This is a genomic window from Streptomyces sp. HUAS MS02, from assembly GCF_055702265.1.
Window position 1 is genome coordinate 511033 of the sequence record NZ_CM146747.1, and the last position, 451290, is coordinate 962322.

The 451290-nt window shown below is 71.6% G+C and carries 399 protein-coding genes, 1 tRNA gene, 6 pseudogenes and 2 riboswitches (2 of these 408 cut by a window edge); of the genes and pseudogenes, 203 read left to right on the forward strand and 203 right to left on the reverse strand.

What is annotated here, in order from left to right; all coding sequences use genetic code 11:
* Together ACZ9QC_RS02270 and ACZ9QC_RS02275 are read left to right on the forward strand one after the other, a co-directional pair.
* A protein-coding gene (locus ACZ9QC_RS02270) for an STM4011 family radical SAM protein (RefSeq protein WP_472918542.1) crosses the window boundary here: on the forward strand, nt 1-155 show its end. The gene continues 724 nt to the left of window position 1, outside the view; only the last 155 of its 879 coding nucleotides appear in the window; its start codon lies off the left edge, out of view; the stop codon is at nt 153-155.
* A complete protein-coding gene (locus ACZ9QC_RS02275; RefSeq protein WP_472918543.1) occupies nt 152-901 on the forward strand; it encodes a thioesterase II family protein in 750 nt (249 codons plus the stop codon). Before ACZ9QC_RS02270 ends, ACZ9QC_RS02275 begins: the two co-directional genes overlap by 4 nt.
* A 21-nt stretch (nt 902-922) precedes the next feature.
* Here ACZ9QC_RS02275 and ACZ9QC_RS02280 read toward each other — a convergent pair whose 3' ends face one another.
* Nucleotides 923-1645 (reverse strand): response regulator, encoded by a 723-nt coding sequence (locus ACZ9QC_RS02280; protein ID WP_472921983.1) that lies wholly within the window; start codon nt 1643-1645, stop codon nt 923-925.
* A 35-nt stretch (nt 1646-1680) separates the two neighbouring features.
* Complete coding sequence (locus tag ACZ9QC_RS02285) at nt 1681-3324, reverse strand: sensor histidine kinase (RefSeq protein WP_472918544.1); 1644 nt, start codon at nt 3322-3324, stop codon at nt 1681-1683.
* 399 nt (nt 3325-3723) lie between these two features.
* On the opposite strand from ACZ9QC_RS02285, the gene ACZ9QC_RS02290 reads away from it, so the two are divergent.
* From ACZ9QC_RS02290 to ACZ9QC_RS02300, 3 genes are read left to right on the forward strand one after another with little or no spacing between them, the layout of a single operon-like run.
* Nucleotides 3724-4707, forward strand: coding sequence for a Bug family tripartite tricarboxylate transporter substrate binding protein (locus tag ACZ9QC_RS02290; protein WP_472918545.1), 984 nt, complete (start codon nt 3724-3726; stop codon nt 4705-4707).
* Nucleotides 4704-5252: a tripartite tricarboxylate transporter TctB family protein gene (locus tag ACZ9QC_RS02295; RefSeq protein WP_472918546.1), complete on the forward strand. Its 549-nt coding sequence runs from the start codon at nt 4704-4706 to the stop codon at nt 5250-5252. Before ACZ9QC_RS02290 ends, ACZ9QC_RS02295 begins: the two co-directional genes overlap by 4 nt.
* A gap of 1 nt (nt 5253) precedes the next feature.
* The gene (locus ACZ9QC_RS02300) at nt 5254-6753 is read left to right on the forward strand and encodes a tripartite tricarboxylate transporter permease (RefSeq protein ID WP_472918547.1); all 1500 of its coding nucleotides are present in this window, start codon (nt 5254-5256) and stop codon (nt 6751-6753) included.
* A 15-nt stretch (nt 6754-6768) separates the two neighbouring features.
* Here the strand turns inward: ACZ9QC_RS02300 and ACZ9QC_RS02305 are convergent, their stop codons facing one another.
* On the reverse strand, nt 6769-7293 hold the full coding sequence (locus ACZ9QC_RS02305) for a hypothetical protein (RefSeq protein WP_472918548.1): 525 nt from the start codon (nt 7291-7293) through the stop codon (nt 6769-6771).
* Between the two features lie 314 nt (nt 7294-7607).
* On the opposite strand from ACZ9QC_RS02305, the gene ACZ9QC_RS02310 reads away from it, so the two are divergent.
* The gene (locus ACZ9QC_RS02310) at nt 7608-9530 is read left to right on the forward strand and encodes an AMP-dependent synthetase/ligase (protein WP_472918549.1); all 1923 of its coding nucleotides are present in this window, start codon (nt 7608-7610) and stop codon (nt 9528-9530) included.
* A gap of 157 nt (nt 9531-9687) precedes the next feature.
* Nucleotides 9688-10935 carry a DUF4032 domain-containing protein gene (locus ACZ9QC_RS02315; RefSeq protein ID WP_472918550.1) on the forward strand — a complete coding sequence of 416 codons (1248 nt, stop codon included), beginning with the start codon at nt 9688-9690 and terminating at the stop codon, nt 10933-10935.
* A 51-nt stretch (nt 10936-10986) separates the two neighbouring features.
* Here ACZ9QC_RS02315 and ACZ9QC_RS02320 read toward each other — a convergent pair whose 3' ends face one another.
* Entirely contained in the window at nt 10987-11859 is an 873-nt protein-coding gene (locus ACZ9QC_RS02320) for a universal stress protein (protein ID WP_472918551.1), read from the reverse strand.
* 57 nt (nt 11860-11916) lie between these two features.
* Here ACZ9QC_RS02320 and ACZ9QC_RS02325 point away from each other — a divergent pair, with 57 nt between their 5' ends.
* The 6 genes from ACZ9QC_RS02325 to ACZ9QC_RS02350 all read left to right on the forward strand — a co-directional run bounded on the left by ACZ9QC_RS02325 (nt 11917) and on the right by ACZ9QC_RS02350 (nt 18451).
* Nucleotides 11917-12273: a VOC family protein gene (locus ACZ9QC_RS02325; protein ID WP_472918552.1), complete on the forward strand. Its 357-nt coding sequence runs from the start codon at nt 11917-11919 to the stop codon at nt 12271-12273.
* Nucleotides 12274-12369: 96 nt separating this feature from the next.
* Nucleotides 12370-14046 (forward strand): NAD(P)/FAD-dependent oxidoreductase, encoded by a 1677-nt coding sequence (locus ACZ9QC_RS02330; RefSeq protein WP_472918553.1) that lies wholly within the window; start codon nt 12370-12372, stop codon nt 14044-14046.
* Nucleotides 14047-14065: 19 nt separating this feature from the next.
* Complete coding sequence (locus ACZ9QC_RS02335) at nt 14066-15550, forward strand: ATP-binding protein (RefSeq protein WP_472918554.1); 1485 nt, start codon at nt 14066-14068, stop codon at nt 15548-15550.
* Nucleotides 15547-15897 carry a UBP-type zinc finger domain-containing protein gene (locus ACZ9QC_RS02340; RefSeq protein WP_472918555.1) on the forward strand — a complete coding sequence of 117 codons (351 nt, stop codon included), beginning with the start codon at nt 15547-15549 and terminating at the stop codon, nt 15895-15897. The genes ACZ9QC_RS02335 and ACZ9QC_RS02340 overlap by 4 nt, the downstream gene beginning before the upstream one ends.
* A gap of 241 nt (nt 15898-16138) precedes the next feature.
* On the forward strand, nt 16139-17134 hold the full coding sequence (locus ACZ9QC_RS02345; RefSeq protein ID WP_472921984.1) for a pyridoxal-phosphate dependent enzyme: 996 nt from the start codon (nt 16139-16141) through the stop codon (nt 17132-17134).
* Nucleotides 17135-17218: 84 nt separating this feature from the next.
* Complete coding sequence (locus ACZ9QC_RS02350; protein ID WP_472918556.1) at nt 17219-18451, forward strand: 4-hydroxybenzoate 3-monooxygenase; 1233 nt, start codon at nt 17219-17221, stop codon at nt 18449-18451.
* Between the two features lie 21 nt (nt 18452-18472).
* Here ACZ9QC_RS02350 and ACZ9QC_RS02355 read toward each other — a convergent pair whose 3' ends face one another.
* On the reverse strand, nt 18473-21694 hold the full coding sequence (locus ACZ9QC_RS02355) for an amidohydrolase family protein (RefSeq protein ID WP_472918557.1): 3222 nt from the start codon (nt 21692-21694) through the stop codon (nt 18473-18475).
* A gap of 64 nt (nt 21695-21758) precedes the next feature.
* A complete protein-coding gene (locus ACZ9QC_RS02360) occupies nt 21759-22277 on the reverse strand; it encodes a DUF6328 family protein (protein WP_472918558.1) in 519 nt (172 codons plus the stop codon).
* A gap of 147 nt (nt 22278-22424) precedes the next feature.
* On the opposite strand from ACZ9QC_RS02360, the gene ACZ9QC_RS02365 reads away from it, so the two are divergent.
* On the forward strand, nt 22425-24137 hold the full coding sequence (locus ACZ9QC_RS02365) for a cholesterol oxidase substrate-binding domain-containing protein (protein WP_472918559.1): 1713 nt from the start codon (nt 22425-22427) through the stop codon (nt 24135-24137).
* Nucleotides 24138-24204: 67 nt separating this feature from the next.
* Here ACZ9QC_RS02365 and ACZ9QC_RS02370 read toward each other — a convergent pair whose 3' ends face one another.
* Both ACZ9QC_RS02370 and ACZ9QC_RS02375 read right to left on the reverse strand, forming a co-directional pair.
* A complete protein-coding gene (locus ACZ9QC_RS02370) occupies nt 24205-25032 on the reverse strand; it encodes a DUF1206 domain-containing protein (protein WP_472918560.1) in 828 nt (275 codons plus the stop codon).
* Entirely contained in the window at nt 25032-25421 is a 390-nt protein-coding gene (locus ACZ9QC_RS02375; RefSeq protein WP_472918561.1) for a hypothetical protein, read from the reverse strand. Before ACZ9QC_RS02375 ends, ACZ9QC_RS02370 begins: the two co-directional genes overlap by 1 nt.
* Before the next feature lie 155 nt (nt 25422-25576).
* On the opposite strand from ACZ9QC_RS02375, the gene ACZ9QC_RS02380 reads away from it, so the two are divergent.
* From ACZ9QC_RS02380 to ACZ9QC_RS02400, 5 genes are all read left to right on the forward strand, one after another.
* Nucleotides 25577-26500, forward strand: coding sequence for a MurR/RpiR family transcriptional regulator (locus ACZ9QC_RS02380; RefSeq protein WP_467336751.1), 924 nt, complete (start codon nt 25577-25579; stop codon nt 26498-26500).
* A 276-nt stretch (nt 26501-26776) separates the two neighbouring features.
* Nucleotides 26777-27160, forward strand: coding sequence for a hypothetical protein (locus tag ACZ9QC_RS02385; RefSeq protein WP_220644624.1), 384 nt, complete (start codon nt 26777-26779; stop codon nt 27158-27160).
* Nucleotides 27161-27264: 104 nt separating this feature from the next.
* Nucleotides 27265-27582 (forward strand): YkvA family protein, encoded by a 318-nt coding sequence (locus ACZ9QC_RS02390; protein ID WP_472918562.1) that lies wholly within the window; start codon nt 27265-27267, stop codon nt 27580-27582.
* Between the two features lie 40 nt (nt 27583-27622).
* The gene (locus tag ACZ9QC_RS02395) at nt 27623-28981 is read left to right on the forward strand and encodes a CAP domain-containing protein (RefSeq protein WP_472918563.1); all 1359 of its coding nucleotides are present in this window, start codon (nt 27623-27625) and stop codon (nt 28979-28981) included.
* A gap of 129 nt (nt 28982-29110) precedes the next feature.
* A complete protein-coding gene (locus ACZ9QC_RS02400) occupies nt 29111-30226 on the forward strand; it encodes a serine hydrolase domain-containing protein (protein ID WP_472918564.1) in 1116 nt (371 codons plus the stop codon).
* Nucleotides 30227-30465: 239 nt separating this feature from the next.
* Here the strand turns inward: ACZ9QC_RS02400 and ACZ9QC_RS02405 are convergent, their stop codons facing one another.
* Entirely contained in the window at nt 30466-31344 is an 879-nt protein-coding gene (locus ACZ9QC_RS02405) for an ANTAR domain-containing protein (RefSeq protein ID WP_472918565.1), read from the reverse strand.
* 93 nt (nt 31345-31437) lie between these two features.
* On the opposite strand from ACZ9QC_RS02405, the gene ACZ9QC_RS02410 reads away from it, so the two are divergent.
* Nucleotides 31438-32097: a nucleoside/nucleotide kinase family protein gene (locus ACZ9QC_RS02410; protein WP_472918566.1), complete on the forward strand. Its 660-nt coding sequence runs from the start codon at nt 31438-31440 to the stop codon at nt 32095-32097.
* Between the two features lie 84 nt (nt 32098-32181).
* Here ACZ9QC_RS02410 and ACZ9QC_RS02415 read toward each other — a convergent pair whose 3' ends face one another.
* The 6 genes from ACZ9QC_RS02415 to ACZ9QC_RS02440 form a co-directional block, all read right to left on the reverse strand.
* On the reverse strand, nt 32182-34014 hold the full coding sequence (locus ACZ9QC_RS02415) for a hypothetical protein (RefSeq protein ID WP_472921985.1): 1833 nt from the start codon (nt 34012-34014) through the stop codon (nt 32182-32184).
* 69 nt (nt 34015-34083) lie between these two features.
* Nucleotides 34084-35799, reverse strand: coding sequence for a hypothetical protein (locus tag ACZ9QC_RS02420; RefSeq protein WP_472918567.1), 1716 nt, complete (start codon nt 35797-35799; stop codon nt 34084-34086).
* A gap of 2 nt (nt 35800-35801) precedes the next feature.
* Nucleotides 35802-36710, reverse strand: a complete 909-nt coding sequence (locus tag ACZ9QC_RS02425) for a carbohydrate ABC transporter permease (RefSeq protein WP_472918568.1) — start codon at nt 36708-36710, stop codon at nt 35802-35804.
* Nucleotides 36707-37618: a carbohydrate ABC transporter permease gene (locus tag ACZ9QC_RS02430; protein WP_472918569.1), complete on the reverse strand. Its 912-nt coding sequence runs from the start codon at nt 37616-37618 to the stop codon at nt 36707-36709. The genes ACZ9QC_RS02425 and ACZ9QC_RS02430 overlap by 4 nt, the downstream gene beginning before the upstream one ends.
* 125 nt (nt 37619-37743) lie before the next feature.
* Nucleotides 37744-39069 (reverse strand): ABC transporter substrate-binding protein, encoded by a 1326-nt coding sequence (locus tag ACZ9QC_RS02435; RefSeq protein ID WP_472918570.1) that lies wholly within the window; start codon nt 39067-39069, stop codon nt 37744-37746.
* A 284-nt stretch (nt 39070-39353) separates the two neighbouring features.
* Entirely contained in the window at nt 39354-40466 is a 1113-nt protein-coding gene (locus ACZ9QC_RS02440; protein ID WP_472918571.1) for an ROK family protein, read from the reverse strand.
* 246 nt (nt 40467-40712) lie between these two features.
* Between ACZ9QC_RS02440 and ACZ9QC_RS02445 the strand changes: the two genes are divergently transcribed.
* Both ACZ9QC_RS02445 and ACZ9QC_RS02450 read left to right on the forward strand, forming a co-directional pair.
* The gene (locus ACZ9QC_RS02445; RefSeq protein WP_472918572.1) at nt 40713-41627 is read left to right on the forward strand and encodes a BadF/BadG/BcrA/BcrD ATPase family protein; all 915 of its coding nucleotides are present in this window, start codon (nt 40713-40715) and stop codon (nt 41625-41627) included.
* 96 nt (nt 41628-41723) lie between these two features.
* A complete protein-coding gene (locus tag ACZ9QC_RS02450; RefSeq protein WP_472918573.1) occupies nt 41724-43634 on the forward strand; it encodes a phosphatase PAP2 family protein in 1911 nt (636 codons plus the stop codon).
* A 58-nt stretch (nt 43635-43692) separates the two neighbouring features.
* Here the strand turns inward: ACZ9QC_RS02450 and ACZ9QC_RS02455 are convergent, their stop codons facing one another.
* From ACZ9QC_RS02455 to ACZ9QC_RS02480, 6 genes and pseudogenes are all read right to left on the reverse strand, one after another.
* The gene (locus ACZ9QC_RS02455; RefSeq protein ID WP_472918574.1) at nt 43693-46083 is read right to left on the reverse strand and encodes a SpoIIE family protein phosphatase; all 2391 of its coding nucleotides are present in this window, start codon (nt 46081-46083) and stop codon (nt 43693-43695) included.
* Between the two features lie 88 nt (nt 46084-46171).
* Nucleotides 46172-47002: a peptidoglycan-binding domain-containing protein gene (locus ACZ9QC_RS02460; RefSeq protein ID WP_472918575.1), complete on the reverse strand. Its 831-nt coding sequence runs from the start codon at nt 47000-47002 to the stop codon at nt 46172-46174.
* Nucleotides 46896-47384 (reverse strand): ATP-binding protein, encoded by a 489-nt coding sequence (locus ACZ9QC_RS02465; protein WP_472918576.1) that lies wholly within the window; start codon nt 47382-47384, stop codon nt 46896-46898. The genes ACZ9QC_RS02460 and ACZ9QC_RS02465 overlap by 107 nt, the downstream gene beginning before the upstream one ends.
* 268 nt (nt 47385-47652) lie before the next feature.
* Nucleotides 47653-47763 (reverse strand): annotated as a pseudogene (locus ACZ9QC_RS02470) (sensor histidine kinase); the annotation flags it as partial.
* Nucleotides 47764-47915: 152 nt separating this feature from the next.
* Nucleotides 47916-48305 (reverse strand): PPOX class F420-dependent oxidoreductase, encoded by a 390-nt coding sequence (locus tag ACZ9QC_RS02475; protein ID WP_472918577.1) that lies wholly within the window; start codon nt 48303-48305, stop codon nt 47916-47918.
* Between the two features lie 95 nt (nt 48306-48400).
* Nucleotides 48401-49036: an HAD family acid phosphatase gene (locus ACZ9QC_RS02480; protein ID WP_472918578.1), complete on the reverse strand. Its 636-nt coding sequence runs from the start codon at nt 49034-49036 to the stop codon at nt 48401-48403.
* 266 nt (nt 49037-49302) lie between these two features.
* On the opposite strand from ACZ9QC_RS02480, the gene ACZ9QC_RS02485 reads away from it, so the two are divergent.
* From ACZ9QC_RS02485 to ACZ9QC_RS02495, 3 genes are all read left to right on the forward strand, one after another.
* Entirely contained in the window at nt 49303-50139 is an 837-nt protein-coding gene (locus ACZ9QC_RS02485) for an SAM-dependent methyltransferase (RefSeq protein WP_472918579.1), read from the forward strand.
* Nucleotides 50139-50660, forward strand: coding sequence for a GNAT family N-acetyltransferase (locus ACZ9QC_RS02490; protein ID WP_472918580.1), 522 nt, complete (start codon nt 50139-50141; stop codon nt 50658-50660). Before ACZ9QC_RS02485 ends, ACZ9QC_RS02490 begins: the two co-directional genes overlap by 1 nt.
* A 98-nt stretch (nt 50661-50758) precedes the next feature.
* On the forward strand, nt 50759-52135 hold the full coding sequence (locus tag ACZ9QC_RS02495; protein WP_472918581.1) for a S1 family peptidase: 1377 nt from the start codon (nt 50759-50761) through the stop codon (nt 52133-52135).
* 113 nt (nt 52136-52248) lie between these two features.
* Here ACZ9QC_RS02495 and ACZ9QC_RS02500 read toward each other — a convergent pair whose 3' ends face one another.
* Together ACZ9QC_RS02500 and ACZ9QC_RS02505 are read right to left on the reverse strand one after the other, a co-directional pair.
* Nucleotides 52249-52431 (reverse strand): hypothetical protein, encoded by a 183-nt coding sequence (locus tag ACZ9QC_RS02500; protein WP_020115084.1) that lies wholly within the window; start codon nt 52429-52431, stop codon nt 52249-52251.
* Between the two features lie 169 nt (nt 52432-52600).
* Nucleotides 52601-53296 (reverse strand): L,D-transpeptidase family protein, encoded by a 696-nt coding sequence (locus ACZ9QC_RS02505; RefSeq protein WP_472918582.1) that lies wholly within the window; start codon nt 53294-53296, stop codon nt 52601-52603.
* A gap of 134 nt (nt 53297-53430) precedes the next feature.
* Between ACZ9QC_RS02505 and ACZ9QC_RS02510 the strand changes: the two genes are divergently transcribed.
* A complete protein-coding gene (locus tag ACZ9QC_RS02510; RefSeq protein WP_472918583.1) occupies nt 53431-53916 on the forward strand; it encodes a carboxymuconolactone decarboxylase family protein in 486 nt (161 codons plus the stop codon).
* A 149-nt stretch (nt 53917-54065) separates the two neighbouring features.
* On the opposite strand, the gene ACZ9QC_RS02515 is transcribed toward ACZ9QC_RS02510, so the two are convergent.
* Genes ACZ9QC_RS02515 through ACZ9QC_RS02540 form a run of 6 tightly spaced genes read right to left on the reverse strand, consistent with a single transcriptional unit; the run spans nt 54066 to nt 62100 of the window.
* On the reverse strand, nt 54066-54860 hold the full coding sequence (locus ACZ9QC_RS02515) for an aminotransferase class IV (RefSeq protein WP_472918584.1): 795 nt from the start codon (nt 54858-54860) through the stop codon (nt 54066-54068).
* Nucleotides 54861-54886: 26 nt separating this feature from the next.
* Nucleotides 54887-56068: an FAD-dependent monooxygenase gene (locus ACZ9QC_RS02520; RefSeq protein ID WP_472918585.1), complete on the reverse strand. Its 1182-nt coding sequence runs from the start codon at nt 56066-56068 to the stop codon at nt 54887-54889.
* Nucleotides 56065-57687 carry a class I adenylate-forming enzyme family protein gene (locus tag ACZ9QC_RS02525; RefSeq protein ID WP_472918586.1) on the reverse strand — a complete coding sequence of 541 codons (1623 nt, stop codon included), beginning with the start codon at nt 57685-57687 and terminating at the stop codon, nt 56065-56067. Before ACZ9QC_RS02525 ends, ACZ9QC_RS02520 begins: the two co-directional genes overlap by 4 nt.
* A 3-nt stretch (nt 57688-57690) precedes the next feature.
* Nucleotides 57691-59331: a benzoate-CoA ligase family protein gene (locus ACZ9QC_RS02530; RefSeq protein ID WP_472918587.1), complete on the reverse strand. Its 1641-nt coding sequence runs from the start codon at nt 59329-59331 to the stop codon at nt 57691-57693.
* The gene (gene pabB, locus ACZ9QC_RS02535; RefSeq protein WP_472918588.1) at nt 59328-61481 is read right to left on the reverse strand and encodes an aminodeoxychorismate synthase component I; all 2154 of its coding nucleotides are present in this window, start codon (nt 61479-61481) and stop codon (nt 59328-59330) included. Before pabB ends, ACZ9QC_RS02530 begins: the two co-directional genes overlap by 4 nt.
* A gap of 28 nt (nt 61482-61509) precedes the next feature.
* On the reverse strand, nt 61510-62100 hold the full coding sequence (locus ACZ9QC_RS02540; RefSeq protein ID WP_472918589.1) for an antibiotic biosynthesis monooxygenase: 591 nt from the start codon (nt 62098-62100) through the stop codon (nt 61510-61512).
* 309 nt (nt 62101-62409) lie between these two features.
* On the opposite strand from ACZ9QC_RS02540, the gene ACZ9QC_RS02545 reads away from it, so the two are divergent.
* Entirely contained in the window at nt 62410-63822 is a 1413-nt protein-coding gene (locus tag ACZ9QC_RS02545; RefSeq protein ID WP_472918590.1) for a pyridoxal phosphate-dependent decarboxylase family protein, read from the forward strand.
* A gap of 33 nt (nt 63823-63855) precedes the next feature.
* Here the strand turns inward: ACZ9QC_RS02545 and ACZ9QC_RS02550 are convergent, their stop codons facing one another.
* Nucleotides 63856-64662, reverse strand: a complete 807-nt coding sequence (locus ACZ9QC_RS02550; RefSeq protein ID WP_472918591.1) for an SDR family NAD(P)-dependent oxidoreductase — start codon at nt 64660-64662, stop codon at nt 63856-63858.
* A 168-nt stretch (nt 64663-64830) separates the two neighbouring features.
* Between ACZ9QC_RS02550 and ACZ9QC_RS02555 the strand changes: the two genes are divergently transcribed.
* Nucleotides 64831-65436, forward strand: a complete 606-nt coding sequence (locus tag ACZ9QC_RS02555; RefSeq protein WP_472918592.1) for a hypothetical protein — start codon at nt 64831-64833, stop codon at nt 65434-65436.
* Here the strand turns inward: ACZ9QC_RS02555 and ACZ9QC_RS02560 are convergent.
* The 3 genes from ACZ9QC_RS02560 to ACZ9QC_RS02570 all read right to left on the reverse strand — a co-directional run bounded on the left by ACZ9QC_RS02560 (nt 65427) and on the right by ACZ9QC_RS02570 (nt 68308).
* The gene (locus tag ACZ9QC_RS02560) at nt 65427-66341 is read right to left on the reverse strand and encodes an SDR family oxidoreductase (RefSeq protein WP_472918593.1); all 915 of its coding nucleotides are present in this window, start codon (nt 66339-66341) and stop codon (nt 65427-65429) included. The two genes, ACZ9QC_RS02555 and ACZ9QC_RS02560, sit on opposite strands and share 10 nt — an antisense overlap.
* 249 nt (nt 66342-66590) lie before the next feature.
* Complete coding sequence (locus ACZ9QC_RS02565) at nt 66591-67220, reverse strand: MBL fold metallo-hydrolase (RefSeq protein ID WP_472918594.1); 630 nt, start codon at nt 67218-67220, stop codon at nt 66591-66593.
* Complete coding sequence (locus tag ACZ9QC_RS02570) at nt 67220-68308, reverse strand: S-(hydroxymethyl)mycothiol dehydrogenase (RefSeq protein ID WP_472918595.1); 1089 nt, start codon at nt 68306-68308, stop codon at nt 67220-67222. Before ACZ9QC_RS02570 ends, ACZ9QC_RS02565 begins: the two co-directional genes overlap by 1 nt.
* 373 nt (nt 68309-68681) lie before the next feature.
* Here ACZ9QC_RS02570 and ACZ9QC_RS02575 point away from each other — a divergent pair, with 373 nt between their 5' ends.
* Entirely contained in the window at nt 68682-70442 is a 1761-nt protein-coding gene (locus ACZ9QC_RS02575) for an ABC transporter ATP-binding protein (RefSeq protein ID WP_472918596.1), read from the forward strand.
* Between the two features lie 25 nt (nt 70443-70467).
* Here ACZ9QC_RS02575 and ACZ9QC_RS02580 read toward each other — a convergent pair whose 3' ends face one another.
* Together ACZ9QC_RS02580 and ACZ9QC_RS02585 are read right to left on the reverse strand one after the other, a co-directional pair.
* On the reverse strand, nt 70468-71928 hold the full coding sequence (locus ACZ9QC_RS02580) for an aldehyde dehydrogenase family protein (protein ID WP_472918597.1): 1461 nt from the start codon (nt 71926-71928) through the stop codon (nt 70468-70470).
* A gap of 182 nt (nt 71929-72110) precedes the next feature.
* Complete coding sequence (locus ACZ9QC_RS02585; protein WP_472918598.1) at nt 72111-72407, reverse strand: hypothetical protein; 297 nt, start codon at nt 72405-72407, stop codon at nt 72111-72113.
* Between the two features lie 211 nt (nt 72408-72618).
* On the opposite strand from ACZ9QC_RS02585, the gene ACZ9QC_RS02590 reads away from it, so the two are divergent.
* Both ACZ9QC_RS02590 and ACZ9QC_RS02595 read left to right on the forward strand, forming a co-directional pair.
* The gene (locus ACZ9QC_RS02590) at nt 72619-72984 is read left to right on the forward strand and encodes a nuclear transport factor 2 family protein (RefSeq protein ID WP_472918599.1); all 366 of its coding nucleotides are present in this window, start codon (nt 72619-72621) and stop codon (nt 72982-72984) included.
* Nucleotides 72985-73120: 136 nt separating this feature from the next.
* Entirely contained in the window at nt 73121-74350 is a 1230-nt protein-coding gene (locus ACZ9QC_RS02595; RefSeq protein WP_472921986.1) for a glycosyltransferase, read from the forward strand.
* A 190-nt stretch (nt 74351-74540) separates the two neighbouring features.
* On the opposite strand, the gene ACZ9QC_RS02600 is transcribed toward ACZ9QC_RS02595, so the two are convergent.
* A complete protein-coding gene (locus ACZ9QC_RS02600; protein ID WP_472918600.1) occupies nt 74541-75218 on the reverse strand; it encodes a TetR/AcrR family transcriptional regulator in 678 nt (225 codons plus the stop codon).
* Between the two features lie 163 nt (nt 75219-75381).
* Between ACZ9QC_RS02600 and ACZ9QC_RS02605 the strand changes: the two genes are divergently transcribed.
* Nucleotides 75382-76647, forward strand: coding sequence for a YncE family protein (locus tag ACZ9QC_RS02605; protein ID WP_472918601.1), 1266 nt, complete (start codon nt 75382-75384; stop codon nt 76645-76647).
* On the opposite strand, the gene ACZ9QC_RS02610 is transcribed toward ACZ9QC_RS02605, so the two are convergent.
* Nucleotides 76640-78523, reverse strand: coding sequence for a glycoside hydrolase family 5 protein (locus tag ACZ9QC_RS02610; RefSeq protein WP_472918602.1), 1884 nt, complete (start codon nt 78521-78523; stop codon nt 76640-76642). The genes ACZ9QC_RS02605 and ACZ9QC_RS02610 overlap by 8 nt on opposite strands.
* A 601-nt stretch (nt 78524-79124) precedes the next feature.
* Here ACZ9QC_RS02610 and ACZ9QC_RS02615 point away from each other — a divergent pair.
* On the forward strand, nt 79125-79688 hold the full coding sequence (locus ACZ9QC_RS02615) for a hypothetical protein (RefSeq protein ID WP_472918603.1): 564 nt from the start codon (nt 79125-79127) through the stop codon (nt 79686-79688).
* A 73-nt stretch (nt 79689-79761) separates the two neighbouring features.
* On the opposite strand, the gene ACZ9QC_RS02620 is transcribed toward ACZ9QC_RS02615, so the two are convergent.
* Both ACZ9QC_RS02620 and ACZ9QC_RS02625 read right to left on the reverse strand, forming a co-directional pair.
* Nucleotides 79762-80262, reverse strand: a complete 501-nt coding sequence (locus ACZ9QC_RS02620; protein ID WP_472918604.1) for a hypothetical protein — start codon at nt 80260-80262, stop codon at nt 79762-79764.
* Between the two features lie 72 nt (nt 80263-80334).
* Entirely contained in the window at nt 80335-80817 is a 483-nt protein-coding gene (locus tag ACZ9QC_RS02625; protein ID WP_472918605.1) for an allene oxide cyclase barrel-like domain-containing protein, read from the reverse strand.
* Between the two features lie 271 nt (nt 80818-81088).
* Between ACZ9QC_RS02625 and ACZ9QC_RS02630 the strand changes: the two genes are divergently transcribed.
* Nucleotides 81089-82216: an XdhC family protein gene (locus ACZ9QC_RS02630; protein ID WP_472918606.1), complete on the forward strand. Its 1128-nt coding sequence runs from the start codon at nt 81089-81091 to the stop codon at nt 82214-82216.
* Nucleotides 82217-82237: 21 nt separating this feature from the next.
* On the opposite strand, the gene ACZ9QC_RS02635 is transcribed toward ACZ9QC_RS02630, so the two are convergent.
* Nucleotides 82238-82741 (reverse strand): metallophosphoesterase family protein, encoded by a 504-nt coding sequence (locus ACZ9QC_RS02635; RefSeq protein WP_472918607.1) that lies wholly within the window; start codon nt 82739-82741, stop codon nt 82238-82240.
* A 12-nt stretch (nt 82742-82753) separates the two neighbouring features.
* A complete protein-coding gene (locus ACZ9QC_RS02640; protein WP_472918608.1) occupies nt 82754-85444 on the reverse strand; it encodes a SpoIIE family protein phosphatase in 2691 nt (896 codons plus the stop codon).
* Nucleotides 85445-85706: 262 nt separating this feature from the next.
* On the opposite strand from ACZ9QC_RS02640, the gene lanKC reads away from it, so the two are divergent.
* The 4 genes from lanKC to ACZ9QC_RS02660 all read left to right on the forward strand — a co-directional run bounded on the left by lanKC (nt 85707) and on the right by ACZ9QC_RS02660 (nt 92812).
* The gene (lanKC, locus tag ACZ9QC_RS02645) at nt 85707-88454 is read left to right on the forward strand and encodes a class III lanthionine synthetase LanKC (RefSeq protein WP_472918609.1); all 2748 of its coding nucleotides are present in this window, start codon (nt 85707-85709) and stop codon (nt 88452-88454) included.
* A gap of 87 nt (nt 88455-88541) precedes the next feature.
* The gene (locus ACZ9QC_RS02650) at nt 88542-88658 is read left to right on the forward strand and encodes a SapB/AmfS family lanthipeptide (RefSeq protein WP_005483995.1); all 117 of its coding nucleotides are present in this window, start codon (nt 88542-88544) and stop codon (nt 88656-88658) included.
* A gap of 201 nt (nt 88659-88859) precedes the next feature.
* A complete protein-coding gene (locus ACZ9QC_RS02655) occupies nt 88860-90677 on the forward strand; it encodes an ABC transporter ATP-binding protein (RefSeq protein ID WP_472918610.1) in 1818 nt (605 codons plus the stop codon).
* 284 nt (nt 90678-90961) lie between these two features.
* Nucleotides 90962-92812 carry an ATP-binding cassette domain-containing protein gene (locus ACZ9QC_RS02660; protein WP_472921987.1) on the forward strand — a complete coding sequence of 617 codons (1851 nt, stop codon included), beginning with the start codon at nt 90962-90964 and terminating at the stop codon, nt 92810-92812.
* On the opposite strand, the pseudogene ACZ9QC_RS02665 reads toward ACZ9QC_RS02660, so the two are convergent.
* Nucleotides 92735-93349 (reverse strand): annotated as a pseudogene (locus tag ACZ9QC_RS02665) (LuxR C-terminal-related transcriptional regulator); the annotation flags it as partial. The gene ACZ9QC_RS02660 and the pseudogene ACZ9QC_RS02665 sit on opposite strands and share 78 nt — an antisense overlap.
* Before the next feature lie 185 nt (nt 93350-93534).
* On the opposite strand from ACZ9QC_RS02665, the gene ACZ9QC_RS02670 reads away from it, so the two are divergent.
* Complete coding sequence (locus ACZ9QC_RS02670; RefSeq protein WP_472918611.1) at nt 93535-95679, forward strand: SpoIIE family protein phosphatase; 2145 nt, start codon at nt 93535-93537, stop codon at nt 95677-95679.
* A 164-nt stretch (nt 95680-95843) separates the two neighbouring features.
* On the opposite strand, the gene ACZ9QC_RS02675 is transcribed toward ACZ9QC_RS02670, so the two are convergent.
* Nucleotides 95844-97241, reverse strand: a complete 1398-nt coding sequence (locus ACZ9QC_RS02675) for a S1 family peptidase (protein WP_472918612.1) — start codon at nt 97239-97241, stop codon at nt 95844-95846.
* A gap of 718 nt (nt 97242-97959) precedes the next feature.
* Here ACZ9QC_RS02675 and ACZ9QC_RS02680 point away from each other — a divergent pair.
* From ACZ9QC_RS02680 to ACZ9QC_RS02695, 4 genes are all read left to right on the forward strand, one after another.
* Entirely contained in the window at nt 97960-98175 is a 216-nt protein-coding gene (locus ACZ9QC_RS02680) for a hypothetical protein (protein ID WP_033528587.1), read from the forward strand.
* A gap of 86 nt (nt 98176-98261) precedes the next feature.
* On the forward strand, nt 98262-99068 hold the full coding sequence (locus ACZ9QC_RS02685) for a hypothetical protein (RefSeq protein ID WP_472918613.1): 807 nt from the start codon (nt 98262-98264) through the stop codon (nt 99066-99068).
* Between the two features lie 68 nt (nt 99069-99136).
* Entirely contained in the window at nt 99137-101302 is a 2166-nt protein-coding gene (locus ACZ9QC_RS02690) for an NHLP family bacteriocin export ABC transporter peptidase/permease/ATPase subunit (protein ID WP_472921988.1), read from the forward strand.
* Nucleotides 101303-104149: an NHLP bacteriocin export ABC transporter permease/ATPase subunit gene (locus ACZ9QC_RS02695; protein WP_472918614.1), complete on the forward strand. Its 2847-nt coding sequence runs from the start codon at nt 101303-101305 to the stop codon at nt 104147-104149.
* Nucleotides 104150-104188: 39 nt separating this feature from the next.
* On the opposite strand, the gene ACZ9QC_RS02700 is transcribed toward ACZ9QC_RS02695, so the two are convergent.
* The 5 genes from ACZ9QC_RS02700 to ACZ9QC_RS02720 form a co-directional block, all read right to left on the reverse strand.
* Entirely contained in the window at nt 104189-104683 is a 495-nt protein-coding gene (locus ACZ9QC_RS02700; RefSeq protein WP_472918615.1) for a GNAT family N-acetyltransferase, read from the reverse strand.
* A gap of 9 nt (nt 104684-104692) precedes the next feature.
* A complete protein-coding gene (locus ACZ9QC_RS02705; protein ID WP_472918616.1) occupies nt 104693-106054 on the reverse strand; it encodes an MDR family MFS transporter in 1362 nt (453 codons plus the stop codon).
* Nucleotides 106051-107541 carry an ABC transporter permease subunit gene (locus ACZ9QC_RS02710; RefSeq protein ID WP_472918617.1) on the reverse strand — a complete coding sequence of 497 codons (1491 nt, stop codon included), beginning with the start codon at nt 107539-107541 and terminating at the stop codon, nt 106051-106053. Before ACZ9QC_RS02710 ends, ACZ9QC_RS02705 begins: the two co-directional genes overlap by 4 nt.
* Before the next feature lie 299 nt (nt 107542-107840).
* Nucleotides 107841-109343, reverse strand: a complete 1503-nt coding sequence (locus ACZ9QC_RS02715; RefSeq protein ID WP_472918618.1) for an ABC transporter substrate-binding protein — start codon at nt 109341-109343, stop codon at nt 107841-107843.
* A gap of 90 nt (nt 109344-109433) precedes the next feature.
* A complete protein-coding gene (locus tag ACZ9QC_RS02720) occupies nt 109434-110018 on the reverse strand; it encodes a GNAT family N-acetyltransferase (RefSeq protein ID WP_472918619.1) in 585 nt (194 codons plus the stop codon).
* 169 nt (nt 110019-110187) lie between these two features.
* Here ACZ9QC_RS02720 and ACZ9QC_RS02725 point away from each other — a divergent pair, with 169 nt between their 5' ends.
* From ACZ9QC_RS02725 to ACZ9QC_RS02745, 5 genes are all read left to right on the forward strand, one after another.
* Nucleotides 110188-111210, forward strand: a complete 1023-nt coding sequence (locus ACZ9QC_RS02725) for a Ppx/GppA family phosphatase (RefSeq protein WP_472918620.1) — start codon at nt 110188-110190, stop codon at nt 111208-111210.
* A 99-nt stretch (nt 111211-111309) separates the two neighbouring features.
* Complete coding sequence (locus ACZ9QC_RS02730; protein ID WP_472918621.1) at nt 111310-111567, forward strand: hypothetical protein; 258 nt, start codon at nt 111310-111312, stop codon at nt 111565-111567.
* 167 nt (nt 111568-111734) lie between these two features.
* Entirely contained in the window at nt 111735-112040 is a 306-nt protein-coding gene (locus tag ACZ9QC_RS02735) for a cupin domain-containing protein (protein WP_472918622.1), read from the forward strand.
* Between the two features lie 158 nt (nt 112041-112198).
* The gene (locus tag ACZ9QC_RS02740) at nt 112199-112648 is read left to right on the forward strand and encodes an STAS domain-containing protein (protein ID WP_472918623.1); all 450 of its coding nucleotides are present in this window, start codon (nt 112199-112201) and stop codon (nt 112646-112648) included.
* A gap of 98 nt (nt 112649-112746) precedes the next feature.
* Nucleotides 112747-112938 (forward strand): hypothetical protein, encoded by a 192-nt coding sequence (locus ACZ9QC_RS02745; protein WP_472918624.1) that lies wholly within the window; start codon nt 112747-112749, stop codon nt 112936-112938.
* A 334-nt stretch (nt 112939-113272) separates the two neighbouring features.
* On the opposite strand, the gene ACZ9QC_RS02750 is transcribed toward ACZ9QC_RS02745, so the two are convergent.
* A complete protein-coding gene (locus ACZ9QC_RS02750; protein ID WP_472918625.1) occupies nt 113273-113707 on the reverse strand; it encodes a protease inhibitor in 435 nt (144 codons plus the stop codon).
* Nucleotides 113708-114282: 575 nt separating this feature from the next.
* Here ACZ9QC_RS02750 and ACZ9QC_RS02755 point away from each other — a divergent pair.
* On the forward strand, nt 114283-115449 hold the full coding sequence (locus ACZ9QC_RS02755; RefSeq protein ID WP_472918626.1) for a lactate 2-monooxygenase: 1167 nt from the start codon (nt 114283-114285) through the stop codon (nt 115447-115449).
* Nucleotides 115450-115706: 257 nt separating this feature from the next.
* Here the strand turns inward: ACZ9QC_RS02755 and ACZ9QC_RS02760 are convergent, their stop codons facing one another.
* The 4 genes from ACZ9QC_RS02760 to ACZ9QC_RS02775 form a co-directional block, all read right to left on the reverse strand.
* A complete protein-coding gene (locus tag ACZ9QC_RS02760) occupies nt 115707-117542 on the reverse strand; it encodes a ricin-type beta-trefoil lectin domain protein (RefSeq protein ID WP_472918627.1) in 1836 nt (611 codons plus the stop codon).
* Nucleotides 117543-118121: 579 nt separating this feature from the next.
* Nucleotides 118122-118499, reverse strand: a complete 378-nt coding sequence (locus ACZ9QC_RS02765) for a toxin Doc (RefSeq protein ID WP_467299822.1) — start codon at nt 118497-118499, stop codon at nt 118122-118124.
* 3 nt (nt 118500-118502) lie between these two features.
* The gene (locus ACZ9QC_RS02770; RefSeq protein ID WP_033528575.1) at nt 118503-118748 is read right to left on the reverse strand and encodes a hypothetical protein; all 246 of its coding nucleotides are present in this window, start codon (nt 118746-118748) and stop codon (nt 118503-118505) included.
* 88 nt (nt 118749-118836) lie between these two features.
* A complete protein-coding gene (locus ACZ9QC_RS02775) occupies nt 118837-121080 on the reverse strand; it encodes a glycoside hydrolase family 9 protein (protein WP_472918628.1) in 2244 nt (747 codons plus the stop codon).
* Between the two features lie 415 nt (nt 121081-121495).
* Here ACZ9QC_RS02775 and ACZ9QC_RS02780 point away from each other — a divergent pair, with 415 nt between their 5' ends.
* The gene (locus ACZ9QC_RS02780) at nt 121496-123910 is read left to right on the forward strand and encodes a SpoIIE family protein phosphatase (RefSeq protein WP_472918629.1); all 2415 of its coding nucleotides are present in this window, start codon (nt 121496-121498) and stop codon (nt 123908-123910) included.
* A gap of 171 nt (nt 123911-124081) precedes the next feature.
* Nucleotides 124082-125341 carry an SLC13 family permease gene (locus ACZ9QC_RS02785; RefSeq protein WP_472918630.1) on the forward strand — a complete coding sequence of 420 codons (1260 nt, stop codon included), beginning with the start codon at nt 124082-124084 and terminating at the stop codon, nt 125339-125341.
* A 63-nt stretch (nt 125342-125404) separates the two neighbouring features.
* Here ACZ9QC_RS02785 and ACZ9QC_RS02790 read toward each other — a convergent pair whose 3' ends face one another.
* Nucleotides 125405-126364, reverse strand: a complete 960-nt coding sequence (locus tag ACZ9QC_RS02790; RefSeq protein WP_472918631.1) for a helix-turn-helix domain-containing protein — start codon at nt 126362-126364, stop codon at nt 125405-125407.
* A gap of 64 nt (nt 126365-126428) precedes the next feature.
* Between ACZ9QC_RS02790 and ACZ9QC_RS02795 the strand changes: the two genes are divergently transcribed.
* The gene (locus ACZ9QC_RS02795) at nt 126429-127223 is read left to right on the forward strand and encodes a phytanoyl-CoA dioxygenase family protein (protein ID WP_472918632.1); all 795 of its coding nucleotides are present in this window, start codon (nt 126429-126431) and stop codon (nt 127221-127223) included.
* 32 nt (nt 127224-127255) lie between these two features.
* Here ACZ9QC_RS02795 and ACZ9QC_RS02800 read toward each other — a convergent pair whose 3' ends face one another.
* The 3 genes from ACZ9QC_RS02800 to ACZ9QC_RS02810 form a co-directional block, all read right to left on the reverse strand.
* Nucleotides 127256-127921 (reverse strand): response regulator, encoded by a 666-nt coding sequence (locus ACZ9QC_RS02800; protein WP_472918633.1) that lies wholly within the window; start codon nt 127919-127921, stop codon nt 127256-127258.
* Nucleotides 127918-129123, reverse strand: coding sequence for a sensor histidine kinase (locus ACZ9QC_RS02805; protein ID WP_472918634.1), 1206 nt, complete (start codon nt 129121-129123; stop codon nt 127918-127920). Before ACZ9QC_RS02805 ends, ACZ9QC_RS02800 begins: the two co-directional genes overlap by 4 nt.
* A gap of 199 nt (nt 129124-129322) precedes the next feature.
* Nucleotides 129323-130483 carry an ABC transporter substrate-binding protein gene (locus ACZ9QC_RS02810; RefSeq protein ID WP_472918635.1) on the reverse strand — a complete coding sequence of 387 codons (1161 nt, stop codon included), beginning with the start codon at nt 130481-130483 and terminating at the stop codon, nt 129323-129325.
* Nucleotides 130484-130607: 124 nt separating this feature from the next.
* Between ACZ9QC_RS02810 and ACZ9QC_RS02815 the strand changes: the two genes are divergently transcribed.
* Nucleotides 130608-131120, forward strand: coding sequence for a hypothetical protein (locus ACZ9QC_RS02815; protein WP_472918636.1), 513 nt, complete (start codon nt 130608-130610; stop codon nt 131118-131120).
* Between the two features lie 143 nt (nt 131121-131263).
* Nucleotides 131264-132088 carry an alpha/beta fold hydrolase gene (locus ACZ9QC_RS02820; protein WP_472918637.1) on the forward strand — a complete coding sequence of 275 codons (825 nt, stop codon included), beginning with the start codon at nt 131264-131266 and terminating at the stop codon, nt 132086-132088.
* A gap of 387 nt (nt 132089-132475) precedes the next feature.
* On the opposite strand, the gene ACZ9QC_RS02825 is transcribed toward ACZ9QC_RS02820, so the two are convergent.
* Entirely contained in the window at nt 132476-133084 is a 609-nt protein-coding gene (locus ACZ9QC_RS02825) for a flavoprotein (RefSeq protein ID WP_472918638.1), read from the reverse strand.
* A 464-nt stretch (nt 133085-133548) separates the two neighbouring features.
* On the opposite strand from ACZ9QC_RS02825, the gene ACZ9QC_RS02830 reads away from it, so the two are divergent.
* On the forward strand, nt 133549-134169 hold the full coding sequence (locus ACZ9QC_RS02830) for a LysE family transporter (RefSeq protein ID WP_472918639.1): 621 nt from the start codon (nt 133549-133551) through the stop codon (nt 134167-134169).
* A 126-nt stretch (nt 134170-134295) separates the two neighbouring features.
* The gene (locus ACZ9QC_RS02835; RefSeq protein WP_472918640.1) at nt 134296-134742 is read left to right on the forward strand and encodes a nitroreductase family deazaflavin-dependent oxidoreductase; all 447 of its coding nucleotides are present in this window, start codon (nt 134296-134298) and stop codon (nt 134740-134742) included.
* A 157-nt stretch (nt 134743-134899) separates the two neighbouring features.
* Here ACZ9QC_RS02835 and ACZ9QC_RS02840 read toward each other — a convergent pair whose 3' ends face one another.
* Entirely contained in the window at nt 134900-135958 is a 1059-nt protein-coding gene (locus ACZ9QC_RS02840) for a cation diffusion facilitator family transporter (RefSeq protein WP_472918641.1), read from the reverse strand.
* A 107-nt stretch (nt 135959-136065) separates the two neighbouring features.
* Between ACZ9QC_RS02840 and ACZ9QC_RS02845 the strand changes: the two genes are divergently transcribed.
* Nucleotides 136066-137082, forward strand: a complete 1017-nt coding sequence (locus ACZ9QC_RS02845) for a glutathione S-transferase family protein (RefSeq protein WP_472918642.1) — start codon at nt 136066-136068, stop codon at nt 137080-137082.
* Nucleotides 137083-137131: 49 nt separating this feature from the next.
* The gene (locus ACZ9QC_RS02850; RefSeq protein WP_472918643.1) at nt 137132-137428 is read left to right on the forward strand and encodes a DUF4235 domain-containing protein; all 297 of its coding nucleotides are present in this window, start codon (nt 137132-137134) and stop codon (nt 137426-137428) included.
* A gap of 67 nt (nt 137429-137495) precedes the next feature.
* On the opposite strand, the gene ACZ9QC_RS02855 is transcribed toward ACZ9QC_RS02850, so the two are convergent.
* Nucleotides 137496-137888, reverse strand: a complete 393-nt coding sequence (locus ACZ9QC_RS02855; protein WP_215453743.1) for a VOC family protein — start codon at nt 137886-137888, stop codon at nt 137496-137498.
* A 73-nt stretch (nt 137889-137961) separates the two neighbouring features.
* On the reverse strand, nt 137962-138438 hold the full coding sequence (locus ACZ9QC_RS02860) for a GNAT family N-acetyltransferase (protein ID WP_472918644.1): 477 nt from the start codon (nt 138436-138438) through the stop codon (nt 137962-137964).
* Nucleotides 138439-138591: 153 nt separating this feature from the next.
* Here ACZ9QC_RS02860 and ACZ9QC_RS02865 point away from each other — a divergent pair, with 153 nt between their 5' ends.
* Both ACZ9QC_RS02865 and ACZ9QC_RS02870 read left to right on the forward strand, forming a co-directional pair.
* Entirely contained in the window at nt 138592-138954 is a 363-nt protein-coding gene (locus ACZ9QC_RS02865; RefSeq protein WP_472918645.1) for a DUF1304 domain-containing protein, read from the forward strand.
* Nucleotides 138951-139523: a TetR/AcrR family transcriptional regulator gene (locus ACZ9QC_RS02870; RefSeq protein WP_316724114.1), complete on the forward strand. Its 573-nt coding sequence runs from the start codon at nt 138951-138953 to the stop codon at nt 139521-139523. The genes ACZ9QC_RS02865 and ACZ9QC_RS02870 overlap by 4 nt, the downstream gene beginning before the upstream one ends.
* A gap of 204 nt (nt 139524-139727) precedes the next feature.
* Here the strand turns inward: ACZ9QC_RS02870 and ACZ9QC_RS02875 are convergent, their stop codons facing one another.
* Entirely contained in the window at nt 139728-140837 is a 1110-nt protein-coding gene (locus ACZ9QC_RS02875) for an NAD(P)-dependent alcohol dehydrogenase (protein ID WP_472918646.1), read from the reverse strand.
* A gap of 74 nt (nt 140838-140911) precedes the next feature.
* The gene (locus tag ACZ9QC_RS02880; RefSeq protein ID WP_472918647.1) at nt 140912-142369 is read right to left on the reverse strand and encodes an aldehyde dehydrogenase family protein; all 1458 of its coding nucleotides are present in this window, start codon (nt 142367-142369) and stop codon (nt 140912-140914) included.
* Between the two features lie 116 nt (nt 142370-142485).
* Between ACZ9QC_RS02880 and ACZ9QC_RS02885 the strand changes: the two genes are divergently transcribed.
* The gene (locus ACZ9QC_RS02885; RefSeq protein WP_472918648.1) at nt 142486-142914 is read left to right on the forward strand and encodes a MarR family winged helix-turn-helix transcriptional regulator; all 429 of its coding nucleotides are present in this window, start codon (nt 142486-142488) and stop codon (nt 142912-142914) included.
* A 155-nt stretch (nt 142915-143069) separates the two neighbouring features.
* Nucleotides 143070-143453, forward strand: a complete 384-nt coding sequence (locus ACZ9QC_RS02890) for an anti-sigma factor antagonist (RefSeq protein ID WP_472918649.1) — start codon at nt 143070-143072, stop codon at nt 143451-143453.
* A 14-nt stretch (nt 143454-143467) separates the two neighbouring features.
* On the opposite strand, the gene ACZ9QC_RS02895 is transcribed toward ACZ9QC_RS02890, so the two are convergent.
* The gene (locus ACZ9QC_RS02895; protein WP_472918650.1) at nt 143468-144436 is read right to left on the reverse strand and encodes a ribose-phosphate diphosphokinase; all 969 of its coding nucleotides are present in this window, start codon (nt 144434-144436) and stop codon (nt 143468-143470) included.
* Nucleotides 144437-144563: 127 nt separating this feature from the next.
* Here ACZ9QC_RS02895 and ACZ9QC_RS02900 point away from each other — a divergent pair, with 127 nt between their 5' ends.
* Together ACZ9QC_RS02900 and ACZ9QC_RS02905 are read left to right on the forward strand one after the other, a co-directional pair.
* Nucleotides 144564-145220 carry a DUF4230 domain-containing protein gene (locus ACZ9QC_RS02900; RefSeq protein ID WP_184902648.1) on the forward strand — a complete coding sequence of 219 codons (657 nt, stop codon included), beginning with the start codon at nt 144564-144566 and terminating at the stop codon, nt 145218-145220.
* Nucleotides 145221-145514: 294 nt separating this feature from the next.
* Complete coding sequence (locus ACZ9QC_RS02905; protein ID WP_472918651.1) at nt 145515-146252, forward strand: VanZ family protein; 738 nt, start codon at nt 145515-145517, stop codon at nt 146250-146252.
* Here ACZ9QC_RS02905 and ACZ9QC_RS02910 read toward each other — a convergent pair.
* Complete coding sequence (locus ACZ9QC_RS02910) at nt 146233-146469, reverse strand: hypothetical protein (protein ID WP_472918652.1); 237 nt, start codon at nt 146467-146469, stop codon at nt 146233-146235. The two genes, ACZ9QC_RS02905 and ACZ9QC_RS02910, sit on opposite strands and share 20 nt — an antisense overlap.
* A gap of 221 nt (nt 146470-146690) precedes the next feature.
* Between ACZ9QC_RS02910 and ACZ9QC_RS02915 the strand changes: the two genes are divergently transcribed.
* Together ACZ9QC_RS02915 and ACZ9QC_RS02920 are read left to right on the forward strand one after the other, a co-directional pair.
* Complete coding sequence (locus ACZ9QC_RS02915; protein ID WP_472918653.1) at nt 146691-147734, forward strand: PHP domain-containing protein; 1044 nt, start codon at nt 146691-146693, stop codon at nt 147732-147734.
* 122 nt (nt 147735-147856) lie between these two features.
* On the forward strand, nt 147857-148522 hold the full coding sequence (locus ACZ9QC_RS02920) for an HAD family hydrolase (protein ID WP_472918654.1): 666 nt from the start codon (nt 147857-147859) through the stop codon (nt 148520-148522).
* A 277-nt stretch (nt 148523-148799) separates the two neighbouring features.
* Here ACZ9QC_RS02920 and ACZ9QC_RS02925 read toward each other — a convergent pair whose 3' ends face one another.
* A complete protein-coding gene (locus tag ACZ9QC_RS02925) occupies nt 148800-149456 on the reverse strand; it encodes a M15 family metallopeptidase (RefSeq protein ID WP_472918655.1) in 657 nt (218 codons plus the stop codon).
* Between the two features lie 159 nt (nt 149457-149615).
* Between ACZ9QC_RS02925 and ACZ9QC_RS02930 the strand changes: the two genes are divergently transcribed.
* Nucleotides 149616-150644, forward strand: a complete 1029-nt coding sequence (locus ACZ9QC_RS02930) for an SDR family oxidoreductase (RefSeq protein ID WP_472918656.1) — start codon at nt 149616-149618, stop codon at nt 150642-150644.
* 109 nt (nt 150645-150753) lie between these two features.
* Here the strand turns inward: ACZ9QC_RS02930 and ACZ9QC_RS02935 are convergent, their stop codons facing one another.
* Together ACZ9QC_RS02935 and ACZ9QC_RS02940 are read right to left on the reverse strand one after the other, a co-directional pair.
* Entirely contained in the window at nt 150754-151014 is a 261-nt protein-coding gene (locus tag ACZ9QC_RS02935) for a hypothetical protein (RefSeq protein ID WP_472918657.1), read from the reverse strand.
* A gap of 81 nt (nt 151015-151095) precedes the next feature.
* Nucleotides 151096-152070 (reverse strand): phosphotransferase family protein, encoded by a 975-nt coding sequence (locus ACZ9QC_RS02940; protein ID WP_472918658.1) that lies wholly within the window; start codon nt 152068-152070, stop codon nt 151096-151098.
* A 263-nt stretch (nt 152071-152333) separates the two neighbouring features.
* On the opposite strand from ACZ9QC_RS02940, the gene ACZ9QC_RS02945 reads away from it, so the two are divergent.
* The 4 genes from ACZ9QC_RS02945 (at nt 152334) to ACZ9QC_RS02960 (ending at nt 156835) form a co-directional block, all read left to right on the forward strand.
* Nucleotides 152334-152828, forward strand: coding sequence for an FBP domain-containing protein (locus ACZ9QC_RS02945; RefSeq protein ID WP_472918659.1), 495 nt, complete (start codon nt 152334-152336; stop codon nt 152826-152828).
* 105 nt (nt 152829-152933) lie between these two features.
* A complete protein-coding gene (locus ACZ9QC_RS02950) occupies nt 152934-154190 on the forward strand; it encodes an FUSC family protein (protein WP_472918660.1) in 1257 nt (418 codons plus the stop codon).
* A 44-nt stretch (nt 154191-154234) separates the two neighbouring features.
* Entirely contained in the window at nt 154235-155422 is a 1188-nt protein-coding gene (locus tag ACZ9QC_RS02955; protein ID WP_472918661.1) for a GyrI-like domain-containing protein, read from the forward strand.
* Nucleotides 155423-155578: 156 nt separating this feature from the next.
* Nucleotides 155579-156835, forward strand: a complete 1257-nt coding sequence (locus tag ACZ9QC_RS02960) for a lactonase family protein (protein WP_472918662.1) — start codon at nt 155579-155581, stop codon at nt 156833-156835.
* On the opposite strand, the gene ACZ9QC_RS02965 is transcribed toward ACZ9QC_RS02960, so the two are convergent.
* Nucleotides 156803-157528 carry a DUF2470 domain-containing protein gene (locus ACZ9QC_RS02965; protein WP_472918663.1) on the reverse strand — a complete coding sequence of 242 codons (726 nt, stop codon included), beginning with the start codon at nt 157526-157528 and terminating at the stop codon, nt 156803-156805. The two genes, ACZ9QC_RS02960 and ACZ9QC_RS02965, sit on opposite strands and share 33 nt — an antisense overlap.
* A 152-nt stretch (nt 157529-157680) precedes the next feature.
* On the reverse strand, nt 157681-158289 hold the full coding sequence (locus ACZ9QC_RS02970; protein WP_472918664.1) for a TetR/AcrR family transcriptional regulator: 609 nt from the start codon (nt 158287-158289) through the stop codon (nt 157681-157683).
* 117 nt (nt 158290-158406) lie between these two features.
* Between ACZ9QC_RS02970 and ACZ9QC_RS02975 the strand changes: the two genes are divergently transcribed.
* Nucleotides 158407-160020: a cytochrome P450 gene (locus ACZ9QC_RS02975; protein WP_472918665.1), complete on the forward strand. Its 1614-nt coding sequence runs from the start codon at nt 158407-158409 to the stop codon at nt 160018-160020.
* On the opposite strand, the gene ACZ9QC_RS02980 is transcribed toward ACZ9QC_RS02975, so the two are convergent.
* From ACZ9QC_RS02980 to ACZ9QC_RS03030, 11 genes are all read right to left on the reverse strand, one after another.
* Nucleotides 159988-160827: a pentapeptide repeat-containing protein gene (locus ACZ9QC_RS02980; RefSeq protein ID WP_472918666.1), complete on the reverse strand. Its 840-nt coding sequence runs from the start codon at nt 160825-160827 to the stop codon at nt 159988-159990. The genes ACZ9QC_RS02975 and ACZ9QC_RS02980 overlap by 33 nt on opposite strands.
* Before the next feature lie 59 nt (nt 160828-160886).
* On the reverse strand, nt 160887-161639 hold the full coding sequence (locus ACZ9QC_RS02985) for a PIG-L deacetylase family protein (RefSeq protein ID WP_472918667.1): 753 nt from the start codon (nt 161637-161639) through the stop codon (nt 160887-160889).
* Nucleotides 161640-161648: 9 nt separating this feature from the next.
* The gene (locus ACZ9QC_RS02990; RefSeq protein ID WP_472918668.1) at nt 161649-162134 is read right to left on the reverse strand and encodes a GNAT family N-acetyltransferase; all 486 of its coding nucleotides are present in this window, start codon (nt 162132-162134) and stop codon (nt 161649-161651) included.
* 29 nt (nt 162135-162163) lie between these two features.
* Nucleotides 162164-163465, reverse strand: a complete 1302-nt coding sequence (locus ACZ9QC_RS02995) for an alpha/beta fold hydrolase (RefSeq protein ID WP_472918669.1) — start codon at nt 163463-163465, stop codon at nt 162164-162166.
* A 146-nt stretch (nt 163466-163611) separates the two neighbouring features.
* Complete coding sequence (locus tag ACZ9QC_RS03000; protein WP_472918670.1) at nt 163612-164637, reverse strand: LacI family DNA-binding transcriptional regulator; 1026 nt, start codon at nt 164635-164637, stop codon at nt 163612-163614.
* A gap of 120 nt (nt 164638-164757) precedes the next feature.
* Complete coding sequence (locus ACZ9QC_RS03005; RefSeq protein WP_472918671.1) at nt 164758-166182, reverse strand: BNR repeat-containing protein; 1425 nt, start codon at nt 166180-166182, stop codon at nt 164758-164760.
* Nucleotides 166183-166259: 77 nt separating this feature from the next.
* Nucleotides 166260-166580: an L-rhamnose mutarotase gene (locus tag ACZ9QC_RS03010; RefSeq protein ID WP_472918672.1), complete on the reverse strand. Its 321-nt coding sequence runs from the start codon at nt 166578-166580 to the stop codon at nt 166260-166262.
* A gap of 51 nt (nt 166581-166631) precedes the next feature.
* On the reverse strand, nt 166632-167714 hold the full coding sequence (rhaS, locus tag ACZ9QC_RS03015; RefSeq protein ID WP_472918673.1) for a rhamnose ABC transporter substrate-binding protein: 1083 nt from the start codon (nt 167712-167714) through the stop codon (nt 166632-166634).
* A gap of 68 nt (nt 167715-167782) precedes the next feature.
* A complete protein-coding gene (locus ACZ9QC_RS03020; protein ID WP_472918674.1) occupies nt 167783-168814 on the reverse strand; it encodes an ABC transporter permease in 1032 nt (343 codons plus the stop codon).
* The gene (locus tag ACZ9QC_RS03025; protein ID WP_472918675.1) at nt 168807-169847 is read right to left on the reverse strand and encodes an ABC transporter permease; all 1041 of its coding nucleotides are present in this window, start codon (nt 169845-169847) and stop codon (nt 168807-168809) included. Before ACZ9QC_RS03025 ends, ACZ9QC_RS03020 begins: the two co-directional genes overlap by 8 nt.
* A complete protein-coding gene (locus ACZ9QC_RS03030) occupies nt 169844-171361 on the reverse strand; it encodes a sugar ABC transporter ATP-binding protein (RefSeq protein WP_472918676.1) in 1518 nt (505 codons plus the stop codon). Before ACZ9QC_RS03030 ends, ACZ9QC_RS03025 begins: the two co-directional genes overlap by 4 nt.
* 258 nt (nt 171362-171619) lie before the next feature.
* On the opposite strand from ACZ9QC_RS03030, the gene rhaI reads away from it, so the two are divergent.
* The 6 genes from rhaI to ACZ9QC_RS03060 all read left to right on the forward strand — a co-directional run bounded on the left by rhaI (nt 171620) and on the right by ACZ9QC_RS03060 (nt 179701).
* Nucleotides 171620-172789: an L-rhamnose isomerase gene (gene rhaI, locus ACZ9QC_RS03035; protein WP_472918677.1), complete on the forward strand. Its 1170-nt coding sequence runs from the start codon at nt 171620-171622 to the stop codon at nt 172787-172789.
* A 289-nt stretch (nt 172790-173078) separates the two neighbouring features.
* Nucleotides 173079-175118, forward strand: a complete 2040-nt coding sequence (locus ACZ9QC_RS03040; RefSeq protein ID WP_472918678.1) for a bifunctional aldolase/short-chain dehydrogenase — start codon at nt 173079-173081, stop codon at nt 175116-175118.
* A gap of 11 nt (nt 175119-175129) precedes the next feature.
* Nucleotides 175130-176608: a rhamnulokinase gene (locus tag ACZ9QC_RS03045; protein WP_472918679.1), complete on the forward strand. Its 1479-nt coding sequence runs from the start codon at nt 175130-175132 to the stop codon at nt 176606-176608.
* Nucleotides 176609-176814: 206 nt separating this feature from the next.
* Nucleotides 176815-177570, forward strand: coding sequence for a (Fe-S)-binding protein (locus ACZ9QC_RS03050; RefSeq protein ID WP_472918680.1), 756 nt, complete (start codon nt 176815-176817; stop codon nt 177568-177570).
* Nucleotides 177567-179045 (forward strand): LutB/LldF family L-lactate oxidation iron-sulfur protein, encoded by a 1479-nt coding sequence (locus tag ACZ9QC_RS03055; protein ID WP_472918681.1) that lies wholly within the window; start codon nt 177567-177569, stop codon nt 179043-179045. Before ACZ9QC_RS03050 ends, ACZ9QC_RS03055 begins: the two co-directional genes overlap by 4 nt.
* Nucleotides 179042-179701: a LutC/YkgG family protein gene (locus ACZ9QC_RS03060; protein ID WP_472918682.1), complete on the forward strand. Its 660-nt coding sequence runs from the start codon at nt 179042-179044 to the stop codon at nt 179699-179701. Before ACZ9QC_RS03055 ends, ACZ9QC_RS03060 begins: the two co-directional genes overlap by 4 nt.
* Here ACZ9QC_RS03060 and ACZ9QC_RS03065 read toward each other — a convergent pair.
* Nucleotides 179698-180396, reverse strand: coding sequence for a uracil-DNA glycosylase family protein (locus tag ACZ9QC_RS03065; protein WP_472918683.1), 699 nt, complete (start codon nt 180394-180396; stop codon nt 179698-179700). The genes ACZ9QC_RS03060 and ACZ9QC_RS03065 overlap by 4 nt on opposite strands.
* 771 nt (nt 180397-181167) lie before the next feature.
* Here ACZ9QC_RS03065 and ACZ9QC_RS03070 point away from each other — a divergent pair.
* Nucleotides 181168-181602 carry a Fur family transcriptional regulator gene (locus tag ACZ9QC_RS03070; protein ID WP_472918684.1) on the forward strand — a complete coding sequence of 145 codons (435 nt, stop codon included), beginning with the start codon at nt 181168-181170 and terminating at the stop codon, nt 181600-181602.
* A gap of 32 nt (nt 181603-181634) precedes the next feature.
* Nucleotides 181635-183854, forward strand: coding sequence for a catalase/peroxidase HPI (katG, locus tag ACZ9QC_RS03075; RefSeq protein ID WP_472918685.1), 2220 nt, complete (start codon nt 181635-181637; stop codon nt 183852-183854).
* Between the two features lie 241 nt (nt 183855-184095).
* On the opposite strand, the gene ACZ9QC_RS03080 is transcribed toward katG, so the two are convergent.
* Nucleotides 184096-184872, reverse strand: a complete 777-nt coding sequence (locus tag ACZ9QC_RS03080; protein ID WP_472918686.1) for an SDR family oxidoreductase — start codon at nt 184870-184872, stop codon at nt 184096-184098.
* Between the two features lie 70 nt (nt 184873-184942).
* Nucleotides 184943-185710, reverse strand: coding sequence for an IclR family transcriptional regulator (locus ACZ9QC_RS03085; RefSeq protein WP_472918687.1), 768 nt, complete (start codon nt 185708-185710; stop codon nt 184943-184945).
* Between the two features lie 162 nt (nt 185711-185872).
* Between ACZ9QC_RS03085 and ACZ9QC_RS03090 the strand changes: the two genes are divergently transcribed.
* Both ACZ9QC_RS03090 and ACZ9QC_RS03095 read left to right on the forward strand, forming a co-directional pair.
* Nucleotides 185873-186643, forward strand: a complete 771-nt coding sequence (locus ACZ9QC_RS03090; protein WP_472918688.1) for an SDR family oxidoreductase — start codon at nt 185873-185875, stop codon at nt 186641-186643.
* Nucleotides 186644-186668: 25 nt separating this feature from the next.
* Nucleotides 186669-187709 carry an L-idonate 5-dehydrogenase gene (locus ACZ9QC_RS03095; protein ID WP_472918689.1) on the forward strand — a complete coding sequence of 347 codons (1041 nt, stop codon included), beginning with the start codon at nt 186669-186671 and terminating at the stop codon, nt 187707-187709.
* A gap of 7 nt (nt 187710-187716) precedes the next feature.
* Here the strand turns inward: ACZ9QC_RS03095 and ACZ9QC_RS03100 are convergent, their stop codons facing one another.
* Nucleotides 187717-189933: an alpha-L-fucosidase gene (locus ACZ9QC_RS03100; RefSeq protein ID WP_472918690.1), complete on the reverse strand. Its 2217-nt coding sequence runs from the start codon at nt 189931-189933 to the stop codon at nt 187717-187719.
* Between the two features lie 269 nt (nt 189934-190202).
* A pseudogene (locus ACZ9QC_RS03105) lies at nt 190203-190313 on the reverse strand (Gfo/Idh/MocA family oxidoreductase); the annotation flags it as partial.
* 365 nt (nt 190314-190678) lie between these two features.
* On the opposite strand from ACZ9QC_RS03105, the gene ACZ9QC_RS03110 reads away from it, so the two are divergent.
* The 4 genes from ACZ9QC_RS03110 to ACZ9QC_RS03125 all read left to right on the forward strand — a co-directional run bounded on the left by ACZ9QC_RS03110 (nt 190679) and on the right by ACZ9QC_RS03125 (nt 194605).
* The gene (locus ACZ9QC_RS03110) at nt 190679-191347 is read left to right on the forward strand and encodes a DUF6215 domain-containing protein (protein ID WP_472918691.1); all 669 of its coding nucleotides are present in this window, start codon (nt 190679-190681) and stop codon (nt 191345-191347) included.
* Between the two features lie 20 nt (nt 191348-191367).
* Nucleotides 191368-191578: riboswitch (cobalamin riboswitch) on the forward strand.
* A 68-nt stretch (nt 191579-191646) separates the two neighbouring features.
* On the forward strand, nt 191647-192699 hold the full coding sequence (locus ACZ9QC_RS03115) for an ABC transporter substrate-binding protein (RefSeq protein WP_472918692.1): 1053 nt from the start codon (nt 191647-191649) through the stop codon (nt 192697-192699).
* Nucleotides 192696-193811: a FecCD family ABC transporter permease gene (locus ACZ9QC_RS03120; protein ID WP_472918693.1), complete on the forward strand. Its 1116-nt coding sequence runs from the start codon at nt 192696-192698 to the stop codon at nt 193809-193811. Before ACZ9QC_RS03115 ends, ACZ9QC_RS03120 begins: the two co-directional genes overlap by 4 nt.
* The gene (locus ACZ9QC_RS03125; protein ID WP_472918694.1) at nt 193808-194605 is read left to right on the forward strand and encodes an ABC transporter ATP-binding protein; all 798 of its coding nucleotides are present in this window, start codon (nt 193808-193810) and stop codon (nt 194603-194605) included. Before ACZ9QC_RS03120 ends, ACZ9QC_RS03125 begins: the two co-directional genes overlap by 4 nt.
* Before the next feature lie 271 nt (nt 194606-194876).
* Here the strand turns inward: ACZ9QC_RS03125 and ACZ9QC_RS03130 are convergent, their stop codons facing one another.
* Both ACZ9QC_RS03130 and cobN read right to left on the reverse strand, forming a co-directional pair.
* On the reverse strand, nt 194877-195743 hold the full coding sequence (locus ACZ9QC_RS03130) for an AraC family transcriptional regulator (protein WP_472918695.1): 867 nt from the start codon (nt 195741-195743) through the stop codon (nt 194877-194879).
* Nucleotides 195744-196035: 292 nt separating this feature from the next.
* Nucleotides 196036-199668: a cobaltochelatase subunit CobN gene (cobN, locus tag ACZ9QC_RS03135; RefSeq protein ID WP_472918696.1), complete on the reverse strand. Its 3633-nt coding sequence runs from the start codon at nt 199666-199668 to the stop codon at nt 196036-196038.
* 90 nt (nt 199669-199758) lie between these two features.
* A riboswitch (cobalamin riboswitch) is annotated at nt 199759-199835 on the reverse strand.
* Nucleotides 199836-199959: 124 nt separating this feature from the next.
* Between cobN and cobG the strand changes: the two genes are divergently transcribed.
* From cobG to ACZ9QC_RS03150, 3 genes are all read left to right on the forward strand, one after another.
* Nucleotides 199960-201282: a precorrin-3B synthase gene (gene cobG / locus ACZ9QC_RS03140; RefSeq protein WP_472921582.1), complete on the forward strand. Its 1323-nt coding sequence runs from the start codon at nt 199960-199962 to the stop codon at nt 201280-201282.
* Nucleotides 201283-201393: 111 nt separating this feature from the next.
* Nucleotides 201394-202026, forward strand: a complete 633-nt coding sequence (locus ACZ9QC_RS03145) for a precorrin-8X methylmutase (protein WP_472918697.1) — start codon at nt 201394-201396, stop codon at nt 202024-202026.
* An 11-nt stretch (nt 202027-202037) separates the two neighbouring features.
* Nucleotides 202038-203528, forward strand: coding sequence for a precorrin-2 C(20)-methyltransferase (locus tag ACZ9QC_RS03150; RefSeq protein ID WP_472921583.1), 1491 nt, complete (start codon nt 202038-202040; stop codon nt 203526-203528).
* Between the two features lie 143 nt (nt 203529-203671).
* Here ACZ9QC_RS03150 and ACZ9QC_RS03155 read toward each other — a convergent pair whose 3' ends face one another.
* Nucleotides 203672-204454: a cobalt-precorrin-6A reductase gene (locus ACZ9QC_RS03155; protein WP_472918698.1), complete on the reverse strand. Its 783-nt coding sequence runs from the start codon at nt 204452-204454 to the stop codon at nt 203672-203674.
* Between the two features lie 18 nt (nt 204455-204472).
* Here ACZ9QC_RS03155 and ACZ9QC_RS03160 point away from each other — a divergent pair, with 18 nt between their 5' ends.
* Nucleotides 204473-205630: a cobalt-precorrin-5B (C(1))-methyltransferase gene (locus tag ACZ9QC_RS03160; RefSeq protein ID WP_472918699.1), complete on the forward strand. Its 1158-nt coding sequence runs from the start codon at nt 204473-204475 to the stop codon at nt 205628-205630.
* 192 nt (nt 205631-205822) lie between these two features.
* On the opposite strand, the gene cobM is transcribed toward ACZ9QC_RS03160, so the two are convergent.
* From cobM to ACZ9QC_RS03180, 4 genes are all read right to left on the reverse strand, one after another.
* A complete protein-coding gene (gene cobM, locus ACZ9QC_RS03165) occupies nt 205823-206572 on the reverse strand; it encodes a precorrin-4 C(11)-methyltransferase (protein WP_472918700.1) in 750 nt (249 codons plus the stop codon).
* Nucleotides 206569-207864 (reverse strand): precorrin-6y C5,15-methyltransferase (decarboxylating) subunit CbiE, encoded by a 1296-nt coding sequence (cbiE, locus tag ACZ9QC_RS03170; protein ID WP_472918701.1) that lies wholly within the window; start codon nt 207862-207864, stop codon nt 206569-206571. The genes cobM and cbiE overlap by 4 nt, the downstream gene beginning before the upstream one ends.
* A 122-nt stretch (nt 207865-207986) precedes the next feature.
* On the reverse strand, nt 207987-210068 hold the full coding sequence (locus tag ACZ9QC_RS03175; RefSeq protein ID WP_472918702.1) for a SpoIIE family protein phosphatase: 2082 nt from the start codon (nt 210066-210068) through the stop codon (nt 207987-207989).
* Nucleotides 210069-210396: 328 nt separating this feature from the next.
* The gene (locus tag ACZ9QC_RS03180; protein WP_472918703.1) at nt 210397-212175 is read right to left on the reverse strand and encodes a VanW family protein; all 1779 of its coding nucleotides are present in this window, start codon (nt 212173-212175) and stop codon (nt 210397-210399) included.
* A 395-nt stretch (nt 212176-212570) separates the two neighbouring features.
* On the opposite strand from ACZ9QC_RS03180, the gene ACZ9QC_RS03185 reads away from it, so the two are divergent.
* From ACZ9QC_RS03185 to ACZ9QC_RS03195, 3 genes are all read left to right on the forward strand, one after another.
* On the forward strand, nt 212571-213986 hold the full coding sequence (locus tag ACZ9QC_RS03185; RefSeq protein ID WP_472918704.1) for a family 2B encapsulin nanocompartment shell protein: 1416 nt from the start codon (nt 212571-212573) through the stop codon (nt 213984-213986).
* A 178-nt stretch (nt 213987-214164) separates the two neighbouring features.
* The gene (locus tag ACZ9QC_RS03190) at nt 214165-215568 is read left to right on the forward strand and encodes a family 2 encapsulin nanocompartment cargo protein terpene cyclase (RefSeq protein WP_472918705.1); all 1404 of its coding nucleotides are present in this window, start codon (nt 214165-214167) and stop codon (nt 215566-215568) included.
* A 20-nt stretch (nt 215569-215588) separates the two neighbouring features.
* Nucleotides 215589-216491 carry a geranyl diphosphate 2-C-methyltransferase gene (locus ACZ9QC_RS03195; RefSeq protein WP_472918706.1) on the forward strand — a complete coding sequence of 301 codons (903 nt, stop codon included), beginning with the start codon at nt 215589-215591 and terminating at the stop codon, nt 216489-216491.
* A 155-nt stretch (nt 216492-216646) separates the two neighbouring features.
* On the opposite strand, the gene ACZ9QC_RS03200 is transcribed toward ACZ9QC_RS03195, so the two are convergent.
* Together ACZ9QC_RS03200 and ACZ9QC_RS03205 are read right to left on the reverse strand one after the other, a co-directional pair.
* Nucleotides 216647-217525, reverse strand: coding sequence for an NADP-dependent oxidoreductase (locus tag ACZ9QC_RS03200; protein ID WP_472918707.1), 879 nt, complete (start codon nt 217523-217525; stop codon nt 216647-216649).
* Nucleotides 217526-217560: 35 nt separating this feature from the next.
* The gene (locus ACZ9QC_RS03205) at nt 217561-217866 is read right to left on the reverse strand and encodes a hypothetical protein (protein ID WP_472918708.1); all 306 of its coding nucleotides are present in this window, start codon (nt 217864-217866) and stop codon (nt 217561-217563) included.
* A gap of 78 nt (nt 217867-217944) precedes the next feature.
* Between ACZ9QC_RS03205 and ACZ9QC_RS03210 the strand changes: the two genes are divergently transcribed.
* The 6 genes from ACZ9QC_RS03210 (at nt 217945) to ACZ9QC_RS03235 (ending at nt 224521) form a co-directional block, all read left to right on the forward strand.
* Nucleotides 217945-218349 carry a MerR family transcriptional regulator gene (locus ACZ9QC_RS03210; RefSeq protein WP_472918709.1) on the forward strand — a complete coding sequence of 135 codons (405 nt, stop codon included), beginning with the start codon at nt 217945-217947 and terminating at the stop codon, nt 218347-218349.
* Nucleotides 218350-218578: 229 nt separating this feature from the next.
* Nucleotides 218579-219202, forward strand: coding sequence for a TetR family transcriptional regulator (locus ACZ9QC_RS03215; RefSeq protein ID WP_472918710.1), 624 nt, complete (start codon nt 218579-218581; stop codon nt 219200-219202).
* A 386-nt stretch (nt 219203-219588) separates the two neighbouring features.
* Entirely contained in the window at nt 219589-220050 is a 462-nt protein-coding gene (locus ACZ9QC_RS03220) for an AbfB domain-containing protein (protein ID WP_472918711.1), read from the forward strand.
* 26 nt (nt 220051-220076) lie between these two features.
* Nucleotides 220077-222383, forward strand: a complete 2307-nt coding sequence (locus tag ACZ9QC_RS03225; protein WP_472918712.1) for a beta-L-arabinofuranosidase domain-containing protein — start codon at nt 220077-220079, stop codon at nt 222381-222383.
* 195 nt (nt 222384-222578) lie between these two features.
* Nucleotides 222579-224222, forward strand: a complete 1644-nt coding sequence (locus tag ACZ9QC_RS03230) for a glycoside hydrolase family 27 protein (RefSeq protein WP_472918713.1) — start codon at nt 222579-222581, stop codon at nt 224220-224222.
* A 146-nt stretch (nt 224223-224368) separates the two neighbouring features.
* A complete protein-coding gene (locus ACZ9QC_RS03235) occupies nt 224369-224521 on the forward strand; it encodes a hypothetical protein (RefSeq protein ID WP_472918714.1) in 153 nt (50 codons plus the stop codon).
* A gap of 129 nt (nt 224522-224650) precedes the next feature.
* Here ACZ9QC_RS03235 and ACZ9QC_RS03240 read toward each other — a convergent pair whose 3' ends face one another.
* Entirely contained in the window at nt 224651-225820 is a 1170-nt protein-coding gene (locus ACZ9QC_RS03240; RefSeq protein ID WP_472918715.1) for an ROK family transcriptional regulator, read from the reverse strand.
* 401 nt (nt 225821-226221) lie between these two features.
* On the opposite strand from ACZ9QC_RS03240, the gene ACZ9QC_RS03245 reads away from it, so the two are divergent.
* The gene (locus ACZ9QC_RS03245) at nt 226222-227571 is read left to right on the forward strand and encodes an aspartate aminotransferase family protein (RefSeq protein ID WP_472918716.1); all 1350 of its coding nucleotides are present in this window, start codon (nt 226222-226224) and stop codon (nt 227569-227571) included.
* 22 nt (nt 227572-227593) lie between these two features.
* On the forward strand, nt 227594-228673 hold the full coding sequence (locus ACZ9QC_RS03250) for a phosphotransferase (protein WP_472918717.1): 1080 nt from the start codon (nt 227594-227596) through the stop codon (nt 228671-228673).
* Between the two features lie 279 nt (nt 228674-228952).
* Here the strand turns inward: ACZ9QC_RS03250 and aspA are convergent, their stop codons facing one another.
* The 13 genes from aspA to solA (ACZ9QC_RS03315) form a co-directional block, all read right to left on the reverse strand.
* A complete protein-coding gene (aspA, locus tag ACZ9QC_RS03255) occupies nt 228953-230362 on the reverse strand; it encodes an aspartate ammonia-lyase (protein ID WP_472918718.1) in 1410 nt (469 codons plus the stop codon).
* Nucleotides 230363-230455: 93 nt separating this feature from the next.
* Nucleotides 230456-231739, reverse strand: a complete 1284-nt coding sequence (locus ACZ9QC_RS03260) for an NAD(P)/FAD-dependent oxidoreductase (protein ID WP_472918719.1) — start codon at nt 231737-231739, stop codon at nt 230456-230458.
* Nucleotides 231740-231789: 50 nt separating this feature from the next.
* On the reverse strand, nt 231790-232455 hold the full coding sequence (locus ACZ9QC_RS03265) for a haloacid dehalogenase type II (protein ID WP_472918720.1): 666 nt from the start codon (nt 232453-232455) through the stop codon (nt 231790-231792).
* Nucleotides 232456-232499: 44 nt separating this feature from the next.
* Nucleotides 232500-233438: an aldo/keto reductase gene (locus ACZ9QC_RS03270; protein WP_472918721.1), complete on the reverse strand. Its 939-nt coding sequence runs from the start codon at nt 233436-233438 to the stop codon at nt 232500-232502.
* Nucleotides 233435-234895 carry an aldehyde dehydrogenase family protein gene (locus ACZ9QC_RS03275; protein WP_472918722.1) on the reverse strand — a complete coding sequence of 487 codons (1461 nt, stop codon included), beginning with the start codon at nt 234893-234895 and terminating at the stop codon, nt 233435-233437. Before ACZ9QC_RS03275 ends, ACZ9QC_RS03270 begins: the two co-directional genes overlap by 4 nt.
* On the reverse strand, nt 234892-235845 hold the full coding sequence (locus tag ACZ9QC_RS03280) for a succinylglutamate desuccinylase/aspartoacylase family protein (RefSeq protein WP_472918723.1): 954 nt from the start codon (nt 235843-235845) through the stop codon (nt 234892-234894). Before ACZ9QC_RS03280 ends, ACZ9QC_RS03275 begins: the two co-directional genes overlap by 4 nt.
* Nucleotides 235846-235868: 23 nt before the next feature.
* Nucleotides 235869-237263, reverse strand: a complete 1395-nt coding sequence (locus tag ACZ9QC_RS03285; RefSeq protein ID WP_472918724.1) for an aminotransferase class III-fold pyridoxal phosphate-dependent enzyme — start codon at nt 237261-237263, stop codon at nt 235869-235871.
* Complete coding sequence (locus ACZ9QC_RS03290; RefSeq protein WP_472918725.1) at nt 237260-238126, reverse strand: ABC transporter permease; 867 nt, start codon at nt 238124-238126, stop codon at nt 237260-237262. The genes ACZ9QC_RS03285 and ACZ9QC_RS03290 overlap by 4 nt, the downstream gene beginning before the upstream one ends.
* Nucleotides 238123-239019 carry an ABC transporter permease gene (locus ACZ9QC_RS03295; RefSeq protein WP_472918726.1) on the reverse strand — a complete coding sequence of 299 codons (897 nt, stop codon included), beginning with the start codon at nt 239017-239019 and terminating at the stop codon, nt 238123-238125. Before ACZ9QC_RS03295 ends, ACZ9QC_RS03290 begins: the two co-directional genes overlap by 4 nt.
* Nucleotides 239020-239022: 3 nt before the next feature.
* Nucleotides 239023-240159, reverse strand: a complete 1137-nt coding sequence (locus ACZ9QC_RS03300) for an ABC transporter ATP-binding protein (protein WP_472918727.1) — start codon at nt 240157-240159, stop codon at nt 239023-239025.
* Nucleotides 240152-241255, reverse strand: a complete 1104-nt coding sequence (locus ACZ9QC_RS03305) for an ABC transporter substrate-binding protein (RefSeq protein ID WP_472918728.1) — start codon at nt 241253-241255, stop codon at nt 240152-240154. The genes ACZ9QC_RS03300 and ACZ9QC_RS03305 overlap by 8 nt, the downstream gene beginning before the upstream one ends.
* Before the next feature lie 77 nt (nt 241256-241332).
* The gene (locus ACZ9QC_RS03310) at nt 241333-242394 is read right to left on the reverse strand and encodes a succinylglutamate desuccinylase/aspartoacylase family protein (protein WP_472918729.1); all 1062 of its coding nucleotides are present in this window, start codon (nt 242392-242394) and stop codon (nt 241333-241335) included.
* A 2-nt stretch (nt 242395-242396) separates the two neighbouring features.
* Nucleotides 242397-243536: an N-methyl-L-tryptophan oxidase gene (gene solA, locus ACZ9QC_RS03315; protein WP_472918730.1), complete on the reverse strand. Its 1140-nt coding sequence runs from the start codon at nt 243534-243536 to the stop codon at nt 242397-242399.
* 282 nt (nt 243537-243818) lie between these two features.
* On the opposite strand from solA (ACZ9QC_RS03315), the gene ACZ9QC_RS03320 reads away from it, so the two are divergent.
* Complete coding sequence (locus ACZ9QC_RS03320) at nt 243819-244565, forward strand: IclR family transcriptional regulator (protein WP_472921584.1); 747 nt, start codon at nt 243819-243821, stop codon at nt 244563-244565.
* 253 nt (nt 244566-244818) lie between these two features.
* Nucleotides 244819-245562, forward strand: a complete 744-nt coding sequence (locus tag ACZ9QC_RS03325; protein ID WP_472921585.1) for an IclR family transcriptional regulator — start codon at nt 244819-244821, stop codon at nt 245560-245562.
* 40 nt (nt 245563-245602) lie between these two features.
* On the opposite strand, the gene ACZ9QC_RS03330 is transcribed toward ACZ9QC_RS03325, so the two are convergent.
* From ACZ9QC_RS03330 to ACZ9QC_RS03345, 4 genes are all read right to left on the reverse strand, one after another.
* Nucleotides 245603-245956: a cupin domain-containing protein gene (locus ACZ9QC_RS03330; RefSeq protein WP_472918731.1), complete on the reverse strand. Its 354-nt coding sequence runs from the start codon at nt 245954-245956 to the stop codon at nt 245603-245605.
* Between the two features lie 133 nt (nt 245957-246089).
* The gene (locus ACZ9QC_RS03335) at nt 246090-247529 is read right to left on the reverse strand and encodes an NAD-dependent succinate-semialdehyde dehydrogenase (protein ID WP_472918732.1); all 1440 of its coding nucleotides are present in this window, start codon (nt 247527-247529) and stop codon (nt 246090-246092) included.
* Nucleotides 247526-250429 (reverse strand): FAD-binding and (Fe-S)-binding domain-containing protein, encoded by a 2904-nt coding sequence (locus tag ACZ9QC_RS03340; RefSeq protein ID WP_472918733.1) that lies wholly within the window; start codon nt 250427-250429, stop codon nt 247526-247528. Before ACZ9QC_RS03340 ends, ACZ9QC_RS03335 begins: the two co-directional genes overlap by 4 nt.
* Nucleotides 250426-251694, reverse strand: a complete 1269-nt coding sequence (locus tag ACZ9QC_RS03345; RefSeq protein ID WP_472918734.1) for an aspartate aminotransferase family protein — start codon at nt 251692-251694, stop codon at nt 250426-250428. The genes ACZ9QC_RS03340 and ACZ9QC_RS03345 overlap by 4 nt, the downstream gene beginning before the upstream one ends.
* Before the next feature lie 337 nt (nt 251695-252031).
* On the opposite strand from ACZ9QC_RS03345, the gene ACZ9QC_RS03350 reads away from it, so the two are divergent.
* Nucleotides 252032-253747, forward strand: a complete 1716-nt coding sequence (locus tag ACZ9QC_RS03350; protein WP_472918735.1) for a PucR family transcriptional regulator — start codon at nt 252032-252034, stop codon at nt 253745-253747.
* Here ACZ9QC_RS03350 and ACZ9QC_RS03355 read toward each other — a convergent pair.
* The 6 genes from ACZ9QC_RS03355 to ACZ9QC_RS03380 form a co-directional block, all read right to left on the reverse strand.
* The gene (locus ACZ9QC_RS03355) at nt 253716-255518 is read right to left on the reverse strand and encodes an ABC transporter permease subunit (RefSeq protein WP_472918736.1); all 1803 of its coding nucleotides are present in this window, start codon (nt 255516-255518) and stop codon (nt 253716-253718) included. The genes ACZ9QC_RS03350 and ACZ9QC_RS03355 overlap by 32 nt on opposite strands.
* A gap of 6 nt (nt 255519-255524) precedes the next feature.
* Nucleotides 255525-257048: an ABC transporter substrate-binding protein gene (locus ACZ9QC_RS03360; protein ID WP_472918737.1), complete on the reverse strand. Its 1524-nt coding sequence runs from the start codon at nt 257046-257048 to the stop codon at nt 255525-255527.
* Between the two features lie 434 nt (nt 257049-257482).
* On the reverse strand, nt 257483-258217 hold the full coding sequence (locus tag ACZ9QC_RS03365) for an SDR family NAD(P)-dependent oxidoreductase (protein ID WP_472918738.1): 735 nt from the start codon (nt 258215-258217) through the stop codon (nt 257483-257485).
* Nucleotides 258218-258291: 74 nt separating this feature from the next.
* Nucleotides 258292-259401, reverse strand: coding sequence for an alanine racemase (locus tag ACZ9QC_RS03370; RefSeq protein WP_472918739.1), 1110 nt, complete (start codon nt 259399-259401; stop codon nt 258292-258294).
* A 64-nt stretch (nt 259402-259465) separates the two neighbouring features.
* On the reverse strand, nt 259466-259939 hold the full coding sequence (locus ACZ9QC_RS03375; protein WP_472921586.1) for a RidA family protein: 474 nt from the start codon (nt 259937-259939) through the stop codon (nt 259466-259468).
* A gap of 400 nt (nt 259940-260339) precedes the next feature.
* On the reverse strand, nt 260340-261026 hold the full coding sequence (locus ACZ9QC_RS03380; protein ID WP_472918740.1) for a GntR family transcriptional regulator: 687 nt from the start codon (nt 261024-261026) through the stop codon (nt 260340-260342).
* Nucleotides 261027-261257: 231 nt separating this feature from the next.
* Between ACZ9QC_RS03380 and ACZ9QC_RS03385 the strand changes: the two genes are divergently transcribed.
* The 4 genes from ACZ9QC_RS03385 to solA (ACZ9QC_RS03400) are packed head-to-tail and all read left to right on the forward strand — an operon-like array spanning nt 261258 to nt 265076.
* The gene (locus ACZ9QC_RS03385; RefSeq protein WP_472918741.1) at nt 261258-261938 is read left to right on the forward strand and encodes a haloacid dehalogenase type II; all 681 of its coding nucleotides are present in this window, start codon (nt 261258-261260) and stop codon (nt 261936-261938) included.
* Nucleotides 261939-261993: 55 nt separating this feature from the next.
* Entirely contained in the window at nt 261994-262479 is a 486-nt protein-coding gene (locus ACZ9QC_RS03390) for a RidA family protein (protein ID WP_472918742.1), read from the forward strand.
* A gap of 27 nt (nt 262480-262506) precedes the next feature.
* The gene (locus ACZ9QC_RS03395; protein ID WP_472918743.1) at nt 262507-263910 is read left to right on the forward strand and encodes an NAD(P)/FAD-dependent oxidoreductase; all 1404 of its coding nucleotides are present in this window, start codon (nt 262507-262509) and stop codon (nt 263908-263910) included.
* Nucleotides 263911-263930: 20 nt separating this feature from the next.
* Nucleotides 263931-265076, forward strand: a complete 1146-nt coding sequence (solA, locus tag ACZ9QC_RS03400; RefSeq protein ID WP_472918744.1) for an N-methyl-L-tryptophan oxidase — start codon at nt 263931-263933, stop codon at nt 265074-265076.
* Between the two features lie 63 nt (nt 265077-265139).
* Here solA (ACZ9QC_RS03400) and ACZ9QC_RS03405 read toward each other — a convergent pair whose 3' ends face one another.
* A complete protein-coding gene (locus tag ACZ9QC_RS03405; protein WP_472918745.1) occupies nt 265140-266561 on the reverse strand; it encodes a non-reducing end alpha-L-arabinofuranosidase family hydrolase in 1422 nt (473 codons plus the stop codon).
* A 403-nt stretch (nt 266562-266964) separates the two neighbouring features.
* Here ACZ9QC_RS03405 and ACZ9QC_RS03410 point away from each other — a divergent pair.
* Nucleotides 266965-267360: pseudogene (locus ACZ9QC_RS03410) on the forward strand (carbohydrate-binding protein); the annotation flags it as partial.
* A 268-nt stretch (nt 267361-267628) separates the two neighbouring features.
* On the opposite strand, the gene ACZ9QC_RS03415 reads toward ACZ9QC_RS03410, so the two are convergent.
* Together ACZ9QC_RS03415 and ACZ9QC_RS03420 are read right to left on the reverse strand one after the other, a co-directional pair.
* Nucleotides 267629-268882 carry an SLC13 family permease gene (locus ACZ9QC_RS03415; RefSeq protein ID WP_472918746.1) on the reverse strand — a complete coding sequence of 418 codons (1254 nt, stop codon included), beginning with the start codon at nt 268880-268882 and terminating at the stop codon, nt 267629-267631.
* 107 nt (nt 268883-268989) lie between these two features.
* The gene (locus ACZ9QC_RS03420; RefSeq protein ID WP_472918747.1) at nt 268990-270108 is read right to left on the reverse strand and encodes a PrpF domain-containing protein; all 1119 of its coding nucleotides are present in this window, start codon (nt 270106-270108) and stop codon (nt 268990-268992) included.
* Nucleotides 270109-270279: 171 nt separating this feature from the next.
* Between ACZ9QC_RS03420 and ACZ9QC_RS03425 the strand changes: the two genes are divergently transcribed.
* A complete protein-coding gene (locus ACZ9QC_RS03425) occupies nt 270280-271233 on the forward strand; it encodes a LysR family transcriptional regulator (RefSeq protein ID WP_472918748.1) in 954 nt (317 codons plus the stop codon).
* Between the two features lie 452 nt (nt 271234-271685).
* Nucleotides 271686-272630, forward strand: coding sequence for an SDR family oxidoreductase (locus tag ACZ9QC_RS03430; protein WP_472918749.1), 945 nt, complete (start codon nt 271686-271688; stop codon nt 272628-272630).
* Between the two features lie 528 nt (nt 272631-273158).
* On the opposite strand, the gene ACZ9QC_RS03435 is transcribed toward ACZ9QC_RS03430, so the two are convergent.
* The 6 genes from ACZ9QC_RS03435 to ACZ9QC_RS03460 form a co-directional block, all read right to left on the reverse strand.
* Entirely contained in the window at nt 273159-275420 is a 2262-nt protein-coding gene (locus ACZ9QC_RS03435) for a xanthine dehydrogenase family protein molybdopterin-binding subunit (RefSeq protein WP_472918750.1), read from the reverse strand.
* Between the two features lie 10 nt (nt 275421-275430).
* The gene (locus ACZ9QC_RS03440) at nt 275431-276576 is read right to left on the reverse strand and encodes an XdhC family protein (RefSeq protein ID WP_472918751.1); all 1146 of its coding nucleotides are present in this window, start codon (nt 276574-276576) and stop codon (nt 275431-275433) included.
* Between the two features lie 66 nt (nt 276577-276642).
* Nucleotides 276643-277620, reverse strand: coding sequence for an FAD binding domain-containing protein (locus ACZ9QC_RS03445; RefSeq protein WP_472918752.1), 978 nt, complete (start codon nt 277618-277620; stop codon nt 276643-276645).
* Nucleotides 277620-278204, reverse strand: a complete 585-nt coding sequence (locus tag ACZ9QC_RS03450) for a (2Fe-2S)-binding protein (protein ID WP_472921587.1) — start codon at nt 278202-278204, stop codon at nt 277620-277622. The genes ACZ9QC_RS03445 and ACZ9QC_RS03450 overlap by 1 nt, the downstream gene beginning before the upstream one ends.
* A 439-nt stretch (nt 278205-278643) precedes the next feature.
* The gene (locus ACZ9QC_RS03455; protein WP_472918753.1) at nt 278644-279483 is read right to left on the reverse strand and encodes a helix-turn-helix transcriptional regulator; all 840 of its coding nucleotides are present in this window, start codon (nt 279481-279483) and stop codon (nt 278644-278646) included.
* Nucleotides 279484-279989: 506 nt separating this feature from the next.
* On the reverse strand, nt 279990-280982 hold the full coding sequence (locus tag ACZ9QC_RS03460) for a helix-turn-helix domain-containing protein (RefSeq protein WP_472918754.1): 993 nt from the start codon (nt 280980-280982) through the stop codon (nt 279990-279992).
* A 149-nt stretch (nt 280983-281131) separates the two neighbouring features.
* Between ACZ9QC_RS03460 and ACZ9QC_RS03465 the strand changes: the two genes are divergently transcribed.
* Together ACZ9QC_RS03465 and ACZ9QC_RS03470 are read left to right on the forward strand one after the other, a co-directional pair.
* Nucleotides 281132-282175, forward strand: coding sequence for a methyltransferase (locus ACZ9QC_RS03465; RefSeq protein ID WP_472918755.1), 1044 nt, complete (start codon nt 281132-281134; stop codon nt 282173-282175).
* A gap of 47 nt (nt 282176-282222) precedes the next feature.
* Nucleotides 282223-283002 carry an enoyl-CoA hydratase/isomerase family protein gene (locus ACZ9QC_RS03470; protein ID WP_472918756.1) on the forward strand — a complete coding sequence of 260 codons (780 nt, stop codon included), beginning with the start codon at nt 282223-282225 and terminating at the stop codon, nt 283000-283002.
* 357 nt (nt 283003-283359) lie between these two features.
* Here the strand turns inward: ACZ9QC_RS03470 and ACZ9QC_RS03475 are convergent, their stop codons facing one another.
* Nucleotides 283360-283968 carry a calcium-binding protein gene (locus ACZ9QC_RS03475; RefSeq protein ID WP_472918757.1) on the reverse strand — a complete coding sequence of 203 codons (609 nt, stop codon included), beginning with the start codon at nt 283966-283968 and terminating at the stop codon, nt 283360-283362.
* 267 nt (nt 283969-284235) lie between these two features.
* Between ACZ9QC_RS03475 and ACZ9QC_RS03480 the strand changes: the two are divergent.
* The 3 genes and pseudogenes from ACZ9QC_RS03480 to ACZ9QC_RS03490 form a co-directional block, all read left to right on the forward strand.
* Nucleotides 284236-284492 (forward strand): annotated as a pseudogene (locus ACZ9QC_RS03480) (hypothetical protein); the annotation flags it as partial.
* 75 nt (nt 284493-284567) lie between these two features.
* Nucleotides 284568-285038: a MarR family winged helix-turn-helix transcriptional regulator gene (locus tag ACZ9QC_RS03485; RefSeq protein WP_472921588.1), complete on the forward strand. Its 471-nt coding sequence runs from the start codon at nt 284568-284570 to the stop codon at nt 285036-285038.
* Between the two features lie 136 nt (nt 285039-285174).
* Nucleotides 285175-286797: an MFS transporter gene (locus ACZ9QC_RS03490; protein WP_472918758.1), complete on the forward strand. Its 1623-nt coding sequence runs from the start codon at nt 285175-285177 to the stop codon at nt 286795-286797.
* A gap of 699 nt (nt 286798-287496) precedes the next feature.
* Here ACZ9QC_RS03490 and ACZ9QC_RS03495 read toward each other — a convergent pair.
* The 3 genes from ACZ9QC_RS03495 to ACZ9QC_RS03505 form a co-directional block, all read right to left on the reverse strand.
* On the reverse strand, nt 287497-288219 hold the full coding sequence (locus ACZ9QC_RS03495) for an LmeA family phospholipid-binding protein (RefSeq protein ID WP_472918759.1): 723 nt from the start codon (nt 288217-288219) through the stop codon (nt 287497-287499).
* The gene (locus tag ACZ9QC_RS03500) at nt 288216-290276 is read right to left on the reverse strand and encodes an MMPL family transporter (RefSeq protein WP_472918760.1); all 2061 of its coding nucleotides are present in this window, start codon (nt 290274-290276) and stop codon (nt 288216-288218) included. The genes ACZ9QC_RS03495 and ACZ9QC_RS03500 overlap by 4 nt, the downstream gene beginning before the upstream one ends.
* Before the next feature lie 777 nt (nt 290277-291053).
* Nucleotides 291054-291563, reverse strand: a complete 510-nt coding sequence (locus ACZ9QC_RS03505; RefSeq protein WP_472918761.1) for a hypothetical protein — start codon at nt 291561-291563, stop codon at nt 291054-291056.
* 166 nt (nt 291564-291729) lie between these two features.
* On the opposite strand from ACZ9QC_RS03505, the gene ACZ9QC_RS03510 reads away from it, so the two are divergent.
* From ACZ9QC_RS03510 to ACZ9QC_RS03520, 3 genes are all read left to right on the forward strand, one after another.
* Nucleotides 291730-292422 (forward strand): response regulator transcription factor, encoded by a 693-nt coding sequence (locus ACZ9QC_RS03510; RefSeq protein WP_472918762.1) that lies wholly within the window; start codon nt 291730-291732, stop codon nt 292420-292422.
* The gene (locus ACZ9QC_RS03515; protein ID WP_472918763.1) at nt 292419-293828 is read left to right on the forward strand and encodes a sensor histidine kinase; all 1410 of its coding nucleotides are present in this window, start codon (nt 292419-292421) and stop codon (nt 293826-293828) included. The genes ACZ9QC_RS03510 and ACZ9QC_RS03515 overlap by 4 nt, the downstream gene beginning before the upstream one ends.
* Nucleotides 293829-293892: 64 nt before the next feature.
* Entirely contained in the window at nt 293893-294210 is a 318-nt protein-coding gene (locus ACZ9QC_RS03520; protein WP_472918764.1) for a hypothetical protein, read from the forward strand.
* Nucleotides 294211-294241: 31 nt separating this feature from the next.
* Here ACZ9QC_RS03520 and ACZ9QC_RS03525 read toward each other — a convergent pair whose 3' ends face one another.
* A complete protein-coding gene (locus tag ACZ9QC_RS03525; RefSeq protein ID WP_472918765.1) occupies nt 294242-294919 on the reverse strand; it encodes a DUF2202 domain-containing protein in 678 nt (225 codons plus the stop codon).
* 172 nt (nt 294920-295091) lie between these two features.
* Between ACZ9QC_RS03525 and ACZ9QC_RS03530 the strand changes: the two genes are divergently transcribed.
* The 12 genes from ACZ9QC_RS03530 (at nt 295092) to ACZ9QC_RS03585 (ending at nt 303764) form a co-directional block, all read left to right on the forward strand.
* Nucleotides 295092-295787 carry a response regulator transcription factor gene (locus tag ACZ9QC_RS03530; RefSeq protein ID WP_472918766.1) on the forward strand — a complete coding sequence of 232 codons (696 nt, stop codon included), beginning with the start codon at nt 295092-295094 and terminating at the stop codon, nt 295785-295787.
* Nucleotides 295777-297264, forward strand: coding sequence for a HAMP domain-containing sensor histidine kinase (locus tag ACZ9QC_RS03535; RefSeq protein ID WP_472918767.1), 1488 nt, complete (start codon nt 295777-295779; stop codon nt 297262-297264). The genes ACZ9QC_RS03530 and ACZ9QC_RS03535 overlap by 11 nt, the downstream gene beginning before the upstream one ends.
* Before the next feature lie 67 nt (nt 297265-297331).
* Nucleotides 297332-297658, forward strand: a complete 327-nt coding sequence (locus ACZ9QC_RS03540) for a rhodanese-like domain-containing protein (protein ID WP_472918768.1) — start codon at nt 297332-297334, stop codon at nt 297656-297658.
* Nucleotides 297659-297705: 47 nt separating this feature from the next.
* A complete protein-coding gene (locus tag ACZ9QC_RS03545; protein WP_472918769.1) occupies nt 297706-298935 on the forward strand; it encodes an NAD(P)/FAD-dependent oxidoreductase in 1230 nt (409 codons plus the stop codon).
* Nucleotides 298936-299060: 125 nt separating this feature from the next.
* Nucleotides 299061-300446, forward strand: a complete 1386-nt coding sequence (locus ACZ9QC_RS03550) for an MBL fold metallo-hydrolase (protein WP_472918770.1) — start codon at nt 299061-299063, stop codon at nt 300444-300446.
* Between the two features lie 88 nt (nt 300447-300534).
* Nucleotides 300535-301116 carry a rhodanese-like domain-containing protein gene (locus ACZ9QC_RS03555; protein WP_472918771.1) on the forward strand — a complete coding sequence of 194 codons (582 nt, stop codon included), beginning with the start codon at nt 300535-300537 and terminating at the stop codon, nt 301114-301116.
* The gene (locus ACZ9QC_RS03560) at nt 301113-302033 is read left to right on the forward strand and encodes a sulfite exporter TauE/SafE family protein (RefSeq protein ID WP_472918772.1); all 921 of its coding nucleotides are present in this window, start codon (nt 301113-301115) and stop codon (nt 302031-302033) included. The genes ACZ9QC_RS03555 and ACZ9QC_RS03560 overlap by 4 nt, the downstream gene beginning before the upstream one ends.
* 18 nt (nt 302034-302051) lie before the next feature.
* Complete coding sequence (locus ACZ9QC_RS03565; protein WP_472918773.1) at nt 302052-302321, forward strand: metal-sensitive transcriptional regulator; 270 nt, start codon at nt 302052-302054, stop codon at nt 302319-302321.
* Nucleotides 302322-302354: 33 nt separating this feature from the next.
* Nucleotides 302355-302576, forward strand: a complete 222-nt coding sequence (locus ACZ9QC_RS03570) for a hypothetical protein (protein ID WP_472918774.1) — start codon at nt 302355-302357, stop codon at nt 302574-302576.
* Entirely contained in the window at nt 302573-302740 is a 168-nt protein-coding gene (locus tag ACZ9QC_RS03575) for a hypothetical protein (protein WP_472918775.1), read from the forward strand. The genes ACZ9QC_RS03570 and ACZ9QC_RS03575 overlap by 4 nt, the downstream gene beginning before the upstream one ends.
* Before the next feature lie 10 nt (nt 302741-302750).
* The gene (locus ACZ9QC_RS03580) at nt 302751-303356 is read left to right on the forward strand and encodes a class I SAM-dependent methyltransferase (protein WP_472918776.1); all 606 of its coding nucleotides are present in this window, start codon (nt 302751-302753) and stop codon (nt 303354-303356) included.
* 117 nt (nt 303357-303473) lie between these two features.
* Nucleotides 303474-303764, forward strand: a complete 291-nt coding sequence (locus ACZ9QC_RS03585; protein WP_472918777.1) for a hypothetical protein — start codon at nt 303474-303476, stop codon at nt 303762-303764.
* Nucleotides 303765-303783: 19 nt separating this feature from the next.
* On the opposite strand, the gene ACZ9QC_RS03590 is transcribed toward ACZ9QC_RS03585, so the two are convergent.
* From ACZ9QC_RS03590 to sqr, 4 genes are all read right to left on the reverse strand, one after another.
* Nucleotides 303784-304083: a hypothetical protein gene (locus tag ACZ9QC_RS03590; RefSeq protein ID WP_472918778.1), complete on the reverse strand. Its 300-nt coding sequence runs from the start codon at nt 304081-304083 to the stop codon at nt 303784-303786.
* A 263-nt stretch (nt 304084-304346) separates the two neighbouring features.
* A complete protein-coding gene (locus tag ACZ9QC_RS03595; protein WP_184902472.1) occupies nt 304347-304820 on the reverse strand; it encodes a DsrE/DsrF/DrsH-like family protein in 474 nt (157 codons plus the stop codon).
* Between the two features lie 30 nt (nt 304821-304850).
* Nucleotides 304851-305168, reverse strand: a complete 318-nt coding sequence (locus ACZ9QC_RS03600; RefSeq protein ID WP_184902470.1) for a TusE/DsrC/DsvC family sulfur relay protein — start codon at nt 305166-305168, stop codon at nt 304851-304853.
* A 17-nt stretch (nt 305169-305185) separates the two neighbouring features.
* On the reverse strand, nt 305186-306427 hold the full coding sequence (gene sqr, locus ACZ9QC_RS03605) for a type III sulfide quinone reductase, selenoprotein subtype (protein ID WP_472918779.1): 1242 nt from the start codon (nt 306425-306427) through the stop codon (nt 305186-305188).
* Between the two features lie 276 nt (nt 306428-306703).
* On the opposite strand from sqr, the gene ACZ9QC_RS03610 reads away from it, so the two are divergent.
* Genes ACZ9QC_RS03610 through ACZ9QC_RS03620 form a run of 3 tightly spaced genes read left to right on the forward strand, consistent with a single transcriptional unit; the run spans nt 306704 to nt 307730 of the window.
* Nucleotides 306704-307036 (forward strand): OsmC family protein, encoded by a 333-nt coding sequence (locus ACZ9QC_RS03610; RefSeq protein ID WP_472918780.1) that lies wholly within the window; start codon nt 306704-306706, stop codon nt 307034-307036.
* The gene (locus ACZ9QC_RS03615) at nt 306991-307158 is read left to right on the forward strand and encodes an OsmC family protein (protein ID WP_472918781.1); all 168 of its coding nucleotides are present in this window, start codon (nt 306991-306993) and stop codon (nt 307156-307158) included. Before ACZ9QC_RS03610 ends, ACZ9QC_RS03615 begins: the two co-directional genes overlap by 46 nt.
* Entirely contained in the window at nt 307155-307730 is a 576-nt protein-coding gene (locus ACZ9QC_RS03620) for a thioredoxin family protein (protein ID WP_472918782.1), read from the forward strand. The genes ACZ9QC_RS03615 and ACZ9QC_RS03620 overlap by 4 nt, the downstream gene beginning before the upstream one ends.
* A 5-nt stretch (nt 307731-307735) precedes the next feature.
* Here ACZ9QC_RS03620 and ACZ9QC_RS03625 read toward each other — a convergent pair whose 3' ends face one another.
* On the reverse strand, nt 307736-308323 hold the full coding sequence (locus tag ACZ9QC_RS03625) for a rhodanese-like domain-containing protein (protein ID WP_472918783.1): 588 nt from the start codon (nt 308321-308323) through the stop codon (nt 307736-307738).
* An 81-nt stretch (nt 308324-308404) separates the two neighbouring features.
* On the opposite strand from ACZ9QC_RS03625, the gene ACZ9QC_RS03630 reads away from it, so the two are divergent.
* Nucleotides 308405-308701 (forward strand): metal-sensitive transcriptional regulator, encoded by a 297-nt coding sequence (locus tag ACZ9QC_RS03630; protein ID WP_472918784.1) that lies wholly within the window; start codon nt 308405-308407, stop codon nt 308699-308701.
* Between the two features lie 18 nt (nt 308702-308719).
* Here the strand turns inward: ACZ9QC_RS03630 and ACZ9QC_RS03635 are convergent, their stop codons facing one another.
* From ACZ9QC_RS03635 to ACZ9QC_RS03645, 3 genes are all read right to left on the reverse strand, one after another.
* Nucleotides 308720-309466 (reverse strand): sulfite exporter TauE/SafE family protein, encoded by a 747-nt coding sequence (locus tag ACZ9QC_RS03635; protein ID WP_472918785.1) that lies wholly within the window; start codon nt 309464-309466, stop codon nt 308720-308722.
* On the reverse strand, nt 309463-309849 hold the full coding sequence (locus ACZ9QC_RS03640) for a rhodanese-like domain-containing protein (protein WP_472918786.1): 387 nt from the start codon (nt 309847-309849) through the stop codon (nt 309463-309465). The genes ACZ9QC_RS03635 and ACZ9QC_RS03640 overlap by 4 nt, the downstream gene beginning before the upstream one ends.
* Before the next feature lie 69 nt (nt 309850-309918).
* The gene (locus ACZ9QC_RS03645) at nt 309919-311280 is read right to left on the reverse strand and encodes an MBL fold metallo-hydrolase (protein WP_472918787.1); all 1362 of its coding nucleotides are present in this window, start codon (nt 311278-311280) and stop codon (nt 309919-309921) included.
* Nucleotides 311281-311451: 171 nt separating this feature from the next.
* Here ACZ9QC_RS03645 and ACZ9QC_RS03650 point away from each other — a divergent pair, with 171 nt between their 5' ends.
* A complete protein-coding gene (locus tag ACZ9QC_RS03650; RefSeq protein ID WP_472918788.1) occupies nt 311452-311856 on the forward strand; it encodes a DUF302 domain-containing protein in 405 nt (134 codons plus the stop codon).
* Between the two features lie 215 nt (nt 311857-312071).
* On the opposite strand, the gene ACZ9QC_RS03655 is transcribed toward ACZ9QC_RS03650, so the two are convergent.
* Nucleotides 312072-312281, reverse strand: a complete 210-nt coding sequence (locus ACZ9QC_RS03655) for a hypothetical protein (RefSeq protein ID WP_472918789.1) — start codon at nt 312279-312281, stop codon at nt 312072-312074.
* Nucleotides 312282-312597: 316 nt separating this feature from the next.
* Nucleotides 312598-313563 (reverse strand): pirin family protein, encoded by a 966-nt coding sequence (locus ACZ9QC_RS03660; RefSeq protein ID WP_472918790.1) that lies wholly within the window; start codon nt 313561-313563, stop codon nt 312598-312600.
* Nucleotides 313564-313715: 152 nt separating this feature from the next.
* Here ACZ9QC_RS03660 and ACZ9QC_RS03665 point away from each other — a divergent pair, with 152 nt between their 5' ends.
* The gene (locus ACZ9QC_RS03665; protein ID WP_472918791.1) at nt 313716-314216 is read left to right on the forward strand and encodes a MarR family winged helix-turn-helix transcriptional regulator; all 501 of its coding nucleotides are present in this window, start codon (nt 313716-313718) and stop codon (nt 314214-314216) included.
* On the forward strand, nt 314213-314662 hold the full coding sequence (locus ACZ9QC_RS03670) for a MarR family transcriptional regulator (RefSeq protein WP_472918792.1): 450 nt from the start codon (nt 314213-314215) through the stop codon (nt 314660-314662). Before ACZ9QC_RS03665 ends, ACZ9QC_RS03670 begins: the two co-directional genes overlap by 4 nt.
* Before the next feature lie 46 nt (nt 314663-314708).
* On the opposite strand, the gene ACZ9QC_RS03675 is transcribed toward ACZ9QC_RS03670, so the two are convergent.
* Nucleotides 314709-316118: a PepSY-associated TM helix domain-containing protein gene (locus tag ACZ9QC_RS03675; RefSeq protein ID WP_472918793.1), complete on the reverse strand. Its 1410-nt coding sequence runs from the start codon at nt 316116-316118 to the stop codon at nt 314709-314711.
* 198 nt (nt 316119-316316) lie between these two features.
* Here ACZ9QC_RS03675 and ACZ9QC_RS03680 point away from each other — a divergent pair, with 198 nt between their 5' ends.
* Nucleotides 316317-316973, forward strand: coding sequence for a peptide deformylase (locus tag ACZ9QC_RS03680; RefSeq protein ID WP_472918794.1), 657 nt, complete (start codon nt 316317-316319; stop codon nt 316971-316973).
* Between the two features lie 127 nt (nt 316974-317100).
* Here ACZ9QC_RS03680 and ACZ9QC_RS03685 read toward each other — a convergent pair whose 3' ends face one another.
* Nucleotides 317101-318567 (reverse strand): dihydrolipoyl dehydrogenase family protein, encoded by a 1467-nt coding sequence (locus ACZ9QC_RS03685; protein WP_472918795.1) that lies wholly within the window; start codon nt 318565-318567, stop codon nt 317101-317103.
* A gap of 130 nt (nt 318568-318697) precedes the next feature.
* On the opposite strand from ACZ9QC_RS03685, the gene trxA reads away from it, so the two are divergent.
* Nucleotides 318698-319084: a thioredoxin gene (gene trxA / locus ACZ9QC_RS03690; protein ID WP_184902431.1), complete on the forward strand. Its 387-nt coding sequence runs from the start codon at nt 318698-318700 to the stop codon at nt 319082-319084.
* 36 nt (nt 319085-319120) lie between these two features.
* On the opposite strand, the gene ACZ9QC_RS03695 is transcribed toward trxA, so the two are convergent.
* Entirely contained in the window at nt 319121-320155 is a 1035-nt protein-coding gene (locus tag ACZ9QC_RS03695) for a LacI family DNA-binding transcriptional regulator (protein ID WP_472918796.1), read from the reverse strand.
* A 660-nt stretch (nt 320156-320815) separates the two neighbouring features.
* Here ACZ9QC_RS03695 and ACZ9QC_RS03700 point away from each other — a divergent pair.
* From ACZ9QC_RS03700 to ACZ9QC_RS03725, 6 genes and pseudogenes are all read left to right on the forward strand, one after another.
* A complete protein-coding gene (locus tag ACZ9QC_RS03700) occupies nt 320816-320938 on the forward strand; it encodes a hypothetical protein (RefSeq protein WP_472918797.1) in 123 nt (40 codons plus the stop codon).
* A pseudogene (locus ACZ9QC_RS03705) lies at nt 320902-321648 on the forward strand (CdaR family protein); the annotation flags it as partial. The gene ACZ9QC_RS03700 and the pseudogene ACZ9QC_RS03705, both read left to right, overlap by 37 nt.
* A gap of 151 nt (nt 321649-321799) precedes the next feature.
* A complete protein-coding gene (locus tag ACZ9QC_RS03710) occupies nt 321800-323224 on the forward strand; it encodes an amidase (RefSeq protein ID WP_472918798.1) in 1425 nt (474 codons plus the stop codon).
* A 92-nt stretch (nt 323225-323316) separates the two neighbouring features.
* Nucleotides 323317-323541: a hypothetical protein gene (locus tag ACZ9QC_RS03715; protein WP_184902426.1), complete on the forward strand. Its 225-nt coding sequence runs from the start codon at nt 323317-323319 to the stop codon at nt 323539-323541.
* A gap of 160 nt (nt 323542-323701) precedes the next feature.
* The gene (locus tag ACZ9QC_RS03720; RefSeq protein WP_472918799.1) at nt 323702-325120 is read left to right on the forward strand and encodes a flotillin family protein; all 1419 of its coding nucleotides are present in this window, start codon (nt 323702-323704) and stop codon (nt 325118-325120) included.
* A gap of 121 nt (nt 325121-325241) precedes the next feature.
* Nucleotides 325242-325688, forward strand: a complete 447-nt coding sequence (locus tag ACZ9QC_RS03725; RefSeq protein ID WP_472918800.1) for a type II toxin-antitoxin system PemK/MazF family toxin — start codon at nt 325242-325244, stop codon at nt 325686-325688.
* Here ACZ9QC_RS03725 and ACZ9QC_RS03730 read toward each other — a convergent pair.
* Entirely contained in the window at nt 325685-326575 is an 891-nt protein-coding gene (locus ACZ9QC_RS03730; protein ID WP_472918801.1) for a TIGR02452 family protein, read from the reverse strand. The two genes, ACZ9QC_RS03725 and ACZ9QC_RS03730, sit on opposite strands and share 4 nt — an antisense overlap.
* A 344-nt stretch (nt 326576-326919) precedes the next feature.
* On the opposite strand from ACZ9QC_RS03730, the gene egtA reads away from it, so the two are divergent.
* From egtA to ACZ9QC_RS03755, 5 genes are all read left to right on the forward strand, one after another.
* A complete protein-coding gene (gene egtA, locus ACZ9QC_RS03735; protein WP_472918802.1) occupies nt 326920-328194 on the forward strand; it encodes an ergothioneine biosynthesis glutamate--cysteine ligase EgtA in 1275 nt (424 codons plus the stop codon).
* The gene (gene egtB, locus ACZ9QC_RS03740) at nt 328191-329537 is read left to right on the forward strand and encodes an ergothioneine biosynthesis protein EgtB (protein WP_472918803.1); all 1347 of its coding nucleotides are present in this window, start codon (nt 328191-328193) and stop codon (nt 329535-329537) included. The genes egtA and egtB overlap by 4 nt, the downstream gene beginning before the upstream one ends.
* Entirely contained in the window at nt 329537-330346 is an 810-nt protein-coding gene (egtC, locus tag ACZ9QC_RS03745; protein WP_472918804.1) for an ergothioneine biosynthesis protein EgtC, read from the forward strand. The genes egtB and egtC overlap by 1 nt, the downstream gene beginning before the upstream one ends.
* Nucleotides 330343-331305, forward strand: a complete 963-nt coding sequence (egtD, locus tag ACZ9QC_RS03750; RefSeq protein WP_472918805.1) for an L-histidine N(alpha)-methyltransferase — start codon at nt 330343-330345, stop codon at nt 331303-331305. The genes egtC and egtD overlap by 4 nt, the downstream gene beginning before the upstream one ends.
* A gap of 206 nt (nt 331306-331511) precedes the next feature.
* Nucleotides 331512-331727, forward strand: coding sequence for a dodecin (locus tag ACZ9QC_RS03755; protein WP_184902405.1), 216 nt, complete (start codon nt 331512-331514; stop codon nt 331725-331727).
* Between the two features lie 21 nt (nt 331728-331748).
* Here ACZ9QC_RS03755 and ACZ9QC_RS03760 read toward each other — a convergent pair whose 3' ends face one another.
* Nucleotides 331749-332237 (reverse strand): phosphatase domain-containing protein, encoded by a 489-nt coding sequence (locus ACZ9QC_RS03760; RefSeq protein ID WP_472918806.1) that lies wholly within the window; start codon nt 332235-332237, stop codon nt 331749-331751.
* Between the two features lie 143 nt (nt 332238-332380).
* Here ACZ9QC_RS03760 and ACZ9QC_RS03765 point away from each other — a divergent pair, with 143 nt between their 5' ends.
* Complete coding sequence (locus tag ACZ9QC_RS03765; protein WP_472918807.1) at nt 332381-333478, forward strand: NAD(P)/FAD-dependent oxidoreductase; 1098 nt, start codon at nt 332381-332383, stop codon at nt 333476-333478.
* A 217-nt stretch (nt 333479-333695) separates the two neighbouring features.
* On the opposite strand, the gene ACZ9QC_RS03770 is transcribed toward ACZ9QC_RS03765, so the two are convergent.
* Nucleotides 333696-334205: a MarR family winged helix-turn-helix transcriptional regulator gene (locus ACZ9QC_RS03770; protein ID WP_472918808.1), complete on the reverse strand. Its 510-nt coding sequence runs from the start codon at nt 334203-334205 to the stop codon at nt 333696-333698.
* Nucleotides 334206-334368: 163 nt separating this feature from the next.
* Nucleotides 334369-335172 (reverse strand): EamA family transporter, encoded by an 804-nt coding sequence (locus ACZ9QC_RS03775; RefSeq protein ID WP_472921589.1) that lies wholly within the window; start codon nt 335170-335172, stop codon nt 334369-334371.
* A gap of 222 nt (nt 335173-335394) precedes the next feature.
* Between ACZ9QC_RS03775 and ACZ9QC_RS03780 the strand changes: the two genes are divergently transcribed.
* Entirely contained in the window at nt 335395-336288 is an 894-nt protein-coding gene (locus ACZ9QC_RS03780) for a LysR family transcriptional regulator (protein WP_472918809.1), read from the forward strand.
* Here ACZ9QC_RS03780 and ACZ9QC_RS03785 read toward each other — a convergent pair.
* The 3 genes from ACZ9QC_RS03785 to ACZ9QC_RS03795 all read right to left on the reverse strand — a co-directional run bounded on the left by ACZ9QC_RS03785 (nt 336273) and on the right by ACZ9QC_RS03795 (nt 340814).
* A complete protein-coding gene (locus ACZ9QC_RS03785; protein ID WP_472918810.1) occupies nt 336273-338054 on the reverse strand; it encodes a hypothetical protein in 1782 nt (593 codons plus the stop codon). The genes ACZ9QC_RS03780 and ACZ9QC_RS03785 overlap by 16 nt on opposite strands.
* Before the next feature lie 17 nt (nt 338055-338071).
* Entirely contained in the window at nt 338072-339904 is a 1833-nt protein-coding gene (locus ACZ9QC_RS03790) for a flavin-containing monooxygenase (RefSeq protein ID WP_472918811.1), read from the reverse strand.
* Between the two features lie 121 nt (nt 339905-340025).
* Nucleotides 340026-340814 carry an SDR family oxidoreductase gene (locus ACZ9QC_RS03795; protein WP_472918812.1) on the reverse strand — a complete coding sequence of 263 codons (789 nt, stop codon included), beginning with the start codon at nt 340812-340814 and terminating at the stop codon, nt 340026-340028.
* A gap of 157 nt (nt 340815-340971) precedes the next feature.
* Here ACZ9QC_RS03795 and ACZ9QC_RS03800 point away from each other — a divergent pair, with 157 nt between their 5' ends.
* Together ACZ9QC_RS03800 and ACZ9QC_RS03805 are read left to right on the forward strand one after the other, a co-directional pair.
* Nucleotides 340972-341739 carry an SDR family NAD(P)-dependent oxidoreductase gene (locus ACZ9QC_RS03800; protein WP_472918813.1) on the forward strand — a complete coding sequence of 256 codons (768 nt, stop codon included), beginning with the start codon at nt 340972-340974 and terminating at the stop codon, nt 341737-341739.
* 589 nt (nt 341740-342328) lie between these two features.
* Nucleotides 342329-343798, forward strand: a complete 1470-nt coding sequence (locus tag ACZ9QC_RS03805; RefSeq protein ID WP_472921590.1) for a DUF1996 domain-containing protein — start codon at nt 342329-342331, stop codon at nt 343796-343798.
* Between the two features lie 168 nt (nt 343799-343966).
* Here the strand turns inward: ACZ9QC_RS03805 and ACZ9QC_RS03810 are convergent, their stop codons facing one another.
* Nucleotides 343967-345430 carry a sensor histidine kinase gene (locus tag ACZ9QC_RS03810; protein WP_472918814.1) on the reverse strand — a complete coding sequence of 488 codons (1464 nt, stop codon included), beginning with the start codon at nt 345428-345430 and terminating at the stop codon, nt 343967-343969.
* The gene (locus ACZ9QC_RS03815; protein WP_472918815.1) at nt 345427-346116 is read right to left on the reverse strand and encodes a response regulator transcription factor; all 690 of its coding nucleotides are present in this window, start codon (nt 346114-346116) and stop codon (nt 345427-345429) included. Before ACZ9QC_RS03815 ends, ACZ9QC_RS03810 begins: the two co-directional genes overlap by 4 nt.
* 148 nt (nt 346117-346264) lie before the next feature.
* Here ACZ9QC_RS03815 and ACZ9QC_RS03820 point away from each other — a divergent pair, with 148 nt between their 5' ends.
* The 6 genes from ACZ9QC_RS03820 to ACZ9QC_RS03845 all read left to right on the forward strand — a co-directional run bounded on the left by ACZ9QC_RS03820 (nt 346265) and on the right by ACZ9QC_RS03845 (nt 356927).
* Complete coding sequence (locus ACZ9QC_RS03820; protein ID WP_472918816.1) at nt 346265-347608, forward strand: ferredoxin reductase family protein; 1344 nt, start codon at nt 346265-346267, stop codon at nt 347606-347608.
* 27 nt (nt 347609-347635) lie between these two features.
* Complete coding sequence (locus ACZ9QC_RS03825; protein WP_472918817.1) at nt 347636-348361, forward strand: FMN-binding protein; 726 nt, start codon at nt 347636-347638, stop codon at nt 348359-348361.
* Nucleotides 348362-348365: 4 nt separating this feature from the next.
* Nucleotides 348366-349085 (forward strand): FAD:protein FMN transferase, encoded by a 720-nt coding sequence (locus ACZ9QC_RS03830; RefSeq protein ID WP_472918818.1) that lies wholly within the window; start codon nt 348366-348368, stop codon nt 349083-349085.
* A gap of 169 nt (nt 349086-349254) precedes the next feature.
* The gene (locus ACZ9QC_RS03835; RefSeq protein WP_472918819.1) at nt 349255-350214 is read left to right on the forward strand and encodes a GNAT family N-acetyltransferase; all 960 of its coding nucleotides are present in this window, start codon (nt 349255-349257) and stop codon (nt 350212-350214) included.
* Nucleotides 350215-350461: 247 nt separating this feature from the next.
* Entirely contained in the window at nt 350462-355660 is a 5199-nt protein-coding gene (locus ACZ9QC_RS03840) for a family 43 glycosylhydrolase (RefSeq protein WP_472918820.1), read from the forward strand.
* Nucleotides 355661-355916: 256 nt separating this feature from the next.
* Entirely contained in the window at nt 355917-356927 is a 1011-nt protein-coding gene (locus ACZ9QC_RS03845; protein WP_472918821.1) for an LLM class flavin-dependent oxidoreductase, read from the forward strand.
* Here ACZ9QC_RS03845 and ACZ9QC_RS03850 read toward each other — a convergent pair.
* From ACZ9QC_RS03850 to ACZ9QC_RS03875, 6 genes are all read right to left on the reverse strand, one after another.
* Complete coding sequence (locus ACZ9QC_RS03850; RefSeq protein WP_472918822.1) at nt 356891-357754, reverse strand: lysophospholipid acyltransferase family protein; 864 nt, start codon at nt 357752-357754, stop codon at nt 356891-356893. The two genes, ACZ9QC_RS03845 and ACZ9QC_RS03850, sit on opposite strands and share 37 nt — an antisense overlap.
* 4 nt (nt 357755-357758) lie before the next feature.
* A complete protein-coding gene (locus tag ACZ9QC_RS03855; RefSeq protein ID WP_472918823.1) occupies nt 357759-358529 on the reverse strand; it encodes a GNAT family N-acetyltransferase in 771 nt (256 codons plus the stop codon).
* Nucleotides 358530-358685: 156 nt separating this feature from the next.
* Nucleotides 358686-359711: a hypothetical protein gene (locus tag ACZ9QC_RS03860; RefSeq protein WP_472918824.1), complete on the reverse strand. Its 1026-nt coding sequence runs from the start codon at nt 359709-359711 to the stop codon at nt 358686-358688.
* Between the two features lie 172 nt (nt 359712-359883).
* Complete coding sequence (locus ACZ9QC_RS03865) at nt 359884-360633, reverse strand: succinate dehydrogenase/fumarate reductase iron-sulfur subunit (protein WP_472918825.1); 750 nt, start codon at nt 360631-360633, stop codon at nt 359884-359886.
* Nucleotides 360630-362588: a fumarate reductase/succinate dehydrogenase flavoprotein subunit gene (locus tag ACZ9QC_RS03870; protein ID WP_472918826.1), complete on the reverse strand. Its 1959-nt coding sequence runs from the start codon at nt 362586-362588 to the stop codon at nt 360630-360632. The genes ACZ9QC_RS03865 and ACZ9QC_RS03870 overlap by 4 nt, the downstream gene beginning before the upstream one ends.
* A gap of 2 nt (nt 362589-362590) precedes the next feature.
* Nucleotides 362591-363325: a succinate dehydrogenase gene (locus tag ACZ9QC_RS03875; RefSeq protein WP_472918827.1), complete on the reverse strand. Its 735-nt coding sequence runs from the start codon at nt 363323-363325 to the stop codon at nt 362591-362593.
* A 93-nt stretch (nt 363326-363418) separates the two neighbouring features.
* Between ACZ9QC_RS03875 and ACZ9QC_RS03880 the strand changes: the two genes are divergently transcribed.
* Nucleotides 363419-364303, forward strand: coding sequence for a LysR family transcriptional regulator (locus ACZ9QC_RS03880; RefSeq protein WP_184902347.1), 885 nt, complete (start codon nt 363419-363421; stop codon nt 364301-364303).
* A gap of 143 nt (nt 364304-364446) precedes the next feature.
* On the opposite strand, the gene ACZ9QC_RS03885 is transcribed toward ACZ9QC_RS03880, so the two are convergent.
* The 3 genes from ACZ9QC_RS03885 to ACZ9QC_RS03895 form a co-directional block, all read right to left on the reverse strand.
* Complete coding sequence (locus ACZ9QC_RS03885) at nt 364447-366594, reverse strand: putative bifunctional diguanylate cyclase/phosphodiesterase (protein WP_472918828.1); 2148 nt, start codon at nt 366592-366594, stop codon at nt 364447-364449.
* Nucleotides 366591-367403: an SAM-dependent methyltransferase gene (locus tag ACZ9QC_RS03890; RefSeq protein ID WP_472918829.1), complete on the reverse strand. Its 813-nt coding sequence runs from the start codon at nt 367401-367403 to the stop codon at nt 366591-366593. The genes ACZ9QC_RS03885 and ACZ9QC_RS03890 overlap by 4 nt, the downstream gene beginning before the upstream one ends.
* Nucleotides 367404-367660: 257 nt before the next feature.
* The gene (locus tag ACZ9QC_RS03895) at nt 367661-368659 is read right to left on the reverse strand and encodes an SCO0930 family lipoprotein (protein ID WP_472918830.1); all 999 of its coding nucleotides are present in this window, start codon (nt 368657-368659) and stop codon (nt 367661-367663) included.
* Nucleotides 368660-369413: 754 nt separating this feature from the next.
* Here ACZ9QC_RS03895 and ACZ9QC_RS03900 point away from each other — a divergent pair.
* From ACZ9QC_RS03900 to ACZ9QC_RS03910, 3 genes are all read left to right on the forward strand, one after another.
* Nucleotides 369414-369542 carry a hypothetical protein gene (locus tag ACZ9QC_RS03900; RefSeq protein ID WP_286014553.1) on the forward strand — a complete coding sequence of 43 codons (129 nt, stop codon included), beginning with the start codon at nt 369414-369416 and terminating at the stop codon, nt 369540-369542.
* A 16-nt stretch (nt 369543-369558) separates the two neighbouring features.
* The gene (locus ACZ9QC_RS03905) at nt 369559-370323 is read left to right on the forward strand and encodes a bestrophin-like domain (protein ID WP_472918831.1); all 765 of its coding nucleotides are present in this window, start codon (nt 369559-369561) and stop codon (nt 370321-370323) included.
* Nucleotides 370324-370547: 224 nt separating this feature from the next.
* Nucleotides 370548-371078, forward strand: a complete 531-nt coding sequence (locus ACZ9QC_RS03910) for a hypothetical protein (protein WP_472918832.1) — start codon at nt 370548-370550, stop codon at nt 371076-371078.
* Nucleotides 371079-371193: 115 nt separating this feature from the next.
* Here the strand turns inward: ACZ9QC_RS03910 and ACZ9QC_RS03915 are convergent, their stop codons facing one another.
* Complete coding sequence (locus ACZ9QC_RS03915; protein WP_472918833.1) at nt 371194-371685, reverse strand: hypothetical protein; 492 nt, start codon at nt 371683-371685, stop codon at nt 371194-371196.
* 352 nt (nt 371686-372037) lie between these two features.
* Here ACZ9QC_RS03915 and ACZ9QC_RS03920 point away from each other — a divergent pair, with 352 nt between their 5' ends.
* Nucleotides 372038-372709 carry a class F sortase gene (locus ACZ9QC_RS03920; RefSeq protein WP_467335581.1) on the forward strand — a complete coding sequence of 224 codons (672 nt, stop codon included), beginning with the start codon at nt 372038-372040 and terminating at the stop codon, nt 372707-372709.
* Between the two features lie 57 nt (nt 372710-372766).
* On the opposite strand, the gene ACZ9QC_RS03925 is transcribed toward ACZ9QC_RS03920, so the two are convergent.
* A complete protein-coding gene (locus ACZ9QC_RS03925) occupies nt 372767-373642 on the reverse strand; it encodes a polysaccharide deacetylase family protein (protein WP_472918834.1) in 876 nt (291 codons plus the stop codon).
* A gap of 146 nt (nt 373643-373788) precedes the next feature.
* On the opposite strand from ACZ9QC_RS03925, the gene ACZ9QC_RS03930 reads away from it, so the two are divergent.
* The 4 genes from ACZ9QC_RS03930 to ACZ9QC_RS03945 all read left to right on the forward strand — a co-directional run bounded on the left by ACZ9QC_RS03930 (nt 373789) and on the right by ACZ9QC_RS03945 (nt 376511).
* On the forward strand, nt 373789-374250 hold the full coding sequence (locus tag ACZ9QC_RS03930) for a universal stress protein (protein ID WP_472918835.1): 462 nt from the start codon (nt 373789-373791) through the stop codon (nt 374248-374250).
* Between the two features lie 180 nt (nt 374251-374430).
* A complete protein-coding gene (locus ACZ9QC_RS03935) occupies nt 374431-374976 on the forward strand; it encodes a sigma-70 family RNA polymerase sigma factor (RefSeq protein ID WP_184902325.1) in 546 nt (181 codons plus the stop codon).
* Between the two features lie 155 nt (nt 374977-375131).
* Complete coding sequence (locus tag ACZ9QC_RS03940) at nt 375132-375647, forward strand: hypothetical protein (protein WP_319245168.1); 516 nt, start codon at nt 375132-375134, stop codon at nt 375645-375647.
* Between the two features lie 204 nt (nt 375648-375851).
* A complete protein-coding gene (locus ACZ9QC_RS03945; protein ID WP_472918836.1) occupies nt 375852-376511 on the forward strand; it encodes a hypothetical protein in 660 nt (219 codons plus the stop codon).
* 83 nt (nt 376512-376594) lie between these two features.
* Here ACZ9QC_RS03945 and ACZ9QC_RS03950 read toward each other — a convergent pair whose 3' ends face one another.
* Nucleotides 376595-377464 carry an Fpg/Nei family DNA glycosylase gene (locus tag ACZ9QC_RS03950; RefSeq protein ID WP_472918837.1) on the reverse strand — a complete coding sequence of 290 codons (870 nt, stop codon included), beginning with the start codon at nt 377462-377464 and terminating at the stop codon, nt 376595-376597.
* A gap of 275 nt (nt 377465-377739) precedes the next feature.
* Nucleotides 377740-379833 carry a SpoIIE family protein phosphatase gene (locus tag ACZ9QC_RS03955; RefSeq protein ID WP_472918838.1) on the reverse strand — a complete coding sequence of 698 codons (2094 nt, stop codon included), beginning with the start codon at nt 379831-379833 and terminating at the stop codon, nt 377740-377742.
* A gap of 88 nt (nt 379834-379921) precedes the next feature.
* On the opposite strand from ACZ9QC_RS03955, the gene ACZ9QC_RS03960 reads away from it, so the two are divergent.
* Nucleotides 379922-381346, forward strand: a complete 1425-nt coding sequence (locus ACZ9QC_RS03960) for a lipase maturation factor family protein (protein ID WP_472918839.1) — start codon at nt 379922-379924, stop codon at nt 381344-381346.
* Between the two features lie 147 nt (nt 381347-381493).
* Nucleotides 381494-382834 carry an amidase gene (locus ACZ9QC_RS03965; RefSeq protein ID WP_472918840.1) on the forward strand — a complete coding sequence of 447 codons (1341 nt, stop codon included), beginning with the start codon at nt 381494-381496 and terminating at the stop codon, nt 382832-382834.
* Between the two features lie 91 nt (nt 382835-382925).
* On the opposite strand, the gene ACZ9QC_RS03970 is transcribed toward ACZ9QC_RS03965, so the two are convergent.
* Both ACZ9QC_RS03970 and ACZ9QC_RS03975 read right to left on the reverse strand, forming a co-directional pair.
* Complete coding sequence (locus ACZ9QC_RS03970; RefSeq protein WP_472918841.1) at nt 382926-383408, reverse strand: GNAT family N-acetyltransferase; 483 nt, start codon at nt 383406-383408, stop codon at nt 382926-382928.
* 49 nt (nt 383409-383457) lie between these two features.
* Nucleotides 383458-383631: a hypothetical protein gene (locus ACZ9QC_RS03975; protein WP_316724262.1), complete on the reverse strand. Its 174-nt coding sequence runs from the start codon at nt 383629-383631 to the stop codon at nt 383458-383460.
* A 495-nt stretch (nt 383632-384126) separates the two neighbouring features.
* Between ACZ9QC_RS03975 and ACZ9QC_RS03980 the strand changes: the two genes are divergently transcribed.
* On the forward strand, nt 384127-384624 hold the full coding sequence (locus ACZ9QC_RS03980; RefSeq protein ID WP_472918842.1) for a hypothetical protein: 498 nt from the start codon (nt 384127-384129) through the stop codon (nt 384622-384624).
* Here the strand turns inward: ACZ9QC_RS03980 and ACZ9QC_RS03985 are convergent.
* The 5 genes from ACZ9QC_RS03985 to ACZ9QC_RS04005 form a co-directional block, all read right to left on the reverse strand.
* On the reverse strand, nt 384603-386096 hold the full coding sequence (locus ACZ9QC_RS03985) for an SDR family NAD(P)-dependent oxidoreductase (RefSeq protein ID WP_472918843.1): 1494 nt from the start codon (nt 386094-386096) through the stop codon (nt 384603-384605). The two genes, ACZ9QC_RS03980 and ACZ9QC_RS03985, sit on opposite strands and share 22 nt — an antisense overlap.
* Before the next feature lie 259 nt (nt 386097-386355).
* Nucleotides 386356-387702, reverse strand: coding sequence for a wax ester/triacylglycerol synthase family O-acyltransferase (locus tag ACZ9QC_RS03990; protein WP_472918844.1), 1347 nt, complete (start codon nt 387700-387702; stop codon nt 386356-386358).
* A gap of 178 nt (nt 387703-387880) precedes the next feature.
* Nucleotides 387881-389101: a glucose-1-phosphate adenylyltransferase gene (gene glgC / locus ACZ9QC_RS03995; protein WP_472918845.1), complete on the reverse strand. Its 1221-nt coding sequence runs from the start codon at nt 389099-389101 to the stop codon at nt 387881-387883.
* A 55-nt stretch (nt 389102-389156) separates the two neighbouring features.
* Nucleotides 389157-390308, reverse strand: coding sequence for a glycogen synthase (gene glgA / locus ACZ9QC_RS04000; RefSeq protein ID WP_472918846.1), 1152 nt, complete (start codon nt 390306-390308; stop codon nt 389157-389159).
* 97 nt (nt 390309-390405) lie between these two features.
* The gene (locus tag ACZ9QC_RS04005) at nt 390406-391146 is read right to left on the reverse strand and encodes a (2Fe-2S)-binding protein (RefSeq protein ID WP_472918847.1); all 741 of its coding nucleotides are present in this window, start codon (nt 391144-391146) and stop codon (nt 390406-390408) included.
* A gap of 228 nt (nt 391147-391374) precedes the next feature.
* On the opposite strand from ACZ9QC_RS04005, the gene ACZ9QC_RS04010 reads away from it, so the two are divergent.
* Nucleotides 391375-392550 (forward strand): DMT family transporter, encoded by a 1176-nt coding sequence (locus tag ACZ9QC_RS04010; protein WP_472918848.1) that lies wholly within the window; start codon nt 391375-391377, stop codon nt 392548-392550.
* Nucleotides 392551-392583: 33 nt separating this feature from the next.
* On the opposite strand, the gene ACZ9QC_RS04015 is transcribed toward ACZ9QC_RS04010, so the two are convergent.
* Entirely contained in the window at nt 392584-393726 is a 1143-nt protein-coding gene (locus ACZ9QC_RS04015) for a transglycosylase family protein (protein WP_472918849.1), read from the reverse strand.
* Between the two features lie 335 nt (nt 393727-394061).
* Here ACZ9QC_RS04015 and gndA point away from each other — a divergent pair, with 335 nt between their 5' ends.
* Nucleotides 394062-395501: an NADP-dependent phosphogluconate dehydrogenase gene (gndA, locus tag ACZ9QC_RS04020; protein ID WP_472918850.1), complete on the forward strand. Its 1440-nt coding sequence runs from the start codon at nt 394062-394064 to the stop codon at nt 395499-395501.
* A gap of 493 nt (nt 395502-395994) precedes the next feature.
* On the opposite strand, the gene ACZ9QC_RS04025 is transcribed toward gndA, so the two are convergent.
* From ACZ9QC_RS04025 to ACZ9QC_RS04040, 4 genes are all read right to left on the reverse strand, one after another.
* The gene (locus tag ACZ9QC_RS04025; RefSeq protein ID WP_472918851.1) at nt 395995-396339 is read right to left on the reverse strand and encodes a GNAT family N-acetyltransferase; all 345 of its coding nucleotides are present in this window, start codon (nt 396337-396339) and stop codon (nt 395995-395997) included.
* A 72-nt stretch (nt 396340-396411) separates the two neighbouring features.
* A complete protein-coding gene (gene panD / locus ACZ9QC_RS04030) occupies nt 396412-396831 on the reverse strand; it encodes an aspartate 1-decarboxylase (RefSeq protein WP_472918852.1) in 420 nt (139 codons plus the stop codon).
* Between the two features lie 306 nt (nt 396832-397137).
* Nucleotides 397138-397509 carry a cation-transporting P-type ATPase gene (locus ACZ9QC_RS04035; protein ID WP_472921591.1) on the reverse strand — a complete coding sequence of 124 codons (372 nt, stop codon included), beginning with the start codon at nt 397507-397509 and terminating at the stop codon, nt 397138-397140.
* Between the two features lie 58 nt (nt 397510-397567).
* On the reverse strand, nt 397568-398446 hold the full coding sequence (locus tag ACZ9QC_RS04040) for a universal stress protein (protein ID WP_472918853.1): 879 nt from the start codon (nt 398444-398446) through the stop codon (nt 397568-397570).
* Nucleotides 398447-398900: 454 nt separating this feature from the next.
* On the opposite strand from ACZ9QC_RS04040, the gene ACZ9QC_RS04045 reads away from it, so the two are divergent.
* Nucleotides 398901-399317: a hypothetical protein gene (locus ACZ9QC_RS04045; RefSeq protein WP_472918854.1), complete on the forward strand. Its 417-nt coding sequence runs from the start codon at nt 398901-398903 to the stop codon at nt 399315-399317.
* Here the strand turns inward: ACZ9QC_RS04045 and ACZ9QC_RS04050 are convergent.
* Nucleotides 399251-400138, reverse strand: coding sequence for a universal stress protein (locus tag ACZ9QC_RS04050; RefSeq protein WP_472918855.1), 888 nt, complete (start codon nt 400136-400138; stop codon nt 399251-399253). The genes ACZ9QC_RS04045 and ACZ9QC_RS04050 overlap by 67 nt on opposite strands.
* A 444-nt stretch (nt 400139-400582) precedes the next feature.
* Between ACZ9QC_RS04050 and ACZ9QC_RS04055 the strand changes: the two genes are divergently transcribed.
* Nucleotides 400583-401743, forward strand: coding sequence for a WD40 repeat domain-containing protein (locus ACZ9QC_RS04055; protein ID WP_472918856.1), 1161 nt, complete (start codon nt 400583-400585; stop codon nt 401741-401743).
* Between the two features lie 33 nt (nt 401744-401776).
* Here the strand turns inward: ACZ9QC_RS04055 and ACZ9QC_RS04060 are convergent, their stop codons facing one another.
* Complete coding sequence (locus tag ACZ9QC_RS04060; protein WP_472921592.1) at nt 401777-402040, reverse strand: SHOCT domain-containing protein; 264 nt, start codon at nt 402038-402040, stop codon at nt 401777-401779.
* A 290-nt stretch (nt 402041-402330) separates the two neighbouring features.
* On the opposite strand from ACZ9QC_RS04060, the gene ACZ9QC_RS04065 reads away from it, so the two are divergent.
* Nucleotides 402331-402945, forward strand: a complete 615-nt coding sequence (locus ACZ9QC_RS04065; RefSeq protein WP_472918857.1) for a hypothetical protein — start codon at nt 402331-402333, stop codon at nt 402943-402945.
* A 70-nt stretch (nt 402946-403015) separates the two neighbouring features.
* Here the strand turns inward: ACZ9QC_RS04065 and ACZ9QC_RS04070 are convergent, their stop codons facing one another.
* Both ACZ9QC_RS04070 and ACZ9QC_RS04075 read right to left on the reverse strand, forming a co-directional pair.
* Nucleotides 403016-404002 (reverse strand): SMP-30/gluconolactonase/LRE family protein, encoded by a 987-nt coding sequence (locus tag ACZ9QC_RS04070; RefSeq protein WP_472918858.1) that lies wholly within the window; start codon nt 404000-404002, stop codon nt 403016-403018.
* A 199-nt stretch (nt 404003-404201) separates the two neighbouring features.
* Nucleotides 404202-405134 (reverse strand): helix-turn-helix domain-containing protein, encoded by a 933-nt coding sequence (locus ACZ9QC_RS04075; RefSeq protein WP_472918859.1) that lies wholly within the window; start codon nt 405132-405134, stop codon nt 404202-404204.
* A gap of 175 nt (nt 405135-405309) precedes the next feature.
* Between ACZ9QC_RS04075 and ACZ9QC_RS04080 the strand changes: the two genes are divergently transcribed.
* From ACZ9QC_RS04080 to ACZ9QC_RS04105, 6 genes are all read left to right on the forward strand, one after another.
* Nucleotides 405310-405675: a beta/gamma crystallin domain-containing protein gene (locus tag ACZ9QC_RS04080; protein ID WP_472918860.1), complete on the forward strand. Its 366-nt coding sequence runs from the start codon at nt 405310-405312 to the stop codon at nt 405673-405675.
* A gap of 223 nt (nt 405676-405898) precedes the next feature.
* Nucleotides 405899-406516, forward strand: coding sequence for a nucleotidyltransferase family protein (locus tag ACZ9QC_RS04085; RefSeq protein WP_472918861.1), 618 nt, complete (start codon nt 405899-405901; stop codon nt 406514-406516).
* Nucleotides 406500-406850 (forward strand): BON domain-containing protein, encoded by a 351-nt coding sequence (locus ACZ9QC_RS04090; RefSeq protein ID WP_472918862.1) that lies wholly within the window; start codon nt 406500-406502, stop codon nt 406848-406850. The genes ACZ9QC_RS04085 and ACZ9QC_RS04090 overlap by 17 nt, the downstream gene beginning before the upstream one ends.
* A complete protein-coding gene (locus tag ACZ9QC_RS04095) occupies nt 406847-407602 on the forward strand; it encodes a metallophosphoesterase family protein (RefSeq protein ID WP_472918863.1) in 756 nt (251 codons plus the stop codon). The genes ACZ9QC_RS04090 and ACZ9QC_RS04095 overlap by 4 nt, the downstream gene beginning before the upstream one ends.
* Before the next feature lie 180 nt (nt 407603-407782).
* Entirely contained in the window at nt 407783-408052 is a 270-nt protein-coding gene (locus ACZ9QC_RS04100; RefSeq protein ID WP_472918864.1) for a hypothetical protein, read from the forward strand.
* Nucleotides 408053-408139: 87 nt separating this feature from the next.
* Nucleotides 408140-408463: a DUF6766 family protein gene (locus ACZ9QC_RS04105; RefSeq protein ID WP_472918865.1), complete on the forward strand. Its 324-nt coding sequence runs from the start codon at nt 408140-408142 to the stop codon at nt 408461-408463.
* A 21-nt stretch (nt 408464-408484) separates the two neighbouring features.
* Here ACZ9QC_RS04105 and ACZ9QC_RS04110 read toward each other — a convergent pair whose 3' ends face one another.
* A complete protein-coding gene (locus ACZ9QC_RS04110; protein WP_472921593.1) occupies nt 408485-410383 on the reverse strand; it encodes an ABC transporter ATP-binding protein in 1899 nt (632 codons plus the stop codon).
* 149 nt (nt 410384-410532) lie between these two features.
* Here ACZ9QC_RS04110 and ACZ9QC_RS04115 point away from each other — a divergent pair, with 149 nt between their 5' ends.
* From ACZ9QC_RS04115 to ACZ9QC_RS04125, 3 genes are all read left to right on the forward strand, one after another.
* Nucleotides 410533-411495, forward strand: a complete 963-nt coding sequence (locus ACZ9QC_RS04115; RefSeq protein WP_472918866.1) for a lysylphosphatidylglycerol synthase transmembrane domain-containing protein — start codon at nt 410533-410535, stop codon at nt 411493-411495.
* Between the two features lie 269 nt (nt 411496-411764).
* Nucleotides 411765-412847 carry a mechanosensitive ion channel family protein gene (locus ACZ9QC_RS04120; protein WP_472918867.1) on the forward strand — a complete coding sequence of 361 codons (1083 nt, stop codon included), beginning with the start codon at nt 411765-411767 and terminating at the stop codon, nt 412845-412847.
* Nucleotides 412848-413125: 278 nt separating this feature from the next.
* A complete protein-coding gene (locus ACZ9QC_RS04125) occupies nt 413126-415345 on the forward strand; it encodes an NADP-dependent isocitrate dehydrogenase (RefSeq protein WP_472918868.1) in 2220 nt (739 codons plus the stop codon).
* Between the two features lie 105 nt (nt 415346-415450).
* On the opposite strand, the gene ACZ9QC_RS04130 is transcribed toward ACZ9QC_RS04125, so the two are convergent.
* A complete protein-coding gene (locus ACZ9QC_RS04130) occupies nt 415451-416419 on the reverse strand; it encodes an alpha/beta hydrolase (RefSeq protein ID WP_472918869.1) in 969 nt (322 codons plus the stop codon).
* A gap of 274 nt (nt 416420-416693) precedes the next feature.
* On the opposite strand from ACZ9QC_RS04130, the gene ACZ9QC_RS04135 reads away from it, so the two are divergent.
* Both ACZ9QC_RS04135 and ACZ9QC_RS04140 read left to right on the forward strand, forming a co-directional pair.
* The gene (locus ACZ9QC_RS04135) at nt 416694-417113 is read left to right on the forward strand and encodes a MarR family winged helix-turn-helix transcriptional regulator (RefSeq protein ID WP_472921594.1); all 420 of its coding nucleotides are present in this window, start codon (nt 416694-416696) and stop codon (nt 417111-417113) included.
* Nucleotides 417114-417240: 127 nt separating this feature from the next.
* Complete coding sequence (locus ACZ9QC_RS04140) at nt 417241-418227, forward strand: glycoside hydrolase family 43 protein (RefSeq protein WP_472921595.1); 987 nt, start codon at nt 417241-417243, stop codon at nt 418225-418227.
* Nucleotides 418228-418328: 101 nt separating this feature from the next.
* Here the strand turns inward: ACZ9QC_RS04140 and ACZ9QC_RS04145 are convergent, their stop codons facing one another.
* Entirely contained in the window at nt 418329-418871 is a 543-nt protein-coding gene (locus ACZ9QC_RS04145) for a peptidoglycan-binding domain-containing protein (protein ID WP_472918870.1), read from the reverse strand.
* A gap of 268 nt (nt 418872-419139) precedes the next feature.
* Here ACZ9QC_RS04145 and ACZ9QC_RS04150 point away from each other — a divergent pair, with 268 nt between their 5' ends.
* Complete coding sequence (locus tag ACZ9QC_RS04150; protein ID WP_472918871.1) at nt 419140-420441, forward strand: helix-turn-helix domain-containing protein; 1302 nt, start codon at nt 419140-419142, stop codon at nt 420439-420441.
* Nucleotides 420442-420516: 75 nt separating this feature from the next.
* Here ACZ9QC_RS04150 and ACZ9QC_RS04155 read toward each other — a convergent pair whose 3' ends face one another.
* The 9 genes from ACZ9QC_RS04155 to ACZ9QC_RS04195 form a co-directional block, all read right to left on the reverse strand.
* On the reverse strand, nt 420517-421710 hold the full coding sequence (locus ACZ9QC_RS04155) for an ABC transporter ATP-binding protein (RefSeq protein WP_472918872.1): 1194 nt from the start codon (nt 421708-421710) through the stop codon (nt 420517-420519).
* A 90-nt stretch (nt 421711-421800) separates the two neighbouring features.
* Nucleotides 421801-422634 carry a carbohydrate ABC transporter permease gene (locus ACZ9QC_RS04160; protein ID WP_184902218.1) on the reverse strand — a complete coding sequence of 278 codons (834 nt, stop codon included), beginning with the start codon at nt 422632-422634 and terminating at the stop codon, nt 421801-421803.
* Nucleotides 422634-423593: a carbohydrate ABC transporter permease gene (locus ACZ9QC_RS04165; protein WP_472918873.1), complete on the reverse strand. Its 960-nt coding sequence runs from the start codon at nt 423591-423593 to the stop codon at nt 422634-422636. The genes ACZ9QC_RS04160 and ACZ9QC_RS04165 overlap by 1 nt, the downstream gene beginning before the upstream one ends.
* A 70-nt stretch (nt 423594-423663) precedes the next feature.
* A complete protein-coding gene (locus tag ACZ9QC_RS04170; RefSeq protein ID WP_472918874.1) occupies nt 423664-424992 on the reverse strand; it encodes an ABC transporter substrate-binding protein in 1329 nt (442 codons plus the stop codon).
* A 235-nt stretch (nt 424993-425227) separates the two neighbouring features.
* Nucleotides 425228-425301 (reverse strand) — tRNA-Pro (locus ACZ9QC_RS04175).
* Between the two features lie 325 nt (nt 425302-425626).
* Entirely contained in the window at nt 425627-426538 is a 912-nt protein-coding gene (locus ACZ9QC_RS04180) for a YceI family protein (protein ID WP_472921596.1), read from the reverse strand.
* A 106-nt stretch (nt 426539-426644) separates the two neighbouring features.
* The gene (locus ACZ9QC_RS04185) at nt 426645-427712 is read right to left on the reverse strand and encodes a maleylacetate reductase (RefSeq protein ID WP_472921597.1); all 1068 of its coding nucleotides are present in this window, start codon (nt 427710-427712) and stop codon (nt 426645-426647) included.
* A 5-nt stretch (nt 427713-427717) separates the two neighbouring features.
* A complete protein-coding gene (locus ACZ9QC_RS04190; protein ID WP_472918875.1) occupies nt 427718-428614 on the reverse strand; it encodes an intradiol ring-cleavage dioxygenase in 897 nt (298 codons plus the stop codon).
* Between the two features lie 18 nt (nt 428615-428632).
* Nucleotides 428633-430411 (reverse strand): FAD-dependent oxidoreductase, encoded by a 1779-nt coding sequence (locus ACZ9QC_RS04195; RefSeq protein ID WP_472918876.1) that lies wholly within the window; start codon nt 430409-430411, stop codon nt 428633-428635.
* A 192-nt stretch (nt 430412-430603) separates the two neighbouring features.
* On the opposite strand from ACZ9QC_RS04195, the gene ACZ9QC_RS04200 reads away from it, so the two are divergent.
* The 3 genes from ACZ9QC_RS04200 to ACZ9QC_RS04210 all read left to right on the forward strand — a co-directional run bounded on the left by ACZ9QC_RS04200 (nt 430604) and on the right by ACZ9QC_RS04210 (nt 433856).
* Nucleotides 430604-432445, forward strand: coding sequence for a sigma-54-dependent Fis family transcriptional regulator (locus ACZ9QC_RS04200; RefSeq protein ID WP_472918877.1), 1842 nt, complete (start codon nt 430604-430606; stop codon nt 432443-432445).
* 206 nt (nt 432446-432651) lie between these two features.
* Nucleotides 432652-433503: a class II glutamine amidotransferase gene (locus ACZ9QC_RS04205; protein ID WP_472918878.1), complete on the forward strand. Its 852-nt coding sequence runs from the start codon at nt 432652-432654 to the stop codon at nt 433501-433503.
* A complete protein-coding gene (locus tag ACZ9QC_RS04210; RefSeq protein WP_472918879.1) occupies nt 433500-433856 on the forward strand; it encodes a hypothetical protein in 357 nt (118 codons plus the stop codon). Before ACZ9QC_RS04205 ends, ACZ9QC_RS04210 begins: the two co-directional genes overlap by 4 nt.
* Nucleotides 433857-434053: 197 nt before the next feature.
* Here the strand turns inward: ACZ9QC_RS04210 and ACZ9QC_RS04215 are convergent, their stop codons facing one another.
* On the reverse strand, nt 434054-434761 hold the full coding sequence (locus ACZ9QC_RS04215) for a class I SAM-dependent methyltransferase (RefSeq protein WP_472918880.1): 708 nt from the start codon (nt 434759-434761) through the stop codon (nt 434054-434056).
* A gap of 150 nt (nt 434762-434911) precedes the next feature.
* Here ACZ9QC_RS04215 and ACZ9QC_RS04220 point away from each other — a divergent pair, with 150 nt between their 5' ends.
* Together ACZ9QC_RS04220 and ACZ9QC_RS04225 are read left to right on the forward strand one after the other, a co-directional pair.
* Entirely contained in the window at nt 434912-435778 is an 867-nt protein-coding gene (locus ACZ9QC_RS04220) for an oxygenase MpaB family protein (RefSeq protein WP_472918881.1), read from the forward strand.
* Between the two features lie 7 nt (nt 435779-435785).
* Complete coding sequence (locus ACZ9QC_RS04225; protein WP_472918882.1) at nt 435786-436646, forward strand: YhjD/YihY/BrkB family envelope integrity protein; 861 nt, start codon at nt 435786-435788, stop codon at nt 436644-436646.
* Nucleotides 436647-436787: 141 nt separating this feature from the next.
* On the opposite strand, the gene ACZ9QC_RS04230 is transcribed toward ACZ9QC_RS04225, so the two are convergent.
* Entirely contained in the window at nt 436788-438170 is a 1383-nt protein-coding gene (locus tag ACZ9QC_RS04230) for a DUF5685 family protein (RefSeq protein WP_472918883.1), read from the reverse strand.
* Nucleotides 438171-438744: 574 nt separating this feature from the next.
* Here ACZ9QC_RS04230 and ACZ9QC_RS04235 point away from each other — a divergent pair.
* The 5 genes from ACZ9QC_RS04235 to ACZ9QC_RS04255 are packed head-to-tail and all read left to right on the forward strand — an operon-like array spanning nt 438745 to nt 443313.
* Entirely contained in the window at nt 438745-438855 is a 111-nt protein-coding gene (locus ACZ9QC_RS04235) for a keywimysin-related RiPP (protein WP_346138028.1), read from the forward strand.
* Nucleotides 438856-438881: 26 nt separating this feature from the next.
* A complete protein-coding gene (locus tag ACZ9QC_RS04240; protein ID WP_472918884.1) occupies nt 438882-440732 on the forward strand; it encodes a lasso peptide isopeptide bond-forming cyclase in 1851 nt (616 codons plus the stop codon).
* 36 nt (nt 440733-440768) lie between these two features.
* Entirely contained in the window at nt 440769-441023 is a 255-nt protein-coding gene (locus ACZ9QC_RS04245) for a lasso peptide biosynthesis PqqD family chaperone (RefSeq protein WP_472918885.1), read from the forward strand.
* Nucleotides 441020-441457: a lasso peptide biosynthesis B2 protein gene (locus tag ACZ9QC_RS04250; RefSeq protein ID WP_472918886.1), complete on the forward strand. Its 438-nt coding sequence runs from the start codon at nt 441020-441022 to the stop codon at nt 441455-441457. The genes ACZ9QC_RS04245 and ACZ9QC_RS04250 overlap by 4 nt, the downstream gene beginning before the upstream one ends.
* On the forward strand, nt 441454-443313 hold the full coding sequence (locus ACZ9QC_RS04255) for an ABC transporter ATP-binding protein (protein WP_472918887.1): 1860 nt from the start codon (nt 441454-441456) through the stop codon (nt 443311-443313). The genes ACZ9QC_RS04250 and ACZ9QC_RS04255 overlap by 4 nt, the downstream gene beginning before the upstream one ends.
* A 107-nt stretch (nt 443314-443420) precedes the next feature.
* Here the strand turns inward: ACZ9QC_RS04255 and ACZ9QC_RS04260 are convergent, their stop codons facing one another.
* From ACZ9QC_RS04260 to ACZ9QC_RS04280, 5 genes are all read right to left on the reverse strand, one after another.
* The gene (locus ACZ9QC_RS04260; RefSeq protein ID WP_472918888.1) at nt 443421-444284 is read right to left on the reverse strand and encodes a 3-hydroxybutyryl-CoA dehydrogenase; all 864 of its coding nucleotides are present in this window, start codon (nt 444282-444284) and stop codon (nt 443421-443423) included.
* Nucleotides 444281-445669, reverse strand: a complete 1389-nt coding sequence (ccrA, locus tag ACZ9QC_RS04265) for a crotonyl-CoA carboxylase/reductase (RefSeq protein WP_472918889.1) — start codon at nt 445667-445669, stop codon at nt 444281-444283. Before ccrA ends, ACZ9QC_RS04260 begins: the two co-directional genes overlap by 4 nt.
* 234 nt (nt 445670-445903) lie before the next feature.
* Nucleotides 445904-447952 carry an AfsR/SARP family transcriptional regulator gene (locus tag ACZ9QC_RS04270; RefSeq protein WP_472918890.1) on the reverse strand — a complete coding sequence of 683 codons (2049 nt, stop codon included), beginning with the start codon at nt 447950-447952 and terminating at the stop codon, nt 445904-445906.
* 171 nt (nt 447953-448123) lie between these two features.
* Nucleotides 448124-448804 carry a 4'-phosphopantetheinyl transferase family protein gene (locus ACZ9QC_RS04275; RefSeq protein WP_472918891.1) on the reverse strand — a complete coding sequence of 227 codons (681 nt, stop codon included), beginning with the start codon at nt 448802-448804 and terminating at the stop codon, nt 448124-448126.
* The gene (locus ACZ9QC_RS04280) at nt 448801-449622 is read right to left on the reverse strand and encodes a metallophosphoesterase family protein (protein WP_374117182.1); all 822 of its coding nucleotides are present in this window, start codon (nt 449620-449622) and stop codon (nt 448801-448803) included. Before ACZ9QC_RS04280 ends, ACZ9QC_RS04275 begins: the two co-directional genes overlap by 4 nt.
* Nucleotides 449623-449825: 203 nt before the next feature.
* Between ACZ9QC_RS04280 and ACZ9QC_RS04285 the strand changes: the two genes are divergently transcribed.
* The 3 genes from ACZ9QC_RS04285 to ACZ9QC_RS04295 form a co-directional block, all read left to right on the forward strand.
* Nucleotides 449826-450611: a thioesterase II family protein gene (locus ACZ9QC_RS04285; RefSeq protein WP_472918892.1), complete on the forward strand. Its 786-nt coding sequence runs from the start codon at nt 449826-449828 to the stop codon at nt 450609-450611.
* A 20-nt stretch (nt 450612-450631) separates the two neighbouring features.
* Nucleotides 450632-450994 (forward strand): hypothetical protein, encoded by a 363-nt coding sequence (locus ACZ9QC_RS04290; RefSeq protein ID WP_472918893.1) that lies wholly within the window; start codon nt 450632-450634, stop codon nt 450992-450994.
* A 143-nt stretch (nt 450995-451137) separates the two neighbouring features.
* Nucleotides 451138-451290 carry the 5' end (the start) of an O-methyltransferase gene (locus ACZ9QC_RS04295; RefSeq protein ID WP_472918894.1) on the forward strand. Its footprint extends 516 nt past the window's final position, so the window shows 153 of its 669 coding nt (coding positions 1-153); it begins with the start codon at nt 451138-451140; its stop codon lies beyond the right edge, outside the window.

Consider the following 451290-nt stretch of genomic DNA (forward strand, 5'->3'; position numbering starts at 1 on the left):
CGCCCCGCCCCTGCCCGTTGTCCGTCTGCGACTGCCACATCGGCTACGTCCACCTCGAAACGCTCCCCCTGTACGACGTGTTCGCGGGCGGCGTCCTGGAACGCGTGCCGACGCCGGCGGCGCGAGCAGGAATCCGAAAGCGAGTGGGTCCATGACCTCAGCGCTCAACAGTGGTCCGTGGCTGCGGCGTTACCGGCCCGCGCCCGAGGCGGCCGTACGGCTGCTGTGTCTGCCGCACGCGGGTGGCTCGGCGAGCGCCTACCACCCCATGGCGCTGGCGCTCGCCCCGGACGCCGATGTGCTGGCCGCGCAGTACCCGGGGCGTCAGGACCGCTATGCCGAGCCGCCGTCGGAGAGCGTCCGGGAGCTGGCCGAGCGGATCGTCGAGGCCGTCACCGGCGACGACGACCGGCCGCTCGCCCTCTTCGGGCACAGCATGGGGGCGGTGGTCGCCCACGAGGCGGCACTGGCCCTGGAGGCGGCCGGCCGGGCCCCGGTGCGACTGTTCGTCTCGGGGCGGCGCGCGCCCTCCGCACGCCGGGCGGGCCCCGCGCTGCACCTCGGCAGCGACGCCGAACTGCTCCGGGAGGTGCGCCGGTTGGGCGGCACCGACGGGCAGGTCTTCGAGGACGAGGAGCTGGTGCGGCTGGTGCTGCCCGCGCTGCGCGGCGACCACAAGGCGCTGGAGACGTACGAACCGCGCCCGGGCGACCGGCTGACCTGCCCGGTCACCGTCCTCACCGGCGACGCCGACCCGGTGACTCCGGTGGCGGACGCGCGGGCCTGGAGCGGCCACACCGACGGACCGACCGAGCTGTGCGTGTTCCCCGGCGGTCACTTCTACCTCAACGACCGGCCGCGGGAGGTCGTCGACGTCGTACGACGCCACCTGGGGCTGTAGGCCGGAGGGCGGGGCGAGCGCTCACACCCGCCAGCTGTACCGCCGTTCCGGGCGCCCGGCCACGCCGTAGCGCAGGGAGACGTCCGCGCTGCCGGTGCCGTGGAAGTACTCCAGGTAGCGGCGGGCGCTGACCCGGGAGATGCCGGTGAGGGTGGCGCACTCGGTCGCGGAGAGGGTGCCGTCGGCGGCGCGCAGGGTGGCCTCGATCAGCTCGGCGGTCTCCACGCTCATGCCCTTGGGCAGGGCCCCGGCCGTCGACGCCGGCGCGGTGGCTCCGGCGAGGACCCGGTCGACATCGGCCTGGCCGCGGACGACGGTGGTGAGCAGCCGGCCGCGCTGGGCGGCGTACCGCTGGAGCCGGGAGCGCAGTTCCTCGAACTCGAAGGGCTTGAGGAGGTAGTCGACGACGCCGTGGCGGACCGCGCCGCGCACGCTGTCGGCCTCCCGGGCGGCGCTGATGACCATGACGTCGCAGTCGTGTCCGGCGGTGCGCAGCCGGGGTATGACGTCGAGGCCGAAGCCGTCGGGGAGGTAGAGGTCGAGGAGGACCAGGTCGGGGCGGAGTTCGTCGACGGCGGCGACGGCCTGTTCGCCGGTGCTGGCGACGCCGACCACGTGGAACGGCTCGACGCGTTCGACGAAGGTGCGGTGGACCCGGGCCACCATGAAGTCGTCGTCGACCACGAGCACGTCGATGGTGCCGGGCGGGCCGCTCGAACCGGACGGTCTGCTCGTGCCGGTCATGGTGTCGCTCGTACCGGACGGTCTGCTCGTGCCGGTCATGGTGTCGCTCCTTCCGCCACCGCGTCGGCGAGGTGGCTGACGGTCATACGGGCGGTGAACATGGCCCCGTCGGGGGTGTTGGTCACCGAGATCTCACCGCCGTGTCGTTCGCAGACCAGGCGGGTGAGGGCCAGGCCGATACCGCGTTCGCCTTCCCGCGCGGCCTTGGTGGTGAAACCGTGGGAGAAGACCTCACGGGCGAGTTCGGGAGCCACCCCGGGGCCCGAGTCGCGGACGACGATCTCCACGCTGGAGGCGTCCTGGCGCAGTTCCACCTCGACCCAGGCCTCGCGCGCGTCGGCGCCGGCCCAGCGGTCGGGGTCCTCGGGGGCGGTGGGGGCGGCGGCCGCGTCCACGGCGTTGTCGACGAGGTTGCCGACGACGGTCGCCACGTCGGCGGCGTCCTCGGGGGCGAGCCGGTCGAGGTTGGTGGCGTCCGAGATCCGCAGGGTGACCCGGCGTTCGGCGGCCAGCGAGGTCTTGGCCGTGAGCAGGGCGGCGACGGCGGTGTCACGGACGCGACGGCTGAGGGTGACGTCCAGGGAGTGGCGGTGCCGGCTCAGCGCCCGGATGTAGTGCACGACCTCGTCCTGCTCGCCGATCTGGATGAGCCCGGAGATGGTGTGCAGCTGGTTGGCGAACTCGTGGGCCTGGGCGCGCAGCAGCTCGGAGGAGCTGCGAAAGGAGCCGATCTCGCGTTCGAGGCGGGCCAGCTCGGTGCGGTCCCGGAGGGTGGTGACGGAGCCGAGGTGGCGGCCGTCCTTGGTGACGGTCATCCGGTTCATCACCAGGACCCGGCCGCGCCTGATCACGACCTCGTCGCGCTGGTGGGGTGCCTCTTCCTGGGCCCCGGCGAGGACGTCCCGCAGCCGCCCCTCGACGCCGAGGTCGGCGAGGCTCTTGCCGACGCAGTCCTCCGGCAGGTCCAGCAGGCGTCGGCCCATCTCGTTGACGAGGGTGAGCCGGTGGTGGGGGTCGAGGGCGATCACGCCCTCGGCGATGCCGTAGAGCATGGCCTCGCGGTGTTCGGCGAGGCCGGCGATCTCCTGCGGCTCCAGGCCGAGCGTCTGCCGTTTGACCCGCCGGGCGAGCAGCCAGGAGCCGACCAGGCCGAGGCCGCTGGCGATACCGAGGTAGGCGAGGAGGTAGGAGGAGGCACCGCTGAGGCGCTGCCACACCGTCGGGGAGGCCTCGCCGATCATGACCGTGCCCAGCAGCAGGCCGAGGTTGTCGTTGGTCGTCGCGCCGAGCACGGGCACCTGGGCCACGAGCTCGCGGCTGCCGTCCAGGGTCAGTGAGCCGGACCAGCCGCGGCCCGCGACGGCGCCCTCGCCCACCGGCAGCGGGTCGCCGATCGCCGTGGGGTCGGTGGAGCTGACGATCCGGCCGTCGGCGTCGGCGACGGTGACGGAGGTGACCCCGGACTGGGTCTGGGTGGAGTTCACCAGGGGCGCCAGCGCCTCGTGCGCGACGGGCCGTGCGAGGCGGTCCCGGACCAGCGGGTTGGCGGCGAGCTGCTCGGCGAGCGCGGTGACCCGGCGGCCCTCGACCCGGTTGAAGGTGGCCGCCGACTGAGTGAGCGAGACCGCCGCGACCGCCAGCAGCACCACCACGACGATGGCGAGCTGGAGGACCAGCATCTCGCCTGCGAGGGTATGGCGACGGAACACCACGACGGACTCTTCTCTCTGCCGACGCCGTCCCGGGCGCCGCTCATCTCTGTACCGGACGCCGCGTCGGGCGCCTCGCTCCTGTCTGCGTCGACGCCGCGTCCGGCGTTTCGCTCTTCCCGGTCCGGCACCACGCCGGGCGGTCCGCGGCTCGGGCGCCGCCCTGTGCGGTGGGTCGCCCAATCATGGCGCCCGCGTGCGATCCGGGAAAGGGAGGTGTGGGGGACGTGCCCATAAGGTGACAGGGGCCGTGACCACTACGACCACAACCTCCGTTGCTTTCGCAAGGGTGCCAGGCCCCTCCCACGCGGGCACGATGTGGCCCAGGTCACCCTCCCCCCTCGACCCGACCGACAGGTGGTGGCATTCGTGCGACTGCGCATCCCGCTCGCCCTGCTCGGGGCGGCCGTGCTCGTGCTCGTGGGACCGCCCCTGCTGTCCACCGGCGACGACAGCGAGACCGGCACCCAGATCCCCGGCCTGCGCTTCATGGTGCCGAACACACCGGGCGGCGGCTACGACATCACGGCACGGACGGCCGCGAAGAACGCCGAGGACGCCGGGCTCACCCACAACATCGAGGTGTTCAACCTGCCGGGCGCCGGTGGCACGGTCGGCCTGAGCCGGCTGGTGAGCGAGCACGGCAACGGCCGGCTCGCGATGTCGATGGGGCTCGGTGTCGTCGGCGCCGTCCGCTCCAACGACGCGCCGAAGACCCTCGCCGACACCACCCCGATCGCCCGCCTCACCGAGGAGCAGGACGTCGTGGTGGTCGCCAAGGACTCCCCGTACAAGACGATCGACGACCTCGTCGGGGCCTGGAAGGACGACCCGGGCAAGCTGCCGGTGGGCGGCGGTTCGGCACCGGGCGGGCCCGACCACCTGGCACCGATGCTGATGGCACAGGCCGCCGGGATCGCGCCGAAGGACGTCAACTACATCCCCTTCGACGGCGGCGGTGAGCTGCTCGCCTCGATCCTCGGCGACAAGGTCGCCTTCGGGGTGTCCGGCGTCGGCGAGTACCTGGACCAGATCAAGGCGGGCGAGCTGCGGCTGCTCGCGGTGACCGGCCCGGAACGCGTGCGCGGGCTGGACGCGCCGACCCTCCAGGAGGCCGGCTACGACGTCAACTTCACCAACTGGCGCGGCATCGTCGCCCCGCCCGGCCTCACCGACGCCGAGCGCGACAAGCTCACCCGGCTGATCGAGGAACTGCACGACTCGCCGGAGTGGAGGCAGTCCATGAAGCAGAACGGCTGGGACGACGCGTTCCTCACCGGCGACGCGTTCGGCGACTTCCTGGACGCCCAGGACAGGCGCGTGGTGTCGGTGCTGAAGGAGCTGGGACTGTGACGACGCGGACGGACACCACCACCGGTACTGCCCCGACACCCGCCGACGAGCGCCGCTCCTGGCTGCGCGACCACTCCGAGCTCGGCGTCTGCGTGCTGCTGCTGGCGCTCGGCGTCCTCGTCCTGACCGACGCGCTCACCATGGACGTCGACATCGCCCAGCGCGGTCCCGTCGGGCCGCGGACCGTGCCGATCGTGGTCGGCGGCGGTCTCCTGCTGATCGCCGCGCTGCTCGCGGTGGACGTGCTGCGCGGCGGGCGGGGCCAGGCCGAGGGCGGCGAGGACATCGACCTGTCCGAGCCCGCCGACTGGCGCACGGTGCTGCTGCTGGCCGGGGTGTTCCTCGGCGCGGCGGTCCTGATCGAGCCGCTGGGCTTCCCCATATCCGGCGCCCTGCTGTTCTGGGGCGCCGCGTACGCCCTCGGCAGCCGCCACCTGGACCGTGATCCGCTCATCGCGGCCGTCATCTCCCTGGTCACGTACGCCGTGTTCGACAAGCTGCTCGGGGTGCCGCTGCCCGGTGGTCCACTGATGGGAGTGCTGTGACATGGACGCCTTCAGCTCCCTCCTCGACGGCTTCGGTACGGCCCTGACACCGATCAACCTGCTGTGGGCCGCGATCGGTGTCCTGCTGGGCACCGCGATCGGTGTCCTGCCGGGGATCGGGCCCGCCATGGCGGTGGCGCTGCTGCTGCCGGTGACGTACGGACTGAACCCGGTCGGCGCGTTCATCATGTTCGCGGGCATCTACTACGGGGCGATGTTCGGCGGTTCCACCACCTCGATCCTCCTCAACACGCCCGGGGAGAGCGCGGCCGTGGTCGCCGCCATGGAGGGCAACCCCATGGCCAAGTCGGGGCGCGGTGCGCAGGCGCTGGCGGCGGCGGCCATCGGGCACTTCGCGGGCGGCATGGTCGGCACGGTCCTGCTGGTGGCCCTGGCGCCGAAGGTCGCGGAGCTGGCCGTGGACATCGGCGCCCCGGACTACTTCGCGATCATGGTGCTGGCGTTCATCGCGGTGACGTCCGTGCTGGGCTCGTCCCGTATCCGGGGCCTCGCCTCCCTGCTGATCGGCCTGACGATCGGTCTGGTGGGCCTGGACGGGATGACCGGCCAGCAACGCCTGACCTTCGGCTCGCTCCAGCTCGCCGACGGTGTGGACGTGGTGATCGTCGCGGTGGGGCTGTTCGCCATCGGGGAGGCCCTGTGGGTGGCGGCGCATCTGCGGCGCAGTGCGCCGGAACCCATCCCGGTGGGCCGGCCGTGGCTCGGCCGCTCCGATGTGCGGCGGACCTGGAAGTCCTGGGTGCGGGGCCCGTTCATCGGCTTCCCGTTCGGCGCGATCCCGGCGGGCGGCGCGGAGATCCCCACCTTCCTGTCGTACGTCACCGAGAAACGGCTGTCGAAGCACAAGGACGAGTGGGGCAAGGGCGCCATCGAGGGCGTCGCCGGCCCGGAGTCGGCGGCGTCGGCCTCGGCGGCGGGCACCCTCGTCTCCATGCTGACCCTCGGGCTGCCCACCACGGCGGTCGCGGCGGTCATGCTCGCGGCGTTCCAGCAGTACGGCATCCAGCCGGGCCCGCTGCTGTTCGAACGGGAGCCGGAGCTGGTGTGGGGCCTGATCGCCTCGCTCTTCGTCGGCATGGTCCTGCTGCTCGCCCTCAACCTGCCGCTGGCCCCGCTGTGGGCGAAGCTGCTGCGCATCCCACGGCCGTACCTCTACGCGGGGATCCTGTTCTTCGCGGCCGTCGGCGCGTACGCGGTCGGCGGTGAGGTGATCGACCTGGTGATCCTGCTGGTCATCGGCCTGATCGGCTTCGGCATGCGCCGCTACGGTCTGCCGGTGCTGCCCGCCGTCATCGGCGTGATCCTCGGCCCGGGCGCCGAGCAGCAGCTGCGCCGGGCCCTGCAGATCAGCGACGGCAGCGTCACCGGCCTGGTGAACACGCCGTTCTCGGTGACGGTGTACGTGATCATCGCCGTACTGCTGGCCTGGCCGCTGCTGAAGCGGCTGGTCACGCGGAGGCGCGGTGCCGAGGTCGGGTGACCGGCGGTCGGGCGCTCAGCCCGCGCCCCGCTCCGCCTCCTCGTGCAGGAAGGCGCTGATCTGGCCCGCGAGGTCCGCGCGGCCCGGGCCGCCCGCCGGGTCGAGGAGGTCCTCGTCGACGCCGATGCCGCCGGACCACAGGTACCGCTCGGTCCACTCCTCGTCCGCGCGCAGCTGGACCTGGATGTCGAACTGGGTGAGCTGGGCCTCGGGGGCGGCGGCGTACAGGACGGAGGTGGCGCGGCGCAGCGGGTACAGGTCGAAGCCCTCGATGAACCGGGAGTTGCGCCAGTCGAGGAAGGCGCTCTCCCCGTCGGGGCCGGTGCGGATGTCGAGCTGGCCGTCCTCCAGGTGCAGGCCGACGTGGTCGCTGCCGCGGTTCTCCACGGTCACCCGGAACCGGAAGTACGTGAGGCCCTCGGCGGCGTCGTCGCGTCCCCGTGGGGGTTCCGCGCACTCCACTCCGTGGACGCGCACACGCAGGCCGGCCAGATCGCCGTCGTACTCCTGCCAGTCCCCGATCACGTTGGGCTCGCGCACCGTCCACCTCTCCACATCGGCGGGACACCTCCCGCGTTCGCGCGCACCACAGTGCCACACCCGTCGGACGTCCGGGTCCGGGGCATCACCGCCGGTCAGAGGTGATCAAGGCGTGGGCAGCGACGATTCCCGCGAGGGCCCCACGACGCAGGTCGGCCACGTGCCGCACATCACGTTCACGGCCCACCGTGCGGATGCGTGGAGGCCGACTTGCCGATTCCCCGCGCGGGCTTCGGCGCCGTACGCTACGTTCGATCACCGCCGGTTGGCGCACCGTCGGCGAGGTCGTGTGCAGGGAAGGTTCTGAGCGTCGCATGGGCAACTTCGGCATCCCTCCGTCGACGGGCCCGGTCATGACCGGAGGGCTGGCCGATTCGCTGTTCGAGACGGCGCACCGTGATCCCGCGCTGCCTCAGCTCGCGCGCCGGGACAGCGCCTCCCCCGACACCTGGACACGGGTGAGCGCGGCCGAGGCACGGGACGAAGTGGCCGATCTGGCCAAGGGGTTGATCGCGTCCGGGATCCGGCAGGGCGACCGGGTGGCCATGATGGCGCGGACCCGGTACGAGTGGACGGTGCTCGCCGTCGCGCTGTGGGCCGTGGGCGCCGAGATCGTGCCGGTCTGTCCGACGTCGTCGCGCGACCAGATCGAGTGGATCCTGCGGGACGCGGCCTGTGTCGGCGTGGTCGTCGAGGACGAGTTGGGAGTGATGACCGTCGGCTCGGTGTGCGCCAAGCTGCCGCTGCTGCGGTACGTCTGGCAGCTGGACGCCGAGTCCCTGCCGCAGTTGGTCGCGGCGGGCCGGGACGTACCGGACGCGACGGTGGACTCGCTGCGCCGTATCGTCATGCCGGACTCGACCGCCGTCATCGCGTACACCTCCGGCACGACCGGCCGGCCCCGGGGCTGCGCGCTCTCCCACCGCAGCCTCGCCAGTCCCTGCGACGCGCTGCTCGCCGGCTGGCGGCATACGGCGGCGGCGCCCGGTGAACAGCCCGCGATCCTGGCCTTCCTGCCGTTCTCGCACGTCTACGGGCTGATGATCCAGGGGATGTGTCTGCGCGGCGGGCTGCTCCTCGGGCACGAGCCGGAGTTCAACGAGGAGGCGCTGTCCGCCGCGCTGCGCTCGTTCCGGCCGACGTTCCTCTACGGTGTCCCGTATCTCTTCGAGCGGATCCACAAGAACTTCCTGCGTGAGGCCCAACAGGCGGGCCGGGGAACGCTGTTCGAACGCGCGGTGCGCACGGCGCAGGACTACGCCTTCGCCGTCGAGCGGCAGCGGCTGGGCACGGGTCCCGGGCCCGCGATGGATCTCAGGCTGCAACACGCCTTCTACGAGAAGACGGTGTACCGCAAACTGCGCGCGACGCTGGGCGGCCGGGTGCGCGGCGGCTGTTCGGGCGGCTCTCCCCTCAACCGCGACCTGACGCTGTTCTACGCGGGTATCGGCATCCTCGTGCACGACGGGTACGGCCTGACCGAGACCGCCGGGGGCATCACCGCCCAGCCGGTGGGCCGGGAGAAGTTCGGCACCGTGGGCCGTCCGCTGCCGGGCACGGAGATCCGGGTGGCGCGGGACGGGGAGATCCTGGTCAACGGACCCTCGGTGTTCCAGGGGTACGTCAACGACGCGGCGGGCACCCGGGCCGCGCTCCAGGACGGCTGGCTGGCCACGGGGGACATCGGGCGGCTGGACTCCGAGGGCTATCTGTCGATCACCGGCCGCAAGAAGGAGATCATCATCACCAGCGGGGGCAAGGGGGTGGCCCCCGCGCCGCTGGAGGAGCAGTTGCGGACGCATCCGCTGATCCACCAGGCGGTCGTCGTCGGCGACAACCGGCCCTGTGTGGGCGCCCTGCTCACGCTGGACCCGGAGTTCCTCGCGCACTGGCGGGGGTCGTTGTCCGCGCCGGGTGAGTTGCTGGGCCGGGAGGCGCGGGAGGAGAACGCGCTGCGGCAGGAGGTGCTGCGGGCGATCGCCGCGGCCAACAGCACGGTGTCGCGCTCGGAGTCGATCCGTGTCTACCGCATCCTGCCCGAGCCGTTCGACCTCGCCAACGGGATGCTGACGCCGTCGATGAAGCTGCGCCGGGACACCATCGTGCGGCGGTACGAGGCCGAGATCGAGGCGATGTACGCGACCTCGGCGCGCACCGCCCGTCGCACCCTCTCGGAGGAGTTCGCGGGCTGGGACGACTCGGACCCGGACGACGTGTTCCGCCGCGGCCGGCACTGACCGAAACGACCGGACACCCGAACGTCCGACCACGGGTCGGGCCGCTGTTGACGAAACGGTCCCTGGGATGCGGAGATGCTCCGGGTGGCAGGCGGGAGACCGCCCCGCCCGGCCGCACTCCGCACCACCGTGACACGAAGGCAGAGGACCGAGACCCATGGCACTGCAGATCAGCGCCACCAACCCCGAACACCCCGCGCTGTTGCTCGAACTGCCGTGGCACCTGCCGCTGGAGGAGTGGCCCGAACACCACCTCGTGCCGCTCCCCCGCGGTATCTCCCGGCACGTGGTGCGCTACGCCCGCGCGGGCGACGAGGTCGTCGCCGTCAAGGAACTCGCCGAGCGGCCCGCACTGCGCGAGTACGAACTGCTGCGCGACCTCGACCGGATCGGCATCCCCGCGGTGGATGCGCTCGGGGTCGTCACCGGCCGTCTCGACGAGGCGGGCGAGCCGCTGGAGCCGGTGCTGATCACCCGGCACCTGGGCGGTTCGATGCCGTACCGCTCGATGTTCGAGACGACCATGCGCCCGGCCACCATGCACCGGCTGATGGACGCCCTCGCCGTCCTGCTGGTGCGGCTGCACCTGGCCGGGTTCGCGTGGGGCGACTGCTCGCTGTCCAACACGCTGTTCCGGCGGGACGCGGGCGCGTACGCGGCGTACCTGGTGGACGCCGAGACGGGCGATCTGCACGCGCGGCTGAGCACCGGGCAGCGGGAGTACGACCTCGATCTGGCCCGGGTCAACATCAGCGGCGAGCTGCTGGACCTGGAGGCGTCCGGGGCACTGCACCCGTCGGTGGACCCGATCGACTTCGGCAACGAGATCTGCTCCCGCTACCACCGGCTCTGGGAGGAGCTGACCCGCAGGTCGGTGTACCCGGCCGGGAAGTACCACTACATCGAGCGCCGGATCCGCCGTCTCAACGACCTCGGTTTCGACGTCGCCGAGATGCAGATCGAGCACGCCGACAACGGCGACACGGTGACCTTCGTGCCCAAGGTCGTCGACGCGGGCCACCACCAGCGGCAGCTGCTGCGGCTGACCGGTCTGGACACCGAGGAGAACCAGGCCCGGCGCCTGCTGACCGACCTGGAGAGCTGGATGGCCACCCAGGACGACTACGCCCCGGGCGACCCCCTCGGCGCCCGCCCCGAGGTGCTGGCCCACCGCTGGGTGCGGGAGGTGTTCCGGCCGACCGTGCGGGCCGTCCCGCTCGAACTGCGCGGCTCGATGGACCCGGCGGAGATCTACCACCAGCTCCTCGAACACCGCTGGTACCTGTCCGAGCGGGCCCAGCACGACATCGGTCTGGACACGGCGGTGCAGGACTACATCGACAACGTCCTGCCGCAGACCCTGGCGCAGCTGCCGCCGAAGGTGGACGACGTCACCGCCGACTGAGCCGACGGGCGCCCGGGGCCGGTGGCCCCGGCCGCCGGTCGCCGGCGCGGGTCACCTGTGGGGGACGACCGCCACCGGGCAGTGCGCGTGGTGCAGGACGCCGTGGGCGACCGAGCCGATGCGGGCACCGACGGCCGTACGGCGGGCGCGGCGCCCGACGACCACCAGCTGGGCCCGCTGGGCCACGGACAGCAGCACCTGCCCGGCGCTGCCCATCTCGACGTGCTGGGTGACCCGCACCCCGGGGAACCGCTCCTGCCACGGCTCCAGCGCGGCGGCCAGCGCCTTCTTCTCGTACGGCTCCAGCCCGCCGGCCTCGTCGAGGAGCTTCAGCGAGCCGGGGCTGTACGCGTACAGCGGGGGCAGCGTCCACGCACGCACCGCGCGCAGGGACGCCCCGCGCGCGGCGGCCGTCTCGAACGCGAACCGCAGCGTGTCGGCGCTGTCCTCCGGCGTGCCCTGCTGGCCGACGACGACCTCGCGTCCGGCGGCCTCGGCGCTCGGGCTGTCCTCGGCGCGCACCAGCACGACGGGACGCGGTGACTCGACGATCACCTGCTGTCCCACGGAGCCCAGCAGGAAGCCGACCACCGCGCCGTGCCCGCGCGAGCCCAGCACCAGGGTCTCGGCGTGCTCGGCGGCGGCGACCAGCGTCTCGACCGGCGGGCCCTCCACCAGGTCCGTGGTCACCTCCAGCTCCGGGTGCCGCTCGGCGACCTCCCGCGCGGCCTCGGCGAGGGCCTCCTCGGCCCACCGTGCCTGTCCGTCCCGGTCCACGGTGATCGCCTCGTGCGGCTCCCACCGCCACGCGTGCACCACCCGCAGCGCCAGGCCCCGGCGTACGGCCTCCCGGCCGGCCCACGCCAGTGCGGCGAGGCTCTCGGGGGTACCGTCCACTGCGGCGGTGATCGGGCGCGTCGTCATCGGCCACCTCTCGGTCGTCACATGGCTGACGGACCCAGTCTTCACTACGCTCATCGCATGACCTTGCAGTGGGAGCAGGTGCTGGTGGACGCGGCCGATCCGGCGGCGCTGGGCCGCTGGTGGGCGGAGGCGCTCGGGTGGGTGGCGGTCGACGAGTCCCCCGACGAGTACGAGATCCGTCCGGCCCCGGACCGTCTGCCCGGCCTCCTGTTCGGGCGCGCCCCGGACCCGAAGAACGGCAAGAACCGCCTCCACCTGGATTTCCGCCCCGACGACCAGGAGGCCGAGGTCACCCGCCTCCTCGCCCTCGGGGCCCGGCACGCGGACATCGGGCAGACCGGTGACGAGCCCTGGGTCGTGCTCCAGGACCCGGAGGGCAACGAGTTCTGCGTGCTGGCCCCGCCCCGGACCTGACGGCGCCCTCGCGTCCCGGACCGTGGCTGCCCGGAAACCGCGCGCAGCGGCAGGGTCGAACATACGATGGGCCCGTTGGTCTCGGGGTGGAGGAGTATGACTCAGGCTGTCGGTCCGGCGCGGAACGTGATCCTCACGGTGGATGACGATCCCGGGGTCTCCCGTGCGGTGGCGAGGGATCTGCGCCGCAGGTACGGCGAGTCGTACCGGATCGTGCGGGCCGAGTCCGGGCAGGCCGCGCTGGAGGCCCTCAGGGAGCTGAAGCTGCGCGGCGACCAGGTGGCGGTGATCCTGGCCGACTACCGCATGCCGGAGATGAACGGCATCGAGTTCCTGGAGCAGGCCCTGGACGTCTATCCGGGGGCGCGGCGGGTCCTGCTCACCGCGTACGCCGACACCGGCGCGGCGATCGACGCGATCAACGTCATCGACCTGGACCACTATCTGCTGAAGCCCTGGGACCCGCCGGAGGAGAAGCTCTATCCGGTCCTGGACGACCTGCTCCAGGCCTGGCGGGCCGCCGACCGTACCTGTGCGGGGACGACGAAGGTGGTCGGGCACCGGTGGTCGGCGCGGTCGTCGGGGGTACGGGAGTTCCTCGCGCGCAACCAGGTGCCGTACCGCTGGTTCTCGTCGGACGAGCCGGAGGGACGGCGGCTGCTCGCGGCGGCAGGGGCCGACGGCACGCGGCTGCCGCTGGTCGTCACCCCGGACGGTACGCCGCTGGTGGCGCCTGAGGACCCGGAGCTGGCGGAGAAGGTGGGGCTGGCGACCACACCGGCCCAGGAGTTCTACGACCTGGTCGTCATCGGCGGCGGACCCGCCGGGCTCGGCGCCGCCGTGTACGGCGCCTCGGAGGGACTGCGGACGCTCCTCGTCGAGCGGTCGGCCACGGGCGGTCAGGCGGGCCAGAGCTCACGGATCGAGAACTACCTCGGGTTCCCCGACGGGGTGTCCGGCGGTCAGCTCACCGGCCGGGCGCGCCGTCAGGCCACCAAGTTCGGCGCGGAGATCCTCACGGCCCGTGAGGTGAGCGGTCTGGAGGTGAACGGGGCGGCGCGGACCGTCCGGTTCTCCGACGGCTCGGCGGTCGCCGCGCACAGCGTGATCCTCGCGACCGGCGTGTCGTACCGCCAGCTCGCCGCGCCGGGCTGCGCGGACCTCACCGGCTGCGGGGTGTTCTACGGTTCCGCCCTGACCGAGGCGGCCGGCTGCCAGGGGCACGACGTGTACATCGTGGGCGGCGCCAACTCGGCCGGGCAGGCGGCGATGTACCTGTCCCGGGGCGCCAAGTCGGTCACCCTCCTCGTCCGCGGCGAGTCGCTGACCGCGTCCATGTCGCACTATCTGATCCAGCAGCTCGCCGAGGCCCCTAACGTCTTCGTGCGGCCCGGCACGATCGTGGAGGCGGCGCACGGCACCAACCAGCTGGAGCAGCTGACGCTGAAGGACGTGGCGAGCGGGCGTGAGGAACTCGTCGACGCGCAGTGGCTGTTCGTGTTCATCGGCGCCGAGCCGCACACCGACTGGCTGGAGGGGACCGTGCTGCGTGACGAGCGCGGGTTCATCGTGGCCGGGCCGGACATGACCCCGGACGGGGGCCCGCCGGCGGGCTGGGAGCTGGACCGGCCGCCGTACCACCTGGAGACCAACGTGCCCGGGGTGTTCGTCGCCGGGGACGCGCGGTCGGAGTCCGCGAAGCGGGTCGCGTCCGCCGTGGGAGAGGGAGCGATGGCCGTGATGCTGGTGCACAGGTATCTGGAGCAGTCATGACATCCGTCGGGGTGTCGTCGTGAGCGGGCAGCCGTCGCCGTGCGACCGGGCCGAGCTGGGGCGTCTGTTCCTGTTCGAGAAGCTGGACGACGCGCAGTTGGACCGGCTGTGCCGCGAGGGCCGGGTGGAGCGGTTCGAGCCGGGTCACGTCTACCGGGAGGGCGAGCCGGCCACCTGCTTCTTCGTGCTCCTGGAGGGCACGGTGGTGCTGTCGCGGCAGGTCGGCGACGACGACGTGGAGGTCAGCCGCAGCTCCCAGGTCGGGGTGTACGCGGGCGCCTTCCAGGCGTATCTCGGCGACCAGGCGGACCAGGCCCGTTACAAGGGCTCCATGCGGGTCACCGTCCCCTCGCGCTTCTACATCCTGCCCGCGGCGGCCTTCGCCCAGATCATGCGCGACTGGTTCCCCATGGCGGTCCACCTCCTGGAGGGCCTGTTCTTCGGGAGCCAGAACACCCAGCGGACCATCAACCAGCGGGAACGGCTGCTGGCGCTGGGCTCGTTGTCGGCCGGGCTGACGCACGAGCTGAACAACCCGGCCGCGGCGGCCGTCCGGGCGACCTCGGCCCTGCGGGAGCGGGTGGCCGGGATGCGGCACAAGCTCGGGGTGATCGCCGCGGGCCCGTACAAGCGGGCGATGCTGGAGTCGCTGGTCGATCTGCAGGAGCGGACGGCCGAGCAGGTCGCGAAGGCGACGCCGCTCAGTCCGCTGGAGGCCTCCGACCGGGAGGACGAGCTGACGGACTGGCTCGACGACCACGGGATCGCGGGCGGCTGGCAGCTCGCGCCGAACTTCGTGCAGGCCGGACTCGACACCGCGTGGCTGGACCAGGTCGCGGAGGCCGTGGACGAGCACACCCTCGAAGGGGCGGTGCGCTGGCTCAACTACACCGTCGAGACCGAGCTGTTGATGAACGAGATCGAGGACTCCACGACCCGTGTCACCCAGCTCGTCGACGCGGCGAAGCAGTACTCGCAGCTCGACCGCGCGCCCTACCAGAACGCCGACGTGCACGAACTCCTCGACAGCACCCTGCTGATGCTGTCCGGGAAGATCGGCGACCGCATCGAGGTGGTGAAGGAGTACGACCGCTCGCTGCCGCGCATCCCCGCGTATCCGGGCGAGCTGAACCAGGTGTGGACGAACCTGATCGACAACGCGGTCGCGGCGATCAACGACGCGGGCGGCACGGGCACGTTGACCGTACGGACGGCGCTGGACCACCGCGATCAGGTCCTGGTCGAGTTCCGTGACACGGGCCCCGGCATCCCGGCGGAGATCAAGGGCCGGATCTTCGACCCCTTCTTCACGACCAAGCCGGTGGGTCAGGGCACCGGGCTCGGCCTCGACATCTCCTGGCGCATCGTCGTCAACAAGCACCATGGGCACATCGAGGTCCACTCCCGGCCGGGGGACACCCGTTTCCAGGTCCTCCTGCCGCTGACGGCACCGGCCGCCGACCTGGACGTCACGCTCGCCGACGACCCCGAGGAGACCTCATGACCCTGCCCGCCGGAATCGACCCCGCCGTTCCGCCGAGCGGCGACGGGTGCGTGGAGTGCGAGGAGGCCGGCGGCTGGTGGTTCCACCTGCGGCGCTGCGCCCAGTGCGGTCACGTCGGCTGCTGCGACTCCTCCCCGGCCCAGCACGCCACTGCCCACGCGGGGGCCACCGGGCATCCCTTCGTGCAGAGTTACGAGCCGGGTGAGTCGTGGTTCTGGAACTACGAGACGGACGAGATGTACGAGTCGGGGCCGAACCTCGCGCCGCCCCTCAGCCATCCGGAGGGGCAGCCGTCGCCGGGCCCCGCGGGGCGCGTCCCGCGGGACTGGATGTCGGCGCTACGGTGACTTGAGCGGGGGGAGCTCGGGGATTCGGGTGCGCTGTCGACTGCGGCCCGGTGGGAGCTTCTCGCGCAGTTCCCCGCGCCCCTCAAAGATCAGGCCCTGCGGGCCTGAAAGGCTGGGGCGCAGCCCCGGCTTTTCAGGGGTGCGGGAAACTGCGCGAGAAGCCCCCACCCCACCCGCACCCGACGACGCACCCACACCCGCACCCCAGCACACCCGCCCCACCGAACGGAGTGACATCGTGTTGATCGGGATCGGCGAGATCCAGGACGCCGCCCAGCGAATCGCCGGCCACGTCGTGCGCACGCCCACCGTGCCGAGCCCGGGGCTGTCCACGCTCCTCGGCGCCCCGGTGACCACGAAACTGGAACTGCTGCAGCGCACCGGCTCGTTCAAGGCGCGCGGCGCGACGGCGAAGCTGCTGACGCTCTCGGAGGCGGAGCGGGCCGCCGGGGTCGTGGCGGTCAGCGGTGGCAACCACGGCATCGCGCTGGCGCACATGGCCGCCGCCCTGCACATCAAGGCGACGGTGGTGATGTCCCGGTCCGCGCCCAGGCGGGCCGCCGACCTCGTCGAGGCCGCCGGCGCCTCGCTGCGGCTCACCGACGGGATGGCGGAGGCGTTCGCGCTCACCGAGCGCCTCCGGTCGGAGGGACTCACCCTGGTCCACCCGTTCGACGACCCGCTGGTGATCGCCGGTCAGGGCACCGTGGGCCTGGAGTTCGCCGAGGACCTCGGGAACTCCGGGGCGACGGCGGCCACCGGGGACACCGGCGCGCCCACGGACGTGCTCGTCAGCATCGGCGGCGGCGGTCTCGTCGCCGGTGTCGCCGCCGCCTTCAGGGCGCTGCTGCCGGGCGTCCGCGTCTGGGGCGTGGAAACCGTCGGGGCCACGGCGATGGCCGACGCGATCGTGGCGGGCGGGCCCGTGACCGTGCCTCTCTCCTCCGTCGTCACCACACTCAGCGCCCCGTCCGTCTCCCGGCTCACCTACGACCATGTGACCGCCTTCGTCGAGGACGTCCTCGTGGTCTCCGACGCCGAGGCGGTGCAAGGGGTCCTGGACTTCGCCGAGCACGGCAAGGTGTGGACGGAGCCGGCCGCCGGCTGTCTGCTGCCCGCCGCCCGGCAGGTCCTCGAACGCGTCGGCGACGGCGCCCGGCTGGGCCTCGTGGTCTGCGGCGGGAACGCGACGACGGCCGACGTCGCTGAGTGGGCCCGCCGGTTCGAACTGCGGTGACAGCGCGCCCCGGCCCCAACCCCCTTGTCCTGTACCCCACTTGAGGACAGTCCTCGGTCTCCGGTCACCCGGCATAATGCTCGGGTGACCACCCCCACTCCCCTCCCGGGTCCGCACCCGTCCGAGCGCGCCCGTGTCGTCATCGTCGGCGCCGGACCGGCCGGGCTCACCGTCGGCAACATCCTGCGCGCCGCCTCCGTGGACTGCGTGGTGCTGGAGACCGAGAGCCGCGAGTACATCGAGCGGCGACCCCGGGCCGGGTTCCTGGAGGAGTGGGCGGTGCGCGCGCTGGAGCGGCGCGGACTGGCCGGGCGGCTCCTGGAACGGGCCCCGGTGCACACGGAGTTCGAGTTCCGTTTCGCGGGCGGGCGGCAGCGCTTCCCGTACACGGAGATCACCGGTCATCACCACTACGTCTACCCGCAGCCGCTGCTCGTGACGGATCTGGTCAGGGAGTACGCGGACGTCCGGGGAGGTGACATCCGGTTCGGCGTGCGCGAGGTCGCGCTGCACGACATCGACGGCGAGGAGGGCGAGCACCCGTCCGTGTCGTACGTGGATCCGGCGACCGGTGAACGGCACGTCCTCGCCTGTGAGTTCGTCGCCGGCTGTGACGGTGCCCGCGGTGTCACGCGGACCGCGTTGCCGGCCGAGCACACCACGGTCGCCCGGCACGACCACGGGGTCGGATGGCTGGCACTGCTCGCCGAGGCACCCCCGTCGGCCGACTGCGTCGTCCTCGGTGTGCATCCCCGGGGCTTCGCCGGGCACATGGCGCGCGGGCCCGAGGTCACCCGCTACTACCTGGAGGTCCCGGCCGGCGACGACCCGGCGAACTGGCCGGACGACCGGGTCTGGTCGGAGCTGCACACCCGCCTCGCGGCGCCCGGCGCCCGGCCGCTCACCGAGGGCCCGCTGGTCGAGAAGCGGGTGCTCGACATGCACAACTACGTCACCGAGCCGATGGCGTACGGCCGGCTGTACCTCGCCGGTGACGCCGCGCACCTCGTCGCTCCGATCGCCGCGAAGGGCATGAACCTGGCCCTGTACGACGCCCTGTTGCTGGCGGATGCCCTGATCGCCTGCCTCCGCACGGGCGACGACCGTGGGCTGCGCGGCTATTCGGACGCCTGTCTGCGCCGGGTCTGGCACTACCAGGAGTTCTCGCAGTGGCTGGCGGAGCTGCTGCACGGGCCGTCGTCCGGCGACCCGTTCCGGGCCGGCGCCGCCACCGCGAGGCTCCGCCGGGTGCTCGGCTCCCCCGCCGCCGCGTCGACCTTCGCGGAGCTGTTCATCGGCAAGGGAACCGATCACTGATCCCGGCGGTCGCCGGGACGTTCAGTGGCCGTCGTGGCAGCAGCCGTCGCGGCGCATCAGCCGGCCGACCTCCAGCCAGTCCTCCTCCGTCGCGGCGGCCTTCACCCGTCGGGCGGAGGGCCGGTAGGCGGCCACCAACTCCTCGGTGGTGTACGGCGTTCCGCCCCGCAGGACCGTCACCGTGCGGACGAGGTCGGCGAAGTCCGTGAAGGGGTCGCCGTCGACGATCGTCAGGTCGGCGAGCTTGCCCGTCTCGACCGTGCCGAGGTCGTCGTCGAGTCCGAAGAGCCGGGCCGGAAGGACGGTCGCGGTGCGCAGGGTCTCGCTGGGGCTGAGGCCCCCGGCGTGCAGGGCGCGCAGGGCGAGGTGGAGGAAGAGGCCGACAGGGCCGAGCGGCTGGTCGGTACCGAGGGCGACGACGCCGCCTGCCGCGAGGATCCGCCGGTAGATGTCGGTCTCGGAGCGCAGCGCGGCGAGTTGGGCGGGGGTCGGCGGGACACCCGCGCCCTGCCGGACCACGGCGGCGTCCCACGGCGGCATGACGACCGTGACCCGGGGGTCGTCGGCCAGCGCCGGGTCGGCGCCCATGAGGGGTGAGGCCGTGAAGGGGGTGGCGATCAGGGAGAAGTCCACGCCCTGTCGGCTGTAGATCTCCTCCACGTCCTCGTGGGCCCGGCCGCTCGTGGTGATGGCGTGGCCGAACTCCGCGCGCTGGGTGGCCTGGAGATGGGTCGTCAGGTCCTGGCCGAGCTGGACGCCCGGGGAGAGCAGATGGCCGCCGGTGCGCACACCGAGGCGTTCGTGGGCGAAGCGCGCGGCCTCGCTCATCACCCAACCGGGCGCCCGTACATAGGTCTTGACGAAGTCCCAGTCGAGGGCCTCGGCTCGTTCGAGGGAGCGGCGCAGTCCGGCCCTCGTACGGTGGGCGCGTCCCATGCTGTAGGCCACCCGGGCGCCGTCGAGGAGTTCTCCGGTGGTGAGCAGCCGGGGTCCGGCGAGCCGGCCGGCGTTCACCTCCTCGCGGATGCGTGCCTGTTCGTGGGCGAAGCCGCCCAGGGAGACGGCGGTGGTGACACCGTAGGTGAGCTGTCCGGTGGCCTGTCGGCTGCCGTAGGTGCTCTGCCAGGGGTGGGTGTGGCTGTCCCAGAGGCCGGGGATCACGGTGTGCGCGGAGGCGTCGATCCGGCGGAGCGCGGCGCGGCGGTTGCCCCGGTGCGCTTCGACGGCGGTGATCCGGCCGCCGCGCACGACGATGTCGACGTCGTCACGGACCGTCTCGCCGGTGCCGTCCCACACCTGTCCCGCGTGGACGACGATGTCGGCGGGGGTGGGCCGGGTGCGGTCGAGCGGCACGCGGACGGTGCGGGCGTGGTCGCCGGAGACGTCGATCAGGCGGAGCCGGGTGCCGGACTGGTAGAGCAGGGTCCTGGAGTCGCCGGACCAGGTGGGGTGGTCGGCGGGTTCGGTGGTGAGGGTGCGGAGTCTGCCGCGTGGGGTGCCGTCGGGGGCGACGGGCAGCAGGCAGAGCGCGGACTCGACGATCACGGCCATCCAGCGTCCGTCGGGTGACCAGACGGGTCCGGAGTCGTAGCGGTCGGCGATGGAGGTGTGGGGCGCGACCGTGTGCAGCCGGTCGGCGCCGGTCGTGGCGTCGACGACCCGGATCAGGTTGTAGCCCTCCCGGAAGCGGGCGCCCAGACGGTTGCGATCGCACAGTGCGAGGTGGCGGCCGTCGGGCGACCAGCTCGGTCTGCCGGGGATGCCGCCACCCCCGAGCGGTGCCACGAGGACGCGTTCCGCGCCGCTCGCCAGGTCCCGGACGACGAGCCGGCCGACCATGTCGAGGCACGCGAGCCGCTCGCCGTCGGGCGAGAGCGCGGGCATGACCCGGCCGCCGGTCGCGAGGGCGGTCTCCTCGCCGGTGGCCGGATCGTGGCGGTAGACGCCGAGCAGTCCGTCGCGGTCGTCGGCGTAGACGAGCGAGCGCCCGTCGGGTGCCCAGGAGGGCGCGAGCAGGGTGCGGGTGGGCGGCGACTCGCGCAACCGCTTCGGCCGGCGACCGCCCGAGGTGCCGGTCACCCAGAGTGCGTTGAGAGCGGCGAAGGCGATGCTGCGGCCGTCCGGCGACAGCGCGGGCAGGTGGATGCCGCGCACGGGGCGGACCCGTTCCTGGCCGAGGTCGTACTCCTTGACGTGGTAGCGCGGCCGGTCCACCGGGAGGACGCCCTCGAAGGGGATCTCCTCCGGCTTCGCGGGCTCGTCGGGGCGTACGAGGGTGAAGGCGCCGTCGAGCGTGAGCAGCAGCCGGCCGTCGGCCGTCCAGCGGGGCGGCACGGGCGCGAGGTCGCCGTCGACCGGGACGGGCTCCCCGGCGACGACCAGGACGCAGGAGCCGTTCGGGGAGGCGGTGGTGCGCAGATACGCGAGGCGTCCGTCGGCGGCGAGGGCGGGGGTCATGACCTGGGCCGCGGCGGTCTCGGTGTGCTCGACGGTGACCGCACCGGTGCCGTCGGCGGCCACGGCGGCGACCGTGCGGGACTCGACGGTCGGGGTGGTGCCGGTGGTGACGACCTTGGCCCGCACGAACAGCAGCCGGGTGCCGTCCGGTGACCAGGTGGGGTCGAAGTCCTCCCACGGGCCGTCCTGGAGGGGGCCGTCCTGGCCGGGCAGGCCGGTGACGGGGGTGACGGCGCCGGTGCCGAGGTGCAGGACGTGGATGCGGTAGGGGCTGCCGCCCGCGGGGGCGTCGGGGTCGCCGCCGCGCTCGGAGCCGAAGGCGAGCCGGGTGCCGTCGGGCGACCAGGCCGGTGCCCGGTCGTCCCAGGGGCCGTCGGTGCGCTGCCTCAGGCCGGAGCCGTCGGGGCGCATGGTCCACAGGTGGAAGCCGCCGCCCTGGTAGGCGCAGAAGGCGACGAGAGCGCCGTCCGGGGAGTGGGTGGGCCGGTTGGGTTCGAGGCCGGCCGGGGTGAGGGGGACCGCCTGGCCGCCGCCGCGCGGGAGTGACCACAGGCCGCTCTGGACCTCGGCGATCAGTGTGTCGCCGGCTGGCGCGAGGGACGCCGAGCCGTTGGTGGCCCGGGTGAAGGTGAGGGAGAGGGCCGCGTCGGCGGTACGGGGCAGGGCGGCCGCGGGTGCGGCCGGGCCGACGGTGCCGATGACCGCGGCGGCCCCCGTGGCACCGGTGGCGGCGAGGAGTTGACGGCGGGTCAGGGGTGGGGTGGGGCGACTCTGGTCACGGTCCATGACCCGGCACGCTCGCGCACCACACGGCCCACGGGCAACACCGCCATTCACGCCACCGGCGGCGTCACTCGCGGGTGTGACGGCGCTCGGGTTCGTCGTCGGCGTGGCGGCGGCGGATCCAGGCCGGGAGCGCGAACCAGCACAGCAGGTACCAGAGGACCACGCAGCCGACGAGCCACGGCACGTACTCGTCGTGGGTGGCCACGCGCAGGATCAGCAGCAGGGCCGCCGTCATCGTGGCGAGGAGGAGGATCAGCCCGACGACGGTCAGTCTGCTCGCCCACTCGACGGCGGCGGGCTTGATGCGGCGTCCGGCGACGATCCGGTGGAAGGAGACCGGGCCGATCAGGGCGCCGGTGGCGGCGGCGCCGAGGACGACGGTGACGATGTAGATGGTCTTCTCGGTCTGCGGCAGACCGTCGTAGCGCGGGGTGAAGACGACGGTGAGCAGGAAGCCGAACAGGATCTGCACACCGGTCTGGGCGACCCGCACCTCCTGGATGAGTTCGCTCCAGCGGCGGTCGGCCCGCTCGTCCTCGGTCTCGTCGCGGCCTCGGTCCTGGCTGCCGTGCACCTCGGTCACAGGTCCTCCCGGTCGGTCGATGTTCCCTTCCCTGGATGGTGCCGTGGCCCCTCTGCCCTGGCACACCCCTACGCATCTTCACTCTCACGAGTGAATCCAGTTGGCGGATCGGTCACTTGTGCCCATCTCCGGCCTAGCGTGATCGCCGTGACCGACTCCTCCGCAACGTCCCGCCGGGGTTTCCTCCTCGGTGCCGCCGCGCTCGCCCTCACCCCGCAGCTCGTCCGCCAGGACCCGGCCGCCGCCGCGGCCGAACTGCCCGGCTTCCCCTCGGACGTCGAGCTGTACAGGTCGGTGTACCGCAACTGGGACGGAGAGATCACGGCGTCCGGCCTGTGGGCGTGCGCGCCGGCCGACGCGGAGCAGGTGGTGGCGGTCGTCAACTGGGCACGGCGGCAGGGCTGGACGGTCCGCGCACGCGGCCACTCTCACGGCTGGTCGCCCCTGACGATCACCCCCGGCACCGACTCGGACGCCCCGGTGCTGCTCGTCGACACGACCACGCACCTCACCGCCATGACCCTGGAGTCCACCGAGCCGGCCGCCGTCCGGGTGGGCTCCGGCGCCTCGCTGGAGGCGCTGCTGACCTTCCTGGAGGGCCACGGCCTCGGAGTGACCGCCTGCCCCGCGCCCGGTGACCTCTCCCTCGGCGGCGCCCTCGCGGTCGACGCGCACGGCACGGCCGTACCCGCGGCCGGGGAGACACGGCCGCCCGGTCACACGTACGGCTCGCTCAGCAACCTCGTGCTGTCGCTGACGGCGGTGGTGTGGGACGCCGGCAGCGACGCCTACGTCCTGCGGACCTTCCGGCGGGACGACGCGGACGGGGCCGCGCTGCTCACCCATGTCGGCCGCGCGCTGGTCACCGAGGTCGTGCTGCGGGTGGGGGCGAACAGCAATCTGCGGTGCCTGAGCCGGACCGACATCCCGGCCGGGGAGCTGTTCGCCCCGCCCGGCTCCGGAGGGCGGACGTTCGCGAGCTTCCTGGACGAGGCGGGGCGCCTGGAGGCGATCTGGTTCGCGTTCACCGAGTTCCCCTGGTTCAAGGTCTGGAGCGTCGAGCCGACCCGCCCGCTCACCTCCCGGCGCGTGACCTCGCCCTACAACTACCCCTTCTCGGACAACGTGCCGACCGTCGTCGCCGACCTCGTCGGGCGGATGGTGTCCGACGCCGCCTGGTACCTCGCGCCGGTGCTGGGCAACGCGCAGCTGACCACGGCCACGCTGGGGCTGACGACCACGTTCTCGGCGGACATCTGGGGGCCGTCGAAGAACACGCTCCTCTACCTGAAGCCGACCACGCTGCGGGTGACGGCCAACGGGTACGCGGTGCTCACCTCACGGGACCAGGTGCAGCGCGTGGTCTCCGAGTTCGCGGCGTTCTACCGGGAGCGGCTCGCCGCGTACGCGGCCCGGGGGCGGTACCCCGTCAACGGGTCGGTGGAGATCCGCGTGACCGGCCTCGACGATCCGGCGGACGTCGGGGTGGCCGGCGCCCGCGCCCCGCTGCTGTCGGCGCTGCGACCGCGCGCCGACCGGCCCGAGTGGGACACCGCCGTGTGGCTGGACGTGCTGACGCTGCCGGGAACGCCGGACGCGGAGGCGTTCTTCCGGGAGCTGGAGCGGTTCCTGCTCACCACGTACGACGGCGGCCACGCCCTCACCCGGGTCGAGTGGTCCAAGGGCTGGGGCTACACGGACGAGGCCGCCTGGAGCGACGAGGAAGTGCTCGGCACGGTCGTACCGGCGTCCTTCGACGACGGCGCGGGACCGGGCTGGGCCGGTGCGCGGGAGGTCCTGGACCGGCTCGACCCGCACCGGGTCTACGGGAACGCCTTCCTCGACCGACTGTTCCCGTGAGCAAATCTGGCGCACGGCCGGAGACAGCACGCCCCGCTCTCCGGCCGGCTCGCCGTCCCGATGTGCCTCACACCTTGCGCCAGCGCGCCATGGCGAACGAGAACAGCCCGAACAGGACCAGCCCGACCGCGACACAGGCCAGGAGCGCCGGGCCCGCGGGGGAGTCGGCGAAGGAGCGCAGGGTGTCGTCGAGACCCTTGACCTTGTCGGGCTCGTACTCGATCGCGGCGCGCACGGCGAAGACACCGGCCGTGGCGAACACCAGGCCGCGGGCGACCCCGCCGGCCACACCCGTGACGTCGACGAGGCGGCGCGTGCGCCGTGACATCTCGCCGAGCCGGAGATGCTTGTGATACGAGCGCATCGCTGCCCGTACGCCGATCCATCCGCCTGCGGCGATCACTCCGAGGCCCGCCGCGCCCACGAGCCACTGGCCGCCGGGGAGTTCGAGCGCGCGGGCCGTCACGTCCCGGGACTGCTCGTCGCTGGAACCGCCGCCCCCTCCGCCGCCGCCCCCGCCCGCCGCGAAGGTCAGCACCGAGTAGGCGACGAACGCGTAGAAGACGAAGCGCGCGGCGGACGCGAGCCGCTTGGTCCACTTACGGCCGTCGGGGCCCGCCGCCCCGAACACGGCCTCCGACAGCCGCCACAGCGCCATGCCCACCAGGCCGATGCCCAGGGCCCACAGCATCACGGAACCCAGCGGCTTCTCGGAGATCTCCTCCAGGGCACCCTGCCGGTCCGCCTGTTCCGAACTCCCGCCGAACGCGATCTGCAGGGCCAGCGCCCCGACCAGCAGATAGATGACGCCACGCGCGGTCAGTCCGGCGCGGGCCGCACCCTCGGTCGCCGAACCCCGTGCCGCGCGCCCGCTGCCCACCCCCAGAGTCGTCATCAGCCGCGCCCCTCCCGCCCCGCGACCCGCAGCTGGAGCTGGACCTCCTGGTCACCGGCCTCGACGCCGACCTGACGCACGGCGTACTCCTCCTCCAGCGCGGACCGCAGCAGCCGTACGGCCGGCGGGCTCCCCTGGACCTCCACCGTGACGGGCGCGGACGGCGGCTCGGGGTGCCGGCCGGCGCCCGTGGTGACGGCGGCGGCCGTGTCGTACATGCCGGTCCACATCGTGGGCCGGTCGGTGCCGGTCTCGTGCGGCGGGTCGTCGGGGCCCCGGTCGGACTCGAAGTGGGCGCGCAGACAGGCGAAGACGCGTTCGGCGTCCTGGGCGGAGCAGTCGCAGAGCACGACCTCCACCTGGGACACGGGCAGACTGGGCAGGGTCACGAGACTTCTCCCTCGTGTGAACGACAGGGTGCGGGTACCCCGGGTACCCCCATGGTGTGCTCGAAACGGGGTTCTCGCAGGTCGCGGGATTCGCCCGGCACCGCGCGGGCCGTGGGCTATGTTGAGTGCTCGTGGGAGACGAAGGAGGCGCGCGGGTGCCATCGCCGCAGCAGGCACGTGCGCAGGCATCAGCGATCACGTCGGGGCGGACGGCCGCGGACACCGAGCAGTCGCCCACGTCCCGGCTCAGGGAGCTGTTCGACGGCCCCCGGCTCTCCCCGGGGCAGCGGCGGATCGCCCAGTACCTGATCGAGCACATCACCGAGGCCGCGTTCCTGTCGATCACCGATCTCGCGGAACGGGTCGGCGTCAGCCAGCCCTCGGTGACCCGGTTCGCGGCCGCCGTCGGCTTCAGCGGCTACCCCGCGCTGCGGGAGCGGCTCCAGGCCATCGCGCTCGCCACCCTCGGCAGCGCCCCGGCGATCTCCGCGGCGGACCGCAGCAACGAACTGCAGGCCGCCGTGGACGCCGAGATCGAGAACCTGGAGAACCTGCGGCGCGACTTCGCCGACCCCGACCAGGTGATCGAGATCGGCCGTGCGCTGTCCCGCTCGGCCCCGCTGACCGTCCTCGGCCTCAGGATCTCCGGCGCGCTCGCCGAGTACTTCGCGTACGCCGCCCGCCGTATCCACCCCGACGTCCGGCTGGTGACGAAGGGCGGCACGGTCGCCTACGACGCGCTGCTGCAGTCCCGCGAGGCGGGGGGCACCTGGGTCCTGGCGTTCTCCATGCCCCGGCACGCGCAGGAGACGCTGACCGCGCTGCGGGTCGCCCACGGCGCCGGCCTGAAGGTGGCCCTGGTGACCGATCTGGCGCTCGGGCCGCTCGCGGACGAGGCCGACGCCGTCTTCGCCACGGGCACCGGCTCACGCCTGGTCTTCGACTCCTACGCGGCCCCCGTGATGATGTCCTCCGCCCTGCTCCAGGCCATGACCGACGCCGACCCCGAGCGCACCCAGGCCCGCCTGGAGGCGTACGAGCAGGTCTCGGAGCAGCACCAGTTCTTCCTGCGGGACTGATCCCGTTCGCCCCGGTCCGGCCCGGACAGCAGGGGATTATTCACGGCTTTCCCGACATGAATTTTTTCATGCCCTTGCAAACTCATCGGTATATATAAATACTGCTCGCGGATCGTGACCCGGGGGACTCCGGGGCACACCGTCCACCCGGGTCCGTCCGCTCCTACCCGCACGGCGCCCCGGGTGAGGCGGCCCCGGCCATCCCCTATGCCGGGGCCGCCCAGACTCCACACCCGTTGCACACAATGGCGTCGATGCAAGACCGGAGCGTTGAACATGGCCCTCACCTCCTCGCCCCTCCGCACGGACTGGCCGTGTCAGGTCAAGACACCGGGCAGTTACGACTGGGAGAGGTCCGCGGCCAAGTGGCTGCGCGAGCTGGTACCGGCCCGTTACGGCTCCTACCCGGCGATGATGCGCCACCCCGTGCTGCTGGCCCGCCACGCGCAGATCCAGGTCCAGCACGAGATCCGGGTCGCCCGCACCGCCCTGCAGACCGCCCGTTCCGAGCTGCCCAGCCTCGGCATGTCCGAGTCGGTCATCGAGCACACCATCAAGATGTACGCCGCCGAGGTCATGCAGCTGAACCACATGGCCCGCTCCATCCGGGCCGTCAGCCAGGCCCTCGTCGACCACAACCTGGCCCGCGCCGCGCACTGACCCGCCTCTCCCCCGCGCGTCGCGGTACACCGCGTCCTCGGGGGGAAGACGATGGACAGGCACCGGCCGGGCGGACCGCCCGGCCCGACAGAGGGGCGGGACCGATGGATTCCTGGACGTGGGTGATCGTCGCGGTCGCGGTGGTCGCGGCCGCTCTTCTCGGAGCGGCCGTCTGGCTGCTCCTGCGGCTCGTCCGCACCCGGCGCGAGCTGCGGCGGGCCGGGCTCCCCACCGGCCCCAAGTGGGTCTTCTGGGGTGCCGTGCTCTATCTCGTCCTGCCGACCGACCTGGTCCCCGACCCGGTCTACCTGGACGACATCGGGGTCCTGCTCCTGGCGATCAGGTCCATGCGTTCCGGCCGCCAGGACGCCATGGCAGCCCTGGAGCGGCAGGAGGGCACGGGAACCGCCCTGCGGGGATGAGACGTTGTCGGGCTGACGGTCACTGCGACGGACGGCGCCGATGAACGAGCTGGTACCCGGGGGCAACACCCCTCTGCCGAGCGGCCCCCTGACGATCAGGGTGCCGGGCCCCTTCGACGTCTCCGCCCTCGTGACCGACGACACCGGCAAGGTCCGCGGGGACGCGGACTTCGTCTTCTACAACCAGCCGACGGCCCCCGGCGCCCGGCTGTCCGGAGACACGCTGACGGTGAACCCACCGGGCCTGCGCCCCGGCGCCACCCGTCTCACCCTCGCGATCAGCCCGTCCGTTCCCGACACACCGTTGGGCCACCTGCCCGCACCCACCCTGCTCGTCACCGCCCCCGACGGCCGCCCGCTGGCCCGCTTCACCCCACCGAGACCCACCCGCGAGACCGTACTTCTGTTGGCGGAGCTGTACCGCAGGGGGCCGGTCTGGAAGCTGCGGGCCCTGGGCCAGGGGTACGCGGACGGACTGGCAGGGGTGGCACGGGACTTCGGGGTGGACGTACTGGAAGAGCCGCCGCCCCGTCAGGGGCGCGGAGCTGCGACATGTGCGGCTCCGCCGCATGGGCGCGCCCAGCCCCCACCGGCGGGTGTCGAACGTACTGCCTCACCACCCCCCACCCACGAATTCCTCAGCCTGGTCAACTCCACCCGCGCCACCGCGGGTTCCCCTCCGGTGACCCTGAACCCGCAGCTCACCACCGCGGCCCGGACCCACGCCACCGCGATGGCCACCCAGGGCCGCCTCGCGGCCGAAGGCAAGGACGGCGTCTCCGTCTACCAGCGCGTCACCACCACCGGCTACGCCTACCTCACCATCGGCGAACACCTGGTGTCCGGCCCCCGCACCCCCGCCGAGTTCGTGGACTACTGCCGCTCCGACCCCGAAGCCGGACGCACCCTGCACGAGCCCTCCTGGCGCGAGGCGGGCCTCGGCCAGGCCACGGACCCCCGCTCGGGCACCGTCTTCTGGACGGCGCTCTGGGCCCACCCCTTCTCCCCCGGCGGCCTGCACCGGACCGCGACCGACGTCATCACCCTCACCAACTCCGAACGAGCCGGGGCCGGCCTGCCCCCGCTCTCCCCCGACCCCCTTCTCACCACCGCCGCCCAGGCGCACAGCGCCGACATGGTGGCCAGGGCCTTCTACTCCCACACCTCCCCCGACGGACGCGAACCCTGGCACCGCGCGGCGGCGGCCGGTTCCACCCGCCGGTCCATCGGGGAGAACATCGCCTGCGGTCAGCGCTCCGCCGCGGAGGTGGTGCGCGGCTGGATGAACAGCCCCGGCCACCGGGCCAACATCCTCAAACCCGGCTTCACCCATATAGGTATCGGCTTCGCCGGAGGCGGCCCGGCCGGCACCTACTGGACCCAGCTCTTCGGCGGATGAAACCGAACCTTCGAACTGTCCCTCTTTCGAGTCGGGCAACTCACCTCCGCACTGCGCTACTTGACTCTCCGTTACCACTCGACTCCAATGCACCCTGTCGATGACAGCGGGTGACAGGAGACGGATCAGATGGTTTCGAGAACGGTGGGCACGGGTGTGGTGGCGCTGGGCGCGGTCGCGCTGTCGTTGCTGACGGTCCCCGCCCACGCGGCCCCGGCGGCGGGGCCCGACACGACCGAGCTGCGAAAAACGCTGCGCACAGCGCTGTCGCAGGGAGCGCCGGGCGCGTTCGCGCGGATCGACGACAACGGCAAGGTGCACCACCTGGCGGAGGGGGTCGCGGACCGGTCCACCAAGCGGGCCCTCGGCACCGGGGACCGCATCCGTGTCGGCAGCGTCACCAAGACGTTCACGGCGGTGGTCCTGCTGCAGCTGGTCGACGAGGGCAAGATCAAGCTCGACACCCCCGTCAACACGTATCTGCCGGGGCTGCTGCCCGACAAGAAGATCACCGTGCGCCATGTGCTCAGCCACCGCAGCGGACTGTACGACTACGCCAACACCCTCTTCTCCCCCAGCGTGGCAGGGTTCGAGAAGGTGCGGAACAAGGTGTTCACCTACCGTCAGTTGATGGACCTGTCGCTCGCCAAGCCGGTCACCAACAAGCCGGGCGCGTCCTACGCGTATTCGAACGCCAACTTCGTGGTCGCGGGCATGCTCATCGAGAAGCTCACCAAGAAGCCGGTGGCGACCGCGTACCAGGACCGGATCATCACACCGCTGAAGCTGGCGGACACGTTCTACGTCCACCCGAAGAACACGATCCCCGGCAAGCACTCGCGCGGTTACATGACCGCCGACTCCACCGGGAAGAAGATCGACTCGACGCTGCAGACGACGTCGTGGGCGCAGAGCGCGGGCGGTCTGGTCTCCGGTGCCAAGGACCTGAACAAGTTCATGTCCGCGCTGGTGCAGGGCAAGCTCACCTCGGCGGCCCGGCTGAAGGAGATGCTCAAGTGGACGCCGGTCAACAGCACCCAGGCGTACGGCCTGGGACTGCGCCGGCGCGACCTGTCGTGCGGGGTATCGGTGTACGGGCACACGGGAACCGTGCAGGGCTACTACACCTGGGCGTTCACCTCGAAGAACGGCAAGCGCAGCGTGACCTCGTTCGCCAACACGTCCAACAACGGCACCGTGTACGCGACGGTGAACAGCACGCTGGAGTCCACCTTCTGCGGCTGACTCAGCCCGCTCGGCCCCGGTGGCGGCCCGGGCGCCGGTGCGGGGGCCGGTCCGGCGCCGGGCCGGGTCGTTTCAGGGCCGGGGCGTCCGGGCGCCGGGGTTCGTCCCCGTCGAGGGTCCGCCAGGGGAACGCGGCGCCCGTCAGGCCGAGTTGGGCCGCGCGTTCACGGGCGGCGGGCAGGGTGGGTGGGGGTTCCCACTGGGCGGGAATCAGTGGGCCGCGCGGGTGAGAACCCCTCTCACCGGCGACTGATGCTGCCGCCGCCGTGGGCACGGCCGAGGGCGTGGAGGTGTTCGAGGGCGTCCAGGACGACGGTCCGGTCGTACCAGGCCAGCCACTCGCCCGCCTCGGCGCCGGCGACGGCCAACGCCTTGAGCTGAGCTCGTGTCGGCCCCTTCTGCGGGCGCTCGAAATGGGCGGAGACCATGCCCACGCACAGCCCGGAGGCGGTGATGAGCGGCACGCTGTGGCACGCGCGGCTGCCCGCGTGGAGGATGGCGGAGCGGGCGTCCTCGGTGAACACCGCGTCCGTGGCCACGTCCTCGACGGTCACCTGGGCGACGTCCCGCGCGGCCTTGGCGCAGGAGGTGCCGCCGTCCCCGACGTACGCGAAGAAGTCGACGAAGTCCGGTGTGAGTCCCGTGTGCCGCTCGATGCGCAGTCCGCCCTCGGTGCGGTCGGCGATCTGCACGTTGCCCATGTCGGTGCCGACGATCGCGAGGGTCTGGCTGAGGACGGCGGTCAGGACGCGGCTCCGGTTGCCGCGTCCGGCGCGGCGGTCCTGTTCCTCCTCGAAGCTCAGGGCCGGCTCGGCGTGCCGGGCCCGGCCGGGGAACCACAGCGCGCCGCGGTCATCGGGACGTGGCGCGCCCACGGCGGCCTCGGCGAGGGTGCGCAGCTTGACGTTGTACTGCTGTGAGGCCCGCTGGAGCAGCGCGAACGCGGTCTCGGCGTCCGGCAGGGCGTACCGCTCCCGCAGCATGCCCTGGGCCTGGGCGACCAGCGGCCGGCCCTCCATCCGGGTGCGCAGCTGCCGCACCTCGGCGCGCAGTCGCGCCAGTTCCTCCCGCACCGCCTCGTCGTCGCCGTCCGGCTCCGACCAGGGTCTCGCACGCATGGGCACCTTCCGCTTCGCTCGCTTTCCGATGGCAGCAGGGGTCGTCTGCCCGGTCCGGGCGCCAGTACGCCGGGCGGGTCTACCGTCTTCCCCATGCCTGTCACCTTCGACGACCTGCTGCGTCGCGCCGCCGCCCTGGTCCGCCCCGACCGTCGTGCCCTCCTCGGTGTCGCCGGCGGCCCCGGTGCGGGGAAGACCACTCTGGCCGAGCGGCTGATCCGGGAGCTCAACGGCGGCGGCGAGCCCTGGGTCGCCCATGTCCCCATGGACGGTTTCCATCTGGCCGACGTGGAGCTCGACCGCCTGGGCCGCCGGGACCGCAAGGGCGCGCCGGACACGTTCGACGCGGCGGGGTACGCGGCCCTGCTGGAGCGGTTGCGGGGTGACGAGGACGACGTCGTGTACGCGCCGGGGTTCGAACGGACCCTGGAGCAGCCGATCGCGGGGTCGATCCCGGTCCCGCCGTCCGCGCGTCTGGTGGTCACCGAGGGGAACTACCTGTTGGTGAAGGGGGAGCCCTGGTCGCGGGTCCGCTCCCACCTGGACGAGGTGTGGTTCTGCGACCTCGACGAGGCCGAACGCGTCCGGCGTCTGGTGGCCCGGCACGAGGAGTTCGGCAAGGGGCACGACGAGGCGGTCGCCTGGGTGCTGCGCACGGACGAGCGCAACGCGGAGCTGGTGGCGTCGACCAGGCCGTACGCGGACCTGATCGTGCCGGGGTCGGCGATGCCCGCGGTGGACTCGGGAGCGTAGGAGCGGGCCGGGGGAACGAGACAGCCCGACGTCGTCAGGAACGTCGGGCTGCCGGCTCGTGGGGCCCGTCGTCGGGCCGCGGGGTCAGGCTCGCAGGGTCAGTGTCGGTTCACCTCGGTGGTCGCCCGCCGGGTCGCCGATCACGGCGGTGAAGGCCTCCGTACGGACCCTCAGCCCCTCCGCGACACGGTCGAAGGTGGGGGCGAAGACCTCGCCGGAACCGCCGTAGCGGACGGCGAAGACGGTGAGGTCGTCCGGCGCGCCCGGTGCGGGGGTGGCCTCGACGGCCGTGGAGGCGACCAGGTGGGACCAGCCCTCGTCGGGGTTCCCGTAGCCGCGGGGGTCGGCGGCGAGGGCGAAGGCGGCGCTCTCCTGGGTGGTGTCGGCGCGGGCGTCGAAGAACTCCGGGCCCTCGGCGGCCGGATGGGTCAGCCACAGGTCCCCGGCGGAGGCGACGTCGGCGTCCGCGATCCGGCGCAGGCCCTCGGCGCTGTCCGCGACGTACGGCAGTCCGGCGAGGAGGTACGGCTCCCCGGGCAGGCGCTCGACGACGACCGTGGTCCACAGCCGGGTGCCGTCGGTGGCGTACAGGGACCGGACGTGCCGCAGGACGTGGTCGCGGGTGACGACGGGCTTGGTGACGAGCTTGGCCGCCAGGCCGTGGGCGCGGACGTCCCGGACCCGGGTCTCGCCCATGGGGCGGCAGAGCAGGAAGCCGTCGACGACCGGCCCGAAGCCGTGCTGGCGGTTGACTGCGGCGGGGAGGAAGTACGTCCCGTCGGCCTCGACCAGGGCGGGTGTCATCCTCGAGTCGAAGGCGACCGAGACCCGGCCGGCGCGCAGTTGGTGCCGGACCGGATCGGTGGACGGGGCGCGGTGCCAGGGCGTGGTGTCCTGGATCTGCCAGACCAGCATCCACGCGAAGTGGCCGTCGACCCCGCCGTCCGGATTGACCGCGTGGCGGCCCCATCGGGTGTCGCCCCGGTAGCGGCCCAGGTCGGCGCCGACACGATGGCCGAAGTAGCGCAGGCCGAGCACGGACTCGAAGCCGGAGTGCTGTTCGCTGTAGCGGGGGCCGCCGTTGTCGAAGCCGCCGACCGTGAGGCGTGCGTCGATGTAGCGGGCGAGCGCCTCCCCGTCCTCGGCGAAGATCTGCTCGCCGCTCACCAGGTGGGCCTGGGCGAGGAAGGACAGGGAGATCGGGCCGTAGTTGTTGTCGTAGGCGCCGCCGTGCTCGGGCGGGAGGAGAGCGCCCCGGTCGCGTACCCGGTGGGCGCGGATCTCGTCCACGTACAGGGCGATGGCCTGCTCGCGGATCCGCCTGCCGTCCTCGGGCGGAAGGTGGCGGGCCAGCATCAGGCCGCCGACGACGCAGCCGATGGCCTGGTTGCCGGCCTCCTGCGGGTTGAAGAAGGTCGCCTCGGTGAGCCAGCGCCAGTAACCCCGGCTGGTCTCCCGCAGGGCGTGGGTCTGCTCCTCGGTGAGAAGGCCGTCGGCGAGGTCGAGCAGGTTGACGGCCTGGAGCAGCGCCCAGACGGTGCTCGGCCAGTCGCCGATGGGGTGGGCGCCGGGCGCCAGGGTGTAACGGGCGTACGGGAAGCCGGAGTCGCGGATCCGGAGGTTCGGGTAGCCGGGGTTGTCGTCGGTGAAGACGCGCTCTTGGAGGTGGAAGTCCGTGCTGCGGCCGACCGCTCCGGGCAGGCGCGGGTCCTTGGTGCGCTGCCAGGCGAGGGCCAGCAGTGAGGTGATGCCGAGGGAGGTGTCACCGATGTCGTCGACGCATGCGGGGTGTTCGAGGTTGCCTTCGGGCGTGATCCGCTCCAGGGCCTGCTCGACGACGTCGGCGAGGACCGCGTCGTACGCCTCGGGGCTGTCCGGCAGGTCGTGCAGCGGGCCGAGCTGGCGTGGGAGATGCACGGGAGGGGACGTGAGGTGCACGGGGATCAGTCCTTCAGCCTGTGGTGGCCATGGTGTGGTTCGTGGGAGTCACACGGCGGGTGCGGGCCGGCGGGCACGCAGGGTGAGGGTCAGTGTCTGCGGCCCGTGCCCACCGAGGTAGACACGGTTTCCGGTCGTCGCGTCGGTGCCGCCGACCACGGTGTGGTCCTGCCCGGGGTCGTAGCGCAGTACGTCGCTCCGGTCCGGTCCGGCGAGCGGTTCGCCCGCCTCGACTTCGGCCTCGACCCGGATCTCGTCGTCTCCGACGCGGTAGGTCATCGGTCCGGTCGTCAGGCACCAGCGTCCCTCGCCGATCGGTTCGGCTCCCTCGGCCACGCCGCCCGGCCGGAAGGTCAGTTCGAGGGCCCAGGGCAACCGGGGTCCGCTGATGTCGATCCGCAGGTCGGCGCCGTCGTCCCGCAGGTCGACCTCGACGTGGGTGGTGTGGGAGACCTCGTCCTGAGGGCGGTCGGGGAAGGCCATCGCCGCGGAGAAGCGGCCCTCGTCCACCAGGGGGTAGGCGCCGTCTTCACGCCTGCGGTCCTTCGGGAGCGGCTGGTAGTAGGCGGTGGTGAGGGTCTGGGTGAGCCGGTACCGGTTGTCGGCGAGCCGTTCCATGTCGGCGGCGCGGAACGGGCCCAGGTCGAAGAACACGCGCGACAGACGCACCGCGTCGAGGACGGCGTCACCCGCGAACAGGCGCAGGAAGGTGGGGTTGCAGGCGAGGCCCGAGCGGATGCGCCGGTGCTCGGGCACGTCGGAGCCCCCGTACACCACGGTGTGCGCGGTCGCGGAGGCGTGTGCGGCGAGGCGTGCGGTGGTGAGGTACCGGGCGCGGGGGAGCTTCTCCGCGTCCGGGGCCGGCAGGGCGCGGCACAGATCCGGGGTGAGGAGGGTCTGGGCGAGCAGGTCGGGGTCGACGATGCCGTCGGCGACCGCGAGGCGGGCCGCGCGGGCGAAGTCGCCCCGTCCGGTGCGGATCGCGAGCAGCCGGTAGTGCGGCAGGTAGGGCCACAGCGCGAACGACAGCCTCTGGTCCTGGCGGCGCGAGTGGACGGTCTCCACCGTGCCGTCCGGCCTGATCAGGTCCAGGGTCGCGGTGAGGTTGCGTTCGACGGCGTCCAGCAGGTCGCTGCGCCCGAGCACCTCGGCCAGCAACAGCAGCGCCGGGTTGGTGACGATGGACGCGTAGACGGCGCTGCGTTCCGAGTAGAGGCCGTCCGCGTCGATGTCGACGCCCTCGGCGAGCCACTCCTCGACGCGGGCGAGCAACCTGTCGTCCGGGAACGACCTGTGCAGCCGCGCCAGCGCCGCGGACAGCTCCCAGCGGTGGTTCGGGGTGTGCACGCCGCCGGTCAGAAGACTGCCGGTGGCGGCGCCGGCGATCTCGGCGAGCGCCGCGGTGACGTCGTCCAGTTCCGGCCCCGCGCCCACGGCGAGGACGTGCGCGTCGCACACGTCGTTGACGGTGAACGCGGAGTCCGGCGGCGACTGCACGTTGTCGCCGCCCGCGAAGAGGCCGGAGGCCGTCTGCAGGGACCGCAGGGCACGCAGGTGGATCAGCGCGGCGGCGACGGCCCGCTCGCTGCCGTGCAGGGCCGACTCCGGCGAGCGGTACGCCGCGATCAGGGTCTTCACCCGGCGGGCCAGGGCGCGGTGCGGCCCGATGAATTCCGCCGACGGGTCGGCCGCGAGCTGGGCGGCCGACCCGTCGGCGGCGAGCGCCGCCGCGCGGACGAACTCGTGGTCGAGCGGGGTGGGCAAGGTCAGTCCTTCAGGCCGGCGTTGATGTCGGCGTTCATGACGTAGCGCTGGAAGACCAGGAAGACGGCGATCAGCGGGATCATGGAGATGACCGAGGCGCCCAGCAGGACCGACCAGTTGATGTTCTGCGCGCCGACGATGCTCTGGATGCCGATCTGCACGGTGAACTTGTTGGGGTCGTTCAGCATCAGCAGCGGCCAGATGTAGTCGTTCCACCGCCACTGGAAGGACAGGATGGCGAGGGTGAGCATGATGGGCCGGGAGATCGGCACCATGATCCGCAGGAAGATCGACAGCTCACGCGCGCCGTCGATGCGCGCGGCTTCCACGAGTTCGTCGGGAACCGTCAGGAAGAACTGGCGGAACATGAAGCATCCGGTCGCGGTGAGCACGGCCGGGAGGATGATGCCGGCGAACGAGTTGTAGAGGCCGAGGTCGCGGACCACCAGGAACGACGGGGCGAGCATGACCTCGCCCGGCAGCATGGTGGTGGCCAGGATGCAGAGGAAGAAGGCCTTCAGCCACCTGTTGTCGTACTTGGCCAGCGCGTACCCGGTGCAGCAGCTCACTCCCACCGTGAGGATCGTCGTGATCACGCACACGATGGTGGTGTTGATGAAGTACTGGGAGAAGTTGGCGCTGTCCCACGCCGCCCTGAACCCCGACAGCGTGGGGTTGTGCGGGATCAGCGTCAGCGGAACGGAGAACAGGTCGCCGGCCGGCTTGAGGGAGCTGAGGATGAACCACAGCACCGGCAGCCCGTACAGGCACGCCAGGACCCACAGCAGTGTCGTCGCGGAGACCGCCTGCCGGAGACCGTCGCGGCCCCCGCGGCGGGGCCGCTTCTTGGAGACGGTCCGGCCGGCACCGGCACCGGCGTCGACCGGGCGTGGGATGTCTGTGGTTGTCATCGGTTCTCCACCCGCCGGTTGACGATCAGCTGGATGATCGCGACGGCCATCAGGATGAGCATGAGCACGAACGACGCGGCGCTCGCGTAGCCGATCTGGCCCCGCTTGAAGCCGGTCTCGTAGATGTACTGCACCAGCAGGTTGTTCGACGTGCCGGGCCCGCCGTTGTTGAGGGCGACGAACACCGGGTACTCCTTCATCGCGTTGATCGTGTTGAGCAGGATGACGATGAACGAGGTGGGCGCGATGCTCGGCAGGGTGATGCTGAAGAACTGGCGCCAGGGGCCGGCGCCGTCGAGCGAGGCGGCCTCGTAGTACGACACCGGTACGTTCTTGATCGCCGCGATGAACAGCAGCATGGTGAAGCCCGTCCAGGCCCAGGCCGCCGCCATCACGACCACGAGCAGCGAGAGGTCCGCGTTCGACTGCCACGGAACGGCGTCTCCGCCGAACTTCTCGATGACGTAGTTGACCAGTCCGAAGTTCTCACCGAACATCCACCGCCACAGGACACCCACGACGATGGGCGACAGCAGCCAGGGAATGAAGAAGATGACACGGGCGACCGACCCGCCCTTGGCGTGCTTGCTCACCACCAGGTTGGCGGCGAGCAGGGAGACCACGAAGTTCAGCGGGACGAAGAGGACGGTGTACAGCAGCGTCCGGGTCAGCGCGTCGTAGAAGGTGGAGTCCCCGAGCAGGTTGTCGTAGTTGTCCAGTCCGATGAACTGGAACGCCCCCACGCCTGTGTAGTTGGTGAAGGAGTAGACGAGCCCGATCACCGCCGGCCAGACGAAGAACAGCGAGAAGAGCACGACATTGGCCGCGATGAGCACGAGCGGCGCAAGGGTGTACTTGCTGCGTCTCCTGGGCGGGCTCGCGGACACGGCCGAGGCGCGTTTTGTCATCTTCCTGACTCCGTGCTGGTGGATTGAGTTCCGGTGGGCTCAGGATCTGAGCCCGGCATCACGCGGGCCTGGGGGGCCCGGGCGGCGGCGTCTCGAATCCGCCGCCCGGGACTGTCGGCCTACGCTCAGCCGCCGACCTGCTGGTTGTAGCCCGCCACGATGTTCTCCAGTGCCTTGTCCGACGACTGCTGGCCGTTGATCGCCTTGCCGAGCTCCGTCTTGGTCGGGTCCTCGGCGAGGCTCTTGCCCTTCAGCGCCCAGCTCGTCTGCGCGCTGTTGAAGTAGCCGGAGATCGGGTCGTAGAGCGGGATGGACTCGTTGTAGAGCTTGAACGCCGCCTGCGCCGCCTCGGACTTGAAGGGGTACTTCGGGTTCAGACCGCTCTCGACCGGCAGGAAGCCGGAGGTCTCGCACAGCGTCCTGTAGTGGTCGGGCTCGTACAGCCAGGACAGGAACTTCTTCGCGGCGGCGGCCGCGTCGGCGTTGTTGTTGAAGCCGACCGTCATGCCGCCGCTGTTGACGTCACTGGCCTGCACCGGCTGGGCGGGGGTCGGGACGCTCGCCCACTCGAACTTCGTGATGCTCTCCGAGTAGGCGGCGACCTGCCACACGCCGGACCAGTAGGCGACGACGTCACCGCTCTGGAACATGGCCGACGGGTCGGCGCCGCTGGTCCACACCGACTTCGGCATGGTCTTGTCGTCGTTCCAGCCGACGAAGGTCTTCACGGCCTTCTTGGTCGCGTCGTCCACCGAGAACTTGCCGGAGTCGTCGGCGTGGACGTACTTGCCGCCCATCTCGTAGACCATGGCGCGCAGCCGGGACGGCGACTGGTCGAAGGTCAGGGAGTACTTGGCGTTCGTCTTCTCCCGGACCTCGTTCGCCGCCTTGATGAACTCGGTCCAGGTCCAGGTCTTGTCGGGCGAGGTCGGGTAGTCGACGCCGGCCTTCTCGAAGAGCGACTTGTTGATGAACATGCCGGACGCGGTGACGTCCGAGGGGATGGACAGCACCTTCCCGGACGAGTCCTTGGCCACGAAGTTGGTGTTGATCTTGTTCGCCTTGTTGTCGGCGATGTCCTTGAGGTCGATCAGCTTGTTCGACCAGATCGGGTCGAGCGCCGGCACGGCCGCCACGTCGGGGAGCGAGTTGGCCTGCGCGGAGTTGCGCAGCTTCGTCGTGTAGCCCTCGTAGGGGATGTTGACGAGCTTGACCTTGACGCCCGTCTCCTTCTCGTACTGCGCCACCATCTTCTTCCAGCCCGCGTCCTGCCCGGGAACCGTGGAGATCCAGAACGTCAGCGACTTGGAGGTACCGCCCGAGTCGGACTCCCCTCCTCCACAGGCGGAGAGCAACAGGGCGGCCGCCGAGACACCGGCAGCGAGGGGAACCAGGCGGCGCGTACCGCCGCGGCCGAGTCGGCTGGAGCGCCGCACACCCACAGTGGTCATCTTTGATCCCTTGTTTCGTCGTATGGGGACAGAGCACGGGGCCGACCGAGGCGGCACGGGTGCAGTTTGCAGGAAACGTCGCTCTCCGGGCGCGGCCTCGCCCGGCCGCGTCTCCACGTGGGGCGGGCTCCCCAGCCGTTCTGGCTGTCACCGCACGGGCACGCCCTCGTGCGGTTGCCGTACGTCGCGTACGGGCGGGACGACTCGCCCCAAGTCGGCGTCCCGGCCGACCTAGAAAGCGCTTGTCCGGACATTGGCAGATGCCGGTGGAGTCCGTCAATGCTTCACCCCGACCCTCCGGTCACGGTTTGGATTCCCCGGGCCACGGCCAGGCGGCTGGCCCCCACCACGGTGCCGCTGTCGCCGAGGGCGCTGCTCACGACCTCCGTGGGCCAGCTCAGGCGGGCCAACTCGGCCCGTACGCCGGGCAGCAGGCGGGACTTGGAGCCGACGGCACCGCCCAGCACGATCAGGCCGGGGTCCAGCACGGCGGTCGCCGCGGCGGCCAGTCGGCCCACGTCGGCGGCGTGCCGGCCGACGACGGCGCGGGCCGTGGTGTGTCCCGCGTCGGCCAGCGCGAACAGCCCGTCGACGGTGTCGGGGCACACGCCGTCCACGCCCCGCCAGGCGTCCGCCGCCCGCCGCAGCAGGGAACCCGCGCCTATGTGCGCCTCCAGGCCCTCGTGGCGGGGTTCCCGGTCCGCGTCCCACGGGTAGGGCAGCCGGGCCACCTCGCCCGCGGCGCCGTTCGCGCCGCGCAGCACCTGGCCGCCGATGACGACACCGAGACCGATACCGACGCCGATCCGCAGATAGCCGAAGGTGTCCCGGCCCCGGGCCGCGCCTTCGTGCAGCTCGGCGAGGGCGGCGCAGTTCACGTTGTTCTCGACGTGCACGGGCACGCCCGGCGGGAGGGCCACGGTCAGGGCGTCGAAGATGGGGCCCGCCTTGGCGGTCGCGGGCCGCACGGCCATGCCCTCCCGGCCCTGGGTGGTGACGTCGCCGACGGCGACCACGATGGCCCGCAGCGGCGCCCCGGCCGACAGCCGCCCCAGGGCCTGGGCGACGACGTCGACGGTGTCCGCCCGCGGTCCGGTGCCCTCGGCGAGCAGGGCGCCGTCCAGGGCGCAGACCCGCACCCGGGTGACGCTCGGCCCGAGGTCGACGGCGAGGACCGCGCCGGCGGCGAGCCCCAGGTCGTAAACGGCCGCCGACCTGCCCGTTCCGCCCGTGAGCGTGCCGGAGCGCGCGGCGAGTCCGGCGGCCTCCAGCTCCGCCACGGCGGTGGAGACGGTCGGCTTGGAAAGGCGCGCCCCGGTGGCCAGTTGGGGGCGGGTGGCGGTGCTCGACGCGGCCAGTACGGCGAAGACGGCGCGCGCGCTCTCGCTCAGTTGCATGGTCTCCCCAGTCGTGCCGCGATCATCCGGCCGCACGGTCGTGCGGTATCAGGCGTCCGGTCACCCTTGACGCCCTCTAATTCGTTAGTTAATTTCCTAACGAAGTCAAGCGGTACTCGCCTACCGCACCGTCAGAGGCCCGTCCCGGGGCTTCCCTAGCACCCCCCACAGACCCTGTGTGTCCAGGCACGGTTTCGCCCAGCCGTCGCTGCGCCCATCGCAACGCAACGACGAAAGAGGCCTCACGTGCCGGACTCAAGGCCCGTCGCGGTCGGTATCGACGTGGGCGGCACCAAGACCCATCTCCGTGCTGTCACGGGGACGGACCCGGTCGCCGACCACATCCGCACCAGCCGTGGCTGGCGGCCGCACGACCGGGCGGCCGCGGCCGCATGGCTGGCCACGCTGGTCGGGGAGGTGCTGCCCGCGCACACCCCTGCGTCCGGCGTGGCCGTCGGCGCCCATGCCTGCGAGACGCCCCGGCAGTGCGAAGGGATACGTCTCGCCCTCCAGGAACGGCTTCAGGTGCCGTGTCTGGTGGTGGGCGACGCCGAGCTGCTGGCTCCCGCCGCCGGTTTCGACAAGGGGGTGGGACTGGTCGCGGGCACCGGGTCGGTGGCCGTCGGCCGGTCCGCCGACGGTACGGCGGTGCAGGTCGGCGGCTGGGGCGCGGTTCTCGGTGACGAGGGCGGCGCCGCCGGTCTGGTCCGGGAGGCGTGCCGTGCCGTCTGGGCCGCGCACGACCGGGGCGAGGCACCCGACGCGCTCGCCGACCGGCTCGTCGCCTCCTTCGGGGTGAGCGAGGTGCCGGCGCTCGGCGGGGCCCTGGAGGCCGCCACGGCGATGTCCGCCGACTGGGGCCGGCACGCTCCCGAGGTGTTCGAGGCCGCCGAGGACGGCTCGGAACTCGCCCGCCAGGTGATCTCGGACGGGGGCCGCGCCCTCGCCTCGCTCGTGGCGCGGCTCGACGCCCGCCGGGTCCCCGTCGACAACGTGGTGGTGGCCGGCGGGACGATCCTGTCCCGGCCCGCCCTGTACGCGGCATTCGCCGAAGCCCTCGCCGAGGCGGTACCGTCCGCGCGACCGCATGTGCTCCAAGTGCCCCCGGTAGAAGGGGCGTTGGCACTTGCACGTACTCTCCTCCGACCGGCCACCGGCTGATCACCGGCCGGTCGTCGACCGGACATGGACCGGTCATCCGTCAGTTCCACGCTCAGCCCGCACCTGATCAACCCACCGCGAAAGGAGCGGCGCTCCATGCCGTCATCTGCCGGGCATCACACGCTCAACCGCCGTGTCTTCCTCAGGAACTCCCTCGGCGTCTCGGCCGGCCTGATCGCCGCTCCGACCGTCGCGAACCTCTGGCAGGCGCCCGAGGCCAAGGCCGCCACCGCGTTCGCGCCGTTCGTCGACGACTACACCACCAACGTCACGGCGAACCTGACCCCGGAGACCAACGCCGTGGTCCGGGCGCTCGGCGGCTTCGCCGAGATCTGGAAGACCGGCGACGCCTGGAACACCGGCACCCCGCTGCTGCCGGAGATCCTGCGCGCCAACATGCGCTACTGCGCGCGCCTGACCGGCCGCCGCACGGAGGCACAGGCCCGCGAGGCGTTCATCACCGACCGGCAGCACCAGAGCTACTCGGTGATCAGCGGTCTCGGCCCGCTGGCGGACCTGTACAAGGCCGGGGCCATGGCGGTCACCTCGATCACCTCCGCCCCCGACGGCACCCCGCCCGGCAAGATCAGCGACTCCGTCCCCGCCGACGCGCCCGCCGGATCCGCGAACGGCGCGGGCTCGACCACCTCGCGGCTCGGCAAGGTGGCCGAACTCGTCAACACCGTGCGCGGGCCGTTCGCGTCCAGCAACCCCTCGAAGTTCTCCTACCAGTACCCGCGCCCCTGGCGGATGAACGAGAACAGCGAGGTCGTCGACACCGGCGCGATCGACGAGTTCGGGTACCCGGTGTACGAATCCGCCGTGATCGTCGCCCCGCAGCTGCTGCGGCAGCGCGGCGAGAACCCGGCCGAGGACGGCGGCTTCCCCAGCGGCCACACCAACGCGCTGCACCTGGCGGCCCTGGCCTACGCGTACGCCGTCCCCGAGCGCTTCCAGGAGATGGTGACCCGCGCCTTCGAGGCGAGCCACGACCGGATCATCTCCGGCATGCACTCCGCGGTCGACGTCGTCGGCGGTCGCGTCATGGCCACGGCCCTGGCCGCCGCGGCACTCGCCGACCCGAAGAACGCCGAGCTCAAGGCCGCCGCGCGACGACAGGCCGCCGAGTACTTCCAGGCCGAGACCGGCACGACGGCCGACACGCTGTACGCGTACGCGCACTCCGCGGGCAGCGACACCGACCCGTACGCCGACCGCTGCGCCAACGCACGGCTGGTCGAGCCAAAGCTGACGTACGTGCTGACCCGGCGCGGGCGTTCCGAGGACCTGACCGTGCCCAAGGGCGCCGAGGTCCTGCTGGAGACGCGGCTGCCGTACCTCGACGCGGCGCAGCGGCGCGAGGTGCTGCGCACGACCGCGCTGCCGTCGGGCTATGTGCTGCTGGACGGCTGGGAGCAGTGGGGCCGGCTCAACCTGTTCGCGGCGGCGGACGGCTACGGCGCCTTCGACTCGGAGGTCACCGTCACGCTGGACGCCGCGATCGGCGGCTTCGCCGCGGCCGACACCTGGCGCAACGACATCGACGGTGCGGGCGGGCTCGTCAAGAAGGGCAGCGGCACGCTCACCCTGTCCGGGGCCAACCGGTACACGGGCGGCACGGTCGTGGAGGCCGGTGTCCTCGCGGCGGGCTCGAAGGAGGCGTTCGGGCGCGGTGACGTCCGGGTGAAGGGCGGCACGCTGGCCACCGGCGACCGTACCGTCCGGGTGCGCGGCGGCTACACGCAGGCCGGTGTCCTCGACGTGACGCTGGACCGAGGCACCGACGCCGCCCTCGTGGTCGACGGGCGCGCGGTCCTGGAGCGGGGCAGCAAGCTGGTGGTCCGCTTCGACGCGAAGCAGGCGCCGCGTTCCGGCAGCACGGTCGCGGTCGTCGGGGCGCGGTCGCTGCAGGGCCGGTTCTCGGAGGTCTCGGTGGCCGTCGAGGGCTGGTCGGCGGAGCAGGTCTTCACGGCGCACGGGGTGTCAGTGCGTCTGCGCAAGCACTGACTCCTTCGGGAGTGAGGCAGTCGGGGGTGACGTGAGCCGCCCCCGACTGCTGTCTGTTCTACGGGCTCGGCGGCAGCGCCTGCTCGGCCCAGATGGTCTTGCCCGCCCCGCTCGGGCGGCTGCCCCAGCGGTCGGTGAGCTGGGCGACCAGGAGCAGGCCGCGGCCGCCCTCGTCGAAGCTGCGGGCCCGGCGCAGATGGGGCGAGGTGCTGCTGGCGTCGGAGACCTCGCAGATGAGGGTGCGGTCGCGGATCAGGCGCAGCTGGATGGGGGCGCCGCCGTAGCGGATGGCGTTGGTGACGAGTTCGCTGACCACGAGCTCGGTGACGAAGACGGCCTCCTCCAGGCCCCAGCGGTTGAGCTGGTCGGTGGCGAGCTTGCGCGCCCCCGCGACCAGCGCCGGGTCGTCGGTGAGGTTCCAGACGGCGACCTGTTCCGCGTCGAGGGCGCGGGTGCGCGCGAGGAGCAGCGCCACGTCGTCGGCCGGGATCTCCGGCAGCAGTGCCTTCAGCACGGTGTCGCAGGCGCGCTCCAGGCCGTCGACCGACCCTTGGAGCGCGGCGCACAGGGCGGCGGTGCCCGTGTCGATGTCACGGTCCCGGGCCTCGACCAGACCGTCGGTGTACAGGGCGAGGACCGAGCCCTCGGGCAGCTGGAACTCCGTGGCCTCGAACGGGAGGCCGCCGACGCCGAGCATCGGCCCGGCCGCCACCTCGACGACCTGGACGCTGCCGTCGGGTCGTACCACCACGGGCGGGACGTGCCCGGCCGAGGCGATCGAGCAGCTGCGGTCCACCGGGTCGTAGACCGCGTACAGACAGGTCGCGCCGATCTCCCCCTCCCCCGTGCCGTCGCCGGCCGCGAGGTGTTCGACGAGGTCGTCCAGGTGGGTGAGGAGTTCATCGGGCGGCAGGTCGACGTCGGCGAGCGCCCACACGGCGGTGCGCAACCGGCCCATGGTGACGGAGGCGTGGATGCCGTGGCCGACCACGTCGCCGACGACCAGTGCCACCCGGGTCCCGGACAGCGGGATCACGTCGAACCAGTCGCCGCCCACTCCGGCCTGCGACAGCGCCGGCAGATAGCGGGAGGCGAACTCGACGGCCGCCTGCCCGGCGACCGTCTTCGGCAGCAGACTGCGCTGGAGCGCCAGTGCCGTACTGCGTTCCCGGGTGTAGCGGCGGGCGTTGTCGACGCAGACGGCCGCCCGGCTGCAGAGCTCCTCGGCCAGGGACACGTCGTCCTGGTCGAAGGCGTCGGGGTGCTCGGGGGTCAGGATCCGCACGAGGACGGCGACCCCTAGGGTCGTGCCGCGCGCGACCAGCGGTACGGCCATCAGGGAGAGGTCGGGGGCCTCGGCCTCCTGGAGTTTGGCGGAGCGGGCGCCGTGCTGGGCGAACCAGGAGTCGAGGAGGTGCTCGCCGGTGCGGGTGAGCACGGGTTCGCCGCTGAGCAGGGCCCGGGCCGGTGGGGAGAAGGGCGGGTAGACGTCGGCGGCGCCGAGCGCGATGGCCGCCTCCGGGACACCGGGCGTACCGGAGTGATGGGCGGCCCTGCGCAGCCGCACACCGTCCTCCACGGGGACCGTCTCGGGTTCCTCGCCCTGGAGGACGGACTCCAGGAGGTCGACGCTGGCGAAGTCGGCGAGCCGTGGGACGATCAGCTCGGCGAGTTCACGGGCGGTATGGACGACGTCCAGCTTGGTGCCGATGGAGCCGGCGGCCTCGTTGAGCAGGGCCAGGCGCTGGCGGGCCCAGAACTGCTCGCTGCTGTCGAACCCGGCGAGCGCGGTGCCGATCAGCTCGCCGGCGCGGTCGCGCACGGGCCACATCTCGAAGCTCCAGGAACGCATGCGCCGACCGGAGGGCGAACGGGTCCAGCTCTCGTAGTGCACCGGCTGTCCGGTCTCCACCACGATCTCCAGATGGCGCAGGAAGCCCCGGCTGTGCTCGGCGTCCTCCACGGTGTCGAGGAAGTACTGGTGCCGGAACTCCTCCTCGGGCCGGCCCATGACCTCGCACGCCCAGTCGTTCATCCGCAGATAGCGCTGCCCGGTGTCGAAGACGGACATGGACATCGATGCCTGGTTGAAGGCCAGCTCGCCGAGGCCCCGCTCGGTCGGGTCGGGCGCGACCTGGACGACGAACCGCCGCCGCTCCCCCTCAGCGCCCCGCACCGGGCAGATCCGCACGGCGGCCTTCTGCCGGCGCCCGTCCCGGTGGCGCAGGTCCACCACCGCGTCGCCGTCCGTCAGCAGCGTCCGCCAGACCGCGGCCGGGTCCCCGTCGACCAGGTCGGCCGCCGGCCTGCCGGTCACCTCCTGGGCGCTGTACCCCGTGAGCCGTCGGGCGCCCTCGCTCCACCCCGCGACGAGGCCGCGCGCGTCGACCACCGCCATCGCCTCACCGGCCGTGGCAGCCCGCGACGCGCCGGACGCCTTCGTCACCATATGGCCAGGATGGTCCGATCAGGGCGGGGCAACAACCTGGCCACGCCCATGACGTGCCGGGTCGATGGCCCCGGCGGGCGGCCGCCCCCTAAAGCACCGTGCGGGATTCGAGGTCCTTGCGGGTGTCGTTGCCGTAGACGCCGGTTTCGTCACCCCGGATGCCGTACCAGAGCTGGAAGCGCGCCACCGCTTCCTTCAGGACGACGTCGTACCGGCCGGAGGTGGAGCCGTTGTCGTACACGTTCGGGATGCGCAGCAGCCGTTGCTGGAGTTCGGAGACCTCGGGGCCGCTGTCGCCCTCGCGCAGGGTGCCGGGGCCGTCCGGGTCGGCGCCGTCGTCCGGGGCGGGCGCCGAGGTCGCGGGGGCCGAAGCAGCGGGGGCCGAAGGAGCGGGGGCCGACGGGGTCGGGGTGACGACGCGTGCCTCCTTCTCCGTGCCGGCGCCGGGCAGGAGCAGGGCGGCGGCGAAGCCCAGCAGGGCCGCCGCGCCGACGCCGACCACCACGGCGGCGCGCTTGAGGCCCGAACCGTCGCCGGGCGCCGGCCGACGCCGCTGCCGGCGCCGGTGTCCCTCGTCGCGCGGAACCGTGCCCGAGCCGAAGTCCTCGCCGACCATGACCGGGGGCAGTTCCTCGGTCTCGTACTCCGTCCGGGGCAGGATCCGCTCGGGAGCGGGCTCCGTCCCGGCTGCGGGCGTCGGCGCCGAGGGCGGTGCCGACGGCGGCGGCGACGGCACCGGTGCCGGGGTGGGGGGTACGACGACGGTCTCGTACTCGTCGTCGGCCGCGGGTGTCCCCTTGTACTGCTCGAACTCACGCAGCAGCTCGGCCAGGGCCTCGGTCCTGCGCCGGCGCACGACGTAGGTCGGCTCGATCGTGGGACGCTTCGCCGTCCGGCCCGGTTCGGGCGGTTTCGACACGCTGTTCTCCTTCTGTGCACGCGGTCTCCCGCCATCCCCGAGAGGAGATACGGGCAGCCGGGCCGGGAGGTTCAGCGCAGGGGGCGGCGCCGGGGGGGCGGTCGGGAGCGCGGCGACGACTTCCCAGCCGGGGCTGTGCGCGCGGGCGGGTCCGGAGAGGGCCACCGAGCGCGGTGACCCGTTCGGTGAGACCCCCCAGCCCGAAGCCACCGCCCCGGGCGGCCTCCGGCAGCCGTGCGCCGCCGCGCCCGTCGTCACGGACCACGACCTCCGGGCCACCGGGCCCGCGGCGGACGTGGACGGTGACCTCGGTGGCGTCGGCGGCGTGCCGGCGGACGTTCGTCAGGGCCTCCCGCACCACGCGGAAGGCTGCGGACTGCACCTAGTTCGGCAGGCCGTCGGGGACGGAGTCGTCGTGGCGCAGCAGGGCGGCGGGGCGGTGCCACGCGCACCGTGCGTCCGCCGACACCGCGGACACCGCCGACACCGCCGACACCGCCGAAACGGCGCACCCGTTCGTGGACGCCCGCAAGATCCCCCACCGGCCGCCGGTCGGCGCTCCCGGTCTCCTCCTCGTGGTCGCGCGGCAAGACGACCGTGCGGCGCATCGGGGCCGGCGCCTCGGTCGCGGCTCGCTCGATGTCCGCGAGCACGGCGGCGAGGCGCTCGGGCCGGGTGACGGCCATGATGCGGGCGACCTGCGTCCGCTCCAGGATCCGGGTGACATCGTGGGCGACGACGTCATGCAGGTCCGCGGCCATCGCGAAGCGCTCCGCCCGGCGGGTCTCGGTGACGATCTGGGCCCGCCGGTTGTCCAGCTCAAGCTCGCGGCCCGGAACCGGGTCGAGATCGCGGCGTGTGCGTGGCGGACCGGGCACGCGGGCCACGGCACGTCATAGTCACTGCGTGAGGATCACGTCGTGAGGGTGATCCGGATGCCGATCGTGCCCTCGGCGCCCCGGCGCAGTCGGCTGCCGAGGAGGGTGAGCCGGCCGAAGATCCCGTACTTGCGGGCGATCAGCCCCCGATAGGCGGCGGAGCCGGCCGCGTCCAGGATCTCGGCGCGGGCGGGGACGGAGTCGCCTGTGGGGTTGCCGCGCACGTCGCAGGGGCCGACCAGGACGTCGGCGCGGTTGCGGATGCGCTTGACCTTCCAGGAGTCGGCGACGGTCCAGACTCCGAGGGCGTCGCCGTCCCGTACCACCCACACCGGAGTCGGCACGGTGGTGCCGTTCTTGCGGTAGGTGGTGACCAGCAGGTACTTGCCCGCGCCGAGCGCGTCGAGCGTGGTGTCGTCGGCCATGACGGGAGTCTAGGACCCCTGTGACGGGCCCGGGCGCACGGCCGCCGGCGGAAACCATGGCGGCCGTACTCCCAGGAACGGACGGTGCGGCGGCGTCAGTCCAGCAGGCCGTCGTAGTCGGGCAGCTTGTACGTGCGCTCGGCGTGGCCGCCGACGAGGTCGGTGGTGTTGTTGCCGACGTTGGCGATGATCGTGTAGCCGTCGGACTCGATGTCCGCGCGCGAGGCGGTCTTGTAGGCGGAGACCTCGGAGAAGAGATCGGGCAGGTCGCGCACATAGAGTCCGTCGACCGGGTAGCCGACGTTCTTCAGGTTCCACTCGGTGAGGGACTCGATGATGCCGGGGCGGGCGGTGACGAAGAAGACGTCCACCCCACGGGACTTGGCGTACTTGGCCAGCGCCAGGGAGGGCTTCAGGGCCGGGGTCGGCAGCTGGTACCAGGGCGTGTAGTGCGTCTCCAGCGTCGTGTTGTCGATGTCGAAGACGATGGCGAGCTTCTGCCCCGAGGAGTTCGCGGTGCGCTGCTGGATGTAGGGCGTGGCCGTGTCGATGACGGTCTTCACGTCCTTCTGCCAGGTCGCGTAGTCCACTTCGGCGGCCGCGGCCGCGCCGACCGCGGCCGTGACCGGCGCCGCGGCGGCCGGCCCGGCGGCGGTCATCGAGGCGCCCAGGCCCAGGACGGCCACCGTGGCGACCGTGGTGACGCGGCGTCCCACACCGCTTGCTGTCATGTTCGTCCCCTTCTTGTCATGTCAAAGCGGCGAGGTGGTCGGATCCCTCGCCGCAGTCGTCATGGTCATGTCCATCAGTGGCCGGGAGACTACCCAAGAGTTACTGATTAGTAGAGAGGTCGCGACGAACGTTCTTCGACGGGACAAGGCCCGTGGGTCCGACCGCGGACTGTGAAGATCGCAGAACACTCGGCAAACACCAACCCGCCGGTCTACATTGCCCGTTGAACGAGCGCTCTTTCACAGAAGATCCAGGAGTTGATGCCGTGACGGACAACCCGGCAGCCTCGGACTTCCCGTCCTCGTCGCTGAACCGTCGCATCGTCACCACGCGGCCGAGCGCGGCGCGGATCTGGAACTACTGGCTCGGCGGCAGGGACTACTACGAGGTCGACCGCAAGGCCGGGGACGAGATCCGCCGACTGCATCCGAGCATCCACGACTACGCCCGGGCGGACCGGCGGTTCCTGCGCCGGGCGGTGCGCCATCTGGCCGCCGATCTGGGGATCCGCCAGTTCCTGGACATCGGTGCCGGGCTGCCGACCGCGGAGAACACCCACGAGGTCGCCCAGCGCGTCCTCCCGGACGCGCGGATCGTCTACGTCGACAACGACCCGCTGGTCCTGGTGCACGCGCGGGCCCTGCTGACGAGCGCGCCCGAGGGCCGTACGGACCATGTCGACGAGGACGTGCGCAACGTCGACTCGATCCTCGAACACGCCGCGCGGACCCTGGACCTGAGCCGGCCGGTCGCGCTGATGCTGCTCGACGTGATGGCCTTCGTGGCCGACGAGGAGGACCCGCAGGGCATCGTGCGCCGCCTCATGGCCGCGCTGCCCTCCGGCAGCCATCTGATGCTCTCGCACACCGTCACCGACCCGCGGTGGCCCGACGTGGACATCGCGGCGGCCTGGTGGAACGCGCACGGCACCCCGCGGCTGACCCAGCGCACCCCCGAGACGGTGGCCCGCTTCTTCGACGGCCTCGACCTCCTCGAACCGGGCGTCGTCTCCTGCTCGCGCTGGCGCCCGGAGCCCACCGACGAGGACACCGGCGAACCGGAGGAAGTGGCCATGTACTGCGGCGTGGGAGGCAAGCGCTGATGACGACGCACCTGGTCCGGCTCCAACTGGACGTCACCGGCTTCGACCTGGCACGTTTCCAGCCGTACGTCGACAAGTGCCGGACCTCAGGCATCCGGCTGACGACGCTCTCCGAACTCGGCGACACCCCGGAGAACCGACGGGCGTTGTACGACCTCAACAAGGAGTGCTCGGCCGACATCCCCGAGCGCGGCGCCTTCTTCGCCTACGACGAGTACCACCGGCTCCGCTTCGAGGTGCCCTCCTACGACCCGCGCGGCGTCGTGCTGGCCCTCGACGGCGACCGGTGGATCGGCATGGCGGCCACCTCGGACCGGCGAGACTCCGGATTCGTGTTCAACGAGATGACCGGCGTGCGGGCCGGCCATCGCGGCCGGGGCGTCTCGGTGGCCATGAAGACCTTCGGCATCGGGTTCGCCGGGATGTGCGGGGTGAGCACCGTCCGTACGGTCCATCACCCCGCCAACAGCCGTGCGATCGCCATGAACCGGACGTTGGGATACGTCGACGCGGACTGGTGAACATGTGCCGGTCATCGCACGTATGAAAGGAGGGCGCTCAAGGACCGGACGCCCTGGCGGTGTTGACACCGTGTCGGACGGGGTTCGGGAGCCAGGCGATGAGGCACGCACGACGACGAGTCGTGAAGCGGGTGGCGCGGCTGACAGCCGCGGGTGGAGTGATCTGCGGAGCCCTGATGGTCACGCAGGCGGCGATGGCGACCGAACCCGCCGTCACCCCGCCCGCGACCCCCAGCGCGGTGCTGGCCGCGTCCGGCACCGGGAACGGCCTGCTGAGCGAACTCGGCACCGAACGGACGGCAGGCACCTGGATCGCCGAGGACGGCAGTCCGGTCGTCGCCGTCACCGACGAGAAGGCCGCCGCCGAGGTCAAGCGGGCGGGCGCCCGCCCGAAGATGGTCGAGTACAGCGGCGAGGACCTGAAGTCCGCCACGGAGGCACTGCGCTCGGCGCCCCGGGTGCCGGGCACCTCCTGGGCGATCGACCCCGCCTCCAACGAGGTGGTGGTCCGCGCCGACAGCACCGTCTCCAAGAAGGACTGGTCGAGCCTGACCGACCTCGCCAAGGAGATCGGCGGTTCCGTACGGATGGAACGCACCGAGGGCGCGTACACGATGCGGCTCAACGGCGCGCAGCCGATCTTCGGCACCGGTGGCCGCTGCTCGATCGGCTTCAACGTGACCGACGGCGAGAACGACTTCATGCTGACCGCCGGGCACTGCGGGCCCGCGGGTTCCGTCTGGTTCTCGGACGACCAGGGCCGCCAGGAGATCGGCCGGACGACCGAGACCAACTTCCCCGGCGCCGACTACTCGCTCGTCCAGTACCTCCAGGACGCGCCGAGCAACAAGACCAACGTCGTCTCCGTCGGCGACGGCCGCGGTGTGCGCATCACCTCCGTCGGTGACGCGGCGGTCGGGCAGCGGGTCTTCCGCAGCGGCAGCACCAGCGGCTTCCGCAACGGCGAGGTGACCGGTCTCGACGCCACGGTCAACTACCCCGAGGGCACGGTCACCGGTCTCATCGAGACCACGGTCTGTGCCGAGCCGGGCGACAGCGGGGGCCCGCTCTTCTCGGAGGGCGTGGCGCTCGGGGTGACCTCGGGCGGCAACGGCGACTGCGAGGAGGGCGGTACGACGTTCTTCCAGCCGCTGTCCGACGCCCTCGACGATCTCGGTGTCCAGCTGAACGGTCTGCCGCAGTCCGCCGTCCGGCCGACAGCGGCGGGCGACGGTTCCGAGGAGGACGCCCAGGGTGCCGCCGCGCCGGGCTCCGCCGAACCGGGTGCCGTGGAGTCCGTCGAGTCCATCGAGGCCGCCTCCGACCTCATCGACCGTCTCGTCGACCCCCGCAACGTCGGCCCCGGCCTGCTGGTCATCGCCGGCAGCATGGTCGCCCTGGCGGCCACCCGCTTCATCCGCACGGAACAGGACCGCCAGGCGTACCGGCGCCAGTACTCACAGAGCTGGAGCTAGAAACGCTCGGAGGCGGGGCTGGAAACGAGTCGAGCGCGCCCCTTCGAGGGGCGCGCTCACAAGGGCCGCGGGGAAGCGCGCGATCAGCCCCCACCGGCCCGCCGGCCGACGACCTACGAAGCGGCGGCCCACTCGAGAACCAGACGTTCGTACTCGCTCCGCTGCTCCCTGTTCAACGTCCCACCGCTCCGGAACCAGAGCGCCCGGATCTCCTCGTTGACCTCGGCGGCCGTTCGCGCCGGTACTTCCGCTCTTTCCAGGACGACATCAGGGGTAGTGGACATGGTGTAAACCATATGTCCTCGAACGTGAAGCCGATGTGAGTAAAGGCGCCACTTCCGACATTACGGACCGTGAAGCTGATCACTCTGCGTTTACGGCTCCACCGCCCCGAGCACGAGCACCTGAATGACGTGAACGCCCGGGTCGCGGCCCGCTGCACCCTGCCGGGCTCCCGGCCGTCCGTCAGGTGCCCGGCTTGCGGCCGTACACGTAGACGTCGTCGCCCTTCTTCAGCAGCGACCAGTACTTCTTGGCGTCGGTCTTCGTCATGTTGGTGCACCCGTGGGAGCCGGGCGGGTTCCACATGCTGACGCCCACGGAGTGGAAGGCCTGGCCGCCGTCGAAGAACTGGGCGTAGGGCATGGGCACGTGGTAGATCGACGAGACGTGGTCGATGTTGCGCCAGTAGATCTTCTTCAGGCCGGTGCGGGTCTCGTAGCCGTCACGGCCGGTGCGGACCGGGACGGGGCCGTAGACGAGCTTGCCGCCGTCCTGGATCCAGCTGAGCTGGAGGGTGAGGTTCACACAGGCGATACGGCCCTTGTTGGTGGGGCACTTGCCGGCCTTGTTGGGGTTCTTGCCCACGGCCTTCTGCTTGTTCATGAGGTCCATCACGCCCCAGGTGACGGATCCCGCGTACCCGATGGTCGGGGTGATGCCGTGCTTGGCCTGGAAAGCCTTGATCGCCTTGCAGTCGCCGGCGGACTGCTTGCCGTCGACCGTCCGGCCGAGGAACTTCTCGACCTGCTTCTGGTACGGCCCCGTCGACGTCGTACAACTCGCCGCCTGCGCGGGCCCGGTGCCGAGCGCGAGCGTGAGCGGTGTGAGCAGTCCGGTGATCGTGAGTGCGACGGCGCCTCTTCTGCCTATGTCCCCCATGGCGGGCCTTTCCCTTTCGCGTGGTTTCTAGGTCCTGCCTGCCTAGACAGGCCACCGGCTGCGACGGTTGTGGGAGAGCCCACGCTGAGACGAAACAGTTACACAGCCGGGAATTCGGATATACAGTTACCCCCATGAGCAACAGCGAATCCATAACTCGCGTGGCGTTGAAGAGAATTACCCCCGATGTCTCCGGGGCGATGGGCTCCCTGCACGGTGCCGCCGTTTCCGCGGCCCGCGACGCGAAGGTCGAGCCCGAGATCCTCGAACTGATCCGAATTCGCGCCTCGCAGATCAACGGCTGCGCCTTCTGCCTGGACATGCACACCAAGGACGCCCGCGCGCAGGGCGAGACCGAGCAGCGGATCTACGCGCTCGGCGCCTGGCGCGAGACCCCCTTCTTCTCCGCCCGCGAGCGCGCCGCCCTGGCGTTGACGGAGGCGGTGACGCTGGTCCACGACGGGCACGTGCCCGACGACGTCTACGCCGAGGCCGCCGAGGTGTTCGACGACGAACAGATCGCGGCGCTGATCTGGGCGGCGACCGTGATCAACGCGTACAACCGGATCGCCATCGCGACACGGATGGTCCCGGGGGCCTACCAGCCCGCCCAGAAGTAGCACCGCAGGCCCGGGATTCCGGAATCCCGGGAAATTCCAGACAATTCATCAATCCATCGAATCATCGAAATACCGCGAACGACCTTCAGCGCCGGGCCGAATTCCTCTTCGCCCCGGCGCTTCTGCGCGCACGTACATCGCTGTTGAATTCAGTGGTCGGGCAGCGGCTGCATGAGCCCGTCCAGCCAGCGGCGCCATTCGGGGGCGCGGACCGCCCGGCCGGGGGTCATCGGTCGTCCGGTCCAGGCGACGACCGGGCGGATGCCGTGGAGGGCGTTGACGAGCCACACCTCACGGCCGTCCAGCTCGGCCAGCGAACGCTCGCGGTGGGCGACCCGTACTCCGGTACGGGCGGCGTGTTCCAGGACGAGGGCCGTGGTGACACCGGCGAGGAGCGGCAGCCGGGGCGGCGGGAGGCAGAGGGTGTCCTCCTCCCACCACAGCAGGCTGGAGTTGGCGGCCTCCAGCACCAGACCGGAGGGCGCGATCAGTACCGCCTCGTCGGCCTCGGCACCGGCCGCCCGTCTGCGCACCCGGGCCAGGGCGTCCAGGTCGGGCCCCTTGCGGCGGGGCACGGTGCGCGGGTCGGGCTGACCGGCCGCCCACACCCGGATCTCGGCCGTGAGCGGCGGGGCGTGCCGCAGCAGCACCCTCAACTCCAGGGATCCCGCCGCGAGTTCCACACGGGGGAACCACTCCCCCGTACGCGGCAGGGCACGGGTCATGTCCTGCCAGAAGTCGACGACCTGCGTCAGGGGCGGCGCGCCGCACTCGCCGCAGGACCGCGTGAAGCGTTCGCGGTGCCGGTCGAAGCCGCGCACCCGTCCGTCGCGCAGCAGCCACGAGTCCGCCACGAGGAGGCGTCCGCCCTGTGCCTGGCCGGGGACAAGGCCGTGTTCGGGTGACCAGGTCAGCAGACCTTCCACGACGGCGGGTTGTGTCACTCAGTGCTCCTGTGGGTCTCTCCGGTTCAGTACTTGCGGCCCGCGACGGCCGGGGCGCCGTGCCGGGGGCCGTACGGCGCGTGCTCCAGCCAGGCTCCGCAGCGCGGCACCATCGGGGCGAGGGCGGCCGCCGCCCGCTGCTTGACACGGACGATACGGCGCCGGGGCCGCAGATGGTCCAGGGCCGTGCCGGCGGCGGCGCTGTTGAACAGGCCCGCCGCACGGCGGATCCCGGCGAAGGAGTCGACCGCCTCGGGGGTGCCCTCCGCGATCGCACGGGCCGCGGCGACCGCGTCCGCGATACCGCTGTTCATGCCGCGCGCCCCGAACGGCGGGAAGAGGTGCGCGGCCTCGCCGGTCAGCAGCACCCGGCGGTGCGGGTCGGTGAAGTCGACGGCGACCTTGCGCAGGAAGCGGTAGGTGGACACCCACAGGATCCGCTCGCCGTAGCCGTCGCCGACGACGTCGGGCAACCAGCGGCATACGGCCTGCCGGGTGCCGAAGTCCTCTGTCGCGTCGTCGTCGCGGCACTGGAGGTCGAGCTGGAAGCCGCCGGTGAACGGCACCCGCATGACACTGCGGCCGCCGAGCGCCGGGTGCTCGTAGTGGAAGACCCGCTCCAGGGGCAGTGCGGCGCCGGGGATGTCCGCGAGGTCCACCACGACGTGGAAGCCCTCGCCGTGGGTGCCCTCCAGCGGGATGCCCAGTTCGCGGCGTACCGCCGAGCGGGCGCCGTCGGCGGCGACCGCGTAGGTGCCCCTCCAGGTCCGGCCGTCCTCGCCGGTGAGGGTCACCCCGTCCGGGTCGGTCCGTACGGCGGTGATCCGGGCGTCCCACACGAACTCCACGCCGGCCTCCCGGCAGGCGGTGAGCAGGAAGCGCTCGGTGTCGACCTGGCGGAGGCTGGTGAAGGGCGGGGTGCCGGTGGTCGGCGGGAAGGTGCGGGCGTAGACCTCGCGGCCCCGGTACAGGGTGCGCCTGGTGTGCCAGGTCCGCCCGTACCCGGCGATCGCGGCGGCGAGCCCCGGACGGATCTCCTCCAGCAGGTGCAGGGTCTCGCGGTGCACGAACAGGGCGCGGCTGCCGGGGCGTTCACGGCCCTCGGGGTCGGCTTCCAGCAGGGTGACGGGGAGGTCGTGGGCGCGCAGGGCGAGGGCGGCGGCCAGCCCCACGGGCCCGGCGCCCACGACGAGGGCGGGGGTCGTCATGCGCGGGCGCTCTCGGCGAGCATGCGGGTGATCTCGACGCGCTTGACCTTCCAGGTGGAGGTCATCGGCAGTTCGTCGAAGCGCCACTGCCTCGGCTCCGCCATGGCGGGCAGATCGGCCGTGGCCTCGTGCCAGCGTCGCAGGTCCAGGGGCCGTTCGCCGCGTACGCAGACCACGGGTACGGGTTCGCGGTCGGCGCCGGGGACGATGACGACCTCGCGCAGCTCCTCCAGGCGGGACATCAGGGTGTCCTCGACCTCCAGGTTGCTGTGCACGGAGTCGATCTGGTCGATCTCGCGGTCGATGAGGTAGAGGGCGCCCCAGCGGCTCTGGTAGCCCATGTCGCCCATCTGCCACCAGCCGCTGTCGAGTTGGCGCAGATAGCGGTCCCGGGCGCCCAGGTAGGTGAGGATACGGCCGCGGGTGCGGGCCTCGATCCGGCCGGCGGTGCCGGGGGCGACCCGCCGCCCGGCGTCGTCGGCCACGCGGACGCGGGTGAAGCCGGGGATGCCGATGCCGACCCGGCGGCCGTCGGCGCGGGCGGCGCTGCGGCGGGTGAACCACTGGAAGGCGACCGGGCCCGTCTCGCTCTGTCCGTACAGCTGGATGAGCCAGGGCGAGCGGCGCCGCGAGGCGTCCAGGAGCCGCTGCACGGTCCGCGGGTGGATCGCGTCGAAGGTGGAGCCGTAGGAGCGGACGCGGGACAGCGGGGCACCGGGTGCGTCGGCCAGCTCCTCCCACAGCACGAAGGTGTTGGGGTGGGTCTCGACGATGCCGGGGCGGTGGCGGGCCAGCAGCGGGCCGACGTTCGACGGTTCCGGGTCGACGATCAGGAGCAGCGGGCTGCCGAAGTGCAGCAGGACGCCGAGCAGGTGGTAGAAGCGCGAGTGCACGAACGACATGTGCAGGGCGGCGGTCTCGCCCCGGGTGGGCCAGCCCATCGCCTTCTGCGGAACGAGCCGGTTCCACATGGTGTTCGGGCAGTGCACGGCCAGCTTGGGCAGTCCGGTGGTGCCGGAGCTGTGGGTGATGAGGGAGGCGTCCCGGTGGTGCAGGCGGACCGCGGCCGGGGTCGGCGCGCCCTGGTACTTCTGCAGCGGTTCGGCGCCCGGGGCGTCGTCGACGCCGAGGGTGCGGCGGACCAGGCCGGTGAGGCCGACGTCCTTCAGGGGGCCTTCGAGCTTGGCCCGGTCGGTGATCAGCCAGGGCTTGTGCAGGCGTTCGAGGAGCTGTCCGACCACCGGGCCGGCGAGGCCGGGCGAGAGCAGGACGGGGACGGCGCCGATCCGGGAGACCGCGCAGGTCAGCAGCACGATGTCGACGTTGTCGGTCTTGTGGACCACCACCTCCTCGGAGGGGCGTACGCCCGCTTCCCACAGGCGCCCGGAGAGTTCGTCGACGAGGTCGGCGAGGACGGTGTAGGTGAGGTCGGTCCCGATGTCGGGGTTGACGCCGAGGGGCCGGTCCAGCGTGACGAAGACCGGACCGTGGCGGTCGGCGGCCTCTCTGAACATCGAGCCCAGGTAGAACCCGCGGCCGGCGAGGACGGGTTGCCGGTCGATGGGGAGCCGGTCTCGCATGGCGGCGGACCTTTCTACGGGGACGAGGGTGTCGGCCATGGCTCACCACGCTCCTTGGCGGACGAGGTGGCGGCGGAGCTTGCCGGTCGCGGTGCGGGGCAGCGTGGGCACGAAGCTGACGCTGCGGGGGACCTTGAAGGCGGCGAATGTGTCGCGGGCCATGCAGATCAGTTCGGCCTCCAGGCCCACCCCGATGGGCGGGACGGGGATGACGAAGGCCCGTAGTCTGCTGGCGCCGCGCTCGTCGGTGACGGCGGCGACGGCGACGTCGCGGACGCCGGGGTGGGTGCGCAGCAGCGCCTCCACCTCCAGCGGGGAGACGGTGATGCCGCCGACCATCTCCATGTCGTCGGCGCGGCCGAGGTGGCGGTAGGTGCCGTCGGGTTCGCGGACGGCCCGGTCCCGGGTGGCCAGCCAGCCGCCGACGAGGGTGCGGGCGGTCTCCTCGGGCCGGTTCAGGTAGCCGGGTGTCACCGTCGGTCCGCGCACCCAGAGTTCGCCCGTCTCGCCGTCCGGCACCGGCTTGCCGGCGCGGTCGCGGAGTTCGACCTCGAAGCCGGGGACGGGCCGGCCGACCGTACCGGGGTGGTTGTGGTCGAAGCTGTTGGCGCAGAAGGCGTGGCCGGCCTCGGTGGAGCCGATCTGTTCGAGGACGGGGGCGCCGAGCAGTTCGGTGACCCGCGTGCCGAGTCCGGCGGGCATGCCCTCGCCGGCCGACACCGCGACGCGCACCGAGGCGAAGCAGTCCTGGTGGCCGTCCGCCCGGTCGGTGACGAGGGCGGCGTACGCCGAGGGCACCGAGTACAGCAGCGTCACACGGTGCCGGGCGACGAGTTCGTCGACCGCCGCGGGGGTGGGACGGCGGTCGACGAGGACTGCGGAGGAGCCCGAGAAGAGCGGGAAGACCAGGGCGTTGCCGAAGCCGTAGGCGAAGTACAGCCGGGAGACGGAGAGGGTGACGTCGTCGGGGGTGATGCGCAGGAGCCGTCGGCCGATGAGGTCGTGGTACGTCTTGGGGTCGCCGTGGACGTGGACGACGCCCTTGGGGTGACCGGTGGTTCCGGAGGTGTACTGGATGTACAGGGGGGTGTGGGCGTCGACGGGGTGGGCCGTTTCCCTGGGCGTGGCCGTGGTGCTCAGAGCCGACAGTTGGTCGGAACCGAGGCGTGGGGCCGCTGCCGCCGTCTCCACCGGGCGGATCGTGCGTGGCTGGTCGCGCCCACGCGGCGGAGCGGCATGTGTCACAGCCCCGCGCCCCTGGCGGGGCACGGTGACACGGGCCGGAAGGTGACGCTCCAGCCCCGGGCCCGTCACCCACAGGACCGCCTTCGTGTCCTCTGCCATGAACTGGAGTTCGGGCGGGGTGAGTTCGGGGTTGACCAGGACCGCGACCGCGCCCAGGCGGGCCAGGCCGAGGAAGGTGGTGACCCAGGTGACGGAGTCCGGGAGGGCGAGCAGGACGCGGTCGCCGGGGCGGACGCCGTGGTCGGCGAGGACGGTGGCGGTGCGGGCCGCGAGATCGTGGATCTCGCCGTGGGACCAGGCCCGGTGGCCCTGGTGGAAGGCCGGCCGGTCGGTCCAGCCCCGTCGCTCGACGAGGGCGGCGAGATGGGCCGCCAGGTTGCCGGGGGCACCTGCGTCGGCGGCCCGCCGGGTGGGCCGGGAGGTCGTGGTGATCGTCATCGCGTCGGCTCCTCGGTGACGGCCGGGGCGGAGGCGTGCTCCCGGTGGGCCCGCATCAGTGCCGCTGTCTTCAGCAGCATCTCGTCGTACTCGGCGGCGGGATCGGAGTCGAGGACGATCGCTCCGCCCGCGCCCAGGTGCATACGGCCGCCCTGGAACACGGCGGTACGGATGACGATGCTCAGGTCCGCGCCGCCGCTGCACCCGAGGTAGCCGAGGGCTCCCGAGTACACGCCGCGCGCCTCGGTCTCCAGCGCGTCGATGATCTCCAGGGTGCGCAGCTTGGGCGCCCCGGTCATCGAGCCACCGGGGAAGCAGGCCCGGACGCAGTCCACGGCGTCGGTGCCCTCGCGCAGTCTGCCCTCCACCGTGGAGACGAGTTGATGCACGGTGGCGTAGGTCTCGGTGGCCATGAGACGGGTGACCTTCACGGAGCCGGTCCGCGAGACGCGGCCGAGGTCGTTGCGGAGCAGGTCGACGATCATCAGGTTCTCGGCGCGGGTCTTGGCGTCGGCGGCCAGTTCGTCGCGGAGTTGGTCGTCCTCCTCCGGACTGGTGCCCCGGGGCGCGGTGCCCTTGATGGGCTTGGCCTCGGCGACGCCGTCGCGGGTGATCCGCAGGAAGCGCTCGGGGGACGAGCCCGCGATGTCGAGGTGGCCGAACCTCAGGTAGGAGGCGTACGGGGCGGGGTTGATCCGGCGCAGCACCCGGTAGAAGTCGTACGGGTCGTAGGGAGCGGGTAACCGGGCCGCGTTGGTCAGACAGACCTCGTAGCTGGTGCCCGCGTGCAGCTCCGCCTTGCAGGCGTCGATGTCGGCGAGGTAGGTGGCGCGGTCGCGGACCAGCCAGGGTTCGGCGGCGCGCGGGTAGGGCGCGGTGGCCGCCTTCAGGGGGACCGTGGCGTCCGAGCCGACGAAGGTCAGCTGGGCCAGCGCGGTGTCGAGCCAGTCGCCGGCCTCGCGGCAGGCCGCCGGCGTGTCCTCGGAGAGGCAGACCGCGTAGGTGTGGCCCTCCAGGTGGTCCACGGCGATCAGCCGGTCCGCGAACAGCCAGGCCGCGTCGGGCGTCTGGGCCTTGTGCCGGTTCACGGAGCCGGTGTCGGCCTTGAGTTCGTAGCCGAAGTAGCCGACGTAGCCGCCGGTGAAGTCGAAGGGCAGGCCCGTCGCGTCGACCTTGCGGCCGGCCAACTGCCGCTTGAGGTAGTCGAAGACGCTCGCCCGGACCCGGCGGGTGGGCCGGCCCTCGCGTTCGATCTCGCACAGGCCGCTGTCGACGTCGTAGCGGACGACCTCGGCGAGGGGGCCGCTTCCGTCACCGAAGAACGAGAACCGCGACAGGTCCGGCTCGACGCGGGAGCTGTCCAGCCAGAAGGCGTGCCGCGCGTCGGCGTACATCCGGGTGAAGGCGGCCTCGGCGTCGACGGCGCCGGCGATGCGACGGGTGTGCAGCCGGTAGGCGGGACCGGGGGCCCGCCGGGGGCGGGGGATGGCGCCGGCGAGAGGACCGGGCACGGTGGGGTGGGTGCCGGGGACGGGGGCGACCGCCGTGTTCTTGGTACGGGGGCTGCCCGCCCGTTCCGCCGTGAGGTTGCGGAAGTTCACCATGAGCCGGTGGCCGTGGTCGGTGAGGATCGACTCGGGGTGGAACTGGACGCCCCACAGCGGCCGTTCGCGGTGCCGCAGCCCCATGAGGACGCCGTCCTCGGACCAGGCGGTCGCCTCCAGGGCCGGCGGCAGCGGCTCGCGCACGGACAACGAGTGGTAGCGGACGACCGTGAAGTTCTGCGGCAGGCCCCGGAACAGGTCGCGGCCGTTGTGCCGGACGGTGGACAGGTGCCCGTGGCGGGGCCACGGCGCGGGCTCGACATCGGCGCTCTCCCCCACCGCGATGCCCTGGTGTCCCAGGCAGACGCCGAGGACGGGAATCTCGGCCTCGGCGATCACCCTGGCGGCGATACCGAAGTCACGCGGTCGTGCGGGGTGCCCGGGTCCCGGCGACACCACCACGTTGTCGAATTCCCCCAACGCCGGAATGTCGTCGGCCGAGGCGTCGTTGAGCACGACCACCGGCTCCTCGCCGTTGACCTCGGCGATCAGCTGGAACAGGTTGTACGTGTACGAGTCGTAATTGTCGATGAGCAGGGTCTTCACCCGCCCACCCCCCTCTTCGTTCTCGGACCTAGGCGGTCCGTCGTTTGTGCCTACCGCGCAACGCCTGTAACGGCGGATACAGCCATTTCTTCAGGAATCTCTGGAGTCTCGGCATGAGAATCCAGGTGACGATGGCTGCCACGGTCAGACACAGCAGAAGTGTACGGAAAAGCGGATTCAGGTCGTTGAGATAGGGAAGTATTGCCTGGTTGAACAAGAACACGGGCGGGAAGACCGCACCGGAATTCACCAACCAGAGTTTCCATTTCGGGGGTGGCCCCGGCGGGCCGGCCGGCGTCGGGGCCCGCGCGGTCTGGGAGTCGAACCAGGCCCTGGAACCCACGATGCTCCGCCGACCCGTCTCCTGCGCCAGTGGGTCGGCGCGGGCCGACAGCTGTGCCCAGACCACGGAATTCTCCCAGGTCCGGGCCGAGTCCTCGCTGTCGAAGCGGTAGACCACATGCCAATCAGCCTCTCCGTCGACAAGTACGCCACCCCCCAGAAAACCCGGCTGCTGTGCACTCGTACGCAGCGCGGCCCACCCCCAGGAGTGGAAGTCGGCCTCGCGCCCCGGCACCACCTGGTACGCGACGGTGACGGTGACGGGATTCCTGCTCACTCCGTCGAATACGCGAAGAACACGGGCGCCGTTCAAGCCTCAACGAAGTTTTTCGACAGTGCCTGGATCGTACGCCTATGACGGTCTTTCACATGCCTTGACGGCTTCTGTCGCGGGGTACGCCGGAGTAACTTCAGCAAATTCCCGGAAGCGCTTGCCCGATTAGCGGGAATAGGCGCATCATTCGCCGACAGCCCCCGGGGAATTACCGGAAGGGGAAGGACCGGTCACGTCTCCGCTCGCCGACAGGGCCAGTTCCTCGCAAGTGGACCGGGACCGCGCGCAGCTCCCCGCCCTACGCTGCCGATCATGGACCCCGTACTCGCCGACGATCTCTCCCGGCTTCACGAACTGCTGCAGGACGCCCGTGACTTCGCCGCCGGGGAGGTGGCCGGCCTCGCGGACCGGCCCGTCGCCCGGCTCGACGGACCGCCCGGGACCGTACCGCTGCCCGTCGAGGGCGTCGGCGCGTCGGGGGCCCTGACGGAGTTCGCCGAGCGCTGGGCCGGTGGATTCTCCGGATCGGCCGGGCCCCGGTACCTCGGCTTCGTCACCGGCGGGGCCACTCCTGCCGCCCTCGCCGGGGACTGGCTGACCGGTGCCTACGACCAGAACGTCTCGGGCGGCCAAGACTCCTCCGCGAGCGCCCTGGAACGGCAGACCCTGGGGTGGCTGCGGGAGTTGTTCGGGCTGGGCGCGGAGTACGGCGGTGCCTTCGTGACCGGCGCGACCGTCTCCAACACCGTGGGGCTCGCCGTCGCCCGCGAGTGGCTCGGCGAGCGGCTGGGCGTGGACGTGTCCCGGCAGGGCGTCGCCGCCCTCGGCCCCATCGACGTGCTCTCCGGCAGCCCGCACTCCAGCGTCGCCAAGGCGCTCTCCGTGCTCGGCCTCGGCCGCGACCGGCTGCGTACCGTCCCCCTGCTGCCCGGGGGCCGCGAGGCCGTGGACGTGGAGGCCCTCGCCGCCGCCCTGGAGGCACTGGAGGGGCGGCCGGCGATCGTGGTGGCCAACGCCGGGACCGTCAACTCGGTCGACTTCGACGACCTGCGGGCCGTCGCCGCGCTCAGGGAACGCCATGACTTCTGGCTCCACGTGGACGCCGCGTTCGGCGGCTTCGCCGCGCTGTCGCCGTCGTACGCGCATCTCGTCGACGGCCTCGACGGCGCCGACTCGATCTGCGTGGACCTGCACAAGTGGCTGAACGTGCCCTACGACGCCGCCGTTCAGTTCACCCGCCGCCAGGACCTCCAGGTGCGCGTCTTCCGCAACGACTCCCCGTACCTCGGCCTGCCCACCGGCGACCCCGACTTCCTGCACCTCACACCGGAGAACTCCCGCCGGCTGCGCGCCCTCCCCGCCTGGTTCTCGCTCGTGGCGTACGGCCGGGCGGGGCACCGCGAGATCGTCGAGCGCAACGTGGGGCTCGCGCGTGCCCTCGGTGAACGGCTGGCCCAGGTACCGGGGTTGACCCTGGTGGCCCCCGTCCGGCTGAACGTCGTCTGCTTCACCCTCGCCGAACGGCCCACCCGGGAACGGGTCCAGGCCCTGGCCCACGCGATCGCCGTCTCCGGCGAGGCCTTCGTGACCCCGACCGTCCTCGGCGGGACGCACGCGCTGCGGGCCGCGTTCAGCAACTGGCGTACGACGGCGGCGGACACCGAACGCGTTCTCGCAGCGGTGATGGCGGCGACGGAGACGGTGGACGCGACCACCGGGTTGTGACCGCTGCCGCCGGGTCCGTGACCCCGGAGGGCCCTACGCCCGCTCCTCGTCCCGCCAGGCTCGCGCCGCCCGGGCGAACGCGGTGTTGACGGCCAGCAGACCACCGTCGACGCGCAAGGTGGTGCCGGTGATCCAGGCCGCGTCCCGGGAGGCGAGGAAGGCCACGGCCGCCGCGATGTCGGCCGGCTCGCCGACACGGCCCAGGGGATAGATCTCGGCCAGGTCGTCCAAGTGAGCCTCGCGGCCCGCCCAGCCGGGGGTGCGGACCGTGCCGGGGGCCACCAGGTTGACGCGGACGCCACGGGGCGCGGCGTCGCCCGCGAGGGTACGGGTCAGGGAGCCGAGGCCGGCCTTCGCGGCGCTGTAGGCGTGGTTGCCGAAGTCCTGGAGGCCGTTCACGGAGCCGATGTTGACGATGGCACCGCGCCCCGAGGCCACCAGGTGCGGCAGGGCGGCACGGGAGCACCGGAACGCCCCGGTCAGGGTGAGGTCGAGGTCGCGGGCCCAGGTCTCGTCCGGGGTGTCCTCGAACAGCGGCACGTCCGGCGTGCAGCCGAAGGCGTTGTTCACCAGGACGTCGAGCGAACCGAGGACGGCCACCGCGTGCGCGACCGCCGCCTCGACGGACTCCCGGTCCCCGACGTCGCACCGGTGCGCCTCCGCGGCCAGCCCCCGCTGCCGCAGATCGGTCACGGTGCGCTCGGCCGCGGCCGGGTCGACGTCCGTGACGAGTACCCGTGCCCCCTCCTCGGCCAGCCGCCGGGCCGTCGCCGCGCCGATCCCGCGCGCCGCGCCCGTGATGAGAACCCCGTATCCCTCGAAGCGTCCCGTCGCATGCATACGGCAGAACGTACTCCGCGCCGACCGCCGGCAGCCGCCCGTCACGCCGCCCTCCGCCCGTCCCGGTGACGCAGCACGCAGCACGCGTCACGCATCACGCATCACGCGTCACGCGTCACGTCACCGGGACGGATGCCCCGCGATCTTCGTCCCGGATACGGTCTGATCATGTCGACTTTCATCCAGCAACTCCCCGCCCTGCTCGGCGTGGTGATCGGCGCGCTCGGCTCGTACCTCGTGGTGGTGCGGGGCGAGCAGGTGCGGTTCCGGCGCGAGCGGGAGACCCGTTGGGAGGAGCGACGGCTCTCGGTGTACGCCGACTGGGCACGGGCCCTGAAGCAGTCCATCACCCTGACCTACCGGGTCGCCTCCCATCTCGGCAACGACCCCCATCCCCATCCCCTGTCACCGGAGGAGGCCGCGCCCCTCATGGCGGAGGCGACGGTCGCCCGGGACCCCTCCGGCGAGGCCCTGCTGCTCCTCGGCAGCCCCGAGGTGGTGGAGAAGGCCCGTGCCTGGGTCGTCACGGTGATGAGGATGGAGGAGTTCCTGCGTGCCGGGACCCGTGACCCGGCGGCCTGGCAGGTACTGCTGGAGCGGCAGCGCGCCGGGCGGGAGGCCTACTACGTCGCCGTGCGCGAGGACCTGGCGCTCCCGCCCGGCCACGCGGCGCACTGGCAGCTGCCGTCCCCGCCACCCCACTACGGCGAAGGTGTCCGACTGAACCAGGGTGACGGCGGCCGGCCGGGCGCCGGTGACGGCGGTCAGCGGTAGCCGGTGGTGTCCGCCGGCTTGCCCGCGTCCTGCACCTCGACGACGTAGCGCCAGGCGTCCGGCCGGCTGCCGTCGAGGTCGGTGAAGCCGTAGGTCCGGGCGAGGGAACCGCTGGAGAGGGACTGCCCGTTGAAGCGGGCGACCTCCGGGTCGGCGGCGAGGGCGGCGACGGCCCGGCCGACGAAGCGGGGGGTCTCGGAGATGGCGAAGTGGGGGACGCGTTCGAGGGCGTCCCGCCAGTTCTCCTCGGTGACCCCGTACGTGTCGAGCATCATCTCCGAGCGGAGCCAGCCGGGGGTGAGGGCCACGGCGGTGGCGCCGCGGGGCCCCAGCTCATGGCCGAGGGCGAACGCCATGCGCAGGACGGAGGACTTGGCGAGGTCGTAGAAGAAGGTGGCGCGGTAGTTGGCCCCGTTGTACTCGGCCGTGCCGTCGGTCATCTCCACGACCAGGCCGCCGGGGTTGCGCAGCAGCAGCGGCAGGGCGAAGTGGCTGGTGATGGCATGGGTCTCGACGCCGAGACGCAGCAGCCGCAGCCCGTTGTCGAGATCGTGCTCCCAGACCGGACTCTCCCATTCGAAGAGCTTCTCGCCGCCCCAGACGTCGTTGACGAGGACGTCCAGCCGGCCCTGTTCCTCGGTGATCCGGTCGACGAGGGAGCGGACCTGCGCCGGTTCGAGATGGTCGGTGGGTACGGCGATGCCGTGGCCGCCCGCCTCGGTGACCAGGTCGGCGGTGTCCTCCAGGGTCTCCGGGCGGTCGTACTCGGAGCGCCGCTCCCGTGTGGAGCGCCCTGTCACATAGACCGTCGCTCCGGCCACCCCCAGTTCCACGGCGATCCCCCGGCCCGCTCCGCGGGTGGCTCCCGCGACCAGTGCGACCCTGCCGTCCAGCGGCTTCGACATCTGCGACCTCCATTGCGTACGGATGACAGCTTGGCCGACGCCGGGGGTGGTCCGGCGTCGTCGACACGAGGGTGTCGTGGAAGCCGGACATCTTCTGTCGGGTTTTCTGTGGGGCGCCCAGTAGCTCGGTCGATGGGGGTGTTCGGGCGGCCGCGGGTTCGTCGTGGCTTGTCGCGCCCACGCGGCGGAACCGCATGTTCGATACAGCCCCGCGCCCCTTTCGGGGCGCGGGTGCGGGACTCCTCCGAATCAGTGGCCCCGGTTGATCCACTCCTGCAGATGCGGGGCCTCCGCGCCGATCGTCGTCGTGTCGCCGTGGCCCGTGCGCACGACCGTGTCGGGCGGGAGGGCGAGGAGGCGGTCGCGGATCGAGTCGATGATCGTCGGGAAGTGGGAGTAGGAACGGCCGGTGGCGCCCGGGCCGCCGGAGAAGAGGGTGTCGCCGGTGAAGACCGTCCCGAGGCCGGGGTCGTAGAGGCAGACGGCGCCCGGGGCGTGGCCGGGGGTGTGCAGGACGGTCAGGTCGGCGCCGGCGGCCTCGATGACCTGTCCGTCGGCCAGCCAGTGGTCGGGCAGCCGGTCCGGGTGGGTCTGCTTCCACAGCGGCAGGTCGTCGGGGTGGAGCCAGATCGGCGCGCCGGTGCGCTCGGCGAGGGCGGGGGCGGCGTCGATGTGGTCGTTGTGCGCGTGGGTGCAGACGATGGCCTTCAGCCGACGGTCGCCCACGGCCTCGGCGATCGCGTCGGCGTCGTGGGCGGCGTCGATGACGATCACCTCGTGGTCGTCGCCGACGAGCCAGACGTTGTTGTCGACGTCCCAGGTGCCGCCGTCGAGGCTGAACTGGCCCGAGGTGACGAGGTGTTCGATACGGGCGGCCATCAGAGCGTCACCACCGATCGCAGGACGTCGCCGCCGTGCATCCGCTCGAAGGCCTTCTCCACGTCGTCGAGCCCGATGGTCTCCGTGACGAACGCCTCCAGATCCAGGCGGCCCTGGAGGTAGAGGTTGATCAGCATGGGGAAGTCGCGGTCGGGCAGGCAGTCGCCGTACCAGGAGGACTTCAGGGCGCCGCCGCGGCCGAAGACGTCCAGGAGGGGCAGTTCGAGCTTCATCTCCGGAGTCGGCACGCCGACGAGGACGACCGTGCCGGCCAGGTCACGGGCGTAGAAGGCCTGCTTGTAGGTCTCCGGGCGGCCGACCGCCTCGATGACGACGTCGGCGCCGAAACCACCGGTCAGCTCGCGGATCGCCTCGACGGGGTCGGTGTCCTTGGAGTTGACCGTGTGGGTGGCACCGATGCTCTTGGCGGTGGTCAGCTTCCGGTCGTCGATGTCGACGGCGATGATCTTCTCGGCGCCGGCCAGCCGGGACCCGGCGATGGCCGCGTCCCCGACGCCGCCGCAGCCGATGACGGCGACGCTGTCCCCGCGCGCCACGTTCCCGGTGTTGATCGCGGCACCGATGCCCGCCATCACCCCGCAGCCCAGCAGTCCGGCGACCGCCGGAGCGGCGGCCGGGTCGACCTTGGTGCACTGGCCCGCGGCCACGAGCGTCTTCTCCGCGAAGGCTCCGATACCGAGGGCGGGCGACAGCTCCTGTCCGGTCGAGGCGAGGGTCATCTTCTGCGTCGCGTTGTGGGTGGCGAAGCAGTACCAGGGGCGACCGCGCCGACAGGCCCGGCAACTACCGCACACCGCACGCCAGTTGAGGATGACGAAATCACCGGGCGCGACATCCGTGACCCCCTCCCCCACCGACTCCACCACACCGGCCGCCTCATGGCCGAGCAGGAAGGGGAAGTCGTCGTTGATGCCCCCCTGCTTGTAGTGCAGATCGGTGTGGCACACCCCGCACGCCTGCACCTTCACCACGGCCTCCCCCGGTCCCGGGTCGGGCACCACGATCGTCTCGATCCGCACCGGTTCGTTCCTGCCCGGTGCGATCACGCCGCGTACTTCCTGCGCCATGGTGAACCTTTCCGTCGATCCCTGAGAGGGCGGTCGCCCGCCCATGGTCACCCTACGGACTGACCAGCCAGTAGGGCCTCCCGTGCGGCCGGAGCCGTGGCCGGAAACGGCTGCCCGCGACGCCTGTGGGCGCCCGGCCATCCCCACCCGGTCGTACGAGACGGAAGCCGCCGGTGGCCCCGTACGCGGAGGTGTGAGCGGGCTCTGGACCCGTACCTCGACGCACCGGTGCCTGAGGCGATGTTCGCCGAGGCCGGTACATGGAGGGCGCTGCCGGGCCGTCGAAAGCCGTTCCCGGTGCTCCTCACCCCCGACGTAGGCTGAAGCTCCGCGCCCCGGTCCCCACTCCCCGACCGACCTGCCGAGGAGCCTCGTGAGCACCCCTGAGACCACCGCCGAGCGGCAGCCACCCACCTGGCGGCTGCTGCTCGGCTATGTACGACCCCATCGTTGGACCCTGCTGCTGGGCGCGGTGCTGTCCCTCGTCACCGGAGCCACCGGCCTCGCCCTGCCGTTGGTGGCCCGGGAGCTGATCGACGACCTGTCGCACGACCGGACGATCACCTGGGCGCTGGTCCTCATGTCCGTGCTGGTCGTCACCAACGCGGCCGTGGGCGCGGTGGGTTCGTACGTGCTGCGGCGCACCGCCGAGTCGGTGGTGCTCGGCGCACGGCGCGCCCTGTCGTCGTATCTGCTGCGGCTGCGGATCACCGCGGTGGACCGCAGCGAGCCGGGCGATCTGATGGCGCGGATCACCTCCGACACCACTCTGCTGCGCGAGGTCACCACCGACACCCTGGTGGGCCTCGGCACCGGCGGACTCACCCTGGTGGCGACGGTGGTGCTGATGGGTCTCGTGGACCCGGTGCTGCTGGTCGTGACGCTGGGCGTGATCGTGGGCGCGGGCGTGGTGTTCGGGGTGATCGTGCCGCGCATCAACCGGGCGAGCCGGGCCGCGCAGGACGCGGTCGGCGCGATGGGCGCCTCGCTGGAGCGGATCCTCGGCGCGCTGCGCACGGTGAAGGCGTCCGGTGCCGAGCACCGCGAGGAGGAGACGATCCACGCGGCGGCCGAGGAGTCGTGGCGGCAGAGCGTGCGGGCCGCCAAGTGGTCGGCGGCCGCCGGGAACACGGCCGGGCTCGCCATGCAGATCGCCTTCATCACCGTGCTGGCGGTGGGCGGCGCGCGGGTCGCGACCGGCGCGATCGACGTGGGCACGCTGGTGGCGTTCCTGCTGTACGTCTTCTATCTGATGTCGCCGATCCAGCAGGTCGTGGGCGCGATCACGCAGTACCAGACCGGTGCCGCCGCGCTCGCCCGCATCCAGGAGGCGCTGCGGCTGCCCGCCGAACCGGCCGGCGAGGCGGCTCCGCTGCCGTCCCCCGACGCGGAGCCCGCCGCGCTCGCCTTCGACGAGGTCCGTTTCCGGTACGCCGACGACCTGCCGTACGTCCACCACGGGGTGACCTTCGAGGTCCCCGCGCGGGGTATGACGGCGTTCGTCGGCCCGTCGGGCGCGGGCAAGACGACGGTGTTCTCGCTGATCGAGCGGTTCTACGACCCCGAGGCGGGTCTCATCACGGTCGACGGCCGCGATGTCGCCGCGTGGGAACTGTCCCGGCTGCGGTCCGCGATCGGGTACGTCGAGCAGGACGCGCCCGTGCTGTCGGGGACGATGCGGGACAACCTGCTCCTGGGCAACCCGCTGGCCGACGAGGGCGATGTCGGCCGGGTGCTGAAGACGACCCGGCTGGACGGGCTGGTCGCCAGGCTCCCGCAGGGCCTGGAGACCCTGGTCGGGCACCGGGGCACCAAGCTCTCCGGCGGTGAGCGTCAGCGGGTCGCCATCGCGCGGGCCCTGCTGCGCCGCCCCCGGCTGCTGCTGCTCGACGAGGCGACGAGCCAGCTGGACGCGGTGAACGAGGCGGCGCTGCGGGACACGGTCGCCGACGTGGCCCGTACGACGACGGTGCTGGTGGTGGCCCACCGGCTGTCCACGGTGACGATGGCCGACCGGATCGTGGTCATGGACGCGGGCCGGGTCCGCGCGGTCGGCACCCACCGTGAACTCGTGGCCGCCGACCCGCTGTACGCGGAGCTGGCGGCCACGCAGTTCCTCGCGACGGCCGGTTAGCCGGGGCCTCGCCGGCCCCGGGGCCTCAGAAGGGGAAGTGCGACTGCTGGCCGGCGATGGTCACCCAGCGGGTGTTGGAGAACGCCTCGATGCCCCACCGGCCGCCGAACCGGCCGTAGCCGGAGGCCTTGATCCCGCCGAAGGGGGCCATCGGCTCGTCCGCCACCGACTGGTCGTTCACGTGCACGATGCCGGTACGGATGCGGCGCGCGACGGCCAGTCCGTGGGTGGCGTTCTCGGTGATGATGCCGCAGCTCAGACCGTTGTCGGTGTCGTTGGCGACGGCCACGGCGTCCGCGTCGTCGCCGAACGACTGCACGACGCAGAGCGGGCCGAAGGACTCCTGGTAGTAGAGGTCGGCGTCCTTGGGGACGTCCGTGAGCACGGTCGCCGGGTGCACCGCGCCCTCGGGCTGGCCGCCCCCGGTGAGCACGGTGGCGCCCTTGGCGACGGCGTCCTTGACCAGGGCGGCGATCCGCTGGGCGGCGTCGGCGCTGACCAGCGGGCCGACCACCGTGTGCGGGTGGTTCGGGTCCCCGGCCTGGAGCCCGGTGACCTTGGCGGTGAACTTCTGCGCGAACTCCTCGGCCAGCGACTCGTGGACGAGGATGCGGTCGCCGGACATGCAGATCTGCCCGGCGTTCATGAAGACGCTGAAGGTGACGGCGTCGACCGCGTAGTCCACATCGGCGTCGTCGAGCACGATCACGGAGTTCTTTCCGCCCAACTCCAGCACGGCGGGCTTGAGATGACGGGCCGCGTGCTCGCCGATGATCCGGCCGACGCCGGTGGAGCCGGTGAAGTTCACCGCGCGCACCCGCTCGTCGGAGATCAGCGCCTCCGCGATCTCCGCGGCGTCCTCGGGGGCGTTGGTGACGACGTTGAGCACGCCGTCGGGGAGGCCCGCCTCGCGGAACACGTCCGCGACCAGCAGACCACAGGCGATCGGCGCGTCCTCGCTGGGCTTGACGACGACCGTGTTCCCGGCGGCCAGCGGCGCCGCCACGGCCCGCACCCCGAGGATGACGGGCGCGTTCCACGGCGCGAACGCCGCCACCACGCCCAGCGGTTCACGCACCGCGAGACCGAGCGCGCCCTCCTTCTGGCTGCTGAGGACCTCGCCACGCGGCGCGGTGATCGCGGCCGCCGCCTCACGCAGAATGCTCGCCGCGAGCGCCACATTGAAGAACGCCCACGGCCGGGTGCCGCCCACCTCCCGGGCCATGATGTCGGCGACCTGGTCGCCCCGGCCCTCCAGCAGGTCGGCCGCCTTGAAGAAGATCGCCCGTCGCGCGAAGGGGGTGAGCGCGGCCCACTCCTCGAAGGCGGCGTCGGCGGCGTCCACGGCCCGCCGGACGTCCTCCGGACCAGCCGCCGCGACCGTCGCGTACACCTCCCCCGTGTACGGGTCGAGGTCCTCGGCGGTGCGGCCGGACGTGGCGGGCACGTCCTTGCCGCCGATCAGAAGGTCACGGGTGATGGCCATTGCGGCTTCCTCGGGGGTACGTATCGACGACGGTACGTGATCGAGCATGATCGGTCGGGAGCGTTCGTAGTGCGAAATTCAATTACGTTACTGTTCCGTGATCCTCTGCCCGCCCCCCGGGCATGTCAAGAGCCCCACCACGAGATACGCGGCGGGGCTCCCGCTCCGGTACACCGGCTTCGCTACTCGATGGCGCCCAGCAGGCCGAGGGCGGGCGCGGCCAGGTCGGTGACCTGGTGCAGTTCGTTCAGCCGGTTCAGCTCGTGCACCTGGTCGAGGCTCTTGAGCTGCTGCGAGGGGCGCGGCAGGGCCGCCCGGTGCTCCTCGGGCAGGTCGCTGACGGCGAGCGAGTCCAGCGTGGTCATCGGGTTGAGCTGGGTCGCTTCCGCGACGGCGTCCGCGTTCGCCATCGGGGCGGTCAGGCCGGTGACACCGACGGCGAGACCCACGGCGGCGACGATACGTCGAGTTGAGATCATGCCCTCAGCAACGGCTCCCGGCCCCCGCCGGTCACGGCCGCTCACCCGTGAGGCGCATCCCGGGACGTGTGGCGTGGGCCCCACCGCGCGGCGCGCGCCCGCGCTCACGCCTGCGCTTGCCGTGTCGCGCCCGGCGGAGGAGCCTCATGGGGAGAGGCCGTTCGCGGCCCGCTGACCCGTGCCGGGCCACGGCCTTCGAAGGAGGTCATCCATGGGCACCTCGACCAGCCCCGCCTTCGACGTCGAAGCGCTGCGCAGGGGCACGGAGGAAGCGAACGCGGCGACCCTGACGTCGCTCTACGCGGAAGACGCCGAGCTGCGCGTCGTGGACCGCAACACCCAGCCCAGCCACCCCAAGGTCCTGCACGGCCGGTCCGAGATCGGCGCGATGCTCGACGACGTGTGCAGCCGGGAGATGACGCACAAGGTCGAGCAGTGCCTGGTCCAGGGCGACCAGGTCGCGTTCACCGAGTCCTGCGTGTACCCCGACGGGGTGCGGGTCCTGGCGAGTTCGATGATCTCCCTGAAGGACGGGAAGATCGTCGACCACACGATGGTCCAGGCCTGGGACGAGTAGCCGGGACACCGGGGACGAGCAGGTCGGTCCGCCGTCGAACGGGCCGGGCGCAGGGGCGCTTTCGGGTCATCCCGGTGCGCTCCCCCTGACTCGGCGTGGTCACGCCGCCATACTGGCCGGCGTGCGTGTAGCGATCATGACAGCGGGTTCCCGGGGTGACGTGGCGCCGTACACCGGGCTCGGACACGGGCTGGTGCGGGCGGGGCACGAGGTCACGCTGGTGACCCACACCCGGTTCGAACCGCTGGTGGCGGGTTCGGGGGTCGCCTTCCACGGTCTGCCCGTGGATCCGCGGGCAGAGCTGGAGTCGGAGCGCGGGCAGGGCCTGCACCGCAGTTCCACGGGCGCCGGGAAGCTCTACCGGGCGGTGGAGATGGCCCGGAGTCTGGTCGGGCGGATGGCCGGCGATCTGGTGGCCGCCGCCCGCGCCAGTGACGCCCTGCTGCTGGCGGGGACCCTTGCGCCCCTCGGCCACACCATCGCCCAGGGCCTGACGATCCCGAGCCTGGGCGTCAACCTCCAACCCCTGGCGCCGACAAGGGAGTTCGCGCCCCCGATGACCGGGGTGCGTTCCTGGGGTCCGTTCGGCAACCGGGCGGCGGGGCACGCGGTGAACACGGCCGTCGAGTGGATCTTCAAGGAGGAGGTGCGCAGGCTGCGCGCCGAGTACGGGCTCGCGCCCGCCGGCCGGACGGGGGCGCGGCGCGCCCGGGAGCGGCCGGACCGGCCGGTGTTCCACGGCTTCAGCCCCCGGGTGGTGCCACGCCCCGGGGACTGGCGGGCCGGGCTGGACGTCACCGGCTACTGGTGGCCGTACGACCGCGAGGACCGGCTGCCCGCCCCGCTGCTGGACTTCCTGGACGCCGGGCCGCCGCCGGTCTTCGTGGGCCTGGGCAGCGCCACCGTGCCCGATCCCGAGCGGATGAGCGGCGAGGTCGTACGGGCCCTGCGGGCGGCCGGGCTGCGCGGGGTGATCCAGCGCGGCTGGGGCGAACTGCGGGGCGAGGGCGACGACATGTTCACCGTGGGCGAGGTACCGCACTCGCTGCTCTTCCCGAGGACGGCGGCCGTCGTGCACCACGCGGGCGCGGGCACCACGGGGGCCGGTCTGCGCGCCGGGGTCCCGGCCGTGCCGGTGCCGGTGCAGTTCGACGAGGGTTTCTGGGCGGCCCGCCTGGTCGCCCTCGGAGTGTCACCGGGGGCGGTCCCCCTGCGCGGCTTCACGGCAGACGCCCTGACGGCCGCCCTGCGCCGGGCGACCGGCGACCCGTCGTACGCCCACCGCGCCCGGGCCCTGGCCGCCGAACTGCGCACGGAGGACGGAGTGGCCCCGGTCCTGACCGCGGTGGACCGTCTGGCGGGTTGAGCGTGCGAGGACGCCTGCGGGCCTGGAGGCGACGGCTCTGCAGGCCAGAAAGGCGACGGCTCTGCGGGGCTGAAAAGCACGGGGCCGCAGCCCCTGCTTTTCAGGGGCGCGGGGAACTGCGCGAGAAGCCCCACGCACCCGCACCCGCAGAACCACCCTGCCGCCCCCTAGCGCCGCGCCCCTCCGCCCCCTACCGCTCCGCCCCTGCGCCCTCCCCCGGTCGCCAACCCGGCGGGCGGAGTATTCCCAGCAGCAGGCGGACCAGTTCGTCGACGACCTCGTCGAGGGGGGCGTCGACCCAGCCGGCCTGCCAGTCGTGGAGGAGGCCGTTGACGCTGCCGATGAAGGCGGTGGCGGCGATGCGGTAGTCACGGTGGACGGCCTCGCCGCGCTCCGCCGCGGCGTCGGCCTCGGCGCAGATGAAGTCGATCCAGCGGGCGCGGCGTTCGAGGCGCTGGCGCTCCATCCGGGGACTGACGCCGACGATCTCGGTGAAGGTGATGCGCAGCCGGCGCGGATCGCCGGTGACATTGGCGGCGTACGCGAGGAACGCCGCGGTGGCCCGCTCGGCGATCGGCCGCCCCTGAGCCGTGGCGAGCCCGGTGAACGCGGCTTCCTCGGCCCAGTCGTTGACCCGCAGGTGGAGGGCGGCGAGCACGTCCTCCAGGGAGTGGAACTCCTCGTAGAACTGGCGGGTCGACAACCCGGCGGCCTCGCTCAGCGCCGCGATCGTGGTCCCCCGGAAGCCGGGGCTGTCGCCGAAGAGCTGCAACCCGGCGTCGAGGAAGCGGTCCCGGCGCTCGGCCCGGCGCTCCGCCGCGGATCTGCCCCCGTAACGGCCGGTGGGCTGTTTGAGCCTGCCCGACACGTTTCTCCCTTCCGACGGACCCACCGTACGACGGCCGATGCCGCCGCCGCTCGATTTTGTCGTGTCCCTGGTCTTGTGGTGAAGCGGGACCGTTCCTTACTTTCCAGTAAGTCTGCTCTGAACACTGGTGTGTTCAGACTCCGCCCGCGCAGGAGGATCCGACATGCCCCTCTCCCCCACCCCCCGCAGTCGCAGAAGCCGGCACCTCGGTGCCGTCGCCGTCGCGCTCGCGCTGACCGCCTCCGCCGCGGCGACCGCGACCCCGGCGAGCGCCGCCGCCGACCTGCGGGAGGTGATGTTCGTGGGCAACAACTGGGAGGGCACCGCGGACGTCATCAAGTCCTCCGGCGACTTCGCGAAGATCGGCCGGGTCAACGTCATCCCCGACAAGGACGCGCGGATGGCCGAGATCAACGCCAACCCGATCCGCTGGATCGCGTTCATGACGATCCGCAACAGCGTGGGCGAGGGCCACGACCAGTTCGTGGACGACATGTACTCCACACCGGACGGCTCCTCCATGGTGGTCTCCCGGCCGAGCTTCGCCGACGTGGTCTCCATCGACATCAGGACCGGCGCCATCAACTGGCGCTTCGCGGTGTCGGGTTACCGCGCCGACCACATGGCGGTCTCCCCCGACGGCAAGCGCGTCGCGGTGTCCGCGTCGACGGGGAACACCGTGCACGTCCTGGACATCGTCACCGGCAAGCAGGTCGGTTCGTTCAAGACCGGCGACAAGCCGCACGAGAACATCTTCACCAAGGACGGCAAGTACATCTGGAACATGGCGATCGGCGATGTGAACACCCAGACCGACGCGCCCTGGCTGGACTGGACGAAGGGTGACCGGAAGATCACGGTCGCCGACGCGAACACCTTCCAGCAGGTGAAGGTGATCGACATGCGCGAGCGGCTCAACGCCATCGGGCTGAACGACTACTCGGACGCCGTCCGGCCCGCCGCGTTCTCGCCCGACGAGACGAAGCTGTACTTCCAGGTGTCGTTCTTCAACGGCTTCTTCGAGTACGACATCGCCACGGACAAGATCACCCGCACCAAGACCCTGCCGAAGTCCCCCGGGGTCAGCGACGACCGGACCACCTTCGTCAACGACTCCCGCCACCACGGTCTGACGATGAAGCCGGACGGCACCAAGCTGTGCATCGCGGGCACGATGGACGACTACGCGACCGTCGTGGACCGCGCGACCCTCCAGGAGGGCCCGCTGGTCCCCGTCTCCAAGCCGTACTGGTCGACCGTCAGCGGTGACGGCAAGTCCTGTGTGGTCTCCGAGAGCGGGGCCGACCAGGTCACGGCGATCGACTTCGCCACCGGGAGGAAGACGGTGTCCGTCGCAGTCGGCGACCACCCCCAGCGGGTGCGGGTGGCGAAGGTGCCCGCCGACTGGACCGGACCTTCCGCTAACTGAACCTGGCGGTCAGCCAGTTCGACAGCTCCGTCCGCGCCGCGTTCAGCTGCGTCGCGGTCGGGGCTGTCGCGCCGTTGGTGACCAGGGCGTAGTGCAGCTTGCCCGAGTCGGCGGCGGTGAGGAGCAGGCGGCGGCTGCCGGTGCCACCGGGTTCCTTCGCGGCGGCGATCGGCGTGGAGGTGGTGTACGCCGGCGGCGCGGCCGTCACCCCGAGGTCGGACACCACCGTGGTGGACGCGGTGGGGAAGGACGCCGGCAGGTGCAGCTCGGTCGGTTCGGTGCTGCCGTCCGAGCGCCAGACCAGCAGGGAGTACTGGCCGGAGCCGACGAGCGAGGAGACGTTCGGCAGGGAGCCGGGCACCGGGTTCCACGTCAGCGTCGTGGAGCCGTCGCGCGAGCGGTCCTCGTAGGTGAAGGCGACGGCCTTGCCCGCGGTGGCGCTCGGGTAGATCCGGTCCAGCATCCGGGCGTCCTGGCGGAGCACGGCCGTGCCGGAGTCGTCGAGCCGTACGGCGGAGAGGTCCTCGCCGTTCCAGGCGTCGCCCTCGACCTGCACCTTGTCGGGGTTGTCGTTCATCAGCTCGTGATGGCGGCCCCAGTAGATGTCCCACTGCCACTGGGAGCCGGAGAGGACCGGGCCGGAGTCGGCCGGTTTCGACCACCAGTCGACGCCCTTCACCCGGGAGTCGAGCGCCTGGTACATGGCCTTGTAGACCGTGGGCGCCTTGTCGGAGACCGAGCCGCTGAGCGGGTGCCCGAACTCGCTGACGATCGCCGTGGTGCCGCCGGCGGCGGCGCGGTCACGGACGGTCCCGAAGTCGTTGACGTACTGGCCGTTCCCCGCCTTGCCCCACATGAAGATGCCGGAGATCGCCTTCTGGTCGTAGAAGTGGGTGTTGAAGACGAAGCGCGGTCCGATCGTGCCCGCGTCGAGGAGTCCGCCCTCCTGCCGCTGGAAGTCGATGTTGGCGTTCCAGAAGAGGTTCGGCTCGACGAACGCCGGCTTGGACTGCCAGCCCGCCGAGTCCATCCGGGCACGGAACTTGACGTAGAACGGCCACAGGACGTTCTTCTCCCACGTCCGGCTGGTCTGCCCGGAGTCGAGCTTCCCGGGATGCGGCTCGTTCCACGGGTCGAAGCCGACGACGCCCTGGAACTGGGCGGCCGAGAGGTTCGCCTTCATGTAGGTCATGGTCTTCTGCGCGGTGTCCAGGAAGGAGTCCTGGAGCCCGTGGGTGTTGTGCCAGAAGTCGTACGTCGCCTCCGTGACGGCCGCGTTGGAGGTGATGTTCTGGCCCCAGAACGGGCAGATCCCGCAGTACTCGTCGGGGTAGTCGCCGAGGTCGACGGCCCACTTGGGGGCGCCGTCGCCGGTGTACCAGCTGTCGGAGTCGAACAGCCAGCGGGAGTAGAGGTCCTGGTGGAAGTCGGGGTAGACCTTGATCCCGGCGTCCAGGAACGCGCCCATCTGGGCGGTTGCCGCCGACAGGTAGGAGGAGCTCACCTGCCCGCGCACCGGTTCCGCGTAGGCCCAGGAGAGCAGGAAGCGGACGGAGTTGCCGCCGCCGAGCGCCCTGAGGGCGGTCGCCGACTTCTTCGCGTCGGCGACCGAGGCGAAGGGCAGACCGTTGTTCTCCTTGAGTTTCGTCTCCCCCGAGACGTTGTAGCCGCGCAGGACGACCTCGCGGCCGAGCCCGTCCTTGAAGGTGCCGCCGTCGACCGTGAGAGTGGCCGCGGCCTGGGCGTCGAACCAGAGTTCGTCAGTGAGAGCGGAGGCGGTCCGGGTGGGGCCCGCCGTGGTCAGGAAGCCGGTGACGAGGATCAGGACACCGAGCAGACGAGTGCGCAATCTTGACATGTCCGCCACATTCGACATGTGCACTACCGTCCCAATCGGCAGGCGGGCCGTCAATAGCAACTGACGCACGAGTAAGTACCCGTTTTCGCAAAAGAGTTCACCCTTCACGACCGACTCTTTGCCCGCGCGCGACCGACCCGGGCGCGCGGGGGTGCGCGCGCCGACCGAAGCACCCCCTGAGCCGAACGGGTGACGTCACCGACCGTGCCCCCTCGGAGTTCAGCCGAGGTTCACCCGATCGTCACCACGAAGGGCCCTGCCGACGGAACCGGCCTATGGTTGAGCGCAGTTTGAGCCTTTGTTCCGTACTCCGTCCGGCTTACCCGAAAGGCGGTACGAGCGGTGGACAGCTCATTTCGCGGGCTCCGCGAACACAAGCCAGGCACGCGCGACTTCGACCCGAGGAGCGCTCTGAAGCGCCCTCAAGCGCGCGACGAGCGCTGCGCGTCGTTGTACGACGCGATACGGGACATGGGCAGGTACGAGGCCGCGGTGGAGGCGGAGAGACTCCGGCGGGGTGGTGAGGACCTCCTGCCCGGCCCGTGACGAAGTGACGCGACAGAGACCGAGCCGTGTGTGAGGGGTTCGGCGAGACCGACCACCATCGGGCTGGGCTTTCATGGGCACAGAACCGCGGACCGACAGCGGCTCCTCCCCCGAGGAGCCCCCGGGACTCACCACGGGGAACAAGTACTTCAAGGAGTTCATGAGGCTCGTGCACGTGAGCCTGCGGAGCTGGTGGTGGGGGGAACCGCTGGCGGCGACGTGCGGCGGCCTCGGGGGCGCCTGGATCGGGCACGACGACGACCTGCCGATGGACGAGGTGCTGGGCGTCGCCGTCTCCATGGTGGGCGTCATCATCGGGTCCGTGTTCGCCGTCCTGGCGATGATCACCCGCGCCTGCGACAACACCTTTCTGCGCAAGGCGCGAAAGGCCCGTCTCCTCCCCGTCGTCAACTATCTGTGGCCGTTCTTCACCATCATCGGCATGGGGATCCTGTCCATCGTGTTCCTGCTGCTGATGGCCGGGATCTCCGAGGACGCGCCCACGCTGCTGCTCATGACGGTCTGCGCGTCGGCGGGCTTCTGCGTCCTGTGGACGCTGGCCGGTCTGCTGCCCGCGCTGGGCGCGCTCATCGTGTTCACCCGCCTCATCGAGAAGACCTCCGGGGTGAACGACTGAGGACACAGCCCGAACGGCACCGGTGCGGGATACAACGTGCGCGTGCCCGCACCGGTGCCGCTCGGGCTCGCCGTCACTCGTCGACGTCGAGCACGATGTGGGTCCGGTGGCCGTCCAGGGTGATGTAGCCGTCCCCGTAGGCGGAGCGGTAGTGGCCGGTGCCGCCGACGATGGCGGTCTTGGCCGTGACGGGCCGCAGGGGCCGGTAGTCGACCATGTCGCTGAGGGTCAGCGTGCCCTTCTTCAGGCGCAGCACGCGGGTGCACTGGGCGGTCACCGCCTGGGCCCGGGTCTGCACCACGTCGCACTCCGACTCGCCGTCACCGGCGTACCGCAGCTTCGGCTTGCCGGACTTCTTGACCTGCTTGGTGTACAGGTCCAGCGGGGTGGTCCAGGTACTGCCGACCACACCGTCCAGGGACGGCCAGGTGGCGACCCGGTTGATGCCGACGAGCTCGACCTTCTCGATGTCGTTGTCCTCGTCCTTCTGCTCGGCCTGCGCCGATGTCGTGAGCAGGACGAGCGTGGTGGTGAGGGCGGTGACGACCACCCCGCGGACAGCCGATGTGATCACAGAACCTCCAGGTCGGACAAGGTGCACTCGGACGGTGGAAGGGCCGACGTGCCGTCGGTTCGTGAGGGCCGGTCAGTCATCGACGTAGAGGTCGAAGACGATCCGCCCGGGCTCCAAGGTGATGTAGCCCTCGCCCTCGGCGTCGTTGTAGATGCCCGTGCCGCCCGCGATGGAGGTCTTGGCCGTGACGGGCTCCTGGCCCTTGCGGCTGATCATGTCGTGGAGGGTGATCTCCCCGCCCTTGAGGCGCAGCACCCGGGTGCACTGGGCGGTGGACCGCTGCTGGTCCGCCTCGACGAGGGTGCAGCGCGAGCCGGCGTCGCCGACGTACTTGCCCTTGGGGTCGTGCAGTTGGAGGTAGGTGGTCCAGCTGTCGCCGGGCTCGCTGTGCGCGGCGGTCGTGTCGTGGGCGGCGTGGCCGACGAGCTTGACCCGTACGACGTCCTCGTCCCCGACGTCCGCTGCGGCCGGTGCGGCCGGTGCGGAGAGCGACGTGGTGAGAGCTGCGGCCAGGACGCCGAGGGTCATGGCGCCACGGGCAGTGGCAGAGGGCATGCATCCTCCCAGGTGTGTGTGCGGTGGGTGCTCGGACTCAGGAGCATGGTCATTTCATGTACCTGGGCCTCGCATGGCAACGCGCCTGGCGTGGCGGGCGGCACAGGCCACCCGAACAGGGGCGCGGACCCTCGTCCCTATGGGCGTCCGCGCGTCGGGCCGACCGCCCTCGGGCCGGCGTACATCGGCGGGGCGGCCTCTCGGTGTGCCGTACGGCGGGCCGCGTACTTGGATGGAGGGGGAACCGCCGGGAAGGCGAGAGGAGCGGGCGATGCGTGAGATCCTGCCGGCGCTCGGCGAGTGGTACGCGGCGGACTCCCCCTTCGCGCTCGCCACCGTCGTCGCGGTCAGCCGGAGCGCGCCGCGCGATCCGGGGGCGGCCATGGCGGTCGGTCCCGGTGACGAGGTCGTCGGCAGTGTGTCCGGCGGCTGTGTGGAGGGCGCCGTCTTCGAGCTGGCCCAGGAGGTCCTGGCGTCCGGCGAGCCACGGTCGGCGACCTTCGGGTACAGCGACGACGACGCGTTCGCGGTCGGGCTGACCTGCGGCGGGGAGATCACGCTCCTGGTGCGCCGGGTGACGGCGGCCGAGGACCCCTCGTTCGGACGGGTCGTCGAGACGGTGGGCGCCGGGCAGCCGGTGACGGTGGCGACCGTGATCGACGGACCGGCACGGCGCGGCGCCACGCTGGCCGTGTGGCCGGACGGGGCCCACGGGTCCCACGGCACCCTCGGCACCCTCGGCACGGCGGGCCTGGACGCCGCGGTGGCCGCCGACGCGCGCGGGGAGCTGGCTCAGGGTGTCACCGGGACCCGGCACTACGGTCCGCACGGCGAGCGGCGTGAGGACACGGTCGCCGTCTTCCTGCACTCGTTCGCGCCGCCGCCCCGCATGCTGGTCTTCGGCGCGATCGACTACGCGGCGGCGGTGGCCCGTATCGGCGACTTCCTCGGGTACCGGGTCACCGTGTGCGACGCCCGCCCGGTGTTCGCCACCCCGAAACGCTTCCCCGCCGGCGTCGAGGTGGTCGTCGACTGGCCGCACCGCTATCTGCGCGGCACCGCCACCGACGACCGCACGGTCGTCTGTGTGCTCACCCACGACCCCAAGTTCGACGTGCCGCTGCTCAAGGAGGCGTTGCGCCGGCCGGCCGCGTACATCGGGGCGATGGGGAGCCGCCGGACGCACGAGGACCGTGCCCGGCGGCTGCGGGAGGCCGGGCTCGGCACCGCGGAGCTGTCCCGGCTGCGCTCCCCCGTCGGCCTGGACCTCGGCGCCCGTACGCCGGAGGAGGTGGCCGTGTCGGTCGCGGCGGAGATGGTCGCGCTGAGGTGGGGCGGCAGCGGGGTGCCGCTGACGGCGACGACCGGGATGATCCATCCGCCGGCCCCGCCCGGGTGAGGCGCGCGGCGTGACCCCGGCTCAGGTCCTGGGCGGCAGTCGGTGCAGGCGCACCTGTGTGAGCGCGCCGTCCGCGACCGTCGCCGTCATGTAGGTGCAGTGGGGCTGTCGACGGCGGTCGGTCGGGGAGCCGGGGTTGAGCAGACGCAGGCCGGTTGACGCGGTCGTGTCCCAGGGGATGTGACTGTGGCCGAAGACGAGGACGTCGGTGTCGGGGAATCGGGCCGCGCAGCGGGATTCGCGGCCCTGGGCGGGGCCGGTCTCGTGGACCACGGCGAGGCGGAGACCGGCGAGGTCGGCGCGGGCCACCTCGGGGAGACGGGCACGCAGGCCGGGGCCGTCGTTGTTGCCGTACACGGCGATCAGCCGCCGTGAGCGGGCCTGGAGGAGGTCGAGGGTGTCCTCGTCGACCCAGTCACCGGCGTGCACGACCACGTCGGCGCGCGGGAGTTCGGCGAGGAGCGGTGCGGGCAGCGCTTTCGCGCGCTTGGGCAGATGGGTGTCGGAGAGGAGCAGCAGGCGCACCCGGCCAGCGTGTCACTCGATGGGGATCTCCGCCCACACCTGCTTCCCGCCGCTGACGGGGACCGTGCCCCACGCGGAGGACATGGCCTCGACGAGGAGGATGCCGCGGCCGCCGGTCGCCTCCCAGCCGATGACGGTGGGTTTTATCGGGGAGCGGGGGGAGGAGTCGGCGACGGAGACCCTCAGGCGGTCGGCGAGCAGCGTGAGGTCGAGGCGGACGCGGCCGTCGGTGTGCACGAGGGCGTTGGTGACCAGCTCGGAGACCACGAGGAGCACGCTGTCGGCCATGGAGTCGACGCCCCAGCGGCGCAGGACGCGCCGGGTGTAGCGGCGGGCCTGCCCGACCGCCTGGGGGACGCGCCACACGCTCCAGTTCTCGCGCTGGGGGCGCAGGGCCATGCCGTCGTAGCGGACCAGGAGCAGGGCCACGTCGTCGTCACGGTTGGCGCCGCCGAGCAGGGTGTCGGCGACCACGCCGAGGTGCGCGGGGTCGGCGGCGGACAGTTCGGCGGCGAGCTGGTCGAGGCCGTCCTCGACGTCGACGTCGGCGGACTCCACGAGGCCGTCCGTGGTGAGGGCCAGCACGGTACCGGGGGTCAGCCGCAGGGGGCTCATCGGGAAGTCGGCCCGCATCACGACGCCGAGCGGCGGGCCGCCCTCGGCCTCACTGATCTCGGTGCTGCCGTTCGGGTGACGCACCACGGGCGGGATGTGTCCGGCACGGACGTACCAGGCGGAGCCCTCCTCCATGTCGATGTCGACGTAGCAGCACGTGGCGAAGAGGTCGGTCTCCATGTCCATGAGGAGCCGGTTGGCGTGCGAGACGACGACGTCCGGGGGGTGTCCCTCGACGGCGTACGCGCGCAGCGCGGTGCGCATCTGGCCCATCAGGGTGGCGGCGCCCGCGTTGTGGCCCTGGACGTCGCCGATGACGAGGGCCACGTGGTTGTCGGGCAGCGGGATCACGTCGTACCAGTCGCCGCCGACCTCCAGTCCGGCGGTGGTGGGCAGATAGCGGGCGACGGCGACCGCGCCGGGCAGCTGGGGCAGCCGGCGCGGGAGCAGGGTGCGCTGGAGCATGCCGACGAGTTCGTGCTCGGCGTCGAAGGCGTGGGCCCGCATCAGGGCCTGCCCGGCCAGGCCCGAGGCGGCGGTGAGCAGGGCGCGTTCCTCGGGGCCGAAGTCGTGGGGGTTGTCCCAGCCGATCAGGCAGGCCCCCGCCATCCGGCCGCCGGCGGGCAGCGGGAGAACGGCGAGACCGCCGGGGCCCACGTCGGCGAGGGCGGGCTCCAGATCCGCTCCGGCGGGCCAGATCCCGGCACGTCCCTCGCGCAGCGCGGTGGCGAGGGTCGGCATGGTGCGCACGGGCGCGTCCGGCCACTCGGAGCGCCACTCGGAGCGCCACACCTCGGGCCAGACCTCCGGCTGCGGCGGATCGAGGACGGTGACGACCAGGCGGTCGCCCTCCAACTCGGCGAGGGCGATCCGGTCGGCCAGGAGCGGTTTGCGCAGGGCGGTCACCACGGCCTGGCTGACGTCCCGGACCGTGCCGGCGGTGGCGAGGGCGGCGGCGAGGCGCTGGATGCGGGCCACGTCGCCGCGCCCGGTGCGCAGGGTGGAGGCGTCGGCGACGGTGCCGACGAGACGGGCGGGCCGGTTCTCGCCGCCGGGCAGGATGCGGCCGCGCAGCCGGAGCCACATCTGCTCGCCGGAGGGCTGGAGGATGCGGAACTCCAGCTCCCGGTCGCCGATGGACATGTGGTCCGCCTCCACGACGGACATCAGCGCCGGCAGGTCCTCGGGCACCGTCAGCGCGATCAGGGTCTCGACCCGGCCGTCGAAGTCGTCCCGGCCGATGCCGAACAGGTCCAGCAGCCCGTCGTCGACCTCGACCCGCCCCGTGTCCATGGCGAGGTCGAACGAGGCCCCGTGTCCGGCGGGCGGGGCGGGGGTGGCTTCGGCGGCCGCCTCGGCGAGCAGGCCGAGGCAGTGCCGGCCCTCGGCGTCGAAGGCGTCCGTGCCGTCGCCGACGGCCACCAGACAGCCGCGCTCGCGCAGCGGCAGCACGCCCAGCGAGAAGCCCTCGGGGTGGGCACGGCGGAGGTCGGCGCCCAGGGAGACGTCGGTGCCCCTGGAGACATCGGCGCCCTCGGGAACGCCAGGGCCCTCGGTGCCTTGCGAGGCCTGCTCGCCGTCCGCGACACCGGCGCCCTCGGAGACGTCGGTGACCTCGGGAAGGCCAGGGCCCTCGGTGTCCTGGGGGGCGTCGGCGCCCTCGGAGACGTCGGTGCCCCCCGAGACACCGGCGCCCCCGGGGACGTCGGCGTCTCGGAGCAGGTCGGCGTCCCGGAGCAGGTCGGCGTTCTGATGCGGGTCGGCGTGCTGGTGCGGGGCGGTGGAGACGAGCCAGAGCGGGCGGCCCGAACGGCACGTCTCGGCGACGGGAGCGGTGCCCGAGGCCGGATAGCTGTCGGAGAGCCCGTACAGGTTCCTCGGCACGCCGGCGGAGGCGGTGAGGGAGAGCGCCTCGCCCTCACCGTCCGGGAGATACACGGCGGCGACGGTCGCGCTGGTGAAAACGAGCACCAGTTCGAGGATGGCGTGCAGGCGCTCGTGCGGATCGAGATCGCCGCCGAGCGTCTTGAGCGCGAGTTCGGCACGCAGCGTCCTCGTTCCCTGTTCCGCAGCGCCCTCACTGACCACGTCCGCAATTACAGCGCTTCCGGCACGCTCGCGCAGCCCCTGGGACCGTTCCGCGAGGCCAGGACCCGCCGCGGGAGGCCGCCAGGGTTCGAAAGAAGCCGAACAGATCTTTACGCGTGCGTTCCGCACAGTGGTCGTGTGACAGGCATGACGGGTCACTGGTGACAGCCGTGACTGTCGGGCACCGGGGCGGGCTGGAAGGCTCGTCCTCACCCGGCCCAGGGGGCGACGGCAGTGACGGCACACGACCCGGGGGACGCGCATGGACAAGCGGTACGAGGCGTACGCGCTCGCCGACCGACACTTCTACGAGACACCGGACCGGCTGTCCGCCGGTGACCGCGCCGGCACGGCGGCGCCCGGCTACGAGACGGCCGGGCGCGCGGTCCCCGAAGGCTGGCGGGCCGCCCGGATCGGGGACTGGCTGACGCTGACCCCGGTCGACGACGGCGGGCGGCCCCGTCCCGGGCCCACCCAGGGATGGAAAGTGCACGCCTCCGCCACCCGGGGGAACGCGGACCGTGTCGCGGCGATCGTGTGGGACTACTGCGTGCCCCGGCGGATCCCGTTCAAGTTCGTGCCGGGCCCTCATCTGCTGCACTTGCGCAACGCGAAGTACGCGGCCCGCGACACCAGCGGCAAGTTCGTGACCGTCTACCCGGCCGACGAGGAGCAGCTGCACCTCGTCCTGCGCGAGCTCGGGGCGCTCCTGGAGGGCTTCGAGGGGCCGTACATCCTCACCGACCTGCGCTGGAACGACGGACCGCTGTACGTCCGCTACGGCGCCTTCGCCCGCTCCTTCGTCGTCGACGAGCGCGGCACGCTCGTCCCGGCCGTCCGTGACGGCGCGGGCACGCTGGTGCCGGACCAGCGCAGGCCGACCTTCCACGTCCCCGACTGGGTGACCCTGCCCGCGTTCCTGGAGCCGCAGCTGGCGGCACGCAACACGACCACGGTCGGCGAGCTGCCGTACCGCATCGAGAAGGCGCTGCACTTCTCCAACGGCGGCGGCGTGTACGTCGGCACCGACACCCGCGACGGGCGCCGGGTCGTCCTCAAGGAGGGCCGCCCGCACGCCGGGCTGGCCGCCGACGGGGCCGACGCGGTCACCCGGCTGGAGCGGGAGAAGGCCGCGCTGGAGCGGCTGGCCGGCCTGGGGGTCGTGCCCGAGGTCCGCGACTGGTTCACCCTGGGCGACCACCGCTTCCTGGTCATGGACTTCGTCGAGGGCCGCCCGCTCAACTCCTACGTCGCCGAACGGCACCCGCTACTCGCCGCCGACCCCGCACCGGGCGCGGTCGCCGCGTACACGGCGTGGGCGTTACGGGTGCACCGGGCCGTCGAGGAGGCGGTCGAGGCCGTGCACGCGCGCGGGGTCGTCTTCAACGACCTGCACGTCTTCAACATCATGGTCGCGCCCGACGAGCACTCGGTGTCGCTGCTGGACTTCGAGGCGGCGGCGCCCGCGGAGGAGAACGGCCGCCAGGTCGTCGCCCACCCCGGATTCCTGGCGCCCCCGGACCGCACGGGCCCGGACGTCGACCGCTACGCCCTCGCGTGCCTGCGCCTCGCGCTGTTCCTGCCGGTCACCTCGCTGCTGGTGGTGGAGCGGGAGAAGGCCGCGCATCTGGCAGCGGTGATCGCGGAGCAGTTCCCGCAGGTGCCGCGCGCCTTCCTGGACGAGGCGGTGGCGGAGATCACCCGCGACACCGACCTCGGCATCAGCATGGGTACCGGCACCGGCACCGGCACCGGCACCGGCACCGGGGAGCGGACGCCCGCACCGGTGGCACGGACCCGGGCCCCCGCGACCGGGGCGGCCATGGAGGCCGGCTGGTCCCTCGCCGAGCCCGGCGACTGGCCCTACAGCCGTGACTCCATGGTCAAGGCGATCCTGGCCTCCGCCACACCGGAGCGCGACGACCGGCTCTTCCCCGGCGACGTCGCCCAGTTCTCCGACGGCGGCGGTCTCGGCCTCGCGCACGGCGCGGCGGGGGTGCTGTACGCGCTCGCGGAGGTCGGCGCCGAGCGCTACGAGGAGGGCGAGCGCTGGCTGCTCGACCACACCGACCCGGTGCCGATCGGCACCCCGCTCGGGCTGTACGACGGCCTCGCGGGCGTCGCCCACACCCTGGAGCGGCTGGGGCACCGGCAGCGCGCCCTGGACCTGGTCGAGCAGGTCCTCGGGGAGAAGTGGCACAAGCTCTCGTCCGACCTGCGCGGCGGGCTCGCCGGGCTCGGCCTGGTCCTCGACGAACTGGCGCGGACGACCGGTGAGTCCGCGCTGCGCGACCACGCGGCGCGGGCGGCCGACCTCCTCGTGCACCGTCTCGCCGAGCCCCGGCCCGCACCGCCCCGCCGCCGAGCCGGCCTGCTGCGCGGCGCGAGCGGACCCGCGCTGTTCCTGCTGCGCCGGTACGAGGCGACGGGCGAGCGCGCATGGCTCGACGCGGCGGGCGAGGCGCTGCGGCAGGACCTGGAGTGCCTCGTCGTGCAGAAGAACGGCGGGCTGGCCGTCGACGAGGGCTGGCGGACCATGCCGTACCTCGGCGACGGGAGCGTGGGCGTCGCGATGGTGCTCGACGACCATCTGACGGCGAGCGGTCCCACCGGCACCGGCGCAGATACCGGCACGGCCACGGGCGCAGACACGAGCCTCCTGGCGGACGAGTACACCAGGGTCCGGGCGGGTGTCCTGACCGCCGCGACCTATCGCTTCTACGCGCAGCCGGGGCTGTTCGAGGGGCGCGCCGGGATGATCCTGCACCTCGCCCGGTCGGGGGCCCCGCGCGAGCGGCTGGCGGAACAGATCGCCGCCCTCGGCTGGCACTCGATGCCCTACCAGGGACAACTGGCCTTCCCCGGCAGCCACTTGATGCGGCTCTCCATGGACCTCGCCACCGGAACGGCGGGGTGCCTGCTGGCACTCGGCGCGGCCCAGGCCGCCGCCGACACCGACGCCACCGCGCACCTTCCGTTCCTGCCGCCGCCGCGACGGCGGCCCCATTGACGCGGCTTCGCCGTCCGGCGCGGTCGTGACGCACCACCCCGTCCCCACAAGGGCCCGTTCGCGGGCCATCGATCGAAAGGAATCGACATGGCACTTCTCGACCTGCAGACGATGGAAGCCGACGAGACGACCGGCACCGGCGGCCCCAGCTCCCTGAGCGTGCTGTCCTGTGTGAGCGCGGCCAGCATCACGCTCTGCCTCTGATCCGAGCGGGGCGTCCCGGCCACCCGGGACGCCCGTCGGACCGGCACGGCGGCTGAGTCGCGCCGACAGCTCCGGACGGCTCCTCTCCCCTGTCCGGGGAGAGGAGCCGTCCGGAGCTCATCCGTCTGTCATCCATCCGGTGTCATCCATCCGATGTCATCCATCCGGCCGTTCATCCGGTCGTCCCACGTCAGGACGGGTATGACGACCCTCACCGAAGGCGGTGCCCGCGGCCCGGCGGCCGTGTCCGTCCCCCTGCTGCGTTCGACCGTCCGGCACTCCGCCCCCCGTTGTACGGCCCTGACGCTCGTGTCCATGGCCTCGACGGGGGCGAACCTGTTGTTGCCGATCGCGCTGGGCCGGGCCCTGGACCTGCTGCTGGCGGGCGACCCGGACGGCTCGGCCTGGGTCCTGCGGTGCGCGGCGCTCGTCCTCGCGGCGGCCGCGCTCGACGCGGTCGAGACCGTGCTCGGCGGCACCACGAACGCCCGGGCGACCGCGTGGCTGCGCCACCGACTCGTCCGGCACGTCCTGGCCGTGGGGCCCCGGGCCGGCTCCCGGTTCGGCCCGGGGGACCTGGTGGCCCGGCTCGTCGGGAACGCGGCCCAGGCGGGCACGGCCCCCGCGACCGGCGCCGCGCTCGTCGCCGCGCTCGCCGGGCCCCTGGGCGCGGTGGTGGCCCTCGCTCTGATCGACCCGCGGCTCGCGGCGGTCTTCCTGATCGGCGCCCCGCTGCTCGCCCTGGTGCTGCGTACCCTCGCGCGGGACTCCTCCGACTGCGCGGCGCGCTACCAGCGGGCCCAGGGCCGTATCGCGGGGGGCCTGGCCGAGGCCGTCGCCGGACACCGCACGATCGCGGCCGCCGGCACGGCCGACCGCACCGTCGCCCGCGTCCTGCGCCCCCTGCCCGAACTCTCCCGCCAAGGGCACCGCATGTGGCACGTCCAGGGGCACGCCGCCGCCCGCGCGGCCACCGTGGCCCCGCTCCTGCAGCTCGCCGTCGTGGCCGGTGCCGGGGTCCTGCTCACCCGACAGCACCTGTCCGTGGGCGAGTTGCTGGCCGCGTCCCGCTACGCCGTGCTGGCCGCGGGCGTCGGCGTCCTGGTCGGGCAGCTCTCGGGCCTGGTCCGCGCGCGGACGGCGGCCCGGCGCCTGGACGCGATACGGAGCGAGCCCGCGACCGAGTACGGGGAGCGCGCGCTGCCGCCCGGCGGAACGGGGCGGCTGGAGCTGCGCTCCGTGACCGTCCGCCGGGGTGGGCGCGCCGTGCTGGACCACGTCGATCTGGTGGTGCCGGGCGGCACCACCGTCGCCGTCGTGGGCCGGTCCGGTGCGGGCAAATCGCTGCTCGCGGCGGTGGCCGGGCGGCTGACGGATCCGGACGACGGGGAGGTGCGGCTCGACGGGGTGCCCCTGCCGGAGCTGGACCGCCGCGAGCTGCGCCGGGCGGTCGTCCAGGCCTTCGAACGGCCGGCCCTGCTGGGTGGGTCGGTGGAGGACACCATCGCCTTCGGCACCGGTCGCCCCTCCCCCGCCCGGATCCGGGAGGCGGCCCGCGCCGCGCACGCCGACGGCTTCGTCCGCCGTCTGCCCGACGGCTACGCCACGCCCTGTGCCGACGCGCCCCTGTCCGGTGGTGAGGCCCAACGCCTGGGCCTGGCCCGCGCGTTCGCCCGCGACTGTCGTCTCCTCGTGCTCGACGACGCCCTCTCCAGCCTGGACACCCTCACCGAGCACGACATCACCGACGCGCTTCTTCGCCCCACCACCGGAGGCAGCCGGCTGCTCATCGCCCACCGCGTCACCACGGCCGCCCGCGCGGACACCGTGGTGTGGCTGGAGAAGGGGAGGGTGCGGGCGGTGGGACCGCACACGGAGCTGTGGCACGACACGGAGTACCGGGAACTGTTCGGAACGCGGGCCCCGACCGGCAAGGACGGGGGCGACGCCGCTCGCGACGGCACCGCGGCTCACGACGACACCGCGGCACAGGACGCGTCGCGCGGAGGGGGCCGATGAAGGAGGCCGGGGGACGACGAGGCCCCACCGGGGACCCCGGAACCGGAGCGACGCGCTCCGCGCACACGACCGGCACGAACCGACCGGGACACGCCGACGTGACGCCGGGGACCGAGCACACCACCCGCGCGACGCGGACCCGGCGGGGAGACGCGGCGTCGCGGCGGCCGGGTGAGCCCGCGTTCGGGCTGTTGCGCCGGGGACTCCGGTTTCTTCGGCGGCGGGGGTGGGTCGTCGTGCGGCTGGTTCTGTGGTCCGTGCTGGAGACGGGGCAGACCTTTCTGATGGGGTACGCCCTCGCGCGGGCCCTCGACGACGGTTTCCTCGCGGGGCGGGCAGGCGTCGGCCTGGGCTGGCTCGGGGCCGCCGCCGGGGCGGTGGTGCTCGGGGCGCTGGGCACCTGGCGGGTGTACGCGTGCGTGGCGGGGCTCGTGGAACCGTTGCGGGACCGGCTGGTGCGCGGGGTGGTCGACCGGGGGGTCCGGGAGGCGGACGGCGGGGCCCTGTCGGGGCTGACCCAGCAGGTGGAGATCGCCCGGGACACCTTCGCCGGACTCGTCATGGTGTCCCGCTCGTTCCTGTTCACCTCCGCCGGGGCCTTCGTCGGGCTCTTCTCGCTGGCCCCGCCGCTGCTGCTGGTCGTCGGCCCCCCGCTGGTCACCGGCGTGGCCCTCTTCCTGGTGACGCTCAGGCCCCTGGCCCGCCGCCAGGAGCGCTTCCTGGTCGCCGACGAGGCCCTCGCCGACCGGCTCGGGGCCGTCTGCCCGGGGCTGCGGGACATCACGGCGGCCGGCGCGGAGATCGCGGTCGCCGCCGACACCGGCCGGTGCGTCGACGCCGAGTTCCGGGCCGCGCGATCCCTGGCCCGCTGGGGCGTCGCGCGGGTCGCCTCCCTCGCGATCGGCGGCCAACTGCCCGTCGTACTGCTCCTGGTGGCCACCCCGTGGCTCCTGGACCAAGGGGTGACCGCGGGCGCCCTGATCGGCGCCCTCGCCTACGTCACCCAGTCCCTCCTCCCCGCCCTGCAGAACCTGGTCCACGGCCTGGGCACCAGCGGCTCCCGACTCGCGGTGGTGCTCCGCAGACTGGCCCCGGCACCCGCCCCACGGCCCCCGGACGACACCCCGCGGCCCTCGACGCGCGCCCCGTCGCCGACGCACTCCACCGTCTCCGTCGACGCCACCACCGTCTCCGTCGACGCCGCCGCCCGCGCGGCCGACCCGCCCGACGCGGTCTCCGGGGACGCCCTCTCCCTCGCCTCCGTCACCTTCGCCTACGGCTCCTCGGGCATCCCCGTCCTCGACGGCTTCGACCTCCGCCTCCCCCACGGCACGCACCTGGCCGTCGTCGGACCCAGCGGTGTCGGCAAGTCCACGCTCACCGGGATCGTCGCGGGTCTCCTGCACCCCCGGCACGGCACCGTCCGCTTGTGTGGGCGGCCGGTACCCGGCGCCACATCCCGCGCACACCGGGTGCTCATCCCGCAGGAGGCGTACGTCTTCGGGGGATCCCTCGCAGAAAACCTCGGCGAGCTACGGCCGAAACCCGTGCCCGAGGACGAGTTGTGGGCCGCCGCGGAGGCCGTGGGACTCACCGAGGTGATGGTCCGGCTGGGCGGCCCGGCCGGAGAGGTCGACCCGGGCGCGCTGTCCGCCGGGGAGCGGCAACTCGTCGCGCTGGCGCGGGCGTACCTGTCGTACGCGGAGGTGGTGATCCTCGACGAGGCGACCTGTCACCTGGACGCGGAGGCGGAGGAACGCGCGGAGCGGGCGTTCGCGCGCCGGCCGGGGACGACCCTCGTGGTCGTCGCGCACCGCCTCAGCTCGGCCCGCCGCGCGGACCGGGTGCTGGTCATGGACGGACGGTCCGTCGCGTACGGGGACCACGACGGACTCCTGGCCCGCTCACCGCTGTACCGGGACCTGGTCGGCGCCTGGTCCCCGGTTCCTACGCCGGTGAACTCCCCCGGCGCCTCAGAGCCACCCCTCCCCCTGCGAGATCCTGATCGCGTCGATCCTGTTGCGCGCCCCCGTCTTGCGGGTGATCGCGGCCATGTAGTTGCGCACGGTCCCGTGGGAGAGGTGCAGGCTGCCGGCGATCTCCGCGACGGAGGCTCCCTCGGCAGCCAGGGATAACACGCTCAACTCCCGCCGTGTCAGCGGCATCTCGGCGGCCTTGAGGAAGCCGAAGCCGAGCGAGTCGTCGATGAAGCGTCTCCCCCGGGCGACCTCGTGGATCGCGGACACCAGCCGCTGCGGGGAGCCCTCCTTGTCCACGTAGCCGAGGGCACCCGCCTCCGCCGCGCGCTTGAGCAGGCCCGGTCTGCCCGCGTGCGCGAGGACCAGCAGGCCGGGGGGCGGGCCGCCCGCGCCGCGCAGATCGGCGAGCGGCGGGATGCCGACCGCGTCCGCGCAGTCCAGGTCCACTGCGCAGACCTCGGGCCGCAGGGTCCGCACCCGCCCCGGCGCGGTGCGCCAGGACGTGTGGAACACCGTCAGGTCGGGTTCCCGGCGGAGCCACTCCGCCAGCACCGATCTGACCAGACACTCGTCGTGCACGAGAAGTACCCGGATCACGTTCGCCCCTCCGCCTGCCGGCCACCGATGTCCTCCGCTCAGCGCGTGCCCATTGTTGGCGCCCCCCACCACGCCCGGGCGCGAAGAACCAGCCATCGGGGTGCGTGGGGGCGCACTCGCGGCGCCCGTGCGCGATGCCGCGCATCAGCGCGGGGGCATGGCGTGGGCGAGAGGGGGTACGGCGGAGTGTCCGAGGCCGCCCCTCGCCGTGCGCGGGCGGCCTCCAGGGAGGAGCCTTGACCCTGGGGTCTGCCGCACGGTCGTGCGAGGAGGTGGTCGGCATGTCCGACGTCCACGCGTCAGGAGCGCGGACGACCGTCGAGACGGGACGCGTCGGCCATCCGCTGCTGTCGCTGGCGCTGGCCGCGATGATGGACGACGTGCAGGCCCACTCCGGCGCGGTGTATCTGCTGACGCCGGACGAGCCGGTCCTGGAGATGGCCGTCATGGCGGGGCTGCCGAGGTCGTTCGCCGCGCCCTGGGAACGGGTGGGACTGAACTCGCCGATCCCGGTCTCCGACGCCGTACGGGGGCGGCGGCTGGTGTGGGTCAGCGGCGAGGAACAGATGGCCCGCCGCTATCCCCGGATCGCCGTGGTCCTGCCTTATCCGTTCGCCCTGGCCGCGCTGCCGGTGGCGACCCGCGACACCGTCTACGGCGCCGTCTTCCTGACCTGGCCCGGCTCCCACCCGCCGGAGCTCAGCGAGCGCGAGCGGGACCAGCTGACCTCGGCCTGCGACCGGCTCGCGATGCGGCTGCGGCGCGCCGAGGAGGAGGGCCGCCCGGTGCGGCCGGAGCCGGACCTGTCGGCGCCGTCGACGACCACGGTCGCGGGGACGCTCGGCACGGTGGAGGCGGCGCGGATGGTGGCGCGGCTGCCGTACGGGATGTGCGCGCTCGATCTGCACGGGCGGATCACCTTCGCCAACGCGGCCACGGCCGAACTGCTCGGCATCCCGGTGAGCGGCCTGCTGGGCACCCAGCTGTGGGCGTCCGTGCCGTGGCTCAACGACCCCGCCTACGAGGACCGGTACCGGGCGGCCCTGATGAGCCAGCACGTGACCTCGTTCGTGGCGCTGAGGCCGCCGAGCGACTGGCTGTCCTTCCGGCTGTACCCGGGGGCCAACGGTCTGAGCGTTCGGATCTCCCGGGCCCGGGCGGTCGCCGAGGCCGAGCACGCGGCGCGGGAGGAGGGCCACGGACCGGGCCGGCTGGTGACCATCCACCACGTGCTGGCGCTGGCGAGCGCGCTCACCGAGGCGGTCGGGGTGCAGGACGTGGTGGAGCTGGTGGCCGACGAGATCGCCCCGGCCCTCGGCAGCCAGGCCCTGGTGATGCTCGGCTCACGCGCCGGGCGCCTGCATGTGCTCGGGCACCGCGGCTACTCCGACCCGCACCTCGTCGAGCGTTTCGACGGGATGCCGCTCACCGCGGCGATGCCCGGGGCGCACGCCCTGACCACCGGGGTGCCGGCGTTCTTCGAGTCCCGCCAGCAGCTGGAGCATCTCTACCCGCTGCGACAGGAGACTCCGGACGGGCTGGGCGCCTGGGCGTACATCCCGCTGATCGCCTCGGGGCGGCCGGTGGGCACCTGGGTCCTCGGGTACGCGGAGCCGCATTTGTTCCCGCCCGAGGAGCGCGCGGTGCTGACCAGTCTCAGTGGCCTCATCGCCCAGGCACTGGAGCGGGCTCTGCTGTACGACGCCAAGCACCAGGTGGCGCACGGCCTCCAGAAGGCGCTGCTGCCGCACTCGCTGCCCTCCATCCCGGGCATCGAGTCCGCCTCCCGCTATCTGCCCGCCACCCGTGGCATGGACATCGGCGGCGACTTCTTCGACCTGGTCCTCTCCCACGGGAGGGCGTCGGCGGTCATCGGCGACGTCCAGGGGCACAACGTGACGGCGGCGGGGCTGATGGGGCAGATCCGTACGGCCGTGCGCGCGTACACGACCGTCGGACAGACGCCGGAGGAGGTGATGAGCAGCACCAACCGGCTGCTGATCGACCTGGGTTCGGAACTGTTCGCCAGCTGTCTGTATCTGCGGCTGGACCCGGAGCACGGGACGGCCGTCATGGCGCGGGCCGGGCATCCGCCGCCGTTGCTGCGCCGGCCGGACGGGAAGGTGCGGGTGCTCGACCTCGCGGGCGGTCCGCTGCTGGGGATCGACGCGGAGGCCACGTACCCGACGACGGAGGTGGCGCTGACGGAGGGTTCGGTGCTGGCCCTGTACACGGACGGACTGATCGAGTCGCCGGGCGTCGACATCGAGGACGCGCTGGCGGACCTCGGGGAGCGGCTGTCGACGACCGGGGAGCGGCCGTTGGACGCACTGGCCGACGGTCTCGTACGGGAGACCGAGGCGGCGCAGGAGCGGGCGGACGACGTGGCGCTGCTGCTGCTCCGGGCCACCGGCTCCGCCGGGTGACGCCGCCGCACGTGTTCGGTCCGGCCCTCCCGCCGGAGGGCCGGACCGTGCCATCTGCCGGCCGGAACCGCTGTGGGTGAGCCGGCGGATGGGTCGTGGGGCGACGGGCGGGGTCAGTGGCCGCTGATCCCCGGGCCGTCGCCCACGTACTGGGTGTCGTTCACCTACTGGTGGACGCCCTGCTCCTCGACACCCTGGTCGCCGACGCCCTGCTCGTGCTCCTGGCCCGCGCCTGCGGCGGCTTCCTCACCCGCACCGGCCGCGTCACCCGCACCCGCGGCGGCGGCCTCGTCACCGGCGCCCTCTTCCTCGCCGACGCCCGCGGCGCCCTCTTCCTGACCGGCACCGGCGGCACCGCCGTCGGCCTCCTCGCCGGCGCCCGCGGCGTCACCGGCACCGCCGGCGGCCTCCTCGCCGGCGCCCGCGCCGCCGTCGCCGAGGGTGGCACCCGTGGCCGCGAGGGCGGTGGTGACCGGCTGGAAGAAGGTCTCGCCGCCCACGGTGCAGTCGCCGCTGCCACCCGAGGTCAGGCCGATGGCCTGGCCGTCCTCGGTGAAGAGCGAGCCGCCGCTGTCGCCGGGCTCGGCGCAGACGTTGGTCTGGATGAGACCGGTGACGGTGCCCTCGGGGTAGTTCACCGTGGCTTCGAGGCCGGTGACCTCGCCGTCGGCGAGGCCGGTGGTGCTGCCCATGCGGAAGACCTGGAGACCGACCTCCGCCTCGCCGACCGCGTTGATGTCGACCGTCCGGCCGTCGCCGAGGTCGACCGTGCTGGCCGCCTGCGTCGCCGGGTCGTTGTAGTCGACCAGAGCGAAGTCTCCGGCACCCGGGAACGTGGCGGTCGCCGCGTCGACGGTGCCGATCGGCGCGCCGTTCTCCTCCTCGGACCACTCGGCCTCCACGACACCGCAGTGACCGGCGGTCAGGAAGGCCGGGGCGCCCTCGGCGTTGACGACGTTGAAGCCGGCCGAACAACGGGCGCCGCCACCGAAGATGGCGTCGCCGCCCTCCAGGAAGGGCTTGAAGGTGCCGGCGGACTTCTTGATGGTCGCCATGCCGGCGCCCAGCGACCTGACCGTCGACTCGATGGTGTCCCAGTTCTCGCCCGTGACCGTGGAGTCGGCAGTGACCTGGAGCTTGTTCGTGCGGGGGTCGATCGCCCAGGCGGTGCCCGGGACGGTGGCCTCCTCCTTCAGCGTGGCCGCGCCCTTCTGCAGCTCGGACCAGCTGTTCTCGACCTCACGGACCTCCGCGCCGGCCTCCTGGGCCTGGATGATCACGTTGTTGTCGTCGCCCTCGATCTGAAGGCCGTCGATGACGTTGATGATGAGGCGCTGCTCGCCCGAGTCGTAGTACGCGCCTGCGAACGCTTCACCGAGCAGGTCCCGGAGCTGGGAGGCGAGATCCGAGGCGTCACTCGCGGCGAGCGTCTTCGGGGCGGCGCCCTTGGCGTCCGTCTGCGACGCCATCGCGTTCGGCAGGACGAGGGCTGCCGCGCCGAGCGCCGCCACACCGCCTGCGGCTATGAACGCCTTGCGCTTGGTGGCTCGTTTGTGACTCAACTCTTGACCTCCTGGGGACGGGGTCCGTACCGCCGTCCGGCGGGTGAACTGGGGGCGCCTGGTTGCCAGTTGGTACGGATGGTTCCGAGGCGGTGTTCAACGCTCCGCGGAAAGATTCCGATCTTCCATTTCGCAAAGCGCGCTACGCCCCTCGTTGGCCTGCCATTTCACGACTTCCCGCCCACGCGACCCGTCGGGCCCTTGTCCCGCAGGCGGCCCACCCCCTCCTCGACCCCGCTTCGACACCCTCGGCTACCGCTCCGTGGCGGTCCGTCGACGCCGGTGATCGGGAAACCGGCTGCGGGGAATCTCCACACCGAATACTCAGCGGGGTCACGGGCGACGGGAGTTCTGCACAGGCGCGATTCGCGTGCCGCGCCTTTGAGGCGGGACTGTCCAATTCGTTTTCCTGAAGGCAATGAAGGGCGTATGACGATGCCGCGATCCGTGTGAAGAAGTCGCCCCCAAGCCGTGCGCAAGCCTGCACCAATGAACCGTCATGGTCACCAAGTGCGCTGGTGGGGGGCCATGTTGATTGGATGTGCGCGACGGCGATCTGCTTATATCCATCGCACCGCGGGGGCCGCCGAGCTCTCGGAGACGGAAGCAGCCAGCTCTCCGGATCGAGAAGTGGGCACCCACGTGCGCGGCCGTCGTTCTGTCCCCAGAAGGGGGCCGCTCCCCCCTTATGAATAGCTATACGAAGGGAAGTTCCATCATGAACTCCACCCCCCAGGTTGAGACCGCCGAGATCTCGGACGCCGCCCTCGACGCCGTCTCCGGTGGCCTCTCGGTCAACGCCGTCGGCACCGTCACCGGCCTGGTGGACGGCATCGCCCCGGTCTCCGGCCTGGTCAACACCGCCGTCGGCACGGTCGAGGGTGTCACCGGCCTGAACACCGCCCCGGTCACCAGCCTGGTCGCCGGTCTCTGATCGACCCCCAGTGCCGCTGAGTCCCGGAACCGCCTGACAGGTTCCGGGACTCTCGGGGTGCCCTGAAGCCCTACAAGGGAAGTCCCGTGCAGTTCCGCCAACAGGCCCTCGCCAAGCTCCAGTCGCCCGAGGAACTCGACCTCCCGGTGCGCTTCGCCCGCCCCCAGGGCTGGCTGGTGCTGTCCGTGACGGTGGTCGCGATGGCCGCCGCCTCCGTGTGGGCCGTCACGGGTTCCGTCGCCTCCGCGGTCGACGCGCCCGCCGTCCTCACCCATGGGCAGGGCAGTTACGTGCTCCAGAGCCCGGTCGCCGGCCAGGTCACCGCCGTCCTCGCGAAGCAGGGCGAGCGGCTGCCCGCGAAGGCCCCCCTCCTGAAGGTCGCCACCGCCGACGGCGAGCAGGTCGTGCGTTCCGTCGCGGCCGGCCGGGTCTCCGCACTCGCCGCCACCATCGGCCAGATCATCCGGACCGGCGCGAACGTCGCGGCCGTCGAGAAGGTCGCCGACGCCGACGATCCGCTCTACGCGACGGTGTACGTCCCCGCCGAGAACGCGGCCTCGATCCCGAAGGACGCCGAGGTCGACCTGACCGTGCAGTCGGCGCCCACCCAGCGCTACGGCGTGCTGCGCGGCCATGTGAAGCAGGTGGACCGCACCGCGCAGACCCCGCAGTCCATCGGCGCGTTCCTCGGCGACACCCAGCTGGGCGAGCAGTTCACCAAGAAGGGCCGGCCGGTGGCCGTCACCGTACGACTGGACCGCTCGGCGTCGACCGAGTCGGGCTACCGGTGGTCCTCGCAGGACGGGCCGCCGTTCGAGCTGACCTCCATGACCATGGCCACGGCGTCGATCCGGTTGGCCGACGAGCGTCCGATCGATTGGCTGCTCCCGTGACCGCGTCCCAGGACACCGCCCGGCCCTCCACGCGCGGCAGACGCAAGGCGGCGCCGCCGAAGCGCCCGGTGCCCAAGGGCGGGCGGAGGACCGTCCGCACGCCGACCGTCCTGCAGATGGAGGCCGTGGAGTGCGGCGCCGCGTCCCTCGCCATGGTGCTCGGCCACTACGGACGGCACATCCCGCTGGAGGAACTCCGCATCGCCTGCGGTGTGTCCCGGGACGGCTCACGCGCCAGCAACCTGCTGAAGGCGGCCCGCAGTTACGGCCTGACCGCCAAGGGCATGCAGATGGACGTGGCCGCCCTCGCCGAGGTGAGGGCACCGGCGGTCCTGTTCTGGGAGTTCAACCACTACGTCGTCTACGACGGCATGGGCCGCCGCTTCGGCAGACGGGGCGTCCACATCAACGACCCCGGCAAGGGCCGCCGGTTCGTGCCCATGGAGGACTTCGACGCGAGCTTCACCGGTGTCGTCCTCGTCATGGAGCCGGGCGACGAGTTCGAGAAGGGCGGCCGCAGGCCCGGTGTGCTGGGCGCCATGCCCGCCCGGATGCGCGGCACCTCCGGCACCCTGCCCGCAGCCCTCCTGGCCAGCCTGCTGCTGGTGGCGGTCGGCGCGGCCGTCCCCGCGCTGAGCCGCACCTACATCGACATGTTCCTCATCGGCGGCCAGACCTCCCTGCTGGGTGTGCTGTTCGCGTCGATGGGCGCGTGCGTACTGCTGACCGTCCTGCTGACCTGGCTGCAACAGGCCAACCTGCTGCGCGGCCGGCTGATCTCCTCCACGCTCTCCAGCGCCCGCTTCCTGCGACACCTCCTGCGTCTGCCGGTCACCTTCTTCTCGCAGCGCAGCCCCGCGGACCTCGTCCAGCGCCTCCAGTCCAACGACGCGGTCGCCGAGACCCTCGCCCGGGACCTCGCGGCGGCCGGCGTCGACGCGGTCGTGGTCGTCCTCTACGCCGTGCTCCTCTATACGTACGACCCGCAACTCACCTTCGTCGGCATCGCGGTGGCGCTGCTGAACGTGGTGGCGATGCGGGTGGTGATCCGGCTGCGCGCGACCCGTACGGCGAAGCTGCGCGCGGACAACGCGCGGCTGACCAACACGGCGTACACCGGGCTCCAGCTGATCGAGACGATGAAGGCGACCGGCGGCGAGGAGGGCTACTTCCGCAAGTGGGCCGGGCAGCACGCCACCACGCTGGAGGAACAGCAGCGGCTCGGGGTGCCGAGCGCCTGGCTGGGGGTCGTCGCCCCGACCCTGGCCACGCTCAACAGCGCGCTCATCCTGTGGATCGGCGGTATGCGGGCGGTCGAGGGCCATATGTCCGTGGGTCTGCTGGTCGCCTTCCAGGCGCTGGTCACCCGGTTCACGGCGCCGCTCACCCGCCTGAACGGGGTGGCGGGCCGTATCCAGGACTTCGCGGCCGACGTGGCCCGGCTGAAGGACGTGGAGAACTTCAAGGCCGACCCGTTGTACGCGCGCCCGGACGCCGCCGAGTCCACGCGCCGGCTCAACGGCCACGTCGAGCTGGAGAACATCACCTTCGGCTACAGCCCCCTCGACAAGCCCCTGCTCACCGGCTTCGACCTCACCGTGGGCCCGGGTCAGCAGGTGGCGCTGGTCGGCGGCTCGGGCAGCGGCAAGTCGACGGTGTCGAGACTGATCTCGGGCCTGTACACCCCGTGGGAGGGCGTGATCCACATCGACGGCCGCCGCTTGGAGGACATCCCGCGGGGTGCCCTCGCCGCCTCCGTCTCCTTCGTCGACCAGGAGGTGTTCCTCTTCGAGGGCACCGTCCGCGACAACGTGGCCCTGTGGGACCCCTCGATCCCCGACGAGGCCGTGGTGGAGGCCCTGCGCGACGCGGCCCTGTACGACGTGGTGACGCGTCGCCCGGGCGGCATCCACAGCAGGGTCGAGCAGGACGGCCGCAACTTCTCCGGTGGGCAGCGCCAACGCCTGGAGATCGCCCGGGCGTTGGTCCGCAGGCCCAGCATCCTGGTCCTCGACGAGGTGACCAGCGCGCTGGACGCGGAGACCGAGCTGACCGTCATGGACAACCTGCGCAAGCGCGGCTGTGCCTGCGTGGTGATCGCCCACCGGCTCAGCACGGTCCGCGACAGCGACGAGATCGTCGTCCTGCAGCACGGCACGATCGTGGAGCGCGGCCGGCACGAGGAGCTGGTGGCACGCGGCGGCGCGTACGCCCAGCTGGTCAGGGAGCGATAGATGACCACCGTCCACGAGGGCCAGGGCGGTCAGGGCGGCCACGACGGCGACGTCGTCCTCGGCGCGCTCGGCGGGATGGGCACCCCCCTCGACTGCGCCGGCCACACCCGCCTGGACCTCGAAGGACCGCAGACGCTGTGGCTGGTGGCCTCCGGTGCGCTGGACCTGTTCGCGGTGGACGCCGTCCAGCAGGGCCACTGGCACCATCTGGGCCGTCTGGAAGCGGGTTCGCTGCTGCTCGGTCCGGTCACCGGGCCTCAGCACACGCTGGTCGCCCGCCCGTTGCGCGACTGCGTGGTCCGGCGCATCGGCCTGCGTGAGCTGTACCAGCAGGCGGGCGCCGAGACCTGGTCGTACGACGAGTGGGGCAACCCGCAGCTCGTGCCCCCGCAGACGAGCCCCCTCGAATACGCCCTCGCCCTGGGCGTCGGCCGGGGCCTGTCGATCCTCTTCCAGGCGCCGATGGCCACCGAGCAGGCCGCCGCGCCCACCGACGACGACGTGTTCTGGATGCGGGTGCCGCCCGGCAGCGTCCAGTACGGCGCGCTGTACGGCGCGGAGGCGGCGGCCGATCTGCTGATGGACCCGGGGGTCTGGCAGAGCATGGTCGACCAGCAGTACCGGCTGCTGGCCACGCTGGACCGCTGGATCGAGCAGCTGGAGCGCACCCACGAGGACCGTACGGCCGCCGGGATCAAGGCCGGTGAGGCCGTACGCGCCCAGGCCGACCGCACCCTGCTCGCCTCCATCGGCAAGTCCTCCGCGCACCGGCGTACGACGGCGGCCGACGCGGACGCCACCTACGCGGCCTGCGGGCTGGTCGCCCGCGCGGCGGGGATCTCGCTCTCCGAGCCGGCGCAGAGCGGCACCGAGAGCGACCGGCTCGACCCGGTGGAACGCATCGCGCTCGCCTCCCGGGTCCGGGTCCGTGCCGTCCGCCTCACCGGGAGCTGGTGGCGGGAGAACGTCGGCCCGCTGGTGGGGCACCGGGCGCTGTCCGGTGCGCCGGTGGCACTGCTGTGGCGGCGCGGCGGCTATGTCGCCGTCCAGCCGTCGTCGGGCCGGGAGACCCCGATCGAGAAGGCGAACGCGGCGGAGTTCGAGCCGCGTGCCGTGATGTTCTACCGTCCGCTGCCCGAGCGGGTGCCGAGCCCGCTGCGCCTGATGCGGTTCAGCCTCCACGGGACGAGCGGTGACATGACGGGCCTGCTGCTCAGCGGGCTGGTGACGGTCGTGCTCGGCTCGCTCGTGCCGATCGCGACGGGCAGGATCCTCGGCGAGTACGTGCCCAAGGCGCAGGAGGACCTGATCGTTCGGGTCTGTCTGGCGATCATGCTCGCGAGCGTGGTGTCGGCGGCGTTCCTGCTGCTGCAGAACCTGACGATCCTGCGTCTGGAGGGCCGTATCGAGGCCACCCTCCAACCGGCGGTCTGGGACCGTCTGCTGCGGCTCCCGACGAAGTTCTTCACCTCGCGTTCCACGGGCGAACTGGCCAGTGCCGCCATGGGCATCAGCGCGATCCGCCGCACGCTGGCCGGCGTCGGTCCGGTGGTCGCCCAGTCGGTGACCGTCGGCGCGGTGAACCTCGCCCTGCTGCTCTGGTACAGCGTCCCGATGGCGCTGGCGGCGATCGGCATGCTGGTCGTGGTGGCGGCGGTCTTCCTGGGCCTCGGTCTGTGGCAGGTCCGCTGGCAGCGCCGTCTGGTGGTGCTGGGCAACAAGCTGAACAACCAGGCGTTCCAGACCCTGCGGGGGCTGCCGAAGCTCCGGGTGGCGGCCGCCGAGAACTACGCGTACGCGGCCTGGGCCGGCGAGTTCGCGCGCAGCCGTGAGCTCCAGCAGAGGGTCGGTGGCATCAAGAACCTCAACACGGTGCTGGGCGCGGTGTACCTGCCCCTGTGCACCCTGCTGATGTTCATGCTGCTGGCGGGCCCGGCACGCGGTTCGATGTCGGCGGCCGAGTTCCTGACCTTCAACACCTCGGTGACGATGCTGCTGACGTCGGTCACCCAGCTGACCGGCGCCTTCGTGTCGGCGGTCGCCGTGCTGCCGCTGTTCGAGGAGATCAAGCCGGTGCTGGAGGCGACGCCGGAGGTCCGGACGGCGAGCACCCGGCCGGGTGTGCTGTCCGGCGCGCTGGAGGCCCGCCGGGTCTCCTTCCGCTACGCGGACGACGGCCCGCTGGTGCTGGACGACGTGTCCTTCGCCGTCCGGCCCGGGGAGTTCGTGGCGATCGTCGGCCCCAGCGGCTGCGGGAAGTCGACCCTGCTGCGCCTGCTGATCGGTTTCGACAGACCGGTCTCCGGGAGCGTCCTGTACGACGGCCAGGACCTCGGCGCTCTGGACCAGTCCGCCGTACGCCGGCAGTGCGGTGTCGTGCTCCAGCACGCGCAGCCGTTCACCGGGTCGATCCTGGACGTCATCTGCGGCACCGAGCCGTACACGCCCGAGGAGGCGATGGCGGCGGCCGCGATGGCGGGCCTGGCGGAGGACATCCAGCGCATGCCGATGGGGCTGCACACCATCGTCCAGGGCAACGGAGCGATCTCCGGCGGACAGCGGCAACGCCTGATGATCGCGCAGGCGTTGATCCGTCGGCCCCGCATCCTCTTCTTCGACGAGGCCACGAGTGCCCTCGACAACGAGACCCAGCGCACGGTCATCGAGAGCACGAGGGCCCTGAACGCGACCCGGATCGTCATCGCCCACCGGCTGTCCACGGTGATGGACGCGGACCGGGTGGTGGTGATGGAGGACGGCAGGGTGGCCGAGGTGGGAGCTCCGGCCGAACTGCTGGCGAACCCGTCCGGGCGCCTGCACGAGCTGGTCCGCCGTCAGATGGCCTAGCCGGCCCACGCGCGAGAGACCCCGCCCGACCCGCGCCGGTCAGAGCGACAGGTCGCGCTCGTACCAGGTGCCCGGTTCACCGCTGAGGTCGTCCGGGTCGGCCGGACCTACGGGTACGAACCCGGCTTTGATCAGCACCTTGCGGGAGGCTGCGTTGCGATGTGCCACGGCCGCCCGCAGGGTGCGCAGGCCGTGCTCGGTCGCCGCCGACCGGCACAGCTGCCGTACGGTCGTGGTCGCCACGCCATGGCCGGCGACGTGCTGGGCGACCCGATAGCCGAGTTGCGCGGAGCCGTCCTCGATGTCCACCAGGTTGAACCTGCCGACGACCGAGCCGTCCTCGGCGACGAGCACGTGGAAGGCGCAGACGCCCGCCTCCTGTTCGGCGAGCAGGGCGTCGTACCGGTCGGTGAACCCCTCGAAGAAGGCATCGCCGCGGTCGGGGACCGAGGCGGCGAACCAGGCACGGTTGGCCAGTTCGAAGTCCAGCACCGCCGTGGCGTGTTCGGCACGCAGCCGCTGCAGCTCGGGCATCGCGCGACCCTAGCCGGAGGGTGTGCCGAGGGCACCTGATTTCTTGCGCGCGGTGGGCGCCGGCCCCGGGACGAGGAGGACCGAGGCGACCGGCACAGCGGCGAGTGCGAGCCAGGGGACGGGGGCGGGCAGGTTCGCGTCCATCAGGGCACCCGCCGCCGCGCTTCCCACCAGCACGATCAGGCCGGACACGGAGGACATCGCCCCGGTGTAGAGCCCCAGGCGGCCCTCCACGGCGAGGTCGGGCACCCATGCGCGCGCCGCCGGAGCCACCAGCATCTGGCCCACCGTCAGCAGCACCACGAACCCGGCGGCGGGCAGCAGTCCCGCCGTGCCGGTCCACTCGGCGGGCCGCGCCAGGCCCACCACCGCGAACCCCGAGGCGATCAGGAGCAGCCCTACGGCCATGGACCGCCGCGGGTCGAGCCGCCCGGACGCCCACCGCGTCACCGGCAGCTGCGCCGCCACGACCAGCAGCGAGGACAGCCCGAAGAGCCAGGCCAACGCGGACTGGGAGCCCGTCGCCCGCTCCACCTCGTCGGGAAGGAGGAGATACAGCTGGTTGTAGGCCAGCAGGTACGCGCCGTACGCGCAACACAGCGCCAGGAACCGCCGGTTGCGCAGCAGTCCGCCGAGGCCGCCCCGAGCCTCGATCCGTTCCCGCCCCGGAATGTGCTGCGGCAGCAGCAGGTAGTGCCCGGCGAGGACGAGGACGAAGACGCCGGCGCCCGCGAGGCAGACCACCCGGTAGTCGACGGCCAGCAGCAACGCCCCGATGAGCGGCCCGACGAAGGCCCCGGCCTGCCCCGCCACCGTGAACAGCGCGAGCACGCTGGTCCGGGGCCCGCCGCCCGACTCCTCCCAGACCACCGCCTGCCGGGCGACCTCGGACTCGACGGCCGGGGAGAAGAGGGCGGCGGCGAAGCCGATCAGGAGGACGGCGGCGATGACCGACCAGTCCTCGTCCGCGTACCCGAGCCACGCGAACCCGGCGATCCGCAGCACGCACCCGGCCAGCACCACGGGCCGTACGCCGTAGCGGTCGGCGAGCGCACCGCCGACCACGAACAGCCCCTGCTGGCTGAAGGTGCGCAGTCCGAGCACGAAGCCGACCATCCAGCCGGCCATGCCTATCGCCGTGCCGAGGTGCTCGGCGAGGAACGGCAGCACCGCGAAGAAGCCGACGTTGAACGCGAGTTGGGTGAGGATCAGCAGTCGCAGGAGCGGGTTGAGCTTCGCCCAGGTACCGCGCCGCGACACCTTGACGGCCGCGCCGCCGGCCGCCTCTCGCGTTTCTTCCTCTCTCCTCGTCCTCTCTCCGGTCGTTCGCCCCGCGGGCGTCGCGGGCGAGTGCTGTTCGGGCTCGGTCATCCGGTCTCTCCGACGGTGGGGGTCTCTCCGACGGTGGGGGCGGCGGTGGGCTTCGGTCGGCGGTGTACGGCTCCGGCGCGCGGACGGCGCGGCCACCGCATCCCGCCCGCCGCCGTGACCGCGAGCGCGCCGAGGAGGGCGAGCGCGCCGGCGGGGGCGAGGACGGCCCAGGGGGCGCGTTCGGCGTAGGGCTGGTTCTCGGCGAGGAGGAGGCCCCATTCGGGGTCCGGCGGCTGCGCGCCCAGGCCGAGGAAGCCCAGCGAGGTCAGGGCGAGGGCCACACCGGGCAGCCGGAGCAGGGCGTGCCGGGCGACGGGCGGCAGTACGGCGGGAAGCAGTTCGCGGCGGAGCAGGTACGTGTCGTCCGCGCCGAGCCCCTTCGTGGCCGTGATGTGGGTCGTGGCCCGTTCCTGTTCGAGCAGGGCCGTGGTGTGCGCGGCCAGGGGCACCCAGGCGACGGCGGCCACGGCCAGCGCGGGTGTCGTCGCTGCGCCGCCCGCCACTCCGGCGACGAGGAGACCCGCGAGGACCGCGGGGACGGCGTTGACGGTGTCGACGAGGGGCCCGGACAGGCGCGGCAGCAGCCCGAGCAGGACGCCTGTCAGCAGCGCGGCGGCGCTGATGGCGACGGCCAGGGCGAGGGTGGTGAAGGCGCCGTGGCCGATGCGGGCGAGGAGATCGCGGCCGAGTGCGTCGGTGCCCAACGGGTGTGCCCAGGAAGGCGGTTGGAGCCGGGCGCCGGTGTCGAGGGCCAGTGGGTCGCGGGCCAGGCCGAGCGCGACGACCGTCAGCAGGAGGGCGCCGTGCAGCAGGGGGGCGTGGCTCGGGGCCGGTGGCACGGGACGGTGCAGGGAGTGGAGCGCGCCGTCGCGCAGAGCGGAGCCGATGAGGAGGCGGGCGGCGAGACGGGCGAGGGCGCCGGCCGCGGCGGCGAGCAGGACGAGGGCGAGGGTGCCTGCCTGGAGGACGGGGAGGTCCTGGGCGAGGGCGGCCTGGAGGGTGGTGCGGCCTAGGCCGGGTATGTCGAAGACCTGCTCGACGGTGACGGCACCGCCGGTGAGGCCGACCACGAACAGGCCGAGGTTGGGCAGCAGTCCGGGCAGGCAGCGGCGTACGGCGTGGCGGGCGGTGGCCCGCCCGGGTATGCCTCGTGCGGCGGCGGCCAGCGCCCAGGGTTCGGCGAAGGCGGCGGGCAGCAGGTCGGCGAGCATCCGGCCGAGCAGTGCGCCGGCGGGCAGGCCGAGGGCGAGGGCGGGCAGCACCGTCCACCGCGGCCCGTACCAGCCGAGCGCGGGCAGCCAGCCGAGGTGCACCCCGACGACGACGGCGAGCACGGAGGCGGTGAGGAACTCGGGCAGCGCGGCGAGCAGCGCGGCGCCGCTGCCGCCGCCCCGGCGGTCGTCGAGGCGGCGGTGCGCGCCGAGCCACAGGGTGCGGGCGCAGACCGCCGAGGCGGTGGCAGCCGCGACGACGAGTGCGGCGGCCATCAGCAGCAGGGAGACGCCGAGGGCCTGGAGGACGGACGGGGTGACCTCGGCGCCGGAGATCCACGACCGGCCCGCGTCACCCCGGGCCAGTCCGCCGAACCACTCCCCCAGGAGTCGCCAGGGGCCCGCGTCGAGGCCGAGTTCGTCGCGTACGGCCGCCAGGACCTCCGGTGTCGGGTCGCGTTCGGCGGAGCGTGCCTTGAGGACGGTGAGCGCCGGGTCGGTGCGCGACAGCCAGGGCAGCAGGCCGATGCCGCACAGCAGTCCCGCGGCGAGCAGGGTCCGCCAGAGTGCCCGTGTCAGCGCCGGGTCCCCGTTCCGACCAGTGTGCGCTCGTACGGGTCGAGGATCACGCCCCGCACCGATGCGCCGACGCCGGTGATGATCCGCTGGTGGACGAGCGGGACGGTGGCGTCGGTGCCGAGGATCGCGGCCTCGGCGTTCATCGCCGCTCGCTGCCGCTGCGCGGTGTCCGACTCCTTCTCGGCGGCGGCGACGGCCCGGTCGACCTTCTTGTCGCAGAGGAGGGCGAGGTTGTAGCTGCCGTCGCAGGTGAAGTCGCTGGCGAGGATGGAGACGGGGTCCCCGGTGTCGAGCAGGGAGTTGCGGGCGCCGACGAAGGCGTCGAACCGGCCGGCGAGGGCGTCGCTCTCCAGCCGCGAGTACTCGCGGACCTCCAGTTTCACCTCGAACCCCGCCTCCCGCAGCTGCTGTTGCAGCACCTGGGCGACCTCGGGCAGTTCGGGCCGGTTGTCGTAGGTGGCGAGGGTCACGGAGGTGCCGTCGGGGTCGCCGGCCTTCGCGCGGCCTGCCGGTTCGACGCGCTGGGCGGCGGCCCAGGTCACGGCGGGGCCGAAGATGCCGACTCCGGCGTCGGCGTGGCCCTCGTACACGTCGTCGGCGAGGACGGAGCCGTCGACGGCCTCGCGGGCGGCGGCCCGCAGCTTCGGGTCCTTGAAGGCGCCGGACTCGGTGTTGAGCAGGAGACTGATGGTGCGGGTGGTGGCCGTCTCGCGGCGGGTGCCCTTGTCGAGGGTGGGGGCCTGCGACACGGGGACGGCCTCGGCGATGTCGACCTGGCCCGTGCGCAGCGCGTTGGTGCGGGCGGAGCCGTCGGCGATGAACCTGGCGTCGATGCCGGTGGCCTGGGCGCGGCCGCCCCAGTACGCGTCGAAGCGGTCCAGGGTGGCGGCGGTGGTGCCGGTGACCTTGGTGATCTCGAAGGGGCCGGTGGCCGTACCGACCGGGTTCACGCGTGTGTCGCGGTAGGCCTTGGCGGACAGGATCGCGAGGCCGGGGCTGGTGAGCCTCAACGGCAGTGCGGGGTCCGGGTCCTCGGTGGTGACGCGCACGCGGCGGTCGCCGTCGGCCTTCGCGGTGAGCGTGGTGCCGGAGAGCGCGGCGGTGACGGGCTCGGCCTCGGTGGCCCGGGTGAGGGCGGCGGCGACGGTGGCCGGGGTGACCTCGGTGCCGTCCTGGAAGGTGGCCTCACGCAAGGTGAAAAGCCAGTTCCGGTCGTTCTCGCGGGTCCAGGACTCGGCGAGCGCGGGGGCCGCGACGCCGTTGGCGTCCAGCTCGGTGAGGCCTTCGGTGACGCCGAGGCGGCTGAGGAGGGTGGCGTCGGCGCCGTAGGGCGAGAAGTTCTCGGCGGGCGGGAAGGCGAGGGCCACGCGCAGTCGCGCACCGTCACCGGACGCGCCGTCGGCGCTCCCACCTTCCGAGGCGAAGCAGCCGGTCAGCAGAGGGGCGAGGAGCAGGCCGGCGGCGGCGCGACGGCGGCGGCGGCGGCGGGGAGAGCGCATGGTCCTTGGTTCTCTGTGTGTGGGGGGGGACGGGCGACGGGGCGCGGAGCGACGGGATGGAGCACGACGCAGATTACATGACAATGATTTTCATCTGACGGACGAGGGGCTGCCCGCAACGGGCGCGGGCACTCGCACCGGCACCGGCACCGGCACCGGCACCTCGAAGTGCACCACCCGTTCCCCGGTCGTCTCGCGCTCGTCGCACACGGCCACACCCTGCGAGCGCCAGAAGTCCTCGGCGCCGGGCACACCGGGGTCGGTGTGCAGGTAGACGGAGCGGTAACCGCCGTCGGCGGCCGCGAAGTCCAGCAGTGCGGCGACCAGCCGCCGGGCCAGCCCACGGCGCCGGTGCTCGGCGCGGACGTACACCCGGCGCAGCTGGGCGGTCTCCCCGGACGGATAACGCTCGGCCAGCCAACGGGGGTTGGGCGGATGGGCGGGCCCCCGGGAGTCCAGCGCGCCCGTGGCGACGACCGCGCCGTCCCGCCCGTCGACCGCCACCAGGAGCACATGCCGGTCAGGGGCGACGTACGCCGCCCGCAGATCGATGATGTCGCCGTGCCAGCGCGGCACATAGCCCGTACCGAAGTCCCGGTAGACGATGTCGAGCATCACCGCCCGCGCGCCGTCGAGTTCCTCGGGCCGCGCCACCCTGATGTCATATTCCTGCACCTGCGCATCATATGCAATAAGCCTGATCATTCCGCTCAGGGGTTCGGGTCGCCACCCCTTCGGGCGGGGTGGTACCCCGCGGCGCGCGGGCGACCTGGATGCGACGGTGTGCCACCGGCCGCCGTACGGAACAGGCGTGTTGAGGCGACGACCGGGTACTCCGGAGGTCATGCGGATGAGCGTGGTGGATGTGGGATCGAACACCGTACGGCTCGTGGTGGCGGACGCCGAGGGGGGTGTGCCGCTGCCGGTGCACACCGCCAAGTGGCGTCTGCGGCTGTCCGAGCAGGTTCCGCCCGGGGGTGATGTGCCCGACGAGGCCGTGCAGCGGCTCTGCCGGGCGGTCGCGGCCGCGGCGCGGACCGCGGAGAGATGGGGGGCGGCGACGCCGCTGGCGTTCGCGACCGCCGTGGTCCGGTCCGCGCCGAACTGCCGGGAGGTGCTGCGCACCGTGCGCGCGGAGACCGGCGTGCCGATCTGCACCCTGCCCGGCGAGGTGGAGGCCGAGCTCACCTTCCTCGGGGCGCGGCGGTGGATGGGCTGGCGGTCGGGGCCGCTGGCCCTGCTCGACATCGGGGGCGGCTCACTGGAGGTGGCCTTCGGGCGGGGGCGGCTGCCGGACTTCGTGGCCTCGCTGCCGCTGGGGGCGAACCGGCTGACGCACGAGTTCTTCCACGGGCAGGACCCGCCGTCGATGGAGAGCATCAAGGCCCTGCGCCGCAAGGTCCGTCATCAACTCCGGGACGTCTCGGCCCGCATCCGCTGGGAGGGACCGCGCACCGCCGTGGCCACCTCGCGCACCTTCCAGCAGCTCTCCCGGCTGTGCGGATCCGCGCCGGGCCGCCACGGCCCCTTCGTGGAACGGGAGTTGCGGTGCGCGGACCTCGGTGAAGCCATCACCCGACTCGCCGCCCTGCCCGCGGCCCAGCGGTCCGCCCTGCCGGGCATCTCCGCGCCCCGGGCGACACAGAGCCTCGCCGGGGCACTGGTGGGGCACACCACGATGAAGCTCGCCGGCCTGAGGAGCGTGACGATCTGCCCCTGGGCGATCCGCGAGGGCGTCCTGCTGCGGCACATCGAGGACGGCCCGGCGTGGTGGTCGGAGGTGACTCGGGACGTCGAGGCCACCGGGTCGGCCGGTGCGAGCACGCCGGGCACGGTGCCTCTGCGCATCGCGGCCCCGGCCCGCTGACCGCACCCGGCAGGCCCGGCCCACCCGGCCCACCCGACCGCACCTCGACTCACCCGCCCCGACCCACCTCACCCCCCGCCGCGCCGAAAGGAGCCCACCATGAACCACCACGACGAGCAGAACCCGGACCACACGCGTGACCAGCACGGCAGGCACGGAACGCACGGCAGGCACAGCGAGCACGACCGGCGCGGCGTGAGGGACGAGCCCGACACCGCACTCGACGAGGTCCTGCGCGAGGCGGAGCGGGCCGAGACGGACGTCACCGGCTCCGAGCGGCGCCGCCACGACGGAGAGGCGGGCGACGCGATCACACCCAACGAGCGGGCCCAGGAGGAGTCCTCCCAGCACGACTAGTGGCTCGTCTCGCGACTCTGGCCAGGTGATCGAGGTGTGGTCGGCGGGAGGTTTTGCCAAACGGTCGACCAACGACCGCCCCTGCCCGGATAGCTTCCCGGCATCCGCTGAATGTGAGGTGCGGGCTGCTTGGGCCGTGGTGCGAGCAGCCCGCTGGGAGGCATGCAATGAATTCGATCAACGTCGTGGAGACAGCGGCCGCGCTGTCGGCTGCCTGGAGCTCCTGCCCCTTGGGGCAGGTGGGGACGGCCTGTGTCAAAGTCCTGCGTATGGACGGCAGGCCGGTCCAGGAAGAGGCTCACGGGGCTGATGAGGTACTGCTGGTGCTTGACGGGCGGCTGGAACTGCTGGTGGACGGCACCGAAGTCGCCATAGAGGCAGGCGAGATGTACCGGGTGCCGACAGGCGCGCGGCACGCTGTCCGCCCTGGCAGTCGCGGCACGTTGGTGATCGTTGAGGTACCCGGGGCGTGAAGGCGCGCAGCCCCCATCTGAATGTCAATACATCTGACGGCAATTCACCTTTTCGAGTGTCGTAGATCTTGCGCGGGGCGCGAAAAGGGATGGCGCGCTCCACGCCGGGGTAGCTAACCGGATCCGATGCGCCCTACCCCTGACAAGGTGGAGCCGCCATGACACCGGATGCCCATGACCGCGCCGCCCCTCACCCCGAGGACACGGCCCCCGAGTCCGGCGCCGGGGCCGCGTCCGGGGCCGTGGCGGACAATCCCTACGCCCGCACCCGACGGACCGGCCCCTTCGTCGTCATCGAGGTCTCGGGCGAGATCGACCTGGCGTCGGCGGGGTCCCTCGCCGAGCATCTGACGGCCGCCGTGACCGGGGCAGCCCCGCCGGACGTGCTCGTCGACCTGCGCCACGTCTCCTTCTTCGACTGCTCGGGGCTGCGCGTGCTGTGCAGGGCGGAGTCCACAGCCAGGTCGCGCGGCGGGCGGCTCCGCCTCGTCTCCGACCAGCCCCGGATACGCCAACTGCTGCGCGGTGCCGGCCTGTTGGGCCGCTTCCCGCCACTACCGGACATCCCGCCCGCTCCCCCGCCTCCGCGACGGCCAAGTCTCAACTAGCAGTTCAATGAAACGATTGAAGGACCTGCGGCAGGCACACACCGTTCCGGCGAACACCGGTGCGGAATCCGAGCGACACAGAAGTGGAGACGCGCGAAGTGAAGTTCCTTCTCGAAGTCGACCTGGACAGCACGGACTGGGGCGAGGGCACCACCGTGCAGGAGTTGGAGCGCATCCTGCGCTACTGGGGTGGCAACCTCCGGCACTGCGAGATCGGCCCCGGGGACGGGCAGCCCCTGTACGACTCCGGCCACCAGGAGGTCGGCCGCTGGACCGTCATCTCCGAGTGACGGTCGACCCCCGGGCATGATGCCGGGGGCCGGCCCGCGGCCCCACTCCGCTTCGGCCGGCCCCCGAACGGGGATCGCGTGACACACCGTGACAGGGCTCGCGCTCCCCAGCCACGGGCCCTCGCTCATCACTCACGGGGCCACGCAACCCCGGTCTAGCGGCCGCCGTCGGCGACCGTGTCCTACGGGACGTTCACGTCGTACGGGAGGTACGGGTCGTACGACGTACAGGTCGTACGAGAACTACAGGTCGTACGAGAGCTACAGGTCGTACGAGAGCTACAGGTCGTACGAGAGCTACAGGTCGTACGAGAGCTACAGGTCGTACGGGAGTTCAGAAGGAGTAGAGAACGCTCGCGGCGGAGTCCTTCAGACACTCGTTGGCGAAGGTGCGCTCGTACGCGACGCGCTTGCCCTGCCAGACGCCGTGCACCGTGACGATCACCGGGTCGTACTGCTTGGTGCACATCGCCCCGGCGTTGGCGCTCAGGGCCTCGAAGTCACCGCCGCTGTCGCGGAGTTCGGCGCAGGCGTCGACGGGCGCCGGATGGGTGCCGCCGGGCTTCGGCGCGCAGCTCAGGGTGACGGCGCGCTCGGGGGTGACGGTGGCCGAGGTCTCGCCGTGGCCCACGGTCAGCACCAGGGCCGACGGGGCGTAGAGACTCTTCGCCACGGGCGCGGGGTCCGCGAGCGCGGGCCCCGCGAAGGGACCGCAGACAGCGGCGGCCGTCAGGGTGAGAGTCGCTGCCAGGCGCGCGGTCTTCGGCATGGTGTGCATCCTTCCGCTCTGCAGGAATGCCCGGACGGCTCCGCCACATCGGTCGCGTGTACGAAGCCGGCCCGGACGGTGCCGGTTCGGCGAGCGCGAGTCTGCCGGGTCCCCGGCCGGAACACACATCGACCCCACAGGTTTCGGTAACTTTGAGTATTGAATTAGTGGCTCGAAGTCACGGAATTCGAACATGCAAACCCCGATTCTGAGCGGTTCTCGATCGCCCCATGATCATGAATGGCCGGATCTCCACGGCTCGGCAATCGGCCTGAAACATTCCGCTTCGGCTCACGACAACCGCCCGAACGGCCCCGGCCCGAGCCGAAGGCGGTGGACTATTCATCCACCGGGCCGCCGGAGAATGGATGAACCGCCCTCTGGCCACCGCTCGACACGCGCCATTACCGTCGCCCCTGGCCCCTGGCCCCTGGCCCCTGCCCCCGCTGAGCTGCGGCCACCGGGTGCCGGCCCAGCGGCCATCAAGCGTGCGGAACGGTGGACGGCGCGTGTTCGGGTCGTCAGGATCGTCGGCGACATCGGGCGTACTCGACGGTGAGGGGCAGGACCGACGGATGGCGAAGCATTGGGCGGACTTCCAGTACGAGATCTACCTGGGCGGGATGGGCGGGACCGTGCCCCGGCTGCCGACCGATCTGACCCGGCTGGAGGAGCTGGCCGCGCACCGGCTCGGTGCCGGTCCCGTCGGCTATGTGGCGGGCAGCGCGGGCAACGGCAGCACGGCCCGCGCCAACCGGGAGGCGCTGGAGCGGCACCGCATCGTCCCCCGACTGCTGCGGGACGTGGCCGAACGCGATCTGTCCGTTGAGGTGTTGGGCCGTGCGCTGCCGGCGCCGGTGGCACTCGCCCCGGTGGGCGTGCTGTCGATCGTGCACCCGGACGCGGAGCCGGCGGCTGCGCGGGCCGCCGCCGCGCAGGGGGTGCCGTACATCCTGTCCTCGGCGTCCAGCACGCCCCTGGAGCAGGTCGCGGAAGCCATGGGGGACGCGGAGCGCTGGTTCCAGCTGTACTGGGCGAAGGACCGTGAGGTCACCCGGAGCTTCCTGGAGCGGGCGAAGGCCGCCGGGTACTCCGTGCTCGTCGTCACCCTCGACACGCCGTTGCTCGGCTGGCGGCCCCGCGACCTGGACCGGGCGTATCTGCCGTTCCTGCACGGCGTCGGCACCGCCAACTACTTCACCGACCCGGCGTTCCGGGCGGGGCTCGCCAAGCCGGTCCACGAGGATCCGAACGCGGCCGTGCTGCACTTCGCGGGCATGTTCGGTGACCCCGGCAAGACGTGGCCCGACCTGGCGTTCCTGCGTGAACACTGGGACGGGCCGATCGTGTTGAAGGGCGTGCTCCATCCGGACGACGCGCGGCTGGCCGCGGACGCGGGGATGGACGGGGTGGTCGTGTCCAACCACGGGGGGCGGCAGGTGGCCGGGGGTGTCGGGGCCGCGGACGCGCTGCCGGGGGTGGTCCGGGCCGTGGGCGAGCGGATGACCGTGCTCTTCGACAGTGGGGTGCGTACGGGTGATGACGTCTTCAAGGCGTTGGCGCTGGGGGCTGCCGCCGTGCTGGTGGGGCGGCCGTATGTGTACGGGCTGGCGCTCGACGGGCAGGTGGGGGTGGAGCACGTGATTCGGTGCCTGCTCGCCGAGTTCGATCTCACGTTGGCGTTGGCGGGGCATCGGGGGCCGGGGTCTGTGGGGGGCGACAGCGTCGTCGGGGGTGCCTGACGGCTTTCTCCGCCCCCGCCGCCCCCACCCGTCCCATCCTGGAGGGGCTGCGCCCCTTTGACCCCCATGCGTCCGTCCGGTGGGGCTTCTCGCGCAGTTCCCCGCGCCCCTGGAAAAAGCGGGGCTGCGCCCCGGCTTTTTCAGGGGCGCAGAGCTTGGGCTTTCAGGCCCGCGGGGGCTGAGGCTTTCAGGGGTGCGGGGAACCGCGCGAGAAGCCCCACCGGACCCGCACCCGACAACGCGCCCCCCGGCCCCTCCTACAGGCCGAGGCCGGTCAGAAGCGCCGGGACGTCCACGGACGTCAACGGCGCCAGAGGCGCCCCCGACTCCGAACCGTCCGCGTTCCCGTCGTCGCCCACCGACATGATCGAACCGCCCTGCGCCGCCTCGGCCTCCGGCGTGGCGTACGGCGACGGTGCGTCGGACTTCTTCGATTCCGGGACCGGGGAGGCGTCCGTGTCCGGCTCCTCGGAGACCGGCTCGGTCTTGGGCGTGGGTGCCTCGGAGCCGGAGACGGAGAGCGACTCGGGGCTGGCGGTCACCCCGTCGGTGAGCCAGCGCTGCGTGGCGGAACCGTCCCGGACCTTGACGACGATGTCCGCCCGGGGCTCGGTGGCGACGGGGGCCATGGCGAGCCCCTCGCCCCAGCGGGGCAGCAACTCGCCCTGGACGCCGAAGTCGTAGCGCACGTTGTCGGCCCGCCCGGAGTCGTCGTCCGCGCAGCTGCCGAGCACGACGACACCGGCGTCCACCTGGGAGTCCAGGCAGAGTTCGGGGTTGGCGACACTGCGCAGCAGCCCGTCCTCCTCGTAGGACCACTTCTGGGTCCAGCCCGAGTCGCACACCGCGAGTTCGGTCGAGGCGCCCTTGACCGCCTTGCCGCCCTGGATGTCGAGGCACAGGTCGGCGGCCTGGTTGCGCAGCCGGGTCTGCTGGGGGGCCGTGGGCTGCCCGGCCGAGGCCGGCGGGGTCGGCGAAGCGCTGCCGCTGGTGGCCTGGTTGCCGGTGTCCGGCGCTGTGGCGACGCCCCCGGTGGCGCTGGTCGAGGCGGTGGGGTCCGCGCCGCTGCCGTCGTCCGAGAGGAACGCGGCACCGAGGACGGCCGCAAGCAGGGCGCCGGAGGAGACGCCGACGGTGATCAGGGCCCGGGGGTTGCGCGCTCCGGAGGTGAGGCGGCGGCGCTGCGCGGGGATCTGGGAGAGCAGTCGGTGGCGTCCGCCGCCGCTCCCCGGACGTCTCGACGCGCCCTTCTGCGGCATCCTGCCGGGCCGGGAGTCGAGGTAGCGCCGGGCGCCCCAGCCGAGTACGGCTTCGGCGATGACCCCACCGAGTCCGCCCTCGAAATGGCTGAGTTGTTCGGCCGCGTAACGGCAGTAGCGGCACTCCAGCAGATGCTGCTGGACGTCCGGCAGCAGAGCGCCGCCGCGGCGAATGGGCACGTCCAGCAGCCGGTTGTAGAAGCGGCAATCCTTGGACGGCGCGAGTTCCCGGTGGGCGCGGACACAGCCCTCACGGAATTTGTCGCGAGCCTGCTCCAGGGTGGCCATCGCACTGTCGGCGTCCAGCCCCAGCAGACCGGTGGGTATGGTTATCGTTTCGGCCTCTACCTCGGTGTGCCACAGCAGGCACTGGGCGACCGCCGGGAGGGCCTGGAACGAGCGCTCGATGAGCTTGCGGTTTTCCGGCGTCATGGACTTCGCCGCCCGCATACCGCGCCCGCCGGCGGGCTTGCGCAGATCCGCCAGGGCGCCGGAGACGCCCCCTTCCGCGGACCACTCCTTGACGGTGTCGCGCGCCGCCACCAGCAGCCGCGGTCGCAGGGCCACGCCCGACTCGCCCCGCATCAGCCCGTCGAGCACCCGGTGGAAGGCGGTCGCGGTGACCATCGCGGCGACCTGCGACTGGGCGGCGAGACAGATCACCGCGTAGTCGTGGGTCGACTGCCAGTGCCGTGCCATCAGCAGGGCGACGGGATCGCCGGTGCCGCCCTCCGGCCACCCCCTCAGCCGGGCGGCGAGAGTCTCGTCGGACTCTCCGGGCACCGGGCCGGGCGCGGGCGAAAAAGTGGGGCGGGGAGGGTGGGGGGTGTGCACAGAGCGGGTTCCTTCCAAGGCAGAAGATGGCACACGGAGTTGTGACCGCCGAAAAGGGCCCTGGATTGGTGCGTACCTTTTTGGCGGGCGCCGGGAGAGCGACCGGGAACCGAGCCACACGACGACCGTCTCCCTTGAGCCTTTTGGGCCCTTGGGCTACCGGGAAAGTCAAGTGGCCTTTCCGGCCGGGCCATTGCCCTGCGCAGGAAGGTCACCCTTGCACAAGTTACTCATGGCTAACAAGGCACTCGTGCAACATCCGCATCACTAAAAGCAGGTCAGATGACCGGTACCGATGCTTCCGCTTCACAGAATGAACCCTTCCGGTTCCTATTCGCTCAAGGATTCAAGCACCCCGTGTGAACCATACGCACACCCCGGTGGTCCGCGCACGCTCCCGGCGCACCGACGGTTCGTTGTTCACTGAAGCCGGCCACCTCGGAAGGCCCCGCGCGGAACGGCGGCTCTCCCGCGCGAAACGGGCCGCCGACCTTGATCCTCCCGCCCTCGGTCGGCGGCCCCGGGGGGGGGAAGCGGCGCGCAATCCTGCCGCACCGGCTCGACGAGTCCTTCGCCCGCTCAGATCTGCCAGGACCGCAGCCGGTCCGCCGCCCCGTAGACATCGGTCTTTCCGGAGATCAGGTCACGCGCGAGATCCACGAGGGCACCGTAGGGCGGGTCGATCCCGACGCCACTGACGAACATGTAGGCCACGGCCGTCGCACAGGCGAAACGGGCGTTGGCGGCGGGCAGGGGCTTGAGCACGGCGAGGGTGTGCAGCAGCGCGGCGGCCCGCCAGGCGGGGTCGGAGTCCACACCGAGGCGCGGCGGGTCGACGCGGTGCCGGGCCACGGCGGCGACGAGCGCCGAGAAGTCGCTGACGGTGGGCTGCTCGGGCATGACCTCTTCGTGTCGCTGGAGCAGCCAGGGCACGTCGATGTGGATGACGGGGGCCATCGGTCAGACGGCCCGTCCCTCGGCCTTGGCGGCGGGTTCGTCGTCCGGGAAGGCGGCGGCGAACTCGTCGGCGTGCGCGGTGAAGAACTCCCGGAAGGCCTCCGCGCCCTCCTTCAGCGCCCGGTGCCGCACGATGTCGGCCGCGGCCGCCTCGCGCACGAGCGCCTTCATCGACGTACCGCGTTCCTTGGCCATCTGCCGCAGGTCCTCTAGCTCGCGGTCGCTGAACTCCACATTCAGAGCTGGCATGCGCCTACGGTACCGCGCGGGTACTTACCCGTAAATAACCGCAGTTCACGGGCGCTTCCGCGCGGTACCGAAGGGTGGTGCGAGGGGATCAGACCTGGTCCGCGACGAACGACGCCATGCGGGCCAGCGCCGCGTTCCAGTTGATCGTGTGTTCGTTGGTCGACCAGGACTGGATGTCGTCGATGTAGCAGAACTGGCCGACGCAACCCTGGAGTTTGCTCTGCGCGAAGGGGTCCTGGATGCCCGAGTTCGGGCCGCCCGCGAGGGTGCCGGCCGGCGGGTTGGGCTGGTCCGGGTCGAGCTGGTGGGCGTACCAGCGGCTGTGCTGGTTGCGGGCGTCGACCTCGCCGTAGCCGGTGACGTAGGAGATGTTGAGGGCGTTGCGGCCGAAGAGGTAGTCCATGCTCTGGAGCGCGCCCTCACGGTACTTGGAGGCACCGCTGATGTCGTAGGCCGTGGCGACGACGACCGCGTTGTTGAGGATCTGGTGGTTGGAGCCCCAGTCGTAGAGGTTGTTCTCGGGCGCGTACGGCATGCCGTACGGGTGGGCCTTCAGCGTGGCCAGGTAGCGGTCGGCGGCCTTGAGAACGGACTGGCGGACCTTGTCCCGGCCCGGCAGCCTGTTCGGCACGGTCGCGAGGTCGAGGCGGCCCGCGGCGGCCGTGCGGGCCCAGTCGAAGCCGATGGGTCCGAAGATGTCGGCGGTGTGCACGGGCGAGGCGAGGACGTGGTCCTGGAACGCCTTCTGACCGGTGGTGAGGTACAACTGGGCGGCCGCCCAGTAGAACTCGTCGGTGACGTTGTTGTCGGCGTAGGTGCCCCCGCCGATGCCGTCGCTCTCGGATGCGTACACGGCCGGATGCTCCAGGGCCGCCGCCCACGCCGTGCGGGCCGCCGTCAGCGCCCTGGCCGCGAAAGCGGGGTCGTAGGGGCGGTACAGGCGGGCCGCCTGTGCGGCGGTGGCCGCCAGGTTCAGGGTCGCGGCGGTGCTCGGCGGATGCAGTTCACGCTTCTGCGGGTCGTCGGCGGGCATCAGCGGCAGACCGGTCCACTGCTCGTCGTGGATCTTGTGGTGGGCCATGCCCGCGAGGGGCTTGCCCTTCGGCACCTGCATCTTGAGCAGGAAGTCCAGCTCCCAGCGGACCTCGTCCAGCAGGTCGGGCACCTTGTTGCCGCTCTCCGGGATGTCCAGCGAGCCGTCGCCGAGCTTGCCGGCCTTACCCGTACGGGCGTGCAGCGCGCGTTCGTAGGTGCTCAGCACCTCCCAGGTGGAGATACCGCCGTTGACGACGTACTTGCCGTGGTCGCCGGCGTCGTACCAACCGCCGGTGACGTCGAGCCGGTAGTCGCAGACACCCGGCTGGCAGGGCACGTCGCCGTCGCCCTGGTTGGGCGCCACGTCGACGTGGCCGGCGGCGCGGCCGTAGCCGGGGCGCAGGTCGTCGCTGATCGGGGTGCCGCTGCGCTGGGTGTAGTAGTACTTCAGCGAGTCCAGGCGCAGGCGTTCGTAGGCGGCCGGGTCGATGTCGAACGGGCGGCTGGTCTCGCCGTCGACGACCAGGGTGAAGCCGGTGCCGCGCTTGCGGTACGCGCCGAAGTCGATCGAGTGGACGCGCTGCCCGGAGGAGGCGTCGAGGCCGCGCGGGGTGCTCAGCCCGCGGGCGACCACGGCGCCCGAGGCGTTCTTCAACTGCCAGGGCAGCTTCGCGGCGGCGTCGGTCACCAGGGTGGCGTTCTTCGGTCCGGCGGGCAGATAGGCGACCTGGTTGACCCGCACCCGGGGCCCGGTGTCGGGCTCGTACACCTCCGGCGGCACCCCGCCGAGCAGCGACACGTCGTCCATGCAGAAGGTGAACGGGTCCGCGTTGCCGCCGACCTGGAAGCCCACCTGCCCCTGGGCGGTGTCGACGGGCGAGGTGAAGGTGTACGAGTAGCGGTCGCCCGAGACGTTCAGCTGCGGGCTGACCTCGAAGTAGGTGTCGTAGGGGGCCGCCGACAGGCCGACGATGGCCCGCAGGACGTTGCCCTGGGGCGTGCCGGAGGCGGAGAAGCTGAGGCGGTACGACTCGCCCTTGACCAGGGTGATGTCGTTCTGGCCGACGGCGGCGTCCCAGCGGTTGGTGGTGCCGCCGGGGATCTCGGCGCAGAGGCGGCCGTCGGTGAGGCCGGCGGTGACGTTGCCGGTCGTCCACCAGGGCGCGGTGGTGGTGTCGAAGGTGCCGTTCTTGACCTGTTCGACCTCGTCGGCCTGGGCGGGCCCGCCGGGCAGCGCGGTGAGCGCGGCCGCGAGGAGGGTCGTCAGGGCGAGCAGGGCGGTTCTGCGTCGTTTCACGTCTGGGCTCCTCGGGGGAGGTGGGGGCGCAGTCGGTGACGGGTGGCACGGGTACGGGCAAGGGCGTGGGAGCGCTCCCAGATGCGGACATCGGCCATGCTGTTAGAGACATGACAGCCCGTCAACGGTCCTGACAGGACTGGTTTTCCGTCCGGTCCGACGGACCAGTCGCGCGGGACGACACCCCGTCACCAGCCGGAGTCGTGCACCCGGGGCACGCGGCGTCGGTCCGGCGCGGACCCGGGTCGTGACGCGGAGGTGCCAATCCGGCATCAGGAGCCCCTCGCACCACTGGGCGAACACGGTTTCGGCAAATCGGGCGGAGGTGCGGTTTCCCGTCCGCTTTCCCGGCGGAGCGCATAGGCTGGAATTCGCCCGTAAGCCCGTTCGGTCCGGCGGAATGGAACACGCGACGATGAGGAGCCGCAAGGTTACGCACGGTGACACCCCTGCGTATGCCCTGGACGGTGCCGCCACCGCGCGGGCGGCCATGGACGGCGACGGCACGATCGTCGAGTGGAACGAGGGCGCCAGGCGTCTGCTGGGCTGGCACGCGACGGAGATCGTGGGCCGTCCCGCCGAGGAGCTGCTGGCCCCCGGGGGCTCCTTCCTGCCACCCCCGCCGGGCAGCCGCAGCTGGAGCGGCACGCTCGCGCTGCGTCACCGCGACGGGCGCACCGTGACGGCGTGGCTGCTCGCCCACCACCGGGGCCTGCGGAGCGCGGAGGGCGACGGCAGCTGGCTGGTTCTCTGTCCGCTGGACGATCCCGGTCCGCTGGTGCGGGACGACCCGCTCGCGGCGGCCGTGATGTTCCAGTCGCCGTGCGCCATGGCCGTCTTCGACGACCGCCTCCGGCTGCGCGGCATCAACGACGTGATGGCGGACGCCGTGGGGCTGCCCGAGGACAACCTCCGGGGTCTGCACATGTCCGAGATCCTCGGCGGCCGCCAGGGCGAGAAGCTGGAGCAGCACCTGCGCGAGGTACTGGCCCTGGGCCGCCGCAAGGACGTGCAGACCTTCCTCCGGGCGGCCGACGAGGACCGGGCCCACGCCTGGTCGGCGGCGATCGCCCCGCTCATGGACGAGTCGGGGGTACCGATCGGGGTCTGTGTCACCGGGCACGACATCACCGAGCAGTATCTGGCGCGGCAGCGGCTGCAGCTGGTCAACGAGGCCAGCATCCGCATCGGCAGCACCCTCGACGTGCGGCGGACCGCCCAGGAGCTGGCCGACGTGTGCGTCCCCGTCCTCGCCGACTTCGTCAGCGTCGACCTCATGCAGTCCCTCGACCACGGCGACGAACCGCACGAGGGCCCGCTGTCCGCGCCCTTCACGCTGCGCCGCGCCGCCCACCAGTCGGTGACCCCCGGTTGCCCCGAGGCGGTGGTCGAGGTGGGCCACACCGATGTGTACCCGGCCACCTCCCCGCAGGCGGCGTCCCTGTCCGTCGGGCACACCATCGTGGCGACGGACCCCGCCAACACCCTCTCCGATTGGCTCGCCTGGGACCCGGTGCGCAACCAGCGGGTCAAGGAGCTGGGCGTCCACACCACGATGTCGGTACCGATCCGGGCCCGCGGCACCACCCTCGGCGTGGCCGTCCTGACCCGCTTCAAGCGGCTCGACCAGTTCACCCCCGACGACGAGCTGCTGGCCGAGGAGGTGACGGCCCGCGCCGCCGTCTGCATCGACAACGCCCGCCGGTACTCCCGCGAACGCGAGACCGCCCTCGCCCTCCAGCGCAGCCTCCTCCCCCAGACCCTCCCGCGCATGCCCGCCCTGGAGGCCGCCTCCCGCTACCTGCCGGCGGCGCAGGCCGGGGTCGGCGGAGACTGGTTCGACGTCATCCCGCTGTCCGGGATGCGGGTGGCCATGGTCGTCGGCGACGTCGTCGGCCACGGCGTCCAGGCGTCCGCCACCATGGGCCGCCTGCGGACCGCCGTACGCACCCTCGCCGATGTCGACCTGGCCCCCGACGAGCTGCTCACCCACCTCGACGACCTCGTCGTACGGCTGTCCGCCGAGGCCGGCAGCGAGGGAGTCACCGGTGAGGTGGGTGCCACCTGTCTGTACGCCGTCTACGACCCGGTGACCCGGCGCTGCACCTTCGCCCGTGCCGGGCACCCGCCGCCGGTGGTGCTGGACCCGGACGGACGGCCCATGGAGGTCGAGGTGCCGTCGGGGCAGCCCCTGGGCCTCGGCGGACTGCCCTTCGAGTCCGCCGAACTCGAACTGCCCGAGGGCACGGTCATCGCCCTCTACACCGACGGCCTGATCGAGACCCGGGACCGGGACATCGACGCCGGTCAGGAGCTGCTGGCGGAGGCGCTGTCCGGCCGCAAGGGCTCGCTGGACGACATCTGCCAGGACGTCGTGCAGTCCCTGCTCCCGGCGAACGGCGCCCCCGACGACGTGGCGCTGCTGCTGGCCCGCACCCGTGTGCTCCGGGCGGAGCGGGTGGCGACCTGGTCGATACCCGCCGACCCCGCGTTCGTCGCCCGGACCCGGCAGTACGTGCTGACGCAGATGGCGCTGTGGGGCATCAGCGAGTCGGCGTTCACGGCGGAGCTGGTGGTGAGCGAGCTGGTGACCAACGCCATCCGGCACGGCGCCCCGCCCATCCAGCTGCGCCTGATCCACGACGACACCACCCTCATCTGCGAGGTGTCGGACGGCAGTGGCACCGCCCCGCATCTGCGCCGGGCCAAGACCTTCGACGAGGGGGGACGCGGTCTGCTGCTGGTGGCCCAGCTGACGCAGCGCTGGGGCAGCAGGCACACCGAGGACGGCAAGACGATCTGGGCGGACCTGGCCCTGTCGGAGGAGTGAGCACGGCCTCGGCGAGGTGAGCACGGCCTCGGCGAGTGAGGTGAGCCGCATCTCACCTCGCGGTCACATGTGTGTTCGTCGAGTGTCGCCGGGCAGCTGTAAGGTGCACCAGTCTCCGCGCCGTCGAGCGCCCTGACTCCCCCCGCCTGAGAACGCCCCGAAAGCCCTGCCGTGAACACCGCCCTCGCCGAGGTCCTGTCCGTAGTCCTGCTCGTCGTCGTCCTCGGCTGCGCGGTCGCCCGCCCCTTCGGACTGCCGGAGGCGGTCGTCGCCGTACCGGCCGCCGGGATCGCCGTGGCCGCCGGTGCCGTCTCCCTGGATCACGCCCGCGCCGAGGCCGAGCTGCTCGGCCCGGTGCTCGGGTTCCTGGCCGCCGTGCTCGTGCTGGCCAAGCTCTGCGACGACGAGGGGCTCTTCCAGGCCTGCGGGGCGTGGATGGCGCGCGCGTCGGCGGGCCGGCCCCGTCGGTTGCTGGGGTCGACGTTCGTGCTGGCCTCCGGTATCACGGCGGTGCTCAGCCTGGACGCGACGGTCGTGCTGCTGACCCCGGTGGTGTTCGCGACCGTGGCCCGGCTGGGCGCCCGCCCCAAACCGCATCTGTACGCCACCGCGCACCTGTCGAACACGGCCTCGCTGCTGCTGCCCGTGTCCAACCTCACCAACCTGCTGGCGTTCACCGCGAGCGGGCTGACCTTCACCCGGTTCGCGCTGCTGATGGCAGCGCCGTGGGCGGTGGCCGTGGCCGCCGAGTACCTGGTGTTCCGGCGGTTCTTCGCGGCCGATCTGGACGCGGCGGCACCCGCGCCCGAGGAGGCCGGCGAGGCGCCCGAGCTGCCGATGTTCGCGCTGGTCACGGTCGTGTGCACGCTCGCCGGGTTCGTGCTGACGTCCGTGCTCGGGATCGAGCCGGTGTGGGCGGCGCTGGCCGGGGCCCTGGTGCTCTCGGTCCGTGCGCTGGTCCGCCGGACCACGTCCCCGGTCGCGCTCTTCCACTCCCTGTCCCTGCCCTTCCTCGCCTTCGTGCTGGCGCTCGGGGTCGTGGTGCGCGCGGTGGTCGACAACGGGCTCGCCGACGCGCTGGGCCGGGTGATGCCGTCCGGGACCGGTCTGCTCGCCCTGCTCGGCGTCGCCGCCCTGGCCGCGGTCCTCTCCAACGTCATCAACAACCTGCCCGCGGTCCTGGTGCTGGTCCCGCTGGCCGCCCCGCTGGGCACGGGCGCCGTCCTCGCCGTGCTCCTGGGGGTCAACATCGGCCCGAACCTGACGTACGCCGGTTCCCTGGCCACCCTGCTGTGGCGGCGCATCGTCCACCAGCACGACCACGGGGTGGACCTCGGCGAGTTCACCCGCCTCGGCCTCCTCACCGTCCCGGCGGCCCTGGTGTCGTCGGTGGTGGCGCTGTGGCTGTCGCTGCTGGTCTTCGGCGGCTGAGGCGGCCCACCGCCCGCCTCGCCGGCGGCGCGTCCGGCATGAAAGCGGGGGTGACGGGGCCGTTCAGTCGCGGTCCCGGAGCCCCTGCCGGTACTCCCCCGGCGGCACCCCGTAGCGCTGCCGGAACACCCGGCTGAAGTGGAACGGGCTGCCGAACCCGGAGGCGGCCGCGACCCGTTCCACGGGGAGCTCGGTGGCCTCCAGGAGGCGGGCGGCGTGCAGCAGTCGGGCCTGGCCGAGGGCCCGCATCGGGGAGTGGCCGAGCTGCTCGGTGAACAGGTGCGCGAAGCGGGACGGGGAGAGGGAGACCCGCTCGGCGAGCGAGCGGACGGTGTGCGGGGCGCCGGGGTCGGCGGCGATCAGGTCCTGCGCCCGCCTGATCCGCGGATCCACCCCCGACCGGCGCGGCTCCGCCCTGGCGGCGGTGAGCAGCACCACCTCCTCCAGTGAGCACAGGGCGAGTTCACGGGCCGCCGTGCCGTGCGCGACGGCGACCTCGTCACGGGGTGCGAGGGCCCCGAGCGTCGTCGAGGTGCCGCTTCCCTGCAACGAATCGGCGTCGGTGCGCGGGGCGGGCGGGGCACCCTCACCGGTCCAGCGGGCGTCGGCGAGCATGCGGCGGAAGGCCGCGCCGACCCGTTCGCGGATGCCGTCGGGGGCCGAGGGCACGGCGTACACCCGGTCGGCGGTCTCGTACGGGCGCAGCCAGGCGGTCCAGGACGGGCGCGCCTGGCAGTGCACCCACCAGAACGCCCAGTGCCCGGCGCCGGGCCGGACCGTGTAGTGCTGCGGCACCCCCGGGCCGAGGACCACGAGATCCCCCGGGCAGGCCGGGACCCGTGTGCCGCCCTGCCGCAGCAGTCCTCCGCCGCCCGTGGTCCAGGTGAACAGCCAGCTGTCCGCGCCGCGCGGCCGGTGCATGGCGTAGGGCGGCCGCTGGTCGAAGCGTCCGATGATCACCTGGCCCGGCGACGGATTGACGGGCGCAGCAGTCTCGGGCAGGTCGTCAGCACGCACAGGCATCCTCCGGAAGAGCACTCGTGCCTAGCTTGGAGTACACGGACGACGCCGAGAAGGGGTGCCACGGATGACAGTCACGGACAACACGGAGTTCGAGGAGAACGGCTATGTGGTGGTGCGGGGGCTGTTCTCGCCCACCGAGATCGAGCAGTTGTGCGACAGGTTCGCGGCGCTGCGGGCCGGCGGTCCGATCCCGGGTCACTTCCAGCCGTGCCCGGTCCCGACGGACGGGCCGGCGGACCCCCTGCATGTCTACCCCCGGGTGATGCACCCGCACCGCATCGACGACATGTCGCTGCGGGTTCTCCTCGACACCCGGCTGCGGGAGATCCTGGAGGGGCTGCTCGGCGAGGAGGTGCTGGCCGCGCAGAGCATGTTCTACTTCAAGCCGCCGGGGGCCCGGGGGCAGGCGCTGCACCAGGACAACTTCTATCTGCGGGTCGAACCGGGGACCTGTGTGGCGGCGTGGATCGCCTGCGACGTGATCGACCGGGACAACGGTGGTCTGGAGGTCGTGCCGGGGACGCACCGCATGGATCTGTTCTGTCCGGAGGTGGCGGACGCGGAGGTGTCCTTCGCCCGCGAGTACGTCGCCCCGCCGCCCGGTCTGACCCCCGTGCCCGTCGACATGTCCCCGGGTGACGTCCTCTTCTTCAACGGCAGCCTGGTCCACGGCTCCCAGCCCAACCGCACCACCGACCGCTTCCGCCGTTCCTTCATCGGCCACTACGTGGGCCGCTCCGCCGAACGCATCGGCCGGTACTACGAGACGCTGACGATGAGCGGCGCCCCCGTGGCCCTCGCGGAGAGCGAGGGAGCGGGCCCGTGCGGCACGGAGTTCGAACCGGTGGGAGCCCACTGACCGGGGCCCGGGGTCCAGGGCCTGTTGCGGCCCTAGCGCAGTTCGAGCAGTCCGCGCCGGACCGCCTCGGAGACCGTGCTCGCCCGGTTCTCGGTGCCGAGCTTGCGGTAGACGCGGACCAGATGGGTCTTGACGGTGGCCTCGGTGAGGAAGAGGCGGGCGGCGATGGAGCGGTTGCTGTGACCGAGCGCGAGCAGCCGGACGACCTCGATCTCCCGGTCGCTCAAGGCCGGCCCCGGGTCGGCCAGGTGCCCGGCCAGGTGCGCGGCGGCCTCCGGGGCCAGCCCCGTGCCGCCGGACGCGGCGGCGCGCACGGCACGGAACAGTTCCTCGGGCGGTCCGGCCTTGAGGACGTAGCCGCGGGCGCCCGCCTCCATCGCCCGCACGACATCGCCCCGTGTCCCGGAGCTGGTCAGGACGACGACGCGGCTGCCGGGGGTCCCTGCGGCGATCCGCCGGGTGGCGTCGAGGCCGTCGACCCGGGTGCCGGGGGCCGTATCGTCGGTCAGCCGGAGGTCCATCAGCACCACGTCCGGGCGCAGTCGCTCGGTGAGGCGGACACCCTCCTCGCCGTCGCCGGTCTCACCGACCACGTCGAAGCCGGGTTCGCCGCTGAGCAGGGCGCGCAGTCCGGCACGTACGACCACGTGGTCGTCGACGATCAGGACGCGCAGCGGGCTGTCGCTCGGGCCGGTCACCGGCTGCCCGCCGGGCCCGCCAGGGCGAGGGTGTCCACAGGGAGGCTGGCGCGGGCCAGGGTGCCGCGGCCCGGTGCGCTGCGGACGGTGAGCGAGCCGCCGAGGGCGCCCAGCCGCTCGCGGCCGGCCGTCAGGCCGAGACCGCGGTCGCCCGGCCCGGCCGAGGCCACGGCCGCGTCGAAGCCCACGCCGTCGTCCCGTACCTCGACGGTGACGGCCCTGTCGTCGCGGTGGTCGAGGGTGACCCAGACGTGCTGGGCGCGGGCGTGTTCGCAGGCGTTGGCCAGCAGACCCTGGGCGACGCGGAGCAGGGCCGCGGCCCGGTCACGGGGCAGGTCCCCCGGTTCGCCCTCGGTGCGGAACAGCACCCGTGAGGGCGCGGCGGTGTCACGGGCGCAGAGGGTGCGCAGGGCGGTGGCGAGGTCGCCGTGCTCCAGGGCGGGCGGGGTGAGGTCGCTGATGATGGTGCGGGTCTCGGCGAGGTTGGCGCCGAGCGCGTCCACGACCGTACGGACCTGGGTCCTGGCGAGGTCGGGGCGGCGGTCCCAGTCGCGGTCGGCGGCCTGGAGGAGCATCCGGCTGCCGGCGAGTTCCTGGGCGAGCGTGTCGTGCAGGTCGCGGGCGATCCGGGCGCGCTCGGCGAGACAGCCGGCCTCGCGTTGCTGGCGCGCCAACTCGGCCCGGGTGCGCCGCAGTTCGCCGAGAAGCCGCTGCTGGGCGCGGTAGAGGGCGGCCGTGACCCAGAGCGCCACGGCCGGCGGGACGACCAATTCGGGGTGCAGGGTCCCGGAGGCGTGGACGATCAGCAGGACGAGCAGCACGGTGATCCCGACGCAGGTCGCGACCGCCGTACGGCCCGTGAACACGCGCAGGGCGAGGATCGCCAGCGGCAGTGCCAGCCAGGTGTAGGCGGTCGCGACCTGCGGGGGCATCGCCCAGGAGATCCAGCACCACAGCGTCAGCAGCGCGCCGAGCCAGATCGGCCGGCCCCGGCGCCCCAGCCGGTCCCAGAGGGCGAGCCCGGCCACGTACCCGGCCGCCAACACCATGATGAGGGGGACCAGTTCCCAGCAGAGCGCGGAGTTCAGCTCGACGAGGCTGACCACACCGCCGATGACGACGGTGAGGAACAGCAGGTCCGGCAGCCGCCTCGGCGACAGCGGACCTCGGCGTACGAAGGCGGGGGCGGCGATGGCGGGCACGGCGGGCGATTCCCTCTGCGACGGTCCGGACGGGCACGGGGCTGGCGGGGCCAGCCGAGTGTAGAGGGGTGACACGTGTGTCCGAGGTAAAGAGGAGTGAACCCGGCTGCCCGCCATGCCGGTTGGGTGGCGGGCAGGCGGACGCCGCGCCGGTTGCGCGGCGCTCCGTCGTCCGCCGTGCCCGGCGGTCCGGGTGCCGTCAGCGGCCGGGGTGCAGGCCGAGGAAGCCCGGGGTGGGGGCGCCCTGGACCTCGCCGAAGTAGAGGGCGAAGGTCTGCTTCCAGCGCTCGACCTGGGCGCGGTCCTCCATGAACCGGGGGAAGCCGTCGAGGTGCGCGTCGCGGTACTGCCAGACCGGCTTCAGTCCGCCGGCGGGCGTGATGTCCGTGCGGACGGACCAGCCGTTGAAGGAACCCTGCTGACGTTCGGTGGACAGCGCCCAGTTGAGGTACAGCTTCGCGGCGGTGGGGTTCGCCGCCTTCCGGAGGATCGCGGCGCGCTGGCCCCAGGCCATGAAGGGGTGCCCGTCGGCCACCGCGAACCGGGTCGGGGCCGTGGAGGGCGCGGTCAGCGAGCCCGACCCGCCCACGCCGATGGCCTTGCGCCCGCTGTTCACGGCCACGCCCGGGGTGTGCGAACCACGGTTGAACTGCGGCTGCTGCGCGGCGAACCGCGCGATCCAGTCCCAGCCGTAGGCCTCCTGGTAGAGGGAGAAGAGGTAGAGCACGGCGTCGTCGTCGTGCGGGTAGGACGAGGCGATGGCGTTCTTCCAGCGCGGGTCGACCAGTTCCTCGGGGGATGTGGGCGCGTTCCCGGCGACCGCGTCGACGCCGTACATGTAGCTGAAGGCGATGACCTGGACGGCCGTCCAGGCACCCTGCGGGTCGCGGAAGTCCTTGTACAGCTTGGAGAAACCGGCGGGCTTGTAGGGCAGCAGCTTGCCCTGGCTCTTCCAGCGGGTGAAGTCCTGCAGCGTCTGCAGCTGGACGACGTCGGGGACCAGGGTGCCGGTGGCGAGCTGGTTGTCCACGCGGACGTCGTGGTACTTGCTGTAGTCCACGACCATCGTCAGGTCGATGTCGGGGAAGCGGGCGCGGAACGCCTGGACCGTGAAGTCCTGCTGGGTGGCGGTGTCGCCGCCCGCGTAGATGACGAGCCTGCCGCCCTCGGCGAGCGCGTCGCGGTACAGCTCGTCGAGGGAGCGGGTCTCCTCGGAGCCCGCGACCGTACGGGAGCCGGACGCCGACGCGGTGGCGGCCTGCGCGCCGGCGGCCTGGGCGGTGCCGGTCACGACGAGGCCGCCGAGCGCGGCGCCCGCGCCGGTGGTGAGGATGCGTCGCCTGCTGAAGCTGCTGGCCATGTGGGGGAAGGTCCTTTCCGGACTGGGTCGGTGGGACGGTGCCGCCGCCGCGGCACCGTAAGTCTGTGATCGGTGGGGTCCGCCGCGCGTCGGCCGTAAGCCGCCGACCCGTTCAACCGTTCGGTTGAACGGAGCCCCACGCGTCACGCCCCGCTCGCCCCGTACCGCTCTCGCCGCGATGATCTTCCTCGGTGACATGGGCGCGTTCGCGGCGGCGCCCGCGCTGTGCCTGCGTGCCGCGCGGGCCCTCGCCGACATCGCGCGGGCCGTCGACGACCTGCTGCCGCGCTCGACGCCCGCGGCCGGCGTCGAGCTGGTACTGCGCGCCTTCGCCGTCCTCGTCACCGACGGCTACGAGCGGGCCGTGCCCCATATGCGGCGGGCCCACGAGATGCTGCGGGCCCACGAGATGCCGCGCGACCCTCGGACCTCGCACGACGACGTGCTCCGCGCGTACCTGCCCACCGTCACCCTGACGATGATGCTCTGGGACGAGGAGACCCAGCGCGCGGTCCTGCGCCGGGCCACGGACGTCGCCCGTGACACCGGCTCCCTGCTGGAGCTGGACACCGCTGGCGCGCGTCCCGGACCTCTGAGGCGGCGGTCAGCTGTGGCGAGGTGGAGGGGCTCGGCTTAGCGTCGGTCACGGGTGGCGGTCCACCCGGTCCACCCGGTCCACCCGGTCCACCGGGTGACGACTACGCGTTCCACAGGATTCGGCGCCGCGCCGCCCCGCCGGAGGATGCACGGGTCGGACACGCCCGCAGACGGGAGCACCCCATGCCGTACGTCACCGCAGCCGACGGAGCCCAGATCTTCTACAAGGACTGGGGCCAGGGCCGCCCGGTCGTGCTCAGCCACGGCTGGCCCCTGAACTCCGACAGCTGGGAGGCCCAGCAGCTCTTCCTGGCCAGGCACGGTTTCCGCGTCGTCGCGCACGACCGGCGCGGGCACGGCCGGTCCACCCAGACCTGGCACGGCAACGAGATGAACACCTACGCCGACGACCTCGCCACCCTGATCGACACTCTCGACCTGCGGGACGTCACCCTCGTCGGGTTCTCCACCGGCGGCGGCGAGGTGACCCGCTACGTGGGGCGGCACGGCACGGGCCGCGTCGCGCAGCTGGTGCTGGTCTCCGCCGTACCGCCGTTCATGCTCAGGACCGACGACAACCCCGGCGGAGTGCCCGTCGAGGTGTTCGACGCGATCCGCGCCGGGTCGCTCGCCGACCGGTCACAGCTCTACCGGGACCTCGCCGACGGTCCGTTCTTCGGGAACAACCGGCCCGGGGCCGACGTGTCGCAGGGTGTGCGGGACGGGTTCTGGCTCCAGGGCCTGCAGTCCGGACACCGCAACGCCTACGAATGTGTCGCGGCCTTCTCCGCCACCGACTTCCGCGCCGATCTGGACGCCGTCGACGTGCCCGCGCTCGTCATCCACGGCGACGACGACCAGGTCGTGCCCTTCGAGGTGGGCGGCAAGGCGTCGGCGGCCCGGATCAAGAACGCGACGCTGAAGGTCTATGCCGGGGCGCCGCACGGCATCACGGACACGCACAAGGACCAACTCGGCGCGGATCTGCTGGAGTTCCTCAACTCCTGAAGGCCCGAACTCCCGAGCACCCTGTTCACCTCGCCTCACCTTGCCTCAGTTCGCCTCAGTTCCTGGAAGAGAACGATGAGCAGTCCCGACACGATCGTCCTGATCCACGGTTCTGGGTGACGCCCCGGAGCTGGGAGCACTGGATCGCCCACTACACCCGTCGAGGTGACCGCCACCCCCGCCCGGCACGGTCCGCCGCTGTCCCGTCCGGTCGTGGGCGAGGTGACCGGCTTCGCCCTCTGCCGGCCGGGGCAGCGCCACGGCGTGCTGTGGATCTCCGGCGACACGGTCCTCTTCGACGGCGTACGGGAGGTGGGCCGCCGTCTGACCGTGGGCACCGCCCTGCTGCACCTCGGCGGCGTCGGCTGCCCCGTCCGGCCCGCTCCGCTACACGATGACCGCCGCCTCTCCCTCGTCGTCCGCCTCCAGCAGGTCCAGCGCCCGTTCCCACCGGAACTCGGCACGCCCGCCGTCCTCCCCCTCGGACTCACCGGCGTACGGGTCGCCGAACCTGACACCCATGCCGCGCAGCCGTTCCAGGCTCGCGCGGTACGCGGGGTGGGCGGCGAGGGCGTCGGCGACGCAGGGCAGCACGGCGATCGGGACGCCCAGGCCGCATGCCTCGCACAGGGTGCCGACCGCGAGGGTGTCGGCCAGTCCGGCGGCCCACTTGTTGACGGTGTTGAAGGTGGCGGGCGCGACCACCACGGCGTCCGGCGGCGGGAAGGGGCGGGCGTCGCCCGGTCGTCGCCAGGCGGAACGGATCGGGCGCCCGGTCTGCGCCTCGACGGCGGCCGTGTCGAAGAAACCGCCCATGGCGACGGGCGTCGCGATGACCCCGACCTCCCAGTCGCGCTCCTGGGCGGCGGTGACGAGTTTGCTGACCCCGGCGGCGACACCGGCCGCGCAGACGACGACGTAGAGGAAGGGCCTTTCGCCGCGGCCGGGCCCGCCTCGTCCCGACCGGTCTCCGGCAGTGTTCGCAGTCGCAGTCACCTGTCGACTCTACTGAACCCGCCTCACCCGCCGGGCGCTCTCTCGACGAACGTTCGACGTCCCGGCGATCGGCCGGAGCGGTCCGTCCCGTAGGGCGTAGGGCGAGGACGGTGGCCCCGGCGGCTCCGAGAGCCGGTTCGGCGGGCTGAGTACCGACACTGGACGGCGTACGCGGACCTGGCGGGGACCGCTCGCCGCACGCCCGGGTCGGCGTCCTCCTGCTGCCCGCGCCCATGGGCGGCTCCGCCGACGACGTCCGCAAGGGTCCGGCCGAACCGCACGGCCTGGATGAGCGAGCCCGGGCCCGTCATGGTCCTAATTCGCTTGCGGGGGCGGAGCGCCGGGCCCCAGGATCTGCGCATGTTCACCCATCACGCCTCCCTGACGCCGTTCCTCGCCACCGCCTCGCCGGTGCGGGGGCAGCAGCAGCCGGGCCGACCGTGGGAGCCGACACCGCCCCGGTCGTGACGGCCGCGCTCGTCGCGGGGCTCCTCGCCGGCTATGGCATCGCCATCCCGGTCGGAGCGGTCGCGACCTATCTCGTCTCCCTCACCGCCCGTACGTCCCTGCGGACCGGAGCGTGCGCCGCGCTCGGCGTCGCGACGGCCGACGGACTGTACGCCCTGCTCGCCGCCCTCGGCGGCACGGCCCTCGCGAACGCCCTGCAACCCGTGCTGACACCGCTGCGCTGGGCCTCCGCCCTGGTGCTCCTCGCGCTGGCGGCACGCGGCGCGATCGGGGCGGTCCGCCAGTACCGCGCCCGGCGCCTGCCCACCCGCGCCCAGCGGGACCCGGTCGGGCCCGCGCGCGCCTACGTCGCCCTCCTGGGGATCACCCTGCTGAACCCCACGACCGTGGTGTACTTCGCCGCGCTGGTGCTCGGCAGCCGCGCCACCGAGGCCGTGAACGCCCTGGAACAGGCGGTGTTCGTGCTCGCCGCGTTCCTCGCCTCGGCGAGCTGGCAGCTGCTGCTCGCCGGCGGCGGCGCCCTGCTGGGCCGGGCGCTGACCGGACACCGGGGGCGGCTGGTCACCGGCCTCGTGTCGAGTGCTGTGATCGCGGGACTGGCGGTGCTGATGCCGTAGCCGTCGCCCGTGGCCGGCCGCGCTCGCGCAAGTCCCTTGCGGGCGTGGCCCGATGAGGATGATTCCGCGAGGGGCCGGTGTTGAATGCGGGGAAGAGTCTGTACGCGACAGCAAGGGACGGTTGCCATGCCTCTTGAGGGCGAGTACGTGCCCAGCCCCACCCAGTGGGTGCGCGAGCAGGTCGAGTTGTACGAGAGCTCGGGCGGCACGCAGGGGACGACGCTGCTGGACACCGGGCTGCCGGTCATCGTGCTCACGACGCGCGGCGCGAAGAGCGGGAAGATCCGCAAGACCCCGCTGATGCGGGTGGAGCACGAGGGGCGGTACGCGGTCGTGGCCTCGCAGGGCGGAGCGCCCAAGCACCCCGTCTGGTACCACAACATCAAGTCCGACCCGCTCGTGGAACTCCAGGACGGGCCCGACCGGCGGGACCTGACCGCGCGTGAGGTCACCGGGGACGAGAAGGCCGAGTGGTGGGACCGGGCGGTCGCGGCGTATCCACCGTACGAGGACTACCAGAAGAAGACGGACCGGGAGATTCCCGTGTTCGTGCTGGAGCCGGTGGAGGGGTGACCGTTCCCGGTCGGCGGTGAGGGGCACGTAGTCGGGTGCAGCCCCGCTTTTTCAGGGGCGCGGGGAACTGCGCGACCAGCCCCCACCGACCCGCACCCGACGAACAAGAAACTTCGCCCCGTCGCGCATGTTCCCCGAAGGGCCGGGCACCCGAGTCTCAGGCCCCGCCGCGTTCCCCCGTCGCGGCGGGGTTTTCTCCTGCCCGCTCCCCCGGCCCCGTCTTCTCCGTCACGTCGAGGAAGATCTGGTCGGCCTCGGGGACGACATGGGCGATGGAGCGTTTGATGCGGACGGCGACCAGCTCGACCTCCTCGCTGTCCAGGCCGGGGACGAGGTCGACACGAGCGGCTACCAAGGTCGATTCCAGGCCGAGTTGCATGGTGAGCAGGGCCTCGACGGTGTCGATCTCGGGCTGTGCCTCCAGCAGGGAGCGGATCTTCCGGCTGGGCTCGGGATCGGCGGCGACCCCGATGAGCTGTTCGCGGGCGTCCCGGCCGAGCCAGTAGGCGACGTACACGAGCAGGGCCCCGATCGCGAAGGAGGCGGACGCCTCCCAGATCACCTCGCCGGTCACCATGTGCAGGGCCATGCCGGCGATCGCGAGGGTCACCCCGAGGACCGCCGTGCCGTCCTCGGCGACCACCGTGCGCAGTGCCGGGTCCCGCACTCCGTCGACGCCGCCCTCCCGCCGTACCTGGTGCAGGGCCCGCAGCAGTGAGGCGCCCTCGGAGAGGAGGGCCACGAAGAGCACGGCGATTCCGGCGACGTAGCCGCCGTAGGAGTCCGTGCTCTCGGCCGTCAGGGCGTGGATCGCCTGGTAGAAGGAGAAGCAGCCGCCCATCACGAAGATGCCGACGGCGGCCAGCAGGGACCAGAAGAAGCGCTCCTTGCCGTAGCCGAAGGGGTGCCGGGCGTCGGCGGGGCGGCGGCTGCGGCGCAGCGCGGCGAGGAGGAAGACCTCGTTCAGGCTGTCGGCGACCGAGTGCGCGGCCTCCGACAGCAGGGCGGGCGAGCCGGCGAGGAGTCCGCCGACGGTCTTGGCCACGGCGATCAGGAGGTTGGCGCCGAGGGCGACGAGGACCGTGATCCTGGTCCTGCGGTCCGCCCGTGTCCCGCTCTGTTCTCGGGTCCCGCTCTGTTCCCGGGTCCCCGGTCCTTCGAGAACCGCCCCGCCCCGCTCGTCCTTCGTCTCGGTGTCTTGTGGTGTCCGGGTCACTTTCGCCGCTTGCCCCGACCGGTCGCGCTCACACCGTGGGGGTCGTGGAAATCGGGGAACTCCTCTCAGGGCAGACGTATCCGGACATGGCCGGGAGGACGGACGGCATGAGTGTCGGTGAGGGCAACGAGGCGTACGGGCGGAAGGCGTTCAAGAGGTCCAGGAGCCACTTCGCGGACCGGATCACCGCCGACGGCCGCGACGGCTGGCCGGTGGAGGCGGGCCGCTACCGGCTGGTGGTCAGCCGTGCCTGCCCGTGGGCGAGCAGGGCGGTGATCTCCCGGCGGCTGCTGGGTCTGGAGGACGCCCTGTCGATGGCCGTCGTGGACCCGATCCAGGACGACCGGAGCTGGCGGTTCACGCTGGACCCCGGCGGCCGCGATCCGGTGCTGGGCATCCGCTTCCTGAAGGAGGCGTACGACGCCCGGGAGAGCGACTACCCGGGCGGGGTCAGCGTCCCCGCGGTCGTGGACGTACCGAGCGGCGAACTGGTCACCAACGACTACCAGCGGATCACCCTCGACCTCGCCACCGAGTGGACGGATCTGCACCGCGAGGGCGCGCCCGACCTGTACCCCGAGGCCCTGCGCGAGGAGATCGACACGGTGATGGCCGAGGTCTACGAGGACGTCAACAACGGCGTGTACCGGGCGGGCTTCGCCACCGGGCAGGAGGAGTACGAGGAGGCCTGCGCCGGGGTGTTCCGGCGGCTGGAGGCACTGTCGGAGCGGCTGGCGGGGCAGCGTTATCTCGTCGGCGGGACGATCACGGAGGCGGACATCCGGCTCTTCACCACGCTGGTGCGTTTCGACCCCGTCTACCACGGTCACTTCAAGTGCAACCGCTGGAAGCTGGCGGAGGACCCGGTGCTGTGGGCCTACGCCCGTGACCTCTTCCAGACCCCCGGGTTCGGGGACACCGTCGACTTCGACCACATCAAGCGGCACTACTACCAGGTGCACACGGGCATCAACCCGACCGCCGTGGTGCCGCTGGGGCCCGATCTCGCGGGCTGGCTCGCCCCCCACGGGCGGGAGGACCTGGGCGGCAGCCCGTTCGGCGACGGCACGCCGCCGGGGCCGGTGCCCGCCGCCGAGGTCGTGGCCCCGCGGGGTCGTCCCTGACCGGACGGCGTCGCCGCATGACCATCCGCACGCGAAGGAGGAGGACCAGATGTCCAAGAAGAAGAAGCTGCCTGTCGTCTACAAGCCGCTCGGCTTCGCGCTGGGCTGGGTGAGCGGTGCGGTGGCCTCGGCCGCGTTCCGCAAGACCTGGAAGCTGATCCGGCACGAGGACGACGCGCCCGACGCCCTCGACCGGGACCGGGGCTGGGGCGAGATCCTGCTGGCGGCGGCCGTCCAGGGTGCGATCTTCGCGGTCGTGCGCAGCGCGGTGGACCGCACGGGCGCCAAGGCCATCGAGCGGTCCACCGGGGTGTGGCCGGCCGACCAGAAGGGGGGCCGGGACTGACGTTCCCAAGGAGCTCGGGTGGCCCGCGCGCGGGCCACCCGAGCTCCTTCCGGGCCCTTGACCCTGCCTAGCCCTGCTTGGGCGCCGTGGGGTGTTCGCGGCGCAGTGTGAAGGAGTGGCCTGCGGGGTCGGAGTAGCCGCGCTCCTCGAAGGGGCCGCTCGCCTCCTTGGTGTCGACCGGGCGCCCGCCCAGGGAGACGATCAGCCGCTCGGCCTCGTCCAGGTCCTCGACGTAGAAGTCGAGATGGGCCTGGAGGGAGTTCTCGGGGCGGGGCCAGCTGGGCGGGGTGGCGTTGACGTCGCGGCGGAACGCCATCCGGGCACCGCAGGCGCCCTCGATCTCGACGCGGTTGGCGGTCGCGTCCGTCTCCCGCGCGTCCAGCAGTGCCTTGTAGAACACCGCGAGCTTCTCCGGCTCGGCGCAGTCCAGCACCACGAGGCCCGCCTGTACCAGTGCCATGTCTCCTCCGTACGGGATCCCGGGCGCGGGGGACGGTCCGCCGCCGCCCATACGCTCCCCGGGTACCCGCCGGCTACAGGTTCAGCCGCAGGGTGAGCGCCTGGGGACGGAACTCCTCGCGCTCGTAGAACCGGATGGCGTCGGCGTTGGCAGCGGAGGCGGTCACCTCCGCGTGCACCGCTCCCCGCTCCCGCGCCCACGCCAGGAAGGTGTCGACCATGCGGGCCCCGACCCGGGAACGCCGGTGCTCGGGCCGGACGTACAGCGCCATGAGGGTCGCCGATGCGACCGGCCGCATGGTGGTGGGGCCGGACATCGATCCCGACAGATGACCGACGACCTCGCCGTCGCGCACGGCGGCCAGCAGCAGCCTGGTGGGGTCCTTCAGGGCGGCCGTGAAGGCCTCGGCGCCGTGCAGGCGCGGCCAGTCCACGTTCAGGCCGGGGTCCCGCTCCCCGCCGTCCTCGGCGAACAGCAGGGAGCTGGAGACGACGATCCCCGGTACGTCCTCGGCGCGGGCAGGCCGCACGATCACCTCTTGCGCACTCATGGACCGGAACCTAACGGTCGGCTCTGACAATCCGTCGGCACCGGTCGACGCCGACGCCTCGCCGACTGGACTTCCTGGACAGTCGTCCAGCTATAGTGGACACCTGTCCATGAAATTTGGGAAACATCGAGTGAACGACGGAGTCTGTTGACCATGGAGATCCTGGCGAACGTGCTGGTCGCGCTGGTGGCCCTGCTGCACGCGTACATCCTGGTGATGGAGATGTTCCTGTGGCAGAAGAAGCCGGGGATGTCCTTCCACGGGATGGACGCCGAGATGGCCCGGCGGACGGCCTCCCTCGCCGCCAACCAGGGCCTCTACAACGGCTTCCTCGCCGCCGGTCTGGTCTGGGGCCTGATCGCCGACGACCCGACCGGCTTCCGGGCGCAGATCTTCTTCCTGTCCTGTGTGATCGTCGCGGGCGTGTACGGCGCCGCCACCGCCAACCGCCGCATCCTCGTCGCCCAGGCACTGCCCGGCGCCCTGGCCCTGGGCGCCGTCCTCGCCGCCGGATGACCCCCGAGGAGCCCCGGGGCACGGAGGACCCCCGGGCCTCCCGCACCCGGGCCAGGCTGCGGGAGGCCCTCCTCGACGAGTGCGCCCGGCACCCCCTGCACGAGGTCAGCGTGGCGGCGCTGGTCCGCCGGGCGGGGGTCGGCCGGGCCACGTTCTACGTGCACTACCCGGACCTGGAGGCGCTGGCGGTCGACGCCTGCGCCGATGTCGTACGGGAGGCCGTGGAGGCGCTGCACGCCTGGCGCGGGCGCCCCGACCCGGTGCGGGCACCGGACGCCCTGCCCGAGTTCTTCGCCGGTCTCGCCCCGCACGCCGCGCTGTACCGCGCGCTGCTCGCGCCCGGCGGCGGCGGACCGCTCGGCCGGGTGCTGCACCGGGACCTGCGCGCCTACAGCCTGCGCGAACGCGAGCTCGCGGGGGCCGCTGACGCGCCGCTGGTGGCCTCCGCCGTGGCGGCCACCTTCGCGGGGGTCCTCGCGGACTGGCTGCACGGCCTGCTGGACGGCACCCCGCGGGAGATCGCCGACCAGGCGTGGCAGCTGCTGGTCGCGCTGCACCGCAGCCGCTGACCGCCGCCAGGCGTACGCCGCCCTCGGTCCCGCTCGGCGCCGGACGCCTCGTGCCCCTGGACAGCCCTGTGGGTGACCTGGTGTGCAGGTCACCCACAGGGCCGAGGGCACGCGGGGAGAACGTGCCCCGGCGGGAGATGGCTTCTGGGCCGTCGGAGGCGGGGGCGAGCTCGCGGGCGTCGGGACGCCCGGCGGGCCCGCGGGTCAGAAGGTCAGTACGGGCTTGATGCTCCGGCCGCCGCTCATGTCGGCGACCGCCCGGCCGATGTCCTCGAACTCGTACCGGGTGATCAGCCGGTCGAGCGGCAGCTTGCCCTCCTTGACGAGCTGGACGAGGACCGGGATGGCGGTCTGGATCTCGTTGTCGCCGAGGGTGAGGCCGACGACCCGCTTGCCGCCGAGCATGCCGTTGACGTCGAGGGAGACCTCCGTGCCGAACGGCGGGGCGCCCACGATGACCAGGGTGCCGCGCGCGGCGAGGGCGTCGACGCCCTTGCGGAGCACGGCGACGCTGCCGGTGGTCTCCACGACGCCGTCGGCGCCCCGGCCGCCGGTGATCTCCATGATCGCTTCGGTGATGTCGGCGACCTCTCCGGCGTTCACCGTGTGGGTGGCGCCCAGCTCCTTCGCCAGTTCCAGACGCTCGCTCACCTTGTCCACGGCGACGACCGTGGTCGCCGGGGTCAGGTTCGCCGCCATCACGGCGGACAGGCCCACGGCTCCGGCGCCGAGGACGACGACGGTGCTGCCCGGGCGGGGCTCCAGCACGTTCCAGACGGCGCCGACGCCGGTCTGGACGCCGCAGCCGAGCGGGGCGATGGAGTCCAGCGGGACGTCCGGGTCGACCTTGACGAGGCCGCGCTCGTCGACCAGGGCGCGCTCGGCGAAGGAGGACTGGCCGAAGAAGTGGCCGCCGAGGTCCTGGCCGTCACGGCTGATGGTGCTGGTGCCGTCGGCTCGCCGACCGCCGAGCAGGTTCAGCGGGAGCCAGGTGGCGCAGTACGCCGGGTGACCGTCGCGGCAGTTCTGGCAGCCGCCGCACGAGGTGAAGGACAGGACGACGTGGTCGCCCGGGGCGACGGCGGTGACGCCCGGGCCGACGGCCTCGACGACACCGGCGCCCTCGTGGCCCAGCACGCCGGGCAGCGGGAAGGGCAGCCCGCCGCTGGCGACCCCCAGGTCGGTGTGGCACAGCCCGGCCGCGACCATCCGGACCAGGACCTCGCCCGGTGCCGGCTGGTCGAGGACGACCTCGGAGAGGGTGAAGGGCGCGCCCCCGGACTCGACCACGGCCGCACGTGTGGTGGTGGACATGCTCATGAACTCCTTGTTCGTCGGTGAGCCACCGGACCGTTCCCGCGGCTCACCGGGGATCCCGGGGAAGGTGCTCAGTCGAGCGAGACGACGACGGACTTGACCTTGGTGTAGGACTCCAGGGCCTCGGGGCCGTACTCACGGCCGAAACCGGAGGCCTTCACGCCGCCGAAGGGCACGGCGGGGTCGAGCATCGGCCAGTCGTTGACCCAGACGATGCCCGCCTGGAGGCGGTCGGCCACCCGGTGGGCGCGGGTGAGGTTCGTGGTCTGGATGCCGGAGGCCAGGCCGTACGGCGTGGAGTTGGCCAGTTCGACGGCCTCGTCCTCGGAGTCGAAGGGCTGGACGGTGAGGACCGGCCCGAAGATCTCCTCCTGGACGACCCGGGAGTCGTTGGCGAGGTCGGCGATGACGGTCGGCTTGTAGTAGTAGCCGCCGTCGAGGTCCAGGCGCTCGCCGCCGCACACGATGCGGCCGCCCTCCTTGCGGGCCAGCTCGACGTACTCCTCGACCTTCTTCAGGTGCCGCTCGCCCGCCATCGGGCCGATGACGGTCTCCGGCTGCCGGGGGTCGCCGAGGGGCACGCCGGGCACCGCCTCGGCGAGGATGCCGAGGACGGTCTCGTAGACGGGACGGGCGACCAGCAGCCGGGGGCCGCCCATGCAGAACTGGCCGGTGTTGAAGACGAAGCCCTTGATGATGGCGCCGATGGCCTTCTCGATGTCGGCGTCCTCGAAGACGACGTGCGCCGCGTTGCCGCCCAGCTCCATGGTGACCTGCTTCAGCCCCTCGCCGGCGACGCTCGCCGCGTACCGGCCGGTGGCGGTGGAGCCGGTGAAGGCGATCTTGTCGACGCCGGGGTTGCGCAGCAGCGCCTCGCCCGCGACCGGGCCCGTACCCGTGACGACGTTGTAGACGCCGTCGGGGACGCCGGCCTGCTTGAGGAGGCCCGCCATGTAGAGGGCGCTGAGCGGGGTCTCCTCGGCTGGCTTGTGGACGACCGTGTTGCCGGCCGCGAGCGCGGGGGCGATCTTCGAACCGGCCAGGATCAGCGGGAAGTTGAAGGGGGTGATGGCGCCGACCACACCGATCGGGCCGCGCCTCGTGTAGGCGAGGCGGTTGTTCGGGACGTCACGGGCGGAGCCGTCCAGGGTCCAGGCGAGGGAGGCGTAGTACTCGTAGTCGTTGGCCGCGTTCGTCACGTCGACGGCGTGGGCCAGCGTGATGGGCTTGCCGACGTCGCGGCTCTCGATCGCCGCGATCTCGTCGGCGTTCTCCCTGATGAGCTGGGCGACGCGGTTCAGGATCCGGCCGCGCTCGCGGCCGCTCAGCCCGGACCAGCCGCCGCCGTCGAAGGTCTCGCGGGCGGCGCGCACCGCGGCGTCCACGTCGGCGGCGCCCGCCTCCGCGACGGTCGTGACCACCTGGCCCGTGGACGGGTCGATCACGTCGGTCCGTGCCCCGTCACTCGCCTCGACCCACTGCCCACCGATGAACAGCCGCCCGGGCTCGCTCTCGAAGGTGGTCGTCATTGCCCACTCCTCAGCTTTGGTCCAGCCTTGATCGCTAAATCTTCAACCAACAGGAATCCTGTTGGTTCGCAGTTTCATCACGCCCAGGATTCCTGTCAATGCTTTACGCTGACCGCATGGTCGGCACCAAGGGACCCCCTTCACTCCTCTACATGGTCAAGCAGGTCGAGCTCGTTGTCCGCTCCCACCTGGACGAGCTGGTGAAGCCGGCCGGGATCACGGCACTGCAGTACACCTCGCTCACGGTCCTCCAGCGCCACGACGGGCTCTCGGCCGCCCAGCTCGCCCGCGACTCGTTCGTGACGGCCCAGTCCGTCGCGGATCTCGTCCGCAGCCTGGAGAACCGGGGGCTCGTGCGCCGGGAGCGCAATCCGCGCAACCGGCGCGAGCTGCTCATCCTGCTGACCGACGAGGGGCGCGAGCTGCTCGCCCGCTTCGCCGGGCCCGTGCGCGCCCTGGAGGAACGCATGATCAGCGACCTCACCGCGCACCAGGCCGACCAGCTCCGGCAGGCGCTGTCCAAGGCGTGGCACGCGCTGTCGTAGGGGGCACTGCGCAAAACTCCGGACGGCTTGCCGAAGAAATCGCAGACATATGTCAATCGAACATGCTGAAATTCACTCTGACGAGGGTAACTTGCAGGGCGGGGAAGGGTTTTGCCCTCGCACCCTCACAGAGTCCGGTAGGAGGCGATGCCGTCGTGTCGAGCGACCCCCCACCGCCCGCGACCGGGTACCTGCGCGTCCGCACGGACCGCGGCCACAGCGTGCTCGAACTGCACGGTGAGATCGACATCGCGGCGGCCGTGGAGATCATTCCGCATCTCGACGCGGAGACCGGCCGCCCCGGCGCCCGGATCGTGATCGACCTCCGGCACGTCGAGTTCTTCGACTGCTCCGGGCTACGGCTGCTCTACCGGGCGCGGCAGCGGGTGCTCGACCGCGACGGCGAACTGCGCCTGGTCTGCACCCATCCGCTCACCCTGCGCGTCCTCAAGGTCACCGGCCTGGCCCGGCTGCTGCCGCCCGCCTCGTCCCTGGACGCGGCCCTGGGGCAGCCCGAGGCCACGTCCGGCACGTTATGACCCCGCTCCGGGCGTCAGCCCTCGCCTCCCGCGTCGCCCGCGGGCGCGTCGAACAGGGCGCTGACGGACTCGCCGTTGTGGATGCGGCGGACGGCCTCCGCGAGCGCGGGGGCGATGGAGAGCACCTTCAGCTTGTCGGTGCGCTCCTCCACGGGGACCGGCACGGTGTTGGTGCAGACGATCTCCAGCACGTCGGGCTGCTCGCTCAGCCGCTTCAGAGCGCCCGCCGCGAACAGCCCGTGGGTGCAGGCCACCCGGATCGAGCGCGGCCCCAACTCCCGTAGCCGCTCCAGGAGTTCCAGGACGGTACTGCCCTTGGCGATCTCGTCGTCCAGGACGATCACATCCCGTCCGGCGACCTCGCCGATCACCGAGCTGATGCTCACCCGGTCGTCGGCGAACCGCTGTTTGGCACCCGCCGCGACCCGCGCGCCGATCATCCGCGCGAACGCCGCCGCCTCCTTGGCGTTGCCCAGGTCCGGGGAGACCACCGTCGTACGCGTCAGGTCGTAGCGCCGGAAGTGCGCGGCCAGTTCGCGCAGCGCGTGCAGATGATCGACCGGCACCGAGAAGAAGCCGTGCACCTGCGGCGAGTGCAGCGTCATGGCGAGCACCCGGCCGGCGCCCGCCGACACCATCAGATCGGCGACCAGCCGGCCGCCGATGGAGATCCGCGGCGCGTCCTTCTTGTCCGAGCGGGCGTACGAGTAGTGCGGCATGACCACGGTGATCCGGCCGGCCGAGGCCCCGCGCGCCGCGTCGCACATCAGCAGCAGCTCGACGAGGTGCTCCTGCACCGGCGTGACCAGCGGCTGGACCAGGAAGACGTCCTTCTCCCGGCAGTTGGCCTGGAGCTGCACCTCCAGACAGTCGTTGGCGAACCGGCTCACCCGGGACGGACTCAGCGGCACCCCGAGATGCGCGCAGACCTCCCCCGCGAGTTCGGGGTGGGCGCTGCCGGTGAAGACGGCGATGTCACGCACGGTCGGCTCCTCGCATGAACATGATCATTACGGGCTGCGCGGCTCATGCTAAGGGAACAAACACCAACCGGGCGTTCCCCCACGGTCTTTGAGGGCATTCGTTGAAAGAGGAAGGAGGGCCGTCGACATGACGACGTCCATCAAACGCACGCGTGTGCCCGGCTGGGCCAAGCTGCTCGCCGCCGTGGTCATCCTCATCGTGGTGCTGCTGGCCGCGCTGCGGATGCTGGTCTTCGGAGGGCTGGACGACGTGTTCGGCACCGAGGAGCACGACCGCTCGGGGCCGACGCTCCTGAAGTCCATCCAGGACATGAGCCGTTACGACGCCGCCTCAGGCAACTTCCAGGTGGTCGTCGACCTGGAGAAGGACGCCAAGTACCTGCCGGACGCGATCCGCGGCACCCGCACGCTGTACGTGGGCGCGGGCACCGTGGACGCCTATGTCGACCTCGGCAAGGTCGGCGAGAACGACGTGAAGATGAACGAGGACCGCACCTCGGCCACCATCGACCTCCCGCACGCACAGCTCGGCAAACCCGCCCTCGACACCGAGCACTCCTACGCCGTCTCCAAGGAGCGCGGCCTGCTCGACCGCCTCGGCGACCTGTTCTCGGACAACCCCAACGGCGAACAGGCGGTACAGCGCCTCGCCGTCAAGCACATCGGGGACGCCGCGAAGGAGAGCAAGCTCACGGAGCGGGCCGAGGCCAACACCACCGACATGCTCGAAGGACTGCTGAAGTCGCTCGGCTTCGAGGAGGTGAAGGTGACGTACGGGTCGTGACGCCGGGCTCCGGTGCCCTCCCCGGCTGCGGGGAGGGCGCGCGGTACGCCGGCCCGTCCGCGGCCTGCGTGTCCGTGCGCCTTCCCACGCCCCTCCGCTCCCGGGCGCCTGGCGGCGTCCCTCGAACGGGAGCGGGTCCCTGCCACTCGCGGTCCGGGTGCCCGCGAGGGGCGGGCCGAAACCCTGGCGGGGCCCGGTCGGCGGCTTCCCGCATATGGCGCACGGGTGGGCATCCGCGTCCACATCGGGGGTAACCGCCTTGGTACAGAAGGAAGTTGAAATCGGGAGGGTCGCATGGCCGGCACCACGTCACGTTCCCGTTCCACCGTCTCCGGCCGCCGTTCCCCGGCGGCCGAAGGCGGTCCACGACCGCTCCCGCTGCCCCTGCGGCTGCTGGTGATGACCCTGGCGTTCCTGGCGATGGTGGCGTTCGGCGCGGTTCTGGCCGGGCTCACCCTCCAGCCGTCCCCGGCGTCGGAGGCGCTCACCCACAGCAACCTCCGCCCCGGCGCCTCGCTGGAGCTGTACTGGCACCACCCCGACCCGCGCGACGCGCTCAAGCAGGTCGGCGGGAACATCCTGCTGGGCCTGCCGTTCGGGATCCTGCTGCCGGTGCTGGCGCCCGGCGCGCGCGGTCTGCTGCGGGTGCCCGCCCTGACCGCGCTGATGATGCTGCTGGTCGAGCTGGTGCAGGGCGCGCTGGTCACCGGGCGGGCGTTCGACATCGACGACGTCATCCTCAACACGACGGGCGCGCTGCTCGGCTATCTGCTGCTGGGGCGGCGTCTCGGGCGGGCCGTCCACGCCCGGGCGCCGCGGGAGCCGAAGCAGGCACCGGCCCGGGGCGGGACACCGGCTCGGGGGACGGGGGCGGCTCGCGGCAAGGGAACGGCCCAGGGCAAGGGAGCCGCTCGGGGAAAGGCGTCGACCCAGCCGAAGGCGCCGCGCGGCGCCTGGGGCCGGCGTCTGCGGGTGGGCCGGCGCAAGGAGGCCGGTCCGGCGTCCGGGCGGGCTAGCGCAGGGTCCAGGTGAGCTTGTCGCCGCCCACCCAGCGGACCTGGTCGGGATCGTCGAGGTCGTGCACGACGACCCCGTACGCGGCGGCCGTCCGGAGGACGTCCGTCAACCGCCTCGCCTCGCCGACCACCTGACCGTCGATCTCCACGATCCGGAACGGCGGCGTACCGGGCTGCACCCCGAGCACCAGGACCCGGGGATGGGAAATGTAGGGGCTCGCGCTTTCGGTCATGTTTCGAGGGTAGAGCGGTCCGGCGGCGGTTGACCGGGTGAGGACGGGACGGGCAGGCCCGACGGGGTGAGCGGACGAGGCCGGGACGGGTCGGTCCGGCCGGTGACCGGATGAGGCCGGGAGGGGTCAGCCCCGCCGGTCCGACGGCGCCCGTGATCGTACGGCCGTCGTGCGGGTACCCGGGGCCTGGGTGACGCTGGAAGCGGGAGGCTGGAGGTGCCATGGATCCCGTCGAGGCCCTGGACCGGATCGCTTTCCTGCTGGAGCGGGACCGGGCCCCCACCTACCGCGTACGGGCGTTCCGTACGGCCGCCGCCGTGCTCGGCGCGTTGCCGGCCGACGAGGTCGCCGAGCGGGCGGCCGCGGGTTCGCTGGAGTCGCTGAAGGGGGTCGGGCCGAAGACCGCGCAGGTGGCGTGTGAGGCGCTGGCCGGGGAGGTACCGGGCTACCTGCGGAAACTGGAGCAGGGGGCCGAGGCTCCGCTCACGGAGGGTGACACGGGCGCGGAGCTCAGGAAGCTGATCAGGGGCGACTGCCACGTGCACTCCGACTGGTCGGACGGCGGCAGCCCGATCGAGGAGATGGGCCGGACCGCCGCGCGCCTCGGCCACGAGTGGACGGTGCTCACCGACCACTCCCCCAGGCTGACCGTGGCCCGCGGCCTGTCCCCGGAGCGGTTGCGGGAGCAGCTCGACGTGGTGGCCGCGCTGAACGAGACCTGGGCGCCGTTCCGGCTGCTCACCGGTATCGAGTGCGACATCCTCGACGACGGCTCGCTGGACCAGGAGCCGGAGCTGCTGGACCGGCTGGACGTGGTGGTGGTGTCCGTCCACTCCAAGCTGCGGATGGACGCGCGGGCGATGACCCGGCGCATGGTCGCCGCGGTGCGTGATCCGCACTCCGACGTGCTCGGGCACTGCACGGGGCGGCTGGTCACCGGGCGGGGCCGACCGGAGTCGGAGTTCGACGCGGACGCGGTGTTCGCGGCGTGCGCGGAGACCGGGACGGCGGTGGAGATCAACTCCCGGCCGGAGCGGCTGGATCCGCCGCGGCGGCTGCTGCGGCGGGCCGTGGAGGCGGGGGTGCTGTTCTCCATAGACACGGACGCACACGCACCGGGGCAGTTGACGTGGCAGGTGCACGGGTGTGCCCGGGCCGAGGAGTGCGCGGTGCCGGCCGAGCGGGTGGTGACGACGTGGGGGGTGGAGGAGGTGCTCGGGTGGGCTCGGGACCGGAAGGTGCCGGAGGGGGTGCCGAGTGCCTAGGAGCTCAGGGGGTTCGGCGCGTCGGCGGGTACGGGTGGGTACGGGTGGATCGTGGCTGGTCGCGCAGTTCTCCGCGCCCCTTCCCGGGGCGCGGATGTGATCGTCTCCCAGAAAGGTGAGCCATGGGAAAGGCTGCTGTGTTCGACGTCGACGGGACCCTCGTCGACACCAATCATCTGCATGTCGTCTCCTGGTGGGAGGCGTTTCGGCAGGGTGGGCACGAGGTGGCCATGCATGACATCCATCGGGCGGTGGGGCTGCCGTCCGGGGACCTCGTCACGCATCTGCTGGGTGAGGAGCGGGATCCGGCGGAGAAGGACGCGCTGAGCGCGGCGCACAAGGCGTTGTACGGGACGTACTTCGAGCGGCTGCCCGCCCTGCCGGACGCGGGGCGGCTGCTGCGGCGGCTCGACGGGCAGGGCTGGAGCGTGGTGCTGGCGACCTCGGCGGGCGGGGCCGAGCTGACCGCGCTGCGGCGGGCCATCGGGGCCGACGACGCCATCGCGGCGACGGCGAGCGCCGACGACGTGGACCGGGGGAAACCGGCGCCGGACCCGGTCGAGCTGGCCCTGGAGCTGGCGGGGGCGGAGGCCGAGCGGTCGGTGTTCGTCGGGGACACCGTCTGGGACATGCGGGCCGGTGCCCGGGCCGGGGTGCACTGTGTGGCCGTGCTCTGCGGCGGCATCCCACGGCCCGAACTGGAGGCGGCCGGCGCGGAGGCGGTGTTCCGGAATCCGGCCCATCTGCTGGCCACCCTGGAGGAGAGTCCGCTGGGCCGGGAGGAATGACCTGGTGACAGCCGCTGTGGGCGGCCCGGCGCGACGTGACACAGATCACCGCCATTGTCCGGATACCGACGGAACACCCCCTGGTAGTTTCCCGTTGAACCAGCCGTGGGTGTGGATGGGACAGTGTCCCCGGGCCTCACCTTTTGCCCACAGGGACGATCGTTCGGCTGAAGCCCTGTGGAGCCTTTCGCCGAGAGGCGACCGCCATCCGCACCCACACACAGACCGCCCCGACCGTGATTCCCCCGTCCCGGTCGGGGCTTCTCCTTGTCCGGGGTCAGGCGTCGAGTTCCCGCGGCCCGTACAGCGCCGTCGGCGCGCCCGTCGCGAGGGCCCAGTACCGGTCGCCGTACGACCAGTGCCACCACTCCGTGGGGTAGTTGACGAAGCCCGCCGCGCCGAGGGCGGCGCCGAGCGTCTCCCGGTGGGCGCGGGCCTCGGCGGAGATGCCGTCCGTCCCCGTGTAGCAGGCGCCGTCGCTCTCCTCCGGGCTCGCGTTGACCCGCGTACCGAGGTCGAGTTCGTGGCCGTCGGCGTCCATGAGGGTCAGGTCCACGGCGGCGCCCGCGGAGTGCGGGGCTATCTCGGGCGGGGAGACATAGCGGCTGGCCGCCTCGCGGATGCGGTCGGCGGGCCAGTCGGGGTGGAGGGCGCGCTGCTCGGCCGCGTACCGCTCGAAGTAGGCGCGCTGCAGGGACGGCGGCCGGTAGCCCTCCACGAAGAGCAGACGCAGCCCGTGCGGCAGCAGGTCCTGGGCCTTGAGCAGCCGGTCGTGCACCTCCGCCCGCAGATGGGCATAGGCGCCCGTGCGGTCGGCCTTGCGCTCGTCGACCGACAGTGGACCGGCTCGGCGTACGTCGACGAGCGGCTCGTCCCGGTCATGGACGGGTACCGCCGCCACTCTCGGGTCGGACATCAGGATGATCTCGGTCATGTACTGATCATCTCCCGTCTCCGGCGGGCCCCGGGCGGGATCGGCGGACCGACGGTCGGCGCTTCGCCCCGTGTGGCCGGTAGTGGCCGCGTGCATCCTCCGGGGCCGGGTACTCGTGGGCGGCTCCGGAGGAATCGAAGTGCGCGAGAGGAGTCTGCGGTGAACGGAGAATCCGGCGGCAGGATCGTGGTCACTGGCGCCACCGGCAATGTCGGGACGAGTCTGATGCGGCTGCTCGCGGAGGACGCGCGGGTCGACCGGGTACGGGGCCTGGCCCGGCGGATCCCCGACTGGTCCCCCGCGAAGACGGACTGGTCGGCCGTGGACGTCGGGTCCGAGGAGGCCGATCTGGTCAAGGAGTTCGAGGGGGCGGACGCGGTCGTCCATCTCGCCTGGGCGTTCCAGCCGACGCACGACCCGGCCGCCACCTGGCGGACCAATGTGCTGGGCAGCATCCGGGTCTTCGAGGCGGTGGCGCAGGCCGAGGTCCCGACGCTGGTGCACGCCTCGTCCGTCGGCGCATACTCCCCCGGGCCGAAGGGCCGCGCGGTGGACGAGTCGTGGCCGACGCACGGCTGGCCGGACGCCGCGTACTGCCGGGAGAAGGCGTATCTGGAGCGGGCCCTGGACTCGTTCGAGCACAAGCACCCCGGGGTGCGGGTGGTGCGGATGCGCCCCGCGTTCCTGTTCAAGCGGGAGTCGGCTAGCGAGCAGCGCCGTATCTTCGGCGGGCGTTTCCTGCCGGGACAGCTGGCGCGGCCCGATCTCCTGCCGTTCCTGCCCGACGTCCCCGGGCTGAAGGTGCAGGCCCTGCACACCGACGACGCCGCCCGGGCGTACCGGCTGGCCCTGCACTCCGATGCCCGTGGCGCCTTCAACCTCGCGGCGGAGTCCCCCGTGGACGCCGCGCTGCTCAGCGAGGTGCTGGGGTCCCGTCCGGTGCGGTTGCCCCGTGTCGCGGCCCGCTCGGCGATCGCCGCCGCGTGGAACCTGCGGCTGCTGCCCGCCTCGCCGCACCTCTTCGACGCCGTGCTGCGGCTGCCGCTGATGGACTGCTCGAAGGCCCGCGACGAGCTGCGCTGGCGGCCCGAGCGCACGTCGGTGGAGGTGCTGGAGGAGTTCCTGGAGGGGCTGCGGCACGGGGCCGGGGCGGAGACGGAACCGCTGCGGGGCCGGAAGGTCGGCTGAGCGCGCCGGACACGTCCCGGACATGACGGCGCCTCCCCGGGTCCCACCGGGGAGGCGCCGAGTCTCTGCACGAGCCAGGGAGCGGGAACCGACGGCCGGCCGACGTGGGTCAGCCGGAGGGCTCGTCGGGTACGGGCTGTTCGGGGTTGGCGGAGCCCGACTGCGGGGCGCCCTGCCGTCCGGTACCGGCCTCGTCCGTGTCGGGCACGTCGGTGGCCTCGTCGGCGGCACCTTCGTCCCGCTCGTCGGCGGCGGCACGCGTCGGGGCTGCCTCCCACGGGTCCTCGCCCTCGGTCGCCTGCTGGTCGGGCATGTCCCTCGGTATGGGGTCCGGGTGCTCGCCGGGGCCCTCCATGCGGTGATCGTCCACGGCGTGCTCCTTCCTGCTGTCGTGCACCGCGCGCGGGTACCTCGGCCCGATCGACTCAAACCACGCGGTGTCCACGAGGTGTCAGGCGCTCCCGGCCAGCTCCTCCAGAGCGGCCGTCAGATGCGGGGCCACCCGCTCCCGCCGCCAGGCGAGGTCGTCGCCTCCCATGGCGCGCGGCACCGTCTCCACCAGCATGATCAGGTCGAGGTAGCTGCGGTAGAGGGCGTACCGCCGAGCGGCCGACGGCGTGAACTCGGCGACGCCGCCCGCCTCTTGATACCCGGTCATGAAGTCGGTGTCCTCCCGGACGTCTCCCAGCAGCGCCAGCGAGACGAAGTCCGCGACGGGGTCGCCCCAGAACATGCGCTCGCCGTCGATCAGCCCGCCCACGCGCGCGGTACCGCCGTGCTCCACGAGGATGTTGCCCGGCCACAGGTCGAAGTGGACCAGGCGCGGCACGGTCACCTCGTCGAGGGTGTCGTACGCGAGCTTCGCCGTGCGGGCCACCTCGTCCAGGGGGCGGGGCAGCCAGGCGCCGAAGCGGTCGGCGTCGTCGAGGACGGCCTCGTACATGGCGGTGAACGCGGTGCGCCAGTCGGGGGCGAGAGGGCCGAGGGCACCGCTGGGGTAGCCGTAGCCGGGGCCGGTGACCCGGTGCAGTCGGGCGACCAGGCCGCCCAGTTCCCGTCGCAGCGCCGCTTGCCGGTCGGTGGGCGGCCCGTCCCAGCCGGTGCCGGGGCAGTGGGTGAGCAGGAGGTGGCGGCCCGCCGGCGCGCTCTCGTCGAAGGCGGCCCCGACCACGCGGGGAGCGGGGACGTCGACGGTCGCGGCGGCCCGGCAGAACTCGGCCTCGGCGGCGAGGAGTTCCCGCTCGTGGGCCAGGCCGGGCGTGCTGGGCGGCGGGGGGACCTTGAGGACGAGCCGGGTACCGTCGGCGAGGCGCAGTTCCTCGACCGTGTTGTACGTGCCGCCGGTGAGCGGCCGACGCTCGGCGAGACTCTCCGGCGGCAGCCCCGCCGCCGCGAGTGCCAGCCGCGCGCGTTCCTGCTCGTCCACTGCGATCCCCCTCGTCGGCCTGCGCGTGGGGGCCACTCTGCCAGGTGGGCCCCCACGGCACACCCCGCTCGTCCGGCCGCGCAGACGTCCTCCACGTAGCAGCCCATGGCGATGGGTTCGCCCGGTCGGCGACCGGAGTCCGTGCGTCGACGGCCCCGAAAACCATTGGACCCTTCCCATAGGTCCACGTACCTTAGGTTAAAACCTAGTAGTCCTAGGTTCCGAGACAGACAGATCACCCCATCACCGGAGAACAGGCCGTCATGAGGACACTCACCGAGCAGGACATCCGCACCTCCTTCGTCAACTGCTCGAAGGGGGAGGCGAAGAGGATCTCCGTACCGCGCGATCTGGAGGAGCGGCCCTGGGCGGATCTCGATTTCCTCGGCTGGCGGGATCCCGGTGCGCCCGACCGCGGCTATCTGGTCGCGGAGCGCGAGGGAGGATTCGCCGGCGTCGCGTTGCGGCTCCCCTCCGCGCGGCGCGGGTTCCTGCACCGCAGCATGTGCTCGCTGTGCCTGACGACGCATCCGGGCGGCGGGGTCTCCCTGATGACGGCACGGAAGGCGGGTGCGGCCGGCCGGGAGGGGAACTCGGTCGGCGTGTACATGTGTGCGGACCTGGCGTGCTCGCTCTATGTGCGCGGCAAGAAGGCCCTGGAGAGCGGCAGCCGCTTCGAGGAGAGCCTCACCGTGGAGGAACAGATCGCCCGGACGGTGGGCAACCTGTCCGCGTTCCTGGCGAAGCTGTACGACTGAACCCGCCCTGGCCTTGTGGTCTTCAGTCCTCCCGGGCGATCACCCAGGTGACTACTGTCCTCGGTCAGGAGTTCGGTGTGCCAGCGGAACGGGAACAGCGCAAGGATGCGAGACGTACGTGATGTGTGGGGCCTGATCGACACACGGGTCGCGAAGTGGCGACAGGACCCGGTGATCGTCCAGTCGGTGCGGTCGGCGGCGGCCGCCACGGTGGCCTATGTGGTGGCGCTGCAACTCAGTACGGAGGCGGCGCCCCTGACGGCTCCGCTGACCGCCCTGCTGGTCGTGCAGGTGACCCTCTATTCCACCCTCACCACCGGTATCCGCCGGGTGAACTCGGTGGTCGCCGGCGTCGTCATCGCCATCGGCTTCAGCGTTCTGGTGGGCCTCACCTGGTGGAGCCTCGCCCTGATCATCCTGGCCTCGCTCGCGGTGGGTCATCTGGTGCGGGTGAGCGAGTTCGTGCCCGAGGTGGCCATCAGCGCGATGCTGGTGCTCGGCGTCACCAGGGTCGGCGACACGGCCTGGGCACGGATCGTGGAGACCCTGATCGGCGCGGTCGTCGGACTCGCCTTCAACCTGCTGCTCGCTCCCCCGGTCTGGGTGGAGGCGGCCGGTGAGTCCATCGAGGACCTGGCCCGGCGGATGCGGCAGCTGATGATACGGGTCGGCGAGGAGGCCGCGGGCCGCACCCCGGCGGAGGCCGCGGCGGCCCGGCTGCACGAGGCGCGGGAGCTGGACTTCGACATCGTCGAGGTGGACGCGGCCCTCAAGCAGGCCGAGGACAGCCTGAAGCTCAATCCGCGCGTACGGGAGGGCCTGCTGCACCGGGTGGTGCTGCGCACCGGCCTGGACACGCTGGAGATCTGCACGGTGGTGCTGCGGGTGCTGGCCCGTACCCTCACCGACCTCGCCAAGGAGCGGGAGCCGAGTCCGCTGTTCTCGGCGCAGGTGGGAGCCGCCATCGAGCAGCTGCTGGCCGAGATCGGCGACGCGGTGGTCAGCTTCGCGGTGCTGGTCACCACCGACGTCAGCCGCAGCGCCGAGTCCGCGGAGGACCGGCTCGCCGCCGAGCTGTCGACCGCCGCCGCGACCCGCGACAAGCTCGCCCAGCTGCTCCTGGAGGACGTCCAGCGCGACCCGAGGCACTGGCAGTTGCACGGCGCCGTGCTGACGGAGGTCAACCGCATGCTGGACGAGCTGGACACCGAGCACCGCTCCCAGCGGCTGATGGAGGAGCTCGACCGCTGCACCCGTGAACAGCGCGAGCGCTCCCCCCGGCTCACGCGCCTGCGCGACCGCGTACGCATCGTGCGCCCCCGTCGGCGGAACCGGTCCGGCCTCGCCGGACGTACTAAGTGACGCCGGGTACGAGGCGCGACACGACGACGAGGGGAGCGTACGGAATGGCCGAAGGCACCGTGCGGATCGACGGGACCACACTCCATCTGCCGGGCGGGGTGCGGGTGCGCTTCATCCGCACCCTGCGTCTGCCGGAGACAGGTACGCACCAACTTCCGCCCGGACTGGGAGACTTCCCGATCCGCCGGGTCGAGGACCATCCGCACACCGCCCCGGCCGAGATGCGGGCGCGCGGCGGGGTGATGCTCCCCGTGTATCTGCGCGAGGCGATGTGGCTGCACTTCGGCGGTTCCACGGAGCCGGCGGCGCTCCAGGTCGGCGTCGGCAAGGTGTGCGCGGTGTCGGGCAAGCCGTGGACCGGCGCGCTCGCCCGCGATCCGCAGAACTACGTCGTGCTCCCCCGGCAGCCTTGGCTGGACGGCATCAACTCCGGCAAGGGCACGGTCAGGCAGTTCGTGGCCGTCCCCCTCGGCCTCGGTGCCACGGTCGAGGGCCAGGTCACCGGCGAGGAGGTGTTCGGCGGGGTGCAGCTGCAGTCGTTCCCGCTGAACGACAAGCAGCTGGCGGTGTGGCGGGAGGAGGAGCGGCTGAGGGCCGAACGGGAGCGCGACCTCGCCCAGCTCGGTACCACCACCCTCTTCGCCGGCACGGGCCCGGTCCCGATGCCGCCGCCGGGTGCCGTGCCGATGCCGCCCCCGGCCACCGGAGCCCCGCCGCCCCCCGCGCCGGGCGGCGCTCCCCTGCCGCCCGCACCGGGCGGCGGACCGATGCCGCCGGGTGCGGCGTACCCGATGGCGGCGCCCGCCGCGGCCCCGCAGCGCAGCGGTCCCGCGGCTCCGCCCCGGGCTCCGGCGGCGATGGGTCTCGGTGTCGGCGGGTCGATGCGGCAGGAGGTCTACCGGGACACCTGGCCGCGCGGCAGCTGGGCGGAGCATCCGGCCGGCCGGATCTTCGTGCATCTGGTGACCCCGCCCGAGTGGCGCCGGATCACCGGGGAGGCCCCGCCGCCGTCGCCCGTGGACCGCGCGGCGTACACCCGGGCCGGGCTCCCGTGGTTCGAGTACTACGACAACGACGCCCACGATCTCGACCCGGCCGACGCCCTCGGCACGGTCAAGCCCGTCGGTGACTGGCTCGGCGACGACCTCGATCCGTGGCAGGCACCCGCTCCCGGCCAGGTCAAGCCGCTGGGCGACGCCCCGGGCAAGCCGATCCAGGACGGCGACTGGTAGCCGGCCGCGAGGACCCGAGGTCGGCCCCGGCCGACCTCCCGCGGACGAACGGCGGGCGTCGCATGGCGCGCGACGCCCGCCTTCGCCTTTGCGCCGGGGTGCTCGGACCCGTCAAGGTGGTGGCGGCCGAGAGAAGCGACACCCGAGGTGCGACGAATGACGAGCGAGGCGGTTGGGGACCGGGGCGGCTGGAGCAGGCGCCGCGCCCTGGGGCTGTTGGCGGGAGCCGTGCCGGCCGTCCTGGCGGGCTGCGCGGGGTCCGACGGGACGACCGGTTCCGCGTCGCCCTCCCCCGCGACGAACGCCCCCACGGCTCCGTCGGCGGAGGCCGGGGCCGGGTCGGGCACCGAGTCCGCGACCGCCGGGCCCTCCCCCGCCCGCACCGGCCCCCAGCCGCTCTACATCGGGACGTACACCTCCGTCGAGGGCGGTGGCGACGGCATCGGAGTGGCGACGTACGACCCACGCAGCGGTCGGGTCACGGGTGAGGGGACGATCGGCGGGGTCGGCGACCCGTCGTACCTCGCCGTGCACCCGGACGGCCGGACGCTGTACGCGGTGAACGAGCGACCCGAGGGCGGGGTGACCGCCGTACGGCTGTCCGACCGCAAGGTTCTGGGCACCCGGAGCAGTGGCGGCGAGGCGCCCAGCCACCTGTCGGTGCACCCGAGCGGGCGGTGGCTGCTGAGCGCGAACTACGGTTCGGGCAGTGTCGCCGTGCACCCCGTCGAGGAGTCGGGCGCGCTGGGCCAGCGCACGGACCTGGTGGTGCACAGCAGTCCGCCGCCCGGGCCGGGCCAGGACGGGCCGCACGCGCACCAGATCGTCACGAGCCCCGACGGCGGCCATGTCCTCGCCGTCGACCTGGGCACCGACACCGTCTACACCTACCGGCTGGACGAGTCCCGAGGCACGCTCACCGAGGTCTCCCGGGCGCGCCTGCGGGCGGGTGCGGGGCCCCGGCACCTGACCTTCCATCCCGAGGGGCGGTACGCCTATCTCGCCAACGAGGTGGACAACACGGTCGTGGTCTGCGCCTACGAGCCCGACCGGGGGCGGCTCACGCCGGGCCCGCCGCAGCCCACGGGCACGGGGGCGGGCACCAACTACCCGGCGCAGCTGGTCGTGACGCCGGACGGCTCGTACGCGTACCTCGCCAACCGGGGGCACGACAGCCTGACGCGCTACGCGGTGGAGGCGGACGGCGCGCGGCTGAGGCTGCTCGACACCGTGCCGGTCGGCGGGGACTTCCCGCGCCAGATCGCCCTCTCGCCCGACGGGGGCCTGCTGTTCGCGGCGCTGCAGCGGTCGAGCACGGTCAGCGTGTTCCGGGTCGACCCGGGCAACGGTGAACTGCGGCGCGCGGGCGCGCCGTTCGCGTCACCCGTCGCCGTCTGTGCGCTGCCGCTGTAGGGCGCGCGGGCAGGACGCGGCGCTCGCCTGGGAGAGCAGGGTGTGCATACGCTCGGTGAGCTGCGCCATGTCGTCGGCGGGCTTGTGGAACGTCAGGCGTACGTCGCCGTTGCCGCGGGCCCGTTCGATGCGCAGGGTCAGGCCGTGCCGGTCGACGGCGAGCGGCTGGACGCGCACGGCGCCGTGCAGGCTGTCGGGCGGCACGAGGCGGGTGAGGCGTTCGACGGCGTCCGGGTGGGCGTCGGCGAGGTGTGTCAGCAGCCGGGACTCGGCCGTGACCAGCGGATCCGGTGCGGCGGCGGCGAACTCGTCGAGGTCGACCACGACCGCGCCGGACGGCTCGCGCAGCACGATGCGGGTGGCCTCGAACTCCAGGTCGCCGTCCTTGGGCGCGAACCAGCCGGCGACCCACAGCCGGGCCCGGATGCGGTTGCGCACGGGGACGGGCGCGACATCGGCGAACTCCAGCACGGCGGACGGCTCGCCGCGCGGGGCGCAGATCGCGGCGGCGACGAGCGTGCTGTCCTCGGGGACGCGCAGGATCACCCGGCCGTCCTCGGTGACGCTGTGCGCGCCGACGAACTCCTCGCGGCCGCCCTCGGCGGTCACCGCGCAGGACCACGCCGCCGCGAGCACCGAGCGGGCACGCTCGGCCGCGGCGGGCGCGGCCGTCCAGGTGTGACGGTCACCCATCCCCAACCTCCCTTAGGTAAGCCTTGCCTAACCTATAGGAGATCGGGACGTACGCCAACCACCGCCGGACAGCCTGTGGACTTTCTCCGTGGACTTCCCGTTCGCCTCGACGAACCGGCCGAGGTGCCGACCCAGAGGACGGGAACCCGAACTCAGGGAACGAGAACCCCGAAAAGGGCCCGCGTACACAGATCACGCACCTGTTCCCGGGACAACTCCGAGCCCCGCAGCCACTCCAGACAGACCGCCGTCGTGAACGACAGCCAGCCGCGCACGGCGAGCCGCATCTCCGGCCGCCCGTCGAGGGCCGCAGCGAACTCCGCGTCCGACGCCAGGGCCGCCAGGATCTGGGCCTCCTGGGCGGCCAGCGCCCGCTGGTAGACCTTGCGCACGGCCTGGTCCCCGGTGGCGTCGGCGCGGTGGAACGCCCGGAAGCCGTGGGCGCGCTCCTCGACGTACGCGAGGAACGCGTCGAGCCCGTTGGTCAGCCGCTCGCGCGCCGAGCCGCCGGGAGCGGGGGTCATGATCCGCAGCATCCGCTCGCTCTCGCGCTCCACCACGGCCGCGAAGAAGACCCGCTTGTTCGGGAAGTAGTGGTACAGCAGCCCGCGGGAGACACCGGCGATCTCGGCGACCTGCTCGATCCACACGTCGTCGTACGGGCTCTCCGAGAAGAGTCGGGCCCCGACCGCGAGCAACTGCTCCCGCCGCTCCTCGGTGCTGAGCCGACGACGGGGGCGCTCTCCCTGCCTGGCTGCCATGCCGTCACTTTACTTGACGCGGGTTCAACAGCGGGACGAGACTGGGACCACTATTGAACCCGAGTACAACAAGTCGCGGCGGCCCCGGCACGGCGTGCGCGCGAGGGAGAGGTGGTCATGACGGCGACGACGGGGACCACGACCATCAAGGGTTTCCGCAGCGCGGAGCTGGGCTGGCCCGAGCTGCACCGCATACCGCACCCGCCGTACCGGCTCCCCGTCATCGGCGACGCCCTCGGGACGAATCTGCGGACGCCCGTCCAGGAGTCCGTGCGGCTCGGGCGGCGGCTCGGGCCGATCTTCCGGCGAAAGGCGTTCACCAAGGAGATCGTGTTCGTCGGGGGCGCGGATCTCGCGGCGGAACTGGCGGACGAGTCACGGTTCGCCAAGCACGTGGGGGTGGGCGTCGCCAATCTGCGCCCGGTGGCCGGGGACGGGCTCTTCACGGCGTACAACCACGAACCCAACTGGCAGCTCGCCCACGACGTCCTCGCCCCGGGTTTCAGCCGGGAGGCCATGGCCGGGTACCACCCGCTGATGCTCGACGTCGCCGAGCGGCTGACGGACCACTGGGACCGGGCGGGCGAGGCCGGCGAGACCGTGGACGTGCCCGGTGACATGACCAAGCTGACGCTGGAGACGATCGCCCGCACCGGCTTCGGCCACGACTTCGGCTCCTTCGAGCGCTCACGGCCGCACCCCTTCGTGGCGGCGATGGTCGGAACCCTGACCTACGCCCAGCGCCGCAACGTCGTCCCCGACCCCCTGGTGCCCCTGCTGCTGCGGGACGCCGCCCGGCACAACCGGGCGGACATGGCCCACCTCAACGAGACGGTCGACGCGGTGGTGCGGGCGCGGCGGTCCTCCGCCGGCACCGGGGGCCGACTCGGCGTCCGTGGCGCCGGGGCCGGGAGCGGTGATCTGCTCGACCGGATGCTGGAGACGGCGCATCCGGAGACCGGTGAGCGGCTGTCCGCCGAGAACGTCCGACGGCAGGTCATCACCTTCCTGGTCGCCGGGCACGAGACCACCTCGGGCGCCCTGTCCTTCGCCCTGCACTACCTCGCCCGGCACCCGGACCTGGCGGCCCGCGCCCGCGCCGAGGTGGACCGGGTGTGGGGCGACACCGCACGGCCCGGGTACGAACAGGTGGCCAGGCTGCGGTACGTGCGCCGGGTGCTGGACGAGGCGCTGCGGCTGTGGCCGACGGCGCCCGCCTTCTCCCGGGAGGCCCGCGAGGACACCGTGCTGGGCGGGGTCCATCCGATGCGGCGCGGCGCCTGGGCGCTGCTGCTGACGGCGATGCTGCACCGGGACCCGGCGGTGTGGGGCGCGAATGCCGACCGTTTCGACCCGGACCGTTTCGAGGCGGCGGCGGTGCGCTCGCGGGCACCGCACACCTTCAAGCCGTTCGGCACGGGGGCCCGGGCCTGCATCGGCCGCCAGTTCGCGCTGCACGAGGCCACGCTGGTGCTGGGCCTGCTGCTGCGCCGGTACGAGCTGAGTCCGGAGCCGGGGTACCGGCTGCGGGTGGCGGAACGGCTGACCCTGATGCCGGAGGGGCTGCGGCTGAACGTGGAGCGGCGGAGAGGGGCGGCGGGACGGGACACCGCACAGCACCCGTCACCGCCGGGCGAGCCCTCATCGCCGCCCTCCCCGTCGCCCTCCCCGTCGCCTTCGTCTTCGCCTACGGGGCCGTCACGCTGTCCAGTGACCGGGGCGGGTGACTGAGGTCGGCAGCCGGGTGCCGGCGGTGCCGCGGGCCGCGTTCAGCTGGGGCTGGGTCAGGAAGAACGCGCCGGTCAGGTCCGCGTCGGTGAGGTCGGCGTCGCGGAGGTCGGCGCCGATCAGGTCCGCGCCCCGCAGATCGGCGCCGGTCAGGTCGGCGGCTATGAGGTAGGCACCCCGCAGGTCGGCCTTCCTGAGGTCGGCCCCTTTGAGCCGGGCGCCGATGAGGTCGGCTCCTCGCCGGTTCCGCCTGCGTCCGGCGCCGGCGCGCATGAGGTCGCTGACCTTCAGCAACAGCACGTTGACGCGCTGCCGGTGCGCGGCCACGTCCAGCTCAGCCAATTCCTCCGCCGTCCCCCTGGTCAGCCGCTCGGTCTCGTCGAGCGCGCGGCGCAGGTCGGCGTGCACGGGGCGGGCGGCGGGGAGGGTGAGCGACTCGGTCAAGTACCAGAGCAGTTCGTGGAGTTGACGGACGACCGGGAAGACGTCGAACATCCGGCGGGCGTGCTCGCGACCGCCGGTGCGCCAGCTCTCACCCCCGAACGTGCCCTGTGAGACCTTCTGCCCGGCGCCGAAGCAGTCGTAGACCGTGCAGCCGTTGAATCCCTCGCCCCTGAGCCGGACGTGGATGCCGCAGCGGAAGTCCTCCCCGAGGTTCCCGCACGGTGTGCCCGCGGCCTTGTCGACGGCGAAGTCGGCCGAGCGGGCGAAGGGCAGTGCCACACAGCACAGGCCGAAGCAACTGCCGCAGTCCGCGCGCAGGTCACGCAGGTCAGGCGCGTGGCGGGCCGCGCCGGATGTCTGTTCCATACGGTTCACCCTAACCAGAAGTCACCGACGGGTTCTCCGCAGGCCACGGGTCCCGCACGTCACCGGGGGAATACCTCGAAGGCCACCGCGGGCCTCCCGCCGAACCGCTCGCCCACGGTGCGGGCGTACCCGGTGAGGAATGCGCGGGCATAGGTCTCCGGGTCCTCCTGCGTCAGTGCCTCGATATAGGTGCGGTGCTCCAGGAGGGAGGCGACGGCGCGATCGAGGCCGGGGCCGGCGTCGACCGCGTGGGTGGGGCTGGAGGAACCGGCGACGGCGACCCAGCGGACGCCGTCCCAGGGCTCCAGCCCCTGTTCGACGAGTTCGGGGAAGATCCAGCGGTTCCCCGCGTCCCCGGCGGCGTCCAGGGTCGCCCGGCCCACGGCCACATGGTCGGGGGTGTTCCAGGCCACGCCGCCCCAGGTGTCGCGGTGGTTGAGGGTGATGAGCAGTTCGGGGCGGTGGCGGCGGACGGCGGCCGCGATGTCCCGGCGCAGCGCGGGCCCGTACTCGACGACGCCGTCCGCGTGGTCGAGGAACTCGACCTCCGACACGCCCACGACGGCCGCGCTCGCCCGCTGCTCCCGCTCCCGCAGCGGGCCGCACCGCGCGGGTTCCAGCGTGTCGATGCCCGCCTCGCCACGGGTCACCAGGACGTACGCGACCTCACGGCCCGCGTCGGTCCACGCGGCGACCGCCGCCGAGCACCCGTACTCGAGGTCGTCCGGGTGGGCCACGACGGCGAGAGCCCGCCGCCAGTCCTCGGGCATGGGCGCGAGCTGCTCCGGCTGAACCGGCTGAAGGTCGGTCATGTCAGCACATTAGCCCCTGGGCACCGGCTCCGCGCGAAGCAGGCCCGCGCCCCCACCGTCCCCCGAACTCCCCTTCATCACCCGGTACATGCCGATCGAGTCGTGCGTGGCGGTGTCGGCGAAGCCGAACTTCTCGTAGAGGAAGCGGGCGGGGCCGTCGGCGATCAGGGAGACGTAGGCCGTGGCGGGGGCCCGGCGTTCCAGTTCGCCGGTGAGCGCGGCCATGATGCGCTTGCCGAGACCACGGCCCTGGTGGGCGGGGTGCACGCAGATGTCGACGATCTGGAACGCGGTGCCGCCGTCGCCGATGACCCGGCCCATCCCGATGGGCTCCCCCGCGTGCCGGAGTATCACCCCGTGCCAGGTGTGGGGGAGCGCGACGGCCACGGCCTCGGGGTCCTTGTCGGAGAGACCGGCATCGGTGCGCAGCCGGCGGAAGACCTCGACGGAGGGCACACCGACACTCAGCTCGTAAGGGTCATCATGGCTAGTCATGCATTACATGTTAGGCGGTGGCGCCGACGTCACATCTCGTCCCGCGTGAGCGCCAGCAGGCGGTCCAGCACCCTCGGGCCGCCCGCGCGTACGCCGTCGTGTTCGAACTCGTCCGTGACCCAGGTGCGCAGGCCCCGGATCGAGCGGGCCGTCCGCAGGGAGTAGGCGGTGTCGACGTACATGTCGTCGTGGTAGATCGCGGCGGCAACCGGGACCTCGTTGGCGGCGAGTCGCTCCGGGTCGTACAGGGGGAGCCAGCCCCGTTCCTCGGCCAAGTCCTCGGCGGTTTCGCGGAGGGGGCGCAGGGCGGGGTCGTTGTCGAACATCCAGGGGTGCACTGACTCCCCGGTGAACAGCAGCGGTTCGTCGCCGGTCAGTGTCTTGGCGGCGTCGAACTGCGGGAGCCGCCCGCGCACCCGCTCCGCCGCCCAGCGCGTGGGGCCCGGGTCCTGGCCGTAGATGGCCTCGTGCAGGAGGGCGTAGAGGGGGTGGCCGGCGTACGACAGCAGGCCCTGGACCTCCTCCTGGAAGGAGTCGGAGAGGGCGGGGCCCCGCGGGGTGCGGACGAAGGCGTCCTCCAGCAGGAAGTGCAGCCGGTGGCTGCCGTCGCCGCGGCCGAGGAGGATGCCGAGGGACTGGAACGCCTCGACGGTGAAGCGGTAGCCGTTCGGCAGGACGACGTCGTGCTGGAGCAGGTGCTCGGCGATCTGCCGGGCCCGCTCGACGTCCTGGGGGTAGCGGGCGTAGTGCGCGGCGACCTTGCGTTCGATGCGCGGGAACGCGGCCTGGTAGACCTCCTCGGCGGTCGCGTCGAGGGAGGGCAGTCCGCCGGTGATGACGACCCGGTCCAGGCCCTCGGGCGCCTCGGAGAGATAGGTGACCGCGCAGAAGCCGCCGAAGCTCTGGCCGAGGACGGCCCAGGGGGCGCCGCCGGTGATCTGTGGGCGGATGGCCTCGCAGTCGCGGACGATGGAGTCCGCGCGGAAGTGGGCCAGATAGTCGGCCTGTTCGACGGGGCCGCCGCGCAGCGGCAGGGTCTGGCGGTTGGCGGGGGTGGAGGCGCCGGTGCCGCGCTGGTCCAGGAGCAGCACGCGGTAGTCGTCGAGGGCCCGTCCCAGCCAGGCCTCGCGGCCGACGAAACGGTTCGCCCCGAAGCCGGGGCCGCCTTGCAGATAGACCAGCCAGGGCAGTTCGGCGTCCGCCTTGTCGCTCGCGACGACCTCGCGCGCGAAGAGTTCGATCCGCTCCCCCGCCGGGTCGTCGTGGTCGAGGGGGACGGTGAAGCGGCGGTCGGTGAGGACGACACCGGGCTGCCGGTAGCTGACGGACAACAGGGCTCCTTGAGCGGACGGATTCCAGGCCGTGATCCAGTCCAGCACAGATTCTCCGCCCGGCCGACCCCGTGGATCAAGAAATTCCCGCTGAACCGGGGATCAGTACCGCGGCCGCCCTCGGTGCGCGGCTACTGGGCGGGCGCTCAGCGCGCCGAGAGGCTGGAGCGCCGCACCACCAGTTCCGGCTGGAGGACGACCCGCCGGTGCTCGTGCGGGACGGGCGCGGTCTCGGCCTCGGTCTCCTCCAGCAGGAGCTCGGCGGCGAGGGCGCCCATGGTGACGGCGGGCTGCCGTACGGAGGTGAGGGGGACGGCCGCGGCGGCGGCGAACTCGATGTCGTCGTAGCCGACGATGGCGAGGTCGTCGGGGACGCTCACCCCGGCCGCGTACATGGCCTGGAGCACGCCGAGGGCGAGCAGGTCGTTGGCGCAGAACACGGCGGTCGGGCGGTCGGCGAGGCCGAGGAGGCGGGCGCCCGCGTCGCGGCCGGCGGCCACGTCGAGGCGCTCGGTGGGCAGTTCCCGCAGGGCCTCGGGGCCGAGGCCCGCCTCCTGCAGGGCGCCCAGGGCGCCGGTACGGCGGTCGCGGACCTGGTTGAGACCCGCCGGTCCGCTGACGTACGCGATGGAGCGGTGACCCGCGTCCACCAGATGGCGTACGGCGAGGGCACCGCCCGCGACGTCGTCGACGGAGACCGAGCACTCGGTGGTGCCCTCGGCCACCCGGTCGACGAGGACGAAGGGGATGCCGTGGCGGCGGAACGCCTCGATGTTGCGTCCCGTGGCGTCGGCGGGGGTCAGCAGCACCCCGCGCACCCGCTGCTCGGCGAAGAGCGAGAGGTACTCGGACTCCTCGCCGGCGCTCTGCGCGCTGTTGCAGACCATCACGCCGAGTCCGGCGTCGCGCGCGGCCCGCTCGGCACCGCGCGCGACGTCGACGAAGAAAGGGTTGCCCATGTCGAGCACGAGCAACCCCATGATGCGGCTCCGCCCGGCCCGCAGCTGACGCGCCGACTCGCTGCGGACATAGCCGAGTCGGTCGATGGCGGCCAGCACACGGGCCCGGGTGCCGGAGGCCACCGAGTCGGGCCGGTTGATGACGTTCGAGACCGTGCCGACGGAGACTCCGGCGGCGGCGGCGACGTCCTTGATACCCACCGACTGCGACATCGGACGGGGACCTCCAGGAAGGTACGGAGCGGCGGGCATACGTTCACATTACCGCCGGGCCTGAGGGGAAATGGCCCGGTCAGCGACGGAAACGTGGCCGTCGTACGGTCGTACGACGGGTCAGGCGGGCAGGGCGAAGTCGATCACTCGGAGCGCCGACGGTGTGGTGCCGCTCGACTTCACCTGGTACATCACGGACAGGGCATTGTCCTGGGCGATCCGGCTCTCGTCGAACACGACCTCACCGAAGGCGTTGAGCCCGGAACCGTCGAACAGGATCTGCCAGTCGGTGTGCCCGGAGGCCACCGAGGCGCCGGCGATCCGGCCGAACGGGAAGATCGCGTAGGCGTTGTCGTACTTGTCCATGACCAGCTTGGTGCGCTGGCTGGAGTTCAGCGGCACCGGTATCTCGGTCTTCGCCCAGGCGCCGGAGGCGCTCTTGCGGACGAGGAAGGCGCGGCCGTTGGCCGTGCGGTTGGCGACGTAGTTCGTCGTGCACTGGCCGAAGCGGCCCGGGACGTAGCTGATGATGGCGTGCGGGCGGCTGGCCGAGTCGGTCCACTGGCTCTCCTGGTTCATCAGGGAGTGGTCCGGGTTGAGCGCGTCCACGACGAGGCCCGCGTCGGTGACGGAGACCCGGTCGGAGCCGCCGGTGGCGCCGACGACGGTGCCCGCGTTGTTGCGCCAGGTGCGGCCGCGGTCGTCGGAGTAGACGTAGCCGGTGTCGTGGTTGGTGATGCCGCCGCTGTTGCACATCACGCTGTTGCTCTGCTCGCGCCAGGTGAACATGGCGTGCAGGCGCCCGTTGCGGTCGTAGTCGATGCCGTGCAGGTACATGTTGCGGGCCGTCGAGGAGCCGTGCTCGCTGGTGTAGGTGCCGGTGGAGGACGTCCACTCGCCGAGGTCGGTCCAGGAGGTGCCGTTGTACTCGGCGAGGGCATTGCGGCCGTTGCCGGAGATGCCGGCGCGGTAGCTCAGCTGGAGCTTGCCGTCGGGCATCGAGACGAACTGCGGGTAGGTGAACTGCGAGGTGAGCGCCAGCCCGTCGAGGGTGGACTGCGGGGCGCCGAAGCGGCTCGTGGTCCAGCTCAGGCCGGCCGGGTTGTCCATGAGGCCGGCGACGGACTTGACGTAGGTGAAGCCGTCGCTGTGCGAGTCCATGTTGAGGTGGAGACGGCCGTCGACCTTGGAGACGCCCATGGAGATGACGTTGTGGGAGTCGTTGTAGCGCAGCGTGTGGCCGACCCTGACGGTGGACCAGGTGCCGGAGCCGAGGACGCGGCGGCCGACGACGGCGTTGCGGTCGGCGGTGTACCAGACGGCGTACTGGTAGCCCTTGTAGGTGAGCAGGGCGTTCTTCTGGAACGCGTTGTTGTTGACCAGTCCGTCGTAGGAGACGAAGTAGATGGCCTGGCTGTCGAGCAGGGTGTTGCCGGTCTGGGTGACCGAAGGGCCGGGATCGGCGGCACGGGCGGTGGCGGCGCCGAGGGCGGGGGCCACCACGGCGCCCGCGAGTGCGGTACCGAGCAGCGTACGTCTCTTCATCTCTAGGACTCCGTTGTCGAACGACGAGGGTACGGGAGGGGGTCGGGCGCCGGGGACGCGTGACACGGGCCGGGGATTCAGGCGAGGTGGAAGACCTCGGTGAGCGGCTTCATGGCCTCGTCGGGCCGGGCGCCGTCGAGGGACTCGAAGAACGGCGCCATCTCCTTCTGCCAGCGGGCGTTGACCTCGGCGCCCTCCATGCCGGCCAGCGCGGCCTTGAAGTCCTCGGTCTCCAGGTAGCCGACCAGCAGGCCGTCGTCGCGCAGGAAGAGGGAGTAGTTGTGCCAGCCGGTGGCCGAGAGTGCTTCGAGCATCTCCGGCCACACGGCGGCGTGCCGCTCGCGGTACTCGTCGATCCGGTCCTGGCGGACCTTGAGGAGGAAGCAGACGCGCTGCATGAGATACCGCTCCTGGGGGGTGAGGGGGGTGGCGTGACTCGCGTGCGGAGATCAGAAGTCGAACTTGTCGATGTTCTCCTTGTCGAACACGGTGGGCTTGCCGAGGCTGATGACGCCGTCCTTGCCGATGGTGTACTCGCCCATGTCGCCGGCGGTGAAGGTCTCACCCTCCTTGCCGGTGATCTGCCCGGAGACCAGCGCCACGGCGGTACGGGCAGCCAGCTCGCCGAGCTTCGCCGGGTCCCACAGCTCGAAGCCCTCGACCGTGCCGTCCTTGACGTACTTGCGCATGTCGTTCGGGGTGCCGAGGCCGGTCAGCTTGACCTTGCCCTTGTACTTGGAGCCCGACAGGTACTGGGCGGCGGCCTTGATGCCGACCGTGGTCGGGGAGATGATCCCCTTCAGGTTCGGGTACTCCTGGAGCAGGCCCTGGGTCTGCTGGAAGGACTTCTGGGCGTCGTCGTCACCGTAGGCGACCTTGACGAGCTTGATGTCCTTGTACTTGGGGTCCTTGAGTTCGTCCTTCATGAACTCGATCCAGGTGTTCTGGTTGGTCGCGGTCTGCGCGGCCGACAGGATCGCGATCTCGCCCTTGTACTCGATCTGCTCGGCGAGCAGTTGGACCTCGGTGCGGCCCAGGTCCTCGGCACTCGCCTGCGAGACGAAGGCGTTGCGGCACTCCGGCTTGGTGTCGGAGTCGTAGGTGACGACCTTGATGTCGTTGCTCATGGCCTGCTTGAGCGCGGTGCACAGGGCGCCCGGGTCCTGTGCGGAGACGGCCATGGCGTCGACCTGCTGTTGGGTGAGCGTGTTGACGTAGTTGACCTGGCCGGAGGTGTCCGTGGCGCTGGACGGGCCGACCTCCTTGTAGCTGGAGCCCAGTTCCTTCAGGGCCGCCTCGCCGCCCTTGTCGGCGGAGGTGAAGTAGGGGTTGTTGACCTGCTTCGGCAGGAAGCCGACGGTCAGGCCCTTCTTCAGTTCGGCGTTCGGGTCTGCCTTGCCGGTGGCCGTGGCCGAGGCGGAGTCGTCCTTGACGTCGCTCTTCGTGGTGCCGCCGCAGGCGGTGACGGCGAGGGCGAGGGAGGTGACGGCGGCGAGCGCCGCACACGAACGCCGGAGGGTTGCCTTGCGCATGAGAGGTCCTTCGATACGGAGGGGCGGACGGGTGAGCGGTACGGAGTCGGCGGTGGGGGCCCAGCCGTTCACGGGGCTGGAGTGGGCGCCTTGGTGGCCGGCACCGAGGCGGCTCTGCGGCCGGCCCTGGCGACGGAGATCTGGCGTGCGACCCGGGGGCCGAGCACGGAGAGGACGAGCAGGACGCCGGTGACGACGATCTGCGACTGGGCGGAGACGTCCTTCAGGCTCATCACGTTCTGCAGGGTGCCGAGCAGGAACACGCCGGCGATCGCGCCGCCGAGCGTTCCCTTGCCGCCGTCGAAGTCGATACCGCCGAGCAGCACGGCGGCGACGACCGAGAGTTCGAGCCCGGTGGCGTTGTCGTAGCGGGCGCTGGCGTAGTGCAGGGCCCAGAAGACGCCGGTGAGGGAGGCCATCAGACCGGTCACCGTGAAGAGGATCAGCTTCTGCCGCTTGACCCGGATGCCGGCGAACCGGGCGGCCTCCTCGCTCGCCCCGGTCGCGAAGACCGAGCGGCCGAAGGGGGTGGCGTGCAGGGCGATCACGGCGATCACGAGCAGGACCAGGAAGGGGATGAAGGCCTGCGGGACGAAGCTGTCGCCGATCCGGCCGGCCGCAAATTCCAGGTACTGGGTGGGGAAGTCGGTGACCGCGTCGGAGCCGAGGACGATCTGCGCGATGCCCCGGTAGGCGGCGAGGGTGCCGATGGTGACGGCGAGGGAGGACAGGCCGAGCTTGGTGACCAGCAGGCCGTTGATCAGTCCGCAGACCACACCGAGGGCCAGACAGATCGGGATGATCGTCTCGATGGTCATGCCCTGGTTCCACAGGGCGCCCATCACCGCGCCGGAGAGACCGGCGGTGGAGGCGACCGAGAGGTCGATCTCGCCGGAGACCACGAGGAGGGTCATCGGGAGGGCGACCAGCGCGATCGGCAGGGTGTTGCCGATCAGGAAGGACAGGTTGAGTGCGTTGCCGAAGCCGTCGACGGTGGTGAAGGACAGCAGGAGCACGACGATGAGGAGGGCGCCGACGGCGGAATCCCACCTCTTCACGGCGGACCAGCGGGCGGCGCGCGACAGCGTGGAGTCAGCCATGGCGGGCGTTCCTCTTCTTCAGAGCGGTCGCCACCCGGACCGCGACCACCCGGTCCACGGCGATGGCGAGGATGAGCAGGATGCCGTTGATCGCGAGCACCCAGACCGAGCTGACGCCGAGGGCGGGCAGCACGCTGTTGATGGAGGTCAGCAGCAGGGCGCCGAGCGCCGCGCCGTAGACGCTGCCGGAGCCGCCGGTGAAGACGACGCCACCGACCACGACCGCGCTGACGACGGTGAGTTCGTATCCGTTGCCGGTGCTGGAGTCGACGTTGCCGAAGCGGGCCAGGTAGAGCGCGCCGGCGAGGCCGGCGAGGGCGCCGCAGAAGGTGTAGGCGATGAGGATGCGCTTGCGGACCGGGATGCCGGCGAGGCGGGCGGCCTCCGGGTTGGAGCCGAGCGCGTAGAGCTCGCGGCCGCTGCCGAAGTGCTTCAGGTAGTACGCCGTGGCCACCAGCACCGCCACCGCGATCAGGGCGAGATAGGGCACGGCGTGGATGCCGCCGGAGCCGAAGTCGATGAACCCGTCCGGGAGTCCGGAGGCGACGATCTGCCGGGAGCCGACCCAGATGGAGTCGATGCCGCGGATGATGTAGAGCGTGCCGAGGGTGACGACGAGGGCGGGCACCTGGCCGAGGCTGACGAGCAGTCCGTTCAGCAGGCCGAAGCCGACGCCCGTCAGGACCGCCAGGAGCACGGCCACGACCGCGTTGCCGCCGCCCTGGAGGTACGTACCGGCGGCGAAGGCGCTGATGCCGAGGGTGGAGCCGACCGACAGGTCGACGTTGCGGGTGATGACGACCAGTGACTGTCCGACGGCGACCAGCACCAGGATGGTCGCGTTGAGCAGCAGGTCCTTGATGCCCTGCTCGGTGAGGAACTCGCTGTTGCCCAGCTGGGTGACGACGATCATCACCAGGAAGACGACCAGGATGGCGAGTTCACGCATCTTGAAGACACGGTCCACGAGCCGGGTGCCGCTGGACCTGGGCACCTCGGCGACGGGAGTGTTCTGAGGGGCGGTCACCGTCATGCGGCGGCCCTCCCGGTGGCTGCGGCCATCACGGATTCCTCGGTGGCTTCGGAGCGAGGGATCTCGGCGGTGAGCCGGCCCTCGTGCATCACGAGCACGCGGTCGGCCATGCCGAGGATCTCGGGCAGGTCGGAGGAGATCATCAGCACGGCCACGCCGTCGGCGGCCAACTGGCTGAGCAGGCGGTGCACTTCGGCCTTGGTGCCGACGTCGATGCCGCGGGTGGGCTCGTCGACGATCAGTACCTTGGGGCCGGTGGCGAGCCACTTGGCGAGGACGACCTTCTGCTGGTTGCCGCCGGACAGGGTGTTGACGGTGTCGGCGATCCGGGCGTACTTGACCTGGAGCTTGACGGCCCAGTCGAGGGAGCGGCTGCGCTCGGCGCCCCGGTCCATCAGGCCCGCCCTGACGGTCGTACGGAGTCCGGTGAGGCCGATGTTGCGCTCGATGGACATGTCCATCACCAGGCCCTGGGCGCGGCGGTCCTCGGGGACCAGGGCGAGCCCGGCGGCCATGGCGGTGGAGGGGGCGCCGTTGGTGAGCGCCTTGCCGTCGATGTCGACCTCGCCGGCGTCCCAGCGGTCGATGCCGAAGACGGCCCGTGCGACCTCCGTGCGGCCGGCGCCGACGAGACCTGCCAGGCCGACGATCTCGCCCCGGCGGACGTCGAAGGAGACATCGGTGAAGACGCCCTCGCGGGTCAGCCGGCGCACGCTCAGCGCGACCTCGCCCGGCTCGACCTCCTGCTTGGGGTACAGCTCGTCCAGGTCGCGGCCGACCATGCGGCGGACCAGGTCGTCCTCGGTCATGCCGTCGAGCGGTTCGCTGGAGATCCAGGCACCGTCGCGCAGGGTGGTGACGCGCCGGCAGATCTGGAAGATCTCCTCCAGGCGGTGGGAGATGAAGAGGACGGCGGAGCCCTGCTCCCGCAGGGTGCGGACGACACCGAAGAGCCGGGCCACCTCGCTGCCGGTGAGGGCCGCCGTCGGCTCGTCCATGATCAGGACGCGGGCGTCGAAGGAGAGCGCCTTGGCGATCTCGACGATCTGCTGGTCGGCGATGGACAGGCCGCGCGCGGGGCGGTCGGGGTCGAGCTCGACACCGAGCCGCCGCATCAGCGCGAGGGTGGCCGCGTGGGTGGCCTTGTGGTCGATGCGGCCGAGGGTGCGCCGCGGCCGGCGGCCCATGAAGATGTTCTCGGCGATCGAGAGGTCGGGGAAGAGCGTGGGCTCCTGGTAGATGACGGCGATGCCCGCGTCCCGTGCGTCGGCAGGGCCGTGGAAGACGGTGGGCTCGCCGTCGAGAAGCACCTGACCGGAGTCCGGTCGGTGCACCCCGGCGAGGCTCTTGATCAGGGTCGACTTGCCCGCGCCGTTCTCCCCGGCGAGTGCGTGCACCTCGCCCGCAAACAGTTCGAGGGACACGTCCCGCAGGGCGCGTACGGCGCCGAAGGACTTGGAAACGCCCTTCAGCGCGAGAACGGGGGCCGGACCCGTGTCGGACGGGTGGGTCATAGGGGCTCCTCGACGACGGCCTGTGGCGGGCGGAGAGGCTGCCCCACTGCGTCGTGAAAGGTTTCAACTAGGTTGCCGGGACGTTAGGCACCCCACGCAGGTCACGTCAATGGGTCGCGGTCGAAATTCTTTCGACAGAAGAGGTCGCGACCCGGTCACGGAGAACGGTGTTGACCTGAGGGGTTGACAGTCCGGCGAGCCGCTCATAGTTTCCGGTGCTGAATCGTTTCAGACATCGAAGCCGGTAGGAGCCCTGACGTGACCGAGCTCGCCGCGGTGAAGGCCGCCCTCAAGACACAGGCCGTCGAGACGCCGTCGTGGGCGTACGGAAACTCCGGAACCCGCTTCAAGGTGTTCGCCCAGGCGGGCGTCCCGCGCGATCCCTGGGAGAAGCTGGACGACGCCGGCAAGGTCCACGAGTTCACCGGCGTGGCACCGACCGTGGCCCTGCACATCCCGTGGGACAAGGTGGAGGGCTCCGGTGGATACGCGGAGCTGGCGAAGCACGCGCAGGAGCGCGGCGTGAAGCTGGGCGCCGTCAACTCCAACACCTTCCAGGACGACGACTACAAGCTGGGCAGCATCTGTCATCCGGACGCGGCGATCCGCCGCAAGGCCGTCGACCACCTGTTGGAGTGCGTCGACATCATGGACGCGACCGGGTCGCGCGATCTGAAGCTGTGGTTCGCGGACGGGACGAACTATCCCGGCCAGGACGACATCCGCGGGCGCCAGGACCGGCTGGCCGAGGGGCTCGCCGAGGTCTACGAGCGGCTCGGCGACGACCAGCGGATGCTGCTGGAGTACAAGTTCTTCGAGCCCGCCTTCTACACGACCGATGTGCCGGACTGGGGCACCGCCTACGCCCACTGCCTCAAGCTCGGACCGAAGGCGCAGGTCGTGGTCGACACGGGCCACCACGCGCCGGGGACCAACATCGAGTTCATCGTGGCCACGCTGCTGCGCGAGGGGAAGCTCGGCGCGTTCGACTTCAACTCGCGGTTCTACGCCGACGACGACCTGATGGTCGGGGCCGCCGACCCGTTCCAATTGTTCCGGATCATGTACGAGGTCGTGCGCGGGGGCGGGTTCACTCCCGAGGTCGCGTTCATGCTCGACCAGTGTCACAACATCGAGGCGAAGATCCCCGCGATCATCCGGTCGGTGATGAACGTGCAGGAGGCCACGGCGAAGGCGCTGCTCGTCGACGGGGACGCGCTGCGCTCCGCCCAGCGGGCCGGGGACGTGCTGGAGGCCAACGCCGTCGTGATGGACGCGTACAACACGGATGTGCGGCCGTTGCTGCGGGAGGTGCGGGAGGAGATGGGGCTGGACCCCGATCCTCTGGGCGCGTACCGGCGGTCCGGGTGGGCGGCGAAGATCGTGGAGGAGCGGGTGGGGGGAGAGCAGGCGGGGTGGGGAGCGTGACCGCTGCGCTGGGCTGAAGCCGATGCCGCGTTTCGTCTGCCGGGTCACTGCCGGTTGCGGGCCGCGGGCCGGTTCGTGGCTGGTCGCGCAGTTCCCCGCGCCCCTGAAAAGCAGGGGCTGCGCCCCGTGCTTTTCATCCAGCAGCCCCGCCGCCTTCCAGGCCCGCAGGGCCTGGGTTTTCAGGGGCGCGGGGAACTGCGCGAGAAGTCCCACTCACCCGCGCTCGGCGACGTGCCCCCGCCCCCCGACCCGACCCCCGTACTCATCTCACCGTAAGGACTGATCGCACATGGCAACCCATCCCGAAGCCGCAGCTCTGCTCGCCCGGTCCCGGCGGCTTGGTGCCGATCCGCGGAACACCAACTACGCCGGTGGCAACGCGTCCGCCAAGGGAACCGACACCGACCCCGTCACCGGCGGCGACGTGGAGCTGATGTGGGTGAAGGGGTCCGGGGGCGACCTGGGCACGCTGACCGAGGCCGGGCTCGCCGTGCTGCGGCTGGACCGGATGCGGGCGCTCGTCGACGTCTACCCGGGGGTCGACCGCGAGGACGAGATGGTGGCCGCGTTCGACTACTGCCTGCACGGCAAGGGCGGAGCGGCGCCGTCGATCGACACCGCGATGCACGGGCTGGTGGACGCGGCCCACGTGGATCACCTGCACCCGGACTCCGGGATCGCGCTCGCCTGCGCGGCCGACGGCGAGAAGCTGACCGCCGAGTGCTTCGGGGACAGTGTGGTGTGGGTGCCGTGGCGGCGGCCCGGGTTCCAGCTGGGCCTGGACATCGCCGCCGTGAAGCGGGAGAACCCGCAGGCCATCGGCTGTGTGCTCGGCGGACACGGGATCACCGCCTGGGGCGACACCGCCGAGGAGTGCGAGAAGAACTCGCTGCACATCATTCGCACGGCCGAGCGTTTCCTGGAAGAGAAGGGGAAGGCCGAGCCGCTCGGGCCCGTCGTCGAGGGGTACGCCGCGCTGGACGGCGCGGAGCGCCGGGAGCGGGCCGCGGCCCTCGCCCCGCACATCCGGGCCATCGCCTCGCAGGACAAGCCTCAGGTCGGGCACTTCGACGACTCCGAGGTCGTCCTCGACTTCCTGGCCGCCGCCGAGCACCCCCGCCTCGCCGCCCTGGGTACCTCCTGCCCCGACCACTTCCTGCGGACCAAGGTCCGCCCGCTCGTGCTGGACCTTCCGCCGAGCGCCGACCTCGACGCGGCGATCGCCCGGCTGAAGGAACTGCACGCCGAGTACCGCGAGGAGTACGCCGCCTACTACCAGCGGCACGCCGAGCCCGGCTCCCCCGCGATGCGCGGCGCCGACCCGGCGATCGTGCTGATCCCGGGTGTGGGCATGTTCAGCTTCGGCAAGGACAAGCAGACGGCCCGGGTGGCCGGCGAGTTCTACGTCAACGCGATCAACGTGATGCGGGGCGCCGAGGCGGTGTCGACGTACGCGCCGATCGAGGAGTCGGAGAAGTTCCGCATCGAGTACTGGGCGCTGGAGGAGGCCAAGCTCCAGCGCATGCCGAAGCCGAAGCCGCTGGCGACCCGGGTGGCGCTGGTGACCGGTGCGGGCAGCGGGATCGGCAAGGCGATCGCCCACCGGCTCGTGGCCGAGGGCGCCTGTGTGGTCGTCGCCGATCTCAACGCCGAGAACGCCGCCGCCGTCGCCGAGGAGCTGGGCGGGGCGGACAAGGCCGTCGCCGTGACCGTCGACGTGACCGACGAGGGGCAGATCGGGGAGGCCTTCAAGGCCGCCGCGCTGGCCTTCGGCGGTGTCGATCTCGTCGTCAACAACGCGGGCATCTCGATCTCCAAGCCGCTGCTGGAGACGTCGGCCAAGGACTGGGACCTGCAGCACGACATCATGGCCCGCGGGTCGTTCCTGGTGGCGCGCGAGGCGGCGCGGGTGATGATCGCGCAGGGTCTGGGCGGCGACATCGTCTACATCGCCTCCAAGAACGCCGTCTTCGCCGGCCCCAACAACATCGCCTACTCCGCCACCAAGGCCGACCAGGCGCACCAGGTGCGGCTGCTCGCCGCCGAACTGGGTGAGCACCGCATCCGCGTCAACGGGGTCAACCCCGACGGTGTGGTGCGGGGTTCGGGGATCTTCGCGGCCGGCTGGGGTGCCCAGCGCGCGGCGACCTACGGCATCGAGGAGGAGAAGCTCGGCGAGTTCTACGCCCAGCGGACCATCCTCAAGCGCGAGGTGCTGCCGGAGCACGTGGCGAACGCGGTGTTCGCGCTGACCGGCGGGGAGCTGACGCACACCACCGGGCTGCACGTCCCGGTCGACGCCGGCGTGGCCGCCGCGTTCCTGCGATGAGCACGCACGTCATGAGCGGGACTCCGGCGAGCGGGGCCGTGAACTCGTACGTGGCGGTCGACCTGGGTGCCTCCAGCGGGCGTGTCATGGTCGGCCGCGCGGGGCGGGACTCGCTGGAGCTGGTCGAGGCGCACCGGTTCCCGAACCGGCCGGTGCGGACGCCTGAGGGGCTGCGCTGGGACGTGCTGTCGCTGTATGCGGGCGTACTCGACGGGCTGCGGGCGGCCGGTGCCCTCAGCAGTGGACGGATCGACTCCGTGGGCATCGACAGCTGGGCCGTCGACTACGGGCTGCTGGACGCCGACGGTGCCCTGCTGGGCAATCCGGTGCACTACCGGGACGCCCGGACCGACGGTGTCGCGGAGAAGGTGTGGACGACCGTGCCCGCCGCATGGTTGTACGCGGCGACCGGGTTGCAGTACGCGCCGTTCAACACGCTGTACCAGTTGGTCGCCGCCCGGTCGTCCGCACAGTTCGCCCATGCCGAGCGGTTGTTGCTCATCCCCGACCTGCTGACGTACTGGCTGACCGGGGAGCCGGGCACCGAGCTGACCAACGCCTCCACCACCCAGCTGATCGACCCCCGGACCCGTGACTGGTCGCGGGACGTCGCGGACCGGCTCGGCATCGACCTCGGCCTGTTCGCACCGCTGCGGCGGCCCGGTGATCCGGCCGGCCTGCTGCGGCCCGAGGCGCTCCAGGCCACGGGGCTCCCCGGCCCGGTCCCGGTGACGACGGTCGGCTCGCACGACACCGCCTCGGCGGTGGCGGCCGTGCCGGCGACCGGGGAACGGTTCGCGTACATCTGCACCGGCACCTGGTCGCTGGCGGGCCTGGAGCTTCAGGCCCCGGTGCTGACCGAGGCGAGCCGGGCGGCCAACTTCACCAATGAGCTGGGGCTCGACGACACGGTCCGTTACCTCCGGAACATCATGGGACTGTGGCTGCTCCAGGAGTGCGTGCGGGAGTGGGGGGACCCGGATCTCGGTGAACTGCTGCGGGAGGCCGCGACGGTGCCCGCGCTGCGGTCGGTGGTGGACGCCGGGGACGCGGCGTTCCTCGCTCCGGGCCGGATGCCCGAGCGGATCGCGGAGGCGTGCCGGGAGTCGGGGCAGCCCGTCCCGGCGACACCGGCCGAGATCACCCGCTGCATCCTGGACTCGCTGGCCCTCGCCCACCGGCGGGCCGTCGCCGAGGCCCAGGCGCTGGCCGACCACCCCGTCGACGTCGTCCACATCGTGGGCGGCGGCACCCGCAACGCCCTGCTCTGCCAACTCACGGCCGACGCCTGCGGGCTGCCGGTGGTGGCCGGACCGGCGGAGGCGGCCGCCCTGGGCAACGTCCTCGTCCAGGCCCGCACCCACGGCCTGGTCGGCGACCGGGCCTCGATGCGGCGACTCCTCGCCCGCACCCAGCCGCTGGCGCAGTACGAGCCGCAGGGCGACCCGGCGGCCTGGCGCGCGGCGGAGGACCGGCTCACCTGCAGGTGAGCCGGTCCTCCGCCGGCGGGAGCTCCCCCGGCAGGGCTCCCCCAGCGAGGCTCCCCCGACGGGAACTCCTCCGGCGACGATCGGTGCGCGGCTCAGCCGCCTCGCGGCGGCCCCGTGTCCGCCGATCGTCACGCGGGGCCTCTCGCCCTTCGCGTTCGCACGTCGTACTCTGCACTCATCCGATGATCGACTCTCAAGGAGCCGCGATGCGTGTCGCTCTGTTCCTGACCTGTGTCAACGACACGCTCTATCCGGACACCGGCCGCGCCGTGGTGAAACTGCTGACCAGGATGGGTGTCGACGTCGACTTCCCGATGGGTCAGACCTGCTGCGGGCAGGCGCACTACAACACCGGGTACCGACGGGATGCCGAGCCGCTGGCCCGGCAGTTCTCCGATGTATTCCGGGAGTACGAGGCGATCGTGACACCGTCCGGCTCGTGCGGGGCGATGGTGCGGGAGCTGTATCCGCGCATGGGTGAGCGGGCCCGGGCCGAGGGGCGCGGGGACGGTCTGGCGCGGACGCTGGCGCCGGTCGTGCCGAAGACGTACGAGCTGACCGAGTTCCTGGTGGACGTGCTGGGCGTGACGGACGTCGGCGCGTACTACCCGCACAAGGTGACCTACCACCCGACCTGCCACGGGCTGCGGAGCCTCGGTCTCGGCGAGCGGCCCCGGCGGCTGCTGCAGGCCGTCAAGGGGCTGGAACTGGTGGAGTTGCCCGGCGCGGACGAGTGCTGCGGCTTCGGCGGCACGTTCGCCGTGAAGAACTCCGATGTCTCGGCGGCGATGGGCGCGGACAAGGTGCGCAACGCCGAGTCGACGGGCGCGGAGGTGCTGTGCGCGGCCGACAACTCGTGCCTGATGCACCTCGGCGGCACGATGACCCGGCTGCGGACGGACCTGCGGCCCGTCCACATCGCGGAGATCCTGGCGAGCACGGAAGAGGAGCCGCTGGTATGAGCGGGACGTATCTCGGGATGCCGGCGTTCCCGAAGGCGGCGCACGAGGCCGTGCGCGACGAGACCCTGCGCGGGAATCTGCGCCACGCCACCCACACCATCCGCGCCAAACGCGCCAACGCGGTCGCGGAGGTGTCCGACTGGGCCGCGCTCCGCGAGGCGGGCAAACAGATCAAGGACCATACGCTCCGTCATCTCGACCGCTATCTGGTCCAGTTGGAGGAGTCGGTCACGGCGGCGGGCGGCACGGTCCACTGGGCCGCCGACGCGGACGAGGCCAACCGGATCGTCACGTATCTCGTCAAGGCGACCGGCGAGAGCGAGGTCGTCAAGGTCAAGTCGATGGCCACGCAGGAGATCGGGCTGAACGAGGCGCTTCAGGCCGAGGGCATCCACGCCTACGAGACCGATCTCGCCGAACTCATCGTGCAGTTGGGCAAGGACCGGCCCTCGCACATCCTGGTCCCGGCGATCCACCGCAACCGGGGCGAGATCCGGGACATCTTCACGCGCGAGATGAGCAAGTGGGGCCGCCCGGCCCCCGAGGGTCTGACCGACACGCCCGCCGAGCTGGCGGAGGCGGCGCGGCTGCATCTGCGGGAGAAGTTCCTGCGGGCCAAGGTCGGTGTCTCCGGCGCCAACTTCATGGTCGCGGAGACGGGCACGCTGGTGGTCGTGGAGTCCGAGGGCAACGGCCGGATGTGCCTCACCCTCCCCGAGACGCTGATCTCGGTCGTCGGCATCGAGAAGATCGTGCCGACCTGGCGGGACCTGGAGGTGTTCCTGCAGACCCTGCCCCGCTCCTCCACCGCCGAGCGCATGAACCCGTACACCTCCACCTGGACGGGCACCACCGACGAGGACGGCCCGGGGACCTTCCACCTGGTCCTCATCGACAACGGCCGCACCGACACGCTCGCCGACGAGGTCGGCCGGCAGGCCCTGCGCTGCATCCGCTGCTCGGCCTGTCTCAACGTCTGCCCGGTGTACGAGCGGGCGGGCGGCCATGCCTACGGTTCGGTGTACCCGGGCCCGATCGGCGCCATCCTCAGCCCTCAACTGAGGGGCATCGGAAGCGAGATCGACTCCTCCCTGCCGTACGCCTCGTCGTTGTGCGGCGCCTGCTACGAGGTGTGTCCGGTCGCCATCGACATCCCCGAGGTGCTGGTGCACCTGCGGGAACGGGTGACGCAGGGCGGCCCGGTGACGGAAGGGGGCAACAAGGTCGTGCTCAAGCCCGCGAAGGGGCACGCGGCCGAGCGGGCGGCGATGCGCGCGGCCCGGTGGGCGTTCAGCCACCCCGGCGCGCTGCGCACCGGGCAGCGGCTCGCGTCCCGCACGCGCCGCTTCCACCCCCGTACGCTGCCGGGCCCCGGCAGGGCCTGGAGTGGCAGCCGGGACCTTCCCGCGCTGCCCGCCGAGCCGTTCCGGGACTGGTGGCAGCGCACGAACGGTGGAAAGGACACGGGCAAGTGAGCAGCAGGGAACTGATCCTGGGCCGGGTGCGACGCGCCCTCGCCGACGTGCGCGGGGACGACACTCCGTACGAGCGGGCCGTGCGGCGGGACTATCTCCGGGAGCACGGCGGGCTGAGCGCCGACGAGACGGTGGAGTTGCTGGCGGAGAACCTGGCGGACTACCGGGCGCTCGTGCACCGCACCGACGCGGACGGACTCGCGGAGGTGATCGCAGGGCTGTTGCGCGCGCACGGCTCCACGTCGGTGCTGGTGCCGTCGGGCCTGCGCGAGGACTGGCTGTCGGCGACCGATCTTGCGAGGGTGCCGGACCGGGGCGAGAGCACCGCGCACGAGTTGGACCGGGTCGACAGTGTCGTCACGGCCTGCGCCCTCGCGATCGCCGAGACCGGCACGATCGTGCTGGACGGCTCCCCCGACCAGGGCCGCCGCCGGATCACGCTCGTGCCCGACCATCACATCTGCGTCGTCCGTGTACCGGACCAGGTCGTGTCGTCGGTGCCGCAGGCGCTCGAACTCCTGGACCCGGCCCGCCCGTTGACGTGGATCTCGGGCCCGTCCGCCACCAGCGACATCGAACTGGACCGGGTGGAGGGCGTGCACGGCCCGCGCACCCTGGAGGTGGTTCTGGTGACCGGGGGTGGAGGCCGGGACTAGGGCCTCCCGGCCAGCGCCTCGGCGGCCACCCTGAGGTCGGACACCAGTCCCGCGTAGGCGGCGTCGCGGTCGTCGGCGCGGAGTACGGCGGAAGGGTGCAGGGTGGCGACCGCGTACGGCCCCGGCGATCCGTCCGTGGGCAGGGGCAGCAGTGTGCCGCGGTCCTTGGTGACCCGGAAGGAGCCGCCGAGCAGTGCCCCTGCCGGCGGTGGCGCCGAGGGCCACCACGATCTCGGGCCGGACGAGGCGGAGTTCGGCGAGCAGCCAGGGGCGGCAGGCGGCGACCTCGCGCAGGTCGGGGCCTTGTGGATCCGGCGTCTGCCGCCGCCCGGGGGCCGGGTGAACTTGAAGTGCTTGACCGCGTTGGTCACATAGGCCGTGTCCCAGTCGATCCCGGCCTCGTCGAGGGCGCGCCGCAGCAGCCGCCCGGCGGGGCCGACGAAGGGCTCGCCCTGCCGGTCCTCCTGGTCCCCCGGCTGCTCACCGACGAGCAGGAGCCGGGCGGACCCGTCCCCCTTGCCGAAGACGGTCTGCGTGGCGTCCTCGTACAGGGGACAGGGACAGCCCCGGCACTCGGCTGCGGCCCGGCGGTGGGCGGGGAGCCCGCCGCGACTCGGGAGGAACGGTTCGGCGTCGTAGGCCCGCGGGTCCGGTGAGCGGGCCTTCGTGGGGCTCGCGTGCTCGATGGGGCTCATCCGGGGCACCTCCTCGGGTGGAACCGGGAACCCCGAGTACCCCTCCCGCCGTCGCGATGCACGGGCACCGGCTCCCGTGGGGCACCCAGGGACGAATGGCCGCCTTTCTCGCGCTGACGTCCGCCGCGCTGAACGGCGGAGGACCCGACGGCCGGGCGGAACCGGCGGGGAACCGGCCCGGTGGCGCCCCCGCGACGGGGCCGGGGGGCGATCGCGGGGTGCCCGGGATCCGGGTCGGGGCGGCCCTGGAGGGGCTGGTCGCCTGCCTGGGGGTGGCGGTGCCGTACCTCGGGTCGGCCCAGGCCGGTGCGGGCGGCGGGGTGTGGCCGGTGGTCGCGGGGTGGGCGGCGGTGGTGGTCCGGTCGGCACCGGGCTGTGGCGGCGGGCCGGGCGGTTCCGGCGGCCGACGGCGGTGTGGGCGGCGGCGGCCGCGATCGGGGCGGGGGCCGCTCTCGCGTTGTTCCCCCACCTCTGGGCGGCCCAGCGGCAGGGTGCCCGTGGTGGTCGTCCTGGCCTCCCTGTATCCGGCCGTCCCACGGTCCTCGGCTGACCCTGCTCCACGAACGGGTGAACTTCCGGCAGACGGCCGGGTCCCTCGGAGCCGCGCTCGCGATCCTGCTGCTCACCTTGGGCTGATTCGATCACCCCAGCCGCAGGTAGGGGCCACGCAGGCCCTGCCGGAGCGGCTACGGACCGTGGCCGGCGCACCACTGAAACTTGGATCGTTCGTTTTCTTGAACTGTTCGTGTTTATGAGGGTAGGTTGGTCGCCATGACCGCATCCCAGCCCCCGAACACCGCCGAGGAGCTGCGCGGTGCCGGCCTGCGGGTGACGGCCGCGCGCGTGGCGCTGCTGGAGACCGTCCGGGACGGCGACCACCTCGGCGTCGAAGCGATCGCCGCGGGCGTGCGCGATCGCGTGGGCCACATCTCGCTCCAGGCCGTGTACGAGGCCCTGACCGCGCTCGCCGGCGCGGGGCTCGTACGCCGCCTCGAACCACCCGGCAGCCCGGCCCTGTACGAGGGGCGTGTCGGGGACAACCACCACCACCTCGTGTGCCGCAGTTGCGGTGTCGTGGTCGACGTCGACTGCGCGGTCGGGCACGCCCCGTGTCTGACCGCCTCCGACGACCGCGGCTTCGCGATCGACGAGGCCGAGGTCATCTACTGGGGCCTGTGCCCCCCATGTTCCGAAGCCAGCAGTTAGCACCGTGATCCACCAGTTCCGGAAGGACTCCCATGACTGAGAACCACGACGCGATCGTCACGGACGCGAAGCCCGAGGAGACGGGAGGCTGCCCGGTCGCCCACGGACGCGCCGCGCACCCGACCCAGGGCGGCGGGAACCGTCAGTGGTGGCCGGAGCGGCTCAACCTGAAGATCCTCGCCAAGGACCCGGTCGTCGCCAACCCGCTGGGTGAGTCGTTCGACTACGCCGAGGCGTTCAACAACCTCGACCTCGCGGCCGTGAAACAGGACATCGCGGAGGTGCTCACCACCTCGCAGGACTGGTGGCCCGCCGACTTCGGCAACTACGGCCCGCTGATGGTCCGTATGGCCTGGCACAGCGCCGGCACCTACCGCATCCACGACGGCCGCGGCGGTGGCGGTCGCGGCCAGCAGCGCTTCGCGCCGCTGAACAGCTGGCCGGACAACGGCAACCTGGACAAGGCCCGCCGTCTGCTGTGGCCGGTGAAGAAGAAGTACGGCCAGGCCATCTCCTGGGCCGACCTCATGATCCTCACCGGTAACGTCGCCCTGGAGCAGATGGGCTTCGAGACCTTCGGCTTCGCCGGCGGCCGCGCCGACGTGTGGGAGGCCGACGAGGACGTCTACTGGGGTCCCGAGACCACCTGGCTGGACGACCAGCGCTACACCGGCGACCGCGAGCTGGAGAACCCGCTCGGCGCCGTCCAGATGGGTCTGATCTACGTCAACCCGGAGGGCCCGAACGGCAACCCGGACCCGCTCGCCGCGGCCCGCGACATCCGTGAGACCTTCCGCCGCATGGCGATGAACGACGAGGAGACCGTCGCCCTCATCGCCGGTGGCCACACCTTCGGCAAGACCCACGGCGCCGGCCCCGCGGACAACGTGGGCGACGACCCCGAGGCCGCCTCCATGGAGCAGCAGGGCCTCGGCTGGAAGTCCACCTACGGCACGGGCAAGGGCGGCGACGCCATCACCTCCGGCCTGGAGGTCACCTGGACCACCAAGCCGACCCAGTGGAGCAACGACTTCTTCGACATCCTCTTCGGCTACGAGTGGGAGCTCACCCAGAGCCCCGCCGGCGCCAACCAGTGGGTGGCCAAGGACGCGCAGGCGATCATCCCCGACGCCCACAGCGACGCCAAGAAGCTGCCCACGATGCTCACCACCGACCTCTCGCTGCGCTTCGACCCGGTCTACGGCGAGATCTCCAAGCGCTTCCACGAGAACCCCGACCAGTTCGCGGACGCCTTCGCCCGCGCCTGGTTCAAGCTGACCCACCGTGACATGGGCCCGAAGTCGCTGTACCTCGGCCCGGAGGTCCCGGCGGAGACCCTGATCTGGCAGGACCCGCTGCCGGCGGCCGAGGGCGAGGTCATCGACGCCGCCGACATCGCGGCGCTCAAGAGCAAGCTGCTCGCCTCGGGTCTGTCGGTCTCGCAGCTGGTGTCCACCGCGTGGGCGTCGGCCTCCACCTTCCGCTCCAGCGACAAGCGCGGCGGCGCCAACGGTGCCCGGATCCGTCTGGAGCCCCAGCGCGGCTGGGAGGTCAACAACCCGGACGACCTGCGTCACGTCCTGAGCGTCCTGGAGGGCGTCCAGGCGGAGTTCAACTCCGGCTCCGGCGCCAAGAAGGTCTCCCTGGCCGACCTGATCGTCCTCGGCGGTGCCGCCGCGGTCGAGAAGGCCGCCAAGGACGCCGGCTACGCGGTCGAGGTGCCCTTCACCCCGGGCCGGGTGGACGCGACCGAGGAGCACACGGACGCCGAGTCGTTCGCGGCGCTGGAGCCTGCGGCCGACGGTTTCCGCAACTACCAGGGCAAGGGCAACCGCCTGCCCGCCGAGTACCTGCTGATCGACCGGGCGAACCTGCTCTCGCTGAGCGCCCCCGAACTGACGGTCCTCGTCGGCGGTCTGCGCGTCCTGGGCGCCAACCACGCCCAGTCCACGCACGGCGTCTTCACCGACACCCCGGGCGTGCTCACCAACGACTTCTTCGTCAACCTGCTCGACCTGGGCACGACCTGGAAGTCCACCTCCGCCGACCAGACCCTCTTCGAGGGCCGTGACGCGGACACCGGTGCGGTCAAGTGGACCGGCACCCGTGCCGACCTGGTCTTCGGCTCCAACTCCGAGCTCCGTGCCCTCGCCGAGGTCTACGCGAGCGACGACGCCAAGGAGAAGTTCGTGAAGGACTTCGTCGCGGCCTGGGCCAAGGTCTCCGACCTGGACCGGTTCGACCTGGTCTGATCCTCCCGGGCCGATCGGCCCAGGTCCTCCGATCGACCTGGTCCGATCGGCCCGAGCACGCGGCCGGGCCGGCTCCTCACGGGGCCGGCCCGGTCGTTTCGTGTGCACGCCGGGGTGCCCTGCGGGGGCGGCTCCGGCTGACGGGCGGGCGTGCCGGTGTGCCGCTCGTGCTGTTCGCGCCGTTCCACTGCGGCTGCTGGGACACGCCCTCCGGGGTCGGCCCGGACGGCCGCGGCGACCCTCACCCCGGTCGGCCAGGCAGCCGCCCCGACCGCGTGGGGGCGATGACGAGTTCCTCGACGACCGTGCGCGCGGGGAGCGTGGCGCACAGCAGGACGGCGCGGGCCACGTCCTCCGGTCGCACCATGGCGGCCCGTCGCTCCGCGCTCGGTGGTTCCGGGCGGCTGTCCAGGACCGGGGTGTCGACCTCGCCCGGCAGGACACAGGTGGCCCGGACCAGGTCGTCGCGGTAGGTGTTGCGCAGATAGGCCATGAAGTTGCGCACGCCCGCCTTCGCCGCGCCGTACGGGGCTCCGCCGAGGGACGTGGGCCGTACGGCGGCGAGCGAGGAGATGGTGATGATCGAGCCGCCCCCGCGCTCCAGCATGTCCGGGAGGACGGCCCGGGTGAGCAGATAGACCGCGGTGAGGTTGACGTCGACCACGGCGTGCCACTCGTCCTCGCCGAGCCGGCGAACGTCACCGACCCGGCCGGCCGCGCCGGCGTTGTTGACCAGGACGTCCACGGGGCCGGCCGTGTCCCGGGTCCAGCGGATCAACTCCCGCACCTCGTCGGCGTCCTCGACGTGGGCCGGGCGGGCGAACGCCGTGCCCCCGGCGTCCGCGACGGCGGCGGCCACCTCGGCGAGGACATGGGGCCGGCGTCCGACGAGGACCACGGTCGCGCCCTCCTCGGCGAGCATCAGGGCGGTCGCCCTGCCGATGCCGGTGCCCGCCCCGGTGACCAGCGCGGTCCTCCCGTCGAGCGGTCCTGTGCGCCTCCGGTCCGGGTCTCCCATGTCCGTCCGCCCTCTCCGCCGTGAACTCACCGCCGCCGCAAGGCAGTTCACCGTGGACGGGTAGCGCCGGTCAACGGGTCGGCAGCCGGACGCCCAGCTCGGCCGCCGCCGACCGCAGCAGCGGCACCATGGCGACCAGGTCGTCCATGCTGCGGCGGAAGGCGGGTGCGGCGGTGGACAGGGCGGCGAACACGGTGCCGTCGGGGCGCAGGATCGGCACCGCCACGGCGCGCAGACCGGCGTGGTGCTCCTCGTCGGCCGTGGCGTAGCCGAGCTCGGCGGCACGGGCGACGTGGGCGCGCAGGACGTCGCGGTCGGTGACGCTGTTCGGTCCGTGCGGGGTGAGGTCGACGCGGGCCAGGAGGTCGGCGCGTACGTCGTCGGGGGCGAAGGCCATCAGGACCTTGCCCATCGAGGTGCAGTGCAGCGGACCGTGGCGTCCGGGGTCGCTGCGGACGCCGATCGGGAGGGGGCCGTCCACGTAGTGCACGTACAGGTGCCGGGTGCCGTCCAGGACGGACATCAGGGTGGCTTCCTCGGTCTGCCGGGTCACGCGCTGCATCACGGGCAGGGCGGTGCCGGCGAAGCCGTACACCTGACCGGCCTGCTGGCCGAGCTGGAAGAGTCTGAGTCCGGGCTTGTAGCGCTTGCCGTCGGCCTGGAACTCCACCAGGCCCTCACGGCAGAGGGAGTTGACCAGCCGGTGGGCCGTGCTGACGGGGACGCCGCTGGCGCGGGCCAGTGCGGACAGGGTGATGCCGTGCGGGTGCTCGCCCACCAGGACGAGCAGCCGGATCGCCCGTCCGACCACGTCCGCCGGTACCTCGCTGCCGCTCACAGCGGCAAATTACCACTGACCGGAAAGACCTTCCGCTCAGCGGGGCGCTCCGCCCTCCCGCTCGTGGCCGGCACCCCCTCGGTTGACAGCGGCCGTCCGTCGCGCCGACGATGCTTTCCATTGAGCAGACAGCGTTTCCACTCAGTGGGAAAAGAGGTCTTCGTGAGTCACCCCCTCTTCGACGTCACCGGCAAGGTCGCCCTGGTCACCGGGTCGAGCCGGGGCATCGGCCTCGCGCTGGCCGTGGGCCTGCTGGAGGCCGGCTGCACGGTCGTCCTCAACGGCCGGGACGCCGTCGCCCTGGAGACCACCCGCGCGGAGCTGGGCGACACGTTCGGGGAGGCGGTTCTCGCGGAGGCCTTCGACGTCACCGACCCCGCGGCGGTCGCCGCCGCCGTCACCCGCGTGGAGGAGCGGACCGGTCCCATCGACATCCTGGTCAACAACACCGGCGCCCAACGCCGAGCGCCCTTCCTCGACTTCACCGACGAGGACTGGCACGCCCTGCTCGCCACCAACCTCACCGGCGCCTTCCTCGTGGGCCGCGAGGTTGCCCGCCGGATGGTCCCCCGGGGCCACGGCAAGATCGTCAACATCTGCTCGCTGCAGAGCGAGGCGGTACGCCCCGGCATCGCGCCCTACGCGGCGACCAAGGGCGGCCTGAAGATGCTGACCAAGGGCATGTGCGCCGACCTCGGGCCGCACGGCATCCAGGTCAACGGCATCGGCCCCGGCTACTTCGACACCGAGCTGACCTCCGCGCTGGTCACCGACGAGGAGTTCAGCTCCTGGGTGCGCGGGCGGACGCCGGCCGGACGCTGGGGCAAGGTGGAGGATCTGGTCGGTGCCCTGCTGTTCCTCTCCTCCCCCGCTTCCGACTTCGTGAGCGGCCAGCTGCTGTACGTCGACGGCGGCATGCTGTCCGTCCTGTGACCCCGCCGACCCCCAAGGAGCCCCCATGCGCGCGTGTGTTGTCCACGGAGCCGGTGACCTCCGGGTCGAGGAGTGGCCGTACGAAGGTCCCGCGCCCGGCGAGATCGCGGTCGCCGTGGCGCTCGGCGGGATCTGCGGGTCCGATCTGCACTATTACCACCGGGGCCGGGTGGGCGACTTCGCGGTGAGCGAGCCCATGGTGCTCGGGCACGAGGTGGTCGGCCATGTCGCCGCGCTCGGGCCGGGGGTCGGGGGGCCGGACGCACCGGCGGTCGGCGCGCCGGTCGCGATCCATCCGGCCACCCCTTGCGGGGTCTGCCGCGAGTGCGCGCGGAGCGCCCGCAACGTCTGCGCCCACACCCGCTATCTGGGCAGCGCGGCCCACACCCCGCATGTGCAGGGCGGTTTCGCGCAGCGTCTCACCGTGCCGGCCGGCCAGGTCCGGCAGCTGCCTCCCGGGCTGGACCTGCGCCGTGCCGTGCTCGCCGAGCCGCTGGCGGTGGCACTGCACGCCGTGCGCCGGGCGGGCGACGTGCGGGGCAGGCGGGTCCTGGTGACGGGGGCCGGTCCGATCGGCTGTCTGGTCGTGGCGGCGCTGCGGCACGCGGGCGCCGCCGAGGTGGTCGCCTGCGATCTGCACGAGGAGCCGCTGCGGATCGCGACCGAGGTGGGCGCGAGCGCCACCGCACGGGCGGACCGGCCCGACGACCCGGGCTGGGCCGGGGTCTTCGACGTCGCCGTGGAGGCGTCCGGGGCGCCCACCGGGCTGCGCCGCTGTGTGGAGCGGGTGCGGCGCGGCGGCATCGTGGTCATGCTCGGGCTGCTGCCGCCCGGGGAGATCGGGCTGCTCGGCAATGTGGCGGTCACCCGTGAGCTGGAGCTTCGGGGTTCGTTCCGCTTCGACACCGAGTTCGACGAGGCCCTGTCCCTGTTGGCCCAGGGCCTCCCTGTCGATCCGGTCGTCACGCACACCTTCCCGTTGGAGCGGTCCGTCGCCGCCTTCGAGACCGCGCGGGACCGTACGGTCTCCTCCAAGGTGCTGCTGGATCTGTCCGACCGGGCGTGAGCGGGCGTCAGACCTCGGTGAAGGTCCACAGCAGGTTGGTGCTGTTGCCCCAGGTCCACTGTTTGGCGAGCGAGCCGGAGGGGACGTTCCCGCCGCCGTCGAGGACGAGTTTCGTGGTGCGGTTGGTGAGGGAGTGACGGCCGTCGCCCCGGTGGGTGATCAACCATTGCTGGTCGGTGCCGCCGTGCCAGGCCGCCTGCTTCACCGGAGCGCCGTCGCCGGTGGCGCCGCGGCCGTCGGCGACCAGGCCGTTGGCCCGGTTCACCAGCTTGTAGTAGCCGTCGCCGACGTACACGGCGTGCCACTGCAGGCCGGTGGAGCCGTCCCACGTCCCCTGCTTCAGGTCGGCGCCGGCGGGGACGTCTCCCCCGCCGTCCAGGACGAGTCCGTTGGTGACGTTGGCGATCCGGAACCAGGCGGACGGGGCGAGCATCACCATCAGCGAGGTGATCCGGTTCCGGACCCGTGCGGTGTCCTCGGTGAACGTCCACGACCTGCCGGTGAAGTCGTCGCCGGCGTAACCGACCAGCTCGTGGCCCGGGGCGAGCTTCAGAGAGGAGAGGGTGCCCGGCGCGAGGCCGGCCAGGCCGAGCTGTTCGGCCGTGTGCTCGCCGAGGGCCAGGACGGCGCTGTCACCGCGGTAGCGGCTGTCCTCGAAGACCAGGGCGCCGGTGGCGGGCCGGAGGACCGGGATCCGGCCGGAGAAGCGGAACTTGAGGACGTAGGCGGGGGCCTCGAAGGGGGCCGTCGGGGGAAGGGTCACCTTCAGCCCGGTCGGTCCCTGGACCGGCGGGTCGAGGTCGATGTACGTACCGGCCGTGGCGTCGAGGAGGCGGACCGAGGCCAGCGAGTCCAGGTCGATCCGGTCCGAGCCGAGCGTCCTGAGCGTCAGCGAACCGCCGGGCCAGCCGAGGACCGTCGCGTACAGGACGGTGCCCGCCTTGTTCCGGGTGAAGCGGATGTCCTGCGGGGTGCCGGCGGTGGGCCGGGTGAAGGAGCCGCCGCCCATCTTGGTGGGCCCCTCGCCGTACGCGGTCCAGGCGCGGGTGCCGTAGATCGACTCGCCGAAGCGCTTCAGGTAGTCGCCGATGCCGAGCAGGAGGTCGCGCTGGCCCTGCGGAATGGTGCCGTCGGCCTGCGGAGCGATGTTGAGCAGCACGGTGCCGTTCTTGCTGACGCGGTCGACGAACGAGTGCAGCATCTGCGCGAGCGAGTAGTAGCCGATGCCCTCGGTGTAGCACCAGCTGGAGTCGGAGATGCTGTCGTCGGTCAGCCAGTAGGGCGCGGTGAGGTCGGCGGGGCCGCCGCGCTCGTAGTCGAAGACCGAACCGTGGCTGTTGAAGCCGTCCTTGTAGGTGGCGACGACCTCCTTGCCCCACTTGTCGGCCTGGTTGAAGTAGTACGACAGGAAGTTCAGCCGCTGGGTCTCGTCGATGTGGTCGAGCCGCCAGTCCTGCCACAGGATGTCGGGCCGGGACCGGTCGACGACCTCCTTGAGCTTGTCGTACCAGAGCTGGTTCTCCGCCTCCGGACTCAACTGCCCGTACAGCTTCTTGAGGCTCGGGTCGGACTGCGGGGGCGCGAACTCGAAGAAGCCGGTGTGGTTGTACGCGTGGTGCATGGCGACCAGGAGCTTCAGCTTCCTGGCGCGGATGGCGTCGGTGAAGAGCTTCAGCAGGTCCAGGCGCGGCCCCTTGGCCACGGAGTTCCACTCGTTGACCCGGCTGTCCCACATCGAGTAGCCGTCGTGGTGCTCGGCCACGGGCCCGGCGAACCGCGCGCCCGCGTCGACGAAGAGCCGGGCCCATTCGTCGGGGTCGAAGTTCCCGCCCGCCGACTTGAGCTTCGGCGCGAACTCCACATGACGGCCCGCGAGATCGTCGGCCCCGTCGATGAACTGGTGGTACGGCCAGTCGGCCGGGTCCCCGTACGTGGCGACGTGGTGCCGATGGGCCCGCTCGTCAGGGTTGTACATGTTGCGGGGATACCACTCGCTGTCGTACGCCGGGACGCTGAACACCCCCCAGTGGAAGTAGATGCCGAACTTGGCATCCCGGAACCACTCGGGGGCGGCGGGGTGCCGGTTCACGGACTCCCAGGTCGGGGTGTAGGCCCTCGGGGCGGTCGGTGCACCCCCGGCCGCGAACGCGTCGTCGGCCCCGGTGGCCGCGACGACGGCCGTGGCACCGGCCATCAACGTGCGCCTGCTGATCGATTGCGACATGACCACGAACCTCAGGCATGCGGACCATCACTGTCAACGGCCACGCAGTGATGAATAGCCATGCAGAACAATGTCATTTTTCGGTTTCGTGCCACTGAATACCGGTTGATCCGAGGTGAGACATCACATGTCTGTGACGGTGACGGCGTCGGCCGTTCTCGCCTGGGAACGAAGGTCGCCGCTCCGGCGGTCAGCGGTGGAGGGCGGGGCGTTCGACGAGTTCCACCTCCGTGCGGACGCCCTCGCTCTGGGCGCGCCCACCTGGACCCGCGGTGGCCCAGCCGCTGCTCCGCCTCCAGCAGCCGGAGCGCGGCGGCGGGATCCGGGGTGAGGGGCTTCTCACACAGCACGGGCAGGTCGTGGGCGAGGGCGGCGAGCACGTAGGGAGTCCTGCACGAACATGGCGTTCCTTCCTTTCGTGGACCGCCACGACGCCCGGGGCAGCGGCGCACCGGGTCTCGGCCTCCCCTCGGGAGCCCTGCTTCACGCCTGCGCGGAATATCGTTTCCCCCTCGCGACGATCACCGGTTAGGCTCCCCCGGCGCACGTCAGGCGTGTGCACATCAAGGTGGGGGCACGGGGGGACATGGTCGACGATTTCGCCGATTCCGGAGCGGGTTCAAGAGCGGATACGGAAACGGACTCCGCAGCGGATCCGGGGACGGGTGCGGGAGTCGATCCGGACACGGGACACGGGACGGAACCGGGTCCCGGGGCCGGTGCGCGACGCGGCCCGGCGAAGGAGATGAGTACGGGCGGCCAGGTGGTCTCGGCGGTGGCGACCGTCGGTGTGCTGCTGGGCGGGTTGTGGTTGCTGGGCGACCTCCTCGACACGACCCCCGAGACCGTGGGGCCGGCCGTCTGCTCGTCGTCGTCGGACGACCCCTCTCCGGCGGCACGGGGCAAGGTCTCCGGTGCACAGCTGTGCACCGCGCTGAACCGCGCCGACCTGCCGGAGCTCCTCGGGACGCCCACCGAGCAGGCGGTCATCGCCTCGGGCAGCGAGAACGAGTCCACCTGGTTCGACGGCACCAGGACCGTCACCCCCGAGGCGACCGTCGAACTCGACACGTACACCGTGGAGCTCTCGGCGTCGTACGAGGATCTTCCGGTCGCCGAGGCGGTCGGCTATCTGGGCTCCGGCGCCGAGACCAGGAAGGTGCTCGGGCACACGGCGGCCCTGTACTCGGGCCGGACCATCGGCATCTCGTTCCGTCTCGACGGCAGCGACCCGGAGTCCGCTCCCGGCGGCGTCGCCCGGCAGCTGCTGGTCGCGACCGACCCGAAGGACAGCGGCAGCACCTTCGAACTCGTCATCTACCGCCAGGACTCCCAGATTCCGGACGACGCGGCGCTGTTCCGTGTGGCCGAGAAGGTCCTGCCGACGCTCCCCGGCTGGAAGCCCGCGAACTGACGGGCCCTCGGAAGCGCGTGTGATAGCTTGCCGACGCCAGTCGAACCCGTGTGCGCGCACATAAGTACGCGTACGGGTCAGGGAATCCGGTGTGAATCCGGAGCTGACGCGCAGCGGTGAGGGTGACGGGCGGGACAACGGCCACTGGACGGCGGTCACGATCGCGGTCCGGGAAGGCGTCTCGTCCGGGTGACCCCGAGTCCGAAGACCTGCTGGCGGTCCCCGGCACCGAGGGGTGCCCGGGGAAGCACCGTACGACCGGGCTTCGCGCATGAGCCCTCGACGCCGAAGGAAGTCCCGTGCCGCTCGCACGCCCCGTCCGCCATGCCGTCCTGTTCCTGACCGCCGGTGCCCTGTTGCTGACCGGCTGCGGGGGCTCCGGTTCCACAGCGTCGTCGGACCGGGGTCCGGCCCCGGGCGGATCCGCCGGTCATCCGGTGACGCTCGACAACTGCGGGCGCGAGGTGCGGGTCGACAGCCCGCCCGAGCGTGCCGTCTCCCTCAACCAGGGCACGACCGAGATCCTGCTCTCCCTCGGGCTCGCCGACCGTGTGGTGGGCACCGCCACCTGGACCGATCCGCTGCCGAAGGGGCTGGAGAAGGCCAACGCGAAGGTGCCCCGGCTCGCCGATGACGCACCCTCCTTCGAGAAGGTCCTCGACGCCGAACCCGACCTCGTCGTCTCCTCGTTCGCCTCCACGCTCGGCAAGGGCGGGGTGGCGACCCGGGAGGAGTTCGAGAAGCTCGGCGTGCCCACGTATCTGTCGCCGTCGGACTGTGTGGGCAAGGACAACAGCGGGGACGGCGACGGCGTCCGCACCGAGCCGCTGACCATGGAGACGGTCTACGGCGAAGTCCGTGATCTGGCCCGGATCTTCGGGGTCGAGGAGCGCGGCGAGAAGCTGGTGGCCGAGCTGAGGTCCCGGGTCAGGAAGGCGACCGCCGGACTCGACGCGCGTGGGGTCACCGTCCTGTACTGGTTCGCCAACGACCAGTCGCCGTACCTCGCCGGGTGCTGCGGCGCCCCCGGGATCATCACCCGTGAACTGGACGCGAAGAACGTCTTCGACGACACCGACGAGGAGTGGCCCCAGGTCAACTGGGAGACCGTCGCCGACCGCGACCCGGACGTCCTGGTCATCGGGGACCTGGTCCGCAAGCAGCAGACGGCCGAGACGGCCGCGAAGAAGATCGAGTTCCTGGAGTCCGACCCGGTCACCCGGAACATGACGGCGGTGCGCGAGAAGCGGTACGTACGGCTGCCGGGCCAGGCCATGAACCCGACGATCCGCACCGTCGAGGGCGTGGAGAAGCTCGCGGCGGCACTGCGCGAGTACGGCCTCACGGGATGACGGCCCCGGAACCCGACACGAAACCGGTGGCCGACGAGGTGACCGGAGCGCCGACCCCCGCCAAGGCGCGTCGGACGGCTGCGGCGGGGGCCGTCGGTCGGGGGCTGTGGTGGGGGTCGGCGTGGTCGGCCGGGGGCGTGGTGCTGTGTCTGTCCGTCGCCCTCGCGATCACCATCGGGCCGGCCGACATCGGCGTGGTCGACGTCTGGTCCACGGTGGTGGCCCATCTCGGCTGGGGGCACACGGAGTTGACGCCCATCCGGGACGGCATCGTGTGGAACCTACGGCTGCCGCGCACCCTGCTGGCCGCCGTGTGCGGCGCCGGACTGGCCGTGTGCGGCGCGGTGATGCAGTCCCTGCTGCGCAACCCGCTCGCCGACCCCTTCGTGCTCGGTGTCTCCTCCGGCGCGTCGACCGGCGCGGTCGTGGTCGTGGTGCTCGGCGCGGGAGGCGGCGCGCTGTCGGTCTCCGGCGGCGCGTTCCTGGGCGCGGTGGCCTCGTTCGGCCTCGTGCTGCTGCTCAGCCACACCCTCGGCGGCACCACGGACCGGGTGGTGCTGGTCGGGGTCGCGGCCATGCAACTGTTCTCCGCGCTCACCTCCTTCATCGTGATGACCGCGGCCGACGCCGAGACCACCCGCGCGGTGCTGTTCTGGCTGCTCGGCTCGCTCAGCGGTGCCGACTGGACGGATGTGACGGTGTGCCTGGCGGTGCTGGTGGCGGTGCTCCTGGTCTGCCTGGGGCACACCCACGCGCTGGACGCGTTCGCGTTCGGGCAGGACGCGGCGGCCTCGCTCGGCGTCTCCGTGACCCGCGTCCGGCTCGTCCTGCTGTGCGCCACCGCCCTGCTCACGGCCGCCCTGGTCGCCTCGGCCGGGGCGATCGGCTTCGTCGGCCTGGTGCTGCCCCACGCCGCACGCGCGCTGACCGGCTCCGGCCACGGTCGGCTCCTGCCGGCCTCCGCCCTGGCCGGGGCCGTGTTCCTGGTGTGGGTCGACACCCTCGCCCGCACCGTCCTGGACCCGCAGGAGGTGCCGGTCGGGGTGGTGACGTCCCTCATCGGCGTCCCGGCGTTCGTCGCCATCATGTACCGGACCAGGAGCGCCCGATGACCGACACCGCCCCCAGCGCCTCCCCCGGGCTGCGCGCCGAGCGGGTGTCCCGGACCGCCGACGGCACACTGATCATGGACGGGGTCAGCGTGGCGCCCCGGCCCGGCACCGTCACCGGTCTGCTGGGCCCCAACGGCTCGGGCAAGTCCACCCTGCTGCGTCTGCTCGCCGGGGTCCTCGCGCCCGCCTCGGGGGTCGTCACCCTCGACGACCGTCCACTGGACCGGGTGGGCCGCCGCGCGGTCGCCCGCCGGATCGCCGTCGTGGCCCAACAGGCTGACACCCAGGTCGAGTTGACGGTCGAGGACGTCGTACGGCTGGGCCGTGTCCCGCACCGCCGAGCGTGGTCGCCCGCCTCACGGGCCGACGAGGAGACCGTCCGCACGGCCCTGGCCCGCACGGGTCTGGCCGACAAGGCCCGCCGGTCCTGGCACACCCTGTCGGGCGGTGAGCGCCAGCGGGTCCAGATCGCCCGCGCCCTCGCCCAGGAGCCGAGCGAACTCCTCCTGGACGAGCCCACCAACCACCTCGACATCCAGCACCAGCTCGCCCTGCTGACCCTGATCCGCGAACTCCGTCTGACCAGCGTCGTCGCCCTGCACGACCTGAACCTCGCCGCCATGTACTGCGACCGGCTCGTCGTGCTGCGGCAGGGCCGTGTGGTGGCCGCCGGGACCCCGCACGACGTCCTCACCGAGTCCCTGATCGCCGCCGTCTACGGCGTACGGGCCACCGTCACCGCCGCCGGCCCCGGCGAAGGACCCCACATCCGCTTCCTGGGCCCACTGCCCTAGGCAGTCGCTCTCCGACGAGCGGGGAGGACCGGCCGGGGCCCGCAGCCCGGATCGCTCAAGTCGCCCGCACGGGACGGTCCTTGCCCGGCTCGGCCGGCGCCTCGACGGGTCAGCGGGGTCCGACCACGGCCTCGCGCGCAGCCACGTCCGACGCCCGCCCCCACGACGATCGCCCTCATCGCCCCGCCTCATGGTCGACGGCGTTCCACGCCACCGGCGGACAAGAGGCTGGGCAGGCGCGCGACGGCGTGAAGTCGCCGCGCGCCGGCGCTCAGAGCGAGGCCCGCTCCACCGGGATCCACAGCTCCGCGTCGGCCCGCGCCGCGTCGGGCGAGAGCCTGGTCCGCAGGATCTCGGGACCCGGACGACTCCGGTACGGGTTGGACGGGAACCACTGGGTGAACACGTCCCGCCACAGATGCTGCAACGCCTGCGGGAAGGGCCCGGAGTTCTCGAAGACCGCCCACGTCCCGGCCGGGACGACGAGCTCGTCCATGTCCTCGGGGGCGGCGGCTCGCGTCACCGCTCCGTGGAAGTAGTCGAGTTCGGTGCCCTCGGCACGACTGGCGTCGAGGTTGTCACTGATCGCGACGATCCCCCTCGGCTCCTGGTCGGACAGGCTCTCGATCCGGTCGAGCGTCTCCTTGCCGAGGCCCCGGATGAAGTCGGCGATCGCCGGGTTCACCCCCTCGTGCACGAGCGGGACCCGGGCCTTCCTCCCGACCACCCGGAACTCCTCCTTCTCCATGACTCGGTATCGCATGCTGCTGCTCCCTTCGACGACGAGGCGGAAGGACATCCGGGGCTGCGACCGCAGGCTCGCACCGGTCCGCCGGGCCTCCCCGGGGCCGACGCCGTGCAGGGCGCGGAACGCCCGTGCGAACGCCTCCCCGGAGCCGTAGCCATAGCGCACCGCGATCTCCAGCAGCGTCCGCTCGTCGGCCAGCACCTCGGCACCGGCCACGGTCAGCCGCCGCCGTCGGATGTACTCCGACAGCGGCATGCCCGCGAGCGCCGAGAAGAGCCGCCGCAGGTGGTACTCCGACGTCACCGCGATCCGCGCCAGGTCCGCCACCTCGATCGACTGGTCGAGATGGCGTTCGATGTGCTCCATGGCCTGGTTGAGCCGCTCCAGCACCCCGGCCTCCTTCCTTTGACCACCACGCTAGGAAGAGGCCACCCCGCCCCACCCGACATCCTGTGCCCGCTCCGGTCGGGTGGGTCACCACGCACCGCACCGCGCGCCGACGCCTCCGAGGCTCCCCCGGCTGGTTCACCGGCGTGCAGTGCCACCCCGAGGGCACCGCCCACGAGGACACCGCGCGGCAGAGCCTGTTCGACGCCCCTCGTACGGGCAGCCGGGGACCGGGCGCTGACACCGTCGCGCGGGGGTGCGGGGCGGTGGACCGCACCGCACCCCCGCGCCGTCGTCAGCTGTCGCCGCCCTCCAGGTCGCCCTCCGTCTCCAGGTACACCTGGCGCAGCCGCTCCAGCACCGCCGGGTCGGGCTTCTCCCACATCCCGCGCGACTCCGCCTCCAGCAGCCGCTCGGCAATGCCGTGCAGGGCCCAGGGGTTGGCCTGCTGGAGGAACTCGCGGTTGGTCTCGTCCAGGACGTAGGTCTCGGTGAGCTTGTCGTACATCCAGTCGGCGATCACACCGGTGGTGGCGTCGTAGCCGAACAGGTAGTCGACGGTGGCGGCGAGTTCAAAGGCGCCCTTGTAGCCGTGGCGGCGCATCGCCTCGATCCACTTGGGGTTGACGACGCGGGCCCGGAAGACCCGGGAGGTCTCCTCCACCAGGGTGCGGGTGCGGACCGTCTCCGGGCGGGTGGAGTCGCCGATGTACGCCTCGGGGGCCGTGCCGCGCAGCGCGCGGACGGTGGCCACCATGCCGCCGTGGTACTGGAAGTAGTCGTCGGAGTCGGCGATGTCGTGCTCGCGGGTGTCCGTGTTCTTCGCGGCCACCTCGATCCGCTTGTACGCCGTCTCCATCTCCTCACGGGCCGGGCGGCCGTCGAGTTCCCGGCCGTAGGCGTAGCCGCCCCAGACCGTGTAGACCTCGGCGAGGTCGGCGTCGGTGCGCCAGTCCCGGGAGTCGATGAGCTGGAGCAGTCCGGCGCCGTACGTGCCGGGGCGGGAGCCGAAGATCCGGGTGGTGGCCCGGCGTTCGTCCCCGTGGGCAGCCAGGTCGGCCTGGACGTGGGCGCGGACGTGGTTGACCTCGGCCGGCTCGTCGAGCGACGCGGCCAGCCGTACGGCGTCGTCCAGCAGCCCGATGGTGTGCGGGAACGCGTCGCGGAAGAAACCCGAGATGCGCAGGGTGACATCGACCCGGGGACGGCCCAACTCCTCGGCCGGGACGGCCTCCAGTCCGGTCACCCGGCGCGAGGCGTCGTCCCAGACCGGGCGGACGCCGAGCAGGGCCAGCGCCTCCGCCACGTCGTCGCCGGCGGTACGCATCGCGCTCGTACCCCACAACGACAGCCCGACAGATGTGGGCCATTCGCCGTTGTCGGCGCGGTAGCGCTCCAGCAGGGAGTCGGCGAGGGCCTGGCCGGTCTCCCAGGCGAGGCGGGAGGGCACGGCCTTGGGGTCGACGGAGTAGAAGTTCCGGCCGGTCGGCAGGACGTTGACCAGGCCGCGGAGCGGGGAGCCCGAGGGGCCGGCCGGGACGAAGCCGCCGTTCAGGGCGTGCACGGTGTGGTGGAGTTCGGCGGTGGTGGCCGCCAGGCGCGGGACGACCTCGCGGGCGGCGAACTCCAGGATGGCCGTGACCTGTTCACCATGCTCGTCCGGTACGGAGTCGGCGTCCCAGCCCAGCTCCTCCATCCGCTCGACCAGGGCGCGGGCCTTCGCCTCCGCCTCGTCGGCGGTGGTGCGGGTCGCGGCGGACTCATCGAGGCCGAGTGCCTCGCGCAGACCGGGCAGCGCCTGGGTGCCGCCCCAGATCTGGCGGGCGCGCAGGATGGCGAGGACCAGGTTGACGCGGTCGGCACCGCCCGGCGGGGTGCCGAGGACGTGCAGGCCGTCGCGGATCTGGGCGTCCTTGACCTCGCACAGCCAGCCGTCGACGTGCAGCAGGAAGTCGTCGAAGCCGTCGTCCTCGGGGCGGTCGTTCAGGCCCAGGTCGTGGTCCAGTTTGGCGGCCTGGATGAGGGTCCAGATCTGGGCGCGGATCGCCGGGAGCTTCGCCGGGTCCATGGAGGAGATCTGGGCGTACTCGTCGAGGAGCTGCTCCAGGCGCGCGATGTCGCCGTAGGAGTCCGCGCGGGCCATCGGCGGCACGAGGTGGTCGACGAGCGTGGCGTGGACGCGGCGCTTGGCCTGGGTGCCCTCGCCCGGGTCGTTGACCAGGAAGGGGTAGACCAGAGGCAGGTCGCCGAGGGCGGCGTCCGGGCCGCAGGCCGCCGAGAGGCCCGCGTTCTTGCCGGGCAGCCACTCCAGGTTGCCGTGCTTGCCGAGGTGGATCATCGCGTCGGCGCCGAAACCGCCGTCGTCGGCGCGGGCGGCGATCCAGCGGTAGGCGGCGAGGTAGTGGTGGGACGGTGGGAGGTCCGGGTCGTGGTAGATCGCGATCGGGTTCTCGCCGAAGCCGCGCGGCGGCTGGATGAGAATCAGCAGATTGCCGAAGCGCAGGGCCGCGAGGACGATGTCGCCCTCGGGGTTGGCGCTGCGGTCGACGAACATCTCACCGGGCGCCGGCCCCCAGTGCTCCTCGACGGCCGTGCGCAGTTCCTCGGGGAGTTCGGCGTACCAGCGGCGGTAGTCGGCGGCCGGGATACGGACCGGGTTGCGGGCCAACTGCTCCTCGGTCAGCCAGTCCTGGTCGTGGCCGCCCGCCTCGATCAGCGCGCGGATCAGCTCGTCGCCGTCGCCGGAGGCCAGGCCCGGCACCTCGGCGTCGGTCCCGAAGTCGTAGCCCTCGTCACGCAGTCGGCGCAGCAGGGCGACGGCGCTGGCGGGGGTGTCCAGGCCGACCGCGTTGCCGATGCGGGAGTGCTTGGTCGGGTAGGCGGAGAGGACGAGCGCGAGGCGCTTGTCGGCGTTGGCGATGTGACGGAGTCGCGCGTGGCGTACGGCGATCCCGGCGACGCGGGCGGCGCGCTCAGGGTCGGCGACGTAGGCCGGGAGCCCGTCCTCGTCGATCTCCTTGAAGGAGAACGGCACGGTGATCAGCCGGCCGTCGAACTCGGGGACGGCGATCTGGCTGGCCGCGTCGAGCGGGGAGACGCCCTCGTCGTTCTCCTCCCAGGTGGCGCGCGATCCGGTCAGGCACAGGGCCTGGAGGATGGGCACGTCGAGGCCGGTCAGGGCGCCCGCGTCCCAGGACTCGTCGTCACCGCCGGCCGAGGCCTCGGCGGGCTTGGTGCCGCCCGCGGCGAGGACGGTGGTCACGATGGCGTCGGCGGCGCGGAGTTCCTCGATCAGCTCGGACTCGGGGGCGCGCAGGGAGGCCACGTAGAGCGGGAGCGCGCGGGCGCCCTTGTCCTCGATCGCCCCGCACAGGGCGTCCACGAAGGCGGTGTTGCCGCTCATGTGGTGGGCGCGGTAGTAGAGCACGGCGACGGTCGGGCCGTCGGCGGTGTCGCGGGCGGTGCGCTCCAGCGGGCCCCAGGAGGGGGCGGGCGCGGGCGCGTCGAAGCCGTGGCCGGTGAGCAGAACCGTGTCGGAGAGGAAGCGAGCCAGCTGCTCCAGGTTGGCGGGGCCGCCGTGGGCGAGGTAGGCGTGGGCCTCGGCGGCGATGCCGACGGGGACCGTGGAGGCGGCCATCAGCTGGGCGTCGGGCGCCTGTTCGCCGGTGAGGACGACGACCGGGCGGCCGTCGGCGAGGAGCAGGTCGAGGCCGTCCTGCCAGGCACGGATGCCTCCGAGCAGGCGGACGACGACGAGGCCGGTGCCGTCGAGGAGCGCCGGGAGGTCCTCCAGCGCGAGGCGGGAGGGGTTGGCGAAGCGGTAGGGGACCGGGCCGGCGGCCGCGCGGGCGCTGAGCAGGTCGGTGTCGGAGGTCGACAGGAGCAGGATGCGGGGCTGCGCGGAGCGCTCCCCGGACGATGGCTGCATGCGGCTGCTGGCCTTCCTCGGGGTCCGCGCCCCGGGCGGTGTCGGATCGAAGTCTCCCCGGCCCGGGCGGACCGAGCGGTACGGGGAAGGGAGTTCCTGACTCGCCCGCCCCTCCTGGGACGGACTCACAGTGGCGGGACCGCGCCGGACTCACACCGGGCTTCCTCCCCTAGGGAATGTGACGACAGACCCTAGCGCCGTGGGTGGCGTCGATGGATCGGATGATCCACCGATCAGCATAGTAAGGGTCGCCTCAAAAGGGCGGAGGATACGTCCGTTGTGCCGGTGGGTATGCTCGCCGCCATGTCCACGCCTCCCCTGCGTTCATCGTCCCAGGCCACAGCGGTCACACGGGACCGTGGCGACGCCTGCCCGGGGACGCTGCGGCTGCATACGGCGGACGACGGGGCGCTGGCACGGGTCCGGGTGCCCGGCGGTGTCCTGGACGTCCGCCAGGCCGAGGCGCTCGCGGACGCGTCGCGACGGCTCGGCGACGGTGATCTTCACCTCACTTCCCGCGGCAACGTCCAGTTGCGTGGGCTGGCCGACGGCTGCGGAGGCGAGCTGGCCGAGTCGCTGGACGCGGCCGGGCTGTTGCCGTCCGCCGGGCACGAACGCGTGCGCAACATCGTCGCCTCGCCCCTGTCCGGTCTCGACGAACGCGGTCTGCGCGACGTACGGCCCTGGCTGTCCGCCCTCGACACCGCGTTGTGCGCGAGCGAGGCGGCACGGGGGCTGTCGGGCCGGTTCCTGTTCGCGCTCGACGACGGGCGGGGCGATGTGACCGCGCTCGACGCCGACGTGACCGTCCGGGCGGCCGAGGACGGTGGCGCGCTGCTGAGCCTGGGGACGGCCGGCGAGAGCCTGGCGCTCCCCGGGGAGGACGCGGCCCGTGCCGCGCTGACCGCCGCCGAGGCTTTCCTGGAGGCGGCGCGGGAGAGCGGAGCCCGGGTCTGGCGTGTGACCGAACTCCCCTTCCAGGACGGGCTGCTCGGCCGGGTCCGGGACCGGCTGGCCGCCGTCGGCGTCGACTCCGTGAGCCGGGTGCGAGACGAGAGCGGGACGACCACGGCCGCGGCCGAGGGCGGCCCGGTCCCGGGAGCCGTCGGCGACGCCCTCAGCGTGCACGTCCCCCTCGGACGCCTCACCCCTCTCCAGTGGCGGGAGTTGACCGCTCTCGCGGCCGCGACACCGTCCCGCGAACTGCGGCTGACGCCGTGGCGCGGGGTCGTCGTACCCGTACCGGGGCTGCGCGAGGAGCAGGCGGCCGACGCGCTCGCCCGGCTCTCGGTCACCGGCCTCGTCACCGATCCGGCCTCCCCCTGGCTGCGTGTCGGCGCCTGCATCGGACGGCCCGGCTGCGCGAAGTCCCTGGCGGACGTACGGGCGGACGCCACCGAGAGCCTGGCAGCGGCAGGACGCGCGGGGCTCCCCCTGTACTGGTCCGGCTGCGAGCGCCGCTGCGGCCACCCGCGGGGCGAGCGGATCGACGTGGTGGCGGTGGAGGGCGGCGGCTACGCGCTCTCCCGCACCGCCCCCGGCCGAAGCCCGCGCACCGCCGCCATGGCGGACCCGTCCCGACTCGCCGCCGCCCTGGGGGAGCTCACCCCCTAGAACACCGAAAGGCCGCGCGACACAGACCCGACGACGCGCACGACACGCACAACCCGCACAACCCGCACGAACGACCCCCGTACGACGACCGAGAGCAGCGAGAAGACCACCGTGACCACCTACGACTACGAGAAGGACGGCCCGGCGATCTACCGGCAGTCCTTCGCCACCATCCGCGCGGAGGCGGACCTCGCGGCCCTGCCCGCCGATGTCAGCCAGGTCGCGGTCCGGATGATCCACGCCTGCGGAATGGTCGACCTCGTACGGGACTTGGTGTACACGCCCGACGTGGTGGCCCGCGCCCGTGAGGCCCTGCGAGCCGGGGCGCCCATCTTCACCGACGTGCAGATGGTGGCCAGCGGGGTGACCCGCAAGCGGCTGCCCGCCGACAACGACGTGCTGTGCACGCTCTCCGACCCGGCGGTCCCCGAGCTGGCGGCGAAGCTGGGCACCACGCGCAGCGCCGCCGCGCTGGAGCTGTGGCGGGACCGGCTGGAGGGCTCGGTCGTGGCCGTCGGCAACGCGCCCACCGCGCTGTTCCGGCTGCTGGAGATGATCGACGAGGGCGCGCCCCGGCCCGCCGCCGTCATCGGGGTGCCCGTCGGGTTCGTCGGCGCGGCCGAGTCCAAGGACGCGCTGGCCGAGCACCCCTCGGGCCTGGAACACCTCGTCGTACGCGGCCGTCGTGGCGGGAGCGCCATCGCCGCCGCCGCGCTCAACGCGATCGCGAGTGAGGAAGAGTGAGCGGCGAGACAGTGCGCGGCAAGCTGTACGGGGTGGGGCTCGGCCCCGGTGACCCGTCCCTGATGACCGTCCGGGCCGTCGAGGTCATCTCCGAGGCGGACGTGATCGCGTATCACTGCGCCCGGCACGGCCGTTCCATCGCCCGCTCGATCGCGGCGCGGCACATCCGCGCCGACCACATCGAGGAACGGCTGATGTATCCGCTGACGACGGAGACCACCGATCACCCGGGCGGCTACAAGGGCGCGATGGAGGACTTCTACGCGGAGGCCTCGGCCCTGCTGGCCGCGCATCTCGACGCCGGGCGCACGGTCGCGGTCCTCGCCGAGGGCGATCCGATGTTCTACGGCTCCTACATGCACATGCACAAGCGGCTGGTGGACCGCTACGACACCGAGGTGATCCCCGGTGTGACGTCCGTGTCGGCCGCCGCGGCCCGGCTCGGCACTCCGCTCGCCGAGGGCGAGGAGGTGCTGACGATCCTGCCGGGCACCCTGCCGGAGGAGGAGCTGACCGCGCGGCTCGCCGCGACGGACGTGGCCGTGGTGATGAAGCTGGGCCGGACCTTCACCAAGGTGCGCAGCGCGCTGGAGACTTCGGGGCGGCTCGGCGAGGCCCGTTATGTCGAGCGGGCGACCATGGCCGGGGAGCGGCTCGCCGAACTGGCGGACGTGGACCCGGAGTCGGTGCCGTACTTCTCGGTGGCCGTGCTGCCAAGCCAGGTCGACGTCGAGCGGCCCGAGGCCCGGGAGCGGGGCGAGGTCGTGGTGGTCGGGACCGGCCCTGCCGGTCCGCTGTGGCTGACGCCCGAGACGCGGGGCGCGCTCGCCGCCGCCGACGACCTCGTCGGTTACACCACCTATCTGGACCGGGTGCCGCGCCGGGCGGGTCAGGTGCGGCACGGCTCGGACAACCGGGTCGAGTCGGAGCGCGCCGAGTTCGCCCTCGACCTGGCCCGGCGCGGGCGGCGGGTCGCGGTCGTCTCCGGCGGTGACCCGGGGGTCTTCGCCATGGCGACCGCCGTGCTGGAGGTCGCCTCGCAGGAGGAGTACGCGGACGTGCCGGTGCGGGTGCTGCCGGGGGTGACCGCCGCGAACGCGGCCGCCGCCCGCGCGGGCGCCCCGCTCGGCCACGACTACGCCACGATCTCCCTGTCCGACCGGCTCAAGCCGTGGGAGGTCATCGCCGAGCGGTTGCGCGCGGCGGCCTCGGCGGACCTGGTGCTCGCCCTCTACAACCCCGGTTCGCACAGCCGTACCTGGCAGGTGGGCAAGGCGCGCGAGCTGCTGCTGGAGCACCGGGCGCCGGACACGCCGGTCGTCGTCGCCCGCGACGTGGGCGGCCCCGGCGAGCGGGTGCGGATCGTACGGCTGGCGGAGCTGGACCCGGCCGAGGTCGACATGCGCACGATCCTGCTGGTCGGCTCCTCGCAGACCCGGGCGGTCCGGCGCGGGGACGGCGAGGAGATCGTCTGGACGCCCCGCCGCTATCCGGAGGGATGAGCGGGGCGGGGCGCTGCCGCACGCGGCGGCGGGGTGGGCCGGCGCGCAGACACACGCGTGTCCGCGGGTCCCGGGGCCGAAAGGCCCCAGGCCCGCCGGTCGTGGAGCCGCCGCACGGTGACGCGTGTGCCGACCCGGCGGGGTCAGCGGCCGTCGGGGCGCTCTTCGGCCGGCCCTGCTCGGCGGGCGTCACGAAGCCCGTGGACCCAACGCGCCGCCGTCCCCGGGTCCGGCACCACGGGCACGTCCTCCGGCACGGGCGGTCGGCGCACCACGACCACGGGCAGCCCCGCCTCCCTCGCGGCCGTGAGCTTCGGCGCGGTCGCCGCTCCCCCGCTGTCCTTCGTGACCACGACATCGACGTGGTGGCGGCCGAGCAGGTCCCGCTCCCCCGCGAGGGTGAACGGGCCCCGGTCGAGCAGCACCTCCATCCGGGCCGGGTGCGGGGCCTCGGGCGCGTCGACGGAGCGTACGAGGAACCACAGGTCGTCCAGGGCGGCGAACGCGGCCAGGCCCATGCGCCCGGTGGTGAGGAAGACGCGCCGGCCGAGCGTGGGCAGCAGCCGCGCGGCCTCCGCCAGCGAGCCGACGTCGTGCCAGTCGTCGCCCGCGGTCGGCACCCAGCCGGGCCGGCGCAGCGCGAGCAGGGGAACATGGGTCATGGCGGCCGCCCGTGCCGCGTGGAAACTCATGGTCCCGGCGAAAGGATGGGTGGCGTCGATGAACGCGTCCACCCCGTGCTCGCGCAGCCAGGCGGCCAGCCCCTCGGCCCCGCCGAAGCCGCCGACGCGGACCTCGCCCGGGGGCAGCCGGGGGCTGGCGACGCGTCCCGCGAGGGAACTGGTCAGCCGGAGGCCAGGGGTGGCGTGCAGCAGTTCGGCCAGGCGGCGGGCCTCCGTGGTCCCGCCGAGTATCAGTACGTGCATGGGAGTCCGGGTCCGTTCATGAGCGGTGACGAAGTACGGGATGCCGGCGGGACCGGCGACGGGGCGCTGGGCGGTCGCGCGGCCCAACTCAAGCACACCGGTCTGCGGCACGGCTGGACGACCGGTGCCTGTGCGACGGCGGCCACGACGGCCGCGTACACCGCGCTGCTGACCGGCGACTTCCCGGACCCGGTGACCATCACCCTGCCGAAGGGCCAGACCCCGGCGTTCGCGCTCGCGGCCGAGGAGCTGACCGGCGACAGCGCGATGGCGGGGATCGTGAAGGACGCGGGCGACGACCCGGACGTCACACACGGCGCGCTGGTCCGGGCCACCGTGCGTCCGCTGCCCGCCGGGTCCGGGGTGGTCTTCCGGGCGGGCCCGGGGGTCGGCACGATCACTCGTCCGGGCCTGCCCCTGCCCGTCGGGGAACCGGCCGTGAACCCGGTGCCCCGGCAGATGATGCGGGACCACGTCGCCGAGGTCGCGGCCCGGCACGGGGGCACCGGCGACGTCGAGATCACCGTCTCCGTGGACAACGGCGCGGAGATCGCCCGGTCCACCTGGAACCCCCGTCTCGGCATCCTCGGCGGCCTGTCCATCCTCGGCACCACCGGGATCGTCGTCCCGTACTCCTGCTCGGCGTGGATCGACTCCATCCGGCGGGGCGTGGACGTGGCGCGGGCCGCCGGGCGCACGCATGTCGCCGGGTGCACGGGGTCCACGTCGGAGCGGACGGTCCTCGCCGAGTACGCGCTGCCGGAGGACGCGCTGCTGGACATGGGCGACTTCGCGGGGGCGGTCCTGAAGTACGTGCGCCGGCACCCGGTGGACCGGCTGACCATCTGCGGCGGGTTCGCGAAGCTCTCCAAGCTCGCCGCCGGGCATCTCGATCTGCACTCCGCCCGCTCCCAGGTCGACAAGGGGTTCCTCGCGGACCTCGCGCGGCGCGGCGGCGCGGACGAGGCGCTGGCCGCGGAGGTGGCCGGGGCCAACACCGGGCTGGCCGCGCTGCAGTTGTGCGCGGCGGCCGGGGTACCGCTGGGCGACCTGGTCGCGACGGCCGCGCGTGACGAGGCGCTGTCCGTCCTGCGGGGCGCGCCGGTCGCGGTCGACGTCATCTGCATCGACCGCGGGGGGACGGTGGTGGGGCGCAGCGGGGTGCGAGCTGGGTAGGGGTGGGTGGGGTGCGTTGTCGGCCGCGGGCCCGGTGGGGCTCCTCGCGCAGTTCCCCGCGCCCCTGAAAAGCCGGGGCTGCGCCCCAGCCTTTTCAGGCCCGCAGGGCCTGATCTCTTAGGGGCGCGGGGAACTGCGTGAGAAGCCCCACCGGAGCCGCAGCCGACAACGCGCCCCTCCCCGCCCCGCCCCTCAGCACTCGTGCCGATCCCGCCCCGGCGAGTACAGATGGCTGTCCCGGAACTGCCGCGCACCCAACGTTCGCCCGACCATGATCACAGCCGTGCGCAGCACACCCGCCTCCTTCACCCGCCCGGCGATCTCGTCCAACGTGCCCCGGATGATCACCTCTTCGGGCCGCGAGGCGTATGCGACGACCGCCGCGGGACAGTCCGCGCCGTAGTGCGGCAGCAGCTCCTCGACGACACGGTCCACGTACCGCGCGGCCAGGTGCAGCACGATCAGCGCCCCGCTGCGCCCGAGCGTGGCGAGGTCCTCGCCGTCCGGCATGGCCGTGGCACGCTGCGCGATCCGCGTGAGGATGACGGTCTGACCGACCGTCGGCACGGTCAGTTCCCGCTTCAGGGAGGCCGCCGCCGCGGCGAACGCGGGCACGCCCGGCACCACCTCGTAGGGCACACCGGCCGCGTCCAGCCGCCGCATCTGCTCGGCGACCGCGCTGAACACGGAGGGGTCCCCGGAGTGCAGCCGGGCCACGTCGTGGCCCTCCTCGTGCGCACGGACCAGTTCGGCGGTGATCTGGTCGAGGTCGAGCTGGGCCGTGTCCACGAGCCGCGCGTCCGGCGGGCATTCGGCCAGCAGTTCACGGGGGACGAGGCTGCCGGCGTACAGACAGATCTGGCAGGCGGCCAGCCGGCGCGCGCCGCGGACCGTGATCAGGTCGGCGGCACCAGGGCCGGCGCCGATGAAGTACACGGTCATCTGTCTGCCTCCGAAGCGGTGTGGACGGTGTCGCGGGGATCGAGGGGGGCGAAGGGTTTGCGTGCCGCCCACTGGGTCACCGGCATGGCCTGCCGCCACCCGGTGAAGCCGCCGACGGGCACGGCCTGCGCCACCGCGAGCCGTACCAGCTCCCCGCCGTGGCGGCGGTGGGCGTCGGCGAGCAGCGCCTCGGACTCCAGGGTCACGGTGTTGGCGACCAGCCGTCCCCCGGCGGGCAGCGCGGCCCAGCAGGCGTCGAGGAGGCCCGGCGCGGTGAGTCCGCCGCCGATGAACACGGCGTCCGGCGGCGGCAGTTCGGCCAGCGCGGCGGGCGCGGCACCGGTGACGACCCGCAGTGCGGGCACGCCGAGCCGGTCGGCGTTGCGGGTGATGCGTGCGGCTCGTACGGGGTCGCGTTCGACGGTGACGGCCCGGCAGGAGGGGTGGGTGCGCATCCACTCGATCGCGATCGAGCCGGATCCGCCGCCGACGTCCCAGAGCAGTTCGCCGGGGGCCGGGGCGAGCGCGGCCAGGGTGGCGGCGCGTACATACCGTTTGGTGAGCTGTCCGTCGTGCTCGTACGCCTCGTCCGGCAGGCCGGGGACGGCGCCGAGCCGGAGGCCGTCGGGGCTCCGACGGCATTCGACGGCGACGAGGTTGAGGGGGTCGCCGGGCGGGTGCGCGCGTACCGCCCAGTCGTCGGCGGTGCTCACCTCGCCCGTCCGTTCCTTCTCTCCGCCGAGCTGTTCCAGGACGCGCATCCGGCTCGGGCCGAAGCCGCGGTCCCGCAGCAGGGCGGCGACGTCGGCGGGCGTCGTGGCGTCCGCGCTCAGCACCAGCAGCCGGCGTCCGTCGTGCAGGGCGGCGGCGAGCCGGGCCGTGGGCCGTCCGACGAGCGTGACGACCTCGACGTCCTCCAGGGGCCAGCCGAGGCGGGCCGCCGCGTACGAGACGGAGGAGGGGTGGGGAAGGACGCGCAGCCGGTCACCGGCCTCCTCGGCGAGGGCGCGGCCGATCCCGTAGAACATGGGGTCCCCGCTGGCCAGGACGGCGATGCGGCGGCCGGTGTGTGCGGCGAGCAGGGCGGGGACGGCGGGGCGCAGGGGCGAGGGCCAGGCGATCCGCTCGCCCGCGCATTCCGGGGGCAGCAGGTCGAGCTGGCGTGGGCCCCCGAGCAGGACCTCGGCGTCGCGCAGGGCGGCCCGGGAGGCGTCCGGGAGGCCTCGCCAGCCGTCGGCGCCGAGCCCGACGACGGTGACGGCGTACGGCGGTCCTGGTCGTGCGGGGGTCACTGCGGGGTACCTCGGCGGTTCGTGGGCGGCTCTCGGGGACGACAGAGGCGCACTCTACTGGGCGGTGACCTGCGCGCCTCTGTCCGGGGGTTCGTCGGACACACCCCGTCGCGCCCGGTTCCTCAAGTGACCGGCGGGCACGGGCCCCCGCGGCGGGCGAGGAGCAGTGCCACGTCGTCGTTGCGCTCGCGGTCCAGGGCGCCGAGGAGCATGTCGCAGGTCTCCTCCAGAGGGAGTCCGGCGTCGTCCAGCAGCCCGAGCAGACGCTGCAGCCCTGCCCCGACGGGCGTCACGCGGCTCTCCACCAGACCGTCCGTGAACAGGACGAGCAGTGCCCCCTCGGCGAGCTCCCGCTCCTCGACGGTGAACGGCACGCCCCCCACTCCGAGCGGCACCCCGCCGGCGACGTCGAGGAGCTCGGCTCTCCCCTCCGGGGCGACCAGAACCGGCGGCAGGTGGCCGGCGCGGGAGAGTTCACACCGCCCGTGCCGGGGGTCGCAGACGACGTAGAGGCAGGTGGCCAGGGTGTCGGGGTCACCGAGGGAGGTGGCGAGGTCGTCGAGGTGGTGCAGCAGCTCGGCCGGCGGCAGGTCGAGCCGGGCGAGGGCTCGGGTGGCCGTACGGAGCTGGCCCATGATCGCCGCCGCGTGCACGCCCTTGCCCATCACGTCGCCGACGACGAGGCCGACCTTGCCGTCCTTGAGCGGCAGCACGTCGAACCAGTCCCCGCCCACCTCGCTGACGGCGGGCACATAGCGGGAGGCGACCTCGATGCCGCCGTGCTGCGGTGGCTGCTGGGACAGCAGGCTGCGCTGGAGGGTGAGCGCGATGTCGCGTTCGCGTCCGTACAGGCGCGCGTTGTCGATGCAGATGGCGGCGCGCGTGGCCAGCTCGGTGGCAAGGGTGAGGTCCTGGTCGTCGAAGGGCCGGGGCTCGGCTGTGCGGTACAGGCTGAGCGTGCCCAGGACCTCGCCACGCGCCATCAGCGGGGCCAGCAGACAGGAGTGGACACCGGCCCGCCGCAACGCCTGCGCCGCGTCCTCGTCCCGGGCGATGCGCCGGATCGCCGCGTCGTCCACGCGCTCCAGCAGGATCGGCCGCGCCTCGCGTACGCACTGGGTGACCAGCCGGGAGGGTCCGTAATGCGCGGGCTCCCCGACCGGGTCCGGGGCCTCGGTCGCGTCGGTGGGACGGTTCGCCTTGAGGGCGAGCGCCCAGAAGTCGAGGGAGCCGTCCGTGCGCGGTGCGGCCGTGCCGCCGGGGTTGACCACGGAGTCCAGTACGTCGACGGTCGCGAGGTCGGCGAGCTGGGGAACGGCCACCTCGGTGAGTTCCTGTGCCGTCCGACGCAGGTCGAGGGTGGTGCCGATGCGGACGCCGGCGTCGGCGATCACCGCCAGGCGTTCGCGGGCCTTCGCCACCTCGGCCGTCGCCCGCTGCCGCTCGGAGATGTCGATGATCGCCATCGCCAGGCCCAGGACCCGCCCGTTGGCGTCCTGGATGCGGTGGTACGACTCCGAGTACGCGTGTTCCTCGCCGTCCGCGGCTGTCCGGCCCACCGTCTGCTGGTCCAGCAGTGGTTCGCCGGTGCGCAGGACCCGCCGCATCCGTGACTCGATGGCCTCCACGTCGAGGGCGGGCAGCACCTCGCCGACGCGGCGGCCCAGCACGGCCTTCTCGGGGACGCCGTTGATGCGTTCCAGTGACGGGTTGACCCGCACCCACCGCAGATCGGTGTCGAAGACCGCGATGCCGACGGGCGACTGGCTGACCAGGATGTGGGAGAGGGCCAGGTCCCGCTCCACCTCGCGCACGGTGTCGGCATCGGTGCCCAGACCGAGGGCGTGGATGTCGCCCCGGGTATCGCGCAGCTGCATGGTGCGGAACTCCACCCGCCGGGTGGAGCCGTCCTTGTGCCGCACCGGGAAGACGCCGGCCCAGCGCGCGCCGGTGCGCACGCGGTCGAACAGGTCGTGCGCCAGGGACCGGTGCTCGGGGTCCACCAGCAGGGCGCCCGCGTCCTCTCCCAGCGCTTCCGCGGCGCTGAAGCCGAGCAGGGACTCGGCCTCCGGGCTCCACAGCACGATCCGGCCGTCACTGCCCAGGACGAGGGCCGCCACCCGCAGCACATCCAGCAGCCCACCCGGCGCGGCGGTGACGAGATCCTGCCCACCGCTCCCGCTCCGGGTCTCTTCCTCAGGCATACCGGGGCTCCTTCCGGCGGCAGCACAGGGTGCGCTCACCCCGTCCGCCGGGCTCCCTGTCAGTCATACCTCCCGGAACGGGAGACCGCACGCCCGCACGGACACGCCGGAACCGCCCCCACGGCAGACATCGCCCGTGAACCACCGTCCGCCGCGACCACGGCCGCGAGCCGGCCTTGTCCATGGCCACGGACCCTCCGCCGGGCGGGGCGCCGGGCGGCGCCTGTTCCGTCACGAGGCGGCCCTCGGCCCCCGTTCTCAGGCCGCCCGCCGCCGCCCCGCTCTCAGGCCGCCGCGGACGCCCCTCCGTCGTCAGGCCGGCCCTCGCCTATCCGTTGTCGGGCCGGTCGTCCTCCGGTTTCTTCTCCGGGGCTTCCTTCTTCTCCGGGACTTCGCAGGTGATCTCGTCGCGCGGGGTGTAGTGGGTGCGGAAGGGTTCCCGCTTCACCTCCTTGCCGGCGTCGTAGAAGACCCGCTCGACGGTGACGTCGAATCCTTCGAGCGGCGTCTGCGGGACACACTTCTCGTCGGTGCTGACCTTCTTCGCCGGCGGCTTCACGTCGGTCCGGGGGCCCTTCACCGACTTGATCTCGTCGTACTTCCGGGTGCCGAGGAACGTGACGGTCACCGAGGTGTCGGTGGACTCGGCCTGGATGTAGAGGGCCTTGCCGGAGTCGTTGGTGAACCTGAGGTCGAGGCTGCCCCAGGCGACCGTCGCCTCGCGACCCTCCGGGTAGCGCTCGATGTAGAAGGAGTGGGCGCCGTACTCCACCGGCTTGACCCCCGCGAAGAACATCGCGTTGAACATGGTCGTGGCCACGGCGGAGACACCGCCGCCGGCCGCCTTCCTGAACTGGTCGTCGAGGATCATGACGCCCTCGACGAAGCCGTTGGCCTCGGTGCGCTGCCCCACGGTGCGGTTGAAGCTCCAGGTCTCGTCGGGCCTGACGAGGGAGCCGTTGATGAGTTCGGCGGCCCGGCCGATGTTCTTCGTGCGGTACGGGGCCTTCTCGAAGTTCACAGTGAAGGACGACATCTTCTCCGTCAGGCCCAGCCGCGCCGCGTTCTCCCGGGTCACCTCCGGCTGGATCCGCCGTACGGCCACTTCCCCGGTACGGGCCGCGCCCGTCTCGGTGAGCAGCGGCAGCACGGCGCCGCTCAGCGCCTGGTCGGTGACCTCTGCGCCGGGCCGGGCGTCCTTCGCCGCCACGACCCGGTCACCGTCCAGCCCCAGTACGGCGTTCTCGGCCGTGGCGGTGACGCCGGCCAGGGGGCCCGCCACCGACGGGGCGGAGCGCAGGCCCTTGCCGTCGAGCTTCGGGACCAGCCTGCCGGAGTCGTCCGGCCGCATCGTCAGGTGGTCGCCCAGGACGGCGGGGGCGACCGTGAACCTGCTGTCGCCCGCGGTGAGGGTGACGGGCGCCGACATGGCGGGCCGTGCGAACTCGCGCACCGCCCGCCGCACCTCCGCCGCCTCCACCTTCGGCTCGGTCACACGTGCGGGCAGTGCCGTGGGCGGGTCCGCCGCGCCGACCGGGGCCGCCGCGCCGCGTACGAACGAGGCCCGCAGGGTGCCGACCGCGTCGTCCACGTCCAGTGCGTAGCCGCGGTGCGGAGCGACCTGCTCGATTCGGCCGTCCTCGAAGGTCACGGCCCCGTCGCGGGCCCGCTGGTCGAGGGTCTTCGCCAGCTTCCCGAGAGCGGCGTGGGCCTTGCCCTCGTCCAGGCGTACGACCGGTTCGATGTCGTCGCCCGAGCGGAAGAGGCCGCCGATCAGGCCGACCGGATCGTCGGCGGTGCGCGCCGCCCGGTCGACGGTCCGCTCGACGTCGAAGGCGAGTCCGGCCTGCCGTGGGTCGAGGGTCGCGTCGCGGTCGCCGACCTTCACGGGCAGCTGCCGGGAGCCGGCCGCCGTGAGACGGTCGTCCAGCTTGCGGATGGCTTCCGTGCGGGTGAGGCCTCCGATGTTCACCCCGCTCACGGTCGTACCCGCCTCGATCTCACCCCCCATGACGAGCAGGCCGGCCAGATACAGGCCGCCGACACCGACGGTCAGCGCACCGCCCGCCAGGGCGAGGGGCGGTACGGAGGCTATTCGAGGGCGCATGGGGCGCATGGGTCTCCCGGACCGGGGATCTGAGGGCGGCGGGCGGTGGCCTCGGCGGCACACCGCCACGGACGGGGCAAGCACCTCAAGCTACCCATAACGTGCGATCGGATCATATGTCGCAGATCACTCGCACTTTCCCTGGGCGCGGCCCAGGTCGCCCGCACTCCGCCGCGAAGACACATCACGGAGCGATAAACACCATTGCACTGATTGTCACTGCTTCGAGGTAAGCATCTCGTCTGCCTGGTGGCTACGGCCGATCCGGGAGCTAGGTTTTTCGCAGATGAACGGATTCGCCGTGATCCGTCCCGTTCGTTGCCCACCCCTCCCTGACTCCCGGTCGGCGCACCCGTGTGCGCCGGACGACCCGTCGCGCAAGGAGAAAGCCCCCGATGTCCGTCGACAGCGTCCCGGAAGCTCGGACCCCGCCCGACGCGCCGCGGCAGTCCCTGAGCACCGCCGCGGCCCGCAATCTCGCCACCACCACCAAGTCCGCTCCGCAGATGCAGGAGATCACCTCCCGCTGGTTGCTGCGGATGCTGCCCTGGGTGGAGGCCGGAGGCGGCACCTACCGGGTCAACCGACGGCTGCGCCACACCCTCGGCGACGGGCGCGTCGAGTTCGTCCAGGACGGCGCCACGGTTCGGGTGATCCCCCGGGAACTCGGTGAGCTGGCCCTTCTGCGCGGATTCGACGACACGGACGTCCTCACCGCACTCGCCGACCGCTGCGCACAGCGCGACTTCGCGGCGGGCGAAGTCCTCGCCGAGCGCGGCAGCCCCGCGGACCGGATCCAGCTGATCGCCCACGGCCGGATCAGCCGGACCTCCGAGGGCGAGTACGGCGAAGAGATCGCCGTCGAGATGCTCGCGGACGGCGACCACTTCGGGGAGAAGGCGCTGACGGACTCCGACGTCCGCCACGACAGCACGTTCACCGCCGAGACCTCGGGCACCCTCCTCACCCTCTCCCGCGCCGACTTCGCCGCCGTCCAGGACTCCGCGCCCCACCTCCGGGCCCACGTCGACACGTTCGCCTCCCGCGCGCGGCGGCGGCAGAACAAGCACGGTGAGGCCGAGATCGCGATGTCGGCCGGCCATGTCGGCGAGGCGGACCTGCCGGGCACCTTCGTCGACTACGAACTGGAGCCGCGCGAGTACGAACTCTCCGTCGCGCAGACGATTTTGCGCGTCCACACCCGGGTCGGCGACCTCTACAACGGTCCGATGGACCAGAGCGAGGAGCAACTACGGCTCACGGTCGAGGCCCTGAGGGAACGTCAGGAACACGAGCTGATCAACAACCGTGAGTTCGGGCTGCTCCACAACGCCGATTTCAAGCAGCGCATCCAGCCCCGCTCCGGTCCGCCGACCCCGGACGACATGGACAACCTGCTCTGCCGACGGCGCGGCACGAAGCTGTTCCTCGCCCACCCCAGGACGATCGCCGCCATCGGACGCGGCCTGAACGCCTGCGGTCTGCACCCCGACCACGTCGACCTCGGTGGGCAGTCCGTGCCCGCCTGGCGCGGAGTGCCCATCCTGCCCTGCGGCAAGATCCCGATCAGCAAGGAGCAGACCAGCTCCATCATCGCGATGCGTACGGGTGAGAAGAACCAGGGCGTCATCGGCCTGCGGCAGACCGGCCTCCCGGACGAGTACGAAGAGGGCCTCTCCGTGCGGTTCATGGGCATCAACGAGCAGGCGATCATCTCCTACCTCGTCAGCACCTACTTCTCCGCGGCGGTGCTGCTGCCCGACGCCCTCGGCGTGCTGGAGAACGTGCAGATCGCGGCCAGGCCGCGCTGAGTCCGGGTCCACGCCGGTCCACGCCCGTCCACGGTTCTGCGCCCGCCCCGCCCGCGTCATGCCGCTGTACACCCACACGCCCGTACGCCCATGGGCCCGTACGCCCGTCGCCCGCATGCCCTTACGCCAATACGCCCGCACGTCGGAGCACCCACCCCACCGCAGCAAGGAGCCGCCGATGCCCGACTCCGGGCCCCTCGGATCATCACCCCCTGAGCAGCGGCCGTCACCGCCCACAGCTGTGCCGGACGCCCCCGCCCCGGTGGTCACGGACCCTCCGGTCGCGCCGATCCCCTCCGGCTTTCTGGCATCACTGCACCCGCCGGTCACGCTTCCCTCCCCGCCACCGCCGACGCCGGTGTCTCCGCCCTCCCCGGCACCGTCGCCCGTGTCCCCGCCCTCCCCTGCTCCGGCGCCCACCGGCTCCGTACCGGAGGTGCCTGACACGACGGTGCCTGCCACGACGGCGGCCGACCCCGGTTCCGCCCTCCGGGCGGTCCTGCGGGGACCGACCGGGCCGGGCACGGCCTCGCTCGCCGTGGCCGGACGGTACGGCCCGCCCCTACCGCGTCCGCAGTCCCCGGCACCCACTCCGTCCGCCGATGGGCGCGCGGTCCCCGGCCTCTACCACCACCCCGTCCCGGAACCCGATCCCGCACGCGTCGAGGAGGTGAGCCGCCGGATCAAGCGCTGGGCCGAGGACGAGGTCAAGCTCTATCCCGAGGAGTGGGAGGGTCAGTTCGACGGCTTCTCCGTCGGCCGTTACATGGTCGGCTGCCATCCCGACGCCCCGACGGTCGATCACCTGATGCTCGCCACGCGGCTGATGGTCGCGGAGAACGCGGTGGACGACTGCTACTGCGAGGACCACGGCGGGTCGCCCGTCGGTCTCGGAGGGCGCCTCCTCCTCGCGCACACCGCGCTCGACCACTTCCACACCACCGCGGAGTACGCGCCGGCGTGGCATGAATCCCTCGCCTCGGACGCCCCGCGCCGGGCGTACGACAGCGCGATGGACTACTTCGTCCGCGCTGCCACGCCCTCCCAGGCCGACCGCTACCGGCACGACATGGCGCGGCTGCACATGGGCTACCTCGCCGAGGCCGCCTGGGCGCAGACCGGTCACGTTCCGGAGGTGTGGGAGTACCTGGCGATGCGCCAGTTCAACAACTTCCGCCCCTGCCCGACGATCACCGACGCCGTCGGCGGCTACGAACTGCCCGCGGACCTGCACGCCCGGCCGGACATGCAACGGGTCATCGCCCTGGCCGGCAACGCGACCACCATCGTCAACGACCTCTACTCGTACACCAAGGAACTCGACAGCCCGGGCCACCACCTGAACCTGCCGGTGGTGCTGGCGGAACGCGAGCGGCTCTCCGAGCGAGACGCCTATCTGAAGGCCGTCGAGGTCCACAACGAACTCCAGCACGCCTTCGAGGCCGCCGCGGCGGACCTCGCGCAGGCCTGCCCCGTGCCGACCGTGCTGCGTTTCCTCAAAGGCGTGGCCGCCTGGGTCGACGGCAACCACGACTGGCACCGCACCAATACCTACCGCTACAGCCTGCCCGATTTCTGGTAATGAGAAGAACGGATATGTCTATGACCACTGAAACGACCTCCACCCCTTCCTCCACCACCGCCACCGCCACGGCCACCGCGAAGATCCCGGCCCCGGCGACCCCGTACCAGCAGGACATCGCCCGCTACTGGAACAACGAGGCACGCCCCGTCAACCTCCGTCTCGGTGACGTGGACGGCCTCTACCACCACCACTACGGCATCGGCGCCGTCGACCACGCCGCGCTCGGCGACCCGGCGCACAGCGAGTACGAGAAGAAGCTCATCGCGGAGCTGCACCGGCTGGAGTCGGCCCAGGCGGAGTTCCTCATGGACCACCTCGGCACCGTCGGCCCCGACGACACCCTCGTGGACGCCGGCTGCGGGCGCGGCGGGTCCATGGTCATGGCCCACCGTCGCTTCGGCAGCAAGGTCGAGGGCGTCACGCTGTCGGCCACCCAGGCCGAATTCGGCAACAGGCGCGCGCGGGAACTGCGTATCGAGGACCACGTCCGTTCCCGTGTGTGCAACATGCTGGACACGCCCTTCGAGAAGGGCAGCATCGCGGCCTCGTGGAACAACGAGTCGACCATGTACGTCGACCTCCACGACCTGTTCGCCGAGCACTCCCGCATCCTGAGGCCCGGCGGGCGGTACGTGACCATCACCGGCTGCTGGAACCCCCGTTACGGCCAGCCGTCGAAGTGGGTCTCGCAGATCAACGCCCACTTCGAGTGCAACATCCACTCCCGCCGTGAGTACCTGCGCGCCATGGCCGACAACCGGCTGGTACCGCACACGATCATCGACCTCACCCCGGAGACGCTGCCCTACTGGGAGCTGCGGGCCACGTCCTCGCTGGTCACGGGGATCGAGGAGGCGTTCATCGAGTCCTACCGGGACGGCTCCTTCCAATACGTCCTGATCGCCGCCGACCGCGTATGACCCACCCTCGCGGGGCCGAACCCGTTTTCCCTACGGGCGGCCCCGCGAGGCGCAACGTCGTCGATGCGGCAACGTCGTCGATGCGGGGACGGACGGTGTCGATGCGGCGACGGCGTCCTTCGTTCCGGGTTCGTCGGTGAAGCACGCGGTGTGCCTCAGAAGGTGATGAGGACCTTGCCGAGGAGGCCGCCGGCCTCGAAGCGCTCGTGGGCGGTGCGGATGTCGTCGAGCGGGAAGCGGTCGGCGATCCGCAGCCGCAGCTCGTCGGTGTCGACGAGCCGGGCGAGCCTGGCGAGGTCGGTGGCGTTCTCCTGGACGTAACTCTTGCGGGCGCCCGGGACGTCGGGCAGGGGGTGATCGGCGATGGAGACGAAACGCCCTCCGGGGGCGAGGGCCGCGGCCACGTCCGCACCGGCGGTGTCGAGGACGGCCGCATACCGTCCGCGGGGCAGGTCCCGCGGACGGTGCCAGGCGCGCTCCGCGCCGAGCTCCACCGCGGCCGGCTCATGGCCGGGCCGGGAGACCAGGGCATCGACGTGAGCGCCGGCCGAGCGGGCGAGTTGGAGCGCCAGGCCGCCGACCGCCCCGGCGGCACCGACGACCAGAATGCGCTCGCCGGCGCTCAACTCCGTGGCCCGCAGGGCCTGCAAGGCGGTCGTGCCGGCCAGCGGGAGGGCCGCCGCGTCCGCCAACGGCACGCTGTCCGGTGCGGGTGCGAGCAGATGGCCGGGCAGGGCGACCAGCTCTGCCCAGGTGCCGCGGCCGGTGGCGATGTGCGCGGACATGGCGATCACGTGGGCGCCCACCTCGTGGGCAGGGTCGTTGCTCGCGACGACCCTGCCGGAGATGTCCCAGCCGAGCGTGGTCGGCAGCGGCGGGCCGACCTCCCAGGCGCGGGTCTTGCAGTCCACCGGGTTGAGGCTGCTGGCCGCGGTGCGGACAAGGACTTCACCGGCGGCCGGTTCGGGTGCGGCAACCTCGCGGAGGGCCAGGACGTCGGGACCGCCGTGGCGGTCGATCTGGACAGCGCGCATGGTCAGAGGGGACCTTCCAGGGGTGGGTTCGGGGATCAGACAGCGGTGCCCACCGGGGCATCGCCGGTGGGCTGCGCGGTCCTCGTCCGGGACAGGATCAGGTAGCTCAGGGCCAGGCCGGTCAGGCTGAGTACGGCCCCGGCCAGGCCGGTCCAGCGCAGCGCGCCGGCGGCGACGGCCCCGCCGAGCGCGTAGGCGGTCACCGCCTGCCCCGCAGTGCTCTGCGGCACCTGAAGATCCGCGCCGACCTCGGGCAACATGCCCGCGACCAGGTATTCCGACGTACCGACGACGATGACGCTCGCGCACAAGGCCGCGAGCGAGGCAGCGTTCCTACTCATGCCGGGAAAGCTAGAGTCTCACATCGGTGTGAGAGTCAAGCGGCGTCGCCCGCCCGAGACATCCATGAGGAGGATGACGTGCGGATCGGTGAACTGTCCCGCAGGACCGGCGTACACGAACGGCTGCTGCGCTACTACGAAGAACAGAACCTGCTCCGGCCCCAGCGGCGGCCCAGCGGCTACCGCGAATACAGCGAGGCGGACGTGGACACCGTGCGCCGCATCCGCAGCCTGCTCGCCGCCGGCCTGAACACCGCCACCATCGCGACCATCCTGCCCTGCCTGCGTGACGACGGCGAACGCCTGGTGCCGACCTGCTCCGACCTCCTCGCCGACCTGACCAAGGAACGCGAGCGGATCACCAAGGCCATCACCGATCTGCAGACCTCCCGCGCCGCACTCGACAGAGTCATCGCCGCGGCCCCCGCCGATGTCGCGGAACGCGCGACAAGCAGCGCGACAGCCCGCAGCACACGGGCATGACCGCCACCGGCCCCGAGTAGCGCTGCCACCGTCGGCGACGTCCCTACCCGCAAGTGCCGAGGAAGGCACAGCCGCGCGCGTTGCAGGAGCTTCCCGTCTGTTCCCGTGTTCCCGTGTTCCCGTATGACCAGGACCTGACCGATCCCGGATGCGGCCGCGAATCGGTCGGGGCCCGCGTGCCAGAATGGAGAAGTCCGTCCTCCGCCCCGGCTTCTTCGAGGTTCCTTTCGTGTCCCAGCCCGTCGGCCGTGTGCCCCAGCGCCGCAACGCGCGGTCCAACCGGGCCCGCATCCTGGCCACCGCGCGCCAGGAGCTGGGGCGGAATCCCGACATCACCCTGGAGGAGCTGGCGCGCGCCTCCGGTGTCGTGAGGCGCACGCTGTTCGGGCACTTCCCCGGACGGGCGGCGCTGCTCGACGCGCTGGCCGAGGAGGCCGCGGAGGCGCTTCAGGCCGCCGTCGCGGTCGAGGCGGGGGCGACGGAACCGGCGGATCGGGCGCTCGCGCACTTCTCGTTGTCGCTGTGGCCCGTGGGCGATCGCTATCGGATGCTCCTGGCGCTGGCTCGACGGGACCTCGGCATGGACCGGGTCGCCGGGATCCTGGAGCCCGCCCGGGTCAGGGTCACGGCCATCGTGGAGCGGGGGCAGCGGGACGGCGTCTTCCACTCCCACCTGCCGGCCCCGGTGCTGAGCGCCGGCCTGGAGGCGATGACGGTCGCCCTGCTGGAAGAGGTCAACACCGGGGCGCTGGAGGACGACGGCACCCGGGTGGCCGTCACCACGCTCATCGCGGCCGGCGTGCCGGAGAAGCAGGCGCGGGCCGTCGTCGACGAGGTGGCCGCCGAGGGCTGAAGCCGCCCGCACACATTTCGACGCGACCCCGACGCAAAGGCGCCGGGGTCTTTCCGCGTCCACCCTCGCTCGGCGCTCGCACCGGTCGGCTCCGGCTGACCGGCGGCCTGCTCGCTGTGGACGGGCCCTGATCAACCGAGTACGTCCCTGCCGTCGACAGCGGATTCAGCACTCTGGGCGGCTATATCACCCTTGTTCCCCGAACAGACATGCCATGTCTGACGAAACTGAAGGCGTACCTGTCAGAAACATTGACGTCATCACGCCCCAAATCTATCTTCTGCTCGAACTACCGCACATTGTTCGCAATTTCGAACGACGAAAGGGCTCGCTACAGCGATCGGCCAAGCGGACCGGCCAAGCCGGAGGAAGAGTTGAGGAGACCCGTGAGAACGCTGCTCGCCCTCCAGGACACCGCCGCCGCGGCCGCCCCGTCGGCCGGGCAGGCCACGCGGTACACGACGACCGCGTTCACCGATTCCGGTGAGTCGAACATGTACCTGTACGACTCACCGGAGGGCCCGGGCCCGGTTCCGATCGACAACGGCGGCTGGACCACTCCGACCGAACTGCCCGGCCTCACCGGCTTCGCGCGCTGTCCGACGGCTCTCCACATCGCCCCGGTGCGCGCCTCCAGCACCACCGCCGTCAAGCAGAGCGCCGCTCTCACCGTCGTGCCCGGCCTCGCCGACGCCGACCGCTGCTCCTTCCGCGACTCCTGCGCCCGCTCTCTCCGCCACCTGCACCACCTGCACCACTACGTCTACACGCCGCGTGTGAGCCCCTTCCAGAACACCGACACCTTCCGCGCCGACAGTTCCTTCACCGTAGTCACCTCCTGGGCCTGACCACCTCCGCTCACAGAAAGGTTCAGATGTCTTCCTCCCTCAGTAGACGGCGCCTCCTGCAAGCAGCCGGGGCCACCGTCGCCGCCTCTGCCACGGGGTCCCTCCTCGGCGCATCCTCCGCCCATGCGGTCGTCCCTCCCGCCAGGGCCGACATCGGGGTCTCGGCCCACCCCTTCGAGATCGGCCAGGTCCGGCTGACCGCGAGCCGCTGGCTGGACAACCAGGACCGTACGCGGAACTACCTACGGTTCGTCGACGTGGACCGGCTGCTGTACAACTTCCGCGCCAACCACAGGCTGTCCACCAACGGCGCGGCCGCCACCGGCGGCTGGGAGGCGCCCAACTTCCCCTTCCGCACCCACGTCCAGGGCCACTTCCTCACGGCATGGGCGCAGTTGTACGCCGTGACCGGGGACACCGTCTGCCGGGACAAGGCCACGTACATGGTGGCGGAGCTGGCCAAGTGCCAGGCCAACAACGGTGCCGCCGGTTTCAACGCCGGTTACCTGTCCGGATATCCCGAGTCCGACTTCACCGCTCTCGAGCAGCGGACCCTGTCCAACGGCAACGTGCCGTACTACACCATCCACAAGACCCTCGCCGGCCTGCTGGACGTGTGGCGCCTCATCGGCAGCACCCAGGCCCGTGATGTACTGCTCGCCCTGGCGGGATGGGTCGACCTGCGCACCGGTCGGCTGACGGCTCAGCAGATGCAGGCCATGCTGCAGACCGAGTTCGGCGGCATGAACACCGTGCTGACCGACCTCTACCAGCAGACCGATGACGCGCGATGGCTCACGGTCGCCCGGCGGTTCGACCACGCCGCGGTGTTCGACCCGCTGGCGGCCAACCAGGACAAGCTGAGCGGACTGCACGCCAACACCCAGGTGCCCAAGTGGATCGGGGCCGCGAGGGAGTTCAAGGCGACCGGTACGACCCGTTACCGGGACATCGCCACCAACGCCTGGAATTTCACCGTCGACGCGCACACCTATGCCATCGGCGGCAACAGCCAGGCGGAGCACTTCCGTGCCCCGAACGCCATCGCCGGCTACCTGAACAACGACACGTGCGAGAGCTGCAACACCTTCAACATGCTCACCCTCACCCGTGAGTTGTTCACGCTGGACCCCAACCGGGCCGAGCTGTTCGACTACTACGAGCGGGCGTGGCTGAACCAGATGATCGGCCAGCAGAACCCGGCCGACGACCACGGTCACGTCACCTACTTCACCCCGCTCAAGCCGGGCGGCCGGCGCGGTGTGGGCCCGGCGTGGGGCGGCGGCACCTGGAGCACCGACTACGGCACCTTCTGGTGCTGCCAGGGCACGGGCCTGGAGATGCACACCAGGCTGATGGACTCCATCTACTTCCGCACCGACACCACGCTCATCGTGAACATGTTCGTGCCCTCGGTACTGAACTGGACGGAGCGCGGCATCACGGTCACCCAGACCACCTCGTACCCGACCAGCGACACCACGAACCTGCAGGTCACTGGCAGTGTCAGCGGAACCTGGGCGATGCGCATCCGTATCCCCGGCTGGACCACCGGGGCCACCGTCAGCGTCAACGGTGTCAGGCAGAACATCGCCACCGAGCCCGGCAGCTACGCCACCCTGAGCCGTTCCTGGACGTCCGGCGACACGGTCACCGTCCGCCTGCCCATGCGGGTCGTGATGCGAGCGGCGAACGACGACGCGAACGTCGCCGCGATCACCTACGGACCGGTCGTCCTGTCCGGCAACTACGGCAACACCGCGCTCAGTTCGCTCCCGACGCTGAACACGTCCTCGATCACGCGGACCAGCAGCAGTTCGCTCGCCTTCACCGCCACCGCCAACGGCTCCACCGTCGACCTGGGCCCGTTCCACGACGCGCACGGCCACAACTACACCGTCTACTGGAACACCACCGGCAGCGTCCGTCTGGTCAACGCGGCCAGCGGTCTGCTGCTGGGCATCCAGAACATGTCCACGGCCGACGGCGGTCGCGCACTGCAGTGGTCGGACAACGGCACCGCCGACCACGACTGGTACATGATCACCGACGGGGACGGGTTCCGCTTCCGCAACGCCCACAGCGGCAAGGTGCTCGGCGTCCTGAACATGTCCACCGCGGACGGCGCGACGGTCCTGCAGTGGTCGGACAACGGCACCGCCGACCACCGGTGGACGCTGCTCGACCAAGGGGACGGCACCTACAAGATTCGCAACGCCAACAGCGGCAAGCTGCTCGCCATCGCGGGCAACTCCACCGCCGTCGGCGCGTTCGCGGTCCAGGACGCGGACGACGGCACGACCGACAACAGGTGGCGCATCGTGCGGAACTGAGTCCGCCGCGGAACCGGGGCTCCATCGCTCCCCGCCTTCCATCGCCTGCTTGATTTCCCGACCATCGTTCGGAATTCAGAACGTAGGGCCTGCTCGCCCTGCAGCGCTGACCGGGCGCGTCATCCCGAGCTCGTGACCATGCCCCCAACGCCCGCACAGCGGCTTCCCCTGTGCGGGCCAGGAAGGACCCCCCTCATGGCCCCCCTCACACGACTGCTACGCCTCCTCACAGCCACCGCGCTGACGCTCACCGCCTGCGTCACCGCCTCCGCCGGTTCGGTCGCCGAGGCCGCACCGGGCAGCCCCGCGCTCACCCCGCCCCTGGGCTGGAACAGTTGGAACAGCTTCGGATGCGGGATCACCGAGGCGCAGGTCCGCCAGGCCGCCGACGCGATGGTGTCCTCCGGTATGAAGGACGCCGGCTACCAGTACGTCGTCGTCGACGACTGCTGGTTCGACCCGCAGCGTGACAGCGCGGGGAACCTCCGCGCCAACCCGACCAAGTTCCCCAGCGGCATGAAGGCGCTGGGCGACTACATCCACAGCAAGGGCCTGAAGTTCGGCATCTACCAGGCGCCCAACGAGAAGACGTGCGCCCAGGGCGTGGGCACCTACCCCGGCTCCACCGGCAGCAAGGGGCACGAGGCACAGGACGCCGCGTCGTTCGCCTCGTGGGGCGTGGACTACCTCAAGTACGACTGGTGCTCCGGCAACGGCACCCTCAGCGAGCAGATAGCGCAGTTCACCACCATGCGTGACGCCCTGCGCGCCACCGGGCGTCCGATCGTCTACAGCATCAACCCCAACAGCTTCCACGCCCCCACCGGCGCCTCCTACAACTGGGGCGAGGTCGCCGACCTGTGGCGGACGACCGAGGACCTGCTCGACATCTGGCAGAACGGCAACACCAACAGCTACCCGATGGGTGTCGGGAACGTCCTGGACATCACCGCCCCGCTGGCCGCGCAGTCGGGCCCGGGCCACTGGAACGACCCCGACATGCTGGTCGTCGGGCGTCCCGGGCTGTCGCTGACCGAGGCCCGCTCCCACTTCGCCCTGTGGTCGCTGCTCTCGGCTCCCCTCATGGCCGGCAATGACATCCGCACCATGTCCGCCGACGTGAGCGCGATCCTGCGCAACCCCCGCCTGCTGGCGGTGAACCAGGACTCGCTGGGCGCGGGCGGGCGCCGGGTGCGCGACGACGGCGCCACCGAGGTCTTCGCCAAGGGCCTGTCCGACGGCTCGGTCGCCGTGGGCCTGTTCAACCGGGGCGACAGCACCGCCACGATCACCACCAACGCCGCACAGGTCGGCCTCACCGGAGGGTCGTTCACCCTCACCGACCTGTGGACCGGCGGCACTTCCAGCACGTCCGGTCAGGTCTCGGCGAGCGTCCCGGCGCACGGTGTCGCCGTGTTCAAGATGAGCGGCGGCAGCCCCCTGTCCTCCACCACGGCGCGCCTGCGCGGTACCGGATCCGGCCGTTGTCTGGATGTGGAAGGCGGCAGCACCGCGGCCGGGACGGCGACGTTGATCTGGGACTGCCAGACCGCGGCCAACCAGCTCTGGACCACCTGGGCCGGGGGCGAGATCCGCGTCTTCGGCGACAAGTGCCTGGACGCCAACAACCAGGGCACCACCAACGGCACACAGGTCATCATCTGGCCCTGCAACGGCCAGAACAACCAGAAGTGGACCACGCAGGCCGACGGCTCGATCCGCAACGTCAACGCCGGGCTGTGCCTCGACGTCAACGGGGCCGCCACCGCGAACGGGACGCGACTGATCCTGTGGACCTGCAACGGCCAGAACAACCAGAAGTGGACGTCTCTGGCGTAACCAGCCCCCGGCGGGCAAGGGGGCGGCCCCACTGCAGCGTGCCTCGTGCCGCGCTGCAGTGGGGCCGCCCTCCTCCACCGGAAGGTGGTGTGTGCGGGCCCGGCCGACTTGGGTGAGGCCCACGACGCTGGAGGAGGCTGTCGCCGGTGAAGGAGGAGAAGGAGCCCTGGTCGCGGTACCGGTCGGCGACAGCCCTGGACGTGATGACGGCGCCGAGAGGGTGCCTGTTGCCCACGGCCCTGGCGACGCAGACGATGCGGAACACCGCCGAACGCTGCATCAACCGCCGCACGCAGTAGGCCACCCCCGGGTGTGCACGGATCAAGCCTCCCGGGTCGACGCAGGCAGAGTCGTCACCACGAACAGCCACCTCCGCGTAGCAGGGAACCTCGCTTCAGCATGAAAGGTCGGTTGGTTCGGTGGTCACGTCAGAAGGCTGGTGCGGACGGCTCTGCAGGTTGGCTCGGGCGACGTGCCCCGAGCACAGCGTCTCGTAGCCGGTCCTGAGCCATCGTCAGGCACGCGTACACCGCGCCTTCCGCCGTCGACAGGCCGATCACCTGCGTCACTGCCTTCATCTCTGGGACCGCCGGAAGGCTCTGGCCCAGTCGTCTGCGTACCTCAGGAAGCACTTCTTCGACGACCGGGCGCAATCGACCCACGAAATAGACCGTTTCCGGGTCCAGCGTCACGGCGACGACGCTGACAGCAGTCGCGATCGCCGTGGTGAATGCTTCCAGCACCTCGGCATGCGGCATCTCCTCGTGCGGTCGTAGCCAAAGGTCTTCGATGCGTTCCAGGTCGAGGCCGCGCCCTCGAGCAAAGCGAAGGAGACCTCTCGTGCTCAGCAGCTCATCGAGGAGCTCATCGTCGACCCCGGAGGAGAGCACCCCGATGTCCCCGAAGGTAGGCGTCCGCCCGCGGGCGAGATCGTGTTCTGCGCAGCTGGCGAAGTTCAGGTTGGTGCTGAGGCTGAAGAGCGCGGCATTCCGGACGGTGGCGTCGTTGGTGAGGATCCCGAGCAAGGACGCATTGGCGTCACTGTCGAGGAGCACGGGAGCATTGATCAGGTCTTCAAGGGCTCGCTGGAGATCGGAGCCGGCGAAGATTCTCATCGACTCCGCCGGGCCGAAGATCTCGTTGCCGTTCCGGATCCGGCCAGGCACCGCGGCGACGACCTGGCGCAGCGGCCCCTGTGCGGATTCGCCGGCCTTCGCAATCAAGCCGACCAGCCATTCGGCGGCGGTCCCGACCTCGTCGTGGTCCGCGGTGGGAACCGTCACGTGGTCGACCTCGCGGCCCCTCAGATCGGTCACGAGGACACAGGTGGTCTGCGCGCCGAAGCTGATACCGACGACGTGCCCGGTCGTGCCGGGCACGTCCAGATAGGTGGACCGGCGGCCGCGGCCGACAACCTCATCGACTCCGCCGTCGATGACGAAGCCATCCGCCCGGAGCTCCTCCACGGCTCGGGACACCGTGGCCTTGCTCAAGCCCGTGAGTTCGATGAGCTCGTTCCGCGTCAAGGGCGCCCGAGTCAGGACTACATCAAGGACCGAGGCCTTGTTGTAGTCGCGCGGGGTGGGATTGCTGGTCACCTCATGACCATAGCGAGCCCGATACGCCGAACGAGCCGGGCCCGGTGCCCTTCGCGGTCAGCCGCTTGTGAATGCCCCCAACGACCTTGGCGGCGTTGGACCCACCGCGCCCACAGAGCGACTTGACCGCATGACGCCGAGCTTACGATCACGGTCAACGTCGGCAACGCCTCAACGTCGCACGTCGGACCGGCTGAGTGCCCAGGAACTCGGGGTGCTTCGCCTCGGGCAGGCTCGATGATGTTGCGCCCGTCGCGGAAGCTTCCAGGGGCGATGGATCAACGCCGAGCACCGGACAGGCCCCCTCCAGATTATTGTTTCAGGCTGGAACTGGAACTGGTAGGGTCTTGGCCATAGCAGCGAGCAACTCCGACGGAACCAGGCCGAAAGGTGTGCCGACGATGACTTCGACGCTGAGTCGAGCCCTTGCCCACTACCCCAACCGGTTCGACCCGGGCGGACTGAGCGAACTCCCCGAACACCTCCAGGCGACCGTCCGACGCCGGAACAAGGTGCTCGGTCCTGGCTATACGCTCATCTACAAGGAGCCGGTCGAGTTCGTCTCCGGTCACGGTGCCCACCTGATCGACCGCGACGGCCACGACTACCTCGACGCGTACAACAACGTTCCGTGCGTCGGGCACGCCCACCCGCACGTGGCCGAGGCCGTCTCCCGCCAGATGGCGGCAGTCAACACCAACACCCGCTACGTCCAGGAGTCGCTGGTCGACTATGCGGAGCGGCTTCTCGCGACCTTCCCCGAGGAACTGTCGAAGCTGAGTCTCGCGTGCAGCGGATCAGAGGCCAACGACCTCGCGGTGCGGGTGGCGAGGTTCCACACCGGCGGTGAGGGAATCATCGTGACCCGCTGGGCCTACCACGGCCTCACTCGTGAGGTGGCGAGCTTCTCGCCGACTCTGGGCACAGGATCACCGCTGGGACCCAACGTCCGGCTCATCGATCCTCCCGACCCGCGCATCGTCACGCCCGGATCCACGCTCGCCGAGCACATGCGCAACCAGGTGCGCGGCGCGATCGACGACCTCGAGCGCCACGGTTACCGGCTCGCGGCGCTGATCACCGACTGCGCCTACTCCAGCGATGGAATCTTCACGGACCCGGTCGGTTACATGAAGACCGTGGTGGAGGAGGTGCACGCGGCCGGCGGTGTCTACATCGCGGACGAGGTGCAGTCGGGATTCGCCCGGCTCGGGGATTCGATGTGGGGCTTCACCCGCCACGCCGTGCTGCCGGACATCGTCACCATGGGTAAGCCGATGGGCAACGGATTGCCGATCTCCGGAGTGGTTTTCCGCCCCGAGGTCTGCGAAGAATTCGGACAGAACGTTCGCTACTTCAACACCTTTGCCGGCAGTTCGATCCCGGTGGCCGCCGGCGCCGCGGTCCTGGATGTCTTCGAGAACGAGAACGTGCAGCAGCGCGCTCTCGAGAACGGTACGGCTCTGCGCGCAGGGCTCCAGGAGATCACGAAGAATTCCCCTTACATGGCCGAGGTGCGCGGCAGCGGTCTCTACGTCGGTGTGGAGCTCGTCAAGGACCGGGAGAAACTGGAACCCGACCGCTCACGTACCGAGGACATCATCAACGACATGCGCGACCGTCGGATCCTCATCAGCGGCACGGGCAGAGCCGCGAACGTTCTGAAGATCCGCCCTCCGCTGGCCTTCACCTCCGCCGATGTGACCCGATTCCTGGAGACCTTCTCCGAGGTCGCGAAGGACCGTCTGTAGCACGCTGGCCAAGGATCTGACCATGAACAACTCACCGGCAATGAGAATCGCTCAACGGCTCTTCGAGGAGAGCGGCCTGGCATCGTCTCACCGGCCCATCGACGTCATGCTGGTGAGCGCCCTCCTTGAGAGACATTACGACGTCGGCGGACGCCTCGAGCGAGTGGCGACGGAGAAGGACGACACGTTCAGGCTCAGAACCGACTCGAACGACTACCTCGTGAAGGTTTCACCCCCTGACGAGGCAGAGACGGTTGTCGCTCTGCAGACCGCCGTGATGCGTTTTCTCCAAGACGCCGCTCCCGAATTGCCGGTCCAGCGGGTGAAGCCGACCGTCGGCGGAGACGACCGCGTGGCCATCACAACGAACGACGGCAGGACTCGATTCCTACGGGTGTTCGGCTTCGTCGACGGTCCGGTCCTGGCACGAACGAATCCAACCGCTGAGCAGCTCGCCAAGGTGGGCGCGATGCTGGGGCGAGTCGACGTGGCGCTGAAAGCATTTGAGCACCCCGCGGACCGACGGGGGCTGGTATGGGACATACGGCATTTCCACCAGCTGACCGGACTTGTCGAGCACACGCCGAATACCGAGCACCGTCAGTTGGCTCAGGAGGTCTTCCGACTTTTCGACGGAGCCATCGTCCCGAGGCTGAACGATCTCGAAACGCAAGTGATCCACGGCGACTACAGCCCTTACAACGTGGTGGTGGATCCGCACAGCGACGACTTTGTCACCGGCGTCATCGACTTCGGTGACACCATGCGCAGTGCCGTGATCTTCGACCCTGCTGTCTCCCTGGCGAACCTGCTCGGCCGGGCGCCGGATCACCCCTGGCTGGATGCCTGCGCCTTCGTCGCCGGCTATGAACGGGCACGCCCCATCGAGGACCGGGAACTTCCGCTGCTGCCGATTGCCGCGCTGGCACGACTCACGCTGCGCGCGCTGATCACGAACTGGCGCGCGGAGCGCGTACCAGAACGGCGCGACTACCTCCTCGGCCACGCCAAGGACGACTGGATCAACGTCGGGCGGGCCATGGCCGTACCCCTGGGCGACGTCATCGCGCAACTCCGGGAAAGCCGTCATGACCTCGCCTGAAACAGGAGCGACCCCCGCATCGAACGACCATCGTCGAGGCCGTGGCGCGCCACTGCCCGGGGCTGTCGCAGGCCGTCGTCCCCAGGTGCGGAGCGACCTCACCGAGGGCAGAGGATCAGTGGTCGGTGACGACCCCGGACAGGGTCGGGGCTGCCACCGGTCCAGCAGCTCCTGCCAGTCGTCCACGAAGCCGTCGGATCCGCGGCGGGTCGGCCGCTCCCGTTGGGCCTCCGGGGCGGTCTTGCAGTCGCCCAGGTGCAGGCGCGTGTTCGTTCCCTGTCAGGCCAGCACCTGACCGCTGCCCGCCACGGCCTCGGGCCGTAGCAGTTCCCGGAGTCGTTCGGCGGGCAACAGGCCCTTCTCCTGGACGAGTTCGGCCACACCCCGGCCGGTGGCGAGGGCCTCCTTGGCGATGTCGGTGGCCGCCGTGTATCCGATGTACGGGTTCAACGCGGTCACCAGACCGATGGAGTTCTCCACCGCCGCGCGGAGTTCGTCCTCGTTGGCGGTAATGCCGTCCACACACCGTTTGGCCAGGGTGAGGCAGGCCGCGCGGAGGTGGGTGAGGGATTCCGAGAGGGAGTGCAGGATGATCGGCTCGAAGGCGTTGAGCTGGAGCTGTCCGGCCTCGGCGGCCATGGTGATGGTGACGTCGTTGCCGATGACCTCGAAGGCGACCTGGTTGACGACCTCGGGGATCACCGGGTTGACCTTGCCGGGCATGATCGACGAACCGGCCTGCACCGGCGGCAGGTTGATCTCGTTGAGGCCGGCGCGGGGACCGGAGGAGAGCAGCCGAAGGTCGTTGCAGCTCTTCGAGAGCTTGACCGCGATGCGCTTGAGCACGCCCGACATCTGCACGAAGGCGCCGCAGTCCTGGGTGGCCTCGACGAGGTTGGCGGCGGTGACCAGCGGCAGCCCGGTGATCTCGGCGAGGTGGCGGCGGGCCGCCTCGGCGTAGCCGGCGGGGGCGTTGAGGCCGGTGCCGATGGCGGTGGCGCCCAGGTTGATCTCATGGACAAGCTCCACGGCCTCGGCGAGGCGGCAGCGGTCCTCGTCCAGCATCACCGCGAACGTGGAGAACTCCTGTCCCAGAGTCATCGGCACGGCATCCTGGAGCTGGGTGCGCCCCATCTTCAGCACATCGCGGAACTCCACCGCCTTACGGGCGAAAGAGTCCTGCAGGACCGCCATCGCCTTGAGCAGCTCACGTACCGCGAACACGGTCGCGATCTTCACGGCGGTCGGATACACGTCGTTGGTGGACTGACCGAGGTTGACGTCCTCGTTGGGGTGCAGGTGCCGGTACTCGCCCTTGGCACGGCCCAGCAGCTCCAACGCCCGGTTCGCGATCACCTCGTTGGCATTCATGTTCGTCGAGGTGCCGGCACCGCCCTGGATCACGTCGACGACGAACTGGTCGTGCAGCTTGCCGTCGCGGATCTCCCGGCAGGCGGCGACGATGGCTGCGGCCTTCTCCGGCGCCAGCAGCCCCAGCTCCTCGTTCGCCAGGGCGGCGGCCTCCTTGACGGCGGCCAGGGCGTCGATCAGATGCGGATAGGCGGAGATCGGGGTGCCCGTGATGGGGAAGTTCTCGGTGGCGCGCAGGGTGTGAACACCCCAGTAGGCGCCGACGGGGACGTCCCGGTCGCCGAGCAGGTCGTGCTCCGTGCGGGTAGCGGCGTTCATGAGGCTTGGGGCCTTCTCTCGGGAGGCATGGTGGGGGGCCTGCCGCTCGGCCGTGCGGCAGGCCCCCGTGGTGTCACCGGTGTCGGTACCTGCTCAGAGCAGGCGGTCCTTCGCCTTGTAGTAGGCGCCGCCGAACGGCAGGAACCAGGCGGTGCCGTTGTAGAAGGGGACGGGCACCTTCGGGAAACCGAAACCGCGCAGCGGGTTGGCCTCCGGCTTGCCGTCCATCATCTCGGCGACCGCGCGGCCCATGTACGTGGCCATCTGGACGCCGTGCCCGCAGTAACCCATGGAGTAGTACAGGCCGTTGACCTCGCCCGCGTGCGGGATGCGGTCCCAGGAGAAGCCGACCATGCCGCCCCACACATAGTCGATGCGCACCCCCGCCAGCTGCGGGAAGATCTCGGTCATCTCCCGCTTGAGAATGTCACCGCTCTTGATGTCGGAGGCCGGGTTGGAGGGGGCGAAGCGGGCCCGGCCGCCGAAGGCGAGACGGTTGTCCGGGGTGAGGCGGACGTAGTGGCCGACGTTCTTGTGGGCGACCAGCAGGCGGCCGTTCGGGATGAGTTCCTTGGCTCGTGCCTCTCCCAGCGGCTCGGTGACGATGATGAAGCTGCCGACGTTGATCAGCCGCTTGCGGAACCACGGCATCGACTTGTCGGTGTAGGCGTCCGTCGCCGCCATGACCTGCTTGGCACGAATGGTGCCGTGCATGGTCTCCACCAGGAAGCCGCCGCCGGGGAGGCGGGTGAGGCCGGTGGCGGCGTTGCGCTCGTGGATCTCGGCGCCGGCGCGCTCGGCTGCGCCGGCCAGGCCGCCGACGAACTTGCCCACGTGCAGGGCCGCGCTGTCCGGGTCGAGCAGGGCGCCGTGGTAGTAGTCCGTGCCGAGCTCGGCCCGCAGTTCGCTCTTGCTCAGGACCACCGTCTCGTGGCCGAAGTTGTCGGCCAGGTCACGCTGCTTGGCCCGCAGGCCGTCGAAGTGGCCGGGCTTGCAGACCGCGCCGAGGCGTCCGGAGCGGTTGAAGTCGCAGTCGATGTTCTCGGTTCGGGTGAGCTCCTCGACGAGGTCGACCGCGTCGCGGAAGGAGTCGTAGAGCTCACGGGCCCGCTCCTGCCCGAAGCGCTTGCGCGCCTCGGCGGGGCTGATGGTGATGCCCTGGGTGCACATGCTGCCGTTGCGCCCGGAGGCGCCCGAACCGACCTTGTCCTTCTCGACGAGGACGGTCCGGGCACCCTTGCGGGCGGTGTGGTAGGCGGTGGACAGGCCGGTGAGGCCGCCGCCGATCACCACCACGTCCGCCTCTTCGGGCAGGTCCTTTCCGGAACGGTCGGGCAGGGCCGGAGCGGTGTCCAGCCAGTAGGGGATCTGCTTCATGGCGTGCGTCCTCTGTGTTACTCGGTCCTGTGTCGCCGGTGCGCCGTGGGTCAGCAGCCGAGGAGCTTCGGCAGGCCCGACAGGTCGGGCAGCTCGTCGTACGGCTGGTAGTCGGCGCTGCCCTTGCGGCCGTAGCGGTTGATCCACACCCGGCGCTTCAGGCCCAGGTCGCGGGTCGGGATGTGGTCGTACTCCCAGCCCTGGGCGACATGGATGACCTGCGACGACTCGACACCCATGGTCCGGAAGGCGTGCTTGAAGGTCTGGCGGTCCGGCTTGTAGGCGCCGGCCTGCTGGGCGGTGACGACATAGTCGAACTCGACGCCGATGTTCTCGACGTTCCGCGCGATCAGGTTGTCGTCGGAGTTGGAGATGATGGCGATCTCGTACTTGGTCTTCAGCTTCCGCAGGGCCTCCGGGACCTCCGGCCAGGGGCCGAAGGTGGGGACGGCGTCCACGAGGGCCTCGCCGTCGGTCTCGCGGTACTCCAGGCCGTGCAGGCGCATGGCGTTGCGCAGACTGGAGTGCAGGACCTCGTGGTAAGGGCGGTAGGCCTCCAGGACGGCCTGGAAGCGCATGACGCGGAAGTCGTCGAGGAACTCGTCGACATCCAGGTTGTCCAGATCGAGCCGGTCCTCGAGGACCTTCAGGGTCGTGGGGCCCAGCTCGAAGTTGATCAAGGTGGCGTAGGCGTCGAAGGTGACGATCTCTCTCATGGTGTTCAGCCTCAGTCTCGCGGGTTTCCAGAGGGGCGGGGGCTTCAGACGACGCGTTCGCCGGGGGCGACGATCGCGTCCAGTGCGGCCAGGTCGGCCGGGCTCGGTATCCAGTCGGCCGCCGCCGCGTTGGCGGTGACCTGTTCGGGGGTCATGGCTCCGCAGATGACGGAGCCGACGGCGGGGAAGGCCGCCAGTGCGCCGACCGCGACCTGGAGGAGGGTCAGTCCCCGGTCGGCGCCGTATGTGGTGAGCGCCTCGACCCTGTCGAGGGCCGCGTCGGTGAGCCAGCCCTGGCGCCGGGACAGGCGGCTGCCGGGCGGGGGCTCCTCGCCGCGACGGTACTTTCCGCTGAGCAGGCCGTTGGCCAGCGGGTAGTACGGCAGCAGGCCGAGGCCGTGGTGCAGACAGGCCGGGACAAGGTCCCGTTCCGCACCGCGGTCGAGCAGGTGGTAGCGGTCCTGGGTGGACACGAAGTCGTCCGTGACCTGCTCGGCCGGGAGGTTGGAGCAGCCGAAGTAGCGGATCTTGCCCTCGTCGACCAGCTCCTGGAGCGCGGCGACCGTCGCCTCCAACGGCGTGACGCCGTCCGGTTCGTGGTACTGGTACAGGTCGATCCGGTCCGTGCCGAGCCGGCGCAGTGACGCCTCCACCGCGTACCGGATGTAGGCGCGGGCTCCGCGCGGACCGTACAGGTCGGCGTCCCGGTTCATCGCCATGCCGAACTTGGTGGCGAGCACGATGTCGTCGCGGTGGCCCTTGAGGGCGGCGCCCAGCAGGCGTTCGCCGTCGCCGCGCGAGCCGCCCCGCTCACCCCACCCGCCGTACATGTCGGCGGTGTCGAACAGGGTGATCCCGGCGTCGAGGGCGGCGTGGACGACGGCCTTCGTGCCGTCCTCGTCGAGACGGCTGCCGAAGTTGTTGCCGCCCACGCCGACCACCGACACGGCCGGACCGCGCTCACCGAGCGTGCGGTATCTCATGACCGATTGCCGAACCCGATGCAGACGTTCTTGGTCTGCAGGTAGCTGGCCAGGCCTTCGAGGCCCTTCTCCCGGCCCCAGCCACTGTGCTTGTAGCCGCCGAAGGGGAGTTCGACGCCCGTGCCGACGCCGGTGGCGTTGACATAGACCTGGCCGGCCCGGATGCCCTCGGCCATACGCATCGCCTTGTCGATGTCGCGGGTCCACACGTACGAGGCGAGGCCGTACGGACTGTCGTTGGCGATCTCCAGCGCCTCGTCCGCGTCGTCGAACTCGATGACCGTGACGACGGGACCGAAGATCTCCTCGCGGGCGCAACGGGCCTGGTTGTCCAGCCCGGTGAGGACGGTCGGCCGTACGTAGTAGCCGTCGGCCAGCTCGGGGTCCGAGGGGGCGCCTCCCCCGGCCCGTGCCACGGCGCCCTCCTCCCGTGCCAGCTCCAGGTAGCCGAGGACCCGGTCCCGCTGCCGTGCGGCGACCAGCGGGCCGACGTCCGGATCGGTGAGTCCCGGGCCGACACGCAAGGAGGCGGCGTGTGCGACGAGCTTGTCCAGGAACTCCTCGGCGCCGCGCTGGAGCAGCAGCCGGGTGCCGGCCGAGCAGGTCTGCCCGGCGTTGCCGAACGCGGAGGCGGCGACGGCGCCGAGCGCCAGGTCGAAGTCGGCGTCGGCGAAGACGACGACCGGCGACTTGCCGCCCAGTTCCGTGACGGAGGGCACCACGTTGGCGGCGGCGGCCTGGGCGACCTTGATGCCGGTCGGCACCGAACCGGTGAAGGTGACCTGGTCGATGTCCGGGTGGCCGGCGAGGGCCGCGCCGGTCTCGCCGTCACCGGGGACCACGTTGAGGACGCCCGCCGGAAGACCGCACTCCAGGGCGATCCTGCCGATCTCCAGCGGGGTGAGCGGCGCCTCGGGCGACGGCTTGAGCACCACCGTGCAGCCGGCGGCCAGCGCCGGGGCGGATCCCCTCGCGGTGTTCTGCAGGGGGTAGTTGAACGGGATGATCTGGCCGGAGACGCCGATCGGCTCACGGACGGTGTAGTCGATCAGGCCGGGGCCGAGCGGGATCGTCGAACCGCCGAGCTTGTCGGCGACGCCCGCGTAGAACTCGAAGTAGCGGGCGGCCGCCTCGACATCGGCCTTCGCCTGGCGCAGCGGCTTGCCGACGTCCTGGCTCTCCAGGCGGGCCAGTCGTTCGCCCTGGTAACGGATGGCCTCGGCGATCCGGTACAGGATGCGGCCGCGGTCGGCAGCGCGCATCCGGGCCCACTCGGGTGCCGTGAAGGCCGCGCGGGCCGCCGCCACTGCCTGGTCCACATCGGCCTTGCCGCCCAGCGCCACCTGGGCGATGGCTGTGCCGTTCGACGGGTCGAGGACGGTGAAGGTGCGGCCGTCGGCGGCGGGGACGTGCTTGCCGTCGATCAGCAGCTCGGTCGGCTGAAGTTCGTCGATCATGGCTTGATCTCCCCCAGCACCTCGCCGAAGATGACGACCTCGTCGCCGGGGCGGACCGTGCGGATCCGGCGGACCCAGAGCACGATGCCGTCCTGCGGCGCGGTGACCTCCTCCAGCTTGTTGCCGTAGTGGTCGGTGATGGTGGCGATCAGGTCGCCTTCCTTGCAGGTCTCCCCCGGCTCGGCGCGGGCGACGAAGAAGCCGCCGGCGGCGGAGCGGGCGAAGGTGCCGGACACGGTCGTGTAGGTGTCCCGCAGCTCCGCCGCGCCGTCCGTCATGCCGAGGCTGCGCAGGATGTTGCGGATCGAGTTCATGTGGTGCTCGACGTTGGTCTCGCGGTACGTGGCGCCACCGCACTCGATGGTGATCGCGGGCTTGCCGGCTTCGAGGACGGGGTGGCGGACCGTGCCGCCCCACTTGCCGCCCTTCCAGACCAGCTCGTGCCCGGCGGCGAGGGCGAGGTCCGTCGCCAGGTCCTCGTAGCCGCCCTGGAGGATGACCAGCGGGGCGATCTCGCCGTAGGCGCCGCCGGTGTGCAGGTCGACCACGGCGTCGACGGCGGGGACGACCTGCTCGACGAAGGTGGCAGCCAGACGCTGCGAGTACGAGCCCTCCGCGTCGCCCGGGAAGATGCGGTTGAGGTTGAGGTGGTCGATGCCGCTGGCGCGGGCCGCCGCCTCGAACGCCGGGGTGTTCAGGCAGGGAATGCCGACGACGGTGCCGCGCAGGGTGGCCGGGGCGATCTCGGCGAGTACGCGGCGGATGGCCTCCTGACCGTCGTACTCGTCGCCGTGCACGCCCGCGTCCACACACAGGACCGGGCCGTCCTGGACGCCGTTGACGACGATCAGCGGGATGCCGAGCTCCACGCCGTAGCTGCTGGTGCCGACCGGGATCAGGCCCTGGGCGCGCTCGCCGGGGGCGACGGTCAGCGGACCGATGGAGTACATGTGGATCCTTTCCAAGAGGTGGATCAGATACGGGCCGAGGCCTCGGCGAGGACACCCGCGATGATCGCGGCGATACGGTCGAGGACGGCACGGTCGCTGATCAGCGGGGGCGCGATCTGGACCAGCGGCGCGGAACGGTTGTAGACGCGGGCCAGCAGACCGGCCTCGCGCAGCCGCCGCGGGATCAGGTCGCCGATCAGCTCGGTCCGGGCCTTGGCGCTGAAAGCGCCGTCGTCGAGATCGCCGACGAGTTCGCAGGAGTAGAAGAACCCGGTACCGCGGACGTCGCCGACGATCGGCAGGTCCTTGAGCGCCGCCATGCGCCTCGCCAGGTCGCCCTGGAGGCCGCGGACGTTCTCCAGGACGCGGTCCCGCTCCATGATCTCCAGGTTGCGCAGGGCGATGGCGGTGCTCAGCGGGTGCCCGGCGAAGGTGTAGCCATGGTTGAGGACCGAGCCGGGCCGGTTGATGACCTCGGTGACCTTGCTGCCGACCAGCGTCGCGCCCAGCGGGGCGTATCCCGAGGTGATGCCCTTGGCGACGGTGACCATGTCCGGGCGGGCGCCGTAGCGGTCGCCGCCGAACCACTCGCCGATCCGGCCGAAGGCGGTGATGACCTCGTCGGCGACGAGCAGGAAGCCGTACCGGTCGGCCAGCGCCCGCAACCCCTGCCAGTAGCCCTGGGGCGGGGTGATGCAGCCGCCCCGGTTCTGCACCGGCTCGGCGATCAGCATCGCGACGGTCTCGGGGCCCTCGGTCAGTATCGCGGCCTCCAACTCCGCGAGCAGCCAGGCCGTGTACGCCTCGTCGTCCACGAACTCCGGTGCCAGGCCGAAGCGGTTGGTGTTGGACACGAACCGGGTGTCGATCGCCGGCGGGCCGTACGGCTCCGTCAGCCCGGGGTCGTCGTTGAACGACAGCGTGCCGATGGTCAGCCCGTGGTAGGCGCCGCGCCGGGCGATCGCCTTCACCCGGCCCGGCTCCCCGCGCAGGGCGTGGTAGCTGCGGGCGAGCTTCCAGGCGGTCTCGACGGCTTCGGCGCCACCGCTCGAGAAGAAGGTGTGCTCGATGTCGACGGGGGCGATCCGGGACAGCCGCTCGGCGAGTTCGATGGCCGAGGGGTGCGCGGAGCCCGTCCACAGCGGGCTGTAGCACAGCTCGCGCAGTTGCCGTTCGGCCGCCTCGGCGAACTCGGGGCCGTAGGAGTAGCCGAGCTGGCAGCAGTACAGCCCTGACAGACCGTCGATGTAGCGGTTGCCGTCCGCGTCGTCGACGTACGGGCCCTCCCCTCGCTGGACGACGAGGAGGTCTTCGCCCTGGTCGCCGAGCGATCCGTTGGCGGTCATGTGGAGCAGCAGGTGCCGCTGAGCGGTGGCCGCGGTCAACTGAGCGGTGACGGTGGCGGTGGCGGTGGTCATACGGCCTCGCCCCCGGGGTTGGCGACGCCGACGGTGTTCTCGACCGAGAGCAGGGAGTCCTGTCGTCCGGAGCCGAGCCAGCGCACCAGGGCCACCAGGCCGAGGGCGAGGATGGCGAAGGCGATGAGGATGGCGCTGACGGCGGTGACGCTGGGGTCGATCTCGAAGGTGAGGGAGTTGTAGACCTGCACGGGCAGGGTGACGGTGTCGACGGAGGAGAGGAACTGGGAGATGTAGAACTCGTCGAAGCTGGTGATGAAGGAGAAGATCGCCGCCGCGACCATCCCGGGGGCGGCGAGGGGGAAGGTGATGCGCCGGGCGATCGTCAGGCGGCCGGCGCCCATGCTGGCGGCCGCGTCCTCCAGGCGTTCGTCGATGCCGCGCAGGGTCGCGATCAGGATGAGCACCGCGATGGGTGAGGCGAGCACGGTGTGGCCGAGGGCGATGGCGATCGGGCTGCCGAGCATCGCGGCCGGCTCGAAGAGCAGGAACAGCCCGAGTGCGGTGACGATCTGCGGGATGACCAGGGGTCCCAGGACCAGGGCGAAGACCGCCGAGCGCAGCGGGAGTTCGCTGCGGACCAGGGCGGTGGCCGCGGTCACGCCGATGATCAGGGAGAAGACGGTGCTCAGGGCGGCGACCAGGGCGCTCAGCGAGAGCGCGGCGGGCCATTTGCTGCCGTCGGCGAACAGGGCCTTGTACCAGTTCAGCGTCCACGTCTCGGGCGGGAAGGCGGCGAAGGCGTTGTTGCTGAAGGAGGTGACGAGGATGACGACGATCGGCAGCGCCAGGAAGAGAAGGATGACGGTGGCGACGGCGGTGAGCGCGATGCGTCCGGTGAGGGTCTTGCGCAGCTCCATCATGATCCGTTCCTCCTCCTACGGCTGGCCCCCAGGGAGCTGACAACCTTGACCAGGAGCAGTCCGGCCAGGGTGAGGACCAGCAGGATGACGCCCTGGGCAGCGGCGCCGTTCCACTGGTTCTCCTTGGTGACCTGCTGGTTGATGAGGGTGGCGATCATCGTCTGGTTGGGGCCGCCCATCAGGGCCGGGGTGATGTAGTAGCCCAGCGAGAGGATGAAGCTGAGCAGTCCGGCACTGGCCAGACCCGGCGCGACCAGCGGCAGATACACCCGCCGGAAGATCGTCACCCTGCCTGCGCCCATGCTCGCGGCAGCGGCCAGCAGGCGGCGGTCCACTCCGCGCATCACTCCGTACAGCAGCAGCACGGTGTAAGGGAGCATCATCGAGGTCGTTCCGATGACGACGCCGAGTTCGTTGTAGAGGAGCTGGAAGGGGGCGCCGGGGACCGACATGGCGGTCAGGGACTCGTTCACCAGGCCCTTGTCACCGAGCATGATGATCCAGCCGTAGGTGCGCACCAGCGCGGAGACGAAGTGCGGCACGACCACGACCAGCATCGCCAGGCCCGCCAGGATGGGCTTGAGCCGGGTGATCGCCTGCGCCAGGACGAACCCGAACACCAGGCTCAGCACAGCCGTCTCGGCGGAGATCCGCAGCGTGGTGAACAGCACCGACAGGTTCACGCCGGTGAGCGCGTCGGCGTACCAGTGCAGCGTGAACGATCCGTCCGCGTCCTTCAGGCTCAGCAGCAGCGTGGAGAAGATCGGGTAGACGAACAGCACCAGCAGATACACGACGACCGGCAGCGCGTACAGGATCCCGACCCGGGTCCGGCGTGAGGCGAGGAGTTTGCGCGGGCGGGCGGGGGCCCCTGCGGTGAGGGTGGCGGCCATGACTCACCCCGCCTTTTCGTCGGCGAAGAGGTTGACGTCCTCGGGGTCGGCGGTGAGGCCGACCCGCTCGCCGGCGACGGGGCCCCGGCCGGCCGGTACCTCCAGGCGCAGCAGCGGCCCCTGACCGCCGTCGATGCGCACGCCCGCGCGGACGAGGGTGCCGACGTAGGTGGCGGTTTCGACCGTGCCGGTACAGAAGCCGTCGTCGGCGGCGCTGGCCCGCAGCCGGCCCGGCTGCACCGCGACCTTCACCTGCGTGCCGGGAGCCAGCTGGTGACGGCGGGCCTTGATGAGACCACCGCTGTCGAGGCGGACCAGGGTGTGCTCGCCGTCGTGCTTGTCGATGCGGCCGGGCAGGAAGTTGGCCGCACCGAGGAAGTCCGCGACGAACGGCGTCCTCGGCCGCTCGAACAGCTCCCGGGGCGTGTCGAACTGCTCGATCAGACCGTTGCGCATCACGGCGATACGGTCGGACATGACCAGGGCTTCTTCCTGATCGTGCGTCACATAGATGACGGTCAGGCCGAGTTCCTGCTGGATGGTCTTGATCTCGACCTGGAGCTGGTCGCGCAGCTTCTTGTCCAGGGCGCCGAGGGGTTCGTCCATGAGGATGACCGGGGGGCGGTAGACCAGCGCCCGGCACAACGCCACACGCTGCTGCTGACCACCGGACAACTCACGGGGCTTACGCCCGCCGAACCCGGACAGGCCCGCGATCTCCAGCGTCTCCCCGACGCGCCTGCGGATCTCGTCCTTCGGCACACCGCGCAGGGTGAGCGGGAAGGCGACGTTCTCACTGACCGTCATGTGGGGGAAGAGCAGGTACTGCTGGAAGACGAACCCCAGGCCCCGCTTCTGCGGGGCGAGGCGGGTGACGTCACGGTCCCCGACGGTGATGGCGCCGGAGTCGGGTTCACAGAACCCGGCGATCATCATCAGCGTCGTGGTCTTGCCCGACCCGGAGGAGCCGAGGAACGTGACGAACTCCCCGGCCGCGATCTCCATCGACGCCTCGTCGACGGCGACGACGTCGCCGTAGGTCTTACGCAATGCCACTACCGACAGCGACTTGCCGGTCGAGGTGGCCGGCTTGTCGCCGGCCACCTTCAGCGACGGTGCGGCGACACCGAAATCAGCCACGAGCCCACTCCAACCAGCGCTTGGTGACGGCCGACTCGTTCTTCAGCCACCAGTCGACGTCCGCGTCGAAGCCCTTGTCGTAGTACTTCGGCGCACCTGCCAGCGCGTTGCGCTCGTCCTCGGTGAGCTTCGCGTAGGCCAGCGGGGACGACGGGTTCGACGGGAACGCCTTGGCCAGGGCGGCCTGGCTCTCCGCACGCAGTGAGAAGTCCATCAGCTGGTAGGCGGCGTCCACGTTGGCCGCGCCCTTGGCGATGGCATAGCCCTGGAACTGCCGGCGCATACCGTTGAGCTGCCGGGTGACCGGGACTCCTTGCTTCTCCAGGTCCGCGATACGACCGTCCCACACGGTGGACATGGTCACTTCCTGGCGGCTGAGCAGCACACCGGGGAGCGGGCCGCTGTCCCAGAACTTCTTGATGTCACCCCGCAGTCGCGTGAGCACCTTGAAGGCGCGGTCCACATCCAGCGGATACAGCTTGTCCATCGGGACGCCGTCGGCCAGCAGCGCGAACTCCAGCTCCGGCAGGTCACCGTCCGGATTGCACATCGAACGGCCGCCCTGGAACGCCTTGGTGTCCCAGAAGTCCGCCCACGACTCCGGCTTCTTACCGCCGAACGCATCCGTGCGGTACGCCATACAGGCGCCGTAGAAGCTGCTGCCGATGGCATGGTCGGCGATCTGGGCCTCGGGGATCTTCGCGCTCTTCACGCTCTTGACCCGGTCGAGGTCCAGCGCCTCCAGCGCGTCCTGCTTGACGTACTTGGTGTGCGACATCATCGAGTTGTTGATGAGATCGCACTGCGGCCGACCCTGCTTGATCTGCGCCAGCAGCGGGGCGTCGTCCAGGTTCAGCACCTTCACCTGGATGCCGGTCTCCTGCGTGAACGGCGTGTAGATCGCCTTCTGCAGAGCCGCACCGTAGGAACCACCACTGTCACGGACGACCACCGTCTTGCCACCCTTGTCCCCACCGGACGACACACGGCTGGTACCGGTGCCGCAGGCGGAGAGGGTGGTCGCGGCGGCGACACCCGCCGTGACCCCTCCTATTCCTCGCAGGAACAGTCTGCGGTCTATTCGGGCATCTTTCATTTGGTGCCTCCTGGTGGTACGGGCCGTAAGAAGGGGCGGCCGGGGACGTGGGAAGGGGGGCGGCTGTAAAGGGGGGTCTAGGGGCGGGGATCCGCCTCGTCTGATCCGGCACCGAGGCCGGGGGCCCGGAAGGTGTCGGCTCGCGCGGCCGTGTCGGGGTCCCAAGGGACGGCGAGGGCGGCGAGTTCGGTGCCGGGGGCGACGGTGAGGCCGTGCATGCCGTAGAAGATCCGCCCGTCGGCGGGGGCGTGGACGGTGTGCTCCGTACCGTCGGTCGGGTCGAGGATGCGGCCGAGGAGGTCGCCCTCGGCGACTTCGCCGATGACGTCGGCGTCGAAGGAGAACTCCGGGTACCACAGGCCGGTCGCCTCGGCGGTGACGCCGGCGGACCAGACCCACTCGCGGATCGGTGCCGGAGCGGAACCGTCGTGGTCGAGGACGCCCAGCTGGCGAAGTGCCTTCAGCAGGCCGTCGACACGGCGGAGGGCGGTGGCCTCGTCCCGCCGGCCGAGCTGACCCACCTCGACCAGGACCGCCGAGATGCCCCGGCGGGCGGCGGCCGCGTGGCTGTTGCCGCCCTCGGGTGTCAGCCCGAGGATGACGTCCTCGATACCGAAGGAGCCCGCGAGTTCGGCCGTCGCCTTGTCCAGGTCGGGGTCACCGGTGAGGCGGTAGCCGACGAAGTCCCGCAGGACCTGGTCGATACCACCGCAGTGCAGGTCGATGTAGACGTCGGCGCCGTCGACGAGGTGGGTGAAGAGCCAGGCGGCCAGCCGTTCGGTGGGGCCGCCGGCCGGGTCGCCGGGGAAGACACGGTTGAGGTTCACGCCGTCGACCGGGGAGACGTTGAGCCGGCCCTGGTACACGGCGGGTGGGTTGGCGACCGGACAGACGATCACCTGGCCGCTCACCTCGCCGGGCTCCAGCAGGCCTGCCAGGCGCACGGCGGCTTCGACGGGCGTGAACTCGCCGCCGTGCACTCCGGCAGTGATGACGACCCGGGGCCCCGGGCGGACTCCGTTGACCAGGGTCACCGGGATGTCCGCGGTGAGGGTGCCGAGATCGGCCCGGACGGTGCCGCGGACCTTGGTGCCGGGCGGGGTCTGAAGGGAGCCGACCGAGAGGGGGACGTCGTTCATGGTCATGCCTCCGTACGGCCGACGGTGGAGAGGAAGTCGATGGGCTGGAGCGAGGTGCCGTCCAGCGCGAGGTCCGCGGCGATGTCACCGAAGGCGGGCGAGAGCTTGAAGCCGTGACCGGAGAAGCCGGCGAGCAGGATGACGTTGTCGGCGCCGGGCAGCGGACCGATCAGGGGGCGGCTGCTCTCGGTGTAGCCCTCCATGTAGACGGAGAGGCGGGTCGGGTCCGGGTGCAGGTCGGGCATGTAACGGCCGATCAGCTCGGAGAAGATCTCCAGTTCGTCCGGCTGTACGGTGCGGTCCAGCTGGTTGGGGTCGCCGGCGAGCCGGTGCAGCGCGCGGGACAGTCCGAGCTTGACCGAGATGCCGTCCGGGGAGGGCAGGCCGTAGCAGTGGGTGGGGGCCGTCCGGATGAACGCCGGGCGCTCCTCGCCGAACCAGGCGTCGGGGTCGGTGGGCACGTACCAGGCGCTGACGAGGCGGCGGACTTCCACCTCCCACGGCAGGTCGGGCAGCAGGTCGTTGACCCAGGGGCCGGGCGTGACGACGGCGGTGTCGAAGCGCTCGCTGCCGGAGTCGGTGCGGATCTCCACGCCGCCCGCGACGGGGACGATCTCGCGGACCGTGCTGTAGCGGTGGATCACGGCGCCCAGCTGCTCGGCGCGGCGGGCGGCGGTCTGGATGGTCAGCTCCGGGCGGATGAAACCGGCGCGGCGGTCGAGCACGGCCGCGTCGCCGTCCTCGATGCGGTACTGCGGGAAGCGCTTGGCGAGGGACTCGGCGTCGAGCACCTCGTGGTCGAGGTCGTGGTCGGCGATGGACTGGAGGACGGTGGCCATCTGCTGGTGGTCGGTCGGCCCCATGAGCAGGCATCCGGTCAGGCGGCGCAGTTCGCGGCCGGTCTCCTGCTGGAGCCGCTCCCACAGGGTGTCGGCGTGCTTGAGGAGCGGAACGTACCGGGAGTCCTCGAAGTGCGCGCTGCGGAAGATCCGGGTCTCGCCACCGGCGGCGCTGCGGTCGTGGCCGGGGGCGAACCGGTCGTATCCGACGACCTCGGCGCCGCGGGCCGCCAGCCGCCAGGCGGCCTGGCTGCCCATCGTTCCCACGCCGACGACCGCGACGCGCTTCCTGGCAGCTGACACAGGACTTTCCTTTCGTATCGCCGAGGCGCATGCTGAGCCTTCGACGTGAGGCTGTTCGATTCGAGAGGGTTTGGGCGGGAGCCAGGTCCCCTCGTGGACCTGTGGCTCGCAACCGCCGCGTTCTCGCAGTCCGGCTCACTTCCGGGGATCTCCCCCGAGGCCGTGCCACTATGTGGAATGCCGTGCTAGAATCTGGCACAGAGAATGACAGTGGCTTCCGGGAGGAGTCAAGAGGGTGTTCTGCAGAAATTTTTCGGATTAACAGGGGGAAACCGGATGGAAATGAAGAGCGTCACCAGGTCGCTTCGGATCCTGGAGGCGGTCGCCCAGCATCAGCCCGTGACCGTGGGGGAGTTGACGAAGCTCTTCGGACTGCCGAAGTCCACCGTGCAGCGCACCCTGGTCACACTGGCGGAGGCCGGCTGGCTGCGCGCCAGCCGCAAGGACACCACCCGCTGGGAGATCGGCGCCCGCGTCCTGGCCGTACGCCCCGCCGCACTCCAGGGCTCCAGCCTGTTCGCCGCCGCCCGTGAACCCATGGTTCGCCTTCGCGACGCGATGAACGAGACCATCCACCTGTCGGTGCCGGATGCCCTGCAGTGCATGGTCGTGGTGGACCGCGTCGACTGCGACCACCCCGTGCGCACCTTCCACACGATCGGCGACACCTCACCCCTGCACGCCACCGCCGTCGGGCGCGCCGTCCTCGCCCACCTTCCGAGGCGGGACGTCGACGACCTCGTCGCGGCGGGGCTGGAGCGGTTCAGCGACACGACCCCCGTCGAGCCTGACGAGCTGCGCGCCGAGCTGGACCGGATCCGCACCGACGGCTACGCGGTCAACCGCAACCAGTTCCGGCCGGGCGTCTGCGCCGTCGCCGCACCGGTGCTCGACGAGGACGGCACCCCGCTGGCAGCCGTGGCCGTCTCCATGCCCGAGGCGCGGTACGCCGATGAACAGACACCCAAGTGGGGCCGCCTCGTCGCCGACACGGCCACGGAGATCTCACAGCGCCGCCTGGGCGCCTGAACGGCAGACGACAGCCCGCAGGCCGTCGGTCGAGGGCCGGCCTCGCACGCGTCAGCGCGTGAGGCCGGCCCTCAGCCTTGTCACGGCCGCCTCCGCCCCGCACTCACCCGGCCCATTGACCGACCGACCCCCCATCATGCCGCATTGTGGAACGCTATGCTAGAATCCGGCACAGATCATGACCGTCATCTCCGTGCTGGAGTCAAGAAGTGAGAACCAGGAACCCACGGGTCCGAGGGGGCATCGCATGGAGATGAAGAGCGTCACCAGGTCGCTACGGGTCCTGGAGGCCGTCGCCCGACATCAACCCGTGACCGTAGGCGAGCTGACGAAGCTCTTCGGGCTGCCGAAGTCCACCGTGCAGCGCACCCTCGTCACCCTCAACGAGGCCGGCTGGCTGCGGGCGAACCGCAAGGACACCACCCGCTGGGAGGTCGGCGCCCGCGTCCTCGCCGTACGACCGGCAGCCCTCCAGGGCTCCAGCCTGTTCGCCGCCGCCCGTGAACCCATGATCCGGCTCCGCGACGCGCTCAACGAGACCATCCACCTGTCGGTACCGGACGCCCTGCACGGCATGGTCGTCGTCGACCGCGTCGACTGCGACCACGCCGTACGCACCTTCCACGCCATCGGCGACACCTCGCCGCTGCACGCCACCGCCGCCGGAAACGCCGTCCTGGCCCATCTGGGGAACTCCGACATAGCAGAGGTCACCGCCGGGACGCTGGAGGGTTACGGCGAGCAGACCATCACCGACCCGGGCCGACTGCGCGCCGAGCTCCGTCGCGTGAGAGAGCGTGGCTACGCCGTCAACCACAACCAGTACCTGCAGGGTGTCTGCGCCATCGCGGCACCCGTGCTCGACGGTGAGGGAACACCGCTGGCCGCCCTGGCAGTCTCCCTGCCCGACTCCCGCTTCGAGCCCGGACGGCTGCCCGAGCTGGGCCGGCTGGTCGCCGACACGGCGGCGGAGATCACCGCCCGGCACCTGACCTGACGACGGTCCCGGCTTCCGGCGCCTCACCCCGGCTGATGCGTCACTTCACGATCACGTAGATCTTGCGCACGGTCTCGACGGTCTTCCAGACACCGACGAATCCCGGCTTCATGACAAAGCTGTCGCCGGCCTGGTAGACCACCGGCTCGCCGCCTTCCGGCGTGAGTTCGACGACGCCGGCGAGAATGTGGCAGAACTCGAAGGTCTCGCCCTTGATCGAGCGCGTCTCGCCGGGCGTCGCTTCCCAGACTCCCGTATGGATCATCTCCCCGCGGGCGATGTCCTGGGGCCAGGTCATGAACGCGGGGTCGCCGGAGATCAGACGTTCCGGGAGCGGGCCGGACCGCTGCGGCGCACAGGAGGGGGCGGTGTCGATGGTCTTCAGGAACGACATTCTTTCTTTCCTTGGAGTCGAGAGATCGCGAGAAATCGATGGCCGTCCACCCGTGCCCGGCGGTGGAGGGGGACCGGGCACGGGTGCGGCCCGTCACGGTGCGTGCTGCGGCGCGGTCAGGGCATGACCGCCGTCAGCTCACGGGCACCGCGAGGTACTGGTACTCCAGGAACTCGTCGATCCCCACCCGGCCGCCCTCGCGGCCGAGCCCCGACTGCTTGACGCCGCCGAAGGGTGCGGCCGGGTTGGACACGAGGCCCGTGTTCAGCCCCACCATGCCCACCTCCAGCCGTTCGCTCACCCGCAGGGCTCGGTCGAGGCCCTCGGTGAAGACGTAGCCGACCAGGCCCCAGGGGGTGTCGTTGGCTCGGCGGATCACCTCGTCCTCGTCGTCGAAGGTGAGGATCGCGGCGACGGGGCCGAAGATCTCCGTGTCCATCAGGCGGCTGCCGGGATCGACGTCGGCCAGCACGGTCGGCGGGTAGAAGCAGCCGGGGCCTTCGGGAGTACGGCCGCCCACGAGCACCCGCGCCCCGCGCTCGACCGCGTCGGCGACCAGCTCCTCCACCTTCGCGCGCCCCGTCCTGTCGATCAGCGGGCCGACGTCGACGCCGTCCCGGGTGCCCGGACCGACGACCAGCGCGCCCATCCGCTCGGCCAGGCGCCGCCCGAACTCCTCCGCCACCGACCGGTGCACGAAGAAGCGGTTGGCGGCCGTGCACGCCTCGCCCATGTTGCGCATCTTGGCGACCATCGCCCCGTCCACGGCCTTGTCCAGGTCGGCGTCCTCGAAGACCACGAACGGCGCGTTGCCGCCCAGCTCCATCGACGTCCGGACCACCGCCTGAGCGCTCTGGGCGAGCAGCAGCTGCCCGACGCCCGTGGAACCGGTGAAGGACAGCTTGCGAATCCGCCCGCCGCGCAGAAGCGGTTCGCACACCTCCCCCGCACGGGAGGTGGTGACGACGTTCAGCACGCCGTCCGGCAGCCCGGCCTCCTTGAGGATCGCGGCGAGGGCAAGGCTGGAGAGAGGGGTCTGCGGGGCCGGCTTGAGCACCATCGTGCAGCCCGCGGCGACCGCCGGGCCGATCTTGCGGGTGCCCATGGCCAGCGGGAAGTTCCACGGCGTGATCAGCAGACAGGGCCCCACCGGGCGGCGGGAGAGCAGCATCCGGTTGCGGCCGTCGGGCAGGGTGCCGTGGCCGCCGTCGATCCGGACGGCCTCCTCGGAGAACCAGCGGAAGAACTCGGCGGCGTACGCCACCTCTCCCCTGGCCTCGGCGAGCGGCTTGCCCATCTCGGCGGTCATCAGATGGGCCAGCTCGTCGGTGCGCTCGACGATGATCTCGTAGGCCCTGCGCAGGATCTCACTGCGGGCCCGGGGCGCCGTACGGGCCCACTCCTCCTGCGCGGCGACGGCCGCGTCCTCGGCGAGCTGCGTGTCCTTGGGGCCCGCGTCGGCGACATGGCAGAGGATCTCGCCGGTGGCGGGGTCGTCGACGGGCATGGTGGCGCCGTCCGAGGCGTCCACCCAGGCACCGCCGATGAACAACTGCGTGGGCGTGTCGGTCATGAGTTCTCTCCTGGTTGTCCGGGTCGGTCGGCGGCGGGGTCGAGCAGTTCCGCGAGGTGCAGGGCGCGGATGCCCCGGTCTCCGGCGAGGTGGTCGATCTGGGTGGCGCAGCTGAAGCCGTCGGCCACGACGACCGCCGGCGTGCCGGCGTCGATGTCGTCGAGGCGCGGCTTCAGGGCCAGGTCGGCGACGGCCATCGAGGTGTCGTAGTGCTGTGCCTCGAAGCCGAAGTTCCCGGCGAGTCCGCAGCAGCCCTCGGCCTCGTCGACGTTGCGTACGCCGAGGCGGCCGAGCAGGTCGCGGGGGTGGCGGCCCTTGAAGGTGGCGTACTCGTGGCAGTGGGTCTGCAGGACGACGTCGTCCGGCAGTTCTGGTGGCGTCCAGCCGGGGGCGGCCAGGTCGGTCAGGGCCCCGGTGAGGGTGTGGACGCGGGCCGCGACGCGCCGGGCGGCGTCGGTGCCGAGGAGTTCGGGCACGTCACGCTTGAGCGCTGCGGCGCAGCTGGGTTCGGCCACCACGATGGGCCGGTCGTCGCCGTTGTCCAGGCGGGCGACCGTACGGGCCATGATGCGGCGCGCACGGGAGAGCTGTCCGGTGCTCACCCAGGTCAGGCCGCAGCACAGATCGTCCTCCGCCGTGCAGGGGAGGCCGGCGTCGGCGAGCACGCGGCTCACCGCTCCGGCCACCTCGGGGCGGAAGGCTCTGGTGAAACTGTCCACGAACAGCAGCGACTTCGCCGGTTCGCCGGCCCTTGCCGAGCGCAGGGCCCGGCTCAGTGCCTGCCGGGAGGCGAAGGCGGGGATCCGGCGCTTCGTGGTCACGCCGCCGAGGCGCGCGAGCAGCTTTCCGAGGGGGCCGCGCAGCAGCGCGTTCACCGGGCGGGCCGCGTATCCGGCGAGCTTGGACGTCAGGGGCAGCCAGCCCAGCGAGTAGTGGGAGCGGGGCCGGATCCTGCCCTTGTAGTGCTGGTGCAGGAACTCCGCCTTGTACGTGGCCATGTCGACGCCGACCGGACAGTCGCTGGAGCAGGCCTTGCAGGACAGGCACAGGTCGAGGGCGTCACGCACCTCGGTGGAGCGCCAGCCGTCCTGGACGGTCCCGCCCCGCACCATCTCCTGGAGCAGACGAGCCCTGCCCCGCGTCGAGTCGTTCTCCTCCCCCGTGGCCCGGTAGCTGGGACACATCACGCCGCCGGCGTCGCTGCGGCACCGGCCGACGCCGACACAGCGGCGTACGGCGCCCGCGAAGCCGTCCTCGTCGTGCGGGAAGGAGAAGAGGGTCTCGACGGGCAGCAGGTCGGAGGGTGTGTGCAGGGCGAGGTCGGCGTCGAGGCGGGCCGGGGCCACGATGACGCCGGGGTTGAGCAGGCCCTCGGGGTCGAAGATCTTCTTGAAGGCGGTGAACGCCCGGATCATGCGGTGGCTGTACATGACCTCCAGCAGCTCGCCGCGGGCCCGCCCGTCGCCGTGTTCGCCCGACAGGGTTCCGCCGTGTTCGACGACCAGGGCGGCGGCTTCGGAGAGGAACCGGCGGGTGGCGGTCCGCCCCGCGTCCGTGGCGAGGTCGAAGTCGATGCGTACGTGGACGCAGCCCGCGCCGAAGTGCCCGTACAGCACGCCGGTCAGTCCGTGGGCGGCCAGCAGCTTGCGGAAGTCGCGCAGGTAGGCGGCCAGGTCCTCGGGCGCGACGGCCGCGTCCTCCCAGCCCGGCCAGGACTCCCCGCCGTCGACCAGGCGGGCGGCGAGCCCTGCCCCGTCCTCCCGGACCCGCCACAGTGAGCGCTGTTCGGCCGGGCTGTGCACGACCCGCCCACCGGTCATGCGGCCCTGTGCCGCGAGCGCGTCCAGCAGTTCGTCGGCGCGGGCGTCGACGGCCGCCTGGTCGTCGCCGTCGAGCTCGACATACAGCCAGGCGCGCCCTTCCGGCAGCCCGGTGACGGAGTCCGGGCCGCGCCGGGCACGCATGGTGGCGACGATCGCCTCGTCCATGCCCTCCACAGCGGTGGGATTCCAGCGCAGGATCTCGGGCACGTCCTCGGCGGCGTCGACCACGTCGTCGTATCCGAGGGTGAGGAGGGTGGAAGCCTGTGCGGTCGCCACCAGGCGGACCGTCGCGGCGGTGACGACCGCACAGGAGCCTTCGGTGCCCACCAGCGCGCGAGCCATGTCGAAGCCGTGCTCGGGCAGCAGGTGGTGCAGCTGGTAGCCGGAGACCTGACGCGGGATACGTCCCAGCTCGGTGCGGATCGGCGCCAGATCGGCCTCGATCAGGCGGCGCACGTCCGCTTCCAGGCGGGCGACCCGCTCGACCGCGTCCGTGTCGTCCGGGTCGGCCGCGCGCAGGCCGGTGCGGTCGGCGACGGCGCGCACGCCGTCTGCCGTCACGATCTCCAGCGCCTCGACATGACCGCTCGTGCGCCCGTGCCGCACCGACCGGTTGCCGCAGGCGTCGTTGCCGATCATGCCGCCGAGGGTGCACCGGCTGTGCGAGGACGGGTCGGGGCCGAAGGTGAGTCCGTGCAGTGCGGTCGCGCTGCGCAGCGCGTCCAGGATCACTCCCGCCTCGACGCGTGCGGTGCGCGTCATCGGGTCGATGTCCAGGATCCGGTTCATGTACCGGGAGAAGTCCAGTACGACGCCGGGGCCGACGGCGTTGCCCGCCATGCTGGTGCCGCCGCCGCGCGCGGTGACCGGGACGTGCGCCTCGCGGCAGGCCCGCAGCACCGCGACGACGTCGTCGGCGCTGCGGGGAAGGACCACGGCCCTCGGCGGGACCCGGTAGTTGGAGGCGTCGTAGGCGTAGAGGCCGGTGGATCCGGGGCCGGTCTCCACCCGCAGGCCGGGCGCGGTCTCGGCGAGACGCGCGACCAGCGGCTCCAGGGCCGTGGTGGTGTCCGTCATCGCCCTGCCGCTCCCGATGTGCCGGCCTCGACCGCGGTCGCCCATGCCTGGAGGCCCTCGTCCACGGCCGTCTCGTCGATGACGAGCGCCGGGATCATCCGGACGACCTGGTTCCAGGCGCCGCACAGAAGCAGGAGCAGGCCCTCGTCGACGGCGGCACGCTGGACGCGGGCGGCGGTTTCGGGGTCGGGGCTGCCGTCCTCGGTGACGAACTCGGTGGCCAGCATGAGGCCGAGGCCGCGCACGTCACCGATGCCCGGCGTCCGGTCGGCCACCGCCTCCAGGCCCTGGCGCAGCCGCTTGCCCATCGCCTCGGCGTTCTCGACGAGCTTCTCGTCGCGTACGACGTCCAGGGTCGCGCAGGCCGCGGCGCAGGCGACGGCGTTGGCTCCGTACGTGCCGCCCTGCGAGCCGGGCCACGCCTTGGTCATCAGCTCCTCGGAGGCGGCGATGCCGGACAGCGGGAAGCCGCTGGCCAGGCCCTTGGCGGTGACGAGGATGTCGGGTGTGACGCCGAAGTGGTCGTGGCCCCAGAAGCGGCCGGTGCGGCCGACGCCCGTCTGCACCTCGTCGAGGATCAGCAGGAAGCCGTGGCGGTCCGCCCGCTCCCGCAGGCCCTCCATGAAGGCGCGGGTGGCGGGGACGTACCCGCCCTCGCCGAGGACCGGCTCGACGATGATCGCGGCCGTGTCGGCGGGCGAGGAGATCGTCTGGAGCGTGTAGTCCAGTTCCCTCAGGGCGAAGCGGGTCGCGGCCTCCTCGTCCCAGCCGTAGCGGTAGGCCGACGGGAAGGGGGTGACGACGACACCGCTCATCAGCGGCGAGAAGCCGGAGCGGAAGCGGGTGCCGGAGGTCGTCATGGAGGCGGCGGCGACCGTACGGCCGTGGAAGCCGCCGTGGCAGACGATGACGTTGGGGCGGCCGGTGGCCTGGCGGGCCAGCCGCAGCGCGGCCTCGACGGCCTCGCTGCCGGAGTTGGTGAAGAACAGGCTGTCCAGGCCGGCCGGCAGCACCTCGCCGAGCTTGTCGACCAGACGCCGCAGCGGCTGGTGCATGACCGTCGTGTACTGGCCGTGGATCAGGGTGCCCACCTGCTCCTGCGCCGCCGCGACGACCTTGGGGTGGCAGTGCCCGGTGCTGGTGACGCCGATGCCGGCGGTGAAGTCGAGGTAGCGGCGGCCGTCCTGGTCGAAGAGGTGGACGCCCTCGCCCCGGGCCGCCACCACGGGTGTGGCCTGGCGAAGGTGCGGCGACAGTGCGGTCATGTTCGTCTCCCGGCCTCGGTGTTCGGTCTGCTGCGGTTCCGCGTCGGTTCTGCTGGGGTTCCGCGTCGGTTCCGCTGAGGTTCTGCTGGTGTTCTGCTGCGGTCTGCTGCGGTCTGACGAGCATCTCGGCGGACCGGGGTCGCGCCAACGCGCGATCTGTCCGGCCGGGACGCGGTATCCGGACGTTGTGTCAGGCACGCCGTGCTCGCGCGCCGCCCCCGCCGCCTCCCGGCCACCGCCTCCGGGCTCTTGCGCAGGTCGGCGACGCTTGTCAGAGTGACGTGGCATTCCCCGAGCTCCGTGGCCTCACCGGAGCCGGGACCCCCATGGAGGCACCGTGAGCGAGAACCACCCCACGGCTCCAGGGCCGGGCGCCGACGGTCCGGGCGCCTGCGTGCCGGGCCCCGACGCCGGCCTGCCGGGCCGCGACATGAACACCGGCGGCCGCTCGCTCACCGTGGCCGACGCGCTGGCCCTTCCCGTCCTGGCCGCCGGACAGCCGCAGGTGGTCACCGGCTCGTCCCGGCTCGACAGGCCCGTCCGCTGGGTCCACATCACGGAACTGACCGACCCCGCCTCCTTCCTGAAGGGCGGCGAACTCGTCCTGACCACCGGCATGCCTCTGCCCGAGGAGCCGGCCGGCGTACGCCGTTACGTCGACGAACTCGCCGACGTCGGCGCGGCGGCCCTGGTCATCGAACTGGTCCGCCGCTACCACCGCCCGCCCGACGCCCTGGTCCACGCCTGCGAGGTCCGCGGGCTGCCCCTCGTCACCCTGGCCAAGGACGTCAACTTCCTGGAGGTCACCCAGGTCGTCCACGCGTTCATCCTCGGCAACCAGGCCGAGGTGATGCGGCGGACCCAGCGCGTCCACGAGGCGTTCACCGCCCTCACCCTGCGCGGCGCCGGGCCCGAGGACGTCGTACGCGCCGCCGCCGAGATGAGCGGCCACACCGTCGTGCTGGAGAACCTGGTCCACCAGGCACTCGTCTGCGAGCCTTCCGTCGACCCGGCCGGGGCGGCGCTCACCTCCTGGGAACAGCGCTCCCGAGCGACACCGCCCACCGACCAGACCACCGTCGCCGGCCCCGAGGGCTGGCTGGTGGCGCCCGTCGAGTACCAGGGCGAACGCTGGGGCAGGGTGGCCATGCTCCCGACCCCGCCCGGCCCGGCCCCGCACGCGGCCCTCGGCCCCTTCGGTCCGGAAGCCGTCACGATCCTGGAGAGAACCGCGATGGCCCTCACCATCGCCCGTCTCACCCACCCCACGCCGTGGGAACGTGCCGCTCACCGCAGTGTGCTGCGTGACCTCGTCGAGCAGCGCCACCGCTCGCCCGCCGACGCCGAGACCCGGATCACCGCGCTGGGCCTGCCCACGGAGGGCTGCCGCTTCATCGCCGTACTCGCGAACGTCCCCTGCGAGGCCGACACGGCCAAGGCCGAGGAACTCCTCCACGAGGAGCTGAAGAAGAGGGGAACACAGGCCCTCATCGGCCTCCTCCGACCGACCCGCCTCGGCATCCTCCTGTCACTGCGACCCGAGCAACCGTGGCGACCCGCCGTCGAACACCTGAGCCGCACCGCACTGGACCTGGTCCCCGGGACAACGGTGAGCACGGGCAGCGAGGCGGCCGACCTCCCCGCCGTCGCCCGCTCGTTCCGTGAGGCGACCCGGGTCGCCGAAGCCACCGAGCCCGGCCAGCCGCTCCCCCTGGACCGCTCGTACCACGAACGATCCGACATCGGCCTGCGCCGCCTGCTCTTCGCCCTGCGCGACGACACCCGGATCCAGGACTACGCCGAACGCCGACTCGGCCGACTCGCCGACCACGATGCCCGCCATGGCACCGACCTGCTCACCACCCTGCGCCACTACCTCGAGGCCGCGGGCAACAAGACCGTGGCCGCCCGCTCCGGGGGCCTGTCCCGCGAGACCGTCTACCAACGTCTGCGCACCATCGAGCGGATCCTCGACTGCGACCTCGAATCCGGCGAACAGCGCACCGAACTCCACGTGGCGCTCACGGCCCTCGACGTCTCGCGGGTCCGCTGAGGGGCGTGCGCATCAGGGCACTGCGCACAGCCGCGGTGTCCGTGCCGGACAGGGCGAGGACGGAGAGCAGGACGAGCGCGCACGCCGGGCCCAGTACGGTCCAGGGCGCCAGTTCCGCGTACGGCTGGTTCTCCGACAGCAGGCGGCCCCATTCCGCGGTGGGCGGCTGCTCGCCCAGGCCGAGGAAGCCGAGGGAGGCCAGGACGAGAACGGTGGTGGGCAGGCGCACGAGGGCGTTGCGCAGCAGAGGCGGCAGTGCCGCGGGGAGCAGGTGGTGGCGGAGCAGGTAGCCCGGGCCGGCGCCGTAGGAGACGGCCGCGAGCATGTGGCCGCTGGCCCGTTCCTGTTCGAGCAGGGCCGCGGCCTGGGCTGCGTACGGGGTCCAGCCGACCAGGCAGACCGCGAGGGCGGCGCCCGAGGCCGACGGGCCGGTCACCGCGGTGGTCAGCAGTCCGGCGAGGACTGCCGGCATCGTCGACACCACTTCCGTGAGCCCCGCGCCCACCTGTGCCGCCATGCCGAGCAGCAGGCCGGTGAGGGCGCACACCGCGGTCACCGCGAGGGCCACGCCCACCGTGCGCAGCGCGCCGTGGCCCAAGCGGGCCAGCAGATCGCGGCCGAGCGCGTCCGTGCCCAGCGGGTGTGCGACTGAGGGCGGGAGAAGTCGGGCCGCCGTGTCCACGTGCAGGGGGTCGCGCAGCAGTCCGGCGACGACCAGCGTGAGCAGGGCGAGGGCACAGGCTCCGGCGGCCCAGCGGGTGGAGCGCCCTCGCGGGAGGGCAGGTGTGTGCAGGGCGGGCAGGGCCCCGTCCCGCAGGGCCGGGCCGAGCAGTGCGCGACGCAGGGCCTGGATGAGGAGGCCGGCGGCGATGCCGAGCAGGACGAGGGCCAGGGTCGCGGTCTGCAGGGGCGGGAGGTCCTGGGCGATGGCGGCGTCCAGGGCGAGGCGGCCGAGCCCGGGGATGTTGAAGATCTTCTCCACCGCGACGGCACCGCCGACCAGGCCCACGACGGTCGGCAGGAGTTGTGGGAGAACTCCTGCCAGGGTGCGGCGCAGTGCGTGCCGGGCGACATGGCCGGGTGCGAAGCCGTAGGCGTGCCAGGTGCGGGCCCACGGTTCGTCGAAGGCCGCGGGCAGCGCCTGGTCGAGCAGACCGCCGATCATCGCTCCCGACGGCACCCCGAGGGCGAGTGCGGGCAGCACCATCGACGCCGGGCCCTCCCACCCGCTGGAGGGGAACCAGCCCAGCCACACCCCGCACACGGTGGCGAGCAGTGCGGCGAGCAGGAACTTGGGCAGCGCGGCGAGGACGGCGACGCCGATGGCCCCGGTCCCCCGGTGCAGCCGTCGTCGGGAGCCGAGGTACAGGGTGCGGGCGCTGACCAGTGCGGCGACGGCGATGGTGACGATCAGCGCGCCGAACATCAGCGTGACGGAGACCGCGAAGGCGCTCGTCACCTGGGGCAGCACCGCCTCACCGGACACCCAGGAAGTGCCCGCGTCGCCCCGCGGCAGTCCGCGCAGCCAGTGCGCGAGATGGACGAACGGTCCCTCGTCCAGGCCCAGTTGTTCTCGTACGGCGGCCAGCTGGGCGGGCGTGGGGTCCTGGTCGCCGGAGCGGGCCCGCAGGACCGTCAGCGCGGGGTCCTTCCCGGACAGCCAGGGCAGCATGGCCACGGCCGTGAGCAGCGCGGCCCCGGCGGTGAGGCGGCCGAGGCCCGCGCGCCACCGGGACGGGCGGGCCTCGGCACCGGCCGACGTGACGCTCATCGGCCGCTACTTGAGGTGGGTGTCGAGGTCGATCAGGGAGCGCTCACGGGGGTCGAGGAGCACGCCCTCGACATCGGTGGCGATGCCCTGGACGACCTTCTCGTGGACCAGCGGCACGACGGCGTCGGTGCGCAGGATCTGCGCCTCGGCGGCCATGATCTTCTGCTGCCGCCTGGTCGTGTCGCCTTCCTCGGCGGCGGACTTGACGGCCCGGTCCACCTTGGCGTCCTTCAGAGCGGCGATGTTGTACACGCCGTCGCCGGTGAAGTCGCTCGCCAGGTACGCGACCGCGTCGCCGGTGTCGAGGAGGGTCACCCGGGAGAAGACGAGCGCGTCGTACTCGCCCGCGAGGAGGTCGGCCTCCATCTGCGTGTACTCGCGTACGTCCTGCTTCACGGTGAACCCGGCCTTCTCCAACTGCTGCTGCAGCACGGTGGCGGCCTCGGGCAGTTCGGCGCGGTTGGTGAAGGCGGCCAGGCGCAGGGCCTTGCCCTTCGTCCTGGACCTGACCTGTGCGGGTGTCGCGGCCTTGGCACGGCCGGTGACCGCGACGCGCTTGTCGGCCGCCCAGGACACGGCGGGTCCGAACAGGCCCTGCGCGGGGGCGGCGTACCCACCGAAGATCGAGTCGACCAGGGCGGAGCCGTCCACGGCCTCGCGGGCCGCCGCGCGCAGCGCGGGGTCGGCGAAAATGCCGTTGCCCGTGTTGAGGATGAGGCTGTCGGTCCGTACGGAGGGCACTTCGTGACGGGTGTTGGCGTCCAGCAGCTTCGCCTGGGCGGTGGGGATCCACTCGGCGATGTCGACGTCGCCGCCGCGCAGGGCGTTGGCGCGGGCGGTGCCGTCGGCTATCCAGGTGACATCGATGCCGGGCGCCTTGGCCTTGCCGCCCCAGTAGCCGTCGAAGCGGTCGAGCGTGGCCTTGGACTTGCCGGTGAGCTTCGTGACCTCGAAGGGGCCGGTTCCGGTGCCGATCGCGCTCGCGGTGCCGTCCTTCGCGTACGCCTTGGCGGAGAGGATGGCCAGCGCCGGGCTGGCCAGACGCAGCGGGAGCACCGGGTCGGCGGTCTTGGTGCTGATGGTGACGGTGTCGGCGTCGTCGGCTTTCGCGGTGAGGGTGACGTCGCTGAGGACGCGGGGCTTGGGCGTTGCGGCGTCCGCGTGGTCGAGGGCGCGCACGACCGCGTCGGCGGTGACCGGCGTGCCGTCCTGGAAGGTGGCCTTGCGCAGCTCGAAGGTCCAGGTGGTGGGGCTGTTCTGCTTCCAGGACCTCGCCAGCGCGGGTGCGGCGGCGCCGTTCTTGTCCAGGGCGGTGAGTCCTTCGACCGCGGAGAGCTTGCCCAGCAGGGTGGCGTCGTCGCTGTAGGTGGACAGTGCCTGCACCGGCGGCCGGGCGAGCGCGACCCTCAGCCGACCGGCAGACCCGTCTCGCGTGTCCGAACCGGATCCTGCTGCACCGGACACGAAGCAGCCGGCCAGCAGCGGAGTGAGGGCAAGCGTCGAGACGAGACCGCGGGTGGTCGTACGCATGGGAGTCCTGTCATGCGGGAGAGAGTGGCGTGAGCCCGTGCGCGCTCAGCTGGGCAGGGCTCGATCAGAATATAAGGCAAGCCTAACTTGATCTACCTCGATAGGTGAATTCTCAACCAATGAGATCGCTGTGTACGAGGTAACGCCCTCCGCCGACAAGAGAGCAGCCCGGTGGGGGAGAACCGGGGTGGTCATACGTCCTCGCCTCCGGGGTCGGCGACGCCGACGGTGTTCTCGACCGAGCCGCGATGGGTGCGGCCTTGCCGTCGGAGCGACGCCGGCTGGAGGGCCGGGTGAGTGGCAGCGGGGAAGCTGGAGCCGTGACCGGCGGTGACCAGCGGAGTGGGGGCGGGCCGAGCGGTCCATCGGCCCCGGCGTAGCCGTCGTTCAGCCCATTGCTGGTGGTGATGCCCAGCAGGGATGGGCAGGGACGTTCAGGAAGCGGTGTACCCGCCGTCGACGGTCAGGACCGATCCGGTCACGTACGACGACTCCGACGATGCGAAGAAGAGCACCGCGTCAGCGACCTCTTCAGGGGTGGCGAGGCGTTGGAGCGGGATCGTGCTCTCACGCTGGCGTCGGTAGCCCTCGGGGTCGGGCCTGCGCTGGAACGCCGCTTCGATGATCGGGGTGGCGGTCAGGCCCGGAGCGACGACGTTGACGCGGATGTTGCGCGGGGCCCATTCGATCGCCGCACCCTTGGCAAGCATGATGAGGCCCCCCTTGGCGGCGGAATACATGACCTGCCCGGCCATGCCGACCATGCCCAGCCGTGAGCTGACGCAGACGAACGAGCCGCCGGTCTCGGGTATCAGCGGCGCGAAGTGCTTCATCACCAGGAACGCGCTGAGCAGGTTGCTCTCCAGCACGTTCTTCGCATCGTCGCAGGCCATCTCGGTGAGCGGACCGTCGGCCTGCAGACCGTGATTGAGGACGACGACGTCGACGGTGCCGAAGGACTCGGCGGCCTGCTCGGCCAAGTGCTCGACGAATGCCTCGTCGTTGAGGTCTCCGGGAACGTACAGGTCGTCGGGCTGAGCGCTGTCGAGTCTCTCCCTGCGGCCGGTGAGCAGCAGCCGCGCTCCTTCGCGGCGGAAGTGGGAACTCACCGCCTGCCCGATGCCACTGCTGGCGCCGGTCACCAGGGCCGTGACGTTGTCGAGTCTCATGTCAGGTACTCCATTACGGGGGAGGTCGGTCGTCGGGGTGCGGGCTCGCCACGGTGTCTTGTCCATGGGGCCGGTCAGTTGAGGAATCCGCGGGCGTCGACCGGCCAGCGCTGCAGCGATGTACCCGTGCTGTCGGTGACGATCAGCTCCTCGAAACCGAGGACCACGGGGCATGCGTGGTTGGGCACCACCGGTACGACGGTGCCGACGCTGGGGCGGAACTCGCCGTCCGGCAGCGGAAGGAATCCGTGGTACTCGTTGAGCTTGGCCAGTACCGCCCCCGTGCCGGCGATGCCGCCGTAGCCGATCTCGGGGCTGCCTTCGCGGCTGAGGGCCTTGGTGCCCACATCGAGGATGACCTGGTCGGGGACCCAGTCGCTGATCACGGTGCCGGCGACGAACAGGGCGATCTGGTCGTCCGTGCAGGAGCCCAGCCGGGCGTTGTTCAGATCGCCGAAGACGTACTCGCCGGGACGGATCTCGGTGATCACGCTGCTTCTGGTGGAGAACTCGAGGGTGGGAGTGGAGCCGGCGCTGACCACCTCAGCGGTGACCCCGACGTCGGCGAGGCTGCGTACCGCGGTGGTGAGCGCGGCCTCCTGGTCCTGCGCGGCGCGCCGGCGAGCGTCCCGGCCGGCGCTGCCATGACCTGGATAGGTGAAGACGCCCACCGGCACCAGGCCGCGCTTGCGGGCGGCGAGCGCGAGATCGCCCGCAGCGTCGGGCGGCGCCCCGGAACGACGGGCGCCGCAGTCGACCTCGATCACGACCTGCAGCAGGTCCGGCTCGTCTCCCATCGCGTCGGCGAGGGCCTCGATCGCCGCGACGTTGTCGACGCCGACCCGCAGCCGGGTGGACTCGGAGAGCCGGCGTATCCGGGGCCCCTTCGATCCCGCGGGCCAGATGGGGTAGGCGAGGAAGATGTCGTCGAAGCCGGCCGCGGCGAAGACCTCGGCCTCACCGACGTTTCCCGCGGTGATCCCGACCGCGCCGGCCTCGATCTGGCGTCGGCCGATCTCCACGCACTTGTGCGTCTTGACGTGCGGCCTGACCTTGAGGTTGTGCTGGTCGGCGAAGCCCTGTACGCGGTCGATGTTGCCTTGCATGACGTCGACCAGCACGATCGGCGCGGGGGTGTCGATCCGCTCGACAAGAGCGTCGAGTGCTCGTTGCAGCCGGTTCACGCTGCCCTCCTTGTGGTTCTGCCTGGAATGATCGAGGGGCGCCCGCCTCCACAGCGGTCGCCTGCTACACAGCGGTGCAGACCATCTGGATCTCGACAGGGGTGTTGAGGGGCAGCCCGGCGACACCGATCGCGGTGCGGGCATGGCGTCCGTTCTCCCCCAGGACCTCGATGAGCAGTTCACTGGCCGCGTTGGCGACCTGCGACTGCTCACCGAAGTCCGGCGTGCTGGCCACGAAGACCAGCATCTGCACGATCCTGACCCGCTCCAGATCACCCACCGCCTGCACAGCGGCGGCGAGCGCGTTGAGCGCGGCATGGCGCGCCAACTCCCGCGCCGCCTCCAGCCCCACGTCCCGGCCGACCACACCCCGACCCAGCAACTCGCGGTCCTTGTAAGGGAGTTGGCCCGATATGTAGGTGGTGGAGCCCACGGTCCGGTGGTGCACGTAGTACGGGTTGTCACGGAGCTCCGGCAGGGTCAGCCCCAGGGCCTGGAGCCGATCGGAAGCCGCCCGCTTCACATGGATGTTGATCATCTGCACTCGGTTCTCTCCTCGAGTAACAGTGGCGACATAACGCCGCATGGTGACTCAAACCTGCCACCATATTGTCGTTTGTCGACCATATGAGGGTGCGTCGAGCACTGTCAATACAAACTTTGCGCGCCGGGATACGACCATCATGCAGACCGGTTGATCGAGCACACCGGAGTCGACGCCGACTGCGCCGCAGGAGAAGCAGCGCGTACGACAGAAGGCCGCCACGACGCGCCCCCTCCTGGAGGAACGGGCCCGCGCGCGCAGCCATGATCGGCCCGTCGCCGCCTACCGGCCCCACCGTGCCGGCTGCCGGCGACCCTCACTCAGGATCCGCTACAAGAACACATCGATCACAGCGGCGAGCGGGCTTGGCCGCTTCGCGCCCGCCGACATGGCCTCATGCATGCCGGGGCGCGCGTTCCCCTGGGTCTTTCGTCTGGGCCCCCAGCCCCATGGGGAAGTGGGCGGCCAGTTCCCGGCGGAACGCGTCGGTGTCGCCCTCCAGGGCAACCGCGGCCAACCTCTCGTGCTCGACGACCAGTTGATGCGGGTCGTCGCTGTACGTGCGGTGATCGACGCTGAGGTGGAGGCGCAGCTTGGTCTCCCAGCCGTTCCAGAGACTCTGCAGGACGCCGTGCCCCGAGAGATCGTAGAAGAGCCTGTGGAAGCGGAGGTGCGCGTCGATGCTGGCCGGGATGTCGCCCTTCTCCATGGCCCGGCGGAGATCCTCGACGGTTTGCAGCAACTGGGGCCGCTCGGGACCGCGCAACGCTTCGGCCGAGAGCTCGGCGGCGTACGGCTCGACACGTAGCCGGACCGAGTCGATCTCGGCGACCTCGCGAGCGCTCACCTCTACGACGAACGCCCCGCGGTAAGGGATCTTGACGACGAGCCCTTCCTCCTCCAGCTTGGTCAGCGCCTCGCGCAGCGGGGACCGGCTGATCCCGAGATCAGCGGCGATGTGCGCCTCGCGCAGCTGGCCACCAGGAGGCACGGCCCCATCGAGGATGGCGGCACGCAGTGTGCGGTAGACGCCGTCCGGCGTCGTCATCCGCTGCTCCTGCCACTCGAACTTGTGGTCCACCGCGTTGCCCTCCTCGGCACTTGACGACCACTTGGTCGTTTGTCGACTATACCGCCGCCGGTTTTGCATCCACGGCTCAAGTCGGCCGCCCGGCAGGGAGTTCCCGAGTTCACAGCCAGGCACTCCCCTGTCGCTGTTGACAGTTGAAAACGATTGGTCGACAATCGACAACCTCATGGTCGACAATCGACTAGAGCACAGGCTGCCCCACTGAAACACCCAGGAGGACCAGTGGCATTCGACGCCAAGCCCAAGTTCGCGACCTTCGACATGAACGGAACGCTGATCAAATTCAGCATCAACGACACGATGCGCGAGGTCCTGGGCGACCGACTGCCGGCCGAGGTCGCCGACGAGTACCTGCGGATCTGCAAGGCGTACCGGATCGACGAGTGCACGGGCGCCTACCAGCCGTTCCATCAGGTCGTCGCGCGTTCCATGGAACGCGCCTCGCGCAGCGTCGGCCTCGAGTACCGCGAGGACGAGGCGCGGGCGGTGTACGAGCGCATTCCCACCTGGGGCCCGTACCCCGGTGTCACCGAGGCACTGAACCGCCTGGCCGAAGAGGTCCCGCTGGTCATCATCACGAACAGCGACACCGCCCACGCCCAGCGCCTCGCGGAGAACCTCAAGGCCCCGTTCGAGGTCGTCATCAGCGCCGAGGAGATGGGCGTCTACAAGCCGCGGCTCCGCGCGTTCGAATACATGCTCGACAAGCTCGACGTGACACCCGACGAGATCGTGCACGTCTCCGCGAGCCCCATGTACGACCACCGCCCCGCGGCGATCATGGGCATCAAGAACAAGGTGTACATGGATCGCGGCTGGGAGCACGACGAGCACTGGCTCGGCTACGAGCGGATCACCGACATCGCCGACCTCCCGGTCCTCTTCGGCCTGCCGCGTCCCTGACGCCTGAGCCTGATCGGAGAACCGAGGAAATGACCCACGGCAAGGCGGTGGCGGGATGAGTCTGCCCCTGCCTCACACCGTCGAGGGTGACTCGGCTTCAGAAAGACTCCAGGCCCTGGGGCTGAAGCTACCCGTCCTCGCCGACACCACGTACCTCGTGCCCCACCGGACGGTCGGCTCCACCATCCGTCTCTCCGGTCAACTCCCTTTCAAAGACGGCGAGTTGCTGGGTCAGGGTGTGGTCGGCCGGGACGTGGGGCTGGAGGCGGCGCGGGAGTTGGCGCGCCATGCCGCGCTCAACGCGCTCGCCGCCGCTGTGCAGGCGGTGGGCGATCTGGACCGGGTCAGGATCGTGCAGATGCTGGTCTTCGTGGCCAGCACGCCGGACTTCGGTGAGCAGTCGCAGGTCGCCAACGCGGCCAGTGAACTGCTCATCGAGGTCCTGGGGGAGAACGGGCGGCACGCGCGCACCGCGATCGGTGTCGCCGGGCTGCCCCTCAACACCCCTGTCGAGATCCAGGTCGTCTGCACCGCCGTGTAGCGGCGAGCCAGAGATGAAGGACACACCATGAACGCCCTTGCAGCACCACCCCGAAACGGAGAGCTCGGCTTCTGGGTGGCCCAACTCGCCGACAGGAAGCCCTCGTTCCCCTGCTTCACCGGACAGGACTCCGTCGACGTGGCCATTGTCGGCGGCGGCTACACCGGCCTCTGGGCGGCGTACTTCGCCAAGAAGCTCGAACCGTCGCTCTCGATCGCCGTCTTCGAGGCCGAACAGGTGGGCTACGGAGCATCGGGGCGCAACGGCGGCTGGCTCTCGGCGATGCCTCCGGGAAACCGTGCCACCTTCGCCCGTGCCGGGGGCGGGATGGAGGCGAGCCGGGCGCTGCAGCAGGAGTTCGTCGCCGGCGTCGACGCGGTCCTGGACATACTTGAGACCGAGGGCATCGACGCCGATCAGCACAGGGGTGGCGCGCTCGTCGCCGCTCACACGCGGGCGGGGCTGGGCCGACTGGTGGCCAGACGTGATGCCGAACTGAAGTATGGGCTGACCGACGACGAGGTCCACCTGCTCGACCGGGAGGAGTTCCAGTCCCGGATCAACATCGCCACCGTCCACGGCGGGCTCTTCTACACTCACTGCGCGCGAATTCACCCCGCGAAGCTCGTCTACGGCCTCGCCGACACCCTGGCCTCCATGGGGGTAGGGATCTACGAGGGCAGCCGCGTGGACAGTGTCGCGGACAAGACCCTCACCCTGGCCAACGGACGCGTCACCGCGGCGAAGACGTTCATCTGCACCGAAGGGTATTCGGGTCAGCTGCTCGGCAGCCGGACCCTGATCCCGGTCAATTCCTCGATGATCGTGACCAAGCCCCTGCCGGAGGAGGCGTGGCAGCAGATCGGCTGGGACGGGCCCCAGTGCCTCAACGACTCCGCGCACACGTTCATCTACGCCCAACGGACATCGGACGGCCGTATCGCCATAGGGGGCCGCGGTGTCCCCTACCGCTTCGGGTCCGGCACAGGGGGAGCCGGTGCGACCGCCCGGTCCACCATCGACCTGATCGCGCACAAGCTCAGTTCCTTCTTCCCGGACATCCCCTTCGAGGTGGAACACGCCTGGTCGGGAGTCCTGGGTGTCACGCGGGACTGGAACGGCGGCGTGCACTGGGACCCGGCATCGGGGATCGGGTCGTCCACCGGCTACGCCGGACACGGTGTCACGTCTGCCTACGTCGGCGGCAGGACTCTCGTGGAGCTCGCCTTCGAGAAGGAGACCGAACGGACCACCCTTCCCTGGGTCGGCTACCGGGCACGGAAGTGGGAACCGGAGCCCATCCGCTGGCTGGGTGTGCACGCCATGTACCGGCTCTTCGGCATTGCCGACCAGTGGGAAGAGCGCAGGGGCTCCAGCAAGACCTCACTCCTCGCCCGATTCGGCAGCAGACTCGCCGGACTTCACGAGTAGACGAAAAGGAACCTGCTCTCATGGACGCACAGCTCGCCGTCATCGGACTGGGCAGCATCGGAAGCATGGCCCTGTGGCAGGCCTCCCGGCTGTCGGACTCGGTGGTGGGTTTCGAGGCAGCCACTCCCGCGCACGGCCGCAGTGCCGTGGGCGGAGACACCCGCCTGTTCCGCATGATCTACCTCGGCAGGCCCGATTACCACCCCATCATCGAGCGCTCCCGCGGCCTGTGGGCCGAGCTCGAAGGGGAGACCGGGCAGGACATCCTCACCACCACCGGGGGTCTGTCCATCGGGACGGCGAACGGAAGCTACATCAACAGCCTCATCGAGGCGACACGTATCACCGGAGCCGAACACCACGTCCTCGGTCGGGAGGACATGGCCGAACGCTACCCCCAGCACAACCTCCGCCCCGACGACTGCGCCGTCTACGACCCCCACGCCGGCGTGCTGCGCACCGACCGCGCCGTCAGCGCCGCCGTCGCGGCGGCCCGGGCCAACGGCGCCACCGTCCTTCAGAACACACCCGTGGACAGCATCACCGAAACCGACCACGGCGTGGTCGTCACCTCGGGCCACAGCACCTGGACGTTCGAGAAGGTCATCGTCGCCTCGGGCGGCTGGTCCCGAAGGCTCATGCCCGACCGCCTCAAGGCCGTCACGGAAACCCATCGGCTCGTCCTGACCTGGTTCATCGCCCAAGACGGCACCGCGTTCTCGCCGGAGAACTTCCCCGTCTTCAGCCGGCTGTACGGCGATCGCTCCCTGTACGGCGCACCCGCCGTCGACGGCGTGACGGTCAAGGCATCGGTGGACGGACCGCTGGACGGGCGCGGAAGGGAAACCGCCGACCCGGACTCCGTGCCCAGGGAACTCACCCGGGAAGAAGTCGAGAAGGTCACCGACATCGTCACCGAATTCCTTCCCGGTCTGACCCCCACCATCGTGCGCTCCGACGCCTTCCCCGACCTCTTCACCGAGGACAGGCACCCTCTCCTCGGTTGGCTGGACGAGAACAGCAGGGTCTACTGCGCCACCGGATTCTCCGGAAAGGGCTTCAAGATGGCCACCGGCTATGGCCACATAGCCGCACACGAGGCGCTCGGCAAACAGACCGTCGAAGGCCTGGACTTCGTGCGTCCGGAGCGGTTCAGAACCAGGTAGCCGCCGAGCGCGATCGCGCCCCCGTCTCTTCGACGGGGGCGCGATCACCGGGGATCGGGCGGTTCAGCGCTGCAGGGTGAGCAGGCCCGGCCGGTACGGCAGTTCCACGTAGGGGGTGCCCTGCGGTGTGTTGGGGGACAGCCCCTGGTAGAGGAACTGCAGGTTGCAGGGGTCGATGGTCATGGTCTGGTCGGGGTTGTTGCGGACCAGGTCACCGTGGCTGATGTCGTTGGTCCAGGTGGCTCCGCTGTTGGCCTTGCCGGCGAAGGGGTTGGCCTCGGTGGCGGCCTGCGGGGTCCACGGACCGTTCAGGCTGGTGGCCGTGAACGAGCGGAAGAAGCGCTGCTCGCTCGCACCGCGGGCCTCGACGATCATGAGGTACTGGTTCTGGCCCTGGACCTTGTAGACCTCGGGTGCCTCGAACAGGTTCTTGACCGTGTCGGTCATGACGGTCGTGTACGACGAGCCGAAGCTGGCCGGGAAGTTCCCGATCGGCATCGTCGACTGGTAGATCTTGCCGTTGTCACCAGCGAAGAACATGTGCATGTTCTGGCCGTCGGCGATCATGGTCGGGTCGATCGCGCTGCCGTCGGAGAGGCTGCCGGTGAACAGCGGTTGCGCGGCGGACCAGCCGTTGGGGTTGGTGGGGTCGCTCGACGTGCGGTAGACGAAGGGCCATTGGGTGCCCCACCCGTTCGAGGTCAGCACCCAGATGTTCTTGGGCGCGAAGTAGAACAGCTTGGGAGCCACCGCGCCCTGGCTCATGCTGGTCTGTCCGGCCGACGCCATGTCCGACCAGTTCGTGAAGGGGCTGAAGCCCATCGAGCGCCAGTTGCCGTCGGAGTACGTCGCGTAGACCAGGTGCTTGCCGTTGTACGTCGTGGTGGTGAAGTCCTTCAGCGCGAGCCACCCGTTGGCCGGCTGCGCCAGTGGGCCGGTCGAGCTCCACCGGTACGTCGAGGGAAGAGCACACGAGTTGGACGCGCCGGACAGGCCGTTCCACTTCTGGTTGTTGCCGCCGTTGCAGTTCCAGAGCTGCACCGCCGTGCCGTTGGCCGTGGCATTGCCCGACACGTCCAGGCACAGCCCGGATTCCACGGCGACGATCGTGCCGTCGGGGTTCGCCCGCCACTGCTGGTTGGTGCCGCCGTTGCAGGACCAGATCACCGGCCGGGTACCGGCCGTGGTGGCGTGGCCCGGGACGTCCAGGCACTTGTTGCCGTACACGGTCAGCTGGTTGCTGTCCGTCAGTGTCCACTGCTGGTTGGTCCCGCCGTGGCAGTCCCAGATCTGTACGTTCGTGCCGTCGGTCTGGGCGGCGCCCGACACATCGAGGCATCGGTCGGAGGCAACGCCTCGCACGGCGCTGGTGGTGGCTGCCTGAGCCGGGCCGGCGACGAGCACCGCGCCCAGGAAGGCCAGGGCCGCGGCCGTGGCGGTGAGTACTACGGACAGAGGTTTGCGGCGGGAGGCGCGTCTGCGCATGGGGACCTCGTCATCCTCGAGTAAGCGGTTCTGGTGGCCTTCGACGGAGGCCGTGGGACTGCCGATGCGATGCGACTCTTACATGCGTTCGACATATCGAACCCAGGTCGGAATGTCGATCAAGCTGAGATAATGAGAGAACGGACGAACGGCGTCAACACTTCTCACACGATTCGCGTCCCGGGCCGCGAACCGCCACAACTCCCCCACACAGGGGTGCGCGCCATCGGTCCGTCCAGGCGCTGATCAGTGCCTGCCGCACCACGAAGTGCCCTGAAAAAACTTCCGGTTCGAGGCAACCCTGTGCGGGGCCTGTGGCAACAAGGGAGCGGACCCGGTCAGTTCCGGTGGCCGGGACCCGGACCTTCCTCCGACGAACAGCGTGCAAGGAGATCTCCCCCTCATGGACAACCCCGCGAACGGCGGGCACCGCGGGCGTCATCGCCGTCGCTGGACCGCGACCGGTCTGCTGCTCGGCGCGCCCGCTCTCGTCGAGCCGTATCTCCTGTTCGCGCCGACGGCACCCGTATCCAGCAGTGGACCGACCAGGCGGCCGTCGCCGAGCAGCAGACCGACAGCTCCGCCACCTCCCAGGAGTGGAAGGTCGACGAGGTGAGCGGTTCCGAGGCCGTCACCCTCACCTCCCGCAGGAGTGGCCAGGTGGAAGAACGCCCAGGTGGTGGGCGGGGGTTATGTCACGGGGTTGGTGTTCAACCCGAAGGAGAAGGGTCTGCTGTACGCGCGTACCGACATAAGCGGCGCCTACCGCTGGGACACCGGGGCCGAGCGGTGGATCCCGAGCAGCAGTGCCAGAGCATCGCCCTCTGACACCGCCGAGAACGGGCGCTTGCAGGCCCTGCGGCAGTTCGTGAGCCGGTCGCCGTGGGACCCGCTGCCGGTCAGGCAGCGGGTCGCCCAGCGGTTTTCCGGAGTTGTCAGGCCCGAGGTCTGGTGATCGACGAGGTGTCGTTCCCCAAGTGCGGCGGCTCGGTCCTGAGGAGCGAGGGCTGTCCTATGTCCTTAACGGGAAGGAAGTCGCTCGCCCTGAGCCCTCGTCGGTCTTTGCGCTATGACCAGGGCAGGACCAGGGCGCCCCAGGCGACGACAGGGCCGAGGGCGACGATTCCGCCGGTGTAGCCGATGACCTGGCGGTAGAAGCGGCGCGCGTCCACACCACGGGCATTGCTGAGGACGAGTGCTCCGTTGGTCGAGAAGGGAGAGGTGTCGACGATCGTCGTGGAGACGGCGAGCGCGGCGATCAGTCCGACGGCGCTGAGATGGCTGGAGAGGAGCAGCGGGACGGCGATGGGGATGATCGCGGTGAGGATCGCGGTGGAGGAGGCGAAGGCGGAGGTGATGGCCACGGTGAAGCACAGCAGCAGGGCGACGGCGAGCGGCGCGCCCAGGCCGGCGGCGTGTTCGGAGATCTCCTCGATGATGCCGGCCTTCTCCAGCATCGCGATGTACGTCATCATGCCCGCGACCAGGAGCAGGGTGGCCCAGCTGACGCCGTCCACGGCCTTCTCCTGTCGCTTCATGTCCACCAGGGCCAGCAGGGCGCCGGCCGTCAGTGCGAGGAAGCCGATCTCCAGTTGGAAGCCGAGCGCGCCGACCACGAGGGCCACCAGGCAGGCGAGGGTGAGCCATTGCCGCCAGTCGGGCCTGCCGGAGACGGCGAGGTCCTCGTCGTCCGCTGCCTCCGCGGCGCCCTCGGCCAGCGGGGCGGGACGCTTGGCGAGAAGGGCGTAGGTGAGGAGCGAGAGCAGCAGGTTGATCACGAAGCTGGCGCTGAACAGCGCCACGGCGGAGACCTGCAGATCGGTCTTGTCGACCAGGCCGAGCACCAGCGCGCCGGAAACGGCCAGCGGGGAGAACGCGCCCGCGTGCCCGCCGCTGATCACCATCATGCCGACGACCAGCGGATTGAGCTTGTAGCGGTAGGCGAAGTTCATGCCGATCGGCGCGAGGATGGCGACCGCGGCCGGAGTGAACGTACCGAACGCCGTCAGCAGGGCGGCCACCAGGAACAGTACCCAGGGGATGAGCCCTACCTTCCCGCGTACCAGTCTCACCCCGGCCGCGACGAGCCAGTCGATGGTGCCGTTGCGGCGGGCGACGGAGAACAGGTAGGTGACGCCGACGATGGTGACGAAGAGCTTCACCGGGAACCCCTCGAAGATCTCGTCCTCGGTGAGGCCGAGCGAGGCGGTGCCGACCGCGAAGGTGGCGACGAAGGCGAGGATGCCCAGGTTGATCGGCAGCACGGTGCCGACCACGAACATCACCAACAGGGCGCCTATGGAGATCACTTCAGCAGACATCTTTGTCCTTGGTGCGGTGGGGACGGGGTGGCGCGCCCCGAGGGCGCGAGGTTGTCCCGGTGGGGACGGCTGGGAGCCGGCCCGACCGAGGTGCTGTTCGTCGCGACTCAGGCGGCTTGCGGGCTGCCTGCTTGCGGTACGTAGATCCGGGCGTCGGCGAGCAGTCGGGCCGCGCGCTGCACGGTGACCCGGTGCGGCACGCCGTCCCTCACATCGGTGCAGCGGACCGCGACGACGCCGGCGGGCGTGCCGAGGCGCAACCACTCGTCGGTCGGGCCGCCCGTGGTCCGGGAGACCACGGACCCCTCCAACAGCCCGGCGGCAGCGACGGCGACGGCTGAGGTCAGGCCGATCGCGGGATGCGGGGCGTTCATCGTGAGCATGCGCACCGACACGTCGTAGTCCTCGGCACCGATCGGTTCACCGAGGGTGGTGGTGTACGGCACCGGCGGGCCGACCAGGCCCACCTTGGGCACCGCGTCCCCCGGTTCCGCACCGGGCTGGAGCAGCCCCATCAGGGGTGCGGCGGTGTGACGGACGGTGCGCAGCCAGGGGACGTCCGCGCTCATCCGCTCCAGCGACTCGGCACCGGTACGCCCGGCACTCGCGGCGTCGACAAGGACGACCGGAGCGCCTGCGGTCACCATGCTCACGCGTACCGGCTCGGCGTCGCCGACCCGCAGGTCCTGGGCGGTGCGGCCGGTGGGAAGCAGTAAGGCCGTGGTGCTGGCGGGGTCGCGGAAGGTGAGGCCGACCGCGACCCCGCCGGCACGGGTGCCGGGTACCGTCTGGCGTCCGAAGTGGTGCACCACGCCTCCGGGGGTGTCGACGATCCCTTCGAGGACCGCGCCGGTATTGGTGTTGCGCATCACCACGCGCGTCCGGTCGCCGGTGACCGGAACCATTCCCTTGCTCACCGCGTAGAGGGCGACGCCGGTGGCGCAGTTGCCGCAGTTGCTCGTCCACTCCACCGAGCCCGTCCCGATGCCGACTTGAGCGAACAGGTAGTCGATGTCGACGCCGGGCTGTGGTGAGACGCTGACCACGGCCGCCTTCGAGGTGGTGGGGGTCGCCCCGCCCACTCCGTCCAGTTCCACGGGGTCGGTGGCGCCGTAAGCGGCGACCAGCAGCCTTTCGAGTTCGCCACGGTCGGCAGGGACTTCGACCTGGTTGAACAGCCAGCACTTGCTTGTGCCGCCACGCACCAGGGTCGCGGGAATGTGCACGTCTGAGGCTCTTCCTGGATCAACGGAGATAGGGAGAAGCGCCGAGGCGGCGGTTACGGGCGCATTGCGGGCCGGTGACCGCTCGGCGATTGCGGAGACCTTCGCAGAGGCATGACTTCGGAACAATCGCAGTTCGCTTCACCTGGGTTTAGCTGAGCTAAAGTCGGCGGCATGCTCAACGTGCGCCGTCTGTTGCTGCTCACCGAGGCCACCGAACGCGGTTCACTCACTGCCGCGGCGGAAGCCCTCGGCATGACCACCTCCGCCGCCTCCCAACAGATGTCCCTGCTGGAGCAGGAGGCGGGGCAGCCCCTCATCGAGCGGCTGCCACGCGGTATCCGGCCCACCCCGGCGGGTGCCGCGCTGGCCGAACGCGGTCAGGCCATCCGCCGTGAACTGCGCGCGGCGCAAGCCGACTTGGACTCGTTCACGGCCCTCGACCAGGGCACGTTGCGACTCGGCTCCTTCCCCACGGCGAGCGCGTCCCTGCTGCCGCTCGCACTCACCCGCTTCCGCCGCCGCCACACAGGAATCCGCATCGAGGTACGCGCCGGAGTCCTTGCGGGGCTCAGGGAGATGCTGCACACCGGCGAGGTGGAGCAGGGCCTGCTCTGGGACTACGAATGGAACCGCCTCGACGACCCGGCGCTCACCCTCACCCACCTCCTGGACGACCCCACGGTGCTGGTCGTCCCCGCCGACTCACCCCTGCGCACACATCCCTCCGTGCGCCTCGGCGACCTCGCCGACCAGGAGTGGATCATCCGCGCCGACAACCACCCCGTCGCCGACGTCCTGCGCCGAAGCTGCCGCCAGGCGGGATTCGAGCCACGCATCGCCTACTCGTCGCACGACTACCAGGAGGCACAGGCCATGGTCGCCGCCGGTCTCGGTATCGCTCTCGCACCCCGCCTGGCCCTCACCAGCCGACGCAGCGACGTACGTCTCCTGCCGCTCGCCTCCGACGTCCCGGCCCCCACCCGCCGCATCCTCCTCGCACGCGCCGCGGCACGCCCCGCCACCCCACCCGCCCAGGCAATGGCCCGCGTCCTGCGCACGGTGGCGCAGCGATTCACCGCCCCAGACCTGCACCGGACCCAGCTCGGAGCGGTCCGGCGCGGCTGACAGTTCGACCACGAACCGGGCCCCAGGCTCGCGCAGGCCGCCTGCCGTGCATGTCCATGCCGAGGTGCGCTGGAAGGTCGACGACAGCGAGGCGCCCCTCCCCGAGCCTGAGACACCACACCCCACCGCTCTGCGCAACTCCCCCACACCTCCACCTTCGCGATCGAGGCGCGCCCGACAGCCCGCGCGCAACTGTCTCGGGGAGGCCGGAAACACGGGCCGGAGCACGGTGTTGAACGCACCTCCGAACTCGTACCTGGTGCCGAACGCGAACTCGCAGATCGTCTGGGGGTTCCGCCGTAGAGCATCGTGTGCCTGGCTCATCCGCTGGCATCCGGTCCGCCTTCGGGCCTCCGCATGCGGCGTGCTCAAGGGGGGATCGTCAGGCCCTGAATAACGCGGTCCACTTCCACGACAGTTGAACCGACGACCTGACCTCTAGGAGTGGCCCCATGTCAAACAAACCCATCGACATCACCATCCCCGACCTGTCGGGAAAGCTCGCCGTCGTAACCGGCGCCAGCGACGGCATGGGTCTGGGGATGGCCGCACGCCTCGCGCAGGCAGGTGCAGAAGTGATCATGCCCGTGCGCAACCTGCGCAAGGGGGAGACCGCGATCAATGCGATCCGGCATTCCGTGCCCGCCGCGAAGGTCTCCCTGCGAAACCTCGACCTGGCGTCGCTCACCTCCGTCGCCGCACTCGGCGCCACGTTGCACGAAGAGGGCCGACCGATTCATCTCCTGATCAACAACGCGGGCGTCATGACCCCACCGGACCGACAGACCACAGCCGACGGGTTCGAGCTGCAGTTCGGCACGAACCACCTGGGTCACTTCGCGCTCGTTGCACACTTGATGCCGCTGCTGCGGGCCGGCCGTGCGCGGGTGACCTCGCAAGTGAGCATCGCCGCCAATCAGGGCTCCATCAACTGGGACGACCTGAACTGGGAACGCGGCTACGTCGGAACGCGCGCCTACAGTCAGTCAAAGATCGCATTCGGTCTGTTCGGTCTGGAACTCGACCGACGCAGCCACGCGGGCGGATGGGGTATCACCAGCAACCTCTCGCATCCGGGACTCGCTCCGACGAACCTGCTCGCGGCGCGCCCCGAACTGGGCCGCGACAAGGAGGTGGCAGGCCGAAGGATGATCCGACTCCTGTCCGGGAAGGGCATCCTGATCGGGACGGTCGACACGGCAAAGCTGCCCGCGCTCATGGCCGCCACGGACCCCAACGCCAAGCCCGGAGGCTTCTACGGTCCGCGGTGGCCTGGCCGCGTCGGGGGGCCTCCCGCCGAGCAGAAGCTCTACTCGCGGCTGCGCAGCACGGACGAAGCCGCACGCGTCTGGGAAGTCTCCGAGCAGTTGACGAAGACGACTATCGGTGCCGTCTGAGCGGGACCGGACCGAGACCCCGTCACCTCTGCCGGCCAGTCGATCCGAGCGTTCGCCATCACGCACCCCGGAGTCACCGGTGCGGCGGACCTGCACTGGAAGATTCAGCCGCTTTCCATAGATGGCGACCACCTGGCTGCACGCCTGCCGAATACCGGCACGCCCGCCAACGAGTGGCTACTGGTGGTACGCGGGCCAGCCGACAGCCGACACCCTCCAGGAACGTGAACGGCACCACGGTGAAGTCGAGCCAGGTGCACGCGACTTCGGCCTGGTTGATCGGAATTCCCCACTGCTCGGCGTCCCGGCCGTGCGACATGGCCGAGGCCCGCACACGTGCGCGCGGTAGCCGGACCTGAACGGTCTGCACGGAACCGCGCGCACCGTGCCGTAGGCCGCCGGGAAGGATCGCGGAGGCGTTCCCCAGCCGGTCTCGGCGAGCCTGCGCGAAGCCGTCGAGGTCGAACGGCCCGTGCTCACGAGCAGGCGTGCGATGGCCGGGACCTGTAGGCGACCCGGTTCACCGATTCACAGGTGCTCGATCAGCTTGTCGAGGGTGATGGGCACGTTGCGCACCCGGATCCCGGTGGCGTTGTAGACGGCGTTGCCGATCGCGGCGGCCGAACCCACCGTGCCGATCTCTCCGAGACCGCGGGCGCCGAGGCTCCTGGTCCCGACGTCCTCGCTGCCGTCGCCCAGGGGGCCGGTGAGGACAGGGTCGGGCCGGCCGAGCAGGTGCACGTCGATGTCGGGGACGTCGGCGTTCACGGGCACGAGATAGTCGGCGAGCGTGCTGGACGCCAGGCGCCCGGTGTCGAGCTCCAGCGGGTTCTCCTCCAGCAGGGCGTGCCCGATGCCGAAGATGACGCCGCCGACGAGCTGGCTCCGGGCGGCGCGGGAGTTGATGACGCGGCCCACGTCCGCGACGGTGGTGAACCGGGTGACGCGGGTCTCGCCGGTGAACCGGTTGACCCGCACCTCGCAGAAGTGGGCGCCGAAGCTGTGGTGCACGTACCGCGGGTCGGCGTCGCCGGATGATTCGGCGAGGGCGGTGACGCCTGGTGAGTCGACGGCGGCCAGCAGGCGGCCGAAGGTCATCGACCGGCCCTGGCCGTGCAGGATGCCGCGCTCGTAGCGCAGGTCGTCGGCGCTCGCGCCGTGCCACGGCGACCTGTCGTCGGTGACGGCGAGCCGCTTGAGTTCGTTGATCGCGTCGCGGGCGGCGTTCACGATCAACGGCACGGTGGCGTGCGTGGCGCTGGACCCGGCGGCGGGCGCGCCCTGCGGCAGCAGGGTGTCGCCGATCTCGGCCGTCACCCGCGTCAGCGGGATTCCCAGGGCGTCGGCGCCGGAGATCTCCACCATGGTCGCCCCGCCGGTGCCGAAGTCCGAGATCCCGGTCGAGACCACGGCGGTGTCGTCGTCGAGCAACCGGACCCGCACGCTCGCGGCCCGGCGGTGCGCCGGGTAGATGGCGGTGGCCATGCCGGTGCCGTACAGCCACTGCCCGTCGACGCGTGAGCGGGGCGTGGCGCTGCGGGCCGACCATCCGAATCGCCGCGCGCCGACGCGGTAGCACTCCTCGAGGTGTTTGCTCGACCACGGACGGCCCGTGGACGGGCTGGTGGTGGCGTAGTTGCGCAGCCTCAGCTCCACCGGGTCGACGCCGGTGGCGACGGCCAGCTCGTCCATCGCCGTCTCCAGGGCGAAGGCCCCGGGTGCCTCGTTGGGGCCGCGCATCGCCCGGCTCCCGGGGAGGTCGAGGACGGCCAGCTGTGCATCGACATGCAGGTTCGGCGTGCGGTAGAGCGCGTCGGTGGTGGCGTGCGCCGGAGTCATGGGGAAGGTGACGGTGGTCGGGCGCTCGGAGACGCTCCGGTGGCTGACGGCGTTGAGGACGCCGTCGCGGGAGGCGCCCAGCCGGACGGTCTGCGTGAGCTGGGGCCGGTGCCCGGTGAGGGTGAACATCTGCTCGCGGGTGAGGACGAGCCGCACCGGGCGGCCGATCTCCCGGGCCGCGGCGGCGGCGAGCGGGGTGTCGCTCCACAGGATGACGCGGGCGCCGAAGCCGCCGCCCACGTACTTCGTGATCAGCCGGACGTTCTGGGGCAGGACGCCGAGACGCTGGGCCGTCCCGAGCGCGTACGCCGAGGGGACCTGCGCACCGGCGTAGAGGGTGACCCGGTCACCTTTCCAGACGGCGAGGACGGCGTGGGGCTCCATCGCCACGTGGTGTTGCATGTGCTGGTGGAACTCGGCCTCCACGACGACGTCGCTGGCGGCGAGCGCGGCGTCGATCGAGGCGACGCCGGGCGCCAGGATATTGAGGCTGCTCGGTGACCCGCTGATGGTGGGGCCGGCCGGAACGTGGGGCTCGTCCGCGATCGAGGTGCGCGGTGGCCGGGTGTCGTAGGTCGCGGTGACCCTCGCGGCGGCGTCGCGTGCCTGCTCGGGGGTCTCGGCGACGACCATCGCGATGGCCTGGCCGTGGAAGCGGACCTCCGTGTCGCGCAGCGGGACGTAGTTCTCGACGAAGCCGGCGAGCGGGCCGGTGATGGGATGCAGGCCCAGGCGGGGGTCTGGCGCGGCGTACACGCGCAGGACACCGGGTGAGGCCAGCGCGGCCGCGGTGTCGATCCCGGTGAGAGTGCCTCGCGCGACGGTGCTGGTGACGAGATGCGCGTGTGCGAGGTCGGCGGCGCGATAGTCACCGGAGTACTCGGCCGCGCCGGTGACTTTCAGCCTGCCGTCGACGCGCTCGGTCTCGCGTCCGACTGGGGAACGAAGCATCGTGAATCCTTCAGCTGCTGGATGCGAGTGCGCCGGTCGACGGGGCACTGCGGTGGATGGGGACGCCGGTGCTCAGGGGTGCCCCCGAGCCGCCGTGCCGGTGGGCGACGATCTCCGCGGCGATCGACAGCGCGGTCTCCTGCGGGGTACGTGCCCCGAGATCGAGGCCGATGGGCGAGTGCAGGCGATCGAGCTCGCCGCTGGTGAGACCGGCGTGGCGGAGCCGGGCCAGGCGTTCCTCGTGGGTGCGGCGGGACCCCATGGCCCCCACATACGCAACCGGCATGCGCAGCGCGGCGGTCAGGAGCGGCAGGTCGAACTTGGGGTCGTGGGTGAGCACGCACACGACGGTGCGCTGGTCGAGCAGCCCGGCCTCGGCCTGGGACCCGAGATGACGGTGCGGCCAATCGACGACGACCTCCGCGTCCGGGAATCGTTCCGGGGTGGCGAACGTGGCCCTGGCGTCGCAGACAGTCACCCGGTACCCGAGGAAGGAGCCGAGCCGGGCCAGCGCGGCGGCGTGGTCGATGGCGCCGAAGACCAGCATCCGGGGCGGTGGGGAACTGGTCTCCACCAGCAGGGTCATGGGCTCCCGGCAGTGGCTGTCGGCCACCCCGAGTTCGAGCGTGCCGGTCCGCCCGGCGTGCAGGGCGCAGGTGGTCCGTGCCTCGGCGACCTGGTCGAGCAGTTCGTCCCCGAGCGTTCCCGCGATGGGTCGCCCGGGCCGCACGGCGATCGTTCGGCCGAGGTGGGCCTGCGGGCCGCGCACGATCGTGGCCACGGCCACCGCCCGGCCGCTCACGGCATCGGCCAGAGCCGTTTCGAGCCATGGTTCGGTGGTCGGGTCGTGGTGACGCAGGAGGAGCTCGATGGTGCCGCCGCAGGTCAGACCTACGTCGAGCGCGTCGGCGTCGCTGTATCCGAACCGCAGGGCCCGGGGTCGGTGGTCCCCGGCCAGCATCTCCCGACACGCGTCGTGGACCGCGGCGTCGACGCACCCGCCCGACACGTTGCCCAGCACCGTGCCGTCCGCGTTCACGACCAGGGACGAGCCGGGCTGCCGCGGGGCGCTGCCGGCCACGCTCGTGACGGTGGCGGCCACGAACGGCGTCTCACGGCGGACACGTTCGACCAGGGCAGCAGCGATTTCAAGCATGCTCGCCGCCAGATCGGGGACCGTCTTCCTCGACGGTGTCAGGCCGGAGAGGGCCGCGCCGGCCGCTCACCGGTTCTCCCGCAGTTCGGTCAGCGCCCGTACCAGGGTGCGACGCAGCAGCGCGGGCTTGAACCGGTTGTGCTCCCGTGGTCGGGCGCCCTCGGCGGCACCGGCGACGGCTGCCTCGAACGTCGCGGAGGTGGCGGGCCGGCCCGTCAGGGCCCGTTCGACGGCCGTCAGTCTCCATGGCCTGGTCCCCACGCCGCCGGCGGCGATCCGGGCGTTCACGATGGTGCGCCCGCGCAGTTGGAGGGCGACGGCGGCGGAGGTGAGCGCGAACTCGTACGACTGCCGGTCGCGGATCTTCACGTACAGCGAGTGCGCCGCCCAGGGCGAGCGGGGCACGGTGATCCCGGTGATGAGTTCGTTCGGCCGCAGCACGTTCTCGATGTCGGGGGTGGCGCCGGGCAGGGTGTAGAACGTGTCCAGGGGTACGGAGCGCGTGCCGCGTGCCGAGGCCAGGTGCACGGTCGTGCTCAACGCCACCAGCGGGACAGCGAGGTCGCTGGGATGGGTGGCGATGCACGCATCGCTGGTGCCCAGGACGGCGTGGCCGCGGTTGATCCCTTCCAGGGCTGAGCAGCCGCTGCCCGGCTCGCGCTTGTTGCAGGGGGTCGTGACGTCGCGGAAGTAGCCGCACCGCGTGCGCTGCAGCAGGTTGCCGCCGATGCTCGCCATGTTGCGCAGCTGGGCCGAGGCACTCAGCTCCAGCGCCTGCGCGACCATCGGGTAGTGCCGGCGCACAGCGGGTGCGGCAGCCACGGTGCTCATTCGTTCGAGCGCGCCGATGTGCAGACCCTTGTGGTCCAGAGTGAGGCCGTCCAGTGGCAGCCGGTTGATGTCCACGACACGGTCGGGCGACATCACCTCGAGTTTCATGAGGTCCACCAGGGTGGTGCCACCGGCCAGGAACGCGGTGTCCGGCCCGGCGCCCCGCACGGCCTCCCGGACCGTCCGCGCCTGGGCGTAGGTGTAGGGCCGCATCAGCGCATCACCTGCTGCGCTTCCCGGATGGCGTCGACGATGCGGGGGTAGGCGCTGCACCGGCAGATGTTGCCCGACATGCGCTCACGTATCTCGTCGTCGGAGCGGGCGGGGCCTTCGTCGTCGACCATGGCGACCGCGGACATGATCTGCCCCGGGGTGCAGAAGCCGCATTGCAGACCGTCGTGGTCGACGAAGGCCTGCTGCATGGGGTGCAGCCGGTCGCCGTCGGCCAGCCCCTCGATCGTGGTGACCTGGTGGCCGCTCGCCGTGGCGGCCAGCGTGAGGCACGACAGCACGCGCCGACCGTCGATGTGCACGGTGCAGGCACCGCACTGTCCCCGGTCGCAGCCCTTCTTGGTGCCCTTGAGGTCGAGCCGCTCGCGGAGTGTGTCCAGCAGGGTGGCCCGCGGGTCCACCCGGAGGGTGACCGGATCGCCGTTGACGGCTGCCCGTAACGTCACCGGCGTCACACCGTCGACGGTGGCTGCCGAGGCGGCTTCCGCCGTCTCGGCCTGTCCGGTCAGCAGCGGCGCCACGGTGGCGGCGACCAGGCTCCCCCCTACGAAGTTGCGCCGGGACACACCCGAACGGGCGCCTCCCCCGTCGTTGTCTTCGTTCATCAAGTGCCTCCTGGCTGGTCGCAAGTTGGGGTAGGGGGAAGGCTGGCGCCGCGCGGCCATCCGTGTGGCCGCCGGGTCAAGCGCTGCTCCAAGGCTGGCCGTCGGGAGCAGGATCATCCAGGCTCTGCCGATCCCAGGCTGGGATCGCGCCGTAGGGGCTGGAGCGGGCGCCGATCCGGGTCCGCGGCATGACGCGGGATCGGCCTCATGTGACGTGGCCTCATGTGACGCGGCCTCATGTGACACGACCTCATGTGACACACCGCGCGTCGGGACGGCAGAAACGGTCCGGTACAGGCCGGTAACGACAGAGGACAGCGCATGACGACCGCCCGCGCCGGGCCGGCCGGAGACCTGCGGCAGGTCCGCCGTCTTCTCGGTCCGTGGTCGGGCCGTCGGTTCAGTGCAGCGTCTGTGCGCCGATCACGGACAGGACCTGCAGCTTCTCGTAGCTCTCCGTGCCGGGGACGGCGGTGTAGACCATCAGGGAGTGGGCCTGGTCCGGGTCGATCAGGCGCTGGCAGTTCAGCTCCAGGGCACCGACCTCGGGGTGAATGAAGTGCTTGACCTCGTGCGGGCGGATCCCGATCTCGTGGTCGTCCCACACCCGGCGGAACTCCTCGTTGGAGTCCAGGAGCAGATCCGCCAGATACGCGGCTCGGGAGTCGGGCCCCCGGAGGCCGACGATCCCGCGCAGGCCTGCGGCGTACATCCGGGTCATGAACGCGTGCTGCTCCGGGGCGTACAGGTCGCGGGCGCTCGGGTCGGTGAACCACCGGTAGCCCATGCTGCGAGCAGGACCGGTGTACTGCGTCGTGTCGCCGGTGAGGGCGACGCCCATCGGTGTCTGCCGCAGGGTCTCGCCGAGCTCGGTGACGATCTCCGCGGGCGTGTCCTGCAGTCGGTCGAGAATGCGCAGCAGCCCGGGACTGATGTGCTCGCTGGAGCTGCCACGGGGCGGTGGGTTGTGCCCGGCCAGCCGGAACAGATGGTCACGCTCGTCCATGGACAGGTGGAGCCCCTGGGCGATCGAGGCGAGCATCTGCGGCGACGGCTGCGGACCACGCTCGCGCTCCAGACGGGAGTAGTAGTCGGCTGACATGTTGCACAGCGTCGCGACCTCCTCGCGCCGTAGCCCGCTGGTTCTGCGGCGCCGTCCCCGAGGCATGCCGACGTCCTCCGGCTGCAGTGCCTCGCGACGGTTGCGGAGAAAGCCGGCCAGCCCTGTGCGATCGATCACGACGCTCCCCCTTCTGAGAGTTGCTCGCTGCTCCGTGCTGCTTCACTTTCTATCGCCCGCGCATTCGCGTAGCCACGGCCTGTCGATCCCCCCTTACGACGCGCGCCAGCCCCAACTGCCTTGCTGGACAAGCGCTTTGGCGCCGTCCGCTCCTTTCTCACCCGGCCATCACCCTGCGCCGTTGATGGCAAGCATGGATCGACGAGGACCAACCGCCCGAACTCCAACCCCTCATCGCTGGTGCTTCGCAGGCGCCGCGGCAGGTCTTCGCACGGCTGGTGAACCCCGCCGCGCCGGGGGCATCGGGGGAAGCCCTCGATGAGCCTCGGTGGGGTGTCGGCGGGGCAGGGCGGGCACGTCCGGGCCACCCGGGCCGGAGGCGCCTGCCACCAGCCGTGCGGCGGCACCGGCCGGTAGCCCGTGATCGGCACCGAGGTACTCGATGATCTCGGCGAGGCCAACGAGCTACCTGGGCACCGAGCCACGGACAACTGCGCACGAGATCGTCAGCCTGATCGCCTTCCGGCCGACCCGGTTGAGCGGGCGTATTCGGTGGGTGTCTGGCCGTATTCCTTCTTGAAGGTGCGGATGAAGTGACTGCTGTCGGCGAATCGCCAGCGGGCGGCGATTTCCGTGACACTCGGCCGGTCGACCGGCACTGCCAGTTCGAGCCGGGCCTGTTCGAGTCGTCGGCGGCGGATGTACGCGGTCACCGACTCCTCCGTCTTGGCGAACGCCCGGTGCAACGACCGTACCGAGATGTTGAGTTCACGGGCCAGTACCGCCGGCGAGAGATCGGGATCGGTGAGGCGCCCGTCCGCGACGTCCCTGGCCGCCCGGACCACCGCGGGGGCCAGCCGGGGCTCGCAGTCGTCGAAGGCTTGCACAAGCACGCCCTTGACCAGCTCGATCAGGGAGTTGCGAGCGGCTCGCACACCGGCGGCCGAGAGGTCGTTCACCGTCTCGTCGACGACTTTGGTGTACGCCGTGAGCAGCCGCAATTCCGGCGAGTCGGCCGAACCGACGATCGCCTGGTCCCGGATCAGCGGCCTGAGTTGCGAGGCCGGCAGGATCAGTACCTTCGCCGTCGTGCGCGGTTCCATCTCGAACCGCACCGGAGGGCCGTTGTGCCGCACGATGAACTGTCCGGCCCGTACGGCGGTTCCGGCCCGGCCACGCGGATCGACGAAGCGCCACTCGCCCTGCCCCATCACATGCACCAGGACCTGGTCGTCGAGGTGGTGGGCGGCGCTGCGCGGACCGCCGGCCAGCGACTCGCCGTAGAGGCCCGCGATCACCGTGTCGTGCACCTTGGACGCGCGGACCCTGACCCGGAAGTCACCCGGTCCGAGCGGCTCCAGGGGTGGCAGGGGGAGCTTCTCCCCGATCTGCGACTCCCATGCGCGCCGGAATACGTCGAAGCCGTCCCGTGCGGTGCGCGGAGCGGTGACGTCCACGAAGAAGTTCCGCCCCGGACCGGGGTTCCCGGTATCGCTCATCGTCGACGCAGGCATCTTCCTGGCACTGGCGTTCCAGCAGAGAGGCACAACGATACATCCGCCGGCGGGGCGATCTTCCTAGGGTGAGTGGAGCCGTGAATCCCTACAAAAACGGTAATCCCGAAGGGTTTTATCCTGCTATGCATGATATGAAGCATGACCATGCCGACGCCGCGCCGAGCGATCTCGCCCCCGATGCCGCCGCTGTCTTCGACCTGTTGATCGGTCTCGTCCGCGCCCAGGTCCTGAGGGGCCTGGCGGAGCTGCGGATAGCCGACCACCTCGCGGAACGGGCCTTGACGGCCGAGGAGTTGGCCGATCGCGAGGGCAGCCAACCACGGGCCACCTACCGACTGATGCGCGCGGCCGCGTCGTTGGGCCTGCTGAGCCCCGAGGGAGAGCGCCGTTTCGCCCTCACCGGTCGAGGCCGACTGCTGCGTTCGGATGTGCCCGGCTCCCTGCGCTCCCTGGTGCTGGCCCAGACCGGCCAGGGGCTGTGGCAGTCCTGGGCACACTTCCCCGAGGCCGTGCGGCAGAGGGGAACCCAGGCGGGGACGGCGTTGGGGGCGGACGTATTCGCGTATTTCGCCGAACCGGAGAACGCCGAGGAGGCGGCTCTCTTCGCCAAGGCGATGGGCGACGTCTCCGGCCTGGTGACACAGGGTGCCATGGCCGCCGTGTCCACGACCGGTGTGTCCACCGTCGTCGACGTCGGTGGTTCGAACGGAGATTTCGTCCTGGCGCTGATGGAGGCCGACTCCCGGCTGAACGGACAGGTCCTCGATCTCCCGCACGTCGTCGAGGGCGCCCGCGCCGAGGCCGAGAAGCGCGGTCTGTCCGGCCGGTTCTCCGCCGTGGCGGGCGATTTCTTCGAAGACGTCCCCCCGGCGGATCTCTACCTGCTGAAGACGATCCTGCACGACTGGGATGACGACCAGTGCACGGCCATCCTGCGCCGCTGCCGGTCCGCCGTGAACGAGGGGGGACGCGCGCTGGTCGTCGAGATGGTCATCGGCGAGCCCGGCCGGCCCGACCTGGCCACCCTGTCGGACATGGCCATGCTCACCCTGACCAACGGCATGGAACGCGACCTGGACGAGTTCGACACCCTCTTCGCGGCGTCGGGCTGGCGCCGCACGAAGACGTACCCCGTGGGCGCCGGCTACTTCGGTCTGGAGCTCGTCGCGGCCTGAGGAGCCGAGCGACCTGACGACCTCGTGCACGGTTGGGAACCCCGGTCATGACCACGGTGACCACCACGCGCAAGGGATCCGTCGAGTGGATCGCCCTCTGCCGACCGGACCGGCGGAACGCCCTCGACGAACCCACCCGCCGCGGCCTCCTCACCGCCCTCCGCCGGGCCGGCCAGGACCCAGCCGTGCACTGCGTCGTCCTCACCGGCGCCGGGCACGTTCTTTGCGTCGGCCAGGACCTGTCCGCCCGGCACGAGCTCACCGACGCCGCCGCGACCGTGCGGGAGACCTACAATCCCCTCGTGGCCGCGATCACCGGGATGGACACTCCCGTGATCGCTGCGGTCAACGGCCTCGCGGTGGGCGCGGGCATGGGCCTGGCGTTGGTATGCGACCTGGTACTCGCCGCCGACACCGCGAGCTTCGCCTGCGCCTTCGGCAAGGTCGGACTCGTCCCCGACACCGGCCTCTCCAGCATCCTGGTCCGCGCCCTCGGTCACGCCCGCGCCTTCGAACTGGCCACCACCGGACAGACCTTGGGCGCCTGGGCGGCCCTCGCCCTCGGCCCGGTCAACGCCGTCGTGGACGCCGACGACCTCGAGGCCGAGGCACAGTCACGCGCGGAAGTGCTCGCAGCCGGTCCCGCCCAGGCATTCGCGCCGACCAAGCGGGTCTTCCGCCTGGCAGCCCACGCCCCGATCGCCGAGGTGCTGGCCGCCGAAGCCGACAGCCAGGGCATCGCCGCCCGCGGCCCGGAACACGCCGAGGGCGTGGCCGCCTTCAGCGAGAAACGCACACCACGCTTCGCCGACGCGCGCCTCCTCTGAGTCGGGCAGGGGAGGCACAACTCCCTGAGCGTTTCCCCGCCCGAGCCGACGCGCTTGGAAAGCATGTCCCGGGGGGGGTAGTGGCATCTCGGGCTGGATGCAGCCGCCGATAACGCCGTCATTCTCAATGGCGGAGGTTGCGCTGCTGGCCACGAGGCCTTGCCGGAGGGGCCGTACCGGGGCTACGGCCTCGACGGCCTGCGTAATCACGCGGGCGGGCAGCGCTTCCGATGATGTGTTTGCGGACGCGGCGGCCATCCTGTGGCCGACCCGGTGCAAGAGACGGCGCTCGGTGCAGAACCGAACCGGCAGAGGGCCGGCACCCGATACCAGGTCCCGGCCCTGCGGATGAGCGGCTCAGCTCTCGCAGTCGAACTCCTGGTCGCCCACGTCCCCCGGGCAGATGTCCGTGCCGGTGTCGCCGTTGGAGGAGTCGTTGCCTCCCACGCCGTCGATGGCGCCCAGCCGGTCGTTTCCGGCGTTGCCGTCCATGATGTCCCGGCCGGCCCCACCGACGATCTCGTCGTCGCCCGCACCGCCGATCAGGATGTCGTTGCCGTCGCCCCCGACCAGGACAGCGCGTTGCGTGCTGTCGATCGTCTGGAGAGTGTCGCCGCCCGCGTCGCCGTTGAGCGTGGCCCGCAGGCTCGCCCGCAGGATGACCGTGTCATTGCGGTCGCCCGCGCTGAGGAGGATCGTCCGTGTGCCCGCCGGGCAGGACACCGAGTTGGCGGTGAGCTGGGTACAACCCGCCCCCGCGGCGACGGTGTCACCGTTGTCGATGACGGTGATGTTGCTGCCGGACGGGTTGATGATGATCTGGTTCGCCTTGTCGGCCGCGGCGTTGATATTGATGAAGGCCGAGTTCGCGGTCACACCGGTGGCGGCGTGGGCCTGCCCGGCCGACAAAGCCAGCGCCGCGCCCATCGCGCCTGCCATCACCACGGCCTGTAAACCCTTGCGCATCGAGGTTCCCACTGTTCCTCCAGTCAGTACGGTGCCTGCGATCAAGCATCGACGGGGAAAGAGGGCCGCACATGGGGGGAGAACCCCCAGATAGTGTCCGAGACGGATGGGCCGAGCCCGTCGGGCCCGGCGCCCCGGGGTCCGGAGAAACGAGGCTCGGGGTTGCTGATCGTAGCGACTTGGCCCTCACCGGACGTGGTGGGACCTCACCCGGGCGCAGACGATCCGGGTCGGCTTCGTGTCTGCGGAAGAACGCGCCGCCCGCGCGCCGTCCTCACCGTCAGCGACTTCACGATCTCCTGGCGCCCGAGGGCCACCTGGTCCTGCAGACGCTGCGCTCCCACGACCAGTGGAACACGATCCCGTACGCCATGGACGACCGCTACCGGGGCATCAAGGGCGGCCGGCGCGTCGTCCTGGTCGACCACGCCGCCCTCACCGAACTCGGCCTCGACGACGGCGCCCTCGTCGATCTCGTCAGCGTCTGGACCGACGGCTCGGAGCGCCGCGCCGACGGCTTCCGTCCGACCGGCCCTCGCAGTAGATGCCTATGTTGACATAGGTGTCTCTTCATATGTAACGTCGCCCGAGTGTCCGGTATGAGCGCGGCTCACCAGAGCCAGAGCATCGACCGCGTGGCCGCAGGCCTCGTGGAATGCCTGCCTGCGCTGAACCGGTCCATGCAGCTGGGTATCGCGGGCCGACTGCCCTACCCCAAGCTCCCCGAGCGGCAGCTGGAGCTTTTGAAATACGTCGCCGAGCACGACGGCATCACTGTGCAGAAGGCGGCCGACGCGCTGCGCATGATGCCCAACAACGTCAGCGCCCTGGTCACGCGGCTCACGGAAGAGGGCCTGCTCGAACGGCACCAGGACGGCGCGGACAGGCGCATCGCGCACTTGCGCACCACCGCAACAGCTCGTCAGCGCCTCGCCGAGGTCAAGGGCATCGCGGCGGAGCAGTTCGCGTCCGCGCTCCACACGCTCTCCGATGGCGACCTCGCAGCCCTCGGCTCGGCGCTCGGCGCCCTGGAGGCCCTCGCCCGGCAGCTGCGCGACAGCGCTGCCTGACCGATCCCGAACCCCCGTACGCCTACCGCCTCTGCCCGCGGCAGTACCGTCTCCGCCGCGGCAGGGCCGCGTGTGCTCCCCCCTATGTCCGCGCACCCCCAGCCGGGTGCCGTATGTCCTGAGGACACCTCAACTCATGCATGTAACGGCTGTTTCCGACCGCCCTTCCCGCGGTCCCCGAACCAACCCCTGGCTGACGCTGATCGCCGTCGCCCTCGGCCTGTTCATGGTCGGCCTCGACGGTTCCGTCGTCTCGATCGCCAACGCCGAGATCGCCCGCGACCTCAACGCCTCCACCGCCGAACTGCAGTGGGTCACCAACTCGTACCTGCTCGCCCTCGCCGCCACCCTCATCCTCGGCGGCAAGCTCGGTGACCGGTTCGGCCGTCGCACCCTCTACCTCATCGGGGTCGTCGGCTTCACCCTCGCGTCCGTCGCGATCGGCCTGGTCGGCTCGGCCGAGGGCGTCATCGCCTTCCGTGCCGTACAGGGCCTGTTCGGGGCGATGCTCATGCCCAACACCCTCGCCCTGCTGCGGGCCGTGTTCCCGCCGAAGCAGTTCGGCATGGCGGTCGGCATCTGGGCCATGGTCTCGTCCGTCTCCACCGCGCTCGGCCCGATCGTCGGCGGACTGCTCGTCGAGAACGTCAACTGGGAGTCGGTCTTCTACATCAACGCACCGATCGGCGTGATCGCCCTTGTCTTCGGCCTCATGGTGCTGCCGCAGTCGAAGAACGAGGCCGCCGCGAGCGAGAAGTTCGACGTGCCCGGCGTCATCCTGCTCGCGGCCGGGCTGCTGACTGTCGTCTTCGGTGTCGTCAAGGGCGAGACCTGGGGCTGGACTTCGGGCGGCACACTGGGCGCCATCGCCGGAGGTCTCGTCGTCCTCGGCCTGTTCGGCTTCTACGAGACCCGCGTCGCGCACCCGCTGCTCCCCATGCGCCTGTTCCGCAACCCGGCCCTGACCATCGGGACCATCGTCACCGCGCTGAACTTCTTCATCCTGCTCGGCGTGATCTTCTTCTTGATGCTGTACCTGCAGAACGTGCGCGGCTTCTCGCCCGTCGAGTCCGGTGTGCGGACCCTGCCGTTCAGTCTCGCCGCCATGGTCGCCTCGCCACTCGGCGCGAAGCTCACCGAAAAGTTCGGCCCGCGCCTGACCATGCCGCTCGGCATGGTGCTCCAGGCCGGCGCCGCGTTCACGATGCTCGCGTGGAGCGCCGACTCCTCCTACCTCGCGATGTGGCCGCCGTTCGTCGCGCTCGGCCTCGGCGTCGGCATGGTGATGGCCGCCTCCTCGGACGCCATCGTCGGCAACGCCCCCGTCCAGGACGGCGGCATCGCCGGTGGGCTGCAGGCCACCTCGCTGCAGGTCGGCGGCGCACTGGGGACGTCGGTGCTCGTCTCGCTCATCAGCAGCCGCGTGGGCTCCACACTCACGGACTCCCTCACCGACGCGGGCGTGCCCCACTCGGCCGCCACTCGCCTCGAAGAGGCGAAGGACGCGGTCGCGATGGGCATCGCCCCGGTCTCCGACGCGATGCCCGCACCACTGAAGGCGGCAGTGACGGAGGGCAGTCACACCGCCTTCATGAACGGCGTCCACACCTCCGTCCTCGTCACCGGAGTCCTCGCCCTGGTCGGCGCCGCACTCGCGGTGATCGGCCTGCGCAACCGGAAGGCCGCCGACGCACCGGCCGGGATGCCGTCCTCGGACGGCATCCCGGTCAGCGGCACGGTTTCCGCACCCGTGCCGTAGACAGTCGTCACCCGGTTGGGCAGCGACATGCTCAGTGTTCACTGCTCCCAGGACAGGACGCCCAGTCGGCTGCGTTCGAGTTGCAGGTGATCCCGTCGGTGAATGCCTGGGGCAGGTCGAAGGGCCGGCCGGTGTGTCGGCGTAGGCGCGGTGCAGGCTGAGGACGATGCGTTCCGCGTCGGCAGGTCGGCGAATGGGCCGAGGCGGCAGGTGCGCGCCGCTCGCAGGGGGGTGAGGCCGTCTCAACACCGCCGCGGCTGGCCGACCATGCCAGCCTGGTACCGGCCGCGAACACCGTCTGCCGGCTCACCGGGTCGGCAAGTCAACTCCTCGTCCACGCCAGCGCGTCCTCACTGTATCTGCCATGCACTGGCTCAACGTGCATCTCGACTGACGCCCAGTCCCGCCCCTCAGATGCCGACAGCCGCCGAAGGGCCGCCACCCGGGCACGACCGGCCGACCGCCAGGTTGACGGCGCATCTTGACGAGCCTCTGGGCGATCCCGCGACCAACGGGGACGCAGGACTCCCCCACGAAGCACCGGGCGGCGTGCCGGCGCATCCGGAGGGAGTCCCGCCCGGCGTTCGCCCTTCGCCGCCGCGGGAACCGCTCCGCGGCGGTGTGAACCAAACGGATCCGCAGCGCTGAGAGCGGCGTGCCGGTCATGTGACCGGCCCGCTGCTCTTGTGTGCGCCCCGCTCAGACGCCGTTCCGGGACGGGAACCGGCTCGGCCCTCCCGCGAGGGTGACGTCGAGGCCGGTCTCGGTGACGTCGACCGAGGTGGCCTTGAGGCCCAGGGGATAGGCGGTGTCCATCCGGTCAGTCAGGTTCTTCCGGATCCGGTCGACGAGCGCAGTGGGTGCCGGGGTGCCGAGGATCTCGGCGTCTTCGAGGCGCAGGCTCAGTCGTCCGTTCCGCAGTTCGGGCTTGAGGGTTGCCTCTCCGAGGCCTCCCTGGCCGAGGACGAGGGTGAGTGTGTCGGCCTGGGCGTCGAGGCGGACACCGGAGACCGGAAGCCGTCCGTTGGGCGCGGTGGCCAGGCTCTGCAGGGAGGCGGCGGGCACCTCGACATCGGCATGGGTGCGGGCGACGGTGCCCGAGTGGTCGCCGGTCAGGCGTATGTCGTCCAGGCGGGCGTGGACGGACACGTCGGGGACACGGCCGACGGTGGCATGGTCGCTGCTGACGGTGACGGCGTCCAGATGGCGTTCGAACAGGTCGAGGAGGGTCGGCCCGCCGTCGATGTCGACCTCGCTGCCCTGACCGAGTTTCCGGTCGACCGTGGCGGCGAGGCGGCCCTCCAGCAGGCCGCGTGCGGTGAGTTCGGCGGCGGTGACGATCAGGAGCAGGGCGGCGAGGACGACGGCGGTGATCGACGCGATGCGATGTCGCCGGAACATGTGCAGCACGTACCGTTTCACCGCTGCTCTCCTGTTGTGGCCGAGGCCTCGGCGGACTCCGGTCGCTCATGGCCGCAAATGTCCTCCGCATCGGGCGCGGTCGGCGCCGGTCCTTCGGGGTCCAGGTGGGGCAGCAGGCGGTCCAACCAGTGGGGCAACCACCAGTTGGCACGGCCCAGCAGGTACATGGTGGCGGGCACCAGGACCAGCCGGACGACGGTGGCGTCGATGACGACGCTGACGCCCAGTCCGAGGGCCAGCATCTTGATCACCACGTTGGTGGAGAGCAGGAAGGCGAGGAAGACGCTGGTCATGATCAGGGCGGCGCAGGTGATGACGCGGGCGGTGCCGGCCAGGCCGGTGGCGACGCTGAGGTGGTTGTCCTTCGTGTGCAGCCAGGACTCGCGGATGCGGGAGAGGAGGAAGACCTCGTAGTCCATGGACAAGCCGAAGACGATGGCGAACATCATCATCGGGACGTACGACTCGACGGGTACGGGTTCGTCGACGCCGAGCAGAGAGCCGCCCCAGCCCCATTGGAAGACCGCGACGACGACTCCGTAGGCGGCGCCGATGGACAGCAGGTTGAGCAGGGCGGCCTTGAGGGCGACGAGGAGGCTGCGGAAGACGGTCATCAGCAGGAGGAAGGCCGCTGCGACCACGACCGCGATGATGACCGGAAGCCGGTCCACCACGACGTCGCGGAAGGTGAGCTGGGCGGCCGTGACACCGGTGACATAGCCGTGGGCACCCGTGCCGGCCAGGGCGTCGGGCAGCGTGTCGTCCTCCAGTCGGTGCAGGAGATCGGAGGTGCCCTGGTCCTCGGGGCCGGTGTCGGGAGTGACGGTGGCGACGAGCAGGGCCTGGTCGTCCGTCGCGGTGGGGGTGGACGTGCGGGCGACGCCGGGGGTCGCCGCCAGCGCGTCGTGCAGGGAGGCGGTGAGTTCCTTGAGGTCGGTCTGCTGTCCGCCGAGGTCTGCGACGACGGTGAACTGGCCGTTCGTACCGGGGCCGAAGCCGTCGGAGATCAAGTCGTAGGCACGGCGGTCGGTGTATTCGGTGGGGTCGGCTCCATGGTCGATGTGGCCGAGCCGCATCGAGGCGGTGGGGATGCTCAGGACCCCCAGCATGACAATGCCGACGGCCAGGAAGAGCCAGGGGCGGCGGCCGACGGTGCCGGCCCAGCGGTGCCAGGTATCAGTGGTTCCGGTCGGCTCGTCCACCGAGGTGCGCACCCGCCAGCGGTCGATGCGGCGCCCCGCGATGCCCAGCAGGGCGGGGGCCAGGGTGAGGGCGGCGACGGCGGCGACCACCACGGTGAGGCCGGCGGCCGCACCGAGGCTGCCGATGAAGCCGACGCCCGACGCGTACAGGCCGCCGAGCGCGAGGGCCACGGTCGCCGCGGCGACGATCACCGCACGTCCGCTGGTGGCCACCGCCCGGCCCGCTGCCTCGGCCGGGTCGGCGCCGTCGCCGATGTCCCGCAGCAGCCTTCGGTGGCGGGTGATGAGGAAGAGGGTGTAGTCGATGCCGACGCCCAGCCCCATCATCGTGGCCAGGGTGGGTGCCGCGTTGCCGAAGGAGACGGCGGCGGCCAGCAGGCCCAGCACGGAGATGCCGGTGAGCAGGGCGACGACCGCGGTCAGCAGCGGCAGTACGGCTGCCGCGATGCTGCCGAATCCGACCAGCAGCACGACCACGGCGGTGATCAGGCCGATGGCCTCGGACAGTCGGTCGGCGGCCGTGGGGCGCGCCAACTGCCCCAGCGGGCCGCCGTATTCGACCTGGACGTCGTCCGTGCGCAGCGGCCGGACGGCGTCGTCGACACGGTCGAGGTAGGACTTGTCGAACTTGGCCGGGCTCTCCGTGAAGCGGACCGTGACGATGCCGGTGGCACCGTCGGCGGAGACCGCGCCCGGGTTGGTCAGCGGGTCGGTCACCGAAAGGACGTCGGGCAGCATCGCCAGTTCCGCGACCGTGTCGCCGACCGCGTCCCGGTGCGCGTCGAGCGTCCCGCTGTCCGTGTGCAGCACGATCTTGGGAAGCCGTGCCGCGCACCGCCTTCGAACCGTGCGCATCCAGCAGGTCGGAGCCGGTCTGCACGGAGGTGCCGGGCAGGGAGAAGTCGTCGTCGTACGTGCCGCCCCAGGCTCGGTCGGCGCCGATGGTGGCCACCGCCACCAGCAGCCAGGTGCCGAGCACCCACCAGGCCCGGCGGGCGCACCAGCGGCCGAGCCGGTGCAATCTGCCGACAGGAGTGGGCAGTTGGGAGGTGGTGTCAGTCGGGTGCGTCGTCATTGGTGTCGCTTCTGGTCAGGCCCGGGTGGGCGTGGGACAGGCTCAAGGGGGTCGGCGGGAACGGGGTGCCGGCGGGTGCGGCGCAGGAAGACGGCGAGCGTGGTGAGCAGGCCGGAGGCGATGACGAGGCTCAGCCCGAGGAGGGCCGCTCCTCCCGGGCGGACCGAATCCGCTCCTCCCGAGCCGGCCGCATCAGGTCCGGTGGCCCGAGCCCCGGGTCGTCCGTCGGACGCGTGGTCTCGGCGATCACTCGCGGACGGTGGCCGGATCGGCACCCCGGCCGATCAGCAGCGCCGCCTCAGCCCCGACATGGGGCGCCGACATGGGGCGCCGACATGGACGTACCCCACTTGCGGGCGTAGCCGCCGGAACGGTGCAGAGGATGTCGACGCAGGGTGCGGCGACCGAGCGCTGGTCGCCGCAGTTGGAGAACCCGGCCGTACTGCCGCGGGCGCAGCGGATCGGTACCGGCGGGAGCGGCGCCCGTCAGCGACAGGACGGCGACGAGCACGGCCGAGGGCACTTCGGCTCTCATTCGGCTCTCAGGGGTGTCATGTTCAGTGCTGCTGCCAGAACCCGCTGCGCCGTTCCGCCCACTGCCGCACCTGGTCGCCGTAGTCACCGTCGAGTGCCTTGTCGCGGATGTCCACGAGTCCGTCGCGCAGTTCGTCTCCGCTCAGTCCGCGCAACTTCCCCAGGTCGCCCCGCAGTTGCTCCGGAAGGAGCCGGTAGCGCTGCTGTGCTCGCTCGGCCCGGAGCTTGACGACGGCGCCGTAGTCACCGTCCAGTGCGTCCTGCCAGATCCGTGCCGCCGTCTTCTGACGCTGCTCCGGGTCCATGCCGCGCAGCTGTCGCAGGTCGGTGCGGAGGTCGGTCGGGATCCAGGCGGGCAGGGTGTGCGGGTCGGTGTCCGCGACGGCCACGGCGAGTGCCGTGGTGGCCGTGGTGGCCGTAGTCGCCCCGGTCGACCCTGACGATGCCGCCCAGAGCAGTCCGGTCACGGCAGTGGCAGCGACGGTGGTGGCCAGCAGCGTCCCTCGCGCGCGGCGGGCTGCCACGCTGGTCAAGCGATTCACGAGATCCTCCCCTTGCTCGATCTGCGACCCAGCGTGTCGAAGGGGTGCGAGGAGGACGTTCGGCGAATGTTCGGGGCGTGTAAGGACCCCTCGCACGAGCGCTCGCGGGGCCCGCGGCTGGTTAGCATCGAGAGCCGGATCGGGAAGTGAGAGGCAGATGCCAGAGAGCAAAGGGCTGGTCCTGGTCGTCGAGGACGAGCGGAACATCGCGGACCTGCAGCGGCGCTACCTGAGCCGGGAGGGATTCGGCGTCCATGTCGAGACCGACGGCCACGCCGCCCTGGCCGCCGCCCGAAGGATGCGCCCGGCGGCGATCGTGCTGGACATCGCCCTGCCCGGCATGGACGGCATGGAGCTCTGCCGACGGCTGCGCGAGCAGGGCGACTGGACCCCCGTGCTGTTCGTGACCGCGCGGGACGAGGTCACCGACCGGATCCTCGGGCTGGAACTGGGCGGCGACGACTACCTCACCAAGCCCTTCTCGCCGCAGGAGCTCGTCGCCCGCGTCAAGAGCCTGCTGCGCCGCGCGGCGGGTCCGGGGCGGGATCCGGTGCGTCGGCTGGGCCGGCTCACACTGGACGCCGGACGGCGCACCCTCCGGGTGGACGAGCGCCCCGTCGAGCTGACCACGACCGAGTTCAATCTGCTCGCCTTCCTCATGCACCACCCCGAACAGGTCTTCACCCGCGAGCAGTTGCTCGCGCAGGTGTGGGGCTACGCGGACTACCGGGACACCCGTGTGATGGATGTCTACGTCTCCCAGTTGCGTACCAAACTCGGTGACGCCAGCCCGATCCGCACCGTCCGGGGCGTCGGCTACAGCGTCACCGACGCCGATACCACCCGATGAAGATCGCTGCCCGCCGCGGCTCCCTGAGGGGAAGCCTCGTCCTGCTCACCACCACGGTGGCCGCGGTCGCCGTCGTCCTGACCGGGTTGTTCGCCTGGCGGGCCATCCGCACCAACGCCGAGGCGCAGGAACGTGACCAGCTCTCCCGGCAGGCGGAGGTCATGGCCCGCACTCCGCCCCTGGCCTCGTGGATGCTGGACCGGCAGCAGCGCATCGCCGGTCCCGACGAGATCCGGCTCGCCCTGGTCCGTCCCTCCGGCGAGGTCGCGGGACCGGCGGCGGTAGTCGTCGACGACGCGCAGCGCCAGGCTCTGCTCGCCGGGCAGGACGTGTCCGCCACCGCACGGCTCGACGGCCGGACGGTGCTGGTGGAGGGCACCCCCACCAGCACCGGGGGCGGGCTGGTGCTCACGCAGCCGATGAACGCCGTCGATCAGGCCACCGACCGCATGCGCGGCAGCCTGGTCCTGCCCCTGGTCCTGGGTCTTGTCGGTGCCGCCCTCGCCGGCGCGCTGCTCGCCCGGCGCCTGACCCGGCCGCTCGTCTCCGCCGCCCGTACCGCGCACCGGCTGTCCGAGGGCGAGCGCGGGCTGACGGTGCCCGCCGAGGGGCCCACCGAAGTGGCCGAGCTGGCCGGCGCGTTGAACACCCTGGACGCGGCACTCACCCACAGCGAGGGCCGGCAGCGGGACTTCCTGCTCTCCGTCTCCCACGAGATCCGCACCCCGCTGACCACGGCACGGGGCTACGCCGAGGCCCTCACCGACGAGGTGATCACCGGCGACGAGGTGCCCGAGGCCGGGCGCATCCTGCGCAGCGAGATCGGGCGGCTGGAGCGCTTCGTCGGCGACCTGATCGCCCTGGCCCGCCTCGAAGCCGACGACTTCCGCCTCGACACCGGTGAAACCGACCTCGACGCCCTGCTGGCGGAGGCCGCCGAGTCCTGGGCGGCCCGGTGCGCCCGTCACGAGGTCGACTTCCGCCTCGAACGCCCGGGAGTCCCCCTGACGATCACCACCGACGGATTCCGGGTACGGCAGCTCATCGACGGCCTCGCCGAGAACGCGCTGCGCGTCACACCGGCCGGAGAGCCCCTCGTCCTGGCCCTGCGCGCGGCAGGCGCCGGCGCCGTGCTGGAGGTCCGCGACGGCGGCCCCGGCCTCACCGACGACGACATCGCCGTCGCCTTCGAACGCGGCGCCCTCACCGACCGCTACCGCGGCGTCCGCGCCGTCGGCAGCGGACTGGGCCTGGCCATCGCCCACCGCCTCACAGCCCGGCTCGGCGGCACCATCACCGCCGAGGGCCGCGCACCCGAGGGCGGTGCCTGCTTCACCGTATGCCTGCCACCGCACCCCGATGCCGGCCCGCCGGATGCTCCTTACACACCCCGAACGTCACGCTGACACCGTCGTCGCTCCGATCCGCCACGCTCGCTCCCGGGCCGGTGAACGAAAGGACGACAGGATCATGCCAGTGCCGCAAAGGTTCCTTCCAGGACGACCGATCGCCCTGCTGCGGCGTACCGTGGCGGCCCTCGTCCGGGGTGGCGCCGGCACGGCACCGGAGCGTGCGCGACGGCACGGCGCGGCCGCCGACCGGGAGCGCGGCATGCCCCGCAGGCTGCGCCAGGACCTGGACCAGGCCCTGGCGCTCTCCGACGACGCGGCCCGCAGGGCTGCCGTCGACCACGTCGTCCGGGGCATCGCCGACGGCACCTACGGAACGGGTTTCCGGCGACGCGCGATGGATGCGATCGACCACGACCTGCCGGACGCCCCGCTCTGAACACCACACATGCGGACCCGACATCGCCTCCCTATTGCGCGGCGATCCAGTGCTCGAACGCCGTCAGGTGCCGCTCGGAGGCGGCGAGCAGGTTGGTGTACACCTGGCGGGTGTCCGGGGCGGTGAGTCCGGACAGCGCCTTGGTCAGTGCGGTGATGTCCTCGGTCTCGACCGTCCGCCCGGCCTTCAGGGCCCCGGACAGGCTGTCCTCGCCCTGCTTCAACAGCCGGTCGTAGGTGGCCTGGACGGTCGGGTCGGTGAACTCACCGGCCGGCTTGCCCACGGTCGGGTCGGTGACGTCGTAGCGGTCCAGCAGGGTGCGCACGGCGCTCAGGTGCTGGGTCTCTGCCGCAGCGATCCGTTCGAAGACACGTACGTCGTAGCGTGCCGCGAACGCCGTGTAGAGGTCGTGCGCGAGCTTCTCCTCCTCGGCCATGCCCGTCAGTGTGGTCCTCTGGGCCGCGGTCAGGGTGCCCTGCGCGGCGAGGGCGGTGTAGCCGGTGCAGCTCCCGTCGCGGCGGGCGTCCTGCATGCCGTCACCGTGCCGTTCGGTGTAGTGCTGACGGCCCGTCATCATCTGCTGCTGCGTGGTGGTGCCCGGCATCGGGGTGCCGTCGGTGCCCGCCGCCACCGCGCCGCCGGCCAGTACTCCGCCGATGGCGAGCACGCCCGCGGTGACAGCCGTCGCGATCCTGACGTTGCGTTTCATGGCGAACCTCCTCGACTCTGCGGGCGCCTCTTGCGTTCCCGCACCGTCACCGTCCCGCCCGGTCCTGCAGTCGTCGTGCGTTGCGTGTGGAGACGGGATGGAGACGACCGCCGGGTGGGTTGGGGCTGTTCGGCCCCTCGCGGGGCGGGCGCGTGACGCGTAGGTGTGGAACATGGCCGCCACCGTGCTCGTCGTCGAGGACGAGAGGGAGATCCGAGACCTGCTGCGCCGCTATCTGGAGCGAGCGGGGTACGGGGTGCTGACGACCGGCTCGGGTGCGGAGGCGGTGCGGCTGCTCGGTGAGCCGGGGATCGATCTGACGCTGCTGGATCTCGGACTGCCGGACGTGGACGGTGACGAGGTGCTGCGCGAGGCCCGCGAGCGCGGCCGGGTGCCGGTGGTCGTGCTGACCGCGCGTACGACCGTCGACGATCGTATCCACGGGCTGCGGCTGGGCGCCGACGACTATGTGACCAAGCCGTTCAGTCCCACCGAGGTGGTGCTGCGCGTGGGTGCGGTGCTGCAGCGGGTCGGGGGTACGGCGACGGAGGCAGCGCACGTCGTGTCGTACGGCGACGGACGGCTGCGGATCGACGAGGTCCGGCACGAGGCAGTACTGGAGGGCTGTTCCCTGGAGTTGACGCCCACCGAGTGGGGTCTGCTGACCGCGCTGGCTTCGGTGCCCGGTCGGGTGTTCTCGCGCTATGAGCTGGTCAACCGGGTGCGCGGCTACGAGTTCGCCGGGTACGAGCGGACGATCGACTCGCATGTGAAGAATCTGCGGCACAAGCTCGGGGAGGCCGGCGCCGACCTGGTGGTGACCGTGCTGGGCGTGGGCTATCGGCTGGGGTGGTCCCGTGACCCGTGAGCCCGGTGCGCCGCGCTCCGGCGTTCGGCCGTCCGGCGGGCTCGGCCCGCTCGGGCGACGCCTGTTCGCCGCGTTCGCCGTGGTGGCGCTGGCCTCCGTGGCACTGCTGACGGCCGCGGCGCTCGTCGGAACCGACCGCGGGCTGAGCAGCGCTCACCAAGCCGACCGGCAGCGCACCGCCGACCGGGTGGCCGCGGCGGCAGCCGACGCCTACCGGGCCGCGGGCGACTGGTCGACGGCCGACCTGTCGGCGGCGCGTTCCCTCGCCGCGGGCGCCGGGGCGGTGCTCACGGTGCGCAACGCGGACGACGAGACGATCTCCGGCGGCTCCGGATCCGAATCCCGGGACGAGCACGGCATGCCCGGTTCGGGGCAGGGGCAGCACGGGCAGGGCATGGGCTCGGGCCCCGGCGCGAACGCGCTCGTGGTGGTCGACGGCCGCACCGTCGGCTCCGTGCACCTGGCCTTCTCGGCCGGCTCCGGGTCGGCGGGTCTGTCCGTCGCCTGGGGCTGGGTGGCCGCGGCCGCCGTCGGTGCGCTGGCTCTGGCGCTGGGCGTGAGCTGGTTCGTCACCCGGCGCCTGACGGCTCCGGTCGTCCGGGTCGCCGCGACCGCGCGTGCGCTGGCCGCCGGGGACCGCAGCGCCCGCGCCCGGATCGACGCCCCCGGCGAACTGGGCGATCTCGCCCACGCCTTCGACGCCATGGCCGACGACGTGGGCCACGCGGAGCAGGCCCGCCACCGCCTCGCCGCAGATGTCGCCCACGAACTGCGCACGCCCCTGGCCTCGTTGCAGGCGGGGCTGGAGGAATTGCGCGACGGCTACACCGAGCCGGCCCCGGACCGTCTGGCCTCGCTGCACGACCAGGCCCTGCGGCTGGGCCGCATCGTCGACGACCTCGGAAAACTCGCCGACGCCGAATCCGCCCGGCTGTCCCTGCACCTGGCCGAGGTGGATCTGACCGCCCTGGCCGAGGCCGCCGTGGCCGCACGGGAGGCCGAACTGCGCACCGCCGGGCTGACCGTGCACACGGTCCCCGGCCCCGCTCCCCTGCCGGTGCGCGCCGACGCCGACCGGCTGCACCAGGCGCTCGGCAACCTGCTCAGCAACACCGCCCGCCACTGCCGTCCCGGCGACACCGTCACCGTCACGACGTCCGCCACACCCACCGAAGCTCTCGTCGAGGTGGCCGACACCGGCCCCGGCATCCCCGCCGACGAGCTGCCGCACGTCTTCGACCGGCTGTGGCGCGGGGCCCGCGCTCGTGCCGGAGGCGGCAGCGGCATCGGCCTGGCCGTGGTCAAGGAGCTGGTCACCGCCCATGGCGGCACGGTCACCGCGGTCTGCGGCCCGGGCGGCGGGACACGGATGACCCTCCGGCTGCCCAGGCCCGCGCCGCGGGGATCCCGACTCGGTCCGGGCTCCGTCGCCGAGCCGCGAGTTGCCTCTCGGGCAAATACCCCCAGGGGTATTTGACGCCCGTCTCCGGGTCGCCTTACTCTCGGGGCAAGATACCCCCGGGGGTAATTGAGGAGGCAACGAAATGGCTCGTGAAGTGACACAGGAAGCGTTCGCGGCGGCCTGGGCCGACGGCGCACTCGTCATCGACGTCCGGGAGGCGGACGAGTGCGCGGCGAGGCACGTACCCGGCGCCCGCCTGATGCCGCTGCGCACCGTGCCCGCCCGCTGCGGCGAACTGCCAACCGACCGGCCGGTGTTCGTGATCTGCGCCAGCGGCAACCGCAGCCAGACGGCCGCCGACCAGATGACCTCCCGCGGCATCGACGCCTACTCCGTCGTCGGCGGCACCGGCGCCTGGGCCCGCGCCGGACGTCCGGTCGCGGCCGGTTCACACGAGCACGCCGCCTGACCCCCGTCCGACACCCGCACACCGGCCAGTCGGAAAGGAGCCCCGCCTTGGCCGCCACCCCCTCCCCCACCGACTCCCCGATCTCCGGTCGCCACCGTGTCGCCGTCATCGGCGGCGGCAGCGCCGGCATCAGCGTCGCCGCCCGCCTGCGCCGCGCCGGCGTCAGCGACATCACCCTGATCGAACCGTCCGACACCCACTGGTACCAGCCGCTGTGGACCCTGGTCGGCGGCGGCCAGGCACCCCTGCGCAGCACCCGCCGCCCCGAAGGGTCGGTCATCCCGGACGGCGTCCGGTGGATCCGCCGCCGCGCCCTGGCCGTCGCCCCGGAGGCCCGCACGGTGAGCCTCTCCGGCGGCGCCGAACTCACCTACGAACACCTGGTGATGGCACCGGGTCTCCAGCTCGACTGGGACGGTGTGCCGGGCCTGGGCCAGGCCGTGGGCCACGACCGGGTGAGCAGCAACTACGCGCCCGAGTGCGCCCCGCGCACTTGGGAGCTGATCCGGCAGATGCGCTCGGGTACGGCCGTCTTCACGCACCCGGCGACCCCGCTGAAATGCGGCGGAGCCCCGCAGAAGATCGCCTACCTGGCCGCCGACCACTGGCGCAGGCGGAAGGTCCTGGACCAGATCCGGATCATTCTCGTCATCCCCGATCCGGCGATGTTCAAGGTGCCCGCCTGGTCACAGGTCCTGGAGAAGGTGGCCGCCCGGTACGGCATCGAGGTGCGGCTGCGCTCCGAGATGACCGCCGTCGACGGCGACGCCCGCGAGCTCACCGTCACCGACCATGCGAACGGCACCAAGGAGACCATCGGCTACGAGCTGCTGCACGCCGTGCCGCCGCAGAGCGCACCCGACTGGGTCAAGACGAGCCCGCTCGCCGACCCGGCCAGCCCGCAGGGCTTCGTCGCGGCCGACAAGCACACCCTCCAACACCCCTCGTACGACAACGTCTTCGCGCTCGGCGACGTGGCGAACCTGCCCACCTCGAAGACCGGCGCCGCGGTACGCAAGCAGGCCCCGGTGGTCGCGGCGAATCTCCTCGACGTCATGAACGGCCGTTCCCCGTCACACCGGTACGACGGCTACACGTCCTGCCCGCTGGTGACCGCCCGCGACCGGATGCTGCTCGCCGAGTTCGACTACGACCTCAACCCCACGCCCACCTTCCCGCTGCTCGACCCGTTCAAGGAGCGACGCACCATGTGGGCGTTCAAGCGGTACGGCCTGCCGCCGATCTACTGGCACGGCATGCTCACCGGCCGCCTCTGACCGGTCGGCCCGGGTATCCCCCGACCCGGGCCGGCCACCACCCCACCCTCCCGCAAGGGCGGACCAGACCCTTTCACATACCCCCCTGGGTATTAAATCCCGGCCGACACGGAGGTCACCCGACCATGTTCTTCGCCCAGTACTACCTCGACTGCCTCTCCCAGGCGTCCTACATGATCGCCGACGAGAGCACCGGAAAGGCCGTCGTCGTCGACCCGCGCCGCGACGTCTCCGAGTACCTCACCGACGCCGCCGAGCACGGCTTCACCATCGAGGCCGTCATCAACACCCACTTCCACGCCGACTTCCTCGCCGGCCACCTGGAACTCGCCGACCGCACCGGCGCCTGGATCGGCTACGGACAGCGCGCCGAGGCCGAGTACCCCATCCACAAACTGGTCGACGGCGAGCGCATCAGCCTCGGCGACGTGCAGCTGCAGATCCTCGAAACCCCCGGGCACACCCCGGAGTCGATCAGCGTCCTGGTGTACGAGCACACAGGCGACGCCGTCCCCTACGGCGTCCTCACCGGCGACGCACTGTTCATCGGCGACGTCGGCCGGCCCGACCTGCTCGCCTCGATCGGCGTCACCGCCGACGAACTCGGCCGCATGCTCTACGACACCATCCAGCACAAGCTGATGGACCTCCCGGACGCGGTCCGCGTCTTCCCCGCCCACGGCGCCGGCTCCGCCTGCGGCAAGAACCTCTCCACCCAGCGCCAGTCCACCATCGGCGAACAGCGCGCCACCAACTACGCCTGCCGTCCCATGAGTGAGGAGAAGTTCGTGGCGCTGGTGACCGAGGGCCAGCCCTCCGCCCCCGCCTACTTCGTCTACGACGCCATCCTCAACCGCAAGGAACACGGCCTGTTCGACGCGGCCGCCGCACCCCGGCCCCTGTCGGTGGAGGAGTTCATGGAGCGGCGCGCGGCCGGAGCCGTCGTGGTCGACGCCCGTTCCCCGCAGGACTTCGCGCCCGGGTACCTGCGCGGCTCGGTCAACGTGCCCGCGGACGGCCGCTTCGCCGAGCAGGCGGGCATGGTCGTCGCCCCCGAACAGGACGTCGTCGTCATCGCGCCGCAGGACCGCGAGGAGGAGGTCGTCACCCGGCTCGCCCGGATCGGCTTCGACAAGGTCGGCGGATACCTGCGCGAACCCGAGGGCGCTTTTCCCGCCCTCGCCGACGAGATGGAGCAGGCCAGCCGGCTGACCGCCGACGAGTTGCACCGTCTGCTCGACGGCGAGGAACCGCCACTCGTGCTGGACGTGCGCAACACCGCCGAACGCGAAGAGGGCTTCATCGAGGGCTCACTGCACATCCCGCTGGCCGAACTCGCCCGCCGCGCCGCGGAGATCCCGGCCGACCGGCCCCTGGTCGTGCACTGCGCGGGCGGCCACCGCTCCTCCATCGCCGCCAGCCTGCTGCGCCACCAGGGCCGCACCGACGTCTCCGACCTGCTCGGCGGCTACGGCGCCTGGCTCGCCCTGCCCGCGTCCGCCGACGTCTGATCCACCGCTCCCCTCACTCCGGGCGGCGGCCGCGGGAATCGGCCGCCGCCCGCCCCCAACCGCATCGACGACATCAAGGAACCCAGCGATGACCACCCACGCCGACAAGCCACGACTCGACCCCGCCGCCCTGCGCGACCTCACCCGGGACGGGGAGGGCCCGCGTCTGCTGGACGTGCGCACGCCCGGTGAGTTCCGCACCGCCCACATCCCCGGCTCCTACAACGTCCCCCTCGACACCCTGCGCGAGCACCGCGCCGAACTGCGCCACCACCTCGACGAGGACGTCATACTCATCTGCCGCTCCGGCGCCCGCGCCACCCAGGCCGAACAGGCCCTCGCCGAAGCCGGACTGCCCAACCTGCGCGTCCTCGACGGCGGCGTCATGGCCTGGGAGACCGCAGGCGGCCCACTCACCCGCGGACCCGAACGCTGGGATCTGGAGCGCCAGGTCCGGCTCGTCGCCGGAGTTCTCGTCCTGGTGACCGGCGTCGCGGGCCTGTTCGTGCCCGGACTGCACCTGATCGGCACCGCCGTCGGTGCCGGGCTGACCGTCGCCGCGCTCACCAACACCTGCGCCATGGGCATGCTGCTGTCGAAGCTGCCCTTCAACCGCGGCCCGCGCACCGACCTCGACACCGTCGTCGCCGTCCTACGGGGCACGACGTGATCACCGTCGTCGTCGCCGCGTCCCTGCTCATCGGCGTCAGCCTCGGCATCCTTGGGGGCGGCGGGTCCATCCTGACCGTCCCCATCCTGGTCTACCTGGCCGGCATGGAGACCAAGGAGGCCATCGCCACCTCCCTGTTCGTCGTCGGCGTCACCAGCGCCGCAGGCGTCGTCTCCCACGCCCGTGCCGGACGCGTCCGCTGGCGTACCGGGCTGCTGTTCGGCCTGGCCGGCATGACCGGCGCCTACGCAGGCGGACGGCTCGCCGAATTCATCCCCGGCAGCATCCTCCTGCTCGCGTTCGCCCTCATGATGATCGCCACGGCCATCGCCATGATCCGGGGACGGAAGCGGGCGCCGAAGACGGTCCACCACGAACTCCCCGTCCTGCACGTGCTGTTGGACGGCATCGTCGTGGGCCTGGTGACCGGACTGGTCGGCGCCGGCGGAGGCTTCCTCGTCGTTCCCGCGCTCGCCCTGCTCGGCGGGCTGCCGATGACCGTCGCGGTCGGCACCTCGCTGCTGGTCATCTCGATGAAGTCCTTCGCGGGCCTGGCCGGTTACCTGGCCGGCGTGCACATCGACTGGGGCCTGGCGGCCCTCGTCACGGCGACGGCCGTCGTCGGCAGCCTGCTCGGCGGCCTGCTCGCCGGGCGCATCCCGCAGGACGCGCTGCGCAAGTCCTTCGGCTGGTTCGTCGCCGTCATGGGCGTCTTCGTCCTCAGCCGGCAGACCGGCTCCGACCTGCGCCACACCCTGCTCACCAGCCCCTGGACCTGGGCCTCCGCAGCCGCGGCGGCGGGCATCGCCTTCAGCTGGTACATGCTCAGGCGCTCCGGCCGAACACCGGAGCAGCCGGGCGACGCCCCGGCCGTGCCGGGCGAGGAAAGCCCGGACCGCCTCGCCACCCGTCCGTGAGGACAGGAGGTGAAAGCCATGGACAAGAAAACGGACTCGTGGGCCGAGGCGCTCGTTCGGCTGCGGCGGGCCCAGGGACAGCTGGCCGCGGTCATCGGCATGATCGAGGCGGAGCGCGACCGCAAGGACGTCGTCACCCAGCTGGCCGCGGTCTCCCACGCCCTGGACCGGGCCGGCTTCAAGATAGTCGCGGACGGCATTCGCCAGTGCCTCACCGAACGGCAGCGGGGGCACGTCCCGCCGCTGAGCGAGGCCGAACTGGAGAAACTGTTCCTGACACTCGCCTGAACAGAACCCGTAACCCATTCCCGGGGGTGCAAGGTGACCTCCCGCGCCAACATCACCGACTGGCCCGGCCGCCGGGCAGCCACTGCCCCGACACCCGACCGGGCGGCCCACGAGACGCCGGCGACGGCGGAGGCGTACGCGTGCTTCGCGGACGCCCGCGTACGGCACGACGTTCCGGTTCTGGCCTTCAAACGCGCCGCGGAGCAGTTGTCCCGCCGCCTCCCCACCCGGGGCGAGGCAGACGGTGAGCCATGAGACCGACCCCGAAGTGCGTTCTCGACCGGTCCCGCCCCTGCAACGCCTGTATCGCCCCGGACCCCACCACCTGCCCCTACCCGTATCTGCTCGCCGGGGACGATCCAGAGAACCAGGACGACGGCGACAGCACCAGCGAGTATTCAACCCGTACGCAAGAGTGAGGTGCACACGATGGACGCAGCAGGCTGGGACGAGCGGTACCGCGGCAGCGAACTGGTCTGGAAGGCCGAGCCCAACCGCTTCGTCGAGCAGGAGCTGGCCGGTCTGGAGCCGTCCGGGCGAGCGGTGGACCTCGCCGCCGGAGAAGGACGCAACGCCGTCTGGCTCGCGGAGCGCGGCTGGGAGGTGGACGCCGTCGACTTCTCCGCCGTGGCGCTGGAGAAGGCCGAGCGGCTGGCCGCCGAACGGGGTGTACGGCTGCGTACCGTCCACGCCGATCTCACGCTCTGGACGGCCCCGGAGGCGACGTACGACCTGGCCCTGATCGCATATCTGCATCTGCCCTGGCCGGAGATGACCGAGGTACTGCCCCGGGCCGCCACGGCCGTGCGTGAGGGCGGGACCCTGCTGCTCGTCGGCCATCACGCGGCCAACCCCGAGCGCGGATACGGCGGCCCGCAGGATCCGCACGTGCTGTACACCGCCGAGCAGGTCGCCGACCTGTGGCGGCCTCACGCCGACATCCTGCGAGCCGAGACGGTCACCCGGCCGGTGACCGACGCCGAGGGCAACAGCCACACGGCCCTCGACACGCTCGTCCACGCCGTACGGCGATGACCCCGGGGGAACAATGCGGCGCCGCGAAACGCTGCCACTTATACCCCTCGGGGTATTCAAATCGCAGTCGACACCCGCTGGGGACTACCACCAACCCAGCCGAGGAGCGTGAGGACGATGGCGACGGCAGAACGTGACCGGCCCCCGACGAACGAGGACAGCCGCCTCGTGACCGGCTGTGGGCGCAGGATCGCCGTGCGGTGCCTGCGGCTCGCGCCCACGGAGCGGCCCATCAGCCGGGTCGCCCTCGACGTGGGCCGCGACCAGGGCGGCGAACCGGGTGTGTGGGCGGCACTCACCGTAGACGAGGCGCGTGACCTGGCCCGCCTGCTCCTCCTGCACGCCGACCTGGCCGAGCGCGGCGCCGAGCCCGTGCGGCCGATGCGCGAGGACTCCCCCTCCACCTGACCCAGGCGCGTACTCGTCATCACTCCAGGGCGTGCGCACACTCCCGGTCTCCCAGGAGTTCCAGCCGACGCCGGAGCACCGGGTTGTCGGACGACAGACTGGCATGACAGGCGATCGCACGGCCCTGCCGCTCGCGCGGCAACCGTTCGACGACGCGGCACTCGGACGGGTCACGTCCGCGGAAGGACGTACCGAACTGGGCGTACAGCCGTTCCGCCATGTGCCGCGGCAGGGTCCACGCCACGACGGCGGCCCCCGCCCCGCGGGCGGCGAACAGCGCGGCTCTCGTGGCTCGTTGATGATCCCGGTGCCCGGTCACGCCTCATCGGCGAGCGGCGCCCCACCCACCTTCTGGCGTTCGACACTGGGGGCACGGGGACGTTGTCGAGAGCGCCGTCCGGGTGACCGGCCAGGTCCACGCGCTCGACGCCCAGTTCCCTTGCGGCACAGGCGAGTTCGCCCGCCCGCACGGTGCGCAGGACGCCCAGGCCGAACGACTCGTCGTCGGGATGGGCGACCACCGCCGGCACGCGCCGCATCCCGTCCGGCAGGCCGCGTCCGGCATCTGTGCTGCCGGCCATCTCAGGTGTAGATGATCTGGCCGCCGGCCGCGTGCTCGTAGAACTCACCGACCGTGATGATGCCCTGGACCTGCTCGACCAGGTCGTCCTTGCCGAGTTCGAAGAGGTCGACGGACGCCTTGCAGGCGTAGATGCCGGCGCCGGTGTCGGCGATCATCTCGATGAACTCGGGGATCGGCGGGATGTCGAGCTTGTCCATCTTGCGTTCCATGTAGCGGGTGACCAGGTCGGGGACGCCGGGCATGCCGCCCAGCAGGGTCGGCAGGTGGAGGCCGGGGTTGCCCACGGTCGCGAGCTTGATGTGCTCCCAGCGCTTCTTCGTGATGGCGTCCAGGCCGAAGAAGGTGAAGAACAGGTCGGCCTCGATGCCCTCGGCGCGGGCGCCGTTGGCCATGATCAGGGCCGGGTAGATCCCTTCCAGGGATCCCTTGGAGACGATGATCGAGACCTTCTCGATCGTTGCGGTGTCGGCCATGACGGCACGCACTCCTTCGTGTCCGGCGTATCAGATGCAGCCGCGGGGCTTGGGAATGCCGGCGATCTTCGCGGCGGTCTTCGCCGGGCCCTTGGGGAAGAGCTGGTAGAGCTCCTTGACGCCGACGCCGGAGGTCTTGCCCAGGACCCGCACGGTGGGGCCGGTGCCCTTGGCCGCGTACTGGGCGCGCATGAAGCGGATGACGATCCAGTGCCGGTCGGTCAGGGTGTCGATACCGAGTTCCTTGGCGATCTGTTCGGCCATGGGCTCGGTCCACCGGTCGGGCTCGGTGAAGAAGCCTTCCTCGTCGACCGGGACGGGGGTGCCGTCGTAGGTGGCGGTGGGCATGGCGGTGCTCCTTCGGTTCAGGCGTGGGTGTGGCGCTTGCCGTGCTCGGGCATGGCCGAGCCGATGCCGGGCAGTTCCCGGCCGGGCAGCAGGCTGTGCCAGTACAGCCACTCGAAGGCGAGCTTGCCGAGGTGGTTGGCGTGCGACTCCTTGAGCAGCGGCAGGCCCACGGCGGCCGGGAAGTGGCCGGGCAGCGGTTCGGTGTCGTAGTTGAAGTCGATGAGCAGGGCCTTGTGGAAGCCCGTCTCGACGAAGCAGTTGGCGTGCCCGTCGAAGGAGGCGTCCAGCGGCTGTCCGGCCAGGAACCGGCCGATGTTGTGCACCAGTACCTCGCCCTCGAAGTGGGCCACCGACCCGGCCTTGGAGGCCGGCAGGCCCGCCGCGTCACCGATCGCGAACACCTCGGGATGGTCCGGGTGTTGGAGGGTGTGCGGGTCGACCGGCACGAAGTCCAGCTCGTCGCCCAGTCCCTCGGAGCGTCCGACGTACTCGGCACCGCCGTGCAGTGGGACGACGACCGCCAGGTCGAAGGGCACCTCCCGTTCGTCGTACGACACGAGCCGGCCGCCCGGGCCGTCGACCTCGCCGAGCGTGAACTCGGTGACCAGCTCGATTCCCTTCTCCTTCAACAGCCCGCCCAGCGTCTTCGCGGCGACCGGCTTGGTGAACGCGCCGTCGAGCGGCGTGGCGTACGTCAGCTCGACCCGGTCACGGATGCCGAGTCGCTGGAAGTACCAGTCGGCGAGGAACGCGAACTCCAGTGGTGCGACCGGGCACTTGAGGGGCAGGTCGGCCACGTCGATCACGATCCGGCCGCCGTCGAAGCGCTCCAGCGCATGGTGCAGACCGACGGCGCCGGGCAGGTCGTAGAAGGTGAAGACCCTCTCGCCCCAGCCGGGCCCGGTCAGTCCCTCGGTCTCCTCCGGCAACAGCCGGGCTCCGGTGGCGACCACGAGGAGGTCGTAGGACAGCCGGATGCCATCGGCCAGGTGCACCGTCCGCGCCTCCAGGTCGACCCGCTCGATGCGGGCCTGCTTGTAGTCGACGGCGGTGTTCAGCTGCCGCGGACGGGAGCGGACGAGGTGATGCGGCTGAGCCAGCCCGAAGGGGACGAACAGCAGTCCGGGCTGGTAGACGTGGTCGTCGTCCCGGTCGACGACCGTGATCCGCAAATCCCGCTCGTCGTACGTGCGTTGCAGGCGGTTGGCCGTCATGGTGCCGGCGGTGCCGCTTCCGAGGATCACGATGTGTTTGCCCATGCCCCCACTGTCGTGCGGGAAGTGGGGGCGAGGCATGGGCCGCTGGTCCCCGGCCGAGTACCCACCCGGGTATGTCTTCGGCCGGGCTCACTGGCCTCAGGACTCATTTGCCCGCCGTGAACGCCCTGATAAAATACCCGGCAGGGTATATGGCCGCGAAGCCAGGCACGAGGGCCGAGCGGCCCCCGCCGCACCCCGTCGGCCCCTCACCCCGCCCCCGCACTCAGCGGTCGACTGGAATCCGGAGCAGCCGACACCAGCGAGAAGGGCTCGGCCATGACCGGCAGCACACCGCAGACCCTCGGCACGAACCGCCCGTACCCCGTGGACATGCACCGCCTCGAGGTCATCCACGTCGACCGGGACGCCTACACGGTGGATGTCCGCGAACACCGCCTCCGGGTCGACCAGCCCGCCGAGGCGGGCGGCACGGACACCGCACCCACCCCCACCGAGCTCTTCGCGGCGTCGCTGGCCACCTGTGTGGCGTTCTACGCGGGCCGTTACCTGCACACCGGCACGGTCTGCCCCGCGCCGGCCTGCGCGTCCGTACGGAGTTCGTCATGGCCACCGACCGCCCGGCGCGTGTCGCCTCCCTGCGCCTTGTGATCGTTCCGCCGCCGGAGCTGCCCGAGCAGCGCCGCGCGGGCCTGCTGGCCGTGGCCTCGCACTGCACGGTCCACAACACCCTCCACCAGCCGCCCGAGATCGACATCGAGCTGGAGCCATGAGTACGGCCTCCCTGCCGGCCGGGTCGGCGCTGCTGGAACGCATTCGCAGCGGTCTGATCGGCGACGATGAAGTGCTGGACGGTCCCTATGGCCCGATGCGGATCGTCTACGCCGACTACACCGCTTCCGGCCGCTCACCGGACTTCGTCCGCGAGCAGGTGCTGCCGCGCTACGGCAACACGCACACGGAGAGCTCCAGCACCGGGCCGCAGACGACCCGGCTGCGCGAGGACGCCCACCGGATCATCCGCGACGCGGTCGGCGGCATCGAGGACGACCTCGTCGTCTTCTGCGGTTCCCCCTACGAGCACCACTCCGACGAACTGCCGCGGCGCGAGTCCGTCGCCGACGTCGTGCTGATCGACTTCTCGGCCGCATGGTGCGGACCGTGCCGGATGTTCGGCCCCGTACACAGCCGGGCGCACTGCCGCCACAGGCGCTGGAGGAGCTCATCGGGAAGATCCGGGCCGTCGACATGGAGGACGTGCGGCAGAAGACCGCCGCGGGCTCGGCGGAAGCGAACTGAGGGCTCGGGGCACCCGCGGGGCCTGTGCGGGTGCCCCGGACCGTGAGAGGTTCAGCGGCTGCGGAGAGCCGTGAGTGCGGCGTCGAGATCGGCCGCGCGCGGGCGGTTGTGCGGCAGCCTGCCGAGCACGGCCGCCATGCCGCAGGTGTCGGTGAGGGCGGAGAAGACCAGACCCCCCGCGACACCGGCGGAGACGAACAGGAGGGCCGGATGCACCAGTAGGCCGAGGACCAGACCGAGGAGCACCAGGGCGCCGGCCGTGAACCGGACCTGGCGCTCCATGCTCCAGCCGGCCCGCGTGTCGCAGGCCGCCGGTGTGTGCAGGTCGTGCCCCTCGGCGGCCCAGGCACCGGTGCCGCCGGCGAGGGTCGTCGTCGTGATGCCCTGCTCGGCCAGGAGCTTGCAGGCGTTCTCGGAGCGGGCGCCGGAAGCGCACACGACGAGGACGTCGCCGCGCTCGGCGGCGTGCCGTATCTCCGGCAGCGCCCGCCGGACGTGGTCCAGGGGGATGTTGAGGGCGCCGGGCAGGTGGCCGGAGGCGTACTCGGCGGGTGTGCGCACGTCGATGACGGTCAGCTCGTGCAGCCGCGTGCGAGCCTGCTCGGTGCCGAAAGCCACAGGGGCGGGGGTGTCGGTCATGAGAGATGTGATCCTTAATGGTCGCCGCCGTCCCGAACCGGGACGTACAGTACCCCTAGGGGTATTTTTCGAGGAGTGATCGTGGAACTGGAACTTGAGGGTGCGGACCTGAAGGCCGTGCTGAACCGGCTGCGGCGGGCGCAGGGGCAGATCGCCGGCGTGATCCGGATGATCGAGGAAGGCCGTGACTGCGAGGACGTCGTCACACAGCTCGCCGCCGCCTCGCGCGCCCTGGACCGGGCCGGTTTCGCGATCATCGCGACGGGACTGCAGCAGTGCGTGACCGACATGGAGTCCGGGCGCAAGAACGGCGAAGACGGCGAGGACACCGCGGCGATGCGCGCCCGCCTGGAGAAGCTGTTCCTGTCCCTGGCCTGACGTTGCTCGCCGCGGCCTTCACAGCACCGCGTCGATCAGCATGAAGGCCGCGACCGCCAGCAGCACCAGCGCGAAGATCCGCTGAAGCGTGCGCCCGGAGACCTTCACGGCAAGCCGCTTGCCGTCCCAGGCACCGAGAATCGCGGCCCCGATGAACGGGCCGACGACGGCCCAGTCGAGCCCCTCGACCGTGCCGGCCCGGGTCGCCAGCGCGGCCAGCGAGTTGACGGTGATGACCAGCAGGCTGGTGCCCACCGCAGTGCGCATCCGCATACCCAGCACGCCCACCAGCGCCGGCACGGCCAGAAAGCCGCCGCCGACGCCGAGGACACCGGTGACCGCGCCCAGCCCGGCCCCGGCCCCCGCGGCTCGCCCCGGCCGCACCGTCACCGCATCCTCCGCGGCCGACCGGGCGCGCAGCATCCGCAGGGCGGCCACTCCCGCGACCACAGCGAAACCCGCCGTCAGCACGGCCTCCGGGACATGTCCGGCGAGCGCGCCGCCGAGCATCGCCGGGCCGATCCCGGCCGCCGCGAACAGCAGCCCCATAAGCCAGCGCACATTGCCGTCGCGGGCGTGCGCGACCAGGGCGGTCACCGAGGTCAGCGTGACGATGACCAGACTCGCGGTCGTCGCACCGACCGGGCTGAAGCCGAGCAGGTAGATCAGTGCCGGGACGGCCAGGACACTGCCGCCGCCCCCGAGCACGCCGAGCGCCAGGCCGATCACAGCCCCGGCGGCCAGGGCGAGGACGACAGCGCTCACGCGACCGTGCCGTTCTGCCCTCGCCCGTCCACCACCGGCAACCCGGCTCGGACCCAGTCCCGCATCCCGCCGATCACGTCCACGGCCTGCGAGCCGCGGGCGACGAGCAGTTCGGCGGCCTGCCGGGAGCGGTTGCCGGAACGGCAGATCACGACCAAGGGCCGCGCCTGCGCACGGGCGGGCAGTCCCGCCCCGGCGGCCAGCGCCGACAGGGACAGGTGCACGGCCCGCGGGGCATGGCCCGCCTGCCACTCGTAGGACTCGCGCACGTCCAGCAGTACGGCGTCACCGCCGCCGTCGGCGCTGTCGTGTCCGGTGCGTAGGGCCGCCTCCTGCACGCTCACGCGCCCCGGGCCGCTCCGGGCCCGTCGGAAGATGCTCATCTCGGTTTCTGGCTCCAGTTCGTCACGTCGTCGGGGAAGATCGGCGGGCCTCTGCGGCGTCCGGCGCCTTCAGGGAGTCCGGAGGGCGAGGCCCGCCTTTTCGGCCCCGTCGAAAGAGTCGTCGACGGCGACGACGTCCCGGCCGGCGGCGTCCAGCAGGGAGGCGGCGATCGCGGCGCGCATACCGCCCGCGCAGTGCACCCACACCTGGCCGTCGGGGACCTCGCCGAGACGGCCGTGCAGGGTGTGGATCGGGATGTGGACCGAGCCCTCGACATATCCGCCGGCCCGCTCCGACGCCCGGCGCACGTCCAGGACGACCACGTCCGCGGACCGCCCGGCGAGATCGGCGAACGTGGCCCGCCGGAGGGAGGTCGGCGCCTCGCCCTCGCGGACCCAGTCGGCCGGCCCGCCCGTGGCCGCAGCGGCCGGGCGGTCGATGCCCACCCGCACCAACTCGCGTTGAGCGGAGGCGAGTTGCTCGGGCGAGTCGGCAAGCAGGGTGACCGGCTTGCCCCACGGGATCAACCAGGCGAGGTAGGTGGCGAGCTGCCCCTCCGCCTCGAAGTTGAAGGAGCCCGCGACATGCCCCCGAGCGAACGCGATGCGGCTGCGCAGATCCACCACCCACTCCCCCGCCGCGAGCCGCGCTGCGATCTCCTCGGCATCGGCCATCGCGGGCGGGGTCAGGTCGACGGGCGCGGGTCCGGCGGCGTTGGCCGGGCCCATGTGCGTGTAGTAGGCGGGGACGTCGTCCAGGCCCGCCAGCAGCTCCGCGACGAAGGCGTCCACGTCCCGGGTGAGCGCCTCGTTGGCGACCTTCTCCTTGCCGATGGTCGTGTCGCTGCCCTCGGCCTGGGACGAGGAGCAGAAGCTGCCGAAGCCATGGGTGGGCAGCACGGCCGTCTCGTCGGGCAGTTCGGCGGCCAGCCGGTGCGCGGAGGCGTGCTGGGCGCGGGCCAGGTGCTCGGTCATCCGGGGCTCGACCAGATCGGGCCGTCCGACGGTGCCGATCAGGAGCGAGCCGCCGGTGAACACCGCGATCGCCGCCCCGTTCTCCTCCAGCACATAGGAGGTGTGGTGCGGGGTGTGCCCGGGGGTGGCCAGCGCGCGCAGAGTCAGCCCGGCGCCGGCATCGATCTCCGTGCGGTCGCCGTCGCGCACCGGCACGCGCTCGAAGGAGACGCGGGCTCCTGCGGGCACGAGATAGGCGGCGCCGGTGATGCGAGCGAGCTCCAGGCCGCCGGTCACGTAGTCGTTGTGCACGTGCGTCTCCACCACGTGCGAGATCCGCACCCCGCGCCGGGAGGCCGCCGCGATCACCCGGTCGAGGTCTCGCGGCGGGTCGACCGCGACCGCCGTCCGCTCACCGCCCGCCAGGTAGCTCCGGTTGCCGAGCCCCGACACCTCGATCGTGTCGACGAAGAACACGAGGTACTCCCTTCCAGCGAAGTTTTACCCCTGGGGGTATACATTCGACCGTAGCACGAGTACCCCAGGGGGTATTTTCAAGGGCGAGGGAAGCCCGGAGAAACACCGCACGAGTACCTCGCACACGGCCGGACACCCGTCCCGCGCGAGTCGACGAGAAAGGCCACCGCCATGCGCTACGACCGCACCGTCCGCGTCGACACCGACTTCGCCACCACCGTGGGGCGTGTCCGCGACGCCCTCGCGGAACAGGGCTTCGGCATCCTCACCGAGATCGACGTCACCGCCACCCTCAAGGTCAAGCTCGACCGCGACATGGAGGACTACGTCATCCTCGGCGCCTGCAACCCGCCCCTCGCTCACCGCGCCCTGGAGACCGACCGCTCCATCGGCCTGCTGCTGCCCTGCAACGTCGTCGTCCGCCGCGACGGCGACCGCACCGCCGTACAGGCCCTCGACCCGAACACGATGGTCGCCCTCACCGAACTCGACGCCCTGCGCCCGGTCGCAGAGGAGGCCACTCGCCGCCTCGACGCCGCCCTCGACTCACTCACGGCGGCGGAACCGACCGGCTGACGGCGCTCCGAGTCACCGCAGGTCCGACAGCGACACCTCGTCGACGCCTACCACAACCCGGCCGGGGGGGAGCCCAGCCCTCACCACGAGAAGGACCCCGACACCACCCAGAGTCAGACACGTCCGAGCCGGCCGTCAGCCGAGAGCGTGCATGCGATTCGCTCGGCGCGCTCTCCCCGCGCGAAAGCACCGGGCGATCGGCTCTGGAGGATGCGTCACTGACGCTGCCGGAAGGCGACCGCGTCCGGGTTATTGGTCAGCCACCAGTGGCACACGTTCCAGCGATTGCCCTTGCCTCCGGCGTCATCGAAGGTCACCACGGCCACAACCGGTCCACTGCAGTTCGGGCTCGGCACGGTGTGCATGCTGCACTTGCGGCCGCCATCCGGCGACACCTCGTCGATGGCTGTGATGACGGACTTCATGGCGAGGAGCCTACGGCGCTGCAGCACACTCCGTAGGCAACGCCGACACGGCAGCGGCCCTCATCTGAAGTGCTGCCTGGCGGAGGGCCATTCGGCGACGGCTTCGCCGATCAGCAGCACGCCGCTGCGTTCCTGTGGTGGGCCAAGGACCAGCCCTGAGGGCTCAGACAGGGAAGGCCACACCGTGGAATCGCCAACCCCACTGACCTGAGCCCGCCGGCTGTTTGGACGCCCTCCGGCAAGCAGGTGGAAGACAGTGAGAATTACCCGACCGACTTCCGCCTTGCGACCACCAAGGCTGACGCGTTCCCGCAGGTCAACGCACCCTTCCCCGCGGCTTCAACGGCACCGGCGGCAGTTCCGGTGCGGGCAGTGGAGCACCGTCGTACCCCTTGACCTCCCCGAACCGGGAGCCTTCCATCCAGTCCTGACGGGCCTGCTCGATCTCCTCCTGCGACCGTCCGATCCAGTTCCAGAACATGATCAGCTCCTCCTCGAACGGCTCGCCGCCGAGGAGCATCAACGAGGCGTGCGTGTCGGTGCGCAGCGGGAGTTCCGTGCGGCCGCAGCCGAGGTAGAGCATGGAGCCGGGGAGGACGGGGACGCCGTCCACGTGGGCCTCGCCTGACATCGACAGGACCGCGTACTCGAAGTCGGGTTCGACAGGCAGGCGCAGGTCGGCGCCCGGCGTGAGCGTGAGGTCGGCACCGACGATCGGCGTGAACGTCGTACCGGGCGAGGTCGCGCCGTCCAGGCTGCCCAGGATGAGGGTCGCGCTCAGGCCGGCCGCCGTGACGACGGGCAGTTCGGCGTGGTGCTCGAAGCGCGGGTCGGTGTGCCGGTGGGCGTCCGGCAGCGCCACCCAGAGCTGGGCACCGTGCAGGAAGCGGGCGTGCGACTTCGGGCTCTCCTCCGAGTGGCTGATCGCCCGGCCGGAGGTCATGAGGCCCAGCTCGCGGGGGCGGATGGTCTGGAGGCTGCCCGTGGAGTCGCGGTGCAGCACCTCGCCCTGATGCAGCCAGCTGACCGTCTGCAGACCCATGTGCGGATGCGGCGGCACCTGCATGCCGGGCTCGTCGGCGATGTCGTCGGGTCCGTAATGATCGACGAACGCCCACGCGCCCACCATGCGGCGGCCCAGGTTGGGCAGCAGGCGCCGCACCTCGGTGGACTCGCCGAGTTTCACCCGGCGAGGGCTGAGGAGTTCACGAACCGGCTCGGCCACCACGAAGCCCCGGCCGCCGCACACCGTGGGCACCGCCTCGCGATCAAGATTGCTCATGCCCCCAACCTAGCCCCGTCCGGCTCACGCCGTCAGACGCCCCCCGGTACTCCATGGGCGCGGTCAGGGCCGACCGGGGCGACCGTACGGCCGCCCCGGCGAGGCGGCAGCATTTACTAGCCATGGCTATAGTAGCCATGTACTGTATCTGTATGAGTTCGGTCATCGAGGGTGCGACGCCCGGGTTTCTCGTCTGGCGGCTGTCCATGAAGTGGCGGGTCGCGGTCGACCGCGCGCTCACTCCGCTGGGGCTGACGCACGCGCAGTACGCGCTGGTGGCGTCGTTGTACGGCATGCACCGGGAGGGACTGCGGCCCAGTCAGCGGCAGCTCGCGGACCACACCGGCCTGGAGGCCCTGTACGTCTCCAAGCTGGCCCGCGCCCTGGAGACCGCCGGACGTCTCGAACGCACCCGGGACCCTCGCGACCCCCGCGCCGTACGGCTCGCGCTCACCGAGCAGGGGCGCGAGGTCACCCGGCGCGCGATCGAGGTCGTCCAGGGACTGATGGACCAGCTGCTGGAACCGCTCGGCGGCCTCGACGGCGCCCGCACCCGGGAGTTCGCCCGCGAGCTGACCACCCTGCTCGACGTACCGCTCGACGTACCGCTCGTCCCGTCCACCGCACAGGAACACGAGAAGGAGCAACCATGACCACCACCGCCCCCGTCCTCAACTCCCGGGTCGTCGGCCTCGCCCACTACGCCGCCCGCGGGGTGCTGGAGAAGGTCCTGGCCCGACACGGTCTGACGTTCCAGCAGTCGCTGGCCCTGCGGGGCGTCGCGGGCGCCGACGAACCCCTCGACCGCGAGGCCCTCGTGGACCAGGTCGTCGACTCGCTGAAGGCCGAGAAGGCCGAGATACGGGCCGTGGTCGAGGAGTTGGTCGCCGCGCAGCTCCTGGAGGCGGACCCCGCGCGACCGTCCCGGCTCAGGATCACCGACGCCGGGCAGGAGGCCCACAGCAGGTCCGTCGCCGAGACGGCCCCCGTCTCCGCCCGTATCTACGCCGACATCCCGGCCGAGGAACTGGCCGCCGCCGGTCGCACACTGACCCTCATCACCGAACGCGCCAACGCCGAGCTGGCCGCGATGGAATAGAGAGGGAGAGACGGCGTAGGAGGGCAGAGGGCAGGCGACCCGCCCGCTACTTCGTCTCCGCCCGGTCGCCGTACGACCGCTTGCCGCGCCGGTGGGCCATCTCGCCCAGGACGACGTCCACCGCGATGAACGCCGCCAGCGGGATGCCGAGCAGGGGCACGAAGTAGCCGAGGACCGCGATGACGGCGAGGGCGGGGACGAGGATCTGGGGCGGTACGTGCTGCCAGGCGCCGCGCGGGAGCGGACGCCCGAAGGACGAGGCACGGCCGCGCTGCCACCACATGCGGTAGCCCCAGACGATCAGCACGACCAGGGAGGCCGCGAGCGCCATCAGCAGGAGCTGGTTGGCCAGGCCGAACAGGACGCCGGTGTGCGCGTCGATGCCCCAGCGGGACAGCTTGGCGAGGATCGGGAAGTCGGCGAACCGGAGGGTGTCGGTGACCTCGGCGCTCGCCGGGTCCACGGCCACCGCGTCCTGCTTGGTGGGCCAGCTGCGCTGGACCTGCTTGACCACGTACGCCGAGGACGCGTCGGCGGGCGGCACGATCTCCACCGGGTCGCCGAGGCCCTCGGCACGCGCGGCGGCCAGGATCTTGTCCAGGTCACCCTCCGCGGCCGCCCCTTCGTCCGCCGAACCACCCCCGTGGTCGCCGTGGTCGCCCGCCGCGGCGGAGACGGCCGGGGTCGCCTGGTGGAGTTCGGTACGCAGGACCTCGATGTTGGCGCCCGCGTACGTGGACCAGGTCAGGCCGGTCGCCGAGAGGAAGAAGAACCCGAGGGCCGCCCAGACGCCGACCGTGCCGTGCAGGCCCAGGGTGCGGCGGCGGCCGGAGGTGCCGCGCACCTTGCGCTGGGCGCGGCCGCGAGCGAACCAGAGCACCAGGCCGCCGCCCGAGATGACCCACAGCCAACTGGCGGCGAGTTCGCTGTACAGGCGGCCGGGCTCGCCGAGGTGGAGATTGGCGTGGAACTTGTCGATCCAGGTCCGCACCGGCAGCGCGCCCGTGGAGCCGTACTGCTCCAACGCCCCGCGCACCTGGGCCGTGTAGGGGTCGACGAACACCGCGAGGGTGTTGCCCTCGTCGATGCCCTCGACGCCCGTCAGCATCACCCTGGTCGTCGCGTCGTCCTCCGGGGAGGGCCGTACGGCGGAGATCGTGCCCTCCGGGTGCGCCTCGCGGGCGGCGGCCACCTGCTCGGAGATCGGCCGCTTCTCCTCGCCCACCTTCGCGACGGTCGTCCGGTCCGCGTAGACGATGTCCTCCACGGAGAACGAGGCGGCGTACAACCCGCCGGTCAGGGCGGCGACCAGCAGGAACGGGGCGACGAGGACGCCCGCGTAGAAGTGCAGCCGCAGGACGAGCGGCCGGAGCGCGGCCCAGCCCCTCGGCGAGCCGTCCGGCTTGGCGAGGGGTTTCTGGGGCTCGTCCGTCTCGGTCGAGGGGGCGATGGTCATCGGCGGATGCTCCGGGATGCGGGGACGTCGTGGCGGTTCAGTAGTCGGGGCGTTCGGGCTCCGAGTTCCCGACTGTTTCTGTGACGTGGGTCACAGGAGCGTGTGCCGGGGGCGCGCCGCCGCCGAGAAGGGCGGTCGCGCGGGCGGTCCTGCGAGAGCCGCCTCGCGTCGCGCGCACCCGGTTGGCATCCTGGCCCGATGGCTTCCGAACGTGACCGCACCGAGTCCCGCCCCCTGAGCGACCGGGTCGAGGAACTCCTCGCCCACGAGGGGCCGCTGCCGATCGTCGCCGCGGGCCACCCGGTGCTGCGCCGCACCGCCGAGCCCTTCGACGGCCAGCTGGACCCAGGTCTCCTCGCCCGCTTCGTCGCCGCCCTGCGCGCCACCATGCACGCCGCACCGGGCGTCGGCCTCGCCGCACCCCAGGTGGGTGTGTCCCTGCGCATCGCGGTGATCGAGGACCCCGCACCGGTCCCGGAGGAGGTACGGCTGGCCCGGGGCCGGGTGCCGCAGCCGTTCCGCGTCCTGGTCAATCCGGCGTACGAGGCCGTGGGGTCGTTCCGTGACGCGTTCTACGAGGGCTGCCTGAGCGTGCCGGGCTGGCAGGCCGTGGTGGCCCGGCACGCCAAGGTGCGGCTACGGGCGCTCGACGAGCACGGGCGGGCGGTCGACGAGGAGTTCGCGGGGTGGCCCGCCCGGATCGTCCAGCACGAGACGGACCACCTCAACGGCACGCTCTACCTCGACCACGCCGAACCGCGGTCCCTCTCCTCGAACCAGGCGATGGCCGACCGCTGGAACGACCCGACCCCGGCCAGGGCCGCAAGGGAGTTGGGCTTCCTCCTGCCCGACTAGCCGACGCCGACTAGCCGACACCGACCGGCCGACACCGGCGATCGGCCCACCGACCGCGCGCCCCACCGAACCCGCCCGCCCGGCCGGCCGCGCGGCCCCGATCGTCCCGATCGCCCCGCTCCGCGTTTCAGCCCCGGTACGCCTCCAGGAGCCGCAGCCACACCTCGCTGATCGTCGGGTACGAGGGCACCGCGTGCCAGAGGCGGTTGATCGGGACCTCTCCCGCGACCGCGATGGTGGCGGAGTGGATGAGCTCGCCGACGGCGGGGCCGACGAAGGTGACGCCGCGCAGGATCTCGCGGTCCAGGTCGACAATCATGCGGGCGCGGCCCTGGTAACCATCGGCGTACAGGCCCGCGCCCGCGACGGAGGAGAACTCGACGTCGACCGCGCGGACGCGGTGGCCGGCCTGTTCGGCCTCGGCGAGCGAGAGGCCGACGGCGGCGGCCTCGGGGTCGGTGAAGACGACCTGGGGGACGGCCGCGTGGTCGGCGGTGGCCACGTGGGCACCCCACGGATCGCTCTCCAGGAGCGGGACACCGGCCGCGCGGGCGGCGATGGCGGCCCCGGCAATCCGGGCCTGGTACTTGCCCTGGTGGGTGAGGAGCGCGCGGTGGTTGACGTCGCCGACCGCGTACAGCCAGTCGCTGCCCGTCACCCGCAGGCTGTCGTCGACGGGCAGCCAGGAGCCCGGTTCCAGGCCGACCGTGTCGAGGCCGATGTCGTCGGTGCGCGGGGCGCGACCGGTGGCGAAGAGGATCTCGTCGGCCTCCAGACGGTCGCCGGTGTCGGTCAGGGCCACCACGGTCCCGTTCTCGCGGGACACCGCCTTCACCGACGTACCCGTGCGGACGTCGGCGCCCGCCTCGGTGAGCGCCTCGGCGACCAGTTCGCCGGCGAAGGGTTCCATCCGGGGCAGGAGCCCCTTGCCGCGGACGAGGACGGTGACCTCGGAGCCGAGGGAGCGCCAGGCGGTGGCCATCTCGACGGCCACGACGCCGCCACCGACGACGATCAGCCGGCCGGGCACCTCCTGCGCGCTGGTGGCCTCCCGGCTGGTCCAGGGCCGGACCTGCGCGAGTCCCGGCAGGTCGGGCAGGAGGGCGCGGCTGCCGGTGGAGACGACCACCGCGCGCCGTGCGGTGAGGACGTGGCGGCCGCCGTCGGGGGCGTCCACCACGACGCGGCGGGGTCCGGCCAGGCGCCCGTGTCCCCGGTAGAGGGCCGCTCCGACGCTCTCCAGCCAGCCGACCTGGCCGTCGTCCTTCCAGTGGGCGGTCTCGTAGTCGCGGTGGGCGAGCACCTCGGCGGCGTCCAGCGGGCCGTCGACCAGGTGGCGCAGGCCGGGGACGCGGCGGGCGTCGGCGCGGGCGATCGCGGGGCGCAGCAGGGCCTTGCTGGGCATGCACGCCCAGTACGAGCATTCGCCGCCGACCAGTTCGCTCTCCACGATCGCGGTGGACAGTCCGGCGGCGCGGGTGCGGTCGGCGACGTTCTCCCCCACGGGTCCGGCACCGAGCACCACGACGTCGTACTCGATCGCCGTCGCTTCAGCCGCGCTCTCGGTGGTTCCGATGTTTTCCGTATCCGTCATGGGGCCAGTCTGGTTGGTGGTGTGCGCCGTGGCCACACGGGTACGCGCGCGGAATACGCCACCGTGGGGCGGCGTTGTCGAGAGCGGCTCGCCCGAGCACCTAGAGAGACCAGGAAGAGGGATGCACGCCATGAGCAGCACCGTGGAGCTCACCAAGGAGAACTTCGACCAGACGGTCACCGACAACGAGTTCGTCCTGATCGACTTCTGGGCGTCCTGGTGCGGGCCGTGCCGGCAGTTCGCCCCGGTCTACGAGAAGGCGGCCGACGAGAACCCCGACCTGGTGTTCGGCAAGGTCGACACCGAGGCCCAGCCGGAGCTGGCGCAGGCCTTCGGTATCCAGTCGATCCCGACGCTGATGATCGTCCGTGACCAGGTCGCGGTGTTCGCGCAGCCGGGCGCGCTGCCGGAGGCGGCGCTGACCGATGTCATCGGGCAGGCCCGCAGGCTGGACATGGACGAGGTCCGCAAGGCCGTCGCCGAGCAGCAGGCGCAGGTCGAGCAGAACGGTCAGTAGCCGGACCCGTCGCCCGGACCCGTCACCCGGGCGCGTTCAGCTCGACTCGCGGTGGACGATCCTCGCGGCCAGTACGTCGTGCGTCGTGGGGATCGTGGCGGGGTCGCGCACCACGCGGTCGACCAGTTCGGCGAGGTCGCGTCCGGACGGCAGTTCCAGATGGACGGTGCTGAGACGCGGCCGAAGCAGCCGCCCGATCATCAGGTCGTCGGCGCCGACCACGGCCGTCTCGTCGGGGATGCCGATGCCCTCGTCCTGCAGGGCCCGCATCAGCAGCGTCGCGTACTCGTCGTTGTAGGCGAACACCGCGTCCAGCCCGCGGGACCGCCAGTCACGGGCGAGCCGGGCGGCGGCCGCCTCGTCGTACGCGAGCGGCAGTTCGGTGACCGTCGCCTCCGTGCCCTGCACGGCGCGTCGTACGCCGGCGAGGCGGGGCAGGGAGAAGACCCCGAAGCCGGGCTCCTCGGGCACGACGACCCCGATCCGGCGGCGGCCGCGCTCGACCAGGTGCCGTCCCGCGCTGTGGCCGACGCCCGCGTGGTCCAGGATCAACGCGTGGGCGCCCTCGACGGGTTCGGGGGTGAGGGTGACGACGGCCTTGGCTCCGGAGCGCTTGAGGACGGCCACGCCCTGCGGGCCGATCCCGACCCCGGGCACGATCACGGCGACCGGGCGCAGTTCGGCCCAGGCGCGGGCGGCGTCGTCGCCGCGCAGGCCGATGCCGCCGTGCTGCACGACGGTGTAGTCGAGGCGGCTCAGGGCCCACTGGATCTCGTTGATGAACTGGCTGTAGAGCGGGCCGATGGGCACGTTCGGGGTGGGCATGAGGACCAGGCGGCTGTGGCCGGCGCGCAGGCTGCGGGCCGCCGCGTGGGGTACGTAACCGAGTTCCTTGGCCGCCTCGTGGACCCGGCGGCGGGTGGGTTCGCTGATACGGACCGCACTGGTGTTGTTCAGGACGTAGCTGACCGTCGCGCGTGAGACACCCGCGAGTCGAGCCACGTCGGAGCTCGTCGGCACGGATCGCTGCAGGGGCGAGGGCGGGGCGGGCTCTTTCGGTATCTGCACCATGAGGACGGCATCCTTGCAGAAGCGGTGAAGGTCGTTCCGGCCGGGGGCGTGCCGGCCATGCGGGAGCTCGGGGTTCGGGCCACCGATCTTTGTGGCAGGGCAGTTTGGCGAATGTGTTCGAAATCTGTGCAACCCGGCAGCCATTTCGCGCCATCTCCACCTGGGTGGGCCGAGGGTCACCCCGCACACCCGTACGACCTGTCGGCCCGCGCGCCCGAGGGGTGACGCCGTGCCTGGCCAAAGACGTATGACCGGTTCGCGGCAGTGCAGTCGGGCGCCTCTCCCTCGTCCGCTCTCCGGTCACCCGTGTGGGTGTCCTGTGACGATGATGCCCGAAAGCTATGGCGTGAACTATGTGTTGGCTGTGGGCGCGACGCCGCTCCGGACCTCCCACGGCCACCCGCCGATCGGCGGGCAACCTCCGCCGTGCGACGGCGCCCGGGTGCCCGCCGCGACGCCCGTCATCACGGTACGAACCGTTGGCGCGCGTCGCGGTGCGCGCCGTGGACGCGGTACCCGCACAAGGAGATGCCCATGACCATGATCCCGCCCTCCCTTCGACCCGGAACTCGCCGCGGCTCCGGGGGCGTTGAAGGACATGGTTCCGCGCGAGCTGAGCATGGAGGACATCCCGCAGATGCGCCAGGGCCGGGCATCGAGATGCCGGCCCGGCTGGACCTCACCATGGACGGGTTCTTCGAGGTCGAGGACCGGCTGGTGCCGGGCCCCGAGAGGGCGCCGGAGATGCCGGGGGCGCCGAGCCGAGCGTGGTGGACGCGGTGATCCTGGAGCGGGCGGCCGGCGCCCTGCGGCTGGTGCTGGACCGGACCCGGGGGCGCGTCCCCGTCTCCCCCGCCGACGACCCGGCGCTCGTCGAGACCGTCCTCGATCCCACCGTCACCGAGCGGGACCGTCTCCACGCCGCCCGAGGCCTCGGCCTCGATCCCGACGACCCCACGGCCCTGGCCCGCGCCGTCGCTCCCCTCGGCGGCCGCCCCCGCATCCCGCGCGTACGCCGGGACGAGCGGGACGCGGGGGCGGCCGGTACGGCCGGGCTGCCCGAGGGGCGGGTGGGGGTCGGGCCCGCGGTGGCGGTGCTCGGGCTGCCCGGGTCCTGGGACGGTGCGCGGACCGCGTTGCGGTTCACGGCCGAGGGCACCGCGCGGGATCCCGGTGAGCGGGTGGTGCGCGCCGACGACCTCGGCGGCATCGCCCTGCTCGCCGAACTGATCGCCCCCTGAGCCGAACCCCCGCCCGACGTGAGGGACTTGGCGCGTGCGGCGGCGGACTCGCCGTGGATGCCGGCGACGCTCCACGCGGTCGCCTCGACGGCCGGCCTGCGGTCCGCGGCCACCGCCGTCAACGTGCACCACTCCCCCCTCCAGGACCGCCCGATCCACGCCGAGGCCCTGCTCGGCTGGCCGGTCCTCACCCCCCAAGGCCGTCGGCGCCTCCATCTGGCCCTCACCATGCGCCACTTGGCTCGCGGCTGAGCGACCCCCCGGGCGGCGGCAGCGGCGGCACGGCGGCTCGTCGCCTCCCCAGGAATCGCCGCCCCCGCCGATCGACGCGTGTTCCCCGTACCGCCGTGGCCGCATGGACGTTACCGTTCGGTAGAAAGTCCTGCTTCCGGAGGTGTTCCGTATGGGTGTGGACCGTGCGCCGGGTCTCGTGGAGTGTGCTCGGGCGCTGGCCGCCGGGGAGGTGACGTCGCGGGCGCTGGTGGAGGCGGCGCTGGCGCGGATCGAGGCGAGTCAGGGGACCGTGAACGCGTTCCGGCGGGTGCGTGCCGAGGCGGCGCTCGTGGAGGCGGAGGCGGCGGACAGGGAGCTGGCGGAAGGCGGGCGGCGGCCGTTGCTCGGTGTCCCGGTGGCCGTGAAGGACGACATGGACGTGGCCGGGGAGCCGACCGCGTTCGGCTGCCCGGGCGAGTTCCCCTCGCTGCCGGAGGACGGCGAGGCCGTACGGCGGCTGCGTGCGGCCGGGGCGATCGTCGTCGGCAAGACCAACACCTGCGAGCTGGGACAGTGGCCGTTCACCGAGGGGCCGGCCTTCGGCGCCACCCGGAACCCCTGGCACCCGGACCACACCCCCGGCGGCTCCTCCGGCGGCTCGGCGGCGGCCGTGGCCGCCGGGCTGGTACCGGCCGCGCTGGGGTCGGACGGCGCCGGTTCGGTCCGTATCCCGGCCTCCTGGACCCATCTCGTCGGCATCAAGCCGCAGCGCGGCCGCATCTCGACCTGGCCGCACGCGGAGTCCTTCCAGGGCATCACCGTCAACGGCACCCTGGCCCGCACGGTCGCCGACGCCGCCCTGCTCCTCGACGCGGCGAGCGGCAACCACGAGGGCGACCTGCACCGGCCGGCCGCGATCGACGCCTCGGAGGCCGTCGGGAGGGACCCGGGCCGGCTCAGGATCGCCCTGTCGCTGAAGCCGCCGTTCACCGCGCTGCCCGCACGGCTCGACGCTCGCGTGGAGAAGCGGGTGCGGGCGGTGGCGGAGCGCCTCGCCGCACTCGGGCACGTGGTGGAGGAGGCCGAGCCCCGGTACGGGCGGATCGGGCTGACGTTCATCCCGCGCGCCACCGCCGGTATCGCCGAACGGGTCGGCGCCATCACCGAGCGGGACCTCCTCGACCGGCGCACCCTCGACGCCGCCCGCCTCGGCCGGCTGCTCGGCGGAGCGCCCCTGCGGCTGGCACGCCGCGCGGAGGTCGCGCTGCACCGCCGGATCGGCGCGCTCTTCTCGTCGTACGACGTGCTGCTGGCCCCGACGACCGCCGCTCCCCCGCCCCGCGTCGGCGCCATGCTGAACCTCGGCGGACTCGGCACCGACCGCGCGATGATCGCGGCCTGCCCGTACGCCTGGCCGTGGAACGTGCTGGGCTGGCCCGGGGTGAACGTACCGGCGGGGTTCGTGGACGGTGGGCTGCCGGTGGGCGCGCAGTTGCTGGGGCCGGCGGACAGCGAGCCCCTCCTGCTGTCCCTGGCCGCGCAGTTGGAGGCGGACCAGCGCTGGCACGAGCTGTGGCCCCCGGAGCACACCACCGCGAACGCGCCCGCCGTCTGAGCGGGTTCGGAGCCCGGGACATGCCCCTGGGGCCTGTTGCGAGAGCGGCGCCTGCCGTGCGACGACGCCACTTTCGCAACAGGCCCTAGGCTGTGACCATGGACGAAGCGTCGATGGTCGGGCTGATGGGACGGGTGACCGGTGCGGTCGGTCCCGGGCTCGTCGGCGAGGTGATCGTCCGGGTGCGGGGCGGTGCCGAGCATTTCCTCGCCTACCCCGCCTCCGCGAAGGACCGGATCGAGCCGGGGACCCTGGTGATGGTGATGGAGTATCTGCCGCCGCGCACCGTGTATGTGTCTGCGGCGTACGACAGTTGACGGTCCGTGAGGTGCCCGGGCCGCGCTCTGTCGGCTTTCGGGAACCGGTTGGCATCAGGACTGCAACAACGGTCTCCCGGTACCTGTACCCCCGCAGAACCACGCGGGACACTCCCGACGTTCGGTGCCGAAAGGGCACCAGGCCGAGGGGGGTGTGCCGATGTTCGTCGGCATCATCGCGGGGGCGACCGCAGCGGTGGCTCTGGTACTGATCGCTCTGTTCAAGCTCATGTGGCGTGTCGCCGAACCGAACGAGGCCCTGATCATCTCCGGCTCCAAGCACAAGATGGAGGGCCTGACGGAGGGCATGAACTTCCGTATCGTCACCGGGCGCGGCACGCTCGTGCTGCCCGGGATGCAGGCGGTGCGCAAGCTGTCGCTGGACCTCAACCAGACCGAGCTGGCCGTGGAGTGCGTGACCTTCCAGGGCATTCCGCTGAAGATCCGGGGCGTGGTCATCTTCAAGGTGGGCGACGACTTCGTGTCCATCGCCAACGCCGCACGCCGTTTCCTCGGCCAGCAGAAACGGGTCTCGGAGCGGGTGCACAACGTGTTCGCCGGTCATCTCCGGTCCATCGTCGGCGGGTTGACGGTCGAGGACATGATCCGTGACCGCGAGAAGCTGACCGGTCAGACACGGGCCGCGTGCGGTACGGAGATGGAGAAACTGGGTCTGATCGTCGACTCGTTGCAGATCCACGAGATCGAGGACCCGACCGGCTACATCAAGAACCTGGCCATGCCGCACGCGGCGGCCGTCCAGCGGGACGCCCGTATCGCGCAGGCCGAGGCCAACCGGCTCGCCACCGAGGCCGAGCAGCAGGCCGCCGCGCGCATGGCGGAGGCCACCCGGGACAGCGAGATCCTCCAGGCCGGCTACCAGGCCGAGCGGGACAACGCCTCGGCGCGGGCCAAGCAGGCCGGCCCTCTGGCCGAGGCCGCCGCCCGGCAGGAGGTCGTCGTCCAGGAGACCCGGGTCGCGGAGCTGGAGGCGTCCCGGCGCGAGCAGCAGCTCCAGGCGGACGTCCGCAAGCCGGCCGACGCCAAGGCCTACGAGAAGCGGACCCTCGCCGAGGCGGAGCGCGACGCTCGTATCTCCGCCGCGCAGGCGAAGGCCAAGGAGACCGAACTGGCGGCCGCCGCCGAGGCGACCGCGACGCAGATCTCCGGTGAGGCCGAGGCCGCTGCCCGGCAGGCCAAGGGGCTGGCGGTCGCCGAGGCCACGCGGGCGAAGGGGCTCGCCGAGGCCGAGGGCATCAAGGCGCGGAGCGCCGCGCTGGCGGAGAACCAGGAAGCGGTGATCGCGCAGCAACTGGCCGAGCGGTGGCCGGAGATCGTGCAGGCGGGGGCGTCAGCGTTCGGGAACGTCGACAACATGGTGCTGCTCAACGGGGCCGACGGGATGGCGGACATGTTCGCCAAGGCGCTCACGATGGGCGGGACGGGGTTGGGGCTGGCGCGGCAGTTGCTGGCCTCGATGAACCAGAACGGGGTGCCTGCCGGCGGCTCGGCCGGGGTCAATGGGGTGCCTGTCGAGAAGGGCGCTGTGGAGAAAGTCCAGGTGGACAAGGAGGCGTAGCGCCGTAACTCCGACTGTGTGGTCGACCGCGGGTTGTTTGTGGCTGGTCGCGCCCACGCGGTGGAGCCGCGGATCGACACAGACCCGCGCCCCCGAAGGGGCGCGGGTTAGCCTCTGGGCTGTGACTTCCTTTGCCGAGCAGGACGTACCGGGGCGCTACGGCCCCTCCGCCACCGTCGAGGCCGATCCCCGTGAGGTCGGGCGGGTGCGGACCGAGTACTCGCCCGCGTACGACGGGGACCCGGATCCCGGGGAGATCGTCTGGACGTGGGTGCCCTTCGAGGAGAACGACGGGCGGGGGAAGGACCGGCCCGTGCTCGTCGTGGCCCGGGAGCCCGGCGGGACCCTGCTCGCCGTGCAGTTGTCGAGCAAGCGGCACGACGGGGACCGGGAGTGGGTGCCGATCGGGAGTGGGCCCTGGGACCGGTCGGGGCGTGACTCGTGGGTGGACGTGGACCGGGTGCTGCGCCTGCACGAGACGGGCATGCGGCGGGAGGCGTGCGCGCTGGACCGGATGCGGTTCAACTCCGTGGTGCGGCGGTTGCGGGAGCGGTACGGGTGGCGTTAGGTCGTAGGCCGGGTGCGGGTCGTGCGTGGCTGGTGGCGCAGTTCCCCGTGCCCCTGGCGGGGCGCGACCATTGCGAACTCTCGTTCGAAGGCGCCCCGGGTTGACGAGCCCCTCGTGCGATCCAGGACGGCGAACACGACATGCGCGAAAGCACCGTCGAAACGACCGCCGTCCATGAGCAGCGCGCGGAAGGCGGTGGCCACCTGCGTGGGGTCGTTGCCGAAGACGCCGCAGCCCCAGGCGCCCAGGACCAGACGGCGGTGGCCGTGCGCCGCCGCCGTCTCCAGGACGCGCTCGGCGCGTACCGCGAGCGCGCGCGGGAGTTCGGGGACGCGCTCCGGCGTCGTACGGCGGACGACCGACGCGTTCGGGGCGGCCGAGGTCAGGAAGCCGGTCGTGTAGGGGGTGTCGAGGAGAGTTCCCCGGTCGTCCCGGAAGACGGGGACGGCGGGTGAGTGGATGACACGGTCCGTGTAGAACGGATCGCGGTGGGTGCGGTGGTGGTCGTAGAAGGCACGGGCCTCGCGGACGCAGGTGTAGAGGGCGGAGGCCCGGCAGAGAGCTTCCTCCTGGGCCTGGGCGCCGTTGAGATAGCCGCCGCCGGGGTTGCGCGCGGAGGAGAAGTTGAGGACGGCCACGGGAGTGGTGCCGGTGGTCGCCAGGCGGTGGGCGGCCTCCAGGCTGCTCTCACCCGTGACCTCGACGGTCGACGGGACGGGATCGACCGCCGGGATCGGCACCGGGGCAGGGCCGTGCAGGCGGGTGGCGGACCGCGCGGCCTCGATCTCCGCCGCGAGGGAGACCTCGTGGCCGGCAGGGGCGCGGTATCCGCCCGCCGCGACGATCCGCTCGGTCTCCTGTGCGATTCCACGCAGGCGGGCGCTCATCGCGTCACCCCCGCGTGTTCCGCGAACGCCGCCCGCGCGTACTCCCCCGTGTGTTCCGCGAACGCCGCCCGCGTGTACTCCCCCGTCGTGCTCATGGGCGCATCCTGGGCGATGCTGGTGAGTGTCCGCAACGGAGTTTCCTCGGGTGAATGACCCGGTACGGGTACGGGAAGAGGTGCCAGGAGTCCCCGGAAACGGAGATCGCCTATCCGCATTGCCACGAAGTGCCCCCTTGTGCGAAACCGGCACGAGGGTTTTGGGTGGGACGAGCGCTGCCGGTCCGGCCCCACCGGGCGGCGATCGGCGGCTTGGCTGACGAGATGGCATCTCAGGAGGATCCCGACATGTCAGATTCGACGAGTGGCTGTACGGAGCACCGCTCCCCGGTCACCGAGGCCGAGGTCGAGGCCCTGGTCCGGGGCATCTGCTTCAAGACCGGTCCACCCCGCACCCTCGGTGTCGAGCTGGAATGGCACGTCCACGAGCTGAGTGACCCACGGCTCCCGGCAACACCCGCACGACTCGAAGCGGCCTACGCCGCACTGCGGACCCTGACCCTGAGCTCGCCCCTGACCGTCGAACCCGGCGGGCAGCTGGAGCTCAGCTCGGCACCGGCCGCCTCCCTCATGGAGTGCGTCGGGTCCGTCTCGGCCGACCTCACCGCCGTCCGCGCGACGCTGCGGGAGATGGATCTCGGCATCAGCGGTTTCGGCCACGAACCCTGGAACCCCCCGACCCGCTACCTGCACGAACCCCGCTACGACGCGATGGAGATCTATCTCGACCGCTTCGGACCCGAGGGCCGGTCCATGATGTGCTCCTCCGCGTCGGTGCAGGTGTGTCTCGACGCCGGGTACGAGGAGCCGGGCCCGCTCGGTCACCAGCGGCGCTGGTGGCTGTCGCACCAGCTCGGCGCCGTCCTGGTCGCGGCGTTCGCGCACTCCCCGCTGGCACGCGGCCGGGTCACCGGCTGGCGCTCGACCCGGCAGGCGCTGTGGGCCGCCATGGACCCCGGCCGCACGGACGCCCCGTCGCTGGCCGGCGACCCGCGCGAGGCGTGGGCCCGGCTGGTGCTGGACGCGCCCGTGATGTGCGTGCGCGCCGACGAAGGCCCCTGGGAGGTGCCCGGAGCGATGACGTTCCGGGAGTGGACGCGGTCGGACACCCCGCCGAGCCGGGCCGACCTCGACTACCACCTGACGACGCTGTTCCCGCCGGTGCGCCCGCGCGGCCACCTGGAGTTCCGGATGATCGACGCGCAGCCGGGCGAGGACGGGTGGATCGTGCCGCTCGCCGTGACGGCGGCGCTGTTCGAGGACCCGGCGGCCGCCGAGACCGCCTACCGGACCCTCAAGCCCCTCGCGGAGCGAGCCGGTTCGCAACCGCCACCGCGCAATCCGCTGTGGGAGGCGGCCGCCCGGGACGGGCTGACCGATCCCGAACTGCGGGAGGCGGCGGCCGTCTGCTTCGCCGCGGCGGCCGAGGCGCTGCCCGGACTCGGGGCGAGTTCCGAGGTGCTGGACGCGGTCGCGGCGTACACCGACCGCTATGTGGCCCGGGGCCGCTGCCCCGCCGACGATCTGCTCGACCTGTTCCACGGGAAGGACATCCCCGCATGACCGCACCCGAGACGCCGGCTCCGACGGCCGACGCCGACCCCGGCATACTCCGGGAGCGCGCGCTGGCGGCGCTGACCACGGCCCGGGCCCGCACCGCGCTCCTGACCACCGCCGTCGACGAACCCGATCTCACCGCCCAGCACTCGCCGCTGATGTCGCCCCTGGTGTGGGACCTCGCCCACATCGGCAACCAGGAGGAGCTGTGGCTCCTGCGGAACGTCGCCGGACGGGAGGCGATGCGGCCCGAGATCGACGGGCTGTACGACGCCTTCGAGCACCCGCGCGCCGAGCGGCCCTCGCTGCCGCTGCTGCCGCCCGAGGAGGCCCGGCAGTATCTGCACGAGGTACGCGGCCGGGCGCTGGACGTGCTGGAGAGCATCGACTTCCACGGCACCCGGCTCACCGACGCGGGCTTCGCCTTCGGCATGATCGCCCAGCACGAACAGCAGCACGACGAGACGATGCTGATCACCCATCAGCTCCGCAAGGGGCCCGCCGTACTGTCGGCGCCGGATCCCGAACCGGTCCCGCTGCACACCGGTCCGTCCGAAGTCCTGGTGCCCGGCGGGGAGTTCGTGATGGGCACCTCGACCGAACCGTGGGCGCTGGACAACGAGCGGCCGGCGCACCGGCGGATCGTCCCGGCGTTCCACATCGACATCACGCCGGTGACGAACGGCGCCTACCAGGCGTTCATCGAGGACGGCGGCTACGACGACGAGCGCTGGTGGACGGCCGAGGGCTGGGACCACATCCGCGCGCACGGCATCCACGCGCCGCTGTTCTGGCGGCGCGACGGCCGGCAGTGGCTGCGGCGGCGCTTCGGGGTCACCGAGGTCGTACCGGCCGACGAACCGGTGCTGCACGTGTGCTGGTACGAGGCCGACGCGTACGCCCGCTGGGCGGGGCGGCGGCTGCCGACGGAGGCCGAGTGGGAGAAGGCCGCCCGGCACGACCCGGTCACCGGCCGCTCCCGCCGTTACCCGTGGGGCGACACCGATCCGGGGCCCGAGCACGCCAACCTGGGGCAGCGGCATCTGCGCCCGGCGCCGGCCGGCAGCTATCCGGCGGGCGAATCACCGCTGGGTGTACGGCAGTTGATCGGTGACGTGTGGGAGTGGACGTCGAGCGACTTCCTGCCCTACCCGGGGTTCACGGCGTTCCCGTACAAGGAGTACTCGGAGGTGTTCTTCGGCCCGGAGTACAAGGTGCTGCGCGGTGGCGCGTTCGCCGTGGACCCGGTGGCGTGCAGGGGGACGTTCCGCAACTGGGACTACCCGATCCGGCGGCAGATCTTCAGCGGCTTCCGCACGGCGCGTGACGCCTCTCCGGAGGTCGTCTGATGTGTCGTCATCTCGCTTATCTCGGACCGGAGTCGGCGCTGGGCACGGTGCTGGTGGATCCGCCGCACAGCCTGTTCCGGCAGTCGTGGGCACCCCGGCGGCAGCGGTACGGGACGGTCAACGCCGATGGTTTCGGGGTCGGTTGGTACGCCGAGGGCGACCCGGTGCCGGGGCGGTACCGCCGGTCGGGTCCCATCTGGGGGGACCTGTCCTTCACCGACCTCGCCCGGGTGGTCCGCTCCGGTGCCGTGCTGGCCGCCGTACGGGACGCCACCGTGCCCGGGGCGGACAACGAGGCCGCCGCGGCGCCGTACGCCGCCGGGCCCTGGCTGTTCAGCCACAACGGGGCGGTCGCCGGGTGGCCCCGGTCGCTCGGGCATCTCGCGGACGGTCTGCCCGCCGCGGAGCTGCTGTCGATGGAGGCCCGCAACGACTCCGCGCTCGTGTGGGCACTGGTCCTGAACCGGTTGCGCGCGGGCGACGAGGAGGGCCAGGCGCTGGCCGACACGGTCCTCGACGTCGCCCGGGCGGCGCCCGGCTCGCGGCTCAACCTGCTGCTGACCAACGGGGAGGCGATCGCCGCGACGGCCTGGGGCGACACGCTCTGGTACCTCGCCGAGCCCGGCCGCAGCACGGTCGTGGCGTCCGAGCCCTACGACGACGACCCGCACTGGGTGGAGGTCCCGGACCGCACGCTGCTGGCGGCGAGCCGTACGGACGTCCTGCTCACGCCGCTCAAGGAGCTGGACGAACCCAGCAGCCCGCACGACGAGTCCGCCTCCGCCGCACCGAAGGAGCCTTCCGCGTGAGCCCGTTCCTTCTCACCCGCACCCTGCCCGAGGACGCCACCGACGCGGCCCTGCGCGCCGATGTCCTCCACGGCCTGACCCGCACCCCGAAGACGCTGCCGCCGAAGTGGTTCTACGACGCGCGCGGCAGCGAACTGTTCGAGCGGATCACCGAGTTGCCCGAGTACTACCCGACCCGCGCCGAGCGGGAGATCCTCGTCGGCCGGGCGGGCGAGATCGCCGCGGCGAGCGGGGCGCGCACCCTGGTGGAGCTGGGGTCCGGCTCCTCCGACAAGACCCGGCACCTGCTCGACGCGATGCCGGGCCTGCACACGTACGTGCCGGTCGACGTGAGCGAGAGCGCGCTGCGGCAGGCCGGCGAGGCGCTGGTCGCCGAGCGGCCGGGGCTCAACGTGCACGCCCTGATCGCCGACTTCACCGCCGGGCTCGAACTGCCCTCGACGCCGGGACCGCGCCTGGTGGCCTTCCTGGGCGGCACGATCGGCAATCTGGTGCCCGTGGAGCGCGTGGCGTTCCTGGCCGCCGTACGGGCCCTGCTGGAGCCGGGGGACACACTGCTGCTGGGCACGGACCTGGTCAAGGAAGAGGCGGTGCTGGTCGCCGCGTACGACGACGCGGCCGGGGTGACGGCCGAGTTCAACAAGAACGTGCTCAACGTGGTGGACCGGGAGCTGGGGGCGGACTTCGACCCCGACGCGTTCGACCATGTCGCCCTCTGGAACGCGGAGTGCGAGTGGATCGAGATGCGGCTGCGGTCCCGTACGGCGCAGACGGTGAAGATCCCGTCGCTGGATCTCGCGGTCGATTTCGAGGCCGGGGAGGAGTTGCGGACGGAGGTCTCGGCGAAGTTCCGGAAGGAGGGGGTGCGGGCCGAACTGGATTCTGTCGGGCTGGAGTTGACACGGTGGTGGACGGATGAGGAGGGCCGGTTCGCGCTGTCGTTGAGCCGAGCGGGGTAGCGGGCGGCCGGGGGCTGCGTTGTCGGGTGCGGGTGAGTGGGGACTGGTCTTTCAGGGGCGCGGGGAGCTGCGCGAGGAGCCCCGCCGGAGCCGCACCCGACAACGCACCGTCGCCCCGGATCACTCGCGCCGCGGCGCGACCTGGGGCACCGTGGAGTGATGTGGCGCATCGGCCACCGGTGGAGCACGCGACAAGGAGAACCCGCATGACCGACCACGTGTACCGGGTCACCGAGATCGTCGGCAGTTCGGGCGAGAGCGTCGACCACGCCATCCGCAACGGTGTCGCCCGCGCCGCCCAGACCCTGCGCAACCTCGACTGGTTCGAGGTGACGCAGGTCCGGGGGCACATCGAGGACGGGCAGATCGCGCACTACCAGGTCGGCCTCAAGGTCGGCTTCCGGCTGGACGACACCGACTGACGGACCGGGACGGCCGGGCCCTCAGGTCCGGCCCTCCCGCTCCTGCGCCACCTTCAGCGCGGCGGAGGCCGCGGCCCAGCGCGCCCGTACGACCGTGAAACCCGCCCGCTCCGCGTCCGCGCAGACCAGTTCGTCGTCGTCGACGAGGACGCGGATCTCGCGGGTCCGGGCGAGATCGCGGAGAATTTCCAGCTTGGTGCGGCGGGCGGGCCTGCGGTCGTTGTTGCGGCGCATCCAGATCCGCCCGTCCGGCAGCCCCTGCGCGGCCAGCCAGTCGACGGTGTCGCGGCGGCAGCGTTCGGGCCGCCCGGTCAGATACACCACCTCGCACTCCTCCGCGCTCTCCCGCGCGAGCGCGACGCCCTCGGCCAGGGGCGGGTCCTGCGGGGCGGCGGCGAAGAACGCGTCCCAGTCGCGCGGGTTGCGCTCCAGGAACCGTTGCCGGTGCGCGGTGTCGGCGAGGGTGTTGTCCAGGTCGAAGACGGCGAGGGGCCGGTCGTTGTCGGTCACGGCATCAGCCTAGGCAGCCGTCGGCAGCCGCTGACTCGTGTCGTCCGTCGTCGCTTCACACAACAACCACGAACCCCGCCAGTAGCTTGAGGTTTCAAACGCTAGGGTCGTCACCTCTCCCCCCACAGCACAGGAGAATCGGCGTGCCTGACGGCGAAGTGATCGTGATCGGCGGCGGATACGGCGGCATCCGCCTCGCCAAACAGCTGGACGAGATAGCCCGGGTCACCCTCGTGGACCGCAAGGAGGTCTTCTTCCACCGCATCGCCGCGCTGCGCGCGGGCGTGCACGAGGCATGGACGACCACCCCCTTCATCCCCTACGACCGACTGCTGCGCCACGGCCGTGTGGTCGTGGGCAAAGCGGTCGACATCGACACCGGCGAGCGACAGGTGCGACTCACCACGGGTGAGCGGCTGCCGTACGACGTGGTGGTGATCGCGACCGGCGCGGACTATCCCGAACCGGCGCGTTTCCTGGGCACCACCACCGAGGAGGCCGGCAAGACGTTCGCCGCGCACCAGGAGAAGGTGGCCGCCGCCGAGCACGTCCTGATCGTCGGCGGCGGGCCCGGCGGCGTGGAACTCGCCGCCGAGATCCGGCTGGCCCGGCCGGACGCGCGGGTCACCCTCGCGCACGCGGGACCGGAACTGCTCAGCTCCACCGGCAGCAAGTGGGCGGGGCGGCGGGCCCTGTCCTGGCTGGAGTCGCACGACGTCGAGGTGCGCCTCGACTCGTTCGTCTCCCAGGGACCCGACTTCGGCACCTACCGGGACGGCCGGGGCGGGCTCTTCGAGGCGGACCTGTCGTTCTGGGCCAACGGCACCACCCCGAACACGCTCTGGCTGCGGCTTGCCGGGCACGGGGCGTGGCTGAACGCGGACGGGCAGGTCAAGGTCGACCGGATGCTGCGGGTCGACGGGCGGCTCGACGTGTTCGCGGTCGGTGACGTGAACGACGTGAGCGAGCTGAAGGTCTCACCCGTCGCGTTCGCCCAGGCGGACCTCGCCGCGCACAACATCCGTGCCTACCTGGAGAGTTCAGGCAGGCACCGCAAGGAACCGCGACTTTACCGGCCGATCCGGCGGACCCCGCTGATCATTCCGTTCGGTCCGGCCGACGGGATCACGCTGCTGCCGGTGCCGGGGGGTGAGACGGCCGTGCTGGGGGCTCGCACGTCGACGCTGGCGAAGGCGAAGACGCTGATGACGCCGTACGTGCGGAAGCAGTTGGGCTACTGAGGGGGGCGGATCGGGGCGCGGTTTGGGATGCGAATCGGGGTGCGTTGTCGGGTGCGGGTCCGGTGGGGCTTCTCGCGCAGTTCCCCGCGCCCCTGAAGGCAACGGCCCCTGCGGGCCTTGAGAAGCACGGGGCGCACCCCCTGCTCTTCAGGGGCGCGGGGAACTGCGCGAGAAGCCCCCACGCACCCGCACGCGACCACGCCACGCACCCCGCGCCTCACTCGATCCGCGCCGCCTCCACGTCCACCAGGTCGTTCGCGTGGGCGAGGAAATCGTCGACCATCCGGTGGAAGAGGCCCGCGAGCTGCCGCAGTTCCTCCGGGGACCACTCGGACAGCGCCATCTGCATGCCGCGGACGCCGGCCTCGCGGATGCGGCCTATGGCGTCCTGGCCGGCCGCCGTCAGCTCGATGCGCTGGGCCCGGCGGTCGTCCGGGTCCGGGACGCGGGTGACGTAGCCGGACCTCTGGAGCTGCTGGACCTGGCGGGTGACGTGGGAGGCCTCGACGCCGAGGCGGTTGGCCAACTCCCCCGGGCGCAGCGGCTCGGAGTCGGCGATCTGCCGCAGCAGGGCCACGGCGGCACGGTCCAGCGGCACCCCGGCCAGGCTCATCAGGCGTTCGTGGGCCCGCGCCCGGGTGCTGAGGTAGGTGATGCGGGTGAGTGCTCGCTCGATCTCGATCACTTCCGCCGAGGCGGGGTCGGAGGGCGGCGGTGATGGGGACATGGGCACCACTTTACCATCTTGTTGCCTGACTCAAGTAAGTTCATCGCCCGGGTCCCCACCGCGTACGGCCCGGCCGGTTGCCGTGCTGCACCTCGGCGGCACGGCAACCGGCCCACCGGCGAGGAGCTCACCGGCACGTTCAGCGGCTCGCCCAGCGGCTCGCTCAGCGGCGCGGTACGAGCATGCTGAGGGCGTTCGCCGCGACGACCGCGCCGATCGCCGCCCACTCGACCCCGCCCAGGTGCTGACCGAGCATGATCCAGCCCGCGAGCGCGGCCAGGACGGGGTTGACGCTCATGAAGAGCCCGAACACCTGGGCGGGTACGCGGCGCAGGGTGAAGACGTCCGCGAGGTACGGCACGGCCGAGGCGAGCACCCCGGCGGCGATCGCGTAGCCGACGGCCCCCGCGGTGGGCGGGTTCCGGACGACCACGACGACGCCGACCGGGAGGAAGGCCAGGGCGGAGAGGGCCGCGGCGGCCGCGGAGCCCTGCGCGCCGGGGATACGGCGGCCGACGGTGCGGTTGAGGAGGATGTACGACGCCCAGCAGACGGCGGCCAGGAGACCGAGGCCCATGCCGAGGTAGTCGGCGGAGGGCTGCGGTCGCATCAGGGTGACCACGCCGAGGCCGGCGATCAGCGCACAGCACGCGTCCACCCGGCGGCGCGAGCCGGCCAGGGCGATGGCGAGCGGGCCGAGGAACTCCAGGGTCACCGCGAGGCCCAGGCCGATGCGGTCGATGGCCGTGTACAGCGACAGGTTCATCGTCCCGAAGACCAGGGCCAGCAGCACCACCGGCCACCACTGCCGTGCGGTGAAGGACCGCAGTCGGGGCCGGCCGACGGCCACCAGGACGATCGCGGCGACGTACTGCCGGATGGCGACGACCCCGGCGGGCCCGAGCACCGGGAAGGCCAGCGACCCGAGCGCGGCCCCGACCTGGTTGGAGACGCCGCAGCCGGCCATGGTGAGGACACCGGCCAGCCGCGAGCCACCCGAGGCGGGGAGAGGAGCGGGCGCGGGATCCAGGGCGGGGGCGCCGGACACGGGGAGCGGGCCGGAGGGGGCGGGCGCGGAGCCGGCGGCGGAGGGTGCGGCGGTGTCCATGACCCGATCGTGCGCCGGGACCCCCCTTGCGCAAAATGCATCCGCGCCGCGATCTATACGCTGGAGTCATGGATGACATGGATGACCATGGATGACCTCGGTGATGCGGCGTCCGCCGTCGGGAAGGTGGAGTTGCGGCAGCTGCGCTGCCTCGTGGCGATCGTCGACGAGGGCACCTTCACCGACGCCGCCATCGCGCTCGACGTCAGCCAGGCGGCGGTCTCCCGCACCCTGGCCTCGCTCGAACGGTCCCTGGGCGTACGGCTGTTGCGGCGAACCTCACGCGAGGTGACGCCCACGCCGACCGGACTGCGGGTGGTGTCGCACGCGCGGCGGGTCCTCGGCGAGGTGGCCGACCTGGTGCGGGAGGCGACGTCGGGGCAGGTACGGCTGCGGATCGGGTACGCCTGGTCGGCGCTGGGCCGGCACACGCTGACGTTCCAGCGCCGCTGGGGCGCCGCCCACCCGGCGACGGACCTGCAGTTCGTGCGGGCCAACTCCCCCACGGCCGGGCTGGCGGAGGGCTCCTGCGACCTCGCGGTGGTCCGGCGGGCGGTGGACGACCGCCGCTTCGACTCGGCGATCGTGGGACTGGAGCGGCGGCTGTGCGCGATGGCGAGCGACGATCCGCTGGCCCGCCGCCGCTCGGTACGGCTCGCCGATCTGAGCGGACACACCCTGCTGGTCGACCGACGCACCGGCACGACCACCACCGACCTGTGGCCGCCCGGTTCCCGGCCCGCGACCGAACAGACGCACGACGTCGACGAATGGCTGACCACGATCGCTACGGGCCGCGCCGTCGGGGTGACCGCCGAGTCCACCGCCAACCAGTACCGGCGGCCGGGCGTCGTCTACCGGCCGGTGCGTGACGCCGAGCCGATCGCCGTCCGGCTGCTCTGGTGGCGGGACGACCCGCATCCCGCCACCCCGGCCGCCATCGAACTGCTCACCGCGCTCTACCGCACCGGGTGAGCCCCGGCCTCCGCCGCCCTCGGCGTCAGCCGCAGCACGGTGCCCTCACCGTTGGCGGACAGCAGGAGAGTCCCGTCCGGGGCGGCCGCGAGGCCCGCGAAACGCCGGGCCATCCCGGGCATGACGTCCGCGAACAGCGCCGGTTCGGTGGGTGGGAAGACCCCCGGGGGCGGCCCCACCGGCAGGTCCTCCGCGTCCGTCCGCCGCTCCCCGGTGGTGAGGGAGACCGCGCTCAGTCTGCGGGACCCCGTCTCCACCACGAAGAGGTCGTCGCCGAGGATCGCGAGGCCCTGGGGCGCGTCCAGCCCGTCCGCGACGACACTCGTCCTGCCGCTCGCCTCGACGCGGAGGACGAGCCCGAGCCGCTCCTCGCTGACGTGGAGGCGGCCTTCCGCGTCGAAGGCCACGTCCGTGGGCCGGTCCAGCCCCTCGGCGAGCACGGTCACGGTGTCCTCGCCGTCGCCCTGGCCGTCGCTGTCGCCATCCCCCTGACCGTCGTTGTCGCCGTCGCGCCGGCCGTCGCCGTCGCCGTGGCCATCGCCGTGGCCGATGGCCACGACCCGGCCCGCTCCCGTCTCGGCGACCACGAGCGCGCCGTCCGGTCCGACGGCGATGCCGATCGGCCGCTTCAACCCCCGTGCCCGCAGCCGGACTTCACCGCTCACGGGGTCGCAGGTCTGCACGTCGCCGAACTGCGAGGTGTGGTGCAGCAGGCCGCCGTCGGCGGTGATGCCGTGGACGAAGTGCAGCAGCCGGTGCGTCGTCACTCCGCCTGGCCCGGCCGTCGGTCGGGCGCCGACCGGCTCGCCCTCGTCGGTCGCCGCCGGGCTCGCCAGCCGGTAGTGGTCGGCGGCGTAGACCGTGCCGCCGAGGTCGACGGTCACGCCGTAGGGGCCGTCGAGACCGCGGCGCACGATCTCGCGGGTGCGGCCGTCGGGGTGCATCTCCGTGACGCCGCCGCTGGCGTAGCTGGAGACGAACATACGGTTCTCGGCGTCGAACGCCGCGTTGTCCAGGCCCTTCAGCCCGCTGGTGACGAGCGTGCGGGCGCCGGAACCGTGCAGGTCGACGCGGGTGACGATGCCCTCGACACCCCGGGAGAGGACGTGCAGGACACCGCCCCGGTCGAAGCGGACCGCGACCGGCTCGTGCACGTCCTCGGCAACCACCTCGGGCGTCCCCCCGTCCGGCGGGATCCGCCAGACCTGACCGGTGATCATGTGGGGGTAGTAGAGGTACCCGTCCGGGCCGAGCTGCATCGCGTTGCCGAGGGCCAGGCCCTCCGTGAGCACGACAGGGTCTCCGCCGTCCGGGAACAGCTCCAGCAGCCGGCCGTTGGGCTTCATCTCGTTGACGAAGAGCCGGTCGCCGACACACGTGATGCCGTTGGGGTTCGTGATGTCGTCGGAGACGAGGTGGTACTCCCCCGCCGGGTTCCGCCGCCACACCAGGCCCGGTACCAGGTCGGCGATGTACATCGAGCCGTCGGCGCCGAAGGCGAGATCGTCGGGCGACTGCACGGGACCGTCCATCGGGACGACGACGTCCACGTCCCCCGTCGCCAGGTCGACGGCGCTGATCTGTCCCGCGAGGAACTGCGCGACGTACAGGCGCCCGTCGGGGCCGAAGGCGACGCCGTTGGAACCCCACAGCGGATTGGCCGGGTTGAGCCGCCGTGTCTCCCAACGGGCGCTGGTGGTACGGAGTTCGCCGCTCGCGTCGTACCGGTTGGGCAGCCCGCCCCGGTCCTCTCCCAGGCTGGTCATGTCTCCTCCCGCCCGTGTCACTCGGCGCCCACCAGCACGTCGTCGAAGCCGCCGTCCGCGCGCCACCGCCGGAGCAGTTCGTGGAAGGCGACCGGGCCGTCGCCGTAGGACTCGCTGCGCTCCCTGGGCCGGCCCTCGTTGTTGTAGTAGCCGGGGGTGCACTCCGCCTGGAACCTGTACAGGTCGGCGGCCTTCTCGCGGATGGTGGCGACCCAGGCGTCCTGGGCCTCGGCGCTCGGCTCCACGTACCGGGCGCGGCGCCTGCGGGCCTCGGCGACGACCTCGCCCACGTGGATCGACTGCTGGTCGAGGATGTGGACGTAGTTGACGGCACTGGCGTTCTGCATCGGGCCGAGCTGGAAGAGGTTGGGGAAGCCATGGCTGTAGAAGCCGTGGAGGGTCTTCGGGCCGGCCGTCATCCAGGTCTCCAGCAGGCCGACGCCGTCCCGGCCGTACGCGGGGAGGCGGCCGGAGAGCAGACCCGAGACACCGACCTCGAAGCCGGTGGCGAAGATGACGCAGTCCACCTCGTACTCGACCCCGCCGACCACCACGGCCTTCTCGGTGATGCGCTCGACGCCGTGCGTGTCGGCCGTGTCGACGAGGGTGACGTTGGGCCGGTTGAAGGTCTGTAGGTAGTGGTCGCTGAAGGTGGGCCGCTTGCACATGTAGCGGTACCAGGGTTTCAGCTTCTCGGCGGTCTCCGGGTCCTCGATGATCGCCGCCACGCGGTCGCGCAGCTCGTTCATCTTCTGGAAGTCGGCGATCTCGTAGGCCCGTTCTCGCTCCTCCGGCGGGACGTCGTCGTACGCGTCGGTCGGGATCAGCTTCTCCTGGAGGCGGGCACTGCTGGTCCACGCGTCGTTCACCAGGTCCGTCTCGGCCCGGACGCCGGTGACGGTCTTCAGGAAGTTGTCCATCTGCGCGGCCTGCCAGCCGGGGGTCAGCGTCCTCGCCCACTCCGGGTCGGTGGGCCCGTTGCCGCGTACGTCGACCGTGGAGGGGGTGCGCTGGAAGACGTAGAGGTGGGCCGCGTCGGCCCCCAGGTGGGGGACGACCTGGATGGCGGTGGCGCCGGTGCCGATGACTGCCACGCGCTTGTCGGCGAGGCCGGTGAGACCGCCGTTCGCGTCGCCGCCGGTGTAGTCGTAGTCCCAGCGGCTGGTGTGGAAGGTGTGGCCCTCGAAGGTCTCGATGCCGGGGATGCCGGGGAGCTTGGGCTGGCTGAGCGTGCCGCTGGAGACGACCACGTACCGGGCGCGCATGCGGTCGCCCCGGTCGGTGGAGACGATCCACTCCAACTCGGTCTCGTCCCAACGCAGTTCGGTGGCGACCGTCTGGAAGGCGGCGTCCCGGTAGAGGTCGAAGTGACGGCCGATCGCCCGGGAGTGCTGCCGGATCTCCTCGCCCGGGGCGTACTTCCACCGCGGGACGTAGCCCAACTCCTCCAGCAGCGGCAGATAGATGTACGACTCGATGTCGCAGTGGATGCCGGGGTAGCGGTTCCAGTACCAGGTGCCCCCGAAGTCGCTCCCCTTCTCGATCACCCGGATCGACTCGACGCCCGCCTGGCGCAGCCGGGCCCCGGCGAGCAGCCCGCCGAAGCCGCCGCCGACGACGACCGCCTCGACCCGGTCGGTCAGCGGCTCGCGGGTGAACTCCCCGTCGGCGTAAGGGTCGTCGTCGTAGTGCCTGAACTCGCCGGCGATCCGCTGGTACTGCCGGCCGCCGTCCGGACGGATCCGGCGTTCGCGTTCGGCGCGGTAGCGGGCGCGGAGGGCGTCCGGGTCGAAGCCGAGCTCCTCGGGGTCGAGGGACGGGGGGCCGGACGGAGTGTGGGGGGTGGACATCGGTGTCCTCTCTGCGGTCCGTGGACGTGTGTGATGGTGCGGTCGTGCCGCACGCTGTCGTCGTGAAGCCTGTGGCGCGGGCGCTGTCGTGACGTGGGTGGTGGCATGCCCAGCCGTGGTGTCAGGCCGGCCGGTGGTGCCGTAGCCAGGCGGCCTGGCCGCCGTCGACGAGCAGGTCCGTGCCGGTGATGTAACGCGCTTCGGGGCCGATGAGGAAGGCCACGGCGCCGGCTGTCTCCGCCGGGTTGCCGGTGCGGCCCGCGCCGCTCGCCTCCACCATGGACAGCATGTGCGCGCCGCTCGGGCACTCGGCCTCCGCCTTCGCCCTCGCCATGGCGGTGGCGACGACCCCCGGGCTGACGCTGTTGATCCGGGCGCCGCGTCGGCTCCAGGCGAGCGCGGCGGCGACGCGTACCTGGTTGGCACGCTTGGACACGACGTACGCCCGCGTCGCGCTGTCCCCGACGGCCTTCACCGCTGCCAGGCCGAGGAGTTGTTCCGCCGGGGCCGTGGCGAGGGCGGCCTCGTCCTCGCGGCCGAGGGCGGCGACATGGCCGGCCATGCTGGAGACGCAGACCATGGCCGCCCTAGGCCCGGCCACGCCCTCGAAGGCATCGATGACGTGCGCGGTGCCCAGCAGGTTGACCTTCAGGATCGTCTCGGCGCAGGCCTGGGCGGCGGAGACCCCGGCGGTGTGCACGACGGCGGCCACCCGGCCCGCGGCGGCCTCGAGCCGGGCGACGGCCGTCGCGCCCGAATCCGCTGCGTGGATTCTGTATCCCGCCAACTCCATTGTGGTGACGAGGAGTTCGGCGACGTCCGGGTCGTGAGCGACGATCAGGACGTGCCGGCCCGCGCCCCTGGGGAGCGACGGTTTCTCACTGGCACTGCCGTACATGGTCAAGGCCATTCCGGTCGGGCTCTTTCCTCACGGGCGGGCGGGGTGTCGTGGACAGCAGCCTACCGCTCTCGTTGCTTGACTCAAGTAAGTCCCATGTGCTTGCCTCACTCAAGCAAAGTGACCGAAGCAGCCGGGCGATCGGCTCACCCCACGAAAGAGGGATTCCATGAGCAGTAACGGTCTCGACGGCCGCGGTGTCGTCGTCACGGGCGCCGGTTCCGGCATCGGGCGCGCTGCGGCCCTGAAGTTCGCCGCGGCGGGTGCGAAAGTGCTGGTCGCCGACATCGCCGAGAAGGCCGCCGAGGAGACCGTCGAGGCGATCACTGCGGCCGGCGGCACCGCCGTCGCGGTCGTCGGCGATCTCAGCGACCAGGCGGTCGTGGACCGGGTCGTCGCACGTGCCGTGGAGACCTTCGGCGAGCTGGACGTCCTGGTGAACAACGCCGGGATCATGGACCGGATGTCCGCCCTCGCCGATGTCGACGACAGCGAGTGGGAACGGGTCATCCGGGTCAACCTGACCGCGCCCTTCCTGCTCACCCGAGCCGCCCTGCCGCACATGCTGAAGGCGGGGCGCGGCGCGATCGTCTTCACCGCGTCCGAGGCGGGCCTGCGCGGCAGCGCGGCCGGTGCCGCCTACACGGCGTCGAAGCACGGTGTCGTCGGCCTGGTGAAGAACCTGGCGGTGATGTACCGCAAGCAGGGCATCCGGGCCAACGCGATAGCCCCCGGCCCGACAATGACCAACATCCAGGTCGACGCCGACCAGCAGGCGCACGGTCCTGCGGTCATCGGCGGGCTCATCGGCGCCACCATCGGCCGGCTCGGCACGGCCGAGGAACAGGCCGACGCCATCGTCTTCCTCGCCTCCGACGCGGCCGCCTTCGTCAACGGCGTGGTGCTGCCCGTCGACGACGCCTGGGCCGCCGTCTGATCGACCCGGCCCGCCCCGAGGGCCCGCTCTAGGGCGTGTTTCGGAAGTCCCTTCGTCGCCCGAAGGGCGGCTCTGCGGCGTCCGGTGCGTGCTCTCGGTGTGCCGGACGAAAGGTCTCGTACTGGGCGTACTCGGCCTTTCATCCGGTGCGGCGGTGGGGGTACCTCCCGGTCGAGCGAAGCCGAGACTGGGGGAGCGTGCCGGGCGTCGCAGGGCAGAAGGGACTTCCGAAACCGCCCGCCTCATCAGCCACCGGGTGCCGCCGCCGACGTCGACCGGGCCTTCGAGCCGGCGCTGACGCCGGGGGCGGCGGAGAAGGTGGTCGTGACGTTCGACGCGTCGAGGTCGACGGTTCCAAGTGACGGCGGTCTGCCGCCGGTTGTCGCCGGACGGCAGGCCCCGGTCGTCGCTCCGCGTCCCACGAGCCGCCAACCAGGGCCGGATTGGGCACACATGAGGGGTTCACACCTGGAGGATCCTCTGAATCTGAGGATTCGCTGAGTGTTCCGTGTACCCCTTACGTAGACAAGGACGCGCATGACCCGTGCCGGATGTCCCGCCGGCTCCGGAGTTGTCCTTGAGAGGCATGATGAGACGCAACACGCGAAAGAGATCGAACACCGCCCGCCGAGCGGTGGGTGCGGCAGCCGCTGTGGCCATCGGCGCCGGCGGACTGGTGGCGGTCAACATCTACGCCTCGGCAGGCGAGACCGGCGCTTCGAAGGGCTCCGCCCAGAACCAGGTGCTCGCGGCCGGAACGTCCACCATCGACTGCCCCGACGTGGGCCAGAAGCTGACGTCGGTGCCGGCCCAGGCAAAGGCTCAGGTCGACAGGGAACTGGCCCTGCTCGACAAGCAGATCTCGGAGGCGTACCAGCGCCTTTCCACCTCGCAGCGGGCCATTCAGCAGGATCCCAACTTCGCGCAGAACGCGATCGTGAATCCGCTGAAGGACAAGCGGAAGGCGACGATCGACCGGATCGCCATCGCCATCGGCCGGGTGGCGGCCAAGCCGCAGGGCCTCGACGCCCTGGCGGCGTGCACGCTGCGCCCCACCGGCAACCAGCCCGCTCCCGCCCCGAGCGGCGGCGCCAACCAAGGCGGCAACCAGGGGGGCAACAACCCCAATGCCGGTGTGGTCGGCAACGGTCCCGTCGCCGCCGACTTCGTGGACATCACCAAGGTGAGGCCCAACGTCCGCACGCCCGCCAGATCTGCGGGGGCGTCGAAGGGCGTCTTCGTCAGCCAGTGCGGCGTGAACGCCAACAAGCTCTACAACAGCGACAACGTCATCGTCGCACCCGGTGTCACCAACGGCGCGCACCACATGCACGACTACATCGGCAACCAGGACAACGACGCCTTCTCCAGCGACCAGGACTTCGCCAAGGCGGGGACCAGCTGCCGGAACAAGGGCGACAAGTCGTCGTACTACTGGCCGGTGCTGCGGCTCCAGGACGGCACCAAGGAGTTCGACGCCGCCCTGCAGGGCGGCGGTGCCGAGGGCAACACGGGCCGGATCCTGACGGCCAAGAAGGCCACCTTGAACTTCGTGGGCAGCCCCCGCGGCAAGGTGGTGGCGATGCCCAAGTTCCTGCGCATCATCACCGGTGACGCCAAGGCGTTCGTCAACGGAAACGCCAACGCCAACGCCTCCTGGAGCTGCACCGGCTTCGAGAACAAGGTGCAGCTGAAGGACAAGTACCCGCTCTGCCCCTCGGGCAGCGACGTGGTGCGCACCTTCAAGTTCCAGAGCTGCTGGGACGGCAAGAACATCGACAGCGCCAACCACCGCACGCACGTGGCCTTCGCCGACGCGAACGGCAACTGCCAGGCCGGGTTCAAGGCCATCCCGCAGCTCGTGCAGCGACTGGTGTACGACGTGGACGCGCCCAGCGTGAAGGACAACGGCAAGACCCGTCCGTTCTACTCGCTGGACGGTTTCCCCGAGCAGCAGCACAAGCCGGTCACCGACCACGGCGACTTCATCAACGTCTTCGACCAGAAGCTGATGAACAAGGCGGTGCAGTGCATCAACACCGGACGTAAGTGCAGCTGAGTCCGGGCACTCGGGCAGGGGGGCGTCGCGCTGGCGGCGCCCCCCTTCTTGTTGCCACTTGCGTCTTGCGTCTTGCGACTTGTCGCTTGCTCTTGTCGCTTGCCTCTTGTCCCTCGCCGGGATCGGGCGACCGCACGCCGAGGCCGCTCGCCTCCTGCCCTGGCGTCGCTAGGACTCGGCCCCGGCCTCCGCCCCCGCTCCCGCCAGTGGCAGCCGGACCGTGAACGTGGTCCTGCCCGGCTTGCTGGTCAGGGTGATGGTGCCGCCGTGGGCGTGGACGAGGGAGTGTGCCACGGCGAGGCCCAGGCCGCTGCCGCCCCGGTCGCGGCTGCGGGCCTTGTCGACGCGGTAGAAGCGGTCGAACACGCGCTCCTGGTCGTCGGCCGGGATACCGGGCCCCGAATCGGTGATCCGTACCTCGGCCGTGCCGGGCTCCACGGCGACCTCCAGGGAGACCTTCGTACCGGACGGGGTGTGCGCGGCGGCGTTGGTGAGGAGGTTGTCGAGGACCTGCCGCAGGCGAAGGGGGTCCAGGCGCAGCCGGACCGGTGCGGAGCCCGTCGCCACGGTCAGCGGATGGTCGGGGTGCCCCGCCCGGAAGCCGTCCGCCGCCTGACGCGCCAGTTCCACCAGGTCGGCCTCCTCCAGCCGCAGCGGTGCCTCCACATCGGCCGCGTCGAGACGGGCCAGCATCAGCAGGTCGTCCAGGAGGACACCCATCCGGGCCGCCTCGGCGCGCAGCCGGGCCAGGTGCTTGTCGCGTTCCTCGGGGCTGTGCGCGGCGGCGTACTGGAAGAGGTCGGCGTAGCCGCGGACCGACATCAGCGGGGTGCGCAGTTCGTGGGAGGCGTCGGCGACGAAGCGGCGCAGGCGCTGTTCGGCCTCGGTGCGCACGGCGAGCGCGTCGTCGATGTGCTCCAGCATGGTGTTGAAGGCGGTGCGCAGTTCCTCGACCTCGAAGCCGCCGTCGCGGGTGTCGTGGCGCACCGGCAGCCGCGCCGAGTCCGTCAGGTCGTGCGAGGTGATGCCGCGGGCGGTGTGCGCCATGTCGCTCAGGGGTTTCAGCCCGCGCCGCAGCATGGCCCGGCCGACGACGACGAGCGCCATCAGGGCGAGGGCGAAAGTGACGACCTGGACGGTGATCAGCCGGGCGACCGTGTCCTCGATGTCGTCCATGGGCGCGGCGCTGACCAGGACCACCCCGGGCTCCACCTCGCAGGCCCGCAGCCGGTACTGGCCGTGACCTTCGAGGTGCTCGGTGCGGGTGACCTCCTTGTCCTCGGCGGTCAGCGCCTTGGCCACGAGGGTGAAGTCGTCGATGTCCTCGGGCAGGTCGCCGGGGTCCTCGGGCTTCTGGAGCACCGGGGTGCCGCCCGAGGTGTCGTACACGGCGTAGTACCAGCGGTAGTACTTCTTCCCGGCGAGGGTGCCGTAGTCCGCGATGCTCTTGGACTGGGCTATCTGAGCGATCTTGAGCTGCTCGTTGAGCTGCGCGGACAGATAGTCGCGCATGTACATGGTCAGCGCGCTGCCGACGACGGCGAACACGACGAGCGCCAGGGCGCCGAGACCGAGGGCCAGTCTGGTGCCCAGGCGCATGTCGCGATAGTTCTGCTGGAGGCGGGCGATCACTCGCCGGCCTGCCGCAGGACGTAGCCGAATCCCCGGACGGTGTGGATGAGCGGCTCGCCGGTGTCGTCGAGCTTGCGGCGCAGCCGGCTGACGACCAGCTCGACGACGTTGGAGCGGCCGCCGAAGCCGTACTCCCAGACGTGGTCGAGGATCTGCGCCTTGGTGAGGACGGTCGGGGACTTGCGCATGAGGTAGCGCAGGACCTCGTACTCGGTGGGCGTGAGGGTGAGCAGCTTGTCGCCGCGGCGGACCTCGCGGGTGTCCTCGTCCATCGTCAGGTCGGCGACCTGGAGCACCGACCGCTGGAAGGCCGGCCCGGCGCTGCGGCGCAGCACGGTGCGCAGCCGGGCCATCAGCTCCTCCACGGCGAACGGTTTGACCAGGTAGTCGTCGCCGCCCCGGGTGAGGCCGGCGACCCGGTCGGCGACACCGTCGCGGGCGGTCAGGAAGACCACGGGCACCATCGTGCCGGACCGGCGGAGCCGGTCCAGCACGCCGAAACCGTCCACACCGGGCAGCATCAGGTCCAGCACCACGATGTCGGGACGGAACTCTGCCGCCTGCCGCAGCGCCTCCTCCCCGGAGTGCGCCGTGACGGCGTCCCAGCCCTCGTAGCGGGCGACAGTGGCCACCAGGTCCGCGATCGGCGGGTCGTCGTCCACCACGAGCAGTCGTACTTTCTCCACGTGCTCATACTGCGCTACCGATCGCGTCCCGCCATAGCCGCTCACAGTCAGGGGGCAGATCGATAAATACTTGAAAGTTGTCCGACAGCAAAACGACAGCAGTCACCGGAGAAGCTCGTATCCCCCACTCGATCAAGGAGCTCTCCCCGTGACCACTGTCGAACACCCCCCAGCGGCGGTCAGCCGCTCGGGAGCGCGCCCCAAAGTGGTCGCCCGCACCGGTCTGTACGCGGTGCTGGCGGCGAACGTCGTCGTGGTGACCTACTTCTTCGTGCAGGCGGGCTTCGCCTCGAACGCCCTGATCGTGCTGGGCCGCCTGGCCGGTCTGTACGGCGCGCTGCTGATGGCCTTCCAACTGGTGCTGGTGGCCCGGCTGCCCTGGTTCGACCGGCGCATCGGCATGGACCGGCTGACCTCCTGGCACCGCTGGACCGGCTTCTCGGTGCTGTGGCTGCTGGTCGCGCACGGGGTGTTCATCACCTTCGGCTACGCCCAGTCCTCGGACCTGGACCCGCTCAGCCAGCTGGTGGACCTCGCCGAGACCGTCGAGGGCGTGCTGCGCTCGATCGTCGCGCTCGGCATCATCATCGTGATCGGCGTGGTCTCGGCCCGCTTCGCCCGCCGCAAACTGGCCTACGAGACCTGGCACTTCATCCACCTGTACACGTACGTCGCGGTGGTGCTGGCCTTCACGCACCAGGTCGCGGCGGGAACGTCGTTCGCGTCGTCGGAGGTCGCGACGGCGTACTGGTACGGGCTCTGGGGCGTGGCCCTGACCTCGGTGTTCGTGGGCCGTCTCGTGCTCCCGCTGTGGCGCAACTGGCGTCACCAGCTCCGCGTCACGGCGGTCGTCCCCGAGGCCGACAACGTCGTCTCGATCTATATGACCGGCCGCGACCTGCACCGCATGCCCGCCCGGGCCGGCCAGTTCTTCCTGTGGCGGTTCCTGACCCGTGACCGCTGGTGGCAGGCCAACCCGTTCTCGCTGTCGGCCGCGCCGGACGGCACCCAGCTGCGGCTCACGGCGAAGGCGGCCGGCGCGGGCTCCGCCGCCCTGCGCCACGTCAAGGTCGGCACCCGCGTCTTCGCCGAGGGCCCCTATGGCGCCTTCACCGCGATGCACCGCACCCGGCCCGAGTCCGTGCTCATCGCCGGGGGTGTCGGTGTCACCCCGATCCGGGCCCTGCTGGAGGAGATCGAGGGGCACGCGGTGGTCATCTACCGGGTCGCCACACGGCAGGACGCGGTCCTCTACGACGAGCTGCAGCAGCTTGCCTTCGACAAGGGCGCCGAGCTGCACCTGGTCTCCGGTCCCGTCAGCCCCGATCTGATGGCCCCGCGCGAGCTGCTGCGGATGGTGCCCGACATCGCCGACCGGGACGTGTTCCTGTGCGGGCCGCCGCCGATGATGAACGCGGTCCTGGGCAGCCTGCGCGAGCTGGACGTGCCCAAGCCCCAGATCCACTTCGAGCGCTTCAGCCTGGCCGGCTGACGGACACCGGGACACGAGGACAGCACTGTGAAACGAGCCATACCCGCCCTGGTCCTGAGCGCCGCCGCGCTGGTGCCCGTCTGGCGTTACGCCCCCTCGACCGAGACGACCACCACGGTGACCGCCGAGCCGGCCCCGTCGGCCTCCGCGTCCGCCGGGGAGGGCTCCGGCGTGGTCACCGGCCCGACCGTCGACACGGAGAAGGGTCCCGTCCAGGTCCAGGCGACCTTCCGGGGCGAGAAGATCACCGCCGTCAAGATGCTCCAGCAGCCGGACCACCCGCAGACCGAGGCCGCCGTACCGGTACTGATCGAGGAGACGCTCCAGGCGCAGAGCGCCGACATCGACACGGTGTCGGGCGCCACGATCACCAGTGACGCCTACCGGGAGTCCCTCCAGGCCGTGATCGACGAGAACGCGAAGTCGGCCTCGTCGTCCGACTCGGCGTCGGGCGACTCGGCTTCGGGCGACTCCGAGGCCACGAAGGAGAGCGCGAGCCGGACCGTCGCGGGCTCGACGATCGGCACCTCCAAGGGCGACGTCCAGGTCCAGGTGACCTTCGAGGGCGAGAAGATCACCGCCGTGGAGATGCTGAAGCAGCCGAACCACCCGCAGACCGAGGCCGCCGTACCGGTACTGATCAAGGAGACCCTGGCGGCGCAGAGCGCCGACATCGACACCGTCTCCGGCGCGACCATCACCAGCGACGGCTACCGGGAGTCCCTCCAGGCAGCCATCGACGCGAGGGCCTGAGCCGGTGCGCCGCGTCGAACACATCATGGGGTTCCCGATCTCGCTGCTGATCGAGGACGAGGGGGCCACCGCCGAGGCGGCTGAGCCGGCGTTCGCCTGGCTCCGCGAGGTCGACGCGCGGTTCAGCCCGTTTCGCGCCGACAGCGAGGTGTCGCGGCTGGACCGGGGCGAGCTGGCACCGTACGAGCTGAGCCCGGACCTGGCCGAGGTCCTCGCCCTCTGCGAGGAGTACCGGGTGGCGACGGGCGGCGCGTTCGACGTACGGCTGCCGGGGCGCGGGCTCGACCCCTGCGCCATGGTGAAGGGCTGGGCCGTGCAGCGGGCGGCGGAGCTGCTGACCGGGCTGGGCGCGAAGCGGCTGTGCCTGAACGCGGGTGGCGACGTGGCGGCGACCGGCGGGCCGTGGCGGGTGGGGGTGCGCCACCCGGAGCGGGCGGACCGCCTCTGTACGGTCCTGTCGGTCACGGACGGCGCGGTCGCCACGTCCGCCCGGTACGAACGCGGCGACCACATCCTCGACGGCCGCACCGGGCGCCCGGCGACGGGCCTGCTCAGCCTCACGGTGGTGGCGCCGACCCTCACCGAGGCCGACGCGACGGCGACGGCGGCGTTCGCGATGGGCGCGGAGGGGATCGAGTGGGCCGCGTCGAGGGGGTGCCAGGTGTTCGCGGTCGATGCCCGCCAACGGGTGTTCCGGACACCGGGGTTGCCCGTGGCCGCGTGAGGGTGCGGGGGTGAGGGGCGCCTGACAGCTGGGGGGTGCGGATAGTTCGGTGGCTGCGGCCGGTACGTGGCTGATCGCGCAGTTCCCCGCGCCCCCAGAAGGGGCGCCCTTCATCCCGCCCGCGGAAATCCCGTTGCGGCCGCGGCCCCGCCCCCCGGACAGTGGCCCCATGACCACGACCCACCCCACCCCCCTCCCACCCGGCCTGACCGTACGCCCGGCCACGCTCGACGACGCCGAGGCCGTGTGCGCGCTACTCAACGAGATCGACCTGCTGGAGATCGGCCGTGCCGAGACCGAACTCGTCGAGGTGCAGGCGGATCTGAAGCATCCGGAGGCGGACCTGGAGCGGGACTCCTGGCTGCTGTTCGAAGGGGACCGCCTGCTGGCGTACGGCCTGCAGTGGGACGAGTCCGGCGGCGAGCGCATCGACATGGACCACTACACGCTGCCGGACCAACCCCTCGGCGCGCTGCACCTGTTCGACCTGATGGAGGCCCGGGCGGCGGAGCGCGCGGCGGCCAACGGCGCGGACCGGGCCGTCGTGCACATGCACCTCAACATCACGCCCACGATGGACCTGGACGCGCTGCGCGGACGCGGCTGGCGCACGGTCCGCCGCTACAACGTCATGGCCCGGCCCCTCTCCCCCGCCGAGCCCCTGCCGACGCCCCCTCCCGGCGTCACCCTGCGCGGCTGTGCCACCGAGGACGACCGCAGGAAGGCGCACCTGCTGCTGCAGACGGCCTTCGCCGACCACTTCGACTTCCAGCCGCGCACGTACGAGCAGTGGCTGGACGACATCGACGCCGAGAACGTCGACTGGTCGCTGCTCTGGATCGCGCACGTCGACGGTCTCGGGGACGTGGCGGCCCTGCGGTCCCGCAACGACCGTTCCGCCGCGGCCTGGATCTCCAGCATCGGCGTCCTGCGCGAGGCCCGCGGCCGCGGTCTCGGCAGTCTGCTGCTCCGGCACGCCTTCGGCAGCTACGCGGCGCTGGGCCGCGACCGCATCGGTCTCGGCGTCGACACCGACAACAGCACTGGAGCCCTCGCCCTGTACGAACGGCACGGTATGCAGCTGGACTTCGCGGTCGACACGTGGGAATTGATACGTCCCGTCCGGTAAGCACGGCCCGCAGAGCCCCCGTTCTCCATCGAGGACGGGGGCTCTCTGTTCGACCTGTCGGACATTGTTCGAAACCTCTTGACGCCTCGCCACACGCCGATTGACACTCTCGCAACACGACGTCACACGGCCGAAACAGCGGGACACCCGGGGCGAGGGTTCCCGCCCTTTCCCGACCCCTTCCACGTGCCATCCCGTTGTCTTCGCCACCCCTTCATCAGCCGTGCTCTCAGCAGGGATACTCCACATGACGTACATCGCACGTCTGCGCGGCCGCGCGAGACGCTGGGCGGGTCCGCTCGCCGGACTGACCGCCGCGTCACTGCTTCTGGGCCTCGCCGGGCCCGCCGCCCCGGCCACCGCGGACGACGCCGACCTCACCGACGGTCTGGCCCTCTGGTACAAGCTCGACGCCACCTCGGGCACCACGGTCACCGACGCCTCCGGCAACGGCCGTGACGGCACGGTGAACGGCACCGCCGGCTGGACGGGCAACGGTCAGGGTCTCGCCTTCAACGGTTCGGACACCTACATCAAGGTGCCGAACGACGTCATGAAGGGCATGAACTCGATCAGCGTCTCCATGGACGTGCTGATGGACGAGTCGCAGTCCGGGCCGTACTTCATCTACGGCTTCGGCAACAGCAGCAACGGCACGGGCAACGGCTACCTCTTCGCCACCGGCAACTCCCTGCGCACCGCCATCGCGTCCGGCAACTGGTCCACCGAGCAGAACACCCGGCCCTCCGACTCGCACAACCTGACCCGTTCGGTGTGGAAGCAGCTCACCTACACCCAGACCGGCACCACGGGTGTGCTGTACGAGGACGGAGTGGAGGTCGGCCGCAACACCTCGGTCACCACCACCCCGGGTTCCATCGGCTCGGGCACGACGACCGCCAACCACATAGGCAAGTCGGTCTACACCGGCGACAAGCTCTTCAAGGGCAGGATCCGTGACTTCCGGGTCTACGACCGGGCCCTCGCCGGCTCCGAGGTCGAGCAACTCTCGCTCCCGATCGCCGCGGAGGGCGTCGCCGCCGACAAGGCCGCCCTCACCCTGGGCGACACCAGCGCGGTGACCGCCGACCTGGACCTGCCGAAGACCGGCACGGCCGGCGGCTCGACCATCACCTGGGCGAGCGACAACACGGACGTGGTCTCGAACTCCGGCGCGGTGACCCGCCCCGCCGCCGGTCAGCCGAACGGCCACGCCACGCTGACGGCGACCCTGAAGAAGGGCCCCGCGAGCGCCACCAAGACCTTCGAGGTCACGGTCCTGCCCGCCTTCGACGACACGACCGCCGTCGAGCAGGCCACCGAGGCGCTGACCGTGCACAACATCGACGACGTCCGCGGGAACCTGACGCTCCCGGCGTCCGGCGACTTCGCCACGACGGTGTCCTGGTCCTCCGCGAACACGGACGTCGTCACCGACGAGGGCGTGGTGAAGCGTCCCGCGCACGGCGACGGCGCCACCACCGTCGAGCTGACCGCGACCGTCACCAAGGGCGACGCGAAGAAGACCCGGTCCTTCACCGCGAAGGTGCCGGAGCTGCCGAAGAAGGAAGCCCTCAAGGGCTATATGTTCAGCTACTTCACCGGCGAGGGCACCTCGGACGGCGAGCAGCTCTACGCGGCCCTCAGCAAGGGCAACGACCCGCTGAAGTGGCGGGAGTTGAACGACGGCAAGCCGGTCCTGACGTCCACGCTGGGCGAGAAGGGTCTGCGCGACCCGTTCATCATCCGCTCCCCCGAGGGCGACAAGTTCTACCAGATCGCCACCGACCTCAAGATCTACGGCAACGGCGACTGGGACGCCTCTCAGCGCACCGGCAGCAAGTCCATCATGGTCTGGGAGTCGACCGACCTGGTGAACTGGACGAACCAGCGCCTGGTGAAGGTCTCCCCCGACTCGGCCGGCAACACCTGGGCCCCGGAGGCCTATTACGACGAGGAGCGCGGCGAGTACGTCGTGTTCTGGGCGTCCAAGCTGTACGACAACGAGGCCCACTCCGGCGACACGTACAACCGCATGATGTACGCGACGACCCGTGACTTCTACACCTTCAGCGAGCCCAAGGTCTGGATCGACCGCGGCTACTCGGTCATCGACTCCACGGTCATCCGGCACGACGGCGAGTACTTCCGCCTCTCCAAGGACGAGCGCAACAACAGCTCCTCCACGCCCAACAGCAAGTTCATCTTCGAGGAGAAGAGCGACACGCTGCGCAACCTCTCCTGGACCGCCGTCGCCGAGGGCATCGGCAAGGGCGAGATGAGCGCCGCCGAGGGCCCGCTGGTGTTCAAGTCGAACACCGAGGAGAAGTGGTACGCGTTCCTGGACGAGTTCGGCGGGCGCGGCTACATCCCCTTCGAGACGACGGACCTGGCCTCCGGCGTCTGGACCCCGTCCACCGGCTACGACCTGCCGTCCAAGCCCCGGCACGGCACCGTCCTCCCGGTCACCCAGGCCGAGTACGACCGGCTGCTGCGGACCTACCAGCCGGACCAGATCATCACCGACGTCGAGGACGTGAAGGTCGAGACGCGCGTCGGTGACGCCCCGGTCCTGCCGGCCACCGTCATCGCCGAGACCGGCGACGGTGTGAAGCGTCCCGTCGCGGTCACCTGGGAGGCCGTGGACGCGTCGCAGTACGCGCAGGCCGGCACCTTCACGGTGAAGGGCGACATCGCCGGCGACTCTGCGATCGAGGTCACCGCCGAGGTCACGGTCTCCGCCGAGGGCCCGGACGTCCCGGCGGATCTGCTCCTGCGCTACGACTTCGACGAGACCGGCGGCAGCATCGCGCGTGACTCCAGCGGCCACGGCTACCACGGCACCTACGTCCGCACGCCCGACTTCGGGACCGGCGTGGACGGCGGCTCGTTCAAGATGTCCGGCGGCAACAGCGGCTCCAGCTCGCCGTACGTCAGGATCCCGAACGGCGTCCTGAAGGACACCACCAGCGTCACCGTCTCCACGTACGTGAAGTGGAAGGGCGGCGACAACTTCCAGTGGCTGTTCGGACTCGGCCCCGACAACAACAAGTACCTGTTCGCCACGCCCTCCAACGGCGGCGGCAAGCTGTTCTCCGCGATCACCAAGGCCACCTGGTCCGGTGAGAAGCAGATGATCGGCGGCTCCCGGCTCACCCCGGGCGAGTGGAAGCACCTCACCGTCACCCTGAACGGCGCCACCGAGACGGCCGTCCTGTACGTGGACGGCGCCGAGGTCGCCCGGGTCGGCGGGGTCACCGTCAAGCCGTCCGACCTGTACGACTCCGCGAAGGACCACTCCGGCTACATCGGCAGGTCCCTGTACTCCCCCGACCCGTACTTCGGCGGCGAGGTCGACGACTTCCGGATCTACAACCGGGCCCTGACACCCGCCGAGGTCCTGGAGCTGGGCGGCAACACCACCGGCATCGCCGCGGTGACCCACCCGGCGCTCAAGACCGACGCGATCATCACCGACCAGGACAGCAAGGTCGTCCTGCCCCTGGCCCCGGGCAGTGATGTCACCGCCCTGGCACCGGAGTTCACCCTGGCCCACGGCGCGAGCGTCAGCCCCGCCTCCGGCACCCTGCGCGACTTCAGCGAGCCGGTGACGTACGAGGTCACGGGCTCGGACGGGAAGAAGCGCACCTGGACCGTGTCGGCGGCGGTCATGAAGAGCCCGGTCCTGCCGGGTCTCAACGCCGACCCGAACATCGTCCGCTTCGGCGACACCTTCTACATCTACCCGACCACCGACGGCTTCGAGGGGTGGAGCGGTACGCAGTTCAAGGCGTACTCCTCCAAGGACCTGGTCAACTGGACCGACCACGGCGTCATCCTGGACCTCGGTCCGGACGTCTCCTGGGCGGACAGCAGGGCCTGGGCGCCGGCCATGGAGGAGAAGAACGGCAAGTACTACTTCTACTTCTGCGCCGACGCGAACATCGGTGTCGCGGTCTCCGACTCGCCCACCGGCCCGTTCAAGGACGCGCTCGGCAAGCCGCTGCTGAAGGCCGGTACCCTTCCCGGCCAGATGATCGACCCGGCGGTCTTCACGGACGACGACGGAACGTCGTACCTCTACTGGGGCAACGGCCGCGCCTATGTGGTCCCGCTGGGCGACGACATGGTCTCCTTCGACGCCTCGAAGGTCACCGACATCACGCCGAGCGGCTACAACGAGGGCACCTTCGTCATCAAGCGCAAGGGCACCTACTACTTCATGTGGTCGGAGAACGACACACGTGACGAGAACTACCGGGTCGCCTACGCCACCGGCTCCTCGCCCACCGGTCCCTGGACCAAGCAGGGCGTGATCCTGGAGAAGGACCTCTCGCTCGGCATCAAGGGCCCCGGCCACCACTCGGTGGTCCACGTCCCGAACACCGACGACTGGTACATCGCCTACCACCGCTTCGCCATCCCCGGCGGTGACGGCACCCACCGCGAAACCACCGTCGACAAGCTGGAGTTCGACGCCGACGGCCTGCTGAAGAAGGTCGTCCCGACCCTGGAGAGCATCGACCCGGTCACCATCGCCCGGGCCGGTGCGGACGCCTCCGGCAAGGAGGGCGCGGGAATCCGGCTGAACGGCACGGTCTCCGGCGCGGGCACCGCCCAGTGGACGATCGGCAACGACGTGCCCTGCGTCTTCGCCGACGCCAGGTCCGCGAAGACGACGATCACCTGCGCGGACAACGGCACGTACGAGGTCACCCTGACCGGCGGCCGCAGCAGCGACACCGCGAAGGTGACCGTCACCAACGCGGCCCCGAGGATCACCTCCGCGGCCGGCCCCAAGTCCCCGGTGGCGGCGGGCAAGGGCACCTCGGTCACGGCGAAGTTCACCGACCCGGGCACCCGCGACACCCACACCTGCAAGGTCGACTGGAAGGACGGCAGCAAGCCCACCGCCGGCAAGATCGCCCTCGGTGTCTGCAAGGCGGAGCACACCTACCGCAAGGCCGGCATCTTCCGCCCGGTGATCACCGTCACCGACGACGACGGAGCCTCGGCGAGCAGCACGCTCCCCGAGCTGATCGTCTACGACCGGGCCGCGGGTTCCGCGACCGGAAAGGGCAGCTTCACCTCGCCGGCCGGCGCCTTCCCGGCGGGCCCGAAGCTGACCGGCACGGCCGGCTTCTCCTTCACCGCCAAGTACGGCAAGAACGCCACCAAGCCGTCCGGGAAGGCCGCGCTCGACTTCGCCAAGGCCAAGCTGAAGTTCCGCTCCACGGGCTCCGACTGGCTGGTCGTCACCGGCTCGAAGGCGGTCCACCAGGGCTCCGGCACGGTCAACGGGAAGACCGGGTACGCCTTCCGGATCACGGCCACGGACGGTCCGGACACCTTCAAGATCAAGATCTGGAAGAAGTCCACGGGGGCGGTCGTCTACGAGAACAAGTCGGCCGCGAAGACGAAGGGGATCACGATCGGCCGCAAGTGACCCCGAGCCCTGACGGCACCTAGACAGAGCCGCGTCCGGTTTCTTCCGGGCGCGGCTCGTTCTTGTGTGGGGGTGTCGGAGGTGCATGGTCGGCTGCGGACCCGGTGGGGCTTCTCGCGCAGTTCCCCGCGCCCCTGTGCAACCCGGGCTCACCCCATGCTCGTGAGGGGCGCGGGGAACTGCGCGACCAGCCACGACGCACCCGCAGCCCGCAACGCCCCGGGAATCCCCCCACCCCCAGAACGTTGAACCCCATATGACCCCGGCCCTCCCCTCCACCTCCTCCACCCGCTTCTCCGTCCTCGACCGCTCCCGCACCCGCGAGAACCACCCCGCCCCCGAGGCCCTGCGGGACACCGTCCGGCTGGCAAAGGACGCGGAACGGCTCGGATTCCACCGCTTCTGGGTGTCGGAACACCACGGCGTCCCCGGCGTGGCCGGCTCCGCCCCCACCGTCCTGGCCGCGGCCGTGGCCGCCGCCACCCGCACCATCCGCGTGGGCACCGGAGGCGTCATGCTCCCCAACCACCGCCCCCTGATCGTCGCGGAGCAGTTCGGTGTCCTCGCGTCCCTGTTCCCGGGCCGGATCGACATGGGCCTCGGCCGCTCCGTCGGCTTCACGGACGGCGTACGCCGCGCCCTCGGCCGGGACAAGGACGACGCGGACGATTTCGCGGGCCAGCTGGAGGAGCTGCTCTCCTGGTTCCGGGGCACCTCCCCGACCGGCGTGCACGCCCGCCCGCCGGAGGGCCTGACCGTCCCCCCGTTCGTGCTCGCGATGGGCGAGGGCGCCGATATCGCCGCGCGGGCGGGTCTGCCGATGGTGATCGGCGACCTCCGCGACCGCGAGCGGATGCGGCGCGGCATCGACCGCTACCGCGCGGGCTTCCGTCCGTCCGCGTGGGCCGAGGAGCCGTACGTCGTCGTCTCGGGCACGATCGCCGTAGCCGCCACGCCGGAGGAGGCGCACCGGATCCTGCTCCCCGAGGCCTGGGCCATGGCCCACTCCCGTACTCATGGCACGTTCCCGCCGCTCGCCCCGGCGGAGGAGGTCGAGCGGCGGACGATGACGGCCAGGGAGCGGGGCTTCTACGAGGCCGGGCTGACCGGTCAGGTGTACGGCACCGAGGAGCAGGTGGCGCACGAACTGGAGTCGTTGATCAAGGAGACGGGCGCCCAGGAGGTCCTGGTCACGACCAGCACGTACGACCGCGCGGCACTGCTGGACTCCTACACCAGGCTGGCCCGGATCGCGGGGCTCGGCTGAGCCGGCCGGCACCCGTCGCGCGCCGCGGGCACGTGCTCGACCATGGCCGCCACGTCGATCACCGCCGTCTGCGCGGCCCCCGCCAGCGCCCGCCGGTCGAGGTGGTCGGCCGGGCGGACGACGGGCCGTACGTCCACCTCGGCGACGACGTCGCGTGCCGTCACCACCCGCCACACGGAGGCGAGCAGCGAGTCGTCCCCGACGTAGGCGGGCGCGGTGCTCGGTCCGCCCCGGGCGAGCCGGTAGCGGACGCGGACCGGTTGCACGGGCACGTCGGCGTCGAGCGCGGCCTGGAACACGGCCCGCCGGAAGCGTCCCTGGGCGCGGCCGCACCAGGTGCTGCCCTCGGGGAAGGCGACGACGGCCGCGCCACCGCGCAGGGCGTCGGCGATACGGGTGACCGTGTCCGGCAGCGCGCGGATGCGGTCCCGTTCGATGAACAGCACCCCGCTGCGTGCCACGAGAGCGCCCGCGACCGGCCACGCCCGTATGTCCGCCTTGGCGAGCATCCGCGCCGGGCGTACCGCGCCGAGCAGTGGTACGTCCAGCCAGGAGACGTGGTTGGCGACGAGGAGCAGTCCGCCGGTGGGCGGGGCGGTGCCGGAGATCCGTACCCGCACCCCCGAGGCCCGCACGACCCACCGGGACCATCGCCGTACGGCCCCGGCCGGGGGCCGCAGGCCGACCAGGCTCACCAGCACCCCGACGAGGACCAGGGCCACGACCGCCGCGAACCGGACGGAGGCCCGGGGCACGGCGGCGCGGGACGTCCTCGTCTCCACGCAGGCCCTGGGGGTGCAGGGCGCGCTCGGCAGCCAGACGCTCATCGGGTCACGCCGCCGGGACGAGGGAGAGGAAGTGGCGCAGGTAGCGGGCGTCGACCCGGCGCATCGACAGCAGCACATAGAGGTCGGCGACGCCGAAGTCCGGGTCGTGCGCGGGCTCACCGCAGACCCAGGCGCCCAGCCGCAGATAGCCGCGCAGCAGCGGCGGCAGCTCGGTGCGGCCTTGCGGGGCCTCGCCCTCGGGGACCCAGGGCAGCAGCGGCCGTACCCGGTACTCCTCCGGCGCGAGGTTCCTGGTCCGCACCCGGTCCCAGGTGCCCGCCGCGAGCGCCCCGCCGTCGCCGAGGGGGACGGAGCAGCAGCCGGCCAGCCACTCGTGGTCGCCCTGGACCATGTAGCGGGCGATCCCGGCCCAGATCAGGCTGATCACGGCGCCGTCGCGGTGGTCGGGGTGGACGCAGGAGCGGCCGACCTCCACCAGCGAGGGGCGGATCGCGTCGAGCCCGCCGAGGTCGAACTCGCCCTCCGAGTACAGCCGTCCGGCGACGGCGGCCCGCTCGGGCGGCAGCAGCCGGTAGGTGCCGACAACCTGTCCGGTGAGGGTGTCCCGGACGAGCAGGTGGTCGCAGTAGGCGTCGAAGGGGTCGACGTCCAGTCCCGGCTGCGGCGACGCCAGCAAGGCGCCCATCTCCCCGGCGAACACCTCGTGCCGCAGCCGCTGCGCGGCGCGGACGTCCTCCTCGCTGCGGGCCAGGGTGACGATGTAGCGGGTGGGGGTGGCCGACTGGGGCGGGCTGTCGAGTGTGGAGGCGGTCATGGCATCTCCCGGTCACGGGCCGACTCGGCGGCGTCAGAGGCGAACCTGGGGACGTGCGGTCCGCCGCCCCAGTTCTTCCGACACCGGCTGACACGCGCGTGTCCGGTCGCGGGAGCCCGGATGTGCGCTTGCTGAACGGAACGGTCCCGGTGGACGTCACCTGGCCGGGGCGCAACCCGCGAGCCACGCGCGGGTTTCATCGGCGTCGAGGACCCGCTCCAGGACGAGTTCGCCCGTCATCCGGGGGAAGAACCGCCCGGCGGGCCAGGTCCGCTCGTACGGCGGTGGATCGAGCACCAGCAGCCGTACTCCGTCGACGACGGGGATGTCGCTGGGGGTGCCCTCGTTCCACACCCACTCTCCGCCGGGTGTGACGAGGTTGAAGGCCCCGGTCGTCGGTACCTGGCCGGGCGCGTCCCGGCAGACGGCGACCTCCCGCTCGGACGGCGCCCGCCCGTCGACGTGCCCACCGCCGACGAGCACCCCGGCGAGCAGGGTGTGGAGCTGGAAGTTGTCCCCGATGCCGCTCATCCGCATCGCGTACCCGGTGCCGGTGGGCCGGTGCAGCACCACCAGCGGCTCGTCGTCGAGCACGAGCAGGGCGTACGCGAGGCACTTGAAGTCGTGCCCGGACGCCTCCTCCACGGTCCGCAGCGCCCGGAACACCCGAGCGCGGGTCTCGGCGCCGAGGCCGGTCCGTACGGCGCGACGGTTGAGCAGGGCGACGGACGCCATCTCCCAGCGCGGGAGCAGCCACCAGCCGAGGGCCGCCTCCATGCCGACCCGTTCGACGATCGAGGGGTCGGGGTCCCCGTGGTCGGGTTCGGGGAAGTCACCGCCGCCGGTGGCCGCCCAGCGCTCGCAGAACTCCCCCGCTGCGCCGAGCGCCCAGTCGAGCCCGTGGAAGATCGCCGGCGCGCAGTCGGCCGGGTCGGCGCCCCGTTCGACGCAGGCGCCGATCACGATGGCCACCATGGTGTCGGGCCCGGCGGGCAGCTCCGGCAGCAACGCGACCAGCCGGGGCGCCGCCTGGGCGATCTCGTGCTCCGCCGCGCCCTCGAACCGCCGGTGCATCTCCTGGTACGCGCGCTGGATCCGGGCGCCGTCGCGCTCCCGCACAGCGGCGTCGAAGCCGGCGACGGCCTCCAGGAACCGCTGCCTCCCCCTCCGCCCGAACATCATGAGCGCAGCCTACCTACACAGAAAATCCAGACGGGGCCGGGACTGAGCACCACTCCCGACCCCGCCCGTCCGCACGATTCGGCGAACGTTCAGCGCCCCGCAAGGGGCGCGGGGAACCGCGCGCCCAGCCACAGGGCACGCGCACCCCGAAACCGACAGGTCCCCGACGGCGCTACCGCTTCCCGGATCTCCTCGCGGCCCGCAGCCACTCCTTGTTCATGCTCGTGATGGACACCAGCGGAATCCCCTTGGGGCAGGCCGTGGCGCACTCCCCCGCGAGCGTGCACCCGCCGAACCCTTCCTCGTCCATCCGTTCCACCATGTCCAGCACCCGCGTCTCCCGCTCCGGCGCCCCCTGCGGCAGCACGTTCAGATGGTTGATCTTGGCCGAGGTGAACAGCATCGCCGCCCCGTTGGGACACGCGGCCACACACGCCCCGCACCCGATGCACTCCGCGTGCTCGAACGCGAAGTCCGCGTCCGGCTTGGGCACGGCCGTGGCGTGCGCCTCCGGCGCGGCCCCGGTCGGCGCCGTGATGTATCCGCCGGCCTGGATGATCCGGTCGAACGCGGACCGGTCGACGACCAGGTCCTTGACCACCGGGAACGCCGACGCCCGCCACGGCTCCACATCGATCGTGTCGCCGTCCGAGAAGGACCGCATGTGCAGCTGACAGGTCGTCGTCCGCTCCGGCCCGTGCGCGTCCCCGTTGATGACCAGCGAGCACGCCCCGCAGATCCCCTCCCGGCAGTCGTGGTCGAAGGCCACCGGGTCCTCACCGCGCAGGATGAGTTCCTCGTTGAGCGTGTCGAGCATCTCCAGGAAGGACATGTCGGGCGAGATGTCGTCCACCTCGTACGTGGACATGGCGCCGTCCGCGTCGGCGTTCTGCTGCCGCCATACGCGCAGGGTGAGCCTCATGCGTAGCTCCGCTGGGTGGGATGGACGTACTCGAAGACGAGGTCTTCCTTGTGCAGGACGGGAGCCGAGCCCGTCCCCGTGAACTCCCAGGCGGCCGCGTACGAGAACTCCTCGTCCCGGCGCTCCGCCTCGCCGTCGGCCGTCTGGGACTCCTCGCGGAAGTGACCGCCGCACGACTCGCTGCGGTGCAGCGCGTCGAGGCACATCAGCTCGGCGAGTTCGAGGTAGTCGACGATCCGGTTGGCCTTCTCCAGCGACTGGTTGAACTCCTCGCCGGTCCCCGGCACCTTGATCCGCCGCCAGAACTCCTCACGGATCTGCGGGATCCGCTCCAGGGCCTTGCGCAGTCCGCCGTCGGTGCGGGCCATGCCGCAGAACTCCCACATCAGCTCGCCGAGTTCACGGTGGAAGGAGTCGGGCGTGCGGTCGCCGTCGACGGCGAGCAGCAGGTTCAGCCGGTCCTCCGTCTCGGCCAGCACCTCCTGCACGACGGGGTGTTCACGGTCGATGCCGCCCTGGCCCGGGTGCCGGGCGAGATAGTCGTTGATGGTGGCCGGGAGCACGAAGTACCCGTCGGCGAGGCCCTGCATCAGCGCGGACGCGCCGAGCCGGTTGGCCCCGTGGTCGGAGAAGTTGGCCTCCCCGATCGCGAACAGGCCGGGGACGGTGGTCTGGAGGTCGTAGTCGACCCACAGTCCGCCCATCGTGTAGTGCACGGCCGGGTAGATCCGCATCGGCACCTCGTAGGGATCCTCGTCGGTGATCCGCTGGTACATGTCAAAGAGGTTGCCGTACTTGGCCTCCACGGCCTTGCGCCCCATCCGCGCGATGGCGTCGGCGAAGTCCAGGTAGACGCCCTGCCCGCCGGGGCCGACGCCGCGGCCCTCGTCGCAGACGTTCTTCGCGGCCCGGGAGGCGATGTCACGGGGGACGAGGTTGCCGAAGGAGGGGTAGATCCGCTCCAGGTAGTAGTCGCGCTCGTCCTCGGGGATCTTGTTGGCCGGACGGGTGTCGCCCTGGGCCTTCGGCACCCAGATCCGGCCGTCGTTGCGCAGCGACTCGCTCATCAGCGTCAGCTTCGACTGGTGGTCGCCGGTGCGCGGGATGCACGTCGGATGGATCTGGGTGAAGCACGGGTTGGCGAACAGCGCGCCCCGCCGGTGCGCCCGCCACACGGCGGTCGCGTTGGAGTTCATGGCGTTGGTCGACAGGTAGAAGACGTTGCCGTATCCGCCGCTCGCGAGCACCACGGCGTCGGCGAAGTACGTGTCGATCTTCCCCGTGATCAGATCCCGCGCGACGATCCCGCGTGCCCGCCCGTCGACGACGATCAGGTCGAGCATCTCGGTGCGCGGGTGCATCTCCACGTTCCCGGCGGCGATCTGCCTGCTGAGCGCCTGGTAGGCGCCGAGCAGCAGTTGCTGTCCCGTCTGCCCCCGGGCGTAGAAGGTCCTGGACACCTGGACGCCGCCGAAGGAGCGGGTGTCGAGCAGACCGCCGTACTCCCGGGCGAACGGCACCCCCTGTGCCACGCACTGGTCGATGATCTCGACGGAGATCTGGGCGAGGCGGTGGACGTTCGACTCCCTCGCCCGGAAGTCGCCGCCCTTGACGGTGTCGTAGAACAGCCGGTGGACGGAGTCGCCGTCGTTGCGGTAGTTCTTCGCGGCGTTGATGCCGCCCTGGGCGGCGATCGAGTGGGCGCGGCGCGGGGAGTCCTGGTAGCAGAACTGGACGACGTGGTAGCCCTGTTCGGCGAGTGTGGCGCCGGCCGAGCCGCCGGCCAGCCCGGTACCCACGACGATCACGGTGTGCTTGCGGCGGTTGGCGGGGTTGACCAGCTTGGCCTCGAAGCGGCGCCTGTCCCAGCGCTCGGCGATCGGGCCCTCGGGCGCCTTGCCGTCGACGACGGGGTCACCTGTCACGTAGTCCGCGTACTCGGAGGACGTGGGCATGGTCAGTTCACCACTCCGGTCATGACGGCGACGGGTACGGAGACGAAGCCCACGGTCAGCACGAGGGCCAGGACGTTCGCGGTGGTCTTCAGGGCGCGGTCGCGGGTGCGGCTGCCGGCACCGAGGGTCTGCGCGGCGCTCCAGAAGCCGTGGCGGATGTGCAGGCCGAGCGCGAGCATCGCGACGAGGTAGATGACGTTGCCGTACCAGGTGGAGAAGGTGTCGATCACGTTCTGGTACGGGTGTCCGGCCTCGAAGCCGCCCGGGTGGACGGTGCCGGTCGTCAGGTCGAGGATGTGCCAGACGATGAAGAGGCCGAGGATGACGCCGCCCCACCGCATGGTGCGGGTCGCATAGCTCGTCCGGCGCTTCTTGTGGACGTAACCGGTCGGCCGGGCGCGCAGGTCTCGGCGGCTGAGCTGGTAGGCGGCGGTGGCGTGGGCGACGACCGCGGCGACGAGGACCACGCGGACGATCCACAGGGCCCACTCGTAGTGCAGGAAGGGTTCACCGAGGGTGCGCAGCCAGTGCGCGTAGCCGTTGAACTCGTCGGAGCCGAAGAAGATCTTGAGGTTGCCGAGCATGTGGACGACCAGGTACGCCAGCATGATCAGTCCGCTGACGGCCATGACCGTCTTCTTGCCGAGGGAGCTGTTCCACACCGAGCGCGGGAGGGACGGTTTTCGTCCCCGCTGTTCCGCCCGTTCCGCGCGTTCCGTCCGCGTTGCCAGAGCCATGCCCCTGACGCTAGATCCGCGCCACCCCATCGGTCCAAGACATGAAACAGCTCGTTTCGATAGCCAGAAACTATCGTCCCGTATCGTGGAGGGATGCAGTTCCAGCAGCTCCAGTACTTCGTGGCGGTGGCGGAGACCCGGCATTTCACCCGGGCCGCCGAGCTGGTCCATGTGGCGCAGCCCTCGCTGTCGCAGCAGATCAAGGCGCTGGAGCGGGAGTTGGGGGCGGACCTCTTCCAGCGGGCGCGCGGCAACATCACGCTGACCGACGCCGGCGAGGCGCTGCTGCCGCTGGCCCGGCGCATCCTCGCCGACACGGACACCGCCCGGCACGAGGTGCAGGAGCTGGCACAGCTGCGACGGGGCCGGGTCCGGCTGGGCGCGACCCCGAGCCTGTGCACCGGCCTGCTCCCCGACGTGCTGCGCGCCTTCCACGACCGCTACCCCGGCATCCGCCTGCTGATCGAGGAGGGCGGATCCCACGACCTCGTACGCCAGCTCGCGCGCGGCGCGCTGGACCTGGCGCTGGTGGTCCTCCCACTGCCCACACCGTCCCCCGCGCTCACCACGGTGGAACTGCTGCGCGAGGACCTGGTGGTGGTCTCCTCCCCCGACGCGCCCAGACCCGGCAACGGCCGCCGTACCGTGCGCGTCCCCGATCTGGAGGGCGAGCGTCTGGTCATGTTCCGCCACGGCTACGACCTGCGGGAACTCACCGTCGCCGCGTGCCGCTCCGCGGGGTTCGAGCCTGACTTCGCGGTCGAGGGCGGGGAGATGGACGCGGTCCTCGGCTTCGTCCGGGCGGGCCTCGGGGTGGCCGTCGTCCCGCGCATGGTCGCCACGCGCTCCGGGCGGGGCCTGCGAGTCACCCCGCTGGCCCGGCCCGGCCTCCACCGCACGATCGCCCTGGCCCACCGCAGCGATGTGGCTCCGCCTCGGGCCGCACGGGAGTTGCAGCGGATGCTGGTGGAGCGGTGAGCGGTGCCTGTCGGGCCCGGTCTCGCCGTGGGTGGTGGGCACCGTTCGGGTCCGCGGGTTCGCTGTGGCTGGTCGCGCAGTCCCCCGCGCCCCTGAAGGCGCTGCGCGCCCCCTGAGAAGAACCCGGCGGCTGAAAGAACCCCCTATCCCGTCGCGTCCACCAACGCCAGTTCGTGGAGGCGGTCCGGTGGGCCCGGGCGGGCGTAGTACCAGCCCTGGGCGGTGTCGCAGCCGAGTATCCGCAACTGCTCGGCCTGGGCGCCGGTTTCGACGCCCTCGACGGTGACCGCGAGGTCGAGGCTGTGGGCGAGGGAGACGATCCCCTCGACGATCTTCAGATCGACCGGGTCGGCCGGGAACTGCTGCATGCTCTGGGTGAAGGACCGGTCCAACTTCAGGACGCGGACCGGCAGTCGGCGCAGATTGGCGAGGTTGGAGTAGCCCGTGCCGAAGTCGTCGAGGGCGATGTCGACGCCCATCTCCGAGAGCCTGCGCAGGGGTTTGAGCAGGTCGTCGTCGGCACCGATCAGGGCGGACTCGGTGACCTCCAGGCAGAGGGCGTCGGGTTCGAGGCCCGCGCGCTCCAGGATGTCGACGGTGTCCTGGACCAGCCCCGGGTGGGTCAACTGGCACGGCGACAGATTGACGTTGACCCGCAGCGGCCCCGCGGCGGCCGCGGTGCCGCCCTGTCGCTCCTGCCACTCCCGGGCCTGGCGCACCGACTGCTCCAGGACCCAGCGGCCGAGCGGCACGATCAGTCCGGTGCGCTCGGCGAGCGGGATGAACCGGTCGGGGCCGAGCACACCGTGCTGCGGGTGCAGCCAGCGGACCAGGGCCTCGGCGCCGCGCACCGAACCGTCGCCGAGGTGCACCAGCGGCTGGTACTCGATGAAGAACTCGCCCCGGTCGAGAGCGGCGGGCAGTGCGGTGGTGAGGCCGTGCCGGGTGATGGCGCGGGCGTCGGCCTCGGCGTCGGCCATCTCGTAGCGGTTGCCGCCCGCCGACTTGGCGCGGTACATCGTGATGTCGGCGCTGCGCAGCACCTCCGCCGGGCCGCGCTCCCCCGCCGGACCCTCGACGATGCCGATGCTGCCGCGGACGAGCAGTTCCCGGCCGTCGATGCGGACGGGGGTGACCAGCGCGTTCATGATGCGGTCGGCGAGTTCGTCGACCTCGCGTTCGGTGTCGGTGCCGGTGGTCAGCGCCACGAACTCGTCGCCGCCGAGCCGGGCGACCATCTCGCCGGGCGCGGTCGCGCAGGACTGCAGCCGGTCGGCGACCTCGACGAGCAGCCGGTCGCCGGCCGCGTGCCCGAGGCTGTCGTTGATGGTCTTGAAGCCGTCCAGATCGAGGTAGCACAGGCCGAAGCGCTGGCCGTCGCCCGCCGCGAGGGCCTTCTCCAGGCGCTCGAAGAACAGGGTGCGGTTGGGCAGTCCGGTGAGCGCGTCGTGGGTGGCCTCGTAGCGCAGGCGCAGATTGAGCAGCCGGCGCTCGGTGGTGTCCTCCATGAGGGCCAGCTGGTACTGGGGCCGGCCGTCCGCGTCCCGCAGCAGGGAGACCGTGAGGTTGGTCCACAGGACCGTTCCGTCGGGGCGGGAGAACGCCTTCTCGGTGTGGTAGTGCTCGCGCTCGCCACGGACCAGCTCGTCGTAGAGCCGCCACACCTGGGGCGCGTCGTCGGGGTGTCTCCAGTCGGGGACCGGCCGCCCGCGCATGGTCTGCTCGGTGATGCCGAACATCCGCAGCAGCGCGCCGTTGACCTGGAGGACGTTGCCGTCGAGATCGGCGATGCCGATGCCTATGGCGGCGCCCTCGAAGACCGCGCGGAAGCGGGCCTCGGTGGCGTGCAGCGCGCGGGCGACCGCGCCCTGGGCCTCCAGCGCGGCGCGGGCGATCGCCTCCTGCTCGGCGAGGGTGCGCTGGCGCAGCGCCTCGGCGTATCCGGCGGCCATCGCGGACTGCAGCCGCGCGGCGCGCGCCCGCAGGTCCTCCTGGGGGCCGTCGCCGCCGCAGTAGAGCACCAGATAGGCCTCGACGCAGTCCAGGGTCTGGCTCAGCGCCTCGGGTTCGGTGCAGTGCGCCGCCACGAGAGCGGCGCCGACGGCCCTGCCCTCCTCGGCGTCGTGCGTCCTGGCGCGCAGCGCCTCGCTGAGTCTGCGGGCCAGCGGCAGGAGCTGTTCCTCGAACTCGGGCCGGGTCAGTGAGGTGGAGGTGGCGGGGAAGACCGCCCGGCTCCAGATCGTCGCGAACCTGCGGAGTCTGTCCTCCGGCCCGTCCGGCTCCGCCCTCACGCCTTGGTCCCCACGCCGGCGAACTGGGCATAGGCGTACGGATCGTCGTCCTCGGAAGCCGTGTCGGGCCGCCACTTCGCCATCGGCACCACCCCGGGTTCCACCATGTCGTACCCCTCGAAGAACCGCGCGACCTCGTCGGACGAGCGCATGGTCAGCGGATTGCGAATGTTCCTGTACACGTCCACCACGCCCGCCGCCCGCTCCTCGGGCAGCGGGATTCCCTCGCGGCAGGCGTGCGAGACGACGAGCAGACTGCCCGGCGCGAGCGCGTCACGCAGCTCCGCCACCGCTGCGTACGGGTCGTCCGTGTCCTCCACGAAGTGCAGTATGGCAACCAGAAGCAGCGCGACCGGCCGGTTCAGGTCGATCAGCCGCCGTACCCGGGGGCTCTCGAGGATTTCACGGGGCTTGCGGAGGTCGGCCGCGACCACATCCGTGTCGTCGTTCCCCTCGAGAACGACCTGGCTGTGTGCTACGGCGACGGGGTCGTGGTCGACGTACACGACCCGTGCGCCGGGGCTGGCCTCCTGGGCGACCTCGTGCACATTTCCGAAGGTGGGGATCCCGGATCCGATGTCCAGGAACTGGGTGACGCCCGCGTCGACCGCGTACCGCACGGCACGGCGCATGAAGGCGCGGTTCGCCTGCATGATCTTGGGCAGGCCGGGCACGAACTCCATGGCCCGGCGGGCCGCCTCGCGGTCGACCTCGAAGTTGTGCGAACCGCCCAGGTAGTAGTCGTACATGCGGGCCACGGACGGCATCGAGATGTCGATGCTCCGCGGGGCCCAGGCGGGACGCTCCATCAGTGCTCTCCAACGCGTCGGGGGTGGCGTAGGCGATCCGGTGTTCGAGCTGAGGCTACTGATCGTCAGCCGAAGGAGCGAGCGAAAACGGAAATTGACCGTCCGTTCAAACCGTTGCCGATGCCACATGCCCAACCACCGCCCCGACCATGCCTGTTCGAACCCGGGCATGCCAAGCGGTCCGCCCCCTCCGATGCGGTACGGAGGGGGCGGACCTGGATCGGCCGCGCTGGTGCGGTGCGTGGGGAAGGCGCGGCCTACTTGTCGGCGCCGATCGGCTCACCGTCGCCGTTGATCGCGAACCAGGTGCCGCCGACGCCCTGGCCGTTGGTGTCGCCGGGGGCCTTGTCGTTGGCGAAGGTGTAGAGCGGGATGCAGTTGATGGTCTGCTGCTTGATGCCGTCGGGACGGTCGAAGACCGTGTAGCCCTTCAGCAGGATGCCCTTGGTGTCGTTCTTGTCGACCGGGGCGACGACGGGCCACTTGTCGAGGCAGTCGCCGACGCACTTGGTCGACATCGGCCACTGGTTGTCCTTGAGGAACCGGTAGACCGTCATGCCGTTCTTGTCGACGACGATCTCGCCGAGCTTGGCGTCCTTGCGGGTGGTCAGACCGGCCTGCTCGACCGCCCCGGCGCCGTTGCCGCCCGCGTCGGCTCCGCCGCCGCCCTTGGCGGAGGCCTTCTTGCCGTTGGGCGCGGACGCGAACCAAGTGCCCTTCAGGCCCTGGCCCTTGATGTCACCGGCCTTGGTGTCCTTGGCGAAGTAGTACATGGGCCAGCCGCCGATCGTCAGCTGCTTGGTGCCGTCGGGACGGCTGACCTCGCCGAGGAGGGCCTTGTCGACACCCTGCGCGGCGGTGGCGCCCGCGGCGGGCACCGGCGGCCAGGTGACGGCGCACTCGCCCTCACAGGTCGTCTTCGGCGGCTCGAAGGAGTCCTTGTCGAACCGGTACAGGGTGCGACCGGCGCTGTCCGTGAGGACCTTGCCGTACTCGTCGCTGTTCCACACGGTCAACTGGCCCGCGGAGGCCGCCGTGGTGGACTGGGCCTGGTTGGACGTACCGGAACCGGCCGCGCCGGCGCCGGCCGTACCGGTACCGGTGCCCGCGATGGTGCCGGCACCGAGCGTCGGGGTCGAGGCGGCGCCCACGTTCTGCGAGGACGTCGACCCCTGTTCCTGACCGCACGCCGTCGTCAGCACCAGCACAGCCGCAGCTGTCGCTACGAGTGAGGCGCTCCGCCAGGAGGTCTTCATTCCAACTCCCCGTGTATCCGGTGGGTGTCGCAGCGCCCTACTGCGCCGCTTGCTGGTCCTAGGTACGGGTGGGGGTGGCTCCTGTGTTCAACGTGGCAAGAATTTCTTTCCGAAATCTGTGGGGCGGTTCTGCGGCGCGGCCTGCGGCGGTATCGAAAGGGGCGTCAGCACCGGGCGTCCGCACTCAAACATTCGGGGTTCGTTTTTCGCTCCTTTGGAGCAATCACTCCGCGCTCCCGCGTACGCGGGAGCGCGGGCACGGATGATCTCCGACGTGCAAGGACCCCAGCGGACCCGATCCGCTCTCGCCCTACGGCTGTCGGCCCTGCTCGCACTGACCTGGCTCCTCACCGGAACTCCGAGCGGCACCGCGGTCGCCGACGCCTGCGCGTACGGCACCGTCGGCCCGGACGGCGGAGGCCGGGTCGCCGTGGCGATCGGGAGCACCGACTCCTGCGAGCCGACCCCGTCGCCCACCCCCACGCCCCCGCCACCCACGCCGACTCCGTCGTGTCCGCCGGAGCCGACGCCCACTCCGACGCCTCCGCCGCGGCCGAAGCCGCCCACCCCGACCCCGGAGCCCGCTCCGGACCCCCCGCCCGCCCCGAAACCGACGCCGCCCCCGCCTCCGAGGCCCGCACCGCCACCGCCACCGCCGCCCGTCAGGGAGGCGCCCCGGCCGATCCCCGCCCCCACTCCCCCGCCGAAGCCGAAACCCACGCCGAGCCCCCGCCCGAAGGTGTCGCCGACCCCGGTGAGCTACCCGCCGTACCGGGCCCCGTCCCACGCGCGCGCCAAGCCCTCCGGCCCGTCGCTCGTCTCGCTCGCCCTGCTCGTCACCGTGCCCGCGGTGTTCGCCGCCGCCGCCCTGCGTCCGCGCTGATTCCTGGAGGAACCTCTTGTCGGAATGGCTTGTTCTCACCCTCGCGATGGGGGCGGCCTGTCTGGTCGTCCTCATCGTGGCCGTAGTACGGCATCACGCCGCACCCGCGGACGAGGACCCGTCCGAGACCCCGGACGTCATCGAGTACATCACCATGATGATCGGCGTGGTGTACGCCATCGTGCTGGGTCTGGCGATCGCCGGTGTCTGGGAGGCCCGCAGCGCCGCCCAGGACCAGGTGCAGACGGAGGCGCAGGCCCTGCACGAGATCAGTGAGCGGGTGCGGGTGTACCCGGCGGACGTGCGCGACCGGATCCGCGCGGACATCGACGCCTACGTCGACCACGTGGTGACCACGGAGTGGAAGGTCATGGCCGAGAAGGGCGAGGTGACCGAGCGCGGTGCCGAGTTGCTCGACACCGTGCGCCACGAGGTCACCGACTACGAGCCCCGCAGCGACTTCGAGGCGCAGGCCTACCAGCCCCTGCTGGACCAGGTCGCCACGGCCGACGCCGCGCGCGGCAGCCGCGCGGACTCCACCGGCGAGACGATGCCGGGCGTGGTGTGGTTCGGCCTGATCATCGGCGCCGTCGTGACGGTCGGCATGGTGTTCGCCCTGCAGATCCGGCGCACGCCGCGCGAGCTGATCCTCGCCGGGCTGTTCTCCGCCCTCATCGCGTTCCTGCTGTTCCTGGTCTGGGACTTCGACGCGCCCTACAGCCGGGGGCTGTCGGCCACGGCGGACCCGTTCCTCGCCCTGTTCCCCAACGCGGGCGGGTGACGGTCCCTCAGTCCGGTCCACGGCCGGGGGACGGGCGCCACGCCGCGCCCGTCCCCCGGCCGTACGCGTGCGGGTCCCCTGTGCGGAGCACACGCTTGCCCCATTCGCGCTACTGCGATCGCGCCACCGGGCGCGCCTTCTTAGCGTTTCGGTCATCGAGGTGCATTTCAGACGCAGGCGGAAACGGTCCGCAGCAGGCTCCTCGGGGACCCGGAGGCTCCACCATGCGCGCGATACGCGTCGCTTCGGCCGCTCTGCTGGGCGTGACCGCCCTTTCCCTCTCCGCTCCCGCCGCGCACGCGGCACGGGTCAGTGACCTCACGTCGTTCGGCTTCGGTGTGACGCCCTCGGCCGTCGCCCCCGGCGGGCAGGTGATCCTGCGCGTGGACGGCTGCCGCCACCGGACGACCGTCTCCTCGGGCGTCTTCGACGCCGTCATGATCCCCAGGGGCCATTCCTCGGCGACGGCGACCGTCGACCGGGACGCCCGGCCCGGGACCGTGTACGAGGTGACGTTCCAGTGCGGCGACGAGAGCGGCCGGACGGATCTGACCATCGTCGGCGACCGGCCGACCCATCACCCCACCCACCACCCCACGCACCACCCCACCCGGGGTTCCCACGCCGGGGCCGGCGGCACCGTCGCGGGCTTCGACCTCTCGGAGATCGGTCTCGGCGCCGCGCTCGTGGCGGGGTCGATGGGCGCGGCCTGGCACTGGTCGCGCCGCCGCCCCGAGGGCGGCGGCCACTCCTGACCGCCGCTCGGTGCGGCACCCCCGACAGCCCTTCACCCCGGACCGTTACGGGTTCCGGGGCGTAGGGCTGTGCGGCGGGAGTTGTCGTTCGGCTCAGACCTTTGTTCTCTTCGGCTCAGACCTTGTTCTCGGAGCGGCGCCGCATCCAGAAGACGCCCCCGCCGACGACCGCCGCCGTCACCAGTCCGCCGCCGATCGCGATGTCGGTGGTCGTGGCACCGGTGGAGCTGCCGCCGCCGAGCCCGCCGCGGACACCGCCGATGACGGTGAACACACCGGTGAACGTCTTGCGCTCGCCCTCGCAGTGGGTGGTGACGCTGTACGAGCCGGGACTGGCGTCGGAGTTGACCCGCACCGTGGCCGTGGCGGTCGTACCACCCATGGAGGCGAGGTTGGTGGTCGGGAAGGCGTTCGAGCTGACCGTGCTGCCGGCGGTCGCGCACGCGTCACCGCCCTTGACGGTGAGGACGAGCTGCCCGCCGCGGGCGATGACGTTGGGGGCGGCCGTGACCGAGCTCGGTTGGTCCCAGGCGGCGGCCGTCGGCGCGGCGACACCGACCAGGGCGGCCGCGGCGGCCGAGGCCGCCAGGACACGAGTAGTACGCATGTGATCCTCCGCGGAAGACGCCCCCGGGTCCCGTCCCCGGTCGATCGGCGAGAAAGCGCCTCCCGGATAGACCCTCAGTTGCCGTGCGCGGAGCCGCATTTCGGGGCTGGTCCGTCCTGGTGAGTCCCGGCGAGGGGACACGCCGGGCATATCTCCGGACGATCGGATATCGCCGCAGGTCACGGACCGTCAGAAAGTTCCTCCCGACGGCGCACTCGGATGGCGCAGGGCTCCGCCGTGCCGCCACCCGTTCGTACCCGCCCCCGTCGCCGTCGCGTTGCGGCGCGCTTAGCGTTTTCGTACGCGCGACGCACACGGACACGGCGACGGCCGTGTCGAGAGGGGATGGCGAATGTCTTCGTCGGCACCGGCCGAGGCCGAGTGGGAGGAGCGGCGGAAGAAGCGTGCTCCGTGGGGCGTGATAGCGCTTGTCCTGCTGACCGGTCTCGCCCTCATTCGCAATGGCTCGGGCGAGTTCGACGTGGGTCCGCCGCAGCCGGCGTCGGCGGCGGCCGCCGACAGCGGCGGCACTCCGCACGGCACCTTCGCGCACGCCCCGGACCCGCTGCCGTACGCCATGGTCGACCGGGTGCGGATCCCGTCGATCCGGGTCGACGCGCCGGCGGTGGCCGTCGGACTGGACGCGCAGGGCTGGGTGGACGCGCCCCCGGCCCGGGACCCGAACCTCGCGGGCTGGTTCACCGGCGCGGTCTCCCCCGGGGAGAAGGGCACGGCCGTCGTCGTCGGCCATGTCGACAACGATCAGGGTCCCGCCGTGTTCTACGGGCTCGGGGCGCTGAAGAAGGGCGCCAAGGTGGAGATCCGGCGCGCGGACAGCAGGATCGCCGTGTTCGAGACCTACGGCGTCGAGGTCTTCGCCAAGAACAACTTCCCGGGCGACCGGGTCTACGGCAACAGCGGGATTCCCGAACTGCGGGTCATCACCTGCGGGGGCGGCTTCTCCAAGCAGAACGGTTACGACGGGAACGTCGTCGTGTTCGCCCGCCTGGTCGAGGTGCGCTGAGCGCTCCCGGCCGGCGGGCGAACGCCCACGACCGTCATCGGGGCCCCGATCGGAGCCTCATGCGTACTGCCGCTGCGGCACGGTGATGCGGTATCCGGAGTCCAGCAGCTCGGGCAGGTAGTCGCGCAGGGCCGCCACGCTCTGCGAGCGGTCGCCGCCCGCGTCGTGGGAGAGCACCACGACCCCGGGGCCCGCGCCGTCCGCCACGCGCTCGGCGATGGTGTGCGCGCCCGGCCTGCGCCAGTCCAGGGTGTCCACGGTCCAGCCGAGCGGCTCCATGCCGAGCTCCGCGCCGAACCGGAACGCGGCCCGGTTCCAGGCACCGTAGGGGGCACGGAACCACAGCGGCGGTTCGCCGTACGCCTTCTCGATGATCTCGCTGGTGCGGGCCATCTCCGTGTGGACCCTGGAGCGGGAGAGGGTGGTGAGCAGCGGGTGGGACCAGGTGTGGTTGCCGACCACATGGCCGTCGTCGGCCATCTCGCGCAGCAGGTCCTGGTGCTGGACCGCCATCTCCCCGCACACGAAGAACATCGCCCGGACGTCGTGCCGGCGCAGGATGCGCAGGATGTCCGGGGTGAAGCGGGGGTCGGGGCCGTCGTCGAAGGTCAGCACCATGCTCCGACCGCGTCCGTCCACCCGCAGATACGGTTCGCGCCGTACGCCGGCCCGGACGAGGGTACGGCGGCGGGTGCGCGGGCCGTACCCGGCGATGGGCTCCAGACGGTACGCGGAGGGTTTGAGCGCGGGCCGGCCCGGCGGACCGGCGGCGGGGGCGGGGGCTCCGGCCGGTGCCGGGGCGGGGCCCCCGTCGCCGACGAGCAGGGCGGCGGTGCCCGCCGTGCCGGCGGCGCCCAGCAGGGCGGCCGCGCCGGTCAGCAGGTGGCGGCGCGTGAAGAGGCGGCGACCGGTGAGCATCTGATCCTTCGTCATGACTCATCAGTCGACCAAGGCGAGGACGGCGCACCACCACGACACCGGGGCGGCGGCATGGAATCACACGATGAGAGCAGTTTTCCGCGCCCCTGACGACCGACCGGCGCACGCCGGGGGCCGGGTGCTCGGATAGCCTCGCGAGCGTGACCGATCAGCAAGCACACCGGTTCGAACGCGGCACCGACGGGCCCAAGGTCGTCCTCGTCGGACTGGACGGTTCCGACACGTCCCTGCGCGCGGTGGCCTACGCCGCCGGTCTCGCCCGCCGCCAGCACGCGCTGCTCGCCATCGTGTACGTGCAGCCGCCGCTGGCGACGAGCGCGGCGCTGGGGATGCCGGTGGCGGGGACGACCGAGGAGATCGCCGAGCAGCTGGTGGCGGAGGTCCGGAAGGCCGCCGAGCAGGTGAAGGGCGTCTTCGAGGTGCGCTGGGAGTTCCACACCTTCCGCGGCGACCCGTACAGCGGTCTGGTGACGGCGGCGGACCGCCTGAAGGCGGACGCGGTCGTGGTGGGCGCCTCCCAGCAGGCCGGTCACCGCATCGTCGGCTCGGTCGCCCTGCGCCTGGTGAAGGCGGGCCGCTGGCCGGTGACCGTGGTGCCGTAGGGCCGGGTGGCGGTGGCGCCGTGGACCGGTGGCGGTGGCGGTGGTGTCGTAGGTTCGTCGGCGATGGTGGTTCGGGTCCGCCGACCGTTCGTCGCACCGTTCGTCGACAGGTTCGACCGCCCGCCGCACATCCGTGACCGGCCTCTGTCCCCGCGCAGCGCCCCGCGTTCCCATACGGCCATGACGGCCGGAACCACGATCACCAACGGGACGACCGCCGAACACGAGCTGGCCGAGCTCCAGCGCGAACACGGCCGCCCCCTCTTCGCCCTGCTCCTGCGGCTCTCCGACGGGGACCGCCATCGCGCCGAGGACCTGGTGCAGGAGACCTTCGTGCGCGCCTGGCAACATCCCGAGGCGCTGCGCGCCGACGACTTCGACTCCGTACGCCCCTGGCTGCTCACCGTCGGGCGGCGGCTCGCCATAGACGCGCGGCGGGCCCGGCAGGCGCGTCCCGCGGAGGTGGGGGACGCGGTGCTGGAGAACGCCCGAGTGATGACCGATCACGCCGATCGGTCGGTGGCGACCCTCGATGTACGGGAAGCTGTGAAGACACTCACTCCCGAGCACCGCGAAGTACTGGTGCAGGTGTACTTCCAGGGGGCGAGTGTGGCGGAAGCCGCCGAAGCCCTCGGTATCCCGCCCGGTACGGTGAAGTCTCGCGCGTACTACGCACTGCGCGCCCTACGCCGGGTGCTTCCGGGATACGCGGCCGACCTGCGGTGAAACCCATGGCCGAGTCAAACCTCTGTAAAGCGCCTTGCTGAGGACCCCTGTTGAGCAATCAGCTGTCTTCTATCCGTGTTCCGGATGGGGGCCGGGGCCTGGTCTCCAGGCCCGGGGTCGGGCGACGCGCACGCACCGGAGGAAGGCAGGAAGGGATGCTGCACAGAGGGCAGGAGAGCACGGACGGCGCCGGCGGCGGCGAGCTGGCCGTCCCGATGGCGTGGTTCTACGCCGAGTACATCGCGGAGGAACTGCTGCGGACGGGCGACCTGATGCCGCCGACGTCCTTCGAGTTCCGTGCGGGGCGGGACGCCCTGGCGCTGACCATCTTTCTCTCGGACGCGGGCGGCGAGCTCTCCGGCATCCGGGTCGTCACCCAGCTGGAGACCTGGCTGTCGCTGACGGCGTACGACCAGCCGTGGCAGGACTGGGTGTGCGAGCGCATGGCGGACTTCACCGCCGAGGCGCTGGAGTCGGGCGGCCCGTCCCCGGATCTGGAGCTGGCGGCCGCCGCGTGGCGCTGGCTGGAGGAGACCGAGCTGCTCGCACCCGACCTGGACGCGGTGCCGGGCGGCGGCGCGGTGCTGGGAGAGGACGACGGCCCAAAGGTCTGGACGCCGGCCTGGCGGCTCGGTCTGCCGCTGGGGCACCTGGCGATCCACCTCTTCTAGTCGCCGGACCCGGGTCCGGGTGCCGGCCGCCCACCTGTCCCGGCCTTGCCGAACCAACTTTTTCCGTCCGGGACCAATCCGCGCTGCGGAGGGCTCCGAATCTTTTGGTTGGCATTGTCGTGAGGCTTGAGTGATTCGCCGGTCTGGTCCGTACCGGTGGGGGCAGGAAGCAACCCCCACCGCACACCGGCCCGAGGAATCGCCATGTGGTCCCAGGATCGTCATCACGACGTCGGCGCGTACGCGCTGGGCGTGCTGGACGAGGTGGATTCGTTCCACTTCGAGGACCATGTCCGCGGCTGCCCGCAGTGCGCGCTACAGGTCACCGAGTTCCGTCCGGCTGCCCGGCAGCTGATGCTGTACCGCAACGCGACCCCACGCTCCGTACACCCGTTCGCGGCGCCCGGCCCCCGGATGCTGGGGCGGCTGCTCGACGAGGTGGCCGCCCGACACCGGGCGAAGCGCCGGCGCTGGCTGTTCGCCCTCGCGGCCTCCGTGGTCATTGCCGTCGGCGGCCCCGCCGTGGCCGTTCTCGCAGGTCCGGGCGAGGCTCCGGACACCGTCGCCGCCACCGACGCCAAGACGGGCGTCTGGGCCGAGGTCAAGGCCGAGGAGCGGCTCTGGGGCAGCGACATCGAGCTGAAGGTCAAGGAGGCCGAGGGCGTCCACGCCTGCCGCCTCGTGGTGATCGGCAAGGACGGCTCCGAGGAGACGGCCGCGAACTGGAAGTCCCCCGAGGACGCCGACAAGGCCTCCGAGATGGTGGGGGGAACCGCCATGCAGCGCGAGGACATCAGCCGCTTCGAGGTGCGCAGCCAGGACGGCGAACTCCTGGTGACCATCGAGGCTCCGGCCTGGCGCTGAACCGGGCCGCACTGGTCCGTACCTTCAATGGTTGCGGATCATGACCGACGCCGGTTCCGGGCTGTTCGAGCGGCCGATCAGGACTACTTGAGCAACCGGGACAGACGTCGGTCGGCGAGCGGTTTGCCTCCCGTCTGACAGGTCGGGCAGTACTGCAGCGAGGAGTCGCTGAAGGAGACCTCCCGGACCGTGTCACCGCACACCGGGCAGGGTTCCCCCGTACGGCCGTGGACCCGGAGCCCGCTCTTCTTCTCCGCCTTCAGCCTCCCGGCCGCCAGCCCCCTGGAACGCTCGACGGCCTCGGTGAGCGTGACGCGCAGCGCCTCGTGGAGGTGCCGGACCTCCTCCGGCTTGAGCGACGAGGCCAGTTTGAAGGGCGACATCTTCGCGGCGTGCAGGATCTCGTCGCTGTACGCGTTCCCGATGCCCGCGATCAGGCTCTGGTCCCGCAGGGCGCCCTTGATCTGCCGCCGCTCCCCCGCGAGCAGCCCGGCGAAGCGGGTGACGTCGAAGTCGTCGGCGAGCGGGTCCGGGCCGAGCCGGGCGATGCCCGGCACCTCCGCCGGGTCCCGTACCAGGTAGACCGCGAGCCGCTTCTGCGTCCCGGCCTCGGTGAGGTCGAAGCCCTCGCCGGTCTCCAGGGCGACCCGCATCGCGAGCGGGTTCCTGCCGCCGGGTCTCGGCGGTCCGTCCGGCAGCCGGTCCTTCCACTGGAGCCAGCCGGCCCGCGCCAGATGCATGACGAGGTGCAGCTCGCCGTCATCCGCCGCGAGGTCGAGGAACTTCCCGTGCCGCCGTACGCCCGTGACCTCCCGGCCCTCGATGGCGCTCAGGGGCGGGTCGTACGTCTTCAGCACGCTGATGGCCACGGGCAGCACGCGGACGACCTCATGACCGACGGCCTTGCCGACCAGGAAGTCCCGGAGAGCCTCCACCTCAGGCAATTCGGGCATACGTCCAGAGTGCCATGCGGCTCCGCCGGGTGCGGGTGGGGTGGGTGCGGGTGGGGGTGCGTTGTCGGCTGCCGGCCCGGTGGGGCTTCTCGCACAGTTCCCCGCGCCCTGAAAAGCGGGGGCTGCGCCCCGTGCTTTTCAGGCCCGCCGCCGGTCGCCTTTCAAAGCCCCGGTCGTCTTTCAAAGCCCCGGGGGCCTGGTCTTCCGGGGGCGCGGGGAACTGCGCGAGAAGCCCCACCGGAGCCGCACCCGCCAACGAAACAGGCACCCCCGAGCTATGAGGCGCCCGCGCCCGGCAGCACGAACTCGCACCACACGCACTTGCCCCCACCCCGCGCCTCCACCCCCCACACATCCGTCAACCGGTCCACCAACAGCAAGCCCCTCCCCGACACCCCCGCCTCCCCCGCCTCCCGCCGCCGAGGCAACGCGCTGGAGGAGTCCTCGACCTCCACCCGCAGCCGCCGGTCGGATCCCGCGAGGGCCCGCAGCGTCACGATCGCGGAGCCCTCCGTGTGCATGAGCGCGTTGGTGATCAGCTCGTCGGCGACGAGTTCGATCTCGTCGGCCCGATCCCGCGCGCCCCACGTGCGGACCGCCGCGCCGATCATGTGCCGCGCCTCGCTGAGCGCCTCCGGATCACCCGGCGCGACATGCTGCTGGAGCCGCCCGCCGGGCTCCGCGGTGCGGCTGCGGCGGCGCAGCAGCAGGAGGGCCACGTCGTCGTCGCCGCCCCGCTCCTCCGCCACGTCGATCAGCCGGTCCGCGAGATCGTCGACGTCGTCGGGGCCGGTGGCGATCAGCGTCCTCAGCGTCCGCATGCCGTCGTCGAGGTCGGCGCCGGGCTGCTCGATGAGGCCGTCGGTGCAGAGCAGCAGCGTCTGCCCGGGGAACATCTCGACCGTGCTGACGGGGTACTCCAGGCCGCCGAACTCCGCGGACAGTCCGAGTGGCAGCCCCCCTTCCACGGCGACCCGGTGGCAGGTGCCGTCGGTGTGCCGCACCAGCGGGTCGATGTGGCCGGCCCGGACGACCTGGACCACCCCGGTGGACAGGTCGGCCTCCGCGTACAGACAGGTCGCGAAGCGGTCGGTGTCGAGTTCGTGGAGGAAGGCGGAGGCGCGGGCCATCACAGTGGCCGGGGTGTGGCCCTCGGTGGCGTAGGCCTTCAGGACGATGCGCAGCTGCCCCATGACGGCCGCCGCGTGCGTGTCGTGGCCCTGGACGTCACCGATGACCGCGCCGACGCGCCCGCCCGGCAGGGGGATCAGGTCGTACCAGTCGCCGCCGATGTCCCGGCCGAGCGTGCCCCCGAAGGACGCGGCGCGGTAGCGGACGGCGATGTCGGCGCCCGGGACGCTGGGGATGGACCGGGGCAGCATGGCCTGCTGGAGCCCCTCGGCCAGGTCCTTCTCCTGCTCGTAGAACATGGCCCGCTGGAGGCTCTGGGCGATGCTGCTGCCGAGTGCGATGAGGATGTCGCGTTCCTCGGAGGTGAAGCCGCGCCGGTCGCTGTAGAGCAGTCCCATGGCCCCGATGGGGCGGGCCTGCACGATCAGGGGCAGATAGGCGGCCGAGGTGATCTTGAGGTCGGTGATGTGCGGCCACAGCAGCGGGTAGGACTCGGCGAACTCCTCCGGTGACTCGATGAAGTGCGGGGAGAGGTGCCGTACGACCTCGTTCATCGGGTACTTCACGTCGAGGCGGGTGATCCGGGTGCCCGGTACATAGCTGTCCTCCGGGCCGGCGGCGACCATCCGGACGCGCCCGGCCTCCACCAGGCCCATGACGAGGCTGGTCGCGCCGAGGTGGGTGAGCCCGTCGGTGTCCTCCAGGACGTCGATCACGTCCTGCACGGTCCGGGCGTGGGCCAGGGCGGCCGTGACGACCTGGACGACGTTGGCCTGTCTGCGGCGGTCCTCGTCGGGGGTGGCCTGCGGCTCGGTGCGGGAGCTGATCTCGTTCAGTTCACGGGTGGCGTCACGCACGATGCCGATGACCCGGTACGGGCGCCCCGTGGCGTCGCGGCGGATGTAGCCCTGGGTGTGCGTCCAGCGCAGGGTTCCGTCGCGCAGCCGGATGCGGAAGTAGGCGCCGTAGTTCTCGCTGCCGTCCTTGAGGGCCTGCGAGACCAGGGCGTCGAGTCTGTAACCCTCCATCGGGGGCACCCGCACGGACAGGCTCTCGGGTCTGCCGTCGTACTCCTCCGGGCTCACGTCGAAGATCTCGTGGGCCTTGGCGTCCATGTGGAACGCACCGGCGTCGAGGTCCCAGTCGAAGGTGCCCATGAGGTTGAGGGCCAGGACGGGGTCCGGGTGGGAGAGCCAGTCGTCCGGGACGTCCGAGTCGCTCGCTCCCCGATCAACCATGGAGCTACTTTGACAGCATTTGCCCGATTATTCGAGTGGAGGGATCGATATCTGACCGGACCTCGACGCGCTCACTATCGTCGGTAGCGTGGACTGGTTCACCGCACCCGACCTCTGGCTGAGCCGACTGCTCTTCCAGCGCTCCCTGGCCGTGATCTATGTGGTCGCCTTCCTGGGAGCGGCCCTGCAGTTCCGCGCGCTGATCGGCGAGCGGGGCATGCTGCCGGTACCCCGTTTCGTCGAGCGGGTGCCGTTCCGGCACGCGCCGAGCGTGTTCCACCGCCACTACTCGGACCGTTTCTTCGCGGCGTGGGCCTGGACGGGCTGCGCGGTGTCGGTTGCGCTGGTCGCCGGGCTGGACTCGCTGCTGCCGCTCTGGGCGGGCATGGTGCTGTGGTTCGTGCCGTGGGCGATGTACCTGTCGATCGTGAACGTCGGCCAGACCTGGTACTCCTTCGGCTGGGAGTCGCTGCTGCTGGAGGTCGGTTTCCTGGCCGTCTTCCTCGGCAACGACGAGGTGGCGCCGCCGGTCGTCGTGCTGTTCCTGCTGCGCTGGGTGCTCTTCCGGGTCGAGTTCGGGGCCGGGCTGATCAAGATGCGCGGCGACGAGTGCTGGCGGAGGCTCACCTGCCTCGACCACCACCACGAGACCCAGCCGATGCCCGGCCCGCTCAGTTGGTTCTTCCACCACCTCCCGAAGCCGTTGCACCGCGTGGAGGTGGCCGCCAACCACGTCACCCAGCTCGTGGTCCCGTTCCTGCTCTTCGCCCCGCAGCCGATCGCGACGGCAGCCGCCGCGCTGATGATCGCGACACAGCTGTGGCTGGTGCTCTCCGGCAACTTCTCCTGGCTGAACTGGATCACCATCGTGCTGGCCCTGTCCGCCGTCGACTTCGGCACGGGCGCGCCGGACACCGCCGACCCGCCCCTGTGGTACGCGGTCACCGTGCTCGCCGTCGCCGCGCTGGTCCTCGGGCTCAGCTACCACCCGGTCCGCAACATGATCTCCCGCCGCCAGGTCATGAACCGCTCCTTCGACCCGCTGCACCTGGTCAACACCTACGGGGCGTTCGGCAGCGTCAGCCGGGTGCGGTACGAGGTGGTGATCGAGGGCACGGCGGACGACGTACCGCGCGAGGACTCCGAGTGGCGGGAGTACGAGTTCCGGGGCAAGCCGGGTGATCCGCGGCACTGGCCCCGCCAGTTCGCCCCGTACCATCTGCGGCTCGACTGGCTGATGTGGTTCGTCGCGCTCTCCCCCGCGTACGCCGGCTCCTGGTTCGGCGCCCTGGTGGAACGCCTTCTGGAGAACGACCGCGACACCCTCCGTCTGCTGCGCCGCTCCCCCTTCCCCGCCGACGCCCCGCCCCGCTTCGTCCGCGCCCGCCTCTTCCGCTACCGCTACACGACCTGGCGCGAGCTGCGGGAGACCGGAGCGTGCTGGGAGCGGACGTACGTACGGGAGTTCCTGCCCCCGACGCGACTGGCCGCATCACCCGCGCGCAACCGCTGACCGGGCCGGGCGCGGACTTCTGCACGACGGACTCTCGACGCGGGGCCGCCCCACAGGGCACAGTGCTGCCGTACTCGATCACTACTCACGAGTACGCCCCTCCGTCGCGTACGACACCGACGCGCACGACACCGCCAGGGAGCGCCCGTGACCAGCTGGGTCGGCCGGACCGCCGTCGAGATAGCCGCCGCCGTACGGGCGAAGCGGGCCACGCCGCGTGAGGTGGTGGCGGAGCATCTGGCGCGGATCGAGGCCCTGGACGGGCGGGTCGGGGCGTTCCGCACGGTCCGGGCCAAGGCGGCCCTGGCAGAGGCCGACGAGGTGGCCGACCGGGCCGATCTGGCCGAACTGCCCCTGGCGGGCGTGCCGGTGGCGATCAAGGACAACCTCGCCGTGCGGGGCGAGTCCACCCGGAACGGGTCCGCCGCGACCTCCGAGGCGCCGGCCGGGGAGGACCATGTGACCGTGGCCCGGCTGCGGGCGGCGGGCGCGGTGGTCGTGGGGCTCACGAACGTGCCCGAGCTGTGTGTCTTCGGCACCACCGACGGCGTGCACGGCACCGCCCGCAACCCCTGGGACACCGCGCGCACCACCGGTGGCTCCTCGGGCGGCAGTGCGGCCGCCGTCGCCGCCGGTCTGGTGCCGCTGGCCCTGGGCAACGACGGCATGGGCTCGCTGCGGATACCGGCCGCGAACTGCGGGGTGCTCGGCCTCAAGCCGGGCTTCGGTGTCGTCCCGGCGGACATCGGGCACGGCGACTGGTTCGGCATGTCCGAGAACGGGCCGCTGGCGACGACGGTCGAGGACGCCCGGCTGATGTTCGGGATACTGGCGGACAAGGCCGCCGCGGACCCGCCCGGATCCGCGCCGTCCGGATCCGCGCCGTCCGCGCCGAGCATCGCCGTGTCCGTGCGCAGCCCCCTGGTCGGCGTGACCGTCACGCGCGCGTACGCCGATGCCGCGCGCCGGGCCGCCGAGCTGCTCGCCGGGGCCGGGCTGACGGTGCGGCGGGCCGATCCGCCGTACCCCCTCTGGCTGGGCACGACCTCGCTGGCGCACTGGACCGCGGGGACGGCGATGGACGCGGAGGGCCTCGATCCGCGGTTGCTCACCCGGCGCACGCGGGTGCACGCGGCCGTGGGACGGCGCTTCCTGAAAGGGGTGCGCGCGGGCGACCGCCGGGAGCAGTTGCGCCGGCGCATGGAGCCGTTCTTCGCCGAGCACGATGTGCTCCTCACCCCGGCGCTCGCCCGGCGGGGGCCCGCTGCCGCGAACTGGCACGAGCGGGGGTGGGTGCGCAATCTGCTGGTGAACACCAACTACGCACCGCTGACCCCGCCGTGGAACCTCACGGGTCGGCCCGCGATGTCCGTGCCGTTCGGCACGCTTCCCTCGGGGGCGCCGTGCGCGGTGCAGTTGGTGGGCCGCCCGGGCCGCGAACTCGAACTCCTGTCGGTGGCGGGCCGGTTGGAGGAACTCAATCCCTGATCACGGACGGCACCGCTCGACCGGCCGCATCGGTAGAGGCACCCGGAAGCGGCCGTGTCACAGCGCCTTCCGGGGGACGTGATCGGTCTCGTCACAGCGCCTTGTACATGATGTGCAGTCCCACCAGGCCGTCCTTCGGGTGCTCGAAGGCGTCCGGGACGGTGGCGAGGACGGTGAAGCCGAGGGAGGTCCAGAGCCGTACGGCGGGGTTGGTCTCGACGACGGCGTTGAACACCATGCCCCGGAAGCCCTGGGCCACGGCCTCGGCGAGCACGTGTGCGGCGAGGGTGCGGCCGATGCCCCGGCCGCCGTGGTCGGGGTCGACGATGAAGCCCGCGTTGGCGATACGGGCCGCGGGGCCACCGTAGTTGGGGGTGAGGTAGGCGGAGCCGACCGGCGTTCCGGTCTCGTCCTCGGCGACGTACACGCGCTTGGCGGGGGCCATCCACAGGGCGCGGGCGGCTTCCTCGGAGGTGTCCGGGTCCCAGGTGTAGGTCTCGCCCGCGGCGACGACGCGGTGCCAGAAGGGCCAGATGCCGGGCCAGTCGTCGGCGGTGGCTTCTCTGATCTGCATGGGCGTGAGTCTGGCACGCCCATGCAGACGGCGATCGCGATGCTCCCGCTCAGTCCACGCTGGGCAGGATGTGGGGCTCGGCGAGGTCGTCCTCGTAGCCCGCCAGCCGGATCGGGGCGGACCTGGCCCACACGTCCAGGCTGCCCAGTTCCTTCTTCGACCGGCCGCTGCCCTCGGTGTGTTCCTCGGGACGTGGCTCGCGATTCGTCTTCTCTGGTGTCACCGCGCACTCCTTATGTGTCGGGTCACCCTCGGGACGTCGGCCCAGCCTGCCGCTGTGCGCCTGACGTCCGCCCGGGTCTGAGTCGTTGTCAGTTCGGACGCGGTGGCGCCGGATTGCCTGGAGATGAGAGCAGGCCGTGGTGACCGGCTTGTCCCGGGACGGACCGTGGGTGTGGGTGGGACCCATATAAGGCTGTCCGTCCGGTACAGAGTAACCAAATGAGCGGGTGGCCGCTCGATGGGGCTGAAAACACGAGGTAACTGTCTTGAGTCTTTCAGTGCCCAGCAAGCCCTACCCTAGGGCAAGTTGCCCCATTTGTTCGGTTTCTCATCACTCGTTCGGCTCAGTACTCGACCCCCGCACCCTTCCGACAACCCATCGGATCGCCGTGCCCGGTACGCAGTTCAGGTCCTGTTGGCCGAATCGCAAGCCGACCATGATCTGCTCATGTGTCGCAACGGCATTTCTCGCGGGCGGACTCGGGAGGACCGGCGGATGGAACTGCGCGGCGTCGAGGAGCTGATGGACCTGCTGCACGCCTGCCGGGGCGGCGGCCCGACGGCGGACCGCCGCGGGGGCGCCGCGGTCGACCCGTACGAACACGCGCTGCAGACCGCCGCGCTGTTGCGCCGAGGCCGGCCCGCCGACAAGGAACTACAGGTGGCGGGGCTGGTGCACGCCATCGGACGGCTGCTCCGTCCGGGTGACGACACCGGCCACGCCGACCTGGCCGCCGACACGGTGCGCCCCCTGCTCGGCGAGCGGGTGGCCCGGCTCGTACGCCTGCACGCCCTCGGCGCGGACGATCTGGTGCGACTGCACGCGGGCGGGTGGGCGGACGCCACGCTCGTCGAGGACGTGCTGGCCCTGCGGCACGCGGACGAGGCGGGGTGGAGCCCCGGCATGGACGCCGGGGTCCTGGAGGACTGGCGGACGGTGCTGGAGTTGGTGGCGGACCGGGCGAGGGCAGCTCACCACTTGCCGGGCTCGTAGTCCTTCAGGAAGATGCCGTACAGGTCCTCGCCCTGCTCGCCGCGGACGACCGGGTCGTAGACGCGGGCCGCGCCGTCCACGAGGTCGAGCGGGGCGTGGAAGCCCTCGTCGGCGAGGCGCAGCTTGTCGAAGTGGGGGCGCTCGTCGGTGATCCAACCGGTGTCGACGGAGGTCATGAGGATGCCGTCGGTCTGGAACATCTCCTGCGCGCTGGTCCGCGTGACCATGTTCATCGCGGCCTTGGCGGCGTTGGTGTTCGGGTGCCCCGCGCCCTTGTAGCCACGGCCGAAGACGCCTTCCATCGCCGAGACGTTCACGACGTACGCGCGTCCGCTTCTCGCCTTGCGGGCGGCGTCGGCCATGGCCGGGCGGAGCTTGCTGATCAGGATGAACGGCGCCGTGTAGTTGCACAGCTGGGTCTCCAGCAGTTCCACCGGCGAGATCTGCTCGATGGTCTGCACCCAGGTGTTGGTGTCCACGACGTCGGGGACGAGACCGCCCGCGTCGATGGCGGTGCCGTCGAGGTGCCGGGCGACGCTGGCGTTGCCCGCGACCAGGGCGAGGTCGGCGACCTGCTGCGCGTCGAGGCCGCTGGTGCCGAGGGGCAGCGCGGCGAGACCGTCCACGGCGCCGGAGTTGAAGGCGCCGATGACGTGGTGCGCGGGGAGCTCACCGGCGGGCAGCGGGGCGCTCTCCCCGTCCACCAGGGCGGCGTACGCGGAGGGCAGCCGGCGTACGGTCTGGGTCGCGTTGTTGATGAGGACGTCGAGGGGGCCGGCCTCGGCGACCTGGTCGGCGAGTGCGACGGCCTGCGCCGGGTCGCGCAGGTCGATGCCGACGACCTCCAGCCGGTGCATCCAGTCCCCCGAGTCGTCCATCGCCTTGAAGCGGCGGATGGCGTCCTTGGGGAAGCGGGTGGTGATCGTGGTGTGCGCGCCGTCGCGCAGCAGTCGCAGGGCGATGTACATGCCGATCTTGGCGCGGCCGCCGGTGAGCAGGGCGCGCTTGCCGGTGAGGTCGGCGCGGGCGTCGCGCTTGGCGCGGTTCAGGGCGGCGCAGTCCTGGCAGAGCTGGTGGTAGAAGTAGTCGACTTCCACGTACCGGGTCTTGCAGGTGTAGCAGGAGCGCGGGCGCTGGAGTATCCCCGCGATCTTCCCCGCCTCCGTGACGGACGACGGCAGGATGCCCTCGGTCTCGTCGTCGATGCGCTGGGCGGAGCCGGTCGCCGTGGCCTCGGTGACCGCCTTGTCGTGGGCGGTCTTGGCGGCGCGGCGTTCCTGGCGGCGGCGCTGCTTGACCGTGCGGTAGACGCCGGCGGTCGCCCGGCGCACGGCGATCGCGTCCGGGTGGTCGACCTCCAGCTTGTCGAGCTCCTCCAGCACGCTGAGACACACGGCGAGCCGGTCCGGGTCGATGCCGGGGCCGTACCCGACCTCGTCCGTGGTCGCGGGGCCGTCCTCTGTCACCGTCATCGCGCTGCCGTTTCCCTGATCACGTGCGGCGCGCCTGCCGCATCCGCTGTCGAACGGGGAATTGTACGGAGCGGGGGGCGTGGTGACCAAACTTCGGGCGCGGGGCCGGTGGGGGCTGGTCGCGCAGTTCCCCGCGCCCCTCAAGGGCCTACGGCCCCTTCGGGCCGAAAAGCACGGGGCGCAGCCCCTGCTTTTCAGGGGCGCGGGGAACTGCGCGAGAAGCCCCGCGCACCCGCACCCGACGACGCACCCCCACGCGTCACACCTCACACGCCGCCAACAACTCCCGCACCTCCCGCGTGACCGCCGCGGACAGTCGCTCCAGGTCCGGGACGGCCTCCCCGTCGGCGACCAGCCCGTAGTGGACGCTCCCCCGGTACGTGGAGACGGCCACCGCGAGGGACTGCCCGTGGGCCAGCGGAGCGAGGGGGTAGATCTCGGCCAGCGGGCAGCCGCCGAGCCGGAGGCCGAGGCTGGGCAGGGGGACGCTGGTGACGAGGATGTCGAACCAGAGGCGCGCGGCCTGACTGACCAGCGGCCCTCCGAGCCGGTGACCGAGCGGCAGCACGTGGTCGGCGAGCAGGGCCACCGCGCCCGCGCCCCGGTTGGGCCCCGCCTCCTTGTTGCGGTCCATCGCCGCACGCACCGTACGCAGCCGGCGCAGCGGGTCCGGATCGTCCACCGGCAGTTTCATCAGGTACCCGGAGAGCCGGTTGCCCTGCGGGTGCGCCGTGCGCGGCCGGCGCTTGGAGACCGGGATCAACGCCCGGGGCGCGACCCCTTCGCTGCCGTCCCCGCGCTCGTCCAGCCACCGGCGCAGCGCGCCCGCCACCACGGCGATGAGGACGTCGTTGACGGTGCCGCCGACGGTCTTGCGGATCCGGTGCACGTCGTCGAGGTCCACGAGCACCCCGGCGGTACGGCGGGTGCCGCTCGCCCCGGAGGTCAGCGCGGCCGGGGACCGGGCGCCGAGGCTCGCGTCGAGCGTGGTGCGGGCGACGGAGGCGCCGATGTCGAGGGCGCGCCCGAGGTCGGAGAGGGTGCCCCTGACCAGGTCGGGGAGTCTGCGCACGTCGCCGAGGAGGCCGCGGGGAGGTTCGGCGGGGCGCGGCCGGGGCGCGGGCATGTCGATGGGGTCCATGACGGCGGCGGCGAGCGTCAGCGCGCGCAGTCCGTCGGCGAGGGCGTGGTGGAACTTGAAGAGCACGGCGAAGGAGGTGCCGTCCTCCCCCGGCAGCACATGCGCCTCCCAGGGCGGCCGGCCGCGCTCCAGCGGGCGCTCCATCAGCCGTCCGGCCACGGTGTGGAAGTCTGCGGTCGGCGCGTGCAGCCGTACGTGGTCGAAGGGCTCGAAGTCGGCGACGGGCTCCCGGGTCGCGCCGCCGAACGCCAGGGGCAGCCGGACGTCCGGGAACCACACGTCCCGGATCCGCATCCGCAGCGCGGGCACCGCGACGGCCCGCGTGGCGAGCAGTTCGGCGGCATGGGCGCCCGCGGTGGGCGAGTTCGCCGTGAAGACGCCGAGGGCGGCCAGGTGCATGGGGTGTTCGGCGGACTCGATGTTCCAGAACGCAAGGTCGAGGGGGGCGAGCAGGTCAGAAGTCAATGGCTTGCCTCGCGTCGACGACGGGTGAACCGGTAGTCAATCGCTGTTGCGCGATTACGGTCAAGTACGATCAAGCTACGCACAGTTAACAACAGGTTAAGTCCCGCCTCCGAGAAAAGGCGGGACCCATGGGACATCTGTGTGCACTGCGGTCACCCTGAAGGGCTAGGTGCCCCGTCTACGACACCTGCTGACCCTTGCCCAACGCGATCACTCCGCCCCGGGAGACGGTGTACAGCTCGGCGTCCCGTTCGGGGTTGACTCCGATGGTGGCGCCCGGAGGCACCTGGACGTTCTTGTCGAGCACGGCGCCCCGGACGACCGCGCCCCGCCCGATGTGGACGTTGTCGTGCAGGACCGAGCCCTGGACGACAGCGCCCGGGTCCACGACGACTCCCGGGGAGAGCACCGACCGCGTGACCTGGCCGCGGATCAGGCAGCCCGCGCTGATGATCGATTCACTCGCCATCCCGCCCGCGTTGAAGCGGGCCGGCGAGAGCTGGCCGGAGCTGGTGTAGATGGGCCAGCTGCGGTTGAAGAGATTGAAGGCGGGGCGCTCGGCGATGAGGTCCATATGGGCGTCGTAGTAGGCGTCGAGGGTGCCGACGTCCCGCCAGTAGCCCTGGTCACGGGTGGTCTCCCCCGGCACGTGGTTGGCGCTGAAGTCGTACAGCTGGGCCTCTCCCCGCTCGGTGAGCTGGGGCAGGATCGAGCCGCCCATGTCGTGTACGGAGTCCTCGTCCTCCGCGTCCCGCTGGAGCGCCTCCACCAGGGCCTTGGTGGTGAAGATGTAGTTGCCCATCGAGGCGAACACGCATTCGGGATCGTCGACCAGGCCCGGCGGGTCGGACGGCTTCTCCAGGAAGCGTTCGACGGCCCGGCCGTCGGAGCCGGGCGTGATCACACCGAAGGAGGACGACTCCCCGCGCGGCACCCTGATACCGGCCACCGTCACGCCCGCGCCGCCCTCGATGTGCTGCGTCAGCATCTGGCGGGGGTCCATGCGGTACACGTGGTCGGCGCCGAACACGGCCACGTACTCGGGCTGTTCGTCGTGGACCAGGTTCAGGGACTGCAGAAGGGCGTCGGCGCTGCCCAGGTACCAGCGCGGGCCGAGCCGCTGCTGGGCCGGGACCGGGGTGACGTAGTTGCCCAGCAGGCTCGACATCCGCCAGGTCGTGGTGATGTGCCGGTCCAGCGAGTGCGACTTGTACTGCGTGAGCACGCAGATGCGCAGAATGTCCGCGTTGACGAGATTGGACAGGACGAAGTCCACCAGGCGGTACGTACCGCCGAAGGTCACCGCTGGTTTCGCGCGGTCGGCCGTGAGGGGCATCAGCCTCTTGCCCTCACCGCCCGCCAGTACGATTCCCAGCACCGAAGGTCCACCGCGCCGCATGCCGCCGCCCCTCTACGCCCGGTCGTGCCGAACGCTGATCCTGACTGCTCTGTGACTACCCCTGTTCGAGGACTTCCTGGTAAAGCCGGACGGTCCGCCGGGCCACCGCGTCCCAGCCGAACTCCCGCACCGCGCGCTCCCGGCCGGCCTCGCCCATCCGGGCGGCCGTCGCGGGGTCGGCGAGCACCGAGTCCAGGGCCCGGGCCAGTCCGTTCTCGAAGTCGTCCTCGGTCGGTACGAGGAGGCCCGTGACACCGTGCTCCACCACTTCCGGTATACCTCCGACCCGCGAGGCCACCACGGCCGTGCCGCAGGCCATGGCCTCAAGGTTGACAATACCGAGCGGCTCGTACACCGACGGGCAGACGAACACCGCCGCATGGGTGAGAAGCTGGATCACGTCCGGGCGGGGCAGCATCTGCGGTATCCAGAACAGGCCCTTGCGCACGCGGCTCAGTTCCGCGAAGAGGTCGCGGAACTCCTGGTCGATCTCCGGGGTGTCGGGGGCGCCCGCGCAGAGCACGACCTGCGCGGCCGGATCGATGTCCCGGACGGCGCGCAGCAGGTGGGGGACGCCCTTCTGCCGGGTGATGCGGCCGACGAAGAGGACGTACGGGCGGCCGGGGTCGACGCCGAGGCGGTCGAGGACGTCCGTGCCATGGGCCGGCCGGTAGAGCGAGGTGTCGATGCCGTTGTGCACGACATGGAGCCGCGCCGGGTCCAGGGCGGGGTAGCAGCCGAGGATGTCGTCGCGCATGGCGCCGGAGACGGCGATCACCGCGTCGGCGGACTCGATCGCGGTGCGCTCGGCCCAGCTGGACAGAGCGTAGCCGCCGCCGAGTTGCTCGGCCTTCCAGGGGCGCAGCGGTTCCAGCGAGTGGGCGGTCATCACGTGCGGGACACCGTGCAGCAGTTTGCCGAGGTGGCCGGCCAGGTTGGCGTACCAGGTGTGCGAGTGGACCAGTTCGCGGCCCTGGAGGCCGGCGGCGACGGAGAGGTCCACAGAGAAGGTACGCAGCGCGTCGTTGGCGCCGTCGAGCGCGGACCAGGGCCGGTGGCGCACGACACCACCGGCGGCGCCCTCGCCCCAGCAGTGCACGTCGAGATCGACCAGGGATCTCAACTCGTGGGCGAGGAACTCGACATGGACGCCCGCGCCGCCGTAGACGTCGGGCGGATACTCCCGGGTCAGCAGGCCGACTCGCACCCGGAACCCCCTGTCTCAGCGGCTGGTTCCCACATGGTCACCCAGAAGGGTCAGTTGGGGAAGACCACGATGTTCTTCGCGGGCGCACGCCCCGGGGTCAGGAGCGAGGGCCGCGGCGGGCGTCGGTACCGGGCGGCCGGTCGAAGCAGCAGTCGCCGCACAGTCCTCCGCCGGGCAGCCGGTAGTAGAGGCAGCAGCTGCGGCGGCGAAGGGTGGCCGGGTCGAGCGTCCCGGCCAGGGCGGGGTGCGCGAACAGCTCGGCGGCGAGTGCCCGGGACCGACTCGCCACCTCGGTACGGCCGTTGGCAGCCGCCCACCGGTCGATCTGACGCACGGCGCCCATCAGCGCGGAGGCCGCGTTCCCCCACAGCAGCCGCTCGGAAAGCGGTAGTTGAGCACGGAGGGCCGCCGCCAGCGGCACCAGGTGTCCCTCCCGTACGACCTCGCCGATCCGCTCGGCGGGCAGGCCGCGCACCTCGGCCAGCCACAGATCCTCGGGGGCGCTCGCGTCGGCGTCCCAGCGCAGGAGGCGGGGGTCGAGGTCGGGGACGCGGCCGTACAGGGCGGCCGAACCCAGGGCCACCGACCACAGCCGGGCGGCGAAGCCGAGGTGGGCGATGGACGCGGCCACCCGGAGCTCGGGCGCCCGGAGACTGCGCGCGACCTTCCGGACACGGAAAATTACGGGATTCGCGTAAACCTCTCGTTCCACATCGGCATCCCGTGCCGCGTAGGCCTCCGCGAGCGTCGGCGGACCGTCGTGCGGTGGTCGCCCCGTGCGTAGTACGAAGAAACCGCCGAGAGAGGAGAGGGCGCTGAGGCCGGGGTCGTGATCCACGAGGACGAGTAGTACCAGGGGCCGGGTCCCCGTCCAGCCGGTGGAGTGCACCCCGTGTCGCCCCCCTGAGGGATGACGACGGGCTCTTCGTACTCCAACGGCAGTAGGACCTATTGAGTGCTCAGGTACGACGACGCCGACGCCCGACCGAGGCATCGTGGTCAGTATGAAAGCCGAGCGTTCACCGCGCCGGGCCGGGAGCCCTCGCGCCTCGCTGAGGAGCCGCACATGAGCGCCCTCGTGTTGTCCGTGCTGCTGTCGTTCGCCTCCGCCGTGGCCTACGCGGGCGGGGCGATCGTCCAGGAGCGCGTCGCGGTGTCCTTGCCCGGTCAGTTCTACGCCCCGCTGCACCGGCCGGGGTGGTGGGCCGCCGCCGGCCTCAACAGCCTCGGCGGGCTGCTGCACGTGGTGGCCCTGGCCTACGGCCCGCTGAGCCTGGTGCAGCCGCTCGGCGCGCTGACCATCGTCTTCGCCCTGCCCATGGCGGCGCTCTTCGTGGGCCGCAGGGCGGGTGCGACGGCCTGGCGGGGCGTGATCATGGCGACGGTGGGGCTCGCGGGCCTGCTCTCCCTGGTCGGCTCGGCCGGCACCCAGTCGCTGGGCGACGCCGAGCGGGTGCTGGTTGCCGTGGTCAGCGGGGGCGCGGTGGCCGCGCTGATGGTGGCGGCACGCGCGGTCCACCGGCACCCCGCGGTCCGCAGCATCCTGCTCGCGATCGCCTCCGGTGTCGCGTTCGGCATGTCCTCGGTCTTCACCAAGACGGTCGCCGTCGACTGGACGGACGGCGTCACGCTCGCCGACCTGCCGACCGTCACGGTCATCGGCGTCTTCGCGACGGCCGGTCTACTGCTCTCCCAGGCCGCCTACCGAGGCGGCGGCCTGGCGGCCCCGCTCGCCACCCTGACCGTGGTGAACCCGGTGGTGGCGGCCGCGGTCGGCATCACGATGTTCGGCGAGACGTTCCGCTACGGCACGACCGGCACCCTGCTCGCACTGGGCTGCGGTGTCGTCGCGGCGGGCGGCCTGGTCCTGCTGACCACCGAGCGGCTCGGCGACGACGTGCGGACGGAGCGGGACGACGAGCGCCTCCCGATCCCGGCCGTCCGGCAGCCGATGGCGACGATCTCCGGGCGTACGCCGGCCGGCGTCGACCCGGAGTCGCTCACCTTGGAGCAGCTGCTCGCGGGTCTGCCGCACCGGACCTTCGAGAAGCCGGAGAGGGACGCGACCGACCTGGACGAGCCCGTGGTCGTACCGGCCCCGTTCCTCGGGCGGACGCCGGAGTGCGAGCCGGAGTACGAGGGCGACGCCCTGCCCGGCAACCTGCTGCCGCTGCCCTTCCGAGGCGGGCCGTACGTGCCGAGGGCACTCCTGGAGCGGCATCGCGACCGCGTGAAATCCTGAGCGGGAGGCCCGGACCGGGCCTCCCGCATCACCCTAGATCCGAACCCCTCCCGCCCGTAGATAGGCGATCGGATCGATGTCGCTGCCGAAGCCGGGCCCCGTCCGCACCTCGAAGTGCAGATGCGGGCCCGAGCTGTTGCCCGTGGAACCGGACCGGCCTATGCGCTGTCCGGTGCTCACGTTCTGCCCGGCCTTCACGGAGATCGCCGACAGATGGGCGTACTGCGTGTACCGGCCGTCGGCGTGCCGGATCACCACCTGGTAGCCGAAGGAGCCGCCCCAGCCCGAGGTGACCACCTCCCCCGCGGCCACGGACTTCACCGTGCTGCCGGTCGACACGGGGAAGTCGACGCCCGTGTGGTAGCCCTTCGACCAGGAGGAGCCCGAAGCGCGGTAGGGGGTGCCGAGAGAGGCGCTCACGGGAGCGACGAGGGACGCCGACTCCTGCCGCTTGTCGGACGCCTGCTGCTTCTGTTGCTTCTGCTCCTTCTTCTTTTCCTGTTTCTTCTCCTGCTTCTCCTGCTTCTGTTCGTGCTTCTGTTCTTGTTTCCGTTCCTTCTTCTGGCCGGCCGTGTGCAGGCTCAGGCGCTGGCCAGGGATTATCACGTCCGGGTCGGACCCTATGGTCCTGCGGTTGGCCTCGTAGAGCTTGCGCCAACCGCCCCGGACGTCCTGGGAGTCGGCGATCTCGGAGAGGGTGTCGCCACGGACCACCGTGTACATCTCGACCTTGCCGGCCTGCGACTGGGGCGTGGTCTGGGGCTTCACGTCCTCGATCTGGCGGGTGGGCCCGTCACCGCCGCGGGTGAGGCCCGCGCGCTGCGAGCAGACGGGCCAGGCGTCGGGGCCCTGGCCGTCGAGGACCTTCTCGGCGATCGCGATCTGCTGTTCCTTGGTGGCCAGATCCGCGCGGGCGGCGTACGCCGTGCCACCGAAGGCCTCCCACGTGGACTGGCTGAACTGCAGGCCGCCGTAGTAGCCGTTGCCGGTGTTGATGTTCCAGTCGTTGGTGGACTCACATGCCGCGACCTTGTCCCAGGTCTCGGCATCGGCCGCTTCCGCGACGCCGGTGCCCATCAGCGGGAGCGCCATCCCCGCGCCGCCCGCCGTGACGGTGAGTGAGGCGCGGTTGATCCTGTTCGGTTGGTACCGCCGGTGCCGACCGCGTACGGCCATGGAGTGTCCCCCTCGCCTATGCAGTGAGCCGCAAAAGTAAGCGCCGCGAACCGGCCAGGACAAGACGAAAATTCAGCCGCTCCCGTCCCGTGTGTGGCGGGTAAGCGACCTGATCCGGCGCGTAAGTGCTCCCGTCCGGCGCGCGAGTGACCAGGGACGGCGCGCAATGCATCTGGTTGCGCGCCCCATTGAGGCAGGTAGGGCTCTTCCTGCGTACTCAAGCCCGGCACGCCGCGCAGTGCGGACGGGGCCGGTGCACGTCAGGATGGCCGGAAGGACAATACTGGCGGGCAGGAACGGCACCACCGATATCAGGATCCATAGGAGCCAACCGTATGAGCACTTCAGCCCAGATCGGCGTCACCGGCCTCGCGGTCATGGGGAGCAACCTCGCCCGCAACTTCGCCCGCAACGGCTACACGGTCGCGGTCCACAACCGCTCCGCGGCGAAGACCCAGGCGCTGATCAAGGAGCACGGGCACGAGGGCGACTTCATCGCGGCCGAGACCGCCAAGGACTTCGTCCAGGCGCTGGAGCGCCCCCGGCGCCTGGTCGTCATGGTGAAGGCGGGCGGCCCGACGGACGCGGTGATCGAGGAGTTCGCGCCGCTCCTGGAGCCCGGAGACATGATCATCGACGGTGGCAACGCGCACTTCGCCGACACCCGCCGCCGCGAGGCCGCGCTGCGCGAGCAGGGCATCCACTTCGTCGGCGCCGGCATCTCCGGCGGCGAGGAGGGCGCGCTCAACGGACCGAGCATCATGCCCGGCGGCCCGGTCGAGTCGTACGACTCCCTCGGCCCGATGCTGGAGAAGATCTCCGCGAAGGCTGCCGACGGCGCGCCCTGTGTCACGCACGTGGGTCCCGACGGCGCCGGGCACTTCGTGAAGATGGTCCACAACGGCATCGAGTACGCCGACATGCAGCTGATCGGTGAGGCGTACCAGCTGCTGCGCGACGTGGCGGGCTACACCCCCGCGCAGATCGCGGAGATCTTCCGCACCTGGAACACCGGGCGCCTCGACTCGTACCTGATCGAGATCACGGCCGAGGTGCTGGCGCACGTGGACGCGGCCACCGGCAAGCCGTTCGTGGACGTGGTCGTCGACCAGGCGGAGCAGAAGGGCACCGGCCGCTGGACCGTCCAGATCGCGCTGGACCTGGGTGTTCCGGTGTCCGGTATCGCCGAGGCCGTCTTCGCGCGCTCCCTGTCGGGCCACGCCGCCCTGCGCGACGCCTCGCGTTCGCTGGCCGGCCCGAAGGCCACCCCGCTCAGCGCGGCCGAGGCGGGCGCCTTCGCCGACCGGGTCGAGCAGGCGCTGTACGCCTCCAAGATCGTGTCGTACACCCAGGGCTTCCACGAGATCGACGCCGCGCGCGACGAGTACGACTGGAACATCGACCTGGGCAAGGTCGCCTCGATCTGGCGTGGCGGCTGCATCATCCGGGCGGCGTTCCTGGACCGGATCCGCGCCGCCTACGACGCCCGGCCCGACCTGCCGAGCCTGCTCTCCGACGAGACGTTCGCCCAGGAGATCGCGGCGGCGCAGGACGACTGGCGCGAGGTGCTGGTCGCCGCGACGCGGCAGGGCGTGCCGACGCCCGGGTTCGCGGCGGCGCTGGCGTACTACGACGCGCTGCGCGCCGAGCGGTTGCCCGCGGCGCTCACGCAGGGGCAGCGGGACTTCTTCGGGGCGCACACGTACCGCCGGGTGGACCGGGAGGGGTCGTTCCACACGCTGTGGGGGCAGGGTCGCGGTGAGGTCGAGGCCTAAGGCGCCTAAGGGGAGGGGGCTACGGGTCGGTCGGCGGCTGCCGGTCGAGAGTGGCTGGTCGCGCCGGCGCCGCGGAGCCACACATGTCACAGCCCCGCGCCCCTGAAGCCTGCTGATGTGGCCCGGTGTGGATCAGTCCACGCCGGGCCACAGTCATTCGTTCCGCCGCTCCCCTACGACAGCGGGCCCGGCCTGGGTTCGCCCGGGACCGGGTCCGGGCCCGGGGGGTTGGGAATGGGGTCCGGCTCCGGGGTGGGGACGGGGTCGGGGGTGGGGACGGGGTCGGGGAAGGGGGGCTCCGGGAAGGGTTCCGGGCGGTCGGGGCCCGGGCCCGGGGTGGGGCCGGGCTTCACGGGGTCGGGGTCGGGATGCGTCATCGCGTCCTCCAGCCAGGGATACGTCGGCCATGGACTGATGCCACGGGTACCCGTGGCCCGCACGGGCAGTCACCCGGTTGGCGGGCGAGGTGCGACCGCGCCCGCCGCCGGGTCCCTCAGAAGCCCTCGGGGTGGGCGATCAGCCAGTCCTTCGCGGCCCGCAGCAGCGCCGGATCGGCGGCCGGGGCCTCCTCGGGGTGGCGTTCGGCCCACTTCACGACGTACGGGCAGAGGGGGGCGACCACGACGCCCTCGCGGGCCGCCATGCCGTACAGCTCCCGGGCCAGCGAGCCCGCGATGCCCTGCCCCTCGTACGCGGACTCGACGATCGTGTGGACCGGGACGAGCGCCTCCTGCGGGGAGGCGAGGACGAAGTACTGGATGTGACCGGCCAGTTCGTCGCCGGCGAAGGCCTCCAGTCGGCCGGCCGCCCGGTCGTCACGGATCTGTACGTCGCTCATGGCACTCCTCGCGTGCGGATCGGGGACGCCGGGCGCTCGCCCGAGGTCTCGGACGGCGGTCGCCCCGGGGCCTCAGACGGTGACGGCCTGCGGGCTGCGCCGCTGGTCCGAACCCGGCACCGGCTCGGAGGCGTCCGAGCCCAGCGCCACGATCCGGTTGTCCTGGTCCACGTGCACGACCCTGGGCTCCAGGGCGCGGGCCTCGGCGTCGGAGACCTGAGCGTAACTGATGATGATCACCAGATCACCGGGATGGACGAGATGGGCCGCGGCCCCGTTGATCCCGATCACGCCGGAGCCCCGCTCGCCCTCGATGACGTACGTCTCCAGCCGGGCGCCGTTGGTGACGTCGACGATGTGCACGAGCTCGCCCGGCAGCAGGTCGGCGGCGTCGAGCAGCTCGGCGTCGATGGTCACGGACCCGACGTAGTGCAGGTCGGCCTGGGTGACGGTGGCGCGGTGGATCTTGGACTTGAACAGAGTACGCAGCACTTTGGACTCCTGGAAGACGGCTCCCTGCCTGCTTTCTGCAGGTCAAGGGCGATATCACTCTACAACTGGCACCCGCCTGACTCGAAGAGTGTGAGGAACATCGCTTGCCATCGGGGACAGGGCTCCCTGCCTGGGCTTCCGCGCCAACCAGTCTGTTGTGACGCCCCGAACAGGTGCCTGTTCAAACAGCCTTCTCAGGAGCTTCGGGGAATGATGCTGACTGACCACATGCCGACTACCTGACGTTGCGTCAGGCGCACGGCGTTCGCGTCGCTCTCTCAACCAGTTGGCCGCTTCGTTCCGTTGCTACGACGGAGCCGACCGAATGCCCTCCTCAAGTACACCCGGCGCCGTATGGAGGACCGGCTCCACGCGCAGGCGCGTCCCGTCCCGGTCGAACATCTGGAGGGCCTCCAGGCAGGCGACGGGCCCACGGGCGTCCTTGATCTCGCCGATGATTCCGGCGACGACGGCCACGGCGAGCAGGACGCCGATCAGCCGGCTGCGCAACTGATCCAGCAGGCGCAGCCACTGCGGCCGGCGCACCGGTTCGGCCAGCTCGATGGCGCCACAGGCGGCGGCCCGCTGCTCGGCGCCCGCCGTGCTCAGGCCCGTGGCCGGGACCACGGCCAGCAAGCCCGTCACCTCGGCGACGTCGCGCCGGTAGGCGTCCGGCAGGAGGGCGTCCGTACCGACAGGGCACCATGTGCGGCCGTGGACTGCTGCTCAGGCGCGGTCACTTCTTGCCGCGGACGACGGTGACCGGGCAGTGGGCGTGGTGCAGCAGGGCCTGGCTGACGGAGCCGAGCAGCAGGCCGGTGAAGCCGCCCCGGCCCCGGGCGCCGGTCACCACCAGTTGGGCGCCGCGACTGGCGTCGATCAGGGCCGGGCGGATGAGCGAACGCACCAGGCGCCGCTCGACCACGACCTCCGGATGGACCTTCTGCCAGGAGGCCACCGTCTCGTCCAGCAGGTGCTGCTCGGCCTCGCGAATACGGTCGGCGTCTGCCACCACTGCGGTGAGGGGGTCACCAGGGCCTTCGTAGGCGCGCTCGCTGAAGGTGTTCCACACATGGAGGGCGACCAGTGGCGCCTTGCGCAGTGCCGCCTCGGCGAACGCGAACTCCACCGCCGCCTCGCCTGCTTCGGAGCCGTCCACGGCCAGGATCACCGCACCTGCCGGATCGGGGCAGCCTCGCACCACCATCAGCGGGCAACGGCCGTGGGCGGCCAGATGTACCGCCGTCGAGCCCAGCAGCAGTCCGGAGAAGCTGCCCAGGCCCCGGCTGCCGACCACCGCCAGCGACGCCGAACGTGACTCGATCTCCAGCACCTCAAGCGCTTCCCCGGCCACCACCGACCGGGTGATCCGGATGTCCGGCGCGATCGCGTGCGCCCGTTCCTCGGCGTGGACCAGTGCACCCCGCACCATCGGCTGCAGACCATGGTCGGCGGGGCCCCACGGCGCCCCGGTCGACAGGTGTCCGGGCGCCTGGCCGAAGGCGTGCACGATCCGCAGCCCCACCCCGCGCAGACGCGCCTCACGGGCCGCGACCTCGACCGCGCCGATGCTGGAGGCGGAACCGTCCACGCCCACGATCACCGGTTCACTCACCGAGTCACGATCGTTCACTGGCTCACTCACCGAGTACTCCCATCCGGCCATCGCCGACGCGTGGACCTTCGCCCTCAGTCTCGCCGCGGCGACCCGGTACTCCCAGGGGCCGCCGGTCCGCCCCCAGGGGCCACCCGGCCCTACCGGATACCCCAGGGTGCTCACGACACTGATCACCTGCCGCGCTGCCCCGGCCCCCTGATTCACAACCTGACGACGGCTTGGGCACCCCGCGGCACCTGCCGAAAACCTGCGCACGGCAGGCCGCCGCGACGCCCGTCGAAGACTTCGCGCGCCGGGGCCAGGGCCACCGCCCGCCGGGAAGAGTCCGGACGCGTGACGACGGGCAGATCCACGTGGACGTCAACAAGGTGCTGCTGCCCGGCGCTGTCCGTGCTGGTGGTGGAGGACTTCGTGATGGCGGGGCCAACTGCCGCTGCTCGCCGTGGTCGCCGTGGCCGCCGCCGGAGGCACCTGGTGGCAGGCGCTGCTCGCCGTCGCGGCGCCGGCAGTGGTCACGGCCGCCACCACACTGACCGCCGGCTGGTATGCCGCCCGCCGCGACGGTGCCGGCCGCCGCGGCTGGCTCCGCGCCGGAACCGCGCTCACCGCCCGCGGAGAGTTCTCCGTCGTCATCATCGGCCTGGCCGCCCCCCGGACAGGGCCGCCCGGCGGCTCCGGTCACCACCTACGTGATGATCCTCGCCGTCTGCGCCCCGTCCTCACCCGCTTCGCGCCCACCCGGCAGACGGCCCCCGCCCGCCCGCACCGCGGGACAGGGCAGGGGCCGCCCACCGCACGAGGTCAGTGCCGCGCGTCCGTTCCCCGCACCACCGCGACCGGGCAGTGGGCGTGGTGCAGCAGGGCCTGACTGACGGAGCCGAGCAGCAGCCCGGTGAAGCCGCCCCGGCCGCGGGCACCGGTCACCAGCAGCTGGGCGGACCGGCTCGCCTCGATCAACGCCTCCCGCGTCCCGCCGTGCACGACCCGGTGCTCCACCACCACACCCGGGTGCCGCTCCTGGCGTCCGGCCAGCGCCTCCGACAGCAGGCGCTCCTCCTCACCGACGAGAGCGTCCGGCGGGCTCGCGTACGGCGTCGACGGCTCCCGCGGTGCGGGCATCGGCGCGTTCCACGTGGTCCATGCGTGCAGCGCCACCAGTGGCACCTTCCGCAGCTCGGCCTCGGCGAACGCGAAGTCCACCGCCGGCCCGCCCGCCGCCGAGCCGTCGACGCCGAGCACGATCGGGCCCTCCGCACTCGGCTGCTCACGCACGACCAGCACCGGACACCGGCCGTGTGCCGCCAGATGGACGGCCGTCGACCCGACCAGCAGCCCGACGAACCCGCCCATGCCACGGGACCCGACCACCACCAGCTCGGCGGCGCGCGACTGCGCCTCCAGGACCGTCAGCGGTTCACCGGTCACCACGGCATGACTGACCTCGACCTCCGGCGCCGCGGCGCGCGCCCGCTCGACGGCCTCGGCCACCAGACGGTCGGCCAGGTTCCGCAGGCCGCCCTCGGCCGGACCCAAGGGTGACGGGCCCAGGGGCACGTGCAGCGCGGGCCAGATGAACGCGTGCACGACCCGCAGCTCCGCCCCACGCGACCGCGCCTCCCGGGCCGCCTCCTCGACCGCCGCGAGACTCGACGCCGACCCGTCCACACCGGCTACCACCACACCGCTCATCGTGCCTCCCACATCCCGGACGCCAGTACGCCGTTGCTCTCGCCCGTCACACTCCCCCGGCCGCGCCCTGGGTGCATGGGCCTGACGGCACCGCGGCCAGGGCCGACCGGCACTCCTGCGCGGGGCGACGTACCCGTCGCGGTGGAGTCGGCTGCGACCTGGGCGCCGGTGCCGCACGACAACTACGCATCACAGCTGAGTAGTTCTACTCATGCCGACATCGGGATGCCTGGTTAGCCTCGTCATACGCGGCGCTAGCGGTCCGGGTACAGGTCTGGTCAGTGCCATCACGACACACCTGACTCCAAGGATTCGACCGTGAGCGATCCGAGACCCACGCCGCCTCCGGCCTTTCCGCAAGCGGGCCCCGGCGGATTCGGTGATCCGCGTGGACCCGTCTACGCCCCCGCTGCCGGACCGCAGCGCACACGCAGGGACGCCATCGTGACAGTTCTGCTGGTGGTCGGGCTGCTCGCCGCCATCGCGCCCCTCGTCTACACACAGGCGCGCCATATTCTGGGCTTGTACGATCCCACCGCGCCGTCCGACGGTGTGACGCTGCGGACGTTGGCGTTGAGCGGCTCGGTGACGTACTCGCCCGACGGACACACCTTGGCCGCCTGGGGCGACAAGGGCACTGTGGAGCTGTGGGATGTCGACAGCGGCCTGCGTCGACACGTCCTGCGGTTCGCCGTCGACACCGATGCGCGGTTCTCCGACCGCAAGGTGGTTTTCGCACCGGACGGCGCCACAGTGGCGACGGAGCTGAACGACGGGCGGACGATCCAGATCTGGGATACACAGAGCGGTGCCACGCGCACCGTGATCAAGGTCCCGGTCACCCATCCCGACGGGTTGATGCCGTTGCGCGTCAGCAAGCTGGTGTATTCATCCGACAGTCGCACCATCGCGGCCACCGGTGATCGTCTGCAGCTCTGGGACGTGGCCACTGGCACGCTCCGCCACCAGATCAACGTCTCGGCCAGGGATGCGGCATTCGCGCCGGACGGCAGGACCATCGCCGCCGTGGCCGAACGGCAGGGCGGTATCTGGGACGTCGCCACCGGTGCCCAGATACACCCGCTCGACCCGTCCGGAGGGCATTTCAACTGGACGGTCGGGTTCGCGCCGGACGGACGAACCGTGGTAGCCGATGGTGACAGGGTCCGGGCCTGGGACGCGGCGACAGGTGCTGTGCGGTGGTCGTCAGGTACGTACGAGGGAGACAAGCCGGCCTACGCCCCGGACGGGAGCTTGCTGGCGGAACGCAGCGGTGACGACGTCTTGCTGGTCGATCCGGAGAGCGGTGACAAGCTCCGTACGCTACGTGGCCTGCACGGTCTCCTGATAGCGGTCGGCAACAACGAGCAGGTGGATCAGGTTGTTTGGGCCCCGGACAGCCGCACCCTGGTGGTCAGGCACAGCTCTGCGAACGAGTCCTGGGCCAACACGGCGCAGGTCTGGGATGTCAGAACCGGTACCGCACTGCAGGTCCTCAGAGGACACCAAGGGCCGATTCACGATGTCGCGTACTCTCCGGACGGCCGCACCATCACCACCGTCAGCGGCGACGGGACCGCGCGGATCTGGCGCGCAACCGCTTAGCGGTGTCCTGCGTGGTGAGCCGGACGAGCCTCTTCAGGGTTTGGTGAGAGGGCCGGCGTGCAGGACGTTCAGGCGGCGCCGGTACTCCTCCTCGTCGATCTCCCCTCGGGCGAACCGCTGTCCGAGGACCTCCTCGGGTGTCTGCGGCGCGGCGGGACCGTGGGTGTGTTCCAGGGGCCGGTTCAGAGCGCGGAAGAGCAGCACGCCCACCGTGATGACCAGTGCCCAGAAAAGGATCATGCTGGCGGACATCGCGAACCAGCCCCATCCGCTGACGTCGTGGCCGTACCAGAACATCGCCATGCACCTGCTTCGGATCGTTCGGCGATCGGGTGCGGGCCCGGAGCCCGGCGCCCTGGGGAGCCTGTGTCCTCAGGGGCATCGTCCCTCGGCCGGGAGGTGGCGCGCTGGGGCCGGACGGTCCCGACCGGATGGGCCGTTCAGCCACTGCCGGGCAGGGGCGGCCGGGCGGCGGCTGTCAGGAGGCGGAGTACAACGGGTGGTGGTGCCGTGCGGGGCGGCCGCAGCCCCGGCGTCGTCGAGGTCCGTCAGGGCGCACCGGTCGCATGAAAGGGAAGACGATGGAAGTGGAGCCGCTTCTGTGGCGCTTGGCCGACAAGTACGCGCCCGCTCCACCGGCGTACTCCGTCGCGGCCCGGCCCACGTGGTTCGACCACGCCGGTGAACTCGTCGTGGTGGACGGCCCCATCACCTGGGAGACCCCGTGGCGCACCGAGGGCGGGTTCAGCCATCGTGTCCCCGCGGGGCGCCATCCGGTGTACGTGGGCTGCCTCGCGTATCCCCCGGACGGCGAGGACCCCGATGCGCTCTGGCTCACCGTCACCATGCTCGTCATACCGCTGGCCGAGCCCTCCCGGATCGAGACGGCGGACTGGGACGTCCCGGGCTACCACGACGCCCACCTGATCGAGGACTACGCCGTCCTGTGGGGCGAGGAGGCCATGCGCGCCTCACTCCCGCACGTGGACGGCGTGCCCTCCTTCGTCCGCGACGCGCGAAGTGCCGTCCGGGCCAGGGGGCCACGCCACCGGCCGGACAACTGGACGGAGACGGTGCTGGACCGAGCGACCGGGGCGAACGCCTTCGTCTTCCCCGTGCACGACGCGGAGTACGTCACCGGCTACGAGATCATCGACGACCGCGGCGACCTGCTGTGCCTGGTGCTGGCCGCGTGCGAATGAGGAGAATGGGGAGTACGACGGTCGAGACGGGCGCCGCCCGTCCGCTCGGCACCCCCCGCCGTTCAGCTCCTCAACTCCTCAGTCGCACGCGGAGCAGATTGGGGTCCTGTGCGGTCAGGTACGCGGCGCTCGTGACGTAGGCGGTGTTCCCGCGCACGGCGACGGCCGTGGGGTTCTGCAGTCCGTCGGCCGAGGTCAGCACGATGCGGTGTCCGCCGCCGGGCTCGACCAGCGCGACCTGACTCGTTCCGTTCAGCGTGGCCAGCAGTTGCTCGCCGCGGCCGGTGAAGGCGAAGTCGTCGATCCCCTGCAGCCCGGTGGCCTCGGTTGCCACCCGGCCGGCACGACCGTCCGGGAGGATCGGGATGCGCAGGACGGTGCCCCTGTCGAGGTTGCCGGCCCAGACCGCGCCCTTGTGGATCTTCAGGCCGTTGGCGCCCAGGAAGCCGGTGGAGGCCAGTTCGGGGGCCGCCGACCAGGTGGTGGGGGTGCCGCCGGTGGTGGGCACACGCGAGATGGTGCCGAGCACGGAGTCGGTGATGTAGAGCATGCGCGTGCGTGCGTCGAGGGCCAGGCCGTTGGGCAGGCCGTTCGCGGGGAGCGCGGCGATCCGCCGCGGCTCGCCGCCGGGGCGCAGGCGCCAGACGCCGGTCAGGTCGGGCGTGCCGGTGGCGTAGAGGAAGTACAGCGTGCCGTCGTGCGCGCGGACGATGCCGACCGTCAGGGGGAAGCCCAGCACCGGGGTGTGGACGCCACCGTCGGTGGGCGCGGGCAGGGTGGCCAGGATCCGGGTGGTGCCGTCGCGGGAGACCACGGCGACCTGTCGGCCCGCGGCGAAGGTGACAAAGGCGTCGCCGTTCGGCGCCAGGGTGATGTTCTCCGGTGTCTGGCCCTTGGCCAGGTCGAAGTGCACGGATACGCGGGGGACGGCGGCCGACGCGGCCACGGTCGAGGCTGCGGCCGAGGTCGAGGCCGAGGCCGTCGGGGTCTGTGCGGCGCCGGTGGCCGCGAGGAGGACGGCTGACGTCACGGTGAGAATGCGAAGCCTGCTGAGCATGGTTCCTTCTGTGGATGTGGCCGCCGTACATGGGCGGCTGGGCGGACGAGGGCATGCCGGGACTGCACCACCACGCGGCTGCCGTGAGCAGCGGCGTGTGTGCGATGCGATGCGATGCCAGACGGTCCGGAGACGCGCGAGTGCGCGGTCGCGTGCGGGCCGGTGCCGGTGTTGCTGTCGGTGGTGGTGTTGCTGTCGGTCAGTCGGTGAGCACCGGAAATCCCTGAGAGCCCGGAGATCCCGGGTCGACGGGGACGCGCTCCTGTGTGCCGGGCCGGACGGCGGTCGGTGCGGTGGCCTGGGCGAGCAGGGTCAGTGCGGCACGCGAGGGTGAGTCCGTCTCCGTGGTGGCAACGACGACGACGGGGCCGGGCCCGTGGCTCAGCGTCTGCTGGATGACGGTGAGCGTGCCGACCAGGGGGTGCCGCATCTCGTAGGCCGCGACGGTACACGGCCGGACCCGGTGGTCGGCCCACATCGACGCGAACTCATGGCTTCTGGCGCTCAGTTCGCCCACCAGCGCATGCAGCGCGCCGTCCTGCGGGTGCTGCCCGGCAACGAGCCGCAGATTCCCCACCACGGCCCTGGCCTTGCCGGGCCAGTCCGCGTACAGGCCGCGACTGTGGGGGTCGAGGAACACCAGCCGGGCCATGTTGGGACGCCCACCCGCGCTCTGCGGGGCATCGGGGTCCAGGTGCCCGGCGAACAGCGCGTGCCCCAGCCGGTTCCACGCCAGGACGTCACTGCGCCGGCCGAGCACGAGCGCGGGGACGTCCCCCAGGGCCTCCAGCAGTTGACGCGTCGCCTCGCTCACCCGCTCCGGTGCCGGCCGCCGACCGCGGGGGCGATGCCGGTCCGCCCGGGCCAGGTCGTGCAGGTGCAGTCGCTCGGGCTCGTCCAGCCGCAGGGCCCGGGCGATGGCGTCCAGTACCTCGGGTGAGGCGCTCTGCGAGTGCCCCTGCTCCAGCCGCGTGTAGTACGAGGCACTCACACCCGCCAGAAGCGCCAACTCCTCACGTCGGAGCCCCGGAACACGCCGACGCTCGCCGTACGTGGGCACTCCGACATCCGCGGGACGCAGCTGGCCGCGCCGCGTCCTGAGGAAGTCTCCGAGCTGTGCTTGTCCCTTCATGGCTCCGAGTATCGACCGCTCCCCGACGGCGTGCCTGCCCCGGCCGTGGATAGGCACGGGCGGGTCTGGCTGCCAGATCGCGCCTTCGCTGAACTGGGGCCTTCAACGGCGCGGCGCGAGGCGAGTTCGCGCTCGCGGTCGCTCCGACTCCTTTCCTGGAAGGTGGATCATCTCCATGCGACGAATCGCCAGACGGGCGGCCCTGGCCGCGCTGACGTCCATCGCGATCACGGCTTCGCTCACCGTCGGCGCGACGAACGCGTTCGCCATCGACGAAGGAACCTGCAGCCGAAGCGACTTCTTGCAGATCACCATTCACCGTCCCGGCGAGACCTCGCGGATGCGGTGTTACGCGAACGCCGGGGAGGCCGACCTGCTCTCCACGAACTGGTGGGTCACGCGGATCTCGACCGGCAACAACCGCGTCCAGTGGTACGGGGACGGCAGATGGCAGCCCGCCCAGGCCATCGACAGGTGGACCGTCCACACCTGGCCGAACCATCCCGGTGGGGTGCGCATCAACAAGGTCAGGATCCTCTGAGGCATCGGCTGCCGGACGACGGGACCCCGACCGAAGCATGCTGCCGTGCTTGGAGAGGGGGGCGTTCCACGCGAGAGCCCACTCGCACACATGTACGGATAGGTTTCTTGCAGAGAAAGCGAGATCCAGGCCGGTAGCCCCTCGCGGTACGTGGTCACCGGCGGCTTCAGGTCGCGCACCCGCACATCTGGCCGTCGGGCCCGGTCGCACTATCGTGGAGGGCATGGGCGATCTCGCCGGCCCGGACGACGACGGGCTCCCTCCCGATCGGACCCAGGCCATCCTCGAAGCGGCCAAGGAGGTCGCTTCGCTGCTCAAGGCCGGTGGGCATCCCTTCGCGCTGGCGGGCGGCGTCGCGGTGTACGCCCATGGCGGCCCCGGGACGCTCCAGCACGACGTCGACTTCTGTGTGCTGCCGGAGGACGTCGAGGCGGTCACCGGCACGCTGGAGGCGGCCGGGCTGACCGTGGTCGAGCCGCCCGAGGACTGGCTGGTGAAGACCCGGAGCCAGGGTCAGGAGGTCGATCTGATCTTCCGGCCGTCGCGGGCTCCGGTCAGCCGTGAGCTGCTGGACCGGGCGGAGGTGTTGTCGGTCCAGTCCGTGTGGATGCCCGTGCTGGCGGTGACGGATCTGCTCATCGGGCGTCTCCTGGCGTTCTCCGAGCACTACTGCGACTTCGGTGCCGTCCTACCGCTCGCCCGGACCCTGCGCGAGAAGATCGACTGGGGCCGGGTACGGCAGGAGTGCGGTGACGAGCCGATGCCGGCGGCCTTCCTCTTCCTGCTGGAGCGCCTCAACGTGATCGAGCCGGAGGAGACCGGCGATGGCGACAGGACATGACCACCCGCGGACGAACGGCCCGAGCGGCCCGGAACACAACGCCGCACAACCACCACCGGACGGCCCGGCACACCGCGCCGCGCACCCGCCGGCGCACACCGAGTACCGCATCGCCCACCTGGAGGAGCGGCTCGCCCGGAGTGATCTGGCGGAGCTCGGGATGCGGATCGAGGCGCGCGGTGACGCCGTGCACATCACCGGCACGGCGTCCACGCCGGCCGATCGTGAGGCGATCCTGCGGCTGGCGGCGGAGGAGCTGCCCGGCGTGCCCGTGCGGGCGGACATCACGCTGGCCGACGTCACCGCGCCGGACCGCCCCGAGGAGCTGTCGTGATCCGGGTCGCGGCCGTCGGGGACATCCATCTGGGGCCGGACAGCCGAGGTCTGCTCCGCCCGGCGTTCGACACCCTGCCCGACCACGCCGACCTGCTGCTGCTCGCCGGGGACCTGACCCGGCACGGTACACCGGAGGAGGCGCGGGTCGTCGCCGACGAGGTGGCGGGGCTGCCGGTGCCGGTGATCGCCGTACTCGGCAACCACGACCATCACGCCGAACGCCCCGAGGACGTGACGGCCGTACTGCGGGACGCGGGGGTGACCGTGCTGGAGGGCGAGGGCACCGTCGTCCCGGTCGACGGCGTACGGGTGGGGGTCGCCGGGACCAAGGGGTTCGGCGGCGGTTTCGCCGGGCGCAGCGGCAGCGAGTTCGGCGAACCCGAGATGAAGGCCTTCGTCCGTCACACCCGGGGGCTCGCGGACGGACTGCGCCGCGCGCTGGACGAGTTGGCGGAGGACGGCTGCGCGGTCCGTATCGCGCTCACCCACTTCTCCCCGGTACCGGACACCCTCGTCGGTGAACCGCTGGAGATCTATCCCTTCCTCGGCAGCTACCTGCTGGCCGAGGCGATGGACGAGTCCGGTGCCGACCTCGCCGTCCACGGCCACGCCCACCTGGGCACCGAGCACGGCATCACCAGCGGTGGGGTGCGGGTGCGCAATGTGGCCCAGCCGGTGATCCGGCGCGCCTTCGCCGTGTACCGGCTGCCGGTGGACGAGGAGCGCGGTGCGGGCGGAGAGGGTGCGTAGCGCCGGTCGCCCCGGCCGGGGGACGGCGGGCGGGCCCGTCGCGCGGTACCCGGGTGCGGGTCCGGCGGCGGGGTTGCCGCCGTCGCCATGCGTGCGGACGGTCGAGCAGCGGCGTACGGCGGCCCGGGACGCGGCCGTCGGCTTCGAGCGGGCGCTGGGCGCGCGGGACGGGGTCGCCGTGTGCGCGGTGCCGGCGCCGGGTGTCCGGACGAGCTCGAACAGTCCTCGGGGACGCCGTGCGAGGACGCCGTCCTGGAGGAGGACGTTCCGTTCGTCGCGGCGGCCGAGGACGAGGTCGAGGGCGTCGATGTCGCCGGATGCCAGGCCCGGGTGGAGTTCCCGGCGGACACCTTGTTCCTGTCGCGGTTCTCCGACGGGTGGAAGGTCCTCGCCGCCGGGTGCGCCGCGCGTCCCGAGCGGCCCTACCAGTGCCTGCTGAAGGGTGGGTGAGGACGTCGTGCGCGTCATGTTCGCCCTGTGCCTGCTGGTGATCGCGGGCGGTCGGGCCCCCTGCATCACGCTGGGGGTGCTGCACCGATGACCGGAGCCGTACGGCGGTTCGTCCGGGACAACGGCCTGGGGCTCATCTTCCTGACGCTGTTCGCCCTCGCCCTGGTCGGCCAGGCGTTCGCCGGTCACGCCGACTTCGACAACCAGCTCGCCGTGGAGGACCTCCAGCGGATCTCGCTCGGCGAGTACGTGACGTCGTCGGACTTCGCGGTCGACGTGATGGAGAACTGGCAGTCCGAGCTCCTCGCCGTCGCTTCCATGGCGATCCTCTCGATCTGTCTGAGCCGGCGCGGTTCCCCGGAGTACAAGCCGGTCGGGGCCGCCCACGCGACGACCGGCGTCGAGGGCTGAACCCCGGGGAGCCGCGGGTTTCTAGGCCGCCGCCACCGGTGCTGGTGTCCCGGGCTCGTGGTCCGTCGACCTCGCGAACTGGGTGCGGTAAAGCTCCGCGTACCGTCCGTCCGCCGCGAGCAGTTCCTCGTGCCGGCCGCGCTCCACGATCCGGCCCGCCTCGACGACGAGGATCTGGTCGGCGGTCCGCACGGTCGACAGACGGTGGGCGATGACCACGGCGGTCCTGCCCTCCAGCGCCTCGGCGAGAGCCTCCTGCACGGCGGCCTCCGAGGTGTTGTCGAGGTGGGCGGTGGCCTCGTCGAGGATGACGACACGCTGACGGGCCAGGAGCAGCCGGGCGATCGTCATGCGCTGCCGTTCGCCGCCCGAGAGACGGTAGCCGCGCTCGCCGACGACGGTGTCGAGGGCGTCGGGCAGGGAGCGCACCAGGTCGTCGAGCCGGGCGCGGCGCAGGACGTCCCACAGGTCGTCGTCGCCGGCGTCGGGGCGGGCGAGGAGCAGGTTGGCGCGGACGGTGTCGTGGAAGAGGTGGCCGTCCTGGGTGACCATGCCGAGGGTGCCGCGCAGCGACGCCGCGCTGAGGTCGCGTACGTCGACGCCGCCGATCCGGACCGTGCCGGCGTCCGCGTCGTAGAGCCGGGGCAGCAGTTGGGCGACGGTGGACTTGCCGGCGCCTGAGGAGCCCACGAGGGCGACGGTCTGGCCGGGTTCGGCGCGGAAGGAGACGCCGTGCAGGACCTCGGTGCCGCCCCGGGTGTCGAGCGAGGCGACCTCCTCCAGCGAGGCGAGGGAGACCTTTTCGGCGGAGGGGTAGCCGAAGCGGACGTCGTCGAACTCGACGGCCACCGGGCCCTCGGGCACCTCGCGGGCGTCCGGTTTCTCCTCGATGAGCGGCTTGAGGTCCAGTACCTCGAAGACGCGCTCGAAGCTCACCAGGGCGCTCATGACCTCGACGCGCGCCCCGGCCAACGCGGTCAGCGGCGCGTACAGCCGGGTCAGCAGCAGGGCCAGGGACACGATCGCGCCCGCGTCCAGGGTGCCGCGCAGCGCGAACCAGCCGCCGAGGCCGTACACCAGGGCGAGCGCGAGGGCCGAGACGAGGGTGAGGGCGGTGATGAACGCCGACTGCGCCATCGCCGTGCGGATGCCGATGTCCCGTACCCGGCGGGCCCGTTCGGCGAACTCGGCGGACTCGTCGTCGGGCCGCCCGAAGAGCTTGACCAGGGTGGCGCCGGGTGCGGAGAAGCGCTCGGTCATCCGGGTGCCCATGGCCGCGTTGAGGTCGGCCGCCTCCCGCTGGAGCCGGGCCATGCGTCGGCCCATGCGCCGGGCGGGGACCACGAAGACGGGCAGCAGGACGAGGGAGAGCAGCGTGATCTGCCAGGAGAGCGTGAGCATCACGGCGAGGGTGAGCACCAGCGTGACCAGGTTGCCGACCACTCCGGACAGGGTGTTGCTGAACGCGCGTTGGGCGCCGATGACGTCGTTGTTGAGACGACTGACGAGCGCTCCCGTACGAGTACGTGTGAAGAACGCGACCGGCATGCGCTGCACATGATCGAAGACGGCGGTCCGCAGATCGAGGATGAGACCCTCGCCGAGCGTCGCCGACAGGCGTCGGCCCACGAGTCCGAGCGCCGCCTCGGCCACGGCGATGACGGCGATGAGCACGGCAAGGCGGACGACGTGGTTCTCGTCCCCGCCCGAGACGATCACGTCCACGACGTTCCCCGCGAGCACCGGCGTCGCCACGGCGAGCAGCGCGGTCACGACGCCGATGCCGACGAACCACGCGATACGGCGACGATGTGGACGGGCGAAGGCGCCGACGCGCCGTAGCGTGGTCCGGGCGAGGGGGCGGGTGTGCCGCTGGGCCGTCATCATGCCCTGCAGCTGGGTCCAGGCGGTGGTCTCCATACTCATGGGGAAGAAGCTAGAACCTCGACCAAAGTTGAGGTCAACCGTATTTCGGCGTACGCCGGGGTGTGGTGAAGTCCGCCGCCGGTCGACCGCCGTCCGCGCGCCCGCAACCCGCTGTTGGCCGGGCGCGGAGAGCCTTTCCCGATGTGACAGCGATACCACTTCCCCGCCCCCTCTCCAGGCGTGTTCCGGTGCGGAGGATCCTCTGCCTGCTCCCCCTCGCGCTGGTCCTGGTGGTCGCCGTGCGGCACCGTTCCGTACTCGTCGAGGGCTTCGGGCATCTCGCGACCGCACGGTGGCCGTGGCTGATCGCGGCGGCCGGTGTGACCTGTCTGACCTGGGTCGCGGCGGCCGTGACGCGGCAGGGGGCGCTCGTCGAGCGGTTGCCCGCCGGGCGGTTGCTGGCCACCCAGTTCGCGGCGGGCGCGGCGAACCACCTGCTGCCGACAGGTCTGGGCGCGAGCGCGGTGAACCTGCGGTTCATGACGGTGTGCGGGGTGCCCCTGTCCCGTTCGTCGGCGGCGCTCGCGCTGTATCTCCTGGCGGAGTCCGTCGCCCGGGTCGGCCTGCTGCTGGCCCTGCTGGTGGCGTTCCCCCGGGCCCTGCGCCTCGGCCCGCTCCTGCCCGTCGGCATGTCGACTCCCCTGCTGGTGACGGTGGTTGTCGTCGGGTGCGGCGCCGTGGCCGCGGTGTTCCTGGTACGGCGGCTGCGTGCGGCCGTGTCGGGGTTCGTGCGCACGGCGCTGCGCGAGGCCCGCGCGGTGCACGCGCGACCGGCGCGGGTGCTGGCGCTGTGGGGCGGCTCGTTGGCGTTCCCCGCGCTCCAGGCGGGCGTACTGGTCACCGTGGGGCTGGCGTTGGGGCTCCGCATCCCGGTGACGCACATGGCGCTCGCCTATCTCGCCGCCACCGTCGCGGTCGCCGTCGTCCCGACGCCGGGCGGCCTCGGTTCGGTGGAGGCCGCGCTCGTGGTCGCGCTGGTGGCGGCCGGTGGCCCTGTGGCCGTGGCGACCGCGGTGGTGCTGGCGTTCCGGATCGTCACGGTCTGGCTGCCGTTGCTGCCGGGGGCGTTGACGCTCGGTGCGCTGGTCCGGCTGAAGGTGATCTGAAGAGGAGGCCGTCGTACCGCCGAGCACATCCGGACATTCCCTCAAGACGCGGGGCCACTCGTCGGCCGATCCGCGCAGGTCCGGTGCCGATCAGCCGTGCGGATACGGCAGGATGAGCGATCGCGCCCGACGCCGTACACGCGTCAGGGCGGGCGAGAACACGCACTCTTGATTCGAGCAGGTGGCAAGGTGACGACACATCACATACGGCCCTCGGGACACGACATACGGTTCCCCGGCCGCTCCCCGCGTCCCACGGGAGGCGAGCGATGACCCGGACCCTCACCCTCGACGACTGTCTCGTGGCCGGAATCATCCTGGTCGCGGGCCTGTTGGCCGCGTTCCTGCTGCGGCTGCTGCTGCGCTGGCTCGGCGGTCACGCGACGAAGACCCGCTGGAGCGGTGACGACGTCATCGTCGACACGCTGCGCTCGCTGGTGCCCTGGAGCGCGTTCGTCGGCGGGGCGGCGGCGGCCGGAGCGGTGCTGCCGCTGACGAAGACCGTGCAGCACAACGTGAACCAGTCGCTGACGGTGCTCTTCATCCTCGTCGCCACGGTCACGGCGGCCCGGGTGATCGCCGGTCTGGTGCGCACGCTCGCCCAGTCCCGGGCCGGGGTCGCGGGCTCGGTCACGATCTTCGTGAACATCACCCGGGTCACGGTCCTCGCGATCGGTGTCCTGGTGATCCTCCAGACCCTGGGCATCCCGGTCGCCCCGCTGGTCACCGCCCTCGGTGTCGGCGGTCTCGCGGTGGCGCTGGCCCTCCAGGACACCCTCGCCAACCTCTTCGCGGGCATCCACATCCTCGCCTCGAAGACGGTCCAGCCCGGCGACTACATCAAGCTGAGCAGCGGCGAGGAGGGCTATGTCGTCGACATCAACTGGCGGCAGACGACGATCAAGTCGCTCTCCAACAACCTGGTGATCATCCCCAACGGTCAGCTCGCCGGCACCAACATGACCAACTTCAACCAGCCCGAGCAGGACATGACCCTGCTGGTGCAGGTGGGTGTCGGCTACGACAGCGACCTGGAGCACGTCGAGCGGGTCACCAACGAGGTGATCGCGGAGACGATGAAGGAGGTCGAGGGCGCGGTTCCCGACCACGAGCCGGCCGTGCGGTTCCACACCTTCGGCGACTCGCGCATCGGGATGACCGTGATCCTGGGGGTCGGGGAGTTCAGCGACCAGTACCGGATCAAGCACGAGTTCATCAAGCGCCTGCACCGGCGGTACCGGGCCGAGGGGATCAGCGTGCCGGTGCCGCGGCGGGCGATCACGTTGCAGACGGGTGGGGGCAGTGTGGAGATCCCTCATCAGCGAGGGACTGCCGTCGACGTAACGCCGTAGGGGGCATGGGGGAGGAAGCCGGTCGGGTGCGGCTGAGTGGGGGCTGGTCGCGCAGTTCCCCGCGCCATTGAGGACCTACGGCCGCTCAGGGGCGAAAAGCACGGGGCGCAGCCCCGGCTTTTCAGGGGCGCGGGGAACTGCGCGAGAAGCCCCACCGGAGCCGCACCCGACAACGCACCCGTCGTGGCGGTCCCCACTCCCCGCCCCCTGTCGAGCAGCTCCACCGTTCGAGATATCTTGATGTCGAGCAATGTTGCAGACGTGGAGCGGAGCACCCGGTGACTGACTCGACCATCATCTATACGCACACTGACGAGGCGCCCGCCCTGGCGACCCACTCGTTCCTGCCCGTGATCAAGGCGTACGCCTCGCAGGCCGGTGTCTCCGTCGAGACCCGTGACATCTCGCTGGCCGGGCGCATCATCGCCGTCTTCCCGGAGTACCTGGAGGAGGGCCAGCGCATCCCCGACGCCCTCTCGGAGCTGGGCGAGCTGGCCAAGACGCCCGCGGCGAACATCATCAAGCTGCCGAACATCTCGGCGTCCATCCCCCAGCTGAAGGCCGCGATCGCCGAGCTGCAGGGCCAGGGCTACGCGCTGCCGGACTACCCGGACGACCCGAAGTCCGACGAGGAGCGCGAGATCCGCGCCCGCTACGACAAGATCAAGGGTTCCGCCGTGAACCCGGTCCTGCGTGAGGGCAACTCGGACCGCCGCGCCCCCGCCTCGGTCAAGAACTACGCCAAGACCCACCCGCACCGCATGGGTGCCTGGTCCGCCGACTCCAAGACGAACGTCGCGACCATGGGCGAGAACGACTTCCGCTCCACCGAGAAGTCCGCGGTGATCTCCGAGGCCGGCTCGCTGAAGATCGAGCTGGTCGGCGACGACGGCTCCACCACCGTGCTGCGCGAGTCCGTACCCGTCCTCGCGGGCGAGGTCGTCGACGCCTCCGTGATGCGCGTCGCCGCGCTGCGCGAGTTCCTCACCGCGCAGGTCGCCCGCGCCAAGGCCGAGGGCGTCCTGTTCTCCGTGCACCTCAAGGCCACGATGATGAAGGTCTCCGACCCGATCGTCTTCGGTCACGTGGTGCGCGCCTTCTTCCCGAAGACCTTCGCGAAGTACGGCGAGACGCTGGCCGCGGCCGGTCTCTCCCCGAACGACGGTCTGGGCGGCATCTACAAGGGCCTGGAGGCCCTGCCGGAGGGCGCCGAGATCAAGGCCTCCTTCGACGCCGAGCTCGCCGAGGGCCCGGCCCTGGCGATGGTCGACTCCGACAAGGGCATCACCAACCTGCACGTGCCGTCCGACGTCATCGTCGACGCCTCGATGCCGGCCATGATCCGCACCTCCGGTCACATGTGGGGCCCGGACGGCCAGGAGGCCGACACCCTCGCGGTGCTCCCGGACTCCTCGTACTCCGGTGTGTACCAGGTCGTCGTCGACGACTGCCGCGCCAACGGCGCCTACGACCCGTCGACCATGGGTTCCGTCCCGAACGTCGGCCTCATGGCTCAGAAGGCCGAGGAGTACGGCTCCCACGACAAGACCTTCGAGATCCCGACCACGGGTACGGTCCGCCTCGTCGACCAGGCCGGCAACGTCGTGATCGAGCAGACGGTCTCCGCCGGTGACATCTTCCGCGCCTGCCAGACCAAGGACGACCCGATCCGCGACTGGGTCAAGCTGGCCGTCACCCGCGCCCGCGCCACCGGCGACCCGGCCGTGTTCTGGCTGGACGAGACCCGCGCGCACGACGCCAACCTGATCGCCAAGGTCAACGCCTACCTGTCGGAGCACGACACCGAGGGCCTGGACATCCGCGTCCTCGCCCCGGTCGAGGCCACCAAGCTGTCGGTGGAGCGCATCCGCCGCGGCGAGAACACCATCTCGGTGACCGGCAACGTGCTGCGCGACTACCTCACCGACCTGTTCCCGATCCTGGAGCTGGGCACCAGCGCCAAGATGCTGTCGGTCGTCCCGCTGATGGCGGGCGGCGGCCTGTTCGAGACGGGCGCCGGCGGCTCCGCCCCGAAGCACGTCCAGCAGCTGGTCAAGGAGAACTACCTGCGCTGGGACTCCCTCGGCGAGTTCTTCGCCCTGGTCCCCTCCCTGGAGCAGTATGCGACGGCCACCGGCAACACCAAGGCCAAGGTCCTCGCCGACACCCTGGACCGCGCCACGGCGACCTTCCTCAACGAGGACAAGTCCCCCTCGCGTCGCGTCGGCGGCATCGACAACCGCGGCAGCCACTTCTACCTGTCCCTGTACTGGGCCCAGGAGCTGGCCGCCCAGACCGACGACGCGGACCTGGCCAAGGCGTTCGCCCCGCTCGCCGAGACCCTCACGACGAACGAGCAGCGAATCGTCGACGAGCTGATCGCCGTCCAGGGCAAGCCGGCCGACATCGGCGGCTACTACCAGCCCGACCCGGCCAAGGCCGCCGCGGTCATGCGCCCGTCGACCACCTGGAACGAGGCACTGGCGAACTTCGCCTGAGCCTCGCCGTAGAACCCCCGTGCGGACCCTCCGGTCCGCACACCGCCGCCCCGGCCGGGATCACTCCCGGCCGGGGCGGCGTGCTTTCGCGGGGGCGTACGCCGGTCAGACCGTGCCGAGCGCCGCACGCAGGGTGGCGATCGCCTGGCCGATGGCGGCCTCGGCCGCGTGCGTCCCGCGCAGGGCGTTCAGCATGACGAAGTCGTGGATGATCCCCTGGTACCGCACGGCGGTCACCGGCACCCCGGCCTCACGGAGCTTGTTCGCGTACGCCTCGCCCTCGTCGCGCAGGACGTCGGCCTCGGCGGTGATCACGAGGGCCGGCGGCAGCCCTCGGAGCTGCTCGGCCGTGGCGCGCAGCGGTGAGGCGGTGATCTCGGCGCGCTCCTGCTCGCTGATCGTGTACTGGTCCCAGAACCACCGCATGGCGTCGCGCCGCAGGAAGTAGCCCTCGGCGAACCGGCGGTAGGAACCGGTGTCGAAGGCCGCGTCGGTGACCGGGTAGAAGAGCACCTGCTGGACCAGGGGCACATCGCCCCGCTCCTTGGCCATCAGGGTCAGCGCGGCGGTCATGTTGCCGCCGACGGAGTCACCGGCCACGGCGATCCGGGTGGCGTCGAGGCCCCGGCCTGCGCCCTCGGCGACGATCCAGCGGGCCACCGCGTAGTTCTGCTCGATGGCGACCGGGTAGCGGGCCTCGGGGGAGAGATCGTACTCGGGGAAGACGACCGCGGCCCCCGCGCCCACGGCCAGCTCGCGCACCAGCCGGTCGTGGGTGTGGGCGTTGCCGAACACCCAGCCCGCGCCGTGGATGTAGAGGATCACCGGCAGCACGCCCTCGACGCCCGCCGGGCGGACGACACGGGCCCTGACCTCGCCGGTGGGCCCGCCCGGCACGGTCACCCACTCCTCGTCCACGGCCGGCTTCGCGATGTCGCCCGACTGCACCTCGTCGACGACCTTGCGGCCCTCGACCGGCCCGAGGTCGAAGAGGTACGGCGGGTTCGCGGTCGCCTCGGCGAAGGCCGCGGCGGCGGGTTCGAGGACGGGGCGGGGGGTGGTGGTCTCGGTCATGACGATCTCCTCGCGACGGGTGCGGCGGACAGGTTGGGGCGATGCCGTTCGCCGGATCGGCGGCACACCAAGACAGTAGCGCTCGATTAAGTCGTGCACAACTAATATGCGCACCATTTACTGCCGCCCGATTTCTTCGTACCCGATAGAGTGGAATGGCCCGCGGGTAGGGTGGGAGATCGTCATGCAGAGCACGGGACCGAGGAGCGACACCGTGAGCACAGCCGGCGACATCGTGACCGCTGCCGGGGCGGAATCGACACAGGGGCACACACTGCTCCTGGACGACCAGCTCTGTTTCGCCCTGTACGCCGCCTCTCGCGCGGTGACCGCCCGCTACCGGCCCCTGCTGGACGAGCTGGGGCTGACCTATCCGCAGTACCTGGTCATGCTGGTGCTCTGGGAGCAGGACTCGATCTCCGTGCGGGACCTGGGCACGGCGCTCCAGCTGGAGTCCAGCACCCTCTCCCCGCTCCTGAAGCGCCTGGAGGCCGGTGGCCTGCTGCGCCGCGAGCGCCGTACGGACGACGAGCGCTCCGTCTCCATCCGCCTCACCGACGCCGGCGCCCGGCTGGAGGAGCGGGCCCGGACCGTCCCCGTGGACATCGGCGAGGCCATGGGGCTCTCCCCCGAACAGCACACGATGGCCAAGCAGTTGCTGCGGCTGCTCACGGCCAACGTCAACCGCACGTGACCTGCCGCGGCCCCCGACGGACGAGACGGGCCAGGGCCCTCGACGGACATGACGGGCCGGGGCCCCCGGCGCATACTGTTCGACCGTGATCGAATCGACGCACCGGCCCGAGCTGCGGCTTCCCGACATGCCCCTGCACGATCCGTTCGTGGTCGCCGACGACACGACCCGCACGTACCACCTCTACACGTCCAACGACCCGGCCGTCTCGGGTGTCGACGGGACCGGCACGATGGTCTACCGCAGCACCGACCTGCGGCACTGGACCCGCCCCGTCGTGGTCTTCCGGACGGCCGACCAGCCGGGTATCTGGGCGAGCGACGGCGCCTGGGCACCCGAGGTGCACGCGTGGGACGACCGGTACTACCTGTTCACCACGCTGCACGACGAGAACAGGCCACTGGAGGTGCCGCCGCCCAACCGGTGGGGCACGCCGTTCCGGCTGCCGAACCACATGCGCGGCACGATCACGGCCGTATCCGACTCCCTGTCGGGCCCCTTCACCGTCGTGGACCCCACGCGCCCCACCCCGCCCGAGAACCTCATGACCCTCGACGGCACGCTCTACGTCGACCCGTCCGGGCAGCCCTGGATGGTGTACGCGCACGAGTGGCTGCAGACCGTCGACGGCACCATGGAGGCGATCCGGCTGGCGCCCGACCTGACCCGGACCATCGGGGACCCGGTCTTCCTCTTCAAGGCCTCCGACGCGTCCTGGCTCACCGAGCAGATCCCCGGCGGAGTGCCGCACCAGCTCGCGCCGTACATCACCGACGGCCCCCAGCTGTACCGGACGCCCGACGGCTCCCTGCTGATGCTGTGGTCGACGTACGAGAAGAACATCGCCGGTGCCGACGGCACCATCAGCGGCGGCTACGTACAGACCTACGCCGTCTCCCGGTCGGGCGACCTCACCGGGCCGTGGGACCAACAGCGGCCGCTGGTACGGGAGGACAGCGGCCACGGCATGCTGTTCCGCACGTTCGACGGGCAGTTGATGCTGATCGTCCACCGCCCCTTCGAGAACGCCCGGGGCAAGCTCTACGAAATGGCGTTCGTCGGCAGCGAGTTGCGGGTGCTGCGCAGGCGTGCCGATCTCGACGGCGGCGGCTGACCCGGGACGCGCGACCGCCGCGCATGCCCTCCCCCGAGAGGGGCATGCGCGGCGCGTCGTCACCGTTCGGGGCCCACCCGGCGCGGGTCGGCTCGGGTCGGTCAGGTGCAGGACAGGTAGTTGTAGCCGGCGAGCCGCGTGTTGCCGTCGCCGTCGGGGAAGCTGTAGTTGCCGTCCGCGTTGCGGCTGAGGTTGAAGTCGCGCACGATCCCGTCGTAGCGCAGGTTCGCGGTGTAGCCGTCGGCGGTGCTGCCGGACACGAAGTAGAGCCACTTGTCCATGTGTCCGAAGGTCTCCTGGCCGACCGATCCGTCGACGCCGAGGGCGAAGTACCGCTGGAGGTCCTCGGTCGCGGCCTTGGTCTTCGAGCCGAACTTGCCGTCGACGTCCGCGGCGGAGTCGAGGAAGCCGTCCGCCCAGAGGATCTTCTGCCACAGGCAGGTGGCGTTGGAGTTGGTGTGGGTGTTGGTCGACAGGATGCCCTCGTTGCCCCAGTCGTCGGTGTAGCTGTCGGCACCGTAGACGTAGGCGAGCCCGCTGTACGTCCCGCTCGCGGCGGCCGGCGTGGTCCCGAGCGCGAGGGCGGCGGTGGCCACGACGCCGACGGTGCAGGCGGCCAGCTTGAATCGCGTGCGCAAGCTCATGGGAGTCCTCTCTACGAGCCACCGGACCGGTGCCCGGCGAGCACCGCAGACTCTGGCGACGAGGGAGCCGGCGCGGCAAGGAAAACCACAGGTCACGGGAGAGTGGGATGCCGCCGCCCGCGCCGCCTGGGCGTTTTCCGTGGCTCTGGGACGCCGGTGGGACATCGGTGAGCCACGCACCGAACACACACACGACGAACACAAGATGCGCACGAGGTGAAAATGCTCTAGGGTCCGATCTCCAACTGACCGACTACAGGGGTAACTTGTGACAGCCACCGTCGATCCGGAACGATTCGCGGCGTTCCTGCGGTCGTTGAAGGAGCGGTCGGGCCTGAGTTACGAGGCGCTCGCCCAACGCACCGGCAGCAGCAGATCCTCCCTCCACCGCTACTGCTCGGGTTCGTACGTGCCGCCGGACTACGGCCCTGTGCACCGCTTCGCGTTGATCTGCGGAGCCTCCCCGACCGAATTACGAGAACTCCACCGGCTCTGGGCAGTGGCCGACATGAGCCGGATGCGCGCCGAGGACGAAGGCGAGAGGGACACCGAGGGGGAAGGGAAAGCGGAAGGGGAGGAGAAGGCTCCGGAAGCGGGCCGGCCCGCCGCGGGACCTGACAGGACGGAACCGGCTCCGACGGCCGTCGCGGAACCCGGATCGACGACGGCGGATCCCGAGTCGAAGGCGGCGGCCGATGCCGAGCCTGCGGCGGCCGAGACCGTACTGTCGACGGCCGGGACCGCGGAGACCGCGGCCGAGACCGTTCCTCCGGCGGCCGGGAGCGCGGCGACCGTGGCCGGGACGGTGCCGGCCTCGGCCGGGAGCGCGGGGGCGCGGGCCGAGGCGGCGGCGGTCAGCCCGTGGCGCCGACGTGCGCTGCCGATCCTCGGTCTGTGCTTTCTCCTGCTGGTGGCCGGCGGGACCTGGATCACGCTGGCCACCCGTCAGAAGGCCGCCGCCGAGGACTCGGACGACGGACGGCTGCTGTTCTCCGCCGCGTGCGCGGAACCGGTCGGCATGGGGCAGCACGACGCCTGCGTCAAGGAGGTGCAACGACTGCTCGCCGCGGCCGGCGCGGACATCTCCGTGGACAGTTCCTTCGGGCCGCAGACCCTGCGCCGCGTCACCGCGTTCCAGGTGCTGCACGGCCTCGACCCGGACGGCGTGGTCGGCACCGAGACGAAGCGGGCGCTCTACGACCCGACGGTACGCATACGGAGCTGGTCGCCGAAGAAAGTACGCCAACGCGTCCGGCAGGTCTTCGCGGAGGACCCCGACCACGCGGTCGCCATCGCCGACTGCCAGTCCTTCCTCGACCCTCTCCACATCCTGCCGAACACCAACGGCACCCGGAACTGGGGCGTGTTCCAGATCTCCGACACCCGGCTGCGTGAACTCGGCGGCACCCCGCGCAAGGCCCTGGAACCGGAGTGGAACATCCAGGCGGCCCACCGCCTCTGGAAACGCGCGGGCGACTTCGGTGACTGGCCCTACTGCGAGCGCGCGTACACCGAGTCCTCCTCCGCAAAGCCCTCCTCGGAGCCCTCCGCCTCGGAGTCCTCCTCCTGAACGGAGAAAGCCGTACCGGTCGCACCGGTACGGCTTCGGCCTGCCGTCGCGCGCCGCCTTCCGCCTGCCGCGTCGTCAGTCCGCTCTCTCCCTCGTCGGATGCGTGAGGTTCGCTCCGGTCACCGGGTCGAACACATGAGCCTTGGCCATGTCGACCCGCAGCTCTACCGGTTCGCCCTCGCGGGCACGCGTGGCGGCGTCCAGTCGGGCCACGATGTTGTGGGTGTCGGCGCCGGTGTCGCGCAGCCCCGAGTCCTTGGCGAGTTCCTCGAGTTCGGTGGTCGTCGCGGGCCCGCCCTCCGCCGTGAAGTAGACGTACGCGTCGGAGCCCAGTGACTCCAACACCTCCACGGTGGCGGTGAAGACCGGGCCCGTCCGGTCCTGGTCGTGCGACAGGGCCACGTCCTCGAATGCCTCCGGCCGCAGCCCGACGATGACCTCCCGGGGCGCGTCCTGACGTTCCAGCGACTGCCTCGTACGGTCGTCGAGGGGCAGGTCGCCCAGGGGCGAGCGCAGGGCACCGCCCTCCAGGGTGGCGTTGAGGAAGTTCATCGCCGGGGAGCCGATGAAGCCCGCGACGAAGATGTTGCGCGGCAGGTCGTACAGGTCGGCGGGCGTGCCGATCTGCTGGACCAGTCCCTGTCGCATGACCACGACGCGGTCGCCGAGCGTCATCGCCTCGGTCTGGTCGTGGGTGACGTACACGGTGGTCGTGCCGAGGCGTCGCTGCAGCCGGGAGATCTGAGTGCGCATCTGTACCCGGAGTTTGGCGTCCAGGTTGGACAGTGGCTCGTCCATCAGGAATGCCTTGGGATCACGGACGATGGCCCGCCCCATGGCCACCCGCTGGCGCTGTCCGCCCGAGAGGTTGGCGGGTTTGCGTTCCAGGTGATCGGTGAGGTCGAGGATGCGGGCGGCCTCCGTCACCTTGGCGTCGATGGTGTCCTTGTCCACCTTGGCCAGACGCAGCGGGAAGCCCATGTTCTCCCGGACGTTCATGTGCGGGTAGAGGGCATAGCTCTGGAACACCATGGCGACGTCGCGTTCCTTGGGGGCCAGGTCGTTGACGACTCGGTCGCCGATGCGCAGGGTGCCCTCGGTGATGTCCTCGAGTCCGGCGATCATGTTCAGGGTGGTGGACTTGCCGCATCCCGACGGACCGACCAGGATCACGAACTCGCCGTCGGCGATCTCGATGTCCACGTCCCGCACGGCGACGGCCCCGTCGGGAAAACGTTTGGTGACTCCCTCGAGGATGATCTCGGCCATGGATGGTGCCTCCTTGCCTTCATGCCTTCCGGGTCCGAGTACCGCTGTCCGTGTCCCGGACCGGGGGCCCGTCCGCCGCGGTCTGCCCGTTCACCCCTTGACTGCCCCGGAGGTCAGTCCGGCGACGATCCGCCGCTGGAAGAACAGGACGAAAACGATGATCGGAATGGTGATGACCACAGCGGCGGCGGCGATCGAGCCTGTGGGCTGCTGGAACTGGGAGCTTCCGGTGAAGAACGCGATCGCGGCCGGTACGGTGCGCGCGGACTCGGTGGACGTCAGGGAGATCGCGAACAGGAAGTCGTTCCAGCAGAAGATGAACACGAGAATGGCCGTGGTGAACACGCCCGGCGCGGCCAGCGGCACGATGACCATCCGGAACGCCTGCGCGGGCGTCGCCCCGTCGACCTTGGCGGCCTTCTCCAGATCCCAGGGGATCTCCCGGAAGAACGCCGACAGGGTGTAGATCGCCAGCGGCAGGGAGAAGGTCATGTACGGGATGATCAGCCCGATCCAGGTGTCGAAGATCCCGATGATCCGCTCGATGTTGAACAGCGGTGACACCAGGGAGATCGGCGGGAACATGGCGATCAGCAGGGACATACCGATGAGTACCCGCTTGCCGGGGAAGCGCAGCCGGGCCACCGCGTAGGCCGCCATGGTGCCGAGCGCCACCGCGATCACCGTGGCGATCAGGGCGATTCCGATCGAGTTGATCAGCGCACGGGTGAACTCGGAGGTCTCGAAGATGCCCCGGTAGTTCTCCAGGGTCCAGTCCCTGGGGATGTAGTCGCCGTCCGTGAGGGTGGCGGGGTCCTTGAACGACAGCGCGGCGATCCACCACACCGGGAACAGGGCGTACAGGACCACCACCAGGTTGATGACACCCCATCGGGCGGCATGCGTCTTTCCCGCCTCGGCCATCAGTTCCGCACCTCCGAGCCCGGCGCCGCCGTGCCGAACATCTTGACGAAGGCGAAGGCGATGATCCCGACGCAGATGAAGATCAGAACCGAGATCGCCGACCCGATGCCCAGGTTCAGCGCGGTGAACAGGTTGTCGTACCCGAGGATCGACAGGGACCCGGTCCCCTGGGCGCCCGCGGTCAGGATGTAGATGTTGTCGAAGATCCGGAACGCGTCCAGTGTGCGGAAGAGCAGCGCCACCAGGATCGCCGGTTTCATCAGCGGCAGCATGACCTTGGTGAACCGCTGCCAGGCGGTGGCACCGTCCACCATGGCCGCCTTCAAGGTCTCCTCGGGGACCAGGGCGAGGCCCGCGAGCAGCAGCAGGGCCATGAACGGCGTCGTCTTCCACACCTCGGCGAGGATGATCAGCCAGAGGGCGGGCCACTGTTCGGTCAGCGGAGCCTCTCCGCTGGGCAACAGCTCGGCGAGATACCCGAGTTCCGGGGTCCAGGCGTACTGCCAGGAAAAGGCGGCGACCACGGTGACGATCCCGTACGGGACGAGGACCGCCGTGCGGACGGCGCCGCGCCAGAAGATCGTGCGGTGCATCACCAGGGCGAGTCCCATTCCGAGGACGAGTTCGATCGTCACCGACACGGCGGTGATGAAAAGCGTGACCCAGAAGGCGTCCCACCAGAACGGCGAGGAGAGCACCGCCCCGTAGTTGTCCAGGCCCACGAACTCCGCCCGTCCGGGAAAGCGCAGGTCGTACCGCTGGAGGGAGAGATAGACGGCGTACCCGATGGGGTAGGCGGTCACCGCCGTCATGACGACGACCGCGGGCGCGCAGAGCAGCCAGCCGAGCCGCCGCTCCTGTCTGGCACCCGCCGAGAGCGCCGCCCGGTCCGCCTTCACCCGCCCCTTCTCCGACGCGGGGGGCGTCGGTGCTCCGGCGGGTCGCGCCCGCGTGCTCATGTCCGGCCGCCCGAGGACGACGCCCGCGCGGTGCGGCGCGGGCCGGCGGAGTGGTGCGGTGGGCAGTGGTTCACGGGATCACACCCTCGGATCGCAGGGCATCGTCGATCTGCTCCCCGATGGTGTCGACGGAGCTCTCCGGTTCGATCCCGGACGGCGGCGACAGGGTGTGGGAGACCGCGATCGACACGTTCTGGTAGACGGGAGTGATCGGGCGCACGCTCGCCGACTCCAGGGCGGCCAGCACGTCCTTGGAGAAGGGGTACTCCTTCATGAACGCGGGCTCGTCGTACAGGCCTCGCAAGGTGGGCGGCAGACCGCCCTCGAGCGCGGCGGCGAGCTGGTTCTCCCGGTTGCGCAGGCACAGCGCCGCCTCGAAGGCCAGGTCGGGGTGGCGCGAGTAGGCGCTCACGGCCAGGTCGATGCCGCCGATGGTGGGCCGTGCCGGCCGGCCGGCGTCGACCCGGGGGTACGGCGCCCAGCGGAAGTTCTTGAACAGCTCGGGGTTGTTCGCCTTCATCGACGGATAGACGAACGGGTAGTTGAGCTCGAACGCGGCCGTCCCCGACTCCATGGCGAGGCGGTTCTGGTCCTCCATCTGGTTGGGCAGGGACGGGTCCGCGGCCGGGGACTTCGCCAGATCGCGCATGATTTCGGCGGCGCGCACCGCGGGAGGACCGAGCGAGGGCTCGGTCGCGCTCGCGTTGAGGATGGAGCCGCCCGCACTGTTGATCAGTGTGTTGAACCAGACGGTCAGCCCCTCGTACTGGGCGCCCTGGATCTCCACGAAGTGCGGTTTGCCCTGCCTGGCGAGGGCCTCGGCCATGTCCAGCATCTCGGCCCAGGTCCCGGGTGGGGTGGGCACCAGATCCTTGCGGTACCACAGGAGTTGGGTGTTGGTGTTGTACGGGACGGCGTACAGCTTGCCCTTCCACGTCGAGGTCTGCAGCGGTACGCGCAGGGTGCCCTCCTCGGCCTGCCGCTTCGCCGCCCCCGTCCACTCCCGGATCCAGCGTGCCTCGGCGAACTCCGCCGCCCAGGTGACGTCCAGGCCCAGGATGTCGAGCGAGTCGTCCTCGGCGGCGAGTCTGCGGACGAGCTGCTGGCGCTGACCGTCCGCGGCACGTGGAAGCTTGTGGTAATTGATCCTGTATCGGCCACCCGATGCCTGACTGCACTGGTCGGCCGCCTTCTGGAGCGCACCGGAGTCGTCCGGGAAGTTGTACCAGTCGAGGGTGGGCCTGCCGGAGCCCTCGTCACCGCCACAAGCGGCGAGCGCCGACGCCAGCAACGGCAGTACGGCGAACGCCCGCAGCCATCGCGTCCGTCCGCGGCATCCCTTGCGACCCTTGCGCCCCTTGCGCCCCGAAACGGGCCGACAGCCGTACCTCGCGTGCACGCGCTCCACACCTCGCTTCCGGACGGTGGACGGGACTGGGACCTCGCAGCGTCTCTCTCCCGGGCGAACACTAAAGAGCACATAAGGGAAGATCAAGCACATATGTCCGCGAGTAATCAGCTTGGATCCATCAACTCCGGTCCACAGCTTTGGTCCATCAGCTTTGGCCCCCGGAAACGGCGAAGAGGCCACCTCCGATCCCTCGGAAATGACCTCTGACCTGCTGCTTCACAAGTCGGGACGACAGGATTTGAACCTGCGACCCCTTGACCCCCAGTCAAGTGCGCTACCAAGCTGCGCCACGTCCCGTCGCGCTCGGCACGGTGTTCCGTGTGAACGCGCAGGTAAACCCTACCCTACGGACCCCTGACGCCGAGTTCGGGGCAGGCCCCGCGTCGTCCCGGCGGAGTTCGACAGCGAGGTTCGACGCTCCGGCGACGGCGAGGTAGTGGTCGGGGCCGAGCACCTCGGTCAGTCCTTCGTGCGCTGCGCGGCCCACCGCCAGGGCCCCGCGTGGTCCCCGCTCTCGGACGGGTCCGTCGCATGGTTCAGCATGCATACATCGGCTGGGAACGGCATTGAACGGTCGGCCGGTTTCGTGCGGGGGGGAGTGTCAGCGCGTCGACCTCTGGCCCTACTCCGGCGGCGTAGGTGTGTCGTGGGTGCGGTACATCGCCTGGACGTCCAGTTCGAGTTGGATGGTGGGACCCACGACGGCTATGCCTCGGGCGAGCATGGAGCGCCAGTTCAGGGTGTAGTCCTCGCGGTGGAGTTCGGACTTGGCGAGGGCGGCGCAGCGGAGTTCCTCGCCGTAGCCGCCGTTGACGGTGCCGAGGTAGGTGGTGTCGAGGGCGACGGAGCGGCTGACGCCGTGCATGGTGAGGCTGCCCTGGAGGGTCCACTTGCTGCCGCCGCGGTAGGCGAAGCGCGTGCTGGCGAAGTCGATGTACGGGAAGCGTTCGACGTCGAGGAAGTCCGCTGAACGCAGGTGCGTGTCACGGGTGTTGTTGCCGGTGTTGATGCTGGACGCGTCGATGCGGACGTGGACGCGCGAGCGCGTCATGTCCTGGTCGACCGCGAGACCGCCCTCGAAGCGTTCGAAGCGGCCGTGCACATGGGCCATGCCGACGTGTTTGGCGATGAAGCGGATCGCGGTGTGCGGCGGGTCGAAGAGCCAGGTTCCGGGCGGCGGGAGTTCGAGCGCGCGGGCCGACTGGAGCCACACCCGTTCCCGGGAGACACCGGTGTCCGCGGTGACATCGACCGTCTCCCGGTGCGGTTCCAGCCCCTCGGCCATGATCAGCACGCTGTAGGTGCCCGGCGGCAGAACGGCCGTGAAGAAGCCGTACGGGTCGGTCGCGCCGCGTGCCGCCACGCGGTGGCTGCCCAGTTCCGTCACCGTCACGTCCGCCGCCGCCATGGGCTGGTTCACGGGATCCAGCACCTCACGGAGGACGACACCCGCGCCGTCCGGCACCGGGAACAGGGCGCCCGCAGCGCCTCCGGAGGCATTTCCGCGTCGCCGCCGGAGCAGTCCGAGGGGCATGGTGTTCACCTTTCGAGTCTCTTCGTCGGCCGTCAGTCGTTCGTGCGTCGGGCGTCGGTTGTTCGCGCGTCGGGCGTCGGTTGTTCGTGCGTTGGGCGGGGCGTGGTCAGGACGACGTCTGAGGGCGGTCGCCGGCGTACGCCGCTCTCAGGATCTGCAGGGCTTCCGCCGTGGAGGTCCGGCGTGGGTTGGGGTACGCCTGGCCCGTCACCTGGGCCGCGGCCGTCGCCAAGTCGGCCTCCTTGAGGCCGAGTTCGGCGAGCGACCGGGGGGCTCCGAGGCTGCCGGCGAGGTCCCGGAGGGCTTCGGCGGCGTTGTCGGTGGACAGCGCCCGGGCGAGGGCCGTCATGGCTTCGGGGGCTGCCGGGGCGTTGTGGGCGAGGACGTACGGGAGGACGACTGTGTGGGTCTCGGCGTGCGGGAGGCCGAAGGTACCGCCCAGGACGTGGCAGAGCTTGTGGTGCAGGCCCATCGTGGTCGCGCCGAGCGCGGTGCCGCAGAGCCAGGCGCCGTACAGGGCGCGGCCGCGCGCCTCCAGGTCCCCGGGGTCGGCCGCCACACCGGGCAGCGCGCCCGCCATGGCCCGGGCTCCCTCCTCCGCCGTCAGCGACACCAGCGGCGAGGCGTCCGGCGCGTACAGGGCTTCGGCGGCGTGGGCGAGGGCGTTGATGCCGCTCGTTACGGAGAGGGGCACCGGGAGGGTGAGGGTGAGTTCGGGGTCGTAGACGACACTGCGCGGCAGGACCGACGGGGAGCGGCCGGTGCGTTTGGCGCCGTGCTCGGTCAGGCCCCAGACGGGGGTCATCTCCGAGCCGGAGTAGGTCGACGGGACGGCGATCAGCGGGAGTTCGGTGCGCAGCGCGATCGCCTTGCCCAGTCCGATCGCCGAGCCGCCGCCGACCGCCACACAGCCGTCCGCGCCCGCGGCCCGCGCCGCGCGGACCGCCTCGTCTGCCACCTCCACTGGTACGTGCTGGCGAGCCCGCGGGAACACTCCGGCGCACGCGTCGCCGAGCGCCCGCGCGACCGCCCCCGCAGTCTCGGCGCCCCTCGGTCCGCAGACCACCAACAGGGCGCGCAGACCGAGCCGTTCGGCCTCCCCCGGCACCACCGTCACCGACGCGCCGGGGCGCATCACGACCCGGACCGGCTGGGCCTCGTACACGAATTCCATCGCCGTCACGACCGCTCCGGGTGGCGTTCGGCCGGTGCGTCCGACGTGTTGAGCACGAGGTCGAAGCGAGCGTGGCGGAACGGGTTCGGGATGTCGAACCGCCGTGCCAGCGACGGGTCGTCGGTCTCCGCGAAGTCCTGGACGAGGCTCTCCTTGACCGCGAAGACCGCGTCGGAGTCGAGGTGGTCGCTGCCGGCCACGAAGATGTGCGTGGTGACCGGGGTGTGTCCCTCGGCCGAGACGATGAAGTGGATGTGCGCCGGGCGATAGGAGGGACGGGCCGTCGCCCGGAGGAGGTCGCCGACCGGGCCGTCCGTGGGGATGGGATACGGGCTCGGCACACAGGTGCGGAACCAGAAGCGGCCCTCGCCGTCCGACGTGAACAGTCCGCGGCCGTTGCCCGCCGGCTGGACGTCGGGCTGCTGGACGTCGTAGTAGCCCTCGGCGTTCGCCTGCCAGACGTCGAGGGTCGCGCCGGGCAGCGGGGTGCCGTCCGCGGACAGCACGCGGCCGCTGATCACGCATGGTTCGCCGCCGCCGACCAGGTCGATGTCGGCGCCGAGTTCCCGGACCGGGGACTCGGTCATGTGGAAGGGGCCGAGGACCGTGGACTCCGTCGCGCCGCCGCGCTCGTCGCTGTTGATCGTCTCGACGAGCATCGAGACGCCGAGGACGTCCGACAGGAGGACGAACTCCTGCCGGGTGTCCGTGCAGGCCTGCCCGGTCGCCGTGAGGAAGGCGATCGCCCGCTCCCACTCCGCCGTCGTGGGCTCGGTCTCGCGGACGAAGGCGTGGAGGTGCCGGGTCAGGGCGGTCAGCAGCTCGCGCAGGCGCGGATCGGCCGTGCCGTCGAGGCTGGCGACGACGGCCTCCGTGACGCGGGTGGTGAATTCGGTGGTCATGTCTGAAGGATCCCCCGGTCAGCCGTGCCCGAGAATGCGCCGCACCGCCCCGGTCAACAGCCGTTCGGCGTCCTCCGGGGTCGCGGCCGGCGTCGCGTGACGGAAGGCGACGTAACCGTCCGGCCGTACGAGGAGCGCTCCCCCGTCGGCGACCTCCCTGAGCCGTGCCCAGTCACCGTACGGGTCCTCGTACTCCTGGCCGGGGCCGATGACGACGGTGGCGATCTCCAGGTCCTGGGCCTTTGCGGCCCGGAGCCAGTGGGTGCCGCCGATGCCGGTGAGCAGGGTGAAGCGGCCGCGGCCGACGGTGTCGAGGGTGGAGAGGGTGCGGGTGCCGGAGGTGATCCAGGCGTGCGGGAGCTTGGCTCCGGGGCGGGAGGTCGGCTGGTGGTACAGCTCGGGGTCGCGGGCGAAGCCGGGGTCCGGCGTGCCGTCGGGGACGACCGCCGTGGAACTCTCGGCGGAGTAGCGCTGGTTGAGGTCGACGCCGTGCGCGTTGAACTCGTACACCTTGAACGCGATCGCCTCCCGGAGCCGCGCCCGCTGCTTCTCGGCCGCCTCGGTGTCGTCCTTGCGGGCGGCGATGTTGGCCCACAGCTGGTCGGGGGTCTGCGGGGAGAGCCCGTCGAGCGCCTCGAAGACGGGGGCGGTCTCGCCGATGGACTTGTTGGCGCGGGTGACGATCTGACGGCCGATCGGGGCGCGTTCGGCGGTGTAGGTGTCGAGCAGCGTGGGGGACGCGGTGCCGTCGAGGACGAGCTTGAGCTTCCAGGCCAGGTTGTAGGAGTCCTGGATGGAGGTGTTGGAGCCGAGGCCGTTGGACGGCGGGTGGCGGTGGGTGGCGTCGCCGGCGCAGAAGACCCTTCCATGGGAGTAGGTCTCGGCGTACATCTCGTTGACGGTCCAGGCGGACGACGACTTGACGGTCACCGGGATCTCGTCGTCGCCGACCAGTCTGCGGACGATCGACTCGGCGTACTCGGTGGTCAGGTCGGGGGCGCCCGCGGTGACGTCGTAGCCCCAGACGATCAGCCACTCGTTCCAGGGGCGCACGCACCGCACCAGGCCCGCGCCGATGCCGCCGACGGTGGCGCCGGGGGCCAGTACCCAGTAGAGGGTGGACGGGCGGTGCGCGGTGTACTTCGACAGGTCCATGTCGAAGACGATGTTGATGCTGCCGGCCACACCCATCTGACCGCCCATCGGCAGCCCGGCGTCCTCGGCGACCTGGGAGCGGCCGCCGTCGGCGCCGATGAGGTACTTGGCTCGGATGGTGTACTCGTCGCCGCGCAGCCGGTCCTCGACGGTGACCGTGACACCGTCGTCGTCCTGGACGAAGGACTTGTAGACCGTGCTGAAGCGCAGGTTCGTGCCGCGCGCGACGGCCGCGTCGACGAGGACGGGCTCCATGAGGTGCTGCGGCATGTCGCACATCCGGGTGGGGCTCGCCAGCTCGTGCGCGGCCTGGACGAGCGGGTCGTTGCCCCAGGAGCGGATCCGGCCCAGCTCCTCCCCCGCGAGGCTGGTGCAGAAGGTCGTGTCGCCCATCAGCCGCTGCGGGGTGGCCTTCGCGACGACCTCGTCCTCGACGCCGAGGTCCCGCAGCACCTCCATGGTGCGCTGATTGGTGATGTGGGCCCGGGGGGTGTCGGCGAGACTCGCGTAGCGGGTGACCACGATGTTCGGGACGCCGTACGTGCTCAGGGCGAGCGCGGCCGAGGCGCCCGCCGGGCCACTGCCCACGATCAGGACGTCGGTCACGACATCCGGCTCTGCGACCGGCTCGACGGTGTGCACGGGAGACGCTCCAGGGAATGAGGACAGGCACCGACCGTTCAAGATCATGGACGGTGGCGCGGGAGCGTGGGTGTCTCAATACGAGACAGTGCGTGCGGTGTGCTCGGGGTTGGTTGGTCGGGTTGGTTCGTCGGGTTGGTTGGTCGGGGTGCTTGTTGCTCCTTCAACCATGGCGGGTACGGTGAGTGGGTCGTGACCACCGCAGAGCATCTCCCCGTCGACCCTGCCATGGCGTCGCTGCGCAGGGCCCGTGAGTCGTTCCTCGAAGGCCGCCGGCTGCCGGACGGGGTGCCGGAGGAGATCGTCGCCGCCTGGAAGCGAGCCCGCTTCTTCGGCGTACGGCACGACGCCGTACGGTCGGACGACGAGTGCGGCGGCGTAGTGCCCGACGGCGATGGCCCCGGCGGCGTACTGCCGGACGAGTCGGACCTGTTGGCGGCGGCCCGGCCCGTGCTCGAACGGCTGGCCCCGGCCGTGGGCACCGGGAGAACGGCGCTCCTGCTGACCGACGAGCGGTTGCGCGTGCTGTGGGCGACCGGGCGCGCGCCCGGCGATCCGTACCACGAGGACCTCTCCGAGCAGGTGGTCGGCCACAACAGCGCGGCAGTGGCGCTGCGCACCCGTCGGCGCGCCGAGGTACACGGCCCGGAACACTTCCTCGATCTGTGGCAGGACATGTCCTCGGTCAGCGTGCCCGTGCTCGGGCCGGAGACCGGACGCACCGTGGGCACCGTGACGGTCACCTCCGAGTTGTGCGCCGCGTGCGCCCCGCATCCATGGGCCCCCCTCGCCGAGGCGGCCGCCGGTGCCGTGGAGGCGGAGCTCCTGGCGCGGTCGCGGCCGGCCGAGCGGGTGCTGCTGGACGCGTATCTGCGGGCCGCGCGGGAGCGGGGGCGTGCGGTGGTCGCCCTCGACGGCCGCAACCGGCTGGTGAGCGAGGCCGCGGGCAAGCTGTTGTCGCCGGAGGGGCTGGAGGAGCTGGAGCGGGGAGTGGTCGCGCTGCTGCGGGAGGGGGAGGACAGGGCGGCACCGGCCTGTGGGGGTGAACCGGCGCGGGGCGAAGCCCTGTTCGGGACCGGCGCGGCCTCGGACGCGTGGCGGGTCCGGCTGCCGGAGGACGTCCGGTGTTCCGCGACGGTCACCCCGGTCTCGCACCGTGGGGCGGTCATCGGCGCGGTGGCCTTCCTGGAGCCGCTCCGCGCCGACACCGTCACGCCGGTCGGGCGAGGCGGGCGGGCCGGGCAGGACGACCGGGGTGTCGTGGCGCTGGCCGGGCGCTCGGTGCCGTGGCGGCACGCGGTCGGCCGGGCCACGGAACTGGCCCGGTCACCGGAGCCGTTGCTGCTGGTGGGCGAAAGGGGGACCGGCAAAACGGCGCTCGCCCACGAACTCGCCCCCGAGTCACTGGTCGTCGACGCGGCGGAAGGCGAACTCGGCTCCGTGGTCGAGGCGTTGAAGGAAGGGCACGCGCTCCTCATCCGCCATGTGGAGCGTCTCACGCAGCCCGACACCGCGACGCTCAACTCACTCCTCGAAGCACACCCGGGCGCCCCCCTGCTGGCCACCTACACGCCCGGGGCGCCCCCGGGCCCCTGCATCCAGCGGCTCCTGGACACCCTGGCCGCCCGTTCGGTCGGTCTGCCCGCGTTGCGTGAACGCCCCGAGGACATCAGGGAGTTGCTGACGGCCCTGGCTCCGAAGCCGGCGCCCGGGCAGCCTCCGCTCACCTGGACACTGGACGCCCTGCGCGCCCTGGAACGGCATCCGTGGCCCGGCAACGTCACCGAACTCGTGCATGTCGTCCGGGCGTTGGCCGAGCAGCGGCGTGCGTCGGGGCCGGTCCGCCGGGCCGAACTGCCGGACCACGTCCGTGAGGGCCCGGCGGCCAGGCCGCTCAGCCCCATGGAGCAAGCCGAACGCTCCGCCATCCTGGAGGCCCTGCGCCGCAACGGTGGCAACAAGGCCCGCACGGCGGCGGCCCTCGGCATCGCCCGCGCCACGCTGTACCGGAAGCTGCGGGGTTATCGGAGCTGAGGGTGCGCGCGACGATGCCGCGTGTGCCGGCGCGGGGACACCGACCGCGTCCTCCCGGTCCGGCGCGTGTCCCGCCGTACACCCAGGGGCCTATCTCGTCGCGCGCCTGTCATGTGTCCCGTCGTGTGTCCCGTCGTGTGGCGATCAACGAACGGCCGCACCACCATGGGAATGCTGGTAACCCGCTCGGCAGGAGGTGGTTGGCGATGTGCCGGTGGCTCGCCTACTCGGGAACGCCCATCCTCCTCGATACCATTCTTTACGGGCCGAAGCACTCGCTCATCGACCAGAGTCTGCACTCACGACTGGGCGTGGAGACCACCAACGGTGACGGGTTCGGCGTCGGCTGGTACTCACCGGGTCTGCGGACCCCGGCGATCTACCGCGACATCGGTCCGGCGTGGAGCAACCGCAACCTGCGGGAGATCGCCGACCACGTCGAATCCCCGCTGTTCTTCGCCCACATCCGCGCCTCGACCGGTACGGCGGTGCAGCAGACCAACAGCCACCCGTTCCGGCACGACCGCTGGATGTGGATGCACAACGGGGCGATCGCCGACTTCCATCTGGTCCGGCGGGACCTCTCGCTGGCCGTGGACCCGGAGCTCTTCGCCGGCATCGAGGGGTCCACCGACTCCGAGCTGATGTTCCGCCTGGCGCTGACCTACGGCCTGGAGGAGGACCCTCCGGGTGCCGTCGCGCGCATGGCGGGTCTGGTGGAGCAGGTCGGTCACGAGCACGGGGTGGAGTACCCGCTGCAGATGACGGTGGCCGTCACGGACGGCGAGTCGGTGTGGGCCTTCCGTTACTCCAGCCAGAAGACGTCACGCTCGCTGTTCTACAGCACCCGTGTGGACACGCTGCGCTCGCTCCACCCCGACCTTGCCTTCCTGCGCGAGGTGTCCGACGAGACCCGCCTCATCGTCTCCGAGCCCCTGGGTGATCTGCCCGGCGCCTGGAACGAGGTCCCCGAGAGCAGCTACGGCATGGTCCGGCCCGGCGCGGACCTGCTGCGCCCCTTCGCCCCGCAGCCCCTGGCGGGCAGAACCCGGGTGTGACCGGGTCTCGTGACGGGGTTCAGCCGCAGCGCAGGACGCGTGGCGCGAAGGTGCTCTCGGGTCCGGCGGCCCGGCCGACCGACCATACCGACGCGGCCCGGCACCGGCGCCGACCGCAGCACCAGGACTCCCCCTCCCCCGCCACCGTCGGCTCGTCGTACCCGGTGAACGCCGGACTGTCCCAGCGCAGGAAGTCAGGGCCCGAGACGTGCGGCGGGCTGCTCCCCGGCGGGCCCCACCAGTGGGAACGGGACACCGTGCCCCAGCCCAGCGCACCGGACGTGGTGGGCGTTGCCGGCGCCGCCCGCCTGACCGGGCCGCGCCAGGCGTGGGCTACCGGCTCCGGCGGGTGAGGCGACAGCGGGTGATGCCGCCCCACGGCCGGTGACGTCGCCCCGGCGCAGGTGAGCACGAGACAGTCCATGACCGCACGGAGACCGTTCACGAGACCCCCAGGACGCGACGGTCGCACAAGCTGCTGGGGCTCACCCCACCGTGCACAGACCGCATCCGGCCGAACACAGGACCCGCTGGAGGACCGTCGCCTCCGTCAGGCGGGCGGCGCCGGGGCCTTGCGGGCGAGCAGGTGGACCTCCTGGAACTGCCGCCGGTCGGTGGGCTGCGGCTCGCGCACCAGCCGGGCCGTCTCGGCCAGACCGGACTCGCGCAGCAGCGTGGCGAGATGATCGGGCGACCACCGGTAGGCCGGCGCGACGGCGTGGTCGAAGACCTGCGTCGGGTGGGCCGGGCCGTCGGTCGCCGAGAAGCCGATCAGCAGATGGCCGCCGGGTGCGAGCACCCGGTGGAACTCGTCCAGGATGACGGGGAGTTGGCTCGGCGGAGTGTGGATGACGGACCATCGTGCGAGTACGCCGTCGAGCTCGCCGTCGCGGATGTCCAACGCGGTCATCGAACCCACCTCGAACCGCAGCTCCGGATGGGCCTGCCGAGCCAGCTCGATCATCGTGGGAGAGGCGTCGACCCCGAACGCCTCCAGCCCCGACCCGGCCAGGTGAGCGGTGACATGGCCGGGCCCGCACCCCAGGTCCGCGACCCTGCCGTCCCCGGCCGCGCGGACCACCTCGGCGAAGACACCCAACATCGCGCGGTCCAGCGGGAGATCGCGCAGCGAGTCGTGGAACAGCTGGGCGTAGGTGACGGCGGCGGCGTCGTAGGCCTCGCGGGTGGCACGGAGATCATCGAGACGGGGAGCGTCGCGATGGGGAGCGTCGCGATGGGGAGCGTCGTGTTCGGCCATGCGCGCGACGTTAGCGCCTGTCCTGCCCGACGCACGGGTCGGCTGCCTCTCCCCCACTCGACACAAACCCACACATTGACAGAATGCACACTTATGCCTGTTTAAGGATGGTATGCCGGACACTGGGCAGTAGGAGAGGGGAGGCCGAGCGTGCTGACCGTAGTCCGTGACCAACTGAGCCAGGCCCTGTTCCGCCGTGTCGCCGGACCCGACGGAGCAGCGGTGCGGGCCCGCATACACGACACCCCCGGGCCGCGCTGGTTCGGGCCCGACCGCCCGATCCGCACGGTTCACGGTGACGCCTCGATGTTCATCGGCGGGCTGAGCGCACTGCTGCTGCAGTCCCTCCACCCGCTCGCCATGGCGGCGGTGGCCGGGCACTCCGGCTACCGCGGCGACCCATGGGGCCGGCTGCAGCGCACCAGCACGTTTCTGGCCGTGACCACCTACGGCACCGCCGCGGACGCCCAGCGGGCGGTCGATCGTGTCCGCGGCATCCACGAGCGGATCCGGGGGACCACCACCGAGGGGGTGCCCTACCACGCGGCCGATCCGCGCCTGCTCGGCTGGGTGCACGCCGCCGAGACGGAGAGCTTCCTGCGCGCCCACGAACGCTACGGAGCCCGCCCCCTGGACGCCGTCGGCTACGACGCCTATGTCGCCGACACCGCGCGCGTCGCGGAGGCGCTCGGGGTGACCGACCCTCCGCGTGACCGCCGCGAGCTGTCCGAGCGCCTGTGCGCCTACCGGCCCGAGCTGCGGGCGACGCCGGAGGCCAGGGCCGCCGCCCGCTTCCTGCTGTTCCAGCCTCCCCTGCCCCTCGCGGTACGGCCCTTCTACGGCGCCCTGGCCATGAACGCCGTCGCACTGCTCCCGCACTGGGCCCGCGGCATGCTGTGGCTGCCCCGGGTGCCGGTCGTCGAGAACCTCGCCGTACGCCCCACCGGCCAGGCCGTGACGCGGACCATCCGCTGGGCCATGGCCCCGTCCCGCCCCTCCGGGCGCGCCGGGAAGTGAGGCGCACGTGACGGACCCCTCCGGCTCCGGCTCCGGCTCCGCGCGGGAGCCGCGGCCGCACCACCACCGACTGCGGTCCCGGTGGCACGACTCGGCCGCCGGACGGCTCTGGCGGCACGGCAGCGAACTGGAACTGCTGCACCGGGCCATGGGCTTCTCCGCGTTCGGCCTGGTGACGCTGGTTCCCCTGTTGATCGTCGTGGCGGCGGCGCTGCCCTTCCAGGAGCGGAGCTTCGCCCTGTGGGTGATCGACGCGATGAGCCTGTCCGGGCGCCCGGCCGACGTGGTGCTCGACCTGTTCGCCGCGCCGCGCAAGGTCCTGAGCGCGACCAGCCTGCTCAGTGGGCTGCTCGTCGCGCTGTTCGGCGTCAGCTTCGCCGCGAGTGTGCAGAACGGCTACGAGAGGATCTGGGAGGTGCCCGCCGGCCCTTGGCACCATGCGTGGCGCCGCGTCGTGTGGCTGGCCGCGCTCATGGGATATCTGTTGGCCGAGACGCGGAGCGGGGCGGTACTGCGGGACGGGCTGGCACAGTCGGCCGTACGCGTCGTCCTCGCCCTGTTGTTCGGGGTGCTGTTCTTCTGGTGGGGCCAGCACTTCCTGCTGGGCGAGCGGGTGCCGTGGGGCGCTCTGTTCCCGGGCGCGTTGGCCACGGTGGCGGGCCTGGGCGGCCTGCGCTGGTTCTCGGATCAGGTGTTCTCACCGCTGATCGTGAGCAACGCCGTCACCTACGGGGCGGTCGGCACCGTTCTGATCATCCAGTCCTGGCTCATCGGCGTCGGCTTCGTGGTGTTCGGCGGCGCGCTGCTGGGCCGCCATGTGCACGAGAGGCGGCGTCGGCACGGTCGACACGACGGTCTCTCTCGGTAACGGCCGGTGTTCGAAATAGGCGGGAGATGTGGGGAGTTCGGCGCATGCGGACGCTCCCAGGGCCGGGGCGCCGTTCGGTACTTCGAACGGCCCCGGACCCGGCTTCCTCCAGGTCCGGGGCTCGCCCGGGTCGTCGGCCGTTCAGTCGCAGCAGTCGCAGCAGCACTTGCACGGGTTGCAACAGCCGCCGCCACCGCCGCAGCCGTCACCCGAACCACCGCCGGAACCACCGGAGTCGCCGGAACCGCCGGAACCGCCGGAACCCCCTGAACCACCGGAGGATCCGCCCGAGTTGCCGCTGCCCGAACCTCCGAACCAGCCGTCACCCCCGGAGCTGTTCTGCCCCGAGCCGCCGCCGCGACTGCCCTCGCCGAACTGCCAGGGCTCTCCCTCGTCCGGGCCGCCGTCGTCGTCGTTGCAGGTGCAGCAGCTGAGGCACAGCCCGCACCGGCCGCACAGCTGCCGCCAGCGGCCACAGCGCCGGCACTCCCCTTCCCGTGGCCGGTCCGACGCCATCGCGACGCCCTCCGGAGCCGCGCCCACGAGCGCCCCGACGCCGCAGGCCGTGCCGGTGGTGGTCTCCGAGGGCGGCTCCGTCACCCTTCGGCTTCCCAGCCAGGGCAGCATGCGGGGGCCGCGCGCCTGGTGGCGACGCTGGTGGTGGCGGTGCCGGGGGTCGAAGACACGGTCGACGGCACGCCGCAACTCGTCGCCCAGAAGCGCCTGGGCCAACCGGCCGTCGACGAACTCGGCGTCGGACAGGGCGAGTCGGATCCCGTGGACCGCGTCGTCGCAGAGCCGGCGCACCTCGGCGCGGTCCGCGCCGGTGACGGCGATCGGGTTCCACGCGCCGGACGCCTCGTCGGCGTCGAGGTCCTCCACGGCGTCCAGCAGGTGTGCCAGACGACCGAACAGACGGCCGGCCTCCGCCAGCGGTTGGGCGTTGCCCGGGCGGTCGGCGAGCACCGCGGTGTGCGCGAAGGCGGCGGCGGTCGCCGTCTCCGTGGGCTCCGTGACCGTCAGCAGCGAGCCGCCGGGACCGGTCGACCGCTCGATCTCCGGCTGGCGTTCGACCGCGCCGAGCAGTACCGCGGTGTCGAAGCCGAGCCGTTCGCCGCCGGCGGCGCCCGCGCGGTCCCAGCCGTGGGCGATGCGGCGTGCCGCCAGCGTCACCGGGCGGCGCCCCAACAGGCCGTCGCCGTCGGCCACATGGTCACGTATCTTCGCCGCCGCGAGCACCAACGACACCGTGGCCGCCAGCCGCGCGCCCTCGCCCTGCGCCACGTCCGCCGACCGCATCCCGCGCAGCGGGCACGGACCGGCGCCCCGCCGCCGGTCGCCGGTGCGCTCCGACTGCGCCTCGGTCAGCACCGAGACGATCAGTCCGTCGTAGTTGGTGGCCACCCGCGCGAACTGCCCGTACTCTCCGCGCAGCGCCAGGCACAGCCCGCACAGATGCGCCATCCACTCGGTGCGCATGCCCTCGCCCAGGCGATGACGGCATGGCCTGATGATTCCGAACACCGAAGATCTCCCCCGTAGCCTCTGCCCCCGGCCACCGCCGGACGGACCGGACGTCACCGCAGGTGACGTGATGTGCGGCCGACATCCTAGAGGGTCGATTCGGAAGAATGTCCAGAGAGGCGAGAAGGGGGATGCCCAAGATCGTCAGGAACGATGCGTTCCCCCGGGAGGCCGCGGGGACGTGAGGAGGAGCCCGTCGAGCGCATGGAGTGCGCCCCGGCGGCGCCCCACCCGTGGCCGCCGCCGGACACACCTGGCAGGTGCGGTGAGCAATTGCCAGACGGCATGTCAAAACGTTCATTCGAGCATGTGGACACTCGGGCCGCACAGCAACAGTGCGCCGATGGCAACCCAAACGAGAGCGGGCGCACAACCCAGGGCATGCAAATTTTCCATACTGTCCGACCTTTGCAAGGGCTCTTGCCTTGACCCCACGCTCTGCAGCTACCTGGTGCTGCATCCGCTTCCCGGCCCGGGTTCCCGATGACCCCGTGCCGACCGACAGCACACGGGCTCAGCCCCCCGGGCCGTCGGTCAGGGAGGTGGCCGGCGATCCCGCATGTGAGGAGTGGTCATGAAGAAGGCTTATGAGGCGCCGACGCTCGTCCGACTCGGTACCTTCCGGAAGGAGACGGGGTTCCTGCAGCGCTCCGGCAACGACCGGCTGATCCTGAGCAAGAACTGACGACCGACGGTCCCTGACCCGACGTCATGACTGAACTGCACGAAAGTGCGGGGACGGGCCCCGGCGACGCGCACTTCGCGGTCTTCTCGGACCGTGCGGACGCGGCCGCCGCGGCCCGCTCCTTCGCCCGTCCTGGAAGCCGGACCCTCGCGCATGCGTCGGGCCGGCCCTGGCTGGTCGGCCACTGGCACGACGACGAGGTAGTCGCGGCGAGCGTCGGCGACGCCTCTCTCGCCGTCGTCGGCTGCTGCCCGATCGACGCCGACGAACTACGGCGCCGGGCCGCACACCTGCGCGATCTCGCGGAGCTCGACGCACTGGCCCGATCACTCTCCGGCAGTTTTCACCTCGTCGGCGCCCTCGACGGACGGATCAGGGTGCAGGGCACCGCCTCCGGACTGCGACTCGTCTTCCACGCGGAGATCGACGGCGTCCGCGTGGCCGCCACCCGCGCCGACACTCTGGCCGCCGTCCTGGGCCTGGACCCTGACGTGGAGGAACTGGCCGTCAGGCTGCTCTGGCCGGCCCCGTACCCGCTGTTCGAGACCTCGATGTGGCGTGCGGTCACCGCCGTTCCTCCGCAGGACGCCGTGGTCGTCGCCGCGGACGGCCGCACCGTACGGCACACCCGGTGGTGGACACCGCCGGAGCCGGTCCGGCCGCTCGGCGGAGCGGCGCCCCTGATCCGGACGGCACTGGAGGAGGCCGTCGGCGCGCGCACCCGTCAGGGCGGCCTGCTGAGCTGCGACCTCTCCGGGGGCCTGGACTCCACCTCCCTCTGTTTCCTGGCCGACCGCTCCCCCGCCCGCGTGGTGGCCAGTACCTGGCCGGGACGGGATCCGGCGGACACCGACCTGTCCTGGGCGAAGCGGGCGATGGGGCACCTGCCGGACGTCGAACACGTGGTCTGGGACGCCGACGCCTCGCCTCTGGTCTACGAGGACCTGCTCGACATCGACGACCTCCTCGACGAACCCACCATCGGCGTCATGGACCGCTCCCGGGTGCTGCACCACCTTCCCGGCCTCGCCGCACGCGGCAGCCGGTTGCACCTGACCGGCATCGGCGGCGACCACGTGGCGTGGTGCTCCGAGGCGTACTACCACCGGCTGCTGCGCACCCGTCCGCTGTTCGCACTGCGTCAGTTGCGCGGGTTCCGGGCGCTGTGGCAATGGCCGGCCGGCGGCACACTGCGCGCTCTCGCCGACTCCCGGCCGTACGGGAAGTGGCTCGCCGACGCCGCCGGTGGCCTACGTGGCCCGCTCCCCCCGTCCGTCGCGACGGGTCTCGGCTGGGGCATGGCCCCGCGCCTGTTCGACTGGGTGACCCCAGAGGCCGAGCGGATGGCCCGCCGGGCCCTGCTCGATGCCGCGGCGACGGCCTCCCCGCTGCATCCGGACCGTGGACTGCACACCGACCTGGAACAGATCCGCTCGTGCACCCGCGTCATCCGGCAGTGGGACCGGATGGCGGCTCGAGCCGGCCTGCCGATGGCCTCCCCCTTCCTCGACGACCGCGTCATCGAGGCGTTTCTCGCCGTACGCCCCGGCGAGCGCGTCACGCCCTGGCGCTACAAGCCCGTCCTGAGCGCCGCGATGCGCGGAATCGTGCCCGAGGAGTGCCTGCGACGCAGCAACAAGGCCACGGCCTCCATGGACGCCTCCAACGGACTGCGGGAACACCGCGCCGACCTGCTGGCCCTGTGGGAGGACTCACGGCTGGCGGAGCTGGGCCTGGTGAACGGCGCCGAGCTGCGCCGCCTCGCCCGGCGGCCCGCCTCCCCCGGGCTCTCCGACGCCATCCTCTACTCCACGATCGCCGCGGAGGTGTGGCTGCGCGGCCTCACCCACGGCCGCACCGGTGTTCCGCACCCCTGACCGCACCCATGTCAAACACGTCAGAAAGGTCCTCACATGCCCCTGCGGTTCGGCGACAACGTCTCCACGGCCGAGACCGACTACGGCACCGTACTGTTGGATGAACAGGCCGGTGCCTATTGGGAGTTGAACCCGACGGCCACCTTGGTGGTGCGGACCCTCCTGGACGGCGGCGAGGAGGCGGACGCGGCCGCCGCCCTGGTCCAGGAGTTCGACATCGATCAGGCGCAAGCCCTGCGGGACGTCGAGACGCTCGTACGGGAGCTGCGCGGCTCGGGGCTCGCCTCATGACCACCCCCAGCGCGCTGGAGCGGCCCACCGGTGTGCCCCTGACCCGACGCCTGACCGCCCGCCTCGTCCTGCTCCCCGCCGTCGCCCTCGCCCTGCTGCCGCCCCGCCACATCCGCACCGTGCTCGGCATCCTGCGGCGCGGCTCCACGCCGGCGACCACCGCGCAGGCACAGAACGCACGCGACGCCATGTGCGCCGTCAGCCTGCGCTGTGCCGGGCCGAAGGGGTGCCTGCCGCGCTCCCTGGGAGCGGCACTGCTGTGCCGGCTCGGCGGAACATGGGCGACCTGGTGCACCGGCGTACGGGTCACCCCGCCCTTCACCGCACACGCCTGGATCGAGGCCGAGGGCCGACCCGTCGGCGAGGGGGTCCCGGAGGGCTATTTCGCTCGGCTGGTGGCCGTCGGGCCGGTGCCACGGCCTACTGACCCATGACCGGCGCGACGGCGTCGCACGACAGCCGGGCCGCGGTCACCGATGCCGAAGCCGCGCCCGAACCCGGCAGGTCCACCCTGGCGGCGGTGGCCACGATGTACCGGCTCACCGCCGGGCACCGGAGCGCCGTCGCCGTCGCCAGTGTGCTGACCCTCGTGGGCTCCGCCCTGGGGCTGGCCCAGCCGCTCGTCGCCAAGCAGGTCGTGGACGCGAGCGGCCGCGGACAGCTCATCTGGCCGCTGCTGGTACTCCTGGGCACGCTGTTCGCCGTCGAGGCGGCGGTGGGGGCAGCAGGACGCTTCCTTCTGGAACGGATGGGCGAAGGCGTCGTGCGGCAACTCCGGCACGGGCTGGTGGGCCGGCTGCTCCGGCTGGAGATGAGGGAGTACCACCGCCATCGGGGCGGCGACCTCACCTCCCGGGTGACGGCCGACACCACCTTGCTGCGGGAGGTCGTCTCGCAGGCCCTGGTCGATCTCGTGACGGGAAGCCTGGTCGCCGCCGGGGCGATCGCCCTCATGGCGTGGCTGGACCCTCTGCTGCTGCTCCTGGTCGCCGTCACCGTGGCAGCGGCGGCCGTGGTGGTCGCCTCGCTGCTCACCGGCATCAGGAAGGCGTCCGAACACATGCAGGGCTCGGTCGGCGCCGTCGCCGCCGACATGGAACGCGTCCTGAGCGCCATGCCGATGGTGCGCGTGCACCGCGCGGAGGAGCGCGAAGCGGCCGGCATCGGCGCCCGTGTGGACGCGGCCTACGGCGCGGGAGTGCGCACCGCGAAGCTCGCCTCCGTGATGAGCTCCGCCGTCGAACTCGCCGTCCAGGGATCCTTCCTCATCGTCCTGGTCGTCGGCGGCCTGCGCGTGGGCGGTCAGGCGGGCTCCCTCGGTGACCTCGTCGCGTTCCTGCTGTACGCCTCCTACCTTGTCCTGCCGCTGTCCTCCGTCTTCCGCGCCATGGGCCTCGTCCAACGCGGGATGGGCGCCTACCAGCGCATCGACGAGGTACTCCGCCTCCCGGTGGAGCCCACGGCATCCCAGAACCCGAAGGGCCCGGCGCCCGCACCGCGGCCGACCGGGCCGTCCGGCACCCGCGAACACCCCGTCCTCGCCCTGCGCGACGTCCACTTCGGCTACGACCCGGAGCGCCCGGTCCTGCGCGGCGTCTCGTTCGCCGTCCCGCAGCGCCGGCACGTGGCCCTGGTGGGCCGGTCCGGCGCCGGCAAGAGCACGGTGTTCGCACTGGCCGCGAGGTTCTACGAGCCGGATGCGGGCACTTTGCTCTTCGACGGGCGACCGGCGACCGAACTCACCCGTGGCGCCTGCCGCCAAGGCATCGCCGTGGTCGACCAGAACACCCATGTCGTCCACGGCACCCTGCGCGACAACATCACCTACGCCGTACCCGACGCCACGGAAGCGGAGATCCGTCGCGTCGTCGAACTGGCCCGACTGGAAGAGGTCGTCGAGCGGCTGCCCGGGGGCCTTGCCGCCGTCATCGGTGAACGCGGCGGCACCCTCTCCGGCGGAGAACGTCAACGCGTCGCCCTCGCCCGCGCGTTGCTGGCCGCCCCCGCGCTGCTCCTCCTGGACGAGCCCACCTCCCACCTCGACGCGATCAACGAATCGGCGCTCACCACCGTCATGAAGGACATCGCCCAGGAGTGCGCCCTGCTGGTCATCGCCCACCGTCTGTCCACCGTGCAGCACGCCGACCACATCGTGGTGCTCCAGGACGGCCGCACAGCCGCCGCCGGACGTCACGAGGAACTGCTGGTCAGCAGTGCCCTCTATCGCGAGCTCGCCGCGAGCCAGATGCTCCGGGCGGGCGGGGATGCGGGATCGGCGAGCGCGTGCTGACGGACGGTCGAAGAGTTCCCTCCCCCTCGCATGTCGCGGCACGGACGGGGAAGCCGCCGAGACGGACACCGGCCCGTGGACGGCGCCCGCCTCCTCCGCGCTGTCGGTCAAGGGGTGTGGTCGTAGAGCCCCCTGCCCGTCTTGCGGCCCAGCATGCCGGCCTCGACCAGGCGCCGCAGGAGCGGTGGCGGGGCGTACTGGGGCTCGCGGAACTCCTCGTGGAGGGCCTCCGCGATGGAGGTGACCACGTCGAGCCCAATCAGGTCGGCGAGCCGCAGCGGGCCCATCGGGTGGGAGCACCCCAGCATCATGGCGTCGTCCACCGTCTCCGCCGACGCGTGGCCCGCCTCCACCATGCGTACCGCGGCCAGGAGGTACGGAATGAGCAGGGCGTTGACCGTGAAGCCGGCGCGGTCCGGGGACCGGATGACGCGCTTGCCGAGCGTGTCCCTCACGAATTCCTCGGCCCGTACCGCGGTCTTCTCCCGGGTGAGGAGCGTGGGGACCAGCTCGACCAGCGGCAGGGCGGGCACCGGGTTGAAGAAGTGGACCCCCAGCACCCGGCCACCGTCGGCGGTGGCCCGGGCCAGTCTGAGGACCGAGAGGGAGGAGGTGTTGGAGGCGAGGATGGTCTCGGGGTCCTGGAGCACCTGGTCCAGCCTGGCGAACAGGTCGCGCTTGGCCTGCTCGTCCTCGCTGATCGACTCGATGACCAACTGCCGGTCGGCCAGATCCACCAGGTCACTGGTGTACGACAACCGGGCCAGGGCGTTCTCGTGGTCCCGGTCGGTGATCCGGCCCTTGCCCAGCGCCCGGTCGAGCGAGCCGGTGAGCCGCGCCCTGCCCCTGGCGAGAGACGCGGGCGAGGACGCCGCGACCACGACGTCGACTCCGGCGAGGGCGCAGACGTGGGCGATGCCCGAGCCCATGACGCCGCAGCCCACGACTGCGACCTTCTGGATGGCGTTCATCGCCCGGTCCCCCCTCGTCCGGCGACGACCGGCTCCGGCACGGGGGTCGCCGGAGCGGCGTCGCGCAGCAGGTTCAGCCGCTCCTCGCCCACGCGGTCCCGCAGGGCCTGGTCGGTCACCCCGAGACCGGGCCGGGGCGCAAGACACAGGACGCCGACCTTGCCGGTGTGCCGGTTGGTCTGGACGAGCCGGGCGGCCTCCGCCACCTCGGCGAGCGGGTGGACGGCGGAGAGCACCGGTACGAGGTGTCCGAGGCGGAACAGCCGGTTGCACTCGGCCTGTTCCTGGAGGTTCGCGGCGTGGCTGCCCACGATCCGTTTGAGGTGCATCCACAAGTACCGGTTGTCGAAGCGGTGTTGATAGCCGGTGCTGGATCCGCAGGTGACCACGGTGCCGCCGCGGCGGACGACGAAGACCGAGATGGCGAACGTGGCCCTGCCTATGTAGTCGAACACGACGTGCGGGTCCTCGCCGGTCTCGGCGCGGATGATCCTGCCGAGGCGTTTGCCGGCCTCTATGCTCGCGTCCGGGTCGTCGGCGAGATCGCCGTCCAGGCCGATGTCGGCGCGGTTGATGACGACGTCGCAGCCGAGCGCCCGCGCCCGTCGACTTTTCTCCTCCGTGCTGACGACCCCGACGGCGATGCCTCCGGCGTTCTTCACCAACTGGACGGCGTAGGCGCCGAGTCCGCCGGTGGCGCCCCAGATCAGCACGATGTCGCCCTGTTTGATCCGGGCGCCCCGGTCGCTGACGAGCATCCGGTAGGAGGTGGCCGCGCACAGCATCGTCGAGGCGGCTTCCTCCCAGGTGAGGTGGGCCGGCTTGGGGAGCAGTTGGCTGGCCCGCACCACCGCGTAGTGGGCCAGTCCGCCGAAGTTCGTCTCGAAACCCCAGATGCGCTGCTCGGCACCGAGCATGCCGTCGGCGTGGGTGGCGGGTTCCTGGTCGTCCACCTGGACGCAGCTGACGACGACGTGCTCGCCCACCTGCCAGCGCCGTACCCCGGCACCCGTCCGGACGATGACCCCGGCGGCGTCCGATCCGACGACGTGCTGGGGCAGGTCGTGCCTGGCGGCGGATCCGCCCTGGCGGCCCAGTCTGCGCAGGAAGGTGAAGGTCGGCACGGGTTCGAAGGTCGCCGACCAGACGGTGTTGTAGTTGATGGAGCTGGCCATCACGGCGATCAGCACTTCGTCCACGGCCAGTTCGGGCATGGGTACGGGACCGACCCGGAGGGTGCGGCGTACGTCCCGGTCGGCGGCGTCGCCGAACACGTCCACGTCCTCGGCGCGCAGATGCGCGGCGGTGTACTCGGTGGGCAGGGGTTCCTTCGCCAGCCGGTCGGGGGGCGCGCCGGCAAGCACCGCTTCGGTCAAGGGGTCCATGGGGGCTCCTCAATTGTCGTCACTGGGCGGTCCGCGGGCGGGCGCGGACGGCCCGAGGGGGGCGGCAGCGCGGAGGGGGCGGCTGCGGGAGGTTGTGGGAGGGGGACGGCGAAGGGCTGGGGAGGGGGGAGGACGGCGAAAGACCGGGGAGGGGGACGGCGAGGGGCTGGGGAGAGGGGACGGCGGCGGTGTGTGGGAGGACGGGCCGGGCGGCGGTCCGCGGGCGCCCGGGGTTCACCCGGACGCGGCCCGGGCCGCCAGGACCGGGGGCAGCCGTACCCGTAGTTCGCCGACCAGCCGGCGGCCGACCAGGTCGACGCCGGTCCGCTCCGCCTCGGCGAGGGCCTCGACGAGTCCGGCGCGGTCGTCGTCCGTCCAGTTCACGGTCGGCGGGCGCAGTATGTACGTGCCTTCCGGTTCCCCCGTCCGGCCCGGGCGAACGCTCCGGAGGAGGGTGTGCAGATACCACCGGAGCAGGCAGCGCAGTGTCTCCACCCGGTGCTCCGGACCCTCCTCGGCGTCGGCGCGTTCACGGGCGTACGCGCGCACCAGGGCGTCGAGGTGGTAGCGGAAGTGGTCGTGCTCGCGCAGCAGGTGTGCGTCGACCAGCACGTCGAGCACGTCCTCGGCGTTCTCCTGGGAGCAGCCCAGCAGCACCGCCGCGGTCTCGCCGCGGACGTACGGCATGTTGCCCGCGCCGAGTCTGCGGAACGCCGCCGCGAGATCGATGCCGTGCACGGACCGGCCGCGCAGGGCGGCGTATCCCGCGTCGAGTCCGGTGCGGACCGACAGGTCGCCGATGTGCAGCTCGTCGAGCAGGCGCCGCTGTTCGAGCAGGCGGTGGGCCAGGGCTCCGAGGCTGCGGCGGGGCCGTGAGCGCAGCCGGGTGCCGACGATGCGCAGGGCCAGCGGCACACCGGCGCACGCTTCGACGAGCCGGTGTGCGGCGGCGCGTTCGGCGGCCATGCGGGAACGGCCGACGAATCGTTCCAGCAGTTGCAGCGAGGCTTCCTCGTCGAGCGCGTCCAGGGTGACGTCGTGGACCCCTTCGAGGTCAGCGAGCCGGTGGCGGCTGGTGACGATCACCCGGCTACCGCCGCTGCCGGGGATGAGGGGGCGGACCTGGGCGGTGCTCACGGCGTCGTCGAGCACGATGAGCATGCGGCGGTCGGCGACCAGGGACCGGAAGAGGGAGGCGCGGTTGACCATCGTTCTCGGCACCGCGACATCGGGCACCCCGAGGCCGACGAGTAACCGGGTGAGGACCTCGGCGGGTTGCGCGGGGTTCCCCGTGCTGCCCTCCAGGTCCGCGTAGACCTGTCCGTCGGCGAAGTCACCGCGGACGGAGTGGGCCGCGTGCAGTGCCAGCGCGGTCTTGCCGATGCCGGCGGCACCGTTGATCACGACCGCGGTGGCCGGGCCCGCGGCGGGCGCCTTGCCGCGCAGCAGCTGTCCCAGCGCGGCGGTCTCCCGGCCCCGGGCAGTGAAGTCCGTGACGCCCTGGGGCAGTTGGGCGGGAGTCGGCCAGCCGGGCCAGGGTCGGCCGGTGCCGCCGTGTGCCTCGGGGCGCTCCTCGAAGGCGCCCCGTTGCCGCGGCGGCTCGTCCTCGGCGCACAGGATGCGCCGCTGGACGGCCCGTAGTTCGGAGCCGGGCTCGGTGCCGAGCTGGTCGATGAGCGCGGCGCGGGTCCGCTGGAACAGGTCGAGGGCCTCCGGCTGCTGGCCCGAGCGGAACAGCGCCAGCATGAGACGGCCGATGAGCCCCTCGTGGAGCGGGTGTTCCCGCACCATCTGCCACAGCTCGGGCAGGATCTCGGCATGGCGTTGCAGTTCGAGGTCGAGGTCCACGCACCAGATGCGGGTCTGCAGATGGAGCCGCTGCAGATGAGAGACCTCCATGTCCTGAAGGGTGCGCGAGGGTACGTCCATCAGCGGGTCGTGCCGCCACAGGGCGAGCGCTTTGCGGAGTTCCTCGGCGGCTTCCGCGGTGCGGCCCGCCTGGACGAGGGCGTCGGCGGTCTTCCGGTGGGCGGTGAACCGTCCGAGGTCGGTCTCGTCCTCCTCCAGTTCGATCAGATAGCCGGGCGCTCGGGTGGTGATCCGCGCCCTCCCGGCCATGCCCAGGACCTGACGCAACCTCATGACATAGGTGCGGATCGTGGCGACGGCGCTGGGCGGCGGGGTGCCGTCCCAGACAAAGCTCGCGATGTTGTCCACCGGGACCACTCGGTTCGCGTTGAGCACGAGGGCGGCGAGAATCACCCGCTGCCTCGCGGCGGGCACTCTCAACTCGTTCCCGCCCGACCGGATGACCAGGGGACCTAGCAACAAGAACTCCATAACTGCCTCACCCCTACGAAAACATGATGCGATTCCGTCGATCGCGAGGTCCCCCGTGGCACGCTGGGCGCGCACCACGCGACGCGACAGTGGGTGGAACCCTTTCCGCAGCCGTCACCCGTGTACGGCTGGCCGAGCGGGCAGGACGATCGCGGTGACGGACAGGCCGTCCCGCACCAGCCAGCGGCCGGAGAGTTCCGTGAGCATGCGTGGACCGGGCACCAGCAGCCGGGCGTCGAAGACACCCGACGCGTGTCCCGGGCCGACTTCCCGGGGACGGAAATCGACGACGGCCTCGTCGAAGTCCAGTTCGCGGCCCGTGAGTGGGTACCAGACCTTGAAGACGGCTTCCTTGGCGCCGAACAGCAGCCGGTCCCACCACACTTCGGCACCACTGCCCTGCCCTGCGATCCAGGAGCGTTCCTCGGGCCGGGCCACGACGTCGAGGACCCCCTCCGGCAGGGGCTGGTGGGGCTCGGCGTCGATCCCCAGGGCGAGGGCGTCGGACGCCCGGGCGAGGGCGGCGGCACGGTAGCCGGCGCAGTGCGTCATGCTTCCGACCAGCCCGTCCGGCCACCGCGGCGCCCCGCGGTGGCCGGGGACGACGGGGGCCGGTTCCATGCCGAGTTGGGTGAAGGCCCTGCGGGCGCAGGCCCGTACGGTGGTGTACTCGCGGCGGCGTTTGTCGACGGCGTCGCCGAGTGCCGCTTCCTCCTCGGGGAACAGGCGGGTGTCGGGCAGGTCCTCCCGGGCCCAGGCGGAGGCCACCGTGGCGGGCAGCAACTGGTCGATCACGCGGTCACCGCCGGAAGGATCTGGCGCAGGACGCCTCGGGGCATGCCGCGTTGCCGGTGCTCGCGGGGGTAGCCGACCGAGACCTCCTCGAAGCGGACTCCGTCGTGCCAGGTGGTGCGGGGGATGTGCAGATGGCCGTAGACCACGACCTTGGCGTCGAACCGCACATGCCACTTGGCGGTCTGTTCGGTTCCGCACCACTGGGCGAACTCCGGGTGGTACAGGACCCTTGTCGGATCCCGTACCAGGGGAAAGTGGTTGACCAGTACGGTCGGCAGCTCGGGGTCGCGCTCGGCGAGCCGGCGCTCGGTCTCCACCAGCCGGGCGTGGCACCACGCCTCGCGGCTCGGGTAGGGGTCGGGGTGCAGGAGCATCTCGTCGGTGCACACCACACCGGCCTCGTACGCCTGGGCGAGCGCCTGCTCCTTGGTCGCGGCGGTGGGAGTGCGGAAGCTGTAGTCGTAGAGGACGAAGAGGGGTGCGACGGTGACGGGGCCGCCCGGTCCGTCCCACACGGGATAGGGGTCCTCCGGGGTGAGGACGCCGAGCCCGCGGCAGATGTCCACGAGGTGGCGGTAGCGTTCCTCCCCGCGTAACTGGACAGGGTCGCTGGGAGGGGTCCAGAGTTCGTGATTCCCCGGCGCCCAGATAACAGTGTCGAATCGTTCTCGCAGCAGGGTCAGCGCCCACGTGAAGTCCTCGGTAATCTCACCGACGTCGCCGGCCACGATGAGCCAGTCGTCGTCGGACTGGGGACGCATGCCGGCCACGATGTGCCGGTTCTCCGGATAGGCCACATGAAGATCACTTGTTGCCATGAGCCTGCCTGATACCCGTCCGGAAGATCTCATGCAGCACTTTCTACCGGCTGCTGCCCGCGCCGAGGCAGCGGATCTGGGGTGGCTGGGAGGATCTCTGGGGGTTCTAGGGGGTGGCTAGGGGTGGCCGCCACCGATTCGGGCTGCCTAACCTCCGTTACGTTGCCGCCAGGCACATGACCTACCAGGGCGAAGGACGGACGATGGATCGAAGCGCCGAGGAACCGGACCTGTGGCTCCGGTGCTTCGTGGCCGCCCCCCGGGCCCGGACACGACTCGTCTGTTTCCCGCACGCCGGCGGATCGGCGAGTGCCTACCACGCCATGGCGAACGCGCTGCCGCCCACGGCGGAGGTGCTGGCCGTGCAGTACCCGGGCCGTCAGGACCGGCGGTCCGAGAAGTGCGTCGACAACGTTCCGGAGCTGGTCGACCGGCTGGTGGCGGTCCTGACCGCATCGACCGACGACCGTCCGCTGGCGCTGTTCGGGCACAGCATGGGCGCCACCCTCGCCTACGAGGTGGCGCGCCGACTGGAGCGGGAGGGCGGGGCGAACAGCCCGGTCACCGTGTTTCTCTCCGGGCGCCGGGCGCCGCGCTTCGAACGCAGTGAGTACATCCACCAGCGCGACGACCAGGGAATTCTGCGGGAGTTGGAGCTGCTGGGCGGATCTGGCGCCGTGGCACTGGCCGACCCGGAGATCCTCCAGATGGTCATGCCCGCCATACGCGGCGACTATCGCGCGGCGGAGACCTACGTCCATGTGCCGGGACCGCCACTGCGCTGCCCGGTGGTGGCGCTGACGGGGGACGCCGACCCGCGTGCGGCCGTGGCGGAGGTCGAGGCGTGGCGCGAGTACACGGAGGGGCCGTTCGACACGCAGGTGTTCAAGGGCGGTCACTTCTTTCTCAATGATCACCCGGACGCGGTGCACGGCACCGTCCGCGATCGCCTGAGCTCGCTCCCGGTCTTCGGCGCGGGCACTCATTAGGCAGACTCGGAGGAAGCTCGATGCCCCCAGCCGCCCTCAGTGAACTGCTCCGCACCGTCGACCGGCTGGCGCACTGCGTCGGCTCACTGCGGTCCTCCGGATTCGGCGAGCCTCCCGCGCTCACCAGGCTGGCCGACGATGTGGAACGGCTGCGCGTCCGTGTCCGCGCACTCGTCGGTGAACCGGCCGACGCCGTGTCGACCCGCCCGCCGGCCGGAGAAGCCGACGCTGTCTCGGTCCGCCCGCCGGCCGGAGAACGAGCCACCATTCCCGTGTCCGACATTCCCTACGACGCCAGGCTGTGGCACGGCGCCGACGACGAGGGCGTGGGCGGCCACGGCCGCCAGGTTTCCCCCACCCCCGGGCCCGCCGCCGGGCTCTGACCGCGCGGAACGACGCCGAGGCGGGTCCGTACCCCCGAGCACGCACGGCTCGTCGTCCGGCGCTCCCCCACCGCCTGGCGTGCCGCTCCCCCACCGCCTGGCGTGCCGCTCACACCGACTCCCACCGGGACGGAGATCCCCCCATGGCTGAGCAGCTCGGCATGACGCCACAGCTTCTCGAGTACGTCAGGCAGACCTCGCTGCGCGAGGACGACATCCTGCTGGAACTGCGCGAAGCGACCGCCGGGCTGCCCGGCGGCGTCGCCCTTCAAGTACCTGCGGAGGAAGGGCAGTTG

What these genes read in the sequence shown, in the direction of transcription:
- ACZ9QC_RS03520 (WP_472918764.1), top strand. Translation starts at nt 293,893, where the DNA reads ATGCCAGTGCCGCAAAGGTTCCTTCCAGGACGACCGATCGCCCTGCTG.
- ACZ9QC_RS03770 (WP_472918808.1), bottom strand. Translation starts at nt 334,205, where the DNA reads ATGTCCCCATCACCGCCGCCCTCCGACCCCGCCTCGGCGGAAGTGATC.
- ACZ9QC_RS03920 (WP_467335581.1), top strand. Translation starts at nt 372,038, where the DNA reads ATGTCTTCGTCGGCACCGGCCGAGGCCGAGTGGGAGGAGCGGCGGAAG.
- ACZ9QC_RS02275 (WP_472918543.1), top strand. Translation starts at nt 152, where the DNA reads ATGACCTCAGCGCTCAACAGTGGTCCGTGGCTGCGGCGTTACCGGCCC.
- ACZ9QC_RS03050 (WP_472918680.1), top strand. Translation starts at nt 176,815, where the DNA reads ATGCGTGTCGCTCTGTTCCTGACCTGTGTCAACGACACGCTCTATCCG.
- ACZ9QC_RS02865 (WP_472918645.1), top strand. Translation starts at nt 138,592, where the DNA reads ATGGAGATCCTGGCGAACGTGCTGGTCGCGCTGGTGGCCCTGCTGCAC.
- ACZ9QC_RS03365 (WP_472918738.1), bottom strand. Translation starts at nt 258,217, where the DNA reads ATGAGACTCGACAACGTCACGGCCCTGGTGACCGGCGCCAGCAGTGGC.
- ACZ9QC_RS03580 (WP_472918776.1), top strand. Translation starts at nt 302,751, where the DNA reads ATGGACGCAGCAGGCTGGGACGAGCGGTACCGCGGCAGCGAACTGGTC.
- ACZ9QC_RS03470 (WP_472918756.1), top strand. Translation starts at nt 282,223, where the DNA reads ATGACCACGGTGACCACCACGCGCAAGGGATCCGTCGAGTGGATCGCC.
- ACZ9QC_RS02710 (WP_472918617.1), bottom strand. Translation starts at nt 107,541, where the DNA reads ATGGCCGCCGCACTCGTCGTCGCGGCTGCCACCGCCTCGGCGGTCTGC.
- ACZ9QC_RS03710 (WP_472918798.1), top strand. Translation starts at nt 321,800, where the DNA reads ATGGGTGTGGACCGTGCGCCGGGTCTCGTGGAGTGTGCTCGGGCGCTG.
- ACZ9QC_RS02510 (WP_472918583.1), top strand. Translation starts at nt 53,431, where the DNA reads ATGAGCAACAGCGAATCCATAACTCGCGTGGCGTTGAAGAGAATTACC.
- ACZ9QC_RS02565 (WP_472918594.1), bottom strand. Translation starts at nt 67,220, where the DNA reads ATGGCCGCCCGTATCGAACACCTCGTCACCTCGGGCCAGTTCAGCCTC.
- ACZ9QC_RS04145 (WP_472918870.1), bottom strand. Translation starts at nt 418,871, where the DNA reads ATGAGCTTGCGCACGCGATTCAAGCTGGCCGCCTGCACCGTCGGCGTC.
- ACZ9QC_RS02990 (WP_472918668.1), bottom strand. Translation starts at nt 162,134, where the DNA reads ATGACTAGCCATGATGACCCTTACGAGCTGAGTGTCGGTGTGCCCTCC.
- ACZ9QC_RS03925 (WP_472918834.1), bottom strand. Translation starts at nt 373,642, where the DNA reads ATGACGAAGGATCAGATGCTCACCGGTCGCCGCCTCTTCACGCGCCGC.
- ACZ9QC_RS03000 (WP_472918670.1), bottom strand. Translation starts at nt 164,637, where the DNA reads ATGTCGCAGTCGGTGGGTATCAAGGACGTCGCCGCCGCCGCCGGAGTC.
- ACZ9QC_RS03565 (WP_472918773.1), top strand. Translation starts at nt 302,052, where the DNA reads ATGGACAAGAAAACGGACTCGTGGGCCGAGGCGCTCGTTCGGCTGCGG.
- ACZ9QC_RS03020 (WP_472918674.1), bottom strand. Translation starts at nt 168,814, where the DNA reads ATGGCTGACTCCACGCTGTCGCGCGCCGCCCGCTGGTCCGCCGTGAAG.
- ACZ9QC_RS04010 (WP_472918848.1), top strand. Translation starts at nt 391,375, where the DNA reads ATGAGCGCCCTCGTGTTGTCCGTGCTGCTGTCGTTCGCCTCCGCCGTG.
- ACZ9QC_RS03720 (WP_472918799.1), top strand. Translation starts at nt 323,702, where the DNA reads ATGTTCGTCGGCATCATCGCGGGGGCGACCGCAGCGGTGGCTCTGGTA.
- ACZ9QC_RS03285 (WP_472918724.1), bottom strand. Translation starts at nt 237,263, where the DNA reads ATGACCACCGCCACCGCCACCGTCACCGCTCAGTTGACCGCGGCCACC.
- ACZ9QC_RS02475 (WP_472918577.1), bottom strand. Translation starts at nt 48,305, where the DNA reads ATGGCCGACGACACCACGCTCGACGCGCTCGGCGCGGGCAAGTACCTG.
- ACZ9QC_RS03525 (WP_472918765.1), bottom strand. Translation starts at nt 294,919, where the DNA reads ATGAAACGCAACGTCAGGATCGCGACGGCTGTCACCGCGGGCGTGCTC.
- ACZ9QC_RS03100 (WP_472918690.1), bottom strand. Translation starts at nt 189,933, where the DNA reads ATGTCGCAATCGATCAGCAGGCGCACGTTGATGGCCGGTGCCACGGCC.
- ACZ9QC_RS03660 (WP_472918790.1), bottom strand. Translation starts at nt 313,563, where the DNA reads ATGAGCAATCTTGATCGCGAGGCGGTGCCCACGGTGTGCGGCGGCCGG.
- ACZ9QC_RS03675 (WP_472918793.1), bottom strand. Translation starts at nt 316,118, where the DNA reads ATGACCATCGCCCCCTCGACCGAGACGGACGAGCCCCAGAAACCCCTC.
- ACZ9QC_RS03985 (WP_472918843.1), bottom strand. Translation starts at nt 386,096, where the DNA reads ATGACGGTGACAGAGGACGGCCCCGCGACCACGGACGAGGTCGGGTAC.
- ACZ9QC_RS03875 (WP_472918827.1), bottom strand. Translation starts at nt 363,325, where the DNA reads ATGGCTCTGGCAACGCGGACGGAACGCGCGGAACGGGCGGAACAGCGG.
- ACZ9QC_RS02495 (WP_472918581.1), top strand. Translation starts at nt 50,759, where the DNA reads ATGAGGCACGCACGACGACGAGTCGTGAAGCGGGTGGCGCGGCTGACA.
- ACZ9QC_RS03550 (WP_472918770.1), top strand. Translation starts at nt 299,061, where the DNA reads ATGTTCTTCGCCCAGTACTACCTCGACTGCCTCTCCCAGGCGTCCTAC.
- ACZ9QC_RS04070 (WP_472918858.1), bottom strand. Translation starts at nt 404,002, where the DNA reads ATGCTCAGCAGGCTTCGCATTCTCACCGTGACGTCAGCCGTCCTCCTC.
- ACZ9QC_RS03355 (WP_472918736.1), bottom strand. Translation starts at nt 255,518, where the DNA reads ATGAGCGTCACGTCGGCCGGTGCCGAGGCCCGCCCGTCCCGGTGGCGC.
- ACZ9QC_RS03665 (WP_472918791.1), top strand. Translation starts at nt 313,716, where the DNA reads ATGAGTTCGGTCATCGAGGGTGCGACGCCCGGGTTTCTCGTCTGGCGG.
- ACZ9QC_RS04025 (WP_472918851.1), bottom strand. Translation starts at nt 396,339, where the DNA reads ATGAGCGACGTACAGATCCGTGACGACCGGGCGGCCGGCCGACTGGAG.
- ACZ9QC_RS04185 (WP_472921597.1), bottom strand. Translation starts at nt 427,712, where the DNA reads ATGGAATTCGTGTACGAGGCCCAGCCGGTCCGGGTCGTGATGCGCCCC.
- ACZ9QC_RS03650 (WP_472918788.1), top strand. Translation starts at nt 311,452, where the DNA reads ATGCGCTACGACCGCACCGTCCGCGTCGACACCGACTTCGCCACCACC.
- ACZ9QC_RS04155 (WP_472918872.1), bottom strand. Translation starts at nt 421,710, where the DNA reads ATGGCCGAGATCATCCTCGAGGGAGTCACCAAACGTTTTCCCGACGGG.
- ACZ9QC_RS03295 (WP_472918726.1), bottom strand. Translation starts at nt 239,019, where the DNA reads ATGGCCGCCACCCTCACCGCAGGGGCCCCCGCCCGCCCGCGCAAACTC.
- ACZ9QC_RS03185 (WP_472918704.1), top strand. Translation starts at nt 212,571, where the DNA reads ATGTCCGTCGACAGCGTCCCGGAAGCTCGGACCCCGCCCGACGCGCCG.
- ACZ9QC_RS02925 (WP_472918655.1), bottom strand. Translation starts at nt 149,456, where the DNA reads ATGACCGAGATCATCCTGATGTCCGACCCGAGAGTGGCGGCGGTACCC.
- ACZ9QC_RS03890 (WP_472918829.1), bottom strand. Translation starts at nt 367,403, where the DNA reads ATGGAGCGTCCCGCCTGGGCCCCGCGGAGCATCGACATCTCGATGCCG.
- ACZ9QC_RS02400 (WP_472918564.1), top strand. Translation starts at nt 29,111, where the DNA reads ATGGTTTCGAGAACGGTGGGCACGGGTGTGGTGGCGCTGGGCGCGGTC.
- ACZ9QC_RS02560 (WP_472918593.1), bottom strand. Translation starts at nt 66,341, where the DNA reads ATGTCGAAGCCGCTGGACGGCAGGGTCGCACTGGTCGCGGGAGCCACC.
- ACZ9QC_RS03195 (WP_472918706.1), top strand. Translation starts at nt 215,589, where the DNA reads ATGACCACTGAAACGACCTCCACCCCTTCCTCCACCACCGCCACCGCC.
- ACZ9QC_RS02905 (WP_472918651.1), top strand. Translation starts at nt 145,515, where the DNA reads ATGGCCGGCACCACGTCACGTTCCCGTTCCACCGTCTCCGGCCGCCGT.
- ACZ9QC_RS02835 (WP_472918640.1), top strand. Translation starts at nt 134,296, where the DNA reads ATGCCTCTTGAGGGCGAGTACGTGCCCAGCCCCACCCAGTGGGTGCGC.
- ACZ9QC_RS02980 (WP_472918666.1), bottom strand. Translation starts at nt 160,827, where the DNA reads ATGGAACAGACATCCGGCGCGGCCCGCCACGCGCCTGACCTGCGTGAC.
- ACZ9QC_RS03515 (WP_472918763.1), top strand. Translation starts at nt 292,419, where the DNA reads ATGAAGATCGCTGCCCGCCGCGGCTCCCTGAGGGGAAGCCTCGTCCTG.
- ACZ9QC_RS03055 (WP_472918681.1), top strand. Translation starts at nt 177,567, where the DNA reads ATGAGCGGGACGTATCTCGGGATGCCGGCGTTCCCGAAGGCGGCGCAC.
- ACZ9QC_RS02695 (WP_472918614.1), top strand. Translation starts at nt 101,303, where the DNA reads ATGACCACCGTCCACGAGGGCCAGGGCGGTCAGGGCGGCCACGACGGC.
- ACZ9QC_RS02590 (WP_472918599.1), top strand. Translation starts at nt 72,619, where the DNA reads ATGGGCACCTCGACCAGCCCCGCCTTCGACGTCGAAGCGCTGCGCAGG.
- ACZ9QC_RS03445 (WP_472918752.1), bottom strand. Translation starts at nt 277,620, where the DNA reads ATGCGGCCCTACACCTACGCCCAGGCGCGGACGGTCCGGGAGGCCGTG.
- ACZ9QC_RS02660 (WP_472921987.1), top strand. Translation starts at nt 90,962, where the DNA reads ATGGGGTACGCCCTCGCGCGGGCCCTCGACGACGGTTTCCTCGCGGGG.
- ACZ9QC_RS03030 (WP_472918676.1), bottom strand. Translation starts at nt 171,361, where the DNA reads ATGACCCACCCGTCCGACACGGGTCCGGCCCCCGTTCTCGCGCTGAAG.
- ACZ9QC_RS02390 (WP_472918562.1), top strand. Translation starts at nt 27,265, where the DNA reads ATGGATTCCTGGACGTGGGTGATCGTCGCGGTCGCGGTGGTCGCGGCC.
- ACZ9QC_RS03245 (WP_472918716.1), top strand. Translation starts at nt 226,222, where the DNA reads ATGACTTCGACGCTGAGTCGAGCCCTTGCCCACTACCCCAACCGGTTC.
- ACZ9QC_RS02505 (WP_472918582.1), bottom strand. Translation starts at nt 53,296, where the DNA reads ATGGGGGACATAGGCAGAAGAGGCGCCGTCGCACTCACGATCACCGGA.
- ACZ9QC_RS03045 (WP_472918679.1), top strand. Translation starts at nt 175,130, where the DNA reads ATGAGCGGGACTCCGGCGAGCGGGGCCGTGAACTCGTACGTGGCGGTC.
- ACZ9QC_RS03855 (WP_472918823.1), bottom strand. Translation starts at nt 358,529, where the DNA reads ATGACCGCCTCCACACTCGACAGCCCGCCCCAGTCGGCCACCCCCACC.
- ACZ9QC_RS03485 (WP_472921588.1), top strand. Translation starts at nt 284,568, where the DNA reads ATGAGCGCGGCTCACCAGAGCCAGAGCATCGACCGCGTGGCCGCAGGC.
- ACZ9QC_RS03360 (WP_472918737.1), bottom strand. Translation starts at nt 257,048, where the DNA reads ATGCGTACGACCACCCGCGGTCTCGTCTCGACGCTTGCCCTCACTCCG.
- ACZ9QC_RS02595 (WP_472921986.1), top strand. Translation starts at nt 73,121, where the DNA reads ATGACAGCGGGTTCCCGGGGTGACGTGGCGCCGTACACCGGGCTCGGA.
- ACZ9QC_RS02545 (WP_472918590.1), top strand. Translation starts at nt 62,410, where the DNA reads ATGGACCCCGTACTCGCCGACGATCTCTCCCGGCTTCACGAACTGCTG.
- ACZ9QC_RS02715 (WP_472918618.1), bottom strand. Translation starts at nt 109,343, where the DNA reads ATGCGCTCTCCCCGCCGCCGCCGCCGCCGTCGCGCCGCCGCCGGCCTG.
- ACZ9QC_RS03775 (WP_472921589.1), bottom strand. Translation starts at nt 335,172, where the DNA reads ATGGCCGGCTGCGGCGTCTCCAACCAGGTCGGGGCCGCGCTCGGGTCG.
- ACZ9QC_RS03340 (WP_472918733.1), bottom strand. Translation starts at nt 250,429, where the DNA reads ATGACGGACACCACCACGGCCCTGGAGCCGCTGGTCGCGCGTCTCGCC.
- ACZ9QC_RS02310 (WP_472918549.1), top strand. Translation starts at nt 7,608, where the DNA reads ATGGGCAACTTCGGCATCCCTCCGTCGACGGGCCCGGTCATGACCGGA.
- ACZ9QC_RS03320 (WP_472921584.1), top strand. Translation starts at nt 243,819, where the DNA reads ATGAAGAGCGTCACCAGGTCGCTTCGGATCCTGGAGGCGGTCGCCCAG.
- ACZ9QC_RS03330 (WP_472918731.1), bottom strand. Translation starts at nt 245,956, where the DNA reads ATGTCGTTCCTGAAGACCATCGACACCGCCCCCTCCTGTGCGCCGCAG.
- ACZ9QC_RS03345 (WP_472918734.1), bottom strand. Translation starts at nt 251,694, where the DNA reads ATGACCGCACTGTCGCCGCACCTTCGCCAGGCCACACCCGTGGTGGCG.
- ACZ9QC_RS02550 (WP_472918591.1), bottom strand. Translation starts at nt 64,662, where the DNA reads ATGCATGCGACGGGACGCTTCGAGGGATACGGGGTTCTCATCACGGGC.
- ACZ9QC_RS03655 (WP_472918789.1), bottom strand. Translation starts at nt 312,281, where the DNA reads ATGAAGTCCGTCATCACAGCCATCGACGAGGTGTCGCCGGATGGCGGC.
- ACZ9QC_RS02455 (WP_472918574.1), bottom strand. Translation starts at nt 46,083, where the DNA reads ATGGTGACGAAGGCGTCCGGCGCGTCGCGGGCTGCCACGGCCGGTGAG.
- ACZ9QC_RS02450 (WP_472918573.1), top strand. Translation starts at nt 41,724, where the DNA reads ATGCCGTCATCTGCCGGGCATCACACGCTCAACCGCCGTGTCTTCCTC.
- ACZ9QC_RS03700 (WP_472918797.1), top strand. Translation starts at nt 320,816, where the DNA reads ATGCCGGCCCGGCTGGACCTCACCATGGACGGGTTCTTCGAGGTCGAG.
- lanKC (WP_472918609.1), top strand. Translation starts at nt 85,707, where the DNA reads ATGGACAAGCGGTACGAGGCGTACGCGCTCGCCGACCGACACTTCTAC.
- ACZ9QC_RS03950 (WP_472918837.1), bottom strand. Translation starts at nt 377,464, where the DNA reads ATGCCCGAATTGCCTGAGGTGGAGGCTCTCCGGGACTTCCTGGTCGGC.
- ACZ9QC_RS03795 (WP_472918812.1), bottom strand. Translation starts at nt 340,814, where the DNA reads ATGGCCTTGACCATGTACGGCAGTGCCAGTGAGAAACCGTCGCTCCCC.
- ACZ9QC_RS03310 (WP_472918729.1), bottom strand. Translation starts at nt 242,394, where the DNA reads ATGAACGACGTCCCCCTCTCGGTCGGCTCCCTTCAGACCCCGCCCGGC.
- ACZ9QC_RS03205 (WP_472918708.1), bottom strand. Translation starts at nt 217,866, where the DNA reads ATGAGTAGGAACGCTGCCTCGCTCGCGGCCTTGTGCGCGAGCGTCATC.
- ACZ9QC_RS03190 (WP_472918705.1), top strand. Translation starts at nt 214,165, where the DNA reads ATGCCCGACTCCGGGCCCCTCGGATCATCACCCCCTGAGCAGCGGCCG.
- ACZ9QC_RS03500 (WP_472918760.1), bottom strand. Translation starts at nt 290,276, where the DNA reads ATGCGCACGGTTCGAAGGCGGTGCGCGGCACGGCTTCCCAAGATCGTG.
- ACZ9QC_RS03010 (WP_472918672.1), bottom strand. Translation starts at nt 166,580, where the DNA reads ATGCAGCGCGTCTGCTTCCTCCTCAAGGTCCGCCAGGACCGGATCGAC.
- ACZ9QC_RS03265 (WP_472918720.1), bottom strand. Translation starts at nt 232,455, where the DNA reads ATGAGAGAGATCGTCACCTTCGACGCCTACGCCACCTTGATCAACTTC.
- ACZ9QC_RS03125 (WP_472918694.1), top strand. Translation starts at nt 193,808, where the DNA reads ATGACCGACACCGCCCCCAGCGCCTCCCCCGGGCTGCGCGCCGAGCGG.
- ACZ9QC_RS03860 (WP_472918824.1), bottom strand. Translation starts at nt 359,711, where the DNA reads ATGATGTTCGGGCGGAGGGGGAGGCAGCGGTTCCTGGAGGCCGTCGCC.
- ACZ9QC_RS02985 (WP_472918667.1), bottom strand. Translation starts at nt 161,639, where the DNA reads ATGACCGACCTTCAGCCGGTTCAGCCGGAGCAGCTCGCGCCCATGCCC.
- ACZ9QC_RS02795 (WP_472918632.1), top strand. Translation starts at nt 126,429, where the DNA reads ATGACAGTCACGGACAACACGGAGTTCGAGGAGAACGGCTATGTGGTG.
- egtA (WP_472918802.1), top strand. Translation starts at nt 326,920, where the DNA reads ATGTCAGATTCGACGAGTGGCTGTACGGAGCACCGCTCCCCGGTCACC.
- ACZ9QC_RS02320 (WP_472918551.1), bottom strand. Translation starts at nt 11,859, where the DNA reads ATGACGACGCGCCCGATCACCGCCGCAGTGGACGGTACCCCCGAGAGC.
- ACZ9QC_RS03790 (WP_472918811.1), bottom strand. Translation starts at nt 339,904, where the DNA reads ATGTCCACCCCCCACACTCCGTCCGGCCCCCCGTCCCTCGACCCCGAG.
- ACZ9QC_RS03610 (WP_472918780.1), top strand. Translation starts at nt 306,704, where the DNA reads ATGACCGGCAGCACACCGCAGACCCTCGGCACGAACCGCCCGTACCCC.
- ACZ9QC_RS02790 (WP_472918631.1), bottom strand. Translation starts at nt 126,364, where the DNA reads ATGCCTGTGCGTGCTGACGACCTGCCCGAGACTGCTGCGCCCGTCAAT.
- ACZ9QC_RS03870 (WP_472918826.1), bottom strand. Translation starts at nt 362,588, where the DNA reads ATGCCCACGTCCTCCGAGTACGCGGACTACGTGACAGGTGACCCCGTC.
- ACZ9QC_RS03755 (WP_184902405.1), top strand. Translation starts at nt 331,512, where the DNA reads ATGACCGACCACGTGTACCGGGTCACCGAGATCGTCGGCAGTTCGGGC.
- ACZ9QC_RS02330 (WP_472918553.1), top strand. Translation starts at nt 12,370, where the DNA reads ATGACTCAGGCTGTCGGTCCGGCGCGGAACGTGATCCTCACGGTGGAT.
- ACZ9QC_RS02735 (WP_472918622.1), top strand. Translation starts at nt 111,735, where the DNA reads ATGAATTCGATCAACGTCGTGGAGACAGCGGCCGCGCTGTCGGCTGCC.
- ACZ9QC_RS04250 (WP_472918886.1), top strand. Translation starts at nt 441,020, where the DNA reads ATGACCACCCCCAGCGCGCTGGAGCGGCCCACCGGTGTGCCCCTGACC.
- ACZ9QC_RS04205 (WP_472918878.1), top strand. Translation starts at nt 432,652, where the DNA reads ATGTGCCGGTGGCTCGCCTACTCGGGAACGCCCATCCTCCTCGATACC.
- ACZ9QC_RS02955 (WP_472918661.1), top strand. Translation starts at nt 154,235, where the DNA reads ATGGCCGAAGGCACCGTGCGGATCGACGGGACCACACTCCATCTGCCG.
- ACZ9QC_RS03685 (WP_472918795.1), bottom strand. Translation starts at nt 318,567, where the DNA reads ATGACGGATACGGAAAACATCGGAACCACCGAGAGCGCGGCTGAAGCG.
- ACZ9QC_RS02280 (WP_472921983.1), bottom strand. Translation starts at nt 1,645, where the DNA reads ATGACCGGCACGAGCAGACCGTCCGGTTCGAGCGGCCCGCCCGGCACC.
- ACZ9QC_RS02370 (WP_472918560.1), bottom strand. Translation starts at nt 25,032, where the DNA reads ATGACGACTCTGGGGGTGGGCAGCGGGCGCGCGGCACGGGGTTCGGCG.
- ACZ9QC_RS03835 (WP_472918819.1), top strand. Translation starts at nt 349,255, where the DNA reads ATGACCACGACCCACCCCACCCCCCTCCCACCCGGCCTGACCGTACGC.
- ACZ9QC_RS02920 (WP_472918654.1), top strand. Translation starts at nt 147,857, where the DNA reads ATGGGAAAGGCTGCTGTGTTCGACGTCGACGGGACCCTCGTCGACACC.
- cobN (WP_472918696.1), bottom strand. Translation starts at nt 199,668, where the DNA reads ATGCAGCCATCGTCCGGGGAGCGCTCCGCGCAGCCCCGCATCCTGCTC.
- ACZ9QC_RS04120 (WP_472918867.1), top strand. Translation starts at nt 411,765, where the DNA reads ATGACCCGGACCCTCACCCTCGACGACTGTCTCGTGGCCGGAATCATC.
- sqr (WP_472918779.1), bottom strand. Translation starts at nt 306,427, where the DNA reads ATGGGCAAACACATCGTGATCCTCGGAAGCGGCACCGCCGGCACCATG.
- ACZ9QC_RS03110 (WP_472918691.1), top strand. Translation starts at nt 190,679, where the DNA reads ATGAGTACGGGCGGCCAGGTGGTCTCGGCGGTGGCGACCGTCGGTGTG.
- ACZ9QC_RS03800 (WP_472918813.1), top strand. Translation starts at nt 340,972, where the DNA reads ATGAGCAGTAACGGTCTCGACGGCCGCGGTGTCGTCGTCACGGGCGCC.
- ACZ9QC_RS03575 (WP_472918775.1), top strand. Translation starts at nt 302,573, where the DNA reads ATGAGACCGACCCCGAAGTGCGTTCTCGACCGGTCCCGCCCCTGCAAC.
- ACZ9QC_RS02625 (WP_472918605.1), bottom strand. Translation starts at nt 80,817, where the DNA reads ATGCCCTCTGCCACTGCCCGTGGCGCCATGACCCTCGGCGTCCTGGCC.
- aspA (WP_472918718.1), bottom strand. Translation starts at nt 230,362, where the DNA reads ATGAACGCCGCTACCCGCACGGAGCACGACCTGCTCGGCGACCGGGAC.
- ACZ9QC_RS03025 (WP_472918675.1), bottom strand. Translation starts at nt 169,847, where the DNA reads ATGACGGTGACCGCCCCTCAGAACACTCCCGTCGCCGAGGTGCCCAGG.
- glgC (WP_472918845.1), bottom strand. Translation starts at nt 389,101, where the DNA reads ATGCGGCGCGGTGGACCTTCGGTGCTGGGAATCGTACTGGCGGGCGGT.
- cobM (WP_472918700.1), bottom strand. Translation starts at nt 206,572, where the DNA reads ATGACCGTGTACTTCATCGGCGCCGGCCCTGGTGCCGCCGACCTGATC.
- ACZ9QC_RS04015 (WP_472918849.1), bottom strand. Translation starts at nt 393,726, where the DNA reads ATGGCCGTACGCGGTCGGCACCGGCGGTACCAACCGAACAGGATCAAC.
- ACZ9QC_RS04110 (WP_472921593.1), bottom strand. Translation starts at nt 410,383, where the DNA reads ATGGAGACCACCGCCTGGACCCAGCTGCAGGGCATGATGACGGCCCAG.
- ACZ9QC_RS03490 (WP_472918758.1), top strand. Translation starts at nt 285,175, where the DNA reads ATGCATGTAACGGCTGTTTCCGACCGCCCTTCCCGCGGTCCCCGAACC.
- ACZ9QC_RS04255 (WP_472918887.1), top strand. Translation starts at nt 441,454, where the DNA reads ATGACCGGCGCGACGGCGTCGCACGACAGCCGGGCCGCGGTCACCGAT.
- ACZ9QC_RS03160 (WP_472918699.1), top strand. Translation starts at nt 204,473, where the DNA reads ATGAGCGGTGACGAAGTACGGGATGCCGGCGGGACCGGCGACGGGGCG.
- ACZ9QC_RS03880 (WP_184902347.1), top strand. Translation starts at nt 363,419, where the DNA reads ATGCAGTTCCAGCAGCTCCAGTACTTCGTGGCGGTGGCGGAGACCCGG.
- ACZ9QC_RS03805 (WP_472921590.1), top strand. Translation starts at nt 342,329, where the DNA reads ATGAGACGCAACACGCGAAAGAGATCGAACACCGCCCGCCGAGCGGTG.
- ACZ9QC_RS04090 (WP_472918862.1), top strand. Translation starts at nt 406,500, where the DNA reads ATGGCGACAGGACATGACCACCCGCGGACGAACGGCCCGAGCGGCCCG.
- ACZ9QC_RS02730 (WP_472918621.1), top strand. Translation starts at nt 111,310, where the DNA reads ATGAACCACCACGACGAGCAGAACCCGGACCACACGCGTGACCAGCAC.
- egtB (WP_472918803.1), top strand. Translation starts at nt 328,191, where the DNA reads ATGACCGCACCCGAGACGCCGGCTCCGACGGCCGACGCCGACCCCGGC.
- ACZ9QC_RS03780 (WP_472918809.1), top strand. Translation starts at nt 335,395, where the DNA reads ATGACCATGGATGACCTCGGTGATGCGGCGTCCGCCGTCGGGAAGGTG.
- ACZ9QC_RS02705 (WP_472918616.1), bottom strand. Translation starts at nt 106,054, where the DNA reads ATGACCGAGCCCGAACAGCACTCGCCCGCGACGCCCGCGGGGCGAACG.
- ACZ9QC_RS03180 (WP_472918703.1), bottom strand. Translation starts at nt 212,175, where the DNA reads ATGCGCCCTCGAATAGCCTCCGTACCGCCCCTCGCCCTGGCGGGCGGT.
- ACZ9QC_RS02860 (WP_472918644.1), bottom strand. Translation starts at nt 138,438, where the DNA reads ATGAGTGCGCAAGAGGTGATCGTGCGGCCTGCCCGCGCCGAGGACGTA.
- ACZ9QC_RS03290 (WP_472918725.1), bottom strand. Translation starts at nt 238,126, where the DNA reads ATGATGGAGCTGCGCAAGACCCTCACCGGACGCATCGCGCTCACCGCC.
- ACZ9QC_RS04050 (WP_472918855.1), bottom strand. Translation starts at nt 400,138, where the DNA reads ATGAGCGGTGTGGTGGTAGCCGGTGTGGACGGGTCGGCGTCGAGTCTC.
- ACZ9QC_RS04190 (WP_472918875.1), bottom strand. Translation starts at nt 428,614, where the DNA reads ATGACCACCGAATTCACCACCCGCGTCACGGAGGCCGTCGTCGCCAGC.
- ACZ9QC_RS03840 (WP_472918820.1), top strand. Translation starts at nt 350,462, where the DNA reads ATGACGTACATCGCACGTCTGCGCGGCCGCGCGAGACGCTGGGCGGGT.
- ACZ9QC_RS03390 (WP_472918742.1), top strand. Translation starts at nt 261,994, where the DNA reads ATGAGTCTGCCCCTGCCTCACACCGTCGAGGGTGACTCGGCTTCAGAA.
- ACZ9QC_RS02525 (WP_472918586.1), bottom strand. Translation starts at nt 57,687, where the DNA reads ATGGCCGACACCCTCGTCCCCGTAGAAAGGTCCGCCGCCATGCGAGAC.
- ACZ9QC_RS03640 (WP_472918786.1), bottom strand. Translation starts at nt 309,849, where the DNA reads ATGAGCATCTTCCGACGGGCCCGGAGCGGCCCGGGGCGCGTGAGCGTG.
- ACZ9QC_RS03465 (WP_472918755.1), top strand. Translation starts at nt 281,132, where the DNA reads ATGAAGCATGACCATGCCGACGCCGCGCCGAGCGATCTCGCCCCCGAT.
- ACZ9QC_RS02970 (WP_472918664.1), bottom strand. Translation starts at nt 158,289, where the DNA reads ATGGCAGCCAGGCAGGGAGAGCGCCCCCGTCGTCGGCTCAGCACCGAG.
- ACZ9QC_RS02915 (WP_472918653.1), top strand. Translation starts at nt 146,691, where the DNA reads ATGGATCCCGTCGAGGCCCTGGACCGGATCGCTTTCCTGCTGGAGCGG.
- egtC (WP_472918804.1), top strand. Translation starts at nt 329,537, where the DNA reads ATGTGTCGTCATCTCGCTTATCTCGGACCGGAGTCGGCGCTGGGCACG.
- ACZ9QC_RS03070 (WP_472918684.1), top strand. Translation starts at nt 181,168, where the DNA reads ATGACCGCATCCCAGCCCCCGAACACCGCCGAGGAGCTGCGCGGTGCC.
- ACZ9QC_RS02355 (WP_472918557.1), bottom strand. Translation starts at nt 21,694, where the DNA reads ATGGACCGTGACCAGAGTCGCCCCACCCCACCCCTGACCCGCCGTCAA.
- ACZ9QC_RS04080 (WP_472918860.1), top strand. Translation starts at nt 405,310, where the DNA reads ATGCGACGAATCGCCAGACGGGCGGCCCTGGCCGCGCTGACGTCCATC.
- ACZ9QC_RS03615 (WP_472918781.1), top strand. Translation starts at nt 306,991, where the DNA reads ATGGCCACCGACCGCCCGGCGCGTGTCGCCTCCCTGCGCCTTGTGATC.
- ACZ9QC_RS02765 (WP_467299822.1), bottom strand. Translation starts at nt 118,499, where the DNA reads ATGGCCCCCGTCATCCACATCGACGTGCCCTGGCTGCTCCAGCGACAC.
- ACZ9QC_RS03595 (WP_184902472.1), bottom strand. Translation starts at nt 304,820, where the DNA reads ATGGCCGACACCGCAACGATCGAGAAGGTCTCGATCATCGTCTCCAAG.
- ACZ9QC_RS02975 (WP_472918665.1), top strand. Translation starts at nt 158,407, where the DNA reads ATGACGGCGACGACGGGGACCACGACCATCAAGGGTTTCCGCAGCGCG.
- ACZ9QC_RS04165 (WP_472918873.1), bottom strand. Translation starts at nt 423,593, where the DNA reads ATGAGCACGCGGGCGCGACCCGCCGGAGCACCGACGCCCCCCGCGTCG.
- ACZ9QC_RS02385 (WP_220644624.1), top strand. Translation starts at nt 26,777, where the DNA reads ATGGCCCTCACCTCCTCGCCCCTCCGCACGGACTGGCCGTGTCAGGTC.
- ACZ9QC_RS02500 (WP_020115084.1), bottom strand. Translation starts at nt 52,431, where the DNA reads ATGGTTTACACCATGTCCACTACCCCTGATGTCGTCCTGGAAAGAGCG.
- ACZ9QC_RS02755 (WP_472918626.1), top strand. Translation starts at nt 114,283, where the DNA reads ATGGCGAAGCATTGGGCGGACTTCCAGTACGAGATCTACCTGGGCGGG.
- ACZ9QC_RS02570 (WP_472918595.1), bottom strand. Translation starts at nt 68,308, where the DNA reads ATGGCGCAGGAAGTACGCGGCGTGATCGCACCGGGCAGGAACGAACCG.
- ACZ9QC_RS03585 (WP_472918777.1), top strand. Translation starts at nt 303,474, where the DNA reads ATGGCGACGGCAGAACGTGACCGGCCCCCGACGAACGAGGACAGCCGC.
- ACZ9QC_RS03270 (WP_472918721.1), bottom strand. Translation starts at nt 233,438, where the DNA reads ATGAGATACCGCACGCTCGGTGAGCGCGGTCCGGCCGTGTCGGTGGTC.
- ACZ9QC_RS03325 (WP_472921585.1), top strand. Translation starts at nt 244,819, where the DNA reads ATGAAGAGCGTCACCAGGTCGCTACGGGTCCTGGAGGCCGTCGCCCGA.
- ACZ9QC_RS03395 (WP_472918743.1), top strand. Translation starts at nt 262,507, where the DNA reads ATGAACGCCCTTGCAGCACCACCCCGAAACGGAGAGCTCGGCTTCTGG.
- ACZ9QC_RS03460 (WP_472918754.1), bottom strand. Translation starts at nt 280,982, where the DNA reads ATGAGCGATACCGGGAACCCCGGTCCGGGGCGGAACTTCTTCGTGGAC.
- ACZ9QC_RS02630 (WP_472918606.1), top strand. Translation starts at nt 81,089, where the DNA reads ATGCGTGAGATCCTGCCGGCGCTCGGCGAGTGGTACGCGGCGGACTCC.
- ACZ9QC_RS03040 (WP_472918678.1), top strand. Translation starts at nt 173,079, where the DNA reads ATGGCAACCCATCCCGAAGCCGCAGCTCTGCTCGCCCGGTCCCGGCGG.
- rhaS (WP_472918673.1), bottom strand. Translation starts at nt 167,714, where the DNA reads ATGCGCAAGGCAACCCTCCGGCGTTCGTGTGCGGCGCTCGCCGCCGTC.
- ACZ9QC_RS03425 (WP_472918748.1), top strand. Translation starts at nt 270,280, where the DNA reads ATGCTCAACGTGCGCCGTCTGTTGCTGCTCACCGAGGCCACCGAACGC.
- ACZ9QC_RS03670 (WP_472918792.1), top strand. Translation starts at nt 314,213, where the DNA reads ATGACCACCACCGCCCCCGTCCTCAACTCCCGGGTCGTCGGCCTCGCC.
- ACZ9QC_RS03970 (WP_472918841.1), bottom strand. Translation starts at nt 383,408, where the DNA reads ATGCAGATCAGAGAAGCCACCGCCGACGACTGGCCCGGCATCTGGCCC.
- ACZ9QC_RS03200 (WP_472918707.1), bottom strand. Translation starts at nt 217,525, where the DNA reads ATGCGCGCTGTCCAGATCGACCGCCACGGCGGTCCCGACGTCCTGGCC.
- ACZ9QC_RS03910 (WP_472918832.1), top strand. Translation starts at nt 370,548, where the DNA reads ATGCGCGCGATACGCGTCGCTTCGGCCGCTCTGCTGGGCGTGACCGCC.
- ACZ9QC_RS03475 (WP_472918757.1), bottom strand. Translation starts at nt 283,968, where the DNA reads ATGCGCAAGGGTTTACAGGCCGTGGTGATGGCAGGCGCGATGGGCGCG.
- ACZ9QC_RS04085 (WP_472918861.1), top strand. Translation starts at nt 405,899, where the DNA reads ATGGGCGATCTCGCCGGCCCGGACGACGACGGGCTCCCTCCCGATCGG.
- ACZ9QC_RS03080 (WP_472918686.1), bottom strand. Translation starts at nt 184,872, where the DNA reads ATGGGAGACCCGGACCGGAGGCGCACAGGACCGCTCGACGGGAGGACC.
- ACZ9QC_RS02820 (WP_472918637.1), top strand. Translation starts at nt 131,264, where the DNA reads ATGCCGTACGTCACCGCAGCCGACGGAGCCCAGATCTTCTACAAGGAC.
- ACZ9QC_RS02480 (WP_472918578.1), bottom strand. Translation starts at nt 49,036, where the DNA reads ATGACAGCAAGCGGTGTGGGACGCCGCGTCACCACGGTCGCCACGGTG.
- ACZ9QC_RS03120 (WP_472918693.1), top strand. Translation starts at nt 192,696, where the DNA reads ATGACGGCCCCGGAACCCGACACGAAACCGGTGGCCGACGAGGTGACC.
- ACZ9QC_RS02340 (WP_472918555.1), top strand. Translation starts at nt 15,547, where the DNA reads ATGACCCTGCCCGCCGGAATCGACCCCGCCGTTCCGCCGAGCGGCGAC.
- ACZ9QC_RS03155 (WP_472918698.1), bottom strand. Translation starts at nt 204,454, where the DNA reads ATGCACGTACTGATACTCGGCGGGACCACGGAGGCCCGCCGCCTGGCC.
- ACZ9QC_RS03940 (WP_319245168.1), top strand. Translation starts at nt 375,132, where the DNA reads ATGCTGCACAGAGGGCAGGAGAGCACGGACGGCGCCGGCGGCGGCGAG.
- cobG (WP_472921582.1), top strand. Translation starts at nt 199,960, where the DNA reads ATGCTCGCCGCCATGTCCACGCCTCCCCTGCGTTCATCGTCCCAGGCC.
- ACZ9QC_RS03730 (WP_472918801.1), bottom strand. Translation starts at nt 326,575, where the DNA reads ATGAGCGCCCGCCTGCGTGGAATCGCACAGGAGACCGAGCGGATCGTC.
- ACZ9QC_RS02875 (WP_472918646.1), bottom strand. Translation starts at nt 140,837, where the DNA reads ATGTCCACCACCACACGTGCGGCCGTGGTCGAGTCCGGGGGCGCGCCC.
- ACZ9QC_RS02770 (WP_033528575.1), bottom strand. Translation starts at nt 118,748, where the DNA reads ATGCCAGCTCTGAATGTGGAGTTCAGCGACCGCGAGCTAGAGGACCTG.
- ACZ9QC_RS03065 (WP_472918683.1), bottom strand. Translation starts at nt 180,396, where the DNA reads ATGAGCCCCATCGAGCACGCGAGCCCCACGAAGGCCCGCTCACCGGAC.
- ACZ9QC_RS02585 (WP_472918598.1), bottom strand. Translation starts at nt 72,407, where the DNA reads ATGATCTCAACTCGACGTATCGTCGCCGCCGTGGGTCTCGCCGTCGGT.
- ACZ9QC_RS02750 (WP_472918625.1), bottom strand. Translation starts at nt 113,707, where the DNA reads ATGCCGAAGACCGCGCGCCTGGCAGCGACTCTCACCCTGACGGCCGCC.
- ACZ9QC_RS02300 (WP_472918547.1), top strand. Translation starts at nt 5,254, where the DNA reads ATGGACGCCTTCAGCTCCCTCCTCGACGGCTTCGGTACGGCCCTGACA.
- ACZ9QC_RS02605 (WP_472918601.1), top strand. Translation starts at nt 75,382, where the DNA reads ATGCCCCTCTCCCCCACCCCCCGCAGTCGCAGAAGCCGGCACCTCGGT.
- ACZ9QC_RS03540 (WP_472918768.1), top strand. Translation starts at nt 297,332, where the DNA reads ATGGCTCGTGAAGTGACACAGGAAGCGTTCGCGGCGGCCTGGGCCGAC.
- ACZ9QC_RS02410 (WP_472918566.1), top strand. Translation starts at nt 31,438, where the DNA reads ATGCCTGTCACCTTCGACGACCTGCTGCGTCGCGCCGCCGCCCTGGTC.
- ACZ9QC_RS04235 (WP_346138028.1), top strand. Translation starts at nt 438,745, where the DNA reads ATGAAGAAGGCTTATGAGGCGCCGACGCTCGTCCGACTCGGTACCTTC.
- ACZ9QC_RS02960 (WP_472918662.1), top strand. Translation starts at nt 155,579, where the DNA reads ATGACGAGCGAGGCGGTTGGGGACCGGGGCGGCTGGAGCAGGCGCCGC.
- ACZ9QC_RS03680 (WP_472918794.1), top strand. Translation starts at nt 316,317, where the DNA reads ATGGCTTCCGAACGTGACCGCACCGAGTCCCGCCCCCTGAGCGACCGG.
- ACZ9QC_RS03250 (WP_472918717.1), top strand. Translation starts at nt 227,594, where the DNA reads ATGAACAACTCACCGGCAATGAGAATCGCTCAACGGCTCTTCGAGGAG.
- ACZ9QC_RS03405 (WP_472918745.1), bottom strand. Translation starts at nt 266,561, where the DNA reads ATGCGCAGACGCGCCTCCCGCCGCAAACCTCTGTCCGTAGTACTCACC.
- ACZ9QC_RS03275 (WP_472918722.1), bottom strand. Translation starts at nt 234,895, where the DNA reads ATGATCGACGAACTTCAGCCGACCGAGCTGCTGATCGACGGCAAGCAC.
- solA (WP_472918744.1), top strand. Translation starts at nt 263,931, where the DNA reads ATGGACGCACAGCTCGCCGTCATCGGACTGGGCAGCATCGGAAGCATG.
- ACZ9QC_RS02655 (WP_472918610.1), top strand. Translation starts at nt 88,860, where the DNA reads ATGACGACCCTCACCGAAGGCGGTGCCCGCGGCCCGGCGGCCGTGTCC.
- ACZ9QC_RS02850 (WP_472918643.1), top strand. Translation starts at nt 137,132, where the DNA reads ATGTCCAAGAAGAAGAAGCTGCCTGTCGTCTACAAGCCGCTCGGCTTC.
- gndA (WP_472918850.1), top strand. Translation starts at nt 394,062, where the DNA reads ATGAGCACTTCAGCCCAGATCGGCGTCACCGGCCTCGCGGTCATGGGG.
- ACZ9QC_RS02810 (WP_472918635.1), bottom strand. Translation starts at nt 130,483, where the DNA reads ATGGCCAGCAGCTTCAGCAGGCGACGCATCCTCACCACCGGCGCGGGC.
- ACZ9QC_RS02285 (WP_472918544.1), bottom strand. Translation starts at nt 3,324, where the DNA reads ATGCTGGTCCTCCAGCTCGCCATCGTCGTGGTGGTGCTGCTGGCGGTC.
- ACZ9QC_RS03225 (WP_472918712.1), top strand. Translation starts at nt 220,077, where the DNA reads ATGTCTTCCTCCCTCAGTAGACGGCGCCTCCTGCAAGCAGCCGGGGCC.
- ACZ9QC_RS03305 (WP_472918728.1), bottom strand. Translation starts at nt 241,255, where the DNA reads ATGAAAGATGCCCGAATAGACCGCAGACTGTTCCTGCGAGGAATAGGA.
- ACZ9QC_RS03850 (WP_472918822.1), bottom strand. Translation starts at nt 357,754, where the DNA reads ATGAGCGTCTGGCTGCCGAGCGCGCCCTGCACCCCCAGGGCCTGCGTG.
- ACZ9QC_RS02425 (WP_472918568.1), bottom strand. Translation starts at nt 36,710, where the DNA reads ATGACAACCACAGACATCCCACGCCCGGTCGACGCCGGTGCCGGTGCC.
- ACZ9QC_RS04290 (WP_472918893.1), top strand. Translation starts at nt 450,632, where the DNA reads ATGCCCCCAGCCGCCCTCAGTGAACTGCTCCGCACCGTCGACCGGCTG.
- ACZ9QC_RS02670 (WP_472918611.1), top strand. Translation starts at nt 93,535, where the DNA reads ATGTCCGACGTCCACGCGTCAGGAGCGCGGACGACCGTCGAGACGGGA.
- ACZ9QC_RS03695 (WP_472918796.1), bottom strand. Translation starts at nt 320,155, where the DNA reads ATGGTGCAGATACCGAAAGAGCCCGCCCCGCCCTCGCCCCTGCAGCGA.
- ACZ9QC_RS03945 (WP_472918836.1), top strand. Translation starts at nt 375,852, where the DNA reads ATGTGGTCCCAGGATCGTCATCACGACGTCGGCGCGTACGCGCTGGGC.
- ACZ9QC_RS02490 (WP_472918580.1), top strand. Translation starts at nt 50,139, where the DNA reads ATGACGACGCACCTGGTCCGGCTCCAACTGGACGTCACCGGCTTCGAC.
- ACZ9QC_RS02530 (WP_472918587.1), bottom strand. Translation starts at nt 59,331, where the DNA reads ATGACGATCACCACGACCTCCCGGCCCACCCGGCGGGCCGCCGACGCA.
- ACZ9QC_RS02610 (WP_472918602.1), bottom strand. Translation starts at nt 78,523, where the DNA reads ATGTCGAATGTGGCGGACATGTCAAGATTGCGCACTCGTCTGCTCGGT.
- ACZ9QC_RS02950 (WP_472918660.1), top strand. Translation starts at nt 152,934, where the DNA reads ATGCGAGACGTACGTGATGTGTGGGGCCTGATCGACACACGGGTCGCG.
- ACZ9QC_RS03415 (WP_472918746.1), bottom strand. Translation starts at nt 268,882, where the DNA reads ATGTCTGCTGAAGTGATCTCCATAGGCGCCCTGTTGGTGATGTTCGTG.
- ACZ9QC_RS04245 (WP_472918885.1), top strand. Translation starts at nt 440,769, where the DNA reads ATGCCCCTGCGGTTCGGCGACAACGTCTCCACGGCCGAGACCGACTAC.
- ACZ9QC_RS02740 (WP_472918623.1), top strand. Translation starts at nt 112,199, where the DNA reads ATGACACCGGATGCCCATGACCGCGCCGCCCCTCACCCCGAGGACACG.
- ACZ9QC_RS02580 (WP_472918597.1), bottom strand. Translation starts at nt 71,928, where the DNA reads ATGGCCATCACCCGTGACCTTCTGATCGGCGGCAAGGACGTGCCCGCC.
- ACZ9QC_RS03375 (WP_472921586.1), bottom strand. Translation starts at nt 259,939, where the DNA reads ATGATCAACATCCATGTGAAGCGGGCGGCTTCCGATCGGCTCCAGGCC.
- ACZ9QC_RS02440 (WP_472918571.1), bottom strand. Translation starts at nt 40,466, where the DNA reads ATGCAACTGAGCGAGAGCGCGCGCGCCGTCTTCGCCGTACTGGCCGCG.
- ACZ9QC_RS03785 (WP_472918810.1), bottom strand. Translation starts at nt 338,054, where the DNA reads ATGACCAGCCTGGGAGAGGACCGGGGCGGGCTGCCCAACCGGTACGAC.
- ACZ9QC_RS04105 (WP_472918865.1), top strand. Translation starts at nt 408,140, where the DNA reads ATGACCGGAGCCGTACGGCGGTTCGTCCGGGACAACGGCCTGGGGCTC.
- ACZ9QC_RS03230 (WP_472918713.1), top strand. Translation starts at nt 222,579, where the DNA reads ATGGCCCCCCTCACACGACTGCTACGCCTCCTCACAGCCACCGCGCTG.
- ACZ9QC_RS03955 (WP_472918838.1), bottom strand. Translation starts at nt 379,833, where the DNA reads ATGGTTGATCGGGGAGCGAGCGACTCGGACGTCCCGGACGACTGGCTC.
- ACZ9QC_RS02520 (WP_472918585.1), bottom strand. Translation starts at nt 56,068, where the DNA reads ATGACGACCCCCGCCCTCGTCGTGGGCGCCGGGCCCGTGGGGCTGGCC.
- ACZ9QC_RS04180 (WP_472921596.1), bottom strand. Translation starts at nt 426,538, where the DNA reads ATGCCCCTCGGACTGCTCCGGCGGCGACGCGGAAATGCCTCCGGAGGC.
- ACZ9QC_RS02395 (WP_472918563.1), top strand. Translation starts at nt 27,623, where the DNA reads ATGAACGAGCTGGTACCCGGGGGCAACACCCCTCTGCCGAGCGGCCCC.
- ACZ9QC_RS02435 (WP_472918570.1), bottom strand. Translation starts at nt 39,069, where the DNA reads ATGACCACTGTGGGTGTGCGGCGCTCCAGCCGACTCGGCCGCGGCGGT.
- ACZ9QC_RS02900 (WP_184902648.1), top strand. Translation starts at nt 144,564, where the DNA reads ATGACGACGTCCATCAAACGCACGCGTGTGCCCGGCTGGGCCAAGCTG.
- ACZ9QC_RS04285 (WP_472918892.1), top strand. Translation starts at nt 449,826, where the DNA reads ATGGATCGAAGCGCCGAGGAACCGGACCTGTGGCTCCGGTGCTTCGTG.
- ACZ9QC_RS04130 (WP_472918869.1), bottom strand. Translation starts at nt 416,419, where the DNA reads ATGACCGAGACCACCACCCCCCGCCCCGTCCTCGAACCCGCCGCCGCG.
- ACZ9QC_RS02700 (WP_472918615.1), bottom strand. Translation starts at nt 104,683, where the DNA reads ATGCCCGAGCTGCAGCGGCTGCGTGCCGAACACGCCACGGCGGTGCTG.
- ACZ9QC_RS03095 (WP_472918689.1), top strand. Translation starts at nt 186,669, where the DNA reads ATGCGCGCGTGTGTTGTCCACGGAGCCGGTGACCTCCGGGTCGAGGAG.
- ACZ9QC_RS03510 (WP_472918762.1), top strand. Translation starts at nt 291,730, where the DNA reads ATGCCAGAGAGCAAAGGGCTGGTCCTGGTCGTCGAGGACGAGCGGAAC.
- trxA (WP_184902431.1), top strand. Translation starts at nt 318,698, where the DNA reads ATGAGCAGCACCGTGGAGCTCACCAAGGAGAACTTCGACCAGACGGTC.
- ACZ9QC_RS02845 (WP_472918642.1), top strand. Translation starts at nt 136,066, where the DNA reads ATGAGTGTCGGTGAGGGCAACGAGGCGTACGGGCGGAAGGCGTTCAAG.
- ACZ9QC_RS03600 (WP_184902470.1), bottom strand. Translation starts at nt 305,168, where the DNA reads ATGCCCACCGCCACCTACGACGGCACCCCCGTCCCGGTCGACGAGGAA.
- katG (WP_472918685.1), top strand. Translation starts at nt 181,635, where the DNA reads ATGACTGAGAACCACGACGCGATCGTCACGGACGCGAAGCCCGAGGAG.
- ACZ9QC_RS02680 (WP_033528587.1), top strand. Translation starts at nt 97,960, where the DNA reads ATGAACTCCACCCCCCAGGTTGAGACCGCCGAGATCTCGGACGCCGCC.
- ACZ9QC_RS03005 (WP_472918671.1), bottom strand. Translation starts at nt 166,182, where the DNA reads ATGAAGAGACGTACGCTGCTCGGTACCGCACTCGCGGGCGCCGTGGTG.
- ACZ9QC_RS04160 (WP_184902218.1), bottom strand. Translation starts at nt 422,634, where the DNA reads ATGGCCGAGGCGGGAAAGACGCATGCCGCCCGATGGGGTGTCATCAAC.
- ACZ9QC_RS03980 (WP_472918842.1), top strand. Translation starts at nt 384,127, where the DNA reads ATGGAACTGCGCGGCGTCGAGGAGCTGATGGACCTGCTGCACGCCTGC.
- ACZ9QC_RS03915 (WP_472918833.1), bottom strand. Translation starts at nt 371,685, where the DNA reads ATGCGTACTACTCGTGTCCTGGCGGCCTCGGCCGCCGCGGCCGCCCTG.
- ACZ9QC_RS03260 (WP_472918719.1), bottom strand. Translation starts at nt 231,739, where the DNA reads ATGAAGCAGATCCCCTACTGGCTGGACACCGCTCCGGCCCTGCCCGAC.
- ACZ9QC_RS02945 (WP_472918659.1), top strand. Translation starts at nt 152,334, where the DNA reads ATGAGGACACTCACCGAGCAGGACATCCGCACCTCCTTCGTCAACTGC.
- ACZ9QC_RS02885 (WP_472918648.1), top strand. Translation starts at nt 142,486, where the DNA reads ATGGTCGGCACCAAGGGACCCCCTTCACTCCTCTACATGGTCAAGCAG.
- ACZ9QC_RS02725 (WP_472918620.1), top strand. Translation starts at nt 110,188, where the DNA reads ATGCGGATGAGCGTGGTGGATGTGGGATCGAACACCGTACGGCTCGTG.
- ACZ9QC_RS04060 (WP_472921592.1), bottom strand. Translation starts at nt 402,040, where the DNA reads ATGTTCTGGTACGGCCACGACGTCAGCGGATGGGGCTGGTTCGCGATG.
- ACZ9QC_RS03280 (WP_472918723.1), bottom strand. Translation starts at nt 235,845, where the DNA reads ATGTACTCCATCGGTCCGCTGACCGTCGCCCCCGGCGAGCGCGCCCAG.
- ACZ9QC_RS03865 (WP_472918825.1), bottom strand. Translation starts at nt 360,633, where the DNA reads ATGAGGCTCACCCTGCGCGTATGGCGGCAGCAGAACGCCGACGCGGAC.
- ACZ9QC_RS04240 (WP_472918884.1), top strand. Translation starts at nt 438,882, where the DNA reads ATGACTGAACTGCACGAAAGTGCGGGGACGGGCCCCGGCGACGCGCAC.
- ACZ9QC_RS02405 (WP_472918565.1), bottom strand. Translation starts at nt 31,344, where the DNA reads ATGCGTGCGAGACCCTGGTCGGAGCCGGACGGCGACGACGAGGCGGTG.
- ccrA (WP_472918889.1), bottom strand. Translation starts at nt 445,669, where the DNA reads ATGGACCCCTTGACCGAAGCGGTGCTTGCCGGCGCGCCCCCCGACCGG.
- ACZ9QC_RS02855 (WP_215453743.1), bottom strand. Translation starts at nt 137,888, where the DNA reads ATGGCACTGGTACAGGCGGGCCTCGTGGTGCTGGACTGCGCCGAGCCG.
- ACZ9QC_RS03620 (WP_472918782.1), top strand. Translation starts at nt 307,155, where the DNA reads ATGAGTACGGCCTCCCTGCCGGCCGGGTCGGCGCTGCTGGAACGCATT.
- ACZ9QC_RS02880 (WP_472918647.1), bottom strand. Translation starts at nt 142,369, where the DNA reads ATGACGACCACCTTCGAGAGCGAGCCCGGGCGGCTGTTCATCGGTGGG.
- ACZ9QC_RS03845 (WP_472918821.1), top strand. Translation starts at nt 355,917, where the DNA reads ATGACCCCGGCCCTCCCCTCCACCTCCTCCACCCGCTTCTCCGTCCTC.
- ACZ9QC_RS03430 (WP_472918749.1), top strand. Translation starts at nt 271,686, where the DNA reads ATGTCAAACAAACCCATCGACATCACCATCCCCGACCTGTCGGGAAAG.
- ACZ9QC_RS02650 (WP_005483995.1), top strand. Translation starts at nt 88,542, where the DNA reads ATGGCACTTCTCGACCTGCAGACGATGGAAGCCGACGAGACGACCGGC.
- ACZ9QC_RS04215 (WP_472918880.1), bottom strand. Translation starts at nt 434,761, where the DNA reads ATGGCCGAACACGACGCTCCCCATCGCGACGCTCCCCATCGCGACGCT.
- ACZ9QC_RS02555 (WP_472918592.1), top strand. Translation starts at nt 64,831, where the DNA reads ATGTCGACTTTCATCCAGCAACTCCCCGCCCTGCTCGGCGTGGTGATC.
- ACZ9QC_RS03895 (WP_472918830.1), bottom strand. Translation starts at nt 368,659, where the DNA reads ATGAAGACCTCCTGGCGGAGCGCCTCACTCGTAGCGACAGCTGCGGCT.
- ACZ9QC_RS04260 (WP_472918888.1), bottom strand. Translation starts at nt 444,284, where the DNA reads ATGAACGCCATCCAGAAGGTCGCAGTCGTGGGCTGCGGCGTCATGGGC.
- ACZ9QC_RS03175 (WP_472918702.1), bottom strand. Translation starts at nt 210,068, where the DNA reads ATGCCTGAGGAAGAGACCCGGAGCGGGAGCGGTGGGCAGGATCTCGTC.
- ACZ9QC_RS03555 (WP_472918771.1), top strand. Translation starts at nt 300,535, where the DNA reads ATGACCACCCACGCCGACAAGCCACGACTCGACCCCGCCGCCCTGCGC.
- ACZ9QC_RS03625 (WP_472918783.1), bottom strand. Translation starts at nt 308,323, where the DNA reads ATGACCGACACCCCCGCCCCTGTGGCTTTCGGCACCGAGCAGGCTCGC.
- ACZ9QC_RS03435 (WP_472918750.1), bottom strand. Translation starts at nt 275,420, where the DNA reads ATGCTTCGTTCCCCAGTCGGACGCGAGACCGAGCGCGTCGACGGCAGG.
- ACZ9QC_RS03335 (WP_472918732.1), bottom strand. Translation starts at nt 247,529, where the DNA reads ATGACCGACACGCCCACGCAGTTGTTCATCGGCGGTGCCTGGGTGGAC.
- ACZ9QC_RS02325 (WP_472918552.1), top strand. Translation starts at nt 11,917, where the DNA reads ATGACCTTGCAGTGGGAGCAGGTGCTGGTGGACGCGGCCGATCCGGCG.
- ACZ9QC_RS02780 (WP_472918629.1), top strand. Translation starts at nt 121,496, where the DNA reads ATGAGGAGCCGCAAGGTTACGCACGGTGACACCCCTGCGTATGCCCTG.
- ACZ9QC_RS02910 (WP_472918652.1), bottom strand. Translation starts at nt 146,469, where the DNA reads ATGACCGAAAGCGCGAGCCCCTACATTTCCCATCCCCGGGTCCTGGTG.
- ACZ9QC_RS02315 (WP_472918550.1), top strand. Translation starts at nt 9,688, where the DNA reads ATGGCACTGCAGATCAGCGCCACCAACCCCGAACACCCCGCGCTGTTG.
- ACZ9QC_RS02965 (WP_472918663.1), bottom strand. Translation starts at nt 157,528, where the DNA reads ATGGGTGACCGTCACACCTGGACGGCCGCGCCCGCCGCGGCCGAGCGT.
- ACZ9QC_RS02870 (WP_316724114.1), top strand. Translation starts at nt 138,951, where the DNA reads ATGACCCCCGAGGAGCCCCGGGGCACGGAGGACCCCCGGGCCTCCCGC.
- ACZ9QC_RS03530 (WP_472918766.1), top strand. Translation starts at nt 295,092, where the DNA reads ATGGCCGCCACCGTGCTCGTCGTCGAGGACGAGAGGGAGATCCGAGAC.
- ACZ9QC_RS02615 (WP_472918603.1), top strand. Translation starts at nt 79,125, where the DNA reads ATGGGCACAGAACCGCGGACCGACAGCGGCTCCTCCCCCGAGGAGCCC.
- ACZ9QC_RS04140 (WP_472921595.1), top strand. Translation starts at nt 417,241, where the DNA reads ATGCCCCTGCACGATCCGTTCGTGGTCGCCGACGACACGACCCGCACG.
- ACZ9QC_RS03440 (WP_472918751.1), bottom strand. Translation starts at nt 276,576, where the DNA reads ATGCTTGAAATCGCTGCTGCCCTGGTCGAACGTGTCCGCCGTGAGACG.
- ACZ9QC_RS04280 (WP_374117182.1), bottom strand. Translation starts at nt 449,622, where the DNA reads ATGGCAACAAGTGATCTTCATGTGGCCTATCCGGAGAACCGGCACATC.
- ACZ9QC_RS03935 (WP_184902325.1), top strand. Translation starts at nt 374,431, where the DNA reads ATGACGGCCGGAACCACGATCACCAACGGGACGACCGCCGAACACGAG.
- ACZ9QC_RS04075 (WP_472918859.1), bottom strand. Translation starts at nt 405,134, where the DNA reads ATGAAGGGACAAGCACAGCTCGGAGACTTCCTCAGGACGCGGCGCGGC.
- ACZ9QC_RS02430 (WP_472918569.1), bottom strand. Translation starts at nt 37,618, where the DNA reads ATGACAAAACGCGCCTCGGCCGTGTCCGCGAGCCCGCCCAGGAGACGC.